Annotated in this window: 400 protein-coding genes, 8 tRNA genes, 3 rRNA genes and 3 pseudogenes (2 of these 414 running past the window's edge); 253 read left to right on the plus strand and 161 right to left on the minus strand. The window is 71.3% G+C overall.

Annotated features, from left to right (window positions below; all coding sequences use genetic code 11):
* A protein-coding gene (locus OOK38_RS24200) for a hypothetical protein (RefSeq protein ID WP_266757235.1) crosses the window boundary here: on the plus strand, nt 1-1,226 show its 3' portion. 178 nt of this gene lie to the left of the window's left edge; the window shows 1,226 of its 1,404 coding nt (coding positions 179-1,404); the start codon falls outside the window, past its left edge; it ends in the stop codon at nt 1,224-1,226.
* Between the two features lie 85 nt (nt 1,227-1,311).
* Here OOK38_RS24200 and OOK38_RS24205 read toward each other — a convergent pair whose 3' ends face one another.
* Nucleotides 1,312-1,725: a VOC family protein gene (locus tag OOK38_RS24205; protein WP_266757233.1), complete on the minus strand. Its 414-nt coding sequence runs from the start codon at nt 1,723-1,725 to the stop codon at nt 1,312-1,314.
* A 142-nt stretch (nt 1,726-1,867) separates the two neighbouring features.
* Nucleotides 1,868-2,758, minus strand: coding sequence for a neutral zinc metallopeptidase (locus OOK38_RS24210; RefSeq protein ID WP_266757231.1), 891 nt, complete (start codon nt 2,756-2,758; stop codon nt 1,868-1,870).
* 441 nt (nt 2,759-3,199) lie between these two features.
* On the opposite strand from OOK38_RS24210, the gene OOK38_RS24215 reads away from it, so the two are divergent.
* The 3 genes from OOK38_RS24215 to OOK38_RS24225 all read left to right on the plus strand — a co-directional run bounded on the left by OOK38_RS24215 (nt 3,200) and on the right by OOK38_RS24225 (nt 6,342).
* Nucleotides 3,200-4,798, plus strand: a complete 1,599-nt coding sequence (locus OOK38_RS24215; protein ID WP_266757229.1) for an ABC-F family ATP-binding cassette domain-containing protein — start codon at nt 3,200-3,202, stop codon at nt 4,796-4,798.
* Between the two features lie 373 nt (nt 4,799-5,171).
* A complete protein-coding gene (locus OOK38_RS24220; protein ID WP_006123601.1) occupies nt 5,172-5,393 on the plus strand; it encodes a helix-turn-helix domain-containing protein in 222 nt (73 codons plus the stop codon).
* A 145-nt stretch (nt 5,394-5,538) separates the two neighbouring features.
* The gene (locus tag OOK38_RS24225; protein ID WP_266757228.1) at nt 5,539-6,342 is read left to right on the plus strand and encodes an enoyl-CoA hydratase/isomerase family protein; all 804 of its coding nucleotides are present in this window, start codon (nt 5,539-5,541) and stop codon (nt 6,340-6,342) included.
* A gap of 238 nt (nt 6,343-6,580) precedes the next feature.
* Here the strand turns inward: OOK38_RS24225 and OOK38_RS24230 are convergent, their stop codons facing one another.
* Complete coding sequence (locus OOK38_RS24230) at nt 6,581-7,399, minus strand: nucleopolyhedrovirus P10 family protein (RefSeq protein ID WP_266848800.1); 819 nt, start codon at nt 7,397-7,399, stop codon at nt 6,581-6,583.
* A gap of 87 nt (nt 7,400-7,486) precedes the next feature.
* Here OOK38_RS24230 and OOK38_RS24235 point away from each other — a divergent pair, with 87 nt between their 5' ends.
* The 5 genes from OOK38_RS24235 (at nt 7,487) to amaP (ending at nt 9,914) form a co-directional block, all read left to right on the plus strand.
* Nucleotides 7,487-7,969 (plus strand): Asp23/Gls24 family envelope stress response protein, encoded by a 483-nt coding sequence (locus tag OOK38_RS24235; RefSeq protein ID WP_266757224.1) that lies wholly within the window; start codon nt 7,487-7,489, stop codon nt 7,967-7,969.
* A gap of 75 nt (nt 7,970-8,044) precedes the next feature.
* The gene (locus OOK38_RS24240; RefSeq protein WP_266757222.1) at nt 8,045-8,230 is read left to right on the plus strand and encodes a hypothetical protein; all 186 of its coding nucleotides are present in this window, start codon (nt 8,045-8,047) and stop codon (nt 8,228-8,230) included.
* A 45-nt stretch (nt 8,231-8,275) separates the two neighbouring features.
* A complete protein-coding gene (locus tag OOK38_RS24245; RefSeq protein WP_266765623.1) occupies nt 8,276-8,656 on the plus strand; it encodes a hypothetical protein in 381 nt (126 codons plus the stop codon).
* The gene (locus OOK38_RS24250) at nt 8,653-9,330 is read left to right on the plus strand and encodes a DUF6286 domain-containing protein (RefSeq protein ID WP_266757220.1); all 678 of its coding nucleotides are present in this window, start codon (nt 8,653-8,655) and stop codon (nt 9,328-9,330) included. Before OOK38_RS24245 ends, OOK38_RS24250 begins: the two co-directional genes overlap by 4 nt.
* A complete protein-coding gene (amaP, locus tag OOK38_RS24255; RefSeq protein ID WP_266757218.1) occupies nt 9,327-9,914 on the plus strand; it encodes an alkaline shock response membrane anchor protein AmaP in 588 nt (195 codons plus the stop codon). The genes OOK38_RS24250 and amaP overlap by 4 nt, the downstream gene beginning before the upstream one ends.
* A gap of 277 nt (nt 9,915-10,191) precedes the next feature.
* Here the strand turns inward: amaP and OOK38_RS24260 are convergent, their stop codons facing one another.
* The 6 genes from OOK38_RS24260 to OOK38_RS24285 all read right to left on the minus strand — a co-directional run bounded on the left by OOK38_RS24260 (nt 10,192) and on the right by OOK38_RS24285 (nt 15,904).
* Nucleotides 10,192-10,947, minus strand: a complete 756-nt coding sequence (locus OOK38_RS24260) for an SDR family oxidoreductase (protein ID WP_266757216.1) — start codon at nt 10,945-10,947, stop codon at nt 10,192-10,194.
* A gap of 15 nt (nt 10,948-10,962) precedes the next feature.
* The gene (locus OOK38_RS24265) at nt 10,963-12,777 is read right to left on the minus strand and encodes a glycoside hydrolase family 15 protein (protein WP_266848802.1); all 1,815 of its coding nucleotides are present in this window, start codon (nt 12,775-12,777) and stop codon (nt 10,963-10,965) included.
* Nucleotides 12,778-12,879: 102 nt separating this feature from the next.
* Nucleotides 12,880-13,671: an SURF1 family protein gene (locus OOK38_RS24270; protein ID WP_266848804.1), complete on the minus strand. Its 792-nt coding sequence runs from the start codon at nt 13,669-13,671 to the stop codon at nt 12,880-12,882.
* Between the two features lie 89 nt (nt 13,672-13,760).
* On the minus strand, nt 13,761-13,994 hold the full coding sequence (locus tag OOK38_RS24275; protein ID WP_078943477.1) for a hypothetical protein: 234 nt from the start codon (nt 13,992-13,994) through the stop codon (nt 13,761-13,763).
* A 78-nt stretch (nt 13,995-14,072) separates the two neighbouring features.
* A complete protein-coding gene (locus tag OOK38_RS24280) occupies nt 14,073-15,074 on the minus strand; it encodes a DEDDh family exonuclease (protein WP_266757210.1) in 1,002 nt (333 codons plus the stop codon).
* A gap of 212 nt (nt 15,075-15,286) precedes the next feature.
* Nucleotides 15,287-15,904 (minus strand): TetR/AcrR family transcriptional regulator, encoded by a 618-nt coding sequence (locus OOK38_RS24285; RefSeq protein ID WP_266757208.1) that lies wholly within the window; start codon nt 15,902-15,904, stop codon nt 15,287-15,289.
* Between the two features lie 123 nt (nt 15,905-16,027).
* Between OOK38_RS24285 and OOK38_RS24290 the strand changes: the two genes are divergently transcribed.
* The 8 genes from OOK38_RS24290 to OOK38_RS24325 all read left to right on the plus strand — a co-directional run bounded on the left by OOK38_RS24290 (nt 16,028) and on the right by OOK38_RS24325 (nt 23,926).
* A complete protein-coding gene (locus OOK38_RS24290; protein ID WP_266757206.1) occupies nt 16,028-16,825 on the plus strand; it encodes an acetoacetate decarboxylase family protein in 798 nt (265 codons plus the stop codon).
* The gene (locus OOK38_RS24295; protein ID WP_266757204.1) at nt 16,825-17,709 is read left to right on the plus strand and encodes an SDR family NAD(P)-dependent oxidoreductase; all 885 of its coding nucleotides are present in this window, start codon (nt 16,825-16,827) and stop codon (nt 17,707-17,709) included. The genes OOK38_RS24290 and OOK38_RS24295 overlap by 1 nt, the downstream gene beginning before the upstream one ends.
* Nucleotides 17,710-17,718: 9 nt before the next feature.
* Nucleotides 17,719-19,002: an amidohydrolase family protein gene (locus tag OOK38_RS24300; RefSeq protein WP_266757202.1), complete on the plus strand. Its 1,284-nt coding sequence runs from the start codon at nt 17,719-17,721 to the stop codon at nt 19,000-19,002.
* Nucleotides 18,999-20,231: an amidohydrolase family protein gene (locus OOK38_RS24305; protein WP_266757201.1), complete on the plus strand. Its 1,233-nt coding sequence runs from the start codon at nt 18,999-19,001 to the stop codon at nt 20,229-20,231. Before OOK38_RS24300 ends, OOK38_RS24305 begins: the two co-directional genes overlap by 4 nt.
* 198 nt (nt 20,232-20,429) lie before the next feature.
* Nucleotides 20,430-21,140, plus strand: a complete 711-nt coding sequence (locus tag OOK38_RS24310; protein ID WP_266757199.1) for a VIT family protein — start codon at nt 20,430-20,432, stop codon at nt 21,138-21,140.
* A gap of 122 nt (nt 21,141-21,262) precedes the next feature.
* Complete coding sequence (locus OOK38_RS24315; RefSeq protein WP_266757197.1) at nt 21,263-22,174, plus strand: sterol desaturase family protein; 912 nt, start codon at nt 21,263-21,265, stop codon at nt 22,172-22,174.
* Nucleotides 22,171-22,842 (plus strand): lysoplasmalogenase, encoded by a 672-nt coding sequence (locus OOK38_RS24320; protein ID WP_266757195.1) that lies wholly within the window; start codon nt 22,171-22,173, stop codon nt 22,840-22,842. The genes OOK38_RS24315 and OOK38_RS24320 overlap by 4 nt, the downstream gene beginning before the upstream one ends.
* 40 nt (nt 22,843-22,882) lie before the next feature.
* Nucleotides 22,883-23,926, plus strand: a complete 1,044-nt coding sequence (locus OOK38_RS24325) for a zinc-dependent alcohol dehydrogenase family protein (RefSeq protein ID WP_266757193.1) — start codon at nt 22,883-22,885, stop codon at nt 23,924-23,926.
* Between the two features lie 99 nt (nt 23,927-24,025).
* Here OOK38_RS24325 and OOK38_RS24330 read toward each other — a convergent pair whose 3' ends face one another.
* The 3 genes from OOK38_RS24330 to OOK38_RS24340 all read right to left on the minus strand — a co-directional run bounded on the left by OOK38_RS24330 (nt 24,026) and on the right by OOK38_RS24340 (nt 28,670).
* Entirely contained in the window at nt 24,026-25,066 is a 1,041-nt protein-coding gene (locus tag OOK38_RS24330; protein ID WP_266765622.1) for a CopD family protein, read from the minus strand.
* Nucleotides 25,067-25,556: 490 nt separating this feature from the next.
* Entirely contained in the window at nt 25,557-27,038 is a 1,482-nt protein-coding gene (locus tag OOK38_RS24335; RefSeq protein ID WP_266848806.1) for a CoA transferase, read from the minus strand.
* Between the two features lie 105 nt (nt 27,039-27,143).
* Nucleotides 27,144-28,670, minus strand: coding sequence for a S8 family serine peptidase (locus OOK38_RS24340; RefSeq protein ID WP_266757189.1), 1,527 nt, complete (start codon nt 28,668-28,670; stop codon nt 27,144-27,146).
* Nucleotides 28,671-29,060: 390 nt separating this feature from the next.
* On the opposite strand from OOK38_RS24340, the gene OOK38_RS24345 reads away from it, so the two are divergent.
* From OOK38_RS24345 to moaA, 3 genes are all read left to right on the plus strand, one after another.
* Entirely contained in the window at nt 29,061-29,417 is a 357-nt protein-coding gene (locus tag OOK38_RS24345) for a DUF485 domain-containing protein (protein WP_266757188.1), read from the plus strand.
* The gene (locus OOK38_RS24350) at nt 29,414-31,051 is read left to right on the plus strand and encodes a cation acetate symporter (protein WP_266757186.1); all 1,638 of its coding nucleotides are present in this window, start codon (nt 29,414-29,416) and stop codon (nt 31,049-31,051) included. The genes OOK38_RS24345 and OOK38_RS24350 overlap by 4 nt, the downstream gene beginning before the upstream one ends.
* Before the next feature lie 172 nt (nt 31,052-31,223).
* Nucleotides 31,224-32,213 (plus strand): GTP 3',8-cyclase MoaA, encoded by a 990-nt coding sequence (gene moaA / locus OOK38_RS24355; protein ID WP_266757184.1) that lies wholly within the window; start codon nt 31,224-31,226, stop codon nt 32,211-32,213.
* A gap of 13 nt (nt 32,214-32,226) precedes the next feature.
* Here the strand turns inward: moaA and OOK38_RS24360 are convergent, their stop codons facing one another.
* Both OOK38_RS24360 and OOK38_RS24365 read right to left on the minus strand, forming a co-directional pair.
* A complete protein-coding gene (locus OOK38_RS24360) occupies nt 32,227-32,490 on the minus strand; it encodes a hypothetical protein (protein ID WP_266757183.1) in 264 nt (87 codons plus the stop codon).
* 336 nt (nt 32,491-32,826) lie between these two features.
* Entirely contained in the window at nt 32,827-33,216 is a 390-nt protein-coding gene (locus OOK38_RS24365) for a DUF3099 domain-containing protein (RefSeq protein ID WP_266757181.1), read from the minus strand.
* 241 nt (nt 33,217-33,457) lie between these two features.
* Here OOK38_RS24365 and OOK38_RS24370 point away from each other — a divergent pair, with 241 nt between their 5' ends.
* Nucleotides 33,458-33,733, plus strand: a complete 276-nt coding sequence (locus tag OOK38_RS24370; RefSeq protein ID WP_266757179.1) for a GlsB/YeaQ/YmgE family stress response membrane protein — start codon at nt 33,458-33,460, stop codon at nt 33,731-33,733.
* Between the two features lie 134 nt (nt 33,734-33,867).
* On the opposite strand, the gene tyrS is transcribed toward OOK38_RS24370, so the two are convergent.
* The 3 genes from tyrS to OOK38_RS24385 form a co-directional block, all read right to left on the minus strand.
* Nucleotides 33,868-35,136, minus strand: coding sequence for a tyrosine--tRNA ligase (gene tyrS, locus OOK38_RS24375; protein ID WP_266757178.1), 1,269 nt, complete (start codon nt 35,134-35,136; stop codon nt 33,868-33,870).
* A 44-nt stretch (nt 35,137-35,180) separates the two neighbouring features.
* Nucleotides 35,181-36,584: a metallopeptidase TldD-related protein gene (locus OOK38_RS24380; protein WP_266757177.1), complete on the minus strand. Its 1,404-nt coding sequence runs from the start codon at nt 36,582-36,584 to the stop codon at nt 35,181-35,183.
* A gap of 82 nt (nt 36,585-36,666) precedes the next feature.
* Nucleotides 36,667-38,190 carry a TldD/PmbA family protein gene (locus OOK38_RS24385; RefSeq protein WP_266757176.1) on the minus strand — a complete coding sequence of 508 codons (1,524 nt, stop codon included), beginning with the start codon at nt 38,188-38,190 and terminating at the stop codon, nt 36,667-36,669.
* A gap of 249 nt (nt 38,191-38,439) precedes the next feature.
* Between OOK38_RS24385 and fabG the strand changes: the two genes are divergently transcribed.
* The 3 genes from fabG (at nt 38,440) to OOK38_RS24400 (ending at nt 40,443) form a co-directional block, all read left to right on the plus strand.
* Entirely contained in the window at nt 38,440-39,159 is a 720-nt protein-coding gene (gene fabG / locus OOK38_RS24390; protein WP_266757174.1) for a 3-oxoacyl-[acyl-carrier-protein] reductase, read from the plus strand.
* Nucleotides 39,160-39,164: 5 nt separating this feature from the next.
* Entirely contained in the window at nt 39,165-39,932 is a 768-nt protein-coding gene (gene fabI, locus OOK38_RS24395; protein WP_266757173.1) for an enoyl-ACP reductase FabI, read from the plus strand.
* Between the two features lie 154 nt (nt 39,933-40,086).
* Nucleotides 40,087-40,443 carry a hypothetical protein gene (locus tag OOK38_RS24400; protein ID WP_266757171.1) on the plus strand — a complete coding sequence of 119 codons (357 nt, stop codon included), beginning with the start codon at nt 40,087-40,089 and terminating at the stop codon, nt 40,441-40,443.
* 31 nt (nt 40,444-40,474) lie between these two features.
* On the opposite strand, the gene OOK38_RS24405 is transcribed toward OOK38_RS24400, so the two are convergent.
* Nucleotides 40,475-41,188, minus strand: a complete 714-nt coding sequence (locus OOK38_RS24405; RefSeq protein WP_266757169.1) for a FadR/GntR family transcriptional regulator — start codon at nt 41,186-41,188, stop codon at nt 40,475-40,477.
* Nucleotides 41,189-41,327: 139 nt separating this feature from the next.
* Between OOK38_RS24405 and OOK38_RS24410 the strand changes: the two genes are divergently transcribed.
* The 4 genes from OOK38_RS24410 to OOK38_RS24425 all read left to right on the plus strand — a co-directional run bounded on the left by OOK38_RS24410 (nt 41,328) and on the right by OOK38_RS24425 (nt 44,266).
* Complete coding sequence (locus OOK38_RS24410; protein WP_266765621.1) at nt 41,328-42,599, plus strand: CynX/NimT family MFS transporter; 1,272 nt, start codon at nt 41,328-41,330, stop codon at nt 42,597-42,599.
* A 72-nt stretch (nt 42,600-42,671) separates the two neighbouring features.
* Nucleotides 42,672-42,788: an SGM_5486 family transporter-associated protein gene (locus OOK38_RS24415; protein ID WP_266757167.1), complete on the plus strand. Its 117-nt coding sequence runs from the start codon at nt 42,672-42,674 to the stop codon at nt 42,786-42,788.
* Nucleotides 42,789-43,054: 266 nt separating this feature from the next.
* A complete protein-coding gene (locus OOK38_RS24420) occupies nt 43,055-43,270 on the plus strand; it encodes a hypothetical protein (protein WP_266757165.1) in 216 nt (71 codons plus the stop codon).
* 477 nt (nt 43,271-43,747) lie between these two features.
* Nucleotides 43,748-44,266 (plus strand): histidine phosphatase family protein, encoded by a 519-nt coding sequence (locus OOK38_RS24425; protein ID WP_266757163.1) that lies wholly within the window; start codon nt 43,748-43,750, stop codon nt 44,264-44,266.
* Between the two features lie 70 nt (nt 44,267-44,336).
* Here the strand turns inward: OOK38_RS24425 and serB are convergent, their stop codons facing one another.
* Nucleotides 44,337-45,554 (minus strand): phosphoserine phosphatase SerB, encoded by a 1,218-nt coding sequence (gene serB, locus OOK38_RS24430; protein WP_266757161.1) that lies wholly within the window; start codon nt 45,552-45,554, stop codon nt 44,337-44,339.
* Nucleotides 45,555-46,279: 725 nt separating this feature from the next.
* Nucleotides 46,280-48,157, minus strand: a complete 1,878-nt coding sequence (locus OOK38_RS24435) for a streptophobe family protein (protein WP_266757160.1) — start codon at nt 48,155-48,157, stop codon at nt 46,280-46,282.
* A gap of 238 nt (nt 48,158-48,395) precedes the next feature.
* On the opposite strand from OOK38_RS24435, the gene OOK38_RS24440 reads away from it, so the two are divergent.
* A complete protein-coding gene (locus tag OOK38_RS24440) occupies nt 48,396-50,888 on the plus strand; it encodes an FHA domain-containing protein (RefSeq protein WP_266757159.1) in 2,493 nt (830 codons plus the stop codon).
* Nucleotides 50,889-50,969: 81 nt separating this feature from the next.
* Here the strand turns inward: OOK38_RS24440 and OOK38_RS24445 are convergent, their stop codons facing one another.
* The 3 genes from OOK38_RS24445 to OOK38_RS24455 all read right to left on the minus strand — a co-directional run bounded on the left by OOK38_RS24445 (nt 50,970) and on the right by OOK38_RS24455 (nt 53,849).
* A complete protein-coding gene (locus tag OOK38_RS24445) occupies nt 50,970-51,737 on the minus strand; it encodes a transglycosylase SLT domain-containing protein (protein WP_266757158.1) in 768 nt (255 codons plus the stop codon).
* A gap of 292 nt (nt 51,738-52,029) precedes the next feature.
* Nucleotides 52,030-53,157 (minus strand): S-adenosylmethionine:tRNA ribosyltransferase-isomerase, encoded by a 1,128-nt coding sequence (locus tag OOK38_RS24450; protein WP_266757156.1) that lies wholly within the window; start codon nt 53,155-53,157, stop codon nt 52,030-52,032.
* Complete coding sequence (locus OOK38_RS24455; protein WP_266757154.1) at nt 53,154-53,849, minus strand: SDR family oxidoreductase; 696 nt, start codon at nt 53,847-53,849, stop codon at nt 53,154-53,156. The genes OOK38_RS24450 and OOK38_RS24455 overlap by 4 nt, the downstream gene beginning before the upstream one ends.
* A 186-nt stretch (nt 53,850-54,035) precedes the next feature.
* On the opposite strand from OOK38_RS24455, the gene OOK38_RS24460 reads away from it, so the two are divergent.
* The 4 genes from OOK38_RS24460 to OOK38_RS24475 all read left to right on the plus strand — a co-directional run bounded on the left by OOK38_RS24460 (nt 54,036) and on the right by OOK38_RS24475 (nt 56,738).
* Entirely contained in the window at nt 54,036-55,202 is a 1,167-nt protein-coding gene (locus tag OOK38_RS24460; RefSeq protein ID WP_266757152.1) for a GAF domain-containing sensor histidine kinase, read from the plus strand.
* Nucleotides 55,195-55,836 (plus strand): response regulator transcription factor, encoded by a 642-nt coding sequence (locus OOK38_RS24465; protein WP_266757150.1) that lies wholly within the window; start codon nt 55,195-55,197, stop codon nt 55,834-55,836. The genes OOK38_RS24460 and OOK38_RS24465 overlap by 8 nt, the downstream gene beginning before the upstream one ends.
* A 220-nt stretch (nt 55,837-56,056) precedes the next feature.
* Nucleotides 56,057-56,302 (plus strand): chaplin, encoded by a 246-nt coding sequence (locus OOK38_RS24470; RefSeq protein ID WP_323178822.1) that lies wholly within the window; start codon nt 56,057-56,059, stop codon nt 56,300-56,302.
* Nucleotides 56,303-56,498: 196 nt separating this feature from the next.
* On the plus strand, nt 56,499-56,738 hold the full coding sequence (locus OOK38_RS24475; RefSeq protein ID WP_266848808.1) for a chaplin: 240 nt from the start codon (nt 56,499-56,501) through the stop codon (nt 56,736-56,738).
* Between the two features lie 290 nt (nt 56,739-57,028).
* Here the strand turns inward: OOK38_RS24475 and OOK38_RS24480 are convergent, their stop codons facing one another.
* Nucleotides 57,029-57,817, minus strand: a complete 789-nt coding sequence (locus tag OOK38_RS24480; RefSeq protein WP_266757146.1) for a hypothetical protein — start codon at nt 57,815-57,817, stop codon at nt 57,029-57,031.
* 121 nt (nt 57,818-57,938) lie between these two features.
* Here OOK38_RS24480 and OOK38_RS24485 point away from each other — a divergent pair, with 121 nt between their 5' ends.
* From OOK38_RS24485 to OOK38_RS24495, 3 genes are all read left to right on the plus strand, one after another.
* Nucleotides 57,939-58,730 (plus strand): ABC transporter ATP-binding protein, encoded by a 792-nt coding sequence (locus OOK38_RS24485; protein ID WP_266757144.1) that lies wholly within the window; start codon nt 57,939-57,941, stop codon nt 58,728-58,730.
* Between the two features lie 95 nt (nt 58,731-58,825).
* Nucleotides 58,826-59,260, plus strand: coding sequence for an NfeD family protein (locus tag OOK38_RS24490; protein WP_266757142.1), 435 nt, complete (start codon nt 58,826-58,828; stop codon nt 59,258-59,260).
* A gap of 130 nt (nt 59,261-59,390) precedes the next feature.
* On the plus strand, nt 59,391-60,350 hold the full coding sequence (locus OOK38_RS24495) for an SPFH domain-containing protein (protein ID WP_266757140.1): 960 nt from the start codon (nt 59,391-59,393) through the stop codon (nt 60,348-60,350).
* A gap of 57 nt (nt 60,351-60,407) precedes the next feature.
* On the opposite strand, the gene OOK38_RS24500 is transcribed toward OOK38_RS24495, so the two are convergent.
* The 3 genes from OOK38_RS24500 to OOK38_RS24510 all read right to left on the minus strand — a co-directional run bounded on the left by OOK38_RS24500 (nt 60,408) and on the right by OOK38_RS24510 (nt 62,423).
* Nucleotides 60,408-60,914 carry an HNH endonuclease gene (locus OOK38_RS24500; protein ID WP_266757138.1) on the minus strand — a complete coding sequence of 169 codons (507 nt, stop codon included), beginning with the start codon at nt 60,912-60,914 and terminating at the stop codon, nt 60,408-60,410.
* A gap of 144 nt (nt 60,915-61,058) precedes the next feature.
* Nucleotides 61,059-61,598 carry a YbhB/YbcL family Raf kinase inhibitor-like protein gene (locus OOK38_RS24505; protein ID WP_266757137.1) on the minus strand — a complete coding sequence of 180 codons (540 nt, stop codon included), beginning with the start codon at nt 61,596-61,598 and terminating at the stop codon, nt 61,059-61,061.
* Nucleotides 61,599-61,637: 39 nt separating this feature from the next.
* Nucleotides 61,638-62,423, minus strand: coding sequence for a sporulation protein (locus OOK38_RS24510; protein ID WP_266757135.1), 786 nt, complete (start codon nt 62,421-62,423; stop codon nt 61,638-61,640).
* 219 nt (nt 62,424-62,642) lie between these two features.
* Here OOK38_RS24510 and OOK38_RS24515 point away from each other — a divergent pair, with 219 nt between their 5' ends.
* From OOK38_RS24515 to OOK38_RS24540, 6 genes and pseudogenes are all read left to right on the plus strand, one after another.
* Nucleotides 62,643-63,284, plus strand: a complete 642-nt coding sequence (locus OOK38_RS24515) for a DNA-3-methyladenine glycosylase (RefSeq protein WP_266757133.1) — start codon at nt 62,643-62,645, stop codon at nt 63,282-63,284.
* A 641-nt stretch (nt 63,285-63,925) separates the two neighbouring features.
* Nucleotides 63,926-65,451: ribosomal RNA gene (locus tag OOK38_RS24520) — 16S ribosomal RNA — on the plus strand.
* 314 nt (nt 65,452-65,765) lie between these two features.
* Nucleotides 65,766-68,888, plus strand: a 23S ribosomal RNA gene (locus OOK38_RS24525).
* Between the two features lie 135 nt (nt 68,889-69,023).
* Nucleotides 69,024-69,140: ribosomal RNA gene (gene rrf, locus OOK38_RS24530) — 5S ribosomal RNA — on the plus strand.
* Together the 16S, 23S and 5S rRNA genes form the textbook arrangement of a ribosomal RNA operon.
* Before the next feature lie 125 nt (nt 69,141-69,265).
* Nucleotides 69,266-69,964: pseudogene (locus OOK38_RS24535) on the plus strand (hypothetical protein); the annotation flags it as partial.
* 882 nt (nt 69,965-70,846) lie between these two features.
* Nucleotides 70,847-71,689, plus strand: a complete 843-nt coding sequence (locus OOK38_RS24540; RefSeq protein ID WP_266765619.1) for a hypothetical protein — start codon at nt 70,847-70,849, stop codon at nt 71,687-71,689.
* 87 nt (nt 71,690-71,776) lie between these two features.
* Here OOK38_RS24540 and OOK38_RS24545 read toward each other — a convergent pair whose 3' ends face one another.
* Nucleotides 71,777-73,069, minus strand: coding sequence for a DUF1015 domain-containing protein (locus OOK38_RS24545; RefSeq protein ID WP_266757131.1), 1,293 nt, complete (start codon nt 73,067-73,069; stop codon nt 71,777-71,779).
* A gap of 72 nt (nt 73,070-73,141) precedes the next feature.
* On the opposite strand from OOK38_RS24545, the gene OOK38_RS24550 reads away from it, so the two are divergent.
* The 4 genes from OOK38_RS24550 to OOK38_RS24565 all read left to right on the plus strand — a co-directional run bounded on the left by OOK38_RS24550 (nt 73,142) and on the right by OOK38_RS24565 (nt 77,388).
* Complete coding sequence (locus OOK38_RS24550) at nt 73,142-74,170, plus strand: HAD hydrolase-like protein (RefSeq protein ID WP_266757129.1); 1,029 nt, start codon at nt 73,142-73,144, stop codon at nt 74,168-74,170.
* Between the two features lie 181 nt (nt 74,171-74,351).
* Nucleotides 74,352-75,395 carry an iron ABC transporter permease gene (locus OOK38_RS24555; protein WP_266757127.1) on the plus strand — a complete coding sequence of 348 codons (1,044 nt, stop codon included), beginning with the start codon at nt 74,352-74,354 and terminating at the stop codon, nt 75,393-75,395.
* 59 nt (nt 75,396-75,454) lie between these two features.
* A complete protein-coding gene (locus tag OOK38_RS24560) occupies nt 75,455-76,480 on the plus strand; it encodes an iron chelate uptake ABC transporter family permease subunit (protein ID WP_266765618.1) in 1,026 nt (341 codons plus the stop codon).
* Nucleotides 76,477-77,388 (plus strand): ABC transporter ATP-binding protein, encoded by a 912-nt coding sequence (locus OOK38_RS24565; protein WP_266757125.1) that lies wholly within the window; start codon nt 76,477-76,479, stop codon nt 77,386-77,388. Before OOK38_RS24560 ends, OOK38_RS24565 begins: the two co-directional genes overlap by 4 nt.
* Here OOK38_RS24565 and OOK38_RS24570 read toward each other — a convergent pair.
* A complete protein-coding gene (locus OOK38_RS24570) occupies nt 77,372-77,719 on the minus strand; it encodes an SCP2 sterol-binding domain-containing protein (RefSeq protein ID WP_266757123.1) in 348 nt (115 codons plus the stop codon). The genes OOK38_RS24565 and OOK38_RS24570 overlap by 17 nt on opposite strands.
* 42 nt (nt 77,720-77,761) lie before the next feature.
* On the opposite strand from OOK38_RS24570, the gene OOK38_RS24575 reads away from it, so the two are divergent.
* The 6 genes from OOK38_RS24575 to OOK38_RS24600 all read left to right on the plus strand — a co-directional run bounded on the left by OOK38_RS24575 (nt 77,762) and on the right by OOK38_RS24600 (nt 84,866).
* Complete coding sequence (locus OOK38_RS24575; protein ID WP_266757122.1) at nt 77,762-78,106, plus strand: hypothetical protein; 345 nt, start codon at nt 77,762-77,764, stop codon at nt 78,104-78,106.
* Nucleotides 78,107-78,184: 78 nt separating this feature from the next.
* Complete coding sequence (locus OOK38_RS24580; RefSeq protein ID WP_266757120.1) at nt 78,185-79,000, plus strand: TlyA family RNA methyltransferase; 816 nt, start codon at nt 78,185-78,187, stop codon at nt 78,998-79,000.
* Nucleotides 78,997-79,902, plus strand: coding sequence for an NAD kinase (locus OOK38_RS24585; protein WP_266757118.1), 906 nt, complete (start codon nt 78,997-78,999; stop codon nt 79,900-79,902). The genes OOK38_RS24580 and OOK38_RS24585 overlap by 4 nt, the downstream gene beginning before the upstream one ends.
* Nucleotides 79,903-80,151: 249 nt before the next feature.
* Complete coding sequence (gene recN / locus OOK38_RS24590) at nt 80,152-81,894, plus strand: DNA repair protein RecN (RefSeq protein WP_266757116.1); 1,743 nt, start codon at nt 80,152-80,154, stop codon at nt 81,892-81,894.
* Nucleotides 81,895-82,172: 278 nt separating this feature from the next.
* Nucleotides 82,173-82,937, plus strand: coding sequence for a hypothetical protein (locus OOK38_RS24595; protein WP_266757114.1), 765 nt, complete (start codon nt 82,173-82,175; stop codon nt 82,935-82,937).
* Nucleotides 82,938-83,729: 792 nt separating this feature from the next.
* Nucleotides 83,730-84,866 (plus strand): glycosyltransferase family 4 protein, encoded by a 1,137-nt coding sequence (locus OOK38_RS24600; RefSeq protein WP_266757112.1) that lies wholly within the window; start codon nt 83,730-83,732, stop codon nt 84,864-84,866.
* Between the two features lie 19 nt (nt 84,867-84,885).
* On the opposite strand, the gene OOK38_RS24605 is transcribed toward OOK38_RS24600, so the two are convergent.
* The 3 genes from OOK38_RS24605 to OOK38_RS24615 form a co-directional block, all read right to left on the minus strand.
* Nucleotides 84,886-86,514 carry a PucR family transcriptional regulator gene (locus OOK38_RS24605; protein ID WP_266757110.1) on the minus strand — a complete coding sequence of 543 codons (1,629 nt, stop codon included), beginning with the start codon at nt 86,512-86,514 and terminating at the stop codon, nt 84,886-84,888.
* Between the two features lie 91 nt (nt 86,515-86,605).
* Entirely contained in the window at nt 86,606-87,997 is a 1,392-nt protein-coding gene (locus OOK38_RS24610; RefSeq protein WP_266757108.1) for an FAD-binding oxidoreductase, read from the minus strand.
* A gap of 109 nt (nt 87,998-88,106) precedes the next feature.
* Entirely contained in the window at nt 88,107-89,909 is a 1,803-nt protein-coding gene (locus tag OOK38_RS24615) for a glycoside hydrolase family 15 protein (RefSeq protein WP_266765617.1), read from the minus strand.
* A 542-nt stretch (nt 89,910-90,451) separates the two neighbouring features.
* Here OOK38_RS24615 and OOK38_RS24620 point away from each other — a divergent pair.
* From OOK38_RS24620 to OOK38_RS24690, 15 genes are all read left to right on the plus strand, one after another.
* On the plus strand, nt 90,452-92,119 hold the full coding sequence (locus tag OOK38_RS24620; protein ID WP_266757106.1) for a CTP synthase: 1,668 nt from the start codon (nt 90,452-90,454) through the stop codon (nt 92,117-92,119).
* A 111-nt stretch (nt 92,120-92,230) separates the two neighbouring features.
* Nucleotides 92,231-92,857 carry an NUDIX hydrolase gene (locus OOK38_RS24625; protein WP_266757104.1) on the plus strand — a complete coding sequence of 209 codons (627 nt, stop codon included), beginning with the start codon at nt 92,231-92,233 and terminating at the stop codon, nt 92,855-92,857.
* A gap of 216 nt (nt 92,858-93,073) precedes the next feature.
* Nucleotides 93,074-95,155 (plus strand): tetratricopeptide repeat protein, encoded by a 2,082-nt coding sequence (locus OOK38_RS24630; protein WP_266757102.1) that lies wholly within the window; start codon nt 93,074-93,076, stop codon nt 95,153-95,155.
* A 171-nt stretch (nt 95,156-95,326) separates the two neighbouring features.
* Complete coding sequence (gene ald / locus OOK38_RS24635) at nt 95,327-96,442, plus strand: alanine dehydrogenase (protein WP_266765616.1); 1,116 nt, start codon at nt 95,327-95,329, stop codon at nt 96,440-96,442.
* 424 nt (nt 96,443-96,866) lie between these two features.
* Nucleotides 96,867-97,994: a ParA family protein gene (locus OOK38_RS24640; RefSeq protein ID WP_266757100.1), complete on the plus strand. Its 1,128-nt coding sequence runs from the start codon at nt 96,867-96,869 to the stop codon at nt 97,992-97,994.
* Nucleotides 97,979-98,560 carry a hypothetical protein gene (locus tag OOK38_RS24645; RefSeq protein ID WP_266757098.1) on the plus strand — a complete coding sequence of 194 codons (582 nt, stop codon included), beginning with the start codon at nt 97,979-97,981 and terminating at the stop codon, nt 98,558-98,560. Before OOK38_RS24640 ends, OOK38_RS24645 begins: the two co-directional genes overlap by 16 nt.
* A 711-nt stretch (nt 98,561-99,271) precedes the next feature.
* Nucleotides 99,272-100,144 (plus strand): ScpA family protein, encoded by an 873-nt coding sequence (locus OOK38_RS24650; protein ID WP_266765615.1) that lies wholly within the window; start codon nt 99,272-99,274, stop codon nt 100,142-100,144.
* A complete protein-coding gene (gene scpB, locus OOK38_RS24655; RefSeq protein WP_266757096.1) occupies nt 100,141-100,797 on the plus strand; it encodes an SMC-Scp complex subunit ScpB in 657 nt (218 codons plus the stop codon). Before OOK38_RS24650 ends, scpB begins: the two co-directional genes overlap by 4 nt.
* Nucleotides 100,797-102,014 (plus strand): pseudouridine synthase, encoded by a 1,218-nt coding sequence (locus OOK38_RS24660; protein WP_266757094.1) that lies wholly within the window; start codon nt 100,797-100,799, stop codon nt 102,012-102,014. The genes scpB and OOK38_RS24660 overlap by 1 nt, the downstream gene beginning before the upstream one ends.
* A gap of 150 nt (nt 102,015-102,164) precedes the next feature.
* The gene (locus OOK38_RS24665; protein WP_266757092.1) at nt 102,165-103,154 is read left to right on the plus strand and encodes a sigma-70 family RNA polymerase sigma factor; all 990 of its coding nucleotides are present in this window, start codon (nt 102,165-102,167) and stop codon (nt 103,152-103,154) included.
* Nucleotides 103,151-103,747, plus strand: coding sequence for a TIGR03086 family metal-binding protein (locus OOK38_RS24670; protein ID WP_266757090.1), 597 nt, complete (start codon nt 103,151-103,153; stop codon nt 103,745-103,747). The genes OOK38_RS24665 and OOK38_RS24670 overlap by 4 nt, the downstream gene beginning before the upstream one ends.
* Nucleotides 103,748-103,767: 20 nt before the next feature.
* Nucleotides 103,768-105,246, plus strand: coding sequence for an MFS transporter (locus OOK38_RS24675; protein WP_266757088.1), 1,479 nt, complete (start codon nt 103,768-103,770; stop codon nt 105,244-105,246).
* Between the two features lie 180 nt (nt 105,247-105,426).
* Nucleotides 105,427-106,182, plus strand: coding sequence for an NUDIX domain-containing protein (locus OOK38_RS24680; protein ID WP_266757086.1), 756 nt, complete (start codon nt 105,427-105,429; stop codon nt 106,180-106,182).
* Entirely contained in the window at nt 106,182-107,204 is a 1,023-nt protein-coding gene (locus OOK38_RS24685; protein WP_266757085.1) for an ADP-ribosylglycohydrolase family protein, read from the plus strand. Before OOK38_RS24680 ends, OOK38_RS24685 begins: the two co-directional genes overlap by 1 nt.
* A gap of 3 nt (nt 107,205-107,207) precedes the next feature.
* On the plus strand, nt 107,208-108,023 hold the full coding sequence (locus tag OOK38_RS24690) for a nucleotidyltransferase domain-containing protein (RefSeq protein ID WP_323178823.1): 816 nt from the start codon (nt 107,208-107,210) through the stop codon (nt 108,021-108,023).
* A gap of 30 nt (nt 108,024-108,053) precedes the next feature.
* Here the strand turns inward: OOK38_RS24690 and OOK38_RS24695 are convergent.
* The 4 genes and pseudogenes from OOK38_RS24695 to OOK38_RS24710 all read right to left on the minus strand — a co-directional run.
* Nucleotides 108,054-108,821 (minus strand): annotated as a pseudogene (locus tag OOK38_RS24695) (nucleotidyltransferase domain-containing protein); the annotation flags it as partial.
* A gap of 21 nt (nt 108,822-108,842) precedes the next feature.
* A complete protein-coding gene (locus OOK38_RS24700; protein ID WP_266757083.1) occupies nt 108,843-109,253 on the minus strand; it encodes a Rieske (2Fe-2S) protein in 411 nt (136 codons plus the stop codon).
* Entirely contained in the window at nt 109,250-109,834 is a 585-nt protein-coding gene (locus OOK38_RS24705; protein ID WP_266757081.1) for a DUF6529 family protein, read from the minus strand. The genes OOK38_RS24700 and OOK38_RS24705 overlap by 4 nt, the downstream gene beginning before the upstream one ends.
* 24 nt (nt 109,835-109,858) lie before the next feature.
* Complete coding sequence (locus OOK38_RS24710) at nt 109,859-110,521, minus strand: hypothetical protein (RefSeq protein WP_266757079.1); 663 nt, start codon at nt 110,519-110,521, stop codon at nt 109,859-109,861.
* Between the two features lie 175 nt (nt 110,522-110,696).
* Here OOK38_RS24710 and OOK38_RS24715 point away from each other — a divergent pair, with 175 nt between their 5' ends.
* From OOK38_RS24715 to der, 6 genes are all read left to right on the plus strand, one after another.
* Nucleotides 110,697-111,122, plus strand: a complete 426-nt coding sequence (locus OOK38_RS24715) for a YidB family protein (RefSeq protein WP_266757078.1) — start codon at nt 110,697-110,699, stop codon at nt 111,120-111,122.
* Nucleotides 111,123-111,260: 138 nt separating this feature from the next.
* Complete coding sequence (aroH, locus tag OOK38_RS24720) at nt 111,261-111,623, plus strand: chorismate mutase (RefSeq protein ID WP_266757076.1); 363 nt, start codon at nt 111,261-111,263, stop codon at nt 111,621-111,623.
* Nucleotides 111,620-112,705 carry a prephenate dehydrogenase gene (locus OOK38_RS24725; RefSeq protein ID WP_266757074.1) on the plus strand — a complete coding sequence of 362 codons (1,086 nt, stop codon included), beginning with the start codon at nt 111,620-111,622 and terminating at the stop codon, nt 112,703-112,705. Before aroH ends, OOK38_RS24725 begins: the two co-directional genes overlap by 4 nt.
* Nucleotides 112,706-112,995: 290 nt before the next feature.
* Entirely contained in the window at nt 112,996-113,691 is a 696-nt protein-coding gene (gene cmk, locus OOK38_RS24730) for a (d)CMP kinase (RefSeq protein ID WP_266757072.1), read from the plus strand.
* 53 nt (nt 113,692-113,744) lie between these two features.
* Nucleotides 113,745-114,362: a 1-acyl-sn-glycerol-3-phosphate acyltransferase gene (locus OOK38_RS24735; protein ID WP_266765613.1), complete on the plus strand. Its 618-nt coding sequence runs from the start codon at nt 113,745-113,747 to the stop codon at nt 114,360-114,362.
* A 77-nt stretch (nt 114,363-114,439) separates the two neighbouring features.
* Complete coding sequence (gene der, locus OOK38_RS24740; RefSeq protein WP_266757070.1) at nt 114,440-115,918, plus strand: ribosome biogenesis GTPase Der; 1,479 nt, start codon at nt 114,440-114,442, stop codon at nt 115,916-115,918.
* A gap of 73 nt (nt 115,919-115,991) precedes the next feature.
* Here der and OOK38_RS24745 read toward each other — a convergent pair whose 3' ends face one another.
* Nucleotides 115,992-116,339: a hypothetical protein gene (locus OOK38_RS24745; protein ID WP_323178824.1), complete on the minus strand. Its 348-nt coding sequence runs from the start codon at nt 116,337-116,339 to the stop codon at nt 115,992-115,994.
* A 283-nt stretch (nt 116,340-116,622) separates the two neighbouring features.
* Complete coding sequence (locus OOK38_RS24750) at nt 116,623-117,396, minus strand: hypothetical protein (protein WP_266757067.1); 774 nt, start codon at nt 117,394-117,396, stop codon at nt 116,623-116,625.
* Nucleotides 117,397-117,932: 536 nt separating this feature from the next.
* Between OOK38_RS24750 and OOK38_RS24755 the strand changes: the two genes are divergently transcribed.
* Nucleotides 117,933-118,622, plus strand: coding sequence for a transglycosylase family protein (locus OOK38_RS24755; protein ID WP_266757065.1), 690 nt, complete (start codon nt 117,933-117,935; stop codon nt 118,620-118,622).
* A 127-nt stretch (nt 118,623-118,749) separates the two neighbouring features.
* Nucleotides 118,750-119,337, plus strand: a complete 588-nt coding sequence (locus tag OOK38_RS24760; protein WP_266757063.1) for a transglycosylase family protein — start codon at nt 118,750-118,752, stop codon at nt 119,335-119,337.
* Here OOK38_RS24760 and OOK38_RS24765 read toward each other — a convergent pair.
* The 3 genes and pseudogenes from OOK38_RS24765 to OOK38_RS24775 form a co-directional block, all read right to left on the minus strand.
* Entirely contained in the window at nt 119,327-119,998 is a 672-nt protein-coding gene (locus OOK38_RS24765; protein ID WP_266757061.1) for an ATP-binding cassette domain-containing protein, read from the minus strand. The two genes, OOK38_RS24760 and OOK38_RS24765, sit on opposite strands and share 11 nt — an antisense overlap.
* Nucleotides 119,995-122,913, minus strand: coding sequence for an ATP-binding cassette domain-containing protein (locus tag OOK38_RS24770; RefSeq protein ID WP_266757059.1), 2,919 nt, complete (start codon nt 122,911-122,913; stop codon nt 119,995-119,997). Before OOK38_RS24770 ends, OOK38_RS24765 begins: the two co-directional genes overlap by 4 nt.
* 104 nt (nt 122,914-123,017) lie before the next feature.
* Nucleotides 123,018-123,491: pseudogene (locus tag OOK38_RS24775) on the minus strand (hypothetical protein); the annotation flags it as partial.
* Nucleotides 123,492-123,613: 122 nt separating this feature from the next.
* Here OOK38_RS24775 and OOK38_RS24780 point away from each other — a divergent pair.
* The 4 genes from OOK38_RS24780 to OOK38_RS24795 all read left to right on the plus strand — a co-directional run bounded on the left by OOK38_RS24780 (nt 123,614) and on the right by OOK38_RS24795 (nt 127,179).
* Nucleotides 123,614-124,156, plus strand: a complete 543-nt coding sequence (locus OOK38_RS24780; RefSeq protein ID WP_266757057.1) for a hypothetical protein — start codon at nt 123,614-123,616, stop codon at nt 124,154-124,156.
* A gap of 6 nt (nt 124,157-124,162) precedes the next feature.
* The gene (locus tag OOK38_RS24785; RefSeq protein WP_266757056.1) at nt 124,163-125,443 is read left to right on the plus strand and encodes an ABC transporter substrate-binding protein; all 1,281 of its coding nucleotides are present in this window, start codon (nt 124,163-124,165) and stop codon (nt 125,441-125,443) included.
* A 164-nt stretch (nt 125,444-125,607) separates the two neighbouring features.
* Entirely contained in the window at nt 125,608-126,609 is a 1,002-nt protein-coding gene (locus OOK38_RS24790) for a YafY family protein (RefSeq protein ID WP_266757054.1), read from the plus strand.
* A gap of 354 nt (nt 126,610-126,963) precedes the next feature.
* Nucleotides 126,964-127,179 carry an I78 family peptidase inhibitor gene (locus OOK38_RS24795; protein ID WP_266757052.1) on the plus strand — a complete coding sequence of 72 codons (216 nt, stop codon included), beginning with the start codon at nt 126,964-126,966 and terminating at the stop codon, nt 127,177-127,179.
* A gap of 152 nt (nt 127,180-127,331) precedes the next feature.
* Here the strand turns inward: OOK38_RS24795 and OOK38_RS24800 are convergent, their stop codons facing one another.
* Complete coding sequence (locus tag OOK38_RS24800; RefSeq protein WP_266757050.1) at nt 127,332-128,351, minus strand: phosphatase PAP2 family protein; 1,020 nt, start codon at nt 128,349-128,351, stop codon at nt 127,332-127,334.
* 652 nt (nt 128,352-129,003) lie between these two features.
* On the opposite strand from OOK38_RS24800, the gene OOK38_RS24805 reads away from it, so the two are divergent.
* Together OOK38_RS24805 and OOK38_RS24810 are read left to right on the plus strand one after the other, a co-directional pair.
* Nucleotides 129,004-130,635, plus strand: coding sequence for an MFS transporter (locus tag OOK38_RS24805; RefSeq protein ID WP_266848809.1), 1,632 nt, complete (start codon nt 129,004-129,006; stop codon nt 130,633-130,635).
* A 151-nt stretch (nt 130,636-130,786) separates the two neighbouring features.
* A complete protein-coding gene (locus OOK38_RS24810; protein ID WP_266848811.1) occupies nt 130,787-131,977 on the plus strand; it encodes an acyl-CoA dehydrogenase family protein in 1,191 nt (396 codons plus the stop codon).
* 51 nt (nt 131,978-132,028) lie between these two features.
* Here the strand turns inward: OOK38_RS24810 and OOK38_RS24815 are convergent, their stop codons facing one another.
* Nucleotides 132,029-132,466, minus strand: coding sequence for a cell division protein SepF (locus tag OOK38_RS24815; RefSeq protein ID WP_266757045.1), 438 nt, complete (start codon nt 132,464-132,466; stop codon nt 132,029-132,031).
* Nucleotides 132,467-132,755: 289 nt separating this feature from the next.
* On the opposite strand from OOK38_RS24815, the gene OOK38_RS24820 reads away from it, so the two are divergent.
* A complete protein-coding gene (locus tag OOK38_RS24820; RefSeq protein ID WP_266848812.1) occupies nt 132,756-134,018 on the plus strand; it encodes a DUF5685 family protein in 1,263 nt (420 codons plus the stop codon).
* Nucleotides 134,019-134,132: 114 nt separating this feature from the next.
* Here the strand turns inward: OOK38_RS24820 and OOK38_RS24825 are convergent, their stop codons facing one another.
* On the minus strand, nt 134,133-135,089 hold the full coding sequence (locus OOK38_RS24825; protein WP_266757041.1) for an ABC transporter substrate-binding protein: 957 nt from the start codon (nt 135,087-135,089) through the stop codon (nt 134,133-134,135).
* Between the two features lie 410 nt (nt 135,090-135,499).
* On the opposite strand from OOK38_RS24825, the gene OOK38_RS24830 reads away from it, so the two are divergent.
* The 11 genes from OOK38_RS24830 to OOK38_RS24880 all read left to right on the plus strand — a co-directional run bounded on the left by OOK38_RS24830 (nt 135,500) and on the right by OOK38_RS24880 (nt 150,770).
* Entirely contained in the window at nt 135,500-136,348 is an 849-nt protein-coding gene (locus OOK38_RS24830; RefSeq protein ID WP_266848814.1) for an amino acid ABC transporter permease, read from the plus strand.
* Nucleotides 136,345-138,108: an FAD/NAD(P)-binding domain-containing protein gene (locus OOK38_RS24835; RefSeq protein ID WP_266848816.1), complete on the plus strand. Its 1,764-nt coding sequence runs from the start codon at nt 136,345-136,347 to the stop codon at nt 138,106-138,108. The genes OOK38_RS24830 and OOK38_RS24835 overlap by 4 nt, the downstream gene beginning before the upstream one ends.
* Before the next feature lie 49 nt (nt 138,109-138,157).
* The gene (locus OOK38_RS24840) at nt 138,158-138,940 is read left to right on the plus strand and encodes an amino acid ABC transporter ATP-binding protein (RefSeq protein WP_323178825.1); all 783 of its coding nucleotides are present in this window, start codon (nt 138,158-138,160) and stop codon (nt 138,938-138,940) included.
* Nucleotides 138,941-139,041: 101 nt separating this feature from the next.
* Nucleotides 139,042-140,157 carry an LLM class flavin-dependent oxidoreductase gene (locus tag OOK38_RS24845; protein WP_266848818.1) on the plus strand — a complete coding sequence of 372 codons (1,116 nt, stop codon included), beginning with the start codon at nt 139,042-139,044 and terminating at the stop codon, nt 140,155-140,157.
* Complete coding sequence (locus tag OOK38_RS24850) at nt 140,154-141,524, plus strand: NtaA/DmoA family FMN-dependent monooxygenase (RefSeq protein ID WP_266848820.1); 1,371 nt, start codon at nt 140,154-140,156, stop codon at nt 141,522-141,524. Before OOK38_RS24845 ends, OOK38_RS24850 begins: the two co-directional genes overlap by 4 nt.
* A gap of 4 nt (nt 141,525-141,528) precedes the next feature.
* Entirely contained in the window at nt 141,529-142,311 is a 783-nt protein-coding gene (locus OOK38_RS24855) for a DUF1684 domain-containing protein (RefSeq protein WP_266757031.1), read from the plus strand.
* A gap of 263 nt (nt 142,312-142,574) precedes the next feature.
* Nucleotides 142,575-143,477: a S1 family peptidase gene (locus tag OOK38_RS24860; protein WP_266848822.1), complete on the plus strand. Its 903-nt coding sequence runs from the start codon at nt 142,575-142,577 to the stop codon at nt 143,475-143,477.
* Between the two features lie 164 nt (nt 143,478-143,641).
* Nucleotides 143,642-144,571, plus strand: coding sequence for a slipin family protein (locus OOK38_RS24865; protein WP_266849378.1), 930 nt, complete (start codon nt 143,642-143,644; stop codon nt 144,569-144,571).
* Between the two features lie 324 nt (nt 144,572-144,895).
* A complete protein-coding gene (locus tag OOK38_RS24870) occupies nt 144,896-145,942 on the plus strand; it encodes a S1 family peptidase (protein ID WP_323178826.1) in 1,047 nt (348 codons plus the stop codon).
* 293 nt (nt 145,943-146,235) lie between these two features.
* Nucleotides 146,236-149,799 (plus strand): DNA polymerase III subunit alpha, encoded by a 3,564-nt coding sequence (locus tag OOK38_RS24875; protein WP_266848826.1) that lies wholly within the window; start codon nt 146,236-146,238, stop codon nt 149,797-149,799.
* Nucleotides 149,796-150,770 (plus strand): hypothetical protein, encoded by a 975-nt coding sequence (locus OOK38_RS24880; protein ID WP_266848827.1) that lies wholly within the window; start codon nt 149,796-149,798, stop codon nt 150,768-150,770. Before OOK38_RS24875 ends, OOK38_RS24880 begins: the two co-directional genes overlap by 4 nt.
* Before the next feature lie 42 nt (nt 150,771-150,812).
* On the opposite strand, the gene OOK38_RS24885 is transcribed toward OOK38_RS24880, so the two are convergent.
* The gene (locus tag OOK38_RS24885; RefSeq protein WP_266765610.1) at nt 150,813-151,187 is read right to left on the minus strand and encodes a cupin domain-containing protein; all 375 of its coding nucleotides are present in this window, start codon (nt 151,185-151,187) and stop codon (nt 150,813-150,815) included.
* Nucleotides 151,188-151,292: 105 nt separating this feature from the next.
* On the opposite strand from OOK38_RS24885, the gene OOK38_RS24890 reads away from it, so the two are divergent.
* On the plus strand, nt 151,293-151,739 hold the full coding sequence (locus OOK38_RS24890; protein WP_266757023.1) for a MarR family winged helix-turn-helix transcriptional regulator: 447 nt from the start codon (nt 151,293-151,295) through the stop codon (nt 151,737-151,739).
* Nucleotides 151,740-151,909: 170 nt separating this feature from the next.
* On the plus strand, nt 151,910-152,770 hold the full coding sequence (locus tag OOK38_RS24895) for a triacylglycerol lipase (RefSeq protein ID WP_266848829.1): 861 nt from the start codon (nt 151,910-151,912) through the stop codon (nt 152,768-152,770).
* A gap of 97 nt (nt 152,771-152,867) precedes the next feature.
* Here OOK38_RS24895 and OOK38_RS24900 read toward each other — a convergent pair whose 3' ends face one another.
* Entirely contained in the window at nt 152,868-153,917 is a 1,050-nt protein-coding gene (locus tag OOK38_RS24900; protein ID WP_266848831.1) for a lytic polysaccharide monooxygenase, read from the minus strand.
* Nucleotides 153,918-154,113: 196 nt separating this feature from the next.
* On the opposite strand from OOK38_RS24900, the gene OOK38_RS24905 reads away from it, so the two are divergent.
* Nucleotides 154,114-154,596, plus strand: a complete 483-nt coding sequence (locus tag OOK38_RS24905; protein ID WP_266848833.1) for a GNAT family N-acetyltransferase — start codon at nt 154,114-154,116, stop codon at nt 154,594-154,596.
* A 173-nt stretch (nt 154,597-154,769) separates the two neighbouring features.
* Here the strand turns inward: OOK38_RS24905 and OOK38_RS24910 are convergent, their stop codons facing one another.
* On the minus strand, nt 154,770-154,904 hold the full coding sequence (locus OOK38_RS24910; RefSeq protein ID WP_263974428.1) for a hypothetical protein: 135 nt from the start codon (nt 154,902-154,904) through the stop codon (nt 154,770-154,772).
* A 160-nt stretch (nt 154,905-155,064) separates the two neighbouring features.
* Between OOK38_RS24910 and OOK38_RS24915 the strand changes: the two genes are divergently transcribed.
* Entirely contained in the window at nt 155,065-155,697 is a 633-nt protein-coding gene (locus OOK38_RS24915; RefSeq protein ID WP_266757017.1) for a bifunctional 2-polyprenyl-6-hydroxyphenol methylase/3-demethylubiquinol 3-O-methyltransferase UbiG, read from the plus strand.
* Nucleotides 155,698-155,843: 146 nt separating this feature from the next.
* Here the strand turns inward: OOK38_RS24915 and OOK38_RS24920 are convergent, their stop codons facing one another.
* Nucleotides 155,844-156,344: a DUF402 domain-containing protein gene (locus tag OOK38_RS24920; protein WP_266757016.1), complete on the minus strand. Its 501-nt coding sequence runs from the start codon at nt 156,342-156,344 to the stop codon at nt 155,844-155,846.
* Nucleotides 156,325-157,254 carry a GNAT family N-acetyltransferase gene (locus tag OOK38_RS24925; RefSeq protein ID WP_266757015.1) on the minus strand — a complete coding sequence of 310 codons (930 nt, stop codon included), beginning with the start codon at nt 157,252-157,254 and terminating at the stop codon, nt 156,325-156,327. Before OOK38_RS24925 ends, OOK38_RS24920 begins: the two co-directional genes overlap by 20 nt.
* A gap of 95 nt (nt 157,255-157,349) precedes the next feature.
* Between OOK38_RS24925 and OOK38_RS24930 the strand changes: the two genes are divergently transcribed.
* Nucleotides 157,350-157,721 (plus strand): GntR family transcriptional regulator, encoded by a 372-nt coding sequence (locus tag OOK38_RS24930; protein ID WP_266757013.1) that lies wholly within the window; start codon nt 157,350-157,352, stop codon nt 157,719-157,721.
* 82 nt (nt 157,722-157,803) lie between these two features.
* Here OOK38_RS24930 and OOK38_RS24935 read toward each other — a convergent pair whose 3' ends face one another.
* Nucleotides 157,804-158,898, minus strand: a complete 1,095-nt coding sequence (locus OOK38_RS24935; RefSeq protein ID WP_266757011.1) for a DUF5925 domain-containing protein — start codon at nt 158,896-158,898, stop codon at nt 157,804-157,806.
* Between the two features lie 166 nt (nt 158,899-159,064).
* On the opposite strand from OOK38_RS24935, the gene OOK38_RS24940 reads away from it, so the two are divergent.
* On the plus strand, nt 159,065-160,492 hold the full coding sequence (locus OOK38_RS24940; RefSeq protein ID WP_266765609.1) for a xylan 1,4-beta-xylosidase: 1,428 nt from the start codon (nt 159,065-159,067) through the stop codon (nt 160,490-160,492).
* 119 nt (nt 160,493-160,611) lie between these two features.
* Here OOK38_RS24940 and OOK38_RS24945 read toward each other — a convergent pair whose 3' ends face one another.
* The 5 genes from OOK38_RS24945 to OOK38_RS24965 all read right to left on the minus strand — a co-directional run bounded on the left by OOK38_RS24945 (nt 160,612) and on the right by OOK38_RS24965 (nt 168,021).
* Entirely contained in the window at nt 160,612-164,469 is a 3,858-nt protein-coding gene (locus tag OOK38_RS24945) for a lipopolysaccharide biosynthesis protein (protein WP_266757009.1), read from the minus strand.
* Complete coding sequence (locus OOK38_RS24950; RefSeq protein ID WP_266757007.1) at nt 164,462-165,259, minus strand: polysaccharide deacetylase family protein; 798 nt, start codon at nt 165,257-165,259, stop codon at nt 164,462-164,464. The genes OOK38_RS24945 and OOK38_RS24950 overlap by 8 nt, the downstream gene beginning before the upstream one ends.
* On the minus strand, nt 165,256-166,269 hold the full coding sequence (locus OOK38_RS24955) for a glycosyltransferase family 2 protein (RefSeq protein ID WP_266757005.1): 1,014 nt from the start codon (nt 166,267-166,269) through the stop codon (nt 165,256-165,258). The genes OOK38_RS24950 and OOK38_RS24955 overlap by 4 nt, the downstream gene beginning before the upstream one ends.
* Nucleotides 166,266-167,084, minus strand: coding sequence for a glycosyltransferase family 2 protein (locus tag OOK38_RS24960; protein WP_266757004.1), 819 nt, complete (start codon nt 167,082-167,084; stop codon nt 166,266-166,268). Before OOK38_RS24960 ends, OOK38_RS24955 begins: the two co-directional genes overlap by 4 nt.
* A gap of 493 nt (nt 167,085-167,577) precedes the next feature.
* On the minus strand, nt 167,578-168,021 hold the full coding sequence (locus tag OOK38_RS24965) for a hypothetical protein (RefSeq protein ID WP_266757002.1): 444 nt from the start codon (nt 168,019-168,021) through the stop codon (nt 167,578-167,580).
* Between the two features lie 338 nt (nt 168,022-168,359).
* On the opposite strand from OOK38_RS24965, the gene OOK38_RS24970 reads away from it, so the two are divergent.
* Complete coding sequence (locus tag OOK38_RS24970; protein WP_266757000.1) at nt 168,360-169,169, plus strand: SGNH/GDSL hydrolase family protein; 810 nt, start codon at nt 168,360-168,362, stop codon at nt 169,167-169,169.
* A 90-nt stretch (nt 169,170-169,259) separates the two neighbouring features.
* Here the strand turns inward: OOK38_RS24970 and OOK38_RS24975 are convergent, their stop codons facing one another.
* The 4 genes from OOK38_RS24975 to OOK38_RS24990 all read right to left on the minus strand — a co-directional run bounded on the left by OOK38_RS24975 (nt 169,260) and on the right by OOK38_RS24990 (nt 176,256).
* Nucleotides 169,260-170,900, minus strand: coding sequence for a serine/threonine-protein kinase (locus OOK38_RS24975; RefSeq protein WP_266756998.1), 1,641 nt, complete (start codon nt 170,898-170,900; stop codon nt 169,260-169,262).
* A gap of 45 nt (nt 170,901-170,945) precedes the next feature.
* On the minus strand, nt 170,946-172,847 hold the full coding sequence (locus OOK38_RS24980; RefSeq protein ID WP_266848835.1) for a sulfite exporter TauE/SafE family protein: 1,902 nt from the start codon (nt 172,845-172,847) through the stop codon (nt 170,946-170,948).
* Nucleotides 172,844-174,604 (minus strand): tetratricopeptide repeat protein, encoded by a 1,761-nt coding sequence (locus tag OOK38_RS24985; RefSeq protein ID WP_266756994.1) that lies wholly within the window; start codon nt 174,602-174,604, stop codon nt 172,844-172,846. Before OOK38_RS24985 ends, OOK38_RS24980 begins: the two co-directional genes overlap by 4 nt.
* Before the next feature lie 110 nt (nt 174,605-174,714).
* Nucleotides 174,715-176,256, minus strand: a complete 1,542-nt coding sequence (locus OOK38_RS24990) for a DUF4331 domain-containing protein (RefSeq protein WP_266756992.1) — start codon at nt 176,254-176,256, stop codon at nt 174,715-174,717.
* Nucleotides 176,257-176,540: 284 nt separating this feature from the next.
* Here OOK38_RS24990 and OOK38_RS24995 point away from each other — a divergent pair, with 284 nt between their 5' ends.
* From OOK38_RS24995 to OOK38_RS25005, 3 genes are all read left to right on the plus strand, one after another.
* Nucleotides 176,541-177,083, plus strand: coding sequence for a sigma-70 family RNA polymerase sigma factor (locus OOK38_RS24995; protein WP_266756991.1), 543 nt, complete (start codon nt 176,541-176,543; stop codon nt 177,081-177,083).
* Nucleotides 177,084-177,138: 55 nt separating this feature from the next.
* The gene (locus OOK38_RS25000; protein ID WP_266756990.1) at nt 177,139-177,924 is read left to right on the plus strand and encodes an anti-sigma factor; all 786 of its coding nucleotides are present in this window, start codon (nt 177,139-177,141) and stop codon (nt 177,922-177,924) included.
* A gap of 115 nt (nt 177,925-178,039) precedes the next feature.
* Nucleotides 178,040-178,309: a hypothetical protein gene (locus tag OOK38_RS25005; protein WP_266756988.1), complete on the plus strand. Its 270-nt coding sequence runs from the start codon at nt 178,040-178,042 to the stop codon at nt 178,307-178,309.
* A gap of 159 nt (nt 178,310-178,468) precedes the next feature.
* Here the strand turns inward: OOK38_RS25005 and OOK38_RS25010 are convergent, their stop codons facing one another.
* The 3 genes from OOK38_RS25010 to OOK38_RS25020 all read right to left on the minus strand — a co-directional run bounded on the left by OOK38_RS25010 (nt 178,469) and on the right by OOK38_RS25020 (nt 181,523).
* Entirely contained in the window at nt 178,469-179,677 is a 1,209-nt protein-coding gene (locus OOK38_RS25010; protein WP_266756986.1) for a CaiB/BaiF CoA-transferase family protein, read from the minus strand.
* 110 nt (nt 179,678-179,787) lie between these two features.
* Nucleotides 179,788-180,570 (minus strand): ABC transporter permease, encoded by a 783-nt coding sequence (locus tag OOK38_RS25015; RefSeq protein WP_266756985.1) that lies wholly within the window; start codon nt 180,568-180,570, stop codon nt 179,788-179,790.
* Nucleotides 180,567-181,523 carry an ATP-binding cassette domain-containing protein gene (locus tag OOK38_RS25020; protein ID WP_266756983.1) on the minus strand — a complete coding sequence of 319 codons (957 nt, stop codon included), beginning with the start codon at nt 181,521-181,523 and terminating at the stop codon, nt 180,567-180,569. The genes OOK38_RS25015 and OOK38_RS25020 overlap by 4 nt, the downstream gene beginning before the upstream one ends.
* Before the next feature lie 63 nt (nt 181,524-181,586).
* Here OOK38_RS25020 and OOK38_RS25025 point away from each other — a divergent pair, with 63 nt between their 5' ends.
* Complete coding sequence (locus OOK38_RS25025) at nt 181,587-182,300, plus strand: TetR/AcrR family transcriptional regulator (RefSeq protein ID WP_266756982.1); 714 nt, start codon at nt 181,587-181,589, stop codon at nt 182,298-182,300.
* Nucleotides 182,301-182,410: 110 nt separating this feature from the next.
* Here OOK38_RS25025 and OOK38_RS25030 read toward each other — a convergent pair.
* The 4 genes from OOK38_RS25030 to hmgA form a co-directional block, all read right to left on the minus strand.
* Nucleotides 182,411-183,270 (minus strand): IS5 family transposase gene (locus OOK38_RS25030; RefSeq protein ID WP_266765608.1). Its coding sequence is split into 2 segments (ribosomal slippage): nt 182,411-182,922 and nt 182,922-183,270, totalling 861 coding nucleotides; the frame shifts between segments, so codons are not numbered across the junction.
* Between the two features lie 22 nt (nt 183,271-183,292).
* Entirely contained in the window at nt 183,293-184,507 is a 1,215-nt protein-coding gene (locus OOK38_RS25035; RefSeq protein ID WP_266756980.1) for a type ISP restriction/modification enzyme, read from the minus strand.
* Nucleotides 184,508-184,548: 41 nt separating this feature from the next.
* On the minus strand, nt 184,549-185,298 hold the full coding sequence (locus tag OOK38_RS25040; protein ID WP_266756978.1) for a GntR family transcriptional regulator: 750 nt from the start codon (nt 185,296-185,298) through the stop codon (nt 184,549-184,551).
* A 49-nt stretch (nt 185,299-185,347) separates the two neighbouring features.
* A complete protein-coding gene (hmgA, locus tag OOK38_RS25045; protein WP_266756976.1) occupies nt 185,348-186,688 on the minus strand; it encodes a homogentisate 1,2-dioxygenase in 1,341 nt (446 codons plus the stop codon).
* 239 nt (nt 186,689-186,927) lie between these two features.
* On the opposite strand from hmgA, the gene OOK38_RS25050 reads away from it, so the two are divergent.
* The 10 genes from OOK38_RS25050 (at nt 186,928) to OOK38_RS25095 (ending at nt 199,329) form a co-directional block, all read left to right on the plus strand.
* The gene (locus OOK38_RS25050; RefSeq protein ID WP_266848837.1) at nt 186,928-187,500 is read left to right on the plus strand and encodes a hypothetical protein; all 573 of its coding nucleotides are present in this window, start codon (nt 186,928-186,930) and stop codon (nt 187,498-187,500) included.
* Between the two features lie 64 nt (nt 187,501-187,564).
* Nucleotides 187,565-188,182 (plus strand): TetR/AcrR family transcriptional regulator, encoded by a 618-nt coding sequence (locus OOK38_RS25055; RefSeq protein ID WP_266756972.1) that lies wholly within the window; start codon nt 187,565-187,567, stop codon nt 188,180-188,182.
* Between the two features lie 131 nt (nt 188,183-188,313).
* The gene (locus tag OOK38_RS25060) at nt 188,314-190,575 is read left to right on the plus strand and encodes a molybdopterin oxidoreductase family protein (RefSeq protein ID WP_266848839.1); all 2,262 of its coding nucleotides are present in this window, start codon (nt 188,314-188,316) and stop codon (nt 190,573-190,575) included.
* Between the two features lie 211 nt (nt 190,576-190,786).
* Complete coding sequence (locus OOK38_RS25065; protein ID WP_266756968.1) at nt 190,787-192,307, plus strand: CitMHS family transporter; 1,521 nt, start codon at nt 190,787-190,789, stop codon at nt 192,305-192,307.
* 25 nt (nt 192,308-192,332) lie between these two features.
* A complete protein-coding gene (locus OOK38_RS25070) occupies nt 192,333-193,562 on the plus strand; it encodes an MFS transporter (RefSeq protein WP_266756966.1) in 1,230 nt (409 codons plus the stop codon).
* A 101-nt stretch (nt 193,563-193,663) separates the two neighbouring features.
* Entirely contained in the window at nt 193,664-194,338 is a 675-nt protein-coding gene (locus OOK38_RS25075; RefSeq protein WP_266756964.1) for a hypothetical protein, read from the plus strand.
* Nucleotides 194,325-195,104, plus strand: coding sequence for a class F sortase (locus tag OOK38_RS25080; protein WP_266756963.1), 780 nt, complete (start codon nt 194,325-194,327; stop codon nt 195,102-195,104). The genes OOK38_RS25075 and OOK38_RS25080 overlap by 14 nt, the downstream gene beginning before the upstream one ends.
* A gap of 238 nt (nt 195,105-195,342) precedes the next feature.
* The gene (locus OOK38_RS25085) at nt 195,343-196,686 is read left to right on the plus strand and encodes an ABC transporter ATP-binding protein (RefSeq protein ID WP_266756961.1); all 1,344 of its coding nucleotides are present in this window, start codon (nt 195,343-195,345) and stop codon (nt 196,684-196,686) included.
* A 161-nt stretch (nt 196,687-196,847) separates the two neighbouring features.
* Complete coding sequence (locus OOK38_RS25090) at nt 196,848-198,236, plus strand: aldehyde dehydrogenase family protein (RefSeq protein WP_266756959.1); 1,389 nt, start codon at nt 196,848-196,850, stop codon at nt 198,234-198,236.
* Nucleotides 198,237-198,246: 10 nt separating this feature from the next.
* Nucleotides 198,247-199,329, plus strand: a complete 1,083-nt coding sequence (locus OOK38_RS25095; RefSeq protein ID WP_266756957.1) for a Zn-dependent alcohol dehydrogenase — start codon at nt 198,247-198,249, stop codon at nt 199,327-199,329.
* A gap of 226 nt (nt 199,330-199,555) precedes the next feature.
* On the opposite strand, the gene OOK38_RS25100 is transcribed toward OOK38_RS25095, so the two are convergent.
* From OOK38_RS25100 to OOK38_RS25110, 3 genes are all read right to left on the minus strand, one after another.
* Complete coding sequence (locus OOK38_RS25100) at nt 199,556-200,599, minus strand: DMT family transporter (protein ID WP_266848840.1); 1,044 nt, start codon at nt 200,597-200,599, stop codon at nt 199,556-199,558.
* A 288-nt stretch (nt 200,600-200,887) separates the two neighbouring features.
* The gene (locus OOK38_RS25105) at nt 200,888-201,613 is read right to left on the minus strand and encodes a helix-turn-helix transcriptional regulator (protein ID WP_266756954.1); all 726 of its coding nucleotides are present in this window, start codon (nt 201,611-201,613) and stop codon (nt 200,888-200,890) included.
* Nucleotides 201,614-201,702: 89 nt separating this feature from the next.
* Nucleotides 201,703-202,344: a TetR/AcrR family transcriptional regulator gene (locus tag OOK38_RS25110; RefSeq protein WP_266756952.1), complete on the minus strand. Its 642-nt coding sequence runs from the start codon at nt 202,342-202,344 to the stop codon at nt 201,703-201,705.
* Nucleotides 202,345-202,433: 89 nt separating this feature from the next.
* On the opposite strand from OOK38_RS25110, the gene OOK38_RS25115 reads away from it, so the two are divergent.
* From OOK38_RS25115 to OOK38_RS25125, 3 genes are all read left to right on the plus strand, one after another.
* Nucleotides 202,434-203,585 carry an acyl-CoA dehydrogenase family protein gene (locus tag OOK38_RS25115; RefSeq protein WP_266756950.1) on the plus strand — a complete coding sequence of 384 codons (1,152 nt, stop codon included), beginning with the start codon at nt 202,434-202,436 and terminating at the stop codon, nt 203,583-203,585.
* A gap of 65 nt (nt 203,586-203,650) precedes the next feature.
* Nucleotides 203,651-203,905, plus strand: a complete 255-nt coding sequence (locus tag OOK38_RS25120) for a YiaA/YiaB family inner membrane protein (protein WP_266756948.1) — start codon at nt 203,651-203,653, stop codon at nt 203,903-203,905.
* Between the two features lie 96 nt (nt 203,906-204,001).
* The gene (locus tag OOK38_RS25125) at nt 204,002-204,628 is read left to right on the plus strand and encodes a TetR/AcrR family transcriptional regulator (protein WP_266756946.1); all 627 of its coding nucleotides are present in this window, start codon (nt 204,002-204,004) and stop codon (nt 204,626-204,628) included.
* 82 nt (nt 204,629-204,710) lie between these two features.
* On the opposite strand, the gene OOK38_RS25130 is transcribed toward OOK38_RS25125, so the two are convergent.
* A complete protein-coding gene (locus tag OOK38_RS25130; RefSeq protein ID WP_266756945.1) occupies nt 204,711-205,172 on the minus strand; it encodes a MaoC family dehydratase in 462 nt (153 codons plus the stop codon).
* Nucleotides 205,173-205,278: 106 nt separating this feature from the next.
* On the opposite strand from OOK38_RS25130, the gene soxR reads away from it, so the two are divergent.
* Nucleotides 205,279-205,833 (plus strand): redox-sensitive transcriptional activator SoxR, encoded by a 555-nt coding sequence (soxR, locus tag OOK38_RS25135; protein WP_266756943.1) that lies wholly within the window; start codon nt 205,279-205,281, stop codon nt 205,831-205,833.
* 178 nt (nt 205,834-206,011) lie between these two features.
* Here soxR and OOK38_RS25140 read toward each other — a convergent pair whose 3' ends face one another.
* The 3 genes from OOK38_RS25140 to OOK38_RS25150 all read right to left on the minus strand — a co-directional run bounded on the left by OOK38_RS25140 (nt 206,012) and on the right by OOK38_RS25150 (nt 208,708).
* Nucleotides 206,012-207,118 (minus strand): RNA ligase (ATP), encoded by a 1,107-nt coding sequence (locus OOK38_RS25140; protein WP_266756941.1) that lies wholly within the window; start codon nt 207,116-207,118, stop codon nt 206,012-206,014.
* 90 nt (nt 207,119-207,208) lie between these two features.
* Nucleotides 207,209-207,955 carry a 3-keto-5-aminohexanoate cleavage protein gene (locus OOK38_RS25145; protein WP_266756939.1) on the minus strand — a complete coding sequence of 249 codons (747 nt, stop codon included), beginning with the start codon at nt 207,953-207,955 and terminating at the stop codon, nt 207,209-207,211.
* A 150-nt stretch (nt 207,956-208,105) separates the two neighbouring features.
* Nucleotides 208,106-208,708 (minus strand): hypothetical protein, encoded by a 603-nt coding sequence (locus OOK38_RS25150; protein ID WP_266756937.1) that lies wholly within the window; start codon nt 208,706-208,708, stop codon nt 208,106-208,108.
* A gap of 288 nt (nt 208,709-208,996) precedes the next feature.
* Here OOK38_RS25150 and OOK38_RS25155 point away from each other — a divergent pair, with 288 nt between their 5' ends.
* On the plus strand, nt 208,997-211,789 hold the full coding sequence (locus OOK38_RS25155; protein ID WP_266756935.1) for a penicillin acylase family protein: 2,793 nt from the start codon (nt 208,997-208,999) through the stop codon (nt 211,787-211,789).
* A gap of 50 nt (nt 211,790-211,839) precedes the next feature.
* Here OOK38_RS25155 and OOK38_RS25160 read toward each other — a convergent pair whose 3' ends face one another.
* Complete coding sequence (locus OOK38_RS25160) at nt 211,840-213,162, minus strand: serine-threonine protein kinase (protein ID WP_266756933.1); 1,323 nt, start codon at nt 213,160-213,162, stop codon at nt 211,840-211,842.
* A gap of 126 nt (nt 213,163-213,288) precedes the next feature.
* Entirely contained in the window at nt 213,289-214,527 is a 1,239-nt protein-coding gene (locus tag OOK38_RS25165) for a DUF1343 domain-containing protein (RefSeq protein WP_266756931.1), read from the minus strand.
* A gap of 206 nt (nt 214,528-214,733) precedes the next feature.
* On the opposite strand from OOK38_RS25165, the gene OOK38_RS25170 reads away from it, so the two are divergent.
* From OOK38_RS25170 to OOK38_RS25180, 3 genes are read left to right on the plus strand one after another with little or no spacing between them, the layout of a single operon-like run.
* Nucleotides 214,734-215,495, plus strand: a complete 762-nt coding sequence (locus OOK38_RS25170) for an SDR family oxidoreductase (RefSeq protein ID WP_266756930.1) — start codon at nt 214,734-214,736, stop codon at nt 215,493-215,495.
* Nucleotides 215,492-217,153 (plus strand): AMP-binding protein, encoded by a 1,662-nt coding sequence (locus tag OOK38_RS25175; protein ID WP_266756929.1) that lies wholly within the window; start codon nt 215,492-215,494, stop codon nt 217,151-217,153. Before OOK38_RS25170 ends, OOK38_RS25175 begins: the two co-directional genes overlap by 4 nt.
* Before the next feature lie 43 nt (nt 217,154-217,196).
* Complete coding sequence (locus OOK38_RS25180) at nt 217,197-217,790, plus strand: TetR/AcrR family transcriptional regulator (protein WP_266756927.1); 594 nt, start codon at nt 217,197-217,199, stop codon at nt 217,788-217,790.
* Between the two features lie 75 nt (nt 217,791-217,865).
* On the opposite strand, the gene OOK38_RS25185 is transcribed toward OOK38_RS25180, so the two are convergent.
* The 7 genes from OOK38_RS25185 to OOK38_RS25215 form a co-directional block, all read right to left on the minus strand.
* Nucleotides 217,866-219,080: an acyl-CoA dehydrogenase family protein gene (locus OOK38_RS25185; RefSeq protein ID WP_266756925.1), complete on the minus strand. Its 1,215-nt coding sequence runs from the start codon at nt 219,078-219,080 to the stop codon at nt 217,866-217,868.
* Nucleotides 219,081-219,086: 6 nt separating this feature from the next.
* Nucleotides 219,087-220,109, minus strand: a complete 1,023-nt coding sequence (locus tag OOK38_RS25190; RefSeq protein ID WP_266765607.1) for a phosphotransferase family protein — start codon at nt 220,107-220,109, stop codon at nt 219,087-219,089.
* Nucleotides 220,110-220,255: 146 nt separating this feature from the next.
* Entirely contained in the window at nt 220,256-220,552 is a 297-nt protein-coding gene (locus tag OOK38_RS25195) for a hypothetical protein (protein ID WP_266756924.1), read from the minus strand.
* Nucleotides 220,553-220,714: 162 nt separating this feature from the next.
* On the minus strand, nt 220,715-221,044 hold the full coding sequence (locus OOK38_RS25200; RefSeq protein WP_266756922.1) for a DUF202 domain-containing protein: 330 nt from the start codon (nt 221,042-221,044) through the stop codon (nt 220,715-220,717).
* Entirely contained in the window at nt 221,041-221,433 is a 393-nt protein-coding gene (locus OOK38_RS25205) for a YidH family protein (RefSeq protein ID WP_266756920.1), read from the minus strand. The genes OOK38_RS25200 and OOK38_RS25205 overlap by 4 nt, the downstream gene beginning before the upstream one ends.
* A 136-nt stretch (nt 221,434-221,569) precedes the next feature.
* Nucleotides 221,570-222,085, minus strand: coding sequence for an NUDIX hydrolase (locus OOK38_RS25210; RefSeq protein WP_266848842.1), 516 nt, complete (start codon nt 222,083-222,085; stop codon nt 221,570-221,572).
* 65 nt (nt 222,086-222,150) lie between these two features.
* Nucleotides 222,151-223,044: a DMT family transporter gene (locus OOK38_RS25215; protein ID WP_266756916.1), complete on the minus strand. Its 894-nt coding sequence runs from the start codon at nt 223,042-223,044 to the stop codon at nt 222,151-222,153.
* A gap of 300 nt (nt 223,045-223,344) precedes the next feature.
* Here OOK38_RS25215 and OOK38_RS25220 point away from each other — a divergent pair, with 300 nt between their 5' ends.
* The 5 genes from OOK38_RS25220 (at nt 223,345) to OOK38_RS25240 (ending at nt 229,512) form a co-directional block, all read left to right on the plus strand.
* The gene (locus tag OOK38_RS25220; RefSeq protein WP_266756914.1) at nt 223,345-225,000 is read left to right on the plus strand and encodes an FAD-binding dehydrogenase; all 1,656 of its coding nucleotides are present in this window, start codon (nt 223,345-223,347) and stop codon (nt 224,998-225,000) included.
* A gap of 358 nt (nt 225,001-225,358) precedes the next feature.
* Complete coding sequence (locus OOK38_RS25225; protein ID WP_266756912.1) at nt 225,359-226,309, plus strand: hypothetical protein; 951 nt, start codon at nt 225,359-225,361, stop codon at nt 226,307-226,309.
* Nucleotides 226,310-226,349: 40 nt separating this feature from the next.
* Nucleotides 226,350-227,915: an APC family permease gene (locus OOK38_RS25230; protein WP_266756910.1), complete on the plus strand. Its 1,566-nt coding sequence runs from the start codon at nt 226,350-226,352 to the stop codon at nt 227,913-227,915.
* A gap of 288 nt (nt 227,916-228,203) precedes the next feature.
* Entirely contained in the window at nt 228,204-228,893 is a 690-nt protein-coding gene (locus tag OOK38_RS25235) for a molybdopterin-dependent oxidoreductase (protein ID WP_266765606.1), read from the plus strand.
* Nucleotides 228,877-229,512: a cytochrome b/b6 domain-containing protein gene (locus OOK38_RS25240; protein ID WP_266756908.1), complete on the plus strand. Its 636-nt coding sequence runs from the start codon at nt 228,877-228,879 to the stop codon at nt 229,510-229,512. The genes OOK38_RS25235 and OOK38_RS25240 overlap by 17 nt, the downstream gene beginning before the upstream one ends.
* A 93-nt stretch (nt 229,513-229,605) precedes the next feature.
* Here OOK38_RS25240 and OOK38_RS25245 read toward each other — a convergent pair whose 3' ends face one another.
* Entirely contained in the window at nt 229,606-231,003 is a 1,398-nt protein-coding gene (locus OOK38_RS25245) for a gluconate:H+ symporter (protein WP_266756906.1), read from the minus strand.
* A gap of 219 nt (nt 231,004-231,222) precedes the next feature.
* Nucleotides 231,223-231,750: a gluconokinase gene (locus OOK38_RS25250; RefSeq protein ID WP_266756904.1), complete on the minus strand. Its 528-nt coding sequence runs from the start codon at nt 231,748-231,750 to the stop codon at nt 231,223-231,225.
* 130 nt (nt 231,751-231,880) lie between these two features.
* Here OOK38_RS25250 and OOK38_RS25255 point away from each other — a divergent pair, with 130 nt between their 5' ends.
* Nucleotides 231,881-232,582 (plus strand): FadR/GntR family transcriptional regulator, encoded by a 702-nt coding sequence (locus tag OOK38_RS25255; RefSeq protein ID WP_266756902.1) that lies wholly within the window; start codon nt 231,881-231,883, stop codon nt 232,580-232,582.
* Nucleotides 232,583-232,682: 100 nt separating this feature from the next.
* On the opposite strand, the gene OOK38_RS25260 is transcribed toward OOK38_RS25255, so the two are convergent.
* The 6 genes from OOK38_RS25260 to OOK38_RS25285 form a co-directional block, all read right to left on the minus strand.
* A complete protein-coding gene (locus OOK38_RS25260) occupies nt 232,683-233,057 on the minus strand; it encodes a YchJ family protein (protein WP_266756900.1) in 375 nt (124 codons plus the stop codon).
* A 4-nt stretch (nt 233,058-233,061) separates the two neighbouring features.
* Nucleotides 233,062-234,456, minus strand: a complete 1,395-nt coding sequence (locus tag OOK38_RS25265; RefSeq protein WP_266756898.1) for a M1 family metallopeptidase — start codon at nt 234,454-234,456, stop codon at nt 233,062-233,064.
* 73 nt (nt 234,457-234,529) lie between these two features.
* Complete coding sequence (locus OOK38_RS25270) at nt 234,530-238,405, minus strand: Pls/PosA family non-ribosomal peptide synthetase (protein WP_266848844.1); 3,876 nt, start codon at nt 238,403-238,405, stop codon at nt 234,530-234,532.
* A gap of 337 nt (nt 238,406-238,742) precedes the next feature.
* Nucleotides 238,743-239,714, minus strand: coding sequence for a polysaccharide deacetylase family protein (locus tag OOK38_RS25275; protein WP_266756894.1), 972 nt, complete (start codon nt 239,712-239,714; stop codon nt 238,743-238,745).
* Nucleotides 239,715-239,747: 33 nt separating this feature from the next.
* Nucleotides 239,748-240,671, minus strand: a complete 924-nt coding sequence (locus OOK38_RS25280) for a glycoside hydrolase family 11 protein (protein WP_266765605.1) — start codon at nt 240,669-240,671, stop codon at nt 239,748-239,750.
* A 615-nt stretch (nt 240,672-241,286) separates the two neighbouring features.
* Nucleotides 241,287-241,374, minus strand: a tRNA-Leu gene (locus tag OOK38_RS25285).
* A 186-nt stretch (nt 241,375-241,560) separates the two neighbouring features.
* On the opposite strand from OOK38_RS25285, the gene OOK38_RS25290 reads away from it, so the two are divergent.
* The 3 genes from OOK38_RS25290 to OOK38_RS25300 all read left to right on the plus strand — a co-directional run bounded on the left by OOK38_RS25290 (nt 241,561) and on the right by OOK38_RS25300 (nt 244,452).
* Nucleotides 241,561-242,886, plus strand: a complete 1,326-nt coding sequence (locus OOK38_RS25290) for a M20/M25/M40 family metallo-hydrolase (protein WP_266756892.1) — start codon at nt 241,561-241,563, stop codon at nt 242,884-242,886.
* Between the two features lie 192 nt (nt 242,887-243,078).
* A complete protein-coding gene (gene chpH / locus OOK38_RS25295) occupies nt 243,079-243,312 on the plus strand; it encodes a chaplin ChpH (RefSeq protein ID WP_266756890.1) in 234 nt (77 codons plus the stop codon).
* A 195-nt stretch (nt 243,313-243,507) separates the two neighbouring features.
* Complete coding sequence (locus tag OOK38_RS25300) at nt 243,508-244,452, plus strand: chaplin family protein (RefSeq protein ID WP_266756888.1); 945 nt, start codon at nt 243,508-243,510, stop codon at nt 244,450-244,452.
* A 272-nt stretch (nt 244,453-244,724) separates the two neighbouring features.
* Here the strand turns inward: OOK38_RS25300 and OOK38_RS25305 are convergent, their stop codons facing one another.
* Nucleotides 244,725-244,913, minus strand: a complete 189-nt coding sequence (locus tag OOK38_RS25305) for a DUF5703 family protein (protein ID WP_081223519.1) — start codon at nt 244,911-244,913, stop codon at nt 244,725-244,727.
* A gap of 47 nt (nt 244,914-244,960) precedes the next feature.
* Between OOK38_RS25305 and OOK38_RS25310 the strand changes: the two genes are divergently transcribed.
* Nucleotides 244,961-245,647, plus strand: coding sequence for a hypothetical protein (locus OOK38_RS25310; RefSeq protein WP_266756886.1), 687 nt, complete (start codon nt 244,961-244,963; stop codon nt 245,645-245,647).
* A gap of 101 nt (nt 245,648-245,748) precedes the next feature.
* Here OOK38_RS25310 and OOK38_RS25315 read toward each other — a convergent pair whose 3' ends face one another.
* Nucleotides 245,749-248,034 carry a helix-hairpin-helix domain-containing protein gene (locus OOK38_RS25315; RefSeq protein WP_266756884.1) on the minus strand — a complete coding sequence of 762 codons (2,286 nt, stop codon included), beginning with the start codon at nt 248,032-248,034 and terminating at the stop codon, nt 245,749-245,751.
* Nucleotides 248,031-249,014, minus strand: coding sequence for an aldo/keto reductase (locus OOK38_RS25320; protein WP_266756882.1), 984 nt, complete (start codon nt 249,012-249,014; stop codon nt 248,031-248,033). The genes OOK38_RS25315 and OOK38_RS25320 overlap by 4 nt, the downstream gene beginning before the upstream one ends.
* A 263-nt stretch (nt 249,015-249,277) precedes the next feature.
* On the opposite strand from OOK38_RS25320, the gene OOK38_RS25325 reads away from it, so the two are divergent.
* Both OOK38_RS25325 and OOK38_RS25330 read left to right on the plus strand, forming a co-directional pair.
* Nucleotides 249,278-250,333, plus strand: coding sequence for an LLM class F420-dependent oxidoreductase (locus OOK38_RS25325; protein ID WP_266756880.1), 1,056 nt, complete (start codon nt 249,278-249,280; stop codon nt 250,331-250,333).
* A 214-nt stretch (nt 250,334-250,547) separates the two neighbouring features.
* Entirely contained in the window at nt 250,548-251,336 is a 789-nt protein-coding gene (locus OOK38_RS25330) for a ferritin-like domain-containing protein (RefSeq protein WP_266756879.1), read from the plus strand.
* 134 nt (nt 251,337-251,470) lie between these two features.
* On the opposite strand, the gene corA is transcribed toward OOK38_RS25330, so the two are convergent.
* Nucleotides 251,471-252,469 (minus strand): magnesium/cobalt transporter CorA, encoded by a 999-nt coding sequence (gene corA / locus OOK38_RS25335; protein ID WP_266756877.1) that lies wholly within the window; start codon nt 252,467-252,469, stop codon nt 251,471-251,473.
* 98 nt (nt 252,470-252,567) lie between these two features.
* On the opposite strand from corA, the gene OOK38_RS25340 reads away from it, so the two are divergent.
* From OOK38_RS25340 to mshC, 4 genes are all read left to right on the plus strand, one after another.
* Nucleotides 252,568-253,254: a histidine phosphatase family protein gene (locus OOK38_RS25340; RefSeq protein WP_266756875.1), complete on the plus strand. Its 687-nt coding sequence runs from the start codon at nt 252,568-252,570 to the stop codon at nt 253,252-253,254.
* Nucleotides 253,255-253,374: 120 nt separating this feature from the next.
* On the plus strand, nt 253,375-253,965 hold the full coding sequence (locus OOK38_RS25345) for a DUF3090 domain-containing protein (RefSeq protein ID WP_266756873.1): 591 nt from the start codon (nt 253,375-253,377) through the stop codon (nt 253,963-253,965).
* Nucleotides 253,929-254,756, plus strand: coding sequence for an SCO1664 family protein (locus OOK38_RS25350; RefSeq protein WP_266756871.1), 828 nt, complete (start codon nt 253,929-253,931; stop codon nt 254,754-254,756). Before OOK38_RS25345 ends, OOK38_RS25350 begins: the two co-directional genes overlap by 37 nt.
* A 110-nt stretch (nt 254,757-254,866) precedes the next feature.
* On the plus strand, nt 254,867-256,096 hold the full coding sequence (gene mshC / locus OOK38_RS25355) for a cysteine--1-D-myo-inosityl 2-amino-2-deoxy-alpha-D-glucopyranoside ligase (protein ID WP_266756869.1): 1,230 nt from the start codon (nt 254,867-254,869) through the stop codon (nt 256,094-256,096).
* An 84-nt stretch (nt 256,097-256,180) separates the two neighbouring features.
* On the opposite strand, the gene OOK38_RS25360 is transcribed toward mshC, so the two are convergent.
* The 8 genes from OOK38_RS25360 to OOK38_RS25395 form a co-directional block, all read right to left on the minus strand.
* The gene (locus tag OOK38_RS25360) at nt 256,181-256,891 is read right to left on the minus strand and encodes a hypothetical protein (protein WP_266756867.1); all 711 of its coding nucleotides are present in this window, start codon (nt 256,889-256,891) and stop codon (nt 256,181-256,183) included.
* Nucleotides 256,892-256,953: 62 nt separating this feature from the next.
* Complete coding sequence (locus OOK38_RS25365; protein ID WP_266756865.1) at nt 256,954-258,702, minus strand: S8 family peptidase; 1,749 nt, start codon at nt 258,700-258,702, stop codon at nt 256,954-256,956.
* A 711-nt stretch (nt 258,703-259,413) separates the two neighbouring features.
* Nucleotides 259,414-260,589 carry a PAC2 family protein gene (locus OOK38_RS25370; RefSeq protein ID WP_266756863.1) on the minus strand — a complete coding sequence of 392 codons (1,176 nt, stop codon included), beginning with the start codon at nt 260,587-260,589 and terminating at the stop codon, nt 259,414-259,416.
* 331 nt (nt 260,590-260,920) lie between these two features.
* Nucleotides 260,921-261,592, minus strand: coding sequence for a FadR/GntR family transcriptional regulator (locus OOK38_RS25375; protein ID WP_266756861.1), 672 nt, complete (start codon nt 261,590-261,592; stop codon nt 260,921-260,923).
* A 193-nt stretch (nt 261,593-261,785) separates the two neighbouring features.
* Complete coding sequence (locus OOK38_RS25380; RefSeq protein ID WP_266756859.1) at nt 261,786-263,402, minus strand: glycerol-3-phosphate dehydrogenase/oxidase; 1,617 nt, start codon at nt 263,400-263,402, stop codon at nt 261,786-261,788.
* A 19-nt stretch (nt 263,403-263,421) separates the two neighbouring features.
* Nucleotides 263,422-264,960 (minus strand): glycerol kinase GlpK, encoded by a 1,539-nt coding sequence (glpK, locus tag OOK38_RS25385; protein ID WP_266756857.1) that lies wholly within the window; start codon nt 264,958-264,960, stop codon nt 263,422-263,424.
* Nucleotides 264,961-265,076: 116 nt separating this feature from the next.
* The gene (locus tag OOK38_RS25390) at nt 265,077-265,871 is read right to left on the minus strand and encodes an MIP/aquaporin family protein (protein WP_266756856.1); all 795 of its coding nucleotides are present in this window, start codon (nt 265,869-265,871) and stop codon (nt 265,077-265,079) included.
* A 327-nt stretch (nt 265,872-266,198) separates the two neighbouring features.
* Nucleotides 266,199-266,963 carry an IclR family transcriptional regulator gene (locus OOK38_RS25395; protein ID WP_266756854.1) on the minus strand — a complete coding sequence of 255 codons (765 nt, stop codon included), beginning with the start codon at nt 266,961-266,963 and terminating at the stop codon, nt 266,199-266,201.
* A gap of 267 nt (nt 266,964-267,230) precedes the next feature.
* Between OOK38_RS25395 and metH the strand changes: the two genes are divergently transcribed.
* The 4 genes from metH to OOK38_RS25415 all read left to right on the plus strand — a co-directional run bounded on the left by metH (nt 267,231) and on the right by OOK38_RS25415 (nt 275,346).
* Nucleotides 267,231-270,758, plus strand: coding sequence for a methionine synthase (gene metH, locus OOK38_RS25400; RefSeq protein ID WP_266756852.1), 3,528 nt, complete (start codon nt 267,231-267,233; stop codon nt 270,756-270,758).
* A 138-nt stretch (nt 270,759-270,896) separates the two neighbouring features.
* On the plus strand, nt 270,897-271,598 hold the full coding sequence (locus OOK38_RS25405) for an HAD family phosphatase (RefSeq protein WP_266756850.1): 702 nt from the start codon (nt 270,897-270,899) through the stop codon (nt 271,596-271,598).
* A gap of 466 nt (nt 271,599-272,064) precedes the next feature.
* A complete protein-coding gene (locus OOK38_RS25410; protein ID WP_266756848.1) occupies nt 272,065-273,669 on the plus strand; it encodes an ABC transporter substrate-binding protein in 1,605 nt (534 codons plus the stop codon).
* 93 nt (nt 273,670-273,762) lie between these two features.
* Nucleotides 273,763-275,346: an ABC transporter substrate-binding protein gene (locus tag OOK38_RS25415; RefSeq protein WP_266756846.1), complete on the plus strand. Its 1,584-nt coding sequence runs from the start codon at nt 273,763-273,765 to the stop codon at nt 275,344-275,346.
* Between the two features lie 107 nt (nt 275,347-275,453).
* On the opposite strand, the gene OOK38_RS25420 is transcribed toward OOK38_RS25415, so the two are convergent.
* A complete protein-coding gene (locus OOK38_RS25420) occupies nt 275,454-276,125 on the minus strand; it encodes a response regulator transcription factor (protein ID WP_261702934.1) in 672 nt (223 codons plus the stop codon).
* A gap of 14 nt (nt 276,126-276,139) precedes the next feature.
* Nucleotides 276,140-276,946, minus strand: coding sequence for a PD-(D/E)XK nuclease family protein (locus OOK38_RS25425; protein ID WP_266765604.1), 807 nt, complete (start codon nt 276,944-276,946; stop codon nt 276,140-276,142).
* 313 nt (nt 276,947-277,259) lie between these two features.
* On the opposite strand from OOK38_RS25425, the gene OOK38_RS25430 reads away from it, so the two are divergent.
* The 3 genes from OOK38_RS25430 (at nt 277,260) to OOK38_RS25440 (ending at nt 281,154) form a co-directional block, all read left to right on the plus strand.
* Complete coding sequence (locus OOK38_RS25430) at nt 277,260-278,990, plus strand: site-2 protease family protein (RefSeq protein WP_266756843.1); 1,731 nt, start codon at nt 277,260-277,262, stop codon at nt 278,988-278,990.
* A gap of 41 nt (nt 278,991-279,031) precedes the next feature.
* Complete coding sequence (locus tag OOK38_RS25435; RefSeq protein ID WP_266756841.1) at nt 279,032-279,934, plus strand: tRNA (adenine-N1)-methyltransferase; 903 nt, start codon at nt 279,032-279,034, stop codon at nt 279,932-279,934.
* A gap of 644 nt (nt 279,935-280,578) precedes the next feature.
* Nucleotides 280,579-281,154 (plus strand): hypothetical protein, encoded by a 576-nt coding sequence (locus tag OOK38_RS25440; RefSeq protein ID WP_266756839.1) that lies wholly within the window; start codon nt 280,579-280,581, stop codon nt 281,152-281,154.
* A gap of 94 nt (nt 281,155-281,248) precedes the next feature.
* Here the strand turns inward: OOK38_RS25440 and OOK38_RS25445 are convergent, their stop codons facing one another.
* Nucleotides 281,249-281,554: a ferredoxin gene (locus tag OOK38_RS25445; RefSeq protein WP_266756837.1), complete on the minus strand. Its 306-nt coding sequence runs from the start codon at nt 281,552-281,554 to the stop codon at nt 281,249-281,251.
* Between the two features lie 253 nt (nt 281,555-281,807).
* Between OOK38_RS25445 and arc the strand changes: the two genes are divergently transcribed.
* The 6 genes from arc to prcA all read left to right on the plus strand — a co-directional run bounded on the left by arc (nt 281,808) and on the right by prcA (nt 287,927).
* Nucleotides 281,808-283,574: a proteasome ATPase gene (gene arc, locus OOK38_RS25450; protein ID WP_266756835.1), complete on the plus strand. Its 1,767-nt coding sequence runs from the start codon at nt 281,808-281,810 to the stop codon at nt 283,572-283,574.
* 234 nt (nt 283,575-283,808) lie between these two features.
* Nucleotides 283,809-285,320 (plus strand): depupylase/deamidase Dop, encoded by a 1,512-nt coding sequence (gene dop / locus OOK38_RS25455; RefSeq protein ID WP_266756833.1) that lies wholly within the window; start codon nt 283,809-283,811, stop codon nt 285,318-285,320.
* Between the two features lie 155 nt (nt 285,321-285,475).
* Nucleotides 285,476-285,694 (plus strand): ubiquitin-like protein Pup, encoded by a 219-nt coding sequence (locus OOK38_RS25460; protein ID WP_266756831.1) that lies wholly within the window; start codon nt 285,476-285,478, stop codon nt 285,692-285,694.
* Nucleotides 285,695-286,092: 398 nt separating this feature from the next.
* Nucleotides 286,093-286,326, plus strand: coding sequence for an endonuclease VII domain-containing protein (locus OOK38_RS34560; protein ID WP_323178851.1), 234 nt, complete (start codon nt 286,093-286,095; stop codon nt 286,324-286,326).
* On the plus strand, nt 286,278-287,123 hold the full coding sequence (gene prcB / locus OOK38_RS25470; RefSeq protein ID WP_266756829.1) for a proteasome subunit beta: 846 nt from the start codon (nt 286,278-286,280) through the stop codon (nt 287,121-287,123). Before OOK38_RS34560 ends, prcB begins: the two co-directional genes overlap by 49 nt.
* Nucleotides 287,124-287,180: 57 nt before the next feature.
* Nucleotides 287,181-287,927, plus strand: coding sequence for a proteasome subunit alpha (gene prcA / locus OOK38_RS25475; RefSeq protein ID WP_266756827.1), 747 nt, complete (start codon nt 287,181-287,183; stop codon nt 287,925-287,927).
* Between the two features lie 129 nt (nt 287,928-288,056).
* Here prcA and OOK38_RS25480 read toward each other — a convergent pair whose 3' ends face one another.
* Entirely contained in the window at nt 288,057-289,070 is a 1,014-nt protein-coding gene (locus OOK38_RS25480) for a LacI family DNA-binding transcriptional regulator (RefSeq protein ID WP_266756825.1), read from the minus strand.
* Between the two features lie 107 nt (nt 289,071-289,177).
* On the opposite strand from OOK38_RS25480, the gene OOK38_RS25485 reads away from it, so the two are divergent.
* From OOK38_RS25485 to OOK38_RS25540, 12 genes are all read left to right on the plus strand, one after another.
* Nucleotides 289,178-290,437: an MFS transporter gene (locus tag OOK38_RS25485; RefSeq protein WP_266756823.1), complete on the plus strand. Its 1,260-nt coding sequence runs from the start codon at nt 289,178-289,180 to the stop codon at nt 290,435-290,437.
* 9 nt (nt 290,438-290,446) lie between these two features.
* Entirely contained in the window at nt 290,447-291,808 is a 1,362-nt protein-coding gene (gene pafA, locus OOK38_RS25490) for a Pup--protein ligase (RefSeq protein ID WP_171143128.1), read from the plus strand.
* Between the two features lie 128 nt (nt 291,809-291,936).
* The gene (locus OOK38_RS25495) at nt 291,937-292,944 is read left to right on the plus strand and encodes an FKBP-type peptidyl-prolyl cis-trans isomerase (RefSeq protein ID WP_266756820.1); all 1,008 of its coding nucleotides are present in this window, start codon (nt 291,937-291,939) and stop codon (nt 292,942-292,944) included.
* 59 nt (nt 292,945-293,003) lie between these two features.
* Nucleotides 293,004-293,375 carry an FKBP-type peptidyl-prolyl cis-trans isomerase gene (locus OOK38_RS25500; RefSeq protein WP_266756818.1) on the plus strand — a complete coding sequence of 124 codons (372 nt, stop codon included), beginning with the start codon at nt 293,004-293,006 and terminating at the stop codon, nt 293,373-293,375.
* Nucleotides 293,376-293,497: 122 nt separating this feature from the next.
* Nucleotides 293,498-294,451 carry a YafY family protein gene (locus OOK38_RS25505; protein WP_266756816.1) on the plus strand — a complete coding sequence of 318 codons (954 nt, stop codon included), beginning with the start codon at nt 293,498-293,500 and terminating at the stop codon, nt 294,449-294,451.
* A 16-nt stretch (nt 294,452-294,467) separates the two neighbouring features.
* Nucleotides 294,468-295,493, plus strand: a complete 1,026-nt coding sequence (locus OOK38_RS25510) for a YafY family protein (protein ID WP_266756814.1) — start codon at nt 294,468-294,470, stop codon at nt 295,491-295,493.
* A gap of 110 nt (nt 295,494-295,603) precedes the next feature.
* The gene (locus OOK38_RS25515) at nt 295,604-295,864 is read left to right on the plus strand and encodes a hypothetical protein (protein WP_266756812.1); all 261 of its coding nucleotides are present in this window, start codon (nt 295,604-295,606) and stop codon (nt 295,862-295,864) included.
* A gap of 10 nt (nt 295,865-295,874) precedes the next feature.
* On the plus strand, nt 295,875-296,069 hold the full coding sequence (locus tag OOK38_RS25520; protein ID WP_266756810.1) for a hypothetical protein: 195 nt from the start codon (nt 295,875-295,877) through the stop codon (nt 296,067-296,069).
* 237 nt (nt 296,070-296,306) lie between these two features.
* Nucleotides 296,307-296,594, plus strand: coding sequence for a Sec-independent protein translocase subunit TatA (gene tatA, locus OOK38_RS25525; protein WP_266756808.1), 288 nt, complete (start codon nt 296,307-296,309; stop codon nt 296,592-296,594).
* 47 nt (nt 296,595-296,641) lie between these two features.
* Entirely contained in the window at nt 296,642-297,592 is a 951-nt protein-coding gene (gene tatC / locus OOK38_RS25530) for a twin-arginine translocase subunit TatC (RefSeq protein ID WP_266756806.1), read from the plus strand.
* A gap of 29 nt (nt 297,593-297,621) precedes the next feature.
* A complete protein-coding gene (locus OOK38_RS25535; RefSeq protein WP_266756805.1) occupies nt 297,622-298,512 on the plus strand; it encodes a diacylglycerol kinase in 891 nt (296 codons plus the stop codon).
* Nucleotides 298,513-298,552: 40 nt separating this feature from the next.
* A complete protein-coding gene (locus OOK38_RS25540; protein WP_266756803.1) occupies nt 298,553-301,414 on the plus strand; it encodes an RNA helicase in 2,862 nt (953 codons plus the stop codon).
* 311 nt (nt 301,415-301,725) lie between these two features.
* Here the strand turns inward: OOK38_RS25540 and atzF are convergent, their stop codons facing one another.
* The 4 genes from atzF to OOK38_RS25560 all read right to left on the minus strand — a co-directional run bounded on the left by atzF (nt 301,726) and on the right by OOK38_RS25560 (nt 308,527).
* Complete coding sequence (atzF, locus tag OOK38_RS25545; RefSeq protein WP_266756801.1) at nt 301,726-303,390, minus strand: allophanate hydrolase; 1,665 nt, start codon at nt 303,388-303,390, stop codon at nt 301,726-301,728.
* A gap of 201 nt (nt 303,391-303,591) precedes the next feature.
* The gene (locus OOK38_RS25550) at nt 303,592-307,110 is read right to left on the minus strand and encodes a 5-oxoprolinase/urea amidolyase family protein (RefSeq protein ID WP_266756799.1); all 3,519 of its coding nucleotides are present in this window, start codon (nt 307,108-307,110) and stop codon (nt 303,592-303,594) included.
* Entirely contained in the window at nt 307,107-307,706 is a 600-nt protein-coding gene (locus OOK38_RS25555; RefSeq protein ID WP_266756797.1) for an urea amidolyase associated protein UAAP2, read from the minus strand. The genes OOK38_RS25550 and OOK38_RS25555 overlap by 4 nt, the downstream gene beginning before the upstream one ends.
* Nucleotides 307,703-308,527 (minus strand): urea amidolyase associated protein UAAP1, encoded by an 825-nt coding sequence (locus tag OOK38_RS25560; protein ID WP_266756795.1) that lies wholly within the window; start codon nt 308,525-308,527, stop codon nt 307,703-307,705. The genes OOK38_RS25555 and OOK38_RS25560 overlap by 4 nt, the downstream gene beginning before the upstream one ends.
* Before the next feature lie 221 nt (nt 308,528-308,748).
* On the opposite strand from OOK38_RS25560, the gene OOK38_RS25565 reads away from it, so the two are divergent.
* The 6 genes from OOK38_RS25565 to OOK38_RS25590 all read left to right on the plus strand — a co-directional run bounded on the left by OOK38_RS25565 (nt 308,749) and on the right by OOK38_RS25590 (nt 314,276).
* The gene (locus OOK38_RS25565) at nt 308,749-309,375 is read left to right on the plus strand and encodes a TetR/AcrR family transcriptional regulator (RefSeq protein ID WP_266756793.1); all 627 of its coding nucleotides are present in this window, start codon (nt 308,749-308,751) and stop codon (nt 309,373-309,375) included.
* Nucleotides 309,376-309,690: 315 nt separating this feature from the next.
* Nucleotides 309,691-311,277, plus strand: coding sequence for an ATP-binding protein (locus tag OOK38_RS25570; protein ID WP_266756791.1), 1,587 nt, complete (start codon nt 309,691-309,693; stop codon nt 311,275-311,277).
* Nucleotides 311,274-311,681 (plus strand): roadblock/LC7 domain-containing protein, encoded by a 408-nt coding sequence (locus tag OOK38_RS25575; RefSeq protein WP_266756789.1) that lies wholly within the window; start codon nt 311,274-311,276, stop codon nt 311,679-311,681. The genes OOK38_RS25570 and OOK38_RS25575 overlap by 4 nt, the downstream gene beginning before the upstream one ends.
* The gene (locus OOK38_RS25580) at nt 311,678-312,118 is read left to right on the plus strand and encodes a DUF742 domain-containing protein (protein WP_266756787.1); all 441 of its coding nucleotides are present in this window, start codon (nt 311,678-311,680) and stop codon (nt 312,116-312,118) included. Before OOK38_RS25575 ends, OOK38_RS25580 begins: the two co-directional genes overlap by 4 nt.
* Nucleotides 312,099-312,719, plus strand: coding sequence for an ATP/GTP-binding protein (locus tag OOK38_RS25585; protein ID WP_266756785.1), 621 nt, complete (start codon nt 312,099-312,101; stop codon nt 312,717-312,719). The genes OOK38_RS25580 and OOK38_RS25585 overlap by 20 nt, the downstream gene beginning before the upstream one ends.
* Before the next feature lie 75 nt (nt 312,720-312,794).
* A complete protein-coding gene (locus OOK38_RS25590) occupies nt 312,795-314,276 on the plus strand; it encodes a cytochrome P450 (protein WP_266756783.1) in 1,482 nt (493 codons plus the stop codon).
* Here OOK38_RS25590 and OOK38_RS25595 read toward each other — a convergent pair.
* Nucleotides 314,270-315,229, minus strand: coding sequence for an RluA family pseudouridine synthase (locus tag OOK38_RS25595; protein ID WP_266756782.1), 960 nt, complete (start codon nt 315,227-315,229; stop codon nt 314,270-314,272). The two genes, OOK38_RS25590 and OOK38_RS25595, sit on opposite strands and share 7 nt — an antisense overlap.
* A 4-nt stretch (nt 315,230-315,233) precedes the next feature.
* The gene (locus tag OOK38_RS25600; protein WP_266756780.1) at nt 315,234-316,784 is read right to left on the minus strand and encodes an amino acid permease; all 1,551 of its coding nucleotides are present in this window, start codon (nt 316,782-316,784) and stop codon (nt 315,234-315,236) included.
* A 225-nt stretch (nt 316,785-317,009) separates the two neighbouring features.
* On the opposite strand from OOK38_RS25600, the gene OOK38_RS25605 reads away from it, so the two are divergent.
* The 3 genes from OOK38_RS25605 (at nt 317,010) to OOK38_RS25615 (ending at nt 319,676) form a co-directional block, all read left to right on the plus strand.
* Nucleotides 317,010-317,657: a PadR family transcriptional regulator gene (locus tag OOK38_RS25605; RefSeq protein WP_266756778.1), complete on the plus strand. Its 648-nt coding sequence runs from the start codon at nt 317,010-317,012 to the stop codon at nt 317,655-317,657.
* Between the two features lie 229 nt (nt 317,658-317,886).
* Nucleotides 317,887-318,903: an ATP-binding cassette domain-containing protein gene (locus OOK38_RS25610; protein WP_266756776.1), complete on the plus strand. Its 1,017-nt coding sequence runs from the start codon at nt 317,887-317,889 to the stop codon at nt 318,901-318,903.
* A complete protein-coding gene (locus tag OOK38_RS25615) occupies nt 318,900-319,676 on the plus strand; it encodes an ABC transporter permease (protein WP_266756774.1) in 777 nt (258 codons plus the stop codon). Before OOK38_RS25610 ends, OOK38_RS25615 begins: the two co-directional genes overlap by 4 nt.
* 453 nt (nt 319,677-320,129) lie before the next feature.
* Here OOK38_RS25615 and OOK38_RS25620 read toward each other — a convergent pair whose 3' ends face one another.
* Both OOK38_RS25620 and OOK38_RS25625 read right to left on the minus strand, forming a co-directional pair.
* Nucleotides 320,130-320,966, minus strand: a complete 837-nt coding sequence (locus OOK38_RS25620) for a siderophore-interacting protein (protein WP_266756772.1) — start codon at nt 320,964-320,966, stop codon at nt 320,130-320,132.
* Nucleotides 320,967-321,067: 101 nt separating this feature from the next.
* Entirely contained in the window at nt 321,068-322,006 is a 939-nt protein-coding gene (locus OOK38_RS25625; RefSeq protein ID WP_266765602.1) for a 5'-3' exonuclease, read from the minus strand.
* Between the two features lie 171 nt (nt 322,007-322,177).
* Between OOK38_RS25625 and OOK38_RS25630 the strand changes: the two genes are divergently transcribed.
* From OOK38_RS25630 to OOK38_RS25655, 6 genes are all read left to right on the plus strand, one after another.
* Nucleotides 322,178-323,257, plus strand: a complete 1,080-nt coding sequence (locus OOK38_RS25630) for a glycine betaine/L-proline ABC transporter ATP-binding protein (protein ID WP_266756770.1) — start codon at nt 322,178-322,180, stop codon at nt 323,255-323,257.
* A complete protein-coding gene (locus OOK38_RS25635) occupies nt 323,250-325,865 on the plus strand; it encodes an ABC transporter permease/substrate binding protein (RefSeq protein ID WP_266756768.1) in 2,616 nt (871 codons plus the stop codon). Before OOK38_RS25630 ends, OOK38_RS25635 begins: the two co-directional genes overlap by 8 nt.
* 1,117 nt (nt 325,866-326,982) lie before the next feature.
* A complete protein-coding gene (locus OOK38_RS25640; RefSeq protein WP_266756766.1) occupies nt 326,983-327,564 on the plus strand; it encodes a helix-turn-helix domain-containing protein in 582 nt (193 codons plus the stop codon).
* Between the two features lie 60 nt (nt 327,565-327,624).
* Complete coding sequence (locus OOK38_RS25645) at nt 327,625-328,353, plus strand: helical backbone metal receptor (RefSeq protein ID WP_266756764.1); 729 nt, start codon at nt 327,625-327,627, stop codon at nt 328,351-328,353.
* A gap of 237 nt (nt 328,354-328,590) precedes the next feature.
* Entirely contained in the window at nt 328,591-328,725 is a 135-nt protein-coding gene (locus OOK38_RS25650) for a hypothetical protein (protein WP_266848846.1), read from the plus strand.
* Between the two features lie 137 nt (nt 328,726-328,862).
* The gene (locus tag OOK38_RS25655) at nt 328,863-329,138 is read left to right on the plus strand and encodes an amphi-Trp domain-containing protein (RefSeq protein WP_266756760.1); all 276 of its coding nucleotides are present in this window, start codon (nt 328,863-328,865) and stop codon (nt 329,136-329,138) included.
* A gap of 270 nt (nt 329,139-329,408) precedes the next feature.
* Here OOK38_RS25655 and OOK38_RS25660 read toward each other — a convergent pair whose 3' ends face one another.
* From OOK38_RS25660 to OOK38_RS25685, 6 genes are all read right to left on the minus strand, one after another.
* Nucleotides 329,409-331,232 carry a choline/carnitine O-acyltransferase gene (locus OOK38_RS25660; protein ID WP_266756758.1) on the minus strand — a complete coding sequence of 608 codons (1,824 nt, stop codon included), beginning with the start codon at nt 331,230-331,232 and terminating at the stop codon, nt 329,409-329,411.
* Entirely contained in the window at nt 331,229-332,074 is an 846-nt protein-coding gene (locus OOK38_RS25665; protein ID WP_266756756.1) for a class I SAM-dependent methyltransferase, read from the minus strand. The genes OOK38_RS25660 and OOK38_RS25665 overlap by 4 nt, the downstream gene beginning before the upstream one ends.
* 88 nt (nt 332,075-332,162) lie before the next feature.
* Entirely contained in the window at nt 332,163-333,032 is an 870-nt protein-coding gene (locus OOK38_RS25670; protein ID WP_266848847.1) for an arpA protein, read from the minus strand.
* A gap of 335 nt (nt 333,033-333,367) precedes the next feature.
* Nucleotides 333,368-333,637, minus strand: a complete 270-nt coding sequence (locus OOK38_RS25675; RefSeq protein ID WP_323178852.1) for a transposase — start codon at nt 333,635-333,637, stop codon at nt 333,368-333,370.
* A gap of 45 nt (nt 333,638-333,682) precedes the next feature.
* On the minus strand, nt 333,683-333,997 hold the full coding sequence (locus OOK38_RS25680) for a transposase (protein ID WP_266756752.1): 315 nt from the start codon (nt 333,995-333,997) through the stop codon (nt 333,683-333,685).
* Between the two features lie 274 nt (nt 333,998-334,271).
* Nucleotides 334,272-334,472: a hypothetical protein gene (locus OOK38_RS25685; RefSeq protein WP_323178827.1), complete on the minus strand. Its 201-nt coding sequence runs from the start codon at nt 334,470-334,472 to the stop codon at nt 334,272-334,274.
* 334 nt (nt 334,473-334,806) lie between these two features.
* Here OOK38_RS25685 and OOK38_RS25690 point away from each other — a divergent pair, with 334 nt between their 5' ends.
* Complete coding sequence (locus tag OOK38_RS25690) at nt 334,807-337,431, plus strand: tetratricopeptide repeat protein (protein ID WP_266756750.1); 2,625 nt, start codon at nt 334,807-334,809, stop codon at nt 337,429-337,431.
* Between the two features lie 304 nt (nt 337,432-337,735).
* Here OOK38_RS25690 and OOK38_RS25695 read toward each other — a convergent pair whose 3' ends face one another.
* Both OOK38_RS25695 and OOK38_RS25700 read right to left on the minus strand, forming a co-directional pair.
* Nucleotides 337,736-338,020 (minus strand): hypothetical protein, encoded by a 285-nt coding sequence (locus tag OOK38_RS25695; protein WP_266756748.1) that lies wholly within the window; start codon nt 338,018-338,020, stop codon nt 337,736-337,738.
* 357 nt (nt 338,021-338,377) lie between these two features.
* Nucleotides 338,378-339,529 carry a TDT family transporter gene (locus tag OOK38_RS25700; protein WP_266756746.1) on the minus strand — a complete coding sequence of 384 codons (1,152 nt, stop codon included), beginning with the start codon at nt 339,527-339,529 and terminating at the stop codon, nt 338,378-338,380.
* Nucleotides 339,530-339,599: 70 nt separating this feature from the next.
* Here OOK38_RS25700 and OOK38_RS25705 point away from each other — a divergent pair, with 70 nt between their 5' ends.
* The gene (locus OOK38_RS25705) at nt 339,600-340,529 is read left to right on the plus strand and encodes a LysR family transcriptional regulator (protein WP_266756744.1); all 930 of its coding nucleotides are present in this window, start codon (nt 339,600-339,602) and stop codon (nt 340,527-340,529) included.
* A gap of 223 nt (nt 340,530-340,752) precedes the next feature.
* Here the strand turns inward: OOK38_RS25705 and OOK38_RS25710 are convergent, their stop codons facing one another.
* Nucleotides 340,753-341,433 (minus strand): gamma-glutamyl-gamma-aminobutyrate hydrolase family protein, encoded by a 681-nt coding sequence (locus OOK38_RS25710; protein WP_266756742.1) that lies wholly within the window; start codon nt 341,431-341,433, stop codon nt 340,753-340,755.
* Between the two features lie 114 nt (nt 341,434-341,547).
* Nucleotides 341,548-342,285, minus strand: coding sequence for a FadR/GntR family transcriptional regulator (locus tag OOK38_RS25715; protein WP_266756741.1), 738 nt, complete (start codon nt 342,283-342,285; stop codon nt 341,548-341,550).
* Between the two features lie 77 nt (nt 342,286-342,362).
* Here OOK38_RS25715 and OOK38_RS25720 point away from each other — a divergent pair, with 77 nt between their 5' ends.
* Genes OOK38_RS25720 through OOK38_RS25740 form a run of 5 tightly spaced genes read left to right on the plus strand, consistent with a single transcriptional unit; the run spans nt 342,363 to nt 348,175 of the window.
* Complete coding sequence (locus tag OOK38_RS25720; protein WP_266756739.1) at nt 342,363-343,733, plus strand: glutamine synthetase family protein; 1,371 nt, start codon at nt 342,363-342,365, stop codon at nt 343,731-343,733.
* 8 nt (nt 343,734-343,741) lie between these two features.
* The gene (locus OOK38_RS25725) at nt 343,742-345,133 is read left to right on the plus strand and encodes an aldehyde dehydrogenase (protein ID WP_266756737.1); all 1,392 of its coding nucleotides are present in this window, start codon (nt 343,742-343,744) and stop codon (nt 345,131-345,133) included.
* A complete protein-coding gene (locus OOK38_RS25730; protein ID WP_266756735.1) occupies nt 345,130-345,921 on the plus strand; it encodes a 3-oxoacyl-ACP reductase in 792 nt (263 codons plus the stop codon). Before OOK38_RS25725 ends, OOK38_RS25730 begins: the two co-directional genes overlap by 4 nt.
* Nucleotides 345,922-345,948: 27 nt before the next feature.
* The gene (locus OOK38_RS25735; protein WP_266756734.1) at nt 345,949-347,226 is read left to right on the plus strand and encodes a haloacid dehalogenase-like hydrolase; all 1,278 of its coding nucleotides are present in this window, start codon (nt 345,949-345,951) and stop codon (nt 347,224-347,226) included.
* Between the two features lie 28 nt (nt 347,227-347,254).
* Nucleotides 347,255-348,175 (plus strand): DUF2510 domain-containing protein, encoded by a 921-nt coding sequence (locus OOK38_RS25740; RefSeq protein ID WP_266756732.1) that lies wholly within the window; start codon nt 347,255-347,257, stop codon nt 348,173-348,175.
* Nucleotides 348,176-348,324: 149 nt separating this feature from the next.
* On the opposite strand, the gene OOK38_RS25745 is transcribed toward OOK38_RS25740, so the two are convergent.
* Nucleotides 348,325-349,527 (minus strand): amino acid deaminase/aldolase, encoded by a 1,203-nt coding sequence (locus tag OOK38_RS25745; RefSeq protein WP_266756730.1) that lies wholly within the window; start codon nt 349,525-349,527, stop codon nt 348,325-348,327.
* A 2,066-nt stretch (nt 349,528-351,593) separates the two neighbouring features.
* On the opposite strand from OOK38_RS25745, the gene OOK38_RS25750 reads away from it, so the two are divergent.
* Both OOK38_RS25750 and mycP read left to right on the plus strand, forming a co-directional pair.
* Nucleotides 351,594-352,484, plus strand: a complete 891-nt coding sequence (locus OOK38_RS25750) for a hypothetical protein (RefSeq protein ID WP_266756728.1) — start codon at nt 351,594-351,596, stop codon at nt 352,482-352,484.
* 83 nt (nt 352,485-352,567) lie between these two features.
* A complete protein-coding gene (gene mycP / locus OOK38_RS25755; RefSeq protein WP_266765599.1) occupies nt 352,568-353,788 on the plus strand; it encodes a type VII secretion-associated serine protease mycosin in 1,221 nt (406 codons plus the stop codon).
* A gap of 142 nt (nt 353,789-353,930) precedes the next feature.
* Here the strand turns inward: mycP and OOK38_RS25760 are convergent, their stop codons facing one another.
* Nucleotides 353,931-354,896: a serine hydrolase gene (locus tag OOK38_RS25760; RefSeq protein WP_266756726.1), complete on the minus strand. Its 966-nt coding sequence runs from the start codon at nt 354,894-354,896 to the stop codon at nt 353,931-353,933.
* A 149-nt stretch (nt 354,897-355,045) separates the two neighbouring features.
* Between OOK38_RS25760 and OOK38_RS25765 the strand changes: the two genes are divergently transcribed.
* On the plus strand, nt 355,046-355,777 hold the full coding sequence (locus OOK38_RS25765) for an SseB family protein (RefSeq protein WP_266756724.1): 732 nt from the start codon (nt 355,046-355,048) through the stop codon (nt 355,775-355,777).
* A 42-nt stretch (nt 355,778-355,819) separates the two neighbouring features.
* On the opposite strand, the gene OOK38_RS25770 is transcribed toward OOK38_RS25765, so the two are convergent.
* On the minus strand, nt 355,820-356,176 hold the full coding sequence (locus OOK38_RS25770) for a DUF1844 domain-containing protein (RefSeq protein WP_266756722.1): 357 nt from the start codon (nt 356,174-356,176) through the stop codon (nt 355,820-355,822).
* Nucleotides 356,177-356,566: 390 nt separating this feature from the next.
* Between OOK38_RS25770 and infC the strand changes: the two genes are divergently transcribed.
* From infC to OOK38_RS25820, 10 genes are all read left to right on the plus strand, one after another.
* Nucleotides 356,567-357,283: a translation initiation factor IF-3 gene (infC, locus tag OOK38_RS25775; protein WP_266765598.1), complete on the plus strand. Its 717-nt coding sequence runs from the start codon at nt 356,567-356,569 to the stop codon at nt 357,281-357,283.
* A 106-nt stretch (nt 357,284-357,389) separates the two neighbouring features.
* Entirely contained in the window at nt 357,390-357,584 is a 195-nt protein-coding gene (rpmI, locus tag OOK38_RS25780) for a 50S ribosomal protein L35 (RefSeq protein WP_006374321.1), read from the plus strand.
* 95 nt (nt 357,585-357,679) lie between these two features.
* Nucleotides 357,680-358,063, plus strand: a complete 384-nt coding sequence (rplT, locus tag OOK38_RS25785; RefSeq protein ID WP_003970214.1) for a 50S ribosomal protein L20 — start codon at nt 357,680-357,682, stop codon at nt 358,061-358,063.
* A 248-nt stretch (nt 358,064-358,311) separates the two neighbouring features.
* A complete protein-coding gene (locus tag OOK38_RS25790) occupies nt 358,312-359,172 on the plus strand; it encodes an RNA methyltransferase (RefSeq protein ID WP_266756716.1) in 861 nt (286 codons plus the stop codon).
* Nucleotides 359,173-359,225: 53 nt separating this feature from the next.
* Nucleotides 359,226-360,407: an ATP-binding protein gene (locus tag OOK38_RS25795; protein ID WP_266756714.1), complete on the plus strand. Its 1,182-nt coding sequence runs from the start codon at nt 359,226-359,228 to the stop codon at nt 360,405-360,407.
* A gap of 183 nt (nt 360,408-360,590) precedes the next feature.
* On the plus strand, nt 360,591-361,721 hold the full coding sequence (pheS, locus tag OOK38_RS25800) for a phenylalanine--tRNA ligase subunit alpha (protein WP_266756712.1): 1,131 nt from the start codon (nt 360,591-360,593) through the stop codon (nt 361,719-361,721).
* A complete protein-coding gene (gene pheT, locus OOK38_RS25805) occupies nt 361,721-364,225 on the plus strand; it encodes a phenylalanine--tRNA ligase subunit beta (RefSeq protein ID WP_266756711.1) in 2,505 nt (834 codons plus the stop codon). The genes pheS and pheT overlap by 1 nt, the downstream gene beginning before the upstream one ends.
* A gap of 561 nt (nt 364,226-364,786) precedes the next feature.
* A complete protein-coding gene (locus tag OOK38_RS25810; RefSeq protein ID WP_266765597.1) occupies nt 364,787-365,740 on the plus strand; it encodes a PP2C family protein-serine/threonine phosphatase in 954 nt (317 codons plus the stop codon).
* A gap of 465 nt (nt 365,741-366,205) precedes the next feature.
* On the plus strand, nt 366,206-367,546 hold the full coding sequence (locus OOK38_RS25815) for a transcriptional regulator (RefSeq protein ID WP_266756709.1): 1,341 nt from the start codon (nt 366,206-366,208) through the stop codon (nt 367,544-367,546).
* Nucleotides 367,547-367,709: 163 nt separating this feature from the next.
* The gene (locus OOK38_RS25820) at nt 367,710-368,255 is read left to right on the plus strand and encodes an NUDIX hydrolase (RefSeq protein WP_266756707.1); all 546 of its coding nucleotides are present in this window, start codon (nt 367,710-367,712) and stop codon (nt 368,253-368,255) included.
* Nucleotides 368,256-368,281: 26 nt separating this feature from the next.
* On the opposite strand, the gene OOK38_RS25825 is transcribed toward OOK38_RS25820, so the two are convergent.
* The gene (locus OOK38_RS25825) at nt 368,282-368,539 is read right to left on the minus strand and encodes a hypothetical protein (RefSeq protein WP_266756705.1); all 258 of its coding nucleotides are present in this window, start codon (nt 368,537-368,539) and stop codon (nt 368,282-368,284) included.
* A 203-nt stretch (nt 368,540-368,742) separates the two neighbouring features.
* A complete protein-coding gene (locus OOK38_RS25830; RefSeq protein WP_266756703.1) occupies nt 368,743-369,606 on the minus strand; it encodes a 3-hydroxybutyryl-CoA dehydrogenase in 864 nt (287 codons plus the stop codon).
* Between the two features lie 168 nt (nt 369,607-369,774).
* On the opposite strand from OOK38_RS25830, the gene OOK38_RS25835 reads away from it, so the two are divergent.
* A complete protein-coding gene (locus tag OOK38_RS25835) occupies nt 369,775-371,022 on the plus strand; it encodes a glycoside hydrolase family 10 protein (protein WP_266848849.1) in 1,248 nt (415 codons plus the stop codon).
* A 36-nt stretch (nt 371,023-371,058) separates the two neighbouring features.
* Here the strand turns inward: OOK38_RS25835 and OOK38_RS25840 are convergent, their stop codons facing one another.
* Together OOK38_RS25840 and OOK38_RS25845 are read right to left on the minus strand one after the other, a co-directional pair.
* A complete protein-coding gene (locus OOK38_RS25840; protein ID WP_266756699.1) occupies nt 371,059-371,253 on the minus strand; it encodes a DUF1918 domain-containing protein in 195 nt (64 codons plus the stop codon).
* 92 nt (nt 371,254-371,345) lie between these two features.
* Entirely contained in the window at nt 371,346-372,395 is a 1,050-nt protein-coding gene (locus OOK38_RS25845; protein WP_266756697.1) for a DMT family transporter, read from the minus strand.
* Here OOK38_RS25845 and OOK38_RS25850 point away from each other — a divergent pair.
* Nucleotides 372,394-373,833 carry a PLP-dependent aminotransferase family protein gene (locus tag OOK38_RS25850; protein ID WP_266756695.1) on the plus strand — a complete coding sequence of 480 codons (1,440 nt, stop codon included), beginning with the start codon at nt 372,394-372,396 and terminating at the stop codon, nt 373,831-373,833. The two genes, OOK38_RS25845 and OOK38_RS25850, sit on opposite strands and share 2 nt — an antisense overlap.
* Before the next feature lie 232 nt (nt 373,834-374,065).
* Nucleotides 374,066-374,656 (plus strand): histidine phosphatase family protein, encoded by a 591-nt coding sequence (locus tag OOK38_RS25855; protein ID WP_266756694.1) that lies wholly within the window; start codon nt 374,066-374,068, stop codon nt 374,654-374,656.
* On the opposite strand, the gene OOK38_RS25860 is transcribed toward OOK38_RS25855, so the two are convergent.
* From OOK38_RS25860 to OOK38_RS25875, 4 genes are all read right to left on the minus strand, one after another.
* The gene (locus tag OOK38_RS25860; RefSeq protein ID WP_266756692.1) at nt 374,638-375,081 is read right to left on the minus strand and encodes a DUF6314 family protein; all 444 of its coding nucleotides are present in this window, start codon (nt 375,079-375,081) and stop codon (nt 374,638-374,640) included. The genes OOK38_RS25855 and OOK38_RS25860 overlap by 19 nt on opposite strands.
* A gap of 195 nt (nt 375,082-375,276) precedes the next feature.
* Nucleotides 375,277-375,729, minus strand: coding sequence for a carboxymuconolactone decarboxylase family protein (locus OOK38_RS25865; RefSeq protein ID WP_266756690.1), 453 nt, complete (start codon nt 375,727-375,729; stop codon nt 375,277-375,279).
* Entirely contained in the window at nt 375,726-376,145 is a 420-nt protein-coding gene (locus tag OOK38_RS25870; RefSeq protein ID WP_266756688.1) for a MerR family transcriptional regulator, read from the minus strand. The genes OOK38_RS25865 and OOK38_RS25870 overlap by 4 nt, the downstream gene beginning before the upstream one ends.
* 300 nt (nt 376,146-376,445) lie before the next feature.
* Nucleotides 376,446-377,249 carry a LysR family transcriptional regulator substrate-binding protein gene (locus tag OOK38_RS25875; protein ID WP_266756686.1) on the minus strand — a complete coding sequence of 268 codons (804 nt, stop codon included), beginning with the start codon at nt 377,247-377,249 and terminating at the stop codon, nt 376,446-376,448.
* Nucleotides 377,250-377,328: 79 nt separating this feature from the next.
* Between OOK38_RS25875 and OOK38_RS25880 the strand changes: the two genes are divergently transcribed.
* A complete protein-coding gene (locus OOK38_RS25880) occupies nt 377,329-377,721 on the plus strand; it encodes a DUF5997 family protein (RefSeq protein ID WP_266756684.1) in 393 nt (130 codons plus the stop codon).
* A gap of 149 nt (nt 377,722-377,870) precedes the next feature.
* On the opposite strand, the gene OOK38_RS25885 is transcribed toward OOK38_RS25880, so the two are convergent.
* Nucleotides 377,871-378,911, minus strand: a complete 1,041-nt coding sequence (locus tag OOK38_RS25885) for a hypothetical protein (protein WP_266756682.1) — start codon at nt 378,909-378,911, stop codon at nt 377,871-377,873.
* A 293-nt stretch (nt 378,912-379,204) separates the two neighbouring features.
* Between OOK38_RS25885 and argC the strand changes: the two genes are divergently transcribed.
* The 5 genes from argC to OOK38_RS25910 are packed head-to-tail and all read left to right on the plus strand — an operon-like array spanning nt 379,205 to nt 384,039.
* Nucleotides 379,205-380,233: an N-acetyl-gamma-glutamyl-phosphate reductase gene (argC, locus tag OOK38_RS25890; RefSeq protein ID WP_266756680.1), complete on the plus strand. Its 1,029-nt coding sequence runs from the start codon at nt 379,205-379,207 to the stop codon at nt 380,231-380,233.
* Nucleotides 380,230-381,384, plus strand: a complete 1,155-nt coding sequence (gene argJ / locus OOK38_RS25895) for a bifunctional glutamate N-acetyltransferase/amino-acid acetyltransferase ArgJ (protein WP_266756678.1) — start codon at nt 380,230-380,232, stop codon at nt 381,382-381,384. Before argC ends, argJ begins: the two co-directional genes overlap by 4 nt.
* The gene (gene argB, locus OOK38_RS25900) at nt 381,381-382,295 is read left to right on the plus strand and encodes an acetylglutamate kinase (RefSeq protein WP_266756663.1); all 915 of its coding nucleotides are present in this window, start codon (nt 381,381-381,383) and stop codon (nt 382,293-382,295) included. Before argJ ends, argB begins: the two co-directional genes overlap by 4 nt.
* Nucleotides 382,292-383,479, plus strand: coding sequence for an acetylornithine transaminase (locus OOK38_RS25905; protein ID WP_266756661.1), 1,188 nt, complete (start codon nt 382,292-382,294; stop codon nt 383,477-383,479). The genes argB and OOK38_RS25905 overlap by 4 nt, the downstream gene beginning before the upstream one ends.
* 23 nt (nt 383,480-383,502) lie before the next feature.
* Nucleotides 383,503-384,039 (plus strand): arginine repressor, encoded by a 537-nt coding sequence (locus OOK38_RS25910; protein WP_266756659.1) that lies wholly within the window; start codon nt 383,503-383,505, stop codon nt 384,037-384,039.
* A 122-nt stretch (nt 384,040-384,161) separates the two neighbouring features.
* Here OOK38_RS25910 and OOK38_RS25915 read toward each other — a convergent pair whose 3' ends face one another.
* The 5 genes from OOK38_RS25915 to OOK38_RS25935 form a co-directional block, all read right to left on the minus strand.
* A complete protein-coding gene (locus tag OOK38_RS25915) occupies nt 384,162-384,899 on the minus strand; it encodes an FAD:protein FMN transferase (protein WP_266765596.1) in 738 nt (245 codons plus the stop codon).
* Between the two features lie 46 nt (nt 384,900-384,945).
* Complete coding sequence (locus tag OOK38_RS25920; protein WP_266756657.1) at nt 384,946-385,752, minus strand: FMN-binding protein; 807 nt, start codon at nt 385,750-385,752, stop codon at nt 384,946-384,948.
* 19 nt (nt 385,753-385,771) lie between these two features.
* Nucleotides 385,772-387,109 carry a ferredoxin reductase family protein gene (locus OOK38_RS25925; RefSeq protein ID WP_266765595.1) on the minus strand — a complete coding sequence of 446 codons (1,338 nt, stop codon included), beginning with the start codon at nt 387,107-387,109 and terminating at the stop codon, nt 385,772-385,774.
* Between the two features lie 123 nt (nt 387,110-387,232).
* Complete coding sequence (locus OOK38_RS25930; protein WP_266756655.1) at nt 387,233-387,745, minus strand: FMN-binding protein; 513 nt, start codon at nt 387,743-387,745, stop codon at nt 387,233-387,235.
* A 7-nt stretch (nt 387,746-387,752) separates the two neighbouring features.
* Nucleotides 387,753-389,114 carry a ferric reductase-like transmembrane domain-containing protein gene (locus OOK38_RS25935; RefSeq protein WP_266756653.1) on the minus strand — a complete coding sequence of 454 codons (1,362 nt, stop codon included), beginning with the start codon at nt 389,112-389,114 and terminating at the stop codon, nt 387,753-387,755.
* Nucleotides 389,115-389,612: 498 nt separating this feature from the next.
* On the opposite strand from OOK38_RS25935, the gene OOK38_RS25940 reads away from it, so the two are divergent.
* Together OOK38_RS25940 and OOK38_RS25945 are read left to right on the plus strand one after the other, a co-directional pair.
* Entirely contained in the window at nt 389,613-390,326 is a 714-nt protein-coding gene (locus tag OOK38_RS25940) for a response regulator transcription factor (RefSeq protein ID WP_266756651.1), read from the plus strand.
* Nucleotides 390,327-390,334: 8 nt separating this feature from the next.
* Complete coding sequence (locus tag OOK38_RS25945; protein WP_266765594.1) at nt 390,335-391,834, plus strand: cell wall metabolism sensor histidine kinase WalK; 1,500 nt, start codon at nt 390,335-390,337, stop codon at nt 391,832-391,834.
* Between the two features lie 235 nt (nt 391,835-392,069).
* On the opposite strand, the gene OOK38_RS25950 is transcribed toward OOK38_RS25945, so the two are convergent.
* From OOK38_RS25950 to OOK38_RS25960, 3 genes are all read right to left on the minus strand, one after another.
* Nucleotides 392,070-392,768, minus strand: coding sequence for a L,D-transpeptidase (locus OOK38_RS25950; protein ID WP_266756649.1), 699 nt, complete (start codon nt 392,766-392,768; stop codon nt 392,070-392,072).
* A 3-nt stretch (nt 392,769-392,771) separates the two neighbouring features.
* Nucleotides 392,772-393,359: a pyridoxamine 5'-phosphate oxidase family protein gene (locus OOK38_RS25955; protein ID WP_266756647.1), complete on the minus strand. Its 588-nt coding sequence runs from the start codon at nt 393,357-393,359 to the stop codon at nt 392,772-392,774.
* A 134-nt stretch (nt 393,360-393,493) separates the two neighbouring features.
* On the minus strand, nt 393,494-394,327 hold the full coding sequence (locus OOK38_RS25960; protein WP_266756645.1) for a hypothetical protein: 834 nt from the start codon (nt 394,325-394,327) through the stop codon (nt 393,494-393,496).
* A 245-nt stretch (nt 394,328-394,572) separates the two neighbouring features.
* On the opposite strand from OOK38_RS25960, the gene OOK38_RS25965 reads away from it, so the two are divergent.
* The 5 genes from OOK38_RS25965 (at nt 394,573) to OOK38_RS25985 (ending at nt 400,982) form a co-directional block, all read left to right on the plus strand.
* A complete protein-coding gene (locus OOK38_RS25965; protein WP_266756644.1) occupies nt 394,573-395,766 on the plus strand; it encodes an argininosuccinate synthase in 1,194 nt (397 codons plus the stop codon).
* A gap of 307 nt (nt 395,767-396,073) precedes the next feature.
* Nucleotides 396,074-397,507, plus strand: coding sequence for an argininosuccinate lyase (gene argH / locus OOK38_RS25970; RefSeq protein ID WP_266756642.1), 1,434 nt, complete (start codon nt 396,074-396,076; stop codon nt 397,505-397,507).
* A 208-nt stretch (nt 397,508-397,715) separates the two neighbouring features.
* Nucleotides 397,716-398,687, plus strand: a complete 972-nt coding sequence (locus OOK38_RS25975) for an aldo/keto reductase (RefSeq protein ID WP_266756640.1) — start codon at nt 397,716-397,718, stop codon at nt 398,685-398,687.
* Between the two features lie 229 nt (nt 398,688-398,916).
* Nucleotides 398,917-399,468, plus strand: coding sequence for a TetR/AcrR family transcriptional regulator (locus OOK38_RS25980; protein ID WP_266756638.1), 552 nt, complete (start codon nt 398,917-398,919; stop codon nt 399,466-399,468).
* Nucleotides 399,465-400,982 carry an MFS transporter gene (locus tag OOK38_RS25985; RefSeq protein ID WP_266756636.1) on the plus strand — a complete coding sequence of 506 codons (1,518 nt, stop codon included), beginning with the start codon at nt 399,465-399,467 and terminating at the stop codon, nt 400,980-400,982. Before OOK38_RS25980 ends, OOK38_RS25985 begins: the two co-directional genes overlap by 4 nt.
* 196 nt (nt 400,983-401,178) lie before the next feature.
* Here OOK38_RS25985 and OOK38_RS25990 read toward each other — a convergent pair whose 3' ends face one another.
* Nucleotides 401,179-401,850, minus strand: a complete 672-nt coding sequence (locus OOK38_RS25990; RefSeq protein WP_266756634.1) for a 1-acyl-sn-glycerol-3-phosphate acyltransferase — start codon at nt 401,848-401,850, stop codon at nt 401,179-401,181.
* A 408-nt stretch (nt 401,851-402,258) separates the two neighbouring features.
* Between OOK38_RS25990 and OOK38_RS25995 the strand changes: the two genes are divergently transcribed.
* The 3 genes from OOK38_RS25995 (at nt 402,259) to OOK38_RS26005 (ending at nt 404,654) form a co-directional block, all read left to right on the plus strand.
* The gene (locus tag OOK38_RS25995; protein WP_266756632.1) at nt 402,259-403,422 is read left to right on the plus strand and encodes a glycerophosphodiester phosphodiesterase; all 1,164 of its coding nucleotides are present in this window, start codon (nt 402,259-402,261) and stop codon (nt 403,420-403,422) included.
* Nucleotides 403,423-403,597: 175 nt separating this feature from the next.
* Nucleotides 403,598-404,092 carry a sigma-70 family RNA polymerase sigma factor gene (locus OOK38_RS26000; protein WP_266756630.1) on the plus strand — a complete coding sequence of 165 codons (495 nt, stop codon included), beginning with the start codon at nt 403,598-403,600 and terminating at the stop codon, nt 404,090-404,092.
* Between the two features lie 58 nt (nt 404,093-404,150).
* Nucleotides 404,151-404,654, plus strand: a complete 504-nt coding sequence (locus OOK38_RS26005; RefSeq protein WP_266756628.1) for a GNAT family N-acetyltransferase — start codon at nt 404,151-404,153, stop codon at nt 404,652-404,654.
* Here the strand turns inward: OOK38_RS26005 and OOK38_RS26010 are convergent.
* Nucleotides 404,651-405,043 carry a hypothetical protein gene (locus OOK38_RS26010; RefSeq protein WP_266765593.1) on the minus strand — a complete coding sequence of 131 codons (393 nt, stop codon included), beginning with the start codon at nt 405,041-405,043 and terminating at the stop codon, nt 404,651-404,653. The genes OOK38_RS26005 and OOK38_RS26010 overlap by 4 nt on opposite strands.
* Before the next feature lie 136 nt (nt 405,044-405,179).
* On the minus strand, nt 405,180-405,539 hold the full coding sequence (locus OOK38_RS26015) for a hypothetical protein (protein ID WP_266756626.1): 360 nt from the start codon (nt 405,537-405,539) through the stop codon (nt 405,180-405,182).
* A 69-nt stretch (nt 405,540-405,608) separates the two neighbouring features.
* Between OOK38_RS26015 and OOK38_RS26020 the strand changes: the two genes are divergently transcribed.
* From OOK38_RS26020 to OOK38_RS26060, 9 genes are all read left to right on the plus strand, one after another.
* Complete coding sequence (locus OOK38_RS26020; protein ID WP_266756624.1) at nt 405,609-406,256, plus strand: HAD family hydrolase; 648 nt, start codon at nt 405,609-405,611, stop codon at nt 406,254-406,256.
* Nucleotides 406,257-406,623: 367 nt separating this feature from the next.
* The gene (locus OOK38_RS26025) at nt 406,624-407,658 is read left to right on the plus strand and encodes a methionine ABC transporter ATP-binding protein (RefSeq protein ID WP_266756622.1); all 1,035 of its coding nucleotides are present in this window, start codon (nt 406,624-406,626) and stop codon (nt 407,656-407,658) included.
* Entirely contained in the window at nt 407,655-408,392 is a 738-nt protein-coding gene (locus OOK38_RS26030; protein ID WP_266756620.1) for a methionine ABC transporter permease, read from the plus strand. The genes OOK38_RS26025 and OOK38_RS26030 overlap by 4 nt, the downstream gene beginning before the upstream one ends.
* A 102-nt stretch (nt 408,393-408,494) precedes the next feature.
* Nucleotides 408,495-409,340, plus strand: coding sequence for a MetQ/NlpA family ABC transporter substrate-binding protein (locus OOK38_RS26035; RefSeq protein ID WP_266756618.1), 846 nt, complete (start codon nt 408,495-408,497; stop codon nt 409,338-409,340).
* 219 nt (nt 409,341-409,559) lie between these two features.
* Nucleotides 409,560-410,198 carry a GNAT family N-acetyltransferase gene (locus tag OOK38_RS26040; RefSeq protein WP_266756616.1) on the plus strand — a complete coding sequence of 213 codons (639 nt, stop codon included), beginning with the start codon at nt 409,560-409,562 and terminating at the stop codon, nt 410,196-410,198.
* 261 nt (nt 410,199-410,459) lie between these two features.
* Nucleotides 410,460-411,671, plus strand: a complete 1,212-nt coding sequence (gene cbiE / locus OOK38_RS26045) for a precorrin-6y C5,15-methyltransferase (decarboxylating) subunit CbiE (protein WP_266756614.1) — start codon at nt 410,460-410,462, stop codon at nt 411,669-411,671.
* A 345-nt stretch (nt 411,672-412,016) separates the two neighbouring features.
* Complete coding sequence (cobT, locus tag OOK38_RS26050; RefSeq protein WP_266756612.1) at nt 412,017-415,808, plus strand: nicotinate-nucleotide--dimethylbenzimidazole phosphoribosyltransferase; 3,792 nt, start codon at nt 412,017-412,019, stop codon at nt 415,806-415,808.
* A 166-nt stretch (nt 415,809-415,974) separates the two neighbouring features.
* Complete coding sequence (gene cobA, locus OOK38_RS26055) at nt 415,975-417,207, plus strand: uroporphyrinogen-III C-methyltransferase (protein ID WP_266756611.1); 1,233 nt, start codon at nt 415,975-415,977, stop codon at nt 417,205-417,207.
* Nucleotides 417,208-417,271: 64 nt separating this feature from the next.
* Nucleotides 417,272-418,090 carry an RNA methyltransferase gene (locus OOK38_RS26060; protein WP_266756609.1) on the plus strand — a complete coding sequence of 273 codons (819 nt, stop codon included), beginning with the start codon at nt 417,272-417,274 and terminating at the stop codon, nt 418,088-418,090.
* A 104-nt stretch (nt 418,091-418,194) separates the two neighbouring features.
* Here OOK38_RS26060 and OOK38_RS26065 read toward each other — a convergent pair whose 3' ends face one another.
* Nucleotides 418,195-419,511 carry a serine/threonine-protein kinase gene (locus OOK38_RS26065; protein WP_266765592.1) on the minus strand — a complete coding sequence of 439 codons (1,317 nt, stop codon included), beginning with the start codon at nt 419,509-419,511 and terminating at the stop codon, nt 418,195-418,197.
* Between the two features lie 196 nt (nt 419,512-419,707).
* On the opposite strand from OOK38_RS26065, the gene OOK38_RS26070 reads away from it, so the two are divergent.
* The 4 genes from OOK38_RS26070 to OOK38_RS26085 all read left to right on the plus strand — a co-directional run bounded on the left by OOK38_RS26070 (nt 419,708) and on the right by OOK38_RS26085 (nt 422,580).
* Nucleotides 419,708-419,941 (plus strand): hypothetical protein, encoded by a 234-nt coding sequence (locus tag OOK38_RS26070; RefSeq protein WP_081223398.1) that lies wholly within the window; start codon nt 419,708-419,710, stop codon nt 419,939-419,941.
* A gap of 241 nt (nt 419,942-420,182) precedes the next feature.
* Nucleotides 420,183-420,389: a hypothetical protein gene (locus OOK38_RS26075; RefSeq protein WP_266756607.1), complete on the plus strand. Its 207-nt coding sequence runs from the start codon at nt 420,183-420,185 to the stop codon at nt 420,387-420,389.
* 878 nt (nt 420,390-421,267) lie between these two features.
* Nucleotides 421,268-422,212, plus strand: a complete 945-nt coding sequence (locus OOK38_RS26080) for an aminoglycoside phosphotransferase family protein (protein WP_266756605.1) — start codon at nt 421,268-421,270, stop codon at nt 422,210-422,212.
* Nucleotides 422,213-422,286: 74 nt separating this feature from the next.
* On the plus strand, nt 422,287-422,580 hold the full coding sequence (locus tag OOK38_RS26085; protein ID WP_266756603.1) for a zf-TFIIB domain-containing protein: 294 nt from the start codon (nt 422,287-422,289) through the stop codon (nt 422,578-422,580).
* Between the two features lie 120 nt (nt 422,581-422,700).
* On the opposite strand, the gene OOK38_RS26090 is transcribed toward OOK38_RS26085, so the two are convergent.
* From OOK38_RS26090 to OOK38_RS26110, 5 genes are all read right to left on the minus strand, one after another.
* Nucleotides 422,701-422,772 (minus strand) — tRNA-Val (locus tag OOK38_RS26090).
* A gap of 40 nt (nt 422,773-422,812) precedes the next feature.
* Nucleotides 422,813-422,884, minus strand: a tRNA-Val gene (locus OOK38_RS26095).
* 19 nt (nt 422,885-422,903) lie between these two features.
* Nucleotides 422,904-422,975 (minus strand) — tRNA-Val (locus tag OOK38_RS26100).
* Nucleotide 422,976: 1 nt separating this feature from the next.
* Nucleotides 422,977-423,050, minus strand: a tRNA-Cys gene (locus OOK38_RS26105).
* Nucleotides 423,051-423,089: 39 nt separating this feature from the next.
* Nucleotides 423,090-423,162 (minus strand) — tRNA-Gly (locus tag OOK38_RS26110).
* Nucleotides 423,163-423,318: 156 nt separating this feature from the next.
* Here OOK38_RS26110 and OOK38_RS26115 point away from each other — a divergent pair.
* The 3 genes from OOK38_RS26115 to OOK38_RS26125 all read left to right on the plus strand — a co-directional run bounded on the left by OOK38_RS26115 (nt 423,319) and on the right by OOK38_RS26125 (nt 426,182).
* Nucleotides 423,319-424,365, plus strand: a complete 1,047-nt coding sequence (locus tag OOK38_RS26115; RefSeq protein ID WP_266756601.1) for a chorismate-binding protein — start codon at nt 423,319-423,321, stop codon at nt 424,363-424,365.
* Between the two features lie 91 nt (nt 424,366-424,456).
* The gene (locus OOK38_RS26120) at nt 424,457-425,278 is read left to right on the plus strand and encodes an aminotransferase class IV (protein ID WP_266756599.1); all 822 of its coding nucleotides are present in this window, start codon (nt 424,457-424,459) and stop codon (nt 425,276-425,278) included.
* Nucleotides 425,279-425,357: 79 nt separating this feature from the next.
* A complete protein-coding gene (locus OOK38_RS26125) occupies nt 425,358-426,182 on the plus strand; it encodes a GNAT family N-acetyltransferase (RefSeq protein WP_266756597.1) in 825 nt (274 codons plus the stop codon).
* 60 nt (nt 426,183-426,242) lie between these two features.
* Here OOK38_RS26125 and OOK38_RS26130 read toward each other — a convergent pair whose 3' ends face one another.
* Nucleotides 426,243-426,764: a DsbA family protein gene (locus OOK38_RS26130; protein ID WP_266756595.1), complete on the minus strand. Its 522-nt coding sequence runs from the start codon at nt 426,762-426,764 to the stop codon at nt 426,243-426,245.
* A gap of 172 nt (nt 426,765-426,936) precedes the next feature.
* On the opposite strand from OOK38_RS26130, the gene OOK38_RS26135 reads away from it, so the two are divergent.
* Nucleotides 426,937-427,383 (plus strand): hypothetical protein, encoded by a 447-nt coding sequence (locus tag OOK38_RS26135; protein WP_266848851.1) that lies wholly within the window; start codon nt 426,937-426,939, stop codon nt 427,381-427,383.
* A gap of 157 nt (nt 427,384-427,540) precedes the next feature.
* A complete protein-coding gene (locus tag OOK38_RS26140) occupies nt 427,541-427,693 on the plus strand; it encodes a hypothetical protein (RefSeq protein ID WP_266756592.1) in 153 nt (50 codons plus the stop codon).
* A 225-nt stretch (nt 427,694-427,918) separates the two neighbouring features.
* Here OOK38_RS26140 and OOK38_RS26145 read toward each other — a convergent pair whose 3' ends face one another.
* Nucleotides 427,919-428,476 (minus strand): CGNR zinc finger domain-containing protein, encoded by a 558-nt coding sequence (locus tag OOK38_RS26145; protein ID WP_266756590.1) that lies wholly within the window; start codon nt 428,474-428,476, stop codon nt 427,919-427,921.
* A 455-nt stretch (nt 428,477-428,931) separates the two neighbouring features.
* The gene (locus OOK38_RS26150) at nt 428,932-429,345 is read right to left on the minus strand and encodes an SsgA family sporulation/cell division regulator (RefSeq protein ID WP_003959770.1); all 414 of its coding nucleotides are present in this window, start codon (nt 429,343-429,345) and stop codon (nt 428,932-428,934) included.
* Nucleotides 429,346-429,536: 191 nt separating this feature from the next.
* On the opposite strand from OOK38_RS26150, the gene OOK38_RS26155 reads away from it, so the two are divergent.
* The 7 genes from OOK38_RS26155 (at nt 429,537) to OOK38_RS26185 (ending at nt 438,498) form a co-directional block, all read left to right on the plus strand.
* The gene (locus OOK38_RS26155; RefSeq protein WP_266756588.1) at nt 429,537-429,971 is read left to right on the plus strand and encodes a TIGR02611 family protein; all 435 of its coding nucleotides are present in this window, start codon (nt 429,537-429,539) and stop codon (nt 429,969-429,971) included.
* An 82-nt stretch (nt 429,972-430,053) separates the two neighbouring features.
* Nucleotides 430,054-430,125, plus strand: a tRNA-Val gene (locus OOK38_RS26160).
* A gap of 1,707 nt (nt 430,126-431,832) precedes the next feature.
* Nucleotides 431,833-433,122, plus strand: a complete 1,290-nt coding sequence (locus tag OOK38_RS26165; RefSeq protein WP_266756587.1) for an ABC transporter substrate-binding protein — start codon at nt 431,833-431,835, stop codon at nt 433,120-433,122.
* 11 nt (nt 433,123-433,133) lie between these two features.
* Entirely contained in the window at nt 433,134-434,093 is a 960-nt protein-coding gene (locus tag OOK38_RS26170; RefSeq protein WP_266756585.1) for a carbohydrate ABC transporter permease, read from the plus strand.
* The gene (locus OOK38_RS26175; RefSeq protein ID WP_266756583.1) at nt 434,090-434,995 is read left to right on the plus strand and encodes a carbohydrate ABC transporter permease; all 906 of its coding nucleotides are present in this window, start codon (nt 434,090-434,092) and stop codon (nt 434,993-434,995) included. The genes OOK38_RS26170 and OOK38_RS26175 overlap by 4 nt, the downstream gene beginning before the upstream one ends.
* Nucleotide 434,996: 1 nt before the next feature.
* Nucleotides 434,997-435,677 carry a hypothetical protein gene (locus tag OOK38_RS26180; protein WP_266756581.1) on the plus strand — a complete coding sequence of 227 codons (681 nt, stop codon included), beginning with the start codon at nt 434,997-434,999 and terminating at the stop codon, nt 435,675-435,677.
* An 82-nt stretch (nt 435,678-435,759) separates the two neighbouring features.
* A complete protein-coding gene (locus tag OOK38_RS26185; protein WP_266756579.1) occupies nt 435,760-438,498 on the plus strand; it encodes a Tat pathway signal sequence domain protein in 2,739 nt (912 codons plus the stop codon).
* 7 nt (nt 438,499-438,505) lie between these two features.
* On the opposite strand, the gene OOK38_RS26190 is transcribed toward OOK38_RS26185, so the two are convergent.
* A complete protein-coding gene (locus OOK38_RS26190) occupies nt 438,506-440,932 on the minus strand; it encodes an SCO7613 C-terminal domain-containing membrane protein (RefSeq protein ID WP_266756577.1) in 2,427 nt (808 codons plus the stop codon).
* Between the two features lie 117 nt (nt 440,933-441,049).
* Between OOK38_RS26190 and OOK38_RS26195 the strand changes: the two genes are divergently transcribed.
* Nucleotides 441,050-441,496: an SRPBCC family protein gene (locus OOK38_RS26195; protein ID WP_266756575.1), complete on the plus strand. Its 447-nt coding sequence runs from the start codon at nt 441,050-441,052 to the stop codon at nt 441,494-441,496.
* A 39-nt stretch (nt 441,497-441,535) separates the two neighbouring features.
* A tRNA-Val gene (locus tag OOK38_RS26200) sits at nt 441,536-441,607 on the plus strand.
* A 65-nt stretch (nt 441,608-441,672) separates the two neighbouring features.
* Here the strand turns inward: OOK38_RS26200 and OOK38_RS26205 are convergent.
* Nucleotides 441,673-442,398, minus strand: a complete 726-nt coding sequence (locus tag OOK38_RS26205) for a 3'-5' exonuclease (RefSeq protein ID WP_266756573.1) — start codon at nt 442,396-442,398, stop codon at nt 441,673-441,675.
* Nucleotides 442,399-442,568: 170 nt separating this feature from the next.
* Here OOK38_RS26205 and OOK38_RS26210 point away from each other — a divergent pair, with 170 nt between their 5' ends.
* The 3 genes from OOK38_RS26210 (at nt 442,569) to thrS (ending at nt 446,439) form a co-directional block, all read left to right on the plus strand.
* Entirely contained in the window at nt 442,569-443,135 is a 567-nt protein-coding gene (locus OOK38_RS26210) for a DUF4365 domain-containing protein (RefSeq protein WP_037621207.1), read from the plus strand.
* Nucleotides 443,132-444,349: a hypothetical protein gene (locus OOK38_RS26215; protein WP_266756570.1), complete on the plus strand. Its 1,218-nt coding sequence runs from the start codon at nt 443,132-443,134 to the stop codon at nt 444,347-444,349. Before OOK38_RS26210 ends, OOK38_RS26215 begins: the two co-directional genes overlap by 4 nt.
* A gap of 113 nt (nt 444,350-444,462) precedes the next feature.
* Complete coding sequence (gene thrS / locus OOK38_RS26220) at nt 444,463-446,439, plus strand: threonine--tRNA ligase (protein WP_266756568.1); 1,977 nt, start codon at nt 444,463-444,465, stop codon at nt 446,437-446,439.
* A gap of 55 nt (nt 446,440-446,494) precedes the next feature.
* Here thrS and OOK38_RS26225 read toward each other — a convergent pair whose 3' ends face one another.
* A complete protein-coding gene (locus tag OOK38_RS26225; RefSeq protein WP_266756566.1) occupies nt 446,495-447,151 on the minus strand; it encodes a potassium channel family protein in 657 nt (218 codons plus the stop codon).
* A 67-nt stretch (nt 447,152-447,218) separates the two neighbouring features.
* On the opposite strand from OOK38_RS26225, the gene OOK38_RS26230 reads away from it, so the two are divergent.
* Complete coding sequence (locus OOK38_RS26230; RefSeq protein ID WP_266756564.1) at nt 447,219-447,779, plus strand: HIT domain-containing protein; 561 nt, start codon at nt 447,219-447,221, stop codon at nt 447,777-447,779.
* Nucleotides 447,780-447,940: 161 nt separating this feature from the next.
* On the opposite strand, the gene OOK38_RS26235 is transcribed toward OOK38_RS26230, so the two are convergent.
* Both OOK38_RS26235 and OOK38_RS26240 read right to left on the minus strand, forming a co-directional pair.
* Nucleotides 447,941-449,608 carry a hypothetical protein gene (locus tag OOK38_RS26235; protein WP_266756562.1) on the minus strand — a complete coding sequence of 556 codons (1,668 nt, stop codon included), beginning with the start codon at nt 449,606-449,608 and terminating at the stop codon, nt 447,941-447,943.
* Between the two features lie 158 nt (nt 449,609-449,766).
* Nucleotides 449,767-451,962 carry an elongation factor G-like protein EF-G2 gene (locus tag OOK38_RS26240; RefSeq protein WP_266756560.1) on the minus strand — a complete coding sequence of 732 codons (2,196 nt, stop codon included), beginning with the start codon at nt 451,960-451,962 and terminating at the stop codon, nt 449,767-449,769.
* A gap of 240 nt (nt 451,963-452,202) precedes the next feature.
* Here OOK38_RS26240 and pgsA point away from each other — a divergent pair, with 240 nt between their 5' ends.
* The 5 genes from pgsA to pdxS all read left to right on the plus strand — a co-directional run.
* Complete coding sequence (gene pgsA / locus OOK38_RS26245) at nt 452,203-452,925, plus strand: phosphatidylinositol phosphate synthase (RefSeq protein ID WP_266765591.1); 723 nt, start codon at nt 452,203-452,205, stop codon at nt 452,923-452,925.
* Entirely contained in the window at nt 452,922-453,869 is a 948-nt protein-coding gene (locus OOK38_RS26250; protein WP_266756558.1) for a phosphatidylinositol mannoside acyltransferase, read from the plus strand. The genes pgsA and OOK38_RS26250 overlap by 4 nt, the downstream gene beginning before the upstream one ends.
* Nucleotides 453,866-455,026, plus strand: a complete 1,161-nt coding sequence (locus OOK38_RS26255; protein WP_266756557.1) for a glycosyltransferase family 4 protein — start codon at nt 453,866-453,868, stop codon at nt 455,024-455,026. Before OOK38_RS26250 ends, OOK38_RS26255 begins: the two co-directional genes overlap by 4 nt.
* A 154-nt stretch (nt 455,027-455,180) precedes the next feature.
* Nucleotides 455,181-455,726, plus strand: coding sequence for a hypothetical protein (locus OOK38_RS26260; protein ID WP_266756556.1), 546 nt, complete (start codon nt 455,181-455,183; stop codon nt 455,724-455,726).
* A gap of 120 nt (nt 455,727-455,846) precedes the next feature.
* A protein-coding gene (pdxS, locus tag OOK38_RS26265) for a pyridoxal 5'-phosphate synthase lyase subunit PdxS (RefSeq protein ID WP_323178828.1) crosses the window boundary here: on the plus strand, nt 455,847-456,293 show its 5' portion. It continues 477 nt past the right edge of the window; only the first 447 of its 924 coding nucleotides appear in the window; it begins with the start codon at nt 455,847-455,849; its stop codon lies beyond the right edge, outside the window.

Genomic DNA, 456,293 nt, shown 5'->3' on the forward strand with positions numbered 1-456,293 from the left:
CCCGGGTCGCGCGCTGGGCCGACGCAGCCCTGCGCCCGGGGCGCGACGGCGCGAACCCCGGCGGCAAAGGCGCCCTCTCCGACGCCACCGCGGAACGGGCCGCCGCCGACCTCGGGCTGACCCCCGTTCAGGCCCGCGCCGACTGGGACACCGCCCGGCTGGCCGGTCTCATCGAGGTGCACGGCGACAGCGCCCGCCCTGGCTGGCGGCTGCGCGCCTGGAGCCGTGACGACAGCGCCGTCCTGCGCGGCTGGGTCGCCCTCTTCGACGCCTGGTCCCTCGCGTACCCCGAACCCGTGGACCGCGAGCCCGCGGCCGTCGCCGAGGTCGTCTCCGCGATGCCCCAGGTGCTCTCCTTCCTCCAGCTCTCCGCCGGGCCCGTCCCCGTGGATCAGCTCCTCGACCTCCTCGGGCAGCGCGTCACCGAACTGCGCACCGAACGCTGCGAGATCTCCTACGGCCCGGCCCCCGAGCCCGCCCCGGAGCCCGCCGAGATCCCGGACGCCCCGCTCGCCCCCCTCCTCGACTGGGCCCTGCACGCCCTCGCCTCGGTCGGCGCACTGACCTACGGCGAAGGACAGGCCACCCTCACCCCGCTCGGCAGCTGGGCGGTCTGGGTCAAGCTGGAGCAGATCTGCGTCGCCGCGCAGAGCCCCGCCGGGAACATCGAGCAGTCCGCCGAGGACATGCTCCGCGGCTGCGCCCAGCTCCGCCCCAACGCCGCCCGCGCCGAATACCGCGCCTGGCTCGCCGCGCGCACGGTCGGCAGCGCCGTCACCGAACTCATCGCCGCCGCCCGCGGCGAGGACGCCCTCACCCGCGGCCTCGCCTTCGAGGCGCTGCGCGTGGTCGGCGCCCCCGCCGAGCCCGATGTGCGCGCCGTGGTCGAGGACACCCCGCTGCGCCCCTACGCCCTGCTCTGGCTCGCCGAGCACGACGGACACGACCCCGAGGACGCCCACGAGGTCCTCACCCGTGCCGAGTCCACCTGGCTGTGGGTCGACACGGCGGCCGCCGTCGCCGACCACGGCGAGGCCCCGCTCCTCGTCCGCCATCTGGAGTCCGCGGTGCAGCCCACCGTGCCCGCGCTCCTCGACGAGGTGCGTGAGGTCGGGCACCCGCGCACGGTGCAGGTGCTGGTCGCGCTCGCCGCCGCCCACCCGGACCCGGCCCTCGCCAAGGCCGTACGCCGGGCCGCCTTCCAGGTGCACACCGGGGGGAGCTGACCGGGAACAGGCCGGGGGAAGCCGGCCGGGAGCCGATGCGGGGCCGCCGACCGGCAAGGCCCCGCGCCGCCGCCCGGCGGGCGTCCTACGCGCCTATCTCCGGGGCGTAGGTGCCGAAGCTCCAGATGTTGCCCTCGAGGTCGCGGGCCATGTAGTCCCGCGAGCCGTAGTCCTGGTCGGTCGGGGCCATCAGGATCTCCGCGCCGTGGTCCACGGCCCGCTGGTGGTGTGCGTCCACGTCGTCCACGACGATGTACACCCCGCACGGGCCCGCGCTCTTCATCGCCTCGTCGAAGCGGCCGCCGCGGCCTTTGGAGCCGAGCATCACCGCGCCGTTGCCCTGCACCAGCTCGGCGTGCATCACCGAGCCGTCCTCACCCTCGTAGACGGACAGCTCGGTGAAGCCGAAGGCCTCCGTGAGCTGCCTGATCGCCGCCTTCGCGTCCGAGTACAAGAGCGAGGGATAGATGCTCGGGCGCCCGCTGTTCATGCCAGCCATGCCGATCACTCCGTCTCGTCCACTGCCGGATTTCCGATCCGCCGCCCAGTCTGGCACCGGCCACTGACAACGGCCCGGGCACCGGAATCCGGCCCCGTCGCCGGACCGGACCGGGAGCCGTGGCACCCAGCACGGCTCCCGCTCACCGGAACGTGTTGCACTGCGCCATGTCGCCGTTCCTGAAGCCCTGGTAGAACCACTGCTGCCGCTGCTGGGCCGACCCGTGCGTCCAGGTCTCCGGGGTCACCCGGCCCTGGTACCTCGCCTGGATCCGGTCGTCGCCGACGGCCGCCGCCGCGTCGAGGCCGTCACGGATGTCGGCGTCCGTCAACGAGGTCAGGAGCGGCTTGCCCGTCGACGAGGCCGCCGTGGTGGTCGCGTGGCGCGCCCACACCCCGGCGTAGCAGTCGGCCTGGAGCTCCACCCGCACCGCGTTGCTGTTCGCCCCGGTCACCCCGTCCTGCGACCGGGCCAGCGTGCCCATCAGGTCCTGCACGTGATGCCCGTACTCGTGCGCCACCACGTACGCCTGCGCGAACGGTCCGCCGGAGGCACCGAACTCGGTGCGCAGTTCGTCGAAGAAGCCCAGGTCCAGATAGACCTTGCGGTCCCCGGGACAGTAGAAGGGCCCGACGGCGGAGGACGCGGTGCCGCACGCGGTGCCGACCCGGCCGCTGAAGAACACCGTGGGGGAGCGGGCGTAGGTGCCGGCCCTGCGCGTGAACTCCCGGGTCCAGAAGGCCTGGACGCTGTTGACCACCGCCACGACGCGGCAGTCCTCCTGGGCGTTCGCGTCCCGCCCCTTCTTGCAGGTCTGCTGCACCTGCGCGAGGGAGGAGGCGGCCGCCGCGGGCTGGTCGCCGCCGGAGGAGAGGCCGAGCTGGTCGGGACCGACCCCGAAGAGCAGCGCGATGACCAGGGCGATCAGCCCCGCGAGGCCGCCGCCGATGGTCGCCCTGCCGCCGGGGATTCGACTGCCGCGCACATCCTGCACCTCGGAGGTGTCCAGGTCGGCGTCGTCGTCGAACTGCATGGGCGCACCACTCTCTGCCGTACGTCGCTCCGTGCCGCCATCCTCGTACGCTCCGTGATCCGCGGCCCCGGCCCACGGTCCGAACGGGCGACGACCCTGTCCGGCCACCGCGTCCCGGCGTCCGCCCCGGCCGGCGGCCCCGCCCTCCCCGCCCGGTCCGTGGGCCCGCGGTGCCACGGCGCTGATCGCGCTGCCCGGGGCCGTGTCCGGCGGCCGGACCGGCGAGATCATCCCCGTGGAGGACCGGGCGCGACCGCTCCGGACCGGGCCCCTCGGCGACGCACGGACGGGGCGAGTGTCACAGTGCCGGACGTCCGCACACCGGAAAAGTGGTTGCACGGCCCCGTTAGACTTGGCCCATGGCCATTCTCCTCGCGCATTAGACGGCGGGAACGTCCTCAGCCGTCCACCCCGCCAACGACCCTGCCCTGGAGTCTGTCCGTGATTTCCGCCTCCGGTATCGAGCTGCGCGCCGGCGCCCGCATCCTCATCGAGTCCGCCACCTTCCGCATCACGAAGGGCGACCGCATCGGTCTGGTCGGCCGCAACGGCGCGGGCAAGACGACCCTCACCAAGGTCCTCGCGGGCCAAGGCCAGCCCGCCGCGGGCACCGTCGCCCGCTCCGGCGAGGTCGGTTACCTGCCGCAGGACCCGCGCACCGGCGACCTCGACGTCCTCGCCCGCGACCGGGTCCTGTCGGCCCGCGGCCTGGACGTCCTGATCCGCAAGATGCGCGAGAACGAACAGCGCATCGCCAACGGCTCGGGCGCCACCCGCGAGAAGGCCATGCGGCAGTACGAGCGCCAGGAGACGGAGTTCCTCACCAAGGGCGGGTACTCCGCCGAGGCCGAGGCCGCGACCATTGCCGCCGCGCTCAACCTGCCCGACCGGGTGCTCGGCCAGCCCCTGCACACGCTCTCCGGTGGTCAGCGCCGCCGTATCGAGCTGGCCCGCATCCTCTTCTCGGACGCCGACACCCTGCTGCTCGACGAGCCGACGAACCACCTCGACGCCGACTCCATCGTGTGGCTGCGCGACTACCTGAAGACGTACCGCGGCGGCTTCATCGTGATCTCCCACGACGTCGACCTCGTCGAGACGGTCGTCAACAAGGTCTTCTACCTGGACGCCAACCGTGCCCAGATCGACGTCTACAACATGGGCTGGAAGCTCTACCAGCAGCAGCGCGAGGCCGACGAGAAGCGCCGCAAGCGTGAGCGGCAGAACGCCGAGAAGAAGGCCGCCGCGCTGAACTCGCAGGCGGACAAGATGCGGGCCAAGGCCACCAAGACGGTGGCGGCGCAGAACATGGCCAAGCGCGCCGACAAGCTGCTCGCCGGCCTCGAGGCGGTCCGTGTCTCGGACAAGGTCGCCAAGCTGCGCTTCCCCGAGCCCGCGCCCTGCGGCAAGACCCCGCTCATGGCGGAGGGCCTGTCGAAGTCGTACGGCTCCCTGGAGATCTTCACCGACGTCGACCTGGCCATCGACAAGGGCTCCCGCGTCGTCATCCTCGGGCTGAACGGCGCCGGCAAGACGACCCTCCTGCGTCTGCTCGGCGGCGCCGAGAAGCCCGACACCGGAGAGGTCATCGAGGGCCACGGCCTCAAGCTCGGCTACTACGCGCAGGAGCACGAGACCCTCGACCCCGAGCGCACGGTCCTGGAGAACATGCGCTCCGCCGCCCCCGACCTGGACCTGGTCGAGGTCCGCAAGACGCTCGGCTCGTTCCTGTTCTCCGGCGACGACGTGGACAAGCCGGCGGGCGTGCTCTCCGGCGGTGAGAAGACCCGGCTCGCGCTCGCGACCCTCGTCGTCTCCTCCGCGAACGTCCTCCTGCTCGACGAGCCGACGAACAACCTCGACCCGGCCAGCCGCGAGGAGATCCTCGGCGCGCTGCGCACCTACAAGGGCGCCGTCGTCCTCGTCACCCACGACGAGGGTGCCGTCGAGGCGCTCCAGCCGGAGCGGATCATCCTGCTGCCGGACGGTGTCGAGGACCTGTGGGGCTCCGACTACGCCGACCTGGTGGCCCTCGCCTGACCCGTGCGCGGCCTCCGGGAGGGGGCCGACGCCGCGTGATCGAATGACTGATCCACTGTGTATGGATCATTCGGCCGATCCGTGATCCATCATCTGTGTGAGATCTCCTCGTACCGAGGTGTGTCCTACATCGATTTCACGGCCGAGTCCTTTGTTCCCAAGGGCTCGGCCGTCTTGCGTCGCTGACCAGGCACTTCGCGGAAGAACCCGTTCGGCTGTACGGACGGCACCAGCCGGAACCGCGGATTCCACTCGTGGGGACGGACTCCTGTCGTCAAAACCTTGTCCTACGGACCTTGCCGAATGGGTGGCCATGACGCCCGGAAGGGGTGATCATGAGAGTCCAGAGCGCACTTCCCATGAGGAGGACCGGGTGGCCGAGACTCTGAAGAAGGGCAGCCGGGTAACCGGCGCCGCGCGCGACAAGCTCGCGGCAGACCTGAAGAAGAAGTACGACTCCGGTGCGAGCATCCGAGCGCTGGCCGAAGAGACCGGCCGTTCGTATGGCTTTGTGCACCGGATGCTCAGTGAGTCGGGTGTCACGCTCCGAGGGCGTGGCGGAGCGACGCGGGGCAAGAAGGCCGCCTCGGCCTGAGGCCGGGCGTCCCCATCGGCTTCGGTGGTGACCACCCGGTCGGTCGGGTGACCGACCGGGTGGTTACTGTGCAGTCACTTAGGTGCGTTCCTCGTGTCTTCGCGAGGTGCGCGTCTGATCCGACCGCACCCATCGGAGGCGCCCCATGGCTTCGCTCGACAAGGAACTCGAACCGGTACTCGACAAGGACGGCGTACGGCTCACCGTCGACGACGCGATCGCCACGGTGACGCTGACCAATCCGGCCAAGCGCAACGCCCAGAGTCCCGCGCTGTGGCGGGCGTTGACGCAGGCCGGCCGGTCACTGCCGGGCTCCGTCCGGGTGGTCGTCCTGCGTGCCGAGGGTCAGTCCTTCTCCGCGGGGCTCGACCGGCAGGCGTTCTCGCCCGAGGGCTTCGACGGGGAACCGTCGTTCATCGACCTCGCGCGCGGCTCCGACGCCGAGCTCGACGCGACCATCGCCGAGTACCAGGAGGCATTCACCTGGTGGCGGCGCAGCGACATCGTGTCCATCGCCGCCGTGCAGGGGCATGCCATCGGTGCGGGGTTCCAGCTCGCGCTCGCCTGTGACCTGCGCGTCGTCGCGGACGACGTGCAGTTCGCCATGCGCGAGACCAGCCTCGGTCTCGTACCCGACCTCACGGGGACGCACCCGCTGGTGAGCCTCGTGGGCTACGCCCGCGCGCTCGAGATCTGCGCCACGGGCCGCTTCGTACTGGCCGAAGAAGCCGAGCGCACCGGGCTCGCCAACCTCGCGGTGCCCGCCGGGCAGCTCGACGACGCGGTCCGCGACCTGACCGCCGCGCTGCTGGCCGCGCCGCGGGACGCCGTGATCGAGACGAAGGCCCTGCTGCGCGGCGCGCAGGAGCGGTCCTACGAGGAGCAGCGCTCCGCCGAGCGCGCGTCCCAGGCACGCAGGCTCCGCGACCTCGCGGGCGTGGGGGAGTAGACACCCCGGGGACGGGTGCGGTGACCACACACCCTGGGCAGGTGCGGGGGACTGGAGTTCCCAAGGACCGGGCGCGGGTGACTGGACACCCTGGGACGGGTGCGGGTGACTGGACATCCCGTAGGAGCGGGCTCGGGTGACTGGACACCCTGGGACGGGTGCGGGTGACTGGACATCCCGTAGGAGCGGGCGCGGGTGACTGGTCGCCCTCGGGCGGGTGCGGGGGGCTGGACACGTCCTAGACGTGGACGTCCCGGCTCACGGCGGTCACCAGTACCGCGACGGACGGTGTGTCTCCGGCGGCCCGCGTGATCGCCGTTCTGACCGCCCGTGCCACGTCCACCGCCCGCTCGTCCGGGGAGACCGCCAGTTCGACGCGGATGTGGCGGCGCGGCAGGGCCGGTTCCGGGGCGGGCGCGGTCCCGATGTGGACCGGTCGGCCCAGGGCGCCCGTCAGACGGGTGACGCCCGGGACGGCCAGCACGGTTGCCGCGATCCGCGCCTCCTCGGGGTCCTTCGGCACAGGAGCCCTCCGTACGTCGTCCGCCGCCGCGTCGGCGGACGCCTCCCGTACGTCGTCCGCCGGGCCGTCGGCGGACACCTTCCGTGCCTCGTCCGCCGGGCGGGCGGCGGACGCATCGCCCTCCTCCAGCAGATCCGTCACCTGCAGATCCACCTCGGCGACGTCGAGACCCAGCCGCTGCGTCGCGGCGGTGGCCAGCGTCAGGCGCAGCCGGGCGGCGACGGCCGGGAGGGGCTCGACACCCGGGGACGTGGGATCCACCGAGGCCCGGAACTCCGCGGTGACGCGCAGCGGGCCGGGCGGCAGCGCACTGGGCGGGGGCGGTACGGCGGGCGTGCCGGTCCACTCCGGGTCGGCCGGCGCGATCCGGAGCGCGCCGAGGAGTACGCCGTGCACAGCCGCCGTCTCGCGCCGCAGCGCCGACTCGGCCGCGTCCTCCGTGATCCACGCGCCGTCGCGCGGGAGGCCCAGCGGCAGGATTCTGCCGAGGCCGAGCTGGTGCCGTACCACTTGCGTCCATCGGTCCGCCGTCATTGCTCCAGCGTGCCCCATCCACGGCGCGCGACCGCGCGACCCGACCTACTGTGAGCAGAGGAGGACGACCGAAAGGGACGTACGGCGATGACCGACATGACCGAGCGGAACCGGACGGACAGCCCCGACATCGAGAAGGAGAGCCCGCAGACCCGTAAGCCCACCAGGCGCGGCGGTGGAGATCCCGCCACGCGGGGACGGACCACGATCGCCGACGGAGTCGTGGAGAAGATCGCCGGGCTCGCCGCCCGTGACGTGGTCGGTGTCCACACGATGGGCAGCGGGCTGAGCCGGACCTTCGGAGCGGTACGCGACCGGGTGCCGGGCGGGTCCAAATCGGTGACACGGGGTGTGAAGGCCGAGGTCGGCGAACTGCAGACGGCGCTCGACCTGGAGATCGTCGTCGACTACGGCGTGTCGATCGCCGACGTGGCCCGCGACGTACGCGAGAACGTCGTCGCGGCAGTCGAGCGCATGACAGGCCTCGAAGTGGTGGAAGTCAACATCGCGGTGAGTGATGTGAAGCTTCCCGAGGAAGAAGACGAGGAGCCGGAGTCGCGGCTCCAGTGACCCCCGGGCCACCGGAACGCCCCGGCCACCGCACCATGAGTGATCACGCGGCCACCGACAGCTGAGGAGCGCACCATGAGCTTGGCCGTGATCGGCATGATCGCCGGAATGGCGCTGGGCTTCGCCGGTTACTTCGGCGGTTTCGGCGCCTTCCTCCTGGTGGCCGCCCTGGGGGCCGTCGGGTTCGTCGTCGGAAGGCTCCTGGAGGGAGACCTGGACATCGGCGACTTCTTCCGAGCCCGTGACGACCGGCGGCGGTGACGCGTGCCAGGTCATGTCGACCGGCTCGGTGAGACACGGCCGGGCCTGACGACCGTCGCGGCCCCCGAGCGGGGTGCCACCCGGATCGCCGACCGCGTCGTCGCGAAGATCGCGTCGCAGGCGGCGCGCGAGGCGCTGCCCCCTCCGCCGCCCGACGCCGTCCCGCCGCACGCGACGGTCGTCGTGCGGCGGCAGACGTCCGGCTCCGGCGGACCGGGGGACGCGCCGACACACAGTGCCCGGGTCCGGGTCAGCCTGGAACTGGGCTACCCCTCCGACATCGGCGCCCACTGCAGTGCGGTGCGTCGTCATGTCGCCGAGCGGGTAAGGGCGTTGGCGGGAATGGAAGTACCGGAGGTGGCCGTCCAGGTGGAGCGGCTGCACCTGGCGCACGGGCCCGGCACGGCACAGGGGAGGACGCAATGAGCGAGCCCCAGGGCTCCGACAGCACCCGGAAGCTGCCCGTACTGGAGAAGGCCGATGACGCGGGCGCGCTCGGGCAGTCCTCCTCCGCGGCCGCCTACGAACCGCTGGACACCGTGGCCGAGGAGGACGGCCGCCAGGGCCGGTTCTGGTCCGCTCGCCGTGTCCCGGCGGGCATCCTGGCGATCCTGCTCCTCGTCGCCGCGGGCGCGTTCCTGTACGACGTCGCCGCCGTGCGCGCCGGGAGGTCCGCCCTGCGCTGGCGCACCTGGCTGGCCCAGCAGCTCGCCGAACGGCCCCTCGACGACACCGCGGTCCTCGTCGGTGCCGGGATCGCCGCCGCGGTGGGACTCTGGCTGATCGTCCTCGCGGCCACACCCGGACTGCGGGATGTGCTGCCGATGCGGCGCACCCACGCCGATGTCCGGGCCGGGCTGTACCGGATGGCCGCCGCGATGGCGCTCCGCGACCGGGCCATGGAGGTCGCCGGCGTGCAGTCGGTCCGCGTGCGCGTGAAGCGCCGCAAGGTCGACGTCCGGGCGGTGTCGCACTTCCGCGAACTCGACGACGTGCGCGCCGACCTCGACACCACGCTCGCCGACGGCATCAAGGGGCTGGGGCTGGCCCGTTCGCCCGCCCTGTCGGTGCGTGTCGCGCGTCCCGGACGGAAGGGGTGAGGTCCGTGCTCCGGATCGTCAACCGCGTGCTGATCGGCTTCTTCGGGCTCGTGCTGCTCGCCCTCGGCGGCTCCGTGCTCGCCATCGGACTCGGCGTACGGCCGCCCTCGTGGTGGATCCACGACGGGCGGCACGACGTGCTGCTCAGCAACGCCGAACGGACCCGGTGGCGGGACGAGGGCTGGTGGTGGCCCGCCGTCATCGCCGCGCTCGCGGTGCTCCTGCTGCTCGCCCTGTGGTGGCTGGTCGCGAACGTACGGCGCCGACGGCTCGCCGACGTGCTCGTCGACACCGGCGACGGCGAGGGCGCGCTGCTGCGCGGGCGGGCCCTGGAGAGCGTGCTGGCCGCCGAAGCGGCCCGGTTGGGCGGCGTCGACCAGGCGCACGTGCATCTGACCGGCCGTCGCAGTCTGCCCGAGGCACGCGTACGGCTCCTGCTGGAACCGCATGTGGACCCCGGGCACGCGCTGCATCTGCTGACCTCGGAGGCGCTCGCCCACGCCCGGGACTCGGCCGGCCTCGCCGCGCTCCCCGCGGAGGTACGACTGCGCGGCGTCAAGCACCGCGCGGAACGCGTGACCTGAGCGACCCCGCGTCCGGGATGGCACCCACTCGCGATGGCACCCACCTCCGGACGGCACCTGCCTCGGACGGCACCCACCTCCGGGATGGCACCCACCTCCAGATGACGCCCACCTCCGGACGGCATCCGCCCCGGACGTGGCCCGTCTCCGGGACGGTGCCCGCTCGGGGGACGGCATCCGCTCGGGGACGACATCCGTGTCCCGGACCGAACCCGTCTCCCGGGTGGCCCGGCGCCGGTGGGCGGTCCCCGGTGGGCGGTCCCGTCCGGTGGGTGGTCTAGAACCCGCTCCGCATTCCGCCGTCCACCGGCACCATGATGCCCGTGAGGTACGACGCCGCGGGGGAGAGCAGGAACGCGGCCGTGCGGCCGAACTCCTCCGGGGTGCCGTAGCGGCGCAGCGGGATGCGGGACTCGTTGACCGCCCGGGTGGCCTCGGGGTCGGCCGACAGGCCGTCCAGCTCGCGGACGCGGTCCGTGTCGATACGGGACGGCAGCAGGCCGACGACGCGGATGCCGCGCGGGCCCAGCTCGTCCGCGAGGGACTTGGCGAAGCCCGCGAGCCCGGGACGCAGACCGTTGGAGATGGTCAGCCCGGGGATCGGCTCGTACACCGAGCCGGAGAGCACGAAGCCGACGACACCGCCCTCGCCGAGCTCCGCGGCGGCCGCGCGGGCCAGCCGTACCGCGCCCAGGAAGACCGACTCGAAGGCCGTCGTCCACTGTTCGTCGGTGTTGTCCGCGACGAACCCGGGCGGCGGTCCGCCGACGCTGATCAGGATGCCGTCGAAGCCGCCGAAGTGGTCACGGGCGGCCGAGATCAGCCGGGCCGGGGTCTCGGGGGCGGCGTTGTCGGCCGCGGTCCCGACCGCGTTCGTGCCGAGCGCGGCGGCGGCGCCGGCCGCGCTCTTCTCGTCGCGTCCGGTGACGATCACTTTCGCGCCGTCGGCGACGAGTTCACGCGCGGCGGCGTTGCCCAGGCCCCGGGTGGCTCCCGTGACGACGTACACACGATCCTTCAGTCCAAGATCCATGGCCCCCATCCTTCCCTATCCCGGTGGTGTGCCCCCTTCCGTTTCTCCCGCCTCGTCGACGCCGAACAGGCTGAGGGCGGAGACCACGAGGCCGATGTGGCTGAAGGCCTGCGGGAAGTTGCCGAGCTGGCGGCCCGCGACGGGGTCGTACTCCTCGGACAGCAGCCCCACGTCGTTGGTGAGGCCGACCAGCCGTTCGAACAGCTCGCGCGCCTCCCGCGTACGGCCCGTCAGGTGCAGCGCGTCCACGAGCCAGAACGAGCAGACGACGAACGTGCCCTCACCGCCCGGGAGCCCGTCGACGCCGGTCGTCGCGGCGCTGTAGCGGCGCACCAGGAAGCCGTCGGGGGCGAGTTCCGCGCGGACCGCGTCGATCGTGCCGACCACCCGGGGGTCGTCGGGGGGCAGGAATCCGACGCGCGGGATGAGCAGCAGGGCGGCGTCAAGACCGGGCGAACCGTAGGACTGCGTGAAGGTGTTCCGGGCGGGGTCGAAGCCGCGCTCGCACACCTCCCGGTGCACCTCGTCGCGCATCGCCCGCCAGCCCTCCAGATCGCCGTCGAGCGACGGGTCGTCCTCCAGCGTGCGCACGGCGCGGTCGGCGGCCACCCAGGCCATCACCTTGGAGTACACGAAGTGCCGGCGTGGGCCGCGCACCTCCCAGATCCCCTCGTCCGGCTGCCGCCACGCGACCCGCAGAAATTCCATCATGGCGCACTGCACCCGCCACATGTGCGGCCTGGACGGCAGGCCCGAACGCCGGGCGAGCGACAGCGAGTCGATGACCTCGCCGTACACGTCGAGCTGCAACTGCTCGACGGCGCTGTTGCCGACCCGGACGGGCGAGGAGTCGGCGTAGCCGGACAGCCACGGGACCTCGTACTCCGGGAGCCGCCGCTCTCCCGAGAGGCCGTACATGATCTGCAGGGCGGCCGGGTCGCCCGCGACCGCGCGCAGCAGCCAGTCGCGCCAGGCCTCGGCCTCCTCGTGGTAGCCGGCCGAGAGGAGGGCGCCGAGGGTGAGCGTGGAGTCGCGCAGCCAGCAGTAGCGGTAGTCCCAGTTGCGGACCCCGCCGAGCTCCTCGGGCAGTGAGGTGGTGGGGGCCGCCACGATGCCGCCCGTCGGCGCGTAGGTGAGGGCCTTCAGGGTGATCAGGGAGCGCACGACGGCATCCCGGTGCGGCCCGTCGTAGCGGCAGCGCGCCGCCCACGCCCGCCAGTCCTGGACGCTGGTCTCCAGCGCCTCGAAGGGGTCGGAGAGCGGCGGCCGCGGCCGGTGCGAGGGGTGCCAGGTCAGGACGAAGGCGACCTTCTCGCCCGCCGCCACGGTGAACTCCGAGTGCGTGCGGAAGTCCTGGCCCCAGGTGTGCACGGGCGGTTCGCTGCGCAGCCACACCGAGTCCGGCCCCGCGACCGCCACCCGGTGGCCGTCGGCGCGGCGCATCCACGGCACGACCGAGCCGTAGTCGAACCGCAGCCGGAGCAGACTGCGCATCCGTACCCGGCCGTTGAGGCCTTCGACGACGCGTACGACATCGGGGGCGTGCTCGCGCTGCGGCATCAGGTCGGTCACCCGGACGGACCCCTCGGGGGTGTCCCACTCGGTGTCGAGCACCAGCGTGTCCGGGCGGTACGAGCGCCGGGTGCACGAGTCCGCCCCCTCGGGCGCGATCCGCCAGTGACCGTTGTCCTCGTCGCCCAGCAGGGCCGCGAAACAGGCCGCCGAGTCGAAGCGGGGCAGACACAGCCAGTCGACGGAGCCGTCGCGGCCCACCAGAGCGGCGGTCTGTTCGTCCCCGATGAGCGCGTAGTCCTCGATGTGTCGGTGCACGGTGGACGGGTTCCCGACCTGGGCGACGGCCAATCGGGCCGCCAGGGTGGCGAGAGCGGCGACGGAGCCGGTGCCCCGCGCCCGCGGGGTCCGTGCCCCGGGTCACACGGGCGCGGGTTCCGCCTCCGGCGAGGTCTGCGCGGCCGCGGCCTCCGCCCGGTCGCGGCGCTCGCGACGGACCAGGATCACCCAGCCGACGGGGACGCCCGCGGAGAACAGCCACCACTGGATCGCGTACGCCATGTGGGGGCCGATGTCGCCGTGCTCGGGGTCGGGGATCAGTTCAGGGGAGCCGCCCTTGGACCGCGGAGCGGTCTGCTCGATGTAGCCGCCGAGGACCTGCTTGCCCAGCCGCCGTGCCTGCTGCTCGCTGCTGATCAGCATGACCTGACGGTCGGGCAGGCCCTGGACGTTCTTGATACCGCTGTCGGCGGTCGTCTGGTCGGCCATCAGCCGGCCGGTGACGGTGATCTCGCCCTGGGCGGGGGCCGGGATCCTGGGGAAGGCGGTCTGCGCGCCGTCGGCCGGCACCCAGCCCCGGTTGACCATGAGCACGCGGCCGTCGGCCAGGACGAACGGGGTCAGGACGTGGTAGCCGACCTCGCCGTCGGAGTTGGTGCGGCGGCGGACGACCTCTTCGTGCGCGGTGTCGAAGTGCCCCTTCGCGGTCACCCGGCGGTACAGGTCGTCGTGCCGGACGCGCTGTCCCGGCGCGGTGAGCGTCTCCGCGGGTACCGGCTTCGCGGCGAGCGAGTCGGAGATCACCTTGTTCAGGGCGACCTTGTGCTCATGCCGGTGCAGTTGCCAGAAGCCCAGCTCGATCATCGTCGGGATGAGCGTGAGGGCCACGAGGGTGAGGATCACCCACTGCCGGGACAAGAGGAAGCGGTACACCCCATTGACGTTACTCGGCACGATTCGGCCCTCGACGGGAGGGTCCCGCCGAGGGCCGGATCGATGCCCTGTCCCGGGCCCGGCGGGACTCAGACCTTGTCGACGATCCCCGCCTTCCCCTCCGCGCGGGCGCAGTGCGCGCCGCAGTACCAGTGGCCCTCGACCTCGACGCCCTGGCCGATGACCTGGACGCGACAGTGCTCGCAGATCGGGGCCATCCGGTGGATCGCGCAGGAGAAGCAGTCGAAGACGTGCACCGCGCCCTGCGCGTGCACCTCGAAGGTCATTCCGTAGTCATTGCCGCATACTTCGCATCTCGCCATGCGCCACAGGGTGGGGTGCCGGGGCGGTGCGGGCGAGCGGGTGCCGGGCGAGTCGCCCGTCAATCACCCGTACGTCCGTCACCCTTCCGACGCGGGTTCGACGTCCCGCAGCAGTTGCCCGAACGCGGCCTCGTCGATCACCGGTGTCCCGAACTGCTTGGCCTTGACCACTTTCGACGTGCTGGAGTCCGGGTCGTTCGTCACCAGGAGGCTGGTGAGCCGGGACACGCTCGTCGCGACATGCAGCCCGGCCTCGATGGCCCGGTCCTCCAGCAGTTCGCGATCGACGGACGTGTCCCCGGAGAACGCGACCCGCATGCCCTGTTTGAGCGGCTTGTCCGAGTCGTACCGGCCTGGGTTGGGATGGGGGCATGCGGGGCGCTTGCGGGAGGGGCGCCAACTCCCCGACGGGTAACCGCCGGACGCGTAGCTCCCGGAGGACTGCCGTCCGATCCGTGGCGCCGCGGCGCTGTCGGACCACTCCTTGAGCGGCCGGCACTCGAGGAGCGGCAGGCGCACCCCGTCGCGCGCGGCGGCCCGCAGGCTCGGCCGGAACGCCTCGGCCAGCACGCGTGCGTCGTCCAGCGCGTGGTGCGCCCGCTGCTGCACGACACCGAAGTGCGCGGCCAGCGACTCCAGCTTGTGGTTGGGCAGGGGCAGGCCCAGTTCCTTGGAGAGCGCGATGGTGCACAGGCGCTGGCGCACCGGCGCCTCGCGCTCCGCGCGCGCGTACTCCCGCGCGATCATCGACCAGTCGAAGACCGCGTTGTGCGCGACCAGCACGCGGCCGTCGAGCCGCGCGGCGAATTCCTCGGCGACGTCCTGGAAGAGCGGTGCCCCTTCGAGCATCTCGCTCGTCAGTCCGTGGATCCACACCGGGCCCGGGTCCCGCTCCGGATTGACCATCGTGTACCAGTGGTCCTCGACCTCGCCGCGCGCGTCCAGCCGGTAGACGGCGGCGGAGATTATCCGGTCGTCGCGGGCCAGTCCTGTGGTCTCCACGTCAACGACCGCGTATCCCTGCGGATACGCGGCCGGCCAGGAGGCTGGGGACGCTGCGGTCGTGAGGTCTTCGAGCATGGTCAATGAGAATACGGGCCGCGACTGACACTCCCGCTGCCGCCTTCCCGGTTCCGGGAGCCGGGCGGAGCCGCCACCGGGGCGCGGGCGGGTGGACGCGCCCAACCGCTCCGCCGGTCGTCGAGTTGACGCCGGGGGCGTGCGGACACGGGCCCCCGCTCCCCGTTCCGCCGGTGCGCCCCTTCCGTCGCCCGTGGGGCCGGAGGCCCGGGTCAGGGTGTGAGCAGGGCGTCCACCAGGGCCCGCACCGAGGTCGTGAACAGCCTCTCCGGGTCGACCGGCCGGGCCAGCGCCCGCGCGAGGCCCGGATCGTCCTCCGCGGTCCGCGCGTCCCACAGGTCCTCCTCGGCGGGCCGCTGCAGGGGTGACCGCTCCCGGTTGCGTTCGACGAGAACGAAGCCGACGACCTGGAACTGCACCGCGCGGACGACCTCGGCGGCCCGCGCACCGCGCAGTCCCGCCGCGTGCACCTCGCGCACCAGCGCCTGCCGCGCGGGCAGGAACATGTGCTCGGTCAGCCCGCGTTCGTGGACCATCGCGACGAGATGCGGATGGTCGCGCAGCTGCCGGCGCAGGGCGCTGGCGACCGAGACGACGCGCAGGGCGGGTGTGCGGCCGGTGGGGCGGATCTCGCCGAGGTCGGCGACCGTGCGCTCGACGAGGGCGTCGAGCAGCGACTCCCGGTTGCCGACGTGCCAGTAGATCGAGGTGACCGCGGTGCCCAGCTCGGCGGCGAGCGCTCGCATCGTCAGGGCGTCCGGGCCGTGCCGCTTCACCAGCCCGGCGGCGGTCTCCAGGACCTCGTCGCGCGTGAGTGCCGGTCTTCCCATGGTGCTCCCAAGTCCGTGTCCGCACGCGTATTTACCCTTCGCCGACTCTGCTGTAACTCTGTTACAGGCGCCAGTGACGGGCCATCAGAAACCTGTTGTGTCTCCGGTGAAGGGCGGTACGGCATGGCACGAGTGAGGTACGGCGCGCGGACCGAGGCGGAGATCGCCGCCGCGCGTACCGCAAGCTCCAAGCTCCCCGACATCTGGTCCACCGGTGTGGTGGCCGTCTGGGAGAGCGATCCGGACGCGGTCGCGGCGGTCCTGCCGCCCCCGCTGAAACCCACCGCCCGGCCCTTGGTGCGGGTCAACATCAGCAAGGTCGATCTGCCCGGATACCCGCTGGGCGCGGGCTCGTTCGCCGTCGCCGCCGCGCACGAGGACGTCGAGGGCTGGTATCCGCTGGTCATGCCGATGACCCACGAGCGCGCACTGATCGGCGGCCGCGAGGTCTTCGGGGAGCCCAAGAAGCTCGGCGAGGTGACGGTCGAGCGCGACGGTCTCGTGGTGCGCGCCGCGCTCGCCCGGCACGGCATCGCCTTCGTCGAGGTGCGCGGCGCGGTGAGCGTGACCCTGCCGTTGCCCGAGCCCGCGCAGAAGACCGACTTCTACTTCAAGTTCCTCCCCGCGGTGGACGGTTCGGGCTTCGACGCCGACCCGGTCCTCGTGCACTGCGTGCGCAACGAGAAGGTCCGCAAGCTGGAGCGCGTCACCGGGGACGTCGTCCTGCGCGAGTCGATGTACGACCCGGTCGCCGATCTGCCCGTACGCCGGCTGCTGGAGATCACCCTCGGCGAGAAGACCACCGACCAGAAGGGCCGGGTCGCCGAACGCGTCAGCGGCCGGGCCCTGTTGCCGTACATCCACCAGCGCTACGACGATCCGCGGCAGATCCTCGACGGGCCGCCGGAGGGGAGCGTCTGATGGAGCTCCGCGCAGGACAGGTCGCCGTCGTCACCGGCGCGGCGAGCGGAATCGGGCTCGCGATGGCACGGCGGTTCGCGGCGGACGGTCTGAAGGTGGTCCTCGCCGACGTCGAGGAGGGCGCCCTGGAGAAGGCCGCCGGGGAACTGCGCGAGAACGGCGCCGACGTCCACGCGCGCGTGGTGGACGTCGGGGAGCGCTCCGAGGTCGTCGCGCTCGCCGAGGACGTGTACGGCACGTACGGCGCGGTGCACGTCCTGTGCAACAACGCCGGGGTCGGCTCCGGCGCCGAGGGCCGCATGTGGGAGCACGACCCGAACGACTGGAAGTGGGCCTTCGCCGTCAACGTGTGGGGCGTCTTCCACGGCGTCCAGGCCTTCGTGCCCCGGATGATCGCCGGGGGCGAACCGGGCCACGTCGTCAACACCTCGTCCGGCGACGGCGGGATCGCCCCGCTGCCCACCGCCTCCGTGTACGCCGTCACCAAGGCGGCCGTGGTGACGATGACCGAGTCGCTGTACGCGCATCTGAAGGCGGAGCACGCGCCCGTGGGCGCCTCCGTGCTGTTCCCCGGACCACACATGCTGCGCACGGGTCTGTGGGAGTCGCACCGCAACCGGCCCTCGCGGTACGCGAAGGCACGGCCCCGGAAGACCCCGTACCGCAGCCTCGCCCAGTGGGAGGCCGCCATGGAACAGGCGGGCCACGACGTGCGGTTCACCCCCGTCGAGCAGGTCGCCGAGCTCGTCGCCGAGGGGATCCGCGAGGACCGCTTCTGGCTCCTGCCCGAGAGCGAGCACAGCGACCGGCAGATCCGTGCCCGGTCGCAGTCGATGCTCGACCGGGCGAATCCGTCGTACCTGGAAAATTTCATCCTCGACTGAGGGGGCGCGGTGACCGAACAGGACCCGTACCTGATCATCTCCTCCGACTGCCACGCCGGACTCCCCACCGAGGAGTACCGGCCCTATCTGGACCCCCGCTTCCACCGGGACTTCGACGAGTTCCTCGCGGGCCGCGACCGGCGCCGCGAGGAGATGACCCGCCTCGGCGTCCGCAACGAGGCGTTCGCGGACAAGTGGTTCCACGACAACGAGGAGGGGCTGCGCGGCGGTTGGGACACCGCGCAGCGCCTCAAGGAACTGGACGGCGACGGTGTGGCGGGCGAGGTCGTCTTCCCCGACGCGGACGCCGTGGACAGCCGGACCGCCGCGCCGTTCGGCGTGGGCCTCGGCCTCTCCGGCGACCAGGACCCGGAACTCGGCATGGCGGGCGCGCAGGCCCACAACCGCTGGCTCGCCGACTTCGTCTCCGAGAACCCCGAACGGCACTGCGGAGTAGCGCTGTTGCCGGTGACCGGCGAGACCGGGCGCGTCGTCGCCGAGGTGTACCGGGCCAAGGAGTCGGGCCTGGGCGCCCTGATGATCCCCTCCATGTGGGTCGACAAGGAGCCCTACCACGACCGCCGTTACGACCCCGTGTGGGCGGCGGCCGCCGAGTGCGGGATGCCCGTCCTCACCCACTCCGGCGCGGCACCGCGGCACGAGTACGGCGACCACCTGGGGATCTACGTCTCCGAAGTCACCTGGTGGCCCGCGCGCCCCCTCTGGTTCCTGCTCTGGTCGGGAGTCTTCGAGCGGCACCCCGGACTCCGGTTCGGCGTCGCGGAGTCCGGCTGCTGGTGGCTGCCCAACCTGCTGTGGTTCATGGACCGGCTCTACCTCGGCGCGCACGGCGGCAAGAAGCTGTCGCCCTTCGCGGAGCTGAAACGGCCCCCGCACGAGTACCTCGACCGGCAGGTCTTCATCTGCGCGACCAACACCAAGCGCCGCGAACTCGCCCAGCGCTACGAGATCGGCGTCGACAACATCCTCTGGGGCAGCGACTTCCCGCACCCCGAGGGCACCTGGCCCGACACCCGCGCCTGGCTGGCGAAGACCTTCCACGACATCCCGGTGGCGGAGACCCGCCGCATGCTGGGCCTCGCGGCGGCCGAGGTCTTCGGGTTCGACCTCGGCAAACTGGCGCCGCTCGCCCGGCGGATCGGTCCCACACCGGCCGAACTGGGCCAGCAGCCGGACCAGTCGGCGGTCGAGGCGTCCTGGGCGCGCTCGCGCGAGGTGGGCCGCCACTGGCTCACGGACCACGACTTCCCCGTGCTGGGGGTGAACCCATGACCGCCGAGGACCGCTACACCGTCATCTCCGCCGACTGCCACGCCGGCGCCGATCTCCTCGACTACAAGCCGTATTTGGAGCGCCGGTACCACGAGGACTTCGACGCCTGGGCGGCCGGCTACGTCAACCCGTACGAGGACCTGCTCGCCGACACCGCCGACCGGAACTGGAACTCCGGGCGGCGCGTCGCGGAGCTGGAGGAGGACGGCATCGTCGCCGAGGTGGTCTTCCCGAACACCATCCCGCCGTTCTTCCCGTCCGCCGCCCTGATGGCACCGGCCCCGACGGCGCAGGAGTTCGAGCGGCGCTGGGCGGGTCTGCGGGCCCACAACCGCTGGCTCGCGGACTTCTGCGCGGCGGCGCCCGGCCGGCGCGCGGGCGTCTTCCAGATCCTCCTGAACGACGTCGGCGAAGCGGTCGAGGAGATCCGCCGGTCGGTGGACGCCGGCCTCAGGGGCGGTCTGCTCCTGCCCGGCACACCCCCCGGGTCGGGCCTGCCCGAGCTGTACTCGTCGGCGTACGACCCGATCTGGGCGGCCTGTGCCGAGCTGGGCGTCCCGGTGAACCACCACGCGGGCTCGGCCTCACCGCCGCTGGGGGACGAACCGGCGGCCCGCGCGGTCTTCATGGTGGAGACGACCTGGTTCTCGCACCGGGCGCTGTGGCACCTGGTGTTCGGCGGCGCGTTCCGCCGCCACCCCGGACTGCGGCTGGTGCTGACCGAGCAGGGATCGGGCTGGATCCCCGGCGTGCTCGACATGCTGGACTACTACCACGGACGGCTGGTCGCGGCGGCCGGCAAGGCGTCCACGGCCGAGTCGAAGTTCGGCGCGGGGCTGGCCGCGGCGATGGGCGAGAGGCCCTCGCGGGTCTGGCGCGACAACTGCTTCGTCGGCGCCAGCTTCATGCGCCCCCACGAGGTACCGCTGCGCGACCGCATCGGCCTGGACAAGATCATGTGGGGCAGCGACTACCCGCACGACGAAGGCACCCACCCCTACACCCGCGAGGGCCTGCGCATCTCGTACGCGGGACTGCCCCGCGCGGAGATCGCGGCCATGGTCGGGGGCAACGCGGCCCGCGTCTACGGCTTCGACCTGGCGTACCTCGACGAGATCGCCGCGAAGGTCGGCCCCACGGTCGCCGAGATCGCCGAACCGCTGGACACCCCGCCCGCCGACGCGACGAGCCCGGTGTTCGCGAGAGGAGGCTCGGTGCGTGTGTGGTGAGCGCCGCGGCAGCGGCCGCCCCGTGCCTCCCGGGCGGCGCGTGGCCCGGCGGCTTCCGGCGCGTGCGGCCCCGCGGTCTCCCGGAGGAGTACGGCGTGGCGGGTTCCGGGCGGGCCTTGCGGCCTCCCGGCGGCGTGCGGCCCGCGGGACGCCGAGTCGGTCTGTCGTCGGCCGGGCCCCGGGTGCGATCCTCCCCGTGTGACGGAACCGACGCACGACGAGGCCCACGGCGGCACCCTCGGCTCGCGGCTGAACTGGCTGCGGGCCGCCGTCCTGGGCGCCAACGACGGCATCGTCTCCACCGCGGGACTCGTCGTCGGGGTGGCCGGGGCCACGAGCGACCGTGCGGCGCTGTTCACCGCGGGCCTCGCGGGTCTGCTCGCCGGGTCGATGTCCATGGCGGCGGGCGAGTACGTGTCCGTCTCCACCCAGCGGGACTCCGAGCTGGCGGCCCTGGCCATGGAGAAACGGGAGCTCAGGGAACAGCCGGAGGCCGAACTGGAGGAGCTGACCGAGCTCCTGGAGCAGCGCGGCCTGTCCCGGGAGGTGGCCCGCGAGGCGGCCGAACAGCTCACCGAGCGGGACGCGCTGAAGGCCCACGCCTCCGTGGAACTGGGCATCGACCCCGACGACCTGACCAATCCGTGGCACGCGGCCTGGGCGAGCTTCCTCGCGTTCACCGCCGGAGCGCTGCTGCCGCTGCTGGCGATCGTGCTGCCGCCGGCGGACTGGCGGCTGGGCGTCACCGTGGTCTCGGTGCTGGCCGCGCTCGCCCTCACCGGCTGGAGCAGCGCACGGCTGGGCTCGGCGGATCCGCGGCGCGCGGTGCTGCGGAACATGGCCGGAGGAGCGCTTGCCATGGCGGTGACGTACGCGGCCGGAGCCCTGCTCGGAGCGGCGGGGGTGTGAGAGCGGGGCCGGGCGCCGGACGGCCCTTGGCGGAGATCACCAAGAAGCAAGCGCGTACCGGCGGTAATACTTGTCGATAACAGCCCCTGGTCGCAGCCGACCAGCGCATCTACGGTTCACCCATGCCGAACCTGCCCGACGTCGTGCTGTGGTCGATACCCGCCTTCATCCTGCTCGCCGTGATCGAGATGGTGAGCGTCCGGATCCATCCGGACGACGACGCCGCGGGATACGAGACGAAGGACGCCGCGACGAGCGTCGGCATGGGGCTCGGCAGCCTCGTCTTCGACTTCCTGTGGAAGATCCCGATCGTCGCGGTCTACACGGCGGTCTACGAACTGACGCCCCTGCGGGTCCCCGTCCTGTGGTGGACGATCCCGCTGATGCTGCTCGCGCAGGACTTCTTCTACTACTGGTCCCACCGCGGCCACCACGTGATCCGCGTCCTGTGGGCCTGCCACGTCGTGCACCACTCCAGCAGGAAGTTCAACCTCACCACCGCGCTGCGCCAGCCCTGGACGGGCTGGACGTCCTGGCCCTTCTACGTCCCGATGGTCGCCCTCGGTGTCCACCCGGCCGCGCTCGCGTTCTGCTCGTCGGTGAACCTCGTCTACCAGTTCTGGATCCACACCGAGCGCATCGACAGGATGCCGCGCTGGTTCGAGTTCGTCCTCAACACCCCGTCCCACCACCGCGTCCACCACGCCTCCCAGGGCGGATACCTGGACCGCAACTTCGGCGGCATCCTCATCCTCTGGGACCGGCTCTTCGGATCGTGGGTCGCCGAGACCGAGCGGCCTGTGTACGGGCTCACCAAGAACATCACCACGTACAACCCCCTGCGCGTCGCCACCCACGAGTACACCGCCATCGCCCGGGACGTGCGGGCGGCGGCGAGCTGGCGGGAGCGCGCCGGGCGGGTCCTCGCCGGGCCCGGCTGGCAGCCCGCCCCGCCGTCCGTCACGCAGACCCCTGCCACGGAGCCCGCCCCGCCGTCCGTCACGCAGACCCCTGCCACGGAGCCCGTCGCGTGACCCCACGTCTGGCGCGCGTCCTGCTCGTCGCCTTCGCTCTCGCGACAGCGGTGGACGTCCTCTCCCTGGCCGCCGGGTACGACGCCGGGCACCTGATCGCCAAACCGCTCCTGATGCCGCTGCTCGCCGTGTACGCGGGTGTGCGCGGCGGACCCCGGCTGCTCGTGGCGGCCCTGCTCCTCGGCTGGTGCGGCGACCTGGCGCTCATGTCCGACGCCGGCCTTGCCTTCCTCGTCGGCATGGCCTCCTTCGCGGCGGGGCACGTGTGCTACCTCGTGCTCTTCCGGAGAACGGCACGCGTGCGGAGCGCATGGCTCCTCGGCGCGTACGTCACCGTCCTCGTCGCCCTCGTCGTCCTCCTGTGGCCCGATCTGCCGGCCGGCCTCCGTGTCCCCGTCGCGGGCTACAGCCTGCTGCTGACCGCGATGGCGTACGGCGCCACGCGGCTCGGTCCCGTCGCGGGGCTCGGCGGCGCCCTCTTCATGCTCTCGGACACCCTGATCGCCACCGGCGTCGCCGACTGGCCGCAGCTGCCGAACGCGGACTTCTGGATCATGCTCACCTACGCCGCTGCCCAGTTCCTGCTGGTCCGAGGCGTGCTGAGACCCCTCGGCGCGCGTCGCGCGCCGAGGGCGGCGTACGGTGAGATGCGCTCAACCACCCCCTGAGCGCATCTCACCGACGCTCCGCACGAGAGGGACCCTCGCCATGCGCGCCACCACCATCCACGCCCCGTTCGACATGCGTGTGGAGGACGTCCCCGAGCCCATGGTGCAGCTGCCGACCGACGCGATCGTGCGGGTGCTGCGGTCCTGCATCTGCGGCAGCGACCTGTGGGCGTACCGCGGCGAGGCGGCCCGGCAGCCGGGGCAGCGGATCGGGCACGAGTTCCTCGGCATCGTCGAGGAGACGGGCTCCGCGGTGAGCGGCGTCCGGCGCGGTGACCTGGTGGTCGCGCCCTTCATGTGGTCCGACGGCGTGTGCGAGTACTGCCGCGACGGACTCACCACGTCGTGCCGGCACGGCGGCTTCTGGGGCTCCGTCGGCTACGACGGCGGCCAGGGCGAGGCCGTGCGCGTTCCCTTCGCCGACGGCACCCTCGTCCAGCTGCCCAAGGAGGCGGCCTCCGACGACCATCTGCTGTCCGCGCTGCTGACACTCTCCGACGTCCTCGGCACCGGCCACCACGCGGCCCTCGGCGCGGGTGTCCGCAAGGGCTCGACCGTCGCCGTCGTCGGCGACGGGGCCGTCGGACTGTGCGCCGTGCTGGCCGCCCAGCGGCTCGGCGCCGAGCGGATCATCGCGCTCGGCCGCCACCAGGTGCGCACCGACATCGCGCGCCGCTTCGGCGCCACGGACGTCGTCGCCGAGCGCGGCGAGGCGGCCGTCGAGGCCGTGCGCGAACTGACCGGGGGCCAGGGCGCGCACTGCGTCGTCGAGGCGGTGGGCACCGAGCAGTCCATGCGTACGGCCGTGAACATCGCCCGCGACGGCGGCGCCATCGGCTTCGTCGGAGTGCCTCACGGCAGCGGTACCGGGCTCGACCTGGGTGTCATGTTCGACCGCAACATCGCCCTGCGCGGTGGAGTCGCCCCCGTGCGCGCGTACATCCCCGAGCTCCTGCCCGACGTCCTGGACGGGACCATCGACCCCTCGCCGGTCTTCGACATGACCATCGGCCTGGAGAGCGTGCCCGAGGGCTACAAGGCGATGGACGAGCGGACCGCGCTGAAGGTCCTCGTCACCAACTGACGCCGGGGGCCGGACCCCGCGGGCTCACCGTCCGTGGTGGGACGCCGTCGGCGGCTCACCACGGACGGGCGGCGGACTCACCACCGGACGGCCGGGGACTCACCACCGGATGGGCAGCGGCAGCGCCGTCAGCAGGCCCGACACCGCGACGACCATGCCCAGCGCCACGACCTCCGCGCGCGCGGGGGAGCAGGCGCCGATCGGGTCCCCCGCGCGGCGCAGCCGCAGCCGCGCCCAGAGCGCCAGGACGGCGACGACGGCCACGAGCAGGACCTTCGCGAGCAGGGCGCGCCCGTACGCCGTCGACGTCAGCTGGTCCACGACCGTGCCGGGCGGCATCCGGCGCAGCGCGCTCCAGACGCCCGTGGCGGTGATCGCCGCGAACAGAACGGCCGCCACGCGCGCGTAGAGCCCGAGCAGCGCGGCACCGGCCGGTGAACTCCCTTCCGCGCCGGGCCCTTTGGCGATGTCCGGCGCGGCCCGCCATCCGGCCAGCAGCCGCAGGACGTGCAGCAGACCGCCCACCCACAGCGCCGCGCACGTCACATGGACGAGCGTCAGGGCCGAGCCGACCGGTGTACCGTGCTCCGTCGCGGGATGCGCGCGCAGCGCCTCCGCCAGCACCACCGCGGCCAGCGGCCACACCTGGGTGGCCGGCCGGCGTGAGCGGGCGCAGAGCCAGGCCACCGCGAAGGCGTTGACCTCCAGGAGCGCCAGTCTGCCGTCCCGGGTCTGGTGGAGGCCGCCCACGTCCATGTCGGAGAGACGGCGCGGCAGCAGATTGCCCGTCGCCACGACCGAGGCCAGCCCCAGCGCGACGACGAACCCGGCGGCGGCCGCGTACGCCGCCCAGCTGGGCGGCGCCTCCACCCGCGGCGCACCGGGCACCCGGCGCGCCAGCCGGGCCGCGAACAGTTCCCCCGCGGGGACGCAGAGCGCCGCGAACAGCACCGTCCGCAGCAGGGCGATGCCACCGGTGGCGGGCGCGGCGGCCTCTCCCGTGTCGGTGAGCGCGGCGCTCGGGCCGAGCAGCGGGATCAGGGCCGCGACGGCCACCAGGGCGAGCACGGCGACGGCCCGGCGGGTGGCCTGCCGTCGCGCCGCCCCGCTCGCGTCCGCCGCCTCGGCCGTCGGTCGTATCAACGTCACCCCACGATCCTCGCCAGCCGTCACGTATCCGGGCAAGTCACCGTAGCCCGTGCGGCGTTCGAGAACGAGCGTGCGAGGAAGGGGCTTCGCCGCCTGGGGTGAGAACGGCGGCGCAGCCCCCGCACCCCCGACCGGCCTCACCATGGTCGAACTCGGCGTCCGGGCAGCCTCGTTCGACCCAGACCGCGCCGACCGCGCCGACCGCGCCGACCCGGCACACGGGCGCCCCGGTCCGGCACCCCAGTACGTGGCCCAGCACGGCACGCTCGACGCATGCCCAGCGTGCCGTGTCCGTCCTCAAAGGTCCGGGCGGGTGTGACCAGTCGGTGGGGCCGCCCGCGAAGGAGAGCGTGCGGTCCGGCCCGGCGCGCTCGGCTCATGCCCAGCGTGCCGTGTCCGTCCCCCAAGGTCCGGGCGGGTGTGACCGGTCGGTGGGGTCGCCCGTGAAGGAGAGCGTGCGGTCCGGCCCGGCGCGCTCGGCTCATGCCCAGCGTGCCGTGTCCGTCCCCCAAAGTCCCGGTGGGTGTGACCAGTCGGTGGGGCCGCCCGTGAACGAGACCGGGGGCAGAGCGTGGCCGAGGCGGCCGATCTGGCTGTCCCGCTCCGACAGCCAGGCGTCCGGGCGGTCGTACGACACTCCGGCCGCGCGGCGCTCGGACGGCGGCTCCACCGCAGGGCGGATGTACGGCGGCCCGGCCACGTGGCGCTCGGACGGAACTTTCGCCGCGGGGCCCGTCGCCGCGCCGGGCGCCTCCCCCCGCTCGATCCCGTCCGTCAGCCACGCCGCCGTCCGCGCCAGCGCCAGCCGTACGAGGCTTCCGCGGCCGTCCTGCGCCCGCTCGGTCAGCGCCCGCAGGACGGCCGCCGCCAGCAGATACCCGGTGCCGTGGTCGAGGGCCTGCGCCGGCAGCGCACCGGGCCGCTCCGGCGATCCCTCCGTCACGGCGATCCCGGTGGCCACCTGCACCAGACTGTCGAAGCCCCGCCGCCCGCCCCAGGGCCCGTACGCCCCCCACGCCGACAACTGCGCGACGATCAGTCCGGGGTGGCGCTCGGCCAGCGCCTCGGGGGAGAGCCCGAAGCGGTCCAGGGCGCCGGGCCGGTACCCGGTGACGACGACGTCCGCCGCCGCCAGCAGTCCGTCGAAGGTGTGCCGGTCGGCCGCCAGGTCCAGCACCGTCGAGCGCTTCCCGAAGCCCGTGTCCGCGTGCGCGTCCGGGTCCTCCGGCAGCCCCGGGGCGTCCACGCGCAGCACGTCGGCGCCCAGCAGGGCGAGCGTGCGGGTGGCGACCGGGCCCGCGATGACCCGGGTCAGGTCCAGGACACGAACCCCGGCGGCGGGCAGCAGCGGCCCGCCGCCGAGAGGTGCGAGGGCACGCGCGCCCGCCGTGCCCGACCGGCCGCGCTCGATCAAGGGCCGCCGCGCCACGGCGACGGCCTGTCCGTGCGCGGCCCACTCCTTCGCCGTGCGCAGCGCGACGGCGAGGCCCCCCGCGGCGTACACCGTCTCCTCGACCTCCCGTGCGGACCGCCCGGCGAGCGCACCGGCCACGTCCTCCACGGTCGCGTCCTGCGCCGCGCCCAACGCGTCCAGCAGGCGCGCCCGGTGATGCGGATAGTTGGCGTGCGTCCGCACCCAGCCGTCCGCGGTCCGCCAGAACCGGGACAGCGGCGCGAACGAGACCGGTGCGCGCCCGTCGATCGTCAGATGCCGTTCGCTGACGAACGCCGTGGCTACGGCGCCGTCGTCCACGGTCACCCGCGGCACCTGCGCGAGCCCGGCCCGGCGGGCCCCCAACTCGGCGGCGGCCAGCGCGCACACGCCCACGCAGGCACGCGCCAACTCACGTACGGGCAGCCGGGCTTCCAGCGCACCCGCACGCACCACGGTCGAAACCCCGGGGAGCAGCGCGGGGTCTCCGCCCAGCTCCTGCCATGCGGCGGCCATCGGTGAATGCGTCATACCGGCACTATGCAGCGTGGACCCGATCAACATGGGAGGCGCCCGGGGACGACGCGGCCCCGGCCGCCGCGGGGGCGGGCCGGGGCCGTGGAGCATCGGCAGGTGCTACTTGACCGCCCGCAGGGCGTTGACGATGCCGAATCCGTAGAAACCGTTCACGCGCTTGCCGCCCACGCAGGTCGCGTCGACGACGCCGTCACCGTTCCCGTCGTACGGGTCCGTCGGGCAACCCGGGTTGTCCGCCTGGGCCTTGAGGAGGACCTGGAGCTGAGCGGGCGTCGCCCACGGGTACTTGGACTTCAGCAGCGCGGCCACGCCGGCGACGTGCGGCGTCGCCATCGAGGTGCCCTGGAGGTAGGCGTACTGGTTGTTCGGCATCGTGGACAGGATGCGGCCGTTCTGCGACGGCGTGTCCGGGATCTGGTACCGGTCGCCGCCGGGCGCCGCGACGTCGATGACGCCGTCGCCGTAGCTGGAGAAGTACGACTTGGCGCCCTTGACGCCGGTCGAGGAGACCGTGACGACACCGGGCAACTGGGTCGGGATGTCGAAGCACTTGTGCGGGTCGACCGTCCGCGTGGTCGGGGTCGAGTCGTCGGGGCTGGAGGCGTCGGTCAGCGCGTCCGCGTCGAGGTCGTCGTTGGAGTTGCCCGCCGCGGCGACATTCAGGGTGCCCTTCTTCTGGGCGTACAGCTGGGCCCGGTTGACGGCGTCGACGATGGCCTTCTGGGCGGGGTCGTCGAGGCAGTTGTACAGCCACGGGTCCACGTAGTAGCTGTTGTTGGTGATCTCGACGCCGTGGTCGGCGGCGAACACGAAGGCGCACACGACGCTCTCCGGGAAGAACAGCTGGGTGGAGTCGGGCTCGGCCACGGTGATGCCGGAGACCTTCACACCGGGCGCGACACCCGCGACGCCGATGCCGTTGCGGGCCGCCGCGATCTCCCCCGCCACATGCGTGCCGTGATAGTGGTCGGCGTCCACCGGGCGCCACGCACCGAACGAGGTGTCCGGCTTGCCGCCCACACAGTTCGCGGACTGCGAGGGGGAGAAGTTCGGCGCGATGTCCGGGTGCGTGTCGTCGACGCCGACGTCGATCACGGCGACGGTCACCTTCTTGCTGCCCGGGTTGATCGCGGCCGCCTTGTCGGCGCCTATCGCGCGCAGATCCCACTGGTCGGCCTCGAGGGGCTCCTCGCCGACGCCGGCGGTCCTCGCGACCCTGGCGGCCTCGGCGGCCGACAGCACCTGCGCCGCGCCCTCGTCCGTCGTCGCCGCCGGGGCCAGCGGCGACGTGCGGGTGGCGCCGGCCGACTGCACCCCGCGCGCCGTCCGTATCTGCCGGCCGAAGTCCGGGTTCGCCGAGTGGACGACGATCACGCCGATCTGCTCGTAGGCGATGACGACGCTGCCGCCGGCCGCGCCGATCGCCTTCTTCACCGACTCGATCGTGCGGTGGTCCGGCTTCGTGTTGACCACGTACGAGAGGTTCGGCCCGTCCGCGGTCGTCGCGGCGGGCGCGGTGAGAGGGGCGGCCGACGCGACACCCGGCAGGAAACCGAGGGAGGCGGTGAGCGACAGAACGACCGGCACGGCGAGGGCGAGACGGCGTCTGGAACGCAGATGAGCCATGGGATCTCCACATCATCCGGAAAACGGAGCTGCCCGAACACGGATGGTGCTCGGGCAGGTACATGACGGAATGTGCAGGCCGAAGCTATCCTCCCGGCGCCCGGGCCAGCAATGACTTCCGGCGACGACTTCCGAAAGAAGTCGGGGGAGTTGAACCGGTCCACGCGTGGCGCCGTGACCTTGAGCAGGGAGCCCGTGGACGATCGAGCCCCCTGTTCGGATCACGGAACGGATGCATGTCGTAGCACTCCGTGACGTGAACCCACGCCACTGTGAGGTCGAAGCCGCATGTCCGTACCCGAACCGCCGCCCCCGCCCCCGTCCTCGTCGGCGAGCCCCGACTCGCCCCCGCCCACCGTCGTATCCGCACCCGCAACGCGAGGAGACACCGTGGCCACCGACGCACCGCCACCCTCGAAAACCGGAGCCCCGCTTCCTTCCACCGCGGAGTTCGTCGCGATGCAGGAGAGCGCCGAATTCGGTGAACTCCGCAACTCCCACCGCTCCTTCGCCTTTCCGCTGACCGTCGGATTCATCCTCTGGTACCTGCTGTACGTGCTGCTCTCGAACTACGCGGGCGACTTCATGGGCACCAAGCTGTTCGGCAACGTCAACGTCGCCCTGGTGCTCGGCCTCGCCCAGTTCCTCACCACGTTCCTCATCGCCTGGTGGTACTCGCGGCACGCCGCCAGTCAGCTCGACCCCAAGGCCGAGGCCATCAAGTCCCGGATGGAGGGCGGCGCATGAGCTCCGTACAGACGACCGCGCACACGACACTGCTGGCCGCGGGCGAGGCGAGCGAGCACCGCCCGCTGATCATCACCCTGTTCGCGGTGTTCGTCGCCGCGACCCTCGTCATCACCGTCTGGGCGGGCCGCCAGACCAAGGACGCCGCCGACTTCTACGCGGGCGGCCGCCAGTTCACCGGCTTCCAGAACGGACTCGCCGTCTCCGGCGACTACATGTCCGCCGCGTCCTTCCTCGGCATCGCCGGCGCGATCGCCCTCTTCGGCTACGACGGCTTCCTCTACTCCATCGGCTTCCTGGTCGCCTGGCTGGTCGCCCTGCTCCTGGTCGCCGAACCGCTGCGCAACTCCGGCCGCTACACGATGGGCGACGTCCTCGCCTACCGCATGCGCCAGCGCCCGGTCCGTACGGCGGCGGGCACCTCCACCATCGTCGTGTCGATCTTCTACCTGCTGGCTCAGATGGCGGGCGCGGGCGTCCTCGTCTCGCTGCTCCTCGGCATCACGAGCGACGCCGGAAAGATCGGCATCGTCGCCCTCGTCGGCGTCCTGATGATCGTGTACGTCACCATCGGCGGCATGAAGGGCACCACCTGGGTGCAGATGGTCAAGGCGGTCCTGCTGATCGCCGGCGCCCTGCTGCTCACCTTCCTGGTGCTGCTGAAGTTCAACTTCAACATCTCCGACCTGCTCGGCAAGGCCGCCGAGAACAGCGGCAAGGGCTCCCCCTTCCTGGAACCGGGCCTCAAGTACGGCGCCACCTCCACCACCAAGCTGGACTTCATCTCCCTCGGCATGGCGCTGGTCCTCGGCACCGCGGGCCTGCCGCACATCCTGATCCGTTTCTACACCGTGCCCACCGCCAAGACCGCGCGGAAGTCGGTCAACTGGGCGATCGGCCTCATCGGCGCCTTCTACCTGATGACCCTCGCGCTCGGCTTCGGCGCCGCCGCGCTGATCAAACCGGACGAGATCATCGCCTCCAACAAGGCGGGCAACACGGCGGCACCCCTGCTCGCCCTGCACCTCGGCGGCGTCGACTCCAGCTGGGGCGCGATCCTGCTCGCCACCATCTCCGCCGTCGCCTTCGCCACGATCCTCGCGGTCGTCGCGGGACTGACGCTGGCCTCGTCCTCGTCGTTCGCGCACGACATCTACGCGAACGTCATCAAGAAGGGGCAGGCGTCGGAGAAGCAGGAGATGAGGGCCGCCCGGTACGCGACGGTCGGCATCGGCGCCGTGTCGATCCTGCTCGGCGCCCTCGCCCGTGACCTCAACGTCGCCGGTCTGGTCGCGCTCGCCTTCGCGGTCGCCGCCTCCGCCAACCTGCCGACGATCCTCTACAGCCTGTTCTGGAAGAAGTTCACCACCCAGGGCGCGCTCTGGTCGATCTACGGTGGTCTGGCCACGGCCGTCGGCCTGGTGCTGTTCTCCCCGGTGGTCTCGGGCAAGCCCACCTCGATGTTCCCGGACGTCGACTTCCACTGGTTCCCGCTGGAGAACCCGGGCCTCATCTCCATCCCGGTCGGCTTCCTGCTCGGCTGGCTGGGCACCTTCCTGTCCAAGGAGGAGCCGGACGCCGGGAAGTACGCTGAACTGGAGGTCCGCTCCCTGACGGGCACCGGAGCGCACTGAGGCACCGGCATCGCGCGGGCTCGTCGTGGGCCACTGGTGGATCACCACTGGTAGGTCCCTACGACGGGCCCGCGCCGCGTCTCGTGGGATCGGACCCCTGTCGTCGTCAGTCCCGTCACGTAGGCTCACAGGTGTCCGGGAAATGTGATCGGCAACGAGGGAGGGGGCCCACGTGCTCATCGACACCTACGGCCGGGTGGCCACCGACCTGCGCGTCTCACTGACGGACCGGTGCAACCTCCGCTGTACGTACTGCATGCCCGAGGAAGGCCTGCAGTGGCTGGCCAAGCCCGACCTGCTCACGGACGACGAGATCGTCCGCCTGATAGAGATCGCGGTCACCGGCCTCGGCATCGAAGAGGTCCGTTTCACCGGAGGCGAGCCCCTGCTGCGCCCCGGCCTCGTCGGCATCGTCGAGCGGGTCGCGGCTCTCGCCCCCCGCCCCCAGATGTCCCTCACGACCAACGGCATCGGCCTCAAGCGCACCGCGGCCGCCCTGAAGGCCGCGGGCCTGGACCGGGTGAACGTCTCGCTGGACACCCTGCGCCCCGACGTCTTCAAGACCCTCACCCGCCGTGACCGCCACAAGGACGTCATCGAGGGCCTCGAAGCGGCCCACGACGCCGGCCTGACCCCCGTCAAGGTCAACTCGGTCCTGATGCCGGGCCTGAACGCCGACGAAGCCCCGGACCTGCTGGCCTGGGCCGTGCGGCACGGCTACGAACTCCGCTTCATCGAGCAGATGCCCCTGGACGCCCAGCACGGCTGGAAGCGCGACGGCATGGTCACCGCCGGAGACATCCTGACCTCGCTGCGCACCCGCTTCGAGCTCACCGAGGAAGGCGCCGACGAGCGGGGTTCCGCACCGGCCGAGCGCTGGATCATCGACGGCGGGCCGCAGCGCGTCGGCGTGATCGCCTCGGTCACCCGCCCCTTCTGCTCGGCCTGCGACCGCACCCGCCTCACCGCCGACGGGCAGGTGCGCACCTGTCTCTTCGCGACCGAGGAGACCGATCTGCGCGCCGCGCTGCGCTCGGGAGCGCCCGACGAGGAGATCGCCCGCATCTGGCGCGTCGCGATGTGGGGCAAGAAGGCGGGGGCGGGCCTGGACGACCCGTCGTTCGTCCAGCCCGACCGCCCCATGTCGGCGATCGGCGGCTGACGGGGTCCGTCGCCTAGTCCTCGCCGCGCTCCACCGACGGGGAAGACGGGGAAGCCTCCCACTCGTCCAGCTTCACGACGTCCTTCAGGAACCCGCGTACACCGAGGAACTGCGACAGGTGCTCGCGGTGCTCCTCGCACGCGAGCCAGGTCTTCCTGCGCTCGGGCGTGTGCAGCTTCGGGTTGTTCCAGGCGAGCACCCACACGGCATCCGCACGGCAGGCCTTGGCCGAGCAGACGGGGGAGGCGGGATCGGAGCCGGGGGCGTTCAGGTTCACGCTGCCGACCCTAGCCGAGGCCCCACATCACGCGTTCCGCACGGTCGGCCGACTGTCCGCGGAAGCGACCCCTGCCGCCCATAAAGGCGACGCCGAGCAGCCACGGGGGGAGCTGCCCGGCGTCGGTCTGTCGCTCCGACGGGGGATGCGGAGCGCGTACGAAGTATGTCACGGGTAACCCGCCGCCCGGCACTGGAACAACATGATTGATCTGAGCTTTTCTTGAGCTTGCAGGGCCTCGATATTCCGTTTTCGGAGAATCGTCCGACGCCGTCACAGGGCCTATTCGGCAAGGGTTCGCAGCACGATCGGGGGTGGACCGAGCCCGGCTCGGCCTCAGCTCAGGTCGTGCGGCTCGGTCCGCAACGGCACCCCGGGATCGGCCGCGGCGTCCTGGGGAACCGACTCCCCGGAGTCGTCCGCCCGAGGCGGCGTGATCATCGGACGCGACGGCGCGGCGACGAACGTCGAGGGGAGCGAGGGCGTGTTCTCGCGGCCCGCGTTGGCGATGACCACGGCGATGTACGGCAGGACGAGCCCGAGGACCAGAGCGACGATCGCGACGTGGCGTTCCACGTTCCACAGAGTGGCCGCCAGGATCACGGACACCGTACGGACGGACATGGAGATGACATAGCGGCGCTGCCGGCCGCGGACGTCGTCGTCCAGTCCCTGTCTGGCTCCGGTGATCCGGAAGACCTGGACGTTGCTGTGCTTCCTGATCACGCTGCACCACCCGCCTGCGTCGGACGCTCCCCGGTCCGTACCCGGTACGAACCCGTCGAGGAAGTGGGCCCGGACTCCTTCCACGGTACGCCGCGCCTGCGCCGCCTTCGAGACCGGGTCATGTCCTGACCGGCTGGACACGGTGCGTCGTAGCGCGTACGGCTCCGCCCGACATGCGCCGTATGGCGGACGGCAAGAAACTGACGGTACTGCTCACACAGAGCGGCACTAGGAGGCACACATGGGCTGGTTGTGGGCGATCATCGTCGGGTTCGTGCTGGGCCTGATCGCCAAGGCGATCATTCCCGGCAAGCAGCACAGTCCGCTCTGGCTGACCACCATCTTCGGCATCCTCGGAGCGATCGTCGGCAACGCAATCGCCCGGGGCATCGGCATCGCCGAGACAAGGGGCATCGACTGGGGCCGCCACGCGCTGCAGCTGGCCGCCGCGATCGTCCTCGTGTTCCTCGGCGACATGCTCTACATGGCCGTACGCGGCGACAAGGCGAAGGCCTGAGACCGGCGGTAGGGAGAAGGTCCGAGACTGCGCCCGACTGCCCGACTGCCCGGGAGCCGGCGGTGAGTACCGCGGTACGGCGAAGGGGGCGGCCCCCGTCAGGGAGCCGCCCCCTTCCAGCGCGCGGCGCGGGCTCAGACGCCCGTGACCTCGACCGCGGCCAGGCTCTTCTTGCCCCGGCGCAGCACCAGCCAGCGTCCGTGCAGCAGGTCCTCCTTGGCGGGGACCGCGTCCTCGGCGGCGACCTTCACGTTGTTCACGTAGGCCCCGCCCTCCTTGACCGTGCGGCGCGCGGCGGACTTGCTGGCCACCAGGCCGACCTCCGCGAAGAGGTCCACGACGAGACCCGCCTCGGCGACCTGGATGTGCGGCACCTCGGACAGGGCCGCGCTCAGCGTCCGCTCGTCCAGCCCGGACAGCTCACCCTGCCCGAACAGGGCCTTGGACGCGGCGATCACAGCGGCCGTCTGGTCGGCGCCGTGCACCAGCGTCGTCAGCTCCTCGGCCAGCGCGCGCTGGGCGGCACGGGCCTGGGGACGCTCCTCGGTCTGCTTCTCCAGTTCCCCGAGCTCCTCGGGAGACCTGAAGGACAGGATGCGCATGTACGTCGAGACGTCCCGGTCGTCCACGTTCAGCCAGAACTGGTAGAAGGCGTACGGCGTCGTCATCTCGGGGTCGAGCCAGATGGCGCCGCCCTCGGTCTTGCCGAACTTGGTGCCGTCCGCCTTGACCATCAGCGGCGTCGCCAGCGCGTGCACATGGGCGCCCGGCTCCAGGCGGTGGATCAGATCCAGGCCCGCCGTGAGGTTGCCCCACTGGTCGCTGCCGCCCTGCTGCAACGTACAGCCGTAGCGCCGGTACAGCTCCAGGAAGTCCATGCCCTGCAGCAGCTGGTAGCTGAACTCCGTGTAGCTGATGCCCTCCTCGGACTCCAGACGACGGGCCACCGAGTCCTTCGTCAGCATCTTGTTGACGCGGAAGTGCTTGCCGATGTCCCGCAGGAACTCGATGGCCGACAGACCGGCCGTCCAGTCGAGGTTGTTCACCATGACCGCGGCGTTCTCGCCCTCGAAGGACAGGAACGGCTCGATCTGCGAGCGCAGGCGCGTCACCCAGTTCGCGACCGTCTCCGGGTCGTTCAGCGTGCGCTCGGCCGTCGGGCGCGGGTCGCCGATCTGGCCCGTCGCCCCGCCGACCAGGGCGAGCGGGCGCAGCCCCGCCTGCTGGAGGCGACGCATGGTGAGCACCTGCACCAGGTGCCCGACGTGCAGGCTGGCCGCGGTCGGGTCGAAGCCGCAATAGAACGTGACGGGACCGTCCGCGAGCGCCTTGCGCAATGCATCTTCGTCAGTGGACAGGGAGAACAGCCCCCGCCACTTCAGCTCGTCGACGATGTCCGTCACGGTTCTCGTATCTCCTTGAGTGGTCTCGTGAATCAGGTACGAGGTTATACGCCCTGGCTGACAGAGCTCATATTGAAGTCGGGCACCCGCAGGGCGGGCATCGCGGCCCTGGTGAACCAGTCGCTCCATTCCCGGGGCAGCGTCTTCTCCGTCCGCCCCGCCTCCACGGCCCGTCCCAGCAGGCCCACGGGCGACTCGTTGAACCGGAAGTTGTTCACCTCGCCCACGACCTGGCCGTTCTCGACGAGGTAGACGCCGTCCCGGGTGAGCCCGGTCAGCAGCAGCGTCGCCGGGTCGACCTCACGGATGTACCAGAGGCAGGTCAGCAGCAGACCGCGCTCGGTGGCGGCGACCATCTCCTCCAGCGACCGGTCCTCGCCGCCGTCGAGGACGAGGTTCCCGATCGACGGCGTCACCGGCAGCCCGGTCAGGTCGGCGCTGTGCCGGGTGGTGGACAGATGCCGCAGCTCGCCCTCGCGGATCCAGTCGGTGGCCTTCAGCGGCAACCCGTTGTCGAACACGGAGGCGTCGTCGCCCGAGGAGTGGGTGAGGACGAAGGGAGCGGACTCCAGGCCCGGCTCGTTCGGGTCGCTGCGGAGCGTCAGCGGCAGCTCGGTGAGCCGCTCGCCGATCCGGGTGCCGCCCCCGGGCTTGCTGAACACGGTCCGGCCCTCCGCCGCGTCCCGGGCGGCGGCCGACCACATCTGGTAGATCAGCAGGTCCGCCACGGCGGTCGGCGGCAGCAGCGTCTCGTAGCGCCCGGCGGGCAGGTCGATGCGCCGCTGCGCCCAGCCGAGCCGTACGGCCAGTTCCGCGTCCATCGCCGCCGGGTCGACGTCCTTGAAGTCCCGCGTCGAGCGTCCGGCCCACGCCGAGCGCGTACGGTCCGGGGACTTCGCGTTGAGCTCCAGCGTGCCGTTCGGCTGGTCGTGCCGCAGCCGCAGTCCCGTCGACGTACCGAGATAACTGGAGACGAGCTCGTGATTGGCGAAGCCGTACAGCTCGCGGCCGCCGGCACGCGCGCGTGCGAACGATTCGCCGAGCGCCGGAGCGAAGTCGGCGAAGACGGTGGAGGAGGTCTCCGCCGGCGCGTCCGTGAAGTCGGGGGACTCCGGTACGCCCGTGACCAGCGGCCGGCCGTCCTCGGCGGGACCGGCGCCCCGCGCCGCGGCCTCGGCCGCCCGCACCAGGGGCTCCAGCTCGTCGGCGGTCACCGCAGAGCGCGAGACCACACCGGACGCGGTGCCTTCGCGGCCGTCGACGGTGGCGATCACGGTGAGCGTGCGCCCGCGCGTGACCCCGTTCGTGGTGAGCGCGTTGCCCGCCCAGCGCAGGTTGGCGGTGGACTGTTCGTCGGCGATCACCACACAGCCGTCGGCGCGGGACAGTTCGAGGGCGCGCTCGACGACCTCGTGGGGCTTGCTCTGCCTGTTGGTGCGAGCGCTCATCGACCGGCCTCCTGCGTGGTGTTGAGACTGTGCTTTCCCGGGGGCCGACCCCCGGACCCCCGGCCGACTCCGCGGTGAGCGCTCATCGACCGGCCTCCTGCGTGGTGTTGAGGATGTTGACACCCTTGAAGAGGGCCGACGGGCAGCCGTGCGACACCGCGGCGACCTGGCCCGGCTGAGCCTTGCCGCAGTTGAAGGCGCCGCCGAGGACATACGTCTGCGGGCCGCCCACCGCGGCCATCGAACCCCAGAAGTCGGTGGTCGTCGCCTGGTACGCGACATCGCGGAGCTGACCCGTGATCCGGCCGTTCTCGATCTTGAAGAAGCGCTGACCGGTGAACTGGAAGTTGTAGCGCTGCATGTCGATGGACCAAGACCGGTCGCCGACGACGTAGATGCCGCGGTCGACGCCCCCGATCAGGTCCTCGGTGGCCAGCCCGCCGGGGTCCGGCTGGAGGGACACGTTGGCCATGCGCTGCACGGGCACATGCCCGGGGGAGTCGGCGTACGCGCATCCGTTGGAACGGTCGAAGCCGGTCAGCTTCGCGATCCGCCGGTCCAGCTGGTAGCCGACGAGCGTGCCGTCCTTCACCAGGTCCCAGGACTGGCCCGCGACGCCCTCGTCGTCGTACCCGACGGTCGCCAGGCCGTGCTCGGCGGTGCGGTCGCCGGTCACGTTCATCAGCTCGGAGCCGTACCTGAGCTTGCCGAGCTGGTCGAAGGTGGCGAAGGACGTCCCGGCGTACGCGGCCTCGTAGCCGAGCGCGCGGTCCAGCTCGGTGGCGTGCCCGATGGACTCGTGGATGGTCAGCCACAGGTTGGAAGGGTCGACGACGAGGTCGTACAGCCCCGCCTCGACGCTCGGCGCCCGCATCTTCTCCGCGAGCAGCTCGGGAATCCGTTCCAGTTCGGAGTCCCAGTCCCAGCCCGTGCCCCGCAGGTACTCCCAGCCGCGCCCGACGGGCGGCGCGATCGTCCGCATCGAGTCGAACTCGCCGCTGGACTCGTCGACGGCGACCGCGGTGAGCTGCGGATGCAGCCGCACCCGCTGCTGCGTGGTCACGGTCCCGGCGGTGTCGGCGTAGAACTTGTTCTCGTGCACGGTCATCAGCGAGGCGTCGACATGGTTGACGCCGTCGGCCGCCAGCAGCCGAGCGCTCCAGTCCGAGAGCAGCCCCGCCTTCTCCTCGTCCGGCACGGAGAAGGGATCGATCTCGTACGAGGAGACCCACGTCTTCTCGGCGTGCACCGGCTCCCCGGCCAGCTCGACGCGCTCGTCGGAACCGGCCGCCTTGATCACCTGGGCCGACAGCTTCGCCATCGCCACGGCCTGCGATGCGACCTTCGCGGCCGCGTCCATGGTCAGGTCCACGCCCGACGCGAACCCCCAGGTGCCGCCGTGCACGACCCGTACCGCGTACCCCAGGTCGGTGGTGTCCGACGATCCGGCCGGCTTGGCGTCGCGCAGCCGCAAGGACGCGCTGCGCACCCGCTCGAACCGGAAGTCCGCGTGGTCGGCGCCCAGCGCCCGCGCCCGCGCGAGCGCGGCGTCGGCGAGTGCGCGAAGCGGTAGCGCCGTGAAGGCTTCGTCGATGGAATGAGGCACCGAGGTCTCCCTGCTGTCGTGGCCCGTCGGGTCCGATCATGTCGCGCGGGCGGGTCCGGCGGCCACGCCTTTGCCGTCACCGGGCGCGTCTTTCGGCCTTGCGGCCTCGGCTTTCTGTAGGGATCCGACAGCAGGCACCCGAACCCACTGTCGGTGCCCGATTCTCTGAGAGGCCGCGCGGACCGATAGGTTTTCGAGGAAGGCGCCTGTATTGCAGGGGTTTCAGTCCGCTATCGAAAGGGTGATCCGTTGAGCCGCTCGGTTCTCGTCACCGGAGGCAACCGGGGCATCGGCCTCGCCATCGCCCGCGCATTCGCCGACGCAGGCGACAAGGTCGCGATCACGTACCGGTCCGGTGAGCCGCCGGCCGCCCTGACGGAATTGGGGTGCCTGGCGGTCAAGTGCGACATCACCGACACCGAGCAGGTGGAGCAGGCCTACAAGGAGATCGAGGCCGAGCACGGCCCGGTCGAGGTCCTGGTCGCCAACGCCGGCGTCACCAAGGACCAGCTGCTGATGCGCATGTCCGAGGAGGACTTCACCTCGGTCATCGACACGAACCTCACCGGCGCCTTCCGCGTCGTCAAGCGCGCCAACCGTGGCATGCTGCGGGCCAAGAAGGGCCGCGTCGTCCTCATCTCGTCGGTCGTCGGGCTGCTCGGCTCCGCGGGGCAGGCGAACTACGCCGCGTCCAAGGCCGCCCTTGTCGGCTTCGCGCGTTCGCTCGCCCGGGAACTCGGCTCGCGCAACCTCACCTTCAACGTCGTCGCGCCCGGCTTCGTCGACACCGACATGACGCAGGCGCTCACCGACGAGCAGCGCGCGAACATCGTGTCGCAGGTGCCGCTGGGCCGCTACGCGCAGCCCGAGGAGATCGCCGCGACGGTGCGGTTCCTCGCCTCGGACGACGCCTCGTACATCACTGGAGCCGTCATCCCGGTTGACGGCGGACTGGGAATGGGTCACTGATCACCATGAGCGGAATTCTCGAGGGCAAGCGCGTCCTCATCACCGGTGTGCTGATGGAGTCCTCCATCGCCTTCCACACCGCCAAGCTGGCCCAGGAGCAGGGCGCCGAGATCATCCTGACCGCGTTCCCGCGGCCCACGCTGACCGAGCGCATCGCCAGGAAGCTCCCGAAGCCCACCAAGGTCATCGAGCTCGACGTCACCAACGAAGAGCACCTCGGCCGCCTCGCCGATGTCGTGGGCGAGGAGCTGGGCAGCCTCGACGGCGTCGTGCACTCCATCGGCTTCGCGCCGCAGGACGCCCTCGGCGGCAACTTCCTCAACACGCCGTTCGAGTCGGTCGCCACGGCCATGCACGTCTCGGCGTTCTCCCTGAAGTCGCTGACCATGGCCTGCCTGCCGCTGATGCAGAACGGCGGCTCCGTCGTCGGCCTCACCTTCGACGCGCAGTACGCCTGGCCGCAGTACGACTGGATGGGTCCGGCCAAGGCCGCCCTGGAGGCCACCAGCCGCTACATGGCGCGCGACCTGGGCAAGCAGAACATCCGCTGCAACCTCATCTCGGCGGGCCCGATCGGCTCCATGGCCGCCAAGTCCATCCCGGGCTTCGGCGAGCTCGCCTCGGTGTGGGACAGCCGCGCGCCCCTGGAGTGGGACCTCAAGGACCCGGAGCCGGCCGGCAAGGGCGTCGTCGCCCTGCTGAGCGACTGGTTCCCGAAGACCACGGGCGAGATCATTCACGTGGACGGCGGTCTGCACGCCATCGGCGCGTAAGCGCCCACGCACGGCATCGACGCCCCGTTTCCCGCAGCGCGCGGGGAGCGGGGCGTCGCCCGTTCGGCCTATTCGACCGGGCGCCCCGGACCCCGTGGCCCGCAGGCTGGGAGAACGCACCGCCCCGCAGCCGTACGGCCGAGGAGGTCCCCTTGTGCGCCTGTCCCGCCGCTTTGCTCCGGTGTTCGCCGCTGTCGCTCTGGTGATGGCCGTGCCGTACGACGCGATGCCCCACCCGCGCGTGGTGAGCGTGAACGCGGGGTCCCGGCCCTCCGCGCCCCAGCCGTTCGGCGCCGCGTGCCGGACCACGGTCACCGGCTCCCATGTCGTCGCGTACTGCCACAACCCCTATGTGGACGCCGACCGCGTCCGGCTGCACATCGAGTGCGCCCGCTGGTGGGACATCGACACCGACAGCGCCCCGGTCGACGTGGGGCCCGCGGCCACGGTGCGGCTGACCGGCCGATGCTGGAAGGAGGTCCGCGCGGCCTGGATCACCCACGGGACCTGACGGTCGGCCGCCGGAGCTCGGGACCTGACGGTCAGCCGCCGGGGCGGGCGCCCGGTGCCTGTCCCTGGCCGCCCGGCCGTCCCGGCCGGCACTGGAACGGATAGCTCGCGGCCTCCGCGGCCGCGGCCTCCGCGTCGCCCGCGCGGATCGCGTCTACCAGCCGGGTGTGATCCATGTATGTCTCCGGCGTCAGTTCCTTGCCGACGTCCTCGCGCAGCCAGTCGCGCAGCACCTCGCCCAGATCCGCGTACATCGCCGTCATGACGTCATTGCGGGACGCGGCCACCACCGCCATGTGGAAGGTCGCGTCGGCGGCCACGAAGGCCTCCGCGTCGCCCGACTCCCAGGCCTCCTCGCGGCGTACGAGGAGCGCGTCCAGCTGCTTGAGATCACGCTCGGTGCGCCGCTCGGCGGCCAGCCTCGCGGCGCTCGACTCCAGGGTGGAACGCAGTTCGGCGATGTGCCGCGGGTCGGCGTCCGCGAACCGGCGGTGCATCACGCCCGCCAGCTCGCTGGTCGCCACGACATAGGTGCCGGAACCCTGCCGGATGTCCAGCAGCCCGTTGTGGGCGAGCGCCCGGACCGCCTCGCGCACCGTGTTGCGGGCGACGCCGAGCTGATCGACGAGCTCCGGCTCGGTGGGGATACGGGAGCCCACCGGCCACTCGCCCGAGGTGATCTGGTTCCGCAGCTCGGAGATGACCTGCTCGGACAGGGCCGAACGGCGGGGATGGCTCAGCGGCATGACGGTCCTTCGTACGGGCCCGAGTGTGGTCGTTCGCGCCGGGCTACAGGATCCGGAGATTAACGCAGCGGGATTGGACAGCCAATCATCCCATGATTCTATGATGGGGAGCATGGCCCCCGAGGAAACCCGGACGACGATGACGTCCCCCGCGATACATCGATCCACCGAGAGCGCGGCACCCGGAACGCCCGCCACGCGCGCGTGGACGACGCGGCTCGTGGTCGTCGGCATCGTCCTCACCGCGCTCAACCTGCGCCCGGCCATCACCAGCCTCGGCGCCCTCCTCGAAGAAGTGCGCGACGGGCTCGGCATGAGCGGCAGCGTCGCCGGACTGCTCACCTCCGTGCCGCCCCTCTGCTTCGCCGTCTTCGGTGTGATGGCACCCCGGCTCGCCCGCCGCTTCGGGGCCGCCGCCGTCGTCTGCGCGGGCATGGTCGCCATCACGACGGGCCTGGCCCTGCGCCCGTACATAGGGGGCACGGCCGGCTTCCTGGCCGCCAGCGCGCTCGCTCTCATGGGCATCGCCGTCAGCAACGTCCTGATGCCGGTCATCGTCAAGCGCTGGTTCCCCGACCGGGTCGGGTCCATGACGGGCCTGTACTCGATGGCCCTCGCGCTCGGCACCTCGGCCGCGGCCGCGGTGACCGTCCCCCTGACCGGCGCCCTGGGAGGCGGCTGGCAGTCCGGGCTCGTGGTCTGGGCCGGACTCGCGGCGGCGGCCGTCCTCCCGTGGATTCCGCTGGTACGCGCGCGGGGCGCCGCATCGCGCCCCGACGACCGTGCGCCCGCCGCGGCCGGCAGCACCCGGCACGAGCCCGACGGACTGCGCATCACCCGCAGCCGTACCGCCTGGGCGCTCGCCGTCTTCTTCGGCCTCCAGGCCACCGCCGCCTACATCACGATGGGCTGGATGGCGCAGATCTTCCGCGACGCGGGCGTCGCCGCCGGGACCGCGGGACTGCTCCTCGCCGTCACGATGGTGATGGGCGTGCCGCTGGCCTTCGTCATCCCGCGCCTCGCCACCCGCCTGCCCCACCAGGGCCCCATCGTGGTCGCCCTCGGCGTCTGCGGGCTCGCCGGTTACGCGGGCCTCTACCTGGCACCTGCGGCCGGTGCCTGGGCCTGGGCCCTGCTGCTTGGCGTCTCCAACTGCGCCTTTCCGCTGGCCCTCACCATGGTCGGCATGAGGGCCCGGACCGGCGCGGGCGTCGCCAAGCTGTCGGCGTTCGCCCAGAGCACCGGCTATCTGCTCTCGATCCCGGGCCCCCTGCTCGTGGGCGTGCTCTACCAGCACAGCGGCGGCTGGGGCCTGCCGCTCGCGATGATGGCGGCGCTGATGATTCCGCAGATCGGCGTCGGCATCCTGGCGGGCCGCGACCGCACGGTGGAGGACGAGGCGGCGGGCTGACCACCGGCCCGGCCCGCCCGGGAACCGGGCCCCGGCGGCGGCCGGACGCACCCGGGGTGCGAGAATGACCGCATGCCTGTGCTCGACCCGAATCCCCAGAACGGCCAGAAGAAGCTGCTGCTCGTGTTCGGCGCGATGCTGGCCATCACAGTGATCATCGGCATCGTCGCGTCCATCGCGTCACCGTGAACGGCGAAGCCCCGCGCCCTGCGGCGTCGCGCTGACCGCCGTGGCATCCGTGCCATGACGCCCCGCTCGCCCCTCCAGGACACGTCCTCCCCGACGGCGGCCCGCCTTCGGGCCCGGGGGTGGGGCTAACCCCCCGTCCCCTAGGGGGTGAGTGTCAGGGTCAAGTGGGTGGATCACCGGATGGGTTGAGGGCCGCGGAGTCCGTAGTTTCGAGTTGTGGCCGCGAGAGGCGGCCCAGGGACCACTCGAAGACTCACGGAGGCGGCATGTCGGCCCATACGCACACCCGGCCCCACCCGGCGACCACGGGCCGCGTGGACATCCGACTGCCCTGGTGGGCCCTCGCCCTGCCGGTGCTCGCCTTCGTCACCCTGCTGCTCATGATCCTCAACCCGGCGGACGCGCATGCCGCGGGCAGCGACCCGGCGATCACGCACATGTTCGAACGTATCCAGCAGGCGGTGCTGAACAACACCCCGTGAGCCGCGCCGGCCGCGCGCCCCGGAGCACCCCCGGGCGCCCCTGAGCCCCACCGATCGACCCACCGGCCACGTCACCGGCTCACCACGGCAGCCCGGGCCAACCGTGCCACCACGGCGGACCGTGCCACCACGGCGGACCGTGCCACCACGGCGGACCGTGCCACCACGGCGGACCGTGCCACCACGGCGGACCACGCCGGATCAGCCGTACGGCCGCCGAACCACCGCCCACCGCCGCCGAACCGCCGCCCGCCGCCGGACCACCGACCGCCGCAGTACCGCCCCCCGTCGAACCGCGCCCTTCCACAGAGACGGGCGCCGCCCCGCTCCCGGGCAGACCGTTTCACCCCCGAAGAGGTACGGGATCACCCCTGGAGGGGTACGGCATCACCCCTGACGGGGCAGGCCGTCACCCCCGTCGGGGGAGCGCATCAACTCCCTGCGCCCCATGGCATGTTTCGTGCGAAGCTGGGACGCATGAGCGTCGCAGAACCCCGCAGGATTGTCCTCTTCCGGCATGCGAAAGCCGACTGGCCGCAGATGTCCGACCATGAGCGGCCGCTCGCCGACCGGGGCCGCATGGACGCCGCCGTCGCCGGACGCAGGCTGGCCGACACAGGCATCCCCTTCGACCTGGCCCTCTGCTCCACCGCGATCCGGACCCGTGAGACGTGGAAGCACGCCGTCCAGGAGCTCCCGCACCGGCCGAAAACGGTCTATGAGGAGCGGCTCTACGAAGCCTCGCCCGGCGAGCTGATCGCCGTGCTCAACGAAACCCCGGACGACGCGACGAACGTGATCCTCATCGGTCACAACCCGGGCGTACACGGTCTGGCCGACGTCCTGGCGGGCCGGGCCGAGGGCGACACCCGCGCCCGGATGACCGCCCATGGCTTCCATACCGCCGCTTTCGCGGTGCTCTCCTTCGACGGCCCCTGGAAATCCCTGGAGCCCGGATCGGCCGCCCTGACCGACTACTGGGCGCCGACGGAGTGAACCCACCCCTACGTCGGCGGGAGCCCGGCACCACCACGATGCCGGGCCCCCGTCCGTCGTAGGACGTCACTCAGTGGGCGGTGTCGTCCTCGTGCATGTCTGCGGCCTCGACCTCTTCACGGGTGACGCCCAGCAGATACAGGACCGTGTCGAGGAACGGGAAGTTCACCGCGGTGTGCGCGGCCTGCCGCACCACCGGCTTGGCGTTGAACGCGACCCCGAGGCCGGCGGCGTTGAGCATGTCGAGGTCGTTGGCGCCGTCGCCGATCGCCACGGTCTGGGCCAGCGGCACCCCGGCCTCGGCGGCGAAGCGGCGCAGCAGCCGCGCTTTGCCCGCCCGGTCCACGATCTCCCCGGTGACCCGGCCGGTCAGCTTCCCGTCGACGATCTCCAGCGTGTTGGCCTGGGCGAAGTCGAGCCCGAGCCGCTCCTTCAGATCGTCGGTCACCTGGGTGAACCCGCCGGAGACGACGCCGACTTGGAAGCCGAGCCGCTTCAGCGTACGAATCAGTGTGCGTGCGCCCGGCGTGAGCCGCACTTCCTCACGCACCTTCTGCACCACCGACGCGTCCAGCCCCTCGAGGAGCGCGACCCGCGCGTGCAGGGACTGCTCGAAGTCCAGCTCACCCCGCATCGCGGCCGCGGTGACCCCGGCGACCTCGTCCTCGCACCCGGCGTGCGCGGCGAAGAGCTCGATCACCTCGTCCTGGATGAGCGTGGAGTCCACGTCCATCACGACAAGACGCTGGGCCCGTCGGTGCAGGCCCGCCGCCACCACGGCGATGTCCACACCGAGTGCCGCGGCCTCGGTCACCAGCGCGGTGCGCAGTGCCTCGGTCTCGGTACCGGACACGGCGAACTCGACGGCCGTCACCGGGTACTTGGCCAGCCGGAAGATACGGTCGATGTTGCCGCCGGTCTTCGTGATCCGCGCGGCGATGGCGGCCGTCGACTCCGCGGTGAGGGGGTGCCCGAGCACCGTGACGAGCGAACGTCCCGATCCGCGGGGACGGTTGTCGCCGAGGCCGGAGATGATCTCCGCCTGCATCTTCATCGATTCCGCCCAGCTGTGGACGGTGGCCCGCAGATCGCCCTCGAGGCCGGCGGGCGGCTCGGTCACGAGCGCGCACAGCACGATCCGGCCGCGGGTGACGACCTGCTCGATGTCGACGACGTCGACTGACCAGGCGGCGAGGGTGTCGAAGAGTCCGGCGGTGATGCCCGGCCGGTCCTTGCCGAAGATCTTGACAAGAAGAGTGGGCACATCAGGGGTCTGCGAAGCGCTCATGGTGCTCCCACCGTATCCGGCACCCAGTGCCGCCCGCCCGCCCGGTCCGCCTAGCGGACACAGAACACTGGGTGACACCCAAACGGCACACCGATGACAATTTGCCGCTCCCCTTCACGGGTCGCGCCCCCAACCCCCACAACCCCCCTCCCGGAGCCTCCCGACCCCGACTCCCGGAGCCTCTCGAACCCGAACCCGGAGCCTCCCGAACCTCGGGTCCCGGAGCGTCCCGGACCCCTGAACCCGGGGTCTCCAGACCCCCGAACCCCACACCTTCTTTCGCCCCCTCCGCCCCTACCCTTCCCGTCCCTGGGGCTCCGCCCCAGACCCCGCTCCTCAATCGCCGGAGGGGCTGGAACTTCCCGGGGCTGGAAAGGGAAAACGCGCCCGCAGCCGAAAAGTGCACCGGTGGGGCGCCCCCCCCAGCCCCACGCACCCGCAGTGGACAGCGAGCCGAAGGTGCCGCACCCAAGCCCACGGATCACCCGCGGCCGTCCACGCACGGGAGGGGCCGTGCCGGTACATCCCTATGTCCGTCGCTTACGTTCGGATCGAGCAGCGGTTCGCACAGATAGCCCACGTCTGATCCAGCGGCGACGGACTGGGATGTACCGGCACGGCCCCGACCCACCCACCGGCCCGCAGGCACCCCGGCAGGCGCCCGCCCGCGAGGCTCAGCGCGAGCGAACCCCCACCCGTACGCGTACCCGCCACGAGGCGAACCCTCAACGCCGAGGCCCGCGTGGCGGAGGCGGTGGCCCCTCGTCCGGCGAGGGCGGAACAGGCGGCGGGGGAGGAGGCGGCGGAGGCCCGTCCTGCCTCCGCTTCGGCGGGGGCCCGACCGGCCCCACCACCGTGGGCGCCCCGTACACATCACCGGGCGCCCGGGAACCCCCCGGCGCCGGCCTCCGGTCCTCCGGCTCCCGCAACTCGTCCGGCACCCTCAGATACGGATTGGTGTCCGGGTTGGGCGCCCGATACGACCGCCGGGGCCGATACGGCCCAGCACTCCCATCGACCCCAGCCCCAGCCCCCGTACCCGCCCCCGCATCCGCCCTCAAGCCCACCCCAGTACCCGCACCCGCACCCACACCCGCACCGGAACCCGAACCAACCCCCGCAAGCCCCCCAACCCCTCCGAGCCCCCCACCCCCCAAGTCACCCCGTGCCAACTCAGCCGCCCTCCGCCCCGCAGCCCCACTCGCACAAGCCAGCAACGCCCCCACCGCCCCGGCCCCCGCCCCCCACACGGCACCGAGCAGCAACGCCACCCCCGGCCGGCCGTGCAACTCGATCCCCGCCCCGAACGCGTCGAAGCCGAGTACGGACAGAGAAGCGTCCACCGACACCTCCGTCAGCCACGCGAGGAGCGGCAACGCCAGCGCCGTCACGACCCCGAGACGCAGTGCGCAGCGCCCCGCGAACCGCAGCGCACTGTCGCCCCGTACATCTGAGGCACCCGGTGCTCCCGCAACGGTGGCACCCCCGGCCCGTACAAATGGCGTACGCGCCGCCGTCAGGACGCCCGCGTACAGCATCATCAGCGCGGCAGCGACCCCCAATAGCCATACCCGCCCGTCGAGTTCGGCGAGCCGCCCGAGCGTGACGGGCCGGTCGGTGCCGGCGGCCAGCAGCTTGTCGAGGGGGTCGGGCAGCAGCTCGGCGAGCTCGCCCGTCGCCTTGCCGTCCCAGGGGACGAAGAGCCCGACGGGAATGCCCAGCCACACACCGTTGGGTGCACCGAGCAGCGCCGCTCCCGCGATCCGCTTCGGATGGTCGTCCCCGATCGCCGCGTACGCCGCCGCCGCGAGCCCCGCCAGGACCGCGACCAGCAGGACTGCGACGAGCGAGGAGACGGCCGGCCGCACCGCGCGGTGCACGGCGTCCCAGCCGCGGGGCAGCGGTGTACGCCGGGAGGCCAGCAGAGCGATCAGCAGGACCCCGGCGGCCCACGCGGCCCCGCCGAGCAGCGTCGGCGCGGTGTCCACGGAGAAGCCCACGGCCGCCTTCGCGTCCACCAGGTCACCGATCTTGTCGGGCAGCAGACCGCCCAGATCCCCGAGCCCGCCCGGGAGTTTGTCCGTGATGTCCCCGAGCCCGCCGCCACCCCCCGTGGCCTTGTCGAGCCCGAGCTCCCCGCCGTCGATCGTGATGACGTCGTGGCCGGCCCAGGCGAGCCCGCCCAGTGTCGCCACGAAGAGGACGATCACCGATCCGGCCCGCGCCAGGAGTTCGGAGGGTGTGATGACAACTCCGGCTCCGCGCAAGGACCGCAGGAAGAACCACGACATCAGCAGCGCGCCGACCAGCCCGACGCCCAGTGGCGTGATCTGGATGGCGGTGTGCGCCTCCGCTCCCTTCAGGCCGAAGGCCGAGACATCGCCGGACGGCGTCACCGCACCGCCTGCCCCAAGGGCCACCACCGCCGCGGTCATCGGGCCGAGCGAGGCCGTCGCATCGGCCCCGAGCAGATGCAGCCCGAGCGCGGCGGTGCCCGCCATGCCGATCAACGCCCAGCTCACGGAGGCGATCGCGGACAGCAGGACATCCCCCCACGGCACCCTTTTGGTGCTCCCGCCGTGCTGTGTCGTTCCGATGCTCATCGCAAGACCCCCCGATCCGCGCAGCGGCGATCCCCGCGTATGTCCTCCTCGCGTGGGATTACCACTCTCCGGGCCGGTTTCACCCCCGTCAACGGAAACGGGCAACTCGCCCGTACCCATCCTTCACATGGCCCGACTTTCGGTCAGGGGGCCTCTACTGAAATAGTTCCCCACGATGTTCGACATCCCTAGACTCCCTGCGATGGGGTAACTCGGGGGACAACTCAGTGGGGCTGGAGTGCCGGAACTCGTACTGGAATTGAATGGACGGACCTGGACGCTCGACGCGGCCAGGCCCTACGCCCTCGGACGTGATCCGCAGGGAGACATCGTGCTCGAGGACGCCAGGGTCTCCTGGCGTCACGCCACGATCAGCTGGAACGGCCGTAGTTGGGTCATCGACGACCACGGGAGCACCAACGGCACGTTCGTGCAGGGGCAGCGGATCCACCAGATGGAGATCGGCCCCGGTTCGGCCGTGCACCTCGGCAACGCGACTGACGGACCGCGCCTGAGCCTGTCCGGCGCGGCGGCCTCGGTGGCGCAGCCGCAGCAGCAGCCGTACGCGGCTCAGGGCGCCGGCCCCGGCTGGGCTCAGCAGCCGACGCCGCAGTCACCGGAGCAGGCCCGGCAGCCGCAGCAGGCGGGGAGCATCCCGCAGCAGCAGGGACCCGGTGGTGGCGCGGGGGCGCCGCCGGTCTACGGCGACCGCAGCCCGACGACCTTCCACCAGTTCTCGCTCGGGCGTGTGATGCGCATCGGCCGTGCGCTGGAGAACGAACTGGTGGTCTCCGACCTCCAGGTCTCCCGCAATCACGCCGAGTTCCACGCGACGCCGGACGGCCGCTTCGAGATCCGCGACCTCGGCTCGCACAACGGCACGTACGTCAACGGTATGCCGATCGCCAAGGGCGGCTCCGCGCTGCTCGGCCCGAACGACATCGTCGGCGTCGGTCACTCGACGTTCCGTCTGGTCGGCGACCGTCTCGAGGAGTTCGTCGACACCGGTGAGGTCTCCTTCTCGGCCCGCCATCTGACGGTCACCGTCGACGGCGGCAAGCAGATCCTGAAGGACGTCTCCTTCGGCGTACCCGAGAAGTCGCTCGTCGCGGTCATCGGCCCGTCGGGTTCCGGCAAGTCGACGCTCCTGAAGGCGCTGACGGGCTACCGCCCCGCCAACCAGGGCGATGTCCTCTACGACAACCGGAACCTGTACAAGCAGTTCGCCGAGCTGCGTCAGCGCATCGGTCTGGTCCCGCAGGACGACATCCTGCACAAGGAGCTGACCGTCAAGAAGGCCCTCAAGTACGCGGCCAAGCTGCGCTTCCCCGCGGACACCACGGTCCAGGAGCGCGAGGCCCGGATCGACGAGGTGCTGCGCGAGCTGAAGCTGGACATCCACAAGGAGAAGAAGGTCACCTCCCTCTCCGGTGGCCAGCGCAAGCGTGTCTCGGTCGCCCTGGAGCTGCTCACCAAGCCGTCGCTGATCTTCCTGGACGAGCCGACCTCCGGTCTCGACCCGGGCATGGACCGCGATGTCATGCAGTTGCTGCGCGGCCTCGCCGACGACGGCCGTACGGTCCTCGTCGTCACGCACTCGGTGGCCGAGCTGGCGATCTGCGACAAGCTCCTCGTGATGGCGCCGGGCGGCGCCGTCGCCTACTTCGGTCCGCCGGAGGAGGCGCTGAACTTCTTCGGCTACGAGACCTGGGCCGACGTCTTCTCCGCGTTCGAGAACTACCGCGACTACGACTGGGCGGGCCGCTGGAAGGGCTCGCAGCACTACCAGATGTACGCCGCGGACATCGACGCGGTGGCTCCGCAGTCGACGCAGATGCCGCCCGCGCAGGCGATGAAGCCGCCGAAGCCGCAGAGCTGGGGCTCCCAGCTGATGACGCTGATCCGCCGCTACGTCTCGGTGATCGCGTCGGACAAGGGCTTCCTGGCGCTGACGGTGATCCTGCCGGCGGTCCTGGGCTCGGTCAGCCTGCTCATCGACAGCGGCAAGACGCTGCTGGTGAACGACAAGGTGCTGCCGAACGGAGCCCATGTCGCGAACGGCACGGCCACGACCGTGCTCCTGATCCTCGCGGTGGGCGCGTGCTTCGCGGGCGCGGCCAACTCGGTCCGTGAGCTGATCAAGGAACGGGTGATCTACGAGCGGGAGCGGGCGACGGGCCTGTCGCGCTCGGCGTACCTGATGTCCAAGGTGATCGTCCTCGGTGTGATCACCGTGCTGCAGGGCGCTCTGGTCGCTGCCATCGGCTTCGGCAGCCGCGAGGTCCCGGCCGAAGGCCTGATCCTCAAGAGCCTGCCCAAGGTCGAGCTCGCCCTGCCGATCATGGCTCTCGGCTTCGTGTCGATGATGTTCGGACTGATCATCTCTTCGCTGGTGAAGACCGCGGAGAAGACCATGCCGCTCCTGGTCATGTTCGCGATCGTCCAGGTCGTCTTCACCGGCTGCCTGTTCATCCTGAACGGCACACTCGGTGTGAACCAGTTCTCGTACCTGATGCCGGCCCGCTGGGCGGTGGCCGCCTCGGGCGCCACGCTGGACCTGAACAACATCTTCCCGAACCAGGACGACCCGACGAGCACGGACCCGCTGTGGGACCACACGGCCGGGGCCTGGACGATCGACATGATCGCCCTGATCGCCCTCGGTGTGATCTGCGGCTTCTTCGTGGCCCGCTTCCTGCGCCGCCACGAGCCCGAGGTCATGCGCAAGTAGACGCCCGGGAACGACGCGAGGGCGGCACCCCTGACCGGGGTGCCGCCCTTCGGCGTCTGTGGGGAACTCCGCGCTGAGTCCTCAGTACGCGCTGTTCACGTTGTCCATGGAACCGTACTTGTCGGCGGCGTAGTTGCAGGCGGCGGTGATGTTGGCGACCGGGTCGTAGATGTTCCACGAGGTACCGGCCACGTGGTACGCCTTGAACGTCGGCGGGATGACCTGGAGCAGGCCCTTCGACGGGATGCCGTTGATGGCGTTGATGTCCCAGTCGTTGATGGCCAGCGGGTTGCCCGAGGACTCACGCATGATGTTCTTGTGCAGCCCCTGGTAGGTGCCGGGGATGCCCTTCGACTTCATGATGTCGAGGGACTCGCGGATCCAGCCGTCGAGGTTGTTGGCGTACGTCTTCGCGGCGACCGTCTCGATGTTGATGCGCTGCGTCGAGCGGCTCGCGGCAGCGGCCTTGGCACGCGACGCGGCGGCCTTCTTCTTCGCGGCGGCCTGGGCGGCGGCCTTCTTCTTCGCGGCCGCGGCGTCTGCGGCCTTCTTCTTCGCGGCGGCCGTGGCGTCGGCCGCGGCCTTCTTCTTCGCCGCGATCGCCTGGGCCTTCAGGTCGGCGCCGGCCAGCTGGTCGGTGACGCTGGCCTTGACGTCCTTGATCTGCTGCTCGCTGTAGGCGACCTTCGCCGCGGAGACGGCGGCGTCGTCCGTGGTGGTCTGGGAGTTGCCCGGTACCAGGGAGAACGCGAGGGCGGCGGCACCGAGGGTGGCCACACCGGCGATCGAGAGCTTGTGAAGCTTGGTCAGCTTCGGAGTATGTCCAGGAGTGGTGATGTTCTTGGGCATGACTGATAGACCTCTTCGAATAGCGCGGAGGTCGCTCTTCGTCCCGGCGGGGGACAGTGTGTTTCCGGAACAAACGCCGCGGGGCGAACCCCGCGGCGCTGAGCGACAACGCAATTCTTAGCGGCCGCAAAATGCTGTGGCAAAGGTGTGACCTACGAAGCCGGGTAGTGGACGCGGAAGGGGCAAATCGGGGCAGACTGGCACGTCTTCCCTGCTCACCTTGTCCCTTTTATCTCCTATGCTCCTTCGTACGTGACCTGGACCCTATGCGCGGGCTCACACGGGCCCCACGTCATTCTGACCAGCAGTTGCGAGAGCAATGCTCAGAGTGAGGGTCCTCCTCCGGGAGGATGAGGTGCACGTCCCCGAACTCGTGCCAGAGGTAGCGCAAGCGCAGTGCCTCCTCGTATCCGCGGTCGATCGCCGCCCCTCCGGCGATCGCCTCCAGCATCAGCAGATGCGAGGCCTCCGGCTCGTGCAGCCCGGTCAGCAGCCCGTCGACCGCCCGCACTCCGCGCTCCGGGGTCACCACGAGACCGGTCCAGCCCCTCGCCGCCCGGACCAGCCCGTCGGACCCGGTCGCGGATTCCACGGCCCGCACGGCTGTCGTACCGACCGCGACGATCCGGCCGCCGCCGGCCCGCGCCGCGTTGATCAGCCGGGCCGACGCCTCCGGCACCTCGTACCGCTCCGGATACGGCGGCTCGTGCGCCTCCGCCGACGCGACACCCGTGTGCAGCGTGATCGGCGCGAACTGCACACCCCGGCTCACCAGCTCCGCCACCAGGCGCGCGGTGAAGGGGCGCGCCGCGCTCGGCATCTCCGCGCTCCCCGCGCCGTCGTCCGACGGCAGCGCGAACACCGTCCGGTACACGGACAGCGGCTGGTCCCGGTCCGTATAGGAGTAGCGAATGGGCCGCCCGTACCGCCGCAGCAGCCCCAGCACGTCCGCGTCCGGCACCCGCCCCCACCACAGGCGCGGACTGCGGGCGCTCAGCGGCTCCTCCAGGAGGAGGCGTACGCCCCCGGGCAGGCGCACCACTGTCCCCGCGGGCCCGCCCGCACGCGCACGCGTGGTCCCCGTCCCGTCGGGATCCCGCAGCTCGACCGCCCACCGCCCGTCATCGCCACGCGTGGAGAAGTGCACCACCACGCGCGCGCGGCCGATCCGCCCGTCCACGGCCGCCGCCAGGGTGGCCGAGGTGTTGACGATCAGCAGATCCCCGGCCCTCAGCAGCCGCGGCAGCTCCGCGAACGCGTGATGCGACACCTCGGTACCGCGCGACACCAGCAGCCGTACGGAATCCCGGTCGCGACCGGGACCGCGCTGCTCGGCGGGCACCCGCGCCGACAGCTCCTCCGGAACCGTTCCCCATTCCCGGCCGCGCCCGACCGGAGGAACCCCCATCGCCGTCGTCATCGCCCCTCCAGCAGGGCCGGAGCCGCGTAGCGCCCACTGGCCGGCCGTTCCTCCAGCAGCCGCAGAAAGGCCGGCACCACACTGTCCGGCGCCGGCCGCGGATCGTCGTCGCCCGGTACGGCCGCCGTATAGAGGTCCGTGCCCATGTCCCCGGGGTCCACGGCCCAGACCCGCAGGCCGGGCTCCTCCTCGCCGAGAACGGCCGAGAGATGGTCGAGCGCCGCCTTCGAGGCGCCGTAGCCGCCCCATGTCTCGTACGCCTCCGCCGCGGCGTCCGAGCTGATGTCGACGACCGTGCCCGCCCCGGCCGCCCGCAGCAGCGGCAGCGCCTCCTGGATCAGGCCCAGCGCGGCGACCACGTTGACCTCCAGGGCCCGCCGCAGCCCGTCCAGACCCAGCTCCTCCAGACGCACCAGCGGCTCGGCACCCAGCGCGCTCGCGTTGTTCACCAGGAGGTCGACACCACCCAGCTTCCGGGCCGCCGCCACCAGCTCGGCACGGTGACCGGCGTCCGTCACGTCCCCGGGCAGGGCCTCCACACGCGTCCCGTACGCGGACAGTGCCACCGCGGTCTCCTCCAGCACCCCGGCCGTTCTGGCGTCGAGCACCAGATCCCAGCCGCGCTCCGCCAGAGCCGCGCCGAGCGCCCTCCCCAGTCCCTTCGAGGCCCCCGTGATGATCGCTACCGGCATGACATCGTCCCCTCGTCCCTGACCCGCCTTCCCGGCGGGTGTCCTCACGGTAGGAACGGGGACCACCCGGGCGCCTCGTGCGCGGGCCGCAATGATCCGGGGCCCTTCGACCTAGGCCCAATGGCCCGGCCGAGCGCCATCACGGGTCCGATACGCGCTGTCACACCCCGCCGGTAGTTTGGGGTCATGAGTCATGGACCCCGGTCAGGCCTGTACGCGGTGAGCTCCGCGCTGCTGGCCATGAGCAGGCACCTCGAAGTGCGCGACGTCCTCAAGACGATCGTCGCTTCGGCCCGCGAGCTGCTCGACGCGCAGTACGCGGCGCTCGGTGTGCCCGACGACCACGGCGGCTTCGCCCAGTTCGTCGTCGACGGGGTCAGCGACGCCCAGTGGAAGGCCATCGGACCGCTCCCGCGCCAGCACGGCATCCTCGCCGCGATGCTGCGCGAGGCCCGCCCCGAGCGCCTGGCGGACGTGCGCGAGGACCCCCGCTTCGAGGGCTGGCCCGAGGCCCACCCCGACATGTCCGACTTCCTCGGCCTGCCCATCCGCGACGGCGACGAGATCATCGGCGCGCTCTTCCTCGCGAACAAGCTGCGCGCCGAGGAGGGACCCCCGTGCCCCGAGCCGGACGGCAGGTGCGGTTTCACCGAGGACGACGAGGAACTCCTCACCATCCTCGCCCAGCACGCGGCGATCGCCCTGACCAACGCCCGGCTCTACGAACGCAGCCGCGAGCTCACGATCGCCGAGGAGCGCTCCCGGCTCGCGCACGAACTGCACGACGCCGTCAGCCAGAAGCTGTTCTCCCTGCGCCTCACCGCGCAGGCCGCCGCCACCCTCGTCGACCGCGACCCCTCCCGCGCGAAGGGCGAACTCCAGCAGGTGGCCGCCCTCGCCGCGGAGGCTACCGAGGAACTGCGCGCCGCCGTCGTCGAGTTGCGCCCCGCGGCCCTCGACGAGGACGGCCTGGTCGCCACCCTGCGCACCCAGATCCAGGTCCTCGACCGCGCCCACTCCGCGCGCGTCACCTTCTCCAGCAACGGCGTACGGGCGCTGCCCGCCTCCCAGGAGGAGGCGATGCTGCGGGTCGCCCAGGAGGCCCTGCACAACGCGCTGCGGCACTCCGGCGCCACCCGTGTCGCCGTCACCCTGGAGCGACGCGGCCCCGGCGCCGTCCTGCGCGTCACCGACGACGGCAGCGGCTTCGAACCCACCGCGATACGCAGCGCCGGCCGCCACCTCGGCCTGGTGTCGATGCGGGACCGGTCGAGCGGGGTCGGCGGCAAACTCACCGTGGAATCGGCGCCCGGAAAGGGCACCATGATCGAGATGGAGGTCCCTGGTGGCTGACGCAATCAAGGTGCTGCTCGTCGACGACCACCAGGTCGTCCGCCGGGGCCTGCGCACCTTCCTCGAAGTGCAGGACGACATCGAGGTCGTCGGAGAGGCGTCCGACGGTGCGGAAGGAGTCGCCCGCGCCGAGGAGCTGAAACCCGACGTCGTCCTCATGGACGTCAAGATGCCGGGGATGGACGGCATCGACGCGCTGCGCAAGCTCCGTGAACTCGCCAACCCCGCACGGGTGCTGATCGTCACCAGCTTCACCGAGCAGCGCACGGTGGTGCCGGCTCTGCGCGCGGGTGCCGCCGGTTACGTCTACAAGGACGTGGATCCCGACGCGCTGGCCGGAGCCATCCGCTCGGTCCACGCGGGGCACATCCTTCTCCAACCCGAGGTCGCGGGGGCCCTGTTGTCCCAGGAGGAGGCCAACTCGGGGCAGGGGAGAGGTGGTTCGCTCACCGAGCGGGAGCGCGAGGTGCTCGGCCTGATCGCGGACGGCCGCTCCAACCGGGAGATCGCCCGTGCCCTCGTCCTCTCCGAGAAGACGGTGAAGACCCACGTTTCGAACATCCTGATGAAGCTCGACCTCGCCGACCGCACCCAGGCCGCGCTCTGGGCCGTACGGAACGGGATCGCGGGCTGATCGCCGAGAGGCCGCCCACCTGGGGATCAAGCTCCGGCGCACCCCCTCGGCGCACGGGCGGGACGACGCGACCGGGCGGCAACCCGGAGGGTCTCGCTCCGGGATGAGATTCATACCGTCGTGTGTATGTCACCCGGATGGCGCATCCTCCGGGAGGCCCGGCCGTTCTCCAGTGCGCTGCGGCGATCTGCCGCGGTGTTCGCGAGGAGGGGTTTCACCAGTGAAGAACCTGAAGAAGGTCACAGCTGTCGCGATGGTGGCCGGTGGCCTGGTCGCCGCCGGTGCGGGCATGGCGTCGGCCACCGACGGAGCGTGGGCGGGCGGCAAGGCCGCGGGCTCCCCGGGCGTCGTCTCCGGGAACGTCGTCCAGGCTCCGGTTCACATCCCCGTGAACGCGGTGGGCAACAGCGTGAACGTCATCGGCCTCCTGAACCCGGCCTTCGGCAACCTCGGTCTCAACCACTGAGGTTCCCACCGGAACGATCACGGCCACCGGCCTTCCGGGGACTCCCCGGGAGGCCGGTCGGGTTGTCGGCTGATCGGCTGACTGAACCGGACGGGGCAATGGAACGGCCTTCCCGTGCCGTTCCCGGCCTCCCGGCGTTGCTCAGCGTACGACCCGCGGCCGGGTCGGATTCATTAACGCAAGAGGAGCATTTCCCATGAACATCGCCAAGAAGGCCGCCCTGGCCATCACCGTCGCCGGGATCGCCGCGGGCGCCGGTGACGGTGCCGCTGTCGCCGACGCGGGTGCCGAGGGCGCGGCCGTGAAGTCGCCCGGCGTCGGCTCGGGCAACGTCGTCCAGCTCCCGGTCCACATCCCCGTGAACCTCGTCGGGAACAGCGTGAACGTCATCGGCGCCCTGAACCCGGCGTTCGGCAACGCGGGTGTCAACAACTGAGCCACCACCAGTCACAGGGGCCTCGCGAACGGAAACGTTTCGCGGGGCCCTTCCGCGTCGCACCGGCCCGAGCGTCCGGACGCCCAGGGCCTGGAGCCATCGCCGACCGGAGCGTCCGGGCACGTGAACCGGTCCCCAGGCGCCGGGGCGACCGAAGACCCTGGGCACGCGGAGGTCGACGCGCCCTGAGACGCGAGCCACGCAAATCCCGACCGGGCGGGGCACCCCGATGCCCCGCACCTGCGGAACCCGGGCCACTCAAGGCATCCGCGCTCCGCACCCGGCGGAGCTCAGCGCACCCCGCGCTCACGCTCCTCCACGAACGCGTTGTACGCGGCCACCTGCGCCCGCCGGGCCGTCCGCTCCACCGGCCGCAGGGCCTCGGCCCGAGCGGCCATCTCCGACGCGCTCACCGCCCCGCCGTGCCCGCTCTCGTGCGCGACGGAGATCAGCGTCCCGACCCGCTGAGCCAGCTCCAACACGCGCACCGCACGCGGCGGGTACCCGGGGGCCAGCAGCTCCCGTCCCCGCTCCGCCCGTGCCCGGTACGCCTCGATCGCGGCCTCCGCGACCGGCCCCGACCCGGCCACGTCCAGCCGCGCCAACACCTCCGTCGCCTCGCGGAGGGCCTCCGCCAGCTCCCGCTCGGCCTCCCCGAGCGAGGGCACGTCGGCGGGCGGCGCCTCGCGTACGGCCAGACAGCGCCAGGCGACCTCGACGTGCACATCGCCGTCGGGCCCGGCCTCGTACACCTCCGGCACGAGCCCCAGAGCCGAGCCGTGGCAGACCACGGCCTCCTCGGCTTCGAGCGCGCGCGCGTTGAACGCGGGCGGGCCGCTGAGCCCGAGCGGATGCCCCGGCGCGGGCAGCGCGACCCGCAGCCCGGTCACCCCGAGCGTGCGCAGCCGGCCGAGGGCGAGCGTGAGCCCGACGGGCCCCGACTCGCCCGGCAACCCCTCGACGCGGTGCACCGCGTCGTCCCCGACGATGGCGAGCACGGCGTCGTCCGGAGAAACAAGTCCGGCCAATAGGGCATTTCCCCATGAGGCCAGTTGTCCTGAGCGTGGTTCCGAGAGCATGCCCCCACCCTAAGGACCGGCCGATGGATCGGTGTGGCCGACCGGTGGCGTAGGTTTTCCCTGGGGGCTGCGTCCACAGACGTCAGCGACGGCCGAGACTGCAATGGGAGACAACGCGCTCATGAGCGATGTACTGGAGCTGGAGGACGTATCCGTGGTCCGCGAGGGCCGGGCTCTGGTGGACCAGGTCTCCTGGTCGGTCAAGGAGGGGGAGCGCTGGGTCATCCTCGGTCCCAACGGCGCCGGGAAGACGACTCTCCTGAACGTCGCCTCCAGCTACCTCTTCCCCAGCTCGGGCACCGCCACCATCCTCGGCGAGACCCTCGGCCAGGTCGACGTCTTCGAGCTGCGCCCGCGTATCGGCATCGCCGGTATCGCGATGGCCGAGAAGCTCCCCAAGCGCCAGACGGTTCTGCAGACGGTCCTCACCGCCGCGTACGGCATGACCGCCGGGTGGCACGAGGACTACGAGGACATCGACGAGCAGCGCGCCCGCGCCTTCCTCGACCGCCTCGGCATGAGCGACTACCTGGAGCGCAAGTTCGGCACCCTCTCCGAGGGCGAACGCAAGCGCACCCTGATCGCCCGCGCCCTGATGACCGACCCCGAGCTGCTGCTCCTCGACGAGCCCGCGGCCGGCCTCGACCTCGGCGGCCGTGAGGACCTCGTGCGCCGCCTCGGCCGCCTCGCCCGCGACCCGATCGCCCCCTCCATGATCATGGTCACGCACCATGTCGAGGAGATCGCCCCCGGCTTCACCCACGTCCTGATGATCCGTCAGGGCAAGGTCCTCGCCGCGGGCCCGCTCGAGCTCGAACTCACCTCGCGCAACCTCTCCCTCTGCTTCGGCCTCCCGCTCGTCGTCGAGCAGGTCGGCGAGCGCTGGACCGCGCAGGGCCTGCCGATGGCCTGAACGGCCACCGCACGCGGACGCACACCCCTCACCCGGCGTACCCGACTTGATCGCGCGCTCTGTCCGCCGGGGGAGCGCGGTCCTACCATGACCATGTGAACGACATCGACGCATGGGTGTGGTGGCTGATCGGGGCGGCCGGACTCGGCATTCCGCTCGTGGTGACCGCGATGCCGGAGTTCGGCATGCTCTCCGTGGGCGCCGTCGCGGCCGCGGTCGCCGCGGGTCTCGGCGGCGGTGTCGTCATTCAAGTCCTGGTCTTCGTGGCCGTGTCGGTCGCGCTCATCGCCGTCGTACGCCCCATCGCCGCCCGGCACAGCGCACAACGCCCTCAACTCGCCACCGGCGTGGAGGCGTTGAAGGGCAAGCAGGCCATCGTCCTGGAACGTGTGGACAGTTCGGGCGATGGCCGCATCAAGCTCGGCGGAGAGATCTGGTCGGCGCGCTCCCTCGACGCCGGACAGGCCTACGAGGTGGGCCAGGAAGTGGACGTCGTGGATATCGAGGGAGCCACGGCGATCGTCATGTGACCTCGTACAACGCAAGTGAACCGAACGCCCCACGTGGCAGACGACGTTCTGTCACACTCGTCCAGCAAGATCTTCAACTGCCATAAGATCTTTCGGAATTACCGAGTGGAGAAGGGTACGGGGAGCATCGATGGAACCGATCATCATCGTCCTGATCATTCTGGTGGTGTTGGTCTTCATCGCCCTGATCAAGACCATCCAGGTCATCCCACAGGCCAGCGCGGCCATCGTCGAGCGCTTCGGCCGCTACACGCGGACACTGAACGCCGGCCTGAACATCGTCGTCCCGTTCATAGACTCGATCCGCAACCGCATCGACCTGCGTGAACAGGTCGTCCCGTTCCCGCCCCAGCCGGTGATCACCCAGGACAACCTGGTGGTCAACATCGACACCGTCATCTACTACCAGGTCACCGACGCGCGAGCCGCGACGTACGAGGTCGCCAGCTACATCCAGGCGATCGAGCAGCTCACCGTCACCACCCTCCGCAACATCATCGGCGGCATGGACCTGGAGCGGACCCTGACCTCCCGCGAGGAGATCAACGCGGCCCTGCGCGGAGTCCTCGACGAAGCCACCGGCAAGTGGGGCATCCGCGTCAACCGCGTCGAACTCAAGGCGATCGAACCGCCCACCTCCATCCAGGACTCGATGGAGAAGCAGATGCGCGCCGACCGCGACAAGCGCGCCGCCATCCTCACCGCGGAAGGCATCCGCCAGTCGCAGATCCTCACCGCCGAGGGCGAGAAGCAGTCCGCGATCCTCCGCGCCGAAGGTGAGGCCAAGGCCGCGGCCCTGCGCGCCGAGGGCGAGGCGCAGGCCGTCCGTACGGTCTTCGAGGCCATCCACGCCGGAGACCCGGACCAGAAACTCCTCTCCTACCAGTACCTCCAGATGCTCCCGAAGATCGCCGAGGGCGACGCCAACAAGCTCTGGATCGTGCCCAGCGAGATCGGCGACGCCCTCAAGGGCCTGAGCGGTGCCATGGGCAACTTCGGCGGGCTGGGCGGAGGTTCGGGCAACCGAGGTTCCTCCGGCGACTCCGGCGGCGGCAAGGAGCGCCGCGAGAAGCCCTCCATCACGGACTGACGCCGTACGACGACGGGGCCCACCTCCCGCGGGAGGTGGGCCCCGTCGTCGTACGGGCTACGCCGCCGGCTGGGCCAGCCACCCCGGCAGCGCGTCGAAGTCGTCCTGGCCGAGGGCCAGCAGCATGGCGTCCGCGGGCGTCGGCTCGAACGGCTGCCGCAGCAACGGCATTTGAGCCTGCTCCGGAGTACGGTCCGCCTTACGGTGATTGTCCTCCGCGCAGGAGGCCACCGTGTTCAGCCACGAGTCCTGACCGCCCTGGGCACGCGGGACCACGTGGTCCACGGTCGTGGCCCGGCGTCCGCAGTAGGCGCACCGGTGCCGGTCACGTACCAGCACCCCTCGCCTCGACCACGGCGCTTGTCTTCGAAACGGCACCCGGACGTAGCGGCAGAGCCTGATCACCCGGGGCACGGGTATGTCCAGGGCGGCTCCGCGCATGCGCAGTTCGGGGTGGGCCTGCTCGACGACGGCCTTGTCCGTCAGCACCAGAACGACGGCTCGGTTCAACGTCACCGTCGACAGCGGCTCAAAGCTCGCGTTCAGTACCAGCGTGTCCCGCATCCAGCCCACCTCCTATGCGCACCGGCCCACTCAACGGCGGGCTGGGATCAACTTTGGCCGGGCACGCCGAGATGGACAACGCAATAAAAAATGCCCGCCCCTGATCACTTCCAAGACCAGAGGCGGGCAAACGTTCTGTGAACGTCAGTCTTCCGCGGGAGCCGCGTACTCGCCGATCAGCTGGGCGCGCGCCAGCGTGTGGAACCGCAGATTGAAGCCGACCACGGCGGGAGAGACATCGGCGTCGGGGCCGAGCTTCTCCTGGTCCACGGCGTACACCGTGAAGACGTACCGGTGCGCGGGATCCCCGGCCGGCGGCGCGGCGCCGCCGAAGTCCCGGGACCCGTAGTCGTTGCGCACCTGGACGGCACCGTCGGGCAGACCCTCGAACTTGCCGCTGCCCGCGCCCGTCGGCAGCTCCGTCACCGAAGCCGGGATGTCGAACGCGACCCAGTGCCAGAATCCGCTGCCCGTCGGGGCGTCCGGATCGAAGCACGTCACGGCGAAGCTCTTGGTCTCCGGCGGGAAACCCTCCCAGCTCAGCTGCGGGGAGGTGTTCCCGGCCGCGTGGACCTGAGCATCCTTCAGTACCGCGCCCGGCTCGACGTCCTCACTGGTGACCGTGAACGCCGGCACCGGCGGATGGAAGTCGTGCGGGAGCGGCGGCCTCTTGAGCTCGGTCACGTCAGTACCTCCTGGAACGGCGGAATCTCTGCTCCGAGCCTAGAACCAGCTGCGCTTGCTGCCGACCTCCGACAGCCACTGGTTCAGGTAGGCGGCCCAGTCCGTGCCCTGGAAGTCGTGCAGACCCACCTGGAAGGAACGGAACGAGTCGCTGCCCTCACTGAAGAGGCCCGGCTTCTTGTCCATCTCCAGGATGACGTCCATCGCACGGTCGTCCGCGACGAAGCTCAGCTCCACCTGGTTCAGCCCGCGGTACTGCGACGGCGGGTAGAACTCGATCTCCTGGTAGAACGGCAGCCGCTGACGCGTGCCCCGGATCTGGCCGCGCTCCATGTCCGCGTTCTTGAAGCGGAAGCCCAGCTGGATGAAGGCGTCGAGAATCGCCTTCTGCGCCGGCAGCGGGTGCACATTGATCGGGTCGAGGTCACCCGAGTCGATCGCGCGGGCGATCTCCAGCTCGGTGGTCACCCCGATGTTCATGCCCCGCAGGCTCTGCCCGTCGATCGTGGTGATCGGCGTCTCCCACGGAATCTCGAGCCCGAACGGGACCGAGTGCACGGCACCGGCCTGCAGCTCGAAGGCCCCGCCGAGCCGCAGCTTCGTGAACTCGATGTCCTGCTTGTACTCCTGGTCGTCGTGTCCCTCGACCTCGACCTTGGCCTGCAGACCGACCGACAGACCCTCGATCGACTGGTTGACCGAACCGCCCTGGATCCGTACCTCACCCTGGACGACGCCGCCCGGAACGGTGTTGGCCTCGGTCAGCACCGTCTCGACCGAAGCCCCACCGGCCCCCATGCTCGCAAGCAGCCGCTTGAACCCCATGTCGTCACTTCCTCCCCAGGCGAAACGCCTGTTCCGTCCTGTGTCCGTATGGATCCCTTGATCCCTACAAACGCGATCCGGCCCCGACCGGTTCCGCGTCCTCACCTTTACAAGGGAGAGGACGCCTGACCACCCCACCGACAAGCATCCGTCCGGACTGCTCCGTACCGCTCCGGACTCCTCCGCAGCGGCGGGACGGCTGGACTACGCTCGTACGCCATGATCGCGGCCCCTGACCGTACGCCCCTGACGCGGGACTTCTTCGACCGCCCCGTGCTGGAGGTCGCCCCCGACCTCCTGGGGCGTGTCCTCGTACGTGCCACCCCGGACGGTCCGATCGAACTGCGGCTCACGGAGGTCGAGGCCTACGACGGTCCCGATGACCCCGGTTCGCACGCCTACCGAGGCCGCACGGCCCGCAACGGCGTGATGTTCGGCCCGCCCGGTCATGTGTACGTCTACTTCACCTACGGCATGTGGCACTGCATGAACCTGGTGTGCGGTCCGGAAGGCAGGCCCAGCGGAGTCCTGCTCCGGGCGGGCGAGGTCACCGAGGGCACTGACCTCGCCCGCAAACGTCGACTCTCGGCCCGAAATGACAAGGAACTGGCCAAAGGGCCGGCGCGCCTCGCGACGGCACTCGGGGTGGACCGGTCGCTCGACGGCGTGGACGCCTGCGGCCCCCAGGGCTCGCCCCTGACCCTGCTCAGGGGTACGGCTGTCCCCTCCGACCAGGTACGCAACGGACCACGCACCGGAGTCTCCGGCGACGGAGGCGTCCACCCCTGGCGTTTCTGGGTCGCCAACGACCCCACCGTGAGCCCCTATCGAGCCCATGCGCCCCGCCGCCGCTCAACTTGACTCGCCCCTGGGGGATCCGTAATGTAGCCCGAGCCGCTTGAACCGGTTACGGCGTTCAGCCAGCAGCCGAGAGCGGCCAACCCACTACCTACCACTTCCCCACAGCGGGGGCTTATTCGGCGTGCCTGCATGCCTGAATTCGAACCCGCGGAACTCGATTATGAGTCGCCGAGGGAATCGGCTAACGTAGTGAATGTCGAAAGGCCGCGAAACGCGAAAGCGCTAAAGGCCCGAAGACAAGCCCCGCTGACTGGGAGTCAGGCCCGAAAGGATCTGATAGAGTCGGACTCGCCGGAAAGGGAAACGCGGAAGCGGGAACCTGGAAAGCACCGAGGAAATCGGATACGGAAACGGTCTGATAGAGTCGGAAACGCAAGACCGAAGGGAAGCGCCCGGAGGAAAGCCCGAGAGGGTGAGTACAAAGGAAGCGTCCGTTCCTTGAGAACTCAACAGCGTGCCAAAAATCAACGCCAGATTTGTTGATACCCCGTCTCCGGCCGATCGGTCGGGACGAGGTTCCTTTGAAAAAGTCCTGCCGGGCACTGCCTGGTAGGCGCATCAGCGAGGACGCTGTGAACGACCGGTCCTATTCCGACCGGTTGTTCCGCTCTCGTGGTGTTCCACCGGATTACCGGTAAACATTCACGGAGAGTTTGATCCTGGCTCAGGACGAACGCTGGCGGCGTGCTTAACACATGCAAGTCGAACGATGAAGCCCTTCGGGGTGGATTAGTGGCGAACGGGTGAGTAACACGTGGGCAATCTGCCCTTCACTCTGGGACAAGCCCTGGAAACGGGGTCTAATACCGGATAACACTCCTGCCTGCATGGGCGGGGGTTAAAAGCTCCGGCGGTGAAGGATGAGCCCGCGGCCTATCAGCTTGTTGGTGAGGTAGTGGCTCACCAAGGCGACGACGGGTAGCCGGCCTGAGAGGGCGACCGGCCACACTGGGACTGAGACACGGCCCAGACTCCTACGGGAGGCAGCAGTGGGGAATATTGCACAATGGGCGAAAGCCTGATGCAGCGACGCCGCGTGAGGGATGACGGCCTTCGGGTTGTAAACCTCTTTCAGCAGGGAAGAAGCGAAAGTGACGGTACCTGCAGAAGAAGCGCCGGCTAACTACGTGCCAGCAGCCGCGGTAATACGTAGGGCGCAAGCGTTGTCCGGAATTATTGGGCGTAAAGAGCTCGTAGGCGGCTTGTCACGTCGGTTGTGAAAGCCCGGGGCTTAACCCCGGGTCTGCAGTCGATACGGGCAGGCTAGAGTGTGGTAGGGGAGATCGGAATTCCTGGTGTAGCGGTGAAATGCGCAGATATCAGGAGGAACACCGGTGGCGAAGGCGGATCTCTGGGCCATTACTGACGCTGAGGAGCGAAAGCGTGGGGAGCGAACAGGATTAGATACCCTGGTAGTCCACGCCGTAAACGGTGGGAACTAGGTGTTGGCGACATTCCACGTCGTCGGTGCCGCAGCTAACGCATTAAGTTCCCCGCCTGGGGAGTACGGCCGCAAGGCTAAAACTCAAAGGAATTGACGGGGGCCCGCACAAGCAGCGGAGCATGTGGCTTAATTCGACGCAACGCGAAGAACCTTACCAAGGCTTGACATACACCGGAAAGCATTAGAGATAGTGCCCCCCTTGTGGTCGGTGTACAGGTGGTGCATGGCTGTCGTCAGCTCGTGTCGTGAGATGTTGGGTTAAGTCCCGCAACGAGCGCAACCCTTGTTCTGTGTTGCCAGCATGCCCTTCGGGGTGATGGGGACTCACAGGAGACTGCCGGGGTCAACTCGGAGGAAGGTGGGGACGACGTCAAGTCATCATGCCCCTTATGTCTTGGGCTGCACACGTGCTACAATGGCAGGTACAAAGAGCTGCGAAGCCGTGAGGCGGAGCGAATCTCAAAAAGCCTGTCTCAGTTCGGATTGGGGTCTGCAACTCGACCCCATGAAGTCGGAGTTGCTAGTAATCGCAGATCAGCATTGCTGCGGTGAATACGTTCCCGGGCCTTGTACACACCGCCCGTCACGTCACGAAAGTCGGTAACACCCGAAGCCGGTGGCCCAACCCCTTGTGGGAGGGAGCTGTCGAAGGTGGGACTGGCGATTGGGACGAAGTCGTAACAAGGTAGCCGTACCGGAAGGTGCGGCTGGATCACCTCCTTTCTAAGGAGCATCTAGGCCGCCAGGCATTGCCTGGTGGTCCAGGGCCATTACGTCGGCACACGTTCGACGGTGGTTGCTCATGGGTGGAACGTTGATTATTCGGCACTCTTGACTGTCTTCTCCTTCCAGTACTGCTCTTCGGGGCGTGGAAAGAATGAGGGAAGCGGTAAGGGTGTCGGGCACGCTGTTGGGTGTCTGAAGGTACGGCCGAGAGGCTGCCTTCAGTGCCGGCCCCAGTGCACTCGAACTACTGGTTCGGGGTGATGGGTGGTTGGTCGTTGTTTGAGAACTGCACAGTGGACGCGAGCATCTGTGGCCAAGTTTTTAAGGGCGCACGGTGGATGCCTTGGCACCAGGAACCGATGAAGGACGTGGGAGGCCACGATAGTCCCCGGGGAGCCGTCAACCAGGCTTTGATCCGGGGGTTTCCGAATGGGGAAACCCGGCAGTCGTCATGGGCTGTCACCCTTGCCTGAACACATAGGGCAAGTGGAGGGAACGCGGGGAAGTGAAACATCTCAGTACCCGCAGGAAGAGAAAACAACCGTGATTCCGGGAGTAGTGGCGAGCGAAACCGGATGAGGCCAAACCTTGTATGTGTGAGACCCGGCAGGGGTTGCATGCAAGGGGTTGTGGGATCTCTCTTTCACAGTCTGCCGGCTGTGAGGCGAGTCAGAAACCGTTGATGTAGGCGAAGGACATGCGAAAGGTCCGGCGTAGAGGGTAAGACCCCCGTAGTCGAAACATCAACGGCTCGTTTGAGAGACACCCAAGTAGCACGGGGCCCGAGAAATCCCGTGTGAATCTGGCGGGACCACCCGCTAAGCCTAAATATTCCCTGGTGACCGATAGCGGATAGTACCGTGAGGGAATGGTGAAAAGTACCGCGGGAGCGGAGTGAAATAGTACCTGAAACCGTGTGCCTACAAGCCGTGGGAGCGTCGCGCATTGAGTTTACTCAGTGCGTCGTGACTGCGTGCCTTTTGAAGAATGAGCCTGCGAGTTTGCGGTGCGTTGCGAGGTTAACCCGTGTGGGGAAGCCGTAGCGAAAGCGAGTCCGAATAGGGCGATTCAGTAGCGCGCTCAAGACCCGAAGCGGAGTGATCTAGCCATGGGCAGGTTGAAGCGGCTGTAAGAGGTCGTGGAGGACCGAACCCACCAGGGTTGAAAACCTGGGGGATGACCTGTGGTTAGGGGTGAAAGGCCAATCAAACTCCGTGATAGCTGGTTCTCCCCGAAATGCATTTAGGTGCAGCGTCGTGTGTTTCTTGCCGGAGGTAGAGCACTGGATAGGCGATGGGCCCTACCGGGTTACTGACCTTAGCCAAACTCCGAATGCCGGTAAGTGAGAGCGCGGCAGTGAGACTGTGGGGGATAAGCTCCATGGTCGAGAGGGAAACAGCCCAGAGCATCGACTAAGGCCCCTAAGCGTACGCTAAGTGGGAAAGGATGTGGAGTCGCACAGACAACCAGGAGGTTGGCTTAGAAGCAGCCACCCTTGAAAGAGTGCGTAATAGCTCACTGGTCTAGTGATTCCGCGCCGACAATGTAGCGGGGCTCAAGCGTACCGCCGAAGTCGTGTCATTGCAGCAATAGGGCCAACGCCCGCTGTGATGGGTAGGGGAGCGTCGTGTGCCGGGTGAAGCCGCGCCGGAAGGCAGTGGTGGACGGTTCACGAGTGAGAATGCAGGCATGAGTAGCGATACACACGTGAGAAACGTGTGCGCCGATTGACTAAGGGTTCCTGGGTCAAGCTGATCTGCCCAGGGTAAGTCGGGACCTAAGGCGAGGCCGACAGGCGTAGTCGATGGATAACCGGTTGATATTCCGGTACCCGCTGTGAAGCGTCAAACATTGAACCAGGCGATGCTAAGTCCGTGAAGCCGCCCCGGAGCCTTCGGGCAAAGGGGAGTGGTGGAGCCGACGGACCAGACCTGCAGTAGGTGAGTGATGGGGTGACGCAGGAAGGTAGTCCATCCCGGGCGGTGGTTGTCCCGGGGTAAGGGTGTAGGCCGTGTGATAGGCAAATCCGTCACACATTGAGGCTGAGACCTGATGCCGAGCCGATTGTGGTGAAGTGGATGATCCTATGCTGTCGAGAAAAGCCTCTAGCGAGTTTCATGGCGGCCCGTACCCTAAACCGACTCAGGTGGTCAGGTAGAGAATACCGAGGCGTTCGGGTGAACTATGGTTAAGGAACTCGGCAAAATGCCCCCGTAACTTCGGGAGAAGGGGGGCCATCACTGGTGATCCGATTTACTCGGTGAGCTGGGGGTGGCCGCAGAGACCAGCGAGAAGCGACTGTTTACTAAAAACACAGGTCCGTGCGAAGCCGTAAGGCGATGTATACGGACTGACGCCTGCCCGGTGCTGGAACGTTAAGGGGACCGGTTAGTCACTCTTCGGGGTGGCGAAGCTGAGAACTTAAGCGCCAGTAAACGGCGGTGGTAACTATAACCATCCTAAGGTAGCGAAATTCCTTGTCGGGTAAGTTCCGACCTGCACGAATGGCGTAACGACTTCTCGACTGTCTCAACCATAGGCCCGGTGAAATTGCACTACGAGTAAAGATGCTCGTTTCGCGCAGCAGGACGGAAAGACCCCGGGACCTTTACTACAGTTTGATATTGGTGTTCGGTTCGGCTTGTGTAGGATAGGTGGGAGACTTTGAAGTCATGGCGCCAGCCATGGTGGAGTCGCCGTTGAAATACCACTCTGGTCGTGCTGGATGTCTAACCTGGGTCCGTGATCCGGATCAGGGACAGTGTCTGATGGGTAGTTTAACTGGGGCGGTTGCCTCCTAAAGAGTAACGGAGGCGCCCAAAGGTTCCCTCAGCCTGGTTGGTAATCAGGTGTTGAGTGTAAGTGCACAAGGGAGCTTGACTGTGAGACCGACGGGTCGAGCAGGGACGAAAGTCGGGACTAGTGATCCGGCGGTGGCTTGTGGAAGCGCCGTCGCTCAACGGATAAAAGGTACCCCGGGGATAACAGGCTGATCTTCCCCAAGAGTCCATATCGACGGGATGGTTTGGCACCTCGATGTCGGCTCGTCGCATCCTGGGGCTGGAGTCGGTCCCAAGGGTTGGGCTGTTCGCCCATTAAAGCGGTACGCGAGCTGGGTTTAGAACGTCGTGAGACAGTTCGGTCCCTATCCGCTGTGCGCGTAGGAATATTGAGAAGGGCTGTCCCTAGTACGAGAGGACCGGGACGGACGAACCTCTGGTGTGCCAGTTGTCCTGCCAAGGGCATGGCTGGTTGGCTACGTTCGGGAGGGATAACCGCTGAAAGCATCTAAGCGGGAAGCCTGCTTCGAGATGAGTATTCCCACCCCCTTGAGGGGTTAAGGCTCCCAGTAGACGACTGGGTTGATAGGCCAGATCTGGAAGGCGGGCAACCGCTGGAGGTGACTGGTACTAATAGGCCGAGGGCTTGTCCTCAGTTGCTCGCGTCCACTGTGTAGTTCCCAGACAACGAACGGTTGTGCTGGCTGAACAGTTCCACTTACTTAATTGAAAAGTGTGCTTGTTCGCTGCCCGTTCGAGGCCTCGTTTTGACGAGGTGTCTGACAGGGTTTCGGTGGTCATAGCGTGAGGGAAACGCCCGGTTACATTCCGAACCCGGAAGCTAAGCCTCACAGCGCCGATGGTACTGCAGGGGGGACCCTGTGGGAGAGTAGGACGCCGCCGAACAATCTTTGGAGGACCCCTGGTCCCAGCGACTCGCTGGAACCAGGGGTCCTTTTTTGTTTTTCCGAAGCGCGCCGGGTACCCGGCTGCGCGAGAATGACTTGCGGTACCGATGACAGGAGTCACCCATGTCCACCAACTCTCCCGACGAGCGACCGGAGCGCGACCAGCGCCGTCGTGACAGTGGTGACCGCGGTGACAACCGCGGGGGCCCGCGCCGTGACAACGACCGCGGCGGCTCCGGCCGGCGTGACGATCGCGGCGGTGACCGCGGTGGCTTCCGTCGTGATGACAACAGCCGCCGTGATGACAACCGCGGTGGCGGTGGCGGCTTCCGCCGTGACGACAACCGTGGCGGCGGCAGTGGCAGCCGCCCGCCGTTCCGTCGTGACGACCGTCCGACCGGAGGACCGCGTCGTGACGACCGTCCGGCCGGCCCGCGTCGCGATGACCGTGACCGTGGTGTCCGCCGGGACGGCGACCGGCCGGCCTTCAACCGTGACGACCGGCCCAGCAGCCCGCGCCGTGACGACGACCGCGGTGGATTCCGCCGTGACGACCGTCGCGATGACAACCGTGGTGGCGGTGGCGGCTTCCGCCGCGATGACAACCGCGGTGGCGGTAGTGGCGGCGGGTTCCGTCGTGACGACCGTGGCAGCGGTGCCGGTGACCGTGGCGGGTTCCGTCGTGATGACAGCCGTGGTGGTGGCAGCGGCGGTGGGTTCCGTCGCGATGACAACCGTGGTGGTGGCAGCGGCGGTGGGTTCCGTCGCGATGACAACCGTGGTGGCGGTAGCGGCGGTGGGTTCCGTCGTGACGACCGGCCCAGCAGCCCGCGTCGCGATGACGACCGTGGCGGGTTCCGCCGCGATGACAACCGCAGTGGTGGTGGCAGCGGCGGTGGGTTCCGTCGTGATGACAGCCGTGGTGGTGGCAGCGGCGGTGGGTTCCGTCGCGACGACAGCCGTGGTGGCGGTAGCGGCGGTGGGTTCCGCCGTGATGACAGCCGTGGTGGCGGTAGCGGCGGTGGGTTCCGTCGTGACGACCGTGGCGGCGACGATCGTGGTGGCTTCCGTCGCGACGACCGGCCCAGCAGCCCGCGTCGCGACGACGACCGTGGCGGGTTCCGCCGCGATGACAGCCGTGGTGGCGGCAGTGGCGGCGGCTTCCGTCGCGACGACCGTGGCAGCGCTGGTGGCGACCGTGGCGGGTTCCGTCGCGATGACAGCCGCAGTGGTGGCGGTAGCGGCGGTGGGTTCCGTCGTGACGACCGTGGCGGCGACGATCGTGGTGGCTTCCGTCGCGACGACCGGCCCAGCAGCCCGCGTCGCGACGATGACCGCGGTGGGTTCCGCCGTGACGACAACCGTGCCGGTGGCGACTTCCGTCGTGACGAGCGCAGGGACGGCGACCGTCCCCCCTTCCGCCGAGACGACCGCCGTGACGACAACCGTGGCGGCGGCGGTGGCGGCTTCCGTGGCCGTGACGACCGAGGACACGACGACCGTGGCCGCGGTGGACCCCGCCGCGACGACAGGGGAGGGCGCCCCGGTGGCTTCCGTGGTCGTGACGACCGCGGGGGCGACGACCGGCGCGGTGGCGGCCGTTTCCGCGACGAGCGGGACCGGGACCGTGAGCCGATCAAGCGGCTGCCGATCCCGGACGACGTCACGGGCGAGGAGATCGACAAGGACGTACGGCAGGAGCTCATGAGCCTGCCCAAGGGCCTTGCCGAGGATGTCTCCCGCAACCTGGTGATGGTTGCCCGTCTCATCGACGAGGACCCCGAGGCCGCCTACGCGTACTCGAGGATCGCCCTGCGGCTGGCGTCGCGTGTCGCCGCCGTGCGTGAGGCGGCCGGGTTCGCCGCGTACGCGAACCAGAAGTACAGCGAGGCGCTCGCCGAGTTCCGTGCCGCGCGCCGGATGACCGGCGGTGTCGAGCTGTGGCCCGTCATGGCGGACTGCGAGCGTGGTCTCGGCCGGCCCGAGAAGGCGCTGGAGATGGCCGGGGCGCCCGAGGTGCAGAAGCTGGACAAGGCGAGCCAGGTCGAGATGCGGCTCGTGGCGGCCGGTGCCCGGCGTGACATGGATCAGTTGGAAGCCGCCATCGTCACCCTGCAGAGCCCGGAGCTCGCCTCGAACTCCGTCCAGCCCTGGACCGCGCGACTGCGGTACGCCTACGCCGACGCGCTCCTCGCCGCCGGGCGTGAGGGCGAGGCACGCGAGTGGTTCGCCAAGACCGTCGAGTCCGACAAGGACGGCAGCACCGATGCCTCCGACCGGCTCGCCGAGTTGGACGGCGTCGAGTTCGTCGACGCGCTCGTCGAGGACGAGGACGAGGGCGAGACCGGGCGGGTTACCGAGCCCAAGGCCGAGACCGAGGTCCGCGCCGAGGACGAGGACGAGGACGACGAGATCGAGTCCGTGACCACGGACGGGATCTCGGACGACGTCGACGACCTCGAGGACGAGGACGAGGACGACGACCTCGAGGACGAGGACGACAGGGGCGACAGCGAGGACGACGCTCCTCACCGTTCCGAGAGCTGACGCCGGGTACTGCGGCTGAACACGTGGGCGGCGGGACACCGGAAGGTGACCCGCCGCCCACGTGGCGTTTCCGCGGCTTGCGACGCTTCAGGGAGTGAGTGCCCGCAGGACCAGTCCCGACGCCGGTTTCGGGCCGAAGGACGTCGACTTGCGCGGCATCGTGACGCCCTGGCGGGCGAGATCGCGTACGACCTCCTCGTGGACCGGGTGCATCAGGACGGCCGTGCCCCCGTCGTGTTCCGCCTTCTCGACCGTGGCGGACGTGTCGTGGATGTACGCGATGTGCGCGGGGGAGTCCTCAGGGATGCGCCACACATGGTCGAGGAGTACGGCGTGCAAAACCGTGGCGTCCAGGGTGCGCCAGGCCTCCGGGCGGTCGGCCGGGATCGTACGGGCGAGGAGCTCCGGCGACGGGCGGTCGACGAGGTGGAAGGAGCCGTCGCCGGCGAGGAGGAAGGCGTTCCCCTCGGCGGCCGCCGCGGAGAGGGCCTCCAGTGCCTCCGCGAGAGGCACGTCGAGGTGGCGCACCCGGAAGGAGTCCCCGAGGGCGGCCAGCGCCTCGGCGACCGGCAGGCGGTGCAGCAGGCGGTGGATGGCCCGGACGCGCAGCGGGTAGCGAGCGGTGTCCACCAGGAGGACCAGTCCGTAGTCCCAGGGGCTGGGCGAGGGGTGCTCCGCGCGTAGACGTAGGTAGGTGGCCCAGCGGTGATGGCCGTCGGCGATCAGGGCCTGGTGCCGGCCGAGATCTGTCCGGATCTCCGTGAGCTCCGCCGGATCCGTGACCGCCCACAGGCGGTGGCTGATGCCGTCCTCGGTGGTGGTGGACAGCAGCGGAGGGCGGGTGGCGGTGCGTTCGATGACGGCGGCCGTACCGAACCCGGAGCCGTTGCCGCGGTAGGTCAGCAGCAGGGGTTCGAGGTTGGCCGACGTGGCGCGCATCAGGGCCGCGCGGTCCGCGATGACGTGGGGCATCACGTCCTCGTGCGGAAGGACGACGCCGTCGGCCGGCTCGGACAGGCGCAGGGTGCCGATCACGCCCCGTTGCAGCAGGTCGCCGTCGCGCTGTTCGTACACGTACAGACCCGGCTCGGGATCGGTCGTCAGGACGCCCTCGGACAGCCACAGGCGCAGTGTGTCGGCGGCCTGCTGGTTGCGCGCGGCGGGGGTGCCGTCCTGCGGGAGGATCAGCCGGACGATGTTGTACGGGTCGGCCGATTCGAGCTCGAGCAGTCCGTCGGGCCGCACGACGACGTCGTACGGCGGGGATGTCACGGCGGCCAGGCTGCCGACCCGGTCGGGGTCGTAGCGCAGGCCTCGGAACGGGGTGAGTTCGAGGCCGCTCCCTGCCGGTGTTTCCTCCTCGGGACCTGCATAGTTCATTGGGGCATCGTAAGTGTGTCAGTGGCATGCGCGATGATCGGGGCAAAGGGATCGAACGAGGAGCGATGTGCAATGAGCCGGATCGTCAGGACGCGGCCAGAAGGCAGTGGCCAGGCCCTGAGCGAGGCGTACGACACCGCGCTGCTGGATCTGGACGGGGTGGTGTACGCGGGCGGTAACGCCATCGCGTACGCCGTGGAGTCCCTCGGGACGGCGCGCGCGGGCGGCATGCACCTCGCGTACGTCACCAACAACGCGCTGCGCACCCCGGACGCGGTGGCCGAGCATCTCACGGCGCTGGGCATACCGACGGTGGCCTCGGACGTCATCACCTCGGCGCAGGCCGTGGCCCGGCTCATCAGCGAACAGGTGCCCGCGGGGGCGCGTGTGCTGGTCATCGGCGGTGAGGGGCTGCGGGTCGCGCTCCGTGAGCGCGGGCTGGAGCCGGTCGACTCGGCGGACGACGAGCCCGTGGCGGTCGTGCAGGGGTACGGCGGTCCCGATCTGACCTGGTCGCGCTTCGCGGAGGCGTGCTACGCCATCGCGCGGGGGGTGCCCTGGTTCGCGTCCAACACCGATCTGACGATTCCTGGCGCGCGCGGGATCGCGCCCGGGAACGGCGCGGCGGTGGAGGTCGTGCGGATCGCCACGGGCGGCGATCCGCAGGTGGCGGGCAAGCCGTTGCCCCCGATGCACCGCGAGACGATTCTGCGGACCGGGGCCGAGCGGCCGCTGGTGGTCGGCGACCGGCTGGACACCGACATCGAGGGCGCGTTCAACGGAGAGGTGGACTCGCTGCTGGTCCTCACCGGCGTGACGGACGGCGCGCAGCTTCTCGCCGCGCCTCCGCAGCACCGGCCGACGTATGTCGACGCCGATCTGCGCGGGATGCTCACCGGGCAGCCCGAGGTGGTCGAGGCGGGCGACGGGTTCCGCTGTGGCGGCTTCACGGCGACGGCGGGGAGTGAGGAGCTCGAGCTGGCGGGCGAGGGCGAGGCTCTCGATGGTCTGCGGGCCCTGTGCGCGGCGGCCTGGACGGCCGCGGGTGAGGGCAGTTGCGAGCTGGACGGGGGGAAGGCGCTGGCGCGGCTGGGACTCTAGGCGCCGGCGGGGCCGAGGACGTCGACGCGGGTCCGACCGGGCCGACTGCGGGCACCGGCTTGGCCGTTGCTCTCGGGGCGGTCGGATCTCGGCCCGAAGTGGTGCTGACCTGGGCGGCGGTGGCGGGCTGGGTGTGTAGGGCGCATCCGGAGCTGATGCGAGGCTAGGCTAACCTAACCTCGTGTTGGTCGACAGTCCTCCTGAACAGCGCGCGGAGACCGCCCCCGCGCCCCCGAACCGCCGGGCGATACGGACCCTTGGGCTCCTCGTCTCGGTGGGTGTCCTGCTGCTCGTCGCGGTGGCGAGCATCGCGATCGGGGCGAAAGCGCTGCCCTTGGACCAGGTGTGGCACGGCCTGTTCCACGACTCGGGGACATACTCCGACGTCGTGGTCGGTGACCGGATCTCCCGCACCGTCCTCGGGCTGCTGGTCGGCGCCGCGCTCGGGCTGTCCGGTGCCGTCCTCCAGGCACTCACCCGCAATCCGCTGGCCGATCCCGGGCTGCTCGGGATCAACGCGGGCGCGTCCGCCGCGGTCGTCACCGCGATCACCTACTTCGGTGTCACGTCGCTGAGCGGCTACGTCTGGTTCGCCTTCGTCGGGGCGGCGGCGGTCGGCGCGCTGGTCTGGTTCCTGGGCGGCAGCCGGGGCGCGACGCCGGTGCGGCTCGCGCTGGCCGGAACCGCCGTCAGCGCCGCGCTCTACGGCTATCTGCAGGCCGTGATGATCATGGATGACGCGGCGCTGGGCAAGATGCGCTTCTGGACGGTCGGTTCGCTCGCCTCGGCGACCGACTCGACGATCGAACAGGTAGCACCCTTCCTCGCCGTCGGCACCCTTCTCGCGCTGGCACTCGCCCGGCCCCTGAACGCCGTGGCCATGGGTGACGACACCGCCCGCGCGCTCGGCGCCAACCTGAATCGCACCCGAGCGCTGTCCATGGCCGCCGCGACCGTGCTGTGCGGGGCCGCGACCGCAGCCTGCGGACCGATCGTGTTCGTCGGGCTGATGGTCCCGCACGTGGTGCGGTCCTTCACCGGTCCCGACCTGCGGTGGATCCTCCCGTACGCCACCGTCCTGTCGCCCGTGCTGCTCCTCGGCGCCGATGTTCTCGGGCGGATGATCGCCCGGCCGGCGGAGCTTCAGGTCGGCATCGTCACCGCGGTCCTCGGCGGTCCGGTCTTCATCTTTCTCGTACGGCGACGGAGGACGGCGCAGCTGTGACGACCCCACGTATCCGAAGTGTCCGCGCCCCCCGTGGCCGGACCCTTCCCACACGCCGCCTGCGGGTCGTCCGCAGTGGCGGGCTGTCCGTCCGCCTCGACGTCCGGACGTTCATCGTGGTCGTGCTGCTGCTGGTGGCCGCGGCCACCGCGAGCGTGGTGCTCATCGGCACCGGCGACTTCCCGATCCCGGCCGGCGACGTGCTCAAGACCCTGGCCGGCGACGGCAGCGCGAGCCAGGAGTTCATCGTCAACGACCTGCGGCTGCCCCGTGTTCTCGTCGGGCTGCTGGTGGGGGCCTCGCTCGGACTGGGCGGAGCGCTCTTCCAGTCCATCTCCCGCAATCCGCTGGGCAGCCCGGACGTGCTCGGGCTCGGACAGGGTTCCACGGCCGGCGCCCTCATCATGATCGTGCTGTTCTCGGGCAGCGCGACCGAGGTCGCCCTCGGCGCGCTCGTCGGCGGACTCGTGACCGGGCTCGCCATCTATCTGCTCGCGTGGAAGCGGGGAGTGCACGGCTACCGTCTGGTCCTGGTCGGCATCGGTGTCTCCGCGATCGTCACGGCGGTCAACGGCTATCTCCTCACCAAGGCCGACATCGTCGACGCGACCCGCGCCGTCGTCTGGATGACCGGCTCCCTCAACGGCCGCGACTGGGCGCAGGTCTGGCCGCTGCTCATCATGTGCGCCGTCCTCGTCCCGCTCGTCCTCGGCAACGCGCGCGGGCTGCGGATGATGGAGATGGGCGACGACGTGTCGTACGCCCTCGGCGTGCGCGTCGAGCGGACCCGGCTGCTGCTGATGGTGGCCGCCGTCCTGCTCACCGCCGGTGCCACGGCCGCCGCGGGACCGGTCGGTTTCGTGGCGCTCACCTCGCCGCAGCTGGCCCGGCGGCTCACCCGGTCGCCCGGGCCGAACCTGGTGCCGTCGATGTGCATGGGCGCGACCCTGCTCATCGTCGCGGACTGGGCCTCGCAGCGGGCCTTCGGCGCCGACCAGCTGCCCGTCGGTGTCGTGACCGGAGTCCTCGGCGGCGTCTATCTGCTGTGGCTGCTGGTCACCGAGCGCAAGGCGGGCCGGATATGAGCGGCCCGGCGAACCCGGCCGTGAGCGGGGCGAAGAACGCGGCGCGTGCGAACGACCAGGCGCACGAGAACATCCAAAGGAGCACTGTGAACCGCCTGTCCGCCGACAACGTCACCCTCGGCTACGACCAGCGCGTCATCGCGGAGAAGCTGTCGGTGGAGATTCCCGACAACTCCTTCACGGTGATCGTCGGTCCGAACGCCTGCGGCAAGTCCACGCTGCTGCGCGCCCTTTCACGCATGCTGAAGCCCTCCGAGGGGCGTGTGCTGCTCGACGGACAGGCCATCCAGTCGATGCCCGCGAAGAAGGTGGCGCGCACCCTCGGGCTGCTGCCGCAGTCGTCGATCGCGCCGGACGGGATCACGGTCGGCGATCTGGTCGGCCGGGGCCGCTACCCGCACCAGGGCCTGCTGCGCCAGTGGTCGGCGGAGGACGAGCGGGTGGTCCAGGAGTCGATGGCCTCGACCGGGGTCGCCGACCTCGCCGATCGCTATGTCGACGAATTGTCGGGCGGTCAGCGCCAGCGCGTGTGGATCGCGATGGCGCTCGCGCAGCAGACCCCGCTGCTCCTCCTGGACGAGCCGACGACCTACCTCGACATCCAGCACCAGATCGACGTCCTCGACCTGTGTGCCGAGCTGCACGAGACGCAGGGCCGCACCCTGGTCGCCGTTCTGCACGATCTCAACCACGCGGCCCGCTACGCCACCCACCTGATCGCCCTGCGCGGCGGCGAGATCATCGCCGAGGGCGCGCCGAACGACATCGTCACGGCCGGCCTGGTCGAGGAGGTCTTCGGGCTGCGCTGCCAGGTCATCGACGACCCGGAGACGGGGACGCCGCTCGTGGTGCCCGCGGCACGCAGGGCACGGGTCCGCGCCGTCGCGGCCGCTACAGAAGGGTCCTGAGCCGGAAGAGGTCGCGCAGGCTCGCCTCCAGCTTCACCCGGCCCGAGCCCCAGGCCTTCGCGAAGTTCAGTTCGCCGTTCACCATCGACACCAGGTCGTCGCCGTTCATGGTGAGACGGATCTGGGCCTTGTCGGGGGGCGGGCCCTGGAGCGTGTCGAGCACCTCGATCCGGCCGTGCTTGAGACGGCCCACGAAGGTGATGTCCAGGTCGGTGATACGGCAGCTCAGCGAGCGGTCCAGGGCCGCAGCGGTGCGTACGTCCCCTTCGGCGCTCGCCATGTTGTCCGAAAGCTTGTCGAGTGCGGTGCGGCACTCCTCAATCGTCGCCATCGTGATCGACGGTACCGCAGCCCTTCGCGGTAGCGTCGGGGCATGAGCGACTCAGTTCCCGAGGGAGAGGTCCCGCTGGCCGTGCCGGCGGCGGAACCCGGCGTGCCCGCCGAAGCGGGACCGGAACCCGCGTACGACCCCGCGGCACCGGCCCCGCTGAACGTCCCGCGGGTCCCCACGGGCAACGCCGACGTCGACGCCCGGCTCGACCGGCTGGCCGACGCCGACCACCTCGCCACGGACGGACACGTCGAGGTGTACGAGGATGTGCACCGGGGGCTGCGCGACGAGCTCACCGCGCTGGACGTCCGCCAGGGACCTCCGGCTCCCGCCCTTCCCCGGCCCCCGCTGGGTGGTGCCCCCCACCCGACAGCCGGCCCTCAATGAGATCCTTCGGGGCACACCCGGAGATCCTCCGGGGGCACCCCCTTCCATCGCCGTACGACCGCAGGAGCTGAACCGAACGTGGCAGGAGTGGCACGCCGCCGCCTCGACGCCGAGCTGGTCCGCCGGAAACTCGCCCGATCGCGCGAGCACGCCGGACAGCTGATCGCCGCGGGCAGGGTCAGCGTGGGCAAGACCCTCGCGACCAAGCCCGCCACGCAGGTCGAGACCGCCGCGGCGATCGTGGTCAGCAAGGACGACAGCGACCCCGACTACGTCTCGCGCGGTGGACACAAGCTCGCCGGAGCCCTCGCCGCCTTCGTGCCCGAGGGGCTGAAGGTCGAGGGACGGCGGGCGCTGGACGCCGGCGCGTCCACCGGCGGCTTCACCGACGTCCTGCTGCGCGCGGGCGTCTCCCATGTCGTCGCCGTCGACGTCGGTTACGGACAACTCGCCTGGTCTCTTCAGAGCGATGAACGCGTCACCGTCAAGGACCGTACGAACGTACGCGAGTTGACGTTGGAGGCGATCGATGGGGAGTCCGTGGACCTTGTTGTCGGGGATCTGTCCTTCATCCCGCTCGGACTGGTGCTGCCCGCCCTTGTGCGGTGCGCGGCGCCGGATGCCGATCTGGTGATGATGGTCAAGCCACAGTTCGAGGTGGGGAAGGACCGGCTGGGCAGCGGTGGTGTCGTGCGCAGCCCGGAGCTGCGTGCCGAGGCCGTGCGCGGCGTGGCGGGGCGAGCCCACGAACTGGGGCTCGGAGTGAAGGGCGTGACCGCAAGTCCGTTGCCCGGACCCTCGGGCAATGTCGAGTACTTTCTGTGGCTGAGTGCCGGGGCGCCCGAACTCGACCCGGCCGACGTTGACCGTGCAGTGGCGGAGGGGCCGCGTTGACACAGACCCGAGCTCGTACTGTTTTCCTGCTGGCCCACACCGGGCGGCCGGCAGCCATCCGCAGCGCCGAGCTGGTCGTCCAGGGGCTGCTGCGTTCCGGGATCGGCGTAAGGGTCCTCGCGGCCGAGGCGGCCGATCTGCCGCTGCCGGCCGAGGTGGAGCTGGTCCAGGAGGCCACTCCGCAGTGCCTCGACGGCTGTGAGCTGCTCATCGTCCTCGGCGGTGACGGAACACTGCTGCGCGGCGCCGAGTTCGCCCGCGCCTCCGGGGTGCCGATGCTCGGCGTCAACCTCGGACGGGTCGGCTTCCTCGCCGAGGCCGAGCGCGACGACCTGGACAAGGTCGTCGACCGGGTCGTCACCAAGGCGTACGAGGTCGAGGAACGCATGACCGTCGACGTGGTCGTGCACCGCAACGGCGACATCGTGCACACCGACTGGGCGCTGAACGAGGCGGCCGTGCAGAAGGTGTCCGCCGAGAAGCTCCTCGAAGTGGTGCTGGAGATCGACGGGCGCCCGGTCACCGGGTTCGGCTGCGACGGGATCGTCTGCGCGACCCCGACCGGGTCGACGGCGTACGCCTTCTCCGCGGGCGGGCCCGTGGTCTGGCCCGAGGTCGAGGCGCTGCTGATGGTGCCGATCAGCGCGCACGCCCTGTTCGCCAAGCCGCTGGTGACCTCACCGGACTCGGTGCTCGCCGTGGAGGTGCTGCCGCACGTTCCGCCGGGCGTGCTGTGGTGCGACGGCCGGCGGACGGTGGAGCTGCCGCCCGGCGCGCGGGTCGAGGTGCGGCGCGGGGCCGTGCCCGTGCGGCTGGCCCGGCTGCACCACGCGTCCTTCACCGACCGGCTCGTCGCCAAGTTCGCGCTGCCGGTCTCCGGGTGGCGCGGGGCGCCGCACTAGTCGTGCGCCCGGCCCCGGGTTCCGCCCGGGGCCGGGCCGCCCAGCGCGGGCGGTGACCGACGCGCCCGATCACACCTCCACGGCCGACACCTCCATGGCCCACACCTCAATGGCGCACTCCGCCACGCCGGGACCGACCGGTCGATCTCCGCGCGCTCGGGAAGAACCGGCGAACGAAACCACCCCCGGAAGGTAACGCTCGGTTCTCTTTGCGGGGGGCGGCGTCGCACGGGGCTGGGAAAACCTCGTATGGTCGGGGGCGTGTTGGAGGAGATGCGGATACGGTCGCTCGGAGTCATCGACGACGCGGTCGTCGAGCTGTCACCCGGCTTCACCGCCGTGACCGGTGAGACCGGTGCGGGCAAGACGATGGTGGTCACCAGCCTCGGGCTGCTGCTGGGCGGGCGCGCGGACCCGGCCCTCGTACGGATCGGCGCCAAGAGCGCGGTCGTGGAGGGGCGGATCACCGTACCCGCGGGCGGGACGGCCGTCGTACGGGCGGAGGAGGCCGGTGCCGAGCTCGACGACGGTGCGCTGCTGATCAGCCGTACCGTTTCGGCGGAGGGGCGCTCACGGGCCCATCTGGGCGGGCGTTCGGTACCGGTGGGCGTGCTCGCCGAACTCGCCGACGAGCTCGTCGCCGTGCACGGCCAGACCGACCAGCAGGGGCTGCTCAAGCTGTCCCGGCAGCGGCAGGCCCTGGACCGGTACGCGGGTGACGCGGTCGCCGTGCCGCTCGCCAAGTACGCGGGCGCTCACCGCCGGCTGCGGGCCATCTCGGCCGAGCTGGACGAGATCACCACGCGCGCGCGGGAACGGGCCCAGGAAGCCGACATGCTGCGCTTCGGACTCGACGAGGTCGCGGCGGTTGAGCCGCGCGCGGGCGAGGACGTGGAACTGGCGGCGGAGGCGGAGCGGCTCGGCCACGCGGAGGCGCTGGCATCGGCCGCCACGGCCGCGCACGCCGCGCTGGCGGGCAATCCCGAGGACCCGGAGGGCATCGACGCTGCCACGCTCGTCGCGGGCGCCCACCGGGCGCTGGAGGCCGTGCGGTCGCACGACTCGGCCCTCGCCACGCTGTCCGGGCGGATCGGGGAGATCGCCATCCTGCTCGGCGACGTGGCAGGGGAACTCGCGGGCTACGCCGACGACCTCGACGCCGACCCGCTGCGGCTCTCGGCCGTCGAGGAGCGCCGGGCCGCACTCACGCAGCTGACCCGGAAGTACGGCCAGGACATCGACGCCGTGCTCGCCTGGGCCGAGCGGAGCACCGCCCGGCTCACCGAACTCGACGGCGACGACGACCGGCTCGACGAGCTCACCGCCGAGCGGGACGCACTGCGCGCCGAACTGGGCGGGCTCGCCCAGGCGTTGACGGACGCCCGTACGGAGGCGGCCGAGCGGTTCGCCGCCGCCGTGACCGCCGAGCTGGCCTCGCTCGCCATGCCGCACGCGCGCGTGTCCTTCGAGATCCGGCAGACCGACGACCCGGAGGGGGTGGAGGTCGGCGGACGCACGGTGGCCTACGGCCCGGCCGGTGTCGACGAGGTGGAGCTGCTGCTCGCCCCGCACCCCGGAGCGCCGCCGAGGCCCATCGCCAAGGGGGCGTCCGGGGGTGAACTCTCGCGGGTGATGCTCGCGGTGGAGGTCGTCTTCGCGGGGACGGACCCCGTGCCGACGTATCTCTTCGACGAGGTCGACGCCGGGGTCGGCGGCAAGGCCGCGGTCGAGATCGGGCGACGGCTGGCGCGGCTCGCCAGGACCGCGCAGGTCGTCGTCGTGACGCATCTGCCGCAGGTGGCCGCGTTCGCCGACCGGCAGCTGCTGGTCGAGAAGACGAACGACGGGTCGGTGACCCGGTCCGGCGTGAAGGTGCTGGAGGGCGAGGAGCGGATTCGCGAGCTGTCCCGGATGCTCGCCGGCCAGGAGGACTCCGAGACAGCCCGCGCCCACGCGGAGGAACTGCTGGCGACGGCACGCTCAGACGGGTAGCGGGGCGGTCCGCCCCTCCGTGGGGCGGGCCTTGCACGACTCCGAGGGCCGGGTCGTCTCCCTACTCCGGCGGGTGGGCCTTCCACCTCTCCGGCCGGTGGGCCTGCCCCGGTCCGGCAGGTGAGCCCCCTCGCTCCGTGGGCCGGTCCAGTCGGCTCTGTAGCTTCGGGCCCTGCCCGGTCCGCGGCCCACGCTCCGGCGGGGCGTGGTGCGGGGTTGGCCGTGGACGGGGCTCCTGCGGCCGGTTCGGGCCCCCTGAGCCCCTTTAGGGTGATCGCATGGTCATACGTATGGGGCGGAGTTTCGGATTCGCTGCCGCGGTCACGCGCGCGTGCTTCGTGGCCCTGCGGTCCGATCCGCCGGGCGGCCCCGCCCGTTGGAGCCGCGTCAACTACGCCGGGCGGACCGTCGGGCTCTACGCGGGCCCCGCCACCGCCCTGGGCTCGGCGTTCGGAGCGGCACGGGTCCACCCCGCCGCCGCGGCGGCCGTCGCGGTCGCCGGCGCGTGCGGCGCGTACGACGATGCCGCCGGTGCTGATGACCCGCGCCGGGGGTTCCGGGCGCATCTGGGGGCCCTGCGCGGCGGCGAAGTGACCAGCGGAACGGTCAAGTTGTTCGGGATCGCGACGGCGGGGCTGTTGGCCGGGGCGGTGCTCAAGGAGCGGCCTGTCGACAAGGTGCTCGCGGGAGTCGTGATCGCCGGTACCGCCCACTTCGTCAACCTGGTCGATGTGCGGCCGGGGCGGGCCGCCGGTGCCGTTCTCGCACTGGGCGCACCCGGGGTGCTGCGCGGTGGGCGCGCGGGCCGGCTGTCCGCGGTGGCGATGGGGGCCGTCGCCGCCGTTCTCGCCGACGACCTGGGCGAGCGCGCGATGATCGGTGACACGGGCGCGCACGCGCTGGGCGCGACACTGGGTACGGCCGTCGTCCTGGGCAACGGGAGGGCGGGGCTCGCCGCCCACGCGGCGGCGCTGGTGGCCGCGACGGTTCTCGGGGACAAGGTCAGCGAAGCGGCGAGGACGTTGGGGCGCGCCGGGGAGTGAGGCGACCGCGACGCGCCCGGGTGATGCGGGATGCGCCCCGCGGAGCGCGGATGCCTCATGGACGCCGGGACGGCCCGGCGATGCGCATGTGTCTCTTGGCCAGTGGAGTGGCTCGCGATGCGGGGGCGGTTCGCGGGGTTCGGGGCTGCCTGCGTGGAGCGGGTGGCTCTCGGGCGCCGGGGTGGCTCGCGATGCGCGAGCACCCCTTGGGTGTTGGAGTGGCTCGGGCTGGGTGGGTGACTCTCGGGTGTTGGGGTGGCTGGCGGTGGGTGGGTGACTCTCGGGTGTTGGGGTGGCTGGCGGTGGGCGGGTGACTCTCGGGTGTTGGGGTGGCTCGCGGTGTGCGGGCGCCTCTTAGCGGCTGGAGTGGCTCGGGCTGGGCTGGTGGCTCCTGGCGGCTGGAATGGCTCGCGATGCGCGGGCACGTCTTGGCGGCTGGAGTGGCTCGCGCTGGGCGGGTGGCTCTTGGGTGTTGGAGTGGTTCGCGGTGGGCTGGTGGCTCTTGGGTGGTGGGGTGGCTCGCGATGTACGGGGGGTCAGGGGTGTGCCGGGTGGGTCCTGTTGTGGTTCGGACCTCCCCAGAATGGCCTATTCCTCACTCGTGCGGGTGACCGTCGTCGCCGAGTTGCCCCGTCTGACGTGCCCTCGTCGCGATGGCGGTGCCGGAACGTCCGTGCGGCCTGGCATCCTTGGCGGAGTACGCGGTGCACGACGTCCGGTACACCCCCTCAGCCCGATCCTTCTGTACGTTTCTTCGCGACCGTCCGACGCCGACCCAGGAGCCCTGGCCACGTGAGCCACGTGAGCAGCCACTCACCGCACGGCCAGTCGCCGCTGCGCACCGTGCAGGTGCTCGGCGGCGGAAGCGCGGGCAGCAGCGGGCATGTGCGGTCGCTGGCCTCGGGTCTGGTCGCCCGGGGGGTTCGGGTCACCGTGTGCTCTCCCACCGAGGCGGATCGCGTGTACGGGTTCACCGGGGTGGGCGCGCACCACGTTCCCGTGCCCCGCAGCAGCGATCCCGCCTCCGTGTCCGCGCTGCGGGCGGCCTGCGCGGACGCCGATCTCGTGCATGCGCACGGGCTGCACGCGGCGCTGCGGGCGACCCTGGCACTCAGCGGGCGGCGCGTTCCGCTCGTCGTCACCTGGCACACGCGTTCGGAGGCCGACGGTGCTCGGGCCCATGTGCTGCGGCTCCTCGAGCGGCGGGTCGCCAGGGCCGCCGCCGTGGTGCTCGGGACCTCGTCCGACCTGGTGGACCGGGCCCGCAGCAGGGGAGCCCGCGACGCGCGGTTCGCCGCCGTAGCGCTTCCCGCGCCGCGCCCGCCCGTCGAGCCCGTGGAGCCCGACCGGTTCCGGCACAAGGCGCGGGCCGAACTCGGCTCGACCGACCGTCCGTTGCTGATGGCGGTCGGTTCGCTCGACCGGCACCGCGGCTACCACACCCTGCTCGACGCCGCGCGTGCGTGGTGCCGCCTCGATCCCGTTCCGCTGCTGGTCATCGCGGGGGAGGGGCCGCTGCGCGCCGTTCTCCAGCGCCGGATCGAGGACGAGGAACTGCCGGTCCGGCTCATCGGGCGGCGCGACGACATCACGGAGCTGCTCGCCGCCGCCGACCTCGCGCTGCTGCCGAGCAGATGGGAGTCACGCTCGGTGCTGGTGCAGGAGGCCCTCCACGCGCGCGTGCCGCTTGTCGCCACCGCGGTCGGGGGCATCCCCGAAATGGTCGGCGACGCGGCCGAACTCGTCCCGTACGGGAACGCGAAGGCGCTCGCCGACGCCGTCGTACGACTGCTCGCCGACCCGGCGCGCCAGGAAGCCCTGCGCGAGAAGGGTGCCTGGCAGGCCGCCACTTGGCCGACCGAGGACGAGACGGTCGCCCAAGTGCTGAGCGTCTACGACGAGTTGACCCAGCCCCGGCCGCTGGGCTGACCCGGGCACCAGCCGCCGGCTAGGGAACGTGCCTGCGCGCCCGCAGCGCCAGGCTCAACGCCAGTACCGTCTGCGGGTCGTCGAGGTCTGTGCCCAGCAACTCACCGATCCTGGCGAGGCGGTTGTAGAGGGTCTGCCGGTTGAGATGCAGCTCGCGGGCGGTCTCCGCCTTGCGCCCCGCGTGCGCCAGGTACGTCTGCAGGGTGGGAAGCAGCGGCGGCTTGGAGCGGTTGTCGTGGTCGCGGAGCGGGCCGATCGCGCGGTCCACGAAGGCGGCCAGGTCGGGGTGTTCGCGCAGCCGCCACAGCAGCAGGTCGATGTCCAGGCGGCGGGCGTCGTACCAGGGGCGGTCCGACAGGCCCTGCGCAGCGGTCGCCGTCTCCGCCGCGTGCCGCAGGCCCGCCGACGCGGCCGCCCAGCCGCCCGCGACCCCGACCACCACCACCGGCGGCTGCGCTCCGGGCCGCTGCATGCCCGCCCGCTCCACACCGGCGCGCAGTGCCGCCGCGACACGGTCCGCCACGGCCCCCCGTTCCGACTCCGAGCGCAGGCCGAGCAGCAGCGGGACACGGCCCTCGACGGGACGTACGCCCAGCAGGACCGGAACACCCACCGAGGCCAGCTCCTCGGCGACCGCGCGGGCCAGGACCGCCCAGCCGCCCCCGGGGGCGAGGCCGTCGGCGAGTCGCATCACGACCGGCAGGAGCGGGCCGGCGCCGGGCTTGAAGCCGAGCACACGGGCCTGCGCGGGCGCGTCCTCGGCCTCGATACGGCCCTCGGCGAGGTCGGTGAGGAAGTCGCCGCGCCCTCGCGCGGCGAGTTCCTCCTCCTGGCGGGCCTGCATCAGTACGACGGCCAGGATGCCGGCGGCCCGCTCGGCGGCGATCCGGTGCACCGGGGCGACCGGGGCACCGACCGGCAGGAGAACCAGCCGGGCCCGTACGGAACCGGTGCCCGGGCCGCCCCCGGGAACGTCCACCAGGGTGGTCCCCGCGGGCGGCTCCTCCTTGTGCTGGCCGCGCAGCCCCTCCCAGACCTGCAGCGGGTCGGCGCCCGCGGAGCCGGCCCCGGCGGCGTACAGGAGCTGCCCGTCGGCCGTCTCCAGGAAGACCGGGTTGCCGCTGAAGTCGGCGAGAATGCGCAGGACCTGGGGGACTCCGCCGCCGCCGAGGAGGGCCTCGGTGCAGTGCCGGTGCACCTCCTCGGCCTGCTGGAGCAGCGCGTAGTGGCCGTTGACGATCTCGGTGTGGATCTCCTCCGTGACCGTCACGAAGGGCACCTCGCGGTGCAGCTGGACCAGCGGCAGACCGGTGGATTTCGCCGTCTCCACGAGCGCGGCGGGCAGCCGGGCGAAGCGTGGGCCGAGTTCCACGACGAGCGCTGCGATACCGCGCTCGGCGAGGGTGCGGACGAACGCGCGCTGTTCGGCCGGGCGGGTGCCGAGTCCGTATCCCGTGGTGAGCAGCAGTTCACCGCCCTTGAGCAGCGAGGCGATGTTCGGTACCTCGCCCGCGTGCACCCAGCGCACGGTCCGCTGCAGCCGGTCGGCCCCCGCGATGATCTCCGGCAGCCCGCTGCGCAGCCCGGGCAGCTCAAGGGCCCGCTGCACGGTGATTCCGGCGCCTTGGGTGTCGTAACGGCTGTCCATGCAGCGGACGCTACCCGCGGACGGGTTCCGGGGGCATCTCCGGCCGGTGACGAGAGCCGCCGCGGGCGGCGCGAGCCGGGGAGCGGCGCGCTCAGACGGCCGCCACCGGGGCGATGTTGTGGTTGAAGCGGAAGACGTTGTCCGGGTCGTACTCGGACTTCACCGCGGCCAGCCGCCGGAGGTTCTCGGTGCCGAGGCCGGCCACCACGCGGTCCGCGCCCTCGTCCCCGATGAAGTTCAGATAGACCGCGCCGGTGCTCCACGGCTGGACATCGGCGCGGACCTTCCTGACCCAGTCGATGCACCGTTCGTCGTCGGCGGGGTTCTCCCAGACCCCGAAGGGGTGCACGGCCCAGGCCGCGTCCCGGTAGGGGACGGGGAAACGGGACGGTCCGGCGGCGATCGCGCCGCCCTGGGGGAACAGCACGTGCTGGGTGCCCGTGGGCACGGGCATGGCGTCGCCGAGGGCGCAGAAGACGTCCACGAAGTCGTCGGGTGCGCCGGTCAGGTACTCCGCCGACCAGTAGTTCCGCATGCCGGGCGGGTCGTCGAGCATGCACTGGAAGTCGGCGTAGGGCAGGGCGGTGACGATCTCGACCTCGTGCGGCAGGGCCAGCAGCGGCTGGGCGACCTTGCGCATGTCGTCCTCGCCGCCCGCGTACGCGACGAGCGCCCCGCACAGCCGCTTGCCGACCAGGTGCTCGGGTATGAACTCCTCGGGCGGGCCGGTCAGGTAGATGATGCCGCCGCTCACCTCCGGCGGCCCGTTCTCGATGATCTCGCGGTAGATGCGGACCACGTCGGGACCGGTGTCCGGCTGGTACAGCATCAGGGCGATCGAGAACTCGGGCAGCGGGTGCAGCTTGAGGGTCAGCGCCGTGGCGACGCCGAAGTTCCCGCCGCCGCCGTGCAGGGCCCAGAACAGCTCCGCGTTCTCCTGGTCGGTGGCGCGCACCGGCGAACCGTCGGCGGTCACCAGCTCGACGCCGAGCAGGTTGTCGGCGGCGAGGCCGAGGGACCGGTCCAGCCAGCCGCTGCCGCCGCCGAGGACGAAGCCGCCGACGCCGGTCGTCGAGACACGGCCGCCGGTGGTCGCGAGGCCGTACGGCTGGGTGGCCCGGTCGAGATGGCTCATCAGGGCTCCGCCCTCGACCCGTACGGTCTCGGAGCCGGGGTGGACGGTGACCGTGTGCATCCTGGTGAGGTCGATGACCAGGCCGCCGTCGTTGAGCGACATGCCGGAGACGCTGTGGCCGCCGCCGCGTACCGCGATCGGCAGATCCAGTGCACGCGCGAAACGCACGGCACGCATCACGTCGGCTTCGCCCTCGCACAGCGCGATCACGGCGGGCCGCCGGTCGATCATCGCGTTGAAGATCGTCCGGGTTTCGTCGTACCCCGGATCGTCGGGGGTCACCACGTCACCGGACAGATCGGCGCGGAACGCGGCAAGTGCCACGCCCGCCTTCGAAAGGGGAGCCATGGCAGCCGCCCCCTTCCATGAGGGGACAGGACTCCTTCCAGGCTAGGCGGGTGCGGCGGATCGGGCGCGCCGGGACGAGTCCGCCCCGGCGCGCCCGATCCGGGCCGGCTCAGCCGCCGTACGCCCCGCTCGCCGTCAGCCGCAGGGCCGTGTCGATCAGCGGAACGTGGCTGAAGGCCTGCGGGAAGTTCCCGACCTGGCGCTGGAGACGCGGGTCCCACTCCTCGGCCAGCAGCCCGAGGTCGTTGCGGAGGGCGAGCAGCCGCTCGAAGAGCTTGCGGGCCTCGTCGACCCGCCCGATCATCGCGAGGTCGTCGGCCATCCAGAAGGAGCAGGCGAGGAAGGCGCCCTCGTCTCCCTCCAGGCCGTCCACGCCCGCGTCCTCGCCGGCCGTCGGGTAGCGCAGGATGAAGCCGTCGGAGGTGGACAGCTCGCGCTGGATCGCCTCGATGGTGCCGATCACGCGCTTGTCGTCCGGCGGCAGGAAGCCCATCTGCGGGATGAGCAGCAGCGAGGCGTCGAGTTCCCTCGAGCCGTACGACTGCGTGAACGTGTTCCGTTCCTTGTCGTAGCCCTTCTCGCACACGTCCCGGTGGATGTCGTCGCGCAGTTCGCGCCACTTCTCCAGCGGGCCGTCCGCGTCCCCGGACTCGATGAGCTTGATGGTGCGGTCGACGGCGACCCAGGCCATCACCTTGGAGTGCACGAAGTGCCGCCGCGGACCCCGGACTTCCCAGATCCCCTCGTCCGGCTGGTCCCAGTGGGTCTCCAGGTAGCGGATCAGCTTCAACTGGAGCAGGGAGGCGTAGTCGTTGCGGGACAGGCCCGTCATGTGGGCCAGGTGCAGGGCCTCGGTGACCTCGCCGTAGACGTCGAGCTGGAGCTGGTGCGCGGCGCCGTTCCCGACGCGGACCGGCGCCGAACCCTCGTACCCGGGAAGCCAGTCGAGCTCGGCCTCGCCCAACTCCCGTTCCCCCGCGATGCCGTACATGATCTGGAGGTTCTCCGGGTCGCCCGCGACCGCGCGCAGCAGCCATTCGCGCCAGGCGCGGGCCTCCTCGCGGTAGCCGGTGCGCAGCAGCGAGGAGAGGGTGATGGCCGCGTCGCGCAGCCAGGTGTAGCGGTAGTCCCAGTTGCGGACGCCGCCGATCTCCTCCGGGAGGGAGGTGGTCGGCGCGGCGACGATGCCGCCGGTGGGCGCGTACGTCAGGGCCTTCAGCGTGATCAGGGAGCGCACCACGGCCTCGCGGTAGGGGCCGTGGTACGTACATTGGTCGACCCAGTCGCGCCAGAAGTCCTCGGTCGCCTCCAGGGACTGCTCGGGCTCGGGCAGCGCCGGCGGCTCCTTGTGCGAGGGCTCCCACGAGATCGTGAAGGCGATCCGGTCACCCGGCGCCACCGTGAAGTCGGCGTACGTGGTCAGATCCTTGCCGTACGTCTCACAGTCCGTGTCGAACCAGACCGAGTCCGGTCCGGCGACGGCGACCGTGCGGCCCTCGTGCTTGTGCACCCAGGGCACCACGCGGCCGTACGAGAAACGCATCCGCAGCGCGGAGCGCATCGGCACCCGGCCCGTGACGCCCTCGACGATCCGGATCAGCTGCGGGGCGCCGTCACGCGGCGGCATGAAATCGGTCACCCGGACCGTGCCGCGCGGGGTGTCCCATTCGGATTCGAGAATCAGCGAGTCGCCGCGGTACCGGCGGCGCGCCGCCGTGGGCGGTTCGGCGTCGGACGCGTGCGCGGGTCCGAGCCGCCAGAATCCGTGTTCCTCCGTGCCGAGCAGTCCTGCGAAGACGGCGTGGGAGTCGAAGCGGGGCAGGCACAGCCAGTCGACTGTGCCGTCCCGGCAGACCAGCGCGGCTGTCTGCATGTCTCCGATGAGTGCGTAGTCCTCGATGCGCCCGGCCACGTGCATCTCCAGTCGAACGGCCACGTCGCCCCTTCGCGGGGCGGTCGCTCTTGCGGTCAAAGGGAACGTAGGTACTGCGGAACAGTAGGCAATGGGGAAGGTCGGTAACTGCGGAACGTCGATGGTGGGGACGTCGGTCGTGCGTCGCTGCGAAACGTCAGTTGTCGGTGCGATGGGCGTTGCGAATCTCGTCTCGAAACGAACTGACAAGCCCTCTTTGTTCCGGGGTACGAACGGGGATGGTGCCGTGCGCCGGACAGGCTCGGCAGCGAGTGTCCGAGCAGGATACGACGCACGTGGAAGATCCGCGTGCCGCTCCGGGCAACCCGGCTGAGCCGATCGAGTGAGCGGTGTGCGAGGTGTGTGCCCAGGTGTGCGCGGAGCGTGGCCGGAAGCGGTCTCGTTCTGTCGCTGATACCCTGGTAGCCCGTGGACCGGTGGGCAAGAAACCCCCGAACCGCAGCGACGGCACCTCCGGAAATTCTCCGGAATCCACGCCGGCACGCACCCCAGACCGCGACCACGGGAGCCCCCTCTTGGCCATGCCGCCCAGTGCTTTTCGAAACAGCACAGCCACGACGACCAAGCACATCTTCGTCACCGGGGGTGTCGCCTCCTCTCTCGGCAAGGGGCTGACCGCCTCCAGCCTGGGCGCGCTGCTCAAGGCCCGCGGTCTGCGGGTCACGATGCAGAAGCTCGACCCGTACCTGAACGTAGACCCGGGCACCATGAACCCGTTCCAGCACGGCGAGGTGTTCGTCACCAACGACGGCGCCGAGACGGACCTGGACATCGGTCACTACGAGCGTTTCCTCGACGTGGACCTGGACGGCTCGGCCAACGTGACCACCGGACAGGTGTACTCCACCGTCATCGCCAAGGAGCGGCGCGGCGAGTACCTCGGTGACACCGTGCAGGTCATCCCGCACATCACCAACGAGATCAAGCACCGTATCCGCCGTATGGCCACCGACGACGTCGACGTCGTCATCACCGAGGTCGGCGGCACGGTCGGCGACATCGAGTCGCTGCCCTTCCTGGAGACGGTCCGCCAGGTCCGTCACGAGGTCGGCCGCGACAACGTGTTCGTCGTGCACATCTCGCTCCTCCCGTACATCGGCCCGTCCGGCGAGCTGAAGACCAAGCCGACGCAGCACTCGGTCGCGGCGCTGCGCAACATCGGTATCCAGCCGGACGCGATCGTGCTGCGGGCCGACCGCGAGGTGCCCACCGCCATCAAGCGCAAGATCTCGCTGATGTGCGACGTCGACGAGGCCGCCGTGGTCGCCGCGATCGACGCCAAGTCGATCTACGACATCCCGAAGGTCCTGCACACCGAGGGCCTGGACGCCTACGTCGTCCGCAAGCTGGACCTGCCCTTCCGTGACGTGGACTGGACGACCTGGGACGACCTGCTCGACCGCGTCCACAACCCCGTCCACGAGATCAACATGGCTCTGGTCGGCAAGTACATCGACCTGCCCGACGCCTACCTCTCGGTCACCGAGGCGCTGCGCGCCGGCGGGTTCGCCAACAAGGCCCGCGTCAAGATCAAGTGGGTCACGTCGGACGACTGCAAGACCCCCGCGGGCGCGGCCAAGCAGCTCGGTGACGTGGACGCGATCTGTATCCCCGGCGGCTTCGGCGACCGCGGTGTGTCCGGCAAGGTCGGCGCGATCCAGTACGCCCGCGAGAACAAGATCCCGCTGCTCGGCCTCTGCCTCGGCCTGCAGTGCATCGTGATCGAGGCGGCGCGGAACCTGGCCGACATCCCGGACGCCAACTCCACCGAGTTCGACTCCGGCACCGGCCACCCGGTCATCTCCACGATGGCCGAGCAGCTCGACATCGTGGCGGGCGAGGGCGACATGGGCGGCACCATGCGCCTCGGCATGTACCCGGCCAAGCTCGCCGAGGGCTCGATCGTGCGCGAGGTGTACGACGGCAAGGAGTACGTCGAGGAGCGCCACCGGCACCGCTACGAGGTGAACAACGCCTACCGCGCCGAGCTGGAGAAGAAGGCCGGTCTGCAGTTCTCCGGCACCTCCCCGGACGGCAAGCTCGTCGAGTACGTCGAGTACCCGCGCGATGTCCACCCTTACCTGGTCGCGACCCAGGCGCACCCCGAGCTGCGCTCGCGTCCGACCCGGCCGCACCCGCTCTTCGCGGGCCTGGTCAAGGCCGCGGTGGAGCGCAAGACGGGCAAGTAGCACCAGGGCTGTACGGTGATCGGGGTGCGTGTCCGCGGGTTCTCCCGCCGGGCGCGTGCCCCGGTTCCGTCACCGGACCGGTTTCTTTTTGCGCGTGTGGGAGGACAGGCCATGACGATCAAGGACACCCCCGAGGAGTGGGAGGTCCGGGCGACCGAGACCCCCTTCAAGGGCAACAAGACCTCGGTGCGCACCGACGACGTGGTCATGCCCGACGGATCGGTCGTGCGCCGCGACTACCAGGTGCACCCGGGTTCCGTGGCGGTCCTCGCCCTCGACGACGAGGGCCGTGTCCTGGTCCTGCGCCAGTACCGCCACCCCGTGCGCCACAAGCTGTGGGAGATCCCGGCGGGCCTGCTCGACATCCCCGGTGAGAACCCGCTGCACGCCGCGCAGCGCGAGCTCTACGAGGAGGCGCACGTCAAGGCGGAGAGCTGGCGCGTGCTGACCGACGTCTACACCACGCCCGGCGGCTGCGACGAAGCCGTCCGGATCTTCCTGGCCCGTGACCTCTCCGCGGCGGAGGGTGAGCGGTTCGACGTCGAGGACGAGGAGGCCGACATGGAGCTGGCCCGCGTCCCCCTCGACGAACTCGTCCGCGGGGTGCTCGCCGGTGAGCTGCACAACAACTGCCTGGTCGTGGGCGCCCTCTCGCTCCTCGCCGCGCGGCAGGGCGACGGACTGGACGCGCTGCGCCCGGCCGAGGCGCCGTGGCCCGCGCGCCCCTTCGAGGCCTGACCCGCTCCTCGCGGCATCCGCCGTCTCTCCGCCCCACCCCGGACGGGCCACCGTGCGCCCGTCCGGGGGGTGCCGGTCCTACGATCTCTTGATCCGATCGGGGGACGTCTCCGCCGCGCTCCACCCGGATCGTCGCAGAGCGTGAACTAGGCTCTGGAAACGCCCGAACCGGAGTCCCGGCGGGCTTGCGCGCGCAGTGGAACGGGAGCGTGGCCCGTGACGGATCAGGCGGTGGACGACGGCGGCACCAAGGTGTCGGCCAAGGGGCAGCGCCCGGCTGCCGGGTCCGCTCCTACGAAGAGTCAGTTCCTGGGCCGTACAAGAGAGTTGAAGGAACTCCGGGCGGACATCGAGCGCGCGGGCCTCGACACCCTCTCCGGCCGCAAGGCACCACGGGCGCGGGTGCTGCTCATCGCGGGCAAGCCCGGCTCCGGCCGCACCGCGCTCGCCGCTCAGCTCGCCGCGCAGGTCGCCGAGAGTTACCCCGACGGCCTCCTGCGGGCCCGGCTCACCGAACCCGACGGCACCCCGGTGCCCACCGAGGCCACCGCGCGGGAACTGCTCACCGCCCTCGGGCTGGCCACACCCCCCGGCGCCGGGGCCGACGACCTCGGCGAGCGGTTGCGCGAGGCCCTCGCCGTCCGCCGGGCGGTGCTCCTGCTCGACGACGCGGCCGACGCCGGACAGGTCGACGCGCTGCTGCCCGACTCCCCGGAATGCCTGGTCATCGCCGTCTCCGGCGGGCCGCTGACCGGTATCGCGGACGTCCGCCCCTGCACCCTCGGCGGCCTGGACACCAAGTCCGCCCTCGAACTCCTCGGCCACTTCACCGGTTCGGTGCGCATCACCGTCGATCCGCTCGCCGCCGAAGGGCTGGTCGAACTGTGCGCGGGTCAGCCCACCGCACTGGTCCTGGCCGGCGGCTGGCTCGCCGCGCGCCCCGCCTCCGCCGTCGCCGACCTCGCCAAACAGCTGCGCACCGAGGGCGAGGACGGCACACCGCTGGCCCGGGTCTTCCGGCATGCGTACGCCTCGCTGCCGAGCAGCGCCGCGCGGATACTGCGACTGCTGTCGCTCGCCCCCGCGGGCCTCGTCGACCCGCACACCGCCTCCGCGCTGGCCGGCTGCTCGGTCCAGGCGGCGCAGACGACGCTGGACGACTTCGTCGCCCTCGGCCTGTTGCGGGCGATTCCGTCGCCGCTGCCGCAGTACGAGGTCCCCGGCTGCCTCCTGCCCGCCCTCCAGACGCTGGTCGAGGCCCACGACCGGCCCGCCGAGGTGCAGCTGGCCCGTGCCCGGATGCTGGAGCGGACCGTGCGGCTGCTGGTGTCCTGCCGCGCCATCACCGAGACCGACAGCTCGCCCGCCCGCGAGAAACTCGCCGGAATGCCGCGTGCCCTGCGCTTCCCCAGCCCCCGGGCGGCCGAGGACTGGCTGCGCGTCCGGCAGCCCGCGCTGCTCGCCTCGGCCCGGCTGGCGGTCGCCGACGGGGAGCTGGACACCCTCGCCCGACGGCTGATGGCCGCCCTCGTGCGGGCGATGGTCGTCCACTTCGGCACCCAGGCCGCGGCGCCCGAGCTGTACGGGATCCACCGTCTCGTCCTGGACGTCGCCGAGCGCCGGAATCTGCCCCGCGAGAAGGCCGCGGCCCTGCTCAATCTCGCCGACCTGGACGCGCAGACCGGCCGTACGGCCGACGCCCTCGCCCGCTACCGGGCCGCGCTCGACGCCGGACGCGAGGCGAACGACCCGTACGCGACCGGCCGCGCGATGGAATCCGTAGGCGGCGCCCACCAGGAGCTCGGCGACTACGACCGGGCCGCCGACTGGTACGGCAGGGCGCTCGCCCAGCGGCTCGCACGGGGGGAGCGCGTGGACGCCGCCCGGCTGTACGGGCGCATCGCCACCGTGCACACCTACGCGGGCCGCTACGGCGAGGCGCTGGTCAACTGGCGCGCCGCCGTCGCGGGACACCGCAAGAACGGCGATGTCGCCGCCCAGGCAAGGGCGTTGAGCGAGATGGCGCGCGTCCAGGAGTACGCGGGACGGCCCGAGGAGTCGCTGCGCACCTGCCAGGAGGCCGTCGAGTGGGCGCGCCGCGCGGACGACGTACGCCTGCAGGCCGCGTTGCAGCTCAGGCTGGCCGACACCCTGGACCGGCTCGGCGACCCCGCCGCCGCCCGGCTGCACCGCGCGGCGGCCGAGCGCATGCTGGGAGATGAGCTCCCTGAGAGTGCATCCGGCATGGAACACGACGCTAATGCCTGCGAAATCCGCAGTGCATCCGCTGAAGATTGATGCATTGAAAGGCTAGACAGAGAGAATCCCTTCATTAGACTGGCTCCGCCGCGTTCTTCCGTGGTGTTTCCCGGTGTGCTCCCGTACGTCGGGTATGACATGCATTGCCTGGCTTGCGTCGCCTCGGCATGCACAGCCCCAGAGCCCTCTGAGTCAAGGACCGTGATCGACGTGAAGGTCGGCATCCCCCGCGAGGTCAAGAACAACGAGTTCCGGGTGGCCATCACCCCCGCCGGCGTGCACGAGCTGGTGCGCCACGGCCACCAGGTCTTCGTCGAGCAGAACGCCGGCGTCGGCTCCTCGATCACGGACGAGGAGTACGTCTTCGCCGGAGCGCAGATCCTCGGCACCGCCGACGAGGTCTGGGCCACCGCCGACCTGCTGCTGAAGGTCAAGGAGCCCATCGCGGAGGAGTACCACCGGCTCCGCAAGGACCAGACGCTCTTCACCTACCTGCACCTGGCCGCTTCCAAGGAGTGCACGGACGCCCTCCTGGAGTCCGGCACCACGGCGATCGCGTACGAGACCGTCGAGCTCCCCAGCCGCGCGCTGCCGCTGCTCGCCCCGATGTCCGAGGTCGCGGGCCGTCTCGCCCCGCAGGTCGGCGCCTACCACCTGATGCGCGCCAACGGCGGCCGCGGCGTTCTGCCCGGCGGTGTCCCGGGCGTGCTGCCGGCCAAGGCCGTCGTCATCGGCGGTGGCGTCTCCGGCTGGAACGCCGCGCAGATCGCCATCGGCATGGGCTTCGAGGTGACGCTGCTCGACCGCGACATCAACAAGCTGCGCGAGGCCGACAAGATCTTCGGCACGAAGGTCAAGGCCGTCATGTCCAACTCCTTCGAGCTGGAGAAGGCCTGCCTCGAGGCCGACCTCGTGATCGGGGCCGTCCTGATCCCCGGCGCCAAGGCTCCGAAGCTGGTCACCAACGAGCTCGTCGCGCGGATGAAGCCCGGAAGTGTCCTTGTCGACATCGCGATCGACCAGGGCGGCTGCTTCGAGGACTCGCGTCCGACCACGCACGCCGAGCCGACCTTCCCGGTCCACAACTCGGTCTTCTACTGCGTCGCCAACATGCCCGGCGCGGTGCCCAACACCTCGACGTACGCGCTGACCAATGCCACGCTGCCGTACATCGTCGAGCTCGCCGACCGCGGCTGGGTCGAGGCCCTGCGCCGTGACAACGCGCTGGCCAAGGGCCTCAACACCCATGACGGCAAGGTTGTTTACCGCGAGGTCGCCGAGGCGCACGGACTGGAGCACGTCGAGCTCGAGACCCTGCTCGGCTGAGACCCCAGGCGGCTCCAGGAGTCGACATTCCGGCCGACTCCTGGCCGACAAAAGGCGATACGTCAACACAGGTCGTCAACACCGTGTACCCGGCCGGACCTTGCCCGACAAGGTCCGGCCGGGTGTGTGTCGGGTCACTTTGCGACACTCGTTCAACTCGCCGCGAACGTAACTCTTCAACCGATTCGCACACCGGTGAAACCTGCCGTGCGACGGCCTTACGCCCTTGACAGAGGGGTGTTCGGTTGCCGACACATCGGGTCGGGTCCGGCGGATTGTGTTGCTGCGGAGCGGTGACACGCCATAGAGTCGCCAATCGTCGGCATGGTGCCACGCTGACCTATCTAGAAGTTTCCTGGTCACCAAGGAGGTAAGACGACTTGTGAATGAGTCGACATTTACTCCCGGGGGTGGTCAACCAGGAATGCCGGCGCGGGGCCAGAGCCCCACGGGGCTCGAGGCTGTCGGCTCCGTCGCTGTCCGCACCTTCGCAGCCCACCAGAGTCCCCGGATGACTCAGACAGCACACCCGAGCATGGATGGCCATCACGTGAACGCCATGGCCGGCAACGGAAGTGGCGAGAACCACACCCACTTCGCCGACTACGACGAACTGCCCGAGGGGCACTTCTACGACCCCGACGCCGAGTACGAGCCCGATCCGGAGTACGCGGCCACGCTCGCGCCCGACGCGGCCCGCCAGCGCCGTGAGCGCATCGGCCCGACGGGGCGCCCGCTGCCCTACTTCCCGATCCCGGGTCCGCTGACCAGCCACGGCCCCGCGACGATCATCGCGATGTGCAACCAGAAGGGCGGCGTGGGCAAGACCACGTCGACCATCAACCTGGGGGCCGCGCTCGCGGAGTACGGACGCCGGGTGCTGCTCGTCGACTTCGACCCGCAGGGCGCGCTGTCCGTGGGTCTCGGCGTCAACCCGATGGAGCTCGACCTCACCGTCTACAACCTGCTCATGGAGCGGGGCATGGCGGCCGACGACGTGCTCCTGAAGACGGCGGTCCCGAACATGGACCTGCTGCCCAGCAACATCGACCTGTCCGCCGCCGAAGTGCAACTGGTGAGCGAGGTCGCCCGCGAGTCCACGCTGCAGCGCGCCCTGAAGCCGCTGATGGCCGACTACGACTACATCGTGATCGACTGTCAGCCCTCGCTCGGCCTGCTCACCGTGAACGCGCTGACGGCGGCCCACAAGGTGATCGTGCCGCTGGAGTGCGAGTTCTTCGCGCTGCGCGGTGTCGCCCTGCTCACCGAGACCATCGAGAAGGTCCAGGAGCGGCTCAACCCCGAGCTGGAGCTCGACGGCATCCTCGCCACGATGTACGACTCCCGCACGGTGCACAGCCGTGAGGTGCTCGCACGCGTCGTCGAGGCCTTCGACGATCACGTCTACCACACCGTGATCGGCCGGACCGTCCGCTTCCCGGAGACCACGGTCGCCGGTGAGCCGATCACCACCTACGCCTCCAACTCCGTCGGTGCCGCCGCCTATCGCCAGCTCGCCAGGGAGGTGCTCGCCCGGTGTCACGCCGAGTGAGTCTGCCGGGGGCCGACGAACTGTTCCGTACCACCGGGGGAATGGCGCTCCAGTCGTCCACGCCCTCGCGCCGGACCAACGGTGAGGCCCGGGTGCCGGCTCCGGCCGGCGAGAGCGACGCGGCGGCCGCCGGGGAGGACGGGCCCCAGTCGGTGCCGGTCCGGGGCGGTGACGGCGAGGGCGACGAACACGTCGCCTCCGACGCCGAGTCGTCCGACGCGGGAGAGTCCCGCAGCCGGGGCGGCGCCCCGGATCGTTCGGGGCGGCGTCAGCCGGCGCAGGAAGGTTCTGCCGCCCCCGCCACCTCCGTGCAGTCGTCCCGCAAACGCGGGCGGGCCGCCAACCGCCGGCCCAGCGGGCGGGAGCGGCACGACGAGAAGATCACGGTGTACGTGTCCGCCGAGGAGCTGATGGACCTCGAGCACGCGCGCCTGGTGCTCCGCGGTGAGCACGGGCTCGCCGTGGACCGCGGGCGGATCGTCCGTGAGGCGGTCGCGGTGGTCCTCGCCGATCTGGAATCCCGCGGGGACGCGAGCATCCTCGTACGACGTCTGCGCGGGCGGTAGCGGTAGCCTGCGACGGCTATGACCTCGAACGTCCCGCCCCCGTCCGCCGCCTCCGGCGGTCGTCGGCGTGCGCTGGGGCGCGGGCCGGGGACGGCACCGTCCGAGCCGTCCGAGGTATCCGCCGACCTGCCGGAGGCACCCGCCGAGCCGCCCGGAGAGGGCGCCGAGCCGTCAAGGGCACCCGCGGAGGGTGCTGAGCTGTCCGCGACGGCCGCGGAGGTGGTTGCCGGGCCGTCCGAGACGCCCGCGGAGGGCGGCGCCGGGCTGTCTGCGACGCCCGCGGAGGGCACCGAGCCGTCTGTGACACCCGCGGAGGGCGCTGAGCTGTCCGCGACGGCCGCGGAGGTTGCCGAGCCGTCCGCGACGCCCGTAGAGGGCGGCGCCGGGCTGTCCGCGGCGCCCGCGGAGGCCGCTGAGGCGTCCGAGACGCCCCTTGAGGGCGGTGCCGAGCCGTCTGCGATGCCCGCAGGGGTCATGGAGGCGTCCGAGGCGTCCGCGGGTCCGGTCGCGTGGTCGCAGGCGCCTGGAGAGGCCGCTGAGGCCGCTCCGGGGTCCGCGGGGGCCGTCAGGTCGCCGGGGGAGACGGCAGGGCTGTTCCGGGCGCCCGGAGAGGGCACGGAGCGATACGCGGGGCCGGACGCACCGGTCGAGCTGCCCGAGACGCCGGGGGACGGCCCAGGGGTGCCCGGGACTCCGGCCGGCCCGGCCGGGGTGTCCGCGGAGGTCTCCGACGGCGCTCCCGGTGAGTCCGGTGACGGTGTCTTCAAGGTGCGGCTCTCGAACTTCGAAGGCCCCTTCGATCTCCTGCTCCAGCTGATCTCCAAGCACAAGCTCGATGTCACCGAAGTGGCGCTGTCCAAGGTCACCGACGAGTTCATGACGCACATCCGGGCGATGGGCCCGGACTGGGACCTCGACCAGACGACCGAGTTCCTGGTCGTCGCGGCGACGCTGCTCGATCTGAAGGCGGCCCGGCTGCTCCCGACCGCCGAGGTCGAGGACGAGGCCGACCTGGCCCTCCTGGAGGCGCGGGACCTGCTGTTCGCCCGGTTGCTCCAGTACCGCGCGTACAAGCAGATCGCGGACATCTTCAACGCGCGGCTCGAGGAGGAGGCCCGCCGCTATCCCCGTACCGTCGGGCTCGAGGCGCATCACGCCGAACTGCTGCCCGAGGTCGTCATCAGCATCGGGGCGGAGGGGTTCGCGAAGCTAGCCGTGAAGGCGATGCAGCCGAGGCCCAAGCCGCAGGTGTACGTCGACCACATCCACGCGCCGCTCGTCAGCGTGCAGGAGCAGGCCGGGATCGTGGTGGCGCGGCTCCGGGAACTCGGCGAGGCCAGCTTCCGCTCGCTCGTCGAGGACACCGACGACACCCTCACCGTGGTCGCCCGGTTCCTGGCCCTGCTGGAGCTCTACCGCGAGAAGGCCGTCGCCCTGGACCAGGAGGAGGCCCTCGGGGACCTGATGGTGCGCTGGACGGGCGGGGAGGGCGACGACCGGCCGAGGGTGACCGACGAGTTCGACCGGCCCGCGGAAGCGGTGAAGGACGAGGCAGGGCGCGGGACCAAGGAGGAGAAGGCGTGAGCGAGGAGACCACCGACACCCCCGCGGGGCCGCGCACCGTCGCCGACCTCGATCTCAGGCCCGCCCTGGAGGCCGTCCTGATGGTGGTGGACGAGCCGGCCACCGAGGAGCACCTCGCCAAGATTCTCGAGCGGCCGAAGCGGCAGATCGCGGACGCGCTGCGCGCGCTGGCCGACGAGTACACCGTCCAGGGCCGCGGTTTCGAGCTCAGGCTGATCGCGGGCGGCTGGCGTTTCTACTCGCGTCCCGCGTACGCGAGTGCCGTCGAACGCTTCGTCCTGGACGGTCAGCAGGCCCGGCTCACCCAGGCGGCCCTGGAGACGCTCGCCGTCGTCGCGTACCGTCAGCCGGTCAGCCGATCAAGGGTCTCGGCGGTCCGCGGAGTCAACTGCGACGGCGTGATGCGCACCCTCCTCCAGCGGGGTCTGGTCGAGGAGGCGGGCACGGAACCCGAAACAGGTGCGATCCTGTACACGACGACGAACTACTTCCTGGAGCGAATGGGCCTGCGCGGTCTGGACGAGCTCCCGGAGCTCGCGCCCTTCCTCCCCGAGGCGGACGCGATCGAGGCCGAGACGCTGGAAGGGGTCCCGTCGTTCGATCCGGATGCACCGGATGCAGATGCAGACGACACGACGACGACGGAACTTTGATGCGAAGCAGTGGCAGCGGCAGTGGCAGGAACAGCGGGCGCGGTAACCCGCGGGGAACCGGCGGGGGCAGTGGCTCCCGTGGCAGCGGCAACCCGCGGGGCAGCGGCGGGGGCGGCGGCCCGCGTGGGGGCGGAGGCGGCGGCTCGCGCGGCAGCGGCGGGGGCGGCGGCTCGCGTGGCACCGGCGGGAGCGGCTCCCAGCCGAGGAGCGCGGCGGCAGGGCGCGACGATCAGCCGAAGCGTCCCAGCAAGCCCCGTCCCGAGGAGCGTCGCTACGACGTAGGACCCGGGGGCACGCACGAAGGCCCGAAGTCCGGTCGCGGAGCCTCGGCGCGCGGTGGTGCCAAGGGCGGCCCCAAGCAGGGTCAGCAGCGCACCGGCCGGACGGAGCCCTCGCGCTCCCGCGAGTACGAGACGCGGACCGAGGAGCGCAACCGGGACCGGTACGCGGGCAAGCCGGAGATCAAGCTGCCCAAGACCTTCCCGGGCGCCGAGCAGGAGGGCGAGCGCCTGCAGAAGATCCTCGCGCGAGCGGGCTACGGCTCCCGGCGCGCCTGCGAGGAGCTGGTCGAGCAGGCCAGGGTCGAGGTCAACGGCCAGATCGTCCTGGAGCAGGGTCTGCGCGTCGACACCGAGAAGGACGAGATCAAGGTCGACGGGCTGACCGTCGCGACGCAGTCGTACCAGTTCTTCTCGCTGAACAAGCCCGCCGGTGTCGTCTCCACCATGGAGGACAACGAGGGCCGTCAGTGCCTGGGCGACTACGTGACGAACCGCGAGACGCGGCTCTTCCACGTGGGGCGGCTCGACACCGAGACCGAGGGTGTCATCCTGCTCACCAACCACGGCGAGCTGGCGCACCGGCTGACGCACCCGAAGTACGGCGTGAAGAAGGTCTACCTCGCGCACATCGTCGGCCCGATCCCGCGCGACCTGGGCAAGCGGCTCAAGGACGGCATCCAGCTGGAGGACGGGTACGCCAAGGCGGACCACTTCCGCGTCGTCGAGCAGACCGGCAAGAACTACCTCGTCGAGGTGACCCTGCACGAGGGCCGCAAGCACATCGTGCGCCGCATGCTCGCCGAGGCCGGATTCCCGGTCGACAAGCTGGTGCGCGTCGCCTTCGGCCCGATCACCCTGGGCGACCAGAAGTCCGGCTGGCTGCGCCGCCTTTCGAACACCGAGGTCGGCATGCTGATGGCCGAGGTCGGCCTCTAGCCCCGGAGTCCCCGCGGCTCTCGCAGCCCCTGGACGCCCCACGCGTACGACGGCCGGTCCCGGAACTTCTCCGGGGCCGGCCGATTCGTTCTCGGCGTCCCGCCGGTCTGTACCCGTGAACGGACCACCGGTGCGCTCCGAGGCGCCCCGGTGCGAACGAAGGGAGCGGCGATGACCGCGACGACGGACCGCGACGAGTTCGTCCGGCTGACCGATCCGTACCGGCGGGAGCTGCTCGCCCACTGCTACCGCATGCTCGGCTCGGTCGACGACGCGGAGGACCTCGTCCAGGAGACGTATCTGCGGGCCTGGCGGTCCTACGAGAGGTACGAGGGCCGGGCGAGCCTGCGCACCTGGCTCTACCGGATCGCCACCAACACGTGCCTGACGGCGCTGGAGGGGCGGGGGCGCCGTCCGCTGCCCACCGGGCTCGGCGGGCCGGGAGACGCGCCCGAGGAGCCTCTGCGGGCCCCGGCGACGGACATTCCCTGGCTCCAGCCGCTGCCCGACACGCTCGTCGACCCGGCGACGGTCGTCGCGGCGCGCGGAAGCCTGCGGCTCGCCCTGGTCGCCGCGCTGCAGAACCTGCCCGCGCGGCAGCGGGCCGTGCTCATCCTGCGGGACGTCCTGGCCTGGCGGGCGTCCGAGGTCGCCACCCTGCTGGACACCTCGACCGCGGCGGTCAAGAGCACTCTCCAGCGCGCGCGTGCCCGGCTCGACGAGGTCGCCCCGGAGGAGGACCTGGTGGTCGAGCCCGAAGGGACCGACGACCGTGAACTCCTCGACCGCTACATGAGTGCCTTCGAGAACGCCGACATGGAGTCGCTGCTGGGGCTGCTGCGGGACGGGGTCGAGCTGGAGATGCCGCCCCACCTGGAATGGTTCAGCGGCCGGAAGGACGTCCTGCGGTTCCTGCGGGTGCGGGTGCTCTCCGGACGCGAGGCCGGCTGGATCCGCATGGTGCCCGTGCGGGCCAACGGGCAGCCCGCGGTGGCGGCGTACGAGCGCGGGGTCGACGGAGTGCTCCGGGCGCACTCCGTGCAGGTGCTCACCGTCGAGGAGCGCGGTATCGCGCGGCTCACCGTCTTCCTGGATCCGGGGCTGTTCGCCGGCTTCGACCTGCCCCGGATCCTCCCGTGAACCCGGGAGAGCTCCTGGAACGGTCGCTCGCGTACGCGCTGGGCAGCGTCGCCGAGGTGCCGCGGGAGGGCCTGGGGTGGCCGACGCCCTGTGCCGAGTGGGACCTGGGGGAGCTGCTCCGCCACCTCGACGACTCGGTGGACGCGCTGTACGAAGGCGTCGCGGACGGGCGGGTCGGGCTGTGTCCGGGCCCGCCCGCCGCCGATCCGGTGTGCGCCTTCCGCGAGCGGGCCCGTGCCCTCCTCGGTGCCTGGGCGGCCGTGTCCGCCGCCGCGCAGCCCTCCTCGGCCGTGGGGGACCGGTCCATGGACGCGGGGCTGCTGGCGGCCGTCGGCGCCCTGGAGATCGCGGTGCACGGCTGGGACGTCGCCCGTGCCTGCGGGCGGGCGCGGCCGATCCCGTCCGGGCTCGCCGTGGAGCTGCTGCCCGTCGCGCGCACCGTGGTCGTGGACGCCGACCGCGGTGTGCGCTTCGCCGACCCGGTCGGCGTACCGGTGCCGGCCCGGCCCGGCGACGTGCTCCTCGCGTTCCTGGGACGGCGCCCCGGCCGCGATTCCTTTTCGGCGCGGGCCCGGTCCGTCTTCCGTGAGTGATCCTCACGGAAGGAACCGTCATGACCGACACCACCGCACGCGCCCCCGTCCAGCAGCCGTCCGCCGTGCCCGCACGCCGTGTGTGGACCGTCGTCCTGGCCGGACTGGGGGCGCTGCTCTGTTCCCTCGACGTGGTCGTCGTGGCCACCGCGCTGCCCGCCCTGCGGGCCGACTTCGGGGCGAGCCTGTCCGACCTGGAGTGGACGATCAACGCGTACAACCTCGTCTTCGCCTGTCTCACCCTGACCGGTGCCGCGCTGGGCGACCGCTTCGGGCGGCGGCGGATGTACGTCGCCGGGCTCGCCGTGTTCACCCTGGCCTCGGCCCTCGCGGCGCTGGCCGCCGGGCCGGGCCAGCTGATCGCCGCGCGGGTGCTCCAGGGTGCCGGCGCCGCCGTCCTGCTGCCGCTCACCCTGACCCTGATCAGCGAGGCGTTCCCGGCCGAGAAGCGGGGCGTCGCCATCGGGGTCTGGGGCGGGGTGACCGGCCTCGGCGTCGCGGCCGGGCCGGTGCTCGGCGGCGCCGTCACCGAGGGCCTGTCCTGGCAGTGGATCTTCTGGCTGAACGTGCCGACCGGGCTGGTGATGCTGCCCCTGGCCGCACTGAAACTGCGCGAGAGCCACGGCCCGCGTCCGCAACTCGACGTCGTGGGGCTGCTGTTGGTCGCCGTCGGGCTGACCGGCCTCGCCTGGGCGCCGGTGCGGGCCCCGCAGGCGGGCTGGGGGAGCGCCGAAGTGCTGGGCGCACTGGCCGTCGGAGTCGTCTTCGTGGCGGCCTTCCTCGGCTGGGAGCGGTCGCGGGCGCGCTACCCGATGCTGCCCCTCGGGTACTTCCGAAGGCGTGCGTTCTCCACCGCCAACGGCGTCGCCTTTCTGACGTTCATGTCGCTGCTCGGCTCCCTCTTCATGATCACGCAGCTGTTCCAGCTCGGCCTCGGGAGTTCGCCGTTGCAGGCCGGCGTCCGCATCCTGGTGTGGACCGGCATGCCGCTGCTGGTGGCACCGATCGCGGGCGCCCTCGCCGACCGGTTCGGGAACCGGCCCTTCATGCTCGGGGGACTCGTGCTCCAGGCGGCCGGCCTCGGGCTGCTGGCGTGGCAGGTGCAGCCCGGCGTCGGCTACGGACGGCTGGTGCTGCCGCTGATCGTCGCGGGCGTCGGTATCTCGATGGTCTTCCCCACCGTCGCGAACGCCGTGACCTCGTCGGTGCCGCCCGCCGACGCGGGCGTCGCGGCCGGCGTCAACAACGCGCTGCGCGAGTTGGGCGGAGTCTTCGGAGTCGCCGTCGCCGCGGCCGTGTTCACGGGCTTCGGGGGCTACGGCTCGGCGGCGGACTTCGTCGACGGCTGCGGTCCGGCGCTGTGGGTCTCGGCGGGCGTCGCGGCCGTGGGGGCGCTCGTGGCCGCTCTCGCTCCGGCGCACGCTCGGGCACAGGGTCCGGACGCGCTCCGTGCCGAGGTCCGGCGTCCGGAGGTGTCGCGCGCCCGGGTCCAGGGCTGATCCGGACGGTCTCCGCCCGTGGCGGAACACCTTCCGCCGCCCCCGCCGCACGCGCGGACAATTTTCTCGCGGCGGGTCCGAGAAACCGCAACTTCCCCGGTTGAGAACCTTGTTGGCGCCCTCCCGCCCCCTTTATAGTCGTACTGACCATAGTCAGGCTGACCATAAAGGGGGTGGGGTGTGGCGACAGAAGAAGGCCGCGCGCCGGGCGGCACGGCGCCCGAGGGGTACGACAAGTACGCCTTCGAGCCCTTCGCCGTCACCGTCGACCTGGCCGTCCTGACCGTGCGCGCGGGCGTGCTGCAGGTGCTGCTCGTCGAACGGGGCCAGGAGCCCTACGCCGGCCGCTGGGCGCTGCCCGGCGGCTTCGTGCTGCCGCACGAGTCCGCGGAGGCGGCGGCCCGCCGCGAACTCGCCGAGGAGACCGGGCTGTCGGACACCTCGGGACTCCACCTGGAGCAGCTGCGCACCTACAGCGAACCCGACCGCGACCCCCGCATGCGGATCGTCTCCGTCGCGTTCGCCGCGCTGCTGCCGGACGCTCCCGAGCCGCGCGGCGGCGGCGACGCGGCGCAGGCCCAGTGGCTGCGGTTCAACGCGCTCGATCCGCTCGCCTTCGACCACGACCGGATCCTCGCCGACGCCCACGAACGCGTGGGCTCCAAGCTGGAGTACTCCTGTCTCGCCACCTCCTTCTGCTCGCCCGAGTTCACCCTCGGCGAGCTGCAGCAGGTCTACGAGACCGTGTGGGGCACCGCGCTCGACCGGCCCAACTTCCGGCGCAAGGTCCTCGCCACGCCCGGATTCGTCGAACAGGTCCCCGGCGCCGCGCGCCTCACGGGCGGCCGCGGCAAGCCCGCCGCCGTCTACCGCGCGGGCGGCGCCAAAACCCTGCACCCACCCCTGCTGCGTCCCACCTCGGAAGGACGGCCCTGATGACCACCACGACCCTCGCGAAGCGCGCCGCCACCGGTTCCCTCATAGGCCTGGCCCTCGGTGACGCGCTCGGATTCCCCACCGAGTTCAACTCCGTGCCCGCCATCCTCGACAAGTGCGGCCCCTGGCGGCGGATGGCGCTGCCCCGGCCCGCGATCGTCACCGACGACACCCAGATGACGCTGGCGCTGGCGCGGGGGCTGCGCACGGCGATGAACCGCGGTCTGCTCGGCCCGCTGCCGATGGAACGGCCGGTGCGACAGGAGTTCGTGGCCTGGTACCAGTCGCCCGAGAACAACCGTGCCCCCGGCCGGACGTGTCTCGTCGCCTGCAACCTCCTCAAGAACGAGAAGCGCCGCTGGCAGGAGGCCAGCCAGATCGGCTCCAAGGGCTGCGGCGCCAACATGCGCGTCGCGCCCGTCGGACTCGTCCGCGGGCTCAGTGACGAACAGCGCGCGGGCGCCGCGCAGTTCCAGGCCGCGCTGACCCACGGCCACCCCACCGCGCTCGCCGCCGCGGACCTCACCGCGCACGCGATCTGGCTGCTCACCCAGGGCGTCGAACCGATGGGACTGGTCGGCCGGCTGCGCTCGTACGCGTACGAGAACCGGCACCGCTACCACTCCCGCTGGCTCGGCGACCTCTGGTCCTTCAGCGAGGACGCCACACCGGAGCAGTACATCTCCCGCGGCTGGGACGAGTGCCTCGACGTCCTGGACAACCTCCGGCACGCCGTGCGGACCGTCTCGCCCGAGACCGACCCCTGCATGGCCACCGGCGGGGGCTGGGTCGCCGAGGAGGCGCTCGCCACCGGCCTGCTGTGCTTCCTGCTGTTCGTCGACGAACCCGTCACCGCGCTGCGCCGGGCCGCCTGCACCTCGGGCGACTCCGACTCCATCGCCTGCCTGACCGGGGCGTTCGCGGGCGCCTACCACGGCTCGGAGGCCTGGCCGACGTCCTGGGCCGACCGCATCGAGTACCAGGGCGACCTCATGGCGCTGGGGGCCCTCTGGGACGCTTGAGGGATGACAGACGTCCTCGGTTTCGGCACCGACCTCGCGAGCGTGGTGGGCGAACAGCCCGACCCCGTGCTCTTCGCCACCGTCTCCGGGGCGCACCTGTACGGCTTCCCCTCGCGCGACTCCGACGTCGACCTGCGCGGTGTCCATCTGCTGCCGACGGCGGACCTGGTCGGGCTGCGCGAGCCGGAGGAGACCCGGTCGCGCATGTGGTTCCGGGACGGCGTCGAGATGGACCTGGTCACCCACGACCTGCGCAAGTTCGTCCGGCTGATGCTGCGGCGCAACGGCTATGTGCTGGAGCAGCTGCTCTCGCCGCTCGTCGTGCGCACCGGCGACGAACACCGTGAGCTGATCTCGCTCGTCCCCGGGGTCCTCACCCGCCATCACGCCCACCACTACCGGGGGTTCGCGACCACGCAGTGGCGGCTCTTCGAGAAGACCGGCGAACTCAAGCCGCTGCTCTACACCTTCCGTGTGCTGCTCACCGGCATCCACCTCATGCGCAGCGGCGAGGTTCAGGCGGACCTGCCGACGCTGGCCGGGCAGGTCGCGTCTCCCGCGTATCTGCCGGACCTGATCGCCGCGAAGGCGGAACGGGAGCACGGGGCCGCGGACGTCCTCCGCACACGCGTGGAGGAGGACGTGGAGCGGCTGCACGCGCTCCTCGACGAGGCGCAGGACGCCTCAGCGCTGCCGGACGCCCCCTCCGCGCACGACGCTCTGCACGCCTTCGTCGTCAGGGTCCGCCTGGACGGCGTCCGGGGAGGCCCGGAGGGCACCCGGGGGCCGGAGGACACCGTCGGCGCCCTGGAGCGCTGAGGCGCGGCGCACCCGGAAGAGGAAGTCCTCCACGAGCGCGTGGTCCGGCTCGGGCGCGAGCGGACTGTGGTCGGCCGCCTCGTCGGCCTCCGCCGCCAGACGGGACATCCAGCTCTCGACCTCGCTCCAGGGCACCTCGCCCCGCTTCACCGCGAGCAGCGGTTCGCGCTGCTCCGAGACGTCGATCGTCAGGGTCCCCGTGCGCAGCAGGTCGCGGGAGCTCATCAGAAGCCGCAGCAGATGCATGGCGTGCTTCCAGCGCGGGGCGCCGTACGTGCGGACGTCCGCGTCCAGCTTCTTGTGCTGGCCCAGGGCATAGCGGGCGAACGTCTCGTGCGCCCGGCGGGAGAGGAACGCCTGCCGGAGTGCCAGGAGTTCGCGCCCGGTGTCGTCCACGTACTCGACGAGGGGGGAGTGCAGGCACTCCAGGATGTTCGGGTTGGCGCGCAGCGCGAGCGCGCAGAACCGCTCCAGCTCCCAGCTGAACTGCTCCTCCGCCGGGCCCTCGACATGCGTCGGCGGCTTCTCGAAGCGCCAGAAGAGCGGGCTCGGGGCGAGGAAGACGCCCCGGCGGTCCGTGTCACTGCCGTCCGTGGCCAGCCCGAAGGCCCGTGACCCCATCACACAGGAGTAGACCGTGTGGTCCCGTACCAGCGAGACCGCCGACACGGGAGGCGCGGGAGGCGCGGGGGACATGGGCGGCACCGCCGACGGCACGGCCGGCCCATGCGGCTCCGCCGCCGCCGGGGATGCGGTCGACGCCGGGGGCGTCTGGGGTACGAGGGGCTCGGAACGCATGCCCGGAGCGTACGGGCCCTCTCACGCCAGGCGGATCGAGTTTCCTTCCACGGTGATCTTCTCCGCGGGCAGCGGGCGCGGCGCGGGACCGGCCTTGACCGCCCCGTCCTCGACGCTGAACTTGCTCCCGTGGCACGGGCAGTCGATGGTGCCGTCCGCGACCTTGTTCACCGTGCAGCCCGCGTGCGTGCAGATCGCCGAGAAGGCCTTGAAGTCGCCCTTCGCCGGCTGGGTGACCACGATCTTCTGCTCCTTGAAGATCGTGCCCCCGCCGACCGGGATGTCGCTCGTCGTGGCGAGCTGCTCGCCGCTGGACGCCTTCGGGGACGAGTCCGACGAGCTGTCGCCGTCGCCGTACTTGCTGCACCCCGCCAGCAGTGCGGACGCCCCCGTCGCGAGAATCACCGTGCGCCGCGTCGAGCGGTTGGTCATGTCGTCACTCCGAACGTACGGAAGAACCAGAAGGCGGACGTCAGCCAGACGGCCGTGAGCACGGCGAAGACCAGGCCGCCGACGATCGGCAGGAGCCAGCCGGGCAGGCGCTCCCAGCGGAGCAGCAGCATCTTGGCACTGAAGGCACCGAAGAAGAAGCAACCGAGGAGCGAGTGCCACAGGACGCGTGTCTCGTACGTCTGATAGCCCAACGCGTACAGGCAGTGGACGGCGACCGGCACCGCCACCAGGAACGCGATCCGCCCCGACCACCGGTGCAGTGCCGATGCCCAGCTCGGGCCCGGGAGTCTTCCGTACATCATGAGCGCCGAGACGAGCTGGACGAGCGCGAAGAAGAACGCCGTCGTCGCGAGCCACGACTTCACGGCACCCGTGCTGCTGAAACCGGAGAGATTGAAGGCCGTTCCCGCCGGGTCGTGCACCTTGCCGTAGGTGCCGAGACCGACCGCGACGGCGGCGGCGACCAGGGCCGGGACGAGATAGCGGGCGGGACTCGGGCCGCGACGGGCGGGCGGCGGAGAGGGGAAGCCCTGGGTGGCGGCGTTCGGGTCCACGGTCATGAGCAACTCCCTGCGGAAGAGGGGTCAGGGGGTGACAGGACGCGCGACGATCTTCTGCCCGTCGATGGTCACGGCGCCGGTCTCCGGGTCGATCACCGGTGCCGCCGAGGGTGTGCCGTTGCGCTTGACGACGCCGACCTGCTTGCCGCCCGGCAGCACGATCCAGCCGCCGTCGACCTTCGCGCCGCGCACGGTGGCCGTCGCCCGGTACAGCCCGGAGGGCTTGACCGCCTTGTCGGCCGTGAAGCCGTACTTCTGCCCGCCGACCTCGGCGGTGCCGCGGATCCGCTTGCCGTCCTGGAGGGTCCCGGTCAGCTCGTCGCCGTGGCCGCCGGTGAGCTTCATGGTGCCGTCGTCCTTCACGTCACCCTTCAGCCAGGACTCCTTGTCGTGCCCGTCGCAGAAGTACGCGATCGCCTTGCCGCCCCGCAGGGAGACGGCGATCGCCGAGGAGTCGTCGTCGGTGCGGCCCGCGTAGTCGGCGTTGGGCACGGCGCTGCGGGTCGGCGAGGGGCTCGGCGACGGCGACGAGGTCGTCGGCGGCCCACTGGGCGACACCGAGGCGGCAGGTGACTCCTCCTGGTAGGTCGACGCGTTCTTCGTCCCCGTCGTCGCGTTGAGCGACAGCATGAACACGCCGAGCACGAGCCCCGCGAGAAGGGTGAGAAGGGGTCCTGGACGTTTCATTCGGGCCTCCCCCGAGGCGAGTCTCCTGCCATGAGAGCGGACCCGCGCGCCCGCGTCCAGAGGCGCACGGGCGCGTTCTCACCACAAGTAGCGGAATAGGGCGATTCGGGTGACATTGACAGAGTCTGAGGCCGGTCGGTCACCGCCGCCCGGCGCATCCACGAAAGGCGGGACGATGGCGGGCAACGATCTCGGCGGCCTGCTGGGCGGCCTCCTCGGCGGAGGCGGGCAGTCCGGCGCCTCCGGCGGCGGCAACGTCCTGGGCGCGCTGCTCGGCGCCCTCGGCGGCAGCGGTGCGAGCGGCAACGGAGGCAATCCGCTGGGCGGCCTGCTGGAGATGCTCACCAAGTCCGGCCTGGCCGACCAGGCGCAGTCCTGGGTCGGCACCGGCGAGAACAAGCCCGTCAGCGGCGAGCAGATCGCCGGCGCGCTGCCCGACGAGACACTCCGGAAGGCCGCCGAGCAGAACGGCGTCAGCCCCGAGCAGGCCGCCGACCAGATCGCCCGGACGCTGCCCCAGGCGGTCGACAAGCTCACCCCGGGTGGGGAGATGCCGGCCGGCGCCTCCCTGGAGGACCTCATCAAGCAGCAGTCGCTCTGAGACGGCGGCACGAGCCGCTCCCGGCCGGGCCCGGTGCGTGGCCCCCGTCTCGTCAGGCGGGCGGCCCGCACCGGTGCGCGGGGGCCTGACTACGCTGGTGTGACAGGACGTGTACACAGATCAGCGAGGAGCATCACCGTGGCGGTACGAGCGGTCCGGGGCGCCGTCCAACTGGAACGGGACGAGGCCGGCCACATGGACGAGCAGGTCAGCGAGCTGCTCACCGCCATCCTGGAGCGCAACGCGCTGACCACGGACGACCTGATCAGCATCTGGTTCACGGCCACGCCCGATCTGCACAGCGACTTCCCGGCGGCCGCGGCGCGCAAGCTCGGCATCGTCGACGTCCCGCTGATCTGCGCGCAGGAGCTGGACATCGAGGGCGCGATGCCCCGCGTCGTCCGTGTTCTCGCCCACATCGAGTCCGACCGGCCGCGGGCCGACATCGTGCACGTCTACCTGGGCGCCGCGGGCGCGCTCCGCAAGGACATCGCCCAGTGAGGACCGCACTCGTCATCGGAACCGGGCTGATCGGCACGTCCGCGGCCCTCGCGCTCGCCGCCCGCGGCGTCGTCGTGCACCTCACCGACCACGACCCGGAGCAGGCCCGTACGGCGGCCGCGCTGGGCGCCGGCACGGACGAGGCCCCCGAGGGACCGGTCGACCTCGCGATCGTCGCCGCCCCGCCCGCGCACGTCGCCGCGACCCTCGCGGACGCCATGCGGCGCGGTGTCGCCCGCGGCTACCTGGACGTCGCCAGCGTCAAGGGCGGTCCGCGCCGTGAGCTGGAGGCGCTCGGCCTCGACCTCACCTCGTACATCGGCACGCACCCCATGTCCGGCCGCGAGAAGTCCGGCCCGCTGGCCGCGACCGGCGACCTCTTCGAGGGACGGCCCTGGGTGCTCACGCCGACCCGCGACACGGACACCGAGGTGCTGAACCTCGCCCTGGAACTGGTGTCGCACTGCCGGGCCGTACCCGTCGTGATGGACGCGGACGCCCACGACCGTGCCGTGGCGCTCGTATCGCACATGCCGCACCTCGTGTCCAGCATGGTCGCCGCGCGCCTGGAGCACGCCGAGGAGTCGGCGGTACGGCTCTGCGGGCAGGGCATCCGCGATGTGACCCGGATCGCGGCCTCCGACCCCCGGATGTGGATCGACATCCTCTCCGCGAACCCGGGACCGGTCGCGGACCTCCTCACGGACGTCTCCGCCGATCTCGACGAGACGGTTCAGGCACTGCGGGCCCTGCAGTCCTCCGACGAGGCCAAGCGCAGCGAGGGTGCCACCGGCATCGGGGAAGTCCTGCGCCGCGGGAACGCGGGCCAGGTCCGTGTCCCCGGCAAGCACGGCTCCGCGCCGCGCACCTACGAGGTCGTGGCCGTCCTCATCGACGACCAGCCCGGTCAGCTGGCCCGCATCTTCGCCGACGCGGGGATGGCCGGGGTCAACATCGAGGACGTGCGCATCGAGCACGCGACCGGTCAGCAGGCCGGTCTGGTGCAGCTGATGGTGGAGCCGAAGGCCGTGCCGGTGCTCGGCGCGGCGCTGCGGGAGCGGGGCTGGGCGCTGCGGCAGTAGGGCCGGGGCCCGCCCGGGGCGGCCCGCGCGGCGGGCGTGAAGACGCCTCGCCGGCGGTCGTCGGCGCTCGCCGGCCGGCCCGGCCGCGCCGAGCCCGGCAGGGGCCGCGGTGCCGAGCGGTGCGAGGGCGGCGCCGAGGATCGGGCGCGGCCGGGCGCCGCGGCAGCAGGGCTTTGTGACCGGTCCCGGGAAGGGCCAGTAATACGGGGTCCGCGGAGCCAGTAACCTTGTGCGGGGCGCGATCGCGTCCCGCAGAGACCTCCACCCCGCACCAGGAAGGTGTTCCCACCGTGGACAACGGCGCCGCCCGTACCGCTCCGGCTGTGATTGTCGCCATCGACGGCCCCTCCGGCACGGGCAAGTCGAGCACCTCGAAGGCCGTGGCCGCGAAGCTCGGTCTGAGTTACCTGGACACGGGGGCGCAGTACCGCGCGATCACGTGGTGGATGGTCAGCAACGGCATCGACATAACGGACCCCTCGGCGATCGCCGACGTGGCCGGCAAGCCGGAGATCATCTCCGGCACCGACCCGGCCGCGCCGACCATCACGGTCGACGGGACCGACGTCGCCGGCCCGATCCGTACGCAGGAGGTCACCTCCAAGGTGAGCGCGGTCAGCGCCGTGCCCGAGGTGCGTGCCCGGATCACCGAACTGCAGCGCACCCTCGCCGGGTCCGCGCCGGTCGGCATCGTCGTCGAGGGCCGGGACATCGGCACCACCGTGCTGCCCGACGCCGACCTGAAGATCTTCCTCACCGCCTCCCCGGAGGCGCGTGCCGCCCGCCGCAGCGGCGAGCTGAAGGGCGCGGACATCGACGCGACCCGCGAGGCGCTGATCAAGCGGGACGCGGCCGACTCCAGCCGCAAGACCTCCCCGCTCGCCAAGGCGGACGACGCGGTCGAGGTGGACACGTCCGACCTCACCCTCCAGCAGGTCATCGAGTGTGTCGTCACTCTCGTCGAGGAGAAGCGGGCCGCCAAGTGACCGCACCCTCCGCAAGAGGCGCCGAGGTGGGGCGCCGCATCGGCGTCGGCCTGATGTACGGGCTGTGGAAGCCGCGCGTGCTCGGCGCCTGGAAGGTCCCCGCGACCGGCCCGGTGATCTTCGCCGTGAACCACTCGCACAACATCGACGGGCCGATGGTCATGGGCGTCGCGCCCAGGCCCACGCACTTCCTGATCAAGAAGGAAGCGTTCATCGGCCCGCTCGACCCGTTCCTGCTGGGCATCGGCCAGCTGAAGGTGGACCGCGAGATCGCCGACCGCACGGCCATCACCGACGCCCTCGGCGTCCTGGCCTCCGGCGGCGTCCTCGGGATCTTCCCGGAGGGCACCCGGGGCGAGGGCGACTTCGCCTCGCTGCGGGCCGGGCTCGCGTACTTCGCGGTGCGCAGCGGAGCCCCGATCGTACCGGTGGCGGTACTGGGAAGTTCCGACAGGACCAGCCGGTTGATAAAGGGGCTGCCCCCGCTGCGCAGCAGGGTGGATGTCGTGTTCGGCGACCCGTTCGAAGCGGGCGACGGCAGCGGACGGCGTACGCGCCAGGCGCTGGACGAGGCCACCGGCCGCATCCAGAAACAGCTCAGCGCCCACCTGGACCACGCCAGGCGTCTGACCGGACGCCCGGAAAACGCCGGGCGCCCCGCCGGGCGCTAGGCGACACTTAGTAGTGGATCATCCGGTTTACGGGCGTTCCACCGATCACCACGAATGAACGACGAGGTACGGACTTCATGAACGACCACATCCAGCCCGACGGCTCGGCGGAACACGAGCACGGGGCACTTGGCGATGCCGAGTACGCGGAGTTCATGGAGCTCGCCGCGGAAGAGGGCTTCGACCCCGAGGACGTCGAGGGCGCGATCGGGGAGGCGGGCCACGGCCCGCTGCCCGTTCTCGCCGTCGTCGGCCGCCCGAACGTCGGCAAGTCGACCCTGGTGAACCGCATCATCGGCCGCCGCGAGGCCGTCGTCGAGGACAAGCCCGGCGTCACCCGCGACCGCGTGACCTACGAGGCCGAGTGGGCGGGCCGCCGCTTCAAGCTCGTCGACACCGGCGGCTGGGAGCAGGACGTCCTCGGCATCGACGCGTCCGTCGCCGCGCAGGCCGAGTACGCGATCGAGGCCGCCGACGCGGTCGTCTTCGTCGTCGACGCCAAGGTCGGCGCGACCGACACCGACGAGGCGGTCGTACGCCTTCTCCGCAAGGCCGGCAAGCCCGTCGTCCTGTGCGCCAACAAGGTCGACGGCATGAGCGGCGAGTCCGACGCCTCGTACCTGTGGGCCCTCGGTCTCGGCGAGCCGCACCCGGTCTCCGCGCTGCACGGCCGCGGCACCGGCGACATGCTGGACGCCGTCCTGGAGGCACTGCCCGAGGCCCCGGAGCAGACCTTCGGCACCGCGGTGGGCGGCCCGCGCCGCATCGCCCTCATCGGCCGCCCGAACGTCGGCAAGTCCTCCCTGCTGAACAAGGTGGCGAACGAGGACCGCGTGGTCGTCAACGAGGTCGCGGGCACCACCCGTGACCCGGTCGACGAACTCATCGAGCTCGGCGGCATCACCTGGAAGTTCGTCGACACGGCGGGCATCCGCAAGCGCGTCCACCTCCAGCAGGGCGCCGACTACTACGCCTCGCTGCGCACCGCCGCCGCCGTCGAGAAGGCCGAGGTCGCGGTCATCCTGATCGACGCGTCCGAGACCATCTCCGTGCAGGACCAGCGCATCGTCACCATGGCCGTCGACGCGGGCCGCGCCATCGTCGTCGCCTTCAACAAGTGGGACACCCTCGACGAGGAGCGCCGCTACTACCTGGAGCGGGAGATCGAGACCGAGCTCGCCCAGGTGGCCTGGGCGCCCCGGGTGAACGTCTCGGCCCGCACCGGCCGTCACATGGAGAAGCTCGTCCCGGCGATCGAGACGGCCCTGGACGGCTGGGAGACCCGCGTCCCGACCGGCCGCCTGAACGCCTTCCTCGGCGAGCTCGTCGCCGCTCACCCGCACCCGGTGCGCGGCGGCAAGCAGCCCCGCATCCTGTTCGGCACGCAGGCGGGCACCAAGCCCCCGCGGTTCGTGCTCTTCGCCTCCGGCTTCATCGAGCACGGCTACCGGCGCTTCATCGAGCGCCGCCTGCGCGAGGAGTTCGGCTTCGAGGGCACGCCGATCCACATCTCGGTGCGGGTGCGCGAGAAGCGCGGCGCCAACAAGAAGAAGTAGCGCCTGAAGGCGACGCGAAGGGGCGGCTCCCACGGGAGCCGCCCCTTCGCGTCGCCACTCAAGATCCCGCCGTTCACAGACCCCTGCGCGGTGCGGGGGGCAGCGCGGCCGGGATGTGGTGCATCCCGGTGCCGTGCTGGCGCGCGCCCGGCTGCCAGACGGCGGTCGCCGTCGAGGTCTGCCCGTGCTGAGCGGCGATCTGCCGCGCGGTCTGCGCCCCCGCGCTGTACGAGCTGTAGGAGTTGTACGAGCTCGACGAGCTGTACGAGTTCGAACCGCGCCCGAGGCTCCCGAAAGCCTTGAAACCCAGGTCCTCCTCGCCGTGCCGGTCGCCGGGCAGAGTCCTGAAGGATCTGACCCACTCGGCGTGGAGCGCGTCGTAGATCGGCGTGGGGGACGGGCTGTCCTGAGGGTTCTGCACCGGTCGCGACGCCGGCACCTCTCTGCTCGAACGGTGGGGGGAGCCCGAGGGAGGGACCGGCTGGAAGGGCCGGCGGCCGGGGACGTCGTAGGTGTGCACGTACGTGCCAACGACCCCGCCGCCCAACAGATGCGGCCGATACGGTCATTTCGCAGGTCATCCGGAGTGAGCGGCGCGCGCGAGGGCGCGGGGAACCGCGCGGACAACCCTCCCCGGCCGGAGCCGGCCGGATGCCCTCAGTTCCCGGGCGAACCCCGCCGAGCGCGCGCGTACCGCCCCGCCCTCACGTACCGGCGAGCGGCATCGCGGCCGCCACCAGCTTGCCGTTGGCCGCCGCCTTGTCGAGCGCGTCGCGCAGCAGGTCCTCCCGGGGCTGACGGCCGATGGAGCCGACCGGCGCCGCGAACAGCAGCACCTGCTGGTGCTTGTTGGCGGCGGCGCGCCAGCTCTCGGTGACCTGGAGCGCCTGGTGCGCCTGCCACCAGGCGACGGGCGAGCCACCGCCGGTGCCCGGCTGCAGCACGGCGTGCAGCTGGCCCATGGCGAGCAGTACGGACCAGCCGTGCAGGACCGGCGGCACCGAGTTCAGCTCGGTCGCGGGCATGAAGCCCTGCTCGATCAGCAGGGGCAGGAAGTCGTCGCCGATGTCGGTCGAGCCGGGGCGCACGATCGGCCCGGTCGGTTCGACGACGAGCGCCGGGTGCAACTCGCCGTTGATGAGGACGAGTCCGCTGGTGACGCCGAGCACGGCCTGCTCGGGGGCGGACTCGGCGGGCGGGCCGTCGGGGTGGATCGAGCGGACGGCGCCCTGGAGTTGCTCCTCGGTCACCTGTACGACCTGTGAGGGCAGGCAGGTGGCGTGGGCGAAGGCGAGGACGGCGGTCTCGTCGCCGATGAACAGGACGGTGCTGGTGCGCTCCTGTTCCGAGTCGCCCGGAGTGCGGCACGACGTGCAGTCGTAACTGCCGGGGGCGTTCTCTCCGGCGAGCAGCCGGTCGGCTTCTTCGTCGCCGATCTCGGCGCGTACGTCGTCGCTGACGTCGAGCATGCGCGGCACGGTGGCTCCTCGGGATGCGGTGCGTGGCGGTGCCGGGTGGCTCCCGGCCCATGAATCGGGGGTTCCCGGCTCATGAAGATGTCAACGGGTGATCTGTGGCCGGAGTCACGCTCGAGAGCGAACGGAATCGAACCATCCGACGCCCACGGTGAAGTCACCCCCGGAATTGGTTACTCCGAGTCAACTTCCAGGAGTCCGAAGGAAGTTGAATGGGTGAAGTGGGTCACAGATCACAAGGGGAGCAGGTCGACAAATCCGGAAATCACCCAATGAAGTGGGTGGCCGAAAATCGATGATACCTGCGGTAACGGCGAACTGGCCTCGAATGACAAGGAGTTGGTTGATATCGGGGCGCCCGGCTCCATAGATTCCTGGGCCGTGTGCACAGAGCACCGCTCGGGTACGTCCGCCGGCCGCATCACACCGGACCACAGCACAGCCTTCGGCGGACGGGGGCGGAGCGCGACGGCCGCGTCCTACACGCGGGCCGCCGTGTCCCGTCCTGGGGGACCCCGGGTGTTTCGAGAGGGAACTACATGTCCGCATGTGCCGATAGCACTCACGAGAACAGTCACAAGGCTCGTACGGCGAACAAGACGCGTACGACGGCGGTCCTCGCCGGGGCGGCACTGCTCGCCCCGCTCGGACTGCTCGCCGCGACCGGCGAGGCCACCGCGGCCGACAGTGGAGTGTGGGACCGCATCGCCCAGTGCGAGAGCGGCGGCAACTGGCACATCAACACCGGCAACGGCTACTACGGGGGGCTTCAGTTCTCCGCGGGCACCTGGCGCGCCTACGGCGGCACGGCCTACGCGCCGACCGCCGACCAGGCCTCCAGGAGCGCGCAGATCGCCGTCGCGTCCAAGGTCCAGCGCGCACAGGGATGGGGGGCCTGGCCCACCTGCTCGGCCCGCGCCGGAGCCTACGGAAACGCGCCCGCCTCGGGTGCGGGGTCGGCCGCGGGAGCGGCGACCACCAAGTCGGCGCCCAAGTCGGCGCCCAAGTCCGCCCCGGCGAAGCAGGCACCGGCGAAGACGCCGGAACGTCCGTCGGGCCACACCAACCGCGGCTCGTCCCGCGGCGACTACACCGTCCGCGCCGGCGACACCCTGAGTGCCATCGCCGCGCGGCACGGGACCACCTGGCGGAAGATCTACGCCGCCAACGAGTCCGTCATCGGCGGTGATCCCGACCTGATCGTGCCCGGGCAGCGGCTCGACGTCTGAGCCCCGCTCCCCCTCGTCCCGGGCACGGGGCCCCGCCCGGTCGTCCGACCGGGTGGGGCCCTGGGCGTGCCGGGCGCGGCTGGGCGGGAGGAAGCGACGGTCTGCTTAGCGTGGCCCGATGTCTCCCATGCCGACCAGACGGACCCTGCCGACCAAGTGGACCGTGCCCGGGCTGTCGGGCGGACGAGTCCGGTACGCGGCCGCGGTCGCCGCCGTGCTGGCCGCCCTCGTTCCCCAGGGCGCGGCCGCCGTGCAGCGATCCCCGCTCCCCGGCCCCCGGACGGCCGGGGTGTCCTACGACTGCGCGGACGACGAGTGGCCCTGGGGCTGTCTCGCCGAGTGCGAGAGCGGCGGCAACTGGCACATCAACACCGGGAACGGCTACTACGGGGGGCTTCAGTTCTGGCAGCCCACCTGGAAGGAGTTCGGGGGGCTCGCCTACGCGCCCCGCGCCGATCTCGCCACCCGCGCGGAGCAGATCAAGGTCGCCAAGAAGGTGCTGGCCGTCCAGGGGTGGGGAGCCTGGCCCGCCTGTTCCAAGAAGTACGGACTGCAGATCCGCTTCCACGTGGTGAAGACCGGCGAGACACTCTCGTCCATCGCCCGCAAGTACCGGATCAAGGGCGGCTGGCAGGCGCTCTACAAGGCCAACACGAAGAAGATCGGTACCAGTCCGGACCGGCTCAAGCCGGGCACCCAGCTCGTCATCCCCTAGGCCGCGTCCCTCTCCGGGCCGCCTCGGCCGCCTCTCCGCTGAACACGACGGCGCCACGGCGCAGTTCATGGACGTACGTCGTCCGGCCCGGCCGCGCGCGCAGCCCCGGCGGCATGCGCTGCTCGGCGACCACCACGCACGCGTCGAGCGCGCCGAGCAGCTCGTACGTCCGGGCCGCGACCGTCGGCGACATGCCCTGCGCGGGTTCGTCGACGAGCACCACGCGCGCGCGTGCCAGGAGGGCGCGGGAGAGGGCGAGCATGCGCTGTTCGCCCCCGGAGAGGGTGCCTGCGCGGCGGGGGAGGAGCGGCGCGAGGTGCGGATAGGCGTCCAGGGCGGCCGTGATGTCGCCCGCCGCGAGTTCCAGGTTCTCGCGGACGGTCAGCGAACCGAACACGGCCCGGCGTTCCGGGACGAGGCACAGTCCGCGCCGGGCCCGCTCGAACGCGGGCACGCGCGTCACGTCGGCGCCGTCCCAGACGACGGCTCCCGCGGACAGCGGCACGGTCCCGGCGAGGGCGCGCAGCACCGTCGTACGCCCGGAGCCGTTGCGGCCCAGCAGGACGGTGAGGCCGGGGCCGGGGGCGACCAGGGTCACGCCGTGCAGGGCCTCCAGGGGGCCGTAGCGCACGCGCGCGTGGCGCAGGGCGATGCCGCTCATCCGCCGGTCCTCGTGTCCAGGACGCGGTCGGCGGGCCCCGAGGTGACGATCCGTCCGGCCGCCATGACGTGGACGGTGTGGGCCAGGTCGGCGACCAGATCGAGATCGTGCTCGACGACCAGGAGGGCCATGCCGTCCGCGGCCAGCGCCCGCAGCACGCGGGCCAGCGCGGTCACCTCACCGGTGTCGAGACCGGCCGCGGGTTCGTCGAGCAGCAGCACCCGGGGGCTTCCGGCGAGCGCCCGGGCCAGTTCGACGCGCCGGAGCGTCCCGGTCGGCAGCCCCGCCGCGGGCAGCGACCGCACCGGCCCGTCCAGCTCGAACAGGCGCAACGCCCGCTCCACCGCGCCCGGATCGGCGATCCGCCCCTGCTCGGCGCCGACGCGCACGTTCTCGGCCACGGTCAGCGACGGGAAGACCGCCAGCTGCTGAAAGGTCCGCGCGATCCCCAGCCGTGTCCGCGCGTGCGCCGCGAGACGGGTGATGTCCCGCCCGCCGAGCAGCACCCGTCCGCCCGAGGGCCGCAGCGTCCCCGCGAGACAGTGGAAGAGGGTGCTCTTCCCGGCACCGTTGGGCCCGACGACCGCGGTGACCCGCCCTGGCGGGATGTCCAGAGAGACCCCGTCGAGAGCGGTGAACCCGCCGTAGGCGACGCGGAGCCGCCGGGCGGTCAACGGGGGCGACGGAGCCCGGGCGGGGCGGTGGGTGCCGTCCGCCGCCGGCCTCGTCATGCGGGATCGGCCAGGAGACTCGGCCGCCACGGGGGGAGCCGGGGGCCCGGCAGGTACCGCGGGAGGAGGACCGGCGCCCGGCGCCGCGGACGCCGGTCCCGGTCGCGGCTGCCGTGCCGGGTGCGCACCGCGTGCCGGACGCCGCGGGTCCGGCGGGCTCCCCGGCCCGTGGGCGTCCTGGCCCGGACGGCGGGAAGCGGGGGAGCCGGGGGAGGCGGGGCGCGGTCGCCCGGAGGTCCTCGGCCTTCTCCGGTCCAGGTGGGCCGGAGCCGTGGCCTCCGTGGCCCCCGTGGGCGCCTGCGGCACGAGGGCCGCGGGCCGCGCCTCCGCCGCCGGGCGCAGGTTCCGGCGGACGCGCGCGCCCAGCGGGGTCAGGGTCGCCCCGCGGTGCAGCCGGAGCCGGGACGTCGCCGCGCGCAGGGCCTCGTAGGGGCCTTCGGGGAAGCGGCCGACCAGGACGGCGAGGACACCGATCAGGGCCGCCGCCACCCCGCCGCGGGCCCCCGCGTCGAGCCCGACCAGCAGCGCCGCGGCGAGCAGCGCCCCGAGCACACTGTCGGCGCCGAGCACGACGACCGCCGCGAACCAGAGCAGACCACGCACGGGGTCGTAGGCGGTGGCGTCGAAGGCGCGCAGGCCCATGCCGAGCATGCCGCCGCCCAGCGCGGCCAGCGCGGCCCCCGCGACGAACGCGGTCAGTTTCAGGGCCGGGACGCGGACGCCCGCCGCCGACGCGCCCGCCTCGTGGTCACGCATGGCGGCCAGGGCGCGGCCGGTCCGGCCCCGGCGCAGCGTGTGCGCCGCGAGCAACGCGGCCGCCAGCAGCACGAGTTCGAGGATGTAGTACGCGCGGTCGCCGTCGAACCCGGCGGGACGGCCCAGGGACAGACCGGACACCGCGTACGGCTGTGCGAAGACGAAGCGGCTGACGCCCACGCCCACCGCGAACGTGGCCACCGCGAGCGCCAGACCGTGCCGTCTGATGGCCGGCCATCCGGTGAGCACACCGAGCGGGGCCACCAGGAGCACGGCCACCGCCAGCGCGGCCAGCTCGGGCAGCCGGGGCAGCCCCGGGAAGCGGCCCGCCGCCAGCAGGGCCGTGAAGAGGGCGCCCAGACCGGCGTACGCGGCCTGCCCCAGCGAGATCTGGCCCCCGCGGCCGGTGACCACGACCAGGGACAGCAGGACGACACCGAGCGCGGGCACCTGGACCGAGGTGTGCAGGTCCGAGCCCGCGAGACCGAGGGGCAGCAGGAACAGGACCACGGCCGCGGCCCAGGCCCCGGGCGGCGTCGACACCCGGGCCGGCGTCGTCCGCGGGAGCGCGTCACGGGCGCCGATGCCGGGCAGGACGAGCGCGGCGACCAGCAGCGCGACCACGAAGAGGTTGGCGCCGACCGCCTGGAGCAGCGGTTCCGCCCACCCCGAGGGGTGCAGCCGGGTGAGCTGGCTCTGCGCGACCCCGATGCCCAGGGCGACGACGACGGCCACCGGGAGACTGCGCATCCGGGCGGCCACCGCGACCGCCATCACCTCCAGGACGAGCAGCGGCATGCCGTACGGGTCCAGCCGTACGTACGGCGCGAGGAGCACGCCCGTCAGGCCCGCCGTGAACGAGCCGAAGGCCCAGCCCGCCGCGGCCACCCGGTCCGCGTCGATGCCGCCGAGCACGGACAGCGAGCGGTCGTCGACGACGGCTCGCAGCTCCGTGCCGAAGCGGGTCCACCGGGTCACCGCGCCCACGCCCACGGCCAGCGACACCGCCACCGCCAGCTGCCCCCACGGATCCGCCGACACCAGCGTCGGCGCGTCCGCCCGCGCCCCCGTGCCCCACACCAGCGCCGCCCCGCCGACCAGCAGCACGAAGACACCGATGGACGCGACGAGGGTCTGCGCCGGGTCGCCGCCGAGGACGGACAGCGGCCGGAACACGAAGCGCTCCAGGGCCATGCCGATGGCCGGGGCCACCAGCAGCAGCGTCACCGCGGCGCCGAGCGCGAGCGGCCAGCCCCACTCGACCGTGAACTGACGCAGCAGATACGCGCACACCATCGCGATCGCGCCGTGCGCGAAGTTGAGCACCCCGGTGGCGCGGTAGGTGACGATCAGCCCGATCCCGGTGAGCGCGGCGGCACTGCCGACCGAGAGACCGGCGAGGGTGAGGTCGTACGTCAGCGAGGCCATCAGTCGTCCGGATCGGTGGGCGCCCGCTCGGTGTCGGACGGCCGTTCGGTGAGGGGCGGCCCACCGTGGGCGGCGGAGGGCCGCCCGTGCCCGTCGGCGTCGGGGTCGTCGGCGTCGTCCGGTTCGCAGATGGGGCACGGCCCGAGGTCCCCGCTCGCCAGGACGCGCGAGTCGGCCGGCACGGCCTCCGGCTTCCCGGCGACCAGGGGGCAGTCCGCGCGGTGGTACAGGGTGCCGCCGGGCACCATGAGGAGGTCGCCGCTGACGGCGAGTGGAGCGGCCGCCGCCCGCCCGGATTCCTCGGCGTCGACGGGCCCGGCGGCCACCAGCAGCCCGTACAGCTCCTCGACACGGGCCGCCGCCAGCGCGTTCCTGCCGTGCGTCAGCAGCACCGCGCCGGCGATGATCAGCGCGGCTCCGGGCACGGTGCAGGAGGCGAGGTAGGGCAGCTGACGTTCCGCGAACCGCTCACCGGAGATGCCGTACCAGCCGATGACGCACAGCACCGCCCCGGCGGCGAGCGCGGCCCAGCCGGCCCACAGGACGGGGTGCACGGTCCGCAGTCGAGCTGTCCGCATCCGGACTCCCACACGTCGTGTATCTGTCCATGTCAGCCAATGGCTTGCACTATGCCCTCTGGAAGCTGACCCTGAAAGCACCGGGCGCGTATGGCCCGGACCGACACCCGGTGGTGAGCCAGATGGTTCTCGGGAGCGACCTCAGGCGGGGGAACGCGCGAGCGGTGGCGGCGACGGCGGTTCTCGTCCTCGCCGCGGCCCTCACGGCATGCAGCGATGACAGCGGCGGCACGAGTACGGCTCCGCCCACACCCTCCGTCGATCAGTCCACCAGCGCGCAGCCCAGCGCCACGGCACCGTCCGACCCGGCGGCTGCCGAGAAGGAGATCAAGCAGAACTGGGAGAAGTTCTTCGACCCGGCCGTCTCCACGAAGGACAAACAGGCCGTTCTGGAGAACGGCGATCAGATGGCGCAGGTGCTGCAGGGCTTCAGCGGCGACCAGCGTGGTCAGCAGGTGAAGGCGAAGGTCGGGAAGGTCGAGTTCACCTCGCCGACCGACGCGAACGTCACCTACACGCTGACCCTGAACGGCGCCACGGCCCTGCCGAACGCCTCGGGGACGGCCGTCGAGCAGGACGGCACCTGGAAGGTCTCCGTCAAAACGCTCTGCGCGCTGGTCCAGCTGAGCGGCGACGCATCATCGAGCGCTGCCCCGGGCTGCTGAGCGGCGGTGCGGCGCACAGCGGCCGGGGCCGCCGTCGCGGGCCTGGTGCTCCTGCTGGGCACGGCGTGCGGCAGCCGGCTCCCCGAGAGCGACTTCGAGAACCGCGCCACGCCCACGTCCCGGGGAACCGCCGAGCCGATCCGCGTCGGCGTCATCAGCAGCGCGACCAGCCCCGTCGGCGGCTCCGCCTTCACCGGACCGCGGGACGGGGCGAAGGCGTACTTCGACCGGCTCAACGCCCGGGGCGGCATCGACGGGCGGCGGGTCGAGGTGCGGCTGTGCGACGACGGCGGCAGCGGCGTCGGCAACAACGAGTGCGTGCACCGGCTGATCGACGAGGACAAGGTCGTCGCCCTCGTCGCCACCACCGCCCTCGACTACGCGGGCGCCTCCCGGGTGTCCCACGCGCGCGTGCCGGACATCGGCGGCCAGCCCATCGGACCGGCGTACGACACCTATCCGCACCTGTACGGGATCTACGGCAGCCTCGCGCCGCGCGACGGCACGCCCGGCTGGGACGGCGAGCTGTACGGCGGCACCGAGGTCTACCGCTACTTCAAGCGCGTGCACGGCGCCCGCACGGCCGCCGTCGTCTCGTACAACCAGTCCGCCTCGGCCGCCTACGCCCGGCTGGTCACCCAGGGGCTCAGGGCCGAGGGCTACCGGGTCGTCACCGAACAGGTCGACTTCGCGCTGCCCAACTTCCGTGCCGCCGCGGCCGACCTGAAGGAACAGGGCGCCGACCTCGTCTTCGACGCCATCGACACCCACGGCAACGCCCAGCTGTGCAAGGCCATGGACGACGTCGGCGCCCAGGTCACCGCCAAGGTCACCAACGTCCAGAACTGGACGTCCGGCGTGCCCGAGGACTACAAGGACGCACCGCGCTGCCGCAACGCGCTGTGGGCCACGGGGTCGAGCCGCGACTACGAGGACGTCGGCGATCCCGCCGTACGGGAGTTCCGTGACGCGACCGCGGGACTGAAGACGCATTCCCAGTGGCAGCTGGAGGGGTGGGCGGCGGCGCGGTGGTTCACGGACGCGGCGAGGGCGTGTGCGGGGGCGGGCGTCACGCGCGGGTGCGTCGACGCGTTCATGGACCGGGGCGAGCCCTACAGCGCGGGCGGGCTGCTGATTCCGGTCACGTACGAGCGGCTGCCGAACCCGCCGAAGACGCGTCGGGCCTGCCTCTCGGTGGCTCGCTGGCGCGACGGCCGGGGCTGGGTCTCCCAGGGGGACATGAACGCGACCTGCTTCGACGTGCCGCAGATCGCCTACCGGCCGTGAACCGCCGACCCGCTCGCCGCGGGGAGGCGAAGGGCCCAGCGAAGGGTCCAGCGAAGGGCCCGGCGAAGCCCAGCGAAGGGCCCGGCGACGGATCCGCCCGGCAGCGGGCTTCCTGGCTTCCTTGCGGACAGTCGCTGTCCGCAAGGGCTGGCAGACTCGGAAGCATGTTGGAGACATCCGCACGACTGCTGCGCCTGCTCTCACTGCTGCAGGCCCACCGCGAATGGTCGGGAGCGGACCTCGCCGGGCGGCTGGGCGTCACCCCGCGCACGGTCCGCCGTGACGTGGACCGGCTGCGCGAGCTGGGCTATCCCGTCAACGCGAGCCCGGGCACGGGAGGCGGCTACCAGCTCGGCGCGGGGGCCGAACTGCCGCCGCTGCTCCTGGACGACGACGAGGCGGTCGCGGTGGCCGTCGGACTGCGCACGGCGGCCGGGCAGGGCATCGACGGCATCGGGGAGTCCTCCGTACGCGCCCTCGCCAAGCTGGAGCAGGTCCTGCCGAGCCGGCTGCGGCGCCGGGTCGGCGCCCTGAACGCCTTCACCGTGCCGATGCTGCGCGGTCCGCAGCCCTCCGCCGTGGACCCCGCCGTCCTCACCGAGCTGGCCAACGCCTGTCGCGACAGCGAGCGGCTGCGGTTCGAGTACCGGGACCATGGCGGCGCCTCGACGCGCCGCACCGTCGAGCCGTACCGGCTGGTGTGCACCGAGCGCCGCTGGTACCTGGTCGCCTGGGACGTCGACCGCGACGACTGGCGTACGTTCCGGGCCGACCGCGTCACGCCGAAGCCGCCGCACGGTCCGCGCTTCACGCCCCGTACGCCACCGGCGGAGGATCTGGCCGCGTACGTCTCCAAGGGCGTCTCCACGCGCGCGTACGCCACGAACGCCGTCGTCCGGCTGCTGGTGCCGCTGGAGGAGGCCGCCGCGCGGATCTCGCCCTCGACCGGCACCCTTGAGGCCTCCGGGGAGGACAGCTGCATTCTGCGCACCGGGGCGGCGAGCCTCGACGTCATGGTCATTCACGTGATGCTCATGGGATTCGAGTTCGAGATCATCGAACCCGCCGAGCTCGGCGACGCGATCCGAACGGCCCGGGACCGGCTGTCCCGGGCACTGGAGAGACAGGGTTCTCGGGCGGCGCCGAGCACGGCCGCGATGCCGTAGTGATCACCCCGGGAGCCGGCGGATGCCGTGCGGGGGTCCTGTGCCGGAACCGTGTATTTCTTATGCGGCGTCAGCTTCCGCGTCGCGCGGCGGAATCAGGGCGCGCGGGAATGGAAAGGCGCCGCGGCCGCACGGATCCGCGCATTCCACACGGCTATTCGGGACGATCTCCCGGCGTCTCAGAATTACGTTCGAAGGCGTGCGGAACACGTAGGGAACCCCTCATACGTGTGACGGAGTTCGGCGAAACGCGTGTCGTGATCCTGTGACAGAAGTGTGACCGGCGCAGGATAGGTGGCTCCTGGTCGCCGATCGGGCTTCCGCGTCCGGGGCGACCCGCCTAACGTGGCGGTCATGGCACCCATTCACCCCTCCAGCACAGAGCCGCAGGACAGTCCGGAGAGCTATCTCGGACTGGAGGTGAGCAGCGCCGAGGAGCGCGCGCAGGAGCACGGCTGGTCCTCGGTGCGCTCGCTGCCGCCCGGCGCGATCATCACGATGGAATACCTCGTGGGGCGGCTGAACTTCGAGGTCACGGACGGCACGGTGACACGCTGCTGGAAGGGCTGAGCGCCCGGCCGCGGCAGGCGGTGCGACCGGGCGTGGCGCCGGTGCGCCGGAACGCGAGGAGACACCGGGACAGGAACGTGCGAAGGCCCCGGCTCGATGAGCCGGGGCCTTCGCGGTGCGGGGAGAGGTTGTGCGTACCGGCCCCGCAGCTCTCAGCCGCCGCCCGCGAGGGGGCGGGCCGAGGCGGTCGTGGCCGCGCGGGCAGCGTGCGGCGGGCGGCGGCTGCCCGCCGGTGTCACCGGGGTGCGCTCCGAGCGGGCGGTGTGCGGGCCCGGGGCCAGGTGGGCGGGGGCTCTGTTCGGGCGCGACGCGACCGTCTCGCGGGCCGGCACCTCGCCGTCCACGGCGGTGGGCCGCGTGGCCATGACGGGTGCGCCGACCGGCGCGGGTGCCGGTGCGGGCGCCGTACCGCCGCGGCGGGAGCGCACGAGGTCGCGCAGCGCGAAGATCCAGGCCTCGGCGCGGGCGATCAGCGGCTCGCACCAGGGCAGCGCCAGCAGGATCAGCAGGCCCGCGGCCCAGCCCAGCAGGACATCGCTCAGCCAGTGCGTACCCAGGTACACGGTGGTGAGGCCGACGCCGAGGGAGACCACGGCGGACAGGGCGGAGAGCCAGCGTCTGGCTCTCGGGGTCGACGCCAGATAGGCCAGGATTCCCCAGGTCACGACGGCGTTGGCGGTGTGGCCCGAAGGGAATATATCGCCGCCCAGGCCCATTTCGTTCGAGCCGATCGTGATCGCGTAGTGCGGGCCGAGACGGCCCATGCCGAGCTTCGCGGCGCCGACCGTGACGTTGAGGAGGAGCAGGGACGCGCCCAGGGTGAGCAGCGGGCGCAGCGTGTGCTGCCGCCAGGAGCGCCAGCCCAGCCAGGCGGCGACCATCACGGCGGTGGGGCCGCGCTGGCCGAGCACCACGTAGTAGTCCAGGAACGCGTGGATCTCCGGCCACTGCTGATAGGGCCGGAAGAACATGACCTGCCAGTCGAACCGGACCAGCCACGACGTGATCGCAACGGCCCACACGATCGCCAGGTAGAAGGCCAGGGTCGCCGTGAAGAGGACAACCCTGTGCCGAGTCATCTTCGGCACATCGATGTGGGCCGGCCGTTCCGGCTCACGGTCCAGCCGGGCGAAGACCCGGTCCAGACGGGTGAGGTTTCGTTCGGTACGCACTCAATCGACGTTACAGCGAGTGAGCTGCGTTCCAGGCCGATTCACTCGGTTTGTGATGACGATGTGATGTGGGATTCCTCTCAGGATCATGTTCATTTCCAATGAATCTCCAATCCCCGACGCGCGGAGCCTTCAATTCCATTGATCACTCGCGGCTTCGGTTTTATGGCGCTTATATATTCGTTCACCGAATGATGGTGTGGAATTGTCCGGCCGCTCACCGGCCGCCGGGCGCCACCGCTCACCGGCCGCCGGGCGCCGCCGCTCACCGGCCGTCCGGCGCCGCCGGTCGGCGCGATGATCATGCCGAGGGCGTGCCGCCGCATACGTGCGCCGCCCGCCCGGGGCGCGCTTCCGTCCTGCCGGCGATCTCCCACGAACGAGGTACCCCCGCCACCCGCGGGAGAGCGGGTGACGCGCGGCGGGGGAAGCCTCGCAGGGCGTGACGAGGTCCGGGGAGCGTGGCGTACGCCACACACCCTGCCGGGAGAACGTGAGAGGTCCGCCACGTGTCATCGGCGGGAACTCGCGTACGCTGACGGCTCACTCGCCTTTGTTGCGTGGGCCCGGGATTCGCTCTTCGGGCCGCAGCCCCAGGGAGTCCCCACCCTGCGGATCCGCCGATCGCGAGGGAATCTCTGGAGGTACGTACATGTCCGGGACGACCACGGCCGCTGCGCGATGCCGTCGGGAGACCGGGGCCGGTGCCAACCGCTGGGTCGTTCTCGTCGTTCTGTGCGTCAGCCTGCTGCTGGTCGCCGTCGACGCCACCGTGCTCCACGTCGCGGTGCCCGCCGTCACCGAGGACCTGAAGCCCGGCGCGATAGAACTGCTCTGGATCGTCGACGTCTATCCGCTCGTCTGCGCCTCGCTCCTCATCCTCTTCGGCACGCTCGGTGACCGCGTGGGCCGACGGCGGATCCTCCTCCTCGGATACGCCCTCTTCGGCGTCGCCTCCGGCATCGCGGCCCTCGCCGACAACGCCCAGGTCCTGATCGGCGCCCGCGCCCTGCTCGGCGTCGGCGGCGCGATGATCATGCCCGCCACGCTGTCGATCCTGCGCCAGGTCTTCCCCGACCGGCGCGAACGGGCGCTCGCGATCGGCATCTGGAGCGCGGTCGCGGCCGTCGGCGCGGCGGTCGGACCGCTGCTCGGCGGCTTCCTCCTCGAACACTTCTGGTGGGGATCGGTCTTCCTCATCAACATCCCGCTGATGATCGTCAGCCTGCCGGTCGGACGGCTCCTGCTGCCCGAGTCCCGCGGTGACCGCGACGGTCCCTGGGACGTGGTCGGCGCGCTGATGGCCGCCGCCGGTCTGTTCGGCCTCGTCCTCGGCGTGAAGCGCCTCGGTGGCGGCGAGGCGCCCTTCAGCCCCTTCACCCTGGCGCCGCTGCTCATCGGCGGTGCGCTGATGGCCGGCTTCGTACGGCGTCAGCGGCGGCGCACGCATCCACTGGTGGACCTGCGGATGTTCGCGCGTCCCGCGTTCAGCACGTCGGTGGGATGCATCGTCCTCGCCATGCTCGCCCTGGTGGGCCTCGAACTGATCGCCGCGCAGTATCTGCAGCTCGTGCTCGGCCTGTCACCGCTCCAGACCGGGCTGCGGCTGCTGCCGCTCACCTTCGCGGCGATGGCCGCCGGGCTCGCGGGAGCGAAGCTGCTGCGGCGGTTCGGGCCGCGCGCGATGGTCTGCTTCGGCTTCTGTCTCACCGCGGCCGCCGTGGTCACGCTCACCGCGATGGGCGGCGACGACAACACCGGGCTGCTCCTCTTCGGCTTCGTACTGCTCGGCTTCGGTCTGGAGACCACGCTCTTCGGGGCGTACGAGTCCATGCTGAGCGAGGCGCCGCAGGAGCAGTCCGGCGGGGCCGCGGCGATCGGCGAGACCTCGTACCAGCTGGGCGCGGGGATAGGGATCGCGCTGCTGGGCAGCGTGATGAACGCGGCGTACGCGCCCGGTCTGTCCTCCGTCCCCGGCGTCCCGGCGGCCGATTCGGAGGCGGCGGGGCACTCGCTGGGGGAGGCGTACGAGGTCGCCGACCGGCTCGGCGGGACCTCCGGCGGCGCCCTGCGGCAGGCGGCCCGCGACTCCTTCGTGCACGGACTGCACGTGACGCTGCTGGTGAGCGCCGCGCTGTTGCTGCTGGGCGCCGTGATGGCGCTGCGACTGCCGCGGGTCATGGACTGCTCGGCACCCGCGACGGACTCCGCCCCGGACGCGAAGTCCGGCCCGGCCGGGATCCCGGCCCCCCGGGACGTCGCCGAGACCCGCGTCTCCGCCTAGAGGCCCCCGAGGGGCGCGCCGGACCCGACGTCCGCGGCATGATCCGCACGGCAGTCCCAAGCCTCCCTGGACTTGCGGGACACTGCGTCGTAACGTCGGGTCGAGATCCTTAACTAGCGGTGCTAGTTATCACCTTGCCGGAGGCTGTCGTATGTCCGCGTCCTCGAAGCTCCCGCCCTTCGACCCCGCCGACCCGCTCGGGATCGACGACCTGCTCGACGCGGAGGACCTGGCCATCCGCGACACCGTGCGGAGCTGGGCCGCGGACCGGGTGCTGCCGTACGTCGCCGACTGGTACGAGAAGGGCGAGCTGCCCGGGATCCGGGAGCTGGCGCGGGAACTGGGCGGCATCGGCGCCCTCGGCATGTCGCTCGAGGGGTACAGGTGCGCGGGGGCCAGCGCCGTGCAGTACGGCCTCGCCTGTCTGGAGCTCGAAGCGGCCGACTCCGGGATCCGTTCGCTCGTCTCGGTGCAGGGCTCCCTCGCCATGTACGCCATCCACCGGTTCGGCAGCGAGGAGCAGAAGCGGGCCTGGCTGCCGCGCATGGCCTCCGGCGAGGTCATCGGGTGCTTCGGACTGACCGAGCCCGACCACGGCTCCGACCCCGGCTCCATGCGGACGCACGCCAAGCGCGACGGCGGGGACTGGGTCCTCAACGGCCGCAAGATGTGGATCACCAACGGCTCCGTCGCCGGAGTCGCCGTCGTCTGGGCGCAGACCGACGACGGCATCCGCGGATTCGTGGTGCCCACCGACGCACCCGGGTTCTCCGCCCCCGAGATCAAGCACAAGTGGTCACTGCGGGCGAGCGTGACCAGTGAGCTGGTCCTCGACGACGTACGGCTGCCGGCCGACGCCGTCCTGCCCGACGTCGTCGGCCTCAAGGGTCCGCTCGGCTGCCTCTCGCACGCGCGGTACGGAATCGTGTGGGGCGCGATGGGCGCGGCACGCTCCAGTTTCGAGTCCGCTGTCGCGTACGCGAAGACGCGGGAGCAGTTCGGACGCCCCATCGGCGGCTTCCAGCTCACCCAGGCAAAACTCGCCGACATGGCCGTCGAACTGCACAAGGGCATCCTGCTCGCCCACCACCTGGGCCGCCGTATGGACGCGGGACGGCTCCGTCCCGAGCAGGTCAGCTTCGGCAAGCTCAACAACGTACGGGAGGCCATCGAGATCTGCCGTACCTCGCGCACCATTCTCGGCGCCAACGGCATCTCGCTGGAGTACCCCGTGATGCGGCACGCCACGAACCTCGAGTCGGTGCTGACGTACGAAGGCACCGTCGAGATGCATCAGCTCGTGCTGGGCAAGGCGCTCACCGGGCTCGATGCCTTCAGGTGAAGGCCCCGCTCGTGAAGCCCCGGGAAGGCAGGGCCGGTGAGCGGCCCTGCCTCAGCTCTGGTTGAAGAAACCGTCCGTCCGACGGCTCGCGGCCTCGCCGGAGACGATCTCCGTGTTGGCCGGGGTCAACAGGAAGACCCGGGTCGCGACCCGCTCGATGGTGCCGCGCAGGCCGAAGGTCAGGCCGGCCGCGAAGTCCACCACGCGCTTGGCGTCGGCGGGCTCCATGGACGTGAGGTTGATGATCACCGGGACGCCGTCCCGGAAGAGTTCGCCGATACCGCGTGCGTCCCGGAAGCTGTCCGGGGTGACCGTGCCGATCCGGCGGCCCTTCTCCTCCGCCGTCTCGGAAGCAACCTTCACGCGCGGGTCGGTGACCCAGGCTTCGCCGGACTCCTGACCCTCGGCGTAGTCGTCGTCGTAGTAACGCTCGTCATCGTTGTCGTCGACGAGGCCAAGCCAGGCACTCGCCTTGCGCACCGATCCCATGGACGCCTCCTCTCACAGCGGTCTTTCGTGCTTCCGCATCCCCATGGTCGTCCATGATGCGGATGTCGCGCCAAGTGGATAGACGCCGCGCGGGGGTTTCGTGACGGTACTGGTGCACAGCGAATCCGTCGAGAGCCCGCGTCCCCCAAGGGTCGTACGGGGTACGGCTGCTGACTGAGAGTGAAATATGATTTCTCACGGCGATCGGGTGACGGGCGGTGCGTACGGGTGAACGGAACGGTCGATACGATGCCGCAGCTCAACGTCGTACGTGTCACGGGGGAGTGTCGTGTTCGGAATCGTGAGGCCATGCAGTCACCGTCTCGGTGAAGGGCTCAAGACGCAGTGGATGGCGCATTTGTGCGGGCTTTGCCTCGCGCTGCGCGGGGACCACGGCCAGTTCGCGCGGGTGGTCACCAACTATGACGGCCTGCTGATATCGGTTTTGACGGAGGCTCAGGCCGAGCACGCGACGGGATGGCGGCGCACCGCCGGGCCCTGCCCGCTGCGCGGCATGCGGACCGCCTCCGTCGCGCAGGGCGAGGGCGCGCGGCTCGCCGCCGCCGTCTCGCTGGTGCTCGCCTCGGCGAAGGTGCGCGACCATGTCGCCGACGGGGACGGCCTCCTGGCCCGCAAGCCGGTGGCGGTCGCGGCGCGCCGGGTGGCCGCGAGCTGGGGCAGGGCCGGGGCGCGTACGGGATCCGACGTCGGCTTCGACACGGCCGTGCTCGTCGACGCGGTGGACCGGCAGATCGGGATCGAGGCGCTGGCCGGGCCCGGAACGCCGATCCTGACCGTCACCGAACCCACCGAGACCGCCACCGCCGCGGCGTTCGCGCACACCGCCGTCCTGGCCGGCCGTCCCGGCAACGCCGCGCCGCTGGCCGAGGCCGGGCGGCTCTTCGGACGGCTCGCGCATCTGCTGGACGCCGTGGAGGACCGGGAGACCGACGCCGCGGCGGGTGCCTGGAATCCGCTGACGGCCACCGGTACCTCGCTCACCGAGGCCCGCCGGCTCGCCGACGACGCGCTGCACGGTATACGGCTCGCCCTGCGGGAGGCCGAGTTCACCGACAGCCGGCTGGCGCACGTACTGCTCGCCCACGAACTGCGCCGGTCGGTGGACCGCGCGTTCGGGACGTCGGGGTGCGGGCGCGCGGCGGGCGGGGCGCACGGGGCGGACGGCTCTCTCGACGCGCTCGATTCCCTCGGCTCGCCGGGCGCGGCGGTTCTGCTCGGGCCCGAGGGCTCCTTCGGGCCGCCGCCTCAGCACGGCGGCAATCCGTACGTCGGCGGCGGCAACCCCTTCGGCGGAGGGCCCTCCGTCCAGCCGCCGGCCCCCGGCAAGCGCGGATTCTGGGCCGGCTGCGCCGCCGCCATCGGGCTGTGCTGCACCTGCAAGGTGTGCTGCGCCGACGAGTACGAGGGGCCGTGGTCGCGCAAGAAGCGCGAAGGGTGCCTGAACAACTGTGACTGCGACTGCGGTTGCTGCGAGGCGTGCAAGTGCTGCGAGTGCTGTGAGTGCTGCTCGTGTTGTGACTGCGGGCTGTGACCGCGGGTTGTCGTGACGGCGTGGTGTGACCGCGAGTTGTCGCGACGGCGCAGTGGGACCGCGAGCTCGGAGCACTCCCGTCCGGGGTGCTCCGAGCGGGTCGGGGGAGCGCGATCAGTCCTTCAGCTCCGGCGGGGAGATCTGTGACGTCGAGATGGCCGAGCCCTTCGTGCCCCACTTGGCGAGGATCTTCTCGTACGTCCCGTCGGCGATGAGCTTGTTCACCGCCGCCCGGAAGGCGGGCGTCAGCGCGCTGCCCTTCTTGAAGGCGAAGCCCACGTCGAGGCGGTGGAACTCGTTGAGGAACTTGACCCCTTGCTGGTGGGCGACGGCGTAGCGCAGGCCGTTGATGGTGCTCATCACGACATCGCTGCGGCCCTGTTGCAGCGAGGACCAGATGGCGCCCTGCTCGCTGTACGTCTGCACCTTGTACGCCTTCTCGCCGGCCTCCGAGCAGACCTTCTTGTTCGCCTCCAGAGTCGCCTCGAACGTCGTACCGGCCGCGGTCGCGACGTTCAGCCCGCACAGCTGCCGGAGCTCGGTGATCTTCGAGAGCTTGCTGTCCTTACGCGTGGCGAAGCCCTGGCCGTCGTTGACGTAGGTGACGAAGTCGATCGTCTTCCGGCGCTCGTCGGTGACACCGAAGTTGCTGGCCCCGAAGTCGTATTTGCCGCTGTCGAGGGCCGGCAGGATCGCCTCGAAGCTCGCGGACTCGTGTTTCAGCTCGATGCCGAGGGTCTTGGCCACGGCGTCCGCGAAGTCGACGTCCTGCCCGGTCAGCGTCTTGCCGTCCGCCAGGTAGGAGGTACCGGGCGGCGAGCCGGACACGCTGATCGCCACGGTCAGCGAACGGGTGCCGGACGGCAGCAGCTTGGCGGCGGAGGCATCCTTGCGGATCGGCGAGACGACGTCCTTGGTGGGAATCCTGTCGGCCCGCGCCGCGGCCTGCGCGGTACTTCCGCCGGCCGCGTCGTCCGTACCGGAGCCGCAGGCGGTGACCAGCAGGGTCGCGGAGGTGAGCAGCGCAAAGGACGCGAAATGCCTGTTTCGGGTACGCGAGAACGTACGCATGGTGTGCGGTCTCCTGAAGGCAGGGAGTGAAAAGGCGCAAAAGGGAGGGGAGGGGTGCGCGTGTGAAGGCGTGGGGAAGAGGAGAAACGCGGAAGCCGCCCGTCACGGACGGGCGCGCAGGGGGTCAGCTCAACAGGAGGAGGACCACACGCGACCGAAGTCGATGTGGGAGCGCTTGACCAGCCACTGCTGCGAATGCATGGGCCAAGTGGAACAGGCATCCGTTTCTGCGTCAACTGACTTGAGACGTAAGGCTCACAGTATGGACAGCCTTGACATCGAGGGGAAACGGCACCGTACTCTCGTGTCACGGCCCTGCTGAGGGGCTCGGCCGTACGGCGCTCTCGGGCGCTCAGCGTGGCCTGTGTGAAGGCACCCGTGTTCGACTCGACGCATCACGGAGCCCTCGCATGTCCTCCGACACCCTCACCAAGGTCGCCGCCGTACCGGACGACGCGGCCTCCCTGCGCATCGTCCCGCGGCGCCGTCCCGGCCTGTGGACCGCCGCCGTCGCGGTGCTGGTCCTGCTCGGGCTCGCCCTCAACTCCGTCGTACGCAATGACGCGTTCCAGTGGGACGTCGTCGGCGAGTACTTCGCCTCCGCCTCCGTGCTGCGCGGACTGTGGCTCACCCTCTGGCTGACCGCGGTCGTGATGGTGCTCGGCTTCGCCCTCGGCACCCTGCTCGCCGCGTTCCGGCTGTCCACCAACCCCGTGCTGCGGACGGTGAGTTGGGGATACGTCTGGCTCTTCAGGTCGATGCCGATCCTGGTCCAGCTGCTGTTCTGGTTCAACATCGGGGCGCTGTACCCGCAGATCCTCGGTGTGCGTACCGTCGACCTGCTCGGCCCCGTGACCGTCGCCGTCGTCGGCCTCACCCTGCACGAAGCCGCCTATGCCGCCGAGGTGGTGCGCGGCGGCATCCTCTCCGTCGACCGCGGGCAGATCGAGGCCGCGCAGGCGCTGGGCCTGAGCCGGTGGCGCCGCTGGTGGCGGATCGTGCTGCCGCAGGCGATGCGCTCCATCGTGCCGCCGGCCGGGAACATGCTGATCGGGACCCTCAAGGGCACCTCCATCGTCAGCGTGATCGCCGTGCAGGACCTGCTCTACTCGGTGCAGCTCGTCTATCACCGCACCTACCAGGTCATGCCGCTCCTGATGGTGGCCACCCTCTGGTACATCATCGTCACCTCGGTCCTCGGCGTCGGCCAGTACTACGTCGAGAAGCACTACGCGCGCGGTTCGGAGCGCACCCGATGACCGCCGGACGGCCGTCGCTGGTGATCGTCGGGGCCGGTCCGCGGGGGACCGGTCTCCTGGAGCGGATCGCGGCCAACGCGGCCGAGCTGTACGGCGGTTCGGGGCTCGACATCCATGTCGTGGACCCGTACCCGCCGGGCGCCGGACGCCTCTGGCGCGAAGAGCAGTCGCCGCTGCTGTGGATGAACTCCGAGGCGCAGGACGTCACGATGTTCACCGACGAGACCGTCGACATGGCCGGGCCCGTGCTCGAAGGACCCACGCTCGACGCGTGGGCGGGTCTCGACGGGCGCACCTTCGCGGACCGGCCCCGACAGGGCGCCTACCTGCGGTGGGTGTACGAGCGTGCCGTGGCCGCCCTGCCTCCGGGCGTCCGGGTGCACCGTCACGCGACCCGCGCGCTGCGGGTGAGCGGACCCCGTGAAGGCCGCCAGCAGGTGTGGCTGGAGGGCCGCCCCCGCCCGCTCCTCACCGACCTCGTCGTGCTGACCATCGGCCACCTCGACGCCGAACTCGACGCGGAACAGAGCAGTTTGGCCGCGTACGCGGCGCAGCACGGGCTGGTCCACCTGCCGCCGGACTTCACCGCCGACAGCGACCTGTCCGCGCTCGCGCCCGGCGAACCCGTCCTGGTCCGCGGCTTCGGGCTCGCCTTCGTCGACCTGATGGTGCTGCTCACCGAGGGGCGCGGCGGGCGCTTCGAGGGCGACCGCTACCTGCCGTCCGGGCAGGAGCCGATCCTGTACGTCGGCTCCCGGCGCGGGGTCCCCTACCACTCCAAGATCGGCTACGGCCTGGAGGGTGAACGGCCCCCGCTGCCACGGTTCTTCGGGTCCGCCGAGGTCGACGCGCTTCTCGCGCGCCCCGAGAGGATCGACTTCCGGCGGGACGTGTGGCCACTGATCGAGAAGGAACTGGGGTTCGCGCACTACCACCGTCTGTTCACGGCACACCCCGAGCGCACCCGGGTCGCCTGGAGCGACTTCGAGGAGAAGTACGCCGCCGGTTCCGGTGCCGAGATCCAGGCCCTGGTCGCGTCCGCCGTGCCCGACCCGGCCGACCACCTCGACCTCACCGCGCTCGACCGTCCGCTGGACGGGGTGCGCCACACCTCGTACGACGATCTCCAGGACGGACTGCGGACATACATCGAGGAAGACCTGAGACGACGTCATGATGCCTCGCGCAGCCCGGACCTGGCCGTCTTCCTAGGGTTGCTCTCGGTCTACGGGCAGCTGGTCCGGCTCGGTGACATCGGCCCGTGGTGGCACGGCTTCTTCAGCTGCGTGGCATCGGGGCCGCCCGGCCCCCGGCTGCGCCGGATGCTCGCCCTGTCGCGGGCCGGAATCCTGCGGTTCATCGGCGCGGACATGACCGTCACCGCCGAGGACGGGGTCTTCCGGGCGGGCAGTGCCACCGTGCCCGGCGCGACGGTGGAGGCCCGGGCGCTCGTCGAGGCCCGGCTGCCGCACCCCACCGTCGAGCGCACCCGGGACGCACTGCTGCGCGAGCTGTACGCGGACGGGGCCGCCGCCACGCCCGAGGGGCTGCTCGCCGTCGACCCCGCCGACGGGCGCGTCCTGGAGCACTCCGGCACCCCGCACCCCCGGCGCTTCGCACTCGGCCCGCACACCGATGCCCGGGGCTCGGGCGCCTTCACCCGGCCGCGTACCGGCGGCCCGGCCTTCCGGCAGAACGACGCGACGGCGCGCGCCGCGCTCACGTTCCTGCGGGCGCTGTCCTGTCGCGCCGCGGCCTGACGCCCCTCCGGCATTCCGCAGAACGACACTTCGCGAAGGGAATCACCCGATGAGCACAACCACGGCCGGCCCACCGGTCATGGTCGACATCAAGTCCGTCCACAAGCGCTTCGGTTCGCTGGAGGTGCTCAAAGGGGTCGACCTCGCGGTGCGGGCCGGAGAGGTCACCGTGATCCTCGGTCCCTCCGGATCCGGCAAGTCGACGCTGCTGCGGACCATCAACCACCTGGAGAAGGTCGACCAGGGCCGGATCAGCGTCGACGGCGCGCTCGTCGGCTACCGGCGCTCCGGCGACAAGCTGTACGAGCTGCCGGAACGCGAGATCCTCAAGCAGCGCACCCGGATCGGCTTCGTCTTCCAGAGCTTCAACCTCTTCCCGCACCTCACGGTGGTGGAGAACATCGTCGAGGCCCCGGTCTCCGCGCTGAAGCGCCCCCGCAAGGACGCCGCCGAGACCGCGCGCGCCCTGCTCGACCGGGTCGGGCTCGCCGACAAGGCCGACGCCTATCCGAAGCAGCTCTCGGGCGGGCAGCAGCAGCGGGTGGCCATCGCCCGCGCGCTCGCCCTGGAGCCGAAGCTGCTGCTCTTCGACGAACCGACCTCCGCGCTCGATCCCGAACTCGTCGGTGAAGTGCTCGATGTCATCAAGGACTTGGCCCATCAGGGCACCACGATGATCGTCGTCACCCATGAGATCGGGTTCGCCCGCGAGGTCGCCGACACCGTGGTCTTCATGGACGACGGCCGCATCGTCGAGCAGGGCGCCCCCGGCGACGTACTCGACCGGCCGAGGCACGAGCGCACCCGGGCGTTCCTCTCCAAGGTCCTCTGAACCCGGCCCCCCACCGCTCCGCGCCGGTCTCCCGGACCTCGACACCGCTCCGCGCCGGTCTCCCGGCCCTCGACTCCCCCCACCCCGAAAGGCCTTCCCCGATGACCGCACCGCACGGCCGGGCGCTTCTGCACCTGGCCGCAGCCCTCGACCAAGGGGCGGCCCACGACGCCGCCTCCTTCGTGGAACTGGCCCAGCTCGCGGAGCGCGGTGTCCTCGACTTCGTCACCCTCGGGGACACCTTCCCGCGGCCGGGACTCGACGCGCTCGCCGTGCTCTCCCGGGTCGCGCCCGTCACCGGCCGGATCGGTCTGGTGCCGACCGTCACCACCACACACACCGAGCCCTTCCAGGTCCAGGCCGCCGTCGCGACCCTCGACTGGGTCAGCCGAGGCCGGGCCGGCTGGCAGATCGACGTGTCGAGGACCGGGGCGGAGGCCCGGCTGTTCGGCCGCCGCACGCCCGAACTCCCGGACGTACCCGGCCGGGTGACGTTCCCGCCGCCCGTCGACGCCCTCTGGCAGGAGGCCGGCGAGGTCGCCGACGTCGCCGCCCGGCTCTGGGACAGCCGGGAGGACGGCGCCGAGACACGCGACGCGACCACCGGCCGCGGCGTCGACCGGAACAAGCTCCACCAGGTCGACTTCGAGGGCGGCACCTTCTCCGTGAAAGGCACCTCGACCGTGCCACGGCCCCCGCAGGGCCACCCCGTCCGGGTCGTCGACGTGACCGAGTCGGCCGCCCGGCGGACCGCCGCCCGGTACGCGGACGTGGCGATCGTGCGGGTCGCCGGCCCGGCCCAGGCGCGTGCCGCGCGCGTCGAACTGCGGGACATGGCAGCCGCGTTCGGGCGCGACCCCGACGATCTGCGCGTCCTCGCCGGGCTCGGGATCGACCTCGGTGACGGCGAGCGCGCGGCTGAGCCCGGCCACGGCGGAGGCGGGCCCCGGCAGACCGCACAGGGCCCGCTGTACCGCGGCGGGCCCGTCGGCCTCGTCGAACTGATCACCGCCTGGCACCGGGCGGACGCCGCCGACGGTTTCCACCTCACGCCCGTCGAGCCGCGCCGCGACCTGGAGCGGCTCGTCAACGGAACGGTCGCGCTGCTCCAGCACCGCGCGCTGTTCCGCACCTTCTATCCGGGCAGCACCCTCAGGGAACACCTGGGGCTCGCCCGGCCCGTCAACCGCTACGCCGTGACGGGGGGAGCGTCATGACCGTACGCAAACGGATGCACCTCGCCGTCCGCCTTCCGGGCCTCGGCGGCACCACCGCCGGGACCGGCCGGCGCTCCGGTTCCCCGGTCGACTTCGCCGCCTTCGAGCGCCTGGCGCGCACCGCCGAGCGCGGTCTGTTCGACTTCCTCCTCCTCACCGGGGGAGAGCGGTCCGGAGAAACCGAGGGGCGCGTCCACGACCCGGACACCGTGGGCCGGCCCGAGGCTGTCACGGTCCTCAACGCGCTCGCCGCCGTCACCGAACGGCTCGGGCTCGCCGCCACCGTCGACACGGTCTCCCACCAGCCGTACGAACTCGCCCGCAGACTCGCCACGCTGGACCACCTCAGCGAAGGCCGGGCCGCCTGGAACATCGTGACGTCCACGGTGGCCGCCACCGCGGAGAACTTCCGCCGCGGCAGCCGTCCGGACACGACGGGCCGCCACCCGGTCGCCGCCGAATTCGTCGAGGTGTCACGGGAGTTGTGGGACTCCTGGACCCCCGACGGGGTGTCCCGCCAGGTCGCGCACCGGGGCCGGCACTTCGACGTCTCGGGCGAGTTCACCGTGCCGCGCCCACCGCAGGGACACCCCGTGCTCATCCACGCGGGGGACTCGCCCGCGGGACGGGACTTCGCGGTCCGGGCCGCCGACGTCGTCCTCGCCGGCCAGGGGGCAGGGCACCGCCTCCCGGGGAGGCAGGGCTCCCGGCAGGACACGCTGGAGGCGGGCCGGGCGTTCTACGCCGAGGTGAAGGGGAGACTCGCGGCCCACGGCCGGTCGCCCGAGGAGCTGAAGATCATGCCCCTGGTCACCTACGTGCTCGGCGACACGGCCGCCGAGGCGCGGGAACGGGCCGCCGCGATCCGCCGCGAACAGATCCCGCCGCGCAACGCGGTCGGCACCCCGGAACGGAGCCGGGGCGCCGGCTTCTCCTCCGGCGACCCGGACGGGCCGCTTCCCGCCGTCGACCCGGGCCTTGGACCGCCGCCGGCCGTCGACCCGGACCTTGGACCGCTGCCGGCACAGGGCCGGGCGACGGCGACCGGCGTGCTGACCGTCGCGGAGAAGCGGTGGGCCCGCGCCCGCGAGAAGGCCCCGCCCGTCCGGCAGACCGTCATCGAGGCATCACGGCACCCCACGTTCGTCGGCACGCCGGAGTCGGTCGCGGCCGAGCTCGACGAGTTCGTACGGACCGGAGCCGCCGACGGATTCGTCCTCGTACCCCGTGCGACACCCGGCGCGCTCGAGGAGTTCGTGGACCGGGTGGTGCCGCTGCTCCAGGAACGCGGCGTGTTCCGCACCGCATACACGGACACGACGTTGCGCTCGCACCTCGGCCTGGCCGAGCCCATATGGAAGGGTTGATCACATGACGACGGACGCACTCGAGGACTGGAAGCACTGGCAGGAACACCGTGTCGCGACGGTGTCCGCGCCGTACGGCCCGCTCGCGCTCACCGGAACCCACTGGATCGAGGACTATCCGGAGGGGCGACTTCCGGACATCCCCGGGCGGTGGGTCGCCAAGGGGGACGGAGTGGCCCTGACGGCGGTCGCCGAGGACGGGCTCACCCTCGACGGCGAGCCCTTCACCGGCGAGATCGTGCTGGACGCCGACTACGGACCGGCCGACGGAGCCCGGGTCGGGCGCGGGGAGCGGCGGTTCGTCGTCCTGGTGCGTGAGGGGATCTGGGGCGTACGCGACTACGACCCCGCGGCAGCCACCCGGGGGGCCTTCAGGGGCATCGAGGCGACCCCGTACGACGGGCGCTGGTCGGTGCCCGGACACTTCACCCCGTACGGCGAAGGGCGTACCGTGCGCGTCGAGAACGCGGACGGAGTCGCCCGCGGGCTCGCCCTCGGCGGTGTCCTCGCCTTCACCCTGGACGGGCAGGACCTCACCCTCCAGGTGTCGGTCGAGAGCGACGGCTCGCTGTGGGCGGTCTTCGCCGACACCACCAGCGGGGACAGCAGTTACCGCTTCCGGTTCCTGCGCCCGGCGGCGCCCGACGCCGAGGGGCGCACGACGGTGGACTTCAACCGGGCCGTGCTTCCGCCGTGCGCGTTCGCCGACCATTTCGTCTGCCCGTTCCCGCCGCCCGGAAATACGCTGAGCGTGGCCGTCGCCGCGGGGGAGCGCCGTCTGGGCTGAGGCCTCCGGGACGTCCGAAGGCGTGGGGGAAATCTGAAGCCTTCAGTGGTCCGATGATCAACCTCCTTGATATGAAGGCAAGTTGAACGCTGCACGGCCGAAAGGCGCCCTTGCGCCCGTCGGCCGTGCCGCCGAATACTCCCCCTCAGCGCTTGTCAGGAGCACGGCTTGTCCGGAATCCGGACGGGCGGCTCCCGGCTGCGCCTCACGGGCCCCAACCCCACGACACGAGGGCCCCTTACTTCCCTTCGGAGGAATGAAACGTGAGGATCAAGCGCACCACCCCCCGCAGCGGGATAGCGAGACGGAGTCGGCTGATCGCCGTGTCCACCGGACTCGTCGCCGCGGCAGCGTTCGCGATCCCCAGCGCGAACGCGTCCGACGTCCAGACCTTCAGCACCACCCAGCTGAGCAGTGTCAACAAGTCGGTACTCCAGTCCGACATCGCGGGCACCGCCTGGGCGGTCGACGCCAAGACGAACCGTGTGGTCGTCACCGTCGACAGCACGGTCTCGAAGGCCGAGATCGCGCAGATCAAGAAGGACGCCGGCGCCAACGCCGACGCCCTCACCATCAAGCACACCGCGGGCAAGTTCAACAAGCTGATCTCCGGCGGCGACGCCATCTATGCGAGTAGCTGGCGCTGCTCGCTCGGCTTCAACGTCCAGGACAACAGCGGGAACTACTACTTCCTGACCGCCGGTCACTGCACCGACGGCGCGGGCACCTGGTGGTCGAACTCCGGACACACGACCACGCTCGGCACCACCGCGGGCTCCAGCTTCCCGACCAACGACTACGGCATCGTGCGCTACACGAACACGTCCGTCACGAAGTCGGGCGCCGTCGGCAGCCAGGACATCGCCAGCGCCGCCACGCCCTCCGTGGGCACCACCGTCTACCGTCGCGGCTCCACGACCGGCACCCGCAGCGGCCGTGTCACCGCGCTCAACGCGACGGTCAACTACGGTTCCGGCGACATCGTCTACGGCATGATCCAGACCACGGTCTGCGCCGAGCCCGGTGACTCCGGCGGCCCGCTCTACGGCGGCAGCGTCGCGTACGGTCTGACCTCCGGCGGCAGCGGCAACTGCAGCTCCGGCGGTACGACCTTCTTCCAGCCCGTGACCGAGGCCCTCAGCGCCTACGGAGTCCACGTCTACTGACCGGCGCGTACGGCAACCCCCCACAGCCAGACCTGCGGCCAGCAGCAGGAGAGCCCCCGCACGCAACCGGCGTGCGGGGGCTCGCCCTTGCTCGGGCGGCGGCGTTACCGTCGACGTACACGCTGTACATCCCGATGCGCCACTTCGGACCCTGGGGGGCCGTGATGGTCGAGGAGCTGGTCGCGGCGGGAGTCTCCGTCGCCTCCGTGGGCCTGGTCTATGTGATGGCCGGTGCCCGTGTCGTCAAACAGTACGAACGGGGCGTGGTGCTGCGGCTCGGCAGGCTGCGCCCGGCCGTACGCGGCCCCGGATTCACCCTGGTGATCCCCGGCGTCGACCGGCTGCGCAAGGTCAACATGCAGATCGTGACCCTTCCCGTGCCGGCCCAGGAGGGCATCACACGGGACAACGTGACCGTGCGGGTGGACGCGGTCGTCTACTTCAAGGTGGTGGACGCGGCCGACGCGGTCATCCAGGTCGAGGACTACCGCTTCGCGGTCTCGCAGATGGCGCAGACGTCCTTGCGCTCGATCATCGGCAAGAGCGACCTGGACGATCTGCTGTCCAACCGCGAAAAGCTCAACCAGGGACTGGAGTTGATGATCGACAGCCCGGCCATCGGCTGGGGTGTGCAGATCGACCGGGTCGAGATCAAGGACGTGTCGCTGCCGGAGACGATGAAGCGGTCCATGGCGCGGCAGGCCGAGGCCGACCGTGAGCGGCGCGCCCGGGTCATCAACGCGGACGCGGAGCTGCAGGCGTCCAAGAAGCTGGCGCAGGCCGCCGAGGTGATGTCGGAACAGCCGGCCGCGCTCCAACTGCGGCTGCTCCAGACGGTGGTGGCCGTCGCGGCCGAGAAGAACTCCACGCTCGTCCTGCCCTTCCCGGTGGAGCTGCTGCGCTTCCTGGAACGGGCTCAGCAGCCGGCCGCGCCCGGGCCGTCCGTCGACCCGCGGGAGTCGGTCGTTCCGGCGGCCGAGCAGGTGCCGCCGCTCGACGGCCGACGGCCCGAGCAACCGGTGCAGAAGCAACCGCCGCCCGGGGAAACCTCCTTGGACCGACCCCCTGAAGGGTCGATAACCAGACAGGACTAGACCTCGCAGGCCGCATCGGCGCGACCATCGGACCGTGTTTGCGGAGGGAATCCACAGGGCGTGACCACGCACGGTCAAGGCGTAGGGCGGGTACGGCCGTTGTCGTACACGCGTCCTGAAGTCGACCTTGTGTGTTGCCTGTGCGTCTCGGAATAGTGGGTGAGGAACAACTGGCATGGACGCGACGGGACGGGCTTTTCTGTCGTTCTCAGGGTCCATGTCCGTACGCCTTCCGGTCCTGGAGGTCCCCACAACCTCTCGGGCCGACCCCCCACAGGAGGACGTGAGTTGAAGCACCGACGCATACCCAAGAGGCGTGCCGTCATGACGGGTGCGGGTATCGCCGCACTGGTCGCCGCCGGAGTCACCTTCCAGACTGCGAACGCGAGCGAGGCTCCCAGGACCCCGGCGCCGCACACCCTCTCCGTCACGGCGGCCGGAAAGCTCGCCTCGACGCTCGGCGAGGACCTGGGCGCCGACGCGGCGGGAACGTACTACGACGCGAAGTCACGGAACCTCGTCGTGAACGTGCTCGACGGGACCGCGGCCAAGGCCGTCACGGCGGCCGGCGCCAGGGCCAGAATCGTCGAGAACTCCCTCGCCGAGCTGACGAGCGCCCGCACCACGCTCAAGAAGGACGCGACCATCCCGGGAACGTCCTGGGCGACCGACCCGGAGACCAACAAGGTCGTCGTCACCGCCGACCGCACGGTCTCCAAGGCCGAGTGGGCCACGCTCACCGAGGTCGTCGACGGCCTCGGCGCCAAGGCCGAACTCCAGCGCACGAAGGGGGAGTTCAAGCCCTTCATCGCCGGTGGTGACGCCATCAGCGGTTCCGGCGGGCGTTGCTCGCTCGGCTTCAACGTGGTCAAGGACGGGCAGCCGTACTTCATCACCGCCGGTCACTGCACCGAGTCGATCTCCACCTGGTCCGACGCCGACGGCAACCAGATCGGCACGAACGAGCAGTCCAGCTTCCCGGACAACGACTTCGGCCTGGTCAAGTACACGGCGAGCGTGGATCACCCGAGCGAGGTCGATCTCTACAACGGCTCCTCGCAGCCCATCGCCAAGGCGGGCGACGCCACCGTCGGCATGAAGGTGACCCGCAGCGGCTCCACGACCCAGGTGCACGACGGCACGGTCACCGGCCTGGACGCCACCGTGAACTACGGCAACGGTGACATCGTCAACGGCCTCATCCAGACCGACGTCTGCGCGGAGCCCGGCGACAGCGGCGGCTCGCTCTTCTCCGGCGACACCGCGATCGGTCTCACCTCCGGCGGCAGCGGCGACTGCACCGCGGGCGGCGAGACCTTCTTCCAGCCGGTGACCGAGGCGCTCTCGACCTTCGGCGCCCAGATCGGCTGACGGCCTCCCCGGTCCGACGGAGCCCCGCCCCCGCGCACTCGCGGGGGCGGGGCTCCCGGCTCTCCCCGCGCCGGAACCGACGTGCGGAACTCTGGGTTACGAGGCTGGGCGGAGACCCCGGCCGGAGCGGAGTGGGGGCATGCCCCCACGGTCCGAGCCGCCGCTGTTTGCGCAGGTGGGAAGGGTCCGAACGGATGTCGCACAAGAGTTCGAGAATTGGTCTATGGTGGGGGTGGGGTAGCTGGGAACAAGTGTTCGAGAGCTCGTAAGGGCTCACAGGTCAGGAGGTGTGTGTGCCGGGTTTCACGCATCTGCACACCGCCTCCGGGTTCTCCCTGCGGTACGGGGCCTCACACCCGGAGCGTCTCGCCGAGCGGGCCTCCGAGCGGGGCATGGACGCCCTCGCGCTCACCGACCGGGACACCCTCGCGGGCTCGGTCCGGTTCGCCAAGGCCTGCGCGAAGGCGGGTATCCGCCCGCTGTTCGGCGTGGAGCTGGCGGTCGGGGCGCTCGTACGGGGAGAGCGGCGCCGCACCCCGGTGCGCGGCGGCGCCTTCGTCGACGAGTCGGCACCCCGTGCGACCTTCCTCGCCCGGGACGGCGCGACCGGCTGGGCCGACCTCTGCAGAATCGTCACGGCGACGCATGCGGGCGGCAGGGAGGCCGGCCCGCCGGTACTGCCCTGGCCGGACAACCACGCCGAGGGTCTGACCGTGCTGCTCGGCCCCGCCTCCGACGTCGGCCGCGCGCTCGCCGCGGGCCGCCCCGACCGCGCGGCCGGGCTGCTCGCGTCCTGGCGGGAGATCTACGGCGACGCCCTGTGTCTCGAAGCCGTCTGGCACGGCCGGCAGGGCACCGGTCCCGGCTCCCTGCGCCTCGCCGCCCGCACCGTCGGTTTCGCCGCCGAACAGCGTGTACGTCCTGTGCTCAGCAACGCCGTCCGGTATGCCGACGCGGGTCTCGGCCCGGTCGCCGACGTCCTGGACGCCGCCCGCCGGCTCGTTCCCGTCGATCCCCGGCGCGAGCTGGACTCCGGCGAGGCCTGGCTCAAGGACGAGGCCGCCATGCTGGGCGCCGCCGAACGGATCGTCGAAGCGGCGGGCTACCGCCGTGACACCGCGCACCGGCTGCTCGAACAGACGCGGGCCACCGCCGCCGCGTGTCTCGTCGACCCCGAGGACGACCTCGGCATCGGCGGCGTGCACTTTCCCGAACCGCGTCTCGTCGGCGCGGACCGCCGCACCGCCCAGCGCGTCCTGGCCTCCCGGGCGGCGGCGGGCATGGTGCTGCGCGGCTATGCCGGCCGGCGCGCCTACTGGGAACGGATGCACCACGAGCTGGACATCATCGCCCACCACAACTTCGCCTCCTACTTCCTGACGGTCGCTCAAGTGGTGGACGACGTGAGGAAGATGGGCATCCGGGTCGCGGCGCGCGGCTCCGGGGCCGGCTCCCTGGTCAACCACCTCCTCGGCATCGCGCACGCCGACCCCGTCGAGCACCGGCTGCTGATGGAACGCTTTCTGTCCAAGCGCCGCCCGGTGCTGCCCGACATCGACATCGACGTGGAGTCCGCGCGCCGTCTGGAGGTCTACCGCGCGATCATCGGCCGGTTCGGCACCGAGCGGGTCGCGACCGTCTCCATGCCCGAGACCTACCGGGTCCGGCACGCCGTCCGCGATGTCGGCGCCGCCCTCTCCCTGGACCCGGCCGAGATAGACCGGATCGCCAAGGCCTTCCCGCACATCCGCGCCCGCGACGCCCGCGCGGCCATGGACGAACTCCCCGAACTGCGCGAACTGGCGGGGGAGAAGGACAGATACGGCAAGCTGTGGGACCTGGTCGAATCCCTCGACGCCCTCCCGCGCGGCATCGCCATGCACCCGTGCGGGGTGCTCCTCTCCGACGCCTCCCTGCTCGCCCGTACGCCGGTCATGCCGACCAGCGGCGAGGGCCTGCCCATGTCGCAGTTCGACAAGGAGGACGTCGAGGACCTCGGGCTGCTCAAGCTCGACGTGCTGGGCGTGCGGATGCAGTCCGCGATGGCGCACGCGGTGGCCGAGGTGGAGCGGGCCACGGGGGACCGGCCGGACATCGACGCGGTGGCGCCGGGCGACCCGGCGACGTACCGGCTCATCCAGTCCACCGAGACACTGGGCTGCTTCCAGATCGAGTCGCCGGGCCAGCGGGACCTGGTCGGACGCCTGCAGCCCGCGACCTTCCACGATCTCGTCGTCGACATCTCGCTCTTCCGGCCGGGACCGGTCGCCGCCGACATGGTGCGGCCGTTCATCGAGGCGCGGCACGGCCGGGCGCCGGTCCGCTATCCGCACCCCGACCTGGAGGGGCCGCTGAAGGAGACGTACGGAGTCGTCGTCTTCCACGAGCAGATCATCGACATCGTCGACATCATGACCGGCTGCGGGCGCGACGAGGCGGACCGGGTGCGCCGCGGGCTCTCCGACCCCGAGTCGCAGGGGCGGATCCGGTTCTGGTTCGCGCAGCACGCGGCGGTGAAGGGGTACGACGCCGAGACCATCGCGCGCACCTGGGAGATCATCGAGGCCTTCGGGTCGTACGGCTTCTGCAAGGCGCACGCCGTGGCCTTCGCCGTTCCGACGTACCAGTCGGCGTGGCTGAAGGCCCATCACCCGGCCGCGTTCTACGCCGGGTTGCTCACGCACGACCCCGGGATGTATCCGAAGCGGCTGCTGCTGGCGGACGCGCGGCGGCGCGGGGTGCCGGTCCTGCCGCTGGACGTGAACCGGTCGGCGGTCGCCCATCGTATCGAACTGGTGTCTGAATCCATCGATGCCACCGTCCCCGCCGCCTCCACCGTCCCCACCATCTCTGCTGCCTCCGCCGTCCCCGCCGACGCCGTCGCCTCCGCCGTCCCCGCCGGTCGCTGGGGCGTCCGGCTGGCGCTCTCCGACGTGCACGGCATCAGTGAGGCCGAGGCCGCGCGGATCGCGGACGGGCAGCCGTACGCCTCGCTGCTCGACTTCTGGGAGCGGGCCCGGCCGAGCCGGCCGCTCGCCCAGCGGCTCGCGCAGGTCGGCGCGCTGGACGCGTTCGGCGCCAACCGCCGTGACCTGCAACTGCACCTGACCGAACTGCACCGCGGCTCCCGGGGGGCGGGCGGAGGCCAACTCCCCCTGTCCGGCGGGCGGAACACCGCCTCCGCCGGGCTGCCCGACCTGTCCTCGGCGGAGCGGCTGAGCGCCGAGCTGGGCGTGCTCTCGATGGACGCCTCACGCAATCTGATGGACGACCACCGCGCGTTCCTGGGGGAGTTGGGCGTGGTCACGGCGCGTCGGCTGCGCGAGGCGCGGCACGGTGAGACGGTCCTGGTCGCGGGCGCCAAGGCGGCCACCCAGACCCCGCCGATCCGCTCCGGCAAGCGGGTCATCTTCAGCACGCTGGACGACGGGACGGGCCTGGTCGACCTCGCCTTCTTCGACGACTCCCACGACGCCTGCGCGCACACCGTCTTCCACTCCTGGCTCCTGCTCGTGCGCGGAGTGGTGCAGCGCCGGGGCCCGCGCAGCCTCAGCGTGGTGGGCGCGGCGGCGTGGAACCTCGCCGAACTGGTCGAGCTGCGCGCCGAGGGCGGCCTCGACGTGGTGGCGGCGCGACTGGCGGAGCCCGCACGGGAGGAACCGGGGGAGCCGGAGAGGCCGGGACCGGGGGAGCCGGGGCGGCCGGGGAAGTCCGTCGACGGTGATCCGGCCGGGGGCCGGACGATCCGGATGTCCACGGGGTACGAGATGCACCCCTGGGCCGATCTGCGTCCCGCGGGCGAAGGGCCCGCGGGGGGAAAGAAATTGTGGCACCAGAGCCCGGGGAGTGCGGGATGACCATCCTCTGCGTACGTTTCCAGCTGCCTCCGATGTACGAGGCCACCCTGCCTCAACTCCTCGGTGTGCTGGAGGAGTTCACCCCTGTCATCGAGGCGCTGCCACCCGACGGCGCACTGCTCGATCTCCGGGGTGCCGAGCGGTACTTCGGGCGCGGTGCCGTCGGGTTCGCCTCGCTGATCCGGGTGCGGGCGCTCGCGCTGTACGGGATCGACTGCGTGATCGGCGCCGGGCCCGGACCGATGCTCGCGCGGATGGCGCTGCGGGACGCCGTGCCCGGGGTGACCCGCGTCGTGTCCGAAGAACCGGACGCCGTAACGGAGTTCCTCGCCGACCGGCCCGTCGCCACGCTGCCCGGCGTCGGCGGCGCCACCACCCGCACCCTGTGCGAGTACGGCCTCGACACCATCGGCAAGGTCGCGGCCGCACCCCTGTCCACGCTGCAGCGCCTCACCGGCGCCCGGGCCGGCCGCGAACTGCACGAGAAGGCGTCCGGCATCGACCGGAGCCGGGTCGTACCGAACGCCACCTCTCGATCTCTCGCCGCCGAACGACCCTTCCAGCACGACGAGTTGGACCCCTTCCGGCATCGCCACGCCCTGCTCTCCGCCACTGAGGAACTCGGCACCCGGCTGCGCGCCCTGGAGAAGGTCTGCCGCACGCTGACCTTCACCGTGCGCTACGCCGACCGCTCCGCGACCACCCGCAGCCGCACCCTCGAGGAACCGACCGCCCACTCCTCGACGCTGACCGGCACCGCCTACCGCATGTACGAGGCGCTCGGCCTCCAGCGCGCCCGGGTTCGTTCGATCGCCCTGCGCGCCGAGGGCCTGACCTCCGCCGCGCGCGCCTCCCACCAGCTCACCTTCGACCCGGTGGACGAGAAGGTCCGCCGCATCGAGGAGGTCGCGGACCGGGCGCGGGCGAAGTTCGGCCCGCATGTGATCGGGCCGGGGACGCTGGCCGCGTGACCTCCGTCCGAGGGCGGCCTCTCGTGCCGCCCTCGGACCGTCCTAGTTGGCCCAGGGCGGGGTGAGGACCGAGCCGTCGGCCAGTTCCGCCCGCAGGCCGATGGAGGTGGTGACCCAGGAGACCGCGGTCTCCTGGGCCGGGTTCTCGATGCCGACGGTCGCGCCCGGGGTGATGATCACGGTGTCGCCCGGGGCGATCCGCTCGGTGACGCCGTCGAGCGTGACCAGCAGCTCGCCGGAGAGGAGATGGAAGATCTCCTCGTGGCTGACGGTGTGTACCGGGGCCCGGTGCCCCGCGGGGATCTCCGTACGCCAGGCGCACAGCTCCTTGCTGCCGCTGCGCGGAGCGGCGTACGAGAGGAAACGGCCGCCGTGGATCTCGTGGACGACGGCTTCGGACGAGCGGACGACGGGCACGGGTGCCTCCTGGGTCGGCGGTATATGGTCAAGCTGCTTGACCATAGGTTCAGGCAATATAGTCAAGCAGCTTGACCGATTCGTCAAGGGTGTTTCAATGCACGCGTGCAGAACTCCGAGGCCATGGCCCTGTCCGCCGCCCTGCTCGCCACCGCCGGTGAGCTGACGCAACGTATCCATGAGGGCGTGATCGCCCGCGGATTCGAGGGGGTGCGGCCCGCGCACGGCTTCGCCTTCGCGCGGCTCGCGCCGGGCGGGGCGACGGTCACCGACCTCGCCGCCCATCTCGGGGTCACCAAGCAGGCCGCCAGTCAGCTGGTCGAGGAACTCGTCCGCAAGGGGTATGTCGAGCGGCGGCCGCACCCCGACGACGCGCGCGCCAGGCTCATCGTGCTGACCGAGCTCGGCTGGGCCTGCACCCGTGCGGCGGAAGAGGCGGCCGCCGATGCCGTGCGCGGGTGGTCCGAACTGCTGGGAGAGAGCGAAATGCGCGCGTTGTATACGCGTTTGGTGCGTATCGCGCCCTACGGTCCGATCAAGCCCGCCTGGTGACGGTCGGCCGATCGCGGCGGTCATCCCGGTTATCACTGGAAGTTTTTACTGACGCGTAACTTCACAGTTCTGCTACTCGACCGTAACTTGACGAGTGAACAGCATCCTCGTGATCCGGATCACAGGGCGTAGACCCCCACAACTCCCTTGAGCCGCAAGGAGATCACCCGATGCTGCCCTGGAAGCGAGTACTCAGACCCCTGGCCGCGCTGCTTCTGACCACCGCTGTCGCGGTCGTCCCCGCCGCGACAGCGCAAGCCGCCTCCGCCCCCAGCAGTGGCTGGAACAACTACTCCTGCAAGCCGTCGGCCACACACCCCCGCCCCGTCGTCCTCGTCCATGGGACCTTCGGGAACTCGGTCGACAACTGGCTGGCCCTCGCGCCCTACCTGACCAGCCGTGGGTACTGCGTCTTCTCCCTCGACTACGGGCAACTGCCCGGCGTCCCCTTCTTCAACGGCCTCGGCCCCATCGACAAGTCGGCCGCACAGCTCCAGGTCTTCGTCGACAAGGTGCTCGGCGCGACCGGCGCCGCCAAGGCCGACCTGGTGGGCCACTCGCAGGGCGGCATGATGCCCCGCTACTACCTCAAGTTCCTCGGCGGAGCCGCCAAGGTGAACGCCCTCGTCGGGATCGCCCCCGACAACCACGGCACGACCCTCAACGGCCTCGCCAACCTGCTGCCGTACTTCCCGGGCGCCGGGGACCTGCTGTCGACGGCTACTCCGGGACTCGCGGACCAGGTCGCCGGCTCCGCGTTCCTGACCAAGCTCAACGAAGGCGGCGACACCGTCGCCGGCGTCCACTACACGGTCATCGCCACCAAGTACGACGAGGTGGTCACGCCGTACAACTCGCAGTATCTGAGCGGTTCCGACGTCCACAACGTCCTGTTGCAGAACCTGTGCGGGCTCGACTTCTCCGAGCACGTGGCCATCGGGCTCTTCGACCGGATCGCCTACCACGAGGTGGCGAACGCCCTCGACCCGGCGCACGCCTCCGCCACCACCTGCGCGTCCGCGTTCAGCTGAGCACGCCGCCGGGGGCTGTCCGGCCTGAGCCGCCGGTCAGCCCCCGGAGTCGTCCCGCGTCCCAGGACCAGTCCGCGTCCCAGGACCTGTCCGCGCCCTAGCGGCCGTGCCGGCCGTCCGACGCCGCGCGCCGCCGCACCGAGGCGAACAGCGCCGCCGCACCGAGCGCCAGAGCGGCGGCTCCGCCGATCGCGATGTACGAGGTGGAGGCGTCGCCGCCGGTCTCGGCGAGGCTCTCGGAGGAACCCGCTGCCTCCGGCTCGTTCTCCGCCGGGTCCGAAGCGGTCCGGGCGTCCTCGGCGGAGTCCTCGCCCTTGTCGCCCTTGTCGTCCTCGGTCACCCCGGCGGCGTCCGCGCTCGCGGTCGGCTCCGCCGACGTACTGGCGTCGTCGTCCCCGTGGCCGTGGTGCTCCACGGTCGATTTGTCGCCGCCGTCCTCGATCTGCTCGTCGGAGGGCGCGGAGGCGCTCGGCGCGGGAGCGGCGCCGCCGCCCGCGTCACTGCCACCACTCCCGCCGAACGCGACGTCGGAGCACGAGTAGAAGGCCTCCGGGCTGTCCGAGCGCTGCCAGACCGCGTACAGGAGCTGCTTGCCCGAGCGCTTCGGGAGGGTGCCGGAGAAGGTGTAGAAACCGCCCGAGGCGGCCGGGTCGGTGACCGTCGCGACCGGGTGCGCCAGGTCCAGGTCGTCCCAGGCGAGCGGCTGGGACGGGTCGTAACCGGCCTTCGTGATGTAGACCTTGAACGTGCCCTTGTGCGGTGCGGTCACCCGGTACTTGAAGGTGTACGAGCCGCTGCTCACGCTCGTCGCGGGCCAGTCGGAGCGCGCCAGGTCGAGTCCCTTGAACTCGTCGTTGTTCGCGCTGCACATCTTGCCGTCCGGGATCAGCGCCTCGTGCCGCCCGTTCGCGTCGCCGATGCGGATGCCGTTCCAGTCGTAGAGCGCCTGGGTGCCGCCCGCCGCGACGGCCGCCTTGCAGGCGTCCGACCCGGGGCTCTCCGGACCCTCCGCGTAGCACTGGGACACGCGGCTCACCGGATCCCCCATCGAGCCGTGCGCCGAGGCCGGCACGGCGGCCAGCGCGGACAGGGCGAGCGGGGCGATGCCGAGGGCGGCGACGCCGGCGGCCTTGCGGCGTGCAGACATGAGGGAACTCCTCGAACGGTTCTGGCGAGTGGGGAGAGTCCCGCACGGCGTTCCGTGCGGGGGGATCCCGTGGGGGGCGATCAGAAAACTAGCCCCTGGAAACCGTGGAATCGCCTGCTGGAGGCGGGTGATGGAGATCCTTATGGCGGCGTTAAGGGAGTGCTGAGACTGCGATCAGGTAGGTAGCGTGCGAGGCATGACAGAGACGTCCGAGGAGTACGGGGAGACGCCCGAGGGGTTCGGAGTGCGGCCGGCCGTCGCTGCCGACGTGCCCGTCGTGAAGGCCGTGATCGACGCCGCGTTCCAGCCCTACACCGAGCGCATCGGGCGCGTCCCGGTGCCCATGGAAGCGGACCACGCCGCGAATGTGGCCGCGGGGCGGGTGTTCGTCACGGGGGAGCCGGTGGCCGGGCTCGTGGTCGTCGAGGAGCGCCCGGACCATCTGTATCTCGACATCATCGCCGTCCGCCCCGATGCCCATGGCCGGGGCATCGGGGGACGGCTGCTGCGTTTCGTGGACGCGCACGCGCGTGCGCTCGGGCTGGACGAGATCAGGCTCTACACGAACGCGATGATGTGGGAGAACCAGAAGATCTACCCGGGATACGGGTACGAGATGACCGAGCGGCGCGTGGAAGGGCCGTACGACCGGATCCACTACGTCAAGCGGCTGGCCTGACGGCGTCCACCACGATGCCGCCGATCCGGCGGTGTCCACCGCGAGCCGTTGACCGGACAGTGTCGACCGCGATCCGTTGCTCGGACGGTGTCGACTGCGAGCCGCCGATCCGGCGGTGTCCACCGCGAGCCGTTGACCGGACGGCTCCCGTGGGCCGTGGCGGGCGCGGCGGCTCAGCCGTCCGGCCACCAGGTGCGCGCGATGTCCTTTCGGACCTCCGGGCGCTCGGCGGGGCGCTCGTCGGGCTCGTCCCGTACGCGGCGGGAGTCCGACTTCCTCAGGGGCTTCTGCACGGTCACACGGCGCATGGCTGCCTCCTTGCGTCTACCGGATTCCGCGGTTGTACGGAGGTAGACCCTTTCGGGGAGAGTTCCTCATCGGTCGCGTTCTGTCTGTGGCGGCGGTCACCTGTCGATGGTCGGTGCGGTCACCCGTCGACTGTCAGTGGCGGGTGTCACCCTGGGGCGCATGGTGAGTAACAGTGGCATGAATCCAGGGGCGGACGTCGACTGGGACGCCGAGTCCGTCACCTTCGACGAGGAGCCCGATCACGGCCTGCGCGACCCCCTGGTCCGCGACGCCTGGGCCGCCCGCCTGCGGGAATGGCTGCCCGAGCGGCCCAGCGATGTGCTCGACGTGGGCTGCGGAACCGGCAGCCTGTCACTCATCGCCTCCGAGCGAGGGCACCGGGTCACCGGGGTCGACCTCTCGCCGCCCATGATCGACCTCGCCCGCGCCAAGCTGGCCGGTCGTGACGCGGCGTTTCTCGTCGGTGACGCGGTGGCACCACCGGTCGGCGAGCAGCGCTTCGACGTCCTGCTCAGCCGCCATGTGCTGTGGGCGCTGCCCGATCCCGAGCGCGTGCTGCGGCACTGGCGCGGACTCCTGCGCCCGGGAGGGAGGCTGGTGCTCGTCGAGGGCGTGTGGGGGACCGTGAGCCCGGTCGGCATGTCCGCCGAGCGGCTGACCACCCTGCTCCGGCCTCTGATGGCCCGGGCCGCGGACGACGCCGACCTGCGCGTGGAGCCGTTGTCCGCCGACGCGCGGCTCTGGGGGAGAGACGTCGACGACGAGCGCTACGCCGTGGTGGCCACCTTCTGAGCGTCGCCGCCACCCGGCCTCGTCGGCCACGCCCGGAACCGGGACCCACGCCCGGGACCCAGGACGGGAGCGGTGTTGGATCACCCGGGGGACCCAGGGGGACCTGGGCACCCCGGGGTCCGGGCCCGTTCGGCAGGTCGCGTCGGCTACGCCAGGAGTGCTTCGAAGCCGCCCTCGCGGGCCAGGTGTTCGAGTTCGTCCAGGGCCTTCTCGGCGGCGGCCGCGGCCGCCGGGTCGGTGGCCGCCAGGCCGCTCTCCGCGAACTCGTCCTCGTCCAGGCGCAGTACGTCCGCGCCGTCGGCCGAGCGCCACAGGTCCAGGTCGAGATCCTCGACGACCAGCCGGCCTCCGGAGACGGTGGCCGGGCGGGTGATGTCGCAGTACCAGCCCTTGCGTACGCCCGCGGAGTCCCGGACCTCCTTCACCGCGTACCAGCGGTCCCGCCAGTAGTACTCGGTGAAGACGTCGCCCTGCTCGAACCGCACGAAGCCGAAGTCGCGGGCGGTGTCGCCCGCCCACGGTGCGCGCACGACCACCCGGGTGCCGTCGTCGGCGAGCAGCTCGGCCGGGTAACTGATCTTCGTACGGCCTGCCTTGACGAGCACGATCTCCAACGAGCCGGGCGTGTCAGCCGAGGTCACGGACATACTTCACCTCCGTCGCGCAGATTTCGTAACCGAACCACTTGTTGATCGCCAGCATCGGCCCGTTGCCGGTGTCGTTGCCCGTGAACGCGTCCGTGAAGCCGGCCGCGCGGGCCCGGTGCAGGGAGTCGTTCTTGGCGAGTTTGGCGAGACCCCGGCCCCGGAAGGCACGGCCGGTGCCCGTCATCACGGTGCCGTAGCGGGTGCCGCCGTCGGTGCGGGCCGCGCTGAACGCCGCCGGGCGGCCGTCGACGAGCGCGACGGTGGTGAGCTCATGGCTCAGCAGCGGGTGGTGCCAGGTCTCCGTCAGCCAGGCCTCGTAGTCCGTGAACTCGCGGTCGACGTCGCTCGGTTCGTCGAGGAGCGTCTCCGCGTCCAGCGTGAACAGCGGTCGCGGGTCGTCCGCGAAGTCCGCCGCGGTGCGCAGCTCCACGCCTGGCGGCGGGGTCCGGAGCGGCGGCAGGGAGCCGTTCGTCAGGTCGAGGCGGAGGAAGTGCGCGGAGCGGGCCGCGCGATAACCCCGCTTCTCGGCGAAGGCGCGGTACGCGGGCGCGTCCAGCACCCAGGCGTGCAGCCGGGTCGCGTCCAGGGCGGCGAGCCGGTCCTCGGCGGAGCGCGCCAGCAGTGAACCCGCGCCGCGCCCCGTCCGCTCCGGGTGCACATAGACGTTGACGTAACCCTGGCCGGGCTCCGGGCTGTCGTGTACGAGACCCACCTGCGCGGTGCCGATCAGCTCGCCGTCCTCCTCGGCCAGCAACGGCTGGTAGTGGGAGTCGGGATGTGCCTGCTCCAGGTCGTAGGCGATGGACTCGGGGGTGAAGAGCATGAACGGGAGGGCCTGGTGACGGATGCGGGCGAAGCCCGCGGCGTCCACCGGGTCCCCGCGGCGCAGCTCACGAACGATCACGGTCATGGCATCGCACGCTACGCGTGGGCCGTGTGAGGATGCCTCTCATTTTCCGGCGGGTACGGCGGATTCGCTCTCCACGGGTACGGGACAATCGCTGCGTGACCCTGAAGATCCACATCGCAGAGGGGGCCGCGCCGTACGAGCAGGTGCGCGCCCAGATTTCCGAGCAGGCACGGTCCGGCGCGCTGCCGGTCGGCTACAAGCTGCCCACGGTACGGGGGCTGGCCGAGTCGCTCGGCCTCGCGGCCAACACCGTCGCCAAGGCCTACCGGGCCCTCGAGTCGGACGGGGTGATCGAGACGCGGGGCCGCAACGGAACGTTCGTCGCCGCCGCCGGGGACGCCGCGTCACGCGAGGCCGCGTCCGCCGCGCAGGCCTACGCCGAGCGGGCGCGACGGCTCGGACTGACCGAGGACGCCGCCCTGGACGCCGTACGGGATGCGCTGAGGGCGGCGTTCGAGGGTTCCTAGCCGATCCTGGTCCCGCTTCCGGACGGGGTCCGAGCCGAGACAGGGGCGCTCGTGCGCGTCCCTCGTGGGTCCTGCGCGTCGCTCACAGGTACAGGCCCGCGTCCGCGCCCTCGCGCTGGTCGGGTACCGACGTCGGTGTCGTGCCGCGGCGCAGCGCGTACAGCTCCGCGAGGGTCGCGCCCTCGCGCGAGACGCCCTCCTCGGTGCCCAGCCAGCCCACCGCCTCCCGGCGGGTGAGCGCCCCGACCTCGATCCGGGCGAGGCAGCGGCCGGGGCGGACGACGGCGGGGTGGAGGCGCTCCAGGTCCTCGTTCGTCGTGACGCCCACGAGGACGTTGCGGCCCTGGCCGAGCAGTCCGTCGGTGAGGTTGAGCAGCCGCGAGAGGGCCTGGCCCGCGGTGTGCTTCGCCTCGCCGCGGATCAGTTCGTCGCAGTCCTCGAGCAGCAGGAGCCGCCAGCGCCCCTTGCCCGTGCCGTCCTCCTCGCCGATCGCGATGTCCATCAGATAGCCGACGTCGGAGAACAGGCGCTCGGGGTCCAGCACGCAGTCCACCTGGCACCAGTCGCGCCAGGAACGGGCCAGCGTGCGCAGGGCGGAGGTCTTGCCGGTGCCGGGCGGGCCGTGGAGCAGCAGCAGACGGCCCGCGATGTCCTCCGGGGTGGTCTTCATCAGGCGGTCCATGGCGTCCGCCACCGGTGCCGTGTAGTTGGGGCGGACCTCCTCCCACGTCCCCGCCGAGATCTGCCGGGTCGTGCGGTGCGGGCCCCGGCGCGGCGACACGTACCAGAAGCCCATCGTCACGTTCTCCGGCTGCGGTTCCGGCTCGTCCGTCGCGCCGTCCGTCGCCTGCTTCAGCACCTTCTCCGCCAGCTCGGCGCTGGTCGCCGTCACCGTGACGTCGGCGCCCCGGTTCCAGCGGGAGACCAGCAGGGTCCAGCCGTCGCCCTCGGCGAGGGTCGCGCTGCGGTCGTCGTCGCGCGCGGAACGCAGCACCCGGGCGCCCGGGGGCAGCAGGGTGGCCCCGGACCGTACGCGGTCGATGTTCGCCGCGTGCGAGTGCGGCTGCTCGCCCGTCGCGAAGCGACCGAGGAACAGCGCGTCGACGACGTCCGACGGCGAGTCGCTGTCGTCGACGTTGAGCCTGATCGGCAGAGCGTCGTGTGGGTTCGCAGACATGTCGCCATGATCTGTCACGCGGGCGCCCCGTGCACCCGGTTTCCGCGGTGCGTCGCGTGTGTCGCGTGTGGTGCCGCCCTTCCGGTGTATCCCTTCCGTCCTGTTACAGGGCTGTGGTGAACGAGATCTGTCCCGCGCCGGATTCCCCCGGTTACTGTGGCCCATGATGGGACGTCATGGGTGGAATTCGGGGGCGGGACGATGGCGCCTCACCGCGCTGATCGGCGTGGGGATCGCTGTGCTGGCCCTGGTGGTGACGCTGATCAACACCCTGCCGGGAGACGGCGGGAGCACCGCGGGCACGACCCGCGACGGGGACAAGGTGCACGGCACGCCGGTCACTCCGCCCGAGTCGCCGCGTCCCGAGGTGGGCTGGGGCTTCACCCACACCCAGTTCAGCGCGGACGAGGGCAGTGACGCCGCCACCGAGCGGGTCGAGGGGCTGCTGGGCAAGAACCAGGTGTCGCTGCCGCAGAACCAGCACATCATGGGCTGGGGAGCGGGCAACCCCGAGCCGTCCGAGGGGCGTTACGACTTTTCCGAGATGGACAGCCGCATCGACTTCATCCGCAGGTCGGGCGGCACCCCGATCGTTACGCTGTGCTGCTCCCCGGACTGGATGAAGGGCGGCAAGTCCGGTGCCGACAAGACGAACTGGAGCCGGTCCTCGCTGGAGACGGCCCCGGAGCCGTCCCACTTCGAGGACTTCGCCGCGCTCGCCGCGACCGTCGCCAAGCGCTATCCCGACGTACGGCACTTCATCGTCTGGAACGAGTTCAAGGGCTTCTGGAACGACAGCGAGGCCCGCTGGGACTACGAGGGCTACACCAAGCTCTACAACCTGGTCTACAAGGCGCTGAAGAAGGTCGACAAGGACATCATGGTGGGCGGTCCCTACCTGGTCATGGACAGCTTCGACCCACGTCAGACCCACGACGCGTCCCCGACCGTGAAGGGCGCCTGGGGTGCCATGGACCAGCGGGTCCTCGACGCCTTCGACTACTGGAACGAGCACAAGGCGGGCGCCGACTTCGTCGTCGTGGACGGCTCCAGCTACACGAACGACGACGACATGCTGCCCGACGAGTTCGCGGCCACCGACAAGTTCACGGCCGTCGGGAAGTGGGTGCGTGAGCGGACGCGCGGTCTGCCGCTGTGGTGGGCCGAGTACTACGTCGAACCGGCCGACGGCAAGGACGAGCGCAAGGGCTGGTCCGAGACCCGCCGCGTCGCCGTCCAGGCCGGCGGGATGATCGCGATGGTCAAGGGCGGCGCCTCCTCCGGCTTCTACTGGAACCCGGAGAAGGAGAAGGGCCCGGCCTGCGCCGGCTGTCTGTGGTCACCGACCGGCACCGCGGGCGGGGGAAAGGAACTCCCCCTGTACGACCTGATCTCCCGCTTCGCCAAGGCGTTCCCGCCGGGGACGGCGTACGAGAAGGTCTCCGTCGCCGCGGACGACGTGCCCAACGTGCGCGTCCTCGCCTCCGACCGGACCGTCCTCGTGGTCAACACCCTGGACCGGTCGATCGACGCGAAGGTCGACGGGAAGCGGTTCGAGATGGGCGCGTACGAGGTGAAGTGGCTCAGCCGGTAGCCCGGTTGAGCCGTGCGAGGTGAAGTGGCTCAGCCGGTGGTCCGGTTGAGCCGTGCGAGGTGAAGTGGCTCAGCCGGTGGTCCGGTTGAGCCACCTCACCCGCGTACACCGCTCCGCCCTCACTTCATCGTGAGGAACCGCTGCACCAGTGAGGCCAGCAGGACCGCCAGCAGAGGCAGCGAGAACCAGAAGCTGCTCTGCAGCCACTGCAACTGCCGTACGCCGGGCCGCACCGCGACCCGTACGACCTCCCGTGCCGTCAGCAGCAGGACCAGGGCGATGGCCGCGAGCCCGCCGACGACCGACCACGGCGTCCACGTCACCTGCGGCCCGATCGGACCGGGTTCGGCCCGCGGCACCCTGCCCTCGGGCTGCTCGCGCAGCGTGTACATCGTGACGTCGTCGTTGACCAGGACCTTCTTCAGCTCCTGCCGGTCGTCGAGGTTGGTGATCAGCCGCGACTCCCAGGTCGCCGAATAGCCCACGTCCAGCTGGAGGTAGACCACCTGACTGCGGTTGATCATCAGATACGAGTTCGGGCCCGCGTCCTTGAGCGCCTTGACGAGACCGGACACCAGCACCGGGTCGGCGGGCGCGAGGGTGGGCACGTACTGCACCTTCTCCATGTCCCTGGCGCCCCACGGCATCGCGGGTGTCACGTTGTCGACCGTGTCGTTGCTCAGCCACAGCAGCCGGACCGTCGGATCGTCGTGCGCGTACACGTAGTTCATGGCCGTGACCTCGCCCGGCCTGATCCGCTCGAACGGTTCGTTGCCCCAACGGGCCACCAGGAAGCCGCCCATGAGCAGCAGGCCCGCCATCAGGGCGGCGATCGGCGCGAGGCTCACCCGGTCCTTCTCGCGCTCCTTCGCGGTGACTCCGGTCCGCGGGAAGAGGGCGAGTCCGGCCAGCAGGGCCGCGCCCGGGACGGCGAACATGAAGACGCGCAGGGCCATCTCGCCGCCGTACGACTGCATGCCGAAGCCGAGGAACGGGACGAAGGTGAGGACGAGCAGCGACCGCTCGCGGTACTTGTGGTCGCGTCGCCGCCACCAGCCCCAGCAGGCGAAGGCCATCACACCGCCGGCCAGCAGCACCCGGGTGTACAGCACCAGCTTGTGGGTCGAACTGCCGCCCTGGATACGGCCGGAGACCGATGTCGACACATTGCTGCCGACGCCGCCGACCCCTCCGAACAGGTCGTCGAAGTGGCCCGACCAGTAGGGCTCGGCCATGAAGCCGACCCAGACGGCGACCAGGACGGCGAACAGGATGGGCAGACCGCGCAGTTCGGAGCGGCCGACCATGACGAGGACCGCGAGGACGCCCAGCATCACGAACGGCGTGAGCTGGTGCGCCGGGACGGTGGCCGCGAACAGCCCGATCAGGATCATGAGGAGCACGGCCCGCTGCCGACGATCCGTCGGCTCGACCTCGGCCTCGCCCGGCCGCCGCACCGCCCACAGCATGCGCGGCGCCCGGAACCACACGAGCAGGATCGCCACGAACACGAGATACAGCAGATAGGTGAAGCCCTGCGGGGAGAAGTAGTCCTGGCCGACCCAGGCGCAGAGGGCGAAGAACCAGATGCCCGTCCACTTCGCGCGCCAGCTCGCCCGCATCGAACGGACGAGCAGGAACATCGGTGCCAGATAGAGGAGCTGGATCGTCAGCGGCCACCATCGGATGACCTCGGAGAGATCGGTGACGCCGCAGGCCTTCGCGACGAACGCGGCCACGGCGAAGAAGCCGGGCCAGCTCCAGCGGGCGTCCAGATCCGGTACGGCGGACCCCGTGCGGTCGATGTAGTCCAGGAACCCGAGGTGCTGCCAGGCGGTCGCGAACCGTGGTTCGGTCTCGATGACGGCCGGCAGCGCGTGCAGGGACACGACTGTCACGAGCAGGGTGATCAGCAGCAGGCCCCGGTGCTCGCCGTTCATCCAGAGCAGGGACGCGAACACCGTGACCAGCAGGGCCGCGCCGACCAGGGTCGGGAGCGGGAGCACCGAGATCAGGCCGAGGCCGCCCATGCGCGCCAGGGAACCGTCGTCGAGGCTCAGCACCGGAATCCAGTACAGGAGCAGCGCCGAGATCAGAAGGCAGCCGAGGACGACGCCGGGCTTCGACGGATGCAGGACGCGCTCGCGCAGGGACAGCGGCGGGTCGCTCGGTGGCCGCCGGTCGTCGGTGGCCGGTCGGCCCTCGGCGGCCTGCCGGGCTTCGGCGGGCGAGTCGCCGGACGCCGTGCTCCGCGCCCCGGACGAGGCGCTCCCGGGGCCCTGCGCATCGAAGGGGGCGTCGACCTCCGGTGTCTCCGACGGGCCCAGCGACGCCTCCGAGCCCGGCTCACGGGCCTCGACCGGCAGACCCACGGACGGCTGCCGCAGCGCCCACGTCGGGCGTCGCACCGCGGGTGTCCCGGTCGGCGGGGTGCCGGGCCCCGGGCGGACGTCGGGCCTGCGTTCCTGGTGGTCGAAGTCGATGTGGAGGCCGAGGGCGAGGGTGTCGGAGTCGAGGGCCCAGGCGGGGCCGCGCCTCGGTTCGCGGGGCTCCGCCGCGGCGACCTCGCGCGCCCCCAGGTCGGCGAGGTCCCCGTCCGGCGCCGCGTCCTCGGGCAGCGGAGCCGGCGGGGCGGTGCGTACGATCTTGAACAGCTTGGGCGCGGCGATCGCCACGATCACCGCGAGGCTGGAGATCTCGGCGACGCCCGCGCCGGTCAGGCCCATTCGGGGCAGCAGGATCACCGTGAGGCCGAGCACGAGCAGGCACAACAGGCCCTGGAGATAGGCGAGTCCCGAGGTGCGGCTCTGGGCGCGCAGGACGGCGAAGTAGGTCTCCATGACGACCCTCAGCAGCGCGCCGACGGCGAACCAGCGCAGCAGCGGTGTGGCCGCGTGCGCGTAGCCGTCGCCGAAGACGTGCAGGATGAACGGGGCGCCGAGGAACAGCAGTCCGCACACCGGCAGCATGATCCGGGCCATGCGCTTGAGGGCGGCCCGGGTGTTGGCGGCCAGCCGCGCCGGGTCGTGCGATCCCTCGACGGTCAGCGAGGCGCCCATGTTGATGGCGAGCAGGTTGACCGTGCCGCCGATGGTGGTGGTGATGTAGAAGTACGCGTTGTCGGCGGAGCTGACCTGCGACGCCACGATCACGGGGACGAGATAGACGACGGCGAGCGAGAACAGGGAGCCGGTGTAGTCGCCGGCGAGGAAGCGGCCGACCTGCTTGAGCGTCGGCGGCTCGGCGTGGTCCTTCGTCGCCTTCACATGCCGGGGGACCAGCCGCCGGAACACCAGCAGTCCGAGCGGCACCACCGACAGGGCGATCGCGGCGACCCAGGAGGCGAAGACGCCCGAGGTGGGCAGCGCCGCGGCCAGGGCGACCAGCAGCACCAGCTTCACCGCGGAGAACACGGTGTTGCCCACCGGCACCCACAGCGCGCTGCGCAGCCCTGTCAGCACGCCGTCCTGCAGCGTCAGCAGCGACCAGGCGATGACCGCGATGATGAAGCCGAGCCCGTGGAGCGGGCCGTGCAGGAAGCGGTACGAGGGTCCCCACAGGTTCAGGGTGAGCAGGAAGATCCCGGCGGCCAGCGCCACGACCACCGAACTTCCGGCGTACGTACGGAAGATGAGCCGTCCGGTGGCACGCCCCGCGACCGGGATGAAGCGGGCGAGCGCGCCCGTCAGCGTCACCGCGGTCACGCCGGCCAGGAGCTTCATCGCGGCGATCGCGGCGGAGCCCTGACCGACCGCCGCGTCGGTGTAGTAGCGGGCGGCGATCAGCCAGTACCCGAGCCCGAGCACCGCGGAGATCCCGGTGTTGAGCATCAGGGCGTAGGCGTTGCGGAACAGCGGGCTGCCTCCGCCGCCCTCCTTGCGGCCCCTGCCGGGCAGGCGGAGGCGGCGGCCCGGCCGCCGCTCGGGTGCCTCGGTCGTGGGCGTGGAAGCCTGGGTCGTGGTCGTCGTGTCAGACACGGGAACGGATGGCCTTCCGGCGGACCTGTCGTGCTCTTCGGACCATGGCGTACCCCTTGGTGAGGGCACGGTCCCGGGCGAAGGTGCGGGCGATCGCGCGGCCCTCGACCAGCCGCTCGAACTCCTCGATACCGGTCGTGCGGCGCACGGTGACGCGCTGCAGGGCGTAGGGGCCCTGACGTCGGCGCGCGAGACCGTTGCCGACGGCGAGCGACTGGGCGAACCCCGCCTCACGCACCGTACGGCGCACCCGTGAGCTGGAGTAGCCGTACGGGTAGGCGAACGAGACCGGGCGGGCGCCCAGTTCGTCGGCGATGATCTCCTTGCAGCGCAGCAGCTCGGACCAGAGCGCGTCGTCCGCGATCCGGTCGAGCTGCGGATGGGTGTGGCTGTGCCCGCCGATCTCCATCTGCTCCCCGGCGAGCCGGCGCACCTGGTCCCAGTCGAGCATGGCGTCGAGGCCGCCCCCGGTGTCGTACGCACCCCTGATCCACCCCGTCGAGACGAACAGGGTGGACGCGAAGCCGTATTTGGCGAGCGCGGGCAGTCCGTGCAGGTGCACGCCCTCGTAGCCGTCGTCGAAGGTGATCAGGACGGGGCGCGCGGGCAGCGGACCGCCCGAGCGCCAACTCGACGCCAGCCGCGCGGTGGCGACGGGCGTGAAGCCGCGGTCGTCGAGCAGCGCCATCTGCTCGGCGAACGCCTCGGGGGAGACGGACAGCGCGCGGGTCGCGTCGTTGGGCGACCGGGCGATCGAGTGGTACATCAGGATCGGTACCGGTTCGCTCATGCCGCCGCCCCCTCGTCGTCCGGAACCCCCTCGACCGCCGCGACGGAGACCACGGAGAACGCGGTGCCGCTCCGGCGGGCCCGGAGGCTCCCGAGTACGTACCCCCCGGCCGCGGTCAGTACCCCGGCGACGATCGCGCCCGCGCGGCCCGCGCCGCCCGGACGCGCCAGGGCGGCGTCCCGCAGCCCGCGCAGCACTCCGGCCGGCAGCACCCGGGTCGTGTAGCGGCGCTCCGACTCGAGTCCTCTGCCCGCGCCGACACTCCGGGCGACCAGGGCCTTGGACAGCCCTTCGGCGTAGGCGCGGGTACGGAAGTAGCCGAAGTGCTCGCGGGCCTCGGGCACCCGGTGGTGGATGACCGCGCGGTCGTCGATGAGCAGGATCGCGTCCGGCCGGGCACGGCTGAGACGGATGCACAGCTCCGTCTCCTCGCAGCCCAGCGGGCGTTTGTCGCCGTCGCGGCCGATGCCGGTCGCGAAACCGCCCGCCGCGTCGAACGCCGTCCGGCGGAAGGAGGCGTTGCCGCCGAGGACGTTGCGGACCCGTACCCGGCCCGGCGGCAGACCCTTGTACGTGCAGCCCACCACCCAGTCGAACTCCTCCGGGAACCAGGCCGGGCGGCGGCCCGAGGCCCAGATGGGCACGGTGCGGCCTCCGACGGCCATCACCCGCGGGTCGGCGTAGCCCTCGGCGAAGTGCCGCAGCCAGTCCCGTTCGGCGACGGCGTCGTCGTCGAGGAACGCGATGACGGACCCGCGCGAGGCGGCGATCCCGGTGTTGCGGCCGGCGGACAGGCCACGGGGGCCCGCGTTGGCGAGCACCCGCACCCCCTCGGTCTCCTTGTACTCCCTGGTCAGCCGCTCCAGGAGGACGGTGTTGTGGTCCACGACCAGCAGCGTCTCCAGGGCGCGCAGGGACTGCTCCCGCACCGAGGAGACCGCCGCGAGGATGTCCTCCCAGCGGTCCTCGGTGTAGACGCAGATCACCACGGAGATGTCCTGCGTGCTCAAGACACCTCTCCCCGGCCGGAGTCGAGCTGGGCGGCGTGCGGCCTGCGGCGCAGCGCACGCCGGTTGGACCGCTCCTTGAGGATCACCTTGAGCACGCGCAGCCCGTCCCGCACGGCGCGCAGATTGCTCGTGCCGTGGATGCGGAGGTACTCGTGGCTCGGGATCTCCTGCACCTTGAGTCCTGCCTTGACCACCCGGATGTTCATCAGGGTCTCGACCTCGAAGCCGGTGCAGTCGAGTTCGATCTTGTCGAGGCAGTGCCGCCAGAACGCGTTGTATCCGTAGCAGAGATCGGTGTAGCGGGCGCCGAACTTGGCGTTGACGGTCGCGCAGAGCACGCGGTTGCCGAGCTTGCGGATCGGCGTCATGTCGGAGGTGCCGCCACCGTTCGCGAACCGGGAGCCCTTGGCGAAGTCCGCCCCGGACACCAGCGCGGAGACGTACGACACGATCTCGTGGCCGTCCGCCGAGCCGTCCGCGTCGACCATCACGATGATGTCGCCGGTGCACGCCTCGAACCCGGTGATCAGGGCGTCTCCCTTGCCCTTCCCGCGCTGCTCGACGACCTTGACGTCAGGCCACAGCTCACGGGCCACTTCGACGGTGTTGTCGGTGGAGTTGCCGTCGACAAGAACCACTTCGTGTATCCACGAGGGAAGTGTCTTGAAGACGTAGGGGAGATTCTCCGCCTCGTTCATGGCGGGAATCACGACACTCACCGGTGGCGCGATGGCCAGGTGAGAAGAGATCGGCCGGTACTTGGCGGCCATGAACGGATCGTCGCCCGAGATCGCTGGGCGCAGGACTGAGCTCATGAGTCTGGTCCCTCTCGTCCGGTGGACCGCCCGCCCCTGGGCGGTCCGGTTCTTTGTCCGGTTCGAAAGGGGGGTTCTCACTGTCGGCATGCCGAAATGGATCTCCGTGCATGCCGGGTGAGCTGGCAAAGCTGGCCGGCTCCGAAAAGAGAAGCCGGTCGCGCGGCACGACTCGGCACAGGTCTGGTCACCGAGTACGGCACCCCCCAACCGCGCCCCGCGCCGGGAACCATCGCGGTCCTTGAGCCCTCCCCTAGAGCCGCAGATGATGGACCGATGCGGGTGAGATGTACGACGGTATTGATGAATGAGTCTGTATGGCAAGACCTGGAACGAGGCCTCACGTTTTTGTTGGTTTGACCGTTACACGACGCCTCGAACGGATTTCCCCCATCCGTTTGAGGATCCCGCAGGCCGGCTCGTACGGCTCCGGCCGGGTGTCACCACCCGCCCCTCGGGCACGCGGATGTGCCGTGCCCTCGGGGAGTCTTCGTCATTCCGGCCCCGATGCGTCGGGGGTCCGTCCGGCCGTCGCGCGACGGCGCCATCGCCGCGCCGACACCAGCAGGAGAATCAGCGAACTGAGTGCGGCCACGGTCACGATCCCGCCGGGAACCGACCACCGGTGCACGGCGATCATGCCCTGGGCCACCAGCATGTTCAGGGTGACCGCTCCGGCGACGGATGCGAGGACGCGGCCGAACGGCTCCAGCCCGCGCAGCGCGGCGGCGATGGCGACCGACGGCGACGCGAGCAGGAAGAACAGGGTGAACGGACCGCGCAGGGGTGAGTCCGCGTCGGCGAGCGCCAGATACGCGCCGACACCCGCGACGACGGTCGCGGCGCCCGCGAGCAGCGGCAGCAGGTCCCTCCCCGGACCTGGCCGCGACCGCTCCGCGGTGTCGTATGGAGACGTCTTGATCCCTATGGTCCGCATGGCCGACTTTGCCCCCTGAAGTGCCGGATGCCGGGCTTCAATGTGGCGCAGTGGTCCTGCGGACGTCAAGACGCGGAAGGCGTTCACGGGCTTCTGGGCGGCCTCCGGCGGCGCCCTTCCGGAATTGTCGTCCCTCCTCGGCAACTACTCGCCGGTATATCGGAGTTGACGGTCCGTCATTCGGTGTCATCCAACTGTCATGGACATGTAGCGAAATATGCGGTGAACAGGGATGGAGCCGGTGGCCGGAGTCCGAAAAGTCTTGGCATGGACACTTCCTGTCAACACGCGTAGCTGCTACCAACGTTGTGGCAGAGATCCTGCTAAAGGGAGGTTCCATGAGACGTTCCCGAAAAATTACGGCATACGTGACCTCACTCCTCCTCGCCGTCGGCCTCGCCCTCACCGGGGCGGCGACAGCGCAGGCGCAAACCGTGGCGGCCACCGGCTATGTGGCCCTGGGTGACTCCTATTCCTCCGGTGTCGGCGCCGGGAGCTACATCAGCTCCAGCGGCGACTGCAAGCGCAGCACGAAGGCGTACCCCTATCTCTGGAGCGCCGCGCATTCACCCTCGTCGTTCGACTTCACCGCTTGCTCGGGCGCTCGTACGGGTGATGTCACGGCGAATCAGCTCGGCCCGCTCAGCTCCTCCACGGGCCTCGTCTCGATCAGCATCGGCGGCAACGACGCCGGATTCTCCGACGTCATGACGACCTGCGTCCTGCAGTCCGAGAGCTCCTGCCTCTCGCGCATCGCGACGGCGAAGGCGTACGTCGACTCCACGCTCCCCGGCAAGCTCGACTCCGTCTACTCGGCGATCAGCGCGAAGGCCCCGGCCGCCCATGTGGTCGTCATCGGCTACCCCCGCTTCTACAAGCTCAACGGCAGCTGCCTGACCGGACTTTCGGAGAACGAACGGTCCGCGATCAACGGCGCGGCCGACTACCTGGACAGCGCGACCGCACAGCGTGCCGCCGCCCACGGCTTCAGCTTCGCCGATGTCAGGGGCACCTTCACCGGCCATGAGATCTGCTCCGGCGCCGCCTGGCTGCACAGCCTGAACTGGCTGAACATCGGCGAGTCGTACCACCCGACCGCGGCCGGCCAGTCCGGCGGCTATCTGCCCGCCTTCACCGGAGCCGTCTGACCTCCGGACACCCGCTCCGGAACCCTTCGAGAAAGCACCCGTCCCCTCGGGGGAGAACGTCCGCCCCGCTGAGGGACATCGTCATCCCCGTCACGGGGATGCGGAGGCGGAGGCCCCGTCCGTCGGGGTCTCCGTCACACAAGTGATCGTGAACGGAACCGAGTTGGACGTCGCCTTGACCGGGCCGCGCACCTCCACGCTGATCTCGTTGGAGAACGTCCCGCTCGCGTCGTACGTCGTCGCCACCACCGTCTTCTGCTGCGTCCTGCCGCCGCCCGCGGGGAACGCGAGCGTCTTCCAGCTCGGATCGGTCACATCACCGGACTTCGTGACCCAGCGGTACTCGACATCCACCGGCACGCGGCCCACCGTGAAGGTCGCCGTGAACGACGGGGCCTCCGTGGCAGGCGGCGGGCAGGCGCCCTTGTAGTCGGTGCGGTGACCCGAGACCGTCACCCGCACCGACTGCGCGGGCGGAGCGGTCGTCGAACCTCCGCCCCCGGGAGCGCTGCTGGAAGGACTCCCGCCACCGGTCGCACCGGCGGTGGCACTGCCGCTCTCGCTCTTCTCGCCGCCCGAGTCGCCGCCGTCGGAGTTGCCGGTACCCCCGCTGTTGGTCGTCGCCTGCCCGCTGTTCCCGCCCTTCCCGTCGTCACGGTTCAGCAGCGCGTACGTCAGTCCGCCGAGGGCGAGTGCCAGCGCGACCAGGCCCGCGATCAGGGCGACGGCCGCGCGACGATTACGGTCGGGCTCCGCCGGGGGCGTCGCCGAGGGCACGGTCGCGGGAGGCGGGCCGAACCCCCGCGGCGGTGTCGGCGAGGCCGGGGACGGCTGGTTGAACGCCCCGATCGTCGGTGTGTCGGAGGGCGTCGGCGCGGTGACAGCGGGCCGCGTGGGCGCCGCGCCACCCCCCGCGACGACACGCAGCTGGTGCTCGGCGGAGTCGGCGCTCGTCCGCTCGGCCGGGTCCTTGGCCAGCAGCCCATCGAGGACGGGGGCGAGCCGGCCGGCGCGACGGGGCACCGGCAGCGGCTCGTCGACGATGGCCCGCAAGGTGCTCAGCGGCGTGTTCTGCCGGAAGGGCGAGTTTCCCTCGACCGCCGCGTACAGCAGCACCCCGAGCGACCAGAGGTCGGACTCGGGGCCGGGGGTGCGGCCCAACGCCCGTTCCGGGGCCAGGAATTCGGGTGATCCGATGACCTCGCCGGTCATGGTCAGGGCGGAGCTGCCCTCGACCGTCGCGATGCCGAAGTCCGTCAGGACGACCCGTCCGTCGTTCGCCATCAGGACGTTGCCCGGCTTCACATCCCGGTGCAGGACCCCCGCCTCGTGCGCGGCGCGCAGCGCGGCGAGCACCTCGGCGCCGATGTGGGCGGCGCGCTCCGGCGTCAACGGCCCCTCGGCGTCCAGCAGATCGGCGAGCGAGATGCCGCGGATCAGCTCCATCACGATCCAGGGCCGGCCGTCCTGCGTGGCCACGTCATAGACCGTCACCACATTGCGGTTGGAGATACGGGCGGCCGCCCACGCCTCCCGTTCCAGGCGCGCGTACATCCGCTCGACCTCGGACGCCGGAAGCCCGGCCGGGGCGCGGACCTCCTTCACGGCGACCTCGCGCTGCAGCACCTCGTCGCGGGCGCGCCACACCGTTCCCATGCCGCCTTCGCCCAAGGGCGAGAGCAGCCGGTAGCGCCCCGCGATCACACGTTCACTGCCCGGATCTTCGGACACGTGCGTCCCCCATTCGCATCCGCGCGATTTCTCCACAAAAGTAGCTCAACCGAGTACGGATGCCGCCCCCTTGAACACCAATCCAGCCCCAAGGGCTACGACGATCAACGCCGATCCCAGAGGTGCGGTCCTGCGGACCAGGAGCACGAGGCGCCCCTCGGCCCACCGAGGACGCCTGGCCAGGGCCCGGGTCATCCCGCCGCCGAGCTTGACGACGGCGAACCCGGCCGCCGTCAGCGTCAGGGCGAGCCCGACGCCGTACGCGAGAACGAGAAGAAGGCCGAACCAGGCCTGTCCGAGGGCCGCGGCGCCCACGAGCACGACGACCGCCGACGGACTGGGGACCAGCCCACCGGCGAAGCCGAGCAGGATCGTCCCACGGAGGGTGGGGGCGATCTCGTGGGTGTGCGTGAAGCCGCCGTGGGTGTGTTCGAGGGTGCGGGAGCGGGGGGTCTTGCCCGAACGGTGAGCGTGGTCGTGGTCGTGCGGGTGCGGGTGCGGGTGCGGGTGGGGGTGGGCGTGGGCGTGGGCGTGGGGTTGGGGTGCGGTGGTGGTGGGAGCGCTCGTCGTCACCGACGTGGTGGCGTGAGCCAGTACCAGCGGGCGTACGGAGCGGTCGGCGTGCCGGTGCGGCACCCCCGCGTGCTCGTCGTCGTGCGTGTGGTCGTGGTTGTGTGAATGCCGGTGGGCGGGGTTGTGCTCGTGGTCGTGCGGGTGACCCGGCACGTGGTCGTGGTCGTGGTCGTGAGTGTGGTCATGGTCATGGGCCGGGGTCCGGTCCTGGCCGTGCTCGTGCTCGTGCCCGTGAGCGGTCTCGTGGGAGTGGTCGTGCGTGTGGCCCGTGCCGTGCGAATGCCCGTGGGGGTGGTCGTGGTCGTGATCGTGGTGGTCGTGCGTGTGCCCGGCTGCGCGGGGCCGGTTGCGCCATGCGCGGCGCAGCAGAGTGGCGCCCGCCAGGGTCACCAGGACACCGCTCGACACACCCAGCCAGGCGATCACGGAGGGGGCCGCCGCCGAGCCCGCCGTGACCAGGAGGCCGAGTGCGACGACTCCGAGGGTGTGGGTGACCGTCACGGAGGCGGCCAGGGGCAGCACGTCCTTCATCCGGGCCCGGCCTCCGCGCGCCGCCGCGGTCGCGGCCATCAGGGTCTTGCCGTGGCCCGGCGCGAGCGCGTGCATCGCACCCAGGGCGACGGCGATGACCAGCGCCAGCGCGGCGAAGCCGAAGGTGAGGTCATGACGGGCCACCAGATTGTTCAGGGCCTCGGTCCAGCGGTCGGCGCCGCGCGGGAGCACGGAGGCGGCCGGGGCGTCGCGCCGTTCCTCGACGAGGGCGGGGCCGCCGGGGCGGATCCTCAGCGACGCGGTGGCGGTGTCGGCCGGCGAGGAGAGCAGCGCCTTGGGATACCGGGTCAGCTCCGCCGACACCGACTTCGCCGGTACGTCCGAGGAGGTGAGAGTCGTCCGGTCGCCACGGGCGGTGATCTCGCGCCAGCCGGGGCCCCGGTCGGCGCCCGGACTGTGGAAGCCCACGGTGACCGTGGCGTTCCTGGGCAGGGGTGCCGTCAGCCGGCACTCCACGCGCAGGGTGCTGAGCCCCGCCTGCCCCGGGCGCACGCGTGCGTGGCTCGCGCCGGCGGTGAGCGCCACCGTGTGCCCGCCGACGGTCACCTTGCTGCCGCTCGCCGCGCTCGCGCACCGCTGCCGGGCCCAGCCGGCCATCCCGAGCCTGTCGATGTCGGGCTTGGCCTGGGTGGCGGGGATCTCCGCCAGGTCCTCGACGTGATCGACGCGCAACTGCCCGGGAGCGACGACCAGTCCGTCGTACCGGTTGACGGTGAAGTTGCCGAGTGGATGCGCGCTCGCCTGCCCCGAGGGGACCAGTACGAGCGCGCAGGCCGCGGTCAGGATCGTCCCGCAGACGGCGAGGAATCGAGGTGCCCTCACTGCGCGGCCTCCAGTGCCGTACGGGCTTCGCGGGCGCCCAGCGGCGAGAACCCCGGGTTCAGGTCCAGGGCCGACCTCAGCGCGGTGCGCGCCTTCCCGGTGTGGCCGGTGGCCTGCTCGATGACGCCGAGGTGGTAGAGGAAGGACGCGTTGCGGTAGCCCGTCGCCGTGGCCCTGCGGGCGTACGGCAGGGCCTCCGCGTCGCGGCCCGAGACGTGCAGCGCCCAGGCGAGCGCGTCCGCGGTGTGCACGGTGTGCCGGCGGGCCCACTCGTCGCGGGCCGCCTTCAGCGCGGCCGTGCGGTCACCGTGGTCGGCGGCTGCCAGCGCGGTGTCGAGGTCGGCGTCGACGCCGTTGGCGCGGGCCAGGGAGACCCAGGCGTTCACCAGGGTGTACTGGTCGCGGGCCTTCCGCGCGTCGCCGGCCTTCCCGCGGGCCTCGTACAACTCGCCCAGTTCGACGAGGGGTTGCGGAAGCGGGTAGCGCTGCACGACCTGCTCCATCCCTTTGATGGCCGCCGCGTGGTCTCCCTGCGCGGCCTGTGTGCGGGCCCGGCCCTCGAGGGCGGGGAGATAGCCGTCGTCGGCGGCGAGCGCCCGCGCGAAGTAGGTGAGGGCCGAGTCGTACTCGCCCTGGCTCCAGGCCAGTTGGCCGAGCGCGGTGGCAACGTACGAGATGTCGCCGCGGCTGGTCGCGGTGGCGAGCGCCTGGCGCAGGACCCGGCGGGCGGTCTTCACGTCGCCGCGCAGCTCGTGGACGTAGGCGTACCTGGTGAAGACGGGGACGCCCGGCCGCCGCGAGTCGGCGACGTCGGCCGCCTTCGACGCCTCGTCGTAGCGGCCGAGTTCGACGAGTGCGTCGATCCGCGAGGAGAGGGCGCGCTCGCTGTAGGGGTTCTGCTTCAGCGCGAGGTCCGCGTACTTCAGGGCGCCGGTGAAGTCGTGCCGGGCGGCGGCGAGTGCGGCGCGTCCGGCGAGTGCGGGGTCGTAGTCGGGGCGCAGCTTCAGGGAGCGGTCGAGAGCTTCCTGTGCCTGCGGGTAGCGGGAGGGGTCGCCCTTGGTGCGGGCCTGTTCCACATAGGCGAGGCCGAGTGTCGACCAGCCGCCGAAGTCCCTGGGCTGGGTGCGGAGATGGGCCTGGAGGGACGCGATGCTCGCGTCGAGATCGCCGCTCGCGAGCAACTGCGGTGACACGCCGTTGGACACGGTCGTGACGGCGGGTGTCGTGCCGCCGTCCCGCAGGGCCCCGAGCACGACCGCGCCCGCCGTCATGGCGACGGCCAGGGCGGCCGCACAGAAGCTGAGTTGCGCCATCCGCCAGCGACGCTGCGACGCCGACAGCCGGCGCACGGCGGCCACCCGCTCATCGGGCACCTCCGCGACGTCCGCGATGCCGGTGACGTCCGCGGTGTCCTCACCGGAGTCGGCTGTCGGGGTGCTGTCGACGGAGGCGGCTTCCGCCCTGTCCCCAGCGGGTGTCGCTTCCGCCGTGTTCCCGGCGGGTGTTGCGTCCGCCGTGTTCCCGGCGGGTGTTGCGTCCGCCGTGTTCCCGGCGGGTGTTGCGTCCGCCGTGTTCCCGGCGAGGGCCGCCTCCCCGGGGCGCTCGTCGCGCACCGGCGTGGTGACGTCGGCGCCCGCGGGGTCCTCGTCGGGTGTCGCTTCCGCGGCGTTGTCGGCGGGCATGGCCCCCACGGTGCTCTCGTCGGGCGTGGCCGTCTCGGCGTCCGGCGTCGCGTTGTCGTTCGTACGCGGGGACATGCCCTCTCCTCAAAGTCCTGGGCGGAACGGTAGTCGTGGGGGGTGGGGGCGGCGCGGCCCGCACGGTGGGGGGTGTGCTGCGTGCGGGCCGCGCCAGTCGGTGAGCCGGGTCAGTAGGCCCGGTTGTACATCCGTCGGCGCCACCACAGCAGACCGGTGCCGATGAGCAGGATGCCGGCGGCGCCCGCCGCGGCGGAGCCCGCGATCAGCACGGTGTCGGTCCCGCCGCCGGAGGTCGTGCCGGCGGGCTGCAGCGCGTCGCCGAGCTGGCTGCGCACATCGGTCCCGCTGGTCGTGCCCTTGGCCAGCGCGCCGCGCGAGCCCGAGGTCGGCTTGGCCACGTACGGGAAGTACTTCTCGAACTTCTTGTCGTTCTTGTCGACCGCGTCGCCCAAGTCGTTCTTGGAGCCGACCAGTTCACCCTCGACCACCTGGAGCGAGGCGTCGATCACGTCGTCCGTGAGCCGGCGTCCGTTCGGGAAGCCCGCGTTGTCGCCGTCGAGCACACCGAGCCGCTTGGGGTGCGTGGTCGGCTTGATCGAGGTGTTGAGGCGCAGTTCCTCCGCCGGACGGACGTGGGGCGGCTGGTTGAGGCCCTTCACGCCCTTCAGGAACACGTCGACCAGGTCGTTGCGGGGCTCGGCCGGGGCCTTGATCTTGTAGATCCCCTCGATGAGCTTCGGCAGCTCCGGGTTGGTCACGTTCTTCAGGAACTGGGCGTCCTCCCAGGGCGCGGACGCGTTGAACTTGTCCTTGTCCTTCTGCGGGTTGACGACCTCGTTGACCAGCGGCATGCCGAGACGCGAGACCTGCGTGTAGTTGCCGCGGGCGTCCCTGCGCTGCGTGGTCGACCAGATGCCGACGACCGGCTGGCCCTCCGACTCACGGATCATGTCGTTCGGGACCTGCAGGGCTATGGAGTTGACGTTGTAGCCCTTGAGGGTGTCCCGCCCGACCTCGGTCAGGTTCCCGCCGTACAGCAGGTCGAAGACGCGCAGGTCCAGGAAGAACGGGTCGTCGGCCTGGCCGGCGAACGTCTTCGAGCCGCCCGCGAGCTTGTACACCGCCTGATCGCGCAGCTTGCCGTAGTCCGGCATCGACGCCTTGCCGACGTTCGACGGAGCGACCGGGACGTCGTCCGCGACCTTGGTCTTCGACACCAGCTTCTGGTTGTGCAGGCGCAGCAGATCGATGTCGTACGACTGCGTGATGTTCAGGTCGGGGTCGTCGAGGCTGGTGACCGCGCCCGTGTTGTAGAGGAACGTGTCGCCGTTCTTGCGGTGCGTCTTGAACGTGTAGCGGTAGATCAACTCGCCCTGAGCGTCACCGTCGTTGTCGATGTGGATGTCGTACTGGGCGTCGTCGGCGAACGTGTAGAAGTTCGGGCCGCCGGCGGGCTCCTCGAAGGGAATCCAGTTCGCCACGATCGTCGTGGTGTCGGGCTTGTCCGGGCTGACGAACGCGTACACGTCCGTGTTGTCGTACTGGGGAGTGCCCGAGATCAGCGGGGCCTCCCGGTGGCTGGAGGCGGAGGCCGCCCCCGGTTGCAGCGCGGTCACGCCGGCGGCTGCGAGCCCCCCGGCGGCCAGCGCACCACATACGAGGGTCGCGAGCGTCCTGCGTCCCACGCCGCTCCTGGAGATAGGTGTCATGCCGTCCGTCCTCATGTCCAACTTGCCTGACGCACGCCATTCGGAGCGGTCGCCGGGGTGGATTGGTCGAATCCCAAACGTGTTTACGGCGGTTCTCTCGGCTTGTTTCATCGGCGAGCCGGTTTCTTCACGACGGCCCCGCGATCGGCCGCCTTCCGGCCCCGCCAACTGGTCGGCGCCGGACTCGCGTTTTCGGCTCGCTGATCCGTAACCCATCCGTAGACACGTTCGCTGCGAAGACGTAGGGGAAAGGACGGGCCGTGCACGGCCGGAGAGGGGGACGGGTGGAGGCTGACGAACTACTGGTGCTGGTGGCCGGAGGCGACCAGAAGGCGTTCGAGGAGCTGTACGGACTGGTGTCCGGGCCGGTGTTCGGACTGGTGCGCCGCGTGGTGCGGGACCCCGCACAGTCGGAGGAGGTGTCGCAGGAGGTGCTGCTCGAACTCTGGCGCTCCGCGGCGCGGTTCGACCCCGGCCGAGGCAGCGCCCTGTCGTGGATCCTCACCCTCGCGCACCGCCGGGCCGTCGACCGGGTGCGCAGCGCCCGCGCGGCCACCGAGCGCGAGCAGCGCGAGGGGCGGCGCAACCACCACCCCGCCTTCGACCAGGTCGCCGAGGAGGTCGAGGCCGGGCTGGAACGCGAGTGGGTCCGCCGCTGCCTCGACCGGCTCACCGCCCTGCAACGCCAGTCCGTCACCCTCGCCTACTACGACGGCTACACCTACCGTGAAGTCGCCGAGCGGCTCTCCCTGCCCCTCGGCACCGTCAAGACCCGTATGCGCGACGGGCTCACCCGCCTGCGTGAATGCCTGGGAGGAGTCGCGTGAACGTCCTCGACTGCCTGCCCGGCCACGACCGTCACGGAAGAGAGGGGGGTGCCGCATGAGCGTCCTCGACCGACTGCTGGGCCGCGATCTGCATTCCCTCGCCGCCCCCTACGCCCTCGACGCGCTGGAAAGCGACGAGCGGCGCCGGTTCGAACGTCATCTGAAGGGCTGTGAACGCTGTGCCGAGGAGGTGCGTGCGCTGACCGAGGACGCGGTACGGCTCGCCTGGTCCACGACGGCGGCCCCGCCGGCCGCCCTTCGGGAGCGGGTGCTGACCGCCGTACGGACGACACCGCAGGAACCGGCCGCCCGGGAGCCCCGCGCCCGGCCCGCCCATCAGCCCACGCGGGCGCGTGCCCCCCGGTTCCGCCCGCTGTTCGCCCCGCTCGCCACCACCACGGCCGCCGCGGCTCTCGTCGTCGCCTCCCTGTTCGCGGTGCAGGCGACACAGGCGCGGGACGAACTGGACCGGGAGCGTGCGCAGGCACGTGAGATCGCCCACGTTCTCGCGGCGCCCGACGCGCGGGCGACCGGTGAACGGGACGCACGGGGGCGTGGAATCGGAGTTGTGGCCTCCGCGTCGGAGCGGCGCGCCGTCGTGACAGTGAGCGGACTCGGCAGCCCCTCGGGCGGGCGCGTCCATCAGCTGTGGCTCATGCGCCCCAACGAGAAACCGCGTTCCCTCGGCCTGTTCGAAGCCGACACGCCCCTCGTCGCCGACGGACTGAATACGAACGCGACGTCACTCGCAGTGACCGTCGAACCTCACGGAGGGTCAGTGCAGCCCACTACCCAGCCGGTTGTCCAACTCGCCCTGGAAACGGTTGGATTCGGAGAGTAATCGTCAACCCCCTTACGGGGAAGGTGAATCCTGTGTCCGAGATACACGAGCGCCACGAGGGGGCGATAGGGTTAGTCTGCCCGGGCCGGGTGGACTTGTACGGGTGGGGAGTGACATGGAACAGATAACAGTGAGCAGCAGGGCTCGTGTCCCTGCGATCACGTGCGGGAGCAGCGCGACCAGTTCGCGCCTCGACCGTCATCTCGCGGTGCTGGGTGGCCCTGCCATACCGCAGCGCGAGACGGTCGAGGCGACGTCACTGATGCGTGAGCTCACGGCGCGTGACACCGCGCACGACAGCGGCTCCATGGGTGCGCGCGTGCGGCGGGTCTCGCTCTTCGCGCCGCTCAGGCGGCTGCGTCGTTCGCTGTTCGGCGGCCACTGATCGGCCGTCGGTACCGGCGTTCCCCGACTCGCGCTCCGGCGGCCCACCGTCCCGGCGCAACGCTGCCTCTCCGCGTCCGTCATCCCCACGGCGGGCAGCGGCGCCCGGTGGTCACCACGGCCGGAGCGCGGGTCACCACATCTCACTGAGCCGCAAGGCTCAGCGCACCACTCCGTCCCGCCGCAGCTCGGCGACGTCCGCGTCCGTCATGCCCAGCGCCCGCAACACCACCCCTGTGTGCTCGCCGAGCCGCGGGACGGCCCCCATCCGTGCCTCCTCCCCGCCCGGCAGCGTGATCGGAGGCAGCAGCGCCCGCAGCGGCCCGACCGGTGACCCCACCTCCCGCCACCGGTTCCTGGCCGCCAGCTGCGGATGCTCCGCCACCTCCCCGACGTCCCGCAGTCGCGCGCACGCGATGCCCGCGGCCTCCAGGCGGGTCACCGCCTCGTCGGCGCCGAGCACGCCCAGCGCCTTCGCCACCAGGGTGTCCACGGGCTCCCGGTTCGCCACCCGCGCCGGGTTCGTCGCGAACTCCGGATCGTCCGCCAAGTCGGGCCGCCCCAGAAGCTGTTGGGCGAGCCGCCGCCACTCCCGGTCGTTCTGCACCGACAACAGCACGCGCCCGCCGTCCGCCGTCGAATAGACGTCGTAGGGAACGATCACGGCATGCGCGAGGCCGGTGCGTGCCGGTGCCGTCCCGCCGTGCATCGCGTGGTGCAGCGGATGCCCCATCCACTCCGTGAGCGCGTCCAGCATCGACACCTCCACCGGGCCCCCGCGGCCGGTCGTGCCGCGCCGCACCAGGGCCGCGAGGACTCCCGAGAAGGCGTACATGGCCGCGGCGATGTCCGCGGCCGGGATGCCCGCCTTCACCGGCTCCTCCGGAGTCCCCGTCACCGACACGAGCCCCGCCTCGCACTGCACGAGCATGTCGTACGCGCGTTTGCCGGCGTACGGCCCGGACGCCCCGTACCCCGAGACGTCCACGGCGATCAGCCGCGGATGCTCGGCGCACAGGGTCACCGCGTCCAGGCCCAGCCGGGCCGCCGCCCCCTGGGCGAGGTTCTGCACGAACACGTCCGCGTCCGCGACGAGCCGGCGCACGACATCCAGCCCGCGCGGGTCCTTCAGGTCGAGGGCGACGGACTCCTTGCCCCGGTTGCACCACACGAAATGCGAGGCCAGGCCCGCGGCCGCGGTGTCGTAGCCACGGGCGAAGTCCCCGCCGTCGATCCGCTCGATCTTGACGACCCGGGCGCCGAGATCGGCGAGCTGACGGGTGGCGAAGGGCGCGGCGACGGCTTGTTCGACGGCGACGACGGTGATGCCTTCGAGGGGCAGTGGCTGTGGCTGCATGCGGTGGATCATGGCTCCTCGCCGCCACCTTTGTCATGCGCGGACGCCGATAAGGAGGTTCCGTGAAGCCGGTGTGAACCGTCGTCCGCGAGCGGTCCCGCCGCTCACCGTCCGCTCGACGCTCACCGTTCCCCGGTCGCGTACCGGCGGACGGCGAGCGGCAGGAACACCACGAGCAGCACGCCGCACCAGGCCAGCGACCCGGCGACCGGATGGGCCACCGGCCAGGCGGAACCGCCGGGCACCGGGGCGTTCCCGAACAGCTCACGCAGGGCTGTGGTCACCGCGCTGATCGGGTTCCACTCCGCGAGCGTGCGCAGCGGCCCCGGCAGGTTGTCCGTCGGGATGTACGCGTTGGACAGCAGCGGCAGCATGAACGTCGCACTGCCCAGCTGACCCGCCGCCTCCTCGCTCCGGGACAGCAGCCCGAGGAAGATCCCGACCCAGGTGGCCGCGAACCGGAAGAGCAGCAACAGCGCGAGCGCGCCCGCCGCGTGGAGCGCCGAGCCCTCCACGCGCCAGCCCACCGCGAGTGCAACGAGCAGGAACGGCACGGTTCCCGCGGCGGTCACGAGCAGATCCGCGACAGCCTGGCCCAGCGGCACGGCCGCCCGGCTCATCGGCAGGGTGCGGAAGCGGTCCGTGACGCCGCGGTGCGTGTCCTGGGCCGCCTGGAACATCCCCGTCATGACCCCGTTGGCCGCGGTCGCGACCAGCAGACCCGGTACGAGGAAGGACCGGTACTGCGGTCCCGGCATGGCGAGGGCGCTGCCGAAGACGTATCCGAAGAAGAGCAGCATCGTGATCGGCATGGTCTGGGTGAGGACCGTGAGACCCGGGCTGTTCCGCACGCGCCTCAGCTGGCGGCCGAGCATCGCGCCGCCGTCGTACGCCAGTCCGCTCATGCCACGGGCTCCTTGACGTCGGCCGGCTCTCCGGTCAGCCGGAGGAAGACGTCGTCGAGGGTCGGTTGCCGCAGGGTCACGTCGAGCAACGGCACTCCCGCCGCGTCGAGTTCACGGACCAGGCGGGGGAGCGTCAGGGTCGGATCCGAGGTGACGGCCCCCACGGTGCCGCGGGAGGCGTCCAGCGCGGGCTCGTTGCCGGTGAGCCGGTCGAGGACGGCGGCCGCGTCGGCCAGCGCGTCCGGGTGGGCGACCACCGCCTGCGCGTACGCGCCGATGAGTGCCTTGAGTTCGGCGGGCGAGCCGGTGTGGGCGATCCTGCCTCGGTCCACCAGCGCGATGTCGTCGGCCAGTTGGTCGGCCTCCTCCAGATACTGCGTGGTCAGCACCACGGTCGTGCCGTCGTCCCTCAGGGCGCGTACGGCGTCCCGGATCCCGTTGCGGCTCGCCGGGTCGAGCCCGGTGGTGGGCTCGTCGAGGAACAGCACGGCTGGCCGCCGGATCAGACTCGCCGCCAGATCGAGCCGCCGCCGCATGCCGCCCGAGTAGGTGGAGGCCGGCCGGTCCGCGGCCTCGGTCAGCCCGAAGCGGTCCAGGAGTTCGGCGGCCCGTGCGCCGGCGTCCCGCAGCCGGTGCAGCCGCGCGAACAGCCGCAGGTTCTGCCGTCCGGTGAGATCGCCGTCCACCGAGGCGTACTGCCCGGTGACCGCGATGCTCCGCCGTACGGCCGCGGCCTCCCGTACGACGTCGTGCCCGGCGACACGCGCGGACCCGGCGTCGGGTCGCAGCAGCGTGGCCAACAGGCGTACGGCCGTGGTCTTGCCCGCGCCGTTCGGTCCGAGCACCCCGCAGACCGTGCCCCGGGCCACCGCCAGGTCGAGCCCGCGCAGGGCGCGGACATCTCCGAAGCGTTTCTCCAGACCCTCACTAAGTACAGCGTACGTAGTAGTCATGGGGTGACCATAGCGCACTACGTACGCTGTACGTAACTAGGATGGTCGCGAGGTGATCGACCAATGGCAGGGCGCAACGCCGTACCCGAAGTGATCTGGGCCCGTCCCGAGCGGGCGGGCCGTGGTCCGCGGCCGGCTTTCCGACGCGCGGACATCGCGGCCGCCGCGGTGCGGATCGCGGACGCGGAGGGACTGGACGCGGTCTCGATGCGGCACGTGGCCACCGAACTCGGCTGCGGCACGATGTCGCTGTACAACTACGTGCCGCGCAAGGAGGACCTGTACGAGCTGATGGTCGACGGCATCAGCGGCGAGCACGACATCCGGGAGCCCTCCGGTGACTGGCGCGCCGACATGCTCCACGTCGCCCACCAGACCCGCGCCCTCATGCACCGCCACCCGTGGCTGCCGCGCCTGATGTCCCCGGTCTACGGCTTCAGCCCCAACGCCCTGCGCTACCTGGAGCACTGTCTGGCCTGCCTCGATCCGCTCGACGCGCCGTACGGCACCAAGATGGAGCTGATCGCGATGCTCAACGGTGTGGTGACGACGTACGTCGGCAATGAGCTGGCCACCGTCGAGCGGACGCGCTCGCTGCCCTGGTCCGAGGAGCAGGAGAACGCGGCCAGGATCGCCTACCTGGGCAGTCAGGTGGCGTCCGGCGCGTATCCGCGGATGGCCGCCGCCTTCATGGAGGACGCCGGTCCGATCGACCTGGAGGCGGTGTTCGAGCGGGCGTTGGGCCGGGTGCTGGACGCGTTCGAGCCGAAGGAGTAGGGCGCGGTCCGGCCGATCGCGATCTGTCCGCGGTGACGGGCGGGGCCCGGCGCGGGCTTTGCCCCTGGGCCGGCTGGATCGGACCGGTCGGCTAGGCGGTTTCGTTTGGATCATCGGGCGGACCAGAGGAAGATGCCGGCGATGTGGAGTCCGGCCAGGTAGATGGTGGCGGTCTTCTCGTAGCGGGTGGCGATGCCTCGCCACTGCTTGAGGCGGTTGATACACCGCTCGACCGTGTTGCGCAGCTTGTAGGTCTCACGGTCGAAGGCCGGTGGTCTGCCGCCCCGACTCCCGCGTCGCAGCCGATGGCCGCGCTGGTCCGCCGGGACGGGGATCACCGCACGGATGCCGCGCCGACGCAGGTGCTCGCGGATCGCGCGGGAGGAATACGCCTTGTCTGCCAGGACCACGTCCGGTCTGGTGCGTGGCCGACCACGTGGTCGGGGGACACGCAGGCAGGCCATGACATCGGTGAAGGCCGGTGCGTCGCCCGCCTGTCCGGCGGTGAGGACAAACGCCAGAGGCCGGCAGCGGGCATCGGCAGCGAGGTGGATCTTCGTGGTCAGTCCGCCGCGGGACCGGCCGATGGCATGGTCGGCCGGTTCGCCGGCCGGGGCCCCCTTTTGCGGGCCCCGGCCGCATGCTGGTGGGCCCGCACGATCGTGGAGTCCACCGAGACCGCCCAGTCGAGGTCCTCATCGGCGTCGGCCCGGGCCATCAGCGCGGTGAAGACACGTTCCCAGGTGCCGTCGATGGCCCACATCCGCAGCCGGTTGTAGACGCCGCGCCAGTTGCCGTACTTCTCCGGCAGGTGCACCCATTGCGTTCCGGTCTGGAACTTGAAGGCGATCGCGTCGATCACCTGCCGGTGATCCCGCCAGCGGCCACCCCGCACCGGCGTCCGGTCCGGGAGCAACGGCTCGATCCGCGCCCACTGCGCGTCAGTTAACGACACACCCGGACCAACGATCCGATGATCTAAACGAAACGGCCTAGATCAGCGCGAACTGGCCCTCCGGGCCCTCTTCGTGGTGGTCGAGCACCGAGGCCGGACGCCGCGCGGTGTCCGGTACCGGCAGGACGCCGGCCGTGCGCAGTTCGGCCGCGGTGATCGGTGATCGCTGCTCCAACTCGGCCTGCTGAGGGCGTAGTTCCGCGAGCAGCGCGAGGACCGTGATGAGTTCGAGGAGTTCGGACGTCCAGGCCTGCGGCCAGCCGGCGGGGCCGATCGTCTCCAGAGTGCCCGCCTCGGGCGTCCCGGTCCTGGCCGCGAACCACTGCTCGAGGACACGCACGCCACCGACCTCGAAGTCCCAGGCCTCGGGCGGCACGGGCGAGATCCTGCCCTCACCGAGGTGCAGGGACTCCTCGTCGCGGTCGTAGTACGGGTCGGCGAGGAGGGGCCCCTGCGCCGGGCGGGACCCGTGGGCGAGGGCGGTCAGGGGCGCGCGGACGTACGGGCGGCGGCCGCCGGGGAGTTTGGGGCGCTCGCCGTCGCGGCACATCAGCCACAGCATCCGCCGGCCCGACTCGACTCCGTACGCCCACACTTCGGGGTCGGCGGTGAGCGGGACCGCGCGGCCGTCCCGGCTGTGCCGCGCGACCGCCATCGTCCAGGCGAGGACGTCGACGGGGGCGGGGGAGTGGCCGAGGCGGGTGGCGAGGTGCTCCAACAGGCCCGGTGCCAGGTTCGGTTCACGGCCGCCGGGGCGACGGAAGAGAGGACGCACCCGACCGCCGCGGCCGGCGCTCAGCGGCAGCACGGACGCGGCCAGCAGGACCGGCCCCGCCGCTTCGGGCGCCGCGGTCTGCTCGACCGCGAACACCTGCCCCTCGCCCGCCACCCGCCACAACTCGGGTCGGGCGGCGTCGATCAGCCGGTGATCGGGAATCAGCCACTGCTCGTCGAAGGGGGCGCACAGCACGCGGACCGGGTCCGGGCAGGGGCCCGACACGCGCGCGAGGCGGCCCGTCCCGCTGGACTGGCCCGGCAGCTGGGCGACAGCGGAGTGCGTCGTGCGCGCCCGCGTCGGCTCGAACAGCGCCTCGCGGTCGGCCCCTTCGGCCTTCACGAGGGCGTCCCAGCGCGCCTTCAGGGATGCCGCGTCCGGTGCCGTCGGCCACCTCCGGCCCAGCCTCGGCGGTGCGACGGACCACGGCATGAGGTCCGCGAGCAGCGGAGCGGCGTCGTGCGTCACGCTCGGCATCGTACGACGTGGGCGCCGCGCGCCGTCCCCGTACGGCATCGTCAGTGGGCGTCGAGGGTGACAGTGAACGAGAAGCGGTCGCCCCGGTAGTGGATGACCGCCACGTCCAGCGCCTGGCCGTCCTTGCCGTAGATGATGCCGGTGTAGCGCAGGATCGGGCTGAGCAGCGGTACTTGGAGCAGGCGCGCCGTCTCCGGGTCCGCGAGCCGTGCCTCCACGGTGTCGGTGATCCGGCTGATGCCGACTCCGAGCACGTCCCGCAGGACCTTGGTCATCGGCCAGCGGATCAGATCCTCCCGGTCGATGCGCTCGGCCAGCTCCGGCCGGAGGTAGTTGCGCGCGTGATTGGTCGGCTCGCCCGTCGCCTCGTCGCTGCGCAGCCGGTGGTACGTCGCCACCTCGTCCACATCCGGGAAGAATTCCGCCAGCTCGCCCGAAACGGGCGCCTTTCCCTGATCCAGCAGCTCCGTCGTCATGCCCGACTGCTGGGCCACGATCGCGTCCACCGAGCCGAGCAGCCGCACGGGCGCGCTCCGCTGCGCACTCGGCTCGATGAACGTGCCCCGGCGGCGGTGCCGGGTGATGAGCCCTTCGACCTCCAGCTCCTTGAGCGCCTGCCGCATGGTCAGCACGCTCACCCCGTAGTGCCCGGCGAGCTGCTCCTCGGTGGGCAGGCGCAGCGGGTCCTGGGGGGAGCGGCCGAGTATCGAGGCGCGCAGGGACTGCGACACCTGATACCAGAGCGGCAGCTTGCGGTTCAGGACGATCGAGTCCGGAGCGAAGGAGGTCACGAGGGTATCCGTACCGGTCGCGGGCGTGGAAGGCAACGCCCGGTAGGTCTCAGTCGGTCGGGCGGAAGTGCCGCTGGAGGCCCTGCCACACGTCGTCGTACCCCTGCTGGAGGTGCTCCGCCCGTGCCGCCTGGGCCGTAGCGGTCACCGGCCAGCGCGTCTCGAACATGAACGCGAGCCCGTCGTCGATCTTCTGCGGCTTCAGCTCGGCGGCGCTGGCGCGGTCGAAGGTCTCCCGGTCCGGCCCGTGCGCCGACATCATGTTGTGCAGCGAGCCGCCGCCCGGCACGAAGCCCTCCGCCTTGGCGTCGTACGCGCCCTCGACGAGCCCCATGTACTCGCTCATCACGTTCCGGTGGAAGTACGGCGGCCGGAAGGTGTCCTCGCCCACGAGCCAGCGGGGCGCGAAGACGACGAAGTCGACCCCGGCCAGGCCCGGGGTGTCGGACGGCGACGTCAGCACCGTGAAGATCGACGGGTCCGGATGGTCGTAGCTGATGGAGCCGATCACATTGAACCGGTGCAGGTCGTAGACGTACGGCACATGGTTGCCGTGCCAGGCGACCACGTCCAGCGGCGAGTGTTCGTACGTCGCCTTCCAGAGGTTGCCGCAGAACTTGTTCACCACCTCGACCGGGCCCTCGACGTCCTCGTACGCGGCGACCGGGGCGAGGAAGTCGCGGGCGTTGGCGAGGCCGTTGGCGCCGATCGGGCCGAGGTCCGGCAGCTGGAAGGGTGCCCCGTAGTTCTCGCAGACATAGCCCCGGGCGCCCGTGCCCGGCCCGCCCTCGGGCGTGCTGTCCAGCAGCTCCACCCGGAAGCGCACCCCCCGGGGGATCAGCGCCATCCGGCCCGGCTCCACGTGCAGCAGCCCGAACTCGGTGCGCAGCAGCAGGCCGCCGCGCTCCGGGACGATGAGCAGCTCGCCGTCGGCGTCGCTGAACACCCGCTCCATCGAGGCATTGGCGTGATACAGGTGCACCGCGATCCCGGTGCGCTGGGTCGCGTCGCCGTTGCCGCCGAGGGTCCACAGGCCGGCGAGGAAGTCCGTCCCGGCGGGCGGCTCGGGCAGCGGGTTCCAGCGCAGCCGGTTCGGGTCGGGCACCGTCTCGGTGAAGGGCGCCGTCCGCAGGGTGCCGTTGTCGGTGCGCGTGAACGCGGGGTGCGCGGCCGAGGGCCGGATCCGGTACAGCCACGAACGCCGGTTGGACGCCCTCGGCTCGGTGAACGCCGTGCCGCTCAGCTGTTCCGCGTACAGCCCGAGCGGTGCGCGCTGCGGCGCGTTGCGGCCGTGCGGCAGGGCCCCCGGGACCGCCTCCGAGCTGTGTTCGTTGCCGAATCCGGAGAGGTAGGTCAGCCCCTCGGCCGTCTTCCTCGCGTCCCCGCTCATGATCGCTCCCTCGCGCCTGATTCCTATGCATCACCGTAGGATTCCGTCCTCGCCCGCGCAAGGGGTCGGCCGCGGTCACCGAAGGAGATCGGTCACGGACCACGCCCGGACCACGCCAACGGGCCCGGAGAGCCCGCCGCAATACCCGCCGGGAGTAGTACTCAGGGGTCGGCGAACGGTCCGAGAACCCGACTCCAGGGGGATCCCGGCCGTCGGAGCCTTGTTCTACGCTCCCGGACATGCGGTGGACGCGTGGACTGCTCACCGCGCTCGCGGTCTGCGCCCTGCTCGGCGGATCCGCGGGCTGCGGCGCCGGTGATGCGCACGAGCGGAGGGACGGAGTGTCGGCCTCGCCCGTGGGCACATTGCTCGACGACATGGACGAGGAGGGACGGCTCTATCGTGAGGTGGACAAGAAGGGGGCGCCCGAGGTCGGGATCGAGATCCAGCCCGACTCCGCCGACAGCTGGGACGTGCGGCTGACCGTCCGCAACTTCCGCTTCTCGCCCGCGGGCACGCGACCCGTGCCGGTCGCCGGGCGCGGCCTCGCCCACCTCTACGTCGACGGCCGGACCGTCGCCCGGCTGCGCACCGCCGAGTACCACCTGGCCGGGGACCTCGTGCCGCGCGGCACCCACCACGTCACCGTGCGCCTGTACGCGGACGACGGCACCGCGTGGGCCGTCCAAGGCCAGCCGATCGAGCGGACGGCCGACATCACGGCGTCGGGCGCCGGGCGGACGGCGACACCGACGGCCTCACCGATCGCGGCCCAGGTCGCAGCGCACGCGGCGGTCCCGAGGGCGAAGTGAGTGGTCACGGCATCGAGGTGCGTACTGATGGGGGAGGTTCACCGGATCCCTGCGGAAAGGCATCATGAAGACCGTGCCCCATGCGACCTCGCTGCGCAGAGCGCCCGTACAGCGGCGCAGCGCAGAACGACTGACCAGAATCCTCGACGCCTGCGCCGACCTCCTCGACGAGGTGGGCTACGACGGTCTGAGCACCCGGGCCGTGGCTCAGCGGGCCGGAGTGCCCATCGGCTCCGTCTACCGTTTCTTCGGCAACAAGCGCGCGATGGCCGACGCGCTCGCCCAGCGCAACCTGGAGCTCTACGCCGAGCGCGTCACCCAGCGCCTGCGGGAGGGGGACGGGGGAGACTGGCGGGCCGCGATGGACGCGGTGCTCGACGAGTACCTCGCCATGAAGCGGACCGCGCCGGGTTTCTCCCTCGTCGACTTCGGCAACCAGATACCGGTCGGCGCCCGCTACACAGAACCCAACACCCGGGTGGCCGACCGCCTCACCGACCTGCTCTCCGGCTATCTCGACCGCACCCCGGACGAGGATCTCCGCCGCTCCTTCCTGATCGCCGTGGAGACCGCCGACACCCTGGTCCACCTGGCCTTCCGGGTCGCCCCCGAGGGGGACGAGCGGATCATCGAGGAGACGCGCGAACTGCTGCGGGCGTATCTGGCCAGGGTCCTCGACTGACCTGCCCCCGCCGGCACCGTTCGCGCGGATTTCCGACGTGACCCCCGGCAGACCCTCCCCGCCATGCGTACCGGTCGGTATGCTCGGTCGCGTCCGTGTGTCACCGAAGCCACCGCCCTCCGGGAGGACCCGTGTCCCGCACCTCCGGCACCACCCCCGACTCCCGAACCGCCCTGCGCGTCTGCCCACTGTGCGAAGCCACCTGCGGGCTGACGCTGACCATCGAGGGCACCCGGGTGACCGGCGCCCGGGGTGACCGGGACGACGTCTTCAGCAAGGGCTTCATCTGCCCGAAGGGCGCCTCCTTCGGGGCCGCCGACGGCGACCCCGACCGACTGCGCACCCCCCTCGTCCGCAAGGACGGCGAACTGCGCGAGGCCACCTGGGAGGAGGCCTTCGACGCGGTGGCCGCCGGACTGCGCCCCGTCGTCGAGCGGCACGGTCCGCACGCCGTAGGCGTCGTCCTCGGCAACCCGAACGTGCACACCATGGCCGGCGCCCTCTACCCGCCCGTCCTGCTCGGCGCCCTGCGCACCCACAGCGTCTTCACCGCCTCCACGGTCGACCAGATGCCCAAGCACGTGTCGAGCGGCCTGCTGTACGGCGACGCCAACGCGATCCCCGTGCCGGACCTGGACCACACCGACCACCTCCTGCTCATCGGCGCCAACCCGCTGGAATCCAACGGGAGTCTGTGCACCGCCCCCGACTTCCCCGGCCGACTCCGTGCACTGCGGGCGCGCGGAGGCACGCTGACCGTCATCGACCCGCGCCGGACCCGCACGGCCAAGCTTGCCGACCGCCATGTGGCCATCCGCCCCGGCACCGACGCGACACTCCTCGCGGCGATGGCGTACGTCCTCTTCGAGGAGAAGCTCGTCGACCTCGGCGCGCTCGCCCCGCACGTGCAAGGCGTCGACGAACTCCCCGACGCGCTCCGGGACTTCACCCCCGAGGCGGCGAGCACGGCCTGCGACGTGGACGCCGGCACCATCCGGGAGCTGGCGCGCGAGCTGGCCGCCGCGCCCACCGCCGCCGTCTACGGCCGCATCGGCAGCTGCACCGTCCCGCACGGCACCCTGGCGAGCTGGCTGGTGGACGTCCTCAACATCCTCACCGGCAACCTCGACCGGCCCGGCGGTGCCCTCTTCCCGATGGCCGCCACCGACCGGACACCCCGCCCCGCGGGCCCCGGTCACGGCTTCGCGCTGGGCCGCTGGCACAGCCGGGTGAGCGGTCACCCCGAGGCCAAGGGCGAACTGCCGCTGGCCGCCCTGGCGGAGGAGATCGACACGGTGACGGCGGAGGGCAGCCCGGTCCGCGCCGTCATCGCCGTCGCCGCCAACCCCGTCCTGTCCGCACCCGACGGCCTCCGTCTGGACAAGGCGCTCGAATCGCTGGACTTCATGGTCAGCGTCGACCCGTACCTGAACGAGACCTCGCGCCACGCCCACGTCGTGCTGCCGCCGCCCCCGCCCTCGCAGAGCGCGCACCACGACTTCGCGTTCAACACCCTCGCCGTCCGCAACCAGGTCCGCTACAACCGCCCCGCCGTCCCCCTGGAGGAGGGCCGCATGGCGGAGACCGAGATCCTCGCCCGGCTCGTCCTCGCCGCGACCGGCATGCACGGCGCCGACCCGTCCGCCGTGGACACGATGGTCATCGACAGCACCCTGGGCAAGGCGGTCGGGGACACCGCGTCGCCGGTGCACGGACGCGACCCGCGGGAACTCGCCGCCGCCCTCGACGGCGAGACCGGCCCCGAGCGCCGGCTCGACATGATGCTGCGCCTCGGCCCGTACGGCGACGGCTTCGGCGCCCGCCCCGACGGCCTGACCCTGGACAAGCTGCTCGCGCACCCGCACGGCATCGACCTCGGACCGCTCGTCTCCCGTCTGCCGCAGCGGCTGAAGACCCGCAGCGGGAGGATCGAGCTGCTGCCGGAGCCGATCGCCGGCGATCTGCCGCGCCTGCGTGACGCGCTGCGCGAGCGCCCGGCGGCCCTCGTTCTCGTCGGCCGCCGTCATCTGCGCTCCAACAACAGCTGGATGCACAACGTCCCCGCGCTCACCGGCGGTTCCAACCGCTGCACCCTGCACATCCACCCCGACGACGCGGCCCGGCTCGGGCTCGCCGACGGGGCGGCGGTACGCGTCAAGGGTGCCGGGGGAGAGGTGACCGCCCCGGCGGAGCTGACCGACACCGTCCGGCGCGGCGTCGTGAGCCTTCCGCACGGCTGGGGGCACGACCGCCCCGGCACCCGGATGAGCCACGCCGCCCTGGACCCCGGCGTCAACGTCAACCAGCTGCTCGACGGCTCGCTGCTCGACCCGCTGTCCGGAACGGCGGTGCTCAACGGCGTGCCCGTGGAACTGGCGGCGGCCTGCCCGTGACCACCACCGTGACCCACCACCGCGATCTCCACCGCGATCGTCCGTCTGCCGGCTCTCTGACCCGTCCGTCGGCCGAGACGAGGCTGTGACCTGGAGTTTTGCGCTTATTGCTCGCGTGTCAACGCCTTGTTAACGCCTTCGGGCGCGACCTAACGTCATCGCACCGCCGTCCCTGGTGGGAGTTCAAGGGCGAACGTTAGGTGTCCATTTCATGCTGACCATCCTCGGCTTCACCATGATCGCGACCTTCCTGGTCCTGATCATGGTGAAGAAGATGTCGCCGATCGCGGCGCTCGTACTGATCCCGGCGCTCTTCTGCGTCTTCGTCGGAAAGGGCGCCCGGCTCGGCGACTACGTCATCGACGGCGTCACCGGCCTCGCCCCCACGGCGGCGATGCTGATGTTCGCGATCGTCTACTTCGGAGTGATGATCGACGTCGGTCTCTTCGACCCGATCGTCCGGGGGATCCTCAGGTTCTGCAGGGCCGACCCGCTGCGGATCGTGGTCGGCACGGCGCTCCTCGCCGCGATCGTGTCCCTGGACGGCGACGGATCGACCACCTTCATGATCACCGTCTCGGCGATGTATCCGCTCTACAAGCGGCTGAAGATGAGCCTGGTCGTGATGACCGGCGTCGCCGCCATGGCCAACGGCGTGATGAACACGCTGCCCTGGGGCGGCCCGACCGCCCGCGCCGCGACCGCGCTCAAGCTCGACGCGAGCGACATCTTCGTCCCGATGGTCCCCGCCCTCGCCGTCGGTCTGCTGGGCGTCCTCGCCCTCGCCTACGTCCTCGGCCGCCGCGAGCGCAAGCGGCTCGGCGTGCTGACGCTGGACGAGGTGCTGGAGCCGCGGGAGACGGACACCGGGACGGCGCTCGTGGGAGCGAGCGGCGCGGGTTCGGCCGCGGCTGTGGCGAAGGGTTCCGGCTCGGGCAAGCAGGCCGTGCGGGGCGGCGGTTCGGGATCCGGTCCGGGCAAGCAGCTCGCGTACAGCGGGGGTTCGGGCTCCGGGACCGACGCGTACGTGAACCGCTCGGACGTGGACGTGAACCGGTCGGACGCGGACGGGCCCGACGAGGACGACGACTTCCAGGGCCTCGACCCGCACCGCGCCACCCTGCGGCCCCGGCTCTACTGGTTCAACGCGCTGCTCACCGTCACCCTGCTCACCGCCATGATCATGGAGTGGCTGCCGATCCCGGTCCTGTTCCTGCTCGGCGCCGCGCTCGCGCTCACCGTCAACTTCCCCCACATGCCCGACCAGAAGGCCCGCCTCGGCGCCCACGCCGAGAACGTCCTCAACGTCTCCGGCATGGTCTTCGCCGCCGCCGTCTTCACCGGTGTCCTCCAGGGCACGGGCATGGTCGACCACATGGCGACGTGGCTGGTGGACAACATCCCCGACGGCATGGGCCCGCACATGGCCCTCGTCACCGGCGTCCTGAGCATCCCCCTCACGTACTTCATGTCCAACGACGGCTTCTACTTCGGCATCCTCCCCGTGCTCGCCGAAGCCGGCCAGGCCCACGGAGTCTCCTCCCTGGAGATCGCCCGCGCCTCACTCGTCGGTCAGCCCCTGCACATGTCGAGTCCGCTGGTGCCCGCCGTGTATGTCCTGGTCGGCATGGCCAAGGTCGAGTTCGGCGACCACACCCGCTTCGTCGTGAAGTGGGCGGCGCTCACCTCGCTGGTGGTGCTCGGTGCCGGGCTGCTCTTCGGCATCGTCTGATCACGCCCGACCGGAGGACATCACCATGAGGCCCGGCGGGAACCGCGGCTGGCTGCTCCGCCTCGTCATCGCCTTCGCCTGTACGCAGGGGGCGGTGTCGATGGCGCGGCCCGCGGTCTCCTACCGGGCCCTCGCGCTCGGCGCCGACGAGCGGGCGATCGGCGTCATCGCGGGCGCCTTCGCGCTGCTGCCGCTGTTCGCGGCCGTACCCCTCGGACGCCGGACCGACAACGGGCGGTGCGCGCCCCTGCTGCCCGCGGGTGTCGTCCTGATCGTGGCGGGCTGCGCCCTGAGCGGCACGGCCGGCACCCCGGCGGGCATGGCGGCCTGGAGCGGTGTGATGGGCCTCGGCCATCTCTGCTTCGTCATCGGCGGGCAGTCCATCGTCGCCCGCCAGTCCGCCCCGCACGAACAGGACCGCAACTTCGGCCACTTCACCATCGGGGTCTCGCTCGGCCAGCTGATCGGCCCCGTCGCGGCAGGCGCCCTGATCGACGGCCACGACAGGGCGGGCGGGAGTTCCGTCGCCCTGCTCGTCGCGGGCGCGGTGGCGGCGGTCTCGTTCACCTCGCTGTGGCGGATCGAGCACCGCACGACGGCCGGGTCCCCGGCGGCCCGTGGCGAGCGCCCGCCCGTGCACCGCATCCTGCGCGCCCGGGGTGTTCCCGCGGGGATCTTCGTCAGCGCCGCCGTGCTGTCCGCCACCGGCATCCTCACGGCCTATCTGCCGGTCGTCGGCGAGCACCGGGGGATCGCGCCCGCGGTGATCGGCGTCCTGCTGAGCCTGCGCGCGGCGGCGACCGTCGCGTGCCGGCTGGTGATGACGCCGATGCTGCGGCTGCTCGGCCGGAACGCGCTGCTCGCCGTGACCTGTCTGCTCGGCGGCGTGCTGTGCGCGGGCATCGCGCTGCCGGTGCCGGTGGGGGCGCTGGCGGCGATGCTCGTCGTCCTCGGCTTCTGTCTCGGTGTCGGCCAGCCGCTGTCCATGACCACGGTCGTCCAGGCCGCCCCCGAGGGGGCACGCTCCACGGCGCTCGCGCTGCGGCTGACGGGCAACCGGCTGGGCCAGGTCGCCGCGCCCGCCGCCGCGGGCCTGGTCGCGGGGGTGGCGGGCGTCGCGGCGCCGTTCGTGATGCTGGGCGCGCTGCTGCTGCTGTCGTCGGGCATCGCGGTGAAGTCCCCGGCCGAGCCGGAACGGGCGCGGGACCGGCCGCGGCGGCCCCGGGTGCCCTTGCGCCGGAAGAGCGATACCTGACGGGGCACTGGGCGCAGTTGCGATCTTTTCCGGGGCGCATGTGAAAGGTAGTCAGACGAAGTGAGATTTGTATGAAAATCATCTGACTCGGAGGAACCCGCATGTCCACCTCGTCCCTCTCGCGCCGCTCCGGCCCACGTCGCGGCGCCGGCGCCCTCGTGACGCTCGCCGTCGCGGGCACCGCCCTCCTGGGGGCCCCGGCCGCCGTCGCCGCCCCCGGAGACAACGGCGACGTCAAGGTCCACGACTCGGGCACCGGGGTCGACGACCCGCGGGAGGATCCGAAGGTCTGTCACTTCTACCTCGACGGCTTCAACTTCGACCCGGGGCAGCAGGTCACCTGGTTCATCGTGACCCAGCCCCTGGTCGCGGGCGGCGCCAACCTCAGAGGCAGCCTGGACCTGCCGTCCGGGCACGCCCGGACACCCGAACTCACCCTGCCCGACGGCCAGTACAAGCTGACCTGGAGGTTCGTGGGCGAGAACGGCGCGGGCAAGAGCAAGGTCTTCAGGGTCGACTGCCCCATCGGCATCCCGACCTCGAGCCCGTCCGCGTCGCCCACCGGTCCGGGCGGTGGCCCGGGCGGGTCCACAGGCGGTCCGGGCGGCCCGGGCGGCGGTCCCGGTGGGCCCAACGGCGGACCCCCCGCGGGCGGCGGCGGCATGGCCCACCCCCAGGACTTCTCACCGGTCGCCGGTGCCGCGGCCGTGGGTCTCGTCGTAGCCGGCGGAGTCGTGTTCCTGCGGCTGCGCCGACGCCCCGATGGCGCCGCGTAGGCGACCGAGGCCCTGGTACCGGACGCGCGCCTACCGCCTGACGCGGACCCTGGTGGTCACCGTCGCACTGGTGGCGGGCGGCGTCTGGTGGGCGGGGGGCGGCGAGCCGGCCGGGACGGTGGCGTCCGGCGCCGTGCGCGACGACGGCGAAGCGTCCTCCGCCCCGGCCGGGGCGGAGGGCGTCGCGCACGAGCCGGACTCCCACCGCCCCGGGGGCGGCGCGCCCACCGCGCGGCCGCACCGCTCCCCGGCCGTCCGCCGGGTCCGGCCCGCACCCCCGCCCGCCCCGCTGCCGCGATCCCGGGCCGCCTCGCTCCGTATCCCCTTCCTCGGTCTCGAGGCGCCGGTCATCGGTCTCGGGCTGGACCGCGAGCACCGGCTCGCCGCGCCGCCCGGGGACGATCCGAAACTGGTCGGCTGGTACACGGACGGCCCCACCCCGGGCGAACGCGGCACGGCCGTCGTGGTCGGCCATCGCGACACCCGGACGGGACCGGCCGTCTTCGTGGGGCTCGAACGGACCCGGCCCGGCAGACGCGTCGAGGCCCGGCGCGTGGACGGGCGGACCGCCGTCTATACGGTGGACGCCGTACGGACGTACGCGAAGGCGCACTTCCCCGACACGGAGGTCTACGGCGACCGGGGGCGCCCCGAACTCCGTCTGATCACCTGCGGTGGCGCCTTCGACCGGAAGACCGGATACGCCGCGAACGTCGTCGTCTTCGCCCATCTCACGGGCGTCAGGGGGCGGGCCGGCGCCCACTGACGCGAGCCGTCGGGCGCCGGGCTGCGGCACCGGCGCCCTCGGGTGTCCGCTCCCGGCCCGTCCGGTATCCGATCGTCCGTTTCCGCCCGTACCGAACGGGACCGTCCGATGGCGCCGCGCGTCTTCCCCCGGACGTGTGCGGTCCGTTAGCTTCCGTGACTCAAAGGTCCCGTACGACCCGCACGGGACGTTCGACCGCGGAGCACCAGCGCCTTGCACGCCCCCGGGGGCACCTGTCATGACACGCGCCATCTCCCTGCACCACGTCAGTAAGTCCTACACCCGCGGTGTCCGCGTGGTGGAGCGCCTCTCGCTGGACATCAGGCCCGGCGAGTTCCTCGTGCTGCTCGGCCCCTCGGGCTGCGGCAAGTCGACCGTGCTGAGGATGATCGCGGGGCTGGAGGAGGTCACCGAGGGCGAGCTGCGGCTGGACGGGGAGTACGCCAACGATCTGCCGCCGTCCGGGCGGGACATGGCGATGGTGTTCCAGAACTTCGCCCTCTACCCGAGCATGACCAGCCGCGACAACATCGGCTTCCCGCTGCGTATCGAGACGCCCGGCGAGGATCCGCGGGCCCGCGTGGACGCCACCGCCCGCATGCTCGGCATCCAGGACCTCCTCGACCGCTTCCCCAGCCAGCTCTCCGGCGGCGAGCGGCAGCGCGTCGCGATGGGGCGGGCCATCGCGCGCCACCCCTCGGCCTTCCTGATGGACGAGCCGCTGTCCAACCTCGACGCCAAGCTCCGCAACCACCTGCGCGCCGAAATCTCCCGGCTCACCAGGGAATTGGGCGCGACCACGGTGTACGTCACCCACGACCAGGCCGAGGCGATGTCGCTCGGCGACCGGGTCGCCGTGCTGCGCGGCGGAGTCCTGCAGCAAGTGGGCACGCCCCGGACCGTCTACGGGCTGCCCGCGAACGTCTTCGTCGCCGCCTTCATCGGCACCCCGCGGATCAACCTGCTGCGCGGGCTCGTCCGGGCCCCGCTCGACGGCGCCATGACGATCAGCCTCGGCAAGCAGTACCTGCGCCTGCCCGAACCCCTGTGCCTCGACCACCAGTTGCTCCGGGTGCAGCAGGGCCGTGAGGTGATCGTCGGCCTGCGCTCCGAGGCCGTACGGCTCGGCAGACCGTCCGACGCCCGGCCGGGCGAAGTGGCGATCAGCGGTCTGGTCGAGCACGTGGAGTTCCAGGGGCACGAGGTGCTCGTCCATTTCGACACCGGCTCGCGGCCCGCCCTCGTACCGGATCTGGAATCGCCGCGCCCGGCCCGTCCGGCCCGGCGACGGCGCCGCGACGGCACCGTCCTGGACCGGCTGCGGGAGCGCGCCGGGGCGCGGCGGGCGGGGCCGGTCGTCGTCCTCGATCATCCGTCGGACGGGGAGTCCGACCTTCCCGAGCAGACGCCGCCCGAGGGCCGGCTGCCGGGCGATCTCGTCGTGCGCACCACCCCGGACATCGCCCTCCGCCACGGGATGCAGGTCCCGCTCCTCGTGGACCTGGCCCACCTGTTCGTCTTCGACCGGAGCGGCGAACGGATCTGTCCGGCACCGGCACGGCTGCCCGATCTGGACGAGTGAATCCCGGGCCACTCCTGGCTGAACCCTCCCCGGGTCCGGGGGCCGCGGCGGGGCCGTGGACCCGGGCCGGGACCTCCCGTGCGGCGGGTCCCCCTGGCGCCGCAAAACTATCATCGCTAGTTTAGGGCGCGGACGACGCGGCCCCGCCCGGGAGGAACACGATGAAGGCACATGACGGCATGTACATCGACGGCGCCTGGCGCCCCGCCGCCGGACGGGACACGATCGACGTCGTGAACCCCGCCGACGAGCAGGTGATCGGCCAGGTTCCGGCGGGCACGGTCGAGGACGTCGACGCCGCCGTACGGGCCGCCCGCGCCGCGTTCCCCGGCTGGGCCGCGACCGCGCCCGCCGAGCGGGCCGCGCGCCTGGCCGCCCTGCGGGACGTCCTGGCCGCCCGCAAGGACGAGATCGCCGAGACCGTCACCGCCGAGCTCGGCTCACCGCTCGCGTTCTCGCAGGCCGTGCACGCGGGCGTCCCGGTGCTGGTCGCCGGCTCCTACGCCGAGCTGGCGGCGACGTACGCCTTCGAGGAGAAGGTCGGCAACTCGACCGTCTACCAGGAGCCCGTCGGCGTCGTCGGCGCGATAACGCCCTGGAACTACCCGCTGCACCAGATCGTCGCCAAGGTCGCTCCCGCGCTCGCCGCGGGCTGCACGGTCGTGCTGAAGCCCGCCGAGGACACCCCGCTCACCGCCCAGCTCTTCGCGGAGGCCGTGGCCGAGGCAGGCGTCCCGGCCGGTGTGTTCAACCTCGTCACCGGCCTCGGTCCGGTCGCGGGTCAGGCTCTCGCCGAGCACCCGGACGTCGATCTGGTCTCCTTCACCGGCTCCACCGCGGTCGGCCGGCGGATCGGCGCCACCGCGGGCGCCGCGGTCAAGCGCGTCGCCCTCGAACTCGGCGGCAAGTCCGCCAACGTCATCCTGCCGAGCGCCGACCTCGCCAAGGCCGTGAACGTCGGCGTCGCCAACGTGATGTCCAACTCCGGCCAGACGTGCAGCGCCTGGACCCGCATGCTGGTCCCCGCCGCGCGCTACGACGAAGCGGTCGAGCTCGCCGCGACGGCCGCCGCGAAGTACGGCGACCGCATCGGCCCCGTCGTCAACGCCCGGCAGCAGGCCCGGGTGCGCGGATACATCGAGAAGGGTGTCGCCGAGGGCGCGCGGATCGTCGCGGGCGGCCCCGAATCCCCGCGCGAACAGGGCTACTTCGTCAGCCCCACCGTCTTCGCCGACGTGACCCCGCAGATGACCATCGCCCAGGAGGAGATCTTCGGCCCGGTCCTCACGATCCTGCGCTACGAGGACGAGGAGGACGCCCTGCGGATCGCCAACGGCACCGTGTACGGGCTCGCCGGCGCGGTGTGGGCGGGCGAGGAGTCCGAGGCGGTCGCCTTCGCGCGGCGGCTCGACACCGGCCAGGTCGACATCAACGGGGGACGCTTCAATCCCCTGGCCCCCTTCGGGGGGTACAAGCAGTCGGGCGTGGGGCGCGAACTCGGCACCCACGGCCTGTCCGAGTACCTCCAGACCAAGTCCCTCCAGTTCTAGGAGCGTTCACGTGGTTCGCGCCGCTGTCCTTCCCGCCGTGGGTGCCCCGCTGGAGATCGCCGAGATCGAACTCCCCGACCCGGGACCGGGCCAGGTCCGGGTCAGGCTGGCCGCCGCCGGGGTCTGCCACTCCGACCTGTCCCTGTCCAACGGCACCATGCGGGTGCCGGTGCCCGCCGTCCTCGGCCACGAGGGCGCCGGGACCGTCGTCGCGGTCGGCGAGGGTGTCACCCAGGTCGCACCCGGTTCCGAGGTCGTCCTCAACTGGGCTCCTTCCTGCGGCAGTTGTCACGCCTGCTCGCTGGGCGAGGTATGGCTGTGCGCCGACGCGCTGACCGGCGCCGGGACCGTGTACGCCCGCCGCGCCTCCGACGGGAGCGACCTGTACCCGGGTCTGAACGTCGCCGCGTTCGCGGAGGAGACGGTCGTCCCGGTGTCCTGTCTGCTGCCCGTCCCGGACGGCATCCCGCTCACCGACGCCGCCCTGCTCGGCTGCGCGGTCCTCACCGGATACGGGGCGGTCCACAACTCCGCGAAGGTCCGGCCCGGGGAGACCGTGGCCGTGTTCGGGGCCGGCGGGGTCGGGCTCGCAGCCCTCCAGGCCGCCCGGATCGCGGGCGCCTCGAAGATCGTCGCGGTCGATGTCTCGCCCGAGAAGGAGGCACTCGCCCGCGAGGCCGGGGCCACCGACTACGTCGTCGCCTCCGACACCACCGCCCGCGAGATCCGCGCCCTCACCGGCAAACAGGGCGTCGACGTCGCCGTCGAATGCGTCGGCCGCGCCGTCACGATCCGCACGGCCTGGGAATCGACCCGCCGCGGCGGCCGCACCACGGTCGTCGGCATCGGCGGCAAGGACCAGCAGGTCACCTTCAACGCCCTCGAGATCTTCCACTGGGGCAGGACCCTCGCGGGCTGCGTGTACGGCAACTCCGACCCGGCACGTGATCTCCCGGTGCTCGCGGAGCACGTCCGCGCGGGCCGCCTCGACCTCGGCGGCCTGGTCACCGACCGCATCGCCCTGGACGGCATCCCCGCGGCCTTCGACAACATGATCGCGGGCAAGGGAGGCCGGGCGCTGGTGGTGTTCTAGAAGCACGCCGGAGCCGCGTTCGCACCGCGCCGGATCGGGGTCGGGCCCCGGCCCGCGGAGTCACGTTCGCATGTTCCGGCCCGGGGTCGGACCCCGGGCCGGAACTCCGTCGCCGGTGGATTGCGGGACCGGCGACGGACGGGACGGCAGGCCGGCACACCGGCAGGACGGCCGTGCGTCAGGCAGGCCGTGCGTCGGGCCGGCCGTGCGTCGGGCCGGCCGTGCGTCAGGCCTGTTCGGCCTCCGACTCGTGTTCCGGGGCCGCCGTGGGTACCTGGGCCGGAGCCCCGGCCGGAGCCCCGGCCTGGGCCGGACCCGACGCCGGAACCTGTGCCGTGACCGCGTCCGGTACGGCCGTCTCGGTCGCTCCCGAACGCGGCCGGGAGCGCGAGACCGCCACACCCGCCAGGCACAGCACCCCGCCCGCCAGCGTCAGCAGCCCCGGGACCTCGTCGAGGAACAGCCAGGACATCAGCACCACGAGGGCGGGCACCGCGTACGTCGTTGCGCCCATGCGGCTCGCGCTCGTCCGGGCGAGGGCGTACGCCCAGGTCGTGAACGCCAGCGCGGTCGGGAAGACGCCCAGATACACCATGTTGAGGGTGGCCGAGACGGGGGCGTCGGCCGCGTCGTGGACAAGCTGACCCGCGAACGGCAGACACACCACGGCCCCGACCAGACAGCCGAAGGTCGTCACCTGGAGGACGCTCGCGCGCCCGAGCGCCGGCTTCTGCGCGACGACCCCGCCGGCGTACGCGACGGCGGCGAGCAGGCACAGCACGACACCGAGGACCGAGGAACCACCGCCCCCGGACATCGACAGCCCCACCGCGCCCGCGCCCGCGAACGACACCGCCATGCCCGCCAGCAGCCGCGGCGGCATCGCGTCCCCCAGCAACCGGGAACCGAGCAGGGCGATCAGGATCGGGCCGATGTTCACCACCAGAGCCGCCGTACCGGCGTCCACCTGCTGCTCGCCCCAGTTCAGGGCCACCATGTAGAAGCCGAACCACAGCACCCCGGATATCGCGATCCCACGCCAGGCGCCCCGCGGCGGCAGGCCCTCGCCGCGCACCACACAGACGGCACCGAGCACGAGGGCTCCGGCGAGCAGCCGTCCCAGCGCCAGCGCGCCGGGCGCGTACGCGGCGCCCGCGCTGCGGATCGAGACGAAGGCGGAGGCCCACAGTCCGACCGTGACGGCCGCCGCACCGGCGGCGAGCAGGTGTGCACGGCGATGGGGCGACGCGGTGCGGGAGGTGTTCATCATGCTCCTGAGACTAGGCGGGGCACAGGGATCGGTCTCGCGCATTTCGGACGCCCAGGTCGGCACGGGTCCGGGCCGCGGAGGCAGGAACGGAAAGCGGAGGCTCGGACGGGAAGTGGAGGGCGGAGACGCGGACGGAAAGTGGAGGGCGGAGGGCGTGGGCGGACGGGAGCGGAGGGCCGCGGGATCCGGACGAGGACGCCGAGGGTCCGGGCTGAGCAGGAGGGCGTGGATCCGGGCCGGATCCGGTACGCGGGGGTCGAGACGGCGAGGCGCCGGAAGGGCCGCGGCTCAGCGCAGCGCCGTCGCCTCGATCCCGAGGAGTTCCGCGAAGGCGCGCTCGCCCTCCGGGGTCGCCCTGACCGCCCGGTCCGAGCCGATGCGCACGCACCACCGGACGTCCAGCGCGTGCCGGCACAGCGCCGCTCCGGCGGTGCCCGCGAGGTGCGGACGCCGTTCGGTCCAGTCGAGACAGGCACGGGTGAGAGGACGGCGTCCGGCGCGGTCCAGGGAGATGCCCACGGCGTCGAACCACCGCAGTCCGGCGTCGGTGAGGGCGAACCCGGTGTCCTGGCGGAGCAGTCCGCGGCCGGTCAGCGCGTCGGTGAGGGCGATCCCGAGCCGTCCGGCGAGATGGTCGTAGCAGGTCCGGCCGCGCGCCAGCGCCGAACCCGCGCCGGCCTCCCGCAGCGTCCGGGGACGTGCGGCGGCGCCGGGTGCCACATGGGCGGCGAGGTCCTCGACGAGCTGGGCGACGCGGTCGTCGGCGAGCCGGACGTAGCGGTGCCGTCCCTGGCGCTCCTCGGTGAGCAGGCCGCCCGATACGAGCTTGCCCAGGTGTTCGCTGGCGGTCGACGGCGCGACGCCGGCCTGCCGCGCGAGCTCACCGGCGGTCCACGCCCGCCCGTCGAGCAGCGCCAGCAGAAAACCGGCCCGGGTCTCGTCCGCCATCAGCCCGGCCAGCGTGGCGAGCCCCGGCCCGACCGGATCCTTCGGCCTTGTCATGCCGTCCAGCATGCGCCATGGACACTTCGGCGTTCACCGAAAGATCGCGAGCGTCCGGCTCAGGCCACCCGGGCCCGCTCAGGCTTCCCGGACCGGCTCGCTCAGCTTTCCCGGACCAGCCCCGTGTACTGCACCGCGAGGCCGTCCAGCAGCGCACTGAGCCCCGTCTCGAAGGCCCGCTCGTCGATCTTCTCCTGCTGCTCGGCGAGAAGGTGCGCCTGCCCCAGATGCGGATAGTCGGCGGGGTCGTACGCGCTCTCGTCGTCCACGAAGCCCCCGGCGAACGACCCCAGCGCGGACCCCATGATGAAGTACCGCATCAGCGCCCCGATCGAGGTGGCCTGGGCCGGCGGCCAGCCCGAGTCGACCATGGCCCCGAACACGGCGTCGGCGAGCCGCAGTCCGGCCGGCCGGCGGCCCGGCCCGCGGGCGAGGACCGGGACGATGTTCGGGTGGTCGCGCAGGGCGGCGCGGTAGGAGACGGCCCAGTCGTGCAGCGCGGTCCGCCAGTCGCGGCCGTCCTCGAACATCGACAGGTCGACCAGCGCGCTCACCGAGTCCGCGACCGCCTCCAGGATCTGGTCCTTGGTGCGGAAGTGGTTGTAGAGGGAGGGCCCGCTCACCCCGAGTTCCGCGGCGAGCCGGCGCGTCGAGACGGCCGCGAGGCCCTCGGCGTCCACCAGGGCCCGTGCCGTCTCGACGATGCGGTCGGTGCTGAGGAGGGGCTTGCGCGGTCGGGCCATGGCGCACATAGTAGGGCTGCATCAGGAAACTAGCAGTGCTAATTTAAATGTTCGGCTTTCAATGTCCGCTATCTGTGGGGTGACTCGGCATGAACCTTGGGCTCAGTGATGAGCAGACCGCCGTCCGGCAGCTCGCCCAGGACTTCGTGCAGCGCGAGATCGCCCCGCACGTCGTCGAGTGGGACCGCGCGGAGGAGGTCGACCGGTCCATCGTGAAGAAGCTCGCCGACGTCGGCTTCCTCGGCCTCACCATCGACGAGGAGTACGGCGGCAGCGGCGGCGACCACCTCGCCTACTGCCTGGTCACCGAGGAACTGGGGCGCGGCGACTCCTCCGTGCGCGGGATCGTCTCCGTCTCGCTCGGACTCGTCGCCAAGACCATCGCGTACTGGGGGAGCGAGGAGCAGAAGCGCCGCTGGCTGCCGGGGCTGACCGCCGGCGAGTACGTGGGCTGCTTCGGGCTCACCGAGCCCGGCACCGGCTCCGACGCGGGCCAGTTGTCGACGAGGGCCGTGCGCGACGGCGACGACTACGTCATCAACGGCACCAAGATGTTCATCACGAACGGCACCTGGGCCGATGTCGTGCTGCTCTTCGCCCGCTCCACGGACGCGCCGGGCCACAAGGGCGTCTCCGCCTTCCTGGTGCCCACCGACACCCCCGGTCTGACCCGCCGCACCATCCACGGCAAGCTCGGGCTGCGCGGCCAGGCCACCGCCGAACTGGCCTTCGAGGACGTGCGCGTGCCCGCGAGCGCCATGATGGCGCCCGAGGGCAAGGGCTTCTCGGTGGCCATGTCGGCACTGGCCAAGGGCCGGATGTCGGTGGCCGCGGGCTGCGTCGGGATAGCCCAGGCCGCGCTGGACGCGGCGGTGAGGTACGCGACCGAGCGGGAGCAGTTCGGCAGGACGATCGCGCACCACCAGCTCATCCAGGAGCTGATCAGCGACATCGCCGTCGACGTGGACGCGGCGCGGCTGCTCACCTGGCGGGTCGCCGATCTCGTGGACCGCGGGCTGCCGTTCGCCACCGAGTCCTCGAAGGCCAAGCTCTTCGCGTCCGAGGCCGCCGTACGCGCCGCGAACAACGCCCTCCAGGTCTTCGGCGGCTACGGCTACATCGACGAGTACCCGGCCGGCAAACTGCTGCGCGACGCGCGCGTGATGACCCTCTACGAAGGCACCAGCCAGATCCAGAAGCTGGTCATCGGGCGCGCGCTGACGGGTGTCTCCGCGTTCTGACTCTGAGTACGTTCCTGAGTACGACGGCGGATGCGGCGGCGGCCACGTCCGCCGATCCTTGTCCCATGAGTGAGACACCGGTCAAACAGCAGAACACGGCGGCCTTCTACGGTCAGGCCGTGGCGTCCTTCTCCGTCGCGATGGCCGCCACCGCCCTCGGCATCTTCAAACTCCAGGCCGACGCCTGGGTGCGGGGCTTCCTGGCCATCGCCGTCCTGTATTTGGTGACGTCGTCCTTCACGCTGGCCAAGGTGATCCGCGACCGCCAGGACGGCAGCCGCCCCGGCGGCCGGATGTACGACCCGTTCGAGAAGCTCTGAGCCCCGCGCGGCCACGACCCGGCCAGGGGCACTAAGCGCCCGCTCAGGTTCAGGGGTATGGTGTTCACCCTGTCAGTGGAGAAGGGGCGAACAGCGATGAGTGCGGCGCAGGAGACGCCCGGCGGCGAGATGCAGCCGTGGGCCGAGGTCACCCCGGACGCGGCACGGCGGCTGCTCGTCGCCGCCGTGGAGGCCTTCGCCGAGCGCGGGTACCACGCGACGACGACCCGGGACATCGCCGGCCGCGCGGGCATGAGCCCGGCCGCGCTGTACATCCACTACAAGACCAAGGAAGAGCTGCTCCACCGGATCAGCCGGATCGGGCACGACAAGGCGCTGGACATCGTGCGCACCGCGGCCGAGGGCGAGGGCACGGCCGCCGAACGGCTCTCCGACGCCGTACGGTCCTTCGTGCGGTGGCACGCGGGCCAGCACACCACCGCGCGTGTCGTGCAGTACGAACTCGACGCCCTCGGGCCCGACGCGCGCGCCGAGATCATCGCGCTGCGCCGGCAGGTCGACGCGGAGGTGCGCAGCATCATCCAGGACGGTGTCGCAGCGGGCGACTTCGACGTCCCGGACGTCCCCGGCACCACCCTCGCCGTGCTGTCCCTGTGCATCGACGTGGCCCGCTGGTTCAACGTCGGCGGTCCCCGCACGCCGGACGAGGTCGGCGCCCTCTACGCCGACCTGGTGCGGCGGATGGTGGGCTACAAGGGCTGAGCCCTGCCCCGGACGCGGACGTCCCCGATCCCGGACGCGAGGAAGCACCCCGGTTCCGGAGACGTCGGCGTGGGGGCCGGTCTCACAGGTAGTAGCGCGAGACCGACTCCGCGACGCAGACCGGCTTGTCGCCGCCCTCGCGTTCCACGGTGAAGGCCACGGACACCTGGACGCCGCCGGGCACGTCGTCCACCGCGGTGATCGTCGCGGTGGCGCGCAGCCGCGAGCCGACCGGTACGGGCGAGGGGAAGCGGACCTTGTTCGTCCCGTAGTTGACGCCCATCCTCACGCCCTCGACGCTGATCAGCTGCGGGCCGAAGAGGGGCAGCAGCGACAGGGTGAGATATCCGTGCGCGATCGTGGTGCCGAACGGACCCGCCGCGGCCTTCTCGGGGTCGATGTGGATCCACTGGTGGTCGCCGGTGGCCTCCGCGAAGAGGTCGATCCGCTTCTGCTCGATCTCGACCCAGTCCGTGTACCCCAGCTGCTCGCCCACGGCGCCCCGCAGTTCGTCGACCGTCGCGAACGTCCTCGGCTCTGCCATGTCCCTGGCCTCCCGCATCTCGAAGTCTAAGCGACTGCTTAGCATGGTCGGACGCGGGGCGCATGTCAACGGACCGGGCGTGTGACGCGGTGGGTAGGTTGGAGGCGTGCCCCAGATCCCTGAGACGATCCACGAGCTGACCGTCGGACAGTTGTCGGCCCGCAGCGGCGCCGCCGTCTCCGCCCTGCACTTCTACGAGTCCAAGGGCCTGATCAGCAGCCGCCGCACCACGGGCAACCAACGCCGCTACCACCGTGACGCGCTGCGCCGTGTCGCCTTCGTCCGGGCCGCCCAGCGCGTCGGCATCCCGCTCGCCACCATCCGCGAGGCCCTCGCCGAACTCCCCGAGGAGCGCACCCCGACGCGGGAGGACTGGGCCCGGCTCTCGGAGGCCTGGCGCTCCGAACTCGACGAACGCATCAAGCAGCTCGGACGGCTGCGCGACCACCTCACCGACTGCATCGGCTGCGGCTGCCTCTCCCTGGAGAACTGCGTGCTCTCCAACCCCGACGACGTCTTCGGCGAGCGCCAGGCCGGCTCCCGCCTCATGGTGGAGCGGCCCGGCGCCCGGGCGGCACCGAAGCCACCCGAGCGGCACCCGGGACAGGCCCGGGGATGCGACCCCGAGCCGGACCGGGAACCACTCGGCGACTGCCGCTGACCCTTCCCCGCCCGGCCGCGGTCATCCGCGCTGTCCGGCTACGCGCCATCCGCCGTGCCCGGCCCGCGCGTTCACGCCCCGTCAAGCACGTGCGACATCCGGTCCGCCCGGCTGGGTGGACAGGCCCGGCAGGGCGGGCCGGATGACGCCCCGCCCGCATACTCCGGGGCGCCCCGGGCTACTCGTACTCCGTGCCGCCCTTGCGGGTCAGATAGGCCGGGCTGACCGCCTTCGCTATCGCGCGTCCGCCGGTCACCGGGCTGTACCGCTCGGCAGCCACGAGGGTTCCCTCCGGCCCGGCGGGGGCGGGAGCCCCGGGGCGGATCACGACGCCCTCGCGCAGATGCAGCGCCCGGCCGGACACGGTCTCCCGGCCGGAGGCGATCTCGAGGACGCGCTCGACGTCGTACGGACCCTCGTACAGCCGTGGCACCAGCGGGAGTTCGCCCGTCAGCAGCTCCTGCGCGTCCAGCCAGCGCACCTCGCCGTCGATCTCCGCCGACACGTCGAACACGGCGTATCCGACCGTCTCGCGGCGCCCGTCGGCGCCGTACGGCAGGTCCTGGACGCCCGCGCCGTACACCTCGCCGAAGATGCCGACGCGGCGCGCGCCCAGGCGGGCGGCGAGCCGGGCGGCGGCCTCCGCGACGCCGTGACCGCGCACGGCGCGCCAGTACAGATTGCGCGGATCCTCCTTCAGGGCTAGGGACTTGGAGCCGAAGCCCTTCGAGGAGACGTGGACGCGGCCCTCGTCGGCGAGGTAGGTCAGCAGACAGGCCGTACCGTGCAGCTTCTCCGTCAGGACGACGGGCTCGCCCGGGACGAAGATGTCCGGGTAGCGCTGGATGTTCTCGATGTCGACCCAGGGCAGCAGATCGGGTGCCGACTCGACGTCGCCGTCCATGGTGGGCGGGATCGGCGTCACCCATTTCACGATGCCGAGGATCTCCGCGAAGTCCGTGCCGTCCTCGGCGGCCCGCGCCAGGTCCACGTCCGCCAGCGCCTCGGGACGGCACACGATGCCCTGCGACAGCTCGCCGCGCAGCCGCACCGCCCTGACCCGGTTCGACGCGCTGCCCGCGAGCCGCCCGGTCAGCCCCAGTTCCTCGATCAGTCCGGCCGGCAGCACGGACTGTTCCGGGATGTAGACGGCCCGCTCGCCGGTGCGGTACGCGCCCTTGGCGACCACGGCCCGATACAGGCCCACCTGGGCCAGTTCGAGCGCGTCGGCGTTCGGATGCTCATGGATGGTCAGCACTTCGGCGGTCACGCGCAGCGTCGACATGGGGAACTCCAGGTTGCTCAGCCGTGTTTCATCGCCCCCAACTCTCCGCAGGGGAAACGGCTGGAACCAGCGGATTTACGGCTGCTACCGTCAGCGGCTCCGTCCCGTCGGCGGCGGGCGCCGGGCCGCCCCGTACTGGGCGAGTGCCTCCGTCACCAGCCGAGCGTTGGACAACGCCCGCTCCCCGTCCGGGAGTACGAGGGTGTCCTCGAGGCCGGTCCGGGTGGCGAGGCCCAGCCGTCCCGCCAGGCGGAGCACCGGCCAGGCGCCGCCGTCCTCGCCGTGCAGCAGGACGGGGCGGCCGGACGCGGTGCCGAGCGCGGCGAGCAGGGCGTGGGCCGAGTCCTCGGCGGTCCGCGGCGAGGTGTCCGTCACCTCGGCCAGGACGCGCAGGACCCGCGGCGCGAGCCGCGACGCCAGGAACCGGGCCGCGCCGTCCGTGCCGGACCAGATGCCCGCCTCCACGCCGATCCCGCGGTCCAGGAGTGCCGCCGCGACCTCGTCCGCGCCGGGCTCGTGCCAGTTCACCGAGGCGTGGTCGGGCAGCACGGTCCAGGAGCGGACGCGATCGACCCGGGCCACCGGATCGGGCTCGGCCCAGGCGCCGGTGGTCACTCCGACCGGGACGCCCACCCGCGCCCGTATCGCTTCGAGCGTCGCCGCCACCACTCCGGGCGCCAACGTGTCCCGTCCGCACGGGGTCTTGGGATGGACATGGATGTCCGAGGCGCCGGCCGCGACCGCCTCGGCCGCGGATCGGGCCATCGCCCCGGGCGACATCGGCACGACGGCGCCGTCGGCCGATCCGCGCGCTCCGTTCAGACAGACCTGCACCATGCCCCCGATGGTGCCGGACACCACTGACAATCGGGCGCCGGGAACTGCGTGCCCGGCCACGGACCCTCCGCGGCCGACGGCTCACCCGCAGCTCCCTGCCCCATGCCGCTCAGCCCGGCGGAGTCCCTGCCGCCCGGCCCGGCGGGGCACTCACGCCGACACGAGCAGCCGGCCGCGCCTGGCCCCCGCCAGGGCTTCCGGGGTCAGGACGGGCCGCGGCACCACGATTCCGCAGCTCGTGCAGACGGGACCCGACGACGGTTCGTGGGCCAGGTCGTACATCCAGAGCAGGCGCTCACCTGTGCAGACCGGGCAGACGGCGCCCGGCTCGCGCTCCAGGGCGGCGATCAGCCGGCGCAGCACCTCGGCCAGTGATTCATGGGGGTGGACACGGGGGTTGTCGCACCATGCGACACCGAACCCGCCCCAGGTCAGCCGGTGCCAGTCGTCGACACTGCCCGGCCTGCGCAGCCCGTCGTGCTTCTCCTTCTTGCGACGCTGCGCGAACTCGACCTCGTAGGCGAGCCAGACGGAGCGGGCCTCCTCCAGTTCCTCCAGTGCGGCCACGAGCCGCGCCGGGTCGGGGGACCGGTCCTCCGGACCGAACCCGGCCCGGGAGCACAGATGGTCCCAGGTCGCCCGATGCCCGTAAGGGGCGAACCTCTCCAGGCACTTGCGTAGGGAGTACCTCCGCAGTGCCAGATCACACCTCGGATCTCGCACCTGTCTCGCCAGACTCCGGAAACCGGCCATCGTCCTGCACCTCCGTCACACCTGCACCTGCACTCCGGTCACTTCGGCGTCGTCTCGTACGGACGTCGTCGAGTAGACGTATCGACAAGCGATTCGGCTCCATCCAATTTTCCGATGACCGCCGCGAACCGCCCGCCGAGTGCCCTCGGCCTACCTCCCGTTGCTGTCAGCCGGCTGTCGACCGGCCCCCGCGCTCGCGATGAATCCCAAAAACTGACGCATGTTCATCTTCAAACTCGGGGATACCGGCGGTAACGTCCGGCCCACCCCCCGTCGGTAGGAGCTGACATGCCACCGAGCACCCCACGCACCACCTTGGACAGACTGAGAACTCCCCGCAGATTCCCCAAGTTCCTCAAGGCAGCATCCCTATGCGTGCTCATTGCCGGTCTTTTGTCGCCGCTTTCCCCGGCGGCCGCCGCCGACACCTCGGCCGAGGCCGCCGCGAACGACTACTGCGGCGGCCGGTGCTCGGACATCCTGCCGCCCGGTGAGAACGGCAACGCGACCCTCGCCCAGATCCTGCTCAACCAGGCCTTCGGCACCCAGCCAAGCCACGCCGAGGACCAGCTCGCCCCCTACGGCAACCTCGCCTCCGGCTATGCGGCCCTCACCGACGCCAAGATCAACGACTTCTTCAACGACGCCTCCTTCGGCGTCGCCTCCGACCAGGTCGCCTCCACCACCAAGCCCGGCGGCCGCACCGATGTGACGATCGTCCGCGACAAGAAGACGGGCGTCCCGCACATCACCGGCACCACCCGCTACGGCACCGAGTACGGAGCCGGATTCGCCGCCGCCCAGGACCGGCTGTGGCTGATGGACGTCTTCCGGCACGTCGGACGCGGCCAGCTGACCGGCTTCGCCGGCGGCGCCCCCTCCAACCAGGGCCTGGAGCAGGAGTTCTGGCGCAACGCGCCCTACACCGAGGCCGATCTGCAGGCCCAGATAGACAGCGCGACCAACAGCGCCGGAGCCCGTGGCACCCAGGCCCTCGCCGACGCCAACGCCTACGTCGACGGCATCAACGCCTACATCGACGCCTCCGACAGCGGCCGGTACTTCCCCGGCGAATACGTCCTCACCGGCCACAAGGACTCCATCACCAACGCCGGCACCATCGACCACTTCAAGCTCACCGACCTGGTCGCGCTGGCCTCCGTCATCGGCTCGCTGTTCGGCTCCGGAGGCGGCGGCGAGGTCAACAACGCCATCTCGCTGCTCGCCGCCCAGTCCAAGTACGGCGTGGCCGAGGGCACCCAGGTCTGGGAGTCCTTCCGCGAGCGCAACGACCCGGAAGCGGCGCTCACCGTCCACAACGGCGAGAGCTTCCCGTACGCCGGCAAGCCGGACAGCCCGCAGGGCGAGGCCCTGCCCGACGCCGGCTCGGTGACCCAGGAGCAGCTCGTCTACGACCGCACCGGCAGCGCGGCCACCGCGAGCGCCACCAGCGCCACGGCCGCGGCGGCCAAGACGTCGCTCACCTCGGCCAAGCGCGGTATGTCCAACGCCCTCGTGGTCAGCGGCAAGCACACCGCCAGCGGCCACCCGATCGCCGTCTTCGGCCCGCAGACCGGCTATTTCGCGCCACAGCTGCTCATGCTCCAGGAGATCCAGGGACCCGGCCTCAGCGCCCGCGGCGCCTCCTTCGCGGGCTTGAGCATGTACGTCGAACTCGGCCGCGGCCAGGACTACTCCTGGAGCGCGACGACCTCCGGCCAGGACATCATCGACACCTACGCCGTCGAGCTGTGCCAGGACGACTACCACTACCTCTACCACGGCACCTGCACGGCGATGGACAAGGTCGAGCGGACCAACTCCTGGAAGCCGACCGTCGCCGACGGCACCGCGGCCGGCTCGTACCGGATGCAGGTCTACCGGACCAAGTACGGTCCCGTGGCCTACCGCGCGACCGTGGGCGGCAAGAAGGTCGCGTACACCACCCTGCGCTCCTCCTTCATGCACGAGGCCGACTCGATCATCGGCTTCCAGATGCTCAACGACCCGGACTACGTGAAGAGTCCGGCGACCTTCCGGAGCGCGACGGAGCACATCAACTACACCTTCAACTGGTTCTACGCCGACTCGGCGCACACCGCGTACTACAACAGCGGCGACAACCCGGTGCGGGCGAGCGGGGTCGACGCCGAGTTCCCCGTGTGGGCGCGGGCCGACTACGACTGGCGGAACTGGGACCCGGCCACGAACACCGCCTCCTACACCCCCGCGTCCGCGCACCCCAACTCGGTGGACCAGGACTACTACATCTCCTGGAACAACAAACAGGCCAAGGACTACACGACGGCCTCCTGGGGCAACGGCTCCGTGCACCGCGGCGACCTGCTGGAGGACCGGGTCGCGAAGCTGGTCGCGGCGGGCGGTGTGACCAGGTCCGCGCTGGTGAAGGCGATGGCCGACGCGGCGCTCGCCGATCTGCGGGCCGAGGACGTGCTCCCCGACCTGCTGAAGGTCGTCAACAGCTCCCCGGTCACGGACTCCACGGCCGCGGCGGCGGTGGGCAAGCTGTCCGCGTGGGTGACGGCCGGCGCCAGACGCAAGGAGACCTCGGCCGGGTCGCACACGTACGCCGACGCCGACGCGGTCCGTATCCTCGACGCCTGGTGGCCGCTGCTGGTGAAGGCGGAGTTCCAGCCCGGACTCGGCAGTGACCTCTACACCGCGTTCGGCGGCAACCTCCCCATCGACGAGGCGCCGTCGGCCGGGCACGGACCGACCGGCTCGCACGCCGGAAGTTCCTTCCAGTACGGCTGGTGGAGCTATGTCGACAAGGACATCCGGGCGGTGCTGGGGGAGACCGTGCAGGGCGGTCTGCCGCAGAAGTACTGCGGCGCCGGCAGCCTCAGTGCCTGCCGGGACACCCTGATCAGCACCCTGAAGGAGGCGGCGGGCAAGACCGCGGCCACCGTCTACCCCGGCGACGACCAGTGCTCGGCGGGCGACCAGTGGTGCGCCGACTCGATCGTCCAGCGGACGCTCGGCGGCATCAAGCACGGCAAGATCAGCTGGCAGAACCGGCCGACCTACCAGCAGGTCGTCGAGTACACCTCACACCGGTGACCACGGACCGGCGCCGGTAGGGGCGGCCGGCACCGGAGAGCGGCGGCGGGTCAGCGGACGCGGCCCGCCGCCAGCACCAACCGCGCGAGTTCGCGATGGCAGATGTCGCTGTGCGCGCCCGAGGGGGCCCCGCCCCGGCGCACCACGGCGCCGGCGTCGACGTTCACGCATCCCGAGACCGGCAGCCGGGTGCGCAGGGCCTCCGCGAGCGTGAACGTCCGGGTCCCCGGCACCGCCTGCACCCCGTCGTGGCCCATCGCGCCCCACTTCGCGCCCAGCGCGCGGCCGAGGCCGAAGCCCGCCGCGACGGACCGGGAGTCGCCCGCCATCCGTGAGGCCAGCGGGTAGATCGTGCCGAGCGCCGAGTCGAAGGCGGAGTAGCAGCACACCAGCGGGCCGTCGATCCGGTTGTGCTGTCCGTCCAGCACTCCGCTCGCCCGCGCGTCGTGCGGCAGGCGCGCCGCGAACGCGTAGTGCGAGAAGGCGCCTTGGAGCAGCGTCACCGACTTCACCGTGCGCACCCCCGGAGGCAGCCCGCGCAGCGCGAAGGAGACCAGCCGGCCGCCGAAGCTGTGGCCGACCAGATGCACGCGCACGTCCGGCGCCGCCGCCGCGAGCCGGCCGATCGCCCGCCCGAGCCCGCGCTCACCGACGGTGCCCGCGCGCCGCTTCATCGCGTAGTACGTGGCCTGGCGCAGCAGTTCGTGGGCCCCGTCCCAGAGCCGGGGCAGCGCGAACGTGGCGGCACCGGGGTTCTCGGCCTCGGCGAGCGCCCGCGCGAAATCGCCGCACACCGTCGCGGTGTCCCCGAAGAGCATCTCGGGGTCGCTCTCCGGCACACCCGCCGCCAGGGTGTCCGCCGCGAAGGAGGTCTGCGGCCCCTGCGGCCGGACCTCGACGAGCAGCCGTACGAGACGGCCGAACTCCTCCAGCGAGGCTCCCTCGTCCGGCTGTTGCTCGAGCAGCCGGCCGATCTGTTCGACCACGGTGGCGCGGCCGGGGAACACCTCCAGAAGCGCGTGCCGGGTGTTCTTGCCGAGAGCCGGCGGCACCTCGGGAGCGACGTCGACCGCCACCGATCTGGGGAAGTCCGGGATCGGCTCGTCCGAGAAGCGCATCGAGGGCCACATCACGCCCACGTAGCCGAGGCGCGCGGTCGGCGCGAGCTCCGGGAGGGGTTCGAAGAAGCGGCTGCAGAGGCGGGTGGCCCCCGAACGGTCGCTGTTCCAGCCGTGCGTGAAGACGATCAGGTCACGGACCCCGCGTCGCGGCACCTCTTTGATCCACCGGTCCCGCTCGCGGCCGTCGGCGTCCCCGTCCGCGTCGAACGTCAGCTCCCAGTAGGGAGAGACACTCACTGCCGGATGCGTCATGACAGGCCCCCTGACCCCGCGGGCGGTGCGATATGGGCGCATCGTCCACCCGGCGGGGAAAGTTGGCCAGACGTCACGACTCATCCATCGCGTATCCGTCACTCGTCCGTGGAAGAGGGTGGCGGATCACTTGTAGATGAGGTAGTGCTTGCGGACCTTGCGGAAGGCCTCCAGCTCGTCCTGCCAGGCCGCCACGACCTCGTCGGTACGCGCGCCCGCGTCGATCATCGTGCGCACCAGCGTCGAGCCCGTCAGCTTGTCGATCCAGTTGTCGGAGCGCCAGGCGAAACCGCTCCAGACCTTCCTGGCGGTCACCAGCAGGGCGATTCCGGTGCGGACGGGTTCGAACGCCGCCCGGTCGTGCACATGGATCTGGACACCCCCGACGGTCTTGCCCTGGAACTTGGAGAAGGTGGGAGCGAAGTACGCCTCTCTGAAGTGCACACCGGGCAGAGCCAGTTCACCGACCGCCGCGGCCCATCTCCCGTCGACGCCCTCCGCGCCGAGGAGTTCGAACGGCCGCGTCGTACCGCGCCCCTCCGACAGGTTCGTCCCCTCGAAGAGACACGTACCCGAGTACACCAGGGCGGTGTCCGGCGTCGGCATGTTCGGGCTCGGCGGCACCCAGGGCAGTCCCCAGGCGTCGTAGAACTCCCCGCGCTTCCAGCCCGACATCTGTACGGTGTCCAGTTCCACGGGCGCCGCCAGGAACTCCCCGTTGAAGAGCCGGGCCAGCTCCGCCACCGTCATGCCGTGCGCCTGCGCGATCGGCTGACGTCCGACGAAGGTCGCGAACTCCTTGTGCAGGACCGGGCCTTGTGCCGCGCGGCCGGTGACCGGGTTCGGCCGGTCGAGCACCACGAACCGCTTGCCGGCGAGCCGCGCCGCCTCCATGCAGTCGTACAGCGTCCAGATATAGGTGTAGAAGCGGGCTCCCGCGTCCTGGATGTCGAAGACGACGGTGTCCACACCGGAGGCGGTGAAGATGTCGGCGAGTGCCTGACCGCTCTTCAGATACGTGTCGTAGACCGGGAGTCCGGTCGCCGGGTCGTCGTAGCGGCCCTCGGACCCGCCCGCCTGCGCGGTGCCCCGGAAGCCGTGCTCGGGGCCGAAGACGGCGACCAGGTTCACGCGGTCGTCGGCGTGCATCACGTCGACGATGTGCCGGACGTCGCGGGTGACGCCCGTGGGGTTGGTGACCATGCCGACGCGCTCGCCGCCGAGTTGGGCGTACCCGGCCCCGGCGAGGCGCTCGAAGCCGGTGCGGAGCCGGTGGCCGGTGTGCTCGGAGGCCTCGGCGGGCAGGGGTGTCAGGGCCGCCGCGGCGGTACCGGCCACCAGCAGTGACCGTCGGGACATGCGCATGGTGTGACCTCCGTGATCGCGGAAGGTTGGCACAGGCACGCTAAGGGCTGCCGGGGGAAGTTCGTAGGGCGCGGACGCCTCCGGCCTGTCGCGGCTCCTTGTGAGGTCGCCCGCGCCCTGCCGGGAACCCTTCCCTTGTTACATACCGACTGGTTAGTCTGTCGTCTCAGCAGAGCCGTTTCACGTCGCGTCGAAGGAGACCCAGGGTGGAAGCCGTGCAGGGTGCGGGAGTGGTCGTCACCGGAGCGGGAGGTGGCATCGGGGCCGCGCTGGCCCGCCGTTTCGCCGCCCAGGGAGCGCGGGTCGTGGTCAACGACCTCGACGCGGACAAGGCGAAGGCCGTGGCCGACGAGATCGGAGGCATCGCGGTCCCGGGGGACGCCTCCCTGATCGTGGGCGAGGCCCGGGACGCCCTCGGCGGCACGGTCGACGTCTACTGCGCCAACGCGGGCGTCGCCTCGGGCGGCTCCGAAGCGGCCGGCGAGAACGTCTGGGCCCTCGCCTGGGACGTCAACGTGATGGCACACGTGCGCGCCGCCCACGCGCTGCTGCCGGACTGGCTGGAGCGCGGCAGCGGCCGTTTCGTCTCCACCGTCTCGGCCGCCGGACTGCTCACCATGATCGGAGCCGCCCCGTACAGCGTCACCAAGCACGGCGCGTACGCGTTCGCCGAGTGGCTGTCGCTGACGTACCGCCACCGCGGTCTGAAGGTGCACGCGATCTGTCCGCAGGGTGTGCGCACCGACATGCTCGACGCCACCGGCAGCGCGGGCGACCTCGTGCTCCAGCCGACCGCCATCGAACCGGAGGCCGTCGCCGACGCGCTCATGAAGGGGATCGAGGAGGACCGCTTCCTGATCCTGCCGCACCCCGAGGTCGCCGGGTACTACCAGGCGCGGGCCGCCGACCCCGACCGCTGGATGACGAACATGAACCACCTCCAGCAGAAGTGGGAGACCACCGAGTGACCCGCTACGCCGACCGGCCCTGGGTGGCACTGCTCAGCGACGCGCAGCGTGGCCCGGTGAGCCCCGCCGACACCCTCGTCCACGCACTCGGGGACGCGGTCGCGCACACCCCGGACCGCACCGCGCTGGCCTACTTCGACGGGCGGCTGAGCTACCGCGAGGTCGACGAGCTGAGCGATTCCGTCGCCGGGCACCTGGCCGCACGCGGCCTGGAGCGGGGCGACCGGGTGGCGATCATGCTCCAGAACTCCCCGCAGTTCGTGCTCGCCCTGCTCGGCGCCTGGAAGGCCGGCGCGACGGTCGTGCCGGTCAACCCGATGTACAAGTCCGGCGAGGTCCGGCACGTCCTGCGCGACGCGGAGGTGAGCGCCCTCGTCTGCTCCGACCGCGCCTGGGACGCGTATCTGCGCGAGACCGCCGCCGACTCGCCCGTACGTGCCGTCCTGACGGCCTGCGAACGGGATTTCCAGACCCGCGACGACCCGCGCGTGCTGGCCTTCGAGCGGCTCCCGCAGGACGCGGGGGCCGACGATCTCGTCGCCGTCGCCCGGCAGGGACACAAGGCGCCCGGCGACCGCGTCCTCGGCCCGTCCGACATCGCGCTGATCAGCTACACCTCGGGCACCAGCGGCACCCCCAAGGGAGCCACCAACACGCACGGCAACATCATGTACAACGCCGAGCGGCAGCGGACCGGCCTCGCGCTGCCCGAGGCACCCGTGTACTTCGCGATGGCGCCGCTGTTCCACATCACCGGAATGGTCTGCCAGCTCGCCGCCTGCCTCGACAGCGCGGGCACGCTGGTCCTCGCGTACCGCTTCGAGGCGGGGGTCGTGCTCGACGCGTTCGCCGAGCACCGGCCGCTCTACACGGTGGGCCCCTCCACCGCCTTCATGGCGCTGGCCGCCCACCCGGAGGTCACGCCGGACCACTTCTCCTCCTTCGTGAACATCTCCTCCGGCGGTGCCCCGCTGCCGCCGGCCCTCGTCGAGAGGTTCCGGGCCACCCTCGGGCCGTACATCCGCAACGGCTACGGGCTCACCGAGTGCACCGCGCCGTGCGCCTCCGTGCCACCGGGCCTGGAGGCGCCGGTGGACCCGGCGTCCGGGACCCTCGCGGTGGGCGTGCCGGGCCCGGACTCGGTCGTACGCATCGTCGACGACCTGGGCGAAGACGTCCCCTTCGGAGAACAGGGCGAGATCCTCGTACGCGGTCCGCAGGTGGTGCCCGGCTACTGGAACCGTCCCGAGGCCACCGCCGAGACCTTCCCGGACGGCGAGCTGCGCACCGGCGACATCGGATTCATGGACGCGAACGGCTGGCTCTACGTGGTCGACCGCAAGAAGGACATGATCAACGCGTCCGGCTTCAAGGTGTGGCCGCGCGAGGTCGAGGACGTCCTCCACACCCACCCGGCGGTCCGCGAGGCGGCCGTCGTCGGGATCCCCGACGGCTACCGCGGCGAGACCGTCAAGGCGTACATCAGCCTGCGTCCGGGTGCTTCCGCGGACCCCGCCGCGCTGGCCGCGCACTGCAAGGAGAGACTGGCCGCCTACAAATATCCGCGGCAGGTGGAGATCCTGCCCGAGTTGCCGAAGACGGCGAGTGGGAAGATCCTCCGTCGGGAACTGCGTTCCCGGTCCGAGGACTCCCAGTAGACGACAGCTATAGGTGTGAATGCCCGGAAGGCAGGTGGCGGCAGTGCCCAGGACGACGGACGGTGACGGTACGCCCGTCCCGCAGCGGCTGCTCGCCGCCGCCACCCGGCTCTTCGCGGAGCAGGGATACGACCGCACCTCGGTGCAGGAGATCGTCGAGGCGGCGGGTGTCACCAAGGGGGCGCTCTACCACTACTTCGGCTCCAAGGACGATCTGCTGCACGAGGTCTACGCCCGCGTGCTGCGCCTCCAGCAGGAGCGGCTCGACGCGTTCGCGGACGCGGACGCGCCGGTCGAGGAGCGGCTGCGGGGCGCGGCGGCCGACGTGGTCGTCACGACCATCGACAACCTCGACGACGCCTCGATCTTCTTCCGGTCGATGCACCACCTCGGCCCCGAGAAGCTCAAGCAGGTGCGGTCCGAGCGCCGCCGCTACCACGAGCGCTTCCGCGCCCTGATCGAGGAGGGCCAGAAGAAGGGCGTCTTCTCCACGGCCACCCCCGCCGACCTGGTCGTCGACTACCACTTCGGTTCGGTCCACCACCTGTCGACGTGGTACCGGCCCGACGGCCCGCTCGGCCCCCAGGAGGTCGCCGACCAGCTGGCGGACCTGCTGCTGCGCGCGCTGCGCCCGTAGCGGACCGAAGCACGGACAGCACACTGCGGCCCCACCGGACGGTGGGGCCGCAGTGCCGTGCTCACACGCTTCCGGTCACCCGTACTTCTTGATCTCCCGGTGCGCCAGCGAACGCTGGTGGACCTCGTCCGGTCCGTCGGCGAGCTTCAGCGTCCGCGCGGCGGCCCAGAGCTCGGCCAGCGGGAAGTCCTGGCTGACCCCGCCCGCGCCGTGCAGCTGGACGGCCTTGTCGAGGATGTCGACGACCGTGCGCGGAGTGGCGATCTTGATGGCCTGGATCTCCGTGTGGGCACCCTTGTTGCCGACCGTGTCCATCATCCAGGCCGTCTTCAGGACCAGCAGACGCAGCTGCTCGACGGCGACCCGCGCGTCGGCGATCCAGTTCTGGACGACACCCTGCTGCGCCAGCGGCTTGCCGAACGCCGTACGGGACACCGCGCGCCGGCACATCAGCTCGATGGCCCGCTCGGCCATGCCGATCAGCCGCATGCAGTGGTGGATCCGGCCCGGACCGAGCCGCGCCTGCGCGATGGCGAAACCGCCGCCCTCCTCGCCGACCAGGTTGCTCACCGGGACCCGGACGTGATCGAAGACGACCTCCGCGTGCCCGCCGTGCGAGTGGTCCTCGTAGCCGTACACCTGCATCGCGCGCCGGACGTCCAGGCCCGGTGTGTCGCGCGGGACCAGGATCATCGACTGCTGGCGGCGGATGTCGGCGCCGTCCGGGTCCGTCTTGCCCATCACGATGAAGATCTTGCAGTCGGGGTTCATCGCCCCGGAGATGTACCACTTGCGGCCGGTGATGACGTACTCGTCGCCGTCGCGCTCGATGAGCGTGGTGATGTTCGTGGCGTCGGAGGAGGCGACCTCGGGCTCCGTCATCGCGAACGCGGAGCGGATCTCACCGGCGAGCAGCGGCTCCAGCCACTGCTTCCTCTGCTGCTCGTCACCGAACTGGGTGAGCACCTCCATGTTGCCGGTGTCCGGAGCGGCGCAGTTCAGCGCGGTGGGCGCCAAGTGCGGGCTGCGACCGGTGATTTCGGCGAGGGGGGCGTACTGGAGATTGGTCAGGCCCGCGCCGTACGAGGAGTCCGGCAGGAAGAGGTTCCACAGCCCCTGCCTGCGGGCCTCGGCCTTCAACTCACCGACCACGGCGGGCGTGTCCCACGGCGAGGCCAGCAGGGCGCGCTGCTCCTCCGCGACGGCCTCCGCCGGATAGACGTACTCGTCCATGAAGGCGAGCAGCTTCTGGCGCAGCTCTTCGGTGCGTGCGTCGAATCCGAAGTCCATGGCGGATCAGCCTTCCTGAAGGGTGGTCAGGCCGTGCTCGATGAAGACGGGGGTCAGTTCGCCGATGCGGTCGAAGCCCGCGCCGACGGTCTGGCCCTTCGTGTAGCGGTAGTGGATGCCCTCCAGGATCACGGCGAGCTTGAACCACGCGAACGCCGTGTACCAGGACACCGCGGACACGTCGCGCCCCGAGCGTGCGGCGTACCGCTCGACGATCTCGGTCGCCTCCGGATGTCCGGCGGCCGAAGCGGTCGTGCTGATGGGGGAGTTGGGCAGGTCGAGCCGCGTGCTGTACATGACCAGCAGGCCCAGGTCGGTGAGCGGATCGCCGAGCGTGGACATCTCCCAGTCCAGGATCGCCCTGATCCGGTCGTCGGGCCCGATCAGCACGTTGTCGAGCCGGTAGTCGCCGTGCACGACGGTGGGCGAGGGGGAGCCGGGCAGTTCGCGCCCCAGGGCCGCGTGCAGCTCGTCGATCCCGGCGAGCTCGCGGTTCCTGGAGGCGTCCAGCTGCTTGCCCCAGCGGCGCAGCTGCCGGTCCAGGAAGCCCTCGGGGCGGCCGAAGTCGGCGAGACCCACCTCGGCGGGGTCCACCGCGTGCAGTTCGACCAGCGTGTCCACCAGGCCGAGCACCGCGTCGCGCGTGCGCTGCGGGCCGAGCGGGGCGAGCTGGTCGGCGGTGCGGAACGGGGTGCCCTCCATGAACTCCATGACGTAGAACGGGGCGCCGAGCACCGAGTCGTCCTCGCACAGCAGCACGGGGTCCGGGACCGGCACGGCCGTCGGATGCAGCGCGCTGATCACCCGGTACTCACGCTTCATGTCGTGCGCCGTGGCCAGCACATGGCCCAGCGGAGGCCGCCGTACGACCCACCGGGCGGCGCCGTCGGAGACCGCGTAGGTGAGGTTCGACCGTCCGCCCTCGATCAGCCGGCCGGTCAGCGGGCCGGTCACCAGTCCGGGCCGCTCACGGTCGAGCAGGTCGCGCAACCGGTCGAGATCGAGACCTGGCGGGTGGTCCGGGCTCATCATTGCTCCTCAGCACACGGGAACTGGATGTGACCATGATGCCGACCAGTCGGTATGTCGTCCAGCGGCTGCGCGAAACGTGATCGGCGTCTCCCCCGGAACGCGCGAACCGGGGGAGACGCCGTCGGGGCCGAGGGGTCGGCGGGTCAGTGGTCGTCCCAGTGGTCGTCGTGCTCGGCGTGCCGGTGGCCGTCGTGCAGATAGTCGAGATGGTCGCCGTGTGCCACGGCCGGGTGCCCGCAGCCCTCGCCGTGCTGGTGGCCGTGCCGGTCGTGCGCCACGTGACCGCTGGGCTCGCACTCGTCCCAGTGCCCCGAGTGCTCGCGGTGCAGATGCCCGTCGTGCGCGTAGTCGACGTGGTCCTCGTGGCGCACCTCGGTGTGACCGCACTTCGGGCCGTGGACGTGCTGGTGGGTGGGGTGCTCCTGGTGAAGGGTGGTCATCGTGCTCACCTTCGGCTGTGACGTGATGGGGGTGGTCCGCGAGAGGCGGGAGCGAGGCGAAGAGGGGTGCCCGCGAGACGCGAGGGTGGGGTGACGACCCAGGCTAGCGTCACAAAGTGTCCCGATTCCGGCTATTTCGGGTCGCGTGGCGTCCGAGTGCCCCTAAAACACCAACGCCACCGCGCACACGGCGAACGCCACCGTGCACAGGGTCACCGCCGTCGCGTGCCGGGGAGCGAGGACGGCCGGGCCGGCCCGGCCCGAGGCCGCCAGCGTCCGGATGCGGCGGTGGGCGAGGGCGAGGAAGGCCAGCCAGAGGACACAGCAGAACGCGCACGCCACGATCCCGGCGGCGGAGCCGCCGTCGTGCAGAGCCACCTTCGCGGCGAGCACGGCGACGACGGTGCTGGAGAGGGTCGTACGACGCCAGGCCAGCCGCGTGCGTTCCGGCTGGAGGCCCGGGTCCCGTTCCTCCCGGACGGGCCCGGTCATCCCGCCCAGCCGACGAGGACGACGACGACCATCGCGACCGCGACGACCGCGACGACGATGCTCAGCACCGCCGGGAACCGCGACACCGGCAGGTCCTCGCCGCGGCGCATCGCCCGTTCGCAGCGCACCCAGTGATTGACGGCCCGCAGCGAGCAGAGCACGCCCGCCGCCAGCAGCGCCAGGGCGAGGCCCGCCCGCCAGGCCCAGCGCAGGTCCGGCAGGAACTGGTCCACGGCGAAACCGCCGGCGATGAGGGCGAGCGCGGTGCGCAGCCAGGCCAGAAAGGTCCGCTCGTTGGCCAGGGAGAAACGGTAGTCGGGGGTTCCGCCCTCCTCCCGGATCTCCTGGGGCGCGAACCACAACCGGACATTACGCACGAGTTCGATCACGTCCAGACCCTACCGGGGAGCCCTGCACGGGAGGCTGCCGGTGCCGCCCGCCACCGTTCGGGCCATGGATGTCCCCCGTCGCCCGTCGGCCACGGGGTGCCCGCGTCCGGTATCGCCCCGGCCCGGGACCCGCTGCTCAGTCCATCGCCCGGTAGTCCCTGAGCCGCTCGTGCGCCGCCAGCCCGTCCGGGACCCACGTCCACTCCGACAGCCGGCGCTCCACCTCGTCCTCGGTGAGGAAGTCGTGCCAGGCGACCTCCTCCACCTGCGGGTTCACCGGAAGCTCGCAGCGGACCTCGTACACCGCCGACCACCAGCTCGCTCCGGCCCCGTCGTCGTACAGGAACGTGAACAGAGGGGTCGGCCGGGGGAGCCCGGAGACGCCGAGTTCCTCCTCGGCCTCACGGAGCGCCGCGTCGTCGTAGGACTCGCCCGCGCCGACGACTCCGCCGATGAACATGTCGTAGCGGGAGGGGAACACCAGTTTGGTGGGGGTGCGCCGATGGACGAAGATCCGGCCCTCGGCGTCCCGCGCCTGGATGAACACGCAGCGGTGGCGCAGCCCGCGCGCGTACGCCTCCCCGCGGGGGGACTGCCCGATGACCCGGTCGTTCTCGTCCACGATGTCGAGGATCTCGTCAGCGGCACTCATGGAACCATCCAAGCAGCATGGAACCGGGGCCGGCCTCCTCGGCGCGGCCGGAGACAGCGCGAGCGCTAATGCGGCTGGAGATCCCGCGAGCGCTCCGGCTCCGCCGTGCCCGAGGGCATCGCGGGGTGCATCCCCAGCAGGACGATCCCCGCCACGACGGCCGCGAGTCCCGCGGCCTGCCCGGCGAGGGCTCCGGCGTCGGTGCGGAGCTGGTCCCCGAGGAAGCCCACCCCGCAGGCGATGCCGGCCAGCGGCTGGGCGGCGGTGAGCGCGGGCAGCGACATCCGCAGGGGCGCGGTCTCGAAGGCGCTCTGGACCAGGATCAGACCGGTGACGCCGAGGACGAGGACCGCGTACGGCTGCCAGCCGGTGAGCAGCTCGCTCCAGCCGCCGTCCCCGAACCGCTGGCCGCTGACCCGGGTGAGCGCGTCCTGGAGGCCGTAGAGCAGCCCGGCGGCCGTGGCGAGCAGGACGGGTCCGGCGCTCAGCCGGGACCGCTTCGCGTAGGTGGTGAGCATCAGGGCGAGCCCGACCACGATCCCGATGATCAGCCAGTGCCGCAGCGGGTCGTCGACGGCGTCGCCGCCCTGCGGCTGCCCGGCCACGATGAAGGCCGAGACGCCGCCCGCGAGCAGCAGGAGCCCGGCCCAGCCCTGTCGGCCCAGCGGCTGTTTGGTCTGGTGGCGGGAGAGCGCGAGCGCGAAGAGCAGGTTGGTCGCCAGGAGCGGCTCGACCAGAGTGACCTCGCCCTTGCCGAGCGCGATCGCGCCGAGCACCATGCCGCAGACCATCAGTCCGATGCCGCCCAGCCAGCGCGGGACCCGGATGAGGTCGAGCAGCAGGCGGGGGGAGAGGAAGTCGCTCAGCGGGGCGTGCGAGGCCGCGTTCTGCTGGAGCACGAAGCCGAAACCCAGACAGCAGGCCGCGCTCACGGCGAGGACCAGAACCAGAACCGACACGCTGGGTACCTCGAAACATCGGGAGTCGGGGGCCACGGTTGAGATTCCCGCCGACTCTAGTGCCAAGGGCCGGATGCCTGTCCCCGGGAGAACCCGGAACCAGGCAGTTGACTCGGTCACCTTTCTTGCCGAAGGATCTGACCGATCAGTAACAAGTGCTGGTCGCCCGCAGAGGTCGACCACCACCACCAATGTCTCACCAACCAGCGATGCTGCCGATCGGGTCGTGACAAACGTCATCAAGTCGTCCCCGTGACGCCGACCCCATCCGACCAGTCGGAATGTCGAGAGGACGGGCCCATGGCCTACGACGCAGATGTGATCGTCATCGGAGCTGGCCTGGCGGGGCTCGCGGCGACCGCGGAGCTCGTCGACGCGGGCCGCAAGGTGATCCTCCTCGACCAGGAGCCCGAGCAGTCGATCGGCGGCCAGGCGCACTGGTCCTTCGGCGGGCTCTTCTTCGTCGACTCGCCCGAGCAGCGCCGCATGCGGATCAAGGACAACCACGCGCTCGCCCTCCAGGACTGGATGGGCACGGCCGCCTTCGACCGGCCCGAGGATCACTGGCCGCGTCGGTGGGCCGAGGCGTACGTCGACTTCGCGGCCGGCGAGAAGCGGCCCTGGCTGCACGCGCAGGGGGTCCGCTTCTTCCCGGTGGTGGGCTGGGCCGAGCGCGGCGGCTACGACGCCAACGGGCACGGGAACTCCGTGCCGCGCTTCCACATCACCTGGGGAACCGGGCCCGGCCTCGTCGCGCCCTTCGAGCGGCGGGTACGGGAGGGAGTCGCCCGTGGTCTGGTCGAGCTGCGCTTCCGCCACCGGGTCACCGGTCTGTCCCGCAGCGCGGGCTCCGTCGACACCGTCACCGGAGAGGTCCTGGAGCCGTCCGGCATCGAGCGCGGCCAGGCCAGCAGCCGCGCGGTCACCGGCGCCTTCGAGCTCAAGGCCCAGGCCGTGATCGTCACCTCCGGCGGCATCGGCGGCAACCACGACCTCGTCCGCGCCAACTGGCCCGAGCGGCTGGGCACTCCGCCCGAGCGGATGATCTCCGGCGTACCCGCGCACGTCGACGGCGCGATGCTCGGGATCGCCGAGGGGGCCGGCGCCCGCCTCATCAACCGCGACCGCATGTGGCACTACACCGAGGGCATCCAGAACTGGAACCCCATCTGGGACAAGCACGGCATCCGCATCCTGCCCGGCCCCTCCTCCCTCTGGCTGGACGCGCGCGGCAAGCGCCTGCCGGTACCGCTCTTCCCGGGCTTCGACACCCTCGGCACCCTCGAACACATCATGCGCACCGGACACGACTACACCTGGTTCGTGCTCGACCAGAAGATCATCGGCAAGGAGTTCGCGCTCTCCGGTTCCGAGCAGAACCCCGATCTGACCGGCAAGTCGGTCCGGGGCGTCATCGGGCGGGCCCGCGCCGATGTGCCCGCTCCGGTCAAGGCGTTCATGGACCAGGGCGTGGACTTCGTCGTCGAGAAGGACCTCGGCGCGCTGGTACGCGGGATGAACGCGCTCACCGAGAAGCCGCTCATCGACGAGGCGGCCCTGCGCCGCGAGATCGTCGCGCGCGACCGGGAGATCGCCAACCCCTTCACCAAGGACCTCCAGGTCATGTCGATCCGCGGGGCCCGGAAGTACCTCGGCGACAAGTTGATCCGCACCGCGACCCCGCACCGCATCCTCGACCCCAAGGCGGGCCCGCTGATCGCGGTGCGCCTGAACATCCTGACCCGCAAGACCCTCGGCGGCCTGGAGACCGACCTCTCCTCGCGGGTGCTGACCGAGGGCGGCGAACCGCTGGAGGGTGTGTACGCCGCCGGTGAGGCCGCCGGGTTCGGCGGCGGCGGAGTCCATGGTTACCGGTCGCTGGAAGGCACCTTCCTCGGCGGCTGCCTCTTCTCCGGCCGTACGGCGGGCCGGGCGGCGGCCAAGGCGGTGGGCTGATCACGTCCGGAAGGGGACGGCCGTCCCCGTCGCCGGAACGGGACGGCCGTCCCCGTCGCCGGAACGGGACGGTCGTCCTCGTCGCCGGAACGGGGCGGCCGTCCACGTCATGCGGGCGGGGCGGCCGTTGTCATCAGGACAGGGCCGCCGTTCACATTGCAGGGACAAGTCGGCCGTGCAAGTCATCGGGACAAGGCGGCTGTTCAGGGCGTTGTGGGGCGGTGCCTGCCAACTGTGTGTCATACAGCGGTAGTTGACACGTGTAGCGCGATGGCCGGAGCTTGACTTGAACCCGTGGCTCCGGGTTTGCTGTGCGTGATCACACTTTGACGAACCGCGCATGTGAGGTTGAGCAGCGGTGTCACCACCCCCACCACCGCTGGGCCGCGGTCGCAAGCGGGCGGCCCAGGCCTTCGACGCCGCCCTCGACGACGCCGAACTCGTCGCCGGACGCGCCTCGTTGAGCCAGGGGCGGTGGACCGATGTCCGCGACCTGCTCGCGGCGACCGGCGACGACTGGGACCGTCGCGGACACCGCGTCACCGTCCTCGCGCAGGAGTCCGCGACTCTCGCCTGGGCCCGTGACTGGCAGCTCGCCGAGCCGGAGTCCCCCGACGCGGCCGTACTCCTCGGCTGCGCCACCGTGGAACGCGCCCTGCACGGCAAGGCGCGCCCGGAGCAGGCCCGCGACGCCTGCCGCGCGGCGGCGGCACTCGCCCCGGCCGATCCCACCCCCTGGCTCGGTCTGCTCCTCCTGGAGCGCTCGCTCGGCACCGAGGACGATGTGGTCCGGCTCTTCGACGAGGTGCGCCACCGGCACGCCGGCCATCACCACGCGCATCACCTGATGGTCGCCCGGCTCGCCGAGCGCCGCGCCGCGGCGGGCCAGGACCCGCTGCACGAGGTGTACGACTTCGCCAACTGGGCGGCCGAACAAGGGCCCGCCGACTCGCCGCTCGCGATCCTTCCGGTCGTCGCGCACGCCGAGCGCTTCCGTGTGCTCGCCGGCTCCGGGAGCGAGGCCACCGACCCGGTCGCCTCGGGCCACTGGGCCGGGCGCCGGGCCCGCCAGGTGATGAAGGCCGCCTTCGACTGGTGGCTGGAGTGGGAGCACGAGGACCATCCCCGACGGCTCGTCGACCTCAACTTCCTCGCCCACGCCAAGGTCTGCGAGGGCCGGGACGCCGAGGCCGCCGCCCTGTTCCACCGCATCGCGGAGCATGCCACCCCGGCTCCCTGGTCGTACCCGGACCGCGATCCGTACCAAGCCTTCCGTGCCGCGCGCGACAGCGTGCTCGGCACGGGGTGAACGCCCCCGAAGACCTGACACCCGAAAGGACGACCCCGCGATGACGACGGGCAGTTCGAGCACATCGAGTACGTCGAACACGGGCAGACCGGCCGCCGACGACGGCGGCATCAGCACGTTCAAGGGACAGGACCGCGCCCTGCGCGCCGGCCGGCTGGGCACGGGAGGCCTGCTGCTGTCCGTCCTCGCGGCGACCGCCCCGCTCATGGTGGTCGCGGGTGTCATGCCCGCAACATTCGCGGTGATGGGTATCGTCGGGCAGCCGCTGCTCTTCGTCATCCTCGGCATCGTCCTCGTGCTCTTCAGCGTCGGGTACGCCGAGATGAGCCGGCACGTCCACAACGCGGGCGCCTTCTACGCCTACATCTCGCGCGGGCTCGGCGGCACCCCGGGAGCGGGCGCCGCCGCGGTCGCCCTCGTCGCCTACAGCGCGCTCCAGGTCGGCATCTACGGACTCTTCGGCTTCGAGGTCTCCGGCCTGTTCGCCACCTACCTCGACACCCAGGTCGCCTGGTGGATACCGGCGCTGGCCGCCGTACTCGTCGTCGGCGCGCTGGCCTGGCTGAAGATCGACGTCAACGCGTGGGTGCTCGGCGTGCTGCTCGTCATCGAGGTCACGCTCGTCGTGGTCTTCGACGTCGCGGCCGTCGGTGACCCGGCGGGTGAGGGACTGTCGCTGCACGCCTTCAACCCGGACACACTCACCGGAGCGGGCGTCGGCACCGCGCTGTGCTTCTGCATCGCCGCCTTCACCGGCTTCGAACAGGCCCCGGTGTACGCCGAGGAGACCAGCCGCCCGCACATCCTCGTGCCGCGCGTCATGTTCCTCGCCATCGGCTTCGTCGCCGTCTTCTTCGCGATCAGCTCCTGGGCGCTCACCGTCGCCACCGGACCCTCCGCGATCGTCGGGACCGCCCAGAAGCAGAGCGCCGGGCTGCTCTTCTTCCTCACCGAGTCACGGCTCGGCTCCACCTTCACGGACGTCCTGCACGTGCTGTTCGTGACCGGCATGTTCGCGGCGCTGCTCAGCTTCCACAACGTCGTGGCGCGGTACGCCTTCGCCATGGGCCGCGAGGGTCTGCTGCCCAGTGCCTTCGGCCGCACCTCCGGCGCCAGCGGCGCTCCCGGCACGGGCTCGCTCCTGCACACCGTCGTCTCCCTGATCGTGGTCGGCGGCTTCGCCCTGGCCGACGACAAGCCGACCGGCGACCCGACCACGCCCGTGCTCCATCTGTTCACCTGGGGCGGCAACGTCGGAGCGCTCGGCGTCACCCTCCTGATGGCGTCCGCCTCGCTCTCGGTCGTCGTGTTCTTCGTCCGCCGCGGCGCGGCCCGCGCCCAGGCCTGGCGTCTGGTCACCTCCGTGATCGCGGGCATCGCGCTGCTCGTCATCGCGGTCTACACGGTCAAGGACTTCGACGTGCTCGTCGGCGCGGGTCCGGACTCCGTCCTGAACCTGCTGCTGCCCGCCGTCATCGGGGTCGCCCTGGTCGTCGGACTGGTCCAGGGACTGGTGCTGCGCTCCCGCAAGCCCGAGGCGCACGCCCGGATCGGCCTCGGCAACGAGGCGTTCCAGTTGGACAAGGCGGCCGACTCCGCCTCCTGACGAGGCCCTCCCGTCCTCTCCGGGGCCCTTGAACCCGGACAGGACGTGAGAAGAGATGACGGAACGCTGACGGGCACCCGCCACCGCTGGATTTTTGGGGGTCGCGGGTGCTCGAATCAGTGGGTGAACACTGAACGGCCCGGGGAACCGGACCCGGAGCGACCGCGATCGCGGAAACCGGAGCCGCGGGAGCCGCGGGAGCCGGAGCGGCCCGAGGCGAGGGAGCCGGAGCGGCCCGAGCCGCGGGCAGCCGAAGAATCCGAGGAGCCCGGCGAGCGCGGCAGGCCGATCGGCCGGCGGGTGCTGCTCGGCACGCTCGGACTCGGCGCCCTCGGCGTCCTGACCGCTCCCACGCTCCAGCGCGGGATGGAATCCTTCCTCGCCGGCGCCTCCGAGAAGGACCCCACCGGTCTGACGGGGCTGCTGCCCAACGGCGGCGGCTTCCGCTACTACTCGGTGGCCTCCTCCGTACCGCACAAGAACGAGACGAACTACCGCCTCACCGTCGACGGCCTGGTCGACCACCCCACCAGCTACACCCTCGCCGACCTGCGGGCCCTGCCCCAGACCCGGCTGGTGCACGACGTCCAGTGCGTCACCGGCTGGCGGGTGCCCGGCACCCCCTTCGAGGGCGTACGCCTGTCCCATCTCCTCGACGCCGCCGGAGTGCACCACTCGGCCGGGGCGATCCGCTTCACCTGCTTCGACGGGACGTACACGGAGAGCCTCACCCTGAGGCAGGCCCGCCGCGCTGACGTCCTGGTGGCCCTGCGCATGCAGGACAAGTCGCTCGGCCACAACCACGGCGGTCCCGTCCGCCTCTACGTGGCCCCCATGTACTTCTACAAATCCGCCAAGTGGCTCTCCGGCATCACCGTCACCGAGGACGTCCGTCCCGGTTACTGGGAGAACCGGGGGTACGACGTCGACGCCTGGGTCGGCCGTTCGAACGGACGCGACGATGAACCCACGAGTTGACGACACCCCGGCCGTGTCCGCGCACCCCTCCCACGTACGGCGCTTCAGCCGGGCCGAGCGCTGGGTGCACCGGGTCACGGCCCTGCTGATGGGTGTGTGCGTGGCCACCGCGGCCTGCCTCTACATCCCCCAGTTCGCCGAACTGGTCGGCCGCCGCGAACTCGTCGTCCGCGTCCACGAATGGGCCGGTCTCCTGCTTCCGGTGCCGGTCCTGGCGGGCCTGGCCTCCCGCGCGTTCCGCCGCGACCTGGGCTTCCTGAACCGCTTCGGCCCGCACGACCGGGTGTGGCTGCGGGCGGCGCTGCGCCGCGACAAGGACCGGGAGTCCCGCCCCGCCGGGAAGTTCAACGCCGGACAGAAGATCTACGCCGCCTGGATCGCCGGGGCCACGCTGGTGATGGTGGGCACGGGCCTGCTGATGTGGTTCACCCACCTCACCCCGCTGATGTGGCGGACCTCGGCGACCTTCGTCCACGACTGGCTGGCCCTCACCATCGGGATCGTCCTCGCGGGCCACATCGGGATGGCGCTGGGCGACCCGGAGGCGCGGCGGGGGCTGCGTACGGGATCGGTGAGCCGGCAGTGGGCCGACCGGGAACATCCGCTGTGGCGGCCGTGAGCTGCTGCTCCGATGACGATGCTCCGATGACGAACGGCCCGCCCGACGGCCGGACTCGGCCGTCGGGCGGGCCGGTTCGCGGCCCGGCTGTCCCTAGATGACCAGGGACAGCAGCAGCACCAGTCCTCCGGCCACCACCGAGATGATGGTCTCCATGACGGACCAGGTCTTGACGGTCTGACCGACGCTCAGACCGAAGTACTCCTTCACCAGCCAGAAGCCGGCGTCGTTGACATGGCTGAAGAAGAGCGAGCCCGCGCCGATCGCGAGGACGAGCAGGGAGGTGTGGGTGGTCGACATGTCGGCCGCGAGGGGCGCGACGAGACCGGCCGCCGAGATGGTGGCGACGGTCGCCGAACCGGTCGCGAGACGGATCGCCACCGCGATCAGCCAGGCCAGCAGCAGCGCGGGGATCGACCAGTCCTCGGAGATCTCGAGGATCATCCGGCCCACGCCGGAGTCGATCAGGGTCTGCTTGAAACCGCCGCCCGCACCGACGATCAGCAGGATGCCCGCGATGGGGGCGAGGGACTTCTCGACCGTCGTCGAGATGCGCTCCTTGGTGAAGCCGGCCGCCCGGCCCAGGGTGAACATGCCCACGATCACGGCCGCGAGCAGGGCGATCAGCGGCGCTCCGACGACGTCGAAGACGCGCTGCGTCATGTCCGTCGGGTCGTCGACGACGATGTCCACCAGCGCCTTGGCCAGCATCAGCACCACCGGCAGCAGCATGGTGGCGAGGGTCGCGCCGAAGCTGGGGCGCTTCTCCAGGTCCTCCGAGGCACGCTGCGGGATCATGCGGTCGGGGGCCTGGACGTCCACCCAGCGGGCCGCGTACCGCGAGAACACCGGACCCGCGACGATCACCGTCGGGATGGCGATCAGGACACCGAGGGCGAGGGTGATGCCGAGGTTCGCGTGCACCGCGTCGATCGCGACCAGCGGGCCGGGGTGCGGCGGAATCAGACCGTGCATCACCGACAGGCCCGCGAGCGCCGGGATGCCGATGCGCATCAGCGAGTAGTTGCCGCGCTTGGCGACCATCAGGACCACCGGGATCAGCAGCACGATGCCGACCTCGAAGAACAGCGGCAGACCGATCACCGAGGCGATCAGCACCATCGCCCACGGCATGGCGCGCCCGCCGGCCTTCGCGAGGATGGTGTCGACGATCTGGTCGGCGCCGCCCGAGTCGGCGAGCAGCTTGCCGAGGATCGCGCCGAGGGCGATCAGGACGCCCACGCCGGCCACGGTCGAGCCGAGTCCGGTGGTGAAGCTGACGATGACCTTGTCGAGCGGGGCACCGGCGAACGCGCCGAGGGCCAGGGAGCCGATGGTCAGGGCCAGGAAGGCGTGCAGCTTGAACTTGGTGATGAGCAGGACGATGACGGCGATGCCCGCCAGCACGGCTATGCCCAGTTGAGCGTGGCCCGCCGAGGTGATCGGTTCGACGGTGTCCGCTGCCAGCATCTCGACACTGAGTCTGGTCACGGTGGTTCCCTTGCTTGAGAAACGGACGCGGGGAAGGTGGTACGCGAAGAAGCGCCTTCCGGACGGAAGGCAGGGGTGAAGAAGCCGGGGGTGGAGAACGGGGTGGAGAAGACAGGGGGAGAGACGACACCGTCGCTTCGCGGGACGGGGCGTGACGGGTCGGCACGGTGAAGCGCGGGCGCTCGCGCCGGGGGACGGCGTTACCGCGAGGGCACGGCGCTACGGTCGGGGCGGGGCGAGACCGTCGAGCGCGGCCACGGCCCGTTCGGTGATCTCGTCGGGGCCGCCGGACACGTCCACACAGACCCCCGCCTCGTCCGCCGCCAGCGGCTGGAGCGTGGCGAACTGCGAGTCGAGGAGCGCGGTGGGCATGAAGTGCCCCTTGCGGTGCGACATCCGGTTCTCGATGAGTTCGCGGTCACCGGTGAGGTGGACGAAGACGACCCCGGGTGCCGCGGCCCGCAACCGGTCCCGGTAACTGCGCTTCAGCGCCGAGCTGCTGACCACACCCCCGAGCCCCGCCCGGTCGTGCGCCCACCGCCCGATGGAGTCCAGCCAGGGCAGGCGGTCCTCGTCGGTCAGCGGCGTCCCGGCCGTCATCTTGGCGATGTTGGCCTGCGGGTGGAAGTCGTCGCCCTCGGCGTACGGAACGCCGAGCCGGGCCGCCAGCAACGGACCGATGGTGGTCTTTCCGGTGCCTGCGACGCCCATGACCACGACGACATGGGAGGTGGGACTGTGCTGCATCGCGCTCTCGCTGTCTTCGTCGACATCTGATGTCGACGCCACTGAAACGTATTAGGTACGACGAATTCAAGAGTGTGTGACATATAAGTCTGACTTTTTGTTCTCGGCGTCATCCTCGTACGCTGGCCCCATGACCACACGGGGCCGGGGACTGCACGGACACGTACTGGAATCCCTCGGGCCGGCCATCACAGCGGGCGACTACCCACCGGGAAGCGTGCTGCGCACCGACGAACTCGCCCAGCGCTTCGAGGTGTCCCGCTCCGTGATGCGCGAGGCCGTCCGGGTGCTCGAATCGATGTACCTGGTCGAGTCCCGCCGCCGCGTCGGCGTGACGGTGCGCCCCAAGTCCGAGTGGAACGTCTACGACCCTCAGGTCATCCGCTGGCGGCTGGCCGGCGCCGACCGCCCCCACCAGCTCCGTTCGCTCACCGTGTTGCGCTCGGCGATCGAACCCGTCGCCGCGGGACTGGCCGCACGGCACGCCACCGCGGAGCAGTGCGCGGAGCTCACCGAGTGCGCGCTCGGCATGGTCGCCACCTCACGCGGGCAGCAGCTGGAGGGATACCTCGTCCACGACGTCGCCTTCCACCGGGTGATCCTCAACGCGTCGGGCAACGAGATGTTCGCCCGCCTCGGTGACGTCGTCGCGGAGGTGCTGTCCGGCCGGACCCATCACGAGGTCATGTTCGAGGACCCCGACCCCGCGGCCGTCACCCTGCACGTCCAGGTCGCCGAGGCCGTCCGCGAGGGCGACGCGCGCCGCGCCGAGCAGCTCACGCGCGAGATCACGGTCGGCGCGCTCCAGGAACTGGACATCCTGGCACCCTGACGGTCCGCGCACCCTGACGGTCCGCGCACTCAGACGGTCCGCGCACTCAGACGGTCCGCACACTCCGCGGTCCGCGCACCCCGCCGGTCCGCCCCGGCGGTCAGTCGAGGAACTCCCCGTCCACGTACACCCAGGCCCCGTCCACCCGCTCGAACCGGCTCCGCTCGTGCAGCGAGCCGCCCCGGTAGGAAGCCCGGAAGGTCACGGTCCCCGCGGTGTGGAACGCCGAGCCCTGACCCGTGTCCAGGATCTCCAGGCCGGTCCACCGCATCCCCGCGTCGAACTCCACCCGGGCCGGCCGCGTCCGCGGATGCCAGGTCCGCAGCAGATACCCCTCGTCCTCCTTCACGAAGGCGCAGTAGCGCGACCGCATGAGCGCCTCGGCATTCGGCGCCGCGGCCTCGCCGCGATGGAAGCGCCCGCAGCAGCGCGCGTACGGCTCGGAGAGCCCGCAAGGACAGGAACGGCTGGTCATCGCGTCATTCTCCCCGGACCCGCGCCGAGTCGGCGTTCGTGGGCGGATAGGCGGGCCGTGCCGGCATCTCCGGCGCGGGCGCGGGCAGCGGAGGCAGCGCCGTCTCGTACAGCCACTCCGCGAAGAGGTCGTCCAGGGGCTCGGCGGCGTAGCGCGAGACGTGCGAGGTGAAGGCGGACGTGGTGACCGCGCCGCCCCGGTGCAGGGTCGCCCAGCCGCGCAGCATGCGGAAGAACGCCTCGTCGCCCATCGCACAGCGGATCGCGTGCACCGTGAGCCCGCCGCGCTCGTAGAGCCGGTCGTCGAACATCAGCTTGCGTCCCGGGTCGGACAGCAGCAGGTCCTGCGGCAGCGCGGACAGCTTCCGGTGCGCCGCGGCGGCCAGCTGACGCGCCGGACGTCCGCCCGAGCGCTCCGACCACAGCCACTCGGCGTACTTGGCGAGCCCCTCGTTCAGCCAGATGTGCCGCCAGTCCGCGATCGACACGCTGTTGCCGAACCACTGGTGCGCCAGCTCGTGCGCGATCAGCCGCTCCGACCCCCGCGCCCCGTCGACATGGTTGGCGCCGAACAGCGAAAGACCCTGCGCCTCGACCGGGACGTCGAGCTCCTCCTCGGTCACCACCACCGCGTACTCGCCGAACGGATACGGCCCGAAGAGCCTCTCGAACAGCTCCATCATCGCGGGCTGCCGCGCGAAGTCCCGGGAGAACTCCGGGAGCAGTTGCGCGGGCAGATGCCCGGACTGGGGTACGCCCCCGAGGCCCGGGTCGCCGAGCAGCACCGTCTGGTACTTGCCGATCGACATGCCCACCAGATAGCTGGAGGTCGGCGCCGACTGCTCGTACACCCAGGTGGTCGTCGACGCCTTCGTCGTCCGCGTCAGCAGGCGCCCGCCCGCCACCACCGCGTACGAGGACGGCGTGGTGATCGAGATCTGGTAGGAGGCCTTGTCGGCCGGCCGGTCGTTGCACGGGTACCAGGACGGCGATCCGATCGGCTGGCTCGCCACCAGCGCCCCGTCCTCCAGCTCCTCCCAGCCGAGTCCGCCCCAGGGGCTGTTGACCGGCTTGGGGTTGCCCGACCAGTGCACCTCGACGGTGAACGCGGCACCGGCCCGGACCGGCTTCGGCGGACGGACCCGCAGCCTGCCGCCCCGGTGCGTGTAGTGCGGCGCCTTGCCGTCGACACGGATCCGGCCGATCCGGAAGTCGGCCAGGTTCAGCTGGAACTCGGTCAGCGCGGAGCGGCCCGCTATGGCGTTGATCCGCGCGGTGCCGGAGAGCCGGTTCGGGCCGGGGCGGTAGTCCAGCGCGAGCTCGTACCGGTGCGCCCGGTAACGGGCATCGCCGTTGGCCGGGAAATAGGGGTCCGGTCCCGCTGTCTGCTGAACGCTCACTGCTGCGACTGCTCCCTGCCCTGTGCTCGACGTACCGCTGTACCGCCCTTCGTATCCGACCGGGTCACGTCTTCTATGAACGCCAGGCCTCGATCGGATTGCCCAGCCAGCGGGTGTCGTCGGGAACGGACTCCGCCGCCATCACGAGCGACGCGGGACCCAGGGTGGAACGGGCCCCTACGGTGCTGCCGGGCAGGACGATTCCGCCCGGGCCCAGGGTGGCGCCCTCACGGAGGACCACAGTATCCGTCCGCAAGATCCGGTCGTGGAAGAGGTGGGTCTGCAGGACACAGCCCCGATTGACCGTCGCCGCGTCCCCGAGCGTCACCAGGTCCGTCTCGGGCAGCCAGTAACTCTCGACCCACGCGCCCCTGCCGATCCGGGCGCCCAGCCCGCGCAGCCACGCGGTCATCAGCGGCGTACCGGGCACGGATCCCGCCAGCCACGGCACGGCCACGACCTCCACGAACGTGTCGGCCAGCTCGTTGCGCCACACGAAACCGCTCCACAGCGGATGCTCACCGGCGCGGTGCCGGCCGACCAGCAGCCACTTCGCCACGATGGACACCAGGCACCCGAGCACGCCCACCGCGAGCAGCACGGCCCCCGAGAACACCCACGCCCACGGGCCCAGCGCACACAGCGCCGCGATCGTCAGCACGGCCAGCGCCGCCGAACAGAACACCGGCACGAGCCGGCACACCTCCACCAGACCGCGGGCCCACAGCAGCCGGGCCGGCGGGTCGTAGGTACGGCTCTGATCGCCGCCCTGCGCCGCACGCGGCAGTTTCATCGGCGGCAGCCCCAGATACGAGGTGCCCTTCTTCGCCTTCTTCGGCGTCGCCGACAGCACCCCGACCAGACCGCCGTCCGGCACACTGCGGCCCGGAGCGGTCATCCCGGAGTTGCCGAGGAACGCCCGGCGGCCGATCTCGGCCCGCCCGATGCGCATCCAGCCGCCCCCGAGCTCGTACGGCGCGGTCAGCGTGTCGTCGGCGAGGAACGCGCCCTCGCCGACCGTCGTCAGACTCGGCAGCGCGAGCACGGTCGACACCTCCGCGCCCCGGCCGATCCGCATCCCCAGCAGCCGCAGCCACACCGGCGTGATCAGCCCGGCGTACAGCGGGAACAGCACCTCCCGGGAGCGGTCCATCAGCTGGGTGACCGTCCACGCCTGCCAGCCGATCCGGCTGTGGGTCGGATGCGTGCCCTCCCGCAGCCCGAGGCTCAGCAGCCGTACGGAGACCAGGAGCAGCACCGCGTACGCGAGACCGAAGGCGAGCGTCGCCGGCACCAGGCCGAGCGCGGCACCGCGCAGCGCCTCACCGAGGCCCGCGTCCGCGCTCACGAACACCCGCGTCACGAGCAGCGCGGCGACGGAGGCCAGCACGGGCAGCGCGCTCAGCGCGAACCCGGTCGCGCCGTACATCGCCCGCCAGTACGTGCCACGCTGCGGCCTGTCCTTGGGCCATACGCGCTTGGCCTTGCCGAGCTTGACGGCGGGCGCGCCGGCCCAGCGCTGCCCGGTCGGAACCTGCCCCGCCACGGCGGAACCCGGCGCCACCTCGGCACGCTTGCCGACCCGGGCGCCCGGGAAGAGGATGCTGCGCGTCCCGACCACGGCACCGGCGCCCACCTTCACGGCGCCGATCTCCAGCCGGTCACCGTCCAGCCAGTACCCCGACAGGTCCACCTCGGACTCGACGGCGGCACCCCGGCCCAGCTTGAGCATGCCGGTCACCGGCGGCAGCGAGTGCAGATCCACGTCCTGGCCGACCCTGGCGCCCAGGGCACGGGCGTACCGCTCCAGCCAGGACCCGGTCAGCGACGTCGCGCCGCTGAACCCGGCGAGCCGCTCGGCCGTCCAGAGCCGCAGATGGACGCTCCCACCACGCGGATACCGGCCGGGCTTCACCCCGCGCAGCAGCAGCCGCGCACCGCCCGCGGCGACGGCGAGCCGTCCCGGCGGGCTGAAGAGGACGAGCGCACCGGCGCCCACCAGCCACCACGAGGTGCTAGGTGCCCACGGATACGGACCGAACCAGTGCAGTACGTTGCCGAGCGCGGCCAGCGCCACGGTCCAGCGCAGCCCGAGCAGGCTGAACAGCGGGACCAGCACGAGCAGCTGGACCAGCTTGGCGCGCAGCGGGACGGGCGCGATGATCCGCTCGGCGCCGTCGTCCTGGCGGGACTTCTCCAGGTGCCGGGCCAGCTTGCGCAGCACGGGCTGCTGATAGATGTCGAGCACGGCGGCGCTCGGATAGCGGGCGCGCAGTCTCGTGGTGAGCTGGGCGGCGGCGAGACTGCTGCCGCCGATCGCGAAGAAGTCGTCGGTGGAGCCGCCGACGGGGATGCCGAGGACCTCGCTCCACTGCTCGGCGAGCCAGGCCTCGGTGCCGTAGAGCTGCTCCTTGGCGCCACCCGCCTCCAGGCCCTCCAGCGGCCAGGGAAGCGCGTTCCGGTCGACCTTGCCGGACGTCCGGGTCGGCAGGTCCTCCACCGGGGCGATCAGCGGCACCAGAGCGGCGGGCAGTTCGGCGCGCAGCTTCTCGACGGCGGCCGCCTGGTCCCAGCCGTCCTGGGTGACGACATAGCCGACGAGGAGCTGGTTGCCGCCGCGCGCGGTCCGCACGGCGGCGGCGGCGCCCGCGACCCCGGGCAGCGCCTGGAGCGCAGCGTCCACCTCACCCAGCTCGATCCGGCGTCCGCCGAGCTTGATCTGCTCGTCGGCCCGCCCGAGGAAGATCAGCCCCACGGGTTCGGCCTTGACCAGGTCACCGCTGCGGTACGCCCGCTCCCAGCCCAGCGACTCGAGCGGCGCGTACTTCTCGGCGTCCTTCTCGGCGTCGAGGTAGCGGGCGAGTCCGACCCCGCCGATCACCAGCTGGCCGCTGCCGCCCATCGGCACCGGCTCGCCGGCCTCGTCGACGACGGCCAGCTCCCAGCCGTTGAGCGGCAGCCCGATCCGGATGGGCTCGTCCCCGGTCAGCAGCGCGGCACAGGTCACGACGGTCGCCTCGGTCGGCCCGTACGTGTTCCAGACCTCCCGCCCCTCGGTCACCAGCCGCTGCGTCAGCTCGGGCGGGCAGGCCTCGCCGCCGAAGATCAGCAGCCGGACCTCGTTGAGGGTCTCGGGCTCCCACAGGGCGGCGAGGGTGGGCACGGTGGAGACGACGGTGATCTCCTGCTCGACCAGCCAGGGCCCGAGGTCGGCGCCGCTGCGCACCTGGGAGCGCGGCACGGGCACCAGGCAGGCGCCGTACCGCCAGGCCAGCCACATCTCCTCGCAGGAGGCGTCGAAGGCGACGGAGAGGCCCGCCATGACCCGGTCGCTGGGGCCGATCGGCTCCTCGGTCAGGAAGAGCCCGGCCTCCGCGTCGACGAAGGCGGCGGCGCTGCGGTGGCTCACGGCCACGCCCTTGGGCTTGCCGGTGGAACCGGAGGTGAAGATGATCCACGCGTCGTGCTCGACGCCGGGCCGCCCCGCGGGAACCTCGGAGCGGCCGTCGACGGTCAGCTCGTGCCCGGCGCCGACGACCGCGCGCACCCCGGCCTCGCCGAAGACCAGCTCGGCCCGCTCGTCGGGGTCCTCGGCGTCCACCGGAACATAGGCGGCACCGGCCGCGAGGACCCCGAGGATCGCCACGTACAGCTCGTTCGTGCCGGACGGGACCCGCACGCCGACGCGGTCTCCGAGACCGACCCCGGCCTCCGCGAGCCGCCACCGCATGGCCTCGACCTCGGCGGCCAGGGCGCGGTAGGTGAGGGCACGCCGGCCGTCGTCGAGAGCGGGCTCGTCGGGGTACGCCCGAACGGAGGCGTCGAGGATGTCGACGAGCGTGCGCGGCGAGGCGGCCGAGGAGGCGGAGAAGCGAGCCTGGTCACCGAACTCCGCACGCACCTCGTCGTCGGACAACGCGAGTGCGGGGCCTTGCTGGAGGGCTGCCATCGGGTCCTCACGTGTTGTTCCCGGAACGTCCGGGGAGCCGGTGGGCCCGCAGGTACGCCTGGGGATATTCCGGTCCAGCTCCAAACAAGCCTGGAATTTTAGTACGACGCTAGCCTCGGACCTGGTAATCAGCGATGCGAGGCCCGCTCGGCGGGCGCCGGAATCATGGAGTCCGGTGCTCCGACCTGGGGGTATGTCAGCGTGACGAGATCTGCCCCACATCTGTCCGTAACCTGCCGATCACAACGAGCGAGGGCCGCGACCTCATGGCCGCGGCCCTCGCCGTTCCAGGTGGAGCACCACGGACGCGCCGTTCTTCGACGTGTTCCCGCCGGGGTCAGTTCGTGCTGCAGGAGACGGTCGGCCAGGTCCAGTTGCCGTTGGTCTGGATGGTGACCCCGAAGTTGTTGCCGCTGCCGTTGGGTTTGGCGGTCAGCACTTGGGCGCTGGGGTAGGAGGCGCTGATGTTCCAGGTGGAGAGGACCTTCGCGGGGGACGGGATGTTCATCGTGACGGTCCAGTTGCTGGAGCCGGTGACGGCGACGTTGAGGTTGTAGCGGTCGCTCCACTGCTGGCCGGCGGACAGCGTGGCGGTGCATGCGCCACCGCCACCGCCGCCACCGTCGGGGGCCACGGCGCGGCCGGTCTGCGGAGAGATCATCCCGGCACACAGGTTGCGGGCGGCCAGTCCCTGCGCGATGCGCGGGATCGCGGCGAGGGTGTTGGCCGGCCAGTCGTGCATGAGGATGACCTGGCCGTTGGTGAGCCGGCCGGCGGCCTGCACGATCGCGTCCGTGCTCGCGCCGTTCCAGTCCTGCGAGTCGACGTCCCAGATGATCTCGGTCAGGCCGTACTTGGCCTCGACCGACCTCACCGTCGCGTTGGTCTCGCCGTACGGCGGGCGGAACAGTTTCGGCGTGCCGCCGCCCGCGCCGGCGATGGCCTGCTGGGTCCGGGAGATCTCCGAGTCGATCTGGGCCTGGCTCTGCTGGGTCAGATGCGGGTGGGTGTAGCTGTGGTTGCCCACCCACATGCCTGCGTCGACCTGGGCCCGCACCTGGGCCGGGTTCCCGGCGGCGTACTGGCCCTGGTTGAACATCGTGGCCCGCAGCCCGTTCTGCTTGAGCGCGGTGAGCAGATTCGCCGTGGTGCTGGACGGGCCGTCGTCGAAGGTGAGCCCGACATACCCGTTGCAGGTCGCGGCCTGCGCCGGACGGGCGTCGAAGGCGAGGGTGCTCGCGGCGGCCGTCGCCACGACGGCCAGTCCCGTGATCAGGGAGCGTAAGGATCGAACCGGTCTGGTTCTCATGCGAAGGGGTCCTCCGGCTTCAGGGTGCGGGGGTCAGTTCGTGCTGCAGGAGACGGTCGGCCAGGTCCAGTTGCCGTTGGTCTGGATGGTGACCCCGAAGTTGTTGCCGCTGCCGTTGGGTTTGGCGGTCAGCACTTGGGCGCTGGGGTAGGAGGCGCTGATGTTCCAGGTGGAGAGGACCTTCGCGGGGGACGGGATGTTCATCGTGACGGTCCAGTTGCTGGAGCCGGTGACGGCGACGTTGAGGTTGTAGCGGTCGCTCCACTGCTGGCCCGCGGACAGGGCCGCGCTGCATCCGCCACCACCACCACCACCGCCACCGCCCGAACCGGTGTCACCCACCGTGATGTTGGAGTTCCCGCTGCTCTGGTATCCCTCGGTGGCGAGGATCATGTAGTAGTTGAAGCTGCCCAGGGGCATACCGGCGCGGGCCCAGGCGTCGAAGTGGTTGCCGGTGGTGATGGTTCCACCCGTCCTCTTCGACTGCCGGACGCTCCAGTACTGGTCGAAGGTGCGCGTGCCCTCGACCGAGGGGGCGTTGGTCCGCGTCGTCTTGTAGATGTCGTACGTACCGCCGTCGCTGGTGACCGTGCCCTTGAACGTTCCGGTGGGCCGGTAGGTGCCCCAGTTGTCGACGATGTAGTACTCCACGAGCGGGTTCGACGTCCATCCGTAGAGAGCCAGGTAGGCGTTGCCGGACGGGTTGAAGGTGCCCGAGTAGGTCACACTCCTGCGTCCGCCGTTGCTCCAGCCCTTGCCGGCGACGAAGTTCCCGGTGTTGCTCCATGAGGTGCTGTAGTTGCCGGTGGAGCCCAGGTTCATCGAGACCGTGCCCGGTGAGTCGGTCCAGAACGAGTAGTAGTAGCCGTTGTCGGTACCGGTCTGGTTCGAGGTGACGACCGTGTCGGCATGGGCGGTGCCGGGCAGGGTCAGCGCGGCCAGGGCGACCAGCAGCATGGTGCAGACACCACTGATGAGCAGCCGGAAGTGGCTGAGCGCCCCGAAGCGACCGCTGCTGCGGCTCGACGGGTGTGCGGGTGCGTCGATCATCTGCGTGTTTCCTCCTCGTTCTCGTGGACCGGTGGGGGCCGGGCGGCGTGACACGGTTCTGGAGGGACTTCGCGAGGTCGCGGAACGGGCGTGAGCTGACCGCGCATCGGCATCGCGCGACCCGGCCGGGCTTGAGCTCTGTGAATCGCGAACAGTGTTGATCTGGCCCTGTCAACTGTCAATACTTTCGACTGTGCTGCCGAAACATTCGTCCAGGTGGGTGACCCTGCGGCTGAGGTTTTGCCTGTTACAGGTCCCGTCCATGGCCTCTTCGGGCGAGACGGATCGTCGACTAGGTGCCGCTCAAGATCAAATGGAAGCTCAATTCTTCGAAAGTTTCGAAGGGTTTCCGGATCGGCCTCGAGGAGCGGGGAGCGGGGATCGCCGAATGGGGAGGGTGGGATCGATGCGGGCCCCTGGGCGATGCAGGGGGCATCGCGTGGCCGGTCGCCCGCGGCCCGGAAAGCGCCCCGGAAAGCGGCCCGGAAACGCGGAAGACCCCACACGAAGTGGGGTCTCAGCTGGTGTCCGAGGGGGGACTTGAACCCCCACGCCCGATAAAGGGCACTAGCACCTCAAGCTAGCGCGTCTGCCATTCCGCCACCCGGACAAGGTGTCTGTCGCGCGGGTTTCCCTCGCGGCGACAGAGGAAACATTACCAGGCTTTCGAGGGCTCCCGATCACCCCCCGTCGCCGCGTGAACGGCGTGTGACGGGCCGGGTCCTGCCTTGGGGAGGAGAGGGGGTCGGAGGGAGGATGAGGGGGACCACCAGCGGCGACAGTGGGAGGAAGCAGCGTGAGCGAGAGCGGCACGACCAGGAGCGTCACGGGCGAGGACGAGGTTGTGGACCTCTGTCGTGAGCTGATCCGGATCGACACCAGCAACTACGGGGACCACTCGGGCCCGGGCGAGCGCAAGGCCGCGGAGTACGTCGCCGAGAAGCTCGCCGAGGTCGGACTCGAGCCACGCATCTTCGAGTCGCACAAGGGGCGCGCCTCCACGGTGGCCCGCATCGAGGGCGAGGACCCCTCGCGGCCCGCGCTGCTCATTCACGGCCACACCGACGTCGTACCGGCCAACGCGATGGACTGGACCCATCACCCCTTCTCCGGCGAGATCGCCGACGGGATGGTGTGGGGCCGCGGCGCGGTCGACATGAAGGACATGGACGCCATGACGCTGGCGGTCGTACGGGAGCGGATGCGCACCGGCCGCAAGCCCCCGCGCGACATCGTCCTCGCCTTCCTCGCCGACGAGGAGGCGGGCGGTACGTGGGGCGCCCGGCACCTGGTCGACAAGCACCCGGACCTCTTCGAGGGCGTCACGGAGGCGATCGGCGAGGTCGGCGGGTTCTCCTTCACGGTCAACGAGAAGCTGCGGCTGTACCTCGTCGAGACCGCGCAGAAGGGCATGCACTGGATGAAGCTGACCGTGGACGGCACCGCCGGACACGGTTCGATGATCCACAAGGACAACGCGATCACCGAGCTGTCCGAGGCCGTCGGGCGGCTCGGCCGGCACAAGTTCCCGGTGCGCGTGACGAAGACCCTGCGGCACTTCCTCGACGAGCTCGGCGACGCCCTCGGCACCGAACTCGACCCGGAGAACATGGACGAGACGCTCGCCAGGCTCGGCGGCATCGCCAAGCTCATCGGCGCCTCGCTGCAGAACACCGCCAACCCGACCCAGCTGGGCGCCGGTTACAAGGTCAACGTGATTCCGGGGCAGGCCACGGCCCACGTCGACGGCCGCTACCTGCCGGGCTACGAGGAGGAGTTCCTCGCCGACCTCGACCGCATTCTCGGTCCCCGGGTGAAGCGCGAGGACGTGCACGCGGACAAGGCCCTGGAGACCGGCTTCGACGGCGCCCTCGTCGACGCCATGCAGACCGCGCTCTCCGCCGAGGACCCGATCGCGCGCGCCGTTCCGTACATGCTCTCGGCCGGCACCGACGCCAAGTCCTTCGCCGACCTCGGCATCCGCTGCTTCGGGTTCGCCCCGCTGAAGCTGCCGCCGGAGCTGGACTTCGCGGGCATGTTCCACGGTGTCGACGAGCGGGTGCCGGTCGACGCGCTCCAGTTCGGCGTGCGCGTACTCGACCGTTTCATCGACGCGTCGTGACGCGTCGCCGACGGTTCTTCCTGGCGCCGGACCGGGGAGTTGCGGGCGGTTGACGCCGAGATTCGCCCGCGCGTGCGGAGATCGCCCGGGACGGGTGAATGCGACCATAAGCCCATAGCCCTACTACTCCCTCCTCGTTACAGGTGTTGCGATCCGCTGCTTGGGGATCGCATTTGCCAACAAGGAGGAATAATGATCAAGAAGGTCGTCGCTGCTGCGGCTGCCACTGGTGGTCTGGTTCTCGCGGGTGCGGGCCTGGCCGTCGCCGACTCGGGTGCTCAGGGTGCCGCTGTGCACTCTCCGGGCGTCGCGTCCGGCAACGTCATCCAGGTGCCTGTTCACATCCCGGTGAACGTTTGCGGCAACACGGTCTCCGTGATCGGGCTGCTCAACCCCGCCTTCGGCAACGCCTGCCTCAACAAGTGACGTTGTGCCTCGTCCCATGAGGGGAGCACCCCCATGGGCCACCTCATGAGGGTCACTTCGTGAGGGTCTGAACTCGTCGGCCCCGGAGTGCGCGCCATGCGCTCCGGGGCCGACCGGCTTTCCGCGTACCCGTCCGCCGGGCGGGTGCGTGTTCCGGATGGTCCACGTCCCAAGGACTAAGGCAGGGATACAGCTATGCGACAGGTCACCCGCAAAGGCCTGATGACCGTGGCCGCGGCCAGTGGTGTGCTCGCGGTCACCGGCGTCTCCGCGCACGCCGACTCGGGTGCGATCGGCTCCGCGTCGGACTCGCCCGGCGTGCTGTCGGGCAACACGGTGCAGGCGCCGGTGCACGCGCCGGTCAACGCCTGCGGCAACACCGTGAGCGTGGTCGGGGTGCTCAACCCCGCCATGGGCAACACCTGTGTCAACCACGGCGGCCGAGGCGGCAAGCCCGGCGGCCACGGCAGCACGGGCTCCCGTCAGGGCGGCGGTTCCCGGGCCGGCGGTCACGCCGCTCACTCGCCGGGTGTGGGTTCCGGCAACCACGTACAGGTGCCGGTCGACGCCCCGGTCAATGTCTGCGGCAACAGCGTGAACGTCGTGGGGATCGGCAACGCGGCAGCGGGCGACAGCTGCGCGAACGGCGCGTCCGGCGGCGGTCACTCCACCACCCCGCCCGGCAGCCACCCGGGTCACCCCGGCCACCCCGGTCAGCCGGGCCACCCCGGTCAGCCGGGCCACCCCGGTCAGCCGGGTCACTCTGGTCATCCCGGGACTCCGGGCCACCCGGGTCAGCCCGGTCACCCCGGTCACCCGGGTCAGCCCGGAACCCCCGGCCACCCGGGTCAGCCCGGCCACCCCGGAACCCCCGGTCACCCGGGCCAGGCCGGTAACCCGGGTACGCCCGGGCACCCCGGCCAGGGTGGCACGTCGGGCTCGGGCGGCGGCAAGCACCGCGGCGCCGCCTCGCAGGTCGAGCAGCTGGGCTCGCGGTCCGTCGCGCGGACCACTCCGGGCGGCGCGGCCGAGCTCGCCCACACGGGCAGCGAGCTGCCGCTCGGCGCGGTCGTACCGGCGGGAGCCGCCGCGCTCCTGGCCGGCGCCGTGCTCTACCGCCGGTCGCGTTCGGCGGCCTGACACCACAGGTCCGGCCCGGCCTGATCCGGCCTGACCCGGTCCGGTCCGGCCCCGTCGGGCCGGGCCGAACCGATGCCGGCATCGGCGCGATAGATCACACGGGCGGGTGACAGCACGGACACGACCGGTACTGCGCGGGGGTGATCCGGTGCGGCGCAGGCGTGATCATCGCGCGGCACCGGTGTGACCGAGGCGCCACGACCTTCCCCCGTGGCGTGCGCGACGGAACGGGCCCCGCGACGGCGGGCCCGCTCCGGTTCAGCGGGCTTCCGTCACCACGTGGCGCGTACCTGTCGAATGATCCTCCGGCGCAACCGCACCCTGCGGCTCCCGTCGCGCAGCAGGCTCAGGCGGTCCAACTCCCAGTGTCCGTACTCGGCATGGTCCGTCAGCAGTCGTGTCGTCTCCTTGCGGGAGACCCCGCGAGGCACGTACACGTCGACAAATTCGTATTCCGGCATCGCATCTATTGTGCGGGCAGAGGCCAGGTACGGATAGCGTCTGCACTATGTCTGATGCTGTGCAGCCCACCGCTGCCGAGGTACGCGCCGCCGCCGAGGCGGTCAAGACCGCTCTCGACCGCCACCTGGCCGCGGTAGAGCGCAGGACGGGCGATGACGACCCGGCCGTATACGAGGCGTTCAACGAGCTCGCCGCGGCGGCCGAGGAGTACGACGAGCTCCTCTACGACCGCTATGACGAGGTCACGCCCTTCGAGATCCCCGGCAGTGACGACACGCTGCCCCCGTACACCGGACCCGAGGAGCCGAACGCGCTGAGCGTGGTGATCCGCCGGGACTACGCGGTGGTGGAGCCGCAGCGACTGCTGGCGCAGGCTCAGCGAGTGGAGGCCGTGGAGGAGGACGGCGCGACCGCCACCGAGGGCTTCGACGCGGCGGCCGGCACCGTTCACGGAGCGCTCGGGGTCCTGTTCGGCGAGTTCGAGCCGGACGAGATCGCTTCCCGGCACAAGGAATTCGGGCTGGAGGAGGGCGACTCCACGCTCTGGGTGACCGCCGCGGACGAACCGGCCGATCCTGGGGAATGGCTGGAGGCACCCTTCGAGTCGATCGACCCGCAGCGCGTCGTCTGCCGCTTCGACGTCAGCGCGGTCTTCGACGACGAGTCGGACGACGAGGACCTGGACGACCTCGGCTCCGACGAGCAGACCGACCCCCAGGACGCGGATCGCTGACGCCGCCCTGGCACCAACGGCTCACACGGGTGGCGGCCACCGCGATGCGGTGGCCGCCACCCGTGTGTTCACGCACCGAGACCGTGCGACACCGGCGGTGATCAGCCCGCGGCCGGTGCCTGCGGCTTCAGCAGGGCCGGCAGCCGTGTGGTGCGCGGCTTCTGCGGAACCTCCGCCACGGCGTGCGGCAGGGCCTGCTCCACCCCGTGCACGACCGAGAGGTGACGCTCGGCCCGGCCGAAGGCCGTGTAGACCCACGGCCGCGTCAGGGCCGCCGCGGCGTCGCCCGGGAGCACCACGACAGCGGCGGGCCAGCGCAGTCCGACCGCCTGGTGCGCGGTGAGCGCCCAGCCGTGCCGCACGGCCTGCTCCACCCGCTCCTTCGGTACGACGACGGGGGTGCCCGAGCACTCCAGATGCAGCCCCTCGGCGTCGGCCTTCACCACATGGCCCGGCAGCGTACGACCCGGTGCGGGGGAGTAGGCGATCCGGTCGCCGGGGTCGAAGCCGCCGAACCGGCCCGGGCCGGGGTTCAGCCGCTCCTTGAGCGCGGTGTTCAGCGCGCGGGTGCCGACCGCGCCGCCGTGCCCCGGGGTGATCACCTGTGTCTGTTCGGCCGGGATGCCGATCGCGCGCGGCACCGAGTCCGCGACCAGCTGCACGGTCCGGTGGACCGCCTCGCCGGCGTCGCGCACCGGGACGATCACGACCTCCTTGCCGGGCGCCTCGACCTGGTTGAGCTCTCCGATGCCGACCCCGGAGACCAGCTCGCCGATGGGCCCGGGGTCAGGGGTCCGCGAGGCCACCTGCGGGCAGGCGCGGGCGGCGATCAGGTCCGCGAAGACCCGGCCGGGGCCCGCCGACCAGAGCACGCCCGGATCGCCGCTCAGCACCAGGCGCGCCCCGTCCGGCAGCGACTCGGCGAGCATCGCCGCCGTCTCCACGTCGAGCTGCGGCGCGTCGAGGACGACCAGGACGTCCAGGTCCAGGGCGCCGTCCGCGTCCCGGCCCGGGCCCTCGGCGCCGGAGAGGAGTCCGCCGACGGTGGTGACGCCGGTCGCCGTGCCGTCCGCGGGGCCGTCCGGCAGGTCGTGCCGGGCCAGTTCGGCCGTGAAGCCGTCGCGGCCGCCGTGGGTGTGCGTGGCGGCCCAGCCGCGCAGGCCGAGCGCTCGCGCCGCGTGCAGCAGCGCAGCCGTCTCGGAGCGGGAGGCGTCGCCGCCGGTGTGCAGCACCAGCCCGTGAGCGGCGACCGCGCGGATCAGCTCCCCGGCGGAGCGGGGGGCCGCGGCCGCGGCCTGCTCCCAGTCGGCGGCCGAACCGTCCTCCTTCGGCACCGAGTTCATCACCCGGGCGAGCGCGTCGGCGAGGCTCTCCTCGGCCAGCGCGTACCGCTCCAGGCCGATCAGGACGCGCACCGGGCGCTCCTGCGGCTCCTCCGTGTCGTCCTGCGGCGCCGGGGCAGGCGTGTCCAGCACGTCCTGGAAGACCAGGGCCTCGCCCTCCGCGAGAGCGCTCTGCACGGCCGCGTCCGGGTCCGGCACCGAGCGCTGGGAGAGCGCCGCGGTGAGCGCCGGGGCCTCCAGGGCGGTGTGTCCGGCGACGGCCGCCTGCTCCAGGAGCCACACGGTCAGCGCGCGGCCACGACGTTCGTCGTCCGGCCCGCACTCCGCGCCGAGCAGGGCCCGGGCGAACCCGTCGGCCTGCTCGGGCCGCACCCCGGCGACCCGCAGCAACTGCCAGGGGTCCTCGCGCAGTTGCTCGTCGGCACCGTCGCCCAGGGCCGCGACGACCTGTGCCGCGAGCGCTTCGGGCGCGCCGCCCTCGGTCAGCACGGCGCGGACGGCCCCGACGGCTTCGGGCGCGGCGGTCGGCACCGGTGCGGCCGCTGCGGCCACGGGCTGCGGTCGCCGCACGGGCTCCTGCGCGGCCCTGCGCGGCGCGGGCTCGGGCTCGCGGAAGGCGGTGGCCACGGGCTTCTCGCCGCTCTCCACGGCCCGCACCGCCGCGAGGAGGTCCGCGGCCGTGCCGCTGAGCTTGGCCCCGGCCGTGATCGGCGCCTGCTTCTCGGCCTTCCGCCGCTCGATCCGCTCCCGCTCCAGGCGCTGGGCCGCCAGCTCGGCGGCTGCCTCGGACAGCTGGGCGGCGCCTTCGGCGGACTCGGTCCCCGCGGCGGCCTCCGTACCGGCGGCGGCCTCCGCGTCCGTGCCCGCGTCTGTGTCACCGTCCCCGTCCGCGGCCGTGCCCTCTTCCTCGGAGGCCTCCCCGCCCTCGGAGTGCGCGTCCGCGTGGTCCACGTCCTCGCCCGTGCTCTCCGGGGCGTCGGCGGCCGTGTCCGCGCCCGGCGCCCCCGGCTCCGCTTCCTCCGTGGTCTCGGGCTCCGTGCTCACAGCGTGCTCCAGTCGTGATCGGGATAGTGGTGCACCGGGGCCGACACATCGTCGAGCGCCCGGCAGATCTCGTCAGGAAGACTAAGGCTCTCCACTGACAACGCGGCCGTGAGCTGCTGCGCGTTGCGCGCGCCGACGATGGGGGCGCTGACCCCGGGCCGGTCGCGGACCCATGCGAGCGCCACCTGGAGCGCCGTCACGGCGAGCCCGTCCGCCGCGGTCGTCACCGCCTCCACGATGCTGCTCGCCGTGTCGTCGAGATAGGGCGCGACGAACGGCGCGAGGTGTTCGGAGCCGCCACGGGAGTCGGCCGGCGTCCCGTTGCGGTACTTGCCGGTGAGTACCCCGCGCCCCAGCGGCGAGGAGGGCAGCAGACCGATGCCCAGGTCGAGGGCGGCCGGCAGCACCTCCCGCTCGATGCCGCGCTGGAGCAGGGAGTACTCCATCTGCGTACTGGCCAGGCGAGTGCGTATGCCGGGAGCCGCGAGCTGCCAGGTGGCGGCCTTGGCGAGCTGCCAGCCGCAGAAGTTGGACACGCCCGCGTAGCGCGCGCGCCCGCTGCTGACGGCCAGGTCGAGGGCCTGGAGGGTCTCGTCCAGGGGCGTGTCGGGGTCGTAGGCGTGGACGTGCCACACGTCCACGTAGTCCGTGCCCAGGCGGGCGAGCGAGGCGTCCAGGGCCGCAAGCAGGTGGCTGCGCGAGCCGTCGAAGCGGCGGTCCGGGTCGCGCACGCTCCCCGCCTTCGTCGAGATGACCAGGTCCCGGCGCGGCACGAGCCCTTCCATGAGGCGTCCGAGGAGGTACTCGGCCTCCCCGTCGCCGTACACGTCCGCGGTGTCCACGAGGGTCCCGCCCGCTTCCCAGAACGTCTTCAAGAGGTCCGCCGCGTCATGCTCGTCGGTGTCCCGCCCCCATGTGAGGGTGCCGAGTCCGATCCGGGACACACGCAGGCCGGTACGGCCGAGATGCCTCTGCTCCATGGACGCCGAGATTACTGTCCGACACCGGCCCCGTGGGGGCCTGTGGACAACCGAAGTTCCATGGATTGCCGCACGTGACGACCGGTGACGCCGGGCAGCGGCCGGGACCCGCGTACACGGTCGGACACGAGGGGCCGCGCCGGGCGGCGTGCCGGTGTCCCGCCCCCGTGCCGAGAAGGCGAACGTGCCGCCCCCCGCCCGGGACGCACGCACGCTAGGGTCTCGGACAAAGGGACGTTACTGATCGGTAAGGGGAATCGGCCATGCAGCTCGGCATCAACCTCGGCTACTGGGGCGCCGGAATGGACGGGGACAATCTCGCCGTCGCCCAGGAGGCCGACCGGCTCGGATACGCCGTCTGCTGGGCCGCCGAGGCCTATGGCTCCGACGCGGCCACCGTGCTCAGCTGGGTCGCCGCCCAGACCGAACGCATCGACGTCGGTTCGGCCATCTTCCAGATCCCGGCCCGGCAGCCCGCGATGACCGCGATGACCGCCGCGACCCTCGACTCGCTGTCGGGCGGCCGTTTCCGCCTCGGCCTCGGCGTCTCCGGACCGCAGGTCTCCGAGGGCTGGTACGGCGTCAAGTTCGACAAGCCGCTGGCCCGCACCCGTGAGTACGTGGAGATCGTGCGCAAGGCGATGACGCGCGAGCGGCTGTCGTTCGAGGGTGAGCACTGGACCCTGCCGCTGCCGGGCGGTCCGGGCAAGCCGCTGAAGCTGACCGTGCACCCGGAGCGCGAGCACATCCCGCTCTACGTCGCCGCGATCGGCCCCAAGAACCTGGAGCAGACCGGCGAGATCGCCGACGGCGCGCTGCTGATCTTCCCCTCGGCCGAGCACCTCGAGGACACCGCGATCAAATACCTGCGCGCGGGCCGGGAGAAGGCCGGGAAGACGATGGAGGGCTTCGACGTCTGCCCGACCCTTCCGCTCGCCCTCGGCGACGACAAGGACGTCACGGCGCTCGCCGACATGTTCCGCCCGTACACCGCGCTGTACGTCGGCGGCATGGGCAGCCGCAAGCAGAACTTCTACAACCAGCTCGCCCAGCGCATGGGCTACGAGAAGGAAGCCGCCGAGATCCAGGACAAGTACCTGTCCGGCGACAAGGAGGGCGCCGCGGCCGCCATCCCGCACGCGCTGATCGACCAGACGACCCTGCTCGGCTCGGTGGACCGCATCGCCGACCGCATGCAGGCGTACGCCGCGGCCGGGGTCACCACTCTCACGCTGGCGCCCGCGGGCTTCACGCTGGAGGACCGGATCGCCTCGCTGCGGGCCGGCTCCGACGCTCTGGAGCGCGCCGGACTCGCGTAACCGCGCCGGGAAAGTTCTGCGGCCGTGGTGGGGGCTCGGGGGTCTTCCCCGCCACGGCCGTCACAGGGAACAACGCGTCGACGGTCCCTTGGTTACGCGCTCGGGCCCGCTTCGTCGTCCATCGTTCGGCGGATTTGTCCGACACATCGGTTGCCGGGTCGCGGACATCCCATTTGACTCGTTTTCTGCACAACCCTGCAGAGAGGTGTCAGAGATGCTTTCCGCCAAGAGTCTGTTCCAGGAGATTCTCGACAACGACCAGTCGTACCGGCTCTTCTGCTCCATCGCCGCCAGCGGGGAGGCGCAGGGGGGCTGGGAGAACGCCCGGATCGCCGCGCTGGTCCCGGCGAGCGAACGCGCGCTCGCCCCCAGGATCGCCCGGCACGGCGCCGACGAGGACAAGCACGGGCGGATCTTCAACGCCCTCATGAAGAAGCGCGGCCTCGAACCGGTCGAGATCCCGCCCGACACCGACTACACCATGCTCCTGGAGCGGTACGGCATCGGTCTGGCGCACGAGAAGCTCAAGGACGACCAGCCGCTCACCGTGCAGGACATCGTCACCTATCTCGCCCACAGCCGGGTGACCGAACAGCGCGCCTCCGAGCAGATGGACCTGCTGCGCAAACACTTCGCCGACCACCCCGAGATCGGCCGCGCGGTGAAGATGATCTCGGGCGACGAGGACAACCACCTCGCGTACTGCCACGAGGAACTGCTGCGCTTCGCGCACGACGGTCATGGCCGCGCCATCCAGCGGACCCTGCGCGAGTGCGCGCTCGCCGAGATCCGCATCTACCGGGACGTCAGCCTCGCCGTGATGGCCCACATGGGCCGCATCCTCGGCTGGTCCAGGGCCAGGGCCGCGGTCCTCGCCGCGGGCATCCACGCCGTGTACGCCTACGAGCGGGCCGCGGGCTGGCGCCGGATGGTCTCCCTGAAGATGCCCGAACGGCGTGGGGCGCTGGACGGCCCCGCCACGGCGTCACCGGAATTCGCCTGACCCCACCCGGCCTCCACCCCACCCGGCCCCCGCCCGGACCTGACCTCCACCCGCGCCCGGCCGCCGTCAGGACGGGCCCGCGTACGCGCCCGGACCACCCGGACCCGCACCGGGCGGACCCGTACGCGTCCCGACTACAGCCAGCCCCGCCGCTTGAAGAGCCGGAACAGCCCGAACTCCAGCACGACCATGCACCCGACCACCGCCGGATACGACCACACCCAGTGCAGTTCGGGCATGTGGTCGAAGTTCATCCCGTAGATCCCGGCGATCATCGTCGGGACGGCCGCCATGGCCGCCCACGCGGAGATCTTCCGCATGTCGTCGTTCTGCCGCACGCTCATCTGCGCGAGGTGTGCCGAGAGGATGTCGGACACCAGCCGGTCCAGGCCCTCCACGGACTCGTTGACGCGCAGCAGGTGGTCGTTGACGTCGCGGAAGAAGGGCTGCGCCTTGCCGTTCACGAACGGCACGGCCGTCGAGGCGAGGCCCGAGCCCGAGAGCCGGGCCAGCGGCACCGCCAGCGGGACCGTGGCCCTGCGGAACTCCTGCACCTGCCGCTTGAAGGCGTAGATCCGCGACGCGGTGTTCCGCCCGCCGCCGAGCTGCGGCGAGAAGACCTCCGCCTCCAGCTCCTCCAGGTCGGTGCCGAGCTCGGTCGCCACTTCCAGGTAGTGGTCCACGGTGGCGTCCGCGATCGAGTAGAGCACCGCCGTCGGCCCGTGCCGCAGGGTCTCGGGGTCCGACTCCAGACGCTGCCGGACCGCCGCGAGGGGCGACTCCTCGCCGTGCCGCACGGTCACCACGAACGAGTCACCGACGAAGACCATGACCTCGCCGGAGGAGACGGCATCGCTCTCCGGCTCGTACGACACCGGTTTGAGGACCATGAAGAGCGAGTCCTCGTACACCTCCAGCTTGGGGCGCTGATGGGCCTTGAGGGCGTCCTCGACCGCCAGCGGATGCAGCCCGAACTCCTCCGTGACGAGGTCGAACTCCTTCTCCGTGGGCTCGTGCAGGCCGATCCACACGAAGGCGTCGCCCCCGGCGCGGCACTGGGCCAGGGCGTCGGAGAGGTCGTCGGGGCCCTCCGTCCGCCGCCCGGCACGGTAGATGGCACAGTCGACGATCACGGAGCGCATTCTCCCGTCGTTCCGGCCCGGCCGCACTCCGGGCACCGCTTTTCCCAGGGCCGGCCGGCTCCGCGAGCCGTCCGTTTACGCTGGGCCGCATGCCCACCCTGATCCTCGTCCGGCACGGACGCTCCACCGCCAACACCGCGGGACTGCTCGCCGGCTGGACACCCGGCGTGGCCCTCGACGAGCGCGGCACCCAGCAGGCCGCCGCCCTTCCGGGGCGGCTCGCCGGGCTGCCGATCGCCGAGGTCGTCACCAGCCCCCTCCAGCGCTGCCAGGAGACCGTCCAGCCGCTGCTGGAGGCCCGCCCCGAGGTCCCGGCGCACACCGAGGAGCGCATCGGAGAGGCCCACTACGGCGACTGGTCGGGCCGCAAGCTCGCCGAACTGAAGGACGAGCCGCTGATGGAGGTCGTCCAGGCGCATCCGTCCGCGGCCGCGTTCCCGGGCGGCGAATCGATGCGGGCCATGCAGACCCGGGCCGCCGAGGCCGTGCGCGAGTGGAACGCGCGCGTGGAGCGCGACCACGGAAGCGACGCGGTCTACCTGATGTGTTCGCACGGCGACATCATCAAGTCGCTCGTCGCCGACGCACTCGGACTTCATCTGGACCTCTTCCAACGGATCTCTGTCGAACCGTGTTCCATCACCGCGATCCGTTACACCCGGTTGAGGCCTTTTCTCGTACGTCTCGGGGACACCGGTGATTTCGCGTCCCTCGCGCCGCGCGAGGAACCCCCGAGCGGCGACGCTCCGGTCGGGGGCGGTGCGGGCGCACCGTGATCGTCGGCCGCAGTAGGGTGAAGCGGTCGAACCAGCACAGTAGTTGTCAGCGAGTTCTCAGCAGCCGATGCGGCCCGGCGCAGTCAGCCGGTCCCCATGCCGATTCAATGGAGACAGGACGTGTCCCGTCAGGTGTTCCTCTACGACCCCCCGGACCGTTTCGTGGCCGGTACGGTCGGGTTGCCCGGGCGCCGTACCTTCTTCCTGCAGGCGTCCTCGGGCCCCCGGGTGACCAGCGTGGCCCTGGAGAAGACCCAGGTCGCCGCGCTCGCCGAGCGGATGGACGAGCTCCTCGACGAGGTCGTCCGGCGGACCGGCGGCAGCGCCCCGGTCCCGGCGATGGCCTCCACCGAGGTGTCCGACACCGCGCCCCTCGACACACCCGTGGAGGAGGAGTTCCGGGTCGGCACCATGGCCCTGGCCTGGGACGGTGACGAGCAGCGCATGATCGTCGAGGCGCAGGCGCTCGTGGAACTCGAGGCCGACTCCGACGAGGACCTCGCGGAGGCCGAGGAGCGGCTGCTCCAGGACGAGGAGAACGGTCCGCCGATGCTCCGGGTCCGGCTCACCGGCGTGCAGGCCCGGGCCTTCGCCAAGCGCGCGCTCGACGTCGTCAACGCCGGCCGGCCGCCCTGCCCGCTGTGCAGTCTCCCGCTCGACCCGGAAGGACACGTATGTCCGCGCCAGAACGGATACCGCCGCGGAGCGTGACGACCGCCGAGCTGCTCGCCCGGGGCGAGCTGAAGGTCCGCGGACAGATCCGTGAGGCCTCGAACGCGGTGCTCTACTGCTCCGTGTCGTACGAGGGCCGCGAGGCGCTCTGCGTCTACAAGCCCGTCGCGGGCGAGCGGCCTCTGTGGGACTTCCCCGACGGCACGCTCGCCCAGCGCGAGGTCGCCGCGTACGAGGTCTCCGAGGCGACCGGCTGGGGGCTCGTCCCCACCACGGTGCTGCGCGACGGGCCGTACGGCGAGGGCATGTGCCAGCTGTGGATCGAGTCCCCAGCCGCGCAGGACGGGGACGGCCTGCTCGCGCTCGTCGAGGGCGAGGAACCGGCCGAGGGCTGGAAGGCGATCGGCTTCGCCGAGGTCGGCGAGGGCGAGACGGCACTGCTCGTGCACGCCGACGACGCCCGGCTGCGGCGGCTCGCCGTCCTCGACGCCGTGATCAACAACGCGGACCGCAAGGGCGGCCATCTGCTGCCCGCGGGGGAGGGCCGCCTCTTCGGCATCGACCACGGGGTCACCTTCAACGCCGAGAACAAACTGCGCACGCTGCTGTGGGGCTGGGCCGGGGAGCCGCTGACGCCGGAGGCACTGGAGGTCCTCACCTCCCTGCGCGACGGCCTGGCGCCGGGCGCACCGCTGGCCACCCGCTTGGCCGAACTCGTCACCGCCGCCGAGATCGACGCCACACGCGCGCGGGTCGATGGGATGCTCGCCTCCGGGAAGCACCCGGAGCCGAGCGGGGAATGGCCCGCGATCCCCTGGCCGCCGGTGTAGCGCTCGTCGGCACGTGTGCACGGCGCGGGGGTGTCGCGCAAGAGGGCCTTCCCGGCCATAAGGCGCTGGCCGGTTCGTATACGGAAGTTCCGTCCGGTTAGTCTCATGACATGTATGCCTGGCCCGCTTCTGAGGTCCCCGCCCTGCCTGGCGAGGGCCGCGACCTCCGGATCCACGACACCGCGACCGGTGGGCTCATCACCCTCGACCCCGGTCCCGTCGCCCGTATCTACGTCTGCGGCATCACGCCGTACGACGCGACCCATCTGGGTCACGCGGCGACCTACAACGCGTTCGACCTCGTGCAGCGCGTGTGGCTCGACACCAAGCGGCAGGTTCATTACGTCCAGAACGTCACGGACGTCGACGACCCGCTGCTGGAGCGGGCCGAGCGCGACGGCGTCGACTGGGTCGGACTCGCCGAGAAGGAGACCGCCCTCTTCCGCGAGGACATGACCGCCCTGCGGATGCTGCCGCCGCGCCACTACATAGGCGCCGTCGAGGCGATACCCGGCATCGTGCCGCTCGTCGAGCGGCTGCGGGACGCCGGAGCGGCGTACGAGCTCGACGGCGACGTGTACTTCTCCGTGGAGTCCGACCCCGCCTTCGGCAAGGTGTCCAACCTGGACGCCGCGACGATGCGCCTGCTCTCCGCGGAGCGGGGCGGCGACCCGGACCGGCCGGGGAAGAAGAACCCCCTCGACCCGATGCTGTGGATGGCCGCCCGCGAGGGCGAGCCGAGCTGGGACGGCGGCTCGCTGGGCCGCGGCCGGCCCGGCTGGCACATCGAGTGCGTCGCGATCGCCCTCGACCACCTGGGAATGGGCTTCGACGTCCAGGGCGGCGGTTCCGATCTCGCCTTCCCGCACCACGAGATGGGCGCCTCGCACGCCCAGGTGCTGACCGGCGAGTTCCCCATGGCCAAGGCGTACGTCCACGCCGGCATGGTCGCGCTGCACGGCGAGAAGATGTCGAAGTCCAAGGGCAACCTCGTCTTCGTGTCCCGTCTGCGGCACGACGGGGTCGACCCGGCCGCCATCCGTCTCGCTCTGCTCGCGCACCACTACCGGGCCGACTGGGAGTGGACGGACGCCGTCCTCGAAGAGGCCGTCGCGCGCCTGGCGAACTGGCGGGCCGCGGTGTCCCGGCCCGACGGGCCGTCCGCCGACGCGCTCGTCGAGGAGATCCGCACCGCGCTCGCCGAGGACCTCGACGCACCGGCCGCGCTCGCCGCCGTCGACCGCTGGGCAGCGCTCCAGCACGAGACGGGCGGCACGGACGAGGGCGCCCCCGGCGTCGTGTCGCGGGCCGTCGACGCCCTCATGGGCGTGGCGCTGTAACCGGTCGCCGTACGCAGTCGGGCGCCGGGCGGAGTGATCCGCCCGGCGCCCTGTGCGTGGAGCGGTCCGCCGCTCCGGCCTCTGCTACTGCCGGTTCACGATCACGGCCTGGAGGGTGTTGGTGCCCGAGTCGTAGATCCCGATGACCTGCTGCCCGAAGGCGAAGGCCTCCTGGACCTCGTCATGCGTGACCTGGTTCGGGTTCACGAGCTGACGCCAGGCGTTGTCGATGAACAGGTAGAGGATCGACGGCTGTCCCGGCAGCGGGGTGACGACGTCCCAGAACTTCGTGGCGACGCCGCTCACGAGCGCCGCACGCTCGACGGCGCTCGGCAGCACGAGCGGCTGTCCCGGCTGCTGGGTCTGCTGCCCGCCGAGCTGCTGGAGAAGCTGCTGGTACGGCTGCTGCCGGCCCAGTTGCTGGAGCTGCTGCTGGAGGTGCGGCGGAATGTGCTGCTGCGGGATCTGGTGCTGCGGGAACTGCTGGCCGATGCCCTGCTGACCGACGCCCTGCTGGAGGTACGGCTGCTGCATCTGCTGACCGATGCCCTGCGGCCCGTACGGCTGCTGCATGTGCTGGCCGATGCCCTGCGGCCCGTACGGCTGCTGCGCCTGCGTGCCGAGAGGCTGCTCCTGGCTCATGCCCTGCTGCGGTCCGAACTGCTGCTGTCCGTAGTCCTGCTGCGTCCCGAGGTGCTGCGGGGGAGCCGTGCTGGGGCCCTGCTGTCCCTGCTGAAGGCTGCCCTGCTGAAGGCCCTGCTGTCCCTGCTGGCTCATCTGGGGGATCGTGCTCATGCGGGTGCCACCTTCCATCAATGGTTGGTTGCGTTCCGTTTCGGTCCGGGAGGACCAGGTCCTCAGCCCGTGACGACCAGGCCGACGATCTCGTCGTCCGAGAACCAGACCCGTACATCGGGCCGTCCCCCCGCGAAGGCGGAGTGCACCGCCTGACGGATCTCGGGGGACGGGTTGTTGAGGTTGCGCCAGGCACCGGACACGTACAGCCGGAGCCTCGGCGGGAGTTCGCGCGGATACGGCAGCAGCTCGTCCCAGTACCGTTCGGCCTGGCCCGAGCCGACCGCCTCCGGCAGCAGCCGGGTGACCGCCGCCTTGATGTCCGGCCGGTTGCCGATCCGCTGGGACGCGGGCCGGCCCGGCGCGTCCTGCTGCGGGGAACCCGTGGCCCGCAGCACCGCGCGCGCACGTTCCGAGGACATCGGTGCCTGGCCCGCCGCCTTGAGCATGCCTTGCAGCGAGGCCAGGGCACCGACCACCACCGGGGAGGCGGAAGAGGTCCCGGAGAACGTGTCCGTGTACCAGGCGATCTCCTCGGCGCCGCCCTGCAGATCGCCGGGCCGGTCCCAGAAGCCGCCGGTGGTCGTGACCTCGCGTCCCCAGCCCTGCGCGTCCACGCGGGCACCGTAGTTGGAGAACGCGAGCCGTGAACGGTCCGGGCCGTGGTCGCGGCCGTGCGTGCCGGGCGGCGGTGCGCCGGCGCCGACCAGGATCGCCCCGGAGGACCGGTTGGAGGGGTTGAAGGGGTTGCGCCACCAATCGGGGAACTCCGCGGGGCGGCGTTCGTACACCGCGTCGTCGAGCGACTCGGCGCCGTTGCCGGCGGCCGCCACCACGAGGATGCCCCGGGCGGTGGCGTACTGGACGGCCGCGAAGTTGTCGGGCCACCACTCGAGCGCGATGTAGCCCTCCTGCGTGTCGCGCTCCTCGAAGTCGAACCGGGGCCCCGGGGCGTGCAGTTCGACCAGGATGATGTCGCCGGGGCTCAGCCGTTCCGCCGCCGCGTGGATCGCGGCGGCCGTTCCGATGCCCTGGAAGGACGCGGCCGCGGTCACGGCGTCCGGCGCGATTCCGGTGGTCCCGTGCTCGTTGCGGTCGCCGCCGATCACCCCGATGACGGCGGTGCCGTGGTTGCGCCAGGCGATGTCGGTGACAGGGGTGCCGACGACGACACCGGCGAGTTTCGAGGCCAGATCCTCGTGCCCGAGCTGCCAGGCGCCCTCCACGTCGATCACCGTGACGCTCCGGCCCGAACCACCCGGCCGCTGCCAGGCCCAGTAGGCGTCGATGCCCTCGGGCGCCGGACGCAAGTAGCCCTGCCGGCTGGTGAAGTCGGGGGTGACGTGCGCCCCCTCCTTGAGCCGCTGGCCGTCGTCGGCGCTCTGGCCGGTCCAACCGGCCGACCCCGTCGAGGCGGGAACGGCACCCGGCTTCACGTACGCCGTGTCGATCTCCGGCAGTGCCGCGATGCGTGCGCGCAGCTCCTGGGCACGGCTCTCCACGCCGCGCACCCGGTAGAAGAGCGCGAGGTCGGGCCCGTTCTCGGTGCCCGCCACCGCGGACTGCTGGAGCCGCTCCTCGCTCCCGAACAGCGGCTCCAGGGCGAGCTGTTCGTCGGTGAGGAACATGTTGAGGGCCGAGACGTCGGCGCCGGCCGCCGAGCGGACGCCCTCGGCCCGGGCACGCAGCCGGGCCTCCGGACGGGCGACGACGATCAGCTCCTGCTCGGCTCCTCGATAGGTGAATCCCGCTCCGTCGGGCCCGGGCCCGGTCGTTCCCGGGCCCTGCGCCGGCTGTACCTGGTCGGTCATCGCGTACCGCTCCCTTCGATCCCTGCGGGTGCCGGTCCCTGCGGGTGCCGGTCGATGCGTGTGCTCCGTCGTGCCGTGTGCCTTCCTCCGGTGCGGCGCCGAATGCCATGTCCCGTTGCCGGGCGGCGCCTTCGGGGCACAACCTGGCACGCCCACGGCGCCGCGTCCACCCCGTCTTCGCCAACTTGGTTTGAAAACAAGTTGAATGGGGAACCCTGTGCAATCCGTCCTGAAACAGATGTCACGCCCCAATCAGGCCAAACGCTGCGGAGGCGCATGTCAAGTGATGGGGCGGCAGCGGCTGTTGACCCTTGGATCGGTCGAGCCCGGCCCCCATGCGGCCGGGCGCCGTGCGCACCGCTGTTCCGCAGGCCGCGGGCTGCTCGCCGAAAGAGCTGTGCCGGGAGGGGTGGTACGGCCGGACGGCGCGCCCCGACGGCAGGACGGCCCGGCCGTGAGGGCGTCGGCCGACCGGTTCTCTCCGTCCGGCCGGTTTCACGTCGGGGGCGTCACCGCCGCCGGCCCGCCGTGCGCGCACGCCGAGTCGCCCGCGGACGGCGGCTTCACCGCACCGGCGGCTTCACCATGCGAACCGGAACGGCGGGTGCGGAAGGGTGATCGATGAGGGCCCGGCGCCGGACACTCTTCCGGCAGCCCGGCAGCCCGGCAGCCGGGGGGACGGCGCGCTGCGTGCGCGCCGCCCCTTTCCGCTCAGTCCTCGGAGGAGTCCGATGCGTCGGAGGAGCGGGAGGAGTCGGAAGGATCCGATGAATCCGGGGAACCCGGCGCCTTCGCGGCACCCGAGGAGCCCTTGGAGTCCTGGGGGCCGGACTCGCCGGCCCGGACGTCCGGGCCGGTGCCGTCGGCGGCCTCGTCCGTCTCCGGCTCCTGTCGCGACTCCCCGTCGTTTCCGGCGTCCTGCCCCGTGTCGGACTCCGGGCGCTGCGCCATCGGCGGCCGCGTACGGCCGCCGGGAGTGTCACGGAGGTACGAGGTCGGCTCGCCGCTCTCCGTCGCGTGGCTCCCGGCACCCGTCGCCGGACCGCCGCCGTCCCTGCGGCGCAGATAACGCTCGAACTCGCGGGCGATCGCCTCGCCGGACGCCTCCGGCAGCTCGGCGGTGTCGCGGGCCTCCTCCAGCGTCTGCACGTACTCGGCGACTTCGCTGTCCTCGGCGGCCAGCTGGTCGACGCCCAGCTGCCAGGCCCGCGCGTCCTCGGGCAGCTCGCCCAGGGGAATGCGCAGGTCGATGAGGTCCTCGAGGCGGTTGAGGAGCGCCAGGGTCGCCTTCGGGTTGGGCGGCTGCGACACGTAGTGCGGCACGGCCGCCCACAGCGACACGGCCGGTACGCCCGCGTGCGTGCACGCCTCCTGGAGGATGCCGACGATGCCCGTCGGGCCCTCGTACTTGGTCTCCTCCAGGTCCATCGTGCGGGCCAGATCGGCGTCGGAGGTGACCCCGCTGACCGGCACGGGACGGGTGTGCGGGGTGTCACCGAGCAGCGCGCCCATGATCACCACCAGCTCCACGCCCAGTTCGTGCGCGAAACCGAGCAGCTCGTTGCAGAACGAGCGCCAGCGCATCGACGGCTCGATGCCCCGGACCAGCACCAGGTCGCGCGGCTTCTCGCCGCCGACCCGGACCACCGACAGGCGGGTGGTCGGCCAGGTGATCTTGCGTACACCACCGTCAAGCCACACGGTGGGGCGGTTCACCTGGAAGTCGTAGTAGTCCTCGGCGTCCAGTGCCGCGAAGACCTCGCCCTTCCATTCCCTGTCCAGATGCGCGACCGCGGTGGAGGCGGCGTCGCCGGCGTCGTTCCAGCCTTCGAACGCGGCCACCATGACTGGGTCGATCAGCTCGGGAACCCCCTCCAGCTCGATCACCCAGCGCCTCCTTCCGATGTGCCCTCGCGTACGCCTCAACCTTACGGCGTGCCGAGGGGGCCTCCGCAGCCCCCTTGCACGGGGGAGTGAACGGATCACTGCCCCGCCGGGGGCCAGGAAACACGCGTGACGGCCACCCCGGACCGCCCGCAGTCGTCCGAGCTGTCCACGGTCAACTTGCCCGCGGACCGCGGACATTGCCCCGTGCCCGCGCCATACGTCGGACGATCGCGAGAGATCCGATGTTCTGGGAGTGGCCCGGAACACTCACGAGGGATGGGGCGCACGCATGAGCGAGACGCGGTCGCCCGCCCCGGGTTCCGGCTCGCCGCTAGAGCGTGGATCTGAGCCACTGCTCCACGCTCGCGATGTGCACCGTCGCCCAGGACCGGGCCGCCTCCGCGTCCCGGTCGCGCAGGGCGGACAGGATGGCGCGGTGCTCGCGCAGGGTGCGGCCGACCGCGTCCTCCTGGGTCAGGCCCCGCCAGACGCGGGCCCGGGTGGTGGGGCCCGACAGGCTCTCGAGAAGGGAGCACAGCACCGAGTTGCCCGAGGCCAGCGCGATGCCCCGGTGGAACTCCAGATCGCAGGCGACGAGTTCCTCCACGGAGGGGTCCGCGCCGAGCTTGTCCAACTGCGAGGAGAGCGCGTCCAGTTGACCCTCGCTGATGAGGGCGGCCGCCATCGCGGTGGCGGCCGGCTCCAGAATGCGCCGCACGGCGAGGAACTCCAGGACCGTGTCGTCGCGGTGGAAGTCGACGACGAAGCTCAGTGCCTCCAGGAGGAGTTGCGGGTCCAGGCTCGTGACGTACGTGCCGTCGCCCTGGCGCACGTCCAGGATGCGGATGAGGGACAGGGCGCGGACGGCCTCCCGCAGGGAGTTGCGGGACAGCCCGAGTTCGGCCGCCAGTTCGCTCTCCTTGGGGAGCCGGTCCCCGGGACGCAGCGCGCCGGAGACGATCATTCCCTTGATCTTCTCGATCGCCTCGTCGGTGACTGCCATGGCGGGGCCTCCCTGTCACTCGGGATGTCCCCTCAGACATCCGATGTCTCATCGGACAGTATGGGGGTTCAGTGGGATGACCAGAGAGGGTCCAGGCGCCCGGCACCCGCGGGAGCGCCGACCGTGCCGCGCCGGCACATGGGTGAGGGGCGGCACCCCCCGTGGGAGCCGCCCCTCACCTGACCGCGGACGCCTACTTGTCGTCGAGCAGGTCCTGCACCTTGCCGCGGACGTCGTCCGTGGCGAGACCGCGGATCGTCAGGGTCGTACGGCGGCGCAGCACGTCGTCCGCCGTCTCGGCCCACTCGTTGTCCCGGGCGTAGACGACCTGCGCCCAGATCTCCGGGGCGTCCGGGTGGACGCGCTCGCCGAGCTCGGGATTCTCGTTCGCCAGCCGGGCGATGTCGAAGGCCAGCGAGCCGTAGTGGGTGGCCAGATGCCTGGCCGTGTCGGCGGCCATGCGCGGGCCGGGCGCCGGGCCGTCCACCAGGAGGCGGTGCGCGACGGCACGCGGGTTGGCCACACCGGGAAGCGGCAGCTTCCTCGGCAGCTCGGAGACCGGCTCGAAGTCCTCGCCCAGCGGACGGCCGGGCAGCGACTCCAGCTTCTTCATGACCGTACGGCCGATGTGCCGGAAGGTGGTCCACTTGCCGCCCGCGACGGACAGCATCCCGCCGCGGCCCTCCGAGACGACCGTCTCGCGCTTGGCCTTCGACGTGTCGCCGGGGCCGCCGGGCAGCACCCGCAGACCGGCGAAGGAGTACGTGATCAGGTCACGGGAGAGCTGCTGGTCACGTATGGAGAACGCGGCCTCGTCGAGGATCTGGGCCGTGTCCTTCTCGGTGACCGAGACGTCCGCCGGGTCGCCCTCGTACTCCTCGTCGGTGGTGCCGAGCAGGAGCATGTCCTCCCACGGGAGCGCGAAGGTGATGCGGTACTTGTCGATGGGGGTGGCCAGCGCGGCCTTCCACGGCGAGGTCCGCTTCAGGACCAGATGCGCGCCCTTCGAGAGACGGATCGACGGCGCGGCATTCGGGTCCTCCATACGGCGCAGGTGGTCCACCCACGGGCCGGTCGCGTTCAGCACGAGACGGGCGTCGACGCCGAACTCGTCGCCGGACAGCCGGTCCCGCAGTTCCGCGCCCGTCACCCGGCCCCGGGTGAAGCGCAGGCCCGTGACCTCGGTGTGGTTCAGCACCGCGGCGCCCGACTCGACGGCCGCGCGGACCGTCATGAGGGCCATGCGGGAGTCGTTCATCTGGTCGTCGCCGTACACGGCCACGGCCTTCAGGTTGTCGGTGCGCAGCTCGGGCACGTCCTGCGCGGCCTTGGAGGGGCTCAGCAGGTGTCCCACGCCGTCACCGAAGGCCGACAGGGCGGAGTAGGCGAAGACGCCCGCTCCGAGCTTCGCCGCGCCGTGCGGCCCGCCCTTGTACACGGGCAGGTAGAACGTGAGCGGGTTCGCCAGGTGGGGGGCCACCTGGCGGGAGACCGCACGGCGCTCGAAGTGGTTCTCCGCCACCAGCTTCACCGCGCCGGTCTGCAGGTAGCGCAGACCGCCGTGGAGAAGCTTGGAGGAGGCGGAGGAGGTGGCGCCGGCGAAGTCGCCGGCGTCGACCAGCGCCACCCGCAGTCCGGACTGCGCGGCGTGCCAGGCGGTGGAGATGCCCAGGATGCCGCCGCCGATGACGAGGAGGTCGTACGTTGCCTTGGAAAGCTGCTCCCGGGCCTCGGCGCGGCTCGGGTTGGAGCCGGAGGCCGGGTGCGTACCGAGGGCAGGCACGGACTGCAGGGTGGGCTGGCTGGTCATTGCGGGTTCTTACTCCTCGTCAGTTCTCGTCTTCGATCCAGCCCATGGTCCGCTCGACGGCCTTGAGCCAGCTCTTGTACTCACGGTCGCGGACGTCCGCGTCCATGTTGGGGGTCCATTCCGCGGCCCGGCGCCAGTTGGCGCGCAGGTCCTCGGTGTTGGTCCAGAAGCCGACGGCGAGGCCGGCGGCGTAGGCGGCGCCGAGGCAGGTGGTCTCGGCGACCATCGGGCGCACCACGGGGGCGTCCAGGACGTCGGCCAGGGTCTGCATCAGCAGGTTGTTGGAGGTCATGCCGCCGTCGACCTTGAGGGCCGTGAGCTCGACACCGGAGTCCTTGGTCATGGCGTCGCTGATCTCACGGGTCTGCCAGGCGGTGGCCTCCAGGACGGCGCGCGCGATGTGCGCCTTGGTGACGTACCGGGTCAGGCCGGCGATCACACCGCGGGCGTCGGGACGCCAGTACGGGGCGAACAGACCGGAGAAGGCCGGTACGAAGTAGGCGCCGCCGTTGTCCTCGACCGAGGACGCGAGCGTCTCGATCTCGGCGGCGGACTTGATCAGGCCCATCTGGTCGCGCATCCACTGCACCAGCGAACCGGTGACGGCGATGGAGCCTTCCAGGGCGTAGACCGGCTCCTGGTCGCCGATCCGGTAGCCGACCGTGGTCAGCAGGCCCGAGTACGAGTTGATGATCTTGTCACCGGTGTTCATCAGCATGAAGGTGCCGGTGCCGTAGGTGGACTTGGCCTCGCCCTCGGAGAAACAGGTCTGGCCGAACAGGGCCGCCTGCTGGTCGCCGAGCGCGGAGGCGACCGGGATGCCGCCGAGCAGGTCGCCGAGCGGGCCGCCGGTGACCTCGCCGTAGACCTCGGCGGAGGAGCGGATCTCGGGCAGCATCGCCAGCGGGACGCCGATGGACTCGGCGATCTTGTCGTCCCACGCCAGGGTGTGCAGGTTCATCAGCATGGTGCGGGAGGCGTTGGTGACGTCGGTGACGTGCTTGCCGCCGTCGACACCGCCGGTCAGGTTCCAGATGACCCAGGTGTCCATGGTGCCGAAGAGGATGTCCCCGGCCTCGGCGCGCTCGCGCAGGCCCTCGACGTTGTCGAGCAGCCAGCGGGCCTTGGGGCCGGCGAAGTACGACGCGAGCGGCAGGCCGGTCTCGCGGCGGAAGCGGTCCTGGCCGACGTTGCGGCCGAGTTCCCGGCACAGGGCGTCGGTGCGGGTGTCCTGCCAGACGAGGGCGTTGTGGACGGGCTCACCGGTGTTCTTGTCCCACAGCAGCGTGGTCTCACGCTGGTTGGTGATGCCGATGGCCTTGATGTCGTCGCGCGTGATGCCGGCCTTCGAGATGGCTCCGGCGACGACCTCCTGGACGTTGGTCCAGATCTCTGCGGCGTCGTGCTCGACCCAGCCCGGCTTCGGGAAGATCTGCTCGTGCTCCTTCTGGTCGACGGAGACGATGCGTCCGTCGCGGTCGAAGACGATGCAGCGGGACGAGGTGGTGCCCTGGTCGATCGCGGCGATGAAGGGGCCGGCGGTGTGTGCGTCGGTCACGGTGTGCTCCTGGGATCCGTGGGAAAGGGGCTGTATACGGCGCGGTGCTTCAAAGCGGTGCTGTGCGGCTCGCGGCTCATGGGGCGCGGCTTCCTAGCGTGCTGGAGCGGGGGCTCCTAAGCGAAGGCGACGTTGTATATGCCTGCCGCGATCGCGCCGCCGATGAGCGGGCCGACGATCGGTATCCAGGCGTAGCTCCAGTCGGATCCGCCCTTGTTGGGCAGGGGGAGCAGGGCGTGCACGATGCGCGGACCGAGGTCACGGGCCGGGTTGATCGCGTAGCCGGTGGGGCCACCGAGCGAGAGGCCGATGCTCACCACCACGAAGGCGGTGATCAGGGCGCCCAGGGTGCCCAGGCCGTTGCCGTCGTTGTTCAGACCCTGCGTGAGGATCGCGAGGATCAGGACGACGGTGCCGATGATCTCGGTGGCGAGGTTCTGCACGATGTTCCGGATCTCGGGGCCGGTGGAGAAGACGCCGAGCACTGGGCCCGCGCCGGTCTCCTGGGCCTCGACGGCCTTGGTCTCGGTGGCCTGCGCACCCGGACCGCCGACGATCTCGCGGTCGGTGAGGTGGGCGAGGAACTGGCCGTAGTAGGTGACCCAGACCAGCGCCGCACCGATCATGGCGCCGAGCATCTGCCCGCCCCAGTAGGTGGCGAGGTTGCTGTAGTCGTCGTCCTTGATCGCCAGCGCGAGGGTCACGGCCGGGTTGAGGTGAGCGCCGGAGAGCGGCGCCGAGATGTAGACCGCGGTCATGACCGCGAAGCCCCACCCGAAGGCGATGGCGAGCCAGCCGGCGTTGCGCGCCTTGGAGGCCTTCAGCGTGACGGCGGCGCACACGCCACCGCCGAGCAGGATGAGTACGGCGGTACCGATGGTCTCGCCGATGAAGATGTCGGAGCTGGACACCCGCGACTCCTTTGTCCTTCGTCCAGGGGAAGCCGAACCCCGGGTCCCTCCGGTGGTTCGTGCTCTCGGGGAGTGAGAGCGATCTCGGCCCTGGCATTGCCACACTCTAACGCGTATTGCCGGTAGGTGTTCGACAATGTCGACCGATGGACGGGAGTCTTGCTCTCGCGTCACCAGCACGTCAAGAGCTCTGTTATCGAAAGCCCGATCGTTATTGATCGGCGTGTGCTATCGATGCGTCGTCGCTCGTCCGAGGACACGACAAAGGCCGGGAAGCATCCCGCTTCCCGGCCTCGTGCCGTACGAACCTCCGAAGGTCGGCGCCTGTCAGAACCGCCCCGCGCCCAGGTCGCGCGACACCGCGCGGGCGCAGTCCCGTACCGCCGCGATCAGGTCCGGGCGCAGTTCCCCGTCCTTGCAGACCCGTTCCACGGCTCCGGTGATGCCGACCGCGCCCACCGGCATCCGCCGCCGGTTGTGGATCGGGGCGGCGACCGAGGCGACGCCCGTCCAGGTCTCCTCGACGTCGTCCGCGTACCCGCGGGCGCGGGTCACGTCGAGGACGCCCTCGAACTGGTCCAGTTCGCTGATCGTCCGCGGGGTGAACGCCTTGCGGTCGACCTCCAGGACCTCGCTGTGCGCCACCGGGTCGTAGGCCGACAGCACCTTGCCCAGCGCCGTGGAGTGCAGGGGCTGCATCGCCCCGACCTCCAGGACCTGACGGCTGTCGTCGGGCCGGAAGACGTGGTGCACGATCAGCACGCCCTGCTGGTGCAGCACGCCCAGATAGACGCTCTCACCGCTGGAGCGGGCCAGGTCGTCGGTCCACACCAGGGCGCGCGCCCGTAGTTCGTGCACGTCGAGATAGGTGGTGCCGAGGCGCAGGAGCTCGGCGCCCAGCTGATAGCGCCCGGAGGCCGTGTCCTGTTCGACGAACCCCTCCTGCTGGAGGGTGCGCAGAATGCCGTGGGCCGTACCCTTGGCCAGGCCTAGCGAGGAGGCGATGTCCGACAGGCCGAGCTGCCGCTCGCCGCCCGCGAGCAGCCGCAGCATGGCTGCCGCCCGTTCGAGCGACTGGATGTTCCGTGCCATCGCCGTGCTGCCTCCGTCCCCTTGGACCGTCGGCGCGCGATTCCCGCTGCCGTTCGGCAATGTCGAACACTACCGGTCGTTACCGAGCTCCCGCCAATGGGTGGTCACCCCGCGTTCCGTCCGCCTCCACGCCGACGTCCCCCGCGCCACACCCGTCCGGCTCGTGGACGCCACGACTGATCGGCGGTGCTCCGGGCTACCCTGACGGCGTGCGCCTTCCATGGGAAGCGCAAAGCCGACAGCCGTCGCACTCCAGGGAGCACCTTCATGGCCTCGTTGCCGAACCCGTCCCTTTCGTCCGGTCTCTCCGAAGGCCGGCAGCGAACCGACGCACTCCGAGAAGCGCTCGCCACCCGCGTGGTGGTGGCCGACGGCGCGATGGGCACGATGCTTCAGGCGCAGGACCCGACGCTGGAGGACTTCGAGAACCTCGAGGGCTGCAACGAGATCCTGAACATCACCCGCCCCGACATCGTCCGTTCCGTCCACGAGGCGTACTTCGAGGTCGGTGTCGACTGCGTCGAGACGAACACCTTCGGGGCGAACCACTCGGCGATGGCCGAGTATGACATCGCGGACCGCGTCCACGAACTGTCCGAGGCCGGGGCCCGGCTGGCCCGCGAGGTCGCCGACGAGTTCGGCGCCCGCGACGGCCGTCAGCGCTGGGTCCTCGGCTCGATCGGCCCGGGCACGAAGCTGCCCACGCTCGGCCACGTCTCGTACGGGACCCTGCGCGACGGCTTCCAGGCCAACGCCGAGGGCCTGCTCGCCGGCGGCGCGGACGCGCTGATCGTGGAGACGACCCAGGACCTGCTGCAGACCAAGTCCTCCGTGCTCGGCGCGCACCGCGCGATGGAGGCGACCGGCGTCCGGGTACCGCTGCTGGTCTCGATGGCCTTCGAGACGACCGGCACCATGCTGCTGGGCTCCGAGATCGGCGCGGCGCTGACCGCGCTGGAACCGCTCGGCATCGACATGATCGGCCTGAACTGCTCGACCGGCCCCGCCGAGATGAGCGAGCACCTGCGCTACCTCACCAGGCACTCCCGCATCCCGCTCCTGTGCATGCCGAACGCCGGTCTGCCGGTCCTGACGAAGGACGGCGCCCACTTCCCCCTCGACGCCGAGGGCCTGGCCGACGCCCAGGAGAACTTCGTACGCGACTACGGCCTCTCCCTGGTCGGCGGCTGCTGCGGTACGACGCCGGAGCACCTGCGCCAGCTGGTGGATCGGGTGCGCGGGGTCGCACCCACCGAGCGCAGCCCGCGGCCCGAACCCGGTGCCGCCTCCCTCTACCAGACCGTCTCGTTCCGCCAGGACACCGCGTACATGGCGATCGGCGAGCGGACGAACGCCAACGGCTCGAAGAAGTTCCGCGAGGCCATGCTGGAGGCCCGCTGGGACGACTGTGTGGAGATGGCCCGCGACCAGATCCGCGAGGGCGCGCACATGCTCGACCTGTGCGTCGACTACGTCGGCCGGGACGGCGTCGCCGACATGGACGAGCTGGCCGGCCGCTTCGCCACCGCCTCCACGCTGCCGATCGTGCTGGACTCCACCGAGGTCCCGGTGATCCGCGCCGGCCTGGAGCGTCTCGGCGGGCGCGCGGTCATCAACTCCGTCAACTACGAGGACGGCGACGGGCCCGAGTCCCGGTTCGCGAAGGTGACGCGCCTCGCCCAGGAGCACGGTGCCGCGCTGATCGCGCTGACCATCGACGAGGAGGGCCAGGCCCGCACCGTCGAGACCAAGGTCGCCATCGCCGAGCGGCTCATCGAGGACCTGACGGGCAACTGGGGCATCCACGAGTCCGACATCCTCATCGACACCCTGACCTTCACGATCTGCACGGGCCAGGAGGAGTCCCGCAAGGACGGCATCGCGACGATCGAGGCGATCCGCGAGCTCAAGCGCCGCCGCCCGGACGTGCAGACCACACTCGGCCTGTCCAACATCTCCTTCGGTCTCAACCCGGCCGCCCGCATCCTGCTCAACTCGGTCTTCCTCGACGAGTGCGTCAAGGCGGGCCTCGACTCGGCGATCGTGCACGCGTCCAAGATCCTGCCGATCGCCCGGTTCAGCGAGGAGGAGGTCACCACCGCCCTCGACCTCATCCACGACCGCCGGGCCGAGGGCTACGACCCGCTGCAGAAGCTGATGGCGCTGTTCGAGGGCGCCACCACCAAGTCCCTGAAGGCGGGCAAGGCCGAGGAGCTGGCCGCGCTGCCGCTGGACGAGCGGCTGAAGCGGCGGATCATCGACGGCGAGAAGAACGGACTGGAGACCGACCTCGCCGAGGCCCTCCAGGACCGACCGGCCCTCGACATCGTCAACGCGACGCTGCTGGACGGCATGAAGGTGGTCGGCGAGCTGTTCGGTTCCGGCCAGATGCAGCTGCCGTTCGTGCTCCAGTCCGCCGAGGTCATGAAGACGGCCGTCGCCTTCCTCGAGCCGCACATGGAGAAGTCGGACGCGGAGGGCAAGGGCACCATCGTGCTGGCCACCGTGCGCGGCGACGTCCACGACATCGGCAAGAACCTGGTCGACATCATCCTGTCGAACAACGGCTACAACGTCGTCAACCTCGGCATCAAGCAGCCGGTCTCCGCCATCCTGGACGCCGCCCAGGAGCACCGGGCCGACGTCATCGGCATGTCCGGGCTCCTGGTCAAGTCCACGGTGATCATGAAGGAGAACCTGGAGGAGCTCAACCAGCGAGGCCTGTCCGCCGACTACCCGGTGATCCTCGGTGGCGCCGCCCTGACCCGGGCCTACGTCGAACAGGATTTGTACGAGATCTACCAGGGCGAGGTCCGCTACGCCCGCGACGCCTTCGAGGGCCTGCGCCTGATGGACGCGCTGATCGGCGTCAAGCGCGGAGTGCCCGGCGCGGTGCTGCCCGAACTCAAGCAGCGCCGGGTGCGGGCCGCCGCGGACACGGTCGTCGAGGAGCGCCCGGAAGAGGGCCATGTCCGCTCCGACGTCTCCGTCGACAACCCCGTTCCGAAGCCGCCCTTCTCGGGCACCCGCGTGATCAAGGGCATCCAGCTCAAGGAGTACGCCTCCTGGCTGGACGAGGGCGCCCTGTTCAAGGGGCAGTGGGGTCTCAAGCAGGCCCGTACCGGCGACGGTCCGACGTACGAGGAACTGGTCGAGACCGAGGGCAGGCCGCGGCTGCGCGGGCTGCTGGACAAGCTCCAGACCGACAACCTGCTGGAGGCGGCCGTGGTCTACGGCTACTTCCCGTGCGTCTCCAAGGACGACGACCTGATCATCCTGGACGAGCGGGGCAACGAGCGGACCCGCTTCACGTTCCCGCGCCAGCGCCGGGGCCGCCGGCTGTGTCTGGCCGACTACTTCCGGCCGGAGGAGTCGGGGGAGATTGATGTCGTCGGCCTCCAGGTCGTCACCGTCGGTTCCCGGATCGGCGAGGAGACCGCCAAGCTCTTCGAGTCCAACGCCTACCGCGACTACCTCGAACTGCACGGCCTGTCCGTGCAGCTGGCCGAGGCGCTCGCCGAGTACTGGCACGCGCGCGTGCGCTCGGAGCTGGGCTTCGCGGGGGAGGACCCGTCCGAGATCGAGGACATGTTCGCCCTGAAGTACCGCGGCGCCCGCTTCTCGCTCGGTTACGGCGCCTGCCCCAACCTGGAGGACCGCGCCAAGATCGCGGACCTTCTCGAGCCCGAGCGGATCGGCGTCCACCTCTCCGAGGAGTTCCAGCTCCACCCGGAGCAGTCGACCGACGCGATCGTGATCCACCACCCGGAGGCGACGTACTTCAACGCACGGTGACCGCCCCGACGCGCCGGAGCGCGCCACCACGCACACTGATCGGATAAGTCGTACACTGATCGGTCCACCGCAGGCCGGTCGCCCCTTGGCGAAAAAAGGGGCGACCGGCCTGATCGTCCCTCAAGGAGGTGCGCCAGGATGACCAGTACGGTCCCCGCGCTCGGAACTCGTACGGCCGAAGGCTCCGCCCTGCAGGCCGTGCTCCTCGACATGGACGGCACCCTGGTGGACACCGAGGGGTTCTGGTGGGACGTGGAGGTCGAGGTCTTCAGGGCCCTCGGGCACGCGCTGGACGACTCCTGGCGCCATGTGGTCGTCGGCGGTCCGATGACCCGCAGCGCGGGCTTCCTCATCGAGGCCACCGGTGCCGACATCACCCTCGCCGAGCTGACCGTGCTGCTCAACGACGGGTTCGAGGAGCGCATCGGTCGTTCCCTGCCCCTGATGCCGGGTGCGGCCCGGCTCCTCGCCGAACTCGCGGCCTACGAGATCCCCACCGCGCTGGTCTCCGCCTCGCACCGGCGGATCATCGACCGGGTCCTGGGCTCGATCGGCTCCCACTTCTTCGCGCTGACCGTCGCGGGCGACGAGGTGGAGCGGACCAAGCCGTTCCCCGACCCGTACCTGCTCGCGGCTTCGGGGCTCGGTGCCGAACCGGCGAGGTGCGCCGTCATCGAGGACACCTCGACCGGCGTCGCCTCCGCCGAGGCCGCGGGCTGCCAGGTGGTCGTCGTGCCCTCGGTCGCGCCCATCGCCCCGGCCGCCCGCCGCACAGTGGTCAACTCCCTGGAAGAGGTCGACCTGCCCTTTCTGCACCGTCTGATGACGGAAATGCGTTAGGCGTTTCACCGAGCGTGTGTCGGCGAAACACTCAGCGTGCGGTACGGGAATGCGCGGAAAGCTCCGGCGGTCCCGTGTGGTAACCGCGAGCGACGGGTCCCCGGGAATTGATATCGGGGCGGATGGCTGAATTCCGGTACTTGCTAATCGGGTTGACGATGTGATGTTCGTCACGTAACCGAGGGTCGACAGTCGGACCGACTTGTGCCCTCACCCCCCATTCGTGCGTGCCCGACGTGCCCTTGTGTCCCGATTGATGGAACGCTGCACTAATCCTTCCCGTGTCGGGTTATCGGTGCGTCCACGCCCGGTATCGCAGCGTGAGCGGGGGGCGGCTCCGGTACCTGTGAGCCGTCGGCGTGGTGCGGACTAATGTCATCGTCAGAACATCGCCGTAACCCCGTGACCCGCCGCGCCACCCTTGCATGCCGGTTCGCGGAAACTACAGCTCTGGAGAAACTCGAGCATGAACCGCAAGACTTTGGTGCTGCCGGCCGTGGTTGGCCTGCTCGCCCCGGTGCTCGCCGCGTGTGGTGGGTCCGACAGCGGGAGCAACAGCGGCGATGCCATCGTTGTCGGCACCACGGACCGGTTCACCGTGTCGAAGGATGCCCCGGCTCCGTTCGACCCGGCGTACGCGTACGACGTCGGCACCTGGAACGTCCTTCGCCAGACCGTGCAGACGCTGATGGTCCAGCCCCGTGGTGACGGTGAACCCCAGCCTGAGGCAGCCGAGAAGTGCGGCTTCACCGACAGCGGCAACGAGCGCTACTCGTGCACGCTGCGCAAGGATCTGAAGTTCGCCAGCGGTGACTCGATCACCGCGAAGGACGTCAAGTTCTCGATCGACCGCGCGCGGGCCATCAAGGCGGACAGTGAGGTGTACGCCCTGCTGTCCACCATCGACACCGTCGAGACGCGGGGCGACCGCGAGGTGATCTTCCACCTCAACAGCGCCGACGCGACCTTCCCGTTCAAGCTGTCGACCCCGGTCGCCGGCATCGTGAACCCGAAGGACTACGACAAGCGCAAGCTGCGCGACGGTTTCTCCGTCGACGGTTCCGGCCCGTACACCCTCGAGACCGAGGTCAAGGACGACGCCGTCGTCAAGGCCGTGTTCACCAAGAACTCCCACTACCAGGGCCAGTTGAAGGTGAACAACTCCAAGGTCGAGCTGCGCTCCTTCGAGGACGCCGCGGCCATGGGCACGGCCCTCGAAAAGGGCGACATCGACCTGATGACCCGCTCGATGACGCCGGACCAGATCAGCAAGCTGGACGCCGCTTCGGGCGGCAACATCGACCTGAACGAGATGCCCGGCCTGGAGATCCGCTACCTGGCCTTCAACACCGACGCCTCGTCGGTGAAGTCGCAGGCCGTCCGCCAGGCCATGGCGCAGATCATCGACCGCGGTGAGCTCGTCTCCGAGGTGTACAACTCGCAGGCCCAGCCGCTCTACTCGCTGGTCCCGGCCTCCATCACGGGCCACTCCAACGCGTTCTTCAACAAGTACGGGGAGCCGAGCGTCAGCCGCGCCAAGGCGCTGCTCACCAAGGCCGCCATCACCACCCCGGTGAAGATCACCCTGCACTACGCGACCGACCACTACGGTGCGGTCACCGCGAGGGAATTCGACGTCCTGAAGGACCAGCTCAACAAGAGCGGCCTCTTCGAGGTCCGCACCCAGGGCACGAGCTGGGACAAGTTCGTCCCGGCCGAGCGCGCCGGCCGCTACGACGTCTGGGGCATGGGCTGGTTCCCCGACTTCCCGGACGCCGACAACTACCTGGCGCCGTTCCTCGACAAGAACAACTTCCTCAAGTCGCCGTACGCGAACGGCGACATCATCAACAACCTGATCCCCGCGTCCCGGCGCGAGCCCGACCGCATCACCGCGTCGAAGAGCCTCACGGAGATCCAGAACATCGTCGCCAACGACGTCCCGCTGATCCCGCTGTGGCAGGGCAACCAGTACATCGCCGCTCGCGACGACATCACGGGCTCGGAGTGGGCGCTCAACTCCTCCTCCACCCTTCAGCTGTGGGAACTCGGCCGCGGTGTGAGCGAGTGACCGACTGACACGACCCGGGGCCTCGCAGCCCCGGGTCCGGCCCGGGGCCCAACGGTCCCGGGTTCACCAGATCCAACGACAAGGCACGTGCAAGTGAATATGCGTAACCAGTGGCCAGTCCTGCCGATCGTGGCGGGGCTGGCCTCCGGCCTGCTGACCGGCTGTGGCTCGGAGACGGGCGATACCGGGAGCAGTGGCTCCTCCGTGGTGATCGGGATGTCCGACGACGTCCTCGCCACCGACCCGGCCTCCGGCTACGACCCAGGATCGTGGCTGTTGTTCAACAACGTCTTCCAGTCGCTGTTGAGTTTCCCCAAGGGCGGTACCGAGCCCGAGCCGGAAGCGGCCAAGGAGTGCGCGTTCACGGACGCCGACACCACGGTCTACCGGTGCACGCTGCAGGACGGACTGAAGTTCAGCAACGGTGACGCGCTCACCTCGGCGGACGTGAAGTACTCCTTCGACCGCATGCTGAAGATCAACGACGGCGCCGGACCGGCGATCATGTTCCCCATGCTCGACACGGTCAAGACGCCGGACGCCCGGACCGTCGTCTTCCACCTCAAGTACCCCGACGCCACCTTCCCGAGCAAGATCGCCTCCGGCGCCGGCTCGATCGTGGATCAGCAGGAGTACGCCACGAACGGGCTCCGCAAGGACAACGAGGCGGTCGGCTCGGGCCCGTACAAGCTCGACTCGTTCAGCGACGACAAGGCCGTTTTCTCGGTCAACCCGAACTACAAGGGCACCGCCGAGGCCAAGAGCCCCAGCATCACGCTGAAGTTCTTCCACGGCGACCAGGAACGCCTGAAGACGGCCCTCATGGACGACCAGCTCGACGTCGCCTACCGAGGCCTCGCCGCCGACGACATCGCGGACATCGAGAACGGCACCACGAACAGCAGCGGCGTCAACGTCGTCGAGGGATCCAGCGCCGAGGTCCAGCACCTGGTCCTCAACGCGAACGACCCGGTGACCGGCAAGCTCGGCGTCCGCAAGGCCATCGCCTACCTCCTGGACCGCGACGCCCTCGTCGACGACGTCTACCAGGACACGGCGACGCCGCTGTACTCGATCATCCCGGCCGGCATCACCGGCCACAGCACGTCCTTCTTCGACACCTACGGCGCCCGCCCCTCGCAGTCCAAGGCCGAGGCCGCGCTGCGCACCGAGGGCATCACCGGCAAGGTGAAGCTCACGCTCTGGTCGACCCCGTCGCGATACGGTCCCTCCACCGACGCGGAGTTCAAGGCGATCGCCAAGCAGCTCAACGCCAGCGGACTGTTCGACGCGACCGTCAAGTCCGTCGCCTACGGCCAGTACGAGAAGGACATCGCCAAGGGCAAGTACGGCGTGTACGTGAAGGGCTGGGTGCCCGACTACCCGGACCCGGACAACTTCACGGCCCCGTTCTTCGGCAAGGGCAACGTACTGAACAACAACTTCACCAACAGCACGATCACCGGCAGCCTCATCCCGAGGACGGCCGCCGAGAGCGACCGCTCCTCGACCGAGGGCGACTTCGGCAAGCTCCAGGACCTGGTCGCCGAGGACCTGCCGGTCATCCCGATCTGGCAGGCCAAGCAGTACGCCGTCGTGCGCGACAACGTGTACGGCATCGAGAACTGCCTCGACGCCTCGACCGTGTTCCGCTTCTGGGAGATCAGCAAGGACTGACCCCGCGCGGCCACCGGCCGTCGTACGCAAAGGGCGCCCGTTCCTTCCCGGAACGGGCGCCCTTCGCACTGCCTTCGGCGGGCCGGGACCCACCCGGCGAACCGGCCCTACTGCGCCCCGGGACGCACCAGCCCGCTCTCGTACGCGTACACCGCGGCCTGCACCCGGTCACGCAGCCCCAGCTTCGTCAGGACATGCCCCACATGCGTCTTGACCGTGGTCTCGCTGACGAACAGGTCGGCCGCGATCTCCGCGTTCGACAGCCCGCGCGCCACCAGCTTCAGCACCTCGACCTCGCGGTCGGTCAGCGTGTGCAACGTGTCCGGAACCGGCTCGTCGCCGGAAGGCAGATGGCCCGCGTACTTGTCGAGCAGCCGACGCGTGATGCTCGGCGCGAGCATCGCCTCGCCCGCCGCGACCACCCGGATCGCCTGCACCAGCTCATTCGCGGGCGCGTCCTTCAGGAGGAAGCCGCTGGCGCCCGCGCGCAACGCCTCCACCACGTACTCGTCGAGGTCGAACGTCGTCAGGACCAGCACCTTCGCCGGACCGTCCCGGCCGGGGCCGGTGATCTGCCGGGTCGCCTCCACACCGTCCATCCGCGGCATACGGATGTCCATCAGAACCACATCGGGCTGCAGGGCACGAACCTGATCGAGCGCCTGGAGACCGTCACCGGCCTCGCCGACGACCGCCAGGTCCTGCTCCGCTTCCAGAATCATCCGGAAGCCGGTGCGCAGCAGCGGCTGGTCGTCGACCAGTAGGACGCGGATGGCCACGTAAGTCTCCTTCGCTAGTCCGGCCCCATTCTGCCCTGCTCCCGGGGCCCCGACTCGGGCGCCCTGACCGGGAGCGGATACACCGGGGGAGTACCACCGAATTCCGGGCACACCGCCTGGTGGTCGCACCAGCCGCAGAGCTTGGTGGGACGCGGCCGCCACTCACCCGTCTCCGTCGCCAGCCGGATGGCGTCCCACAGGGCCAGCAGCTTGCGCTCGACCCGCTCCAGGTCCTCGATCACCGGGTCGTACGTCAGCACGTCACCGCTGCCGAGATAGACGAGCTGGAGCCGGCGCGGAACCACCTGCTTCAGCCGCCACACCACCAGCGCGTAGAACTTCATCTGGAACAGGGCACCCTCGGCGTACTCCGGCCGCGGCGCCTTTCCCGTCTTGTAGTCGACGATCCGGACCTCACCCGTCGGGGCCACGTCGACCCGGTCGATGATGCCGCGCAGAGTCAGCCCGGAATCGAGCCGCGCCTCGACGAACAGCTCCCGCTCCGCCGGTTCGAGCCGCGTCGGGTCCTCCAGCGTGAACCAGCGCTCCACCAGCTGCTCGGCCTCGGCGAGCCAGCCCGCCAGCCGCTCGCCCTCCGGGTCGTCGGCGAACAGCTCCACGACCTCCGGCCTGCTCTCCCGCAGCCGGTCCCACTGGCCGGGGATCAGCGACTTGGCGCGCGGCGCGGTCCGGTCCACGGCCGGGGCGTCGAAGAGCCGCTCCAGGACCGCGTGCACCAGCGTCCCCCTGGTCGCCGCCGCACTCGGCTTCTCGGGCAGCTTGTCGATCACCCGGAAGCGGTACAGCAGCGGACACTGCATGAAGTCACTGGCACGCGAGGGCGACAGCGAAGCCGGCGCGCGCGCGACCACCGGGGCCGGTCCGTCGCCGGCGGTCGCGACGGCTTCGGTGGCCGCGGCCGCTTCGTCGGGCGCTGCGCCCTCGGTGCTGGTTTCCATGACGACAGACTCTACGGCCCGCCACTGACAGTGACCCCGTCCCGGCGGTCGCGACGGCGCGGAAAACAGAGGGGGTGCCGGGGCGGAACGTGCCGCGACCGCCGCATACCATCGACCACAGACCCTCCTGCTCCGCACGACCGGGGGCGGGAGACGCTTCGAACGAGGGGACATCGTGGACGAGAGCGGCGGGAGCGGGCAGCCGCGGTCCGGTACCGGCGAGGCGACCGAGCACGACGAGAGGCCCCGGGCCTCCGCCGAGCCGGCCGCCGACGCCACACGCACCGGAGAAGCCGGGCCCGAGACCCCCACCGGGCCGGCACCCACGGCCCCCGATCACGACTCCCGGACCGAGGCGGACACCGACCGGGACACCGCCGCCCCCGACGAGACCGCGACGCCCGTCCGGGCCGAGGCCGGCTCCCGCTCCCCGGCCCCCACCGGGCCCGGGGCCGACGACGGCACCACGACCCACGACGGGACCGGATCCGAGGAGCACCCGGAGACCGGTCCGGAGTCCGCGCCCGGCACCGGAGCGTCCCGGGACCCGCTCGCCAAGGCCCCCGCCGCCACCGAGCACACCGAGCACACCGAGGGGACCGGAGCCCACGGCGAGCCCCCCGAGACGTCCGACGGCCCCGACCGGCCCCACGGCGAGCCGTCGTCCTTCACCGCCCGTGACGACCTCACCGACGCCCACCGGACCCTTGCCCACACGGGCAACGGCAAGCGGCGCCCGCCGCGCCGCCCGAAGGAGCCCGGCGGCGGACTGCTGATGGGCCGGCCGTTCGGCGTGCCCGTCTACGTCGCGCCCAGCTGGTTCCTCGTCGCGGCCCTGATCACCTGGGTCTTCGGCGGCCAGCTCGACCGCGTCCTGCCCGAACTCGGCGCAGCCCGCTACCTCGTGTCCCTCTTCTTCGCGGTCGCCTTCTACGCCTCCGTACTCGTCCACGAACTCGCCCACACCGTCGCGGCCCTCCGCTTCAAACTGCCCGTGCGCCGGATCCAGCTCCAGTTCTTCGGCGGTGTCTCGGAGATCGAGAAGGAGGCCGAGACCCCGGGCCGCGAGTTCGTGCTCGCCTTCGTCGGCCCGCTGCTCTCCCTCGTCCTGTCCGGCGTCTTCTACCTGGCCATGCTGCCCGTCGAGCCCGGCACGGTCCCCGGCGTCCTGCTGGCCGGCCTGATGATCTCCAACCTCATCGTGGCCGCCTTCAACCTGCTGCCCGGCCTGCCCCTCGACGGCGGCCGCATGCTCCGGGCCGTCGTCTGGAAGATCACCGGCAGGCCGATGAGCGGCACCGTCGCCGCCGCCTGGGTCGGCCGCGCCCTCGCCGTCTCCGTACTCATCGGACTGCCCCTGCTCACCCAGTCCGAGGCCCTCGGCGCCGCCCCCGAGGACCTCGGCGGCATGGACACCGTCACCGACGCCCTGCTCGCCGCCATCCTCGCGGCGATCATCTGGACCGGCGCCGGCAACAGCCTCCGGATGGCCCGGCTGCGCGAACACCTGCCGGAACTGCGCGCCCGCTCCCTCACCCGGCGCGCGGTCCCCGTCGAGACCGGCACCCCGCTCTCCGAGGCGCTGCGCCGCGCCAACGACGTCGGCGCCCGCGCCCTGGTCGTCGTCGACGCCGACGGCGAACCGCTCTCCCTGGTCCGAGAGGCCGCCATCGTCGGCGTCCCCGAGCACCGTCGCCCCTGGGTCGCCGTCAGCGGCCTCGCCCAGGACCTCACCGACGGCATGCGGGTCTCCGCCGAACTCGCAGGCGAGGACCTCCTCGACGCCCTGCGCGCCAGCCCCGCCACCGAGTACCTGGTGGTGGAGGACTCCGGCGAGATCTACGGCGTCCTGTCCGCCGCCGACGTGGAGCGCGCCTTCGTGAAGGCCATGGCCCGGCCCTCCTGACGATGGTCGGAGGCCCCGTCCGGGACCGGTAGGCTGTTCACATGTCCGAACCGACCGGTGCCGCCCGCAGGCGCGGGCCCTTCAAGGTCGGGGACCAGGTTCAGCTGACCGACCCCAAGGGCCGCCACTACACGTTCACGCTCGAGGCCGGGAAGAATTTCCACACCCACAAGGGTTCCTTCCCCCACGACGAGCTGATCGGTGCTCCCGAGGGCAGCGTTGTCCGCACCACGGGAAACGTCGCCTATCTCGCGCTGCGCCCCCTGCTCCCCGACTACGTCCTGTCCATGCCCCGCGGCGCCGCCGTGGTCTACCCCAAGGACGCGGGGCAGATCCTGGCCTTCGCCGACATCTTCCCCGGCGCCCGCGTCGTGGAGGCGGGGGTCGGCTCCGGCTCGCTCAGCAGCTTCCTGCTGCGCGCCATCGGCGACCAGGGCATGCTGCACTCCTACGAGCGCCGCGAGGACTTCGCCGAGATCGCCCAGCAGAACGTGGAGCGCTACTTCGGCGGACCGCACCCCGCCTGGCAGCTCACCGTCGGTGACCTCCAGGACAACCTGAGCGACACCGACGTCGACCGCGTCATCCTCGACATGCTCGCCCCCTGGGAATGCCTGGAGGCGGTCTCCAAGGCGCTCGTCCCCGGCGGCATCCTCTGCTGCTACGTGGCGACCACCACCCAGCTCGCGCGGACCGTCGAGTCGATCCGCGAGATCGGCTGCTTCAACGAGCCGACCGCCTGGGAATCGATGATCCGCAACTGGCACATCGAGGGCCTGGCCGTCCGCCCGGACCACCGGATGATCGGCCACACCGGCTTCCTGCTCACCGCCCGCCGCCTCGCGGACGGCGTCGAACCGCCCATGCGCCGCCGCCGCCCCGCCAAGGGCGCGTACGGCGAGGACTACTCCGGTCCGAACGCCGACGGCGGCGCCGCCCGCTGACGTACCCAACGCACCATTGATGTGGCCGAGTTCCCGGACGTCCCCGGGAACTCGGCCACATCGCTTTCCCGTTGACGCACCACCAGATCCCGTCCGCCCGCCGTCCGTCGAGCGCCCGCCGACGGGTCCGCCGAGCGCGGCCACAGCGTGCCCGCAAGGATGCTGACGGTGCGTCGGCAACACGGTGGGCGGGTGGGCGGGCCGTCCGATCCGTCGCACGGAAGACGGTCGGCGGTGCTGCCGCGTCCGTGAGCCGGCCGCCTCGCACGGCTGCCGACAGGTCCGTCACGAACCCGGCCGACCGGCCTGCGGCGCGCGCGAACCGACCGCCCGGAGGCAGCCGATCGGGCTCCCTCCAGAACCCGGCCGACAGGTCCGCCGAGCCCGGCACCAGGTCGCGCGGCAGGCGGTCCGCAGGTCCCAGAGGAACCGGTCCGCAGGTCCCAGAGGAACCGGGCCGCACCTCAAGACTCCCTCCCGGCGCATCCGCCGGGGCCGTGCAGGCACGCCCCCGGCACGGCGCGGAAAGCCCTGCCGGACTTCTTCACAACTCCGGACCCCGCCGTTCCACCAGGCTGTGACGTGTGGCACCATGCGGGACACCCCAACCCCCACCGGCACAGCCCTCACGGGAGACACTCCTAGTGCAGCAATCCGCCGTCCCGGAACTGGCACACACGCACACCAGCCCCATCCAGTGGGTCGCCACGGCCACCGCCATCGCCGGAGTCGTGGCGCTGTCCTCGCTCCTCCAGCCCGATCCCGCGACGGCGGCCCAGCCCGGCGCCGGCGCGACGTCGGCGGCAGCCCCGGTGGCCGCCCCCGACCCGGCCGGCGTGGACTTCCCGATCACCTGCGGGCCCACCAAAGTGCTCGTCGAGAAAAAGGCCTCCGGGGACCTGGACGGCGACGGCCGCCGCGAGACCGTGGCCGTCGTCCGCTGCGACGCCGGCTCGGGCACCCCGCCCAGCGGCGTCTACGTCCTCACCCAGGCCGAGGGAGCGAAGGAGCCCCGCGTCGTGGCGACCCTGGTCGACCCCAAGGACCGCCTCAGCGTCACCGACTTCGCGGTGCGCGACGGAGCCGTCACCGCCACGCTCCTCGGCTACTCCTCGGCCGACGTACCGAGTTGCTGCCCGGACGTGAAGGACAGCGCCAAGTGGCAGTGGAAGAACGGCGCGTTCGTGCGCTCGACACCGCCCGAAGCACGGAGCGTGTGAGCGCCCCCTCACAGCGCCCGGACAAAAGAAAACACCCTCCGCGCGGCGGAGGGTGTGAGGAACCAGACATCGGTGACGTGGAGTATCCGAAAAATCACTCCGCGTCGGGGCCGTAGACCTCGACCTTGTCCGAAACCCGACGGACATGGATGCAGTCGCCCGGGCACTCCTTCGCCGAGTCGGTCACATCGCGCAGAAGCGGCAGCGGTACGGGCGTTGTGGCGCCCACGGCCTGCAGCAGCTCGTCCTCCGGGCTCTTCACGTAGGCCAGACCGTCGATGTCCAGCTCAAAGACCTCGGGCGCGTACTGGACGCAGATCCCGTCGCCGGTACAGAGATCCTGGTCGATCCAGACCTCAAGCGCCTCGCCGTCGACTCCGGCCTCCTGCTGCACGGTCATTTCTCCTGCCGTTTTCTGCGTCGAGCGGACCGAAGACTGGGGAATCGGGCCAGCTCTGACGGGTGTTGAACACTTCGACCCTACCTCCGCCCGCTTCCCAATCATGTTCGGTGGGTATTCCCCTGGCGTGAGGGAGAGCGCAAGGGTGAAGATCGGACACACCCCTACAGTCTTTGTGATCTAGGGGTTTCAATCGACACCCACCCAGGTAGGGTCTGGAAGCGTCCAGCTCCCCTTGGAGGAGGTGAGGACCGTGGCAGCCCACGACGACGACATGAACCGCGGCATCCGCCCGGGACGAGGGTCCGATGACCCCGCCGGGCAGATTGCCTACCTTGAGCAGGAGATCGCCGTCCTGCGACGCAAGCTCGCCGACTCTCCGCGGCACACGAGGATTCTCGAAGAGCGGATCGTCGAGTTGCAGACGAACCTGGCAGGCGTGTCCGCACAGAACGAGCGGCTCGCGAACACGCTCCGTGAGGCCCGCGATCAGATCGTGGCCCTCAAGGAAGAAGTCGACCGGCTAGCACAGCCGCCGGCCGGCTTCGGTGTCTTCCTCACGGCGAATGAGGACGGCACGGCGGACATCTTCACCGGGGGCCGCAAGCTCCGGGTGAACGTCAGCCCCAGCGTGGAGCTCGAAGAGCTCAGGCGCGGCCAGGAAGTGATGCTCAACGAAGCTCTCAACGTGGTCGAGGCCATGGAATACGAGAGCGTGGGCGACATCGTCACCCTCAAGGAGATCCTCGAGGACGGCGAGCGCGCCCTCGTACAGGGGCACACCGACGAGGAACGGGTGGTCCGGCTCGCCGAGCCGCTCCTGGACGTCAATATCCGTCCCGGGGACGCCCTGCTCCTCGAACCCCGTTCCGGCTATGTCTACGAGATCGTTCCCAAGAGCGAGGTCGAGGAACTCGTCCTCGAAGAGGTCCCGGACATCGGCTACGAGCAGATCGGCGGTCTGGGCGGCCAGATCGAGATGATCCGCGACGCGGTCGAGCTCCCGTACCTCTACCCCGACCTCTTCAAGGAACACGAACTGCGGCCGCCCAAGGGCGTCCTGCTGTACGGGCCCCCCGGATGCGGAAAGACGCTCATCGCCAAGGCCGTGGCCAACTCACTGGCCAAGAAGGTCGCCGAAGTGACCGGACAGGCCACCGGCAAGAGCTTCTTCCTCAACATCAAGGGCCCCGAGCTCCTGAACAAGTACGTCGGCGAGACCGAGCGGCAGATCCGCCTCGTCTTCCAGCGTGCACGGGAGAAGGCCAGCGAGGGCACCCCTGTCATCGTCTTCTTCGACGAGATGGAATCCCTCTTCCGCACCCGTGGATCAGGCGTCAGCTCGGACGTGGAGAACACCATCGTCCCGCAGCTGCTCGCCGAGATCGACGGCGTGGAGGGCCTGCAGAACGTGGTGGTCATCGGCGCCTCGAACCGCGAGGACATGATCGACCCCGCCATCCTGCGGCCCGGACGACTCGACGTGAAGATCAAGATCGAGCGCCCGGACGCCGAAGCGGCGAAGGACATCTTCCAGAAGTACCTCACCGAGCGTCTCCCGCTGCACTCCGAGGACGTGGGAGAGCACGGCGGCGACAGGGCGGCCACCGTCCACGGCATGATCCAGACAGCCGTGGAGCAGATGTACGCCGAGTCGGAGGAGAACCGCTTCCTGGAGGTCACCTACGCCAACGGTGACAAGGAAGTCCTTTACTTCAAGGACTTCAATTCCGGCGCCATGATCGAGAACATCGTGGGCCGCGCCAAGAAGATGGCCATCAAGGACTTCTTGGAACACAGCCAGAAGGGCCTTCGGGTCTCCCATCTCCTCCAGGCCTGCGTGGACGAGTTCAAGGAGAACGAGGACCTGCCGAACACCACGAACCCGGACGACTGGGCCAGGATCTCCGGAAAGAAGGGCGAACGGATCGTTTACATCCGTACGCTCATCACCGGAAAGCAGGGCGCGGACACCGGACGCTCCATCGACACGGTGGCCAACACCGGTCAGTACCTGTAAAAGACAGGGCGGCTGCGGGTGCCCTCGGCGGGTACCCGCAGCCGACTGTTTTTCAGGACAAGGCCGGAGCACAGCAATGACGCAAATGATCTCCCCACCAGCGCAAAGGCGTTCTAGGCTCTTTCGTACCGCCGAGTCGCGCAGTGCGGGGACGGGCACCGCACACGCACCGGAGCGCCAGCGGTACTTGAGCAGCGCCCCCGACCGAGGGCGCCGCCGGGCAAGGAGGGCCGCATGACCGTACGGCGAGTAATGGGCATCGAGACGGAGTACGGGATCTCCGTCCCCGGTCACCCCAACGCCAATGCCATGCTCACCTCGTCCCAGATCGTCAACGCCTACGCGGCGGCGATGCACCGGGCGCGCCGCGCCCGCTGGGACTTCGAGGAGGAGAACCCGCTGCGGGACGCACGAGGCTTCGACCTCGCCCGGGAGACCGCCGACTCCAGTCAGCTCACCGACGAGGACATCGGCCTGGCCAATGTCATCCTCACCAACGGCGCACGGCTGTACGTCGACCACGCACACCCGGAGTACAGCTCCCCCGAGGTCACCAACCCGCGGGACGCGGTCCTGTGGGACAAGGCCGGCGAGCGGATCATGGCGGAGGCCGCGGAGCGGGCGGCCCAGCTCCCGGGCGCCCAGCCGATCCACCTCTACAAGAACAACACCGACAACAAGGGCGCCTCGTACGGCACGCACGAGAACTACCTGATGAAGCGGGAGACCCCGTTCTCGGACATCGTGCGGCACCTGACACCGTTCTTCGTCTCACGCCAGGTCGTCACCGGAGCGGGCCGCGTCGGTATCGGCCAGGACGGGCACGAGCACGGCTTCCAGCTCAGCCAGCGAGCCGACTACTTCGAGGTCGAGGTAGGCCTCGAGACCACGCTCAAGCGCCCCATCATCAACACCCGCGACGAGCCGCACGCGGACGCGGAGAAATACCGCCGGCTGCACGTGATCATCGGCGACGCGAACCTCTCCGAGATCTCGACCTATCTGAAGCTCGGCACGACGGCGCTCGTCCTCTCCATGATCGAGGACGGCTTCATCGCCGTCGACCTGGCCGTCGACCAGCCCGTACGCACCCTCCACCAGGTCTCCCACGACCCGACCCTCAAGCGCCTGGTCACGCTCCGCAGCGGACGCACACTCACCGCGGTGCAACTGCAGATGGAGTACTTCGAACTCTCGCGCAAGTACGTCGAGGAGCGGTTCGGGGCGGACGCCGACGAACAGACCAAGGACGTCCTGCTGCGCTGGGAGGACACCCTGAACCGCCTGGAGAACGACCCGATGAGCCTCTCCGGAGAGCTCGACTGGGTCGCCAAGCGGGAACTCATGGAGGGCTACCGGCGCCGCGACAGCCTCGACTGGGACGCCGCCCGGCTGCACCTGATCGACCTCCAGTACGCGGACGTACGGGCCGACAAGGGCCTCTACAACCGTCTCGCGGCCCGGGGCAGGATCAAGCGCCTGCTGGACGAGAGCGAGGTCGAGCGGGCCCGCACCAAGCCGCCGGAGGACACCCGGGCGTACTTCCGCGGACGCTGTCTCGAGCAGTACGCGGACGACGTGGCGGCGGCCTCCTGGGACTCGGTGATCTTCGATCTGCCGGGCCGGGATTCGCTCCAGCGCGTTCCAACCCTGGAGCCGCTTCGCGGAACGCGTAATCACGTCAAGGAACTCCTGGACCGCTGCCGTACGGCCGAGGACCTGGTCAGGGTCCTGTCGGGCAACTGAGCTTCCGCCCGGACGGCCACGGCCGGACAGGGTGGAATACCCGGCGTACGGGAATCATCGAGGTGGCCCCCGTACGTTGGACAAACTGCGGGGCCGATGTCGGACCCTGCTTGTAGGGTCTGATCAAGAACGTCGAACCGAGCGGGGTGAGGGTTATGGCGACCAAGGACACCGGCGGCGGACAGCAGAAGGCGACGCGTTCCACCGAGGAGGTCGAGGAGCAGACACAGGACGCGCAAGCGACCGACGACCTCAAGGAACGCCAGGAGAAGCTGAGCGACGACGTCGACTCGGTTCTTGACGAAATTGACGATGTACTCGAAGAGAACGCCGAGGATTTCGTGAGGTCCTTCGTTCAGAAGGGCGGGCAGTAAAGCCGCTTCTTCCATCGAATCGAAGGTTCGAGCCGAACTTGGCTGAAGAAGTGGAAGCGCGAAGCTGCTCGCGGTGTAAGCAGAACAAACCGCGGGCGGCCTTCGCGAGCAACAGGTCGATGCCCGACGGTCTCCAGGCGTACTGCCGGGAATGCTCCGCGGAGTACTACCGGCAGCGCCAGGAGGCCAAGGGCAGAACGGTACGGGTCAAGGTGCCTGTACCGCGGGGCCACAAGCGCTGCCCGCAGTGCCAGGTTGTGAAACCGCACTCCGCGTGGGAGCGCAACAAGTCCTCCTCGGACGGCTGGGCGAGCTACTGCCGTGAGTGCCGTGCGGAGCGGAACCGGATCAGCTATTTCCAGCGCAAGTACGGCCTCACACCAGCCGAGTTGGACGCGATGGTCGCGGAGCAGCGGGGAATCTGCTGTATCTGCCTAACCGCCCCTGCCGAACATGTGGATCACTGCCACCAGACGGGTAGGGTCCGAGGCGTACTGTGCTTCAGCTGCAACGCTGCACTGGGGCAGTTCAAGGATCGGCCCGACGTCATGAGACGGGCTGCGACATACCTGGAAGGAAACGCGTGGAAGCCAACACTCGTAGCACCGGGCGTCTACCGGCTGCCTTCCTGACGCCCGGGTCGTCGTCCTTCATGGACTTCCTGTCCGAGCACCAGCCGGAGATGCTGCCGGGCAAGCGGCAACTGCCGCCCGTCCAGGGTGTGATCGAGGCCCCGCACGGCACGACCATCGTCGCCGTCACGTTCCCCGGCGGGGTCGTCCTCGCCGGCGACCGGCGGGCCACGATGGGGAACGTCATCGCGCAGCGGGACATCGAGAAGGTGTTCCCGGCCGACGAGTACTCGGCGGTGGGTATCGCCGGTACGGCGGGTCTGGCCGTGGAGATGGTGAAGCTGTTCCAGCTGGAGCTGGAGCACTTCGAGAAGGTGGAGGGCGCCCAGCTCTCCCTGGAGGGCAAGGCGAACCGCCTGTCCACGATGATCCGTTCCAACCTCGGCATGGCGATGCAGGGCCTCGCCGTGGTGCCCCTCTTCGCGGGCTTCGACGTGGACCGCGGCAAGGGCCGCATCTTCTCCTACGACGTGACGGGCGGCCGCTCCGAGGAGCACGGCTACGCGGCCACGGGCTCCGGCTCGCTCTTCGCACGCAGCGCCATGAAGAAGCTCTACGCCAAGGACCTGACCGAGGACCAGGCCACGACGCTGGTCATCCAGGCCCTGTACGACGCTGCCGACGACGACTCGGCGACCGGTGGTCCCGATGTCGCGCGCCGGATCTACCCGATCGTCACCGTGATCACCGAGAGCGGCTTCCGCCGGCTCACCGACGAGGAGTCCTCCGAGATCGCCCGCGCGATCCTGGAGCGGCGACTCGAGCAGCCCGACGGCCCGCGCGCCGCGCTGCTCTGAGACCGGTCTCATTTTCCAGGTGATCCAGTGACTTCGACAGAAAGGGACGGATAACCGGTGTCGACGCCGTTCTATGTCTCACCCCAGCAGGCCATGGCCGACCGGGCGGAGTACGCCCGCAAGGGCATCGCCCGTGGCCGCAGCCTGGTCGTGCTGCAGTATGCCGACGGCATCGTGTTCGTCGGCGAGAACCCGTCCCGCGCGCTGCACAAGTTCAGCGAGATCTACGACCGGATCGGCTTCGCGGCCGCCGGCAAGTACAACGAGTACGAGAATCTGCGGATCGGCGGCGTGCGTTACGCCGACCTGCGGGGATACACGTACGACCGTGACGACGTGACCGCCCGTGGTCTCGCGAACGTGTACGCCCAGACGCTGGGCACGATCTTCTCGTCGGCGGCGGAGAAGCCGTACGAGGTGGAGCTGGTGGTCGCCGAGGTCGGCGACACGCCCGAGGGCGACCAGATCTACCGGCTGCCGCACGACGGTTCGATCGTGGACGAGCACGGTTCGGTCGCGGTCGGCGGCAATGCCGAGCAGATCAGTACCTATCTGGACACCCAGCACCGGGACGGGATGTCGTTGGCGGAGGCGCTGAAGCTGGCGGTTCAGTCGCTGTCCCGGGAGCCCAACGGCGGCGAGCGGGAGATTCCGGCGGAGCGGCTGGAGGTCGCGGTGCTGGACCGGACGCGCCCGCAGCAGCGGAAGTTCAAGCGGATCGTCGGCCGTCAGCTGGGCCGGCTGCTGGAGGCCGGAGGAGCGGAGACCGCGACGGAGGCCGAGGACGCCGACGACGACGAGTGAGGTCGTGGTTCGACCTCGCGCCCGTCCGTCGGGTGCTCACACGGAAGGGGCCGCCCCGGTGCACACCGGCGCGGCCCCTTCCGTGTGCCGGTCCGGGTCCGGTGGGCCCGGTGGTGAAGGTGGTGGCGTCTACGGGCCTGGCGGGGCCGTGGAGCCCCTCACCACCAGTTCGACCGGGATGTCCCCCTGCGGGGGTGTGCGGCCGTCCAGGACGGCCAGGAGGGCCTTCATGCCCTGTTCCCCGAATCGTTCCGCGTCCAGGCGGACGGTGGTGAGTTCCGGGTCGAGGGCCCGGGCCAGGGCGAGGTCGTCCAGGCCGGTGATGGAGATGTCGTCGGGGATGCGCAGTCCGAGGCGGCGGGCGGCCTTGTAGGCGCCCGCGGCCAGTTTGTCGTCGTCACAGATCACGGCGGTGGGGCGCGGGCCGGGGGCGGAGAGGGCGGTCTGGGCCGCCGCGAGGGCGTCCTCGAAGGAGATGGGTGCCCTGGCGGTCCGGAGGTCGGTTCCGGGGACGTCGGAGAGGCGGGCGGCGATCTCCTGGGCGCGGACCTCGAAGGTCCAGGACGGGATGTCGGCCGCGAGGTGCAGGAAGCGGCGGTGACCCAGTTCCAGGAGGTGGCCGGTGACCTGGCGTACGCCGTCCTTGATGTCGAGGTTGACGGTCGCCGCGCCCTGGCTGCCGGCGGGGTCGCTGTCGAGCATGACCAGGGGGAGCTGGTCGCCGCGGATCGCCGTGAGGGCGTCGGCCGCCATGGAGGAGGCGATCACGCCGTCGAGGGCGGCCTGGGCGGAGCCGAAGGGGTCGCGGGCGGGGCCGATGCCTTCGGGGGAGGGGTACAGGACGACGCCGAAGCCGTGTTCGGCGGCCACGCGGGCCGCGCCGGTGTAGACGCCGGCGAAGAACTCCGTGGTGAGTGCGGGGACCACCAGGAGGACGGTGCGGGTGCGGCCGAGGCGGAGGTTGCGGGCGGCCAGGTTCGGGCGGTAGCCGAGCTCCTGGGCCGCGTCCCGGACGCGTTCCGCCGTGGCCTCGGAGACCCGGCCGCGCCATTTGTCTCCCAGTACCAGGGAGACCGCGGCCTGGGAGACCCCGGCGGCCTGGGCGACGTCCCGGCTCGTGGGGCGCGCACTACCTCTTGCCACCGTCGGCCTGCTCCTTCGTCTGGACTCCCGGACTGCGCACATGGTACGTATGGGTGGAGACGTTATACGTAACACTTCGGCGTCGCGCACTACCGGAAGGGCTCGACATGGCCGCGGGATACCTGGAGATCCTCAGGGCGAGGCACGCAGCCCGGCTGCTCGTCGGCACGCTCGTGGGGCGGCTGCCGAACGCCACCGCGGCCATCGCCGTCGTGCTGTTCGTCCGGGCCGAGGGCGGCACCTACAGCCTGGCGGGCGCGCTCGCCGCCGTCTACGGGGTGGCCAACGCGGTGGGGCAGCCCCTGCTCGGACGGCTCGTGGACCTCTACGGGCAACCCCGGGTGCAGCTGCCCGCGGCGCTCGTCTCGGCCTTCGGGATGGGTGTCTTCGCCTTCGTCGGGACGGACCGGCCGGCGCTCGCCTGTGCCGCGATGGCCGTGGCGGGGCTGTTCACGCCTCCCCTGGAGGGAGGCCTGCGGGCGCTGTGGCCCTCCGTCCTGCGCAAGGAGGAGCAGGTGCACACCGCGTACGCGATGGACGCCGTGGCGCAGGAAGTGATGTTCACCGTCGGGCCGTTGCTGGTGACGCTGTGCGTCTCGCTCTGGTCCGCCCAGGCCGCGCTGCTGATCCTGAGCGTCATCGGTGTCCTGGGGGCCCTCTCCGTGGTCGTCTCGCCGCCCTCGCGCGCGTGGCGGTCGGCCCCGCGGGAGGCGCACTGGCTCGGCGCCCTGCGCTCACCGGGGCTGGTGGCCCTGCTCGGCGCGTTCCTGTTCATCGGGATGGCGCTCGGCTCGATCACGGTCGCCGCGGTGTCGTACGCCGACGGGCACGGCGGGGACGCCGTGTACGGCTGGCTGATGGCGGGCATCGGCCTGGGCGCGCTGCTCGGCGGCGTGGTCTACGGCGCGCGCCGGTGGGGCGGGGCCCCGGAGCGGCGACTGCGGGTGCTCGTCGCCCTTCTGGCGGTGTGTTACGTCCCGCTGATGCTGGTGCCGGGACCGGTCGCCATGACCGCTCTGACGACGCTGGCCGGAGTGTTCCTCGCGCCCTGCATCGCCTGCGCGTTCGTGCTGGTCGACCGGCACGCGCCGACGGGCACCGTCACGGAGGCCTTCTCCTGGCTCGTGACGACGTTCACCGTGGGCGCGTCGGTCGGAACGGGCATCGCGGGGCCCGTCGTGGAGTGGGGCGGGGCGGCCCGGGGCTTCGCCGTTCCGGGGGTCGCCGGAGTCGCCGCGCTGGTGGTTCTGCTGGCCACGGGGCGGGTCCTCGCAGCTACCGGCCGGGGTGCGGTCGTTGCGGTCTCATCGGAAAATGATCCAAACCGTGCCGTCGAACCCCGTTTCAGCTCAGGGGATCGGGCGTAATGTTCAGTCATGGACCGCCGCATTTTCGGGCTGGAGAACGAGTACGGCGTCACGTGTACGTTCAGGGGACAGCGCCGCCTGTCTCCCGACGAGGTGGCGCGGTACCTCTTCCGCCGTGTCGTGTCATGGGGCCGCAGCAGCAATGTCTTTCTGCGGAACGGTGCCCGCCTTTATCTCGACGTGGGATCACATCCGGAATACGCGACACCCGAATGTGACAACGTGACGGAGCTCGTCACCCACGACAAGGCCGGCGAGCGCATTCTCGAAGGACTCCTGGTGGACGCCGAACGACGCCTGCACGAGGAAGGAATCGCGGGCGACGTCTACCTGTTCAAGAACAACACCGACTCGGCGGGCAACTCCTACGGGTGCCACGAGAACTATCTGGTGGCCCGGCACGGGGAGTTCTCCCGGCTCGCGGACATCCTCATTCCGTTCCTCGTCACGCGGCAGCTGCTGTGCGGCGCCGGCAAGGTGCTGCAGACTCCGCGCGGTGCCGTGTACTGCGTCAGCCAGCGAGCCGAGCACATCTGGGAGGGTGTCAGCTCCGCGACGACCCGCTCCCGGCCCATCATCAACACGCGTGACGAGCCGCACGCGGACGCCGAGCGCTACCGCCGGCTGCACGTCATCGTCGGCGACTCGAACATGTCCGAGACGACCATGCTCCTCAAGGTCGGCGCCACCGATCTGGTGCTGCGCATGATCGAGGCGGGCACCGTCATGCGCGACCTCACCCTGGAGAACCCCATTCGGGCGATCCGTGAGGTCAGCCACGACATCACGGGCCGCCGCAAGGTGCGCCTCGCCAGTGGCCGTGAGGCCTCCGCGCTGGAAGTGCAGCGCGAGTACTACGAGAAGGCCGTGGACTTCGTCGAGCGCCGCGGCATCCGAACCGGAACCGTCGAACAGGTCCTCGAACTGTGGGGCCGTGTGCTCGACTCGATCGAGGCCGAGGACCTCGACCGGATCGGCACCGAGATCGACTGGGTCATGAAGTACCAGCTCATCGAGCGGTACCGGGCCAAGCACAACATGACCATGTCGCACCCGCGGGTCGCGCAGATAGACCTCGCCTACCACGACATCCACCGCCGTCGTGGCCTCTACTACCTGCTGGAGAGGAAGGGGCAAGCCGCTCGGATCTGCAACGACTTGAAGATCTTCGAGGGCAAGTCGGTGCCGCCGCAGACCACTCGGGCGCGGCTCCGGGGCGACTTCATCCGGCGTGCTCAGGAACAGCGCCGAGACTTCACCGTCGACTGGGTCCACCTGAAGCTCAACGACCAGGCACAGCGCACGGTGTTGTGCAAGGACCCGTTCCGTTCGGTGGACGACCGGGTGGAGAAGCTCATCGCCGGAATGTGAGCCGGGTGTTCCGCGTGTGAAGCGGAACGCAACGCGGGGCGCCGTACGTTTTCCGTACGGCGCCCTTCTCACGTCGTAGAGTTGCGCGCACGCCATCAACCAAGATCGACCGATACGAGGCCCCCACCGTGCGCCGACGCTCACTCCTTCTCGCCGTACCCGCTGGACTGGTCACACTTGCCGGATGCGGTGACGACGGCAAGTCAGACACGGCCAAGTCCAGCAAGAGTCCGTCGCCTTCGGCCTCCGCCGCGGCCTCCGCGCCGCCCCCGCCGAAGATCGTCGACGGCCCGCTGCCGGCGATCACCGCCGGTACGAAGTTCGGGGAGAAGCCGACCGTAGCCAAGGGCACCGGTGAGCCGTCGAAGGACCTCGCGGTCAGGACGGTCATCGCGGGCAATGGCCAGACGGTCGCGGAGAACGACTACATCCAGGCCAACTACCTGGGCCAGATCTGGGCCACGGCGAAGGTCTTCGACAACTCCTACGACCGTAAGACGCCGCTGGTCATCCAGCTCGCGCAGGGCGGCATCATCGACGGCTGGCGCTATGGCCTGATCGGCAAGAAGGCCGGCAGCCGCGTCGAGATGTCCGTCCCCCCGACCTGGGGCTACGGCACGCAGGGCAACGCGCAGGCGGGCATCAAGGGCACCGACACGCTCGTGTTCGTCGTCGACATCGAGAACACGTTCAATTCCAAGAGCTCCGCCAAGGGCAAGAACGTCGCGCAGAGCGATGCCGCGCTGCCGAAGGTCGGGACCAACACGGACGGCGCCGCCCCCAAGATCACGGTGCCGAAGACGGACGCCCCCACGAAGCTCGTGGCGAACTATGTGATCGAGGGCGATGGCGAGGAGGTCAAGGCCGACAGCAGCGTCCTGGTGCAGTACGAGGGCGTGCTCTGGGACAGCGGCAAGGAGTTCGACTCCACGTACAAGCGGGGTCAGCTGACGTCGTTCTCGCTCCAGCAGGTCGTCAAGGGCTGGGCGCAGGGTCTGACGGGCAAGAAGGTGGGCAGCCGCGTCCTCATCGTGATCCCGCCGAAGCTGGGCTACGGCGACAACCCGCCGAGCGACAGCGGCATCAAGAAGGACTCCACCCTCGTCTTCTCGGTCGACATCCTGGCGATGATGTAACCCTTCGGGGATGTAAGACTGTCAGTGTTGCCTTTACGTACACAAGCAGGAGCAAAGACGTGAGCATCGAGAAGCCCGAGATCGACTTCCCGGGCGGCGAGCCCCCGGCGGACCTCGAGATCAAGGACATCTGGGAGGGCGAAGGCCCTGTGGCCGAGGCGGGACAGACCGTCACGGTGCACTACGTGGGTGTCGCGTTCAGCACCGGCGAGGAGTTCGACGCCAGCTGGAACCGGAACTCGCCGTTCCGATTCCCGCTCGGTGGCGGCCGCGTCATCAAGGGCTGGGACCAGGGCGTGCAGGGCATGAGGGTCGGCGGCCGTCGCCAGCTGACCATCCCCGCCCACCTCGCCTACGGCAACCAGAGCCCGACCCCGGCGATCCAGCCCGGTGAGACGCTGATCTTCGTGGTCGACCTGCTCGGAGTCTGATCCCAACAGACCGGATCCGATCGGCTGGGGCCCATGCCTGTTCGGGCATGGGCCCTCGGCTTTTGCCGCGACACTCCGGAGCGGTACGGTCATCGGTCGGAAGCACCATAGGAAGGGCGTCGATGGCCATTGCCAAGGCCGAGCGGCTGATGAACCTCGCACTGTGTCTGCTCGGGACGCGGCGGCCGCTCAGCAAGCGCGAACTCCGCGAGTCCATCGAGGCCTATCTCGAAGCCGGGTCGGACGACTCGTTCAACCGGATGTTCGAGCGCGACAAGGACGATCTGCGCGAACTCGGCCTGGTCATCGAGACGGTGGAGAACCTCGACGGCGAGGTCGGCTATCTCGCCCGCCGCGACAGCAACCGCCTGCCGCCCATCACCCTCGATGCCGAGGAGGCGGCCGCCCTCGGTCTGGCCGCCAAGGTCTGGCAGCAGGCCCGGCTGGCCGGTGCCGCGAGCGGCGCGCTCCAGAAGCTGCGCGCCGCGGGTCTGCCCGAGGACGTGGACCCGTACGGGTCCCACGGAGCTCTGGAGCCGCACATCCCCGTCCACGAGGCCGCCTTCGAACCCCTGATGCTGGCCTGCCGCGACCGCCGCCCGGTCGTCTTCGACTACCGCAAGGCCACCGCCGCGCGCCCCGAGACCCGGCATGTCGAGCCGTGGGCCCTGGAGTGCTGGCGCGGTCACTGGTACCTCGCGGGCTGGGACCGCGACCGGGGCGCCGAGCGGGTCTTCCGGCTCTCCCGGATCACCGGCAAGGTCCGCGCGCGTGCGGGGCGGTACACGGCCGAAGTGCCGGACGTCGTCACCGTGCGTGAGACGGTCGCCGGCTGGGCGGGGGAGATCGCCGACCGCTCCGCGCTGATCCGACTGCGCTCCGGCGCGGGCTACCCGCTGCGGGCCAAGGCCGTCTCCGTACGGGAACTGGGAGACGGCTGGGACGAGTTGGAGATTCCGTACGGGCACGGACTGGACGCCTGGCTCGTCGAGTTCGGGCCGGACGTCGTGGTCGTGGAGCCCGCCGAACTGCGGGCCGATGTGGTGGACCGGCTGCGCGCCGTGGCCAAGGGCTGAGGGGAAACGTAAGAAAGTGGCAGGAAAACCGGCCAGGCCCACGAACGCGATCGACCAGACCCGGCGGATGCTCTCCCTGGTGACGTATCTGCGCGAGCGCCCCGGCGCGCGCGTCGGCGATGTCGCCCGGGCCTTCGGGATCACCGAGGACGAGCTGATCTCCGACCTCGACGTGCTGCCGCTGTGCGGGACCAGCTTCCGCGGCGGGGATCTGCTCGACATCGACACCGACGGCGACCGGATCTGGTGGCACAACCCCGACGACGTCGCTGCGCCGCTGCGGATCGCCGCCGACGAGGCGACCGCGCTGCTGGTGGCCGCCCGCGCGGTGTCCACCCTGCCCGGGCTGCGTGAGGGCGACCGGCAGGCGCTGCTGCGGGCCACCGCCAAGGTGGAGGCCGCTTCCGGTGAGGCGGCGGGTGCCAGCTCGCGGCTGTCGGTGACCTTCGAGTCCGAGGGTGGTGTCTTCGCCGATGTGGACCGGGCGATCTCCGAGCGCCGCAGGCTGTGGATCCGCTACTACTCGCCCTCGCGGGACGAGCTGAGCGAGCGCGAGATCGACCCGATCCGCCTGGTCAGCGTCGGACACACCTATGTCGAGGCGTGGTGCCGCCGTTCCGAGGCGCGCCGCACCTTCCGGCTCGACCGGGTCGCCGAGATCCGCATCCTGGACGAGCCGTCCGCGCCGCCCGAGGTCGAATTGCGGGACCTCTCCGAAGGGCTGGTCCAGCCGGCTGCCGAGGATCCCGAGGTGGTCGTGGAGGTCGGTCCGGGCGGTCGCTGGGTCGCCGAGTACTACCCGCACGACAGCGCGGATGAGCTGCCGGACGGCGGGCTGCGTATCACTCTGCGGACCCCCGATCCCACGTCGCTGCGGCGGCTGGCCCTGCGCCTCGGCGGTGACGGCCGGATCGTCTCGCCGCAGGACCTCGCGGACAGCGCCCGGGGCGCGGCCCGCGAGGCGCTCGCCGCCTACGACGCGCCGGCGGGGCTCGAAGGGGCCGAGGGCGGGCCGTACGAGAGGCGGGAGCAAGGACTTTGAGCACGTCGTCGATGCCCGGTGCGCCGGGGAGGCCGGGCACCCCGGAGAAGTCGGGTGCCCCGCGGGCGGGGACGCCGGGACGGACCGGGGTGTCCTCGGGTGCGCCGGAGATGTCGGTCGTGACGGCCTTCGCCGGGATGCGAAGGGCGGTCGAGGTCATGTTCAAGGCCGCCTGTCCCGACTGCCGGGCCGGCTTCGAGCTCACGCCGGGCGCTCTGCGCCTGGCCATCGGCGCCAGCAGACGCACCACGTTCTACTCGTTCACCTGCCCCGAGTGCGGTTCCGCCGTCCGCAAGCCCGCGGGGGAGCGCATCGTCGAGCTGCTCACCGGGGGCGGGGTCCGCACGCTGCGCCTGCACTCCACCCTCTAGGGTCGTCGTCATGTTCTGGCCGATGTTTGCGATCGCTGTGGGGTTCCTGGGAATCGCGGTTCTCGGAGTGCTCGCCGTCCGTGTCTTCCTGGAAGCGGAGCGTCTGGGCAGACAGGTGGCGGACTCCGCGCGCCGTATCAACAAAGCCGCCGATGACCTGGAACGAGCCGCCGTCGGGGCCGCTCGCTCTATGGATGCGGTATGAGTCGTTCCATGGATGAGCAATGCATCACGACAGCCTGTCAACTTCGTGCCGGGGCCAGGTACGCTCAAGGTCGCGGTCCGGATAACGAGGCGCGGACCGCGAACTGGGAGTACGCACAGGGATTGCCCCGCGTTTACCCCTGAGCGTTACGATCGCTGTCACCACGACGATCGGACACATGTCCGACCGATCGGACAGCACCCCGACCATGCAGCCTCGGTGAGAAGGTAAAGACTTATGTTCGGAAGGCTCGGAGCTCCCGAGATCATTCTCATCCTCGTCGTCATCATCCTGCTGTTCGGCGCGAAGAAGCTTCCGGACATGGCGCGCTCCCTCGGCAAGTCCGCCCGGATCCTCAAGAGCGAGGCGAAGGCGATGAAGGACGAAGGCAGCAACCCCGCCCCGGCCGGCCCGCCCAGCACCGACGAGCAGCCCCCGGCTCAGCGCACCATCCAGGCCGCCCCCGGCGACGTGACCAGCTCGCGCCCGGTCGCGGAGCCGACGGACTCGACCAACCAGCGCTGACGCAGGGCCGGTGACCTCCGGCCCGCCGCACGAGATGGGAACGTGGGTTGCTCAAGTCTGCCCGCAAGAAGGACGAGAAGGATCCGGAGGGGCGCATGCCCCTCGCGGAGCACCTTCGCGAGCTCCGCAACCGGCTCGTGAAGAGTGTGCTGGCGATCATCATCGGGATGATCATCTCGGCCTTCTTCTACAAGAACATCATGGAGTTCTTCACGAACCCCATTCTCGACGCAGTCGGGTGCAAGTACAGGTTTGCGGAGCTGGCGCAGAATCCTGACAACAAGCAGTGCGCGCGCATCGTGCAGAACGGACTGCTCAGCCCGTTCACGCTGGCACTGACGGTGTCGATGTCGACCGGCGTCGTGCTGGCGGCTCCTGTGTGGCTCTATCAGCTCTGGGCTTTCGTGGCGCCGGGTCTGCACGGCAACGAGAAGAAGTACGCGCTCGGCTTCGTCGCCGCGGGCTTCCCTCTCTTCGTCACCGGCGCCTACTTCGCTTACTGGACGCTGCCCAAGATGGCGTCGGTCATGCTGGAGTTCTCGATCATCGGCAGCGACAACCAGCTGCCACTCGATGACCTGTTGCAGCTCATCATGCGGATGATCCTCGTCTTCGGGCTCTCCTTCGAGCTTCCCTTGCTGCTGGTCATGCTGAACTTCGGCGGCGTCCTCTCGGGACGCCGGATGGCAGGCTGGTGGCGGGCGATGGTGATGGGGATCACGCTCTTCGCGGCGATCGCCACGCCCAGCACCGACCCCATCTCCATGCTGGCGCTGGCAGGGCCGATCTGGTTCCTGTACTTCGTCGGCACGGGTGTGGCCCTGCTCAACGACCGGCGTCGTGCCCGCCGCGCGGCCGCCGGACCGGCCGACGACGAGGCCTCCGAACTCGACCTCACCCCCGAGGACATCGGCGAGACCGAGTCCGTGTCGGCCCGTGGGGCCCTCCCGGAGCAGGCGAGCTCGGACCGGGTCAACGGTTATGACGACGTGACCTGACGCAGCCCGGGACCTCGTAGGGTCAGCCTGTGACCAGCGAGATCACCCTCTTCGTCAACCCCACCGCGGGCCGCGGCCGGGGCGCCCACGCGGCGCAGCCGGCCGCTTCCGCGTTGCGTGCCGCGGGATTCTCCGTCCGGACGGTCCTCGGCGAGAACGCGGCGGACGCCCTCACCCTGGCGCGGGAAGCCGTCGCGGACGGCACCGGCGCCCTGGTCGCGGTCGGCGGTGACGGCATGGCGAACCTCGCCCTGCAGGCAGTCGCGGGGACCCGTACCCCGCTCGGCCTGGTCGCGGTGGGCACCGGGAACGACTTCGCGCGTGCCCTCGGCCTGCCGGTGCGCGACCCGGCGGCATCGGGGCGCCTGATCGCCGAGGCGCTCAAGGACGACCGGTTGGGCGATGTCGACCTGGGCCGGGTGAACGGCACATGGTTCGGCACCGTCCTCGCCTCCGGGTTCGACTCCCGGGTCAACGACCGCGGCAACCGGATGCGGTGGCCCGTCGGCCGCTTCAAGTACGACATCGCCATGCTCGCCGAGCTGGCCGCCTTCCGGCCCTTTTCGTACCGCGTCACGCTCGACGACGGGGAGACCCGGGAGATCGAGGCGACGCTCGTCGCCGTCGGCAACGGATCGTCGTACGGCGGCGGCATGAGGATCTGCCCCGGCGCGGTCCTCGGCGACGGGCTCTTCGACATCACGGTGGTCGGCGACTGCAGCCGTATGACACTGCTCAAGGTGTTCCCGAAGGTCTACCGGGGCACCCACGTCGATCATCCCGTGGTGACCGTGCACCGGGCGGCCCGTGTCGAGCTCGTCGCCGAGGGCATCACGGGCTACGCGGACGGGGAACCGCTCGGGCCGCTGCCGCTCACCGCGGAGTGCATACCGGCCGCCGTACGCGTCGCACTTCCCTGAGCTGCGGGGATCCGATGTTTCACAGCATCTGATACGGATAATGATCGTCCTCATGTCAGTGGCTCCCGGTAGTCTCGAAAGCACGATGACAGAGGACCTCTCACCGGCCGAGCGGTATGCGGCAGCACGCAGGCGCGCTGTCGAGCAGGCCACCGCGCTCGCCTCCTTCCGCGAGATGTACGACTTCGGCCTCGACCCCTTCCAGATCGAGGCCTGCCAGGCGCTCGAGACGGGCAAGGGTGTGCTGGTGGCCGCGCCCACCGGCTCGGGCAAGACGATCGTCGGCGAGTTCGCCGTCCACCTCGCCCTCCAGCAGGGCAAGAAGTGCTTCTACACGACACCGATCAAGGCGCTCTCCAACCAGAAGTACTCCGACCTGTGCCGCCGTTACGGCGCGGACAAGGTCGGCCTGCTCACCGGCGACAACAGCGTCAACTCCGAAGCCCCGGTGGTCGTCATGACCACCGAGGTCCTGCGGAACATGCTGTACGCGGGCTCGCAGACCCTCCTCGGACTCGGCTACGTGGTGATGGACGAGGTGCACTACCTCTCCGACCGCTTCCGCGGCGCCGTCTGGGAGGAAGTGATCATCCATCTCCCCGAGTCGGTGACTCTGGTGTCGCTGTCGGCGACCGTGTCGAACGCGGAGGAGTTCGGTGACTGGCTGGACACCGTGCGCGGCGACACCCAGGTGATCGTCTCCGAACACCGTCCCGTCCCGCTCTTCCAGCACGTGCTGGCCGGACGCCGGATGTACGACCTCTTCGAGGAGGGCGAGGGGCAGAGGAAGGCCGTCAACCCCGACCTCACGCGCATGGCGCGCATGGAGGCGAGCCGTCCGTCGTACCAGGACCGCAGACGGGGCCGCGCGATGCGCGAGGCCGACCGGGAGCGTGAGCGCAGACAGCGCTCCCGGATCTGGACGCCCGGCCGCCCGGAGGTCATCGAGCGGCTCGACGCCGAAGGGCTGCTGCCCGCCATCACGTTCATCTTCAGCCGGGCGGCCTGCGAGGCCGCCGTGCAGCAGTGTCTGTACGCCGGCCTGCGGCTGAACGACGACGCGGCGCGCGCCAGAGTCCGCGAACTCGTCGAGGAGCGCACCGCCTCCATCCCGGACGAGGACCTGCACGTCCTCGGCTACTTCGAATGGCTGGAGGGTCTGGAGCGCGGCATCGCGGCCCACCACGCGGGCATGCTGCCGACGTTCAAGGAGGTCGTCGAGGAGCTCTTCGTCCGCGGTCTCGTCAAGGCCGTCTTCGCCACGGAGACCCTCGCGCTGGGCATCAACATGCCTGCCCGCTCGGTCGTGTTGGAGAAGCTGGTCAAGTGGAACGGCGAGCAGCACGCCGACATCACCCCCGGCGAGTACACCCAGCTCACCGGCCGCGCGGGCCGTCGCGGCATCGACGTCGAGGGCCACGCGGTCGTGCTGTGGCAGCGCGGCTTCAGCCCCGAACACCTGGCGGGACTGGCGGGCACGCGCACCTATCCGCTGCGCTCCAGCTTCAAGCCGTCGTACAACATGGCCGTGAACCTGGTCGAGCAGTTCGGGCGGCACCGCTCGCGCGAGCTTCTGGAGACGTCCTTCGCGCAGTTCCAGGCCGACAAGTCGGTCGTCGGGATCTCCCGGCAGGTGCAGCGCAACGAGGAAGGCCTCGAGGGCTACAAGGAGTCCATGACCTGCCACCTCGGGGACTTCGACGAGTACATGGCGCTGCGCCGCGAACTCAAGGACCGCGAGACCGAGCTGGCCCGGCAGGGCATGTCGCAGCGCCGGGCCGAAGCGGCCGTCGCCCTGGAGAAGCTGAAGCCGGGCGACGTGATCCATGTGCCGACCGGCAAGTACGCGGGGCTGGCGCTCGTGCTGGACCCCGGGCTGCCCGCGGGCAGGTCGAACGGCCACCGGGGCTTCGAGCAGCACGACGGCCCGCGTCCGCTGGTGCTCACCGCCGAGCGCCAGGTGAAGCGGCTGGCCTCGATGGACTTCCCGGTGCCGGTCGAGGCGCTCGACCGGATGCGGATCCCCAAGTCCTTCAACCCGCGCTCGCCGCAGTCCCGGCGCGACCTGGCGTCCGCCCTGCGGACCAAGGCTGGGCACATCGTCCCGGACCGGCACCGCAAGAAGCGCGCCGAGGCCGCCGACGACCGTGAGATCGCCCGGCTGCGCACGGCGATCCGCGCGCACCCCTGCCATGGGTGCAACGACCGCGAGGACCACGCCCGTTGGGCCGAGCGCTACCACCGGCTGCAGCGTGACACCTCGCAGCTGGAGCGCCGTATAGAAGGCCGGACGAACACCATCGCCCGCACCTTCGACCGGATCGTCGCCCTTCTCACCGAGCTGGACTATCTGCGCGGCGACGAGGTCACCGAGCACGGCAAGCGCCTCGCCCGGCTGTACGGCGAACTCGACCTGCTGGCCAGCGAATGCCTGCGCGCCGGCGTCTGGGACGGGCTGGCTCCCGCGGAACTGGCCGCCTGTGTCTCGGCGTTGGTGTACGAGTCCCGGGCCGCCGACGACGCCATGGCGCCGAAGGTGCCGTCCGGCAAGGCCAAGGCGGCGCTCGGCGAGATGGTGCGCATCTGGGGCCGTCTCGACGCGCTGGAGGAGGACTTCGGGATCAGCCAGACCGAGGGGGTCGGCCAGCGCGAGCCGGACCTCGGCTTCGCCTGGGCGGCCCACGAGTGGGCGTCCGGCAAGGGTCTCGACGAGGTGCTGCGCGAGGCCGAGATGCCCGCCGGTGACTTCGTGCGCTGGTGCAAGCAGGTCATCGACGTCCTCGGCCAGATCGCGGCCGCCGCGCCCGTCTCGGGCGGCGAGAAGTCGACGGTCGCGAAGAACGCGCGCAAGGCGGTCGAAGCCCTGCTCCGCGGCGTGGTGGCGTACTCGTCGGTGGGCTGACGGCTGACGGCTGACGGCTCACCGGCGGCCCGGTCGCCGGTGAGCCGAATCGATGCGGCCGGTGGTGTGCCGTCCTCCCGGACGGGAGGACGGCACACCACCGGCCGCGCGTGTTCGGGCGGGGCGCGACCGCCGGCTCGGCGTTCGTTCTGCCGGGATGCGGTCGATGGCTCCGCGGCGGTGTCCGGCGGGCGCGTCGAGTGGCCCGCGCCCGCTTCCGCGGGGGTGTGGTCGGTGCCTCCGCGCCCGACTTGGGCGGTGCGGACAGCGGTCTGCGGCCGTTCCGGGGGTGCCGTCGCGGTCCGGGTGGGTCAGTGGTCCGGGTGGCGGCTCACGTACGCGCGCCAGCCGCCGTACTCCGTGATGTCGGGCGCGCCGTCCAGCGCGCCGGGTTCGCAGAGGAATCCGGGGACGCGGCTGCCGTCGGCCAGTTCGACGCTGCCCAGCGTCATCGGACGGGGGAGCGCCGCCAGCAGACGCCCGAGGCCGTCCGCCGGGAGGCTCCACACCTCGGCCTCGACGGCGCCGCCGCCCGCTCCGACATGGACGAGGCCCGGCTTCGGCGGGCTGGTGTCCAGGGCGTGCAGACGGTACACGGCGGCGGTGGTGGTCGTACGGTCGAGGCGCGCGCCCAGGGACAGCAACTGCGTGTTGAGCGGCTGGCCGGACAGATGCGCTCCGACCACGGCGAGGCTCGTCCCCGGCTCCAGCGAGCGGGCGATCCGGGCGAGCCGCTCGTCGGTGAACGCCGGGCCGATCAGCATCACGCCGAAGGGGAGTCCCGCGGGGGTCCGTCCGGCCGGGACGGCGACGGCCGCCTGGTCGAAGAGGTTCGTGGAGTTGGTGAAGCGGCCCAGGCGGGCGTTGGCGCCCAGCGGGTCGGCGGCGACCTCGGCGAGCGTGGGATGGCCGGGCGCGGTGGGCAGCAGCAGCGCGTCCGCGTCGGCCAGTTCGGCGAGCGCCCGGGTGCGCAGCGAAGCCAGCCGCTCCTGGTCGGCGTAGAGCTGGTGGGCCGGGATGTCCCGGGCCCGGGTGATGATCCCCGCGACGGTCGGGTCGAGACCGGCACCCCCCTCGGAGATCAGCTTGTCGACAAAGCTCCCCACCGCCGTGTAGCGCTCGGCGACGAAGGCACCCTCGTAGAGCATCGCGGCGGCCTCGGTGAACGGGGCGAGGTCGAGGGTGCGCACCTCGGCCCCGGCCGCCACGAGTCGGTGCACGGCAGCCTCGTAGGCCTCGGCCCAGCCTTCGTCCAGTTCGCCGAGCTGTGCCGTCGGCGGGACGGCGACGCGCCAGGGGCCCGGCGTGCGCTGCGCGAGGGGCGGCAGCTCGCGTCCGGAGGGGGAGGCCAGGTGGGCGAGGGCCTGCTCGGCCTCCGGGAGTGTGCGGGCGAACACGGTGACGCAGTCGAGGGAGGCGCAGGCCGGGACGACACCGGTCGTGGGCACCAGACCGCGGGTCGGCTTGAGGCCGACGATGCCGTTGAACGCGGCGGGGACGCGGCCGGAGCCGGCGGTGTCCGTGCCGAGGGCGAGGTCGACGATGCCGAGGGCCACCGCCACGGCCGATCCCGAGCTGGAGCCGCCGCTGATCCTTTCCGGGTCCAGGGCGCCCCGGACGGCGCCGTGGGGGGAGCGGGTGCCGACCAGGCCGGTGGCGAACTGGTCGAGGTTCGTGGTGCCGAGGACGATGGATCCGGCCGCGCGGAGGCGGGCGACCGCGGGGGCGTCGGCCTCCGGGGTGTACGCGTAGGCCGGGCAGCCGGCGGTGGTGGGCAGGCCCGCCACATCGATGTTGCCCTTCGCGGCGAAGAGCGTGCCGGCGAGCGGGAGGCGCTCGCCGGCGGCGACACGGGCGTCCACGGCCCGGGCCTCCCGCTCGACCTCCGCCCGGGGGCGCAGGTCGATCCAGATCTCGGGGCGGTCCGCGGCCTCGATGCGGGCGTACGCCATGCGGACTCGAGTGAGGGCGGACATCGGAGCTCCTTGCGCTGGGGTGGTTCCCTCGGGTGCGGGCGGTGCGGGCGGTGCGGGCGGTGCGGGCGGTGCGGGCGGTGCGGGCGGTGCGGGCGGTGCGGGCGGTGCGAGCGCGTGCGGGCGGTGCGAGCGCGTGCGGACTAGGGCGGGTGCGGGGGCCGACGGTTCCGGGGACGGTGCCCACGGTTCTGGGGGCGGTGCCTACGGTTCCAGGGGCGCCAGGACCACCAGCGCCGTGCCCGCCTCCACCTGGTCGCCCGGTTTGGCGAGGATCTGCCGGACCACGCCGTCGATCGGGGCGGGGACGCGCGACTCCATCTTCATCGCCTCCAGGGCGAGCAGCGGTTGCCCCGCCGTCACCGTCTCCCCCTGCTCCACGTTCAGCTGCCACACCGACGCGGCGAACTCGGCCTCGATCAGCCGGCCGCCCTCCGGGACGCTCACCTCGGTGGCCGGAGCCGGTGGGGCCGCGGCCGCCTCCGCGCGGGTGAACTCGCCCGCCGCCTCCCAGGCATCCCGTTCCGCGGAGAACGCGCCGCCCTGCCGGGTCCGGAACTCCGCGATCGACTCGGCGTTCTCGGCGAGGAAGGTCTCGTACGCGGCGAGCGAGAAGGTGCCCTCCTCGACGCGCGGCACGAAGCGGCCGGAGACGATGTCGGCCCGCAGCTCCAGGAGTTCGTCCGCCTCCACCGGGTACCACTTGATCCGGTCGAAGAAGCGCAGCAGCCAGGGCGAGCCCGGCTCGAACGCGCCGCGCTGCTGCCAGCCCGACCACACCTGGGTCGTCCGGCCGACGAACTGGTAGCCGCCGGGGCCCTCCATGCCGTAGACGCAGAGGTAGGCGCCTCCGATGCCGACCGAGTTCTCGGCGGTCCAGGTGCGGGCCGGGTTGTACTTCGTGGTGACCAGACGGTGGCGGGGGTCGAGCGGGGTGGCGACCGGGGCGCCCAGGTACACGTCGCCGAGGCCGAGGACGAGGTACTCGGCGTCGAAGACCGTGCGGTACACGTCGTCCACCGAGTCCAGGCCGTTCACGCGGCGGATGAACTCGATGTTCCACGGGCACCAGGGCGCGTCGTCGCGGACACCGGCCATGTAGCGGGCGATCGCCTCGCGGGTGGCGGGGTCGTCCCAGGACAGCGGGAGATGGACGGTGCGGGAGGGGACGACGAGCTGGTCGCTCGGGGGCAGGGCGCGGACCGTCCGCCTTACGGCGTCCAGGAGTTCGCGTTGGGGCAGGCGGCTCGGGTCCGCCTGGATCTGCAGCGAGCGGATGCCCGGCGTCAGATCCGTGACGCCGTCGAGGGCGGCCTCCGTCACCGCCTCCATCAGGGCGTGGACCCGCATGCGCAGCGCCAGGTCCAGCTGCATGGGCCCGAACTCGACCAGCAGGTTGTCGTCCCCGCTGCGGCGGTACGTCACATCGCCGTCCCGGGCGAGCACGCCGCCGTCGACGATCGCGGGCCGCGCCGATCCGTCCTCGGCGAGCGGCGCGAAACGCACCGTGTCGCCGGGGCGGAACTGGCCGAGCTTCCAGCGCTCCGTGCTGACGACGGTCGCCGGACAGACGAAGCCGCCGAGCGAGGGGCCGTCCGGGCCGAGCAGCACCGGCATGTCGCCGGTGTAGTCGACGGCCCCGACCGAGTAGGGCGTGTCGTGGATGTTGGACGGGTGCAGGCCGGCCTCGCCACCGTCCGTGCGGGCCCAGCGCGGCTTCGGGCCGATGAGCCGGACGCCGGTGCGGGCCGAGTTGAAGTGGACCTTCCAGTCGGCCGCGTAGAAGTCGTGGATGTCGTCCTCGGTGAAGAACTCCGGTGCGGCGTGCGGCCCTTCGAGCGCGCCGACCCGCCACTCGGCCGTGAAGCCGGGTCGGTCGCCGGGCGGCACGGGTGCTCCGAGCGCCGTGACCGCGCCGCCGTGCAGCACGTCTCCGGTCCGCAGGGTCCGGCCCCCGTGGCCGCCGAACCGGCCGAGCGTGAAGGTGGAGGCGCTGCCGAGGAACGCGGGCACGTCCAGGCCGCCCCCCGCGAACAGGACATAGGTGCGCAGGCCGTGCGCGGTGGGCGCGCCGACCTCCAGCACCGCCCCGGCCGGCACGGTCACCGGCTCCCACTGGGCGACCGCGGCGCCGTCCACCGTGACCGGTGCGGGAGCCCCCGTGACACAGACCGTCGTGGCGTGCGTGAACCTCAACGTCGGGCCCTGCAACGTGCATTCGAGCCCGGGCGCGCCCTCGCTGTTGCCGAGCGACCGGTTGCCGAGCCGGAAGGAGAGGTCGTCCATCGGGCCGCACGGCGGGACCCCGACCTGCCAGTAGCCGGTGCGGCCGGGCCAGTCCTGCACGGTGGTGAGCGTGCCGCCGGACACGACCTCGACGCGTGGGGTGGGATCGGTGACGCCCGCCAGGGTGGCCGTCGAGTGCTCCGCCCGCCGGAAGGACGGTTCGGCGAGCGCGGCGCGCACCAGCCCGAGGTTGGTCTCGATACCGTCCACCCGGGTCCTGGCCAGCGCCTCGTCGAGCCGCTCCAGGGCGTGCGCCCGGTCCGGGCCGTACGCGATGATCTTCGCGAGCATCGGGTCGTACGACGTGGTCACCTCGGTGCCCGTCTCGACCCAGCCGTCCACGCGGACGCCGCCGGGGAACTCGACCCGGGTCAACAGCCCGGCGCTCGGCCGGTGTTCGCGCGAGGGGTCCTCGGCGTACACCCGGGCCTCGACGGCGTGACCGCGGGGCGCCCCGGGGTCCCGTACGACCTCGGACTCGCCCCTGGCCAGTCGGAGCATCCAGGCGACCAGGTCGACGCCGTAGATCTCCTCGGTGACCGGATGTTCCACCTGGAGGCGGGTGTTGACCTCCAGGAAGTACGCCTCCTCGCGGGCGGCGTCGTAGACGAACTCGACGGTCCCGGCCGAGCGGTAGCCGACCGAAGCGCACAACTCGCGGGCGGCGGAGGCGAGTCGGTCGCGCACGGGGGAGGGCAGGCCCGGAGCGGGGGCCTCCTCCAGGACCTTCTGGTTGCGGCGCTGGAGCGAGCAGTCGCGGTCGCCGAAGGTGACGACGCGGCCCCGGCCGTCGCCGAAGACCTGCACCTCGACATGGCGGGCGTGCTCGACCAGGCGTTCCAGGAAGACCCCGGCGGAGGAGAAGGAGGCCTCCGCGACGCGCTGCACCCGGTCCCAGGCCTCGGTCAGTTCATCGGCGGATCGACATGCCGACATGCCGATGCCGCCGCCACCGCCGGTGGCCTTGAGCATGACGGGATAGCCGATGCGGCCGGCCGCCTCCAGGGCCTCGGGAAGGCCGGAGAGCAGCCCCGTCCCCGGTGCCAGCGCCACCCCGGCGGCCTCGGCCGCCGCTCGCGCGGTGTGCTTGGCGCCGAACAGCTCCAGCTGCTCCGGTGTGGGTCCGACGAACACGATCCCGGCGTCCTCGCAGCGCCGCGCGAACGCCGCGTCCTCGGACAGGAAGCCGTAGCCGGGGTGGATCGCCCCGGCCCCGGTGTCCTTGGCCGCCTTCAGGACCAGGTCGCCGTCGAGGTAGGACTCCTTCGCGGGGGCCGGGCCGAGGCGTACGGCCTCGTCGGCGAGCCGGACGTGGGGTGCCGAGCGGTCGGCGTCGGAGTACACGGCGACCGTGCGCAGGCCGAGTTCGCGGGCGCTGCGGATGATCCGGACGGCGATCTCGCCGCGGTTGGCGATCAGCAGGGTGTCGAAGGTCATGCGGACGCCCCGATCGTGATCGCGACCGCCGTCGGTTCGAAGCCGTTGCACGGGTTGTTGATCTGGGGGCAGTTGGAGACCAGCACGATCACGTCGCGCTCGGCGCGCAGGGTCAGCCTGAGCCCCGGCGCGGAGATCCCGTCGACGATGCCGAGGGTGCCGTCCTTCTCGACCGGCACGTTCATGTACCAGTTGATGTTCGAGACGAGGTCGCGCTTGCCGAGGCCGTGACGGGCGCCCTCCGCGAGGAAGTTGTCCACGCAGGCGTGCTGGGACCAGGTGTGGTGCCCGTAGCGCAGAGTGTTCGACTCCTTGGAGCAGGCGCCGCCGACCGTGTCGTGCCGGCCGACCTCGTCCTCGACGACGGTCATCAGCGGGGTGTGCTCGTTCGACATCAGCACACTGCCCGTCGTCAGGAAGATGTTCCCCTGCGCCTGGATCGTGTCGGGCGCGCTGTAGCGGACGGCGGTGTCCCCGGCGGCGTACACCAGGAAGTCGACGGCCTGGTTGCCGTGCAGATCGGTGACGGTGAGCGTCTGGCCGGCGCGGACGACAGCGGACCAGGCGGCCCGGGCCGGGACGGTGACGTGGGTCATGCGAGCCCCCTCGTGGCAAGGAATTCGGCGGTGTTGAGGAAGGCGCGGCGGCCCTCGGGGGTGGCCTCCCACAGCGGGTCGCCCGCCGCGGTGGCCCGCGCGCGCCAGGCCAGCACCTCCAGGGGGGTGCTCGTGTAGTCCGGGCGCGGATCGGCCGGGTGCGGCACGTTCGCGATCAGCACGGTGACGTCCTGCTCGGCGCGGAGGGTGACGCTGCCGCCGGGACCGGACGAGCCGGTGAAGTCCAGTGAGCCGTCGTCGCGTACCTCCACGCCCTGGAAGAAGGAGAGCGAGGGCGGCAGATCGCGGGGCGCGAGCCCGTTCTTGGCGGCGGCCAGCTTGAACAGCTCGCGTCCGGCCGGGGACGCGGACTGCGGAGTTCCGTCCCCGTACCGCTCGGTGTTGCGTACGAGCGTGGAGGTGCCGCACAGGGCGTCGTGCCGTCCGGAGGAGTCGGCGACCACCGAGGCGAGCACCCGTCCCTGGTCGGAGAGGAGCAACTGCCCCTGGCCCAGGTAGGCGTTCCACTGGACCTTGACGGTGTCGGCGACGTTCAGGCGCTCCCACGGGCGGTCCGCGACGTACAGCAGGAGGTGCGCGCAGGCGTCGCCCGTGACGTCGGTCAGGCGCAGTTCGGTGCCCCGGGTCAGCACCTTGTGCGTGTAGTTGCCGCCCGCCACGGTCTCCGCCCACACCAGATGGCCCGCCTCGCAGGGCGGCGCCGGCCAGTCGCCCGCGGGGACCACGGGCATGGCCTCGGCGCGGGTTCCCTCCTGGGCGCGGGCGTGGTCGCGTGCTCCGTGTGTGGTCGCTGTCGCCATCGCGGGTCCTCCGGCTCCTGGGTCATTTCTGTCGCCCGACAGAAATTAGGGGCGGGGTGGGTCACGGCCGTGTCCCGCGTGTTGCCGCCCGGTTACCTGTCCCTCACGGAAGGCGCGCCGCGAGGGCGGCCGGGGTCCGTGTCCGCGCACCGCCGACCGGGGTCGGCCGCGCGGGCCGTGGCGCCCCGGCGGCGCGCCGTGCGTGTGCGAGGATCGAACACATGGGAACAGGTGGCGGGCGACGGGTCGGCAGGCCGCGGGCCGCGCAGCGGCCGGACAGCGGGCTGACGCCGCGGGCCGAACTGCTCGACGCCGCCGCCGAGTTGTTCACGACGCGGGGATACGCGGCCACCACCACCCGTGCGGTCGCCGAGCGGGCGGGTATGCGCCAGGCGTCCATGTACCACTACGTGTCCGGCAAGGAGGAGCTGCTCGCCGAGCTCCTGGAGTCCACGGTCACCCCCTCGCTCGCGTTCGCCCGCGAGCTCCTCGCGGATGACGCGGCGCCGGCGGAGGGCCGGCTGTGGGAGCTGTGCCGCGCCGACGTGGAAGTGCTCTGCGGGGGCCCGCACAACCTCGGTGGCCTCTATCTGCTGCCCGAGGTGCGCGCCGAGCGCTTCGCCGGCTTCCATGCCGTACGGTCCGAACTCAAGGACACCTACCGCCAGTTGCTCGCCGCCACGGCGGCCGGCGGCGCGCTCGCCAAGAGTGAGCTGGATCTGCGGACGGATCTGCTGTTCGGGCTGATCGAGGGAGTCATCCTCGTGCACCGCTCCGATCCGCAGCGCCCGGTGTCGGCCTTCGCCGAGGCCACGGCGGACGCGGCGCTGCGCATCGCCGGAATCTGAGCTCTTCACCGCCGCTTCACCCCGGGGTGGCGTGGATTTCGCATGCCCGGACGTCATCACACACCGTGTGCGAATGGAGGCTCAGCGTGCAAATGGGGCCGAGGGTACTCCAGTCGCCTGGGCGATTTCAGGTGCTTGCTGAATATGACACAGCGATGATCCGGTCGGACTAAGCTCGCCCGCAGCGCACCGAGTTGGGATGTATTCGTGCGCTTGTTCCCAAAAGTTCCGAAGATCTTGTTTGATCCGTGCCGATCCATGCCGTTTCCCCCACAAACCTCCCCCACCCCAGCCGACTTGTCTCAGAGGGCATACATGGTGAGTGTTCAATCGCCTCCCGGTGGCCGTGAACTTCCCTACGCGCGCGTGCTGTTGCTGCCGGCCATACTGATGGCCGTGGCGACCGGCGCCGCCGTCGCCGTGGTGACGGAGCCGGCCCGGGCCGCGGTCGCCCTGTGCGGTGGCTTCGCCACACTGCTGGTCATCGCGATCGGCGGCGAAGCCGTCCGCCGCGGCCGGGTCGCCCGTGAGCTGCGGGCCGACTTCGCGAGCCGCACCGCCTCCCTGGAACAGCGCGTCGCCGCGCACGATCAGGAGATCGTGCGCTTCACCCGGGAGATCCTTCCGTACGCGCTCGACCGACTGCACGACGGAGATTCACCCTCGGAGGTGGTCCGCACCCTGGGGCGCGGCACACCGGAACACCGCGAAATCCCCAAGTCCCAGCAGGACTTGCTCAAGAAGCTGCTCAAGATCGTCGACACCGAGGAGTCGATGCGCGACGCCGCGCAGCGCTCCTTCGTCAACATCGCCCGGCGCGTCCAGGCCATCGTCCACCAGCAGAACAACGAACTCCGTGAGATGGAGGAGGACCACGGGCGCAACCCCGAGGTCTTCGACGACCTGCTGCGCATCGACCACGGCACCGCGCTGATCGGCCGGCTCGCCGACTCCATCGCCGTGCTCGGCGGCGGCCGTCCCGGACGCCAATGGCCTGAGCCCGTACCGCTGTTCAGCGTGCTGCGCGGCGCGATGTCCCGCATCCTGGAGTACCGGCGCATCGAGCTCCACAACATCGTCGACGTCGCCGTCACCGGCGTGTCCGTCGAACCGCTCATCCACGCCCTGGCCGAGCTCCTGGACAACGCCACCCGCTACTCGCCGCCGCACACCAAGGTGCACGTCACCGCCATCGAGGTGCAGACCGGCGTCGCCATCGAGATCGAGGACGGCGGCGTCAGCCTCAGCGACGAGTCCCGCGGCAAGATCGAGGAACTGCTCCGGCTGGCCGCGGCGGGCGTCGACCCGAACGTCATGGGCCAGGCGCCCCGGCTCGGCATGGCCGTCGTCGGACGACTCGCGCAGATGTACAGCATGCAGATCTCGCTGCGGCAGTCCGCGTACGGCGGTGTCCGCGCCGTCCTCGTCGCACCCCGCGACATGCTCACCACCGACTTCGCCCCCGGTCTCGCGCACGGCATCGGAGTCAACTCCGTGGCCGGCATCGACAACGGCGGGGTCGAGGGCCCGGCGCGCAAGCCCAAGAAGCGCCGGCCGACCACGGGCCCCCGCATCCCCTCGTCGAGCGGCGACCCCCGCGAGGACGACGTCCCGGTGGTCACGGAGTGGACGCCGGGCGGCCTGCCGCAGCGTCGCAGCCGCGTCAAGGTCCCGCTCAGCCAGCGGTACGCCGAGGCGCGCGCCGAGCAGGAGGCCGCCGAGGCCACCGGCGTTCCGTCCGCGTGGATGCCCGAACCCGCACCCGAGGAGAAGGAACCCGAACCCGGCCTGTGGGTCGAGGCGTTCATGAACGGTCTCAAGGGCGACCCGGACCCGACCGCATTCAGCACGGACAACCAGCCGGCCCCTGCCGAGGGCGACGACGAGGGGGACCTCAAGTGATCCAGCAGCGAGCCAACTTCGACTGGATGCTCAAGGATCTCGCCGACGGAGTGCCGGGCATCCAGCAGATCGTGGTGCTCTCCGCCGACGGACTGCGCATCGCCCGCTACGGCGGCGACCCGGACGCGGCCGACCGGGTCGCCGCGGCCTGCGCGGGCCTGCAGAGCCTGGCCGGAGCCGTCGCGGGCGAGATCCCCAAGAGCGACGGCCGGATGCGGATGGTCATCATCGAGATCAACGGCGGCTACTTCTATCTGATGTCGGCCGGAGCCAACGCCTACCTCGCGGTCCTCGCCAACCAGACCGCGGAACCGGGGCTGATGAGCAACCGCATGCGCGACCTCGTCGTCCGGATCGGCGCCCATCTGACGAGTCCGCCGCGGCGCAACGGGCAGACCGTATGACTCCTCCGCAACGTCGGCGGCGCCAACCCAGGGAGCGGCCCCCGGAACCCCCCGCAGCGGGTCCCTCCCCCTCGGACCCGGAAGGTCCCGAGGGGGAGGGCAAACCGAAGAACCCCGAGCGGCTCTACGTGCTCACGGGCGGCGGTGAGGGCGGCGACCGGGCCGAGCTCGACCTGGTCACGCTGGTCGTCGCACGCTCCGCCGAGCCGCCGCCCGCCGCCCAGCCGGAGCAGTCGGCCCTGCTGCGGCTGTGCAAGGCCCCCTTGTCCGTGGCCGAGATCTCGGCCTATCTCAACCTGCCGTTCAGCGTGGTGACCGTCCTGCTCACCGAGCTGCTGACGGCCGAACTGGTACAGGCGCGCGCCCCGATCGTCCGTCAGGCGCTCCCCGACCGTTCCCTCCTCGAAGCGGTGATGCATGGACTTCAAAAGCTCTGACACCATCACGGGCCCTCGTGCCGAGGACCACCTGCCGCACACCGCACAGGCGGCGGTGAAGATCGTGATCGTGGGCGGCTTCGGAGTCGGCAAGACGACCATGGTGGGCTCCGTCAGCGAGATCAAGCCGCTGACGACCGAGGAGACCATGACGCAGGCCGGCATCGGAGTCGACGACAACTATGGTTCCGAGACCAAGACGGCCACCACCGTGGCCATGGACTTCGGCCGGATCTCCATCACGGACCAACTGGTGCTCTACCTGTTCGGCACACCGGGCCAGGAACGCTTCTGGTTCCTGTGGAACGGCCTGTTCGAGGGAGCGCTCGGCGCGGTCGTCCTGATCGACACCCGCCGTCTGGAAGTCAGCTTCGATGTGATCGGCCGCCTGGAGGAGCGCGGTGTTCCGTTCGTCGTCGCGATAAACGACTTCCCCGACGCGCCCCGGTACCCGGTCGAGGACCTGCGGGCCGCGCTCGACCTGGCCGAGGAGATCCCGATCGTGAAATGCGACGCCCGCCGCAGGGCCTCGAGCCGGGACACCTTGATGACGCTGATGCGGTTCCTGCATTCGCTGGCGATGACTTCGGCGCGCGTCTGAACGCCGTACCGTGAACGGCACCCCGCACGCCAACTCCCCATCCACAGAACGTATTTCAGCTTCGGAGCGATCATTGTGACGACTGAATCCCACTCTTCGACCGGCACGGAAGAACCCCCGTTCGGCCCGCCCCCCGGCTGCCCCGCCCACGGCGCCGGCCCCGGCGTCGGACCGGGCGGGCTGCGCCGCCTGTACGGACCCGAGGCGGAGGACCTGGGCGCCCTGTACGAGAAACTCCGCGCCGAACACGGCGCCGTCGCACCCGTGTTACTCCACAACGACCTGCCGATCTGGGTCGTCCTCGGCCACGCCGAGAACCTGCACATGGTCAGCACGCCCTCGCACTACGCGCGCGACAGCCGGCTGTGGACCGCCGTCCAGGACGGCACGGCGGGCGCCGACCACCCGCTCGCCCCCCACATCGCCTGGCAGCCCATCTGCTCCCATGCCGAGGGCGACGAGCATCTGCGGCTGCGCGGAGCGGTCACCGGCGCCATGACGACCATCGACTTCCGCAGCCTGCGGCGCTACATCAACCGCGCGACGCAGCGCCTGGTCAACGAGTTCTGCGAACTCGGCGAGGCCGACCTGGTCGGGCAGTTCGCCGAGCATCTGCCGATGTCCGTGCTCTGCGAGATCATCGGCATGCCCGAGGACTACAACGACCGCATGGTGCAGGCCACCCGTGACCTGCTCAAGGGCACCGAGACCGCGATCGCCAGCAACGAGTACGTGATGAGCGTGCTGACGCAGCACACCCTCCGGCGCCGCGCGGAGCCCGATGAGGACTTCACCAGCCATCTCATCAACCACCCGGCCCGGCTCACCGACGACGAGGTCGCCCAGCACCTGCGGCTCGTGCTGCTCGCCGCGTACGAGGCCACCGCCAACCTCATCGCCAACGTGCTGCGCATGGTGCTCACCGATCCGCGCTTCCGTGCCCAGCTGAACGGCGGGCAGATGACCGTGCCCGAGGCGGTCGAGCAGTCCCTGTGGAACGAGCCGCCGTTCAGCGCAGTCCTCGGCTACTTCGCCAAGCAGGAGACGGAGTTGGGCGGCCAGCGCATCCGCAAGGGCGACGGACTGCTGTTCGGGATCGCGCCGGGCAATGTCGACCCCCGGATCCGTCCCGACCTGGAAGCCAGCATGCAGGGCAACCGCTCCCACCTCGCCTTCGGCGGCGGTCCCCACGAGTGCCCGGGCCAGGACATCGGCCGTGCCATCGCCGATGTCGGCGTCGACGCCCTGCTGCTGCGGCTGCCGGACGTCGAACTCGACTGCGACGAGAACGACCTGCGCTGGCGGGGATCCATGTCGTCGCGCCACCTCGTCGACCTGCCCGTGCGGTTCGAGCCCAGGCCGACGCAGGACGTCATGCAGCGGCCCTCCGTCCGGGCGCTGCCCGCCCAGCGGTCCCACTGGCAGGTCACGACGGACGGTCCGGCGCCTGCCGCGCCCGCCCCCCAGCCGGTGGCCCCGCCGGCCGCTCCGGCCGCCGAGCCCGCCCACCGGCTCGGAGCCTGGCAGCGCCTCCTTCGGTGGTGGCGCGGCTACTGATCCCCGGAGGGCCCGGCCGACCACGTGTCGTACGAGGTCCACGCCTCCAGCATCCGTCCACTGACGAACCGGTGGGCCAGCCCGGTGACCGGATCGGTGAACTCCAGTACCCGCGCCAGCAGTTGCAGCGGGCGCCGGAAGTCGCCGGCCGGCACCGGGCCGGTCACCACCGGGTACAGCGGATCACCGAGGATCGGGACCCCCGACGCGCTCATGTGCACCCGGAGTTGATGTGTCTGCCCGGTACGGGGAGTCAGCCGGTAGCGCCCCAGACCGTCCCGGTGTTCCACCAGTTCGATCCGGCTGACCGCGTTCGCCTCGCCCGCCACCTCCTGTGCGGCCATCACCCCGCGTTCCTTGAGGATGCGGCTGCGGACCGTGCGCGGCAGGCCGAGACCGGGGTCGTACGGGGCCACGGCCTCGTACTCCTTGCCGACCAGCCGGTCGCGGAACAGCCCCTGATAGGCGCCGCGTTCCCCGGGCCGTACGGTGAACAGCACGAGCCCGGCGGTGAGCCGGTCGAGGCGGTGTGCGGCGCCCAGCTCCGGCAGGCCCAGCTCCCGGCGCAGCCGGGCGAGGGCCGTCTCGGTCACATGGCTGCCACGCGGTGTGGTGGCGAGGAAGTGCGGTTTGTCGGCGACGACGATGTGCTCGTCCCGGTACACCACCTCGAGCGGGAACGGCACCGGCTCCTCGTCCGGCAGCTCCCGGTGGAACCAGAGGAACATCCCCGGCGCGTAGGCGGCTTCGGCGGTCAGCGGCCGGCCGCCCTCCCCGACGATCAGTCCTTCGTCGATCATCGCGTCGATGACCCCGTCGCCCGCCGCGAGCCGCTCCACCAGATGCTCCCGCACGGTGGACCAGCTCCCCTCCCGCGGCAGTCTGAGCCGCACGGGGTCGACCCCGTGGCGCTGCGGGAGGGGAGAGGGCGGGATCCGGGGCTTGCGTCTCACCTGGTCAAGCGTACGAGGCCGGGACCACCTCGGGAGACTCCGGCGCCGTCGCCCGCGCCCGGTACGCCCGGTACCCCACGCCGACGACCAGCGTCACGGCGAGGAACAGCACGGTGAACCACTGGAAGTACCAGTGCCCGCCCGCCGGGTCGTACACCGCGGCGCGCGGCCAGGCCAGGTTGACCGTCATGAAGAGGCCGTAGACGAGGGCGAGCGCGTTGACGGGGATGCCCCAGCGGCCGAGGGAGAAGAGCGGCGCGCCCGTCTCGTCGGTGCCGTCCGCGGTGAACTGTCCGCGCAGCCGGCGTACCAGCAGCGGCCCCGTGACCATCGCGTAGGCGAGGTACAGCATCACGATGCAGGTGGTGCCGATCGCCAGGAACGCGTCCGGGGAGGCGAAGTTGAGGAGCAGCAGGGCGGCCGCGAGGACGCCGACGACCAGGGCCGGGGCGCTGGGCATGCCGGTGCGCGGGTCGACCTTGGCGAGACGGCCGGAGAAGGGGAGCTGGTTGTCGCGGGCCATCGAGAAGAGCATGCGGCAGGCGGCGGTCTGGATCGCCAGGGTGGCCACCGCGACGGCCACCACCACATCGGCGAGCAGCGCCCGGCCGACCCCGTCGCCGAGGCTGCTGGTCAGGACGTAGCTCAGGCCGTCGACACCCAGGCGGCCGTTCGTGAGACTCGGGGCGGCGAGCAGTCCGCCGAGCACGATGAGCCCGCCGAGCAGACCCGCCGCGCCGAGCGCGGTGAGGATCGTCCGGGGCGCGGTGCGCCGCGGGTTGTGGGTCTCCTCGCTCATCTCGCCGGCGCTGTCGAAGCCGATCATCACGTACGCGGCCATGAACGAGCCCACCATCAGGGCACCGAGCAGACCCGTGCCGCCCTCGCCGGTGTGGAAGGTGATGCCGGGGGAGCGCTCGGAGTGCGTGAACAGCAGCACGATGATCAGGACGGCGCCGATGATCTCCGCGGTGACGCCGATCCGGTTGACCGCGGACATCACACGGTTGTCGAGGATGTTCACCAGCGTGGTCAGGACGAGCAGGACCACGCCCAGGACGGCCGCGTTGGCCGCGCCGTCGGGGCTGGTCGGGGCCGGATCGTCGCCGATCAGCTGGAAGCCCGACCAGATCGCGGGCAGGACCATCTGCAGGGCGAGTGCCGCCGCGGCGACCACCACGATCTGTCCGATCACCATGATCCAGCCGGCGAACCAGCCGAAGGAGAGGTTCGACAGACGCGAGGACCACTGGTAGATCGCGCCGGAGATCGGATAGCGCGCGGCCAGTTCCGCGAAGCACGCGGCGACCGCGAGCTGGCCGATCAGCACGGCCGGCCAGGTCCAGAAGAAGACCGGGCCGCCGAAGGCGTACCCGAAGGCGAAGAACTGGAAGACCGTCGTGAGGACGGAGATGAAGGAGAACCCGGCGGCGAACGAGGCGTACCGGCCGAGGCTGCGGTGCAGCTCCTGGCGGTAGCCGAACTCGGTCAGGGAGCGGTCGTCGGGGGACTCCGGCGGATCGGGGCGTACGTCGGAGGGGGCGGTGGTGGTCACGGCGGCACCTGCCTTCGGCGCGGAAGGGTGAGCGGGATTCCTGTCGGGTGACAGAAATTAGGGAGACCCTGTTTCGCCCGCGTGACGCGGTCGTGTCGGTGGCGGGCCGAAGTCCTCACGCGCTTGCCGTCCGCGCTCCGACGCGATACATCGTGTGTATTGACGGGTGTTCCGCATACGCGATATGTTCGGCTACGGATATTCGGAGACGAGTCGAGAGGTGTGATGGCGATGAAGCGACGCAAGCTGAGCAACCCGCTGGCGCTCGCCGTCATGACGACGCTCTGGCAGCGGCCGATGCATCCGTACGAGATCGCCCGGACGTTGCGCCGTCAGGGCAAGGACACCAGCACGAAGATCAATTACGGCTCGCTGTACACGGTCGTGCAGAACCTGGAGAAGCACGGCTTCGTCGAAGTCACCGATGTGGAGCGGCAGGGCAACCGTCCGGAGCGCACGATCTACGGCATCACCGAGGCCGGGCGCGAGGAGATGACCGAGTGGCTCTCCGACCTGATGGCCGTCCCGGCCCGCGAGTATCCGATCTTCGAGACCGCGCTCTCGCTGATGGGGGTGCTGCCTCCCGACGAGGTCGCGCGGCTGCTCACGGAGCGCCTCAACTCCCTGGAAGTGCAGGCCGCGAGCGCCCGCGGCGGCCTGGAGAAGCTGTACGAGACGCTGCCCCGGATCTTCCTCGTGGAGACCGAGTACCAGCTGCACATGGTCGAGGCGCAGGCGGAGTGGGTCCGGGGCTTCCTCAAGGAGCTCAGGGAAGGCACCCTGCCCGGCGTCAAGGAGTGGCGGAGCTTCCACGAGACGGGGGAGATCCCGCCCGAGTTCCAGGACTTGGAGGAACGCCCCTTCGAGCAGTGACCCGAAGAAAAGAACAGACCCCGGCGGGACTGTTGCACCAGTCCCGCCAGGGTCTCGAACCCCGAACTGAATCCGCCGTGCGGCAGTTCCAGGCGATCGAGGTGCGGCACACCCAGGATAGCCCGGCGCTCTTCACGCGGATCGGATCGGCAGTCACCCGAGATCACTCGGGAATCCGAGATCACCCGGCTTCACGCCGGACATCCGCTCACTTGGGAGAGCAGCTGTCATGAGCAGTACTCGTGCGCCCGCGGTAGAGGCGCGTCAGCTCGTCAAGACCTATCCCGGTGACGTCACCGCGCTCAGCGGCATGGACCTCACCGTCGAGCAGGGCACCGTCTTCGGCCTCCTCGGCCCGAACGGCGCCGGCAAGTCCACCACCGTCAAGATCCTCACCACCCTGGCCCGCCCGGACTCGGGCACCGCCACCGTCGCGGGCCACGACGTACTGCGGCACCCGGACCGCGTCCGGCGTGCGATCGGCGTGGTCGCGCAGAGCTCGGGCGCCGACCCGGCGGCCACGGGGAGGGAGAACCTCCGGCTCCAGGGCAGGCTCTACGGCCTGAAGGGTGCGGGCCTGGACCGCCGGGTCGACGAACTCCTGGAGCGGTTCACCCTCGCGGACGCCGCGCGGCGCCCGGTGAAGGGCTACTCGGGCGGCATGCGACGGCGCCTGGACGTGGCGCTCGGTCTGGTCCACCGCCCCGAGGTGCTCTTCCTCGACGAGCCCACCACCGGACTCGACCCCGAGGCGCGCACCGCGATGTGGGACGAGATCGCCCGGCTCGCCGGCGACGAGGGCCTGACCATCCTGCTGACCACGCACCACCTCGAAGAGGCCGACCGGCTGGCCGAGCGCGTCGCCATCGTCGACCGCGGCCGTGTCGTCGTCGAGGGCACCCCGGACGAGCTGAAGGGCGAACTGCGCGGCGACGCCGTCCACGTGGAACTGCGCGAGGCGGTCGGCGAGGCCGGCCGTACGCTGCTGGAGGGCGCTCTCGGCGGACTGCCGGGCGTGCATCAGGTGCTGCTCGACGGGCGGCGGATCAGTGTCCGCGCCGACGACGGCGGTGCCGCGGTGCCCGCGCTCCTGGCGGCGCTGGAGCGGGCCGGGGTCGGGGTCGCCGCCGCGACCGTCGCCCGTCCCTCGCTCGACGACGTCTATCTCCGCTACGCGGGCCGCCGTTACGCGGAGGCCGAGGCGGAAGGCGCCCGCTCCTTCGTCCTCGCCGGAGGTGCCCGATGAGCACGGCCGTTTCGCAGACCTGGTACATGACGCAGCGTCAACTCATGGTGTTCGCCCGCCAGCCCGCGTACGCGATCATCACCCTGATCCAGCCGGTGATCTGGCTCTTCCTGTTCGGCGCTCTCTTCAGGAAGGTCGTCGAGCTCGGCGGCTTCGGCACCACCTCGTACCTGGACTACCTGGTGCCGGGGGTGGTCGTGATGAGCGCCCTCAGCTCCAACATGTGGGCCGGGATGGGCACGTTGGAGGAGATCCAGCGGGGCACGCTCAACCGCTTCCTGACCACGCCGGTCAGCCGGGCCGCGCTGATGAACGGCAACGTCGTCAACAACGGCCTGATCACCGCCCTGCAGTCCGTCGTGATCGTGCTGCTCGGGCTCGCCGGGGGCGCCGACTACCCCGGCGGCATCGGCGGCGTGGCGATCCTGGTCCTCGCCTCCGTCCTGCTCGGCACGGTCTTCGGCGCGCTGTCCAACGCGCTCGGCATGCTGGTGCGGGAGCGGGAGTCGATCATCGGCATCAACACCTTCCTGCTGCTGCCGCTCACGTTCCTCTCCAGCGCCTTCATGGCGCCGTCCCAGATGCCCGGCTGGATGCGGCACATCGCCGACTTCAACCCGCTCGACTGGGCGATGGTCGCGGGCCGTTCGGCGATGTCCGAGCACCCCGACTGGGGTGGCGTGCTCAGCCGGTCCGGCGCGCTGCTCGCGCTCGCGGTGGCGGCGGTCTGGCTGTCGATCCGCACGTTCCGGTCGTACCAGCGGTCGGTCTAGTCCGCGGGCCGGCGGCCGGTCGCACCCACCGGCGGTCGCCGGCCGGATCATGGGCGGCGGTCGCTCCGGCCCCACGGGCGGGCGGCCCGGTCTCGTGCCCGGGTGGGCGGCTGGTCTCGCGTACGGGTGGTGGGCCGGTCTCACTCCCGCGCGGTGGCTGGTCTCGCGCACGGGCAGGCGGCCGGTCTGCCTCCCGGGCGGTGGCTGGTCTGGCGCCCGGGTCGGCGGCTGGTCTCGCGTACAGGTGGTGGGCCGGTCTCACTCCCGGGGCGTGGGCCGGTTTCGCCCCCGCGCGGGCGGCTGGTCTCGCGTACGGGCGGTGGCCGGTCGGGCTCATGGGTGGCGGACGGTGCCGTCCGCGGCGGCCGCCCCGCCCGGCTGTCCGTACGTACGTCAGGAGGCGGCCCCGCGAATCGCGGGGCCGCCTCCTGACGTACGGGGTGTGACCGGGCGTCAGGCCGACGCCTCCTGCTCCGCCTCCACCTGGGCGTTCCACGCGCGCTTCGACGCCTGCCAGCCGTCCTCGTTGTGGCCGAGGCGCCAGTAGCCGGAGATGGACAGGTCCTCGCGGGCGATCTCCCGCTCGACCCGCAGCAGTTGGCGCAGTTCCTTCACGAAGCCCGCCTCGCCGTGCACGAACGCGTGCACCCGGCCCTCCGGGAACACCAGTCCGCGTACGGCCTCCACCAGGGCCGTGCCCACGGACCGGTCGCCGCGGTGCAGCCAGACGACCTCCGCGTCGGAGTCGATCTTCTGCTCCTCCTCGGGTCCGGAGACCTCGACGAAGGCGCGGACGACGGCGCCGTCGGGCAGCGACTCCAGGGCGGCGGCGATCGCGGGCAGCGCGCTCTCGTCACCGGCGAGCAGATGCCAGTCGGCGCTCGTGTCGGGCGCGTAGGCGCCACCGGGGCCCATGAACCGGACGACCTCGCCCGGCTGCACCCGCAGGGCCCACGGCCCGGCGAGTCCCTCGTCGCCGTGCACCACGAAGTCCAGTGTCAGCTCGCGCACTTCGGGGTCCCAGGCGCGCACGGTGTACGTCCGTGTCACCGGCCACTGCTCGCGCGGGAACTCCTCGCGAATGCGCTCCAGGTCGAAGGGCTCGGGATAGGTGACGCCCTCGGCGCCGAACAGCAGCTTCACATAGTGGTCGGTGCTGGTACCCGTGGCGAACTCCGCCAGGGTGTCGCCTCCCAGTACGACCCGTTGCATGTGGGGGGTCAGCCGCTCGGTCCGCACCACAATTGCGGAGTGGGGTTTCCGGGGCTTGCGTTCCGGGCGCTCTGCCATGGCTGCCTCCTGATTCACATGGTTAGGCTTACCTAAGTTAGCACCTCTTCCTCTGCGGTACCTATGTATGAACCGGTACCAGTCATGTCAGAAGCGTTCAACTATGCCTGCAGTGTCGTGAGCAGGCGGTGCAGTGAACCGCCCAGACCCCAGCGCGCGGCCAGTTCGTCCAGCGCGGCCGGATCGCGCGGCGCGTGCGGCAGCGCCGGGTCCACCTCGGGCAGCGGCACGTCGCCGGCGACCTTGACGACCGTCGGCGCCACGGCGACGTACGGCCGCGACTCGTCGAGACGCTTGCGCTGGGACGGGGTCAGCCTGGCCTTCGGGTCGTCGACCGCGGCCATGATCCCGGCCAGGTCACCGAACTCGGCGAGCAGTTTGGCCGCCGTCTTCTCCCCGATGCCGGGCACGCCGGGCAGTCCGTCGCTCGGGTCGCCGCGCAGCAGCGCCAGATCCGCGTACCCCGGACCGTCCACGCCGTACTTCTCGCGCAGCCAGGCCTCGTCGGTGAGCTGGAGGGTGCCGACGCCCTTGAGGGGATACAGGACGCGCACCCCCCGCTTGTCGTCGACGAGTTGATACAGGTCGCGGTCGCCGGTCACGATGTCGACCGGGCCCGTGGCGCGTCCGGTGAACGTGCCGATCACGTCGTCCGCCTCGTACCCCTCGACCCCCACGCGCGCGATGCCCAGTGCGTCCAGGACGGCCTCGATCACGGGCACCTGCGGGGAGAGCGTGTCCGGCACCTCCTCCTCGTCCGGACCGGTCTCGGTCTCCACCGCGACCCGGTGCGCCTTGTAGGACGGGATCAGGTCGACCCGCCACTGCGGACGCCAGTCCGCGTCCATGCACGCCACCAGATCGTCGGGGCGGTGGTCCTTGACCAGGCGGTCGATGAATTCCAGCAGCCCGCGCACGGCGTTCACCGGTGTGCCGTCCGGGGCCCTCACGGATTCCGGCATACCGAAATAGGCGCGGAAGTACAGCGAGGCGGTGTCGAGAAGCATGAGTCGTCGAGTCTGCTGTGTCACGTTCCGCATCATGCCGTACGCCACTGACAGTGACCTGGACCACTCCCGTGTTTGCTCCGTGTAAGCGGGGGCAGGCGCCGCCTCTGAGAGAACCCGGTTGTGCATTCAACCGTCACCAGCCGTCGGGAACATCGAAAGCGTTCGTTCAGCCCGTTCCCCACGTTCGAACGAGAGGCACACGTGTCATCCAGGCTTGAGGCCGACCATCTGTACAAGGTGTTCGGAAGACGATCGGAAGCGGCCGTGGAGCGGCTCCGTCAGGGGGCCGACCGTGAGGAACTGCGCGCCGACGGCACCACCGCCGCCGTGATCGACGCGTCCTTCACGGTGGAGCCGGGGCAGATCTTCGTCGTCATGGGCCTGTCCGGATCCGGCAAGTCCACGCTGCTGCGCATGCTCAACGGACTGCTGGAGCCCACCGCGGGCCACGTGCGCTTCGACGGCCAGGACCTCACCGCGCTCAGCGGGCGCGAACTGCGCGAGGTCCGCTCCCGGAAGATCAGCATGGTCTTCCAGCACTTCGCGCTGTTCCCGCACCGCAGCGTGCTGGAGAACGCCGCCTACGGCCTGGAGGTCCAGGGCGTACCGGCCGCCGAGCGCAGGGAACGCGCGATGACGGCCCTCGAACTGGCCGGACTCGCGGGCTGGGAGAAGTCCTGGCCGGACGAACTGTCCGGCGGGATGCAGCAGCGCGTGGGGCTCGCCCGCGCCCTCGCCACCGACGCCGATCTGCTGCTCATGGACGAGTCGTTCAGCGCGCTCGACCCGCTGATCCGCAGGGACATGCAGGACCAGCTGATCGAGCTCCAGAAGAAGCTCAAGAAGACCATCGTCTTCATCACGCACGACCTCAACGAGGCGATGCGCCTCGGCGACCGGATCGCCGTCATGCGCGACGGCCGCATCGTCCAGATCGGCAGCGCCGAGGACATCCTCGTCCGGCCCGCCGACGACTACGTCGCCTCCTTCACCCAGGACGTCGACCGCTCGCGGGTGCTGACCGCGGGCGCCGTCATGGACACCGGGATACGCGGCGACGAGGCCGACTGCTCGTGCGAGACCGCCACGCCGGACACCTCCTTCGTGGACCTCTGCGCGATCAGCGCCCGTCTCTCCCACCCGGTCGCGGTCGTCGACAAGGAGCACACCCTCGTCGGGGTCGTGCCCCGGCAGCGGCTCGTCGGCTTCCTCGGCGACGAGCAGGGCACGCCCGAGCGGTGTCCCAGCCCGCGCAGCGAGGAGGTGAAGGCCGGTGCCTAGGATCCCCTTCGGCGACTGGGTCAACGACGTGGTCGACTGGCTGCTGAACCACATGGCGTGGCTCTTCGACTTCCTCAAGACCGTCTTCTCCGGCACCTACGACGGCATCAACGCCGTCCTCCAGGCGCCCCAGCCGCTCCTCCTCGCCGGCATCTTCGCCGTCATCGCCTTCTGGCTGCGCGGCACCTCCGCCGGTGTCCTCACCTTCGCCGGGTTCGCCTTCATCGACTCCCTCGAACTGTGGGAGGACGCGATGGTGACCCTGTCACTGGTCCTCGTCGCGACGCTCATAGCGCTCGTCGTCTCGGTGCCCGTGGGCATCTGGGCGGCCCGCTCCGACCGGGTCAGCGGCATCGTCCGGCCGGTCCTCGACTTCATGCAGACGCTGCCCGCGATGATCTACCTCATCCCGGCGATCCTGTTCTTCGGCACCGGTGCCCCCGCCGGCATCGTCGCCACCCTGATCTTCGCGCTGGCCCCCGGCGTCCGTATGACCGAACTGGGCATCCGCCAGGTCGACAAGGACCTCGTCGAGGCCGCCGACGCCTTCGGCACCACCCCGCGCGACACCCTGCTGCGCATCCAGCTGCCGCTGGCGCTGCCCACCGTCATGGCGGGCGTCAACCAGGTCATCATGCTGGGCCTGTCCATGGCCGCCATCGCGGGCATGGTCGGCACCGGCGGACTCGGCGGCGACGTCAACGAGGCCATCGGCCAGCTGAACGTCGGCCTCGGCTCCGAAGCGGGCGTCGCCATCGTCATCCTCGCCATCTACCTCGACCGCATGACCGGCGCGCTGGGCACCCAGGTCTCCCCGCTCGGCCGCCGCGCCGCCGCCAAGGCGCGCGCCGCGCAGGGTCTGAAGGTCTGGTCGTACCGCCCCCGTCCCGTCGTGGCCCTGGCGGGCGTCGTCGTCCTCGCCCTGGTCGCGGGCGGCCTGGGCGTCTTCGGCGGTGCCGGCTCGACCTCCACCGCGGCCGACGGCGAGAACGTCGGCCAGGGCAAGAAGGTCACCATCGGCTACATCCCCTGGGACGAGGGCGTCGCCTCCACCTTCCTCTGGCAGGAGATCCTGGAGCAGCGCGGCTTCCAGGTGGAGACCAAGCAGTTCGACGCGGGTCCGCTGTACACCTCGCTGGCCCAGGGTGACATCGACTTCGAGACCGACTCCTGGCTGCCGACCACGCACGAGCAGTACTGGAAGAAGTACGGGAAGCAGCTCGACGACCTGGGCTCCTGGTACGGCCCGACGTCCCTGGAACTGTCCGTGCCCGCCTACATGAAGGGCATCGACTCCCTCGAGGACCTCAAGGGGCAGGCCGGGAAGTTCGGCGGCAGGATCACCGGCATCGAGTCCAGCGCCGGAATGATGGGCCTGCTCAAGAGCAAGGTCCTCAAGGCGTACGGGCTCGACAAGGAGTACAAGGTCGTCGACAGCTCGACGCCCGCCATGCTGGCCGAGCTGAAGCGCGCGTACGCCAAGAAGGCGCCGATCGTCGCCACGCTCTGGTCGCCGCACTGGGCCTACAGCGACTACAAGCTGAAGAAGCTCAAGGACCCGAAGGGCGCCTGGGGCAAGGGCGACGGGGTGCACACCCTCTCCCGCAAGGGCTTCGCCCAGGACAACCCGGTCGTCGGCGAGTGGCTCAAGAACTTCAAGATGACCGAGAAGCAGCTGACCGGTCTCGAAGCGGAGATCAACAAGGCCGGCAAGGGCGATCAGCAGGACGCGGTGCGCGCCTGGTTGAAGAAGAACCCCGGCGTCGTCGACAAGCTGGCCCCGGTCGAGGGCTCCGCGTCCGCCACCCCGGCCGAGGCGAAGCGCCCGCTGGATGTCGCCTGGTTCCCCTGGGACGAGGACGTCGCCGTCACCTACCTCTGGAAGAACGTGCTGGCCCGGCGCGGCTACCAGGTGAACCTCAAGCAGATGGATGTGGGCCCCGTCTACACGGGACTGGCCTCGGGCGACCTCGACCTCAACTTCGACGCCTGGCTGCCGTACGCCCAGTCCAACTACTGGGAGCAGCACAAGAACGACCTGAAGGACCTGGGTACGTGGTACGAGCCGACCTCACTGGAGATCGCCGTCCCCTCGTACGTGAAGGACGTCAAGTCCCTCGCCGACCTCAAGGGCAAGGCCAAGACCTTCGACGGGAAGATCATCGGTATCGAGCCGGGCACCGGTGAGATGAACCTCCTCAAGAAGAAGGTGCTTCCGGGCTACGGCCTCGACAAGGAGTACAAGGTCGTCGACGGCTCGACGCCCGCGATGCTGGCCGAGCTGAAGCGCGCGTACGCGAAGAAGGAGCCGGTCGCGGTCGTCCTCTGGTCGCCGCACTGGGCGTACAGCGAGTACGAGCTCACCAAGCTCACCGACGACAGGAAGCTCTTCGGCGAGGGCAACACGATCCGGACGATCTCCAGCGAGAAGTTCCCCGGCCAGTACCCGAAGCTCACCGAGTGGATCAAGAACTTCAGGATGAGCGAGGCCGAACTCGGCAGCCTGGAGAGCGAGATCAAGCAGCGCGGGCAGGGGCACGAGGAGGACGCCGTCGCCGGGTGGCTCAAGGAGCACCCGGACATGGTGCAGCGGATGACTCCGCGGTAGAACGTGCGGACCGTTCACCCCGAAGGGTGGTGAGCGGTCCACACCGAGGCGTGGTCGGCGGTTCACTCCGAGGGGTGGTCCTCGTCGCGCGGGTTCCTTGACCCGCGGGGCGAGGACCACCCCTCGCCGCGTCGGCGGGGCCCCGGCTCCGCTCCCTGCCTGTAGCCCCATAGCCCCGTAGTCCGGAGCCCGGGAGTGAGGCAGTGCGGGAGCCCCGGAGCCCGAGTTGCGCGGGTGGCCGTGGGGCGACAGCCGCCGCGTTGCCCCACGAAGCCTCCGCCCCGTTCGTCCCGGAGGGGTCCCGTGCGCACGCTTCGGCCGGTGCCGCTCCGCGGGGGAGGGCGGTCCGTACGCACGGCCGATGACACTCGCGGCCACGTACTGGCGTACGAGAGAGATCCGGACAACCGCGTCGCGGTACGCGGTCACCCCGGTCCGGCGCCCGCCGGACCGACGGCCGCGACCGCGCGTTCCGCGCGCCGCCCCTCCTCGCGTGCCGCTCCGGGTCCGCGGCGGCCACCGCCGCCCCGCACGGCAGCACCGCCCGACACACCGGCCGCCACCGGACGGGACTCCCCGCGGACCGCCAACCTCTCCTCGCGCGCGCCGACTTCGGGACCCGGCACACCGAGCCCGACCAGCGGCTGGACCACGCCCCGCGTGCCCGGGGGGCCGACGGCGACGCGGAGGCCGCGCGAGTTCCCCGAACTCGACGGCGAGCGGCCGGTGTTGACCGCGGGACGGCGCGAGCGCGGGGACTTCGGGAGCCGGCGGAGGTATGCCTACGATCCGGCGCTCGGCCCACTCGCCCGGCGCACGCACGGAAGCGGCCGGAGTCCGGCCCACGCCTCTGCGATGCCGCCGGCCCCGAGGACGGGCATCCCGCCCTGGTGGTCGGCCCTTTCGTCCCGCGCGAGCCGGCCGCGCCCGCGGGGGCGGGCGGGCTCACTCGGTGGCGCGAACTGTAACCCTCACACTCCCTCGATGTGACAGCGATGTGACGGGTGCATGAAACGGTTTGCCGAACATGCGTAGGGTGCAAACAACTCATCAGAAGGAGCGGGCCGGAAATCCGGACGGTTCGCGGACCGACGACGCGAGGGAGGGAGCCGGAGCCATGGGCGACCACAAAGAACAGCCCCTTCGGGTGGGTGCGGCCGTACGGCGACGGCGTCGGGCACTACGGCTCACCCTCGCCGTGGTGGCCGAGCGCAGCGGCCTGTCGGTGCCCTTTCTCAGCCAGGTGGAGAACGAGCGGGCGCGGCCCAGCAAAAGCTCCCTGGAGAGAGTGGCCGACGCTCTCGGCACCACCGCCGTCGACCTGCTGGCCGCCGCCGACCCGGCGTGCAGTGTCGACGTCGTACGCGCCGACGCGGGCGCCGAGTTCACGCCCGAGGCCCATATGCGCCCCCTGGTGCGCGGTCACCACCAGATGCACGCCACCGAGTTCACCGGTGACCACGAAGAAGGACGCGAACTCCAGCACCGCAACGACAAGTTGATGTACGTCGCCGACGGTGCCGTCGAGGTCGAGGCGGAGGGGCGCGCCCATCGCCTGGGCCGAGGTGACACGCTCTATCTGACCGGCGGCGTGCGGCACCGCTGGCGCGCCACCGTGCCGGACACCCGGGTGGTCGTGGTCGAGGTCGCCGACCACATCGACGCGGTGGAGGACCGGCACAACGCCGGAAAGCGCTGAGCGGTGCGGGCGGGACACGGCGGGCGAGACGGCGAGACGGCGAGGGAGAGGCGGACGGGCATGCGGGTGGTGTCCCTCGTGCCCTCGCTGACGGAGGCCGTGGCCGTGACGGTCCCCGGCGCCCTGGTCGGCGCGACCGACTGGTGCAGCCGCCCCGCGGACCTCGACGTCGCACGGATCGGGGGCACCAAGAACCCCGACGTCGACGCCGTCGTGCGGCTCGCGCCCGACCTCGTCGTCGCCAACGAGGAGGAGAACCGGGAGCCCGATCTGACCGCCCTGCGGGAGGCCGGCGTCGAGGTGCTGGTCACCGAGGTGCGGGATGTGCCGGGGGCCCTTCGGGAACTGGACCGGGTGCTCCGCGCGTGCGGTGCGTCCGCCCGTCCGCGCTGGCTGGACGAGGCGGAGGCCGCGTGGGAGGACCCGCCCGCCCCGGCACGTCGTACGACCGCGATCGTGCCGGTCTGGCGGCGGCCCTGGATGGTGCTGGGCCGCGACACCTTCGCCGGAGACGTCCTCGCCCGGCTGGGCGTCGACAACCTCTACGCGCGCCACGAGGAGCGCTATCCCCGCATCCCGCTCGCCGAGCTGACCGCGGCGGCCCCCGATCTCGTGGTGCTGCCCGACGAGCCGTACCGCTTCACCGCCGACGACGGGCCGGAATCCTTCGCGGGGATTCCTTGCGCCCTGGTCGACGGCCGCCTGCTGACCTGGTACGGACCCTCGCTGGCCGAGGCCCCCGCGCGGCTCGGCGAGGCGCTGCGAACAGCGCCTCCCCGGATGCCATGAACCCGCCTCCGATGACGGCGGGCATCGGGCGCACAACCCCGCGCCTGCCGACATCAGGTTGCTCGCCCACACCGCCATGACCGACCGGCTCACACGGGCAGATCCGAACTTCCTGAGCCTCAACCTGCTCTTCCTGCTCGGCCGCACTGAGTGCGTACGCACGGCGCGAGCACCTCTACGCGTCGCGCGGACACGACCGAGACGCAACAGCAGGCACATCCAAGACTTCTGCCCGTCGTGATCGGATACGTGATCGCGATCCTGATCGGAATCGTCCTGCCGGAAGTCGCGGTGGCGTTGTACTTCGGAATCGCGGTGTACCTGGTTGTGCCGTTCCGGGAAGTGGCACGGCCGGCGTTCCGGCGCTCATAGCCCACGCCGGTCGCACATCGCCATCGGAAAGGGCATCGCCACGCCGGAGCGGGTCCATCCCGCCGTGAGGATGCCTCCTGCGACGCACGGCATCACAATGACTGAGGCATACCTTTTCCGCCGGATCGGAGATCTCCGTGAAGGACCTCGAATTCGAGCACAAAAGTTCCTTGTCACGCCTTGAGGCCGCCGATCAGCTCGCGGCACTCGCAGTCGCGCTCAGGGATGGTGGCCGTGCCGAGCTCCAGCTCGGCCCCGGCAAGCTGAGCCTGCAGATCCCCCAGGAATTGCAGAGCGAAATCGAAGTGGAGGTCGGGGACGGGAAGATGGAACTGGAGATCGAGCTCAAGTGGTCGACCGCCCAAGGCGAGGAAGTCGTGGCCACTCCTGAAGATGAGCGGGGCGACGGCTGAGGGACGTCGCCGAGCCCGCGAGCGAACCGGCAGAGGCTCCTTTCATCGAAGCGCTGCGACCCGCCGACCGCTGAAGGATCCGGCGGCGGCGCTGTCCGCCGAGGTTCCGACCGCCCCGCGCGATCTGGTCACGCCCAGTTCACGGCACACGTTCGCGAACCCCTTCGATGCTCAGGACCGGCTCAGCCACTGGAGCCGACCCAGGCTGCCGGACCGTGGTCCCCGAACAGGAGTTCCGGTCGGGGGCCAGGGTCCGGCGGCGGTGTCCGTTCAGTCCTTCGGTCGCTCGGGCGCCAGCAGCTCCCGGAGTTCGTCCATCGCCTCCCGGAGCCGGTCGGCGAACGTCCGCATCTGCGCGGCGACCGCCAACGGGGTGCTCAGGTAGAGGTTGAACCGCTCGGGAAGCAGCACATAGGCGACACCGATGCACTGGCTGCTGGTCGACCCGAAGCCGAAGTGCTGGATATTGACGGACGGCGCGGAGCTCGTGCTCAGGTAGTCGTCCCGCATGGTCGACCAGCCCGGCGTCCGGTACAGCGCGGGCTGCTCGGTCACCCCGAGCTCGGCCCCCCGCCGGCGCTGGATCAGCTCCAGCTCCCACAGGTGCTGCTCGGGCACCTGCCCGGCCTGGCACGCCTTGGCGCGCGCCACATGGGCCTCCGTGGCTGCCCGGAACGCGGCGCGCCGGGCGTCCGCGTCCGCTTCCGGGTCCTCCATCGCCGCCACGAAGGCCACCATCTCGGGGGTGACGACGCGCATCGCCTCGGTCCGCCCGTGCCGGTACTGCCGGGTGGCGATCGACTCGTACGTGGCGCCCAGGTGCCCCTTGGCGCGCTGGTGGGCGAGCTGGTAGGCGGCCTGGACGAACGCGTCCGGCGAGACCCCCAGCACCTTGGCCGCGCTGCTGCCGAAGTCCGCGAACGACAGCGTGCTGGTCGCGGTGTTCTCCCCGTACGCCGCGAAGGCGGCGGCGGCGGAGCGCGCCTGGTCCCGCAGAGCGTCGTCCAGTTCGAACACGATCGGCTCCAGCGCCGGAAGTCCCTGCGAGCGGGCTCCGGACTGCCGGGACTGCTCCTCGGCCGGGGTGTTGAGCAGGGCGTCGGTGAAGGTGAGGATCGTGGTCCCGTCCAGCTCGCAGTGCTCGACGTTGATGCCCGCCCGTCCGTCGGCGAAGACGACGAAGGACACGGCCTTGTCGAACCAGCGGTTGCCGCGGTCGCCGTACAGCAGCTGGTCACAGGCTTCCTGGACGTCCGCGGGGGCGAAGTCCTCCAGAGCGACGCAGAACAGCGCGGTCTCGACATCGTCGAGGGCGTCGGCGTTGCGGGGGTGGCAGGCGAGAAGGGACTCCCGGGCGGCCGCCCACTCCGCGCGGGCCATGGTGGTGAGGTGGCCCACCGAGGTGTCCGCGTCGGCCGGGCCGGCCTTCATCACGGCGCGCAGCCCCGCCTCGATGTCGTCCAGGCTGTGCGGGACACCGTCCGGACCCAGCACGTCCAGCCGGAACATGCCGCCCCGGAAGAACACCACGATGTGCCGGGCCTCGGACGGGCCGGGCCACTCCTCGGTGTACGGGGCGCGGACGGTGTCCTGCGGCACGCCGGGGATACGCGTGGTGGAGAACAGGAACTTGTTCTGCACCATCGACTGAGGCGCTCCGCGCTGCACCACCGGAGGAATCAGCCCCTGATCGAGCTGCTGCTTGTAGTTGAGTGCCCCGGCGACGAGCCCGGCCGCCCGCTCCACCTGCGCCTGGCCGGAGTCCTGGAACAGGAAGAAGAAGTTGGCGTTGAGGGCGATCCGGTCCCGGCGGCCCAGGTATCGGTACGGCCAGAAGGTGTCGAGCCAGCTGTGCACGCCCTCCGTGGCGTCGTATTCCTCCAGCGCGGCATGCAGCACCCGGCCGGGGCCACCGGGCCGGAGGAAGGCGGCGACCTCCGCCTCGGTCGCCGACCGCTCCTCGGCGGTCAGCAGCGGCGTACACCAGGCGAGAAACCTCTCGCAGCTCGCCTCCAGCGTGGGCAGCGGCACGCGCGGGAGGCCGTCCTCCTGGGCGAAGGTCGCGTTGCCTGACGCATCCTGACTGGTCTTCAACTCTGTTCTCGATTCGGATCGTCGGTACCTGTGATGTCGTACGGCCGGGAAAGGTAGAGCTGTGCGTACAGCCAGCCTTCCGCCTCCAGGCCCCGTGGATCCACCCCCGCGGCGGACATGCCGTCGAGCACGAGCGCCTGCTCCTGCGGGGAGGCGAACCGCCGCTGTCTGAACACCTCGTCGACGCGGACGGTCCGGTAGCCCAGACTCGCCAGCGCGCGCTCGACGGGGTCGAACGGGAACATCCGCAGCACGAAGTGCGCCATCCAGGGCCGGCGGACGCCCTGCGCCCGGACGACTCGCGTGAGCGTCCGCTCGGTGACGTAGCCGACGCAGCCCGTCGAGATCACCAGGTCCGTACCCGAGAGCTGGGCGCGCTGTCCCGGTGTGGGCTCGTGCTCCTCCAGGTCGGCGTGCACCACGTCGTCGAGGAACCCGGCCTCAAGAGCGTAGGACAGCGCGCTGCCGGAGGTGTCGAGGCCGACGAAGCGGATCGCCTGCGGGGGTCGGCGTGACCGGGCCAGCTCCCGGTCGCGGGCCAGCAGAGCCTCGCGGCTCTCACTCGCACGGTCCTCGTCGCCGTAGCGCGCGTACAGCTCGTCCATGGACGCGTCGTACTTCAGCAGGGCGGCGTTGATCCCGTACGAGCAGCCGATGTCCAGCACCTTCGGTACGGCGACGCGCCGGGACTCCCGGTACTCCGTGATGATCTTGGCGAAGTAGGGCTTGGCCTGCTGCGGAACGCCGTAGTCGAGCGGGCGCAGCGCGGTGAAATAGGACCGCGGATCGGGCTGGTCGTAGATGTGGTCGAGTGAGACTTTTCCGGTCACGTCGAAACGCACAGGGCTTACTCCTCCGTGGATCGCGCAGGGGGACGCGGGGGAAGCAGGGGGGAAACGGCCTACGGCGACTACGGGTTCTCGTCGCCCGCTAGTCCAGGAGGCGGTCGCCGCGGACCGCCCGGCCCTCGGCCGCCAGGTGCTCGGGCAGCACCCGGCCGAAGAGCTGCCGGGTCCGTTCCACGCTCCCGATGACGCCGGGGCGCTCGCTGTAGGCGAAGATCGCGGAGTGGCGCGCGACCTCGCCGCGCACCGGGCTCACTCGGTGCAGTGAGTAGCGCCCTTTGAACAGCTGCAGGTCACCCGGTCGAAGGGGGAGGCGCCGGGTCAACCGCTCGCCCCGGCCGTCCACCACGTCCCGGACGTCGTCGAAATGCTCGTCCTGCGCGGTCCGGATGTTCGGGCAGTACTCGAAGGCGCCGCCGGACTGCGCCTGCTGGGTGAGCATGCTCACGGTGAACTCGTTGGTGTCGAAGTGCCAGGGGTGTTCCATGCCCGGCGCGATGACGTTGAGCACCAGCCCGGAGAGCGGGTCCGCCAGCTCGTGCAGCTCCGGCAGTTCGAAGCAGCGCGCGATGAAGTGCCGGAACACCACGTCGGAGTAGAGCCGGCTGATGAGGGAGTCCGCGGGGATGCGGTCCCGCGCGACGAACGCGTTGCCCCGCTCGAAGGTCTTCCGGCCCGGATGGTCCTCCGGCAGCGCCGAGTCCACCGCGATGTTGTAGACGTTCACCGTCTCGACGTCGTGGTGCGCCCGGGGGGCGATGGCCGAGCACTCCTGCCGCAGCACATCGCGCAGTGACGGACGGATGAAGTCCGGCAGCACGGTGCAGCCGAGAGTCGACAGGTCGCGCCGGGCGCGGGAGACCACGGCCTGTCCCCGGGCGCCCGCGAGTTCCGACAGGGGATAGCGAGCCGTGTCGACCACCTGATCAAGCGTCAGGGCTTCCAAAGAGCGCATTCGATCCTCTCCACATGCGGGCCGCCCCTCTCGCCGGTTCCCTCGCCGGCCCGCGATTCCACCTCTTACGCACGGCACATCGGTAACTCAGCTGGAAGGAAGGGCACTTGAAGTTCCCACAGTGGCGCCGTGTTGTCTGTGACACGTCACACTGCCCAACTGTGTGCTCCAGCATGCCTTCGCGGGTTTCGGCACGGGCCGGCCGTCGCGGGGCCGCAGGAGTCGCAGGAGCCGGTGCACCCTGCGCGAGGGTCAGCCGGTGAAGCCGGTGAAGCCGGTGATCACAGGGATCGAGGTGAAGTCGGAGGGGAGGCGAGGACGCGGAGAGGTTGCTTTCAGCGAGGGGCCGCGATCTGGAAGCCGCTGACGTCGTCGCGGCGACGCACCAGATCAAGGACGAGCCCGAGATGCATTGCGGTCCAGTCGGCGAGGTGTCCGGTGTAACCGCCCTCGGACCAGACCCGTGAGAGCCGCCGGAAGCGGCCCGTCGCCGCCGGCAGAAGGATCCGGACCCCATCCCGGTCTGTCGTGGATGCCGGCGTGACCAGCACGGCCAGGAGAAGTCCGAGCGGGTCGGTGAGCAGGTGCCGTTTGCGCCCCTTGATCTTCTTCGAAACCCCGCGATGTGTGGGCGACGGTGGCCTCGGCCTTCACCGAATGCGAGTCCATGACCGCCGCACTCGGCTCCGGGCTGCGGCCCTCTGCCCCTCGGACGGCCTCGGTGGCCGGTAGTGCAGCTCGGCGACCAGCCCCGTATCCCTCCAGCGGGCGAAGAACGCATACACGCGCGGCCAGGACGGGAAGTCGGAAGGCATCGCCCGCCACTTGATGCCGTTGTCTACGAGGAAACGCACCGCGTCGATCATCTGCCGATGGCAGCACCCCTCCAGCCGCCCGCCCCGGCCCGCCAGCCATGCCGGCACCGGAAGCAGATCCCGCACCCGTGCCCACTCGGCATCACTCATGTCCGAGTCCTACCGGGACCACCGCTCCGCCGGTCGGCCGTGTTCCCGAACCGATGGGCGAGACAGCCACACCAACGAGTGGACGAATTGGACTCGACAACCGCGACCACGCAACACTTCCACAACAGGGACTCTTGCTTCTCGCTGGCTTCGACAACCGCGAGCTACCGAGAGGCCCTTCGCCCATTCACCCGCACCGGCAGGCTCACCCGAACCAGGCCCCTGTTCGAAACCGACCGACCACGCGGACGGATAGAAGGCAGCCAGCTAGTGCTTACGTGAGGACAGAGGCCAGCGCCCCAGTCGCCGCGGCCGCGAGCGTCAGGACTGCCACAAAAGCAGCGGCGCCCCGCATTAGGGCCGCGGGGTAAGTGGCTCCGTCCAGACGGGCAAGCTTGGCCGCGGCAGCGGCCGCCAGTAGAGCGAAGATCACAACTAGTGCGCCGACGAAGAGGACGATGTACACAGCAGACACGACAGACTCCTTGATCCGATGCGTCGTTGACGCACTCGAAGGTCGCGGAATCGCTGTTCGCCATGGTTCGACCGGACGAAGATGAACATCGCCGAACGCAACAGCAGGGGGCGCCGTGCACGAATGGCTCGATGAACGTGAGGCGGCACTGGCTGAGTTGCGCAATAGACTGAGCGACGGGCTGGCTCGCGCTCGGTTGACCAAGACGCAGCTCGCGCAGCAGTCCGGCCTGAGCCGCACGACTGTCCATGAAGCGATCAAGGTCGATGGCCCTCCACCCTCCCCAGAAACGGTCGCGGCAATCTCTCGCGTATTGCGCTTGCCGGAGACCGACATGCAACAGCTGCGGCGGGCAGCCGTCGAGGAAGGGAAATATTCTCAGCGGGCTAACGCTCTGGGCAGGCCGATCAGCCTCTGGAACCCTTACGACTTGGAGGTGCATCCCGCCGATGCCCTACGTGACGTTAGTCGGTCCGGGCACGTCGAGGCGCTGCTACCCGCCTACGTCCTGCGAGATCACGACCAAGTCCTGTCTGCCGCGGTTACGGATGCGCTGCAGGGACGCAGTCGTCTGTTGGTACTCGTAGGGTCTTCCTCAACCGGCAAGACGAGGGCCTGCTGGGAGGCTGTTCAGCCGCTGGCGGACCACGGATGGCGTTTGTGGCATCCCTTCGACCCCACCCGGGCGGATGCCGCGTTGGAGGACCTGCACCGGGTACGGCCCCAGACGGTGGTGTGGCTGAACGAGGCGCAGCACTACCTCGGTGATGCAACATTAGGAGAGCGAGTCGCCTCTGCGGCGCATGCGTTGCTCACAGATCCAGGACGTATGCCCGTCCTGATTCTGGGCACTCTGTGGCCCGACTATGCACGCCAGTACATGGCTCTTCCCTCGCCAGGCCAACCCGATCCGCACAGCCGGGTACGGGAGCTCCTTGCCGGTCGCACGCTCAGCGTCCCGGCCAGCTTCGACACCGCAGCGCTGAGGGCTGCAGCCGTCTTGGCGCACAACGGCGACCGGCTGCTTGCCGATGTCCTTACCAGGGCTAGCACGCATGGGCAGGTGACACAGGACCTTGCTGGAGCCCCGGAACTCCTGCGCCGCTATCAACACGGCACGCCCGCCGCCCGGGCTCTGCTGGAAGCGGCCATGGACGCCCGCCGCCTCGGTGTCGGACCGTACCTCTCCCAGGCTTTCCTCATTGACGCCGCAGCCGGCTACCTTCCCGAACCCGACTGCGACTACCTCCCCGACGACTGGGCGGAGGCCGCCTTCACCGAGCTTTCCCGGCCCGTACATGGCAAGCAAGCGCCCCTCCGCCGCCTGGCAAACCGCCCACCCGGGACGCCAGCACCCGTTGCCTCGAGTCCAGCTGCGGGGTTGCTATTCCGCCTGGCCGACTACCTGGAACAGCACGGGCACACCGCCCGTCGTCGGCTGTGTCCACCCGGTCCCTTTTGGTACGCAGCCCACACTCACCTCACCCATGCCGAGGATCTAAGGAACCTCGCCACAGCGGCTCAAGACCGGTATCGCCTTCAGTGGGCTCACCATCTACGCCTGCGTGCCGCTGACGCTGGGGACCCGTTCACCCTGACGGCTCTCGCCGGGGCGCGGGAGAAGGCAGGGGATAGCGATGGTGCCGAAGCCATGTATCGAAGAGCCGCCGACGCTGGCGCTGCAGATGCCCTGAGACTCCTGGCCTCGATGCGGCATAAGGCGGGGGACCGGGAGAGCGCCAAAGCCCTATACCTCGAGGCCGCCCACATTGGTGTGGGGGGCGCTCTGTTGTCCCTAGCCCAGGCATGGGAGAGGGAGGGAGATCAGGAAGGGGCCGAAGCCTTGGCTCGAGAGGCAGCCGACGCCGGCGACACGCTGCTCCTGAAGGTCTTGGCCAAAATGCGGGACCGGGCGGGGGATCGTGAAGGTTCCGAGACTCTGTACCGGGAGGCCGCCGACGCCGGTGACCCCTACAGCCTCAGAGCCCTGGCCCTGTTGCGGGACCGGGCGGGGGATCGGGAAGGCGCGGAGGCCTTGGCTCGGCAGGCGGCTGACGCTGGCGACACGCGAGTCCTTCGGGTTCTGGCCCGACTGCGGGAGCAGGTGGGAGATCCTCAGGGTGCCGAAACCTTCGCTCGTGAGGCCGCTGACGCCGGCGACACGCGAGCCTTGAACATCTTGGCCCGGATGCGCGAACGAGTGGGCGATCAGAGAGGTGCCGAGGCCATGGCGAGGGAGGCCGCGGCTGCTGGTGACGCTCCCGCCCTGTTGTTCCTGGCCCGGGTACGGGAGCAGACCGGGAATCGAGAGGGCGCCGAGAGCTTGGCTCGGGAGGCTGCCAACGAGGGTGACTTCCTGGCGTTGCTGGGCTTGGCATTGATGCGGGACGCAGCTGGGGATTGGGAGGGTGCCGAAACCCTATACATGGAGACGGTTGCCGGCTTTGGCGCCGTCAGCAGTGCTCTGTTGGCCCTCGGCCGGATACGGGAGCAGGTGGGGGACCCGGAGGCTGCCGAGGCCTTGTACCGCAGGGCCGCCGAGGCTGGTGACACAGACGCTCTAATAGGCCTGGCCGTGTTGCGCGAGAGGGCAGGAGATCCTGAGGGTGCGGAGGCCTTGGCTCGGCAGGCCGCCGACGCAGACGACACGCGAGTCCTCTTGGCTCTGGCCCGGATACGGCAGCAGGGAGGAAACTGGGAGGCTGCCGAAGCGGTGTACCGCGAGGCAGCTGAGGCCGACGACAAAGACGCACTAACGGATCTTGCCCTGTTGAGCGCGCAGGCAGGGGATCAACAGGGTGCCGAAACCTTGGCCCTGCAGGCCGCCGACGCCGGCGACACGCGAGCCCTGGTGGACCTGGGCTACATGCTGCAGCACGCCGGGGCAGAGGTGCCTTGGCTGCACGGGCTGGATGCGGATGGCTCACCAACGGCCCCATGGACGAGCACGTTCGAATGACCGATTCGTGGGCGTAGATCTTCCGTGTGCCCCGTCGAGTGGTCATGACTGATCCGTCAGCCTGACCGATGGTTGTTACTGACCTCTCCGATGGGTTGTCGGGTGAGTGGTCAGGCCGGTAGGGGACTCAGTCTGGTGCCCTGTAGGCATCCGTTGATGAGGTCAGGGTGCTGCTGGATTCTGCGCCGACCACGCCGGATTGCCTGCTCCAGGCTGGTCATGGTCGCTGAAGAGCACGTTCGCGGTGCAACTGCGCCGCAGCAGTGACCAGACGCCTTCGACGGGGTGGCTGGTCCGAACGCTGTCATGCGGAAGCCACCACCTCGCCGGCCATGACCTGGGGAGGGTTGGGGAGCAGTGATGCGAGGTTGTCCCGCACGAAGTCCGCAGCCCTCGAGATCGATTCCTCGGCACCGGCCTGGTCCTGGAAGACGCTGGTCGAGACCATCACTCCGTCCCCGGCATCGATCCAGTAGTAGGCCACGAAGCCGGAGACCTGGCGCATGAGTGCGACGAACCCCTCGTTCACGAGACGTGCCGCCTCGGCCGAATCGGTCACCCCTTCGTACCGCCGGACTGCTGCGTACATTGCCAAGCTCCTCACGGCGTTCTGGGTTCGTTCTCTGCTGAGACGTCGTACCCCTGCGACGGCTGCCTGGCTCATGATGCGTCCGGCAGTCACCTGAAGGGCCGCCTTGGGTGATCCGAACGGCGGCCGTCGGCCCGGACACACGGCCCTGCGCATGTCTGCCACGAGACGGCATCGACGTGGAGTAGAGCAGCCTCGGCAGGTGGCTGCCCACAGCACGGAAGAGGCTGTGAACGCGGCATGACGATCCACGTCATGCGGTCCCGCTTCCAGGCAGCGGGGATACGGATGAGGAACAAACCGTGGCCAAGCCAATGAGGACGGTGAAGTCTGCAGGCGCGATGCACGAGGCTACTTTCAGCGAGGCGCTGCGAGCAGCTTGCCGCTGACCAGGCCGTGGGCCGTGCGGACGGCGGCCACCGACCACGCGGCCACCAGCAGGACGTACAGGGCGACCGCGAGCGTGTCGAAGGCGGCCAGACCGGTGTGCCGGGCCAGGCCCTCCGCGCCGGTCACGCAGGTCCCCACGGGGAAGGTGAATGCCCACCAGGTCATCGCGAAGCCCATGCCCTGACGGCGGGCCCGTACGACCATCGCGACGGCCAGCGCGAGCCACAGCAGCGCGAATCCCAGCACGGGGACGCCGTAGAGCACGGCGAGGAGCGCGAAACCCTGGTCGAAGGGGGCGGGCATCACCCCGGGCGCCGCGTCCGCGAACTTGCCCACCGCGGTCGTCGACTGGCCCAGCGGGCCGAGCACCAGGAAGAGCGTCGGGGTGAGCGCGAGCGGCAGCGGGCCCGAGGTGACCAGCCGGGCGAAGATCACCGGCAGCATCACGAAGGTGCCGAGCAGGCTGAGGCCGAACATCGCGACACAGGCGAGGAGCAGCGTTTCCCGGGGCTGCCCGGCCGGCAGGTGGGGGACGAGCAGGGGACCGAGGGCGGCCGACACCATCGGGGCGACGATCGGCAGCAGCCACACCGGGGAGGCCTGGCCGGGCTCTATGCGATGCCGTACGACCATGAGGTACGGGACGGTCACGGCCGCGGCGAGTCCGACCACCGTCCCGGCGGTGAACAGGACGGCGTCCACGGCGACCGCCGCCGGAGTCCCGATCCAGTCCCGGCCGACGAGCAGGGTGCCGCCGCCCACGGCGAGCAGGGCCATCGACAGGCACCCGTAGAAGGGCGCCACGGCCGGGTCGAGGAGGTGGGCGCGGGCCTGGTCGCTGTGGTGCCTCCAGTGCAGGGCGCGGGCGGCGAGCAGCGCCACCAGCAGGGTGAGCGAGAGGGCCCACACGACGGCACAGGCGGTGCGCAGGCCCGGCACGTGCCCGGGCAGTCCAGCTCCCGCCGTGGCCACGATCGCGGTGCCCATCACAGAGGCGTACCAGTTCGGGCCGAGATGCCGGACCGCGGCGATGGCGCGGTTCCGCGACGCACGGGGGGTCTTCGTGTCGCGGAGGGTTCCCGCCTCGTGGGCGGTGAAGGGCTGGGCTGCGGTGACCATGGCTCCACGGTCGCGGGCCCGCCGGCTCCCCACCAGGGAGTGCGCGCCTATGACGACATAAGCTGGGTTTATGAGTAGCAGCAATGCTGAGGATCGGCCCGGCGCCGGGATCGCGCACCGGGTACCCGATCTCGGCGCGCTCGAACTGCTGCTGGCGGTGGCGCGCCTCGGGAGTCTCGGGCGCGCCGCACGCGAGCTGGGGATCACCCAGCCGGCGGCCAGCAGCCGTATCCGTTCCATGGAGCGGCAGCTCGGGGTGGCGCTCGTCGACCGCTCGCCGCGCGGGTCACGGCTCACCCGTGAGGGAGCGCTCGTCACCGACTGGGCGCGGCGGGTGGTGGACGCGGCCGAGGCGTTCGACGCGGGGGCGCAGGCGCTGCGGGACCGGCGTGACTCGCGGCTGCGGGTGGCCGCGAGCATGACCATCGCCGAGTATCTGCTGCCCGGCTGGCTGATCGCGCTGCGCGCGCAGCGTCCCGACACCGCCGTGTCGCTGCTCGCCGGGAACTCGGCCGCCGTCGCCGAGCGGCTGCTGTCCGGCGAGGCGGACCTCGGCTTCGTCGAGGGGCTCTCGGTGCCGTCCGGTCTCGACGCGACGGTCATCGCGCACGACCGCCTGATCGTGGTGACGGCGCCCGGGCATCCCTGGGCGCGCCGCCGTGCGCCGCTCGGGGCGGCGGAGCTGGCCGCCACGCCGCTCATCCTCCGGGAGGAGGGGTCGGGCACGCGTCAGGTCCTCGACACCGCGCTCGGCGGGCTCGCCCGTCCGCTGATCGAGCTGTCCTCGACGACGGCGGTCAAGGCCTCCGCCGTCAGCGGTGCCGGACCCGCCGTCCTCAGTGAACTCGCTCTCGGCGAGGAGCTCTCCGCCCACCGTCTGGTGAGCATCCCGCTCGCCGACGTCCGGCTCGCCCGCGCCCTGCGGGCCGTCTGGCCCACGGGTCACCGCCCCACGGGGCCGGCCCGCGACCTGCTCTCCCTGACGCGAGGCGTCGCGTAGCCGCACACGCGTTTTTCGCCCCCTCCGCCCCTGCCCGTCCCGTCGCGGGGGCGCTGCCCCCGGACCCCCGCTCCTCAAACGCCGGAGGGGCTGAGATTCAGCCGGTCCGGCATTTGAGGACAAGGCCGTTCAGGCCGGAGCGGGGGTGTGGGGCGGCAGCCCCCAGGCATGGGACGGGCAGGGGTGGAGGGGGCGAATCGCATCGGCGCGGGCCTCGGTCCGCTCAGGACGCCGCCGCGACCAGGCCCCTCATCACGCGCAGGTCGTCGTCCATCTCCGGGTGCCACTGGACGCCCAACGCCCAGGCCGGACCGGGGAGTTCGATCGCCTCGACGGTGCCGTCCGCCGCGTGCGCGGAGACCAGGAGGCCGGCACCGAGGCGGTCCACGGCCTGATGGTGGTGGGTCGGCACACCGCACGGCTCCGGTACGAGACCGGCGTACAGCGTCCCCGGTACGGGCGTCACCTCGTGGTGCCCGAAGACCCCGGCGTCCTTCACATGCCCGTCGAGGTGCTGGACGAGCGTGCCGCCCAGGGCCACGTTCAGGAGCTGCTGGCCCCGGCAGATGCCCAGGAGCGGGGTGCCTGAGTCCAACGCGGCCCGGATCAGGGCGAGTTCCCAGGCGTCGCGCTCGGGAGCGGGCGGGCCCGTACGCGGGGAGCGCTCGGCTCCGTAGCGGGCGGGGTCGACATCGGGGCCGCCCGCGACGACGACGCCGTCGAGCCGGGCGACGGTCGCGGGTGCCAGCGCGGGATCGTCCGGCGGCAGCATCGCGGCGAGTCCGCCCGCCCGCTGCACGAGCCGCGGATAGCCGGCCGGCAGCAGGGCCGCCGGCAGCTCCCACACGCCCCAGCGCACCCGGGACTCCAGATACGTACTCACACCGATCAGCGGCCTGCCCACGCTGTTCTCCCTCGGATCCGGTCGCCACGACGCCCACGCGACCTCAATGGAAAGGTCTCATACCTTTGCGGGGCGAGGGAGGGAAACGCCACGGGCTCCTCGCACCCCGTCCGCTCAGGCCAGGAAACCCCGCAGCAGCGCCGCCGTGCCCGCGCAGTGCTCGCGCATCATCTCCCGCGCCCCGTCCGCGTCCCCGTCGAGAACCGCCTCGACGAGGGCGGTGTGCTGGCGCTGGGAGTGCTCCAGGTTGCGGACGAGGAGCGGGATGCAGTCCAGGAGGTCGTTGACCGAGGCGCGGACCGCCGCGTACCGCGCGGTGAGCGAGGGGGAGCCGCACAGTTCCGCGAGGGTGAGGTGGAGCATGGTGTCCAGCCGGCGGTAGTCGGTCAGCGGGGCGTCGTTCGTCCGGGCCAGCGCCTCGCGCAGCCGGCCGGCCTGCTCCGAGTCGAGCCCGTGCGTCGCGCACAGCCCGGCCGCGCCCACCTCCAGGACCTCGCGGAAACGCAGTACGTCCTCGATGTCGACCGCGGCGACCCGGCGGCGCAGCTCGTGCTCGCCGGGTGTGTCCGTCCGCGCCAGCACGAAGGTGCCGCCGTAGCGCCCGCGCCGCGACTCGACCAGGCCCTGGTCCTGGAGCACCTTCAGGACCTCGCGCAGCGTCACCCGGCTGATCCCGAGCCGCTCCGCCAGCTCCCGCTCCGCGGGCAGCCGTTCACCGCCCGGCACCAGGCCGAGCCGGACGATCTGGAGGATCTGCTCCAGCGCCTCCTCGAAACCGTTGCCCGCCCGCACCGGCCGCAGCACCGGCGTCAGCCGGTCGTCCGTCCCGCGGTCGGGTTCCGCCTGCGTCATCCGGTCGCGCCCCCTTCCCAAGCAATGGTTCTCCGCAATACCTTATGGCTCTCGGCTGACCCAAGGAGGCTTTTCCGGTGGCAGACCGCACACCCCCGCTCTCCGTCGAAGAACTGCGCCGTCTCGTCGAGGCCGGGGACATCGACACGGTCGTCCTGGCCTTCCCCGACATGCAGGGGCGGCTCCAGGGCAAGCGGTTCGCCGCGGCCTTCTTCCTCGACGAGGTCCTGGAGCACGGCACGGAAGGCTGCAACTACCTCCTCGCCGTCGACACCGACATGAACACCGTCGACGGATACGCCATGTCCTCCTGGGACCGGGGCTACGGCGACTTCGCCATGCACCCCGATCTCGGCACCCTGCGGCGCGTCCCGTGGAACGAGGGCACGGCCCTGCTCATCGCCGACCTCGCCTGGAACGACGGCTCCCCGGTGGTGGCCGCGCCCCGCCAGATCCTGCGCCGCCAGCTCGACCGCCTCGCCGAACTCGGCTACACCGCGCAGGTCGGCACCGAGCTGGAGTTCATCGTCTTCAAGGACACCTACGAACAGGCCTGGGACACCGGCTACCGCGGGCTCACCCCGGCCAACCAGTACAACATCGACTACTCGGTCCTCGGGACCGGCCGCATCGAGCCCCTGCTGCGCCGCATCCGCAACGAGATGCAGGCCGCGGGCCTCACCGTCGAGTCCGCCAAGGGCGAGTGCAACCCCGGCCAGCACGAGATCGCCTTCAAGTACGACGAGGCCCTCGTCACCTGCGACCAGCACGCCGTCTACAAGACCGGCGCCAAGGAGATCGCCTCCCAGGAAGGCGTCTCGCTCACCTTCATGGCGAAGTACAACGAGCGCGAGGGCAACTCCTGCCACATCCACCTCTCGCTCGCCGACGCCGACGGCAGGAACGTGATGGCCGGCTCCGCCAAGGACCCCGGCGGCATGTCCGAGGTCATGCGCCACTTCCTCGCCGGACAACTGGCCGCCCTGCGCGACTTCTCGCTCCTGTACGCGCCCAACATCAACTCGTACAAGCGCTTCCAGCCCGGCTCCTTCGCGCCGACCGCCGTGGCCTGGGGGTACGACAACCGCACCTGCTCGCTCCGCGTCGTCGGCCACGGCCGCTCGATGCGCTTCGAGAACCGGCTGCCCGGCGGCGACGTCAACCCGCACCTGGCCGTATCCGGACTCGTCGCGGCCGGTCTGTACGGCGTCGAGCAGAAGCTGGAGCTGCCCGAGGCGTGCGCCGGCAACGCCTACACCTCCGCGTACGCGCACGTCCCCACGACCCTGCGCGAGGCCGCCGAACTCTGGGAGAACAGCCCCATCGCCCGGGCCGCCTTCGGAGACGAGGTGGTCGCGCACTACCGCAACATGGCGCGCGTCGAGCTGGAAGCCTTCGACGCCGCGGTGACCGACTGGGAGCTGCGCCGCTCCTTCGAACGCATGTGAGGCCCCCCTTGCCGCACCCGCACCCGCACGACCACGAACTCCGGGTACTGAACCCCGCCACCGAAGAGGTCGTCGCCACCGTCCCGGCCGCCACCGCCCAGGACGTCGGGGACGCCGTCGTACGGGCCACCAGGGCGCAGGCCGGCTGGGCCGCCCTCGCGCCGGCCGACCGCGCCCGGCTGCTGCGCCGCTTCGCGGCCGTCGTCGACGACCACATCGAGGAACTGGCCCGCCTGGAGGTCCGCGAGGCCGGCCACACCCTCGGCAACGCCCGCTGGGAGGCGGGCAACGTCCGTGATCTGCTCGACTACGCGGCCGGGGGAGTGGAGCGCCTGACCGGCCGCCAGATCCCCGTACCGGGCGGCCTCGACATCACCCTCCTCGAACCGCTCGGCGTCGTCGGGGTCATCGCGCCCTGGAACTTCCCCCTGCCCATCGCCGCCTGGGGCACCGCGCCGGCCCTCGCCGCAGGCAACGCCGTCATCCTCAAACCCGCCGAGACGACCCCGCTGACGGCACTGCGGCTGGCCGAACTCGCCCTGGAGGCGGGCCTGCCGGAACACCTCTTCCAGGTGCTGCCGGGCACGGGCCCGGTCGCGGGCGACGCGCTCGTCGGACACCCCGGCGTCGCGAAGATCGTCTTCACCGGCTCGACGGCCGTCGGCAAGCAGGTGCTTGCCAAGGGCTCCGCCCTCCTCAAGCGCGTCACTCTCGAACTCGGCGGCAAGAGTCCCAACATCGTCTTCGCCGACGCCGACATCGAGGCCGCCGCGGCAGCCGCCCCCATGTCGTTCCTCGACAACTCCGGCCAGGACTGCTGCGCCCGGACCCGCATCCTCGTCCAGCGCTCCGTCCACGACCGCTTCCTCGAACTCCTCGCCCCGGCCGTCGAATCCGTCGTCGTGGGCGACCCCGCCGACGAGGGGACGCAGATGGGTCCGCTGATCTCCAGGACCCAACTGGAGCGCGTACGGTCCTACGTCGACGCCGACGCGCCCGGTATCCGGGGCAAGGCGCCCGAGGGCCCCGGCTTCTGGTTCGCGCCCACCGTCCTCACCGGCGTCGCGTCCGACGCGCGCGTGGCCGTCGAGGAGGTCTTCGGACCCGTCGCCGTCGTGCTGCCCTTCGAGGACGAGGCCGACGCGATCCGGCTCGCCAACGCCACCGACTACGGCCTGTCCGGCTCCATCTGGACCCGCGACGTCGGCCGCGCCCTGCGCGTCTCCCAGGCCGTCCGCGCCGGGAACCTGTCCGTCAACTCCCACTCCAGCGTCCGCTACTGGACCCCCTTCGGCGGCTTCAAGCAGTCGGGAATCGGCCGCGAACTCGGCCCGGACGCCCTCACCGCCTTCACCGAGACCAAGAACGTCTTCATCAGCACGGAGGGCCCCGCACAGTGACCGCAGACACCCCAGAGACCATCTGCCGCCGCCTGGTCGGCCGTACCGCCGTCATCACCGGCGCCGCCAGCGGCATCGGCCTCGCCACCGCGCGCCGACTCGCCTCCGAGGGCGCGCACGTCGTCTGCGGCGACATCGACGAGCGGGGCGGCAAGGCCGTGGCCGAGGAAGTCGGCGGGACCTTCGTCCAGGTCGACGTGACCGACCCCGAGCAGGCCGAGACGCTCTTCAGGACGGCGTACGACACCTACGGCTCCGTCGACATCGCCTTCAACAACGCGGGCATCTCGCCGCCGGACGACGACTCCATCCTGGACACGGGCCTGGAGGCCTGGAAGCGCGTCCAGGAGGTCAACCTCACCTCCGTCTACCTGTGCTGCAAGGCGGCCATCCCCTACATGCGCCGCCAGGGCAGGGGTTCCATCATCAACACGGCGTCCTTCGTGGCCCGGATGGGCGCGGCGACCTCGCAGATCTCGTACACGGCCTCCAAGGGCGGGGTGCTGGCCATGTCCCGGGAGCTGGGCGTCCAGTTCGCACGGGAGGGCATCCGGGTCAACGCCCTGTGCCCCGGCCCCGTCAACACCCCTTTGCTCCAGGAGTTGTTCGCCAAGGACCCCGAGCGGGCCGCACGACGGCTGGTGCACATCCCGGTCGGCCGGTTCGCCGAGGCGGACGAGATCGCGGCGGCCGTCGCGTTCCTCGCCAGCGACGACTCCTCCTTCGTGAACGCCACCGACTTCCTGGTGGACGGAGGCATCTCGGGCGCGTACGTCACGCCTCTGTAGGCCGTCTGCCGGTACGGTCCACAGGTCATGCGACACCGACGATTCCGACCGTACCGGCACATTTTCGCGTGGACCCTGGCCGCGGCCGCCACCCTGGCGGCCTCGCCGCCCACCGCCCCCGCCCCGCCCGCGGACTGCCCCCACCTGTCCGCCGGTTGGTACGGCGACAACCGGGCCCGCCTGCAAGAGGTCATCGACGCCCGCGGTACCTGCGCCGGGGACGGCAACGGGAACGGCGGCCGGCCGGTCGCCGCCTTCGACTGGGACAACACGGTCACCAAGAACGACGTCACCGACGCCACCGTCTCCTGGGCGCTGCGCCACGACAGGATCCTGCGCCCGGCGAGCTGGAAGGCCACCAGCGCGTGGCTCACCGACGCGGCGGACACCGCTCTCACCGCCGCCTGCGGCACCCGTGTGCCGGCGGGCGCGCCCCTGCCGACCGCGACCAGCCCGCGCTGCACCGACGAGATCCTCGAGATCCGTGAGACCGGCAGGACCATGAGCGGCGCCGCCGCGTTCGCCGGTGACTGGAACCACCGGCGCACCGTCCCGCAGTACGCCTGGGTCCCCCAGCTGTTCGCCGGACACACCGTCGCCGAACTGTCGGCGTACGCCCGCCGCGCCCGCGCCGAAGCCCTCGCGGCGCCCGTCGGCGCGACCCGCACGCTCGGCACCCACACCGTCCCGGCGTACGTCCGCTACTACGACCGGCAGCGCGATCTCATCCGTACGCTCCGACGCGCCGGATTCGACGTGTACATCGTCTCGGCCGGCTCCGAGCCCGTCACCGAGGTCTGGTCACGCGGCGTCGGCATCGACGCGGCACACACCATCGCGATCCGCTCCGTCCTCGACCGGCACGGCCGGATCACCACCCGGAACGAGGGCTGCGGCGACGTCCCCGCGAGCCGCGGCGAGGCCATCCCGTACATCGACGGGAAACGCTGCTGGCTCAACCAGGAGGTCTACGGAGTGCGCGGCGCCGCCGCCTGGCAGCGGCAGGACGCCCGCCACCGGACCGCGATCGCGGCCGGAGACGCCGACACCGACGTCACCTTCGTCGGCGACGCCACCGGCGCCCATCTCGTCCTCAACCGCAACAAGGGTGAACTCATGTGCCGGGCCTATGACGACGCCGACGGCCGCTGGGTGATCAACCCGATGTTCATCGAGCCGCTGCCCCGCAGACAGGGTCTCTACCCGTGCTCCACGAGCGCGTACACCGCACCGGACGGCACTCCCGGGCCGGTCCGCAGGCCGGACGGCTCGGTCGTGCCCGACCTGGCGGACACCGTGCATTGATCTTCGCGGCACGTCCTAGAGTGCTGGGATGAGCATGACGCCTCCACCCGGCTGGTACCGCGACCCGTCGTACCCCCTCGTCGAGCGATGGTGGGACGGGGCCGCCTGGACCGACCACCGGCGCCAGCCCGAGGTCCCCCAACAGCCCCTGGCGCAGCCGGAGTCGCCCGGAGACGGCGGCTCCGGGCGGGCCAAGGCCGTCGCGCTCGTGACCGCCGCCGTCGTCCTCGTCGCCGCGATCGTCACGGGCGCCGTGCTGCTGCGCGACGACGACGGCGGCGAAGAGGCCGCGGCACAGACCACACCGGCCGCCGCGTCTCCCACGGACACCGGCAGCCCGTCGCCCTCCCCCTCCGGCCCCTCGCCCTCGGCCGGTGACCCGTCCGTCGTCGTGGACGAACTCAACGGCATAACCTTCCCGTTGCTCGACGGCTGGGAACGACCGAAGTACGTCTCCGACCACGACACGGTGATGACGACCCCGGGCACCTACGACTGCCCCGGCGACCCCGGTCTGTGCCGGCACGGCCGGGTCGTCTCGCGCACCGCCACGGCCACCGACGAGACGTCCCCGAAGGCCCTCGCCGAGGGGGACATCGAGGACGCCGCCGACAGCGCGTACGAACACGACCTCGTCGACAGCCGCCCCTTCCGGGGCATCACGTCGCACCGGCTGGTGAAGGCCGGCTCGGTGGCCGTCGCCGGGCGCGCCGGATACTTCGTGCGCTGGAAGGTCAAGACCGGTGTGGGGCCCGGGGGTTACGTCGAGTCGCTGGCCTTCCCGTCCAGCGTGGGCTCGGAGTCCCCGGTCATCGTCCGGTTCGCCTTCGACGCCGGTCCCGACGGGCCGCCGCTCTCCGACATGGACCGGATCACCAAGGGGATCCGGTCGGTCGGCGACAAGGACGGAGACAGCGGTGTGGGCAGCAGCATCGGCCCGTCGAAGTGAACCGCGACGGTGCAGCCGGGTGACCGCCCCCTCCGGACACGGGGGTACGGGAGCGGGCCGCCCTCAGATGATCAGCGGAGGGCGAGCGGCCCTCACCGGATCAGGGGGAGGGGTGGCCTTCACCGGGTCAGAGGGCGGCCTCCACTGGATCAGAGGAAGGTGTGGCCCTCACCGCGATACGTCGGGACGGTGGCCGTGACCGAGTCGCCCTCGACCAGGTGCAGGGTGTCGAACCGCTCGCACAGCTCACCGGCCTTGGCGTGCCGGAACCACACCTTGTCGCCGATGAGCAGATCGTCCGCCGGGGCCCCGAGCAGCGGGGTCTGCACCTCGCCGGGACCCTCCTGGGGGTCGTACACCAGCCCCTCCGGCAGATACGGGACCGGCAGCCGGTCGGGGCCCGGGGCGCCCGACGCCGGGTATCCGCCGCCCAGCACGGTCACCACACCCACGCCCGGCCGACGCACGACGGGCTGGGCGAACAGTGCGGCCGGACGTCCGCTGAACGACGTGTAGTTGTCGAAGAGCCTCGGCACGTAGAGCCCCGAACCGGCCGCGATCTCGGTGACCGCGTCCTCGGCCGCCGTGTGCTGGACACTGCCGGTGCCGCCGCCGTTGACGAACTCGAGGTCCGGCTCGATCGCCCGTACGGCCCGGACGACCTCCGCGCGCCGCTGGACGAGCTCCTTGCGGGCCGTGGCCTGCATCAGCCGCACCGCACGCGAGCGCAGCGGCCGCCCCGCGATCGCGTCGCCGACGCCCGCGATGTGGCCCTCGTACGCCATGATCCCCACCAGCTTGAAGCCCGGCGCGCGCTTGACGGCGCGGGCCATCTCGGCCACCTGGGCGGGGGAGTGCAGCGGGGAACGCAGCGCGCCGACCCGGACCCGGCCGCCGAACAGCTTGAGCGAGGTGTCCAGCTCCAGGCAGACCCGCACGACTTCGGTGCCGCCCTGGCGCGCCTCGTCGATGAGACGGAGCTGCGCCGGGTCGTCGACCATGACGGTGACCGCGGCGGCGAGCTTGGGGTCGCCGGTCAGCTCGGCGTAGCCCTTGCGGTCGGCCGACGGATAGGCGAGCAGGACGTCGTCGAAACCCGACCTGGCCAGCCACAGCGACTCGGCGAGGGTGAAGGACATGATTCCCGCGAAGCCGTCCCGGTCCAGGACGCGTTCCAGGAGGGTGCGGCAGCGGACGGACTTGCTGGCGACACGGATCGGCTTGCCGCCGGCCCTGCGGGCGAGATCGTCCGCGTTCGCGTCGAAAGCCTCCAGGTCCACGATCGCGACGGGGGCGTCGAGGTGAGCGGTGGCCCGGTCGTAGCGGGCCCTGTCGGCGGCACGGGCAGTCATGACCGAAGACTGCCAGACTCGATTACCGCAGGGTAGGGGGACGTTCCGGGCAGATGCCGCCGGGCTTCGGACTGGTTCCCGCCGGACGCGCGTCAACCCGTAGAGTGACGCGGACGCAGGGAGGAACGACCTTGCCCCGGCGGGCCCTGCCCGGGGGTGACGGTCCACCGGTGCGGGTATGCGTGCCCGTGGCGGGCCCCTTCCGCACACGAAACGGTTCGCCGAGTTCCGCGGCTGCCGACAGCCCGGTACGAGGAAACGGGGGGTGCATGAGTACGGAAGCGCGGCGCGCCTCGATTCCCCCGCGCCCCGGCACCCCACCGGCCGAGACCCCGTCGACGTCGCAGACCCCGCCCCCTCCGGCGAACCCGCCGCTTCCCGCGAGCCCGCCGGCCCCGTCGATGCCACCGGCTCCCGCGAACCCGCCCGTCGGGACGACTCCGCCCCTCGGGACGACTCGGTCGATACCGGCCCGGTCGCCCGAGCCATGGCTGTCGGCGGGAGAGGACTGGTCCGCCGAGCCGCCCTCCGAGTCCCTGTTCGAGCCCCCCTCGTCTTCCGGGCAGGGGGCTTCGTCCCGGTCCGGGCGTGCCACGCCGCATCGCGTTCCGCCGGTCCCGCCGCGTCCCGCGAGCCCGCCTCGTGCGGAGGCTCCGTCGGTGCCGCCCCAGCCCGTCGGGCCGCCGTCGGCGCGGGAGTGGCCCGGTTCGGTGAACGGACGGTCATTGGGCGGGTCCCGATCGTCCGACGGCGGTTCCACACAGGCTTCCGCCGCCGCGCCGGCCTCTCCGGCGGGTTCCGCGTCGGGAACCGTGCGGGCCTCGCGGGTGCCGTCGCCGCCGCGTTCCTTCGACTTCTTCGACACCTCGGCGGAAACGGACGAGGCATTCGGCACGGCTGCTACTCCGCCGTCCGCTCCGTCGGCCCCGCCCGGCCCGCCCACGCCGGCCCCGCCCGGCACACCAGCGTCCGCCGCGCCCGGCCGCCTCACGTCTGCCTCAGGTGACAGACCGACGTCCGCTTCGCCCGGCACGCCGAGTTCTGGCTCGCCCGCTGCACCGGGGCCTGCCTCGTCCGGCGCTCCGGGTTCCGTCTCCCCTGGAGTGCGGAGGTCTGCTTCCGCCGGTGCCTCGACGTCTGCTGCGCCTGGTGCGCCGAGGTCCGCTTCGCCGGGCGTGCCGGCGTCTGGTTGGCCCGGTAGGCCGGGGTCCGCCTCGGCCGGCGTCCCGGGTTCCGCCGCGCCCGGTGCGCCGAGGTCCGCTTCGACACGTGTGCCGGCGTCCGGTTCTTCCGGTAGGCCGGGGTCCGCCTCGGCCGGCGTCCCGGGTTCCGGGGTGCCCGGTTCGCCGAGGTCGGCCTCGGTCGGCACCTCGCCGTCCGCCGCGCAGCGCCCCACGGCACCGTTCACCGCGCAGCACCCCACGTCGGAAACCGGCCGGCAGGGCTCCGCGGCATCCCCTTCGGAGCGCCCGGTCTCGCCCTCGGCGGCCTCGGAGCGCCCCGCGTCGGACGCCGCGCCGGAGGTTCCCGCGCCCCGGCCGGAGCCCCGACGCTTCCCCCGGCTCCGTCCCGAAGGACGGCCGGGGTCGACGGCTCCGCCGCCCCCCGCGGCCTCCGCACGCTTCCCGGACGCGCCGCCCGCGCCCGCCTCCGCCGCGCCGGTGCGTCCCGGTGGGGCACCGCACACCGCCGGGTCGTCGCAGCCGGACGGGACGCCCCGCCCCGGACAGCGCCCTGCCCGGTTGCCGCACCCCGCCGCGCCGGAGCGAGAGTCGGGTCCCGCACGCGACCCCGGGCCCACGCATCCGTCCGGCCCCTCGCGTCCCTCCGGGCCCCCGCGCCCGTCCGAGCGTCTGCGTTCCCCCGAGCCTCCGCGTCCCTTGGGAAACCCGCTGGACACCCCGCGCCCGTCCGGGCCTCCGCTCCCGTCCGAGCGCCTGCGCCCCTCCGAACCCCCGCGCCCCGTGGCGTCGGCGTCCGGAGCGGCCGGGCATGCCCCCGTTTCCGGGGAGCGGTTCACCGAGACGACGCGGCGGCCGGGGACGGTCCGGGACGAGGAGTCCCCGGTGCCTTCCGGGGCCGCACCCCCGTTCGCTCCGGCCCCCCGGGACGGCGCCCCGGGCGTCGAGCGCCCCTTCGTGTCGTTCGCGGAGCCCGAGACGCACGGCGAGGACACCACGCGCGTGCGTCCGTTCCGCGGCCGGGCCCGCCCCCGTCCCCTGACCGCCGCGGCCTGCGTCGTGCTCGGGCTCGGGCTCATCGGCGGTGCGGTGACCGGGAGTTGGCTCACCGGGGACGACACGGACGAACCCGGTTCGCGCGGCGCCTTCGCGGCGGCCGGAGAGCTCTGGCACAGCGTGCCCGTGGACCGGCTCTTCCCGCCGACCGTGCGGGGCGACGGGGCGGGTCCCGGCGGCTCCGACCGCACCTGGACGCGGATCGCCGTCGCCCCCGACACCGGCTGCAAGGACGCCTTCGACCCGCTGCTGCGCCAGGCCCTCGCCCCCGTCGGCTGCCTGCGGCTGCTGCGCGCCACCTACGTGGACGCGACCCGCAGCCATGTCACCACCGTCGGCCTGCTGTTCACCAAGGCGGACGCGGCGGCCATGACCTCCCTGAAGGCCCGCTTCCGCAAGGAGGGCCTGGACCGGCGCACCGACCTGATGCCCCGCCCGTACGCGGCGAAGGGCACCGACGCCGAGGACTTCGGCAAGGCTCAGCGCGCCTCCTGGACCGAGTCGGTCCTCACGGACGCCCCCGTCGTCGTGTACTCCGTCTCCGGGTTCGCGGACGGGCGCGCGGTCGCCACCCCGCAGCCCGCCGACGAGGCCATGAAAACGGACTCCACCGCGGCCGTGGCCCAGGCGGGCCTCGGCCATGAGGCGCGGGGACTGGCCGACCGGGTGGAGCGCAGCCTTCGCAAGACCGTCACCTCGGCCACGGAGAAGCCGTCATGACCCGCACGGACGGCCCCGTCGGCCGCGATCGGCAGACCGGCACGACCGGAGGCACCGGCACCGCCGCGGCCGGACAGCGCGCGATGCCGGGGAAGCGCGTCCGCGCGGCCCTGGCGGCCCGTCGGCCCCGCCTCTCCCGCAGGTCCGGCGTCCTCGGCGCCGTCCTCGCCGCCTCCCTCGCCCTGGTGCCCTCGACCGCCGCGCACGCCGACGGCATACGCGCCCAGCAGTGGGGCCTCGACGCGATGCACACGCAGCAGGCGTGGCGGACGACCAAGGGCAAGGGCATCACCGTCGCCGTCCTGGACACCGGCGTCGACGCCCGGCACCGGGACCTCGCGGGCAACGTGCTCGCCGGGAAGGACATGGTCGGCTTCGGCGCGAGCCGTGGCGACCGGGCCTGGGCCCGGCACGGCACCGCCATGGCCGGCATCATCGCCGGGCACGGCCACGGAGCGGGTGACGCCGACGGCGTGATGGGCATCGCCCCGCAGGCCAAGGTCCTGCCCGTCCGTGTCATCCTCGAGGACGGCGACTCGGCCCGCTCGAAGGCCCGCAACACCCGGGGCAACGCGCTCGCCGAGGGCATCCGCTGGGCCACCGACCACGGCGCCGACGTCATCAACCTCTCCCTCGGCGACGACTCCAAGTCCGCCCACCCCGAGCCCGCCGAGGACGAAGCCGTCCAGTACGCGCTGAAGAAGGGCGCCGTCGTCGTCGCCTCGGCCGGCAACGGCGGGGAGAAGGGCGACCACATCTCCTACCCGGCCGCGTACCCCGGCGTGATCGCGGCGACCGCCGTGGACCGCTACGGAACCCGCGCCTCCTTCTCCACCCGCCGCTGGTACGCCACCGTCAGCGCCCCGGGCGTCGATGTCGTCATCGCCGACCCGGACGACCGGTACTACGAGGGCTGGGGCACCAGCGCGGCGTCCGCGTTCGTCTCCGGCGCGGTCGCGCTCGTCAAGGCCGCCCACCCGGGCCTGTCCCCGGCCCAGATCAAGCAGCTCCTCGAGGACACCGCCCGCAACGTTCCCTCCGGGGGCCGTGACGACTCCCGCGGCTTCGGCTTCATCGACCCCGCCGCCGCCATCGAGGCGGGCGGGCGGCTCAAGCCGGAAGGCCTCAAGTCGGCGGCGTACGGCCAGAAGTACTTCGGCCCGGGCCCCGACACCCCTGACGACGGCGGCAGTTCCGCCGACTGGGCCGGCCCCCTCGCGGGCGCCCTGGGCCTGGCCCTGCTGGGCACCTCGGTGGTGCTGTGGCGCGGTCGCAGAGTCCCGCGCCTGTTCGGCCGTTCCTAGGATCCGGAGCCGCGCACCACCGGCGGGTGGCAGGAAGTCCACCGACCCGGTCCCTGTACCGATCGGGTGTCCGGTCCGCGCCGCCGCCCCGGCCGACGTACTCGTCCCGTCGATCCCGTCGGTCCCGTCGGTCCCGTCCGCGTCAGTCCTCGGCGATGTCCTGGAAGGCAGACAGCGCGGCCTTCGACACCGCTTCCACCAGCGCAATGCCCTTGGTCTGCGTGGAGTTGCCGTTCGACAGCGCCGCCACCAGATAGGCGTGGCCGTCGGCCGAGACCCGCCCGATGCTGTTGATGTCCCACAGCCCGGTCGTACTGCGCGCCAACCACCCGTTCTTCAGAGCCCATTGAGAACCGTCCGCCGCGGCCGACACCCCCCACCGCTGGCCGGCCGCGATCTCGCCCATGAGCCCCTGGAGGTAGGACCGGGAGCTCTCGCCGAGTTCCGAGTCGTCACCGAACACCTGTCGCAGCAGCGTCAGTTGGTCGCTCGCCGTGGTCTGGGTCAGCCCCCACAGCTCACCGTCGCCGCCCTCCGTGTCCGTCAGGCCGAAGCGCTTGTTCGCCGCGTCCAGGCCGTCGGCCCGGCCGATCGCCCTCCAGAGCGCGGTCGCCGACACGTTGTCGCTGTTCTCGATCATCGCGGTGGCGTACGTCTTCTCCTGCGCGGTGAGATGCCGGTCCGCGTCCTGTGCCTGGAGCAGCAGCGCGGCCAGGATGTTCACCTTCACGATGCTCGCGGTGTCGAACGCGGCGTCCCCGTACGCGGCGCTCGCACCGGAGTCGAGATCGAGGACGGCGACCGAGGCCTTCGCGCCGGCCGTCACCGTCACCGCCTTCATCGCCTTCGCGAGCAGTGCGTCCCGGTCCACGGCGGGCTCCGCCACAGGTTCCACCGAAGCCTCCTCGGTCACGGTCGGCGACGAAGACGGCGATGCCGACGCCGCCGCCGACGATACGGCGCCCGGGCCGTCGTGCGCCTGGGCCTTGACGTACACGGCCCCGGTCGCGGTGGCGCCGACGAGGACGGCGGAGGCCACGGCGGTGTACAGGAGTGGCTTGCGTCGGGAGGGCCGGGCGCGGCGCCCGCGTGCTCTGTGACGGTCCATCCCGCGATGCTGGACCTCTGGGCTGTGTCCGCGGTTAGACGCGTGTTAGAGGTGTGTCAGGGAAGACTGAGAAACTGATGAATCCCGTCAACGCCGGGTTTCAGGGGCCGCACAAGCACAGCAGCATCCCCCCGATAGGGTCGGGGACCGTGGCGAACAAGAACATTCCCGACTCCGGCTTCTCCGACGACGACGGTTCCGCCGACCCCCGGCTGAGCGCGGCGCTCGCCGCGTGGTCCGCGAACCGGACCGCCGTGCCGCCGGTCCTGGAGGCACTCCGGGGCGCCCGGCTGCTCGTGCCGGTCGTGGCCATCCTCGGCGAGGTCGAGGAGGACGAGAACGGGCTGCGCCGCGAGAAGACCAGCGACATGGCGGTGCCCACGCTCAAGGCGGGGAACCGCACGGCCCTGCCCGCCTTCACGTCCACCGACGCGCTGGCCCGCTGGGACCCGGAGGCCCGCCCCGTCGCCGTACGCCTGATCCAGGTCCTGGAGGCAGCGGCGCACGAGAAGGCCGACACGATCGTGCTGGACCTGGCGGGTCCCGTGTCCTACGAGCTGACGGGCTCCGCCCTGCTGGCGCTCGCCGAGGGGCGTACGACCGCCGACCCGCTCGCCGATCCCGCCGTGGTCGAGGCGGTACGGGCCGCGGTCGCCGCCGAGCCCCTGGTGGTCCGCGCCCATCTCGGCCCCGGCCGGGCGGACGGCACTCTCGCCCTGGTGCTCGACCCGTCGGCCGCCCCCGCCGAGACCGCTCGCGCGGTGGCCGAGCGGCTCGCGGCCGACGAAACGCTGAGGGCCCGCCTGGTGCGCGGCCTCGACCTGGCACTGCTGCCGGCCGAGGCGACGCCACCGGGCGAGCCCCTGTACGTACGCGGGTAGGCCCGCGTCCGCCTCCGTCTCCGTACGACGTACGGACGCGGGTCAGCCGTAGACGGGGCCCGTGTACTTCTCGCCCGGGCCCTGGCCCGGCTCGTCCGGGACGAGGGACGCCTCGCGGAAGGCCAGCTGGAGCGACTTCAGGCCGTCGCGCAGCGGGGCCGCGTGGAAGGAGCTGATCTCGGTGGTGCTCGCGTCGAGCAGCCCGGCCAGCGCGGTGACCAGCTTGCGCGCCTCGTCCAGGTCCTTGTGCTCGTCGCCCTCCTCGGTGAGACCGAGCTTCACGGCGGCGGCGCTCATCAGGTTGACGGCGACCGTCACGATGACCTCGACCGCGGGGACCTCGGCGATGTCGCGGGTCATGGTGTCGTAGTCGGGGTTCTGGGGAGGGGTGTCACTCATGCCTCCCACGATAGGCCCCGGCGCGCGCGTCCCCGTCCGCGGGAGTCTTCCGCCGGGTGGGAGACGGCGGGGAGGCCGCCGGTTAGCGCGCACCCGGCGGAACTGCTAACCTTGTGTAACGACCGGCCGGACACGTATGTGCTCGGCCCACAAGTGGAGGCTCCGATCTCCCACCCGACTGTCCTCCGGGACGGCGGGTCATCCGGTCAGGTGGCCACCACCGTTCCGTACGGACGGTGGAGTCGCCCGAATGTGCGCCCCGCGGTTGACTGCGGCGGTGCTCCGGTTAGCCATGGAGCCCCGCCTGTGTCCCGTCCGGGGCATTTTTCATGTGCCCCGGTGGTTGGTCCACTGTCATCAGAGACATACGCGGCGGTCCGCCAGACCGTCGTGTGGTGCTACCGAGGAGGATCCATCAGCACCGAGCCCCGCATCAACGACCGGATTCGCGTTCCCGAAGTGCGACTTGTCGGTCCCAGCGGCGAGCAGGTCGGGATTGTTCCGCTTGCCAAGGCCCTGGAGCTTGCTCAGGAGTACGACCTCGACCTCGTCGAGGTGGCCGCGAGCGCACGCCCGCCGGTCTGCAAGCTCATGGACTACGGGAAGTTCAAGTACGAGTCGGCCATGAAGGCCCGTGAGGCGCGCAAGAACCAGGCGCACACGGTCATCAAGGAAATGAAGCTCCGGCCGAAGATCGACCCGCACGACTACGACACCAAAAAGGGTCACGTCGTCCGGTTCCTCAAGCAGGGCGACAAGGTCAAGATCACGATCATGTTCCGTGGTCGCGAGCAGTCCCGGCCGGAACTCGGCTACCGACTGCTGCAGCGTCTCGCTACGGACGTCGAGGACCTCGGGTTCATCGAGTCGAACCCGAAGCAGGACGGCCGAAACATGATCATGGTTCTCGGTCCGCACAAGAAGAAGACCGAGGCGATGGCCGAAGCCCGTGAGGCTCAGGCGGCTCGCAAGGCAGAAGCGAAGGCCAATCCCGGTCGTTCGCAGAACGCCGCCGATGACGACATCGCCGAGGGCGACGTGGTCGAGGGCGAGACCACCGAGGCCGAGTCCGCCGAGGCCCCGGCCGAGGCATCCGCCGAGGCCTGATCCCAGGGCGCATGCCCCGGGATGTCAATCCATACATATGACGTTCCACCGTGCCCGGTCCAGCGACCGGGCACCGGAACGCCACTGACGAGGAGAGAACGGCGCTATGCCGAAGAACAAGTCGCACAGCGGTGCCAGCAAGCGCTTCAAGATCACCGGCTCCGGCAAGGTGCTCCGTGAGCGCGCCGGCAAGCGCCACCTGCTCGAGCACAAGTCGTCCCGCGTGACCCGTCGTCTCACCGGCACCGCCGAGATGGCCCCGGGCGACGCCGCGAAGATCAAGAAGCTTCTCGGCAAGTGACGTACCGGCGCTTCGGCGCCGCACGTCTGAACCGGGACCCCATCGATTTCGGGCCGTGTGAGTCCAACCACGGCCCCGCTACAAGGAGTTAAAAAGTGGCACGCGTCAAGCGGGCAGTCAACGCCCACAAGAAGCGCCGGGCGATCCTCGAGGCGGCCTCCGGCTACCGCGGTCAGCGTTCGCGCCTGTACCGCAAGGCCAAGGAGCAGGTCACCCACTCTCTGGTCTACAACTACAACGACCGCAAGAAGCGCAAGGGCGACTTCCGTCAGCTGTGGATCCAGCGCATCAACGCTGCGGCCCGCCAGAACGGCATGACGTACAACCGCCTCATCCAGGGTCTGAAGGCCGCCAACATCGAGGTGGACCGCAAGATCCTCGCGGAGCTGGCCGTCAACGACGCCAACGCGTTCGCCGCGCTCGTCGAGGTCGCGCAGAAGGCGCTGCCGTCGGACGTCAACGCGCCGAAGGCCGCGTGACGCTGCGCTGGCTCTAGCCGACGTGGACGTGACTGAAGGACCCGCAGGTTTCAGCCTGCGGGTCCTTTGCTGCTGACGCCCGCTGAGGCTGTGCGTGCGGGTGCCGGCCGTCGGGGGCTGATCGCTCCCCCGAGTTCTCGGCTCCGCTCGAACAGGGGGACCCCCATCGCGGCGGAGCCGCAGATCGACACGGGCCCGCGCCCCCAGGGGGTTGCAGTCGTCCCCAGATATCGAAGGTGAACCAGACAATGCCACCCGCCAGCCCCGAGCTGATCTCCCCGCGCTCGCCGCGTGTCCTGGCCGCCCGGCGGCTCGCCCGGCGGAACTTCCGGGGCAAGGAGCGGCTGTTCCTCGCCGAGGGGCCGCAGGCCGTCCGGGAGGCCGCGGCGCACCGCGCCGACGGCTCCGCCACCCTCGTGGAACTGTTCGCCACCGTCGAAGCCGCCGAGCGCTACGCCGACATCGTCGGTGACGCCCGAGGCGCCGGCGCCCGCGTGCACCTCGCCGAAGAGCAGGTCATCGCCGACATCTCCACCACCGTCACCCCGCAGGGCCTCGTCGGGATCTGCCGCTTCCTCGACACCCCCTTCGAGGACATCCTCAAGGCCCGGCCCAAGCTCGTCGCCGTGCTCGCGCACGTCCGCGACCCCGGGAACGCCGGGACCGTGCTGCGCTGCGCGGACGCCGCGGGCGCCGAGGCCGTCGTCCTCACCGACGCCTCCGTGGACCTCTACAACCCCAAGGCCGTACGTGCCTCCGTCGGGTCCCTGTTCCATCTGCCCGTCGCCGTCGGCGTGCCCGTCGAGCAGGCCGTGGCCGGACTCAAGGACGCGGGCGTCCGCATCCTCGCCGCCGACGGCGCGGGCGAGGACGATCTCGACGACGAACTCGACAAGGGGACCATGGGCGGACCCACCGCCTGGGTGTTCGGCAACGAGGCCTGGGGGCTTCCGGAGGAAACCCGTGCGCTGGCCGATGCCGTCGTGCGCGTTCCCATCCACGGAAAGGCCGAGAGCCTGAACCTCGCCACGGCCGCGGCCGTATGTCTCTACGCGTCAGCCCGTGCACAGCGCGCCTCCACAGGGTGCCGTTCCGTCACCGGCAGCTAGTAGGGTGACGGGCTCGGGGGCCCTCTGCGCCAGACGAGAGGTGGGGTACGGGGATGAGTGTCGGCACGGGCGGGGCGCAGAGCGCGCTACGAGCACGAGACGTGCGCGGCACATCCGCGTCCCGGCACGATGACACCGCCGGAGACGGCCCCGGAGCCGGACTCGGCATCGACCCCGACGACCTGCCCGACGGAATCGTCGTCGCCGACGAACACGGCCGGGTGATCTGCTTCAACGCCGCCGCCGCCCGGATCACGGCGGTCCCCGCGGCCGAGGCCCTCGGCCGACGGCTCGAATCGGCGCTCCCCCTGGAGGACCTGGAAGGCCGCCGATGGTGGCAGATGACCGACCCGTACGGCGGTCTCGCCATCCGCAACGGACAGCCCGAGCGCAATCTGCTGCTCCCCGGCGGCCGTGAGGTCCTCGTCTCCGCGCGCTATGTGCGGACCCGGCCCACCGGACCGGTCCGCCGGGTCGTCGTCTCCCTGCGCGACACCGAGGCCCGCCGCCGCACCGAGCGCAGCCACGCCGAGCTGATCGCCACGGTCGCCCATGAGCTGCGCTCGCCGCTCACCTCCGTCAAGGGCTTCACGGCGACCCTGCTCGCCAAGTGGGAACGCTTCACCGACGACCAGAAGAAACTGATGCTGGAGACCGTCGACGCCGACGCGAACCGTGTCACCCGGCTCATCGCCGAGCTCCTCGACATCTCCCGCATCGACTCCGGGCGCCTCGAACTGCGCCGCCAGCCCGTCGACATAGGCGCCGCCGTCGGCCGGCACATCCAGGCGTACGTCGCCTCGGGCCAGCCCGCCGACCGCTTCCTGCTGCGCATCGAGCAGCCCCTGCCCGCTCTCTGGGCCGACCCCGACAAGATCGACCAGGTGCTCAGCAACCTGATCGAAAATGCGGTGCGGCACGGCGAGGGAACCGTCACCATTGACGTGGCACCCTCGGTCTCCCCGCGTGAGCGGCCGGAAGACGAGGGCACGGCGAACGCCGTCACGTCGGTCACCGTGAGCGACGAGGGCACCGGAATCCCGGAGGAGTCCATGAACCGCGTCTTCACCCGCTTCTGGCGGGGCAGCAAGCGCGGCGGCACCGGCCTCGGGCTCTACATCGTCAAGGGCATCGTCGAAGCCCACGGCGGCACCATCACGGTCGGCCGTGCCCCCGGCGGGGGCGCGGAGTTCCGATTTACGTTGCCCGTGGGCACCCCGGCGTACCTTCTGTAAACGCCGCAGCGGCCCCCACGGGCGCATCCGCACGGGAGCACCGCGAGGACGCCCAGTCCTGGGCAGGCCCCCACCCCCGTTAGACTCGGCCTTTGGCACCTTTGCGTCCTCTCATCTGCGGACGATTCGTCTCCGAGTCGATGACGGGGACCCTCAGCCAGCCAACCGGAAGCACGGGAAGAGATGTCGGCACCTAATAAGTCGTACGACCCTGTAGAGGTCGAGGCCTTGAAACCGGAAGAGATCGAGCGCATGCGGGACGAGGCGCTCGCCGCCTTCGCGGCCGCCGGTGACCTCGACGCGCTCCAGGAGGCCAAGGTCGCCCACACCGGCGGCACCTCCCCGCTGGCCCTGGCCAACCGCGAGATCGGAGCGCTGCCCCCGCAGGCCAAGGCGGCGGCCGGCAAGCTCGTCGGCCAGGCCCGCGGCGCCGTGAACAAGGCCCTCGCCGCCCGCCAGACAGAGCTGGAGGCCGAGCGCGACGCGCGCGTACTGGTCGAGGAGGCGGTGGACGTCACCCTGCCGTACGACCGCGTACCGAGCGGCGCCCGGCACCCGCTGACCACCATGATGGAGCGGGTCGCGGACGTCTTCGTGTCCATGGGATACGAGGTCGCCGAGGGACCCGAGGTCGAGGCGGAGTGGTTCAACTTCGACGCCCTGAACTTCGGCCCGGACCACCCGGCCCGGCAGATGCAGGACACCTTCTTCGTCCAGGGCCCCAAGGGCGCTGACAGCGACGGCGAGTCCGGTGTCGTGCTGCGCACCCACACCTCACCGGTGCAGGCCCGCGCCATGCTCGACCGGGAGCCGCCCGTCTACGTCGTGTGCCCCGGCCGCGTCTACCGCACGGACGAACTCGACGCCACGCACACCCCGGTCTTCCACCAGATCGAGCTGCTGGCCGTCGACGAGGGCCTGACCATGGCCGACCTCAAGGGCACCCTGGACCACATGGTCCAGTCGCTCTTCGGCTCGGACATGAAGACCCGGCTGCGCCCGAACTACTTCCCCTTCACCGAGCCGTCCGCCGAGATGGACATGCTCTGCTACGTCTGCAAGGGCGAGTCCGTCGGCAACCCCGACCGCCCCTGCCGGACCTGCTCCTCCGAGGGCTGGATCGAGCTCGGCGGCTGCGGCATGGTCAACCCGCGGGTGCTGGTCGCCTGTGGCGTGGACCCGGAGAAGTACAGCGGATTCGCCTTCGGGTTCGGCATCGAGCGGATGCTGATGTTCCGTCACAACGTAGAAGACATGCGAGACATGGTCGAGGGTGACGTCCGGTTCACCCGGCCGTTCGGGATGGAGATCTGATGCGGGTCCCGCTTTCTTGGCTGCGGGAGTACGTCGACCTGCCGGCGACGGAGACCGGGCGCGACGTCCAGGCCAAGCTCATTTCGGCAGGCCTCGAGGTCGAGACCGTCGAGCAGCTCGGCGCCGACCTCAAGGGTCCCCTGGTCGTCGGCCAGGTGCTCACCATCGAGGAACTGACGGAGTTCAAGAAGCCCATCCGCTTCTGCACCGTCGACGTCGGCACCGCCAACGGCACCGGTGAGCCCCAGGAGATCGTCTGCGGCGCCCGCAACTTCGCCGTCGGCGACAAGGTCGTCGTGGTGCTGCCCGGCGCCGTCCTGCCCGGCAACTTCGCGATCGCCGCGCGCAAGACGTACGGCAAGACCTCGCACGGCATGATCTGCTCCGGCGACGAGCTGGGCATGGGCGACGACGGCTCCGGCGGCATCATCGTGCTGCCGCCCGAGGTCGAGGTCGGTACCGACGCGATCGAGCTGCTCCAGCTCGTCGACGAGGTCCTCGACATCGCCGTCACGCCCGACCGCGGCTACGCACTGTCGCTGCGCGGCGTGGCCCGCGAGGCCGCCATCGCGTACGGCCTGCCGCTGCGCGACCCCGCGCTGCTCGACGTACCGGCCCCGAACGCGTTCGGCTACCCGGTGCAGATCTCCGACCCGATGGGCTGCGACCGCTTCACCGCGCGGACGGTGACCGGCCTCGACCCCGACGCCCACTCCCCGATCTGGCTGCGGCGCCGGCTGCAGAAGGCCGGGATGCGCCCGATCTCGCTGGCCGTCGACATCACCAACTACGTGATGCTGGAGCTCGGCCAGCCCCTGCACGCCTACGACCGCAGCCGGGTCCAGGGCACGATCGGCGTACGCCGGGCCGAGCAGGGCGAGAAGATCACCACCCTCGACGGTGTCAAGCGCACGCTGGACGCCGGAGACCTGGTGATCACCGACGACCGCGGGCCCATCGGCCTCGCGGGCGTCATGGGCGGCGCCCACACCGAGATCGACGACACCGAGGGCACCACGACCGAGGTCGTCATCGAGGCCGCGCACTTCGACGCGATCTCGATCGCGCGCACGGCCCGCCGTCACAGGCTGGCCTCCGAGGCGTCCAAGCGCTTCGAGCGCGGCGTCGACCCGCAGGCCGCGTCCGCCGCGGCCCAGCGGACCGTCGACCTGCTCGTGCTCCTCGCGGGCGGCACCGCCGACGCCGGGGTCACCGAGGTGATCGCGCCGTCCGCGCCGCACACCATCACCATCCCGGCGGACCACCCGGACAAGGTGGCCGGTGTCGACTACGGCCGCGAGACCGTCGTCCGCCGCCTCCAGCAGGTCGGCTGCGACGTGTACGGGCAGGACGAGCTGATCGTCACCGTGCCGTCCTGGCGGCCCGACCTGACGGACCCGAACGACCTCGCGGAAGAGGTCATCCGGCTCGAGGGCTACGAGAACCTGCCCTCCACGCTGCCCAAGCCCCCGGCGGGTCTCGGCCTCACCGACCGGCAGCGGCTGAACCGCCGGATCGGCCGCGCGCTGGCCGGTGCCGGATACGTGGAGGCGCTGAACTACCCGTTCATCGGCGAGCACGTCTTCGACCAGTTCGGCCTGGCCGACGACGACCCGAAGCGCAAGGTCGTCAAGCTGGTCAACCCGCTCTCCGACGAGGAGCCCGCGCTCCGTACGACGCTGCTGCCGGGTCTGCTCCAGACCCTGCGCCGCAACGACGGCCGCGGCAGCCACGACCTGGCGCTCTTCGAGACGGGCCTGGTCTTCCACCCGCAGGAGGAACTGCGCGTCGCCGGGCGGCTGCCCGTCGACCGCCGTCCCACCGACGAGGAGGTCGCGTCCCTGACCGCCGCGCTTCCCGTCCAGCCCCGGCACGCCGCCGTCGTCCTCGCGGGCGCCCGCGAGCAGGCCGGCTGGTGGGGCAAGGGCCGTCCGGCCGACTGGGCCGACGCGATCGAGGCCGCGCGCACCCTGGCCCGCGAGTCGGGGACCGAACTCCTCGTCCGCTCCGGCCAGTACGGGCCGTGGCACCCGGGCCGCTGCGCCGAGCTCGCGGTCCTCGTGGACGGTGCGGAGCAGGTCATCGGGTACGCCGGTGAGCTGCACCCCGGTGTACTGAAGACGCTGGGCCTGCCCGCGCGCACCTGCGCGATGGAGCTGGACCTGGACGTGCTGGAGCGGGCGAGCTCGGGCCACCCCAAGGGCCCGAAGATCTCGACCTTCCCGGTCGCCACGCAGGACGTCGCGCTGGTCGTCGACAGGACCGTCCCGCACACGGACGTCGAAGCGGCGCTGCGCGACGGCGCGGGTGAACTCCTCGAGTCCATCCGGCTGTTCGACGAGTACGAGAGCGAGCAGCTCGGCGAGGACAAGAAGTCCCTCGCCTACGCGCTGCGGTTCCGTGCCGCCGATCGCACGCTGACGGTCGACGAAGCGTCCGCGGCGCGCGACGCGGCGGTGGCACTGGCCGCCGAGCGCACGGGAGCCGTGCTGCGCGGAGCCTAGGGGCTCCACCGGTTGTGCCGGGGAGCTGTGCGCCGTTCGGTGGCCGCGGATGTCCGTGGCCGGGCGCGCGGCTCCCCGCTCCCGTTTCCAGGCCTTCCGTGGCTCCTGCCTGCATAAATGCGCGCGCCCGAAGACACCTCACTCATTCGGGTGACATGCCCGGGCGATCCGGCCCGGCCGGGCCGGGCGGTCGACAGAATCGGACCGGTCTCTCCGAGGCCGTCCGCGCTGTCAGTGCTGTCAGTGCCTATTGGGGGGCCAATCGGCATGATCCGTTTCAAGGCTGGGGTGCCCCGCAGGGCGACGCTCCGGACGCATTCGCGGGACCCGGCCGGGGCGGTGCTCGGGCGGCCGCGCCGGGGCGACCGGCTGAGAGCCGGGTTCGCCCGTGCGGTGCGCGGCGGCAGGCCCCGGACCGGGGTCGGCCGCGGGGACTGCGCACCCGGCCGACGCCGGGGCCTCGGCCGCCGGGTCCACCGTTCCGCCGGCCGGCCGCCGCTGCGCCGGGCACTGAGCCTCGGGCTGCCCGCGGTCTGGGGCGCGCTGGCGGTCTCGTACACGATGGCCTGTCCTCTCGCGCAACAGAACGGCGTCGGCGCCCGCATCGTCACCAGCGCCGTCTTCTTCGCGGTCGGTGCCGGTCTGATACTCCACGTCAGAAGGGCGCTGCTGCGCGAGCTCCGGCAGATCCGCAAGGTCGCGGGGGCCGCGCAGGACGTCCTGCTGCGCCCGCTGCCGCCGTCCATCGACGGGCTGAACATCGCCGCTGCCCAGCTCTCCGCGGACCGCGGCGCGGGGGTCGGAGGCGATCTGTACGAGGCGATCGCCACCGAGCACGGGGTGCGGGTCGTGATGGGCGATGTCCGCGGGCACGGACTCGGCGCCATCGGGACCGTCGCCGCGGTCCTCGGCAGCTTCCGCGAGGCCGCGCACGACGAACCCGAACTCGGCGGTGTACTCAGAAGACTCGAGCGGGCGCTGGCCCGGCATCTGCGCCAGGGGGACCGGGCCGATCACCCCTCGACGGGCTTCGACCCCGACAGCCCGGCAGCCGAGGAGTTCGTCACCGTCCTGCTGCTGGAGATCCGCCGCGACGGCGAGGTGCACGCCCTCAACTGCGGCCATCCCTGGCCCTATCTGCTCGGCAGGGGGCGTGTCCTGCCACTCGTCCGAGCCGAACCGCTGCCCCCGCTCGGGCCGTTCCCGCTCCCGGCCGCCCTCGTGGCCGAGCCCTGCGGCCGACTCCTGCCCGGCGAGGGACTGTTCCTGCACACGGACGGTGTCGAGGACGCCCGGGACACCCAGGGACAGTTCTTCCCACTGCTTCCGGCGCTCGCGGAGGCCGTCCGTGACCGGCCCGTCGTGCCGCAGGCCGTGCTGCGCACGGTCTTCGCCGGAGTGCTGCGCCACACCGGCGGCCGGCCCACCGACGACGTGGCCCTCCTGGTGCTGCGCAACGACCGCCGACGCCTTCCCCTGAAACAGGGCCGCGTGTCCCATCACGTGCCCCGCTAGCGGCTGTTGTCCGGCCGCGGGTCGCCGAGCCGCGTGCCGGACCCCGCGTCCGCGGCGCGCTCCGAACGGCCGCGTCTAGGGGCGGCGGCATGCGGTTCCGCCGCCCCGGACGCGACCGGCCACGGGACCCGCCCGGACAACCGGAGTCCCGCGGTCGCCCCGGCCGATCCGGCATCGGCCGTCCGCCCCGCCACGGAGTGTCGGGCAGGCAGCCGGGCGGACGGCGCGAGTCGGGCCGCCGCACTGTACGAGGGGGAGCCGACGGCCCGGCCGGCCTCTTGCGAGGCATTTCAGTCAACCGGTCCGAAACTCTCTGCGACAGTGCGCGTACAGCGCGGATACGGGCATTCCCTTCACACCCCGTGTGAAAGGGGACGCACTACTGTGACGGGCACGGTCTGGTGCGGTCCGGCGCCCTCGGGCGCGATCGGCGCCCACGGCAACGAGCCACTCGGGGGGCCTTCCATGCAGCCCAACACTCTGCTCGACGCGATCCTCGACGAGGCCGGTATCTCGCACGCGGGACTCGCCGCCCACGTCAACCAGGCCGGACGGGCGCGCGGTCTCGCGCTCCGCTACGAACACACCGCCGTGGCACGGTGGTTGAAGGGCCAGCGGCCGCGCGGCCAGGTCCCCGACCTGATCTGCGAGGTGCTCGCGGGACGGCTCCACCGGCCCGTCACGCTCGACGACATCGGCCTCGGGGTCCCCGGCGAACCGTCCACCCCGCACGCCGGGTCGCTCTCCGGCTTCGTCGAGCGGGCCACCGCGCTGTGGCGTTCCGACGAGCAGCAGCGCCCGCACATCCTCGGCGCCCCGGCCGTCACCGGAACGCCCGCGGTGATGCCCGTATGGGAGTGGGAGAATCCGCCCGAGGACGTGGACGTCTCCCGCGGCGGCCGCCACCACGTCAGCATGGCCGACATCGAGATGCTGCGCGCCGCCCGTGCCCACTACGAGCAGATGTACCGCAAGGCCGGCGGCATCGCGACCCGCACCCGGATCGTCGGCTTCCTCAACTCCGAGACCGCGCCCCTGCTGCGCGGCGGCTACACCGACGCCACCGGCCGCCAACTCCACCGCGCAACAGGGGGGTTGGTGGCCATCGCGGGTATCTGCGCCTACGACTCCGACGCGCACGGACTCGCCCAGCGCTACTTCCACCAGGCGCTGCGCCTGGCGAAGGCCAGTGGGGACAGGGGGCTTGGGGCCTACGTCATAGCACTGCTCGTCAACCAGGCGCTGTTCATGCGTGAGTACCGGCAGGCGGTCGCGTTCGCCGAGGCGGCGCTGCGCGCGGCGGGGCGTCACATCACGCCTGCGCTCGCCTCCGACCTGTACGCGATGCAGGCCAAGGCGTACGCACACCTCGGCGACGGCAGCAGCGCACTGTCCTGCATACGGCGTGCCGAGCAGGCCGCCGAGCGCATCCGGCGTGGTTACGAGCCGGACGAGACCGGCTATGTCCAGCCGGGACTGGTCAACGTACAGGTGGCGGAGGCGTTGCTCAGCCTCGGCGATCTGGTGGCCGCCGCGGAGCACGCCGCGGCCGCCGTCGACACTCCGGCGCACGACCGGGGGCGCGTGCACCGGCTGGCGATGCTCAGTCAGATCGAGCTGCGGCAGGGCAACGCCGACAAGGCGGTGGAGACCGCCGTGCAAATGGCGGAACAGGCACGGGGGATGGAGTCGCAGCGGCTGCGTGACAGACTTCGCGCGGTACGCGAGCACCTGGTGCGCAGCGGCTGTTCGGGCACGACCGAGGCCGCGGAACTCATCGACGGCGCACTGCGCGTACCGCTGTAGAGAACACCCGGAAAGCCACTTCACGACCCCCCACCGGAACGCCGGCCACCGCTTGGGCCCATCGTGTTCACCGCCACTGCGCCGTGCCCCGACCGCTGCGACTCTGCTGCCGGGACGCTGCTGCTGCGATATTGCCATCTACTCGGCGGAAGGTGGCAGAACCGTGCAGTGGACGAAACAGAACGAACAAACTGTGTATGAAAACCGCTGGTTCAGCGTCAAGCTCGCAGATGTGGGGCTGCCGGACGGGCGGCATCTCGATCACTTCCTGATACGGCTGCGGCCCGTCGCCGTGGCCACCGTGGTGAACGAGGCCAACGAAGTACTGCTCCTGTGGCGGCACCGCTTCATCACCGACAGCTGGGGATGGGAGCTCGCCGCGGGTGTCGTGGAGGACGGCGAGGACGTCGTCGTCGCGGCGGCCCGCGAACTGGAGGAGGAGACCGGGTGGCGGCCGGGACCCCTGCGGCATCTGATGAGTGTCGAGCCCTCCAACGGGCTCACCGACGCCCGGCATCACATCTACTGGGCCGACGAGGGCGCGTACATCGGACACCCCGTGGACGACTTCGAGTCCGACCGTCGGGAATGGGTTCCCCTGAAGCTCGTTCCCGACATGGTCGCCCGCGGTGAGGTCCCGGCCGCCAACATGGCTGCCGCACTGCTCCTTCTGCACCATCTCAGGCTCGGGCAGGACGCGTTGCCCTGATCAGTCCCCCCTCGGCGTCCTGGGGCCTAGTGGCCCAGAGCCTGCCAGACCGCCACGGCCAGCGCGCCCACGGCCGCGACGACGGCGACGGTGGGCAGTGGCCAGCGGGTGTGTTCGAGCGCGACGATCCGTGTACTGAGATCGTCGAGATCCTTGGCGGCCTGGTCGTCGCGCTGAGTGAGCAGGGCCAGTCCTCCCTCGATGCGGGTCAATCCCACTTCGAGAGATCGGCGTAACTCCGCGAGTTCCTTGGGGGCCACGGGATGCTCGGGGTCGGCGGTCACGGGTCCGCTCCTTTCCGTAGTCGGCACATCCCTTGTGTGCGCACGGAAAGTCAACTCGCCTGGTGGGCACGTGGGGAGCGTGTGCGCCGGGCATATGCGGGCCCGGCGCGCACACGGCGTGTGAATGGCGCGGGCCCGGCACCGCGAAGGGTGCCGGGCCCGCGCCCGCCCGAGCTCTACGGAACGTAGTCAGCGCTCCGCTGTCACTGGCCGTAGGTGTAGAACCCCGAGCCCGACTTCCGGCCGAGGCGTCCCGCGTCCACCATGCGCTGGAGCAGCGGGGGAGCGGCGTACAGCGGCTCCTTGTACTCCTCGTACATCGAGTACGCGACCGAGGCCACCGTGTCGAGACCGATCAGGTCGGACAGCTTGAGCGGGCCCATCGGGTGGGCGCAGCCCATCTCCATGCCGTTGTCGATGTCCTCGCGGCTCGCGATGCCCGACTCGAACATCCGGATCGCGGACAGGAGGTAGGGGATCAGCAGGGCGTTGACGACGAAGCCCGAGCGGTCCTGGGCGCGGATCGCGTGCTTGCCGAGCGCCTTCTCGGCGAACAGCTGGGCGCGGCCGATGGTGCCCTCGGAGGTGGTCAGCGCCGGGATCAGCTCCACGAGCTGCTGCACCGGGGCCGGGTTGAAGAAGTGGATGCCGATGACCTGGTCGGGACGCGAGGTCGCGACGGCCAGCTTCACCAGCGGGATCGAGGAGGTGTTGGAGGCGAGGATCGCGTCCGGCCTGGTCACCACCTGATCGAGTACCTGGAAGATCTCGGTCTTGACCTGCTCGTTCTCGACGACGGCCTCGATCACGAGGTCGCGGTCGGCGAACTCGCCGAGGTCCGTGGTGAAGCTCAGCCGGTCATGGGTGGCCTTGAGCTCGTCCTCGGAGATCTTTCCGCGTCCCGCCGCCTTGGAGAGGGAGTTGAACAGCCGGGTCCGGCCGATCTCCAGGGCTTCGCCGGTGGTCTCGGCGACCTTGACGTCGAGGCCGGCGCGGGCGCACACCTCGGCAATGCCCGCTCCCATCTGGCCGCAGCCCACCACTCCGACGCGTTCGATGTCGGTCACATCGTCCCCTTCGCTGATCCGCACGGCCTGGCAGGTCCTCCGTTGTTCGGTGCCTGCTCCGAACGTGCACGTTACTCCCAAGTATCGATGATCGATCACCGGGGTGGGGCATGCTGGCCATCGAGACGATCCGTGACCGGGCGGATCCGCTGCGTAGGGGGTACGGAGATGGGACGACTGCCACGCCGGGCGTTCACGGCTGCCGCGCTCGCGACACTGTCGGGGCTCTCCACGGCGGGGGACGCCGCGGCGGCCCCGGGCCCCGCCTCGCCGCACCGGCCGAGGGCCCTGCCCGCCGTGCGCGGCATGTGGCTCGCGACCGCCTCGCACCGCGACTGGCCCTCGCGCACCGGCCTGAGCGCGGCGCGCCAGCGCGCCGAGCTCCTGGCCCACCTCGACACGGCGGTACGCCTGCGCCTCAACACCGTGATCTTCCAGGTCCGCCCCGCCGCCGACGCGTTGTGGCCCTCGCCGTACGAGCCGTGGTCCCAGTACCTGACCGGTGTCCAGGGCAAGGACCCCGGCTGGGACCCGCTGGGCACCGCGGTGCGGGAGGCCCACGCGCGCGGCCTGGAACTGCACGCCTGGTTCAACCCGTACCGCGTCTCGGGACAGCCGGACCCCGGCAGGCTCGCCCCCACGCACCCCGCACGCGTCCACCCGGACTGGGTCGTGCGGTACGGCGGGAAGCTCTACTACAACCCCGGGCTGCCCCCGGTCCGGACGTTCGTCCGGACCGCGATGCTCGACGCGGTGCGCCGGTACCCGGTCGACGGCGTGCACTGGGACGACTACTTCTACCCGTACCCGGTGGCCGGCGAAAGGTTCAACGACGACGCGGCGTACGCCGAACACGGCGCGGGCTTCGCGAGCCGGGCGGCCTGGCGGCGCCACAACATCGACCGGCTGGTGCTGGAGATGGCGGCGGGCATCAAGAAGGTCCGCCCCGGGGCCCGCTTCGGGATCAGCCCCTTCGGGGTCTGGCGCAACGCGTCGAGCGACCCGCGCGGCTCCGCGACCCGGGCAGGTGTCGAGACGTACGACGATCTCTACGCGGACACCAGGAAATGGGTCAGGGAGCACTGGATCGACTACATCTGCCCGCAGCTGTACTGGAACATCGGCTTCGCCGCCGCCGACTACGCGAAGCTGCTGCCCTGGTGGGCGAAGGTCGCCCGGGGGACGGGCGTCCAGCTGTACGCGGGGGAGGCGCTGTACAAGGCGGGTGCCCCGGGGCAGCCCGCGGCCTGGCGGGACCCCGCCGAACTCTCCCGGCATCTCACGTTCGCCCGCGACCACGCCGAGGTGCGCGGACATGTCTTCTTCTCGGCCGCGGAGGCCGGTGCCGACCGCGTCGGCGCGATGGCACGGGTCGTCGCCGACCACTACCAGCGGTCGGCGAAGCCCCCGCGCTGAGGGAGCGACCGCCTCCCGGCGGCCGTCCCGGTCGTTCTACTGCGGCATGTCCTTGTGGCGGATCTCGGAGTCCGGGCCCGGCGAGCAGACGGCCTCGTGACCGTCCTCGAACCGCACGCGGTAGGGGGGAGCGCCTTCGGCTCCCATGACCTCGGTGATCTCCGCGACCTTGTCGTGCTGGCCGACAACCCTGCCGTGCTGCACCAGTTGGTCGCCTTTGGTTGCGTGCATCTGAACGGTCTCCTCGTCCTGTACGGGAGTAACGGTTCGTGGCCTCAAGTCTACGGCCGGCGGCGCAGGTTGGCCCGGCCCGCGCACACGGGTCAGCCCCGCGCCCGCTGGGTGAGGGCGATGCAGACGAGCACGGCGGCCGCCGTCAGGGGTGCCGCCGGTGTGAGCCGCTCGCCGAGGAGCAGTACCGACCACACCAGTGTGAGCAGCGGCTGGGCCAGCTGCAACTGGCTCGCCTTCGGGATCCCGATCGACGCCATGCCCCGGTACCAGACGACCAGACCGAGGAACTGCGAACCGACCGCGACCCACAGCAGCCCGGTCACGCTGTGCGCCGTCAAGTGCACCGGCTCGTACGACAGCGCCACCAGCGCGCCCGGCACGCTGAGCGGCAGACACAGGACCAGCGCCCAGCCGATGACCTGCCAGCCCGGCATCACACGGGCGAGCCGACCGCCCTCGGTGTAGCCCGCCGCGCAGATCAGCAGCGCTCCGAACAGATAGGCGTCCGCTCCGGTCAGCGCGCCACCGCTCTGCTGCACGGTGAACGCGATCACGGCGGCCGCACCCGCGCAGGCCGCCAGCCAGAACATCCGCGACGGCCGGGCGCCGGTGCGCAGCGCCGAGAACAGCGCCGTCGTCAGCGGCAGCAGCCCGACGACCACGGCGGCGTGGGCGGTGGTCGAGGTCTGAAGAGCGAGTGTCGTCAGCAGGGGGAAGCCGAAGACGACTCCGGCGGCGACGACGCCGAGCCCGGCCAGATGCCGCCGGGCCGGTACGGGCACCCGCAGGGCGAGGAGACAGCCGCCCGCGACGACCGCGGCGAGCACGCAGCGTACGGCCACCAGGGACCAGGGGCCGAAGCCCTCCAGGCCCCAGGCGGTCGCGGGGAAGGTGAGGGAGAAGGCGGTGACGCCGAGGGCGGCCTGGAGGGTGCCGGAGCGGCGGTCCGTCGGAGAGGGGTTCCGGCGCCCGGCGCCGGCCCCGGGGGGCCGGTGGAGTGAGCCGGCCGGGGTCCCGTCGGTCACGGCGCGCGCACCGGCCGTGCACCGGCCGGTCCCCGTGCGCGCGGCGGACGTGAGGTCGGTGTCGGTGCTGACCGCTATCCCGGTCCCGTCGATAGCGCTACTCTCTGTTCTCATGCAAGAGCGTAGCAGTGTGGGCGATCTGGCGAATCAGCTGCGGCAGGAACTGAACCGCTACTCTCCCGGGGGAAAGCTGCCGTCGAGCCGGGCGTTCGTCGAGCGGTTCCGCGTGAGTCCCGTGACCGTGTCGCGGGCGCTGGCGCAGCTCGCCGCCGAGGGGCTCGTGGTCACCCGGCCCGGTGCGGGCGCCTTCCGGGCCGAGCCCCGGGCCGCCATCACGTCCACCGCCGGGGACACGTCCTGGCAGGAGGTCACGCTCAGCGCGGACGCCGCGGCCGAACTCGTCCCGCGCACCGTGGACGCCTCCGGTGTGCTCGCCTCGCTCGCCGCGCCACCACCCGGTGTCGTCGAGTTCAACGGCGGCTATCTGCACCCTTCGCTCCAGCCGGAGCGGGCGATGGGCGCGGCCCTCTCCCGGGCGGGCCGCCGCCCCGGCGCGTGGTCCCGGCCGCCCATGGAAGGCCTGCCGGAGCTGCGTGAGTGGTTCGCCCGGGGAATCGGCGGCGCGATCGGCGCCGCCGAGGTGCTGGTCACGGCGGGCGGCCAGTCCGCCCTGACCACCGCCCTGCGCGCGCTCGCGCCGCCCGGCGCCCCCGTCCTGGTCGAGTCACCCACCTATCCCGGCATGCTGGCCATCGCCCGGGCCGCGGGTCTTCGCCCCGTCCCGGTCCCGGTGGATCCCGACGGGGTCAAGCCCGCGCTCCTCGCGGACGCCTTCCGGGCCACCGGTGCCCGGGTCTTCGTCTGCCAGCCGCTGTTCCAGAATCCGACCGGTGCCGTGCTCGCGCCAGAGCGGCGGGGCGAGGTGCTGCGCATCGCGCGCGACGCCGGAGCCTTCGTCGTCGAGGACGATTTCGTACGCCGCCTCGTGCACGAGGACGCGGGCCCGCTCCCGCGTCCGCTGGCCGCCGAGGACCCGGACGGGGTCGTGGTGCACGTCGGTTCCCTGACCAAGGCGACATCGCCGAGCTTCCGGGTGAGCGCGCTGGCCGCGCGAGGTCCGGTGCTCGAACGGCTGCGAGCCATCCAGGTCGTCGACACCTTCTTCGTGCCGCGTCCGCTCCAGGAGGCCGCGCTGGAACTCGTCGGCTCTCCGGCCTGGCCGCGCCATCTGCGCACGGTATCCGCCGAGTTGAAGGCCCGGCGCGACACCATGACCGCCGCACTGCGGCTGCGGCTTCCCGAACTCGCCCTGCCCCACATCCCGTTCGGCGGCTATCACCTATGGGTCCGGCTGCCGGACGGCACCGACGAGTCCGCTCTCGTCGCCGCCGCCCTGCGCGCGGGGGTGGCCGTCACTCCCGGCCGCCCCTACTTCAGCGCCGAACCCCCGGCCGCCCAGCTCCGGTTGAGCTTCGCCGCGGTGGCCGGGACGGAGGAGATCACGGAGGGGGTACGGAGACTGACGGCGGCGTACGACGAGGTGCGGCCCTGACCCGCCCGGAGCCGAACCCGCGACGGGCGGAGTCCTGACCTCGGGTGTCTCCCGTCGCTCCGTGTCCCGCGGGCCGCGCTCGCCGTGTCGGCGCCCTCCGTCCGGGCGAGGGGATCGGGTCCCGGGCGCTCGCTCAGCCGGAGCACAGGCCGGAGCCGGGGCGCCCGTGAAGATTTGGATACCCTGCGTAACCCCCCTTGACCTGCGGAGTCCCGCGCTCCACGATCTGCGCATGCATCGGGTCACGTTCGTCGCAGCCGCACGCAGCTCCTCGCTGCTCGCGGAGCGCTTCGAGGACGACCGGCCGCTGGACCAGGCGGGCTGGGAAGAAGTGCAGCGCGCCGCCGCCGGCCTGGTGCCGCTGGCGGCGGCCGAGCTGCGCTATTGCTCGCCGACGCCCCGCAGCCGGGCCACCGGTGACGCCCTCGGCTACGCCCCTCTGGTCCAGCTCGCCCTGCGCGACTGCGACATGGGCCGCTGGCGCGGCTTCACCCTGGGCGAGGCCATGGCCCGCGAGCCCGAGGCCGTGGACGCCTGGCTGGCCGACCCGCGCTCCACGCCGCATGGTGGCGAGTGTCTGCTGTCCTTCATCGCCCGCGTCGGTGCCTGGCTCGACACCCGGCCCGCGGACGAGGGCGGCACCCTCGTCGCGGTGGCCGAGCCCTCGGTGGTCCGGGCCGCGCTGGTCTACGCCCTGAAGGCGCCGCCGTCGACCTACTGGAACATCGATGTCCGCCCGCTGTCGGCGATCACCGTGACGGGCCGGGCGGGCCGCTGGAATCTGCGCTTCGACGGGATGTTCTCTCAGCCCACGCGTGCGTAGCCGGTGGTGAGCACCAGATCCTTCGCGGGCCCCCGCACGCGCCAGACGGACCGCCAGTGGTGCTCGTCCCGTACGGTGAACTCGCCCCGGTAGAGGTCCGCCGAGCACGGATGGTCGGCGACATGGCGCCCGCTCGTCAGGTCCAGGTCGTGGAACGGGCGGCCGTCGGAGAACCGTACGAGAGCGGTCCCGGGGCGCGGCCCCGGCAGGAAGCGCAGCGTCCGCTCCGCGGGCCGTGGGACGCCCTGCCACACGAACGTGCCGGACTCGTGATGCAGCAGCCCCGCGTCCTCGAGCGGTCCGAAAACCGTCGTGCCGGTGAAGCGCCCCTCCGCGTCGCTCGCCAGGTCCCGCACGGTGCGCTCCACCCGCCAGTTCCCGGTCAGGTACGTCAGCACGTCCCGCACCGGCCAGAACTCGCCCATACCGTCCCGCTCTCCGTCCCGCCCGGTGGTGCGCGACCCATTGAAGCGCTCCTGCCCCTCCTTATCTTGCCGTTCGAAGTATTGATCGACGTCTGACATCCCGAACAATCAACATCAACTACAGAGCCGCGGGGTATCCATGTCGCGTACCCGTACCCGTACCCGCTGCGGCGAACTCCGTGACGTTCCTGAGGATCAGGCAGCGCCAGAGCCGGCCGTGGGCTGCTGCCCGACCGGCAGCAGCCCGCGCTCGCCGAACACCTTCTTCGCGACCAGGGTCGCGTTCATCGCCTTCGGGATGCCGCAGTAGACGGCGGAGTGCAGCAGCGCCTCGACGATCTGCTCCGAGGAGAGTCCCACGTTCAGCGCCGCGTTGACGTGCACCTCCAGCTGGGTCTCGCATCCGCCGAGCGCGGTGAGCATGCCGAGGGTCACCAACTGGCGGTCGCGCGGGGCGAGTCCGGGCCGGTCGTAGATGTCGCCGAAGGCCCAGGCGACGATCTGGTGGCCCAGCTCCGGGTTGATGTCGCCGAGCGCGTCCACCACCCGCCGGCCGGCCTCGCCGTCCACGCGCTCGAGGATCTTCAGGCCGTGTTCGAAACGCTCCTCGCGAGTGGTGGACTCGCTGCTCTGCGGGGTGTCGCTCATGTCGGTCCGTCCGATCCCGGCTGGTCCAGCAGCCGTTCGTAGTGGTCGATCTTGCCGTCGAGGGACGCGGCGTTCCGGCGCAGTGCGCGAATCCGGTCCTCGAGTCCGGCGCGGTGTTCGCGGAGCATCGCGAGCCGGTCGGCGACCGTGACGTCACCCCGGGAGCGCAGCTCCGCGAACCGCTGCATGTCCGCGATGGACATGCCCGTCTCGCGCAGCCTGATCAGGAACTCCAGCCAGGCCAGGTCCGTCGCGGCGTAACGCCGCTGGTTCCCGGTGGTCCGGCCGACCCGTTCGATCAGGCCGGCCTTCTCGTAGTACCGCAGCGTGTCGTGCGAGAGTCCGGTGCGCTCGACGACCTGGGCGATCGTGAGCGTCGGTTCCGCGGAACGCGGGAGGGGCTGTCCGCCGGTCATGAGAAAACCGTAGAACCTGGAGTGCGCTCCAGGTCAAGGGCTGTCGGAGGGCGCGGTCCGCGGGCCGGTTCGAAGTGGCCCGCGATCAGGGAGCGAGGTGCGCCCGAGCCGCGCGAACGCCGCCCTGGACCGGACGCTCCGCCCCGCTCCGGCCCGCCCCGGCCGGAGCCGGAAGGGTGCCGGGTCAGAGGTGCCGGGGTCAGGGGTGCCGGGTCAGGGTGCCCGGTCTCAGAGGTGCCGGGTCAGGGGTGCCCGGTCTCAGAGGTGCCGGGTCGGAGGTGCTGGGTCAGGGGCGCCGGGTCACGAGCGGCGGCGGGGCTTGCCGCGCTTCGCGCCGCCCTTCGGGCCGCCGGAACCGCTGCTCCGGGGGTTCTTGCCCGTCGCCTTGCCGCCCGTCCTGCCCGCCGCGGGCTTGCGTCGCGCGCCGCCGGAGTCCGACTTCCGGGGCTTGGCCGTGCCCGGGGTCTTCTGCTGCGCCGCGGCCGGGGTCTGGGAGCGCCCTCGCGTGCTGTTGACCGTCCGGCCGCGCACGATGCCGATGAGGTCCTCCACCAGGTCGGTGGTCCGGTCCTCGGGCCAGGCCAGGGCGACGCGTGACTCGGGTGCGTCCGTGACCGTCCGGTAGGTGAGGTCCTTGCGGTGGTGGAGGCGGGCCAGCGACTGCGGAACCACCACGACCCCGATGCCGGCCGCGACGAGCTCGACGGCGTCCTCCGTGCCGGCGGGCCGTTCCAGCGCGGGCTTCCCGGGCAGGCGCTCCCAGTCCAGCGGGTCGTCGAGAGGGTGCAGCACGATGTCGTCGGCGAGGTCCTCGCCGGAGACCTGCTCGACCGCCGCCACGATGTGATCCTTCGGGACCACGACGACCGTCGTCTCGGTGTAGAGAGGGATCGCGCTGAGGTCGGCCCCGTCGACCGGCAGCCGGACGAAGCCCGCGTCCGCGTCGCCGCTCCGCAGCACGCCGTACACCTCCGCGGCGGACACCGGGACGAGGGTCAGCGGTACGCCGGGCAGCCGCTCGTTCCAGATCCGCACCCATTTCGAGGGGGTCACCCCCGGAACGTAGGCGAGCCTGAACGAGGGGGATGCTTCGGAGCCGGTCACCACGTCAGATTACCCGGCGTGCCCGGGGGCCGTACCGGCGATGGTCGGCGGGAGCCCGCGCGCTCGATACCTTTGACCCATGAGTTCGCACCAGACCGCCCAGACGATGAAGCCCGCCACCGCGGCCAAGAAGCTGGGTGTGTACCTCGAGGCCACCCCCGCCGAGTTCCAGGAGGGTGTCGTCTCCCGTGCCGAGCTGAACGCGTTGCAGACCGACCCGCCGGAGTGGCTCCAGGAGCTGCGCCGCAACGGTCCGCACCCGCGGCCGGTCGTCGCGGCCAAGCTCGGTGTCTCCATCGCGGGCCTCGCCCGCGGCGGCGTCAGCGAGGCCCTGACCACCGAGCAGATCGAGGCGCTGAAGACCGAGGACCCCGGGTGGCTGCGGCGTGAGCGCGCCACTCAGGCGGAGGTGCGCAAGGAAGCGGTGCGCATCAAGGAGAAGAACGCGGAGCAGGCCGCCAAGCGTTCCTGACCCGAGCCGTACGCCGGGAGGGGCACCGCCCGGGCCCTTCCGGGATCTCGGCCGCCGGTCCCCGGGGAACGGCGGCCGTCGGGCAGGGGGCTTCGCACCACGGTCCGTCACACGTCACGGGCGACAGCTTCCGTCGCAGGTCGCACGGCCTAGGCGGCGGGAAGCCGGGTCACCTCGGTGACGGCCAGGGGGTTCGGGAGCGCCCCCGAGTCGAGGGTGACCGCGAGCTGCTCGGCCGACTCCCGGGTGAAGCCTCCGGAGATCTCCGCCTGGCCGCCGCCGAGGCTCTGGCTGACGGACGGGGCGGAGATCACTGCGCCGTCCAGGACGATGGCGAACTGGTTCTGTGGTGCCTGGTTCGCGGACAGCTCTGCGGTCAGGGCCGCGAACCGCTTGGTGCCGACGGAGTCGAAGTCCAGCCGCACGGTCCAGCCGCTGCGCCGTTCGTCGTGCGCGGCCTCGGCCGAGGCGACCTGAGCCCCGTCCATGGCCGTCGGACCCAGCAGGTACTTGACGGGCGGGGAGTCGGCGCCGCCGTCGGCTCCACACGCGACGACGGAGTCCCGCGCGTCGCCGTCCGCCGCCGTCGGCCTCTGCCGCTGTGAGCAGTCCAGCACCGCGAAGCGCCGCTGGAGCGCCGCGTCGACCGCGCTCCCCTCCGCCGGGCCGGGCGCGGCACCGGCGGACGCCGACCCGGTGGCACGAGGGCGCAGACCCTCGGTGACGGCCCGCCCTCGCGCCGGATCGGGACTGGGAGACGGCTGCGGCGTGAGCGAGGGGCTGAGCGTCTCCGCCGCCAGGACGGGCCGGAAGCCGAGCCGGCCGGACGCCCCCAGCTCCGTCAGACGCTTCTCGTCGGCGGTGGGCCCGGTGACGGTGATCGTGCCCTCGCGTGCCTCCACCCGTACATCTGTGAGTCCCAGCGCCTCGGCGCGCGCCCGCATCCGGTCCGCGTTGTGGCGCAGGGACGCGGAACCCAGGGGCGACGACCCGGCGAAGGTCACCACGGACCGACGGCCGTCCGCCGCGGCCGAGGGAGCCGCGACGCCGGTACGGGCGGACCCCGCCGAGCCCGACGAGTGACCGTCGGAGCCGGAGCCGGAGCCGGAGCCGGAGCCGGAGCAGGCGGCGAGCGTCGCCGCGGCGACGCAGATGAGGAGAGCCGTGCGCGGGCCCCGGGGGAGACGCATGTGGGGGATGGTTCCAAGCCGGTGGTGTCCGGTGAGGCCGATGCCAGGGTTTGATCGCAATTCATCCGGCGGGCCCGTGCTTTTCCTTCGGGTCCGATCATCTGATGTCCGGGTGGTCGGGGTTGCGCCGGCGCGGGGGTGGGGATCGGATCATCGTGCGGATGCGCGCCGGGGCGCGCGTCCGGCTCCCGCCGGTCGGCGGGGTACGCGCGGGTGCCGAGGCCGAGCCGCGGAACAAGATTGCATAAACGTGCAGCGAAACGTATAGTCATGCCATCCAAGAGGAGGGTTCCATGGCGGTACGTGCGGCAGTGGCGGGAGCGAGTGGGTACGCGGGCGGGGAACTGCTGCGTCTGCTCCTGGCACACCCCGAGATCGAGATCGGCGCCCTGACCGGCAACTCCAACGCGGGCCAGCGGCTCGGTGCGCTCCAGCCGCATCTGCTGCCCCTCGCCGACCGCGTCCTCACGGAGACCACCCCCGAGGTGCTGGCCGGACATGACGTGGTGTTCCTCGCGCTGCCCCACGGGCAGTCCGCCGCGGTCGCCGAGCGGCTCGGCCCAGATGTCCTCGTCGTCGACATGGGCGCCGACTTCCGGCTGAAGAACCCCGCCGACTGGGAGCTGTTCTACGCCTCCGCGCACGCCGGGACCTGGCCGTACGGCCTCCCTGAACTGCCGGGCGCCCGCGCCGCGCTGGAGGGGTCCAAGCGCATCGCGGTGCCCGGTTGCTACCCGACGGCCGCCTCGCTCGCCCTCTTCCCGGCGTACGCGGCCGGGCTCGCGGAGAACGAGGCCGTCATCGTCGCCGCCTCCGGCACCTCGGGTGCCGGCAAGGCGCCCAAGGCGCACCTGCTCGGCAGCGAGGTCATGGGGTCGATGACCCCGTACGGCGTCGGCGGCGTCCACCGGCACACCCCCGAGATGATCCAGAACCTCACCGCGGCCGCCGGAGAGCCCGTCACCGTCTCCTTCACACCCACCCTCGCGCCCATGCCCCGCGGCATCCTCGCCACGTGCAGCGCCAAGGCGAAGCCCGGGGTCACCGCCGAGTCGGTCCGGGCCGCCTACGAGAAGGCCTTCGCCGACGAGCCCTTCGTCCACCTCCTGCCCGAGGGGCAGTGGCCCGCCACGGCGTCCGTCTACGGTTCCAACGCCGTTCAGGTCCAGGTCGCGTACGACGCCGCCGCGCACCGCATCATCGCGATCAGCGCCATCGACAACCTGACCAAGGGCACCGCGGGCGGTGCCGTCCAGAGCATGAACCTCGCCCTCGGTCTCCCCGAGGAGCTGGGACTTTCCACGATCGGAGTCGCACCGTGAGTGTCACGGCAGCACAGGGATTCACCGCGGCCGGAGTCGCCGCGGGGATCAAGCAGAACGGCAACCCGGACCTGGCCCTCGTGGTCAACAACGGGCCCCGCCGCGCCGCCGCGGGCGTCTTCACCTCCAACCGTGTGAAGGCCGCGCCGGTCCTCTGGTCGGAACAGGTCCTCAAGAGCGGCCAGTTGACCGCGGTCGTCCTCAACTCCGGTGGCGCCAACGCCTGTACGGGACCCAAGGGCTTCCAGGACACCCACGCCACCGCCGAGAAGGTCGCCGAGGCGCTCGGTGACCTGGGCGCCGGCAGCGTCGCCGTGTGCTCGACCGGCCTCATCGGCGTACTGCTGCCGATGGACAAGCTGCTCCCCGGCATCGACCTGGCCGTCGCCGAACTCGGCCCGCACGGCGGCGAGAAGGCCGCCATCGCCATCAAGACCACCGACACCGTGCACAAGACGTCGGTCGTGACGCGGGGAGGCTGGACCGTCGGCGGCATGGCCAAGGGTGCCGGCATGCTCGCCCCCGGCCTCGCCACCATGCTCGTCGTGCTCACCACCGACGCGGACGTGGACAGCGAGAACCTCGACCGGGCGCTGCGCGACGCCACCCGCACCACCTTCGACCGCGTCGACTCCGACGGCTGCATGTCCACCAACGACACCGTGCTGCTGCTCGCCTCCGGAACCAGTGAAGTCACCCCGGAGTACGCGGAGTTCGCCGAGGCCGTACGCACGGTCTGCGACGACCTCGGTCAGCAGCTCATCCGTGACGCCGAGGGCGCCAGCAAGGACATCAAGGTCGAGGTGATCAACGCCGCGACCGAGGACGACGCCGTCGAGGTGGGCCGCTCCATCGCCCGCAACAACCTCCTCAAGTGCGCGATCCACGGCGAGGACCCCAACTGGGGCCGGGTGCTGTCCGCGATCGGCACCACCGCGGCCGCCTTCGAGCCGGACCGCCTCAACGTCGCCATCAACGGCGTCTGGGTCTGCAAGAACGGCGGCGTCGGCGAGGACCGCGACCTCGTCGACATGCGCTACCGCGAGGTCCACATCGTCGCGGACCTCGCCGCGGGCGACGCGACCGCCACGATCTGGACCAACGACCTCACCGCCGACTACGTCCACGAGAACAGCGCGTACTCGTCGTGAGTAATGTGACCCGGAAGCACACCGCTCTGCCCAAGGCGCAGATCCTCATCGAGGCGCTGCCCTGGCTGACCCGGCACCGTGGCAAGACCGTCGTCGTCAAGTTCGGCGGCAACGCCATGATCGACGCCGAGCTGAAGGCCGCCTTCGCCCAGGACATCGTCTTCCTGCACCACGCGGGCCTCAAGCCGGTCGTCGTGCACGGCGGCGGACCGCAGATCAGCGCCGCCCTCGACCGGCACGGCATCGTCAGCGAGTTCAAGGCGGGCCTGCGCGTCACCACCGAGGACGCGATGGACGTCGTCCGCATGGTGCTGGCCGGACACGTCCAGCGGGAACTGGTCGGACTCCTCAACGAGCACGGACCGCTCGCCGTCGGCCTCACCGGTGAGGACGCGCACACCATCACCGCGACCAAGCACCAGCCCACGATCGACGGCCAGTTGGTCGACATCGGGCGGGTGGGCGAGATCACCGCCATCGACACGGGCGCGATCGAGGCGCTGCTCGCCGACGGCCGGATCCCGGTCGTCTCCTCGATCGCCCGGAGCCAGGACGACGGACATGTCTACAACGTCAATGCTGATACGGCGGCTGCGGCACTCGCTGCCGCGCTGGGCGCCGAGACGCTCATGGTCCTCACGGACGTCGAGGGTCTCTACGAGGACTGGCCGAACAGCGACGAGGTGATCAGCCGCCTCACCGCCTCCCAGCTGGAGAAGCTCCTTCCCGAGCTGGCCAGCGGCATGGTGCCGAAGATGGAGGGCTGTCTGCACGCCGTACGCAACGGCGTCACCACCGCCCGTGTCATCGACGGCCGGGTCCAGCACTCGATCCTGCTGGAGATCTTCACCGACGAAGGCATCGGCACGATGGTCGTGCCGGACGACGAGGAAGCGGGGGACGCGGCATGACCGGCAACGAAGAGCTCACCCAGCGGTGGCAGGGCGCGCTCATGGACAACTACGGCACCCCGCGACTGCCGCTCGTCCGCGGTGCCGGAACCAAACTGTGGGACGCCGACGGCAAGGAGTACCTCGACTTCGTCGGCGGCATCGCGGTCAACGCGCTCGGACACGGCCACCCCGCGATCGTCGAGGCCGTGACCCGGCAGATCGGCTCCCTCGGCCATGTCTCGAACCTCTTCGTCGCCGAACCGCCCGTCGCGCTCGCCGAACGGCTGCTCCAGCTCTTCGGGCGCGAGGGCCGGGTGTACTTCTGCAACTCGGGGGCCGAGGCCAACGAGGGCGCCTTCAAGATCGGCCGGCTGACCGGCCGGACCCATATGGTCGCCACCACCGGCGGCTTCCACGGCCGGACCATGGGCGCCCTCGCGCTCACCGGCCAGCCCGGCAAGCAGGAGCCCTTCCTGCCGCTGCCCGGCGATGTCACGCATGTCCCGTACGGGGACGCGCAGGCCCTCGCCGAGGCGGTCACCCAGGACACCGCGCTGGTGATCATCGAGCCCATCCAGGGCGAGAACGGCGTGGTCGTGCCGCCCCCCGGCTACCTCAAGGCGGCCCGCGCGATCACCGCGGCCAACGGCGCCCTGCTCGTGCTGGACGAGGTGCAGACCGGAATCGGCCGTACCGGCCACTGGTTCGAGTACCAGGCCCACGAGGGCGTCCTGCCCGACGTCGTCACGCTCGCCAAGGGCCTCGGCGGCGGACTGCCGCTCGGTGCCACCGTCGCCTTCGGCCGCGCCGCCGGGCTGCTGAAGCCCGGCCACCACGGCACGACCTTCGGCGGCAACCCGGTCGTCTGCGCCGCGGGACTCGCCGTGCTCGACACGATCGAGTCCGAGGGACTCCTGGAGAACGTGAAGCGCGCGAGCGAGAAACTGCGGGACGGGATCGAGGGTTCCGGCCATCCGTTGATCGACCATGTCCGGGGTGCGGGACTGCTCCTGGGTATCGTGCTCACCGAGCCGCTCGCGCCCCAGGTGCAGCAGGCGGCTCAGGACGCCGGTCTCCTGGTGAACGCGCCCGCCCCCGATGTCGTACGGCTGATGCCGCCGCTGAATCTCGGCGATGACGAAGTGGACGCGTTCCTCCGGGCCCTTCCCGGCATCCTCGACGCAGCCAACGGGGACGGATGATCACGGGAAATGGGACGACGACGATGAGTCAGGCGCAGGACCACGAGCACGCAGGGCCTGCCGTGCCGCAGACCCGCACCGCACGCCACCGCCGGATCGTGGACATCCTCAACCGGCAACCGGTGCGCTCGCAGAGCCAGTTGGCGAAGCTTCTCGCCGACGACGGGCTGAACGTCACCCAGGCGACGCTCTCCCGGGACCTCGACGAGCTGAACGCGGTGAAGATCCGCAACAACGACGGCGACCTCATCTACGCGGTGCCGAGCGAGGGCGGGTTCCGCACCCCGCGCGCGCCGCTGGGGGAGTCGGCGAAGGAGGAGCGGATGCGCAGGCTCTCCTCGGAGCTGCTGATCTCCGCGGAGGCCTCGGCGAATCTCGTGGTCCTGCGCACCCCGCCGGGGGCCGCTCAGTTCCTCGCCTCGGCGATCGACCAGGCGGAGCTGCACGACATTCTCGGGACGATCGCGGGTGACGACACCCTGCTGCTGATCAGCCGCGGTCCGACGGGTGGGCAGGCACTGGCCGATCACCTGCTGCGGCTGGCCCAGAACCATCACTGACAGGTACGACGGCGGAGGCGCGCCCCGGAAAGGGGTGCGCCTCGGCTTGTGTGTGCCTCTGACACGGGGGCGGGCACGGCCGACCGACGGGCGCCCGCGCTCCTGCCCCTGAAGGGACCCGGTCACCCCAGACGCCGGGCGAGCCCTCCCGTGCATCTGACCTCGTCGCCCGCCGTGATGAGCAGGGCCTCCACGTCCGGGAGCGACTCCAGCCAGTCGAGACCCGCCCGCGAGCCCATCGCGAAGGCCGCGGTCGCCCAGGCGTCCACCCAGGTCAGACGGGGGCCCACCACGGTCACGGCCAGCAGGTCGGTGACCGCGGACTTGCCGGTGCGGGGGTCGACGATATGGGCGCCGCGTTCGGCGGTGCCGGAGGTCGCCACGGCCAGCTCGGCGACGCCGGCCGCGGAGACCACGGCGGCGAGCGAGCCCGGGCGGAGCGGATCCGACACGCCCACCCGCCAGGGGCGGTGCGGCCCGGGGACGCCGCACAGCTGCACGTCGCCGCCGCCGTTGACGCTCACCCCGCTCGCCCCGGCCGCGACCAGGTGCAGGGCCGCGCGTTCGGCCGCCCAGCCCTTGACGATCCCCGTCGGATCGAGCTGCCCCTCGTACCGCGTGCTGAACCAGCCGTCGCTGAGCCGTTCCGCCTCCGCGCCCAGCTCGAGCACTTCGGCGACCTCCGGGTCGCACTCCTCGACGGTGAGCTCTCCGCGCACCAGCCGCGAGATCTGACTGTCCTCGCGGTAGGTGCTGAACACCTCGTCCACACGGTGGAGTCGGGCGATCGCCTCCTCCAACGCCGTCCGCACGACGGCCGGTTCCCCGCCGCGCACGTCGAAGGAGAAGACGGTGCCCATCACTTCCTCGGCATGGCGCAGCGCCGGCGGTGCCTCCTCCGCGGGTTCAGCCACCGGCCTTGTCCAGGGCCGACTGCAGCGACTTCTTGTATCCGCCGGAGGTGTAGGTGGCGCCGGAGACGGCGTCGATGTCGGCGCTGCCGCCGGCCGCGACGGCCTCCTGGTTGAGCTTCGGGACCGCGTTGTCGCTGACTTCCGTGCTGCGCCCGCCGCTCGGTGCCTGGACCGCCTCGGCCTTGGTGACCTTGGTGCCGATGAACGTGAGACGGACCTGGACGGGGCCGTACTGGGTCTGGGCGATCGTGCCGGTGATGATGCGGGTCTCCGCGGCCGGGGCCTTCGGCGACGGGGACGCCGCCCCGGCCGCTCCCGAGGACTCCGACGAGCCGCCGGCGGTCTTCGCCTTGTCCAGGGCCGACTGCAGGGACTTCTTGTATCCGCCGCTGGTGTAGGTGGCGCCGGAGACGGTGTCGATGTCGGCGCTCTGCGCGGTGAGCACCGCCTTGTTGAGTTCGGGTACCGCGAGGGCGGTCTTCTGGCCGCTGGTTCCGCCCTCGGGCGCCTGGACCGCGTCGGCCTTGGTGATCTTGCCGCCGCTCATGGTCAGCCGCACCTGGACCGGCCCGTACTGGGTCTTCACCACGTCACCGGTGACGCTCCGGGTACCCGACTGCTGGGCACTGCCGCCCTGCGGCGACTCCTGCCCGGCCGCGGTCTGCTGGGGCGCCGCTCCGCCCTGCGCCGACGCGGCGGCCGGATCGGACGCCGGTTTGAGCGCGAGCAGCAGCACGATTCCGGACACGGTGGCGGCGGTCGCGAGCATGAACCGCCGTATGGGGTGACTCTTCTTCATCGCTCCTGACTCCCGTCGCTCACATCTCGAACGACTCGTGATGGATGCGGCGGGCGGGAACCCCCGCGCCGCGCAGTGCGTCGTACACCTGCTGCGCGAAGCCGGGCGGCCCGCACATGAAGACGTCGTGGCTGTCGATGTCGGGCAGCTTGCGGCGCAGGGACTCCGCCGAGATGTCCGGGCGCTCCCCGTCGGGGCTGTTCACCGCGTACATCAGACGCGCCCCGCGCTCCTGGGAGATGGCGGCGAGCTCGTCCCACAGGGCCAGGTCCTGGGTGGTGTTGGCGCGGTAGAGCAGCGTGAGGTCGCCGGACGCGCCGGGGAGGGTCTCGAACAGGGCCCGCATCGGGGTGATGCCGACACCGCCCGCCACCAGGAGCACCTTGCCGCGACTGCGCTTGCCGGCCGTCAGGGCTCCGTACGGGCCCTCGGCCCACACCCGGGTGCCCGGCTCCAGATCGCGCAGGGCGGCGCTGTGGTCGCCGATCGCCTTCACGGTGATGCGGAGCATGTTGGGGCGGGGTGCCGCCGAGAGCGAGTACGGGTGGGAGCTGAAACGCATCCCGGGCGCCAGGAAGCGCCAGCGGAAGAACTGCCCTGCCTCCGCGCCCATCCGGTGCAGCTTGCGCCCGCTGATCAGTACCGACACGATGCCGGGCGTCTCCTCGATGACCGCCTCGACCCGCATCCGGTGCTTCAGGTTCAGCCGGACAGGAGAAAGGATTCGGTACCAGAGGACCAGGGCCGTCACCGACCCGTACAGCCCGTACCAGACGGTCTTGGCGACGGGTTCCACCGCGAAGTCGTTGCCGGTGGACAGCTGGTGCCAGAACGTCAGGAACACCGCGGCGTACGTCAGCAGGTGGACGTGGTACCAGGTGTCGTACGGGATCAGCCGGCGCAGCCAGCCCATGGAGATGAACCCGATGAGCACGAGCAGGCCCGTGCCGATCGCGGCCTTGCCCATGTCGGGCAGCTGGTTGACCGAGTCGACGGTCTGCTGAACGATTCCGCCGAGGCCCTTGCCGGACTGCAGGGCATAGCCCCACATCGTCAGGAAGAGGTGGGCGAGGACCAGGCAGATCGTGTAGCGGCCGGTCATCGCGTGCCAGCGCGCCACCCGGTCGGATCCCACCCTGCGTTCCAGGGCGGGCACGCGGGCCATCTGCAGCACCACGAGTGCCATCAGATATCCGGCGAGCAGCCCGGTGATGCGGCCCGCGTTGAGGATCCTGCCGTTGTTGTCCGCGATGGACGGGGTGTTGTTCCACCACAGCCAGATGACTCCCGCCGCGCCCGCCCAGACGGCGATCAGCAGCGGGACGGCGGGCGAGCGGCGAGGGCGGATTCGGCGCATGGTCTGGCGCCGCGCGGCGCGACCACCGGCGATCGTGGACACGGTTCCTCCGTGTTCGTCCTGGAGACGGGGCGAGGGGAGTGGCCCCCTGGCCCAGAGATACGGTCCACGACGCCCGTGCGTTCAGAGGCCGGCGGAGTCGAGTGCCGACTGGAGGGACTGCTTGTATCCGTCGCTGGTGTACGTGGCCCCCGAGACCGAGTCGATCCCCGCGCTCTGCGCTGCCAGCGCCTCACGCCTGAGCTGGGGAATCGCGTAGCTGTTGATCTCCTGGTCCCTGGGATTCTCCGAGGGGTAGGCGACCGCCGTCACCTCGGTGATCCTGCCGTTCTTCAGCGTGATCCGCACCTGGACCGGGCCCCAACGGGTCTGCACCGTGTCGCCGGTGACGGTCCTGGTCCCCGTGCTCTTCGTGCTCCCGGACGATCCGGAGGAGCCACCCGAGGAACTTCCCGAGGAGGCCCCGGACGAGCCTCCCGGGGAGGAGGACGAGGAATGACCCACGGACGAGGACGCCTCGGCCGGGGCCGGTGGCGTGTGCGGCTTCAGCGAGAGCAGCAGGACGACACCGGTGACCGTGGTGGCGGCCGCCAGCGTCACCCGGCGCAGCGGACGGTTCTTCTTCAGCCCGTGCACGGCGGCCTCACAGCTCGAACGACTCGTGGTGGATACGGCGGTCGGGGACACCCGCTGCGCGCAGCACCCCGTAGAGGTCCCGCGCCATCGCGGGAGGTCCGCAGAGATAGACGTCGTGCTCGGCGATGTCCGGCACGCTCTCGCGGAGCGACTCGGCGGTGAGCCGCGGGCGCGTGCCGTCGGCGGCGTTCACCGCGTACAGGACGCGGGCCCCGCGCCACCGCGCGATGGCCTCCAGCTCGCCGCCCAGCGCCAGGTCCTCGGCCGTGCGCGCCCGGTAGAGCAGCGTGACCCGGCCCGGCAGCGTCTCGAACAGGGCGCGTAGCGGCGTGATGCCCACGCCGCCCGCGATCAGCAGGGCCTTCGACGACGTGCTCCGGTCGGCGGTCAGCGAGCCGTACGGGCCCTCGGCCCACACCCGGGTGCCGGGCCGCAGCAGTCCCACGGCCGCGCTGTGGTCGCCGAGCGCCTTCACCGTGATCCGCATCCGGTCCGGCCGGGGCGGCGCCGACAGCGAGTACGGCGTCGAGGTCCACCGCATCCCGTCCGAGAGGAACCTCCAGCGGAAGAACTGGCCCGGCCGGGCGCCCAGTTCGTCCAGTCGCTCACCCCGGACCACGACGGAGAAGACTCCGGGGGACTCCCGGTGCACGGCCTCCACGCGCAGCCGGTGGCGCAGGTTGAGCCGTACCGGGGCGAGCAGCCGGAACCATACGACGAGCGCGGCCGTACCGAGGTAGAGCGCGTACCAGGCGGCCCGCGCGGCCTGGTCGCCGACGAAGTCGGAGCCGAGCGCGAGCTGGTGGAAGAAGGCCAGGAAGACCGCCGCGTACGTCAGCAGGTGCACGTAGTACCAGAACTCGTGGCTGATCCGGCGGCGGGCCAGGCGCGCCGAGGTGATCCCGACGGCGAACAGGATCACCGTGCCGATTGTCGCCTTGAGCATGTCCGGATAGTCGAACACCACGCTCAGCGTCTCGTGCACGATGCCCGACCCGTCCTGGGCGGCGTATCCGAAGAGGATCAGCGCGACGTGCGCGACCAGCAGGCAGATCGTGTAGCGGCCGGCCATGGCGTGCCAGCGGGCCACCCGGTCGGAGCCGACGCGCCGCTCCAGGAGCGGCACCCTGGCCATCAGCGCCACCAGGACGGCGCAGCCGTAGCCGCACAGCAGCCCGGCGATCCGCCCCGCGTCCGTCAGCCATCCGGCCGTGCCCACCACCGACCCGGTGTCGGTCCACCAGAGGGCGAGGACCCCGGCCGCTCCCGCCCACAACAGGGCCAGCAGGGGCCCCGCGGGCGAGAGCCGCGGTCGCCCGCGTCCTCGTGTCGGGCGCGGGTCCGCCACCCGCTCGTACACCGTGGTCATGTTTCCGTCCTTCGTCCGGCGGTCCGGGAGGAAACTGTGCGTCCGGAACTTCTGAGGAGGCTCTGAACGGGCGGGTTCTGCGCGGACTCACAGCAAACTGAGAGCGGGGGAGGCGGAGAACCGGGGAAACGGCGGACTCGAGCGCGAGGTGACTCAGAGGAAACTCAGAGGCCACGCGGCAGGGCGCGGCCATCGGGAGGAGCGATGCTGGAAGGCGACATGAACACTCCCACCCCAGACCCCGAGACTCCCCGCGCCCCGGGCACCGACGCTCCCCGAGCCCCGGAGTCCGGTGCTTCCCGCGTCCAGTACACCGGTACCGACCGTGTTCCGGAGTCCGGTGCCGACGGCGTCCCGGGCGGTGGCGCTGATCGCGCTCCGGAATCCGGTGCCGCCCGAGTCGGGGACACAGGTGCTGGTCATGCCCCGGAGTCCGGTGCCGACCGCGTCCCGGGTACCGGTGCTGTCCGTTCCCGGGGCGCCGTCAGGCCGCCCTCGTTGACGCGGCCCGACGGCACGCCCGTACGCGTTCTCGTCGTCGACGACGATCCGGACCTGGCCGAGGTTCTCTCCGGCGCCCTGCGCTACGAGGGCTGGGAGGTCCGCACCGCGGGCGACGGTGCCTCGGCGGCCGCCGAGGCACGCGAACTGCTGCCCGACGCCGTCGTCCTCGACGTGATGCTCCCGGACACCGACGGCTTCACCGTGCTGCGCGACCTGCACACCGTGCTGCCGGGCGTCTGCGTCCTCTTCCTCACCGCCCGGGACGCCGTGGAGGACCGCATCGCCGGCATCACGGCGGGCGGCGACGACTACGTCACCAAGCCGTTCAGTCTGGAGGAGGTCGTCGCCCGGCTGCGCGGACTGCTGCGCCGCGCGGGCATGGCCCGCCGGATCGACGAGGGTCCACGGCTCGTCGTGGGGGACCTGGCGATGGACGAGGAGGCGCGCGAGGTCATCCGGAGCGGCGACCTGATCGAGCTGTCGCCGACCGAGTTCGAGCTGCTGCGCTTCCTGATGCGCAACCCGCGCCGCGTACTCAGCAAGGCGCAGATCCTCGACCGCGTCTGGTCCTACGACTTCGGGGGACAGGCCCATGTCGTCGAGCTCTACATCTCCTACCTGCGCAAGAAGGTCGACGCGGGCCGCGAGCCCATGATCCACACGGTCCGGGGCGCCGGGTACGTCATCAAACCCGCGGCGGGCCGGTGAGAGCGAGTATGCGGGCCCGGGCCGGGCGATGGCGGCTCCGGCTGACGGCGGCCCTGCGCGCCCTGCCGCGGCCGCGCACGATGCGCGCCCGCCTCACCGCCGGGCTCGTGGTGCTGCTCGCCGTCAGCTGCGCCGCCGTCGGCGTGGCGGCGGTGTACGAACTGAACGGCTTCCTCACCGGCCGCCTCGACCAGCAGCTGCAGGAAGCCGGCGTGCGTTTCCCGGCGAGCCTGGAGCACAACGCGGCGAAGCCGTCCGACCACGACGGCGACGAACACGGCGACACCCGCCGGCAGAGCGCCGGCACCTTCGGAGCGCGCCTGGTGGGCGACGACGTCACCAACGCCGCGGTCGTGCCGTCCGGCACCACCGCGGCCGTCCGGAACGTGGATCCGACCGCCCGCGACGAAGCGGTGCTGGCCGCGGTACCGGTGGACGGCCGTGCCCACACCGTCTGTCTTTCGGGGCTGGGGGACTACCGCGTGCTGGCGACGAACGGCCAGGACGGCGACGTGCTGATCACCGGGTTGCCCACGGAGCCGGTCGAAGCGGCCGTCCACCGCCTGGAACTCGTCGCCTCCCTGGTCCTCGGCGTGGCCCTCGTCGTCGCCGGAGTCGCCGGGGCCCTGTGGGTGCGCTGGTCGCTCCGCCCGCTGAACCGGGTCGCCGCGACCGCCACCCGGGTCAGTGAACTCCCGCTCGCCAGCGGTGAGGTCGCGCTGCCCCCACGTGCGCCCGAGTCCGACCCACGCAGCGAGGTGGGCCGCGTCGCCAGTGCCTTCAACCGCATGCTCGGCCATGTCGAGGACGCGCTCACCAAGCGGCACGCGAGCGAGGAACGGCTGCGCACCTTCGCCGCCGACGCCAGCCACGAACTGCGCACCCCGGTCGCCTCGGTCCGCGGCCACGCCGAACTCGCGCTGCTGCACCCCGGCCCGGTGCCCCCGAAGGTGACCCGCGCCCTCGAGCGGATCGCCGCCGAGTCGGCGCGCATGGGGGAGATGGTCGACGACCTGCTTCTGCTCGCCCGCCTCGACGCCGGCCGCCCCCTGGAACGGCTTCCCGTCGACCTCACCCACCTCGTTCTCGACGCGGTCACCGATGCCCGCGCCACGGGTCCCGGTCATCGCTGGGTGCTGGAGCTGGCGGAGGAGCCGGTGACCGTGACCGGCGACGCCCATCGGCTCCAACAGGTGTTGGCCAACCTGTTGGCCAACGCCCGTGTGCATACACCTGTAGGCACCCGGGTGACGGTGTCCTTGGAGGGTGCCGGCACGGAGGCCGTACTGAGGGTCCACGACGACGGACCCGGGGTTCCCGAGGACGTCTGCCCCGGCGTCTTCGAACGCTTCACCCGGGCGGACCGCCGCCGCGCGGACGGCACCGGCACCGGAGCGGGGCTCGGTCTGTCGATCGTGGCGGCCGTGGTCGAGGCACACGGCGGCACGGTCGGCCTGGAGAGCCGCCCTGGAGCGACGACGTTCACGGTACGACTCCCCGCGGCCTGAACCGCGGTCGGCCTGCCGGTTCCGCGCGGCCCGGGACGCGGGCCCTTGGACCCCGCAGCCGCAGCCGCAGCCGCAGCCGCAGGGGCAGGGGCAGGGGCAGGGGTAGGTAGAGGGGCGGTTCGGCGGCTTCCCGAGGCGCGGTACGCCGGGCCCGTGCGCCCGAGAGGGCTGGTCCGCCCCTCGGGCCGCGGCCCGAGGCGCGGTCCGGCGTTCTGTCAGTACCGGGTGGGCGCCGTCAGTACCGGGTGAGCGCCGTCGCCCCGCTCGCCGTGCCGATGGCGATGTGCGGCTCGCGCGCGGGGTCGGCCCACGCGAGGATCCGCCGCATCGCGCCCGCCGGAACGGACACACAACCGGCCGTGGCCCCGCTCCCGTCGACGTGCAGGAAGATCCCCGCGCCGCGGCCGCGTACCGGCCGCTCGTAGTTGAAGCCGATGACGACGGCGTGCGCGTACTGCTTCCGGTAGGTGATCAGATGCTCGGACTCGCCGGCCCGGCAGTCCGCGGGGCGCGGCTCGGTCCACCTGTTGTACGAGCGGGACGCGTTGTCCTGGCACCACCAGGAGCCCTCACGCACCGGGCGGTACGGCATCGAGGTCCCCTCCGGCTCCGCTTCGATCCCGAAGGCGTACGGCAGCTCGTACAACCCCGTGGGTGTGGTGTTCGTGCCCTGGCGCCGCGACCGGCCCTCGACCAGTCCGCCCGCCCCGAACCGCGCGCGGGCGGACCCGGCCCGCACCCAGCGCCCACCGCGCCGGTCCCACCACGTGAGCGTCCCCGACGTCGCCTTCCCGCGCGGTGCCTGAGCGGTGATCAGCTGGGTTCCGCCGCCGGTGTCGGTCATCCGCGCGGGCAGTTCGCGCAGGGGTGGCGGCCCGCCCGGGGCCAGGGTGAGCAGGGACGCGGACGCGAGGGCGGCGGCTCCGAGGCGCATGGCTCAGACGGTACTGGGGGGCAACGGGAGCGGCAGCCCGGGCAGTCCGTCCAGGCTCGTCGCGATGTGGTCCTTCTTGGTGAAGTAATCGTTCAGCGAGACGTCGTCCTCGCGCGCGAAGCGCCTGGCGTGCAGATCGCGGTCCTCGTCGTAGGACATGAAGGGCACGGCGTAGCCGCAGGTGTCGCGGACCAGCTCGGCGGTCACGACGATGATCGCGCGCAGTCCGTGCGGGGTCGGGTCGACGGCGGCGAAGTGGCCGAGGAGTTCCTTGAAGCGCGGGTCGTCGCGGAAGACCGGCTCGCCGTGGCCGTGCACCCGGACGATGTTGGGCGGGCCCTGGAAGGCGCACCACATCAGGGTGATCCGGCCGTTCTCGCGCAGATGCGCGATCGTCTCGGCGTTGCTCCCGGCGAAGTCCAGATAGGCCACGGTCTGCTCGTCGAGCACGGCGAAGGAGCCGGTGAGCCCTTTGGGGGAGAGGTTGACCGTGCCGTCCCCGGACAGCGGCGCGGTCGCGGTGAAGAAGAGGGGCTGCGCCTCGATGAAGGTGCGGAGGCGGCCGTCTATGCGCTCATAGGTCTTTCCCATGTCTAACGATTATCCGGGAAAGCCTTTCGCCCGTCTAACGAATTGCCGGTTCCGGCGACGCCGTTCAGGGGCATCGCCGGAACCCCGTGGCCGCCCCGGCCGGCGCTGGCGGGGCGGTCACATCGCCTGTCACATCACTGGGTGACCGTGCAGGCGGCGAGGGAGTCAAGCCCTGTCGGCTTGGCGGCGGTGCGGCCGATGGAGATCGCGATGCGGTCGATCGTGGAGGTCCGCTTGTCCTTGAGGGGGCCGAGGATCGCGTTCTGGACGAAGTTGGGGCCGCCCTGCCCGGCGGTGTCGGCCAGGCGGGTGTTGGCCTCGGCGATCTGGGTGTTCAGCAGGGCGAGGTTGCGGTCGACCTCGGCCTTCGCGGAGGCCGGGACGGCGGGCAGCTGCGACGCGACGTCCGGGCAGGTGATGGCGCCCGCGGCGGTGGCCGCACCCGTGTCACCGGCTGCCCCGCCCGCCTGTGCGGTGGCCGGCGCGCTGGGCGCGGCGCTGCCGGTGGCCGCTCCCCCCGCTCCGTCGAGCGTGCACGGCGCCAGCGCGTCGAGGCCCTGCGGCTTGGCGGCCGTGCGTCCGATGGCCGTCGCGATGCGGTTGACGGTGGCGACGCGCTTGTCCTTGAGGGGGCCGAGGATCGCGTTCTGGACGAAGTTCGGGCCGCCCTGCCCGGCGGTGTCCACCAGTCGCTTGTTCGCCTCGGCGATCTGGGTGTTCAGCAGGGCGAGGTTGCGGTCGACCTCGGCCTTCGCGGACGCGGGCACCGCGGGCAGGCTCGGCGCGACGGCCGGGCAGTTCACCGTGCCCGCTGCGGCGGCCTTCGTCGTGGCGTTCGTGGCGCCCTTCCCGGGGGTCTCGCCCGCCAGGGCGCTGCCGGCGATCACCGCGGCGGACAGCACGACGGCGGACGCTCCGCCGATCATCACGACGCGCCGCTTGTTGTACTTCGGAAGAGCCCTGGACATGCGGAAGCCTCATTCGGGTCGGGGGTCGGGGGCCGCCTGGGGGTCGTCCGGGCGGTGGTTGTCCGTGGTGCTGCCGTACGCGAACGCGGCGCCTGCGTTCAGCGGGAGATACGCGAAAGCGGTTTCCCGCGTTCAAGCGCCCCGAAGATTCCGTCGGTTCCGTCGCCGGGCGGGCCGAGATTGACGAACCATGCAGACTCCTGCATACTCATGCATGTCAGCGAATGCACTGTGAGGAGAATCCCGTGACCGAGCGCGTCGTACTCGCCTATTCAGGCGGTCTGGACACCTCCGTCGCCATCGGTTGGATCGCCGAGGAGACGGGCGCCGAGGTCATCGCCGTAGCGGTCGACGTCGGCCAGGGCGGCGAGGACCTGGATGTCATCCGCAAGCGCGCCATCGCCTGCGGTGCCGTCGAGGCCGAGGTCGCGGATGCCAAGGACGAGTTCGCCGACGAGTACTGCCTTCCGGCGATCAAGGCCAACGCCCTCTACATGGACCGCTACCCGCTGGTCTCCGCCCTCTCCCGGCCGACGATCGTCAAGCACCTCGTCGCCGCCGCCCAGAAGCACGGCGCCACCACGGTCGCCCACGGCTGCACGGGCAAGGGCAACGACCAGGTGCGGTTCGAGGCCGGCATCGTCGCCCTCGCCCCCGACCTCAAGTGCATCGCGCCGGTCCGTGACTACGCGATGACCCGGGACAAGGCGATCGCGTTCTGCGAGGAGAAGCAGCTCCCGATCGCCACCACCAAGAAGTCCCCCTACTCCATCGACCAGAACGTCTTCGGACGCGCGGTCGAGACGGGCTTCCTGGAGGACATCTGGAACGCCCCGATCGAGGACATCTACGAGTACACCTCGAACCCGGCCGAGCACCGCGAGGCCGACGAGGTCGTCATCACCTTCAAGCAGGGCGTCCCGGTCGCCATCGACGGCAAGCCCGTCAGCGTGCTCCAGGCCATCCAGCAGCTCAACGAGCGCGCCGGCGCCCAGGGCATCGGCCGGATCGACATGGTCGAGGACCGGCTCGTGGGCATCAAGTCCCGTGAGGTGTACGAGGCTCCGGGCGCGATCGCGCTGATCACCGCGCACCAGGAGCTGGAGAACGTCACCGTCGAGCGTGAACTCGCCCGCTACAAGCGGCAGGTCGAGCAGCGCTGGGGCGAACTGGTCTACGACGGCCAGTGGTTCTCTCCGCTGAAGCGCGCCCTGGACGGTTTCATCGACGAGGCCAGCCAGCACGTCAACGGCGACATCCGGATGACCCTGCACGGCGGCCGCGCGGTAGTCACCGGCCGGCGCTCCGACACCTCGCTCTACGACTTCGACCTCGCGACGTACGACACGGGCGACACCTTCGACCAGGCCGCGGCCAAGGGCTTCATCGACATCTACAGCCTGTCGTCGAAGATCGCCGCCAAGCGGGATCTGGCCTGAGCCGCACGGGACTCGGCGCGGACCGCGTCGTGTCCGCCCCGAAGCCTCCCGAGCACGAGGGCGTGTCCGTAAAGTCTCGTCTGCCCGGCGACGCCTGGCACGCACTCTCGCCGCACCGGGCGAAGACCCAAGTACGTCCAGTACGAGGGTCTGCGCCCGGCACGCCGAGAGCACGCACCAGACGCCGCCGGGCCCGCCCTTCGGGCGGACGACGCGACTTTGCGGACACGCCCTAGCCTGGCAGCCGCCTCCTCACGCACGCGTGGGGAGGCGGCGGCACATCCACACCTTTCGAGGAGTAACGCAAGTGAGCAGCAACAGCGGTGACGTCCGGCTCTGGGGCGGACGGTTCGCCGACGGTCCCGCCGAGGCCCTGGCCAAGCTGTCCGCGTCGGTCCACTTCGACTGGCGCCTCGCGCCGTACGACATCGCCGGTTCGCGCGCCCACGCGCGCGTGCTGCACGGGGCGGGGCTGCTCACCGAGGACGAGCTCACCCGGATGATCGAGGGCCTCGACCGGCTGGAGTCCGATGTCGCCGACGGCTCCTTCGTCGGCACGATCGCCGACGAGGACGTGCACACGGCTCTCGAGCGCGGCCTCCTCGAACGCCTCGGCCCCGACCTCGGCGGCAAGCTGCGCGCCGGCCGCTCCCGCAACGACCAGGTGGCCACGCTCTTCCGGATGTACCTGCGCGACCACGCCCGGATCATCGGCGGCCTGATCGCCGACCTCCAGGAGTCGCTGATCGGGCTCGCGGAGGCCCACCCGGACGTGGCGATGCCCGGCCGCACCCACCTCCAGCACGCCCAGCCGGTGCTGTTCGCCCACCACGTCCTCGCCCATGTCCAGTCCCTGTCCCGGGACGCGGAGCGGCTGCGCCAGTGGGACGAGCGGACGGCCGTCTCGCCGTACGGTTCCGGCGCCCTGGCGGGCTCCTCCCTCGGCCTGGACCCGGAGGCGGTCGCGAAGGACCTCGGCTTCGAGCACGGCAGCGCCGCCAACTCCATCGACGGCACGGCCTCCCGCGACTTCGTGGCGGAGTTCGCCTTCATCACCGCGATGATCGGTGTGAACCTCTCCCGGATCGCCGAAGAGGTCATCATCTGGAACACGAAGGAGTTCTCCTTCGTCACCCTCCACGACGCGTTCTCCACCGGCTCGTCGATCATGCCGCAGAAGAAGAACCCGGACATCGCCGAACTCGCGCGCGGCAAGTCGGGCCGCCTGATCGGCAATCTGACCGGGCTGATGGCCACGCTCAAGGCCCTGCCCCTCGCGTACAACCGCGACCTCCAGGAGGACAAGGAGCCGGTCTTCGACTCCTGCGACCAACTGGAGGTCCTGCTCCCCGCGTTCACCGGCATGATGGCCACGCTGACCGTCCACCGCGAGCGCATGGAGGAGCTGGCCCCGGCCGGCTTCTCGCTCGCCACCGACATCGCCGAGTGGCTGGTCAAGCAGGGCGTGCCCTTCCGTGTCGCGCACGAGGTCGCCGGTGAGTGCGTGAAGGTCGCCGAGGCGGACGGCAAGGAACTGGACGAGCTGACCGACGAGCAGTTCGCGAAGATCTCCGCGCATCTGACGCCGGAGGTGCGGTCCGTCCTCAACGTCCACGGCGCCCTCGCCTCCCGCGACGGCCGCGGCGGTACGGCGCCCAGCGCGGTCGCCGTCCAACTCGCCGAGATCAAGACGGACGTCGCCGCCCAGCAGGCGTGGGCGGTGGCGAAGCACAAGAAGTAGCCGCGGCGCGGACGCCCGCGGGGAAGCGGAAGCCGGACCAGTCCCGGCACGCACGCTCCGCGGGACCGGATCGGGGCCGGGGCGGCTGCCCCTCCCGGGCGCGGAAGAGCGGACGCGGTTCGCGTACGGGTGCGGGTGCCGTTCGACGGAGGGCATCGCGGGTTACGTTGGTCGGGTGCCGTAAAGGAGCCGACCGAACGGAGCCGCGATGCCCTTCGCACGCCTCGCCTCAGCCACGACTCCCACCGCCCACATCGGACTGGGGCTCGCCGCCGTCGGCCGCCCCGGCTACATCAACCTCGGCCGCGAGGAGGACCTCCCGGCCGACCGCAGTGTCGACGCCCTGCGCGAGCGCACCCACGAACTCCTCGAAGCCGCCTACGCCCAGGGGGTGCGCTACTTCGACGTGGCCCGCTCCTACGGCCGCTCCGAGGAGTTCCTCGCCGACTGGCTGCGCCGCCGCCCGGACATCGACGACATCGTCGTCGGCAGCAAGTGGGGCTACGCGTACACGGCGGACTGGCGCACCGACGCCGAGGCGCACGAGGTCAAGGACCACGGCCTCGCCATGTACGAGCGGCAGCGCGCCGAGACCGCGGAGCTGCTCGGCGACCGGCTCGACCTCTACCAGATCCACTCGGTGACCCCGGAGAGCCCGGCCCTCACCGACAAGGAGCTGCACGCGGCACTCGCCGAAGCGGCCGCCGGGGGCCTGTCGATCGGGTTCTCCACCAGTGGGCCCGCCCAGGCGGAGGCGATCCGTGCCGCGCTCGCCGTGACGGTCGACGGCGAACCGCTCTTCCGCACCGTCCAGTCCACGTACAACGTCCTGGAGACCTCGGCCGCCCCAGCGCTCGCCGAGGCCCACGACGCCGGACTCACGGTGATCGTCAAGGAGGGCATGGCCAACGGCCGGCTCGCGCGGCCCCACGCGCCGGACGCGCTGCGGGCCGTCGCCGCGGAGACCTCTCTCGACTGCGACGCGGTCGCTCTCGCGCTGATCCTGCGGCAGCCCTGGGCGGGCGTCGTGCTCTCGGGGGCGGCCACCGCCAACCAGCTCGCCTCGAACCTGCACGCCGCGGTCGTCGACCTCGACGACGACCAGCTCTCCCGGCTCACCCCCCTCGTGGAGGAGCCGGAAGCGTATTGGGAGCGGCGCGGGCAGCTGCCCTGGCACTGAGGCACCCCGCAGGCGCAGGCGGCTGACCTGGCACTGAGCACCGCGCGGCCCGGGCCAGGTGTCCGCGGGCCACCCGAACACTCCGAGCAGCCGGCCCCGGGCGAAGCGCCCGGGGCTCGCGCGAACACTCCGAGTACCGCCCCTCCTGCCGCCTGCCGCCCCGCCACACGGATGAGACACACATGCCCCTAGTGAGACATCAACGTCTCATGTGGGGTACCGTTGTCTCATGGCTGTCGACCGTGACCACGTGCTGCGCAGCGCAGCGGCCCTGCTCACCCGGAAATCCACCGCGACCATGGACGAGGTCGCCAAGGCCGCCGGGATCAGCCGGGCGACGCTGCACCGCCAGTTCGCCGGCCGCGACGCGCTCGTACGGGCCCTGGAGTCGCTCGGCATCGAGGAGTGCGAGGCCGCTCTGGACGCGGCCCGCCTCGACGAAGGCACCGCCCAGGAGGCCGTGCGCCGCCTGGTGCGGGAGCTGGAGAAGGTGGCCGGACTGCTCGCCTTCCTCTACACGGAGAACCAGCTCTTCGAGGGCGACGGGCAGCACGAGGGCTGGGCCCGGCTCGACGCCCGGATGGCCGCGTTGTTCCGGCGCGGACAGGAGGACGGCGAGTTCCGTATCGACCTCAGCCCGGCCTGGCTCACCGAGGCGCTCTACGGGCTGATGGCCTCGGCGGCCTGGGCCGTGACCGAGGGCCGGGTCGCCGCCAACGACTTCCACCACATGATCGTCGAGCTGCTGCTCGGCGGCGCGCTACGGAGAGAGGAATCATGACCAGCACCCTGCAGCCGGCGCTCGCGACGGAGGTGCAGAAGCGCCCCGGCCGGTGGCTCGCGCTCTGCGTCCTCGTCCTCGCCGTGCTGCTGGTGGCCGTGGACGCGACCGTCCTCGGCCTCGCGACCCCGTACATCAGTGAGGACCTGCAACCCTCCGGAACCCAGCTCCTGTGGATCGGTGACGTCTACTCCTTCGTCATCGCCGGTCTGCTCGTCTCCATGGGCAGTCTCGGCGACCGCATCGGACGCAAGAAGCTGCTGCTCGTCGGCGCGACGGCGTTCGGCCTGATATCCGTGCTCAACGCCTATGCCACGACACCCGAGATGATGATCCTGGCGCGGGCGCTGCTCGGTGTCGCGGGCGCGACCCTGATGCCCGCCACCCTCGCCCTGATCCGCAACATCTTCCACGACCCGCGCGAGCGCAGTCTCGCCATCGGTATCTGGGGTGCGACGGCCTCCGCGGGCACGGCGGTCGGTCCCGTCGTCGGCGGCTTCCTGCTCGAACACTTCTGGTGGGGTTCGGTCTTCCTCATCAACCTTCCGGTGATGGTGGTGCTCGTCCTCGTCGGCAGCAGGCTGCTGCCCGAGTCGAAGAGCCCGAACCATGGACCCTGGGACCTGATCAGCGTCACGCTCTCGCTCGTCGGTGTGATCGCCGCGGTGTACGCGGTCAAGGACGCCGCCGCGCACGGGGCGAGCGGCGAGGCACTCGCCGTGGGCCTGCTGGGCGCCGGTGCGATCTACTGGTTCGTGCGCCGCCAACTGACGCTTCCCACACCCCTGTTGGACGTCCGACTCTTCCGCAACCGGGGATTCTCCGGTGCTGTGCTCGCCGACCTGTTCACCGTGCTCGGGCTGTCCGGACTCGTCTTCTTCCTCTCCCAGTACCTGCAACTCGTGCAGGGCAGGGGGCCGTTCGAGGCGGGGCTGGCCGAAATACCCGCCGCTGTGGGCGCGGTGGCGGCCGGTCTGGTCGCGGGAAGGTTCGCGCGGCGGTTCTCCGTGCGCACCGTCGTCTCCGCCGGACTCGCCGCGGTGGGTCTCGCGCTCGGCGCGCTCACCCTGCTCGACCGGTCCACCGGCTATCCGCTGCTCGGTGCCGCGCTGCTGGTCGTCGGCATCGGCGCGGGCTTCTCGTTCACCGTCACCGCCGACGTCATCCTCTCCGCCGTCCCCAAGGACCAGGCGGGCGCCGCGTCCGCGGTCTCCGAGACGGCGTACGAACTCGGCGCGGCTCTCGGTATCGCCCTGCTCGGCTCGATCGTGACCGGCGTCTACGCGGGCTTCGCCGGACCCGCCGGCACACCGGCCGAGGCGCACGACTCGCTCGGCGGAGCGGTGGAGGCGGCCGGGAGCCTGCCCGCGCACACCTCCGAGGCGCTGCTGAGCGCGGCCAGGGAGTCCTTCGTGGACGGTCTGGCACTCGCGTCCGGCGCGGGCGCGGCCGTCCTGCTCGCCACCGCGGTGGCGGCGTGGTTCCTGCTGCGCGGCCAGAAGCTGGAGGTGTAGGGGGTGTTCGGGCCACCCTCGGACCACCCGGGGCCGGTCCGGCCGAAGTCCCGCCCCAGGACGGGGCGCCCGGCGTGGCCCGGTCCTGGTCGGCTCCCATCGGCACCCGCCGGAACCGAACAAAGCGGGTGGGCCCCGACCGGCAACTGCCGGTCGGGGCCCACCCGTGTGTGATGTCGCGGGGCCCGGTGAAGGGCTAGGCGGCCTTCGCCTTGGTGGCGTACATGTCGACGTACTCCTGGCCGGACAGCCGCATGACCTCGGTCATCACGGAGTCGGTCACGGCGCGCAGCACGTAACGGTCGCGGTCCATGCCCTCGTACCGCGAGAACTCCATGGCGGCGCCGAAGCGGACCGTGACCCGGCCCGGCCGCGGGATCCCCGCGCCGCCCGGCTGGAGCTTGTCCGTGCCGATCATCGCGAACGGGACCACCGGGGCGCCGGTCATCAGGGTGAGCCGGGCCATGCCGGTGCGGCCGCGGTACAGGCGGCCGTCGGGGGAGCGGGTGCCCTCGGGGTAGATCCCGAAGACCTTGCCCTCCTCCAGGACGCGGCGGCCGGTCATCAGCGCCGCCACGCCGCCGTTGGCGCCGTCCCGGTCCACCGGGATCATGCCGACGCCGGTGAAGAACCACGCCATCAGGCGGCCCTTGAGGCCCTTGCCCGTGACGTACTCGTCCTTGCCGATGAAGAGCACCTGCCGGTCGCAGACCAGCGGAAGGATCATCGAGTCGATGAAGGTGAGGTGGTTGCCGGCCAGGATCACCGGGCCGTCGCCCGGGATGTGCTCCACGCCCTCCACCCGTGGGCGGAACATCAGGCGCATGATCGGTCCGAGCACTGCCTTGATGAGCGCGAAGCGGGACAACGGGCCCTCCGGTGTCAAGGGATCGGTATGGAGTCTGTGCAGGTGAGGACCATACTCGCGGTTCCCGGATGATTGCACATCGGGTTCATCGACTGGATACGCACTGTTGATGCACGTTTACCTGCGGTGGCGCGCCCGTGAGCGGCCGAAATCGGGGCGACACGATGTGACGGACATCGCGCGCCGCACCGGCGAACGGGTGACCCCGTCATGGTTCGCCGCTCGTTCGCCGCACCCCACGGGTACCCCCGACCGCCGGACCGAAGCCGACGGACCGTCAGGTTCCGCATCCCGTACGACATCCAGGGTCACCCACGTGTTCCGCCGCAGGCCTCCCTCCCGTCACACCGGGGCACCTACGATCGTCCCGCTTCGACAGGCAGGGCACCTACGGCGGGAGGAGCGCTCATGGGAGCGCAGGAGTCGAACGGTCAGGAGCGGGGCACGGCGCGGCGGGCGCTGCTGGGAGCCGCGGTGCTCGGGGCGGGCGGAGCCGTCCTCGGCCTCCCCGGCGCGGCGAGAGCGGACGAACGGCACGGGGGCGGCGGCTACCGGAGCCTGCCCAGGCCGACGGTCATCGGCCACCGCGGGGCCAGTGGCTGCCGGCCGGAGCACACTTTCGGCTCGTACCAGCTGGCCCTCGACCTGGGCGCCGACGTCGTCGAGGCCGGCGACCTGGTGCCCACCAAGGACGGCCACCTCGTATGCCGTCACGAGCCGGAAATCGGCGGGACGACGGACGTCTCGGCGCACCCCGAGTTCGCCGCCCGCAAGACCACCAAGACGCTCGACGGGGTCGCCACGACCGGCTGGTTCACCGAGGACTTCACTCTTGCCGAGCTGAAGACCCTGCGTGCCGTCGAGCGCATCCCCGCCAACCGCCCGCACAACACCCTCTACAACGGCCGCTGGGAGATCCCCACCTTCGAAGAGGTGCTCCGCTGGCAGGACGAGCAGACCCGCAAGCGCGGCAAGCAGGTCTGGATCTACCCCGAGACCAAGCACCCCACCTACTTCCGGAAGCTCGGCCTCGGCCTGGAGGAGCGGGTCGCCAGGCTGCTGCGCAAGTACGGCAAGGACAAGAAGGACTCGCCGGTCATCCTCCAGTCCTTCGAGCCGAGCAGCATCGAGCGGCTCGACAAGCTCGTCGGCAACCCGCTCGCCGTCCTGCTGTCCGCCGCGAACACCCGCCCCTGGGACTTCGTCGAGGCGGGCGACCCCCGCACGGTCGCCGACCTCGTCAGGCCCGAGGGCCTGGAGTGGATCGCCTCGTTCGCGCAGGGCATCGGCCCCACGCTCGACCTGATCATCCCGAAGGACGCGGCCGGTAACCTCACCCAGCCGACCACCCTCGTCGCCGACGCGCACCGGGCGGGCCTGATCCTGCACCCGTACACCATGCGCAACGAGAACCCCTTCCTGCCCGCGAACTTCCGCAAGGGCACCGCCGCGGACGCCTACGGGGACGCCTTCGGCGCCTTCAAGGTGTACTTCGAGACGGGCATCGACGGCGTCTTCTCCGACAACGCGGACACCGCGCTGCTGGCCCGCGCGGACTTCCTCAAGGGATGAGCCCGGGATGAGTCCGCGACGGGTCCGGGACGGGTCCGGCCGCACGGGCCGTGAGGGACGCGTCCGGGCGACGAGACCCGCGCCCGGCCGTCAACGGATGACCCCGTCACCCCGGATGGGGTGACAACCGGCCGCCCCGGCAACCTCCTGCCGGGGCGGCCGCGTCGTGCCGCACATGACCCACGAGCTGGTTTCCACCCTGCGGCCGCTCCTCGCCGCCGAGGCATCGGCGGAGGCCCACGCGACCGGCGCCGAGAGCGGCGATCTGGAACAGGCCGTCTGGCTGCGCCTCCTGGAGCGCCTCGACGCGACGGGCCCGCCCGTCGACCCGCAGCGCTGGGTGCGCCGAGCCGTGCGCTCCGAGGCGCGCCTGAGCCGCCGCAGGGCCCGCGCCGAGCAGCCGTACGCCGTCGAGCCCGCGGACGACAGCGACTCCGGGCCCGAACAGCGGGCGATGACCGCCGAGCGCCGTCGCGAGCTCCACGACGCCGTGCGCCGGCTGCCCGGCCGCTGCCCCGGCCTGATGGCCGCCCTGCTCTCCCCGGACGACCTCACCTACCGGGAGATCGCAGGTGAGTTGGGTATCTCACAGGGGAGTCTTGGTCCGGAACGTTCCAGATGCCTGGGATGTCTGCGGCGTTTGCTGACGGTGGAGGTTGCGGCCCGCTGACGACGGGGATAGGAGTGAGGGACGACCGGTGGAACAGGTGAGCGGGAGGCATGCACACATGGGCATGAGCGTGACCATCTCGGCGGCGACCGAGCAGGACGCAGAACAGATCCTGAAGCTGCAGTACCTCTGCTACCAGAGCGAGGCCGAGCTGTACGGCGACTACGGCATCGAGCCGCTCACGCAGCCGCTCGACTCGCTCAGGGCGGAACTGGCGGGCGGCACCGTACTGGTGGCCCGGCTCGGCGACGAGGTGGTGGCCTCGGTACGCGGCGCCGTCGACGCCGACGGCACGGCCCGCATCAACAAACTCATCGTGCATCCGCGCATGCAGCGGCACGGCCTCGGCGGGCGCCTGCTCGCCGCGATCGAGACGCGGCTCGGCGCCGACGGAGCGGCCAAGTCCTTCCAGCTCTTCACCGGCCACCGCAGCGAGCGCAACCTGCGTCTGTACCGCAAGCACGGCTACGCGCCCGTCTCCCAGGAGCGGGTGGGCGAGCGCATGACGCTGGTGACCCTGGCCAAGGGCGCCGACACCGCCGCGTACGCCACCAGCGCCTAGCGGTCGCCGAACGCCACGCCCTGGTCGGCGGTCGTACGCGCCTTGCGCAGCCAGTACATCGCCGACAGCGGCAGCAGCACCGGGATGAAGAGATAGCCCATGCCGTAGTCCGACCACACCGTGGCGTCGGGGAAGGCGGACGGCTCGACCAGCGTCCAGGTCCCGACGATCAGCACACCCGCGAGCTCGGCGGCGCAGCACACCAGCGCCGCCCTGCGCGCCGTCTCGCCGCCGCGCACGAGCGAGTACGTGATGAATCCGTAGACGAGACCGGCGACCGCGGAGAGCGAGTAGGCGAGCGGCGCCTTGCCGAACTCCGTGGAGATCTGCACGGCGGACCGCGAGACGGCGCCGACCACCATCACGCCGTACAGCCACAGCAGCAGCATGCCGGGGCCGGAGATGAGCCGCGTGCGCTTCTTCTCCGCGGGCAGCGCGGTCGGCTCCTCGTTCCGGCCGTCCCGCTCGTTCCGGTCGTCCCGCTCGTCCCGAGGCACGGTCGTGTTCTCCTCCGTGGCCGTCATCTCAGCCTCCCCAGATGTCGTAGAGCCGTACTTCGAGCACGGCGAGGACGACGCCGCCGGCCGCCACCGTGACCGAACCCCAGCGGGTGCGCTCCGCCAGCGACATGAACCCCGCGGCGGGAACGCACGCGAAGGCGCCGAGCAGATACGCCACGAAGATCGTCGTGCCCTGCTCCGGCTTCTGGCCGCGCGCCAGCTGGACCACGCCGATCACCAGCTGGACCACGGCGAGCAGCGACACCACGGCCATGCCGATGAAGTGCCAGTCCTTGGTCGGCTGATCACGGTAGGCGGCCCAGCCGCACCAGGCGGCGAGCGCGAGCGCGGCGACGGCCGTCGCGACCGTCAGGGCATCAAACATGCCGCGACCCTATTACGGGCCAAAAGACCCGATGCGCTCGCCCCCGGGGTGCCCCTTAGGGTCGAAGGCATGAAGATCCACGCCGAAGCCCTCCTGTTCGACAACGACGGAACCCTCGTCTCGTCCATCGAGTCGGTGAACCGCTGCTGGACGAGGTGGGCACAGGAGTACGGGATCACCGCCGGGGACTTCGCCCGGATCGGACTGCACGGCCGCCCCGCAGTGGAGATAGCCGCCGACCTGCTGCCCGCCGACCTCGTCCCCGAGGCACTCGCCCGCATCGAGCAGCTGGAGGTCGAGGACGTGCCGGGCGGGGTCGTGCCGCTGCCCGGCACCCTCGCGCTGCTCGCCGCGCTGCCCGCCGAGCGCTGGGCCGTCGTCACCTCGGCCACCCGCCGGCTCGCCGAGGCCCGGCTCGACGAGGCCGGGATCCGTCCCAAGACGATGATCACCGCCGACGACATCACCCGGGGCAAGCCCGACCCCGAGCCCTATCTGCTCGCGGCCCGCGAACTGGGCGTCGACCCGGCCAGCTGCGTCGTCTTCGAGGACGCCCCCGCCGGGCTCCGGGCGGGCCGCGCGGCCGGGATGACCACCGTGGCGTTGGCCACAACGCACCAGGCCCACGAGCTGGAGGCCGACCTCGTCGTCGAAGACCTCGCCGCCCTGTCCGTACTGGTCACGCGCGACGGAGTGGAGATCTCCGTCCGGGGCTGAGATGTGTCCACCGCTGTCCGCTATTCGGACAGCGGTGGCGGGCCCCGGCCCCCGATCTGCTTTACTTCATTCCATGACCACGACGAGCTGCCGCATCCTTGCGACCGAGGCGACCATGACGCCCGGTGCTCGTTGTATGTGTCGAATGTGTGCCTGCTAGAGGGCCCTCGCACCACCGCCTGATCCCGCGCCCCGAAGTGGGATCGACGCGCCCTGTGTCCGTACCGCGTACGTGACCGGGCTGCCCCGCGCACACGTTCTCCTTCCGGTTCCATCGCCACCGCGAGAACCGTGCCGCGTTCCCGACCGAATGCATCCGTGCCCGGCGCACACCCACGCCCCGCACTCGACAGTGACGGAAACCCCAGTGATCACGACAACGGGCCTCACCAAGGTCTACCGCTCGCGCGGCCGTGAAGTGACCGCCCTCGACGGCGTCGATCTGCATGTCCGCGAAGGCGAGGTGTACGGCGTCATCGGCCAGTCCGGCGCCGGCAAGTCCTCGCTCATCCGCTGCGTCAACCTCCTGGAGCGTCCCACCTCCGGCACGGTCACCGTCGCCGGCCAGGACCTCACCGCTCTCGTCGGCCGCGGTCCGCGTGCGGGCCGGGAACTGCGCCGGGCGCGCAGCCGGATCGGCATGGTCTTCCAGCACTTCAACCTGCTGTCCTCGCGGACCGTCCAGGACAACGTCGAGCTGCCGCTCGAGATCCTCGGCCTCTCCGGGAAGGCGCGCAGCCGCAAGGCGCTCCAACTGCTCGACCTGGTCGGCCTGTCCGACAAGGCCAAGTCCTACCCGGCCCAGCTCTCCGGCGGCCAGAAGCAGCGCGTCGGCATCGCCCGGGCGCTCGCCGGTGACCCGAAGGTGCTGCTCTCCGACGAGGCGACCAGCGCCCTCGACCCGGAGACCACCCGCTCCATCCTTCAGCTGCTGCGCGACCTGAACCGCCAACTGGGCCTCACCGTCCTGCTCATCACCCACGAGATGGACGTCGTCAAGACGATCTGCGACTCGGCCGCGCTGATGGAACAGGGCCGCATCGTCGAGTCCGGCACCGTCAGCGAGCTCCTCGCGACGCCCGGCTCCGAGCTGGCCTCCGCGCTCTTCCCGGTCAGCGGCGACGCCTCCGGCGACGACCGCACCGTCATCGACGTCACCTTCCACGGCGAGGCGGCGACCCAGCCCGTCATCTCGCAGCTCTCGCGCACCTACAACATCGACATCTCGATCCTCGGCGCCGCGATGGACACCGTCGCGGGCAAGCAGGTCGGCCGGATGCGCATCGAACTGCCCGGCCGCTACGAGGACAACGTCGTGCCCATCGGCTTCCTCCGCGAGCAGGGCCTGCAGATCGACATCCAGGGGCAGGAGCCCGTTCTGGTGAAGGAAGGTGCCCTGTGACCTGGTCGGAGATGCAGCCGCTGCTGTCCCAGGCGTGTTGGGACACGCTCTACATGGTCGGCTGGTCCACGCTCATCGCGATAGTCGGCGGTCTGCCGCTCGGCATCCTGCTCGTCCTCACCGACCGCGGCGGACTCCTGCAGAACGTGGTCGTGAACAAGGTCGTCGGGCAGGTCGTGAACGTCGCCCGCTCGCTGCCCTTCATCATCCTGATGGTCGCGCTGATGAGCTTCACGCGCACGATCACGGGAACGACCATCGGACGCGACGCGGCGATCGTGCCGCTCGCCGTCGGCGCGATCCCGTTCTTCGCGCGGCTGGTCGAGACGTCGGTCCGTGAAGTGGACGGCGGACTCGTCGAGGCCGTGCAGTCGATGGGCGGCAACACCTGGACCGTCGTCCGCAGGGTCCTCGTACCCGAGTCGCTGCCGTCGCTGATCTCCTCCGCGACCACCACGATCGTCGCCCTCATCGGCTACTCGGCGATGGCCGGCACCGTCGGTGCCGGCGGTCTCGGCGACATCGCGATCCGCTACGGCTACCAGCGCTTCGAGACCGAAATGATGTGGATCACGGTCGCCATCCTGGCGGTCGTCATCTCGCTCATCCAGTTCGCCGGCGACTACGCGGCCCGCGGGCTGCACCGGCGCGGCGGTCACTCCGGCGCCGCCCCGAGGCTGCGGTTCCTGAAGTCCAGGGAGCCCGCCGTCGCGGACGTCGGCAAGGTCGCCTGAACCCTCCCGGGACCCTGTCGCAGGCCCCGGCTTCCCCCCCCCGCAGACTTCCCCGTTCACCCCATGACGGGGCAGCTTCACCCATAAGGAAAGGCACTTTTCGTGCGTAACACCGCCAAGATCACCACCGCTGTCCTCGCCGCCGGAGCCCTCACCCTGGGGCTCTCCGCCTGCGGCTCGGACAAGGACTCCTCCTCCTCTTCCTCCTCGGCCGACACGAGCGGGCCGCTCGTCGTCGCCGCCAGCCCGGTCCCGCACGCCGAGATCCTCAACTACATCAAGGATCACCTGGCGAAGAAGGCCGGCCTCGACCTGGAGGTCAAGGAGTTCCAGGACTACATCGTGCCGAACACGGCGACCGAGGACGGCTCGGTGGACGCCAACTACTTCCAGAACCAGCCGTACCTGGACGACTTCAACGAGAAGCGCGGCACGCACATAGTGCCCGTCGTCACGGTGCACCTGGAGCCGCTCGGCCTCTACTCCCACAAGGTGAAGAGCGTCGACGCCCTGAAGAGCGGTGCGACCGTCGCGGTCCCGAACGACGCGGTCAACGAAGCGCGTGCCCTGAAGCTGCTCGCGTCCAAGGGGCTCATCACCCTCAAGGACGACGCCGGCAACGCCGCGACCCCGCAGGACATCTCGAAGAACCCGAAGAACCTCAAGTTCAAGGAGGTCGAGGCGGCTCAGACCCCGCGCTCCCTGGACGACGTGGACGCGGCGGTCATCAACGGCAACTACGCCATCGCCGCCGACCTCAAGCCCGCCAAGGACGCCCTCGTCCTGGAGTCGGCCACGAACAACCCGTACGGCAACTTCCTCGCCGTCAAGAAGGGCAACGAGGACGACCCGCGCGTGAAGAAGCTCGCGAAGCTCCTCACCTCGCCCGAGGTCAAGAAGTTCATCGAGGACAAGTACGCCGGCTCCGTCATCCCGTCCTTCAAGTAGGCCCGGACCGGGGGAAGAACAGCGACGAGGGCGGCGGCGAGGGCTCGGCCCCGGAGGTCACGCACGGCCGACGGCCCCCCTCGTCACCGCACGGGGTCCACTCCATTACCCGGAGCGGACCCCGTTGTGCCGTTCAGTGGTTTCATGCTGCATGCTGGGCAGTTCAGCGGACCCGACGGTATATCAGGTCCGAAGTCCCCGACGGTTACGGAGCGTCGCATGACGAGCACCTTCCCCGACATCTCCATCAGCACGGAGCGGTTGGTCCTGCGTGCGCTCGACGAGGACGACGTGCCCGCGCTGGCAGAGATGATGAACGACGAGATGGTCGCGGCCTGGACGTCGATCCCGCAGCCGTTCACGGAGGACGGTGCCCGCGACTGGGTCACCGACTACGCGCCCACGGAACGCACGGAGGGCCGCGGACTCGACCTCGCCGTCACGGAGTTCCTCACCCAGCGCCTGGTCGGCATCATCCAACTCGGCAAGACGAACTGGCGCGTTCGCTCCACCGAGCTCTCCTACATCATCGCCCCCTGGGCGCGCGGCGAGGGCTACGCGTCCGAAGCCGCGCTCGCCACCGCCCGATGGCTGTTCCGCGACCAGAAGTTCGAGCGCATCGAACTGCGCACGGCCGCCGACAACACCGCCTCGCAGCAGGTCGCCCAGAAGATCGGCTGCATCAGCGAGGGCGTGCTGCGCAGCGCCTGCATAGCGCGCACCCGGACCGAGGACGGGTCCTGGGTCGACCTGCGCACCGACTTCATCGTCTGGAGCCTGCTGCCGGAGGACCTCGACGGTGTGGGCGAGCACCTCGCCGACACCGGTGGGTTCACCTCGTTCAACGACTGGGCCTGACCCGGCCCGGCAGCCGTACGGCACTCCGCGCGCCGGGCCCTCACCGGCGTACCGGAGCGGTCGCGCCGAGTCATGTGGATGGACGGGCGTTCCCTCACCGGACCCCGGGGGCAGGGACCGGGACCACGGTCCGGGAACGGCGGGACCGCTCCCGCGCCACACCGTCCGGCCCGGCACCCCCCCGGCCGCACCAGGTACCCTCACGGAGCCCGCCCGGGCTGCACCTGACGACCTGCGAAGACCTTCTGGAGACTGACGACGATGGCCGACCGGGTCACGGTGATCGGCTGGGACGGCTCGCCGCTGACCGCCGCGGCGCGCTCGGCTCTCGGTGCCGCCACGCTGGTGGCCGGCGCGCCCCACCATCTCGCACTCCCCGAAGTGCCGGAGAGCGCCGAACGCATCCGTCTCGGCAGCGTCGGCCTCGCCGCCCGCCGGATCGCGGGCCACCGGGGCACCGCCGTCGTCCTGGCCGACGGGGACCCGGGATTCTTCGGCGTCGTACGCGCCCTGCGCGCACCCGAGTTCGGCCTCGAGGTCGAAGTCGTGCCCGCCGTCTCCTCGGTGGCCGCCGCCTTCGCCCGTGCCGGAATGCCCTGGGACGACGCACAAGTGGTCGTCGCACATAGCCGCACGCTGCGACGCGCGGTGAATGTATGCCGAGCCCACACCAAGGTCGCAGTCCTCACCTCACCCGGCGCCGGACCCGCCGAACTCGGGCTGCTGCTCGAAGGAGTGCACCGCACCTTCGTCATCTGCGAGGAGCTCGGCACCGCCCGCGAACAGGTCACGATCCTGACCTCGGACAAGGCAGCCGATCACACCTGGCGCGACCCGAACGTCGTGATCGTCATCGGCGGCTTCGTGGCCGCGGCCGAAGGCGGCGGCTGGATCGCCGGCCGGGAGCCCGGCGGCGGACCGCGCGGCTGGGCGCTGCCCGCCGGGGCGTACGGCGGCGCGCTCGGCGAGGGCGAGACGGATCTGCTCCGGGCTGCCCAACTCGCCCGCCTGGGACCCCGCGTCGGCGACCTCGTCTGGGACATCGGCTCCGGCAGCGGCGCCTTCGCCACCGAGGCCGCCCGCACCGGTGCCGCCGTCATCGCCGTCGACCGCAGTCCGGGTGCCTGCACCCGCACCGAACACTCCGCCCGCCGTTTCGGCGTCCAGATGCAGATCGTGCACGGCAGCGCCCCGCACGTCCTGGAAGACCTGCCCGAACCCGATGTCGTCCGCGTCGGCGGCGGGGGAGCGGCGGTCGTCTCCGCCGTCGCCGACCGCCGGCCCCAGCGCATCGTCGCGCATGCCGCCACCCGAGACGCCGCCGAACTCATCGGCCGCGATCTGACTGAGCACGGCTATGAGGTCGAGTGCGCCCTCATTCAGTCCGTCGAACTCGATACAAGGGCCTGGACGGAGAAGGAGCGGAGCGTCGCGTTCCTGCTCAGCGGCCGTTTGCCCGATCGCGCCCCGTGATCCTGTTGTCGTACTGCGCGCGGTAGGCTGGCCGATCGTTGTACCGCTCCCGGGGGGTCGGCCTTTCGTGGGCCAATGTCCGGAAAACCCGCCCGTTTTGAGGCGTGTGTGGTACGGCAGAACCGGAGGACGCGCAACGTGGCGCAGTCCACAGCGGGCGCTCGCGGATCAACCTGTCGCGAGGGCGGTACGACCGGGACAATGCCAGTTAATGGCTTTGTCGTCTTTGTTGGCCGGTCGTTCGTGCCGCTGGGCACGCACGCTCGTTCTTCACTGTGGGGCGGTCGGTGCGCCGTTCCGGGCGAGCTGGACTTGGAAGCACTAACCGATGGGCGAGGGGTACGCATGACCGACACCGGCCAGGTCCCGGGCGAGGGATTGCCGGAGAACGCAGGCATGGTGGAGCAGCCGGGCGTCACCACGCCGGGCGCGTACACCTTCCTCGACCCCTCCGAGAACCCCGCCGAGGACGACGACCTCCTTCTGATGCCCGGAGCGCCCGGTGCCCAGGGCGCCTGGGGCAACGAGGTGCCGCCGCCGGCCCCGATGCCCTTCACCGACGAGCCCGGCCCGCACGAGACGGCCGGACGGGACAGCGGCGCGGTCGACCTCGGCGCCGTCCGTACGCCGAACCCCGTGCCCGTGGCGCCCCGTCGCCCGCTGCACCTCGGCCCGCCCACGCCGGACGGCTCCTCCAGCCCCGTGCGCTCCCTGGCCGACCGCGGACCCGCGGGCGCGCGTCCGGGCCGCATGGCCGCCCCCGTCGCTCCCGCCCGGCACGCCGGCCCGCCCACGGTTGGTCCCGAGTACCTGGACGTGGCCCAGCTCGGCGAGGCGGCACCCCAGGGCGCGGTGCCGTGGGGGACTCCGCCGGTCGGGTTCGAGGCGACGGCTGCAGAAACGGTCGTCCCGGAGGCGGGACAGCTGCCCGCGTCCGCCGTGGACGTGGAGGCCGGACCGGCTCCCGAGCCGCAGGCGGTGGAGGCCGAGCAGGTGCAGGGGTTCGTGGCGACGCCCTTCGTCCAGGACCAGGCCCTGACGCCGGACGCCGCCCAGACGCCGCTGCCTCAGGCCCACGAAGCGCCGCTCGACCTCCAGGACCCCGCGGACGGACAGGGTCCCGAGCCCGTGCCCGCGACGGACGGCTCGTCGGCCGCCCAGCTTCCCGACGCCCCGCAGTTCCCGGACGCCCCGCAGTTCCCGGACGTCGCACAGTTCCCGGACGTCGCACAGTTCCCGGACGCCCCGCAGGACCTCGGCGCGCCGGACGCCACCGAGGCCGCCGAGCAGGCAGGCTCCGCCGAGCAGTCCGGCGGCGACGCGCAGGTGCCCGAGCACGAGGCCGTACCGGTGCCGATCCCCGCGGACGCCGAGCAGGTCGCGCCCGAGCAGGACCTCGCGTCGGCCGAGGACGCCGCCGCGCAGGACCCTCTGCCGGACCCGCCGCAGATCGCCGACCAGGAGATGCACGGAGCCGACCCGGCCGGCCTCGTGGCCGGTGACGCCGTGTTCGCCGAACCCGTCGTCCAGCTGCCGGAACCCGCTGTCCGATTCGCGGACGAGGTATCCCTGCCGGAGGCCGGGCAGCCCCTCGCCGCCGCCCCGCACCTCTTCGATGCTCCGGAGTCCGCCCTGTCGGCACTCTCCGCGCGCTCGGCGGAAGCCTCGCACGGCGGGCCGGGCATCGGCCTCGACGGCTTCCAGGCCCAGCACTTCACGGACCAGGCCGCGTTCTCCGAGAACGGAGCCGCGCTCCCCGAGGACGCCGCCGCGCTCTCGGAGGACGGTGTCCCCTCCCACAACGGCGTCGCCTTCCCCGAGCCTGCCGACGACGAAGTCCTGCACGGTGTACCGGTGGGCGTGGCCGCGCACGCGGAGGTCTCCCACCCGGCCGCGGGCCGGTCCCAGGGCGACCAGCACCACCCGAGCGCCCTGGACGCGGCGGGCGCTCCCGGACACCCCGGTGCGCCCTCCGCGCCCCAGGCTGACCAGGGCCTCGGCCAGTTCGTGCCCGTGGAGGGCACCGTGCCGACCACGCCGCACCTGGCCCCGACCCCGCCGCACGCCATGACCGTGCCGCCCCTCCCCGTGGAGGAGGAGCCGCCGGTGGCTCAGGAGCCCGCGGAAGACGCGATCGTCGTGGCGCCCGCTCTGGTCGAGGAGACCGCCGAGGGGATCGCGGAGACCCCTGCCACAGAGGTGGAACCGCTCGCTCCGGCGCCCGTGCCCGCCCCCCGGGATGCGGAGGCCGCGCCCGAGATCACACCCGAGCCCGCCCCCGTGCCGGAGCCGCTCACGGCGGAGCCGGAACCCGTAGCCGCACAGCAAGCGGAGGACCTGCGCACCCAGGTCGCCGACCAGGAAGAGAGCACGGCCGTGGTGGAAGACGTACGAGAGTCCACCGGTCCGGCGGCCCCCGGCTACGACGACGCCGAGCGCGAGGCCGTGCTGCGGGTCATGCGCGAACGCCGGGACATCCGCAACGGCTTCCGCAGCGACCCGATCCCGCACGACGTGCTGCTCCGTGTCCTGGAGGCCGCGCACACCGCGCCGTCCGTCGGTCACTCCCAGCCCTGGGACTTCGTCGTCATCCGCTCCGCCGACACCCGGCGCAGCATGCACGAACTCGCCCAGCGCCAGCGCGAAGCCTACGCCAAGTCCCTTCCCAAGGGCCGCGCCAAGCAGTTCAAGGAACTGAAGATCGAGGCCATCCTCGACACCCCGGTCAACATCGTCGTCACCGCCGACCCGACCCGGGGCGGCCGCCACACCCTCGGCCGTCACACCCAGCCGCAGATGGCCCCGTACTCCTCCGCCCTCGCGGTCGAGAACCTGTGGCTCGCGGCCCGTGCCGAGGGCCTCGGCGTCGGCTGGGTCAGCTTCTTCGACGAGCGGGAGATGGTCCGCGCGCTGGGCCTGCCCGACCACCTCGACGTGGTCGCCTACCTCTGCGTCGGCTACGTCGACGAGTTCCCCGACGAGCCCGAGCTGATGCAGGCCGGCTGGTCCAAGCGCCGCCCCCTGTCGTGGGTCGTGCACGAGGAGACGTACGGCCGCCGCGCCCTGCCCGGCGAGGAGCCGCACGACCTGCTCGCCGAGACCGTCTCCAACATCCGCCCCCTGGACGCCAAGGCGCTGGGCGAGGCGTGGGAGCGCCAGAAGCGGATGACCAAGCCCGCGGGCGCCCTCGGCATGCTGGAGATCATCTCCGCGCAGCTGTCGGGCCTGTCCCGGATGTGCCCGCCGCCGATCCCGGAGCCGGCCGCCGTCGCGATCTTCGCGGGCGACCACGGCGTGCACGCCCAGGGCGTCACCCCCTGGCCGCAGGAGGTCACCGGGCAGATGGTGGCCAACTTCCTGGGCGGCGGCGCGGTCTGCAACGCGTTCGCCAACCAGGTGGGCGCCGAGGTCTGCGTCATCGACGTGGGCGTCGCCTCCGACCTGCCGGCCACACCGGGCCTGCTGCCGCGCAAGGTCCGCGCGGGCACCGCCGACATGACCACGGGCCCCGCCATGACCCGCGAAGAGGCGATCGCTGCGCTCGAGGTGGGCATCGAGACGGCCCGCGACCTGGTGGCCGCGGGCAACAAGGCGCTGCTGACCGGTGAGATGGGGATCGCCAACACGACCGCGTCGGCGGCCCTGATCTCGGTCTTCACCGGCGCCGACCCGGCGGAGGTGACGGGCCGCGGTACGGGCATCAACGACGAGACCCTGGCCCGCAAGACCGAGGTCGTCCGCCGTGCCATCGACTTCCACCAGCCGGACCCCGCCGACCCGATCGGTGTCCTCGCCGCGATCGGCGGCCTGGAGCACGCCGCCATGGTCGGCCTCCTGCTCGGCGGCGCGTCCCTGCGCACGCCGGTGATCCTGGACGGCGTCAGCGCCGGCGCCGCCGCACTGGTGGCCCGCGCCATCGCCCCCGAGGTCCTGGCCGCCTGCATCGCCGGTCACCGCAGCGCGGAGCCCGGTCATGTGGCCGCCCTGAACAAGCTGGGCCTGCGCCCCCTGATCGACCTCGACCTGCGTCTGGGAGAGGGCACCGGCGCCCTCCTGGCCCTGCCGATCGTGCAGAGCGCGGCGCGGGCGATGCACGAGGTCGCGACGTTCGACTCGGCCGGGGTGACCGAGAAGTAGGCCGACGGCGCCGGGTGGGGCCGGCAGGCGTTCAGCGCTGCCCGCCCGGCCTCGCCGTAGTCTGGACACCTGTCCGGACCTCTACCGAAAAACCCCACGTCAGGGCCGCTCCAAAGCCGCAGCGCGCCCGCCCGCACCGCCTGCCCGTACGAGGAGCCGCACCTCCATGGCCGAACACCCCGCCTACCCCGTAGGCCTCCGCCTCGCCGGCCGTCGCGTCGTCGTCCTGGGCGGTGGCCAGGTGGCCCAGCGCCGGCTCCCCGCGCTCATCGCGGCGGGCGCGGACGTCCACCTCGTGTCACCGCAGGCGACACCGTCCGTCGAGGCGATGGCGGACGCGGGCGAGATCACCTGGACGCGGCGCCCGTACGAGGAGGGCGACCTCGCCGACGCCTGGTACGCGCTGATCGCCACGAGCGACTCCCGGGCCAACGCCGACGCCTCGGCCGAGGCGGAGCGCAACCGCGTCTGGTGCGTCCGCTCGGACGACGCCGACGCGGCGACGGCCTGGACCCCGGCCACCGGTCACAGCGAGGGCGTGACCGTCGCCGTCCTCACCACGAACGCCAAGGGGCGCGACCCCCGCCACACCGCCGCGATCCGCGACGCCGTGGTCGAGGGCCTGCGCGACGGCACCCTCGTCGCCCCGCACCACCGCACCCGCACCCCCGGCGTCGCCCTGGTCGGCGGAGGTCCCGGCGACCCCGACCTGATCACGGTCCGCGGCCGCCGGCTGCTCGCCGAGGCCGACGTGGTCATCGCCGACCGCCTCGGTCCCCGTGACCTGCTCGCCGAACTCCCGCCGCACGTCGAGGTGATCGACGCGGCGAAGATCCCGTACGGCCGGTTCATGGCCCAGGAGGCCATCAACAACGCGCTCATCGAGCACGCCAGGCAGGGCAAGTCCGTCGTCCGGCTGAAGGGCGGCGACCCGTTCGTCTTCGGCCGTGGCATGGAGGAGGCCCAGGCGCTCGCCGAGGCGGGCATCGCCTGCACGATCGTCCCCGGCATCTCGAGCTCGATCTCGGTGCCGGGCGCCGCGGGCATCCCGGTCACCCACCGGGGTGTCGCACACGAGTTCACCGTGGTCAGCGGTCATGTCGCGCCCGACGACGAGCGCTCCCTCGTCGACTGGCCCGCGCTCGCCAAGCTGCGCGGCACCCTCGTCGTCCTCATGGGCGTCGACAAGATCGGCAGGATCGCCGACACGCTCGTCGCGCACGGCAAGCCGGCCGACACCCCCGTCGCCCTCGTCCAGGAGGGCACGACCGCGGCACAGCGCCGCGTCGACGCCACCCTGGCCACCGTCGCCGAGACCGTCCGCGCCGAGGATGTGAGGCCGCCCGCGGTCATCGTCATCGGCGAGGTCGTGAACGCAGGCTCCGGACTTCCCCAGTAACCACGGGTAACCCAACCCGTTCCCAGCCGTTGGCACCGCACCCAGGACAAGGCAGTATCACCCTGTGGCCGATCTCATCACCGTCGAGAACCCCGACGACCCGCGTCTGCGCGACTACACGGGCCTGACCGACGTGGAACTGCGCCGCAAGCGCGAACCCGCCGAGGGCCTGTTCATCGCCGAGGGCGAGAAGGTCATCAGACGGGCCAAGGACGCCGGGTACGAGATGCGCTCGATGCTGCTGTCCGCCAAGTGGGTCGACGTCATGCGCGACGTCATCGACGAACTCCCGGCCCCCGTCTACGCGGTCAGCCCGGAGCTCGCCGAGCAGGTCACCGGCTATCACGTGCACCGGGGAGCGCTCGCCTCGATGCAGCGGAAGCCGCTGCCGACGGCGGACGAGCTGCTGCGGTCCACGCGCCGCGTCGTCGTCATGGAGTCGGTCAACGACCACACCAACATCGGCGCCATCTTCCGCTCCGCCGCCGCCCTCGGCATGGACGCGGTGCTGCTCTCCCCGGACTGCGCCGACCCGCTGTACCGCCGCTCGGTGAAGGTCTCGATGGGCGCGGTCTTCTCGGTCCCCTACGCCCGTCTCGACGCCTGGCCCAAGAGCCTGGAATCGGTGCGCGACGCCGGGTTCAACCTGCTCGCCCTCACCCCGGACGAGAAGGCCAGGTCCCTCGACGAGGCCGCCCCGCACCGGATGGACCGGGTCGCCCTGATGCTCGGCGCGGAGGGCGACGGCCTGTCCACCCGGGCCCTGATGGCGGCCGACGAGTGGGTCCGCATCCCGATGGCCCACGGCGTCGACTCCCTGAACGTCGGAGCGGCGGCCGCGGTCGCCTTCTACGCGGTGGCGACGGGCCGCCCGGAGAGCTGAAGTCCGGAGAACTGACGTCCGTGCCGGGGGCTCGGCCGCCCCCGCCACCGACGGACGTGCCCGACCCCGAGTCCGCGTCCGGGGATCGACCGATCGGACAGGTCCTAGCCGTCCCGGTGGACCTGGCTCCGGTCCGTCCCGGCCGTCGAAGCACCGGTGGGCCGCGGCTTGTGGGACGACTGCTCCTGGCGTACGTCCTTGCGCGGGACCCCGTCGTCGAGCCCGCGGGCCGGTCCCTGGCACCCCTGGGCCGCCGCGATACCGAGCGCGACCAGCAGCGTCACCACCACGAACACGAAGAGCCGCTGGCGCAGCAGCCGCGGATTGGCGGGCCGCCTGCCCGTTCCGGTGGTCCGCGGACCGGGCCGTCCGGCGCCGCTGCGGGGCGCGGGCCTGCTCCCGGAGCGGCCGGTGTTGCGGGCGGGCGCCGGCCGCGATCCCGACCGTGACCCGCCGTTCGTCCCGCCGGTGCGCGGCGGGGGAGTGGCCCCCGGACGCCGCTGGGTGCGCTGCTCGACGTACTGCTCGGCCAGGCGTCCCGTCGGCCGGTCCGGATCCGTACGCGGCGCGGGCGGTCGCACGTCCGCCATTCCGTGGGCCTCGCGGGCCGCGATCTCCTTGAGCCGCAACGACAGTTGGAGCGTGCTGGGCCGCTCCTCGGGGTCCTTCGCCAGACAGGCCCGGACGAGCGGGGCGAGGGCGTCAGGGACCCCGTGCAGGTGCGGCTCCTCGTGCACCACCCGGTAGAGCATCACTTCGGAACTGCCCTGTCCGAAGGGCGAGTCCTGGGTCGCCGCGTAGGCGAGCGTGGCCCCGAGCGCGAAGACGTCCGTGGCCGGGGTGACGGCGGCGCCGCGCACCTGCTCGGGCGCCAGGAATCCGGGGGACCCGACCGCCGTGCCGACGTGCGTGAGCGTGCTGGCCCCGGTCGCCCAGGCGATGCCGAAGTCGATGATCCGCGGCCCCTTCGGGGACAGCAGGATGTTGGACGGCTTGAGGTCACGGTGGACCACCCCGGCCTCGTGCACCGCGACCAGACCCTCGGAGAGGGCGGCACCCACGGCGGCCACGTCGGCCGCCGACAGCGGTCCCTCTTCGGTGACCTTGTCGTGCAGGGAGGGTCCGGGAACGTACTGCGTGGCGAACCACGGACGGTCCGCCTCCAGGTCGGCGGCGACGAGCCTGGCCGTGCAGCCGCCCCTGATCCGCCGTGCCGCCGAGACCTCGCGCGCGAACCGCGAGCGGAACTCCTGATCCTCCGCCAGATCCGGCCGGATCACCTTCAGGGCGACCCGCTGGCCGCGCCGGTCGGAGCCCAGGTAGACAACACCCATCCCGCCCGCGCCGAGCCGTCGGTGAAGCCTGAACGAGCCGACGACACGCGGGTCCTCGCGCCTCAGGCGCATCATCGCCATGTCCATCCCCGCTGCCCGGTCCGTTTGACGAGCCACAGCTTACGTTTCCGCGGCCGGGTGCGCGCAGAGGCCGCGCCCTCTCGTCCCGATCGATTGTCAGTGCCGGGTGGGAAACTTGAAAGGTGGTCAGGGAGCGTGCGAACAGAGCCTCTTTGGACTGCCTGTGATCCCAACCATCCATCGCAGAAGGGGGATTGAACCCGTGAAGGGTGACCGCGTGGAGATAGTCGTGGACGCAGGGGACACGACGCGTACGTACGAGGTGGTAGCCAGCAGGGCGGGTCGCCGGGTGGAGACGGCGGTGCGCCGAGGTGTCGTAGAAGTGAGCGAAGTCACCCGAAGCGGATCAGTGGTACGGACCGCCCGCTTCATGGCGACTCGGGTGCTGGCGCTCGTCGAGCAGCCGGTCCCCCGGGAGGACAGTTCGGAACAGTAGGGGTACATCGGACGCCCCCTCCGGGAAGACCCTGAGACCTAGGTCCCCGTCTCCACCCAGGGGAGTACTCCGCAGGTCATCGCTCATCCTCCGGGAGGCCCGGCAATCGGTACGAGGGCATGACGACCCAAGCCCGCCGCGCGCCTAGATTTGAGGTCAAGCGGCGGGTGCAGCACTCGTCCCCCGAGGTCAGACACCCGCCGCTGCCAGACACGACAGAAGCTCGGTCAGGAGAGGGACCATGGCCCACACGGCACCGCGGACAGCGCTCCGCACGCAGGGACGCAGGGCGTACAGCGCCGCGTTCGGCACCCGCCAGGGTCAGCGCCACCCCTTGGTGGCGACAGCGATGGTCCTTCCCCTGGCGGCCCTGCTCGTAGTCGTCTTCGGCGGCTGGGACGCGGTGGTCACACAGGCGTCGTCCGTGGGCGTGATGCTGGGGCGCTGAGCGGCGCCCCAGGCCCGGAAGAGCGGTCCGGGCGGGGACATCCGGCCATGAAACCCCGTGGGGACGGGGGTGCGGCGGACGGCACGAAGAATGCCCGCGCAGCTGGGGAGCTGCGCGGGCATTCTTCATGCCGGGTGCCGGGCCGGGTGCCGGATTCTCCGAGTGGTGCTGTGCTGCGGTGCCGGGGTGCCGAAGGTCGTGGTGCCGACGCTCCGATGCCGATGCCGATGCCGATGCCGATGCCGATGCCGATGCCGGCGTGCTGGGGTGCTGCGGAGCCGGGGTGCCAGAGGTGCCGGTGCCGGTGCCGGCACCGATGCCAGCGTCCGGGGTGCCAGCGTCCGGGGTGCCGGGGTGCCGGGGTGCCGGGGTGCCGGGGTGTCCGGGGGTATCGGGGGTGCCGGTGCCTCCGTGCCGGGGTGCTCTGATGCCGAGAGCGGGGGGAGCTGCGGTGCGGGTGCTGCGACAGGGAATGCGGTGCCGCGGTGCTGGAGAGCCGGGGTGCCGAGAGCCGGAGAGCCGGAGAGCCAGGGGTGCCGGGGTGCCGAGAGCCGGGGAGCTGCGGTGCCGGTGCTGCGACAGGGAATGCGGTGCCGCGGTGCTGGAGAGCCGGGGTGCCGAGAGCCGGAGAGCCGGAGAGCCGGGGGTGCCGGGGTGCCGAGAGCCGGGGAGCTGCGGTGCGGGTGCTGCGACAGGGGAAGCGGTGCCGGAGAGCCGGGGCGCTCTGGGGTGCCGAGAGCCGGAGAGCCGCGGTGCGGGTGCTGCGGGATGCGGTGCCGGAGAGCCGGGGTGCCGGGGAGCTGCGGTCCCGGTCGCCCGGGGTGCGTCCCCGCCTGCGTACCCTCACCGGCAGACGTCGTACAGCCCCAGGGGGACCCGTGACCGCAGACACCCTGCTGCCCGCACTCACCGCCGCGGCGCGCCACGCGGCCCACCCGGCGACGGCTGCGCCCTGCCCCTGCGACGCCGGGGACGCGCTCCTCGCGGACCGCGACGACGGCACCGTCGTGCGCCACGGCGACCTCGTCGCCAAGGCCCACGCCCCGGACACGGACCCCGCCGCGCTCGCCCTCCGCCTCTCCGTGGCCGCGAGCCTCCCCGGCACCCTCCTGCCGCCGCTGAACCCCGCCTCCGCCGATCTCCTCGGCCGCCGGGTGACCCTCTGGCCGTACGGCGCCCCCGTCGACCCCGACACCCCGGACGCGGCCCCCTGGGAGGCCGCCGCGACCCTCCTGGCCCGCCTGCACCTGGCCCCCGCCCCGGACGCCCTGCCGCCCATGCGGGGCCCCGCCAAGGCCGCCCGTGCGATCGCCCGCCTGCGCGCTGCCGGCCCGCACCCGGCCGCCGCCCCCGTCCTGCGCGCCTGGGGAGCGCTGCCCGGCTGGGCACGGGCAGAGGCCCCGATGCCGGACGCCACGACCCTGTGCCACGGCGACCTGCACCTCGGCCAGCTCGTACGGCATCCCGCTCCGGACGGTCCCTGGGTCCTGATCGACGTCGACGACCTGGGCGTCGGCGACCCCACCTGGGACCTGGCCCGCCCGGCCGCCTGGTACGCCTGCGGGCTCCTCCCGACCGACGAATGGCTCCGTTTCCTGACCGCCTACCGGGCCGCGGGCGGCCCGGCCGTTCCCGCCGCCGGCGATCCCTGGTCCGCCCTGGACGTCGCGGCCCGCGCCCTCACCGTGCAGACCGCGGCCCTTGCCGTCGCCAAGTCCGCCGCCGCGGACCGCCCGTTGGACGAGGTGCAGCTGGCCGTCGTCGACGCCTGCGACCGAATGAGTTCCGCCCCGCCCGAGTTGACGCAGGGTTTCGCGACGTAGGGTGCAACCGACCGAAGCCGGGCGGTGTCTGTCCTGGCGGAAGCAGTACCGACTGGCGAGGAGTTGAGCCGAGCATGCAGTGTCCGAAATGTCATGCGCCGATGCACACGTACAACCGCAATGGCGTCCAGATCGAGCAGTGCAGCGGCTGCCGCGGGATATTTCTCGACTACGGCGAGCTGGAGTCCCTGACCCGCGTCGAGTCGCAGTGGTCGCAGCCCGCGCCGCCGCCCCAGGGCGCTCCGCAGGCCTACCCGTCGGCCCCGGCGCCGGCCTGGGGCGCCCCGCAGCACGGCGGTGGTCACTACGGCGGCCATGGCGGCCACCACCGGCACAAGAGCTTCGGCCACATGCTCTTCTCGTCCTGAACGACCGAAGGGGCCTCCTCCCGGGCGGAGGGGCCCCTTCGTCGTGTCCGGGACACGGCCCGCCGCGGCCGGAGCACGACGAAGCCCCCGACCGTACGAGACGGCCGGGGGCTTTGCTAGTGCGCGATACTGGGATTGAACCAGTGACCTCTTCCGTGTCAGGGAAGCGCTCTCCCGCTGAGCTAATCGCGCAGGTCACGCGGCCGGAGCCACGCTTGCTGCTGGACTTGCGTGCGCGATACTGGGATTGAACCAGTGACCTCTTCCGTGTCAGGGAAGCGCTCTCCCGCTGAGCTAATCGCGCGGGGATCCTTGCGGACCAGTGGACGATACTGGGATTGAACCAGTGACCTCTTCCGTGTCAGGGAAGCGCTCTCCCGCTGAGCTAATCGTCCTTGGAGGTGGAGACGGGATTTGAACCCGTGTAGACGGCTTTGCAGGCCGTTGCCTCGCCTCTCGGCCACTCCACCAGGAGTGCGGGGGTTCGGGAAGATCCCCCTCATCCTGCGAGCGGACGACCAGGTTCGAACTGGCGACCTCAACCTTGGCAAGGTTGCGCTCTACCAACTGAGCTACGTCCGCTTGTCGTTTCCGTTGCGCTTGCGCGTCCCGGCGACGAGTTGAACTCTAGCGGATTCCCGGGCCAGCACAAAAACGCGTTTGTGCAGCGTGCTGCGGTCTGTCCCCCCGAGGACATGGTCAGGGCACCTGCCACACACCCGCCCTAGACTCGTCTGCGTGCTCGACCTCCCTCCTCTCGCCCGATTCGGCGGCCTCGTCGCGACCGGCCTCCTCGACGTCACCAGCGATCCCGCGGCCCTGGACTCGACCGGCTTCTGGGCCGTCTCGGCCGACTTCGAGGGGCGTCTGACCTGCGCCCGCTTCCGGGACGTACGCGAGGAGCCGGTGCCCGCGCCGGTGCCCGGACGCTGGCACGGCCCGGCGGCCGGTGACTGGAACTCGTCCCTCGACCGCGCCGCGTACACCGCCGGCGTGCGACGCATCCGCGATCACATCGCGGCCGGCGAGGTCTACCAGGCGAACCTCTGCCGCGTGCTCAGCGCACCCGTCCCGCCCGACGCGGACGTGGACGCGCTGACCGCTCTGCTGGCCCGCGGCAACCCGGCACCGTACGCGGGAACGATCCGGCTGCCGGCCCGCGGCGTCGAGATAGCCACCGCCTCCCCGGAACTCTTCCTGCGCCGCACGGGCCGCTCCGTCGAGTCGGGCCCGATCAAGGGCACCGGACGCACCGAGGCGGACCTTCTGGACAAGGACTACGCCGAGAACGTGATGATCGTGGATCTCGTCCGCAACGACATCGGCCAGGTCTGCGCCACCGGCTCCGTGACCGTGCCCGACCTGTGCGTCGTCGAGAAGCACCCGGGACTCGTGCACCTCGTCTCCACCGTCCACGGTGAGCTGCGCGAGGACGTCGGCTGGCCCGGACTCCTCGCCGCCGCCTTCCCGCCCGGCTCCGTGACCGGCGCCCCGAAGTCCAGTGCCCTGCGGATCATCGACGCCCTGGAGACCGCGCCGCGCGGCCCGTACTGCGGAGGCATCGGCTGGGTCGACGCCGACCGCGGCACCGGCGAGCTGGCCGTCGGCATCCGCACCTTCTGGATCGACCGCGCCGAGGGCGTCCTGCGCTTCGGCACGGGAGCGGGCATCACCTGGGGATCCGACCCCGAGGGGGAGTGGCGGGAGACCGAGCTGAAGGCGTCCCGGCTGCTCGCGGTAGCGTCGGGAGAGTACGAGGCGGGTGACGGGACTCTCCCGTCCTGAGCCGGTCCTCGGGACCACGCCCGGGACCGGGGCCGAAACGCCACGCCGGGCGACTCGTCCGGCTCCGGCAGATTCATGCGAGGTAGGGACAGTGAAGCTTTGGCTCGACGGCGGGCTGCAGGACATCGAGGCCGCCCGCGTCTCCGTCTTCGACCACGGGCTGACCGTGGGTGACGGCATCTTCGAGACCGTGAAGGCGGTCGACGGCCGGCCCTTCGCGATGACCCGCCACCTCGACCGGCTGGCCCGCTCGGCACGCGGCCTCGGTCTGCCCGAGCCCGACGCCGACGAGGTGCGCCGCGCCTGCGCCGCCGTCCTCGACGCCAACCCGATGCCGCTCGGCCGGCTCCGCATCACCTACACCGGCGGCCACGGCCCGCTCGGCTCCGACCGCGGCGAGCACGGGCCGACCCTCGTCGTCGCGCTCGGCGCCTCCGGCCGGCGCCCCGACTCCACCGCGGTCGTCACCGTCCCCTGGACCCGCAACGAGCGCGGCGCGCTGACCGGCCTCAAGACCACCTCGTACGCCGAGAACGTCGTCGCCCTGGCCCGCGCGCGTGAACACGGCGCGTCCGAGGCGCTGTTCGCCAACACCGTGGGCCAACTCTGCGAGGGCACCGGGTCCAACGTCTTCGTCGTCCTCGACGGCGAGATCCACACCCCGCCGGTCGCGTCCGGCTGCCTCGCCGGCATCACCCGTGCCCTCACGGTCGAATGGACCGGCGCCAAGGAGACCGACCTGCCGCTGGACGTCCTGGAGCGCGCCGACGAGATCTTCCTGACGTCCACGCTGCGCGACGTGCAGGCCGTGCACCGCGTCGACGCCCGTGAACTGCCGGGCGCACCTGGCCCGGTGACCGCCAAGGCCATGCGCGTCTTCGACGAGCGGGCCGCGGACGACCTCGATCCCTGACCGGTCCCCGGGGCCACCGGCCCCTGACGGCGCGGTAATTCGGCTGACCGCGCACGCATCAGGGGGTAGAACACCCCTGATGACAACGACACTGCGGCCGACCGAGCCGCTTCAGCACGCCGCCGACGGGACGCGTTCACGCCGCTACCGCGTGTGCGTGAACAGCCGTCCCGTCGGCGTCGTACACCTGGCGACGGACACCTCCTTCGGACCGTCCGTCGCCAAGATCCACGAGCTTCGCATCGAGGAGCCGGACCGCGGTCGCGGTCGCGGCACCGTGGCCGCGCTGGCCGCCGAGGAGGTGGCGCGCGGCTGGGGCTGCCGGCAGATCGAGGTGACCGTCCCCGGCGCCGCCGCCGGGGCGCTGGAGCTCACCAGGGCACTCGGCTACGTCCTGCGCAACCGCGGGATGGAGAAGGTGCTCGAAGGTCCCCCTCCGGTGCTGCCCCCCGGCAGCGCCGGCCGGCCCATGACCCGGGACGAGCACGAGGTCTGGGACCGGGCGGGCCGGCAGGCGTACGCCGAGGACTGGATCCGGCGCGGTGTGCCGGAGGCCGACGCGCTCGCCAAGGCGGACCGGGACTTCGGCGGTGCGCTGCCGCAGGGCCTGGACACCGCGAACATGCGGCTGAGCGTCCTGGAGCACGAGGGCGTCCCCGTGGGCGAGCTCTGGCTGGGGGACCGGGACGGGCGCACCTTCGTCTACGACGTGGGCGTCCGCGCGGACCGGCGCGGACACGGCCACGGGCGGACACTCATGCGGCTCGCCGAGGCACAGGCGACGGCCGCCGGGTCGAGCCGTGTCGCCCTCAACGTCTTCGCGGGGAACACGCCGGCCGAGCGGCTCTACGAGTCACTCGGCTACGAGACGACGACGTACCACCTGTTCAAGAGGCTGCTCTAGCCGGCACGCGCCTCCCGACGAGCTTCCGTCGCAGGTCGGTCGCGTGGCCCGGCGCGGGGCTCAGGCCTGTTCGGCGAGCAGCCGGTCGGCGATCCCCTCGATCCGCTCGCGCAGTCCGTCCTGGCTCTTGCCACCGTCCAGACGCTCACCGCCGATGACGTACGTCGGGGTGCCGGTGACGCCGATCGCCTTGCCCTCGGCCTGGTCGGCGTCGACGATCAGGATGTGCCGGCCGTCGATCAGGGCCGTGTCGAACTCCTCGGCGTCCAGGCCGAGTTCCCGGGCGATCTCGACCAAGAAGGCCTCGCCCCCGCGGTCCAGCTCCTCCACACGGCCGAGCACGGCCTCGATGTACGGCCAGGCACTGCCCTGCTCGGCGGCCTCCTCGGCGGCCTGCGCCGCGGCGAAGGCGTGCTTGTGCTTCTCCAGGGGGAAGTGCCGCAGCCGCAGCTCGAGACGGTCGCCGTAGCGGGCGCGCAGCGCGCGCAGGTCGGCGAGAGCGCCACGGCAGTCGGGGCACTGGAGTTCACACCAGACGTCCAGGACGACGGGGGCCGGACGCGCGGGGGAGGAGTCGTTCATGGGATCCAGTCTCCCAGCCCCGGCAGGGGGCGGCCGAACCGGGACCTGGGGAGGACGGCGACCCGGAGATCTCCCTGAGGTCTGCCCGGACCATGGCATACCGGGCATGCGGCGGTGCAGGATGGAAGGGACGAAGCACCCAGCCCCACCGAGCCCTGCCTGGAGGACCGGAATGATCGCAGAGACCGTCTGTTCCGCCGTCTCCGTCGCCGGCCTGGGCATCGCCGCGGTGACGGCCTACCGCAAACGTTTCCTGGCGGCCGCCCGGATCGCCGCCTACTCCCTGGTGCCGATCGGCCTGGTCATGACCGGAGTGATCGGCTGGCTGGCCGACACCGCGTTCAGTCCGACCGCGTGGGCCGGTTTCGTGGTGCTCGGCGGCGCCTGGCTGCTGTTCATGATCACCCGTACCGTGGAGCGCCGAAGCGGGGTGACGCGGAAGGAGCGCAAGGCCGCGAAGGCCGCCACGCAGCGGGACGCGATGGCTCCCGCGGCCTCGGCCCCCTCGCTGGGCCAGGGCGCCGGCACCGTCGCCCGGCCCGCCGCGAAACCGCGGGCCACAGGTTCCGGGGACGACTTCAGCGACATCGAGGCCATCCTGAAGAAGCACGGCATCTGACCGGCTGAGCCGACCCAAGATCGCACGCGCGTCGGACCGTGAACGCGCGGAACCGTTCACGTTCGAGCGGGCCCGTCACATGATCCAGCGAACTCCCGTATATTCCGGGCGTGTTGATCGCGGAGGGGGTGCTCCCTGCGCCATCATCGCCCGCGAGATGCTGGACACAACACCGAGCGACACCGCTGCCCCGCCCGAGGAGCGGCGTGGTTGTCTCTTCGCGCTCTCCCAGCCGCCGCTGATGATCTTCCTTGCGGTGATCGGCTGTCTGCTGCTCATGGCTTCGCTGCATGACCTGCTGCTGCTCTGAGCTGTACACGGAGCCCCTGGCGTCACCCGCCGAGGGCTCCGTCAGCCCGGCCCCTCCGGAGCGTCGGCCATCCCGTCACGCGACCCGCACGGCACCGGCCGGTGAACCTGCCCGTCCGTGAGCCTGCCGGCCTCTCGACTGTCCGGCCGTGAGTCTGCCGGCCTCCCAGCTGTCCGTCCGTGACCTGTCGGTATCTCGGCCGTCCGTCCGTGGGCCTGTCGGCCCTCAGCCCGCGGCTTCCTTGCGACGCGCCCGGTAGGCGGCCACGTGGAGCCGGTTCCCGCAGGTGCGGCTGTCGCAGTAGCGGCGGGAGCGGTTGCGGGAGAGATCGACGAAGGCGCGTCGGCAGTCCGGGGCCTCGCAGCGGCGCAGCCGCTCCTGCTCTCCGGCGACCACGAAGAACGCCAGCGCCATCCCGCAGTCGGCCGCGAGATGATCGGCGACCGAGGCGCCCGGCGCGAAGTAGTGGACATGCCAGTCGTAGCCGTCGTGGTCCGTCAGCCGAGGCGTGGTTCCGGCGGCGGCGACCAGCTCGTTGATGAGCGAGGCGGCGACCCGCGGATCCTCGGCGGCGAAGACCCCCGCGAACCGGCCGCGGACGCTGCGCACGGCCGCGAGATCGTGCTCCGACAGCACGCCGACATCACTGATGTCGTTCCTTCGTACGAAATCGGCGAGGGACGGGACATCGGCGAGCCCGTCCGCCGTCTCGTCCTCCGGCGCGGTGTTCACCAGATCCACCACGGCGTCGAGCGCGCACCGGGTGTCGTGGGTGATCAGCACGATTCGCTCCCTGGCCTGGGGGTCGGGCGAGGGTGCCCGCCCCGATGCTGGCCGATGGTAGTGGCTTCCCGGCGCGGTGGAGACGGGCGGGCGTCCGCGGGAGAGGGAGCTCGTCGCGGGAGGCGCCCGCGGGCGCGGAGCGGCCCGAGCCTCCGGGAGTGCCCGGAGGGTCGCTCCTTGGAGGGAACGGTGTCCGGGGCGCGCCGAGGAGAGTGGCAGGTGGTGACGGGTTGTGACGGGTGGTGGCCGCGGGGAGCGGGAGGTGCGTGCCCCGCGTGAGGCGGCCACGTGGGTGTCGGCCCGTGGAGCCGGCCGTGGGCGCCGGGGCGGCGGACGCGCACCGGCGCCGCCGCCGCGGACTGTCCGCGACGCCGGCGCCGATGTGTTCCTTATGCGGTTGTCTAGGCCCGAGCCGTCTCCCCGAGTGGACGGCGCCGGGCGGCTCTGGTGACGCGTCAGCTCTCGGCCAGGATGTGTGAGAGCTCCGTGTCGAGATCGAAGTGCCGGTGTTCCGTGCCGGGAGGCACGGCTGCGTCCGTTCGCTTCAGGAATGATTCCAGGGCCCTCGCAGGGGCTTCGAGCAGGGCTTCACCCTCCGGAGAGCTCAGGGCGATGCATACGACGCCCTGGCCGTGGCTTCGGGACGGCCAGACTCGGACGTCGCCGGTACCGGTGGGCCGGTGCAGGCCCTCGGCGAGGAGGTCGCGGGCGAACACCCACTCGACGGTTTCCTCGGCTCCGGTGTGGAAGGTGGCGTGCACGGCGTAGGGATCGGCCGTGTCATACCGCAGTCCTGCGGGTACAGGCAGTGAGGACTCGCTCGACACAACGAGGCGCAGGTGCAGCTCGCAGCTGACCGTGGTGTTCATAAGCGCCAGGGCCTTTCGCTCAGTGTGCGCTCGGGGATTCGCACGTCGGCGAAATCGACATGCCACCTACGGTGCCGTTGTAAACCCCTCTGAGTGTTTTGCGTGTCTTTATGTAACTCATCCGGCCGAGGGCGCCTTCGCCGGATAGGGCCATTCCGGTGACCGGTTTCTCTCGGGTAGGGTTTGGTCGTATGAATACGGGGAGTGACGAGCCGGGCGAGGTCGCCATGGCGGACGACGAGGCGAAGAATGAGCGAGCGCTCGGTTCTCGGGCGCCGGAATTCATCAAGGCGCGCCGCGCGCTGCACGTGAGCTGGCAGGTGGGTGTTTTCATCGTCGGGCTCGCGGTCGTCGGCGCGGGCGTGGTCATGCTGCCGCTGCCGGGTCCCGGCTGGCTGGTGATCTTCGGCGGCATGGCGATCTGGGCGACCGAGTTCGTCTGGGCCCAGCTGGTGCTCCGCTGGACGAAGCGCAAGGTCACGGAGGCGACGCAACGGGCGCTCGACCCCAAGGTCCGGCGCCGCAACATCATCCTCACGACGGTCGGCCTCGTGATCGTGGCCGTCCTCGTCGGCGTGTACCTCTGGAAGTTCGGCCTCGAGATGCCGTGGAACATCAAGGAATGACGAGCCCGGCTCGGGCCGCTTCCGAGCCGACTCCGCTGGTCGAAGCCACCCCCTGACATGGGGTAATGTTCTCCCTGCGCCCGGGCGATTAGCTCAGCGGGAGAGCGCTTCGTTCACACCGAAGAGGTCACTGGTTCGAACCCAGTATCGCCCACACATCCGACAGACGGCTCCGCTCCACGACATCGTGGACCGGGGCCGTTTTCGTCGTCTGCGGGCGGCCCGGAGGGCCAGGCCACCGCGGTCGGCCGGGGAGGGCCAAGCGGCCGGGCGGCCTGGCGGCCAGGAGGGCAGAGCGTCCGGCATCGGGGGGTTCGGGCATGGCCCCGCCGTTGGCGCCGCGGGTGCCCTCGCTCATGCGCGGTCCCCGGCACACTCATGCGTGCTTCCTGGAGTGTCCAGGGTGAGCGCCTCGCGCGCGCTGTCCTGGTCTCCTGGCTGACCGTGGTGGCCTTCCCGGTGTCCGGTGTCCGCTGGAGTGCGACCTTCTCCGCTGCCGCGTGTCCGTTGTCGGTGCGGCCGTCGGCGTCGATCTGCGCGTGTGGGCGAGGATTGCCGGGGCGGCGCGTGCCGTCTGGGACGCCGAGGCGGATGCCGTGTCGTTCGGGGCCGGGTGCGGAGCTGTCTCCTGGCACGCAGGTTTTGGTGTGGGGCGCAGGCGCCTCGGTGAGTCACGTCGGTGTCGGTGCCGGTGCCGGTGCCGGTGCCGGTGCCGGTGCCGGTGCCGGTGCGGGGCGCGGGCGCCTCCGTACGACGTGCATGCATCGCGATACGGCGTGCGGGTCCTGCCGTACGGCGGGGAAATCATGGTCCGGTCGGAGGTGCCTGTCGGCCGCCTGACCTGTGTTGACCCAAGAGTTCGGGTGCTTGGCCGGCCCTGCCCGGGCGGGTACGCACCCTCGCCGATGGGCGCCTACTGGACGGCCCTTCGAGGAGCGGCTCACCATCGCGGAACGGCAGCTCGGTGCCCGCCCCTTGAGGCATGTCTCGTTGATCCGCGACCCGCATCGGCGTCGACGGCCCTGGCGTCGGAGGCCGCTCCACGTACGGCGTCCGTGCCGAGACGCGTCGCCCGAATGACATCCAGTCAGGCATCCTGGCGCCGAGCCGGCATCTCGGCGAACCCCCCTCCAGCCCGTGCCTCTTGAGCCGGGGCGGACTGCTGTCGGGGGTGTACGGCAGGGGTTGTGCGAGCGGGGCGGACTGCCGTCGGGGGTGTACGGCAGGGGCTGTGCGAGCGGGGTGGACTGCGCCGTCGGGGGCGTACGGCAGGACTGTGCGGGCGGGGCGGACTGTGCCGTGTGAGGGTCGTACGGGAGGGCTGTGTCGTCGTGGGCGTACGGCACCGCTTGGCCGTCGGGGGCATCCGGCAGGGTGCCGTCCTCGGCGTACGGCAGCGCAGTGCCGACGGGGGCGCACCGCAGCGCTCTGCCGACGGGGTGGACCGCGCCGTCAGGGGTACGGCACCGCTGTGCCGCCGGAGCGCGGACGGTCCGCGTCCCACCTCCCCGGTATCAACGCCCCGGCATGAACACCCCCGACATCAACCCCCCCACCCATCACGCTCCGTTCCCATGCCCGACGCCAACACCCGCTACAGCAGTACCTTTTCGGCCGCGTTCGCGCACAGCCTCATCGTCGGAGAATTGTTCGACGGGTCGACCGCGCGCGCTCGACCTGCGTACTCCTGTTCGCCTGCGCCGATGTCACCGCGCAGGCCGGCGCGACGGGATCGAAGCGCCGCACATCAATTCCTGTCCGAATCATTGACGCGCCCGAAAGCCCTCCGTACCTTGTGCCAGCAAGCGCTTACTTGAAACGATTCATGCAGGCGGCGACGACGTTGCGGGGAGGCCCGACTGTGGGAAACAACGGGAGTGTCGAGAGGCGGACGGTCCTCAAGGCCGCCGGAGCTTCGCTGGCCACGCTGGGGCTGGCAGCGGCGACCGGGTGCGGTGGGGACAGTGATGGCGCCGGGGACGGGACGGTGACGATCCGTTATGCCTGGTGGGGTGCGGACGAGCGGGCGAAGCGGATCAACCAGTCCATCGCGCTCTTCGAGAAGAAGTACCCGAAGATCAAGGTGAAGACGGACTTCCAGGATTATGTGGCCTTCTGGGAGAAGTTCCAGACGCAGGCCGCCGGCGGAAATCCGCCGGACGTATTCCAGAACGCCGTCGGATTTCTGCGGAAGTACGACAAGCGAGGGATCCTGCTCGACCTCAAGTCCCAGATAGACGCCGGAAATCTCAGCCTGGAGAACTTTCGCGCCGGAGTCGAGAAGGTCGGTCAGGTCGACGGAAAACAGCTCGGTATTCCCGTCGGATCCAACACCATGTCACTTGTCATCGACGAGAAGGTGTTCGAGAAGGCCGGCATCAAGGCGAAGCAGGGCTGGACCTGGGACGAGTACTTCGCCGCGCTCAAGAAGATTCACGACGGCGAGAAGACGGCGGGCGACACCGGCTACTTCAGCATCATGTATTTGTATGACCTCTATCTTCGGCAGAACGGCAAGGCGTTCTTCACCGAGGACGGACTCGGTTTCGACGAGGCCGATCTGACGGAGTGGTGGACCGACGGCTACAACCGCGTCAAGGCCGGCATCATCACCGATCCCAAGCGGGTCGAGCAGGACAAGCCCAAGTCCTCGCTCTCGGCGGGCCACGCCGCCTCCGAGTTCACCTGGGACAACTTCACCGTCCGCTACACGGCGGAGGGCGACAGCAGTTACGGTCTGGCGCCGATCCCGACGACCGACGGCAAGCAGACCGGCCAGTACCTCGCCTCCCTGATGCTCAGCGCCTCCGCGCGCACCAAGCACCCCAAGGAAGTCGCCCAGTTCATCGACTTCATGGTCCACGACCCCGAGGTCGGCAAGATCATGGGCTACGACCGCGGCATCCTCGCGACCACCGAGCAGTACGAGGCGTTCAAGCCGGCCGACGCCCCCAGCAAGGCCATCGCGCAGTACGAGCAGGATGTCGCCGCGGCCGGCGTGCTCGGCACGATCACCCCGCACCCCGCCGGCGCCGACACGGTCGAATCCGCCTTCCTGCGCATCGGCGGTGACATGTCGCAGGGCACCACCAAGGTCTCCGACGCGGTGAAGCAGTTCTTCTCCGAGGCGAAGACCGCCCTCGCCGTCTGATGGGAACCGCCGTGACGCTCGTCAAGGACTCTCCGCCCGACGCACCGGAGATGCGCCCCGCGGCCCCCGTCGCCGAAAGGCGGCGGCGGGGGCGCCGGGAGAATCTCGCCGGCTATCTCTTCATGTCCCCCTGGATCGCGGGCTTCCTGCTCCTGACCGCGGGCCCGATGGCCGCCTCCCTCTACTTCGCCTTCACCGACTACAACCTCTTCAGTTCGCCGAATTGGATCGGCTTCGACAACTTCACGGCGATGTTCGGCGATCCCCGGTGGCAGAAGTCGGTCGAGGTGACGGCCAAGTACGTCGTCATCGGAACGCCGCTCAAGCTGTTGCTGGCGCTCGGGGTGGCTCTGCTCCTCGCGCAGAGCCGCCGCGGCCAGGGCTTCTACCGGGCCGCGTTCTACGCCCCCTCGCTGATCGGCGCGAGCGTCTCGGTCGGCTTCGTGTGGCGCGCGCTGTTCTCCGACGACGCCGCCGTGGACCGTGCCCAGTCGTTCTTCGGCCTGCACACCGGGGGCTGGGTCGGCGACCCGAACTGGGTTCTCTACAGCCTGGTCGCGCTCACCGTCTGGCAGTTCGGCGCCCCCATGGTGATCTTCCTGGCCGGGCTCAAGCAGGTGCCGAAGGAGCTGTACGAGGCGGCCGAGGTGGACGGCGCGGGACCGCTGCGGAGGTTCTGGAGCATCACGCTGCCGATGATTTCGCCGGTGCTGTTCTTCAACGTGCTCCTGGAGACCATCCACTCGTTCCAGATCTTCGGATCGGCGTACGTGGTGTCCAACACCACCTGCGGTCCGGCCGACGCGACGCTCGTCTACACCTGCTACCTCTACCAAAAGGGCTTCAAGGAGTCCCAGATGGGCTTCGCCTCCGCCATGGCCTGGATGCTGCTGCTCGCCGTCGCGCTGGTGACGGCCGTTCTCTTCTGGTCGCAGAAGCGCTGGGTGCACTACGAGGAGGACGCCCGATGAGCAGCATCACCGGCAAGACATTCGGCTCCGGCGCCGCGACCGCCTCGGGACGCCCCGGGAAGTCCGGACGCAAGCGCACCGGCTCGCTCGCCTGGCACCTCGGGGCCCTGCTGGTCCTCGCGGTCGTCCTCTACCCCGTGCTCTGGGTGCTCGGTGCCTCGTTCAAGCCGAGCCGCGAGATCATCGGGAGCCTGGACCTCTTCCCGACCAGCCCGATCCTCGCCAACTTCAAGGGGCTGGCCGACGGCATCGCCGACATCTCGATCGCCACCTTCTTCGAGAACTCCCTCTTCTACGCGCTGGGTTCCGTCGTCGGCATCCTGATCTCCTGCTCGCTGACCGCGTACGCCTTCGCCAAGATCCGGTTCGCGGGACGGAACCTGCTCTTCTCGCTGATGATCGGCACACTCCTGCTGCCGTATCACGTGCTGCTCATCCCGCAGTACGTGATGTTCCAGAAGGTGGAGCTGGTCAACACCTATGTGCCGCTGCTGATCGGCAAGTACCTGGCCACCGAGGCCTTCTTCGTCTTCCTCATGGTGCAGTTCATGCGGAACCTGCCGCGCGAGCTGGACGAGGCGGCGCGGCTCGACGGCTGCGGGCATCTGCGGATCTACTGGTCGATCGTGCTGCCGCTGTGCCGCCCGGCCCTCATCACCAGCGCGATCTTCACCTTCATCAACGCCTGGAACGACTTCATGGGCCCGCTGATCTACCTCAACGAGCCCGGCAAGTACACGGTCTCGCTCGGCATGATGATGTTCCGCGACCAGGAGGGGGTCGCCAACTACGGCGGCATGATCGCGATGTCGCTGGTGGCGCTGCTGCCGGTGCTCCTCTTCTTCCTCGCCTTCCAGCGGTATCTGATCGACGGTATGGCGACGTCGGGATTGAAGGGCTGAGATGGCCGTCACCCAGCCGGGATCGCGGGCCGGAGCCGGGGCGGCCGCGCGGGGCCGTGCGGCGCGGCGGAATGCCGCGGCGCGGCGCGGCCGGGCGGCCGAGGCCCGCAGGGCACCTCGGGAATCCGCCTTCGCCGAGAGGTTCGCCGTCTTCGCGGAGTGTCTGCTCACCGGAGTGTGGATCACGATGGCCGCGCTGCCCCTCGTCACGCTTCCCGCCGCGTTCGCGGCCGGCGCGCGGCACCTGCGGCGGCGTACGGCTCACGAGGGCGGCGGATGGCGGGAGTTCGTGGCTGACTTCCGTGCGGCCGTCCGGGGCGGCTGGCTCGTCGGAGCCGGCGGATGGGCCCTCGCAGCGGCGGTCCGGGTGGACGTCCAGGCCATGCGCGCCGGAATCCCCGGTGGTCCGCTCGTCGGCGCCGTCGGGCTGTTCGCCCTGATCGGGGGAGCCGTCGCCGGACTGCGCGCGGCCGCGGTCTGGGAGCCGGGGGCGGCGTGGCGCGATCTGCTCGCGGATGCCGTGCGGCGTACCGTCCTCGATCCCGCCGGGTCCTTCCTGCTCGTCGGCGGGCTGGTCGTGGTGGCCTGCTCCGCCCTGCTCGTCGCGCCGTTGGCGGTCCCCGTCCTGGGCGCCGTCGCGGCGGCGGCCGTCGCCGTCGAGGAGCGCCGGCGGCGCCGTTGAGCCCTCCTCCCGCGGGCCGGAGCCCTGAGCTTCAGGCCTCTCTCTGTCATGCCCCTGACCATCCGTACGGAAAGGAAAGGCCATGTCCCCCATCCCCCGCAGGTCCCTTCTCAAGGCGGCCGCCGTCGCCGGAGCCGCCGCCCAGTTCAGCTGGGCCCTGGGCGGCGCGAACGCGCAGGCCGCTCCCGGAGCCGAGGCCGCGGACGCGGACCCGGTGACCCTGGACTGGCTGGAGGACGGCGGCCTCGGTGCCGCCCCCGGTTCCACCGTCGGCGTTCCCTGGCCGAAGGGCACGTACCAGCGGGACCAGACGTTCGCGCTCACGGACGCCGACGGCAAGGCGGTACCCGGACAGTCCTGGCCGCTCGCCTACTGGCCGGACGGCTCCCTCAAGTGGACAGCGCACGCGGTGAGTTCGGATGCGGGGAAGCTCACGCTGACCGCCGGGGAGCCCACCGCGCCGGAGCGGAAGGTCACCGTCGACGAGAGCGGCGGCACCATCGTCGTCTCCACCGGAGTCATCACGGCGAAGATCGGCAAGAGCGGCTCCACGCTGGTCAAGTCCGTGACACGCGGCACGACCGAGATCGCGAGGAACGGCCGCCTCGTCCTCATCCGCCAGCCGGAGATCGAGGACGAGGACCAGGGCGCCGAGAAGTTCGAGCGCTTCGAGAGCGCGCTCTCCGCGGTCGAGGTCGAACAGGAGGGCCCGGTCCGGGCCGTCGTCCGCATCGACGGCAAGCACCGCAAGGGCGACCGGAGTTGGCTGCCCTTCTCGGTCCGTCTCTACTTCTACGCGGGCGCCGACTCCTTCCGCATGGTGCACACGATCACCTTCGACGGGAAGCAGGAGCCCGGGAAGAGCAGTGGCGACTTCGTCCGCGGGCTCGGCGTCCGCTTCACCGTGCCGATGCGGGACGCCGCCTACGACCGGCACATCCGGATCGGCGGTGACGGCACGGGCCTGCTCCGCGAGGCCGTCAAGGGCGTCACCGGGCTGCGCCGCGACCCCGGAGCCTCCGTCCAGGCCGCCCAGTTCGCGGGGGAGGAGCTCGCGGACCCGTCCACCTGGGACCAACGGGTCACCACCCGGCTCCAGTACATCCCCGAGTGGGGCGACTACACGCTCTCCCAGCTCTCCGCCGACGGCTTCACCCTGCGCAAGCGCACGAAGAAGGGGTACGGCTGGATCGGCGCCGGCGGCGGCAGGCGCGCCTCCGGATTCGGTTACGTCGGCGGGCCGAGCGGCGGATTCTCCTTCGGACTGCGGGACTTCTGGGAGAAGTTCCCCGCCCAGCTCGACATCAGGGACGCCCACACCGACGAGGCCGAGGTCACCCTCTGGCTCTGGTCGCCCGAGGCGCGGCCCATGGACCTGCGCTTCTACCACGACGGCATGGGCCAGGACACGTACGCCGAACAGCTCGAAGGCCTCAACATCACCTACGAGGACTACGAGCCGGGCTTCGGCACCCCCTACGGCATCGCCCGCACCTCGGAACTCCTCTTCTGGGCCAACGAGTCGACCCCCACGCCCGAGACACTCGCCGAACAGGTCGACGCCGTACGCGTGCTGCCGCAGCTCGCCGCCCCGCCCAAGCAGCTGATCAAGGCGAGGGTCTTCGGGCCGGGCCTCTACTCCGAGCCCGACCGGTCCACCCCCGCCAAGGCGAAGATCGAGGACCACCTCGACTTCCTCTTCACCTATTACAAGGACCAGGTGGAGATGCGCCGTTGGTACGGCTTCTGGGACTACGGCGACATCATGCACTCGTACGACCCGGTCCGGCACCAGTGGCGCTACGACGTCGGCGGCTACGCCTGGGACAACTCCGAACTGTCGCCGGACCTCTGGCTGTGGTTCGCGTACCTCCGCAGCGGGCGTGCGGACATCTTCCGCTTCGCCGAGGCGATGACCCGGCACACCGGCGAGGTCGACGTGTACCACCTCGGCCAGTGGGCGGGCCTCGGCACCCGGCACGGGGTCCAGCACTACGCGGACAGCGCCAAGCAGCAGCGCATCGCCAACACCACCTACCGGCGCTACTACTACTTCCTCACCGCCGACGAGCGGGTCGGCGACCTCATGCACGCCAACGTCGACTCCGACGAGACCTTCCTCGTCCTCGACCCGATCCGCAAGATCCGCACCGAGCCCTACACGCCGGACCGGCACGCGCTGTCGATCGGCTTCGGCACGGACTGGAGCGGGCTCGTCTCGGCGTGGCTGACCGAGTGGGAGCGCAAGGGCCCCAAGTGGGAGAAGGCCAAGGCGCGTGTGCTGTCGACGATGGAGACCATTGCCGCGCAGCCCAACGGATTCGTCCAGGGCACCGGCCTGTACGACCTCGACACCGGCCGGTTCGCCGTCGCCGCGGAGCCCGTGGTCGGTGTCTCGCACCTCTCCGCGGTCTTCGGCCTGAACGAACTGTGCGCCGAACTCATCGATCTCGTCGACATGCCCGCCTTCAAGGAGGCGTACCTCGACTACTGCCGCTACTTCAACGCCACCAAGACCGAGCAGGCCGCCCGCTACGGAACCAACTTCGGCACCCTGCTGCTCTTCCAGGGCCACTCACGCCTCGACGCGTACGCCGCCGTGCAGACGGGCGACGCCCAACTCGCCAAGCGCGCCTGGACGAAGTTCTACAGCTCCGACGGCTACACCGAGTCCTCGCCCTGGAAGACGGAGAAGCTGAGCGGCCCGGTCACTCTGGTGCCGGGCAGCGAGGCCAACTGGGTCTACACGAACGACACAGCGCTCTACGGCCTCGCCGCCATCGAGAACCTGGCACTCCTCGGCGACAAGATGCCTTCCTGACCGGTCCCTAGCCCATCCTCCCCAGCACCTCCCGCACTCGCCGTGCGTCACGGATCCGCTGCTCGTACGTGGCACCCAGCGCGAGCAGCACCAGACCGGCGAGTGCGGGAGGCATCCACCGGGGGAGCGCGTCCACCACCTGCACGATGTACGGGGCGAGTTCGTGCAGGGCGTCCAGCGCGAGCACGCTGCCGCCCAGCACCAGCGGAGCCTGCAGGCGGTGCCGGGCACCCAGCAGGGTGACGGCGAGCGCCGCCGCGCCCAGCAGCAGCGGGCGCTGCCAGTACGCGTCGCCCCATGCCGCGAGGAGACTCGGCACGAGCGTCACGGACAGCCCCGGAGCGTACGCCGTCCACGACGACACCGCTGTGTCCCGGCGGCGCCGGAGCGCGCCCACGAGCAGCGCCGGAACGGTCACCGGCAGTGTGTACGCCTCCGGGGAGCCGACACCCCAGGCCGCCAGCCGCACCCAGGCGGCCATCACGAACAGCGCGGTGGCCGCGTAGCCCACAGGGCGCCGGTCCTCCCGTACGGCCGTGCCCGCGGCGATCACCCCGCACAGGGCCAGGACCGTGGCGAGCATGGCCGGATCGGTGACCGTGAGCGCCACGGCGACGAGCCCCGCGACGGCACCGGTGACCTCGACCGACACCCTCGTCGGCACGTCGTCGACGCGCGCAGCCGACAGGGCCGCGACCACGGGCACCACCAGCACGAGCAGCGCGATGTGCTGGGGCTGCCAGCCGAGGGAGGTGCCCGTCGCGCAGGCGAGGGCCGTGGCGTACCCGAGCGAGGCGGGCGCCGCGACCGGGCCGGGGCCGGGCCGCAGGGCGGCGGCCGCGAACAGGGCGGTCAGGGCGGCGAGCACCGTCAGGGTCGCGGGCTCGGAGGCCAGCGCGAGGAACGCGAGGCTGAGGGAGGTGAGGAGCGCGAGCACCAGTGGCGCCGGCTGGGGCTGCGTCCGCCGGGCGTACACGAGCAGGGCCACCGTCGTGAGTCCGTGTGCGGACAGACCGACCAGGTAAGGGAGTTCGAGGGTCGCCGGGAGGACGAACACCGTCGCCCACGTCAGTGTCAGCGCGCAGACCAGGGCCCGGGGACGCCACTCGGCGGCGCGGACGGCCACGATCAGGACCGCGGCGACGAGCGCCAGAACGAGCGGTGCCGTGCCCGCGTCCGGGGGCCAGGGCAGATCGCCGGCCACCGCGTCGCGCGCGGTCGCCGGAGCACCCGACCAGACCGGATGCACCAGGCCGACCGGCCCCAGCAGGGTGATCACGACCACGGGCAGCGCCCACGCCACGGCGAGGGCCTGCACACAGCCGGACGCCAGAGCGACCCCACGGCGTACCGGCTCGGGAAGTCCCGTCCGTACGACGGCCAACAGGGCTATCCCGCACGCCAGATGACCGGGAACCGTCCACTCCCCGGGCAGGGACGTGCGCAGCACGCCGCCGAACGCGACGACGGTGATCAGCCCCCCGGCCGTCGCGGTACCCGTCGCGACGCCCGGCTTCGGGGCGCCCCACGCCGCGGTCAGGGCGATCGACGCGGCAAGGAGGAGGAGCGCCGCCGCACGGGCGGCGGCGCTCGGGCCGGCGGCCGTCCAGGACAGCCAGCCGGCGGCGAAGGTGCCCCAGCCGCCCAGGCCGTACGCCCCGGCGGCGGCGACGACGCGGACGGACTTCGGGGGCATGCGCAGGGCGAGCACCGCGTCGAACGCCGCCGTGACCAGCAGGGCGGCCGTGATGGCGTGGGCACCCGCGGCGGCGGCCACCGCCCACAGGAGCAGCGGGAACTGCGCGGCGACCACGGCGGCGGGCAGGGGCAGCCGCAGCGGTACCCGCACTCCGGTGCCGGCCGCCTGCCGTCCCCTGTCGGTGGCGGCCGTCCGCGCCTCCGTCGTCCGGTGGACGGCGCCCACCGCGAGTCCGTACGCCGCCCATACGGCGGCCAGCACCGCCGACGCCATCGCCGTGTAGCCGAGGCCGTCCGTGCGGGGGAGCGCGACCGCGTACAGCGCGTACGCGTCCAGGACCGTCAGGGCGAGGCCGAGCCCCGCCAGCGACTCGGCGGTCGAGCGCAGCCCGCGTCGCAGCAGGAGCACGGGCGCGCCGAGCGCGGCCAGCGTCACCGTGCCGAGCACCAGCGACCGGCCGGTGATCCCCAGGTGGCCCCATCCGACCAGCGTGAACGCGACGGCGGCGATGGTCAGCAGGATGCCGCCGAGGAGCAGCAGCACGTTCTGCACACCGGGTGCCGTGGCCTCCGGCCGGCGGGTCGCGGGTGCCGGGGGCGGGGTCCATACCGGCGGCCGGAGCGCGTGCATCAGCCAGGCGCGGCGGGTCAGCAACACGGTGCGGCGCGCGTCGAGTTGCCGCAGCTCGGCGTCGAGGAGCCGCAACTCCTCGGCCGGAGACGGGATCTGGGTCATACTCCGGAGTGTGGTGCCGGTCACGTCGCCGGGCATGAGTGCGCGTACTCACGCCGTACTCAGATCGGCGGACGGGTGCCGTCGGTACCTCCGTGCGCCGCTGGGAAGGCTCGTTCCATGGACTGGACCCACTACCGCTTCCACAGCGTCTGGGAGCTGCCCGCGCCTCCCGCGGACGTGTACACGGTCCTGGAGCGGGCCGAGAACTACCCGCGCTGGTGGCCCCAGGTGCGGGAGGTGACCCGCGTGGACGACGACACCGGCGTCATCCGGGTCCGCTCGGTCCTGCCGTACGACATCACCTTCACCGCCGGCGCGGTCCGCCGGGACCCGGTGGCCGGCGTCCTGGAGATCGCGATGTCCGGCGACCTCGACGGCTGGGCACGCTGGACCTTCGACGCGACCGGTCCGGGCACCCGTGCCCGGTACGACCAGGAAGTGCGCGTGACCACGCCGCTGCTGCGGCGGCTCGCCGTGCCGGGACGCCCGTTCTTCCGCGCCAACCACGCCTTGATGATGCGCGCGGGACGGCGCGGGCTGAGGGCCCATCTCGAAGCGGTTTGAACCCCACCCGCCGGGACCTGTATTGTTCAGTCCGTTCCCGGGCGATTAGCTCAGTGGGAGAGCGCTTCGTTCACACCGAAGAGGTCACTGGTTCGAACCCAGTATCGCCCACCCGGAGAAGACCGGTCCGTCACCGACGGACCGGTTTTTTGTTTGTTCGCGGGCATCGCGCCTGATCAGGCCGCCGCCGGCAGATCCGGGCGCAGAGGCCACGCCGGATCCACCGCTTCCGGTGCACCGCTGCGCGCGAACCAGGCCTGCAGCCCGCGCGCCTGTGCCGCGTGCCACACCGCCTGGAGCGTGTGCAGCTCGGACGGCGACAACCGTTCCAGACGCGCCGAGAAACGGCGCCCCACCGCACGGACGAGCTCCAGCGAGGCCAGCGCGTCGGCCGCCGCGTCGTGCGCGCCCTCCAGCGCCACGTCGTAGTGCGCGCACAGATCGGTCAGGGTGCGGCGGCCCTTGCGATAGCGGTCCAGATGTTTGTCGAGGACGCGGGGATCGAGCACGCGCAGCGACGCCGACTCGAACCAGTGGTCGAGGGACGAGGCGCGATGCCTGCGCAACTCCCGGTCCAGCAGCGTCAGATCGAACGGGGCGTTCATCACCACGAGCGGGCGGCCCGCCGCGGCCTGTTCGCCCAGTTCCCGGGCTATCTCCTCCATGACGGGCGACGGCCAGCGGCCGTTGCGCTGCAGATGTTCGTCCGTGAGCCCGTGCACCGCCGTCGCCCCCGCGGGCACCGGCACTCCCGGGTTCACCAGCCATCGGGTCACCCTCGGACGGGCACCCGCGGCGTCCTGGACGACGACGGCGGCCGACACGATCCTGTCGGTCTCGACGTCCACGCCCGTGGTCTCCGTGTCGAACGCGGCCAAAGGGCCCTCGTACCAGCACGTCATACGTACACAACTCCTCGTTCACCCACGGCAGCTGACGCTCCGTCTTCTGCCCGTTTGGTGATACCCGGGCTGTTTGCGCCGTACGCCGGAAGGAGACAACAGAGGTACGGGTCTTTGCAGTTCAGCGACCCGTCGCGGGGATACACCAAGCCTGGAAGGCTGTTGGACTCATGGCACTCGCGCAGCCCGAACGGGGCGGGCTGCTGCCCCAGCGGACGGCACCCCATCGCGGATCGCTCGCCACCACCGCCTGCATGGAGACCTTGCAGGTGGGCTACCTGCACGCCGTCGCGGCGGCCGCGGGCTGTTCGCTGTCCCAGCCGTTTCCGGACAACGGCATCGACTGGCACGTCAGCCACAGCGCCCCCGGGCACACGGTCGACGACGAGGTCACCATCAAGGTGCAGCTCAAGTGCACGTACCAGATACCGCCCAATCCTCCGGGGCCCGCCTTCTCCTTCACGCTCGACAACGAGCACCTGGCGAAGCTGGCGCGCACCCCGGTCTCGGTGCACAAGATCCTCGTCGTGATGCTCGTGCCCAGATCCCAGGACGACTGGCTGCGCGCCAGCCACGACCGGCTCGACCTGCGGCACTGCTGCTACTGGATCAACCTCGCCGGGCACGCCATCACGGGCCGTCGCCGGACCACCGTCCGCATCCCGACGGCCCGGATCTTCGACGACCGGGCCCTCTGCGAGATCATGACGAGGGTCGGGACGGGAGGCAGACCATGACACACCGCCCGATCGACGAGGTGCTCCGGCCGGTCAGGCCGCACCCCGCCGAAGCCTTCTGGAACGATCCGCCGACCCCCGACCAGGTCGACCCCGCCGTCCTCGGAGCGCTGCTCCGTCGGCACGGCTGGCAGCGCCGCGGGGGAGCGGCCGGACGGTACGGCCGATGGACCCCACCCGGGCCCGGGGGCGGCGGCACCAGCCTGCTGGTGCCGGAGAACCGGGCCTTCCCCGACAGCGACGACCTCCTCGGCGAGGCCCTCGTCGCGCTCGCCCGCAGCGCCTCCCCGTCCGCCCGTGACGTGCTCGTCGCCCTCGCCGTGCCCAGCGACGAGATCCGCTGGTGGCGGGATGTGCCGACCGGTCCCGCGGGCGCCGCGCCCTGGACCGTCGAGGAGCAGCTGCGCGGCGCCGCCCGCCAGATGCTGCTCGCGGGCGCCCTCGCCACGCGCGCGCGTGCCGGCTACTACGGCGCCCGCCACCGCAGGTCCGCCGCGGCCTCCCTGGAGAACGTCCTGGTCGGCGCCGAACCGAGCGGCCGCCGCCTCACCGCCTTCGTGCCCGTGGCCACCGGCCGGCCGCTCGCCGTACGCCTGCACGAGGCACTGTGCGCCGCCCGCGAGGCCATCGACTACCAGCGGGCCACCGGTGGCATGGAGGCCTTCGACGCGGCCGTCGAGGCGGGCGTCAGCCATGAGCTGATGGAAGCCCTGGTGGCCCTCGTCCGCGGCACCGAGGGCGCCCGGATCGCTGTCGAGTGGTCGCCCGCCGCGGGCGTCCCCGAGGGCGGCGCGAACCCCGCGGAACCCGTCGAGTTCTCGCCCGGTGACCTGCCCGTGCTGCGCGAGGCCGGGGCCCGCTATCTGCGCGAGGAGCCGTCCGTGCCCGTGCGCGTCACCGGCGCCGTGGTCCGGATGCGCAGGTCGGGCCCGCGCGGGGCGGGCACCGTACGGCTGCGGGTCATCGCGGGCGCCGAGGTCCCGCACGTCCGGATGACCCTCGACGAGGAGGCGTACCGGATAGCGGGCCAGGCCCATCTGGTCGGACTGCCGGTGCGGGTGCACGGGCGGCTGGAGAGCCGCGGCGGCTTCCGCAGGCTCACGGACGCCTCCGGCGTCGTCCCCGTGCAGGTCGACGAGGCCGAGCGGGACCGGCTGATGAAGTCGCTCCAGGAGAATCTGGACTTCTTCGAGGAGGCGTGCAGCGAGGACTGAGGGGGCGCTGTCCACAACCGTTTCGCGGAGGACACCCCGGGCTCGGTAGGATTCGGGGCATTGCCATGCCATGCCGTATGTGGTGTGGAGTTCCCTTCAGTCAGGAGAGTCCGGTGTCAGACGTCCGTGTGATCATCCAACGCGATTCCGAGCGGGAAGAGCGCGTGGTGACGACGGGCACTACGGCCGCCGACCTCTTCACCGGCGAGCGCACCATCGTCGCGGCCCGCGTGGCCGGCGAGCTGAGGGACCTCGCGTACGAGGTGCAGGACGGCGAGGAGGTCGAGCCGGTCGAGATCTCCTCCGAGGACGGCCTGAACATCCTGCGCCACTCCACCGCCCACGTCATGGCCCAGGCCGTGCAGGAGCTCTTCCCCGACGCCAAGCTGGGCATCGGCCCGCCGGTCAAGGACGGCTTCTACTACGACTTCGACGTCGAGAAGCCCTTCACGCCCGAGGACCTCAAGGCCGTCGAGAAGAAGATGCAGGAGATCCAGAAGCGCGGGCAGCGCTTCTCCCGCCGCGTCGTCACCGACGCGGACGCCCGCGAGGAGCTCGCGGCCGAGCCGTACAAGCTGGAGCTCATCGGCATCAAGGGCTCCGCCTCCTCGGACGACGGCGCGGACGTCGAGGTGGGCGGCGGCGAGCTGACCATCTACGACAACCTCGACGCCAAGACCGGCGACCTGTGCTGGAAGGACCTCTGCCGCGGTCCCCACCTGCCCACCACCCGCAACATCCCGGCGTTCAAGCTGATGCGCAACGCCGCCGCGTACTGGCGCGGCAGCGAGAAGAACCCCATGCTCCAGCGCATCTACGGCACCGCCTGGCCCTCCAAGGAGGAGCTCAAGGCGCACCTCGACTTCCTCGCCGAGGCCGAGAAGCGCGACCACCGCAAGCTGGGCAACGAGCTGGACCTGTTCTCCATCCCGGACCAGATCGGCTCCGGCCTCGCCGTCTTCCACCCCAAGGGCGGCATCATCCGCCGGGTCATGGAGGACTACTCGCGCCGCCGGCACGAGGAGGAGGGCTACGAGTTCGTCTACACCCCCCACGCCACCAAGGGGAAGCTCTTCGAGACCTCGGGCCACCTGGACTGGTACGCCGACGGCATGTACCCGCCCATGCAGCTCGACGAGGGCGTGGACTACTACCTCAAGCCCATGAACTGCCCGATGCACAACCTGATCTTCGACGCGCGCGGCCGCTCGTACCGCGAACTGCCGCTGCGCCTCTTCGAGTTCGGCACCGTGTACCGGTACGAGAAGTCGGGCGTCGTGCACGGCCTGACCCGCGCCCGGGGCTTCACGCAGGACGACGCGCACATCTACTGCACCAAGGAGCAGATGGCGGACGAGCTCGACAAGACGCTCACCTTCGTCCTGAACCTGCTGCGCGACTACGGCCTCACCGACTTCTACCTGGAGCTGTCCACCAAGGACCCCGAGAAGTTCGTCGGCTCGGACGAGATCTGGGAAGAGGCCACCGAGACGCTGCGCCAGGTCGCCGAGAAGCAGGGCCTCCCGCTGGTCCCGGACCCGGGCGGCGCCGCCTTCTACGGCCCGAAGATCTCCGTGCAGACCAAGGACGCCATCGGCCGCACCTGGCAGATGTCGACCGTGCAGCTCGACTTCAACCTGCCCGAGCGCTTCGACCTGGAGTACACCGGCCCCGACGGCTCCAAGCAGCGCCCGGTCATGATCCACCGCGCGCTCTTCGGCTCCATCGAGCGGTTCTTCGCCGTGCTCCTCGAGCACTACGCGGGCGCGTTCCCGGCATGGCTGGCGCCCGTCCAGGCGATCGGCATCCCGATCGGCGACGCGCACGTGGAGTACCTCCAGAAGTTCGCCGCCGAGGCCAGGAAGAAGGGTCTGCGGGTCGAGGTCGACGCGTCCTCGGACCGGATGCAGAAGAAGATCCGCAACGCGCAGAAGCAGAAGGTGCCCTTCATGGTCATCGCGGGCGACGAGGACATGGCGGCCGGCGCCGTCTCCTTCCGCTACCGCGACGGCTCCCAGGAGAACGGCATCCCGCTCGACGAGGCCATCGCCAAGATCGCGAAGGTCGTCGAGGAGCGCGCGCAGGTCTGATCCGCAGGGGTCCGTACCCCCGCGTTCCGTACGCGGTCAGAAGCCCCCGGGAAGCTCAGCTCCCCGGGGGCTTCTCGTCGCCCTCGCGCGCGAACACCTGCAACAGCCACGAGGAGAACGAGCCCGTCACCGCGCCGAGCAGCGCCAGACCGCACACCATCATGGCGACCGCGATCGTGCGACCCTTCGGCGTCACCGGCGCCACGTCCCCGTACCCCACCGTCGAGAGCGTGGAGGCGGCCCACCACACCGAGTCACCGAAGGTGACGATCGTCGCGTGCGGTGCCTGGTACTCGGCCTGGTAGACGGCGAGGGCACCCGCGAAACCGAGCAGCAGTACCGCGATGCTCGCGTAGAACATCACCCGCGCGTACAGCGGGAGGCGAGGCTCTCCGCGGCGCCGCAGCACGGCGTCGTAGAGCTTGACCATGCGCAGTGGCCGCAGCAGCGGCAGGACGAGCACCACGGTGTCCAGCCCGTGGCTCGGGACGAACCGGAGGCCCTGGCCGCTCAGCCGCCACAGCACCAGGTAGTCGACGAGGAACGCCGCCCAGGTGAGCATGATCACCGCGAGGCAGGCGTCCCGCCCCGCCTGGGGCAGACCGTGCGCCAGCACGAGGACCGCGTAGGCGGAGAGGAACAGCAGTGACGCGACCGCCAGTGGTACCTCGGTGCGCTGCTCCCAGCGGGTCATCGGGCTGTCGTCGTCCATGGCCCCAGCTTCGCCGCATGCCCCTTTGTGTGACACCCGCCGACACGCCGCGAACGGGCGAAGCAATATGCTGCAACACATGACGAGTGAGCCGGAGCAGCAGATCGGAGTGGGAACGCAGGACGCGTTCCAGCGCCTTTGGACGCCCCACCGGATGGCTTACATCCAGGGCGAGAACAAGCCCACCGGCCCGGGGGCCGACGACGGTTGTCCCTTCTGCTCGATTCCGGCCAAGTCCGATGAGGACGGGCTGATCGTCAGGCGCGGGGAGCAGGTCTACGCGGTGCTCAACCTCTACCCGTACAACGGTGGGCACCTGATGGTCGTGCCCTACCGTCACGTCGCCGACTACACGGACCTCACCGCCCCGGAGACGGCCGAACTCGGTGAGCTGACCAAGCAGGCCATGACCGCCCTGCGCACCGCCTCCGGCGCCCATGGATTCAACATCGGCATGAACCAGGGCACCGTCGCGGGCGCGGGCATCGCCGCCCATCTGCACCAGCACATCGTCCCCCGCTGGGGCGGCGACACCAACTTCATGCCGGTCGTCGGCCACACCAAGGTCCTGCCGCAACTCCTCGCGGACACCCGCAAGATGCTGGCGGAGGCCTGGCCCACCGCGTAGTCCGGCACGGGGCGCCTTCTCCGGGCGCCCCGTCCCTCGCGGGCCGACGGAGTGCGGTCGGTCCTCGGCCCCACCGCCTCCGGTGTCACGCGTCCACATGTCGTACCGGCGCCGGCTTTACGCGTCATACAGGCCGGCCTTACGCGTCGTCCAGGCCGGCTCTACGCGTCGTACAGGTCCGCCTTGCGCGGCGAGACGTCCTGCACCGCCGTGCTGAGGAAGGCCGAGCGGTTGCCGAACTTCTCCGTGTCGACGCCGTTCTCCTCGAGGACCTTGATCGCCGCCGAGTGCACCACGCGCAGCACGGGCGTCGCGGCCCGCAGCGCGTCGTCCGCCATGAAACGGTGCCGCCACGGCTGATCGGCCCAGGCGTGCCGCAGTCCGAAGGGCTCGGGCAGCTCCAGACTCCCGCCGAGCCAGTTCAGAAGCGGCGGATACCAGGTCAAGGGCGCCCGCGCCGTGAGCCGCACGACCTCGTCCGCGGTGACCAGCGGCAGGCTCACCTTGCGGGTCTCCCAGAACTTGACGGCCTTCGCGACCTCCTTGGTCGGGGCCTCCGGCTTGGTGGTGAACAGCGAGTTCACCGGTCCCAGCGCATGTCCGGTCACCTCGATGCGCAGCGTCTGGTGCAGCACGGTCACCGTGATCATCATGGTGATGATCAACTGGCCGTCCCACAGCGTCCACTGGACCCCGAGATAGTGCCGGTCGCCGCTGCCGAACTGCTGCTTGTTGCAGATGTCCTGCACGGCGTGCGTCTTGATCGTGTAGGCGTCCACATCCGTGCCGCCCGGCCGGGCCACCGCCTTCGCGTTCTCGCCGATCGGTGTGACGATCCAGTGCTTGATCGAAGGAGCGGGAAAACCACCGGTGTTGAGCGGACCGCGCTCCAGCATGCGCAACTGGTCGTGGATGTTGCGGATCACGTCCCAGCTGCGGAACGGGTGGATCTCCTTGCCCGCGTCCCGTGCCACCAGGTCCTCGGCGAGCTGCCAGCTGCCCCAGCGGGTGCCCATGCCGAGTATGCCCTTGGGGCCCGCGTAGAAGACCGAGTTGGACTGCTGCTCCGCGGTGAGCCGGGCGAGCGCCTGGCGCAGCCGCTCCGCCGCCGTCTCCCCGGGGCTGCCGGGGACCGCCTCGGGGATCTTGGCGCCGATGCCGCCGCCCGACAGCAGGCTGTCCCAGCGCGCCCGCAGATCCTTGGCCGTGCGCTCGCAGATCTGCTTCGCCCACAGCCAGCCGACGACCGGGAGGATCACCGCGGCGCGCGCGTACCAGGCCCAGAAGCCAGTGAACGGCATGCGGAGGAGGAAGAGGACGGCCAGGGCGCCGACGGCGACGAGGAGGGTGGTGCCGAGCGCGGAGGCACGCTTGTCCTCGCGCTTGGCGATCTGCGTACGGATCTGGAAGACCAGCAGCCACACCAGCAGTCCGGGCAGGAACAGCAGCCCGCAGAGCACCATGACGGCCGACAGCCAGTTGTCGCGGTCCCGGCGGATGTTGGTGGACGCGAGGCAGTGCTCCACGACGACCTGCGGCTCGGTGCCGAAGGACTGGATCAGCGGTTTGCGGCCCGTGCCCAGCATGCGGGCCGCGACGGCCCCCGCGAAGGCCTCGCCGAGATTCGGCGCGAACAGCTTGATCCGGCCGGCCTTGACCGTGGACTTGTGCCATTCGTTGTCGGCCTTGAGGATCTCCTCCACCGGATTGTCGCGGTAGGCCGCCGAGGCCAGGGCGAAGCTCGCCGCCGTCTGCCCCGCGGAGCCCGTGAGCGGCACTTGCGCCCCGGGAGTGAAATCGAAACCGTCGAACGCCACTTCCGCCCCCATCGCCGCCGCACCCGCTCCTGCGGCTTTCCCGACTTCGGTGTCCCGCACACCTGTTGATCAGGTCATCGTCTTGATCAGGTTCTCAGGGTAACGGCCGCGACCGAGATCCGTCGGCGGACGGCGGAAGCCGTCCGCCGACGGGCGAACCTCCCCAACCCTCAGGTACCCGGCGCCTGTTCGCGCAGCCGTTCGGCGATCTGCTGCGGCATGGGCTCGTGCCGCGCGTAACACCGGTCGAACCGCGCGGTGCCGTGCGAGATGGACCGCAGATCCACCGCGTACCGCCCGATCTCGATCTCCGGCACCTCGGCCCGTACGAGCGTGCGCCCGCCGCCCGCCTGCTCGGTGCCGACGACCCGGCCGCGGCGCCCCGACAGGTCGCTCATCACCGCCCCCACGTAGTCGTCGCCGACCATGACGCTCACCTCGGCCACCGGCTCCAGGAGATGGATCTTGGTGTCGCGGGCCGCTTCGCGCAGCGCGAGCGCGCCCGCCGTCTGGAAGGCGGCGTCGGAGGAGTCCACCGAGTGCGCCTTGCCGTCGGTCAGCGTGACCCGTACGTCGATGAGCGGATAGCCCGCGACCACGCCCTTGGCGGCCTGGGCGCGCACGCCCTTCTCGACGGACGGGATGAACTGCCGCGGCACGGCGCCGCCGACCACCTTGTCCACGAACTCGATGCCCGAGCCGCCGGGCAGCGGTTCGACCTCGATCTCGCAGATCGCGAACTGGCCGTGCCCGCCGGACTGTTTCACATGGCGTCCGCGCCCGGCCGACGAGCCGGCGAACGTCTCCCGCAGGGAGACCTTGTGCGGGACGACGTCGACCTGCACGCCGTACCGGTTGCGCAGCCGTTCCAGGGCGACGTCGGCGTGCGCCTCGCCCAGGCACCACAGGACGACCTGGTGGGTGTTCGGATTCTGTTCCAGTCGCATCGTGGGGTCCTCGGCGACCAGCCGCCCGAGCCCCTGGGAGAGCTTGTCCTCGTCCGCCTTGCTGTGGGCCTCGATGGCGAGCGGGAGGAGCGGGTCGGGCATCCGCCACGGCTCCATGAGCAGCGGGTCGTCCTTGGCCGAGAGCGTGTCGCCCGTCTCGGCGCGGTTCAGCTTCGCCACACAGGCGAGGTCGCCCGCGATGCAGTGGGTGAGGGCGCGCTGCTGCTTGCCGAACGGCGCGGTGAGGGCGCCGATCCGCTCGTCGACGTCGTGGTCCTCGTGTCCGCGGTCGGTCAGCCCGTGCCCGGAGACGTGCACCGTCGCGTCGGGGCGCAGGGTTCCGGAGAAGACCCGGACCAGGGAGACCCGTCCCACGTACGGGTCGGACGCGGTCTTCACGACCTCGGCGACCAGCGGCCCGTCCGGGTCGCAGGCCTTCACCTCGCGCGCGGCGCCGTCCGGCGTGGTCACCGCCGGCGCCGGGCGTTCCAGCGGGGTGGGGAAACCGCCCGTGACCAGTTCGAGGAGCTCGACCGTGCCGAGCCCCTGACGGGCGCCCTCGGCGGCCGGAGCCGCGGCCAGCACCGGGAAGAAACTCCCGCGTGCCACGGCCCGTTCCAGGTCCTGCACGAGCGTCTTGAGGTCGATCTCCTCGCCGCCGAGATAGCGGTCCATGAGCGTCTCGTCCTCGCTCTCGGCGATGATCCCCTCGATCAGCCGGTTGCGGGCCTCGTCGATGAGCGGTTGCTGGTCGGGCCCCGGCTCCGCCTCCTTGCGCTCCCCCGAGGAGTAGTCGAACAGCCGCTGGGTGAGCAGTCCGATCAGGCCGGTCACGGGCGCGTGCCCGTCCGGCGCCTCGGCGCCGTGCAGCGGCAGATACAGGGGCAGTACGGCGTCGGGGTCGTCCCCGCCGAACGCCTCCGCGCAGATCCGGGTCATCTCCTCGAAGTCCGCCCGGGCCGATTCGAGGTGGGTGACCACGATGGCCCGCGGCATGCCGACGGCCGCGCACTCCTCCCACACCATCCGGGTCGAGCCGTCCACGCCGTCCGACGCCGAGACGACGAAAAGGGCCGCGTCCGCCGCTCGCAGACCGGCCCTCAACTCCCCGACGAAGTCGGCGTACCCGGGAGTGTCCAGAATATTGATCTTGTATCCGTCCCAGTCGACGGGTACCAGGGAGAGCTGCACCGAGCGTTGCTGCCGGTGCTCGATCTCGTCGTAGTCGGAGACGGTGCCGCCGTCCTCCACGCGGCCCGCCCGGTTCACCGCTCCCGCCGTCAGCGCGAGAGCCTCCACCAATGTCGTCTTGCCCGATCCGCTGTGGCCGACCAGCACCACATTCCGTACGGACGCGGGGTGGTCGGCCGCCGTAGCCCTGCCGGCGGCTCCGGGGTGTGCGTTCGCCTTGTCGCCCATGGCCTTGCCTCCCGTGCACGGTGAGGTCACTGTGGGCGCGGGACATGCCGAAGCCTCCCCCGACACGGGGGCACCCCCAGCGGTGGCGGCTCCGGTGACGCCCCGCGGTGTCTTCGAGCTTTGCACTCGCGTCACGGTGCGTCCATACAGGGGACGCGATCCCGCCGTGACACCGATGGCATCCCGTCGTGACACGGGGTGCGGGTGCCCGACCATCGCACAAGCGCACGCGTGACTACGATGGGCCAGCCGACGGCCAGCAGGGGCCGCCCGGCGACACCGACCCTCGGGAAGGCCATGCTGAACAAGTACGCGCGTGCATTCTTCACGCGTGTCCTCACACCGTTCGCCGCGTTTCTCATCCGCCGGGGGGTAAGCCCCGACACGGTCACCCTCCTGGGCACGGCCGGAGTGATGGCGGGCGCGCTGGTCTTCTACCCCCGGGGAGAGTTCTTCTGGGGCACGATCGTCATCACGCTCTTCGTGTTCTCCGACCTGGTCGACGGGAACATGGCGCGCCAGCTCGGCCGCACCAGCCGCTGGGGCGCCTTCCTGGACTCCACGCTCGACCGGGTCGCCGACGGAGCGATCTTCGGCGGCTTCGCGCTCTGGTACGCGGGCAACGGCGACGACAACGTCCTGTGCGCCGTCTCGATCTTCTGTCTGGCCAGTGGCCAGGTGGTGTCGTACACCAAGGCACGCGGTGAGTCGATCGGCCTGCCGGTCGCCGTCAACGGTCTCGTCGAGCGCGCCGAGCGACTGGTGATCTCGCTGGTCGCGGCCGGTCTGGCGGGCCTGCACGCGTTCGGCGTGCCCGGCATCCAGGTGCTGCTGCCCATCGCGCTGTGGATCGTCGCCGTCGGCAGCCTCGTCACGCTGATCCAGCGGGTCGTCACCGTCCGCCGGGAGTCCGCCGAGGCGGACGCCGCGGACGCCGCGCAGAACAGCGAGGCCACGTCGTGACCAGCCTCCAGGACAGGCTGGTGGACGGTGCCTACGCCCTGGGCTGGAGCACCGTCAAGAAGCTCCCCGAGCCGGTCGCCGTGCGCCTCGGCCGCACCATCGCCGACCTCACCTGGAAGAAGCGCGGCAAGGGCGTACAGCGTCTGGAGAGCAACTACGCGCGCGTGGTGCCGGACGCGACGCCGCAGCGGCTGGCCGAGCTCTCCAAGGCCGGCATGCGCTCGTACCTGCGCTACTGGATGGAGTCGTTCCGCCTTCCCGCGTGGAGCCAGGAGCGGGTGGCCAACGGGCTCGAGATCAAGGACGTGCACCGCCTCACCGACGGGATCGCATCCGACCGGGGCGTCATCCTGGCCCTTCCGCACATGGCGAACTGGGACCTCGCGGGCGCCTGGGTCACCACCGGGCTGAAGACGCCGTTCACGACCGTCGCCGAGCGCCTCAAGCCCGAGTCGCTGTACGACCGTTTCGTCGCCTATCGCGAGGGCCTCGGCATGGAGGTCCTGCCGCACAGCGGCGGTACCGCGTTCGGCACGCTGGCCCGGCGCCTGCGCGACGGCGGACTGGTCTGCCTGGTCGCCGAACGTGACCTGTCCGCCTCGGGCGTCGAGGTGGAGTTCTTCGGCGAGGCGACCCGGATGCCCGCGGGACCGGCCCTGCTCGCCCAGCAGACCGGCGCCATCCTCCTGCCCGTGACGCTCTGGTACGACGATTCGCCCGTGATGCGGGGCCAGGTGCATCCGCCCGTCGAGGTCCCCGAGTCAGGTACCCGGGCCGAGAAGACGTCTGCCATGACACAGGCGCTGGCCGACGCCTTCGCCACGGGCATCGCCGACCACCCGGAGGACTGGCACATGTTGCAGCGTTTGTGGCTCAAGGACCTCGACCCCGGGAAGACTCCCCAGGAGTCCACCGCGCAGGATCCCGAGAAGAGGACCCCGTGAGGATCGGCATCGTCTGCCCGTACTCCTGGGACGTTCCGGGCGGCGTCCAGTTCCACATCCGCGACCTGGCCCAGCACCTCATCGGCCTGGGGCACGAGGTCTCCGTCCTCGCTCCCGCGGACGACGACACCCCCCTGCCGCCGTACGTCGTCTCGGCGGGCCGCGCGGTCCCGGTGCCGTACAACGGCTCGGTGGCGCGGCTGAACTTCGGCTTCCTGTCGGCGGCCCGGGTGCGGCGCTGGCTGCACGACGGCACCTTCGACGTGGTGCACATCCACGAGCCGTCCTCGCCGTCGCTCGGCCTGCTGACGTGCTGGGCCGCGCAGGGTCCGATCGTCGCGACCTTCCACACCTCGAACCCGCGCTCCCGGGCGATGGTCGCCGCGTACTCGATCCTCCAGGCCGCCCTGGAGAAGATCAGCGCGCGGATCGCCGTGAGCGAGTACGCGCGGCGCACCCTCGTCGAGCACCTCGGCGGCGACGCCGTCGTCATCCCGAACGGCGTCGACGTCGAGTTCTTCGCGCGCGCCAAGCCCCGGCCCGAATGGCAGGGCGACACCATCGGGTTCATCGGCCGCATCGACGAGCCCCGCAAGGGCCTGCCGGTGCTCATGAGGGCGCTGCCGAAGATCCTCGCCGAGCGCCCGCAGACGCGGCTGCTGGTCGCCGGACGCGGCGACGAGAAGGAGGCCGTGGAGTCGCTGCCCGCCGAGATGCGCTCGCGCGTGGAGTTCCTCGGCATGATCAGCGACGAGGACAAGGCCCGTTTCCTGCGCAGCGTCGACCTCTACGTCGCGCCCAACACGGGCGGCGAGAGCTTCGGGATCATCCTGGTCGAGGCGATGTCCGCCGGAGCGCCCGTGCTCGCCGCGGACCTCGACGCGTTCGCCCAGGTCCTCGACCAGGGTGCGGCCGGTGAGCTGTTCGCCAACGAGGACGCGGACGCCCTGGCCACGGCCGCGGTGCGGCTGCTCGGCGACCCGGAGCGCCGGGCCGAACTGCGCGAGCGGGGGAGCGCCCACGTACGGCGCTTCGACTGGTCGACGGTCGGCGCGGACATCCTGTCCGTGTACGAGACGGTCACGGACGGCGCGGCCGCGGTCGCCACGGACGAACGCACGGGCCTGCGGGCCCGCTTCGGCCTGGCCCGGGACTGACACCCCGCACGCAGGTCGAGGCGGGATGGACCGCCCCCGGCCACCGTGGCCCTCCCCTGCGGGAGCGGGCCGCGGTGGCGGCCCTGTGGGCAGGGCTCACGTCGTGGTGCGGGCCCCGGCGGGCCGGTGACCGGCACGGGTAGCCTTGCCGCCCGTGACCGCAACCCTCATCTGGATCCTCGTCGGACTCGTCGCGATCGGCCTCTATCTGAGCTGGACCGCCGGGCGGCTCGACCGGCTGCACGCCCGTATCGACGCCACCCGCGCCGCCCTCGACGCGCAGCTGCTGCGCCGGGCCTCCGTGACCCAGGAGCTGGCCACCTCCGGGGTGCTCGACCCGGCCGCCTCGATCGTGCTCTACGAAGCGGCGCACGCGGCCCGGCAGGCCGAGGAGGAGCAGCGCGAGGTGGCCGAGAGCGAGCTGAGCCAGGCCCTGCGGGCGGTGTTCGGGGAGGCGCAGCAGGTCGAGGCGGTACGCGAGGTGCCCGGCGGCGAGGAGGCGGCCGGCGAGCTGGCCCAGGCCGTGCGCCGGGTGCCGATGGCACGGCGCTTCCACAACGACGCGGTACGCGCCGCCCGCGCCCTGCGCCGCCACCGCAAGGTCCGCTGGTTCCGCCTCGCGGGCCACGCCCCGTTCCCGATGGCCTTCGAGATGGACGACGAGCCCCCGACGGCCCTGGCGGACCGCCCGACGAGCTGACGCACGGGGGCGGGTGGAGGGGAAAACGATCCACCGCCTCCCCATTGGCCCTTGCAGTGGCCTGGTCGCCTCGCGTTTCCTCGAAGAGCTCAAATCCTCTTTCCCCGAGTGAGGTCACCCGTGTCCAGCACGCTCTCCAACTCCGCCCAGTCCGCTGAGAATTCCGCGATCGGCACCGCCCGCGTCAAGCGCGGCATGGCCGAGCAGCTCAAGGGCGGCGTGATCATGGACGTGGTCAACGCCGAGCAGGCGAAGATCGCCGAGGACGCCGGCGCCGTGGCCGTCATGGCCCTGGAGCGGGTGCCCGCCGACATCCGCAAGGACGGCGGCGTGGCCCGGATGTCGGACCCGAACATGATCGAGGAGATCATCGAAGCGGTCTCCATCCCGGTGATGGCCAAGTCCCGCATCGGCCACTTCGTCGAGGCCCAGGTCCTGCAGTCCCTCGGCGTCGACTACATCGACGAGTCCGAGGTCCTCACCCCGGCCGACGAGGTCAACCACTCCGACAAGTGGGCGTTCACCACCCCCTTCGTCTGCGGCGCCACCAACCTGGGCGAGGCCCTG

The sequence above is a fragment of the Streptomyces sp. NBC_00568 genome, assembly GCF_026341855.1.
Classification (GTDB): domain Bacteria; phylum Actinomycetota; class Actinomycetes; order Streptomycetales; family Streptomycetaceae; genus Streptomyces.

Excerpts from the sequence above, each read along its gene's own strand:
- OOK38_RS24205 (WP_266757233.1), bottom strand. The coding sequence starts at position 1,725 with ATGGCTGGCATGAACAGCGGGCGCCCGAGCATCTATCCCTCGCTCTTG.
- OOK38_RS24210 (WP_266757231.1), bottom strand. The coding sequence starts at position 2,758 with ATGCAGTTCGACGACGACGCCGACCTGGACACCTCCGAGGTGCAGGAT.
- OOK38_RS24225 (WP_266757228.1), top strand. The coding sequence starts at position 5,539 with ATGGCTTCGCTCGACAAGGAACTCGAACCGGTACTCGACAAGGACGGC.
- OOK38_RS24230 (WP_266848800.1), bottom strand. The coding sequence starts at position 7,399 with ATGACGGCGGACCGATGGACGCAAGTGGTACGGCACCAGCTCGGCCTC.
- OOK38_RS24235 (WP_266757224.1), top strand. The coding sequence starts at position 7,487 with ATGACCGACATGACCGAGCGGAACCGGACGGACAGCCCCGACATCGAG.
- OOK38_RS24240 (WP_266757222.1), top strand. The coding sequence starts at position 8,045 with ATGAGCTTGGCCGTGATCGGCATGATCGCCGGAATGGCGCTGGGCTTC.
- OOK38_RS24250 (WP_266757220.1), top strand. The coding sequence starts at position 8,653 with ATGAGCGAGCCCCAGGGCTCCGACAGCACCCGGAAGCTGCCCGTACTG.
- OOK38_RS24260 (WP_266757216.1), bottom strand. The coding sequence starts at position 10,947 with ATGGATCTTGGACTGAAGGATCGTGTGTACGTCGTCACGGGAGCCACC.
- OOK38_RS24275 (WP_078943477.1), bottom strand. The coding sequence starts at position 13,994 with ATGGCGAGATGCGAAGTATGCGGCAATGACTACGGAATGACCTTCGAG.
- OOK38_RS24280 (WP_266757210.1), bottom strand. The coding sequence starts at position 15,074 with ATGCTCGAAGACCTCACGACCGCAGCGTCCCCAGCCTCCTGGCCGGCC.
- OOK38_RS24285 (WP_266757208.1), bottom strand. The coding sequence starts at position 15,904 with ATGGGAAGACCGGCACTCACGCGCGACGAGGTCCTGGAGACCGCCGCC.
- OOK38_RS24290 (WP_266757206.1), top strand. The coding sequence starts at position 16,028 with ATGGCACGAGTGAGGTACGGCGCGCGGACCGAGGCGGAGATCGCCGCC.
- OOK38_RS24295 (WP_266757204.1), top strand. The coding sequence starts at position 16,825 with ATGGAGCTCCGCGCAGGACAGGTCGCCGTCGTCACCGGCGCGGCGAGC.
- OOK38_RS24305 (WP_266757201.1), top strand. The coding sequence starts at position 18,999 with ATGACCGCCGAGGACCGCTACACCGTCATCTCCGCCGACTGCCACGCC.
- OOK38_RS24315 (WP_266757197.1), top strand. The coding sequence starts at position 21,263 with ATGCCGAACCTGCCCGACGTCGTGCTGTGGTCGATACCCGCCTTCATC.
- OOK38_RS24325 (WP_266757193.1), top strand. The coding sequence starts at position 22,883 with ATGCGCGCCACCACCATCCACGCCCCGTTCGACATGCGTGTGGAGGAC.
- OOK38_RS24335 (WP_266848806.1), bottom strand. The coding sequence starts at position 27,038 with ATGACGCATTCACCGATGGCCGCCGCATGGCAGGAGCTGGGCGGAGAC.
- OOK38_RS24340 (WP_266757189.1), bottom strand. The coding sequence starts at position 28,670 with ATGGCTCATCTGCGTTCCAGACGCCGTCTCGCCCTCGCCGTGCCGGTC.
- OOK38_RS24350 (WP_266757186.1), top strand. The coding sequence starts at position 29,414 with ATGAGCTCCGTACAGACGACCGCGCACACGACACTGCTGGCCGCGGGC.
- OOK38_RS24370 (WP_266757179.1), top strand. The coding sequence starts at position 33,458 with ATGGGCTGGTTGTGGGCGATCATCGTCGGGTTCGTGCTGGGCCTGATC.
- OOK38_RS24380 (WP_266757177.1), bottom strand. The coding sequence starts at position 36,584 with ATGAGCGCTCGCACCAACAGGCAGAGCAAGCCCCACGAGGTCGTCGAG.
- fabI (WP_266757173.1), top strand. The coding sequence starts at position 39,165 with ATGAGCGGAATTCTCGAGGGCAAGCGCGTCCTCATCACCGGTGTGCTG.
- OOK38_RS24405 (WP_266757169.1), bottom strand. The coding sequence starts at position 41,188 with ATGCCGCTGAGCCATCCCCGCCGTTCGGCCCTGTCCGAGCAGGTCATC.
- OOK38_RS24410 (WP_266765621.1), top strand. The coding sequence starts at position 41,328 with ATGACGTCCCCCGCGATACATCGATCCACCGAGAGCGCGGCACCCGGA.
- OOK38_RS24415 (WP_266757167.1), top strand. The coding sequence starts at position 42,672 with ATGCCTGTGCTCGACCCGAATCCCCAGAACGGCCAGAAGAAGCTGCTG.
- OOK38_RS24420 (WP_266757165.1), top strand. The coding sequence starts at position 43,055 with ATGTCGGCCCATACGCACACCCGGCCCCACCCGGCGACCACGGGCCGC.
- OOK38_RS24425 (WP_266757163.1), top strand. The coding sequence starts at position 43,748 with ATGAGCGTCGCAGAACCCCGCAGGATTGTCCTCTTCCGGCATGCGAAA.
- serB (WP_266757161.1), bottom strand. The coding sequence starts at position 45,554 with ATGAGCGCTTCGCAGACCCCTGATGTGCCCACTCTTCTTGTCAAGATC.
- OOK38_RS24435 (WP_266757160.1), bottom strand. The coding sequence starts at position 48,157 with ATGAGCATCGGAACGACACAGCACGGCGGGAGCACCAAAAGGGTGCCG.
- OOK38_RS24445 (WP_266757158.1), bottom strand. The coding sequence starts at position 51,737 with ATGCCCAAGAACATCACCACTCCTGGACATACTCCGAAGCTGACCAAG.
- OOK38_RS24450 (WP_266757156.1), bottom strand. The coding sequence starts at position 53,157 with ATGACGACGGCGATGGGGGTTCCTCCGGTCGGGCGCGGCCGGGAATGG.
- OOK38_RS24455 (WP_266757154.1), bottom strand. The coding sequence starts at position 53,849 with ATGCCGGTAGCGATCATCACGGGGGCCTCGAAGGGACTGGGGAGGGCG.
- OOK38_RS24460 (WP_266757152.1), top strand. The coding sequence starts at position 54,036 with ATGAGTCATGGACCCCGGTCAGGCCTGTACGCGGTGAGCTCCGCGCTG.
- OOK38_RS24475 (WP_266848808.1), top strand. The coding sequence starts at position 56,499 with ATGAACATCGCCAAGAAGGCCGCCCTGGCCATCACCGTCGCCGGGATC.
- OOK38_RS24480 (WP_266757146.1), bottom strand. The coding sequence starts at position 57,817 with ATGCTCTCGGAACCACGCTCAGGACAACTGGCCTCATGGGGAAATGCC.
- OOK38_RS24485 (WP_266757144.1), top strand. The coding sequence starts at position 57,939 with ATGAGCGATGTACTGGAGCTGGAGGACGTATCCGTGGTCCGCGAGGGC.
- OOK38_RS24495 (WP_266757140.1), top strand. The coding sequence starts at position 59,391 with ATGGAACCGATCATCATCGTCCTGATCATTCTGGTGGTGTTGGTCTTC.
- OOK38_RS24500 (WP_266757138.1), bottom strand. The coding sequence starts at position 60,914 with ATGCGGGACACGCTGGTACTGAACGCGAGCTTTGAGCCGCTGTCGACG.
- OOK38_RS24510 (WP_266757135.1), bottom strand. The coding sequence starts at position 62,423 with ATGGGGTTCAAGCGGCTGCTTGCGAGCATGGGGGCCGGTGGGGCTTCG.
- OOK38_RS24515 (WP_266757133.1), top strand. The coding sequence starts at position 62,643 with ATGATCGCGGCCCCTGACCGTACGCCCCTGACGCGGGACTTCTTCGAC.
- OOK38_RS24540 (WP_266765619.1), top strand. The coding sequence starts at position 70,847 with ATGAGCCTGCCCAAGGGCCTTGCCGAGGATGTCTCCCGCAACCTGGTG.
- OOK38_RS24545 (WP_266757131.1), bottom strand. The coding sequence starts at position 73,069 with ATGAACTATGCAGGTCCCGAGGAGGAAACACCGGCAGGGAGCGGCCTC.
- OOK38_RS24550 (WP_266757129.1), top strand. The coding sequence starts at position 73,142 with ATGAGCCGGATCGTCAGGACGCGGCCAGAAGGCAGTGGCCAGGCCCTG.
- OOK38_RS24565 (WP_266757125.1), top strand. The coding sequence starts at position 76,477 with ATGAGCGGCCCGGCGAACCCGGCCGTGAGCGGGGCGAAGAACGCGGCG.
- OOK38_RS24570 (WP_266757123.1), bottom strand. The coding sequence starts at position 77,719 with ATGGCGACGATTGAGGAGTGCCGCACCGCACTCGACAAGCTTTCGGAC.
- OOK38_RS24575 (WP_266757122.1), top strand. The coding sequence starts at position 77,762 with ATGAGCGACTCAGTTCCCGAGGGAGAGGTCCCGCTGGCCGTGCCGGCG.
- recN (WP_266757116.1), top strand. The coding sequence starts at position 80,152 with ATGGTCGGGGGCGTGTTGGAGGAGATGCGGATACGGTCGCTCGGAGTC.
- OOK38_RS24595 (WP_266757114.1), top strand. The coding sequence starts at position 82,173 with ATGGTCATACGTATGGGGCGGAGTTTCGGATTCGCTGCCGCGGTCACG.
- OOK38_RS24605 (WP_266757110.1), bottom strand. The coding sequence starts at position 86,514 with ATGGACAGCCGTTACGACACCCAAGGCGCCGGAATCACCGTGCAGCGG.
- OOK38_RS24610 (WP_266757108.1), bottom strand. The coding sequence starts at position 87,997 with ATGGCTCCCCTTTCGAAGGCGGGCGTGGCACTTGCCGCGTTCCGCGCC.
- OOK38_RS24620 (WP_266757106.1), top strand. The coding sequence starts at position 90,452 with ATGCCGCCCAGTGCTTTTCGAAACAGCACAGCCACGACGACCAAGCAC.
- OOK38_RS24625 (WP_266757104.1), top strand. The coding sequence starts at position 92,231 with ATGACGATCAAGGACACCCCCGAGGAGTGGGAGGTCCGGGCGACCGAG.
- OOK38_RS24640 (WP_266757100.1), top strand. The coding sequence starts at position 96,867 with ATGCCGGCGCGGGGCCAGAGCCCCACGGGGCTCGAGGCTGTCGGCTCC.
- OOK38_RS24660 (WP_266757094.1), top strand. The coding sequence starts at position 100,797 with ATGCGAAGCAGTGGCAGCGGCAGTGGCAGGAACAGCGGGCGCGGTAAC.
- OOK38_RS24675 (WP_266757088.1), top strand. The coding sequence starts at position 103,768 with ATGACCGACACCACCGCACGCGCCCCCGTCCAGCAGCCGTCCGCCGTG.
- OOK38_RS24685 (WP_266757085.1), top strand. The coding sequence starts at position 106,182 with ATGACCACCACGACCCTCGCGAAGCGCGCCGCCACCGGTTCCCTCATA.
- OOK38_RS24690 (WP_323178823.1), top strand. The coding sequence starts at position 107,208 with ATGACAGACGTCCTCGGTTTCGGCACCGACCTCGCGAGCGTGGTGGGC.
- OOK38_RS24700 (WP_266757083.1), bottom strand. The coding sequence starts at position 109,253 with ATGACCAACCGCTCGACGCGGCGCACGGTGATTCTCGCGACGGGGGCG.
- OOK38_RS24705 (WP_266757081.1), bottom strand. The coding sequence starts at position 109,834 with ATGACCGTGGACCCGAACGCCGCCACCCAGGGCTTCCCCTCTCCGCCG.
- OOK38_RS24710 (WP_266757079.1), bottom strand. The coding sequence starts at position 110,521 with ATGAAACGTCCAGGACCCCTTCTCACCCTTCTCGCGGGGCTCGTGCTC.
- OOK38_RS24715 (WP_266757078.1), top strand. The coding sequence starts at position 110,697 with ATGGCGGGCAACGATCTCGGCGGCCTGCTGGGCGGCCTCCTCGGCGGA.
- OOK38_RS24735 (WP_266765613.1), top strand. The coding sequence starts at position 113,745 with ATGTACGGGCTGTGGAAGCCGCGCGTGCTCGGCGCCTGGAAGGTCCCC.
- der (WP_266757070.1), top strand. The coding sequence starts at position 114,440 with ATGAACGACCACATCCAGCCCGACGGCTCGGCGGAACACGAGCACGGG.
- OOK38_RS24755 (WP_266757065.1), top strand. The coding sequence starts at position 117,933 with ATGTCCGCATGTGCCGATAGCACTCACGAGAACAGTCACAAGGCTCGT.
- OOK38_RS24760 (WP_266757063.1), top strand. The coding sequence starts at position 118,750 with ATGCCGACCAGACGGACCCTGCCGACCAAGTGGACCGTGCCCGGGCTG.
- OOK38_RS24765 (WP_266757061.1), bottom strand. The coding sequence starts at position 119,998 with ATGAGCGGCATCGCCCTGCGCCACGCGCGCGTGCGCTACGGCCCCCTG.
- OOK38_RS24770 (WP_266757059.1), bottom strand. The coding sequence starts at position 122,913 with ATGGCCTCGCTGACGTACGACCTCACCCTCGCCGGTCTCTCGGTCGGC.
- OOK38_RS24780 (WP_266757057.1), top strand. The coding sequence starts at position 123,614 with ATGGTTCTCGGGAGCGACCTCAGGCGGGGGAACGCGCGAGCGGTGGCG.
- OOK38_RS24790 (WP_266757054.1), top strand. The coding sequence starts at position 125,608 with ATGTTGGAGACATCCGCACGACTGCTGCGCCTGCTCTCACTGCTGCAG.
- OOK38_RS24795 (WP_266757052.1), top strand. The coding sequence starts at position 126,964 with ATGGCACCCATTCACCCCTCCAGCACAGAGCCGCAGGACAGTCCGGAG.
- OOK38_RS24805 (WP_266848809.1), top strand. The coding sequence starts at position 129,004 with ATGTCCGGGACGACCACGGCCGCTGCGCGATGCCGTCGGGAGACCGGG.
- OOK38_RS24810 (WP_266848811.1), top strand. The coding sequence starts at position 130,787 with ATGTCCGCGTCCTCGAAGCTCCCGCCCTTCGACCCCGCCGACCCGCTC.
- OOK38_RS24815 (WP_266757045.1), bottom strand. The coding sequence starts at position 132,466 with ATGGGATCGGTGCGCAAGGCGAGTGCCTGGCTTGGCCTCGTCGACGAC.
- OOK38_RS24825 (WP_266757041.1), bottom strand. The coding sequence starts at position 135,089 with ATGCGTACGTTCTCGCGTACCCGAAACAGGCATTTCGCGTCCTTTGCG.
- OOK38_RS24830 (WP_266848814.1), top strand. The coding sequence starts at position 135,500 with ATGTCCTCCGACACCCTCACCAAGGTCGCCGCCGTACCGGACGACGCG.
- OOK38_RS24835 (WP_266848816.1), top strand. The coding sequence starts at position 136,345 with ATGACCGCCGGACGGCCGTCGCTGGTGATCGTCGGGGCCGGTCCGCGG.
- OOK38_RS24840 (WP_323178825.1), top strand. The coding sequence starts at position 138,158 with ATGAGCACAACCACGGCCGGCCCACCGGTCATGGTCGACATCAAGTCC.
- OOK38_RS24845 (WP_266848818.1), top strand. The coding sequence starts at position 139,042 with ATGACCGCACCGCACGGCCGGGCGCTTCTGCACCTGGCCGCAGCCCTC.
- OOK38_RS24850 (WP_266848820.1), top strand. The coding sequence starts at position 140,154 with ATGACCGTACGCAAACGGATGCACCTCGCCGTCCGCCTTCCGGGCCTC.
- OOK38_RS24855 (WP_266757031.1), top strand. The coding sequence starts at position 141,529 with ATGACGACGGACGCACTCGAGGACTGGAAGCACTGGCAGGAACACCGT.
- OOK38_RS24865 (WP_266849378.1), top strand. The coding sequence starts at position 143,642 with ATGGTCGAGGAGCTGGTCGCGGCGGGAGTCTCCGTCGCCTCCGTGGGC.
- OOK38_RS24870 (WP_323178826.1), top strand. The coding sequence starts at position 144,896 with ATGACGGGTGCGGGTATCGCCGCACTGGTCGCCGCCGGAGTCACCTTC.
- OOK38_RS24880 (WP_266848827.1), top strand. The coding sequence starts at position 149,796 with ATGACCATCCTCTGCGTACGTTTCCAGCTGCCTCCGATGTACGAGGCC.
- OOK38_RS24895 (WP_266848829.1), top strand. The coding sequence starts at position 151,910 with ATGCTGCCCTGGAAGCGAGTACTCAGACCCCTGGCCGCGCTGCTTCTG.
- OOK38_RS24900 (WP_266848831.1), bottom strand. The coding sequence starts at position 153,917 with ATGTCTGCACGCCGCAAGGCCGCCGGCGTCGCCGCCCTCGGCATCGCC.
- OOK38_RS24905 (WP_266848833.1), top strand. The coding sequence starts at position 154,114 with ATGACAGAGACGTCCGAGGAGTACGGGGAGACGCCCGAGGGGTTCGGA.
- OOK38_RS24910 (WP_263974428.1), bottom strand. The coding sequence starts at position 154,904 with ATGCGCCGTGTGACCGTGCAGAAGCCCCTGAGGAAGTCGGACTCCCGC.
- OOK38_RS24915 (WP_266757017.1), top strand. The coding sequence starts at position 155,065 with ATGGTGAGTAACAGTGGCATGAATCCAGGGGCGGACGTCGACTGGGAC.
- OOK38_RS24920 (WP_266757016.1), bottom strand. The coding sequence starts at position 156,344 with ATGTCCGTGACCTCGGCTGACACGCCCGGCTCGTTGGAGATCGTGCTC.
- OOK38_RS24925 (WP_266757015.1), bottom strand. The coding sequence starts at position 157,254 with ATGACCGTGATCGTTCGTGAGCTGCGCCGCGGGGACCCGGTGGACGCC.
- OOK38_RS24935 (WP_266757011.1), bottom strand. The coding sequence starts at position 158,898 with ATGTCTGCGAACCCACACGACGCTCTGCCGATCAGGCTCAACGTCGAC.
- OOK38_RS24940 (WP_266765609.1), top strand. The coding sequence starts at position 159,065 with ATGGGACGTCATGGGTGGAATTCGGGGGCGGGACGATGGCGCCTCACC.
- OOK38_RS24950 (WP_266757007.1), bottom strand. The coding sequence starts at position 165,259 with ATGAGCGAACCGGTACCGATCCTGATGTACCACTCGATCGCCCGGTCG.
- OOK38_RS24960 (WP_266757004.1), bottom strand. The coding sequence starts at position 167,084 with ATGAGCTCAGTCCTGCGCCCAGCGATCTCGGGCGACGATCCGTTCATG.
- OOK38_RS24965 (WP_266757002.1), bottom strand. The coding sequence starts at position 168,021 with ATGCGGACCATAGGGATCAAGACGTCTCCATACGACACCGCGGAGCGG.
- OOK38_RS24970 (WP_266757000.1), top strand. The coding sequence starts at position 168,360 with ATGAGACGTTCCCGAAAAATTACGGCATACGTGACCTCACTCCTCCTC.
- OOK38_RS24985 (WP_266756994.1), bottom strand. The coding sequence starts at position 174,604 with ATGTCCCCGCGTACGAACGACAACGCGACGCCGGACGCCGAGACGGCC.
- OOK38_RS24990 (WP_266756992.1), bottom strand. The coding sequence starts at position 176,256 with ATGACACCTATCTCCAGGAGCGGCGTGGGACGCAGGACGCTCGCGACC.
- OOK38_RS25000 (WP_266756990.1), top strand. The coding sequence starts at position 177,139 with ATGAGCGTCCTCGACCGACTGCTGGGCCGCGATCTGCATTCCCTCGCC.
- OOK38_RS25005 (WP_266756988.1), top strand. The coding sequence starts at position 178,040 with ATGGAACAGATAACAGTGAGCAGCAGGGCTCGTGTCCCTGCGATCACG.
- OOK38_RS25010 (WP_266756986.1), bottom strand. The coding sequence starts at position 179,677 with ATGATCCACCGCATGCAGCCACAGCCACTGCCCCTCGAAGGCATCACC.
- OOK38_RS25015 (WP_266756985.1), bottom strand. The coding sequence starts at position 180,570 with ATGAGCGGACTGGCGTACGACGGCGGCGCGATGCTCGGCCGCCAGCTG.
- OOK38_RS25020 (WP_266756983.1), bottom strand. The coding sequence starts at position 181,523 with ATGACTACTACGTACGCTGTACTTAGTGAGGGTCTGGAGAAACGCTTC.
- OOK38_RS25025 (WP_266756982.1), top strand. The coding sequence starts at position 181,587 with ATGGCAGGGCGCAACGCCGTACCCGAAGTGATCTGGGCCCGTCCCGAG.
- OOK38_RS25035 (WP_266756980.1), bottom strand. The coding sequence starts at position 184,507 with ATGCCGAGCGTGACGCACGACGCCGCTCCGCTGCTCGCGGACCTCATG.
- hmgA (WP_266756976.1), bottom strand. The coding sequence starts at position 186,688 with ATGAGCGGGGACGCGAGGAAGACGGCCGAGGGGCTGACCTACCTCTCC.
- OOK38_RS25050 (WP_266848837.1), top strand. The coding sequence starts at position 186,928 with ATGCGGTGGACGCGTGGACTGCTCACCGCGCTCGCGGTCTGCGCCCTG.
- OOK38_RS25055 (WP_266756972.1), top strand. The coding sequence starts at position 187,565 with ATGAAGACCGTGCCCCATGCGACCTCGCTGCGCAGAGCGCCCGTACAG.
- OOK38_RS25065 (WP_266756968.1), top strand. The coding sequence starts at position 190,787 with ATGCTGACCATCCTCGGCTTCACCATGATCGCGACCTTCCTGGTCCTG.
- OOK38_RS25070 (WP_266756966.1), top strand. The coding sequence starts at position 192,333 with ATGAGGCCCGGCGGGAACCGCGGCTGGCTGCTCCGCCTCGTCATCGCC.
- OOK38_RS25075 (WP_266756964.1), top strand. The coding sequence starts at position 193,664 with ATGTCCACCTCGTCCCTCTCGCGCCGCTCCGGCCCACGTCGCGGCGCC.
- OOK38_RS25080 (WP_266756963.1), top strand. The coding sequence starts at position 194,325 with ATGGCGCCGCGTAGGCGACCGAGGCCCTGGTACCGGACGCGCGCCTAC.
- OOK38_RS25085 (WP_266756961.1), top strand. The coding sequence starts at position 195,343 with ATGACACGCGCCATCTCCCTGCACCACGTCAGTAAGTCCTACACCCGC.
- OOK38_RS25090 (WP_266756959.1), top strand. The coding sequence starts at position 196,848 with ATGAAGGCACATGACGGCATGTACATCGACGGCGCCTGGCGCCCCGCC.
- OOK38_RS25100 (WP_266848840.1), bottom strand. The coding sequence starts at position 200,599 with ATGATGAACACCTCCCGCACCGCGTCGCCCCATCGCCGTGCACACCTG.
- OOK38_RS25105 (WP_266756954.1), bottom strand. The coding sequence starts at position 201,613 with ATGCTGGACGGCATGACAAGGCCGAAGGATCCGGTCGGGCCGGGGCTC.
- OOK38_RS25110 (WP_266756952.1), bottom strand. The coding sequence starts at position 202,344 with ATGGCCCGACCGCGCAAGCCCCTCCTCAGCACCGACCGCATCGTCGAG.
- OOK38_RS25115 (WP_266756950.1), top strand. The coding sequence starts at position 202,434 with ATGAACCTTGGGCTCAGTGATGAGCAGACCGCCGTCCGGCAGCTCGCC.
- OOK38_RS25120 (WP_266756948.1), top strand. The coding sequence starts at position 203,651 with ATGAGTGAGACACCGGTCAAACAGCAGAACACGGCGGCCTTCTACGGT.
- OOK38_RS25125 (WP_266756946.1), top strand. The coding sequence starts at position 204,002 with ATGAGTGCGGCGCAGGAGACGCCCGGCGGCGAGATGCAGCCGTGGGCC.
- OOK38_RS25130 (WP_266756945.1), bottom strand. The coding sequence starts at position 205,172 with ATGGCAGAGCCGAGGACGTTCGCGACGGTCGACGAACTGCGGGGCGCC.
- OOK38_RS25140 (WP_266756941.1), bottom strand. The coding sequence starts at position 207,118 with ATGTCGACGCTGCGCGTGACCGCCGAAGTGCTGACCATCCATGAGCAT.
- OOK38_RS25145 (WP_266756939.1), bottom strand. The coding sequence starts at position 207,955 with ATGGTGCAGGTCTGTCTGAACGGAGCGCGCGGATCGGCCGACGGCGCC.
- OOK38_RS25150 (WP_266756937.1), bottom strand. The coding sequence starts at position 208,708 with ATGGCCGGTTTCCGGAGTCTGGCGAGACAGGTGCGAGATCCGAGGTGT.
- OOK38_RS25155 (WP_266756935.1), top strand. The coding sequence starts at position 208,997 with ATGCCACCGAGCACCCCACGCACCACCTTGGACAGACTGAGAACTCCC.
- OOK38_RS25160 (WP_266756933.1), bottom strand. The coding sequence starts at position 213,162 with ATGACGCATCCGGCAGTGAGTGTCTCTCCCTACTGGGAGCTGACGTTC.
- OOK38_RS25165 (WP_266756931.1), bottom strand. The coding sequence starts at position 214,527 with ATGCGCATGTCCCGACGGTCACTGCTGGTGGCCGGTACCGCCGCGGCG.
- OOK38_RS25185 (WP_266756925.1), bottom strand. The coding sequence starts at position 219,080 with ATGGACTTCGGATTCGACGCACGCACCGAAGAGCTGCGCCAGAAGCTG.
- OOK38_RS25190 (WP_266765607.1), bottom strand. The coding sequence starts at position 220,109 with ATGAGCCCGGACCACCCGCCAGGTCTCGATCTCGACCGGTTGCGCGAC.
- OOK38_RS25195 (WP_266756924.1), bottom strand. The coding sequence starts at position 220,552 with ATGACCACCCTTCACCAGGAGCACCCCACCCACCAGCACGTCCACGGC.
- OOK38_RS25200 (WP_266756922.1), bottom strand. The coding sequence starts at position 221,044 with ATGACCGGGCCCGTCCGGGAGGAACGGGACCCGGGCCTCCAGCCGGAA.
- OOK38_RS25210 (WP_266848842.1), bottom strand. The coding sequence starts at position 222,085 with ATGAGTGCCGCTGACGAGATCCTCGACATCGTGGACGAGAACGACCGG.
- OOK38_RS25220 (WP_266756914.1), top strand. The coding sequence starts at position 223,345 with ATGGCCTACGACGCAGATGTGATCGTCATCGGAGCTGGCCTGGCGGGG.
- OOK38_RS25230 (WP_266756910.1), top strand. The coding sequence starts at position 226,350 with ATGACGACGGGCAGTTCGAGCACATCGAGTACGTCGAACACGGGCAGA.
- OOK38_RS25240 (WP_266756908.1), top strand. The coding sequence starts at position 228,877 with ATGAACCCACGAGTTGACGACACCCCGGCCGTGTCCGCGCACCCCTCC.
- OOK38_RS25250 (WP_266756904.1), bottom strand. The coding sequence starts at position 231,750 with ATGCAGCACAGTCCCACCTCCCATGTCGTCGTGGTCATGGGCGTCGCA.
- OOK38_RS25255 (WP_266756902.1), top strand. The coding sequence starts at position 231,881 with ATGACCACACGGGGCCGGGGACTGCACGGACACGTACTGGAATCCCTC.
- OOK38_RS25260 (WP_266756900.1), bottom strand. The coding sequence starts at position 233,057 with ATGACCAGCCGTTCCTGTCCTTGCGGGCTCTCCGAGCCGTACGCGCGC.
- OOK38_RS25270 (WP_266848844.1), bottom strand. The coding sequence starts at position 238,405 with ATGGCAGCCCTCCAGCAAGGCCCCGCACTCGCGTTGTCCGACGACGAG.
- OOK38_RS25275 (WP_266756894.1), bottom strand. The coding sequence starts at position 239,714 with ATGAGAACCAGACCGGTTCGATCCTTACGCTCCCTGATCACGGGACTG.
- OOK38_RS25280 (WP_266765605.1), bottom strand. The coding sequence starts at position 240,671 with ATGCTGCTGGTCGCCCTGGCCGCGCTGACCCTGCCCGGCACCGCCCAT.
- chpH (WP_266756890.1), top strand. The coding sequence starts at position 243,079 with ATGATCAAGAAGGTCGTCGCTGCTGCGGCTGCCACTGGTGGTCTGGTT.
- OOK38_RS25300 (WP_266756888.1), top strand. The coding sequence starts at position 243,508 with ATGCGACAGGTCACCCGCAAAGGCCTGATGACCGTGGCCGCGGCCAGT.
- OOK38_RS25305 (WP_081223519.1), bottom strand. The coding sequence starts at position 244,913 with ATGCCGGAATACGAATTTGTCGACGTGTACGTGCCTCGCGGGGTCTCC.
- OOK38_RS25310 (WP_266756886.1), top strand. The coding sequence starts at position 244,961 with ATGTCTGATGCTGTGCAGCCCACCGCTGCCGAGGTACGCGCCGCCGCC.
- OOK38_RS25320 (WP_266756882.1), bottom strand. The coding sequence starts at position 249,014 with ATGGAGCAGAGGCATCTCGGCCGTACCGGCCTGCGTGTGTCCCGGATC.
- OOK38_RS25325 (WP_266756880.1), top strand. The coding sequence starts at position 249,278 with ATGCAGCTCGGCATCAACCTCGGCTACTGGGGCGCCGGAATGGACGGG.
- OOK38_RS25330 (WP_266756879.1), top strand. The coding sequence starts at position 250,548 with ATGCTTTCCGCCAAGAGTCTGTTCCAGGAGATTCTCGACAACGACCAG.
- OOK38_RS25340 (WP_266756875.1), top strand. The coding sequence starts at position 252,568 with ATGCCCACCCTGATCCTCGTCCGGCACGGACGCTCCACCGCCAACACC.
- OOK38_RS25350 (WP_266756871.1), top strand. The coding sequence starts at position 253,929 with ATGTCCGCGCCAGAACGGATACCGCCGCGGAGCGTGACGACCGCCGAG.
- mshC (WP_266756869.1), top strand. The coding sequence starts at position 254,867 with ATGTATGCCTGGCCCGCTTCTGAGGTCCCCGCCCTGCCTGGCGAGGGC.
- OOK38_RS25360 (WP_266756867.1), bottom strand. The coding sequence starts at position 256,891 with ATGAGCACGATCCCCCAGATGAGCCAGCAGGGACAGCAGGGCCTTCAG.
- OOK38_RS25365 (WP_266756865.1), bottom strand. The coding sequence starts at position 258,702 with ATGACCGACCAGGTACAGCCGGCGCAGGGCCCGGGAACGACCGGGCCC.
- OOK38_RS25375 (WP_266756861.1), bottom strand. The coding sequence starts at position 261,592 with ATGGCAGTCACCGACGAGGCGATCGAGAAGATCAAGGGAATGATCGTC.
- OOK38_RS25380 (WP_266756859.1), bottom strand. The coding sequence starts at position 263,402 with ATGACCAGCCAGCCCACCCTGCAGTCCGTGCCTGCCCTCGGTACGCAC.
- OOK38_RS25395 (WP_266756854.1), bottom strand. The coding sequence starts at position 266,963 with ATGGCACGGAACATCCAGTCGCTCGAACGGGCGGCAGCCATGCTGCGG.
- metH (WP_266756852.1), top strand. The coding sequence starts at position 267,231 with ATGGCCTCGTTGCCGAACCCGTCCCTTTCGTCCGGTCTCTCCGAAGGC.
- OOK38_RS25405 (WP_266756850.1), top strand. The coding sequence starts at position 270,897 with ATGACCAGTACGGTCCCCGCGCTCGGAACTCGTACGGCCGAAGGCTCC.
- OOK38_RS25410 (WP_266756848.1), top strand. The coding sequence starts at position 272,065 with ATGAACCGCAAGACTTTGGTGCTGCCGGCCGTGGTTGGCCTGCTCGCC.
- OOK38_RS25425 (WP_266765604.1), bottom strand. The coding sequence starts at position 276,946 with ATGCAGTGTCCGCTGCTGTACCGCTTCCGGGTGATCGACAAGCTGCCC.
- OOK38_RS25435 (WP_266756841.1), top strand. The coding sequence starts at position 279,032 with ATGTCCGAACCGACCGGTGCCGCCCGCAGGCGCGGGCCCTTCAAGGTC.
- OOK38_RS25445 (WP_266756837.1), bottom strand. The coding sequence starts at position 281,554 with ATGACCGTGCAGCAGGAGGCCGGAGTCGACGGCGAGGCGCTTGAGGTC.
- dop (WP_266756833.1), top strand. The coding sequence starts at position 283,809 with ATGACCGTACGGCGAGTAATGGGCATCGAGACGGAGTACGGGATCTCC.
- OOK38_RS25460 (WP_266756831.1), top strand. The coding sequence starts at position 285,476 with ATGGCGACCAAGGACACCGGCGGCGGACAGCAGAAGGCGACGCGTTCC.
- OOK38_RS34560 (WP_323178851.1), top strand. The coding sequence starts at position 286,093 with ATGGTCGCGGAGCAGCGGGGAATCTGCTGTATCTGCCTAACCGCCCCT.
- OOK38_RS25485 (WP_266756823.1), top strand. The coding sequence starts at position 289,178 with ATGGCCGCGGGATACCTGGAGATCCTCAGGGCGAGGCACGCAGCCCGG.
- pafA (WP_171143128.1), top strand. The coding sequence starts at position 290,447 with ATGGACCGCCGCATTTTCGGGCTGGAGAACGAGTACGGCGTCACGTGT.
- OOK38_RS25505 (WP_266756816.1), top strand. The coding sequence starts at position 293,498 with ATGGCCATTGCCAAGGCCGAGCGGCTGATGAACCTCGCACTGTGTCTG.
- OOK38_RS25515 (WP_266756812.1), top strand. The coding sequence starts at position 295,604 with ATGTCGGTCGTGACGGCCTTCGCCGGGATGCGAAGGGCGGTCGAGGTC.
- OOK38_RS25520 (WP_266756810.1), top strand. The coding sequence starts at position 295,875 with ATGTTCTGGCCGATGTTTGCGATCGCTGTGGGGTTCCTGGGAATCGCG.
- tatA (WP_266756808.1), top strand. The coding sequence starts at position 296,307 with ATGTTCGGAAGGCTCGGAGCTCCCGAGATCATTCTCATCCTCGTCGTC.
- OOK38_RS25540 (WP_266756803.1), top strand. The coding sequence starts at position 298,553 with ATGATCGTCCTCATGTCAGTGGCTCCCGGTAGTCTCGAAAGCACGATG.
- atzF (WP_266756801.1), bottom strand. The coding sequence starts at position 303,390 with ATGTCCGCCCTCACTCGAGTCCGCATGGCGTACGCCCGCATCGAGGCC.
- OOK38_RS25550 (WP_266756799.1), bottom strand. The coding sequence starts at position 307,110 with ATGACCTTCGACACCCTGCTGATCGCCAACCGCGGCGAGATCGCCGTC.
- OOK38_RS25555 (WP_266756797.1), bottom strand. The coding sequence starts at position 307,706 with ATGACCCACGTCACCGTCCCGGCCCGGGCCGCCTGGTCCGCTGTCGTC.
- OOK38_RS25560 (WP_266756795.1), bottom strand. The coding sequence starts at position 308,527 with ATGGCGACAGCGACCACACACGGAGCACGCGACCACGCCCGCGCCCAG.
- OOK38_RS25565 (WP_266756793.1), top strand. The coding sequence starts at position 308,749 with ATGGGAACAGGTGGCGGGCGACGGGTCGGCAGGCCGCGGGCCGCGCAG.
- OOK38_RS25570 (WP_266756791.1), top strand. The coding sequence starts at position 309,691 with ATGGTGAGTGTTCAATCGCCTCCCGGTGGCCGTGAACTTCCCTACGCG.
- OOK38_RS25580 (WP_266756787.1), top strand. The coding sequence starts at position 311,678 with ATGACTCCTCCGCAACGTCGGCGGCGCCAACCCAGGGAGCGGCCCCCG.
- OOK38_RS25585 (WP_266756785.1), top strand. The coding sequence starts at position 312,099 with ATGGACTTCAAAAGCTCTGACACCATCACGGGCCCTCGTGCCGAGGAC.
- OOK38_RS25605 (WP_266756778.1), top strand. The coding sequence starts at position 317,010 with ATGGCGATGAAGCGACGCAAGCTGAGCAACCCGCTGGCGCTCGCCGTC.
- OOK38_RS25610 (WP_266756776.1), top strand. The coding sequence starts at position 317,887 with ATGAGCAGTACTCGTGCGCCCGCGGTAGAGGCGCGTCAGCTCGTCAAG.
- OOK38_RS25615 (WP_266756774.1), top strand. The coding sequence starts at position 318,900 with ATGAGCACGGCCGTTTCGCAGACCTGGTACATGACGCAGCGTCAACTC.
- OOK38_RS25620 (WP_266756772.1), bottom strand. The coding sequence starts at position 320,966 with ATGGCAGAGCGCCCGGAACGCAAGCCCCGGAAACCCCACTCCGCAATT.
- OOK38_RS25625 (WP_266765602.1), bottom strand. The coding sequence starts at position 322,006 with ATGCGGAACGTGACACAGCAGACTCGACGACTCATGCTTCTCGACACC.
- OOK38_RS25640 (WP_266756766.1), top strand. The coding sequence starts at position 326,983 with ATGGGCGACCACAAAGAACAGCCCCTTCGGGTGGGTGCGGCCGTACGG.
- OOK38_RS25645 (WP_266756764.1), top strand. The coding sequence starts at position 327,625 with ATGCGGGTGGTGTCCCTCGTGCCCTCGCTGACGGAGGCCGTGGCCGTG.
- OOK38_RS25670 (WP_266848847.1), bottom strand. The coding sequence starts at position 333,032 with ATGCGCTCTTTGGAAGCCCTGACGCTTGATCAGGTGGTCGACACGGCT.
- OOK38_RS25680 (WP_266756752.1), bottom strand. The coding sequence starts at position 333,997 with ATGAGTGATGCCGAGTGGGCACGGGTGCGGGATCTGCTTCCGGTGCCG.
- OOK38_RS25690 (WP_266756750.1), top strand. The coding sequence starts at position 334,807 with ATGCAACAGCTGCGGCGGGCAGCCGTCGAGGAAGGGAAATATTCTCAG.
- OOK38_RS25695 (WP_266756748.1), bottom strand. The coding sequence starts at position 338,020 with ATGTACGCAGCAGTCCGGCGGTACGAAGGGGTGACCGATTCGGCCGAG.
- OOK38_RS25700 (WP_266756746.1), bottom strand. The coding sequence starts at position 339,529 with ATGGTCACCGCAGCCCAGCCCTTCACCGCCCACGAGGCGGGAACCCTC.
- OOK38_RS25705 (WP_266756744.1), top strand. The coding sequence starts at position 339,600 with ATGAGTAGCAGCAATGCTGAGGATCGGCCCGGCGCCGGGATCGCGCAC.
- OOK38_RS25715 (WP_266756741.1), bottom strand. The coding sequence starts at position 342,285 with ATGACGCAGGCGGAACCCGACCGCGGGACGGACGACCGGCTGACGCCG.
- OOK38_RS25735 (WP_266756734.1), top strand. The coding sequence starts at position 345,949 with ATGCGACACCGACGATTCCGACCGTACCGGCACATTTTCGCGTGGACC.
- OOK38_RS25740 (WP_266756732.1), top strand. The coding sequence starts at position 347,255 with ATGAGCATGACGCCTCCACCCGGCTGGTACCGCGACCCGTCGTACCCC.
- OOK38_RS25745 (WP_266756730.1), bottom strand. The coding sequence starts at position 349,527 with ATGACTGCCCGTGCCGCCGACAGGGCCCGCTACGACCGGGCCACCGCT.
- mycP (WP_266765599.1), top strand. The coding sequence starts at position 352,568 with ATGCCGGGGAAGCGCGTCCGCGCGGCCCTGGCGGCCCGTCGGCCCCGC.
- OOK38_RS25760 (WP_266756726.1), bottom strand. The coding sequence starts at position 354,896 with ATGGACCGTCACAGAGCACGCGGGCGCCGCGCCCGGCCCTCCCGACGC.
- OOK38_RS25770 (WP_266756722.1), bottom strand. The coding sequence starts at position 356,176 with ATGAGTGACACCCCTCCCCAGAACCCCGACTACGACACCATGACCCGC.
- rpmI (WP_006374321.1), top strand. The coding sequence starts at position 357,390 with ATGCCGAAGAACAAGTCGCACAGCGGTGCCAGCAAGCGCTTCAAGATC.
- OOK38_RS25790 (WP_266756716.1), top strand. The coding sequence starts at position 358,312 with ATGCCACCCGCCAGCCCCGAGCTGATCTCCCCGCGCTCGCCGCGTGTC.
- OOK38_RS25795 (WP_266756714.1), top strand. The coding sequence starts at position 359,226 with ATGAGTGTCGGCACGGGCGGGGCGCAGAGCGCGCTACGAGCACGAGAC.
- pheS (WP_266756712.1), top strand. The coding sequence starts at position 360,591 with ATGTCGGCACCTAATAAGTCGTACGACCCTGTAGAGGTCGAGGCCTTG.
- pheT (WP_266756711.1), top strand. The coding sequence starts at position 361,721 with ATGCGGGTCCCGCTTTCTTGGCTGCGGGAGTACGTCGACCTGCCGGCG.
- OOK38_RS25810 (WP_266765597.1), top strand. The coding sequence starts at position 364,787 with ATGGCCTGTCCTCTCGCGCAACAGAACGGCGTCGGCGCCCGCATCGTC.
- OOK38_RS25815 (WP_266756709.1), top strand. The coding sequence starts at position 366,206 with ATGCAGCCCAACACTCTGCTCGACGCGATCCTCGACGAGGCCGGTATC.
- OOK38_RS25835 (WP_266848849.1), top strand. The coding sequence starts at position 369,775 with ATGGGACGACTGCCACGCCGGGCGTTCACGGCTGCCGCGCTCGCGACA.
- OOK38_RS25840 (WP_266756699.1), bottom strand. The coding sequence starts at position 371,253 with ATGCACGCAACCAAAGGCGACCAACTGGTGCAGCACGGCAGGGTTGTC.
- OOK38_RS25850 (WP_266756695.1), top strand. The coding sequence starts at position 372,394 with ATGCAAGAGCGTAGCAGTGTGGGCGATCTGGCGAATCAGCTGCGGCAG.
- OOK38_RS25845 (WP_266756697.1), bottom strand. The coding sequence starts at position 372,395 with ATGAGAACAGAGAGTAGCGCTATCGACGGGACCGGGATAGCGGTCAGC.
- OOK38_RS25855 (WP_266756694.1), top strand. The coding sequence starts at position 374,066 with ATGCATCGGGTCACGTTCGTCGCAGCCGCACGCAGCTCCTCGCTGCTC.
- OOK38_RS25860 (WP_266756692.1), bottom strand. The coding sequence starts at position 375,081 with ATGGGCGAGTTCTGGCCGGTGCGGGACGTGCTGACGTACCTGACCGGG.
- OOK38_RS25865 (WP_266756690.1), bottom strand. The coding sequence starts at position 375,729 with ATGAGCGACACCCCGCAGAGCAGCGAGTCCACCACTCGCGAGGAGCGT.
- OOK38_RS25870 (WP_266756688.1), bottom strand. The coding sequence starts at position 376,145 with ATGACCGGCGGACAGCCCCTCCCGCGTTCCGCGGAACCGACGCTCACG.
- OOK38_RS25880 (WP_266756684.1), top strand. The coding sequence starts at position 377,329 with ATGAGTTCGCACCAGACCGCCCAGACGATGAAGCCCGCCACCGCGGCC.
- OOK38_RS25885 (WP_266756682.1), bottom strand. The coding sequence starts at position 378,911 with ATGCGTCTCCCCCGGGGCCCGCGCACGGCTCTCCTCATCTGCGTCGCC.
- argC (WP_266756680.1), top strand. The coding sequence starts at position 379,205 with ATGGCGGTACGTGCGGCAGTGGCGGGAGCGAGTGGGTACGCGGGCGGG.
- OOK38_RS25905 (WP_266756661.1), top strand. The coding sequence starts at position 382,292 with ATGACCGGCAACGAAGAGCTCACCCAGCGGTGGCAGGGCGCGCTCATG.
- OOK38_RS25910 (WP_266756659.1), top strand. The coding sequence starts at position 383,503 with ATGAGTCAGGCGCAGGACCACGAGCACGCAGGGCCTGCCGTGCCGCAG.
- OOK38_RS25915 (WP_266765596.1), bottom strand. The coding sequence starts at position 384,899 with ATGGGCACCGTCTTCTCCTTCGACGTGCGCGGCGGGGAACCGGCCGTC.
- OOK38_RS25920 (WP_266756657.1), bottom strand. The coding sequence starts at position 385,752 with ATGAAGAAGAGTCACCCCATACGGCGGTTCATGCTCGCGACCGCCGCC.
- OOK38_RS25925 (WP_266765595.1), bottom strand. The coding sequence starts at position 387,109 with ATGCGCCGAATCCGCCCTCGCCGCTCGCCCGCCGTCCCGCTGCTGATC.
- OOK38_RS25935 (WP_266756653.1), bottom strand. The coding sequence starts at position 389,114 with ATGACCACGGTGTACGAGCGGGTGGCGGACCCGCGCCCGACACGAGGA.
- OOK38_RS25945 (WP_266765594.1), top strand. The coding sequence starts at position 390,335 with ATGCGGGCCCGGGCCGGGCGATGGCGGCTCCGGCTGACGGCGGCCCTG.
- OOK38_RS25950 (WP_266756649.1), bottom strand. The coding sequence starts at position 392,768 with ATGCGCCTCGGAGCCGCCGCCCTCGCGTCCGCGTCCCTGCTCACCCTG.
- OOK38_RS25955 (WP_266756647.1), bottom strand. The coding sequence starts at position 393,359 with ATGGGAAAGACCTATGAGCGCATAGACGGCCGCCTCCGCACCTTCATC.
- OOK38_RS25960 (WP_266756645.1), bottom strand. The coding sequence starts at position 394,327 with ATGTCCAGGGCTCTTCCGAAGTACAACAAGCGGCGCGTCGTGATGATC.
- OOK38_RS25975 (WP_266756640.1), top strand. The coding sequence starts at position 397,716 with ATGCCCTTCGCACGCCTCGCCTCAGCCACGACTCCCACCGCCCACATC.
- OOK38_RS25980 (WP_266756638.1), top strand. The coding sequence starts at position 398,917 with ATGGCTGTCGACCGTGACCACGTGCTGCGCAGCGCAGCGGCCCTGCTC.
- OOK38_RS25985 (WP_266756636.1), top strand. The coding sequence starts at position 399,465 with ATGACCAGCACCCTGCAGCCGGCGCTCGCGACGGAGGTGCAGAAGCGC.
- OOK38_RS25995 (WP_266756632.1), top strand. The coding sequence starts at position 402,259 with ATGGGAGCGCAGGAGTCGAACGGTCAGGAGCGGGGCACGGCGCGGCGG.
- OOK38_RS26000 (WP_266756630.1), top strand. The coding sequence starts at position 403,598 with ATGACCCACGAGCTGGTTTCCACCCTGCGGCCGCTCCTCGCCGCCGAG.
- OOK38_RS26005 (WP_266756628.1), top strand. The coding sequence starts at position 404,151 with ATGGGCATGAGCGTGACCATCTCGGCGGCGACCGAGCAGGACGCAGAA.
- OOK38_RS26010 (WP_266765593.1), bottom strand. The coding sequence starts at position 405,043 with ATGCTGCTGCTGTGGCTGTACGGCGTGATGGTGGTCGGCGCCGTCTCG.
- OOK38_RS26015 (WP_266756626.1), bottom strand. The coding sequence starts at position 405,539 with ATGTTTGATGCCCTGACGGTCGCGACGGCCGTCGCCGCGCTCGCGCTC.
- OOK38_RS26020 (WP_266756624.1), top strand. The coding sequence starts at position 405,609 with ATGAAGATCCACGCCGAAGCCCTCCTGTTCGACAACGACGGAACCCTC.
- OOK38_RS26040 (WP_266756616.1), top strand. The coding sequence starts at position 409,560 with ATGACGAGCACCTTCCCCGACATCTCCATCAGCACGGAGCGGTTGGTC.
- cbiE (WP_266756614.1), top strand. The coding sequence starts at position 410,460 with ATGGCCGACCGGGTCACGGTGATCGGCTGGGACGGCTCGCCGCTGACC.
- cobT (WP_266756612.1), top strand. The coding sequence starts at position 412,017 with ATGACCGACACCGGCCAGGTCCCGGGCGAGGGATTGCCGGAGAACGCA.
- cobA (WP_266756611.1), top strand. The coding sequence starts at position 415,975 with ATGGCCGAACACCCCGCCTACCCCGTAGGCCTCCGCCTCGCCGGCCGT.
- OOK38_RS26065 (WP_266765592.1), bottom strand. The coding sequence starts at position 419,511 with ATGGACATGGCGATGATGCGCCTGAGGCGCGAGGACCCGCGTGTCGTC.
- OOK38_RS26075 (WP_266756607.1), top strand. The coding sequence starts at position 420,183 with ATGGCCCACACGGCACCGCGGACAGCGCTCCGCACGCAGGGACGCAGG.
- OOK38_RS26085 (WP_266756603.1), top strand. The coding sequence starts at position 422,287 with ATGCAGTGTCCGAAATGTCATGCGCCGATGCACACGTACAACCGCAAT.
- OOK38_RS26125 (WP_266756597.1), top strand. The coding sequence starts at position 425,358 with ATGACAACGACACTGCGGCCGACCGAGCCGCTTCAGCACGCCGCCGAC.
- OOK38_RS26130 (WP_266756595.1), bottom strand. The coding sequence starts at position 426,764 with ATGAACGACTCCTCCCCCGCGCGTCCGGCCCCCGTCGTCCTGGACGTC.
- OOK38_RS26135 (WP_266848851.1), top strand. The coding sequence starts at position 426,937 with ATGATCGCAGAGACCGTCTGTTCCGCCGTCTCCGTCGCCGGCCTGGGC.
- OOK38_RS26140 (WP_266756592.1), top strand. The coding sequence starts at position 427,541 with ATGCTGGACACAACACCGAGCGACACCGCTGCCCCGCCCGAGGAGCGG.
- OOK38_RS26150 (WP_003959770.1), bottom strand. The coding sequence starts at position 429,345 with ATGAACACCACGGTCAGCTGCGAGCTGCACCTGCGCCTCGTTGTGTCG.
- OOK38_RS26155 (WP_266756588.1), top strand. The coding sequence starts at position 429,537 with ATGAATACGGGGAGTGACGAGCCGGGCGAGGTCGCCATGGCGGACGAC.
- OOK38_RS26175 (WP_266756583.1), top strand. The coding sequence starts at position 434,090 with ATGAGCAGCATCACCGGCAAGACATTCGGCTCCGGCGCCGCGACCGCC.
- OOK38_RS26180 (WP_266756581.1), top strand. The coding sequence starts at position 434,997 with ATGGCCGTCACCCAGCCGGGATCGCGGGCCGGAGCCGGGGCGGCCGCG.
- OOK38_RS26185 (WP_266756579.1), top strand. The coding sequence starts at position 435,760 with ATGTCCCCCATCCCCCGCAGGTCCCTTCTCAAGGCGGCCGCCGTCGCC.
- OOK38_RS26190 (WP_266756577.1), bottom strand. The coding sequence starts at position 440,932 with ATGACCCAGATCCCGTCTCCGGCCGAGGAGTTGCGGCTCCTCGACGCC.
- OOK38_RS26195 (WP_266756575.1), top strand. The coding sequence starts at position 441,050 with ATGGACTGGACCCACTACCGCTTCCACAGCGTCTGGGAGCTGCCCGCG.
- OOK38_RS26205 (WP_266756573.1), bottom strand. The coding sequence starts at position 442,398 with ATGACGTGCTGGTACGAGGGCCCTTTGGCCGCGTTCGACACGGAGACC.
- OOK38_RS26210 (WP_037621207.1), top strand. The coding sequence starts at position 442,569 with ATGGCACTCGCGCAGCCCGAACGGGGCGGGCTGCTGCCCCAGCGGACG.
- OOK38_RS26215 (WP_266756570.1), top strand. The coding sequence starts at position 443,132 with ATGACACACCGCCCGATCGACGAGGTGCTCCGGCCGGTCAGGCCGCAC.
- OOK38_RS26225 (WP_266756566.1), bottom strand. The coding sequence starts at position 447,151 with ATGGACGACGACAGCCCGATGACCCGCTGGGAGCAGCGCACCGAGGTA.
- OOK38_RS26230 (WP_266756564.1), top strand. The coding sequence starts at position 447,219 with ATGCTGCAACACATGACGAGTGAGCCGGAGCAGCAGATCGGAGTGGGA.
- OOK38_RS26235 (WP_266756562.1), bottom strand. The coding sequence starts at position 449,608 with ATGGGGGCGGAAGTGGCGTTCGACGGTTTCGATTTCACTCCCGGGGCG.
- OOK38_RS26240 (WP_266756560.1), bottom strand. The coding sequence starts at position 451,962 with ATGGGCGACAAGGCGAACGCACACCCCGGAGCCGCCGGCAGGGCTACG.
- pgsA (WP_266765591.1), top strand. The coding sequence starts at position 452,203 with ATGGGCCAGCCGACGGCCAGCAGGGGCCGCCCGGCGACACCGACCCTC.